The organism is Xanthomonas sp. NCPPB 2866 (assembly GCF_041475745.2).
Lineage (GTDB): Bacteria > Pseudomonadota > Gammaproteobacteria > Xanthomonadales > Xanthomonadaceae > Xanthomonas > Xanthomonas arboricola.
Genome location: NZ_CM192975.1, coordinates 3,605,554 through 4,066,926 on the forward strand (window position 1 = coordinate 3,605,554; position 461,373 = coordinate 4,066,926).

Consider the following 461,373-nt stretch of genomic DNA (forward strand, 5'->3'; position numbering starts at 1 on the left):
CCGCGAGCAGCCCGTTGATCATCCGGCGTCGCGTGCCGACTGCGGCGCTGCCGACGGCTCCGACGGCTCCGACGGCAGCGCCGCAGCGACGCCGTTGGCCGGTGGCCAGGCCAGCGGATGCAGCGAGGCGTGCGGCACCGCCAGCTCGGTCATGCGGGCGAATCCGTTGCCGGCCACCATGCAGCGCAGCGCGCGGATCGCACCGCCGTGGGTGACCACCAAGACACGTCGGTTCGGATGGGCGCCAATGATCGCATCGAGTGCGGCAGACAGGCGCGCGCAGAAATCGGCAAACGGCTCGGCCTGCGGCGGCGGGTAGCGCAGCGGGTCGGCCCAGAAGCGGCCGAGCGCTTGTCCTTCGTCGCGATCGATCTCGGCCACCGGCACGCCCTGCCAGCGGGCGAAGTGATATTCGCGCAGCCGCGCGTTCAGCTGCAGCGGCACCCCACGCGCGTGGGCCAGTTCGGTGGCGAAGGCCGCGCAGCGCTGCAAGCTGGACGACACCACCACGTCCCATTCGCCTGCGGCGGTGGCTACGCGCAATTGCTGCCATCCCAAGGCGGTGAGGGGGTCGTCGAGCTGACCGCGGTCGCTGCGCTGGCCGGTGTCGCCGTGCCGCAGCAGGCTGATCTGCGCACTCATGCGTCGGACACGCCGGCTTCGGCAAACGTGGCCATGCCGTTGTGCAAGGCGCAGGCATGACGCAGCAGCGGAATCGCCACCGCTGCGCCGCTGGCCTCGCCCAGGCGCAGGTCCAGCTGCAGCAACGGCTCGGCATCCAGCGCGCGCAGCAAGGCGGCGTGGCCGCGCTCCTGCGAGCGATGTCCGAACAACAGCCATTCGCGCACACCGCCATTGAGATGGGTGGCGACCAGCGCTGCAGCAGTGCTGATGAAGCCATCCACCAGCACCGGAATCCCGGCCTGCGCAGCGGCGATGTAGGCACCGACCAGGGCGGCGATCTCGAAACCGCCCAGCCGGCGCAGCCGCTCCAACGGCGTCGCAGCATCGGCATGCAGGGCCAGCGCACGGGTGATCACGGTGGCCTTGTGGGCGATGCCCTCGGCATCCAGCCCGGTGCCGGCGCCGGCCATCGCCTGCGGAAACTGCGACAGCAGCGCGCAGCCCAACGCCGCGGCCGAGGTGGTGTTGCCGATGCCCATTTCGCCGCCGACAAACAGCTGCGTGTCGCAACTCTTTGCCTGCGCGACGCTTTCGGCGCCCGCGGCAAGCGCGTCGCGCAGCTGGGTGGAGCTCATCGCCGGCTGCTCGCAGATATTGGCACTGGCCGGGGCGATCCAGGCACGCCGCACCCGCGGCAACTCGCCCGGGTCGTTGACCACGCCCAGATTGACCACTTCCAGGCGCGCACCGAGCTCGCGCGCCAGCACCGCAATGGCGGCGCCACCGCGGGCGAAATTACGCACCATCTCGCCAGTGACCGCCTGCGGAAACGCAGACACGCCCTCGGCGGCGACGCCATGGTCGGCGGCATACACCGCGATCCAGACCCGCTGCACGGTGGGGTGCTCGTTGCGCTGCCAGGCCGCCAGCTGCACTGCCAGCTGTTCCAGCCGGCCCAGCGCGCCGTGCGGCTTGGTCAGTTGCTCCTGCCGCGCCAGCGCAGCCGCGCGCACACGCGCGTCCGGCACCGCACAGGCACCATGGATCCAATCGCTTGTCACACCGCCTCTCCCGTCAGAACCATCGGCAAACCTGCCATCACCAGCACCACACGCTCGCACTGTAGCGCCAATGCCTGGTGCAGCCGGCCTGTCGACAAATCGAGGCGTGAGTTCGCCCAGCGGCACGACGCCCTGGCCCGCTTCGTTGCGCGCTCACCCCACAGTGCGCATGCCCGGCGCAACAGTCGCGCTTACTGCGCGGCCTGATAACGCAACGTCAGCAGATAATTGCGCCCGGGCTGCGCGTACCAGCGTGCGGTTTCGTACTGGCGATCGAACACGTTGTTGGCGGTGAGCGAGACCTTCCAGTCCGCAGTCACGGCATAGCTCACGCGCAGATCCAGCAACCCGTAACCGGCCAGCTGCTCGGTGTTGGCCAGATCGTCGAAGCGCTTGCCGGACCCGAACAGGCTTGCGCCGACGCCGAATGCACCGAAGCTGCGGTCCGCATCGATGCGCCCGCTCTGCCGCGCGCGCCGCGGCAACCAGTTGCCGTTGTTGACCTCGCCATCGGCCTGCGGCTGCAGCCAGGTCAAGGCGCTGCGCACGGTCCAGCCGGCCAGCTCGGTGTCGTAGCCGGCTTCCATGCCGCGGATGCGCGCCTGATCGATATTGTTCGGCTGCCCGAACGGATGCGCCGCATCCACCAACGACGCGTCGTAGGCGATCAGATTGTCGATGCGGGTCTGGAACGCGCTCAGCGTCCAGGTGCCCCAGCCGTAGCTGCCACGCAGGCCGAGCTCGGCGCTCTTGGAGGTTTCCGGCCCCAGCAACGGATTGCCGAAATCGGGGTAATACAACTCGTTGAAGGTGGGTGCCTTGAACGCGGTGCCGTAGCTAGCGGTCAGGCGCAGATGCTCGGCAACATCCCAGCCCCACAGCAGGCTACCGGTGGTCTTGCCGCCGAACTGGCTGTTGTCGTTGCGACGCAGGCTGGCCTGCAAGGACTGCGCACCGAAGCTCTGTTGCCACTGCGCGAATGCGGCGCGGTCGATGCGGCTGTCGGCATCGTAATTGTCGCTGCTGGCGATGGCGTCGCGCTGCCAGTCGAAGCCGACCGTGAGCAGGCCCGCGCCGGCAGCGATATCGGCCTGCAACGCGCCCTGCTTGCGGCGGGTGTCATAGGTGGACAGATACGCACCGTCGTAATACGCATCGCTGAAGTCGGAACTGCTGCCGACGCTGGCAGTGAGCTTGACCGCATCGGTAGGCGCGTAACGCACACGGCCACCGACCGCCTGCTGCACGCCCTTGGACAGGTTGCCGCCGAAGGCCGAGCCGTCGTATTCGTTGCGGCTTTGCGCGCGCAAGGCATGCACGTCGGCGTCCCACTGGCGATTGAAGCGCCAGCCGCCCTGCATGCTCAGCGAATCGTTGCGGTAGCCATCGCGATCCGGGTCGTAGTCGCTGGAGCTGGTGTCCAGATACGCGTTGATGCCATCGGTTTCGTCATGCACCGCGTTGGCCGAATACCAGCCACCGCTTTCGCTCAGATCGCCTGCACTGCGCCCGGCCAGGCCCGCGCTGTAGCGGCGCGCATTGTCGCTGCCGGCCGCCGCGCTGAAGGTGGGCACGAAGCGGCCTTGCGGGCGCCGGGTAAAGATCTGGATCACCCCGCCCAGCGCCTCGGAACCGTACAGGCTGGAGAACGGACCACGCACGATTTCGATGCGCTCGATCTGCTCGATCGGCAGATCCTGCAACGCCGCTCCGCCCGAGGTGGCCGAGCCGATGCGCACGCCATCGATCAGCACCACCACCTGATCGGACTCGGTGCCGCGCAGGAACAGCGAGGTCGGCTTGCCCGGGCCGCCGTTGTTGGCCAGCGACACCCCGGCTTCGCCACGCAGCAGGTCCTGCAGCGAATTCACCTGGCGACGCTCGATCTGCGCGCGGTCGATCACGGTGACCGGCGCCAGCGTCTGGTCCTGGGTCTGCGCAGTACGCGAGGCGGTGACCACGACCTGGTCGAGATCGATGGCGGCCTCGGCATGGGCCAGGGTGGCCACGCACAGCGACAGCCCCACGGCCAGCACCGCACGACGCGGCAAAACGGAAGAAACGGACATCGACTGCTGCTCCTGGAACCGCGCCTACCCGCGCGGGGGCAATGGGGCGGCAGACAGCAACGGGCCAGGCGTCCAACGCGGCAGCGCCAGACGATCAAGGCCACGCCCACCGCGTGCCGGTTCAATCCCTCAGGCCGGTCTCCGGGCTCGCGAGTGGAAGCCTGCGCCTCCGATGCCGCGCCTTCCCATGCGACTGCACAGTGGCGTGTTGCGGCATCTGACCTCGCCCACCGTTGCGGGGGCAGCTCCGGCATTGCAGCTCGCCAAGGCGATCCGCGCACCAGATTCCCGTTTAAACCACCGGCAAACCGGCAGTCACCTCAGGGGCGCGCATGGTAGCAGGATTGGCCAGAGGCGCTTCCGAGGTCTGCGGCAGGGGGCCAGGCGCAACGCGTCTCCACGCACCGGGGGGGCCAATCCCTTCTCCCACCGGGAGAAGGTGGCGCGCAGCGCCGGATGAGGGTACGGAGCGAAGCCTCATGCCATGGCTGAAAGCAGCATGCCGGGGCTGCCGGCATGGCCGCATGTCTGCCACCGAGTTTCACCTCGCACATGCGAGTGGGCTTCGCTCCCGTACCCTCACCCCAATCCCCGCTCCACGCCCCGGCCCGCGCTTGCGGCGCGGGCGCTCCCTGGCACGCGCGCCCATGGCGCGCCAGCTTTGCCTCCTCTCCCCGACGGGAGAGGGGCTTCGGGTAACTTCGTCATGACCGCGTTCAGCACTTTTCGAAGTCGCGGCAACTCGAAGTCGCGGCAACAACGTGCCGAGGCGGCAGCGTGGCCGGGGATTGGCGGAGAGCGGCACACGGATGTGCCGCGACGGCGAGTCAGACAGGATGTCTGCCGAGCCGAAAAGCCGATCCCCGGCCGCGCTGACGCCCTGACCGAAGCCAGAGACAGACGGCGTGCTTGGCGGTGCCTGGAGAACCCGTACCCTCCCCCCAACTCCCGCGCCCCGGCCCGCGCTTGCGGCGCGGGCGCTCCAAGGCACGCGCGCCCATGGCGCGCCAGCTGTGCCTCCTCGCCCCGACGGGAGAGGGGCTAACCGTCCTCCGCAGGAGAGGGGCTAGCTCGTCCCTTCCCGCACTCCTGCTCAGTTCACGGCTATCAAACCTCACGCCCCCTGCAGCGCCTGCTCCAGATCCGCCAACAGATCGTCGATGTGCTCGATGCCGATCGACAGCCGCACCGTGTCTTCGCTGACCCCGGCATGTTCCAGTTCGGCCGGGCCCAGCTGACGGTGCGTGGTCGATGCCGGATGCGTTGCCAGCGACTTCGCATCGCCGATGTTCACCAGCCGCGTGAACAACTGCAGTGCATCCAGAAAACGCGCGCCGGCCGCGCGTCCGCCGGGCAGGCCGAAGGTCAGCACGCCCGAACCATGCCCGCCCAGATACTTCTGCGCCAACGCATGCTCCGGATGATCCGGCAGCGCGGCGTAATTGACCCAGGCGACCCGCGGGTGCTGCTGCAGATACGTCGCAATCGCCAGCGTGTTGGCATTGATGCGCTCCATCCGCAACGGCAGCGTTTCGATGCCTTGCAGGATCAGGAATGCGTTGAACGGCGACAGCGCCGCGCCGGTATTGCGCAGCGGCACCACGCGCGCACGGCCGATGTACGCCGCCTCGCCCAGCGCTTCGGTGTAGACCACGCCGTGATAGCTCACGTCCGGCTCGTTGAGGCGTGGAAACCGCTGCTTGTGCGCCGCCCACGGGAAGCGCCCGCTGTCCACGATCGCCCCGCCGATGCTATTGCCATGGCCGCCCAGATACTTGGTCAGCGAGTGCACCACGATGTCGGCGCCGAAGTCGATCGGCCGCAGCAGCGACGGCGTGGCCACGGTATTGTCCACGATCAGCGGCACGCCATGCGCATGCGCCACCGCGGCCACGGCCTCGATATCGGTGATGTTGCCGCGCGGATTGCCGATCGACTCCACGAACACCGCCTTGGTACGCTCATCGATCAAGCCGGCAAACGCCTGCGGATCGCGATAATCGGCAAAACGCGTGCTGATGCCGAACTGCGGCAAGGTATGCGCGAACAGATTGTAGGTGCCGCCGTACAAGGCACTGGAGGAGACGATGTTGTCGCCGGCCTCGGCGATGGTCTGGATCGCATAAGTCACCGCGGCCTGCCCCGAGGCCAGCGCCAGCGCACCGATGCCGCCCTCCAGCGCAGCCACGCGCTGCTCCAGCACGGCGTTGGTCGGGTTCATGATGCGGCTGTAGATATTGCCCTGCACCTTGAGGTCGAACAGGTCCGCGCCATGCTGGGTATCGTCGAAGGCGTAGGCGACGGTCTGGTAGATCGGCACCGCCACCGCCCGCGTGGTGGGATCGGGCTGATAGCCGCCGTGCACGGCGATGGTTTCGGGCTTCCACTGCGGATCGGTCATGGCGCGGCTCGCTCGGACAGGAGTGCCGACCATAGCCGGCCCTGCACGCGTGTCTGCAAACCAGCGGTGATGACCTTATGCCGCCGCGTTGTGAGCACGGACGATACGCCGCATGCGCCATCCCCCTCATGCAAACGGGCACTGCCTGCGCAGTGCCCGTTGCTTGCTTCAACCGCTGCCAGCGATACGGCGCGCAACCGGCGCCGCGTCTCAGCCCTTGTCAAACACCAGCCGCCCACCCTCGGCACGCACGCGCACGGTGTCGCCGCCGAGGTACTGACCAGACAGAATCTGCTGGGCCAGCGGGTTTTCCACCTGCGACTGGATCGCACGCTTGAGCGGGCGCGCGCCATACACCGGATCGAAACCGACATTGCCGAGCAGTTCCAGCGCGGCATCGTCCAGGTCCAGCTTGAGGCCGCGCTCGGACAGGCGCTTTTCCAGGCCATGCAACTGGATGCGCGCGATCGACTTGATCTGCGCCTTGTCCAGCGGGTGGAACACCACGATGTCGTCGAGCCGGTTGATGAACTCCGGGCGGAAATGCGCCTGCACCACGCCCATCACCGCCGCCTTCATCTGCGTATAGGCCTCGGCGCTGCCGTCGCCGGACAACTCCTGGATCTGGTGCGAGCCCAGGTTGGAGGTCATCACGATGACGGTGTTGCGGAAGTCCACCGTGCGGCCCTGGCCATCGGTCAGGCGGCCGTCGTCGAGCACCTGCAGCAGGATGTTGAAGACATCGGCGTGCGCCTTTTCCACCTCGTCCAGCAGGATCAGCGAATACGGGCGCCGCCGCACCGCCTCGGTCAGATAGCCGCCCTCCTCATAGCCCACATAGCCCGGAGGCGCACCGATCAACCGCGAGACCGAATGCTTCTCCATGAACTCGCTCATGTCGATGCGGATCATCGCCTCGGTGCTGTCGAACAGGAAATCCGCCAGCGCCTTGCACAACTCGGTCTTGCCCACGCCGGTCGGGCCCAGGAACAGGAACGAGCCGCTCGGACGATTGGGATCGGACAGGCCGGCGCGCGAACGCCGCACCGCGTCGGAGACGACCTTGATGGCCTCGTTCTGGCCGACCACGCGCTGGTGCAGCTCGTCTTCCATGCGCAGCAGCTTGTCGCGTTCGCCCTCGAGCATCTTGTTGACCGGGATACCGGTCCAGCGCGACACCACTTCGGCGATTTCCTCGGCGGTCACGCGGTCCTGCACCAGCTTGAAGTCGTGATGTTCGACCTCGTTGGCCAGCGCCATCTGCTTTTCCAGCTGCGGCAGCACGCCGTACTGGATCTCGCTCATCTTGGCGTAGTCCTGGCGCCGTTGCGCGGCTTCCAGCTCCAGCTTGGCGTGCTCGATCTGCTCCTTGACCTTGGTGGTGCCCTGCAGCGCGGCCTTTTCCGACTTCCACAACTCGTTGAGGTCGTAGAACTCGCGCTCGAGCTTGTCGATGTCGTTTTCCAGATCGGCCAGGCGTTGACGCGAGGCGTCGTCCTTTTCCTTCTTCAGCATCTCGCGCTGGATCTTGAGCTGGATCAGGCGACGCTCCAGGCGATCGAGTTCTTCCGGCTTGGAGTCGATCTCCATGCGGATGCGCGATGCCGCCTCATCCATCAGGTCGATCGCCTTGTCCGGCAGCTGGCGGTCGGTGATGTAGCGGTTGGACAAGGTGGCGGCGGCAACGATCGCCGGGTCGGTGATTTCCACGCCGTGATGCACCGCGTAGCGCTCCTTCAGCCCACGCAGGATCGCGATGGTGTCTTCCACCGTTGGTTCGCCCACGAACACCTTCTGGAAGCGCCGCTCCAGCGCCGCGTCCTTTTCGATGTACTTGCGGTACTCGTCCAGCGTGGTGGCGCCGATGCAATGCAGCTCGCCGCGCGCCAGCGCCGGCTTGAGCATGTTGCCGGCATCCATCGCGCCATCGGCCTTGCCGGCGCCGACCATGGTGTGCAGCTCGTCGATGAACAGGATGATCTGGCCTTCGTTCTTGGACAGGTCGCTGAGCACCGCCTTCAGCCGTTCTTCGAACTCGCCGCGGAACTTGGCGCCAGCGATCAGCGCGCCCATGTCCAGCGACAGCACGCGCTTGCCGCGCAGGCCTTCGGGCACTTCGCCATTGATGATGCGTTGCGCCAGGCCCTCGACAATGGCGGTCTTGCCCACGCCGGGTTCGCCGATCAGCACCGGGTTGTTCTTGGTGCGCCGCTGCAACACCTGGATGGTGCGGCGGATTTCTTCGTCGCGGCCGATCACCGGATCAAGCTTGCCGCTCTCCGCACGTGCGGTCAGGTCGATGGTGTATTTTTCCAGCGCCTGGCGTTGTTCCTCGGCGTTTTCCGATTGCACGGTCTCGCCGCCGCGCAGCTTGTCGATGGCGGCTTCGATCTTCTTCTTGTCGCCGCCGGCCGCGCGCAAGGCCACGCCCAGCGGGCTGGCATCATCGGCGGCGGCCAGCACGAACCACTCGCTGGCGATGAAGGCATCGCCATGTTGCTGGGCCAATTTGTCGGTCTGGTTGAGCAGGCGGTTGAGATCGTTGCCGATCGACAGGTTGCCTTCCTGCCCGGAGACCTTGGGCAGCGTGTCCAGCGCCTCGCCCAGCCGCTCGCGCAGCAGCGGCACGTTGACGCCGGCCTGCGACAGCAGCGGGCGTGTGCTGCCGCCACTCTGGTCGAGCAAGGCGGCGAGCACGTGCACCGGCTCGATGATGTTGTGGTCGCGGCCCACGGCCAGCGACTGCGCGTCGGCCAGCGCCTGCTGGAACCGCGAGGTGAGCTTGTCCATCCGCATGGGGATAATCCTCTGAACTGGTGGCCGGCGACGCCGACGATACCGTGCAGATGCGGCTGCCGTGCAGGGTTTCAAGGTTTGGCGGCTGCGCAGGCGCCGATGCGGGGCTGCAGGACCGGCTCACACGCGGCGGCGCCTGGGCTGGGCGGTGTGGGCTCGCCCACTGACCTGGACCACCCCAGGCCGACGGACACGTCGTTACACGATCCGCCGCAGCGGCAGCGACGCAGGCGCCACGGCAGGATTCTCCGCAGCCGCTGACGCCGGAACGTGCGATGCCCCCAGCAGACGCGACAGCACCTGCGCCTGGATTGCCGCCAGGGCCGGCGCGCCGGGGGCACGCGGATGCGGCACCGGCACCGGCAGGTCCAGGCCGACCTGGCCATGCTCGATCAGCACGATGCGATCGGCCAGCGCACTCGCCTCGGCCACATCGTGGGTCACCAGCACCAGAGTGAAGCCGTACTGCCGCCACAACTGCACGATCAGCTGCTGCATCTCGATGCGCGTCAACGCATCCAGTGCGCCCAGCGGTTCGTCCAGCAACAGCAGCCGCGGCCGATGTACCAGTGCGCGCGCCAGGGCCACGCGCTGGCGTTGACCGCCGGACAGCGCCGCCGGCCACTCGCCACCGCGTGCACCCAGCCCCACCGCGTCCAGCGCCGCCTGTGCCTGCACACGCCCGGCACGCCCCAGGCCCAGCGCCACGTTGTCGATCACACGCTTCCAGGGCAGCAACCGCGCGTCCTGGAACATCAGCCGCACCGCATCGCGCTGCGCTGCCAGCGCTGCATGATCGCTGTCGATGGTACCGGTATCGGCTGCTTCCAGCCCGGCGATCACGCGCAGCAAGGTGCTCTTGCCGCAGCCGCTGCGCCCGACCACCGCCACGCAGGCGCCAGGCGCGATCTCAAGGTCGATACCGCGCAACACCTCACTGTCGCCATAACGCTTGCCGATGCCGCGCAGGCTCAGCGGCAGGCCGGTGTCGGCCGCGCTCACCGGCGCAGCTCCGCACGCTGTTGCTGCGCCGGATGCCAGCCCAGCCACCAGGCTTCCAGCCCGCGTGCGGCCAGATCGGCCAGCTTGCCGAGCAGCGCGTACAGCACGATGGCCACCACCACGATGTCGGTCTGCAGAAACTCGCGTGCGTTGGTGGCCAGATAGCCGATGCCGGAACTGGCGGAAATGGTTTCGGCCACGATCAGGGTCAGCCACATCAGGCCCAACGCAAAGCGCAAGCCGACCAGAATCGACGGCAATGCGCCGGGCAACAACACATCGACAAACAGCTGCGGGCCGCGCAAGCCGTAATTGCGCGCCATCTCGATCAAGGCCGGGTCCACGCTGCGGATACCGTGATAGGTATTGAGATAGATCGGGAAGAATGTGCCCAGCGCCACCAGAAACAGCTTGGCGCCCTCGTCGATCCCGAACCACAGGATCACCAACGGAATCAGCGCCAGATGCGGCACGTTGCGCAGCATCTGCAAGGTGCTGTCGAGCAGGCGTTCGGCCACACGCGACACGCCGGTGAGCAGGCCCAGCGCAAACCCGATGCTGCCGCCGATGGCCAGGCCCACGGCCGCGCGCCAGCTGCTGATCGCCAGGTGTTGCCACAACTCGCCGGTTTGCACCAACGTCACTGCGGCACGCAATACCGCATCCGGCGCGGGCAGGATGCGCTGCGGCAACCAGCCGCCGGAGGCTGCGATCTGCCAGGCCACCAGCAAGGCCAGTGGCACTAGCCAGGGCACCAGCACGTTGCCTAATCGCTGCGCGCGGCGACTCATCGCGCAGCCTTGTTGGTTGGGCGATGCAGCGAAACAACGGCGTGCGCCTGGCCGCTCACGGATGCTCGGCACGCGTTCCGGCCTGCGCATGCGCTCCTGCTTGCGGGTGTATTCCTGCTTCCACGCATCACTTGCCCGCCGCCTGCTTGCCTGCCGCTGGCACCGCGGCAACCGCGGGCGCCCGCCATACTGCCGGGGCGACCAGCACGCGCTTGGGCAGCAGGCGCTGCGCGTAGAACAGATCGGCGGTGGCCTGCTGCGCCTTGATGACCTCGGCGCTGAGCGGTTGCACGCTGGCCGGCGGGCGATGCGTCAGCGTGCGCTCGACCACCGCAGGCGACAGCCCGCTGACCTGCGCCAGCACCTTGATGCTGCCGGCGCGGTCGCGCTCCAGCAAGCCATCGGCCTGGTTGAGCTGCAGCATCACCTGCTGCACAAACGGGCCCCACGCGGTGGCGTAACGCCGCGAGGACAGAAAGAACCCGCCGGTCAATCCCAACCCTTCGCCATTGGCGAGCAGGCGTGCGCTGCCATCCAGCGTCAATGCCGAATACCACGGGTCCCAGATCGCCCAGGCATCCACCTGCCCGGCCGCGAATGCCGCACGTGCGTTGGCCGGCGACAGATACAACGGCGTGATGTCGCGCATGCTCAGGCCGGACTTGGCCAACAACCGCAGCAGCAGGTTGTGCGCGCTGGAACCCTTCTGGAAGGCCACCCGCTTGCCCTTGAGGTCGGCCACGCGCCGCAGCGTGCTCTTGGCCGGCACCAGAATGGTCTCAGCCTTGGGCGTGGGCGGCACCCAGCCCACGTACAGCAGATCGGCACCGGCGGCCTGCGCAAACAGCGGCGGAATATCACCCGCACCGCCCAGGTCGATGCTGCCCACGTTCAAGGCTTCCAGCAGCTGCGGGCCGGCCGGAAACTCGACCCAGCTGATTCTGGTGCGCGGGAAGCGCTGCTCCAGCAACCGATGCTGCTTGGCCAGCACCAGGCTGGACACCGCTTTCTGATAGCCGATACGCAACTGCGCCGGCTCGGCCGCCGCTGCGGGTTGCAGCCACGCGATGCCGGACAACAGCAACGCAGCAATCAAAAAGCGGTAGCGCATCGGAGCGTTCCTCATTGCCAATCGGTGGACGGTTTTTCCCAGAGGTTGACGCCACCCTCGACCGCAAAGCGGTCGATCTCGGCCAACTCGTCCGCACTGAACCCGGGCGTCTGCAAGGCCGCGACGTTTTCGATCAACTGCTCCGGGCGGCTGGCGCCCAGCAATGCCGAGCTCACCCGCGGGTCGCGCAGCACCCAGGCCAGGGCCAGCTGCGCCAGGCTCTGCCCACGCCGCTGCGCGATCGCATCCAGCCCACGTGCGCGCTGCAGGTTGGCCTCGGACAGATGTTCCGGCCGCAGCGAGTCACCACCGGGACGATTCACGCGCGCATCGCCGGGGACGCCATTGAGGTACTTGCCGGTCAACAGGCCCTGCGCCAGTGGCGTGAATGCAATCACCCCGGCACCGACCTCGTCGGTCGCATCGAACAGCTCGTGCTCGGCCCAGCGATTGAACAGGTTGTAGGCCGGCTGGTGGATCAGCAGCGGCACCTTCCACTCGCGCAGCAACGCGGCGATCTCGCGCGTGCGCGCCGCCGAATACGACGACACGCCCACATACAGCGCCTTGCCCTGCTGCACTGCGCTGGCTAATGCGCCGGCGGTCTCTTCCAGCGGCGTGTCCGCATCGAAGCGGTGCGAGTAGAAGATGTCCACGTAGTCCACGCCCAGCCGCTGCAGGCTCTGATCCAGGCTGGACAGCAGGTATTTGCGCGAACTGCCGCCCTGCCCGTACGGACCCGGCCACATGTCCCAGCCGGCCTTGGTGGAGAGGATCAATTCATCGCGATACGGCTTGAAGTCTTCACGCAGCAGGCGGCCGAAGTTGATTTCCGCGCTGCCATACGGCGGGCCGTAGTTGTTGGCCAGATCGAAATGGGTGATGCCCAGATCGAAGGCGGTCCGCAGCAATGCGCGCTGCGTGTCGATCGGTGTGCTGTCGCCGAAGTTGTGCCACAGGCCCAGCGACAGCGCAGGCAGGACAAGGCCGCTGCGGCCGACACGGCGGTAGGCGATACGGTCGTAACGATCGGGATGTGCGAGATAGGTCATCAGGGTATCCGGTGAGTCAGCGTGCGCTGAAGCGATTGACGGGGCGTGCCAGCCCCAGATGATCGCGCAGGGTGCGCCCTGCATATTCACGCCGGAACAGTCCACGCCGCTGCAGCTCGGGCACCACGTGCGTGGCCACATCGGCCAGGCCGCCGGGCAGATGCGGCACCAGCACGTTGAAACCGTCCGCGGCCCCGCCTTCGAACCAGGCCTGCAGCTCGTCGGCAATCTGTGTCGGCGTGCCGATCAGGCTGTAGTGCCCGCGTCCGCCTGCGATGCGCCGACCGAGCTGGGCAATGCTCAGCTGCTCCTGTCCGGCCAGCTCGGTGAACAACTGCTGGCGGCTGCGCTGGCCGGTTTCGGTGAGCGGCAATTCCGGCAACGGGCCATCGGGCGGATAGCCGGACAGGTCGAAGTTGCCCAGCATGCGCGACAGCAGCGCGATGCCGACCTCCGGCTCCACCAACTCCTGGAACTGCGCAAACTTGTCCTGCGCCTCGGCCTGGCTCTGCCCGACCACGATGAACACACCCGGCATCACTTTCAACGCATCGCGCGCGCGCCCGAACTGTTCCAGCCGCCCCTTGATGTCGGCATAGAACGCCTGCGCCTTGGCCAGCGACGATTGCGCGGTGAACACCACCTCGGCGGTTTCCGCAGCCAGCGCGCGCCCGGGCTCGGACGAGCCGGCCTGCACCAGCACCGGATGCCCCTGCGGCGCACGCGCGATGTTGAGCGGGCCGCGGACCTGGAAGTGCGCGCCGCGATGATCCAGCACATGCAGCCGCGCCGGATCGTAGTGCACGCCTGCAGCGGTGTCGGCGATGAAGGCATCGTCGTCCCAGCTGTCCCACAGCCCCGCGACCACCTGCTGGAATTCGCGCGCCCGCGCATAGCGCTCCGCATGCACGTAATGCGCGTCGCGGTTGAAGTTCAATGCTTCGTCGGCGGCATCGGAGGTGACCAGATTCCAGCCGGCACGCCCACCGGACAGATGATCCAGCGAGGCGAACTTGCGCGCCACGTGATACGGCTCGTTGTAGCTGGTGGTCATGGTGGCGATCAGGCCGATGCGCTCGCTCACCACCGCCAACGCACTCAGCAGCGTGAGCGGTTCGAACAGGCTGGAACGCGCCATCCGCGACGCCACCGGCCCACCAGCTGCAGCCAGGCTGTCGGCGACAAACACCGCATCGAACTTGGCGGCTTCGGCGATGCGCACCATCTCGCGATAATGGTCGAACACCAGCGGGTCGGCACTGGCCTGCGGGTGCCGCCATGCGGCCACGTGATGGCCGGTGGCCATCAGGAACGCACCGAGCGAGAGCTGTCGTGCAGCGCTCATGGCAGCCCACCGTGCGGTGCGCCTGCATTGCTCGAATCAGCATCGAAGAACATCACGGACATCGTCAAAAATCCTTGTGCAGTTGCAGCCCGACATAGCGCTGGTCGTCGCGCGGCACCAGCCGGAACACGTTGCCGGTGGCATTGGCCAGCAGCGGGGCGTATGAGCGGTCGCCGAGATTGCGGCCGAGCACCGCCACCCGCCAGCCATGCACATCGTCGGCCAGTGCGATGCTGGCATTCCAGATCGCGTACGGGCCCTGGATGGTCTGCGGGGTCTGGCTGAGGTCGTACTGCACGCTGTCCTGCCAGCTCACGTCGCCATTGAATTCCAGCGCCAGGCTGCCGCGCAACGGCACCCGGTAACCGGCGCGCAGATTGCCCTTCCAGTCCGGCGAAAACGGCAACGGCCGGCCGTCGACATTGCAGTTGGCCGCCGCTGCGGTGGGGCAGGCAAACCGTTGGATGCGCGCCTGCGTGTAGGCCAGCGAGGCGGCCAGGCTGAGCCGCTCGGTGGGCCGGTAGTCCAGATCCAGTTCCAGGCCCTGCGTGCGCACCTGCCCGGCGTTGATCAGGCGCGTCACCACCTGCCCGGCCACGGTGTCGAAGAAGTTAGCCTGATAGTTGGCGTAGTCGGTATGGAACAGCGCCACGTTCGCACTGAGGCGATCGTCCAGGGCGCGCGCCTTCAGGCCCAGCTCCCAGGCATTGGAGGTCTCCGGTTTCAGCGCCGGCGTATCGCGCGGCTGCATGTTGAAGAACACGTTGTAGGCGGGGCCCTTGTAGCCGCGCGAATAGGTCAGGTAACCGGTGGTCCGCGCGTCGAAATCGTATTGCAGGCCGGTGCGGCCGGACACGCCGTTTTCTGCGGTGCTGCCGCTGCTTGCGGTGGACGGCTGGATGCCGGTGACTGCGGTTGCCGAGCTGGACAGGCGCTGATGCTGGTAGTCGAGCGTGTCGCGGGTGAAGCGCGCGCCCAGCAGCGCGCGCAGATCCGGGCGCCAATGCCAGGTGGCCTCGCCGAAGGCGGCATAGGTTTTCGCGCGGGTGGCGTAATCGGCCACGCCCACGTTGCTGGCGGTGGGCGTCGTCACCGTGCGGCGGTAGGTTTCGTCATTGCGCGCATGCAGGTAATACAGCCCGGCGACCGCCTCCACCGCACGATCGCGCGGGGTCTGGATGCGCAACTCCTGCGAATACTGCGTGTAGCCCAGGTCGCCACGGTCGTGCGAGGACGGAAACGCCGCGCTGCGTTGCGCGGTGCGATCGCCATCCTGAAACTGGGTGTTGTCCCATTGCCGCCACGCGCTGATCGAGGTCAGCAGCGCATCGCCGAGCTGCTGGTCCAGCTGCAGCGAGGCGCCCTTGTTGATGTCGTCCAGATACGTGCGGTAATCGCTGTTGATCTGGCGGTTGTCGTCCCTGGCGACGACCGGTGCCAGCGCCGCGGCGAAGTCGGCGCGCGTGCTGTCCACCACCACACCGCTGGGCGCGTCGCTGTGCGATTGCAGGTAGTCGGCCAGCAGCGTCGCGTTCAAGCCAGGGTTCGGGCTCAGGTCCAGCCGCAAGCGCGCGCCGGCGCGCCGGTAGCCGTTGACGGTCTGGCCGTCGGCCACGTTGCGCACGTTGCCGCCGTACTCGGCCCACAATGCCGACACGCTGGCCTTGAGCAGCTCCGGCACCAGCGTGCCGCCGACACTGGCACGCACGCGGTCTTCGTCGCCGCCACCGAAGTGCGAGTAATCCACATAGCCGCCGAACAGCTCCGGCGCCGGCCTGCTGACGATATTGAGCACGCCGGCGGAGGCGTTCTTGCCGAACAAGGTGCCCTGTGGCCCGCGCAGGACCTCGATGCGCTCGACATCGAGCAGGTCCAGCGTGGCCTGGCCCGGACGCCCCAGCACCACGCCGTCGATCACCGTCGCCACGCTGGGCTCGACCCCTGGCGAGGTGGAGATGGTGCCCACGCCACGCAGGAACAACGAGGTGTCCTTGTTGGAGGCACCGTTGCGAAAGCTCAGGCTGGGCACCAGCGCCGGCAGGTCGGCCACGCTGTTGCGGTTTTCGCGCTCCAGCGTCTCGCCCTGCACCACCGACACCGCCACCGGCACCTGCTGCAAGGTGGTTTCGCGACGCGTGGCGGTCACGGTGACCGCGCCCAGGGTCTGCGCGGCGTGCTCCGGCGTCGCAGCAGCCTCGCTCACTTCATCGGCCAGCACCGGCGCACATGCCCACACCAGACTCCACGCCAGCACCTGCGGCCTGGCCAACCATCTCGAAGCAGCGAGGATCCTTGCAGGGGTCCGGTGTCGCGCAGGCATGTACGTCCTTTCGTGGCGTCGGCTGTCGTGCAGCAGCGTGGGGAGATTTCTTGCGAATTGGCCAGCGCCATGCATGCACGGCGACCCGGCCGCAGTGCAGACCGACACGGCGCTGCAACGCAGTAGCGCATGCTGTTTGCAGCGGCCGCGAGCGTCAAATAACCAATGTTTAGGTGGTTATTCACTCACGCGCCGCCGCGTGTCGACCGTCCGTGCCCAGCGCTCGCCAAGACCATCGCTGCACGACACCAGGCCAATGGCGATAATGGGCCCATGGATGCACCCAAGCCCTGGCACCTCTATCTGCTGCTGTGTCGCAACGGCAGCTATTACGCCGGCATCACCAACGATCTGGAGCGGCGCTTCCAGGCGCATCAGCGCGGCACCGGCGCGCGCTATACCCGTGCAAACCCGCCGCTGGAGCTGCTTGCCAGCCATCCGTATGCGGACCGCGCCGCCGCCTCGCGCGCAGAGTGGCAGCTCAAGCAGCAACCGCGGGCGCGCAAGCTGGCCTGGTTGCTGGCGCAACCGCACGACGATATCGGGTCACAGCCCGCTGACGCTTCGCTCACGCCCGCCTAGCCGCGCGGTTTCTACGCTGTAGCGCCATCGATCGCGGAGCAGCGCATGCACTATCAGCTCTATTACTGGACCGGCCTGCAAGGCCGCGGCGAATTCGTCCGGCTCGCACTGGAAGACGCCGGCGCCGACTACACCGACGTGGCGCGCGTCGAAGGCGATGAGGTGATGAATGCCTTTCTGGAAGGCCACCAGGCCGGCGCGCAGCCGTTCGCACCACCCTTCCTCAGGGCCGGCGACACGGTGGTTGCGCAGGTGGCGGCGATCCTGCATGTCATCGGACCGCAACTGCAGCTGGTGCCGGATTCGGACGCACAGCGCATCCAGGCATTGCAGTTGCAGCTGACCATCGCCGATCTGGTGGCCGAGGTGCACGACAGCCATCATCCTATTGCCACTGGGCTGTATTACGAAGACCAGAAAGCCGAGGCAGCAAAGCGCGCCAAGGATCTACGCGACAACCGCCTGCCCAAGTTCCTGGGCCACTTCGAGCAGGTGCTGCAACAGGCCGGCGGCACGCATGTGCTTGGCACGCATTCCTATGTGGATCTGTCGTTGTTCCAGCTGATCAGCGGGCTGGAATACATGTTCCCCAAGCGCATGAAGACACTGTCAGCCGATCTTCCCGGCCTGAAGGCCTTGCAGGAGCGCGTGGCCGCCCGCCCACGCATCGCGGCCTATCTCGCCTCCGAACGACGCGTGGCGTTCAATACCAACGGCATCTTCCGCCACTATCCGGAGCTGGATGCGGCGTAAGCGATGGCGGCGTGTGATGCACCGCGTGCCGCCGAAGTTGCGTTGTTTCCCTGCTGGGCTGGCGCACGACGCTGCATCCATGCATGCAAGGCCGCATTCGGGCGGCCTTCTCCTCACGTCATCACACGCTGCGTCAGCGTCCCTGCAGCAACGCCGTCCGGATCCGCTGCAACTGCGCCTTCACTGCAGCCGCTTGCGCTGGCCCCAACCGCAGCAGCGCTTTTTGACCGACCGACAGCGACTCCAACGCGGGATCGACAAAACGATAACGGCCACGCTCGTCGCGCTGCACCTTGATCGGCTGTACCGGGTCGGGCGTGCGCAGCAGATGATCGATCACGTCGATCACGCGGTCGTTGAAGTAGCGGTCCGGCGCGCCCAGGTCGGCATAGGCCTGCTGGAACAGCGGATAGAAACGCGCATAACTGCGCACCAGCGCCTGCGCATCCACCTGGGTGAACGCCGCCACATAAGGCGCATACCGCGCCGCATTGGCCTGATCGATCACCACACTGCCGCTGGCATCGGACACTGCCAACTCGCCCGCCACCGGCTGCAGCACCGAGGCGCGACGGCTGATGCTGGGCTGGGTGAGATTGTCGATCATCACCACCACGCGTTCGATCAGGTGCTTGCGCAGCACGATCGACAAGGCGCCATCGTCCTGCACCAACTCCACCAAGGCCTGCCACGCAGCGGCATCGCTCTGTGCCAGCGCAGGAATCGCGGCGTCGGCGGCATCGGCCGAGGGCTGCTGCACCGGATGGCGCGGCCCGGCCGGTGCCGGCGGCGCGGGGGTCACCGCCGCTGCCACGGCGCTGGCGGTCTGGCTGATCGGCGCAGGCAATGCGCCCGGTGCAGTGGGTGACCCGCTGAATAGCCACCAGGCGGCGCCAGCCACCACCGGCACCGCCAGCAGCCACGGCCAACGCGAAGACTTGGATTGCATCGTGGAACTCCTTACATCGACGACATCCATGGTGTGACAACGAGATATCGCGGTGGTTCCATCGATGTGCGGCGATGACGCCATCAAGCAGGCCATGTGCATCGCAAAAGAGCGATTGGCACGCGAGGATGCCTGTCTCTGGCAGCCCTCGTGGCTCTGCCCGCAACCATGCACACCGACCATCTCGACGGGGCCTTGCCCGCTCACCGTCGCGGGACCTTACGCGGCATGGATGCCGCGTAAGAGCCTACATGGACGTACTTGCGGCGTGTCCTGCGATGGTGGGCGGGCAAGGGTCCTGCAGCCAAGCCGCACATCGTCTGCTCTACAGTCGACGCATTCGCACCGCTCAATACCTTCCAAGGCGACCAAGCGCTTGAGCTTCAGCAGCACCTGGACGTTCCAAAGCCGAGTTGGTCGGGGTGCGCGGTGCCCTCACCGCTTGCGGGACACGCCGTGAATCCGTCCGTGGAGGCTCCTTGGCGGCATCCATGCCGCCAAGGGTCCCGCAACCGGCAAGGACACCGCGCCAGAGAGTTAGTCGGCCGCTTGAAAGCTTGTCGCTTGGCTTGCGGCAGCAGATGAGACGTTTGTAGGTTGCGTGTTGAAAGCCCGTCTGCTGCTCGGGTTGCGATGGAAAAAATGCTGAAAGGTTGATCGAACACACGGTGATCCGAACAACGCACACTATGCTTTGCTTGCAACCAAACCACCGACCATCTCGACAGGTCCTTGCCGGCCCACCGTCGCGGGACCTTACGCGGCATGGATGCCGCGTAAGAGCCTACATGGAAGTACTTGCGGCGTGTCCTGCGATGGTGGGCCGGCAAGGGCCCCGCAGCCAAGCGGCAGATCAGCCGCTCTGCAGCTGATACATCGACGTCGTCCAGTCCTTTGGAGCACAGCACCAAAAGCAATCTCGTGAAAAGCCGCTTGTCGCGCGTGTGTCGGACGTCGAGTATCGAACAACGCGCATCACGCACTGCTCTTACCGTGCACACAGACCATCTCCACTGGTCCTTGCCCGCCCACCGTCGCGGGACCTTACGCGGCATGGATGCCGCGTAAGAGCCTACATGGACGTACTTGCGGCGCGTCCTGCGAGGGTGGGCGGGCAAGGGCCCTGCAGCCAGGCCACAGATCGCATGCTCCAGCTCTGGTTTGGCTTTGGCTCTCGCTCACCCACATCGCCAACGCTCGAACCAGAACGCCAAGCGTTGCCGCATCAAACGACAACGCCGCCCGCCCGATGGCCGCGAGTGGCGATGTCCGCCGCTCTCAGCTTGCGAAATCCAGCCGCGCATTCACCCAGGCCGCCACGATGGCGGCGGCCGCCTGCTCGGCCTGCTTCGCAGGCAGGCGCTTCTCGCGCACCAGCCATGCGGCCGTGTCGGCGCGCACCTTCGGCAGTAACGCGCGCACGGCCTTGCGCTGTGCCGCCGGCCAGTCGCTGTCTTCCCCGGTCCAGGCGGCAATCGCCTTGTCCGGATCCTCGCCGTAGCGCTTGCGCAATGCCGGAGTCAGGTAGAGCAATGGCGATACCGACGCGCGTAACGCGATGATTTTCCACTCGGCGTAACTGGCGTAGCGAATGGTGCCGGCGTCCTTGCTCAGGGCCTCGATCAACCCGTCGAAGCCGGCATCCAGCTGCTTCCAGCTGGCCAATGCAAACAGACCGCCCGGCGGCTCGCAGATCGGCGCGAACCCGTCGCGTGTCGAGCCATACAGCGACCCGAACGCCTCATACGCCGGCTCGCCCACTGCAGCAAAGATGAAGCAATGCACGTAAGGACGATGATCGCTGTTGTCGCGTTCGATCCACATCCGCAGCAATGTCAGCACGCGTTCCTGCGCCTGCATGGCGGGCATGCCATCCACATCGTCGAGCAAGGATGCGGCGAAGTCGTCGACCTTGCGCAGCGCCTTGCGCGCACTTTCAAACCGCGCACTCGCCAGCGTCGCATCCACGCCCGCGGCGGGGACAAACTGATGCAGATACGCCAGCCACGCCGAAGCCAGCGGCGTGTCGTAGCCCTGCAGCTGGCGCGCGGCGTCGGCAGGCGCAGTGGGAATCAAGGCGATGATGCGATCCAGCGCCTGTTGCTGCGCAACGAGCGCCTTGGCCAGCACATCGGCCCTGGCCGTCACTGTGCGTTGCAGGCAGTCGTCCAGTTTGGCGTCCTGCGCGCAGGCATTGCGCTGCCGCAGCCAGGCGCGTTGCTGATCACGCACGCCTGCAACCGCGCTACGCGGCGTGGTGTCCAGCAGCGCCCGATAGGACTCGTCCAGCTGATCGTCCAGATTGTCCAGCGCCGGCACCGCGCACAGCCGTTTTTCGACCGCCGTGCCGGCCTGCTTGCAATCGAACGACGCCGCCCAGGCACCGCCGGCGTCAAGCAATAGTGCGCCACCGATGATCACGCGCAACACGCTGGAGCAGGATGTCATTGCACTGCCTCCTTGCGTGCGGGCAGCAGCGAGAGCAGCAGCAGGGTCACCGCCAGCGCGACATAGGCACCCACGAACTGCCAGCTGATCACGCGCGCCAGGCCGTGCAGCGACCATGGCAGATAGATGCCGCCGCGCGGGTCCACCGAATGGATCAGGCCGAACAGCGTCAGCCCCGCGGCCACCAGCAGGAACACCGCGCCACGGCGCAGCCGGCCATCGATCATCGCCGCCACGGCGGCGATCCACAGCATCGCGGTGATGATGAAGCCATTGCCCAACGCGAAGATCACCGCCAGCTCCGGCAGGCCATGCCCATCGAGTTTGGTGGTGAGTGCGATCAGTTGATCGGGCGCAATCCAGCCCGGTGCCTTGATGGTCAGCAGGTAGGCCACCGATGGCAGAAAGCCCAGCACCATCGCACCGGCATGCTGCCTGGGCGTGGCCTGGAACGCCTGCGTGGTGATGTCGATCGACACGTACACGATGATCGGCGCCAGCACCGCCAGCGGCAGCCATTGCACCAAGCCGGAGATCACACCGAGCATGCCGCCGATCCCGACGAACAGGCCAGTCAGCAGCGTGTAACCGGAGCGCGCGCCCATGTGCTTGTAGGCCGGCTGGCCGATGTAGGGCGTGGTCTGCGCCACCCCGCCGCAGACGCCTGCGACCAGCGTCGCCAGGGCTTCCACCAGCAGGATGTCGCGGGTGCGGTAGTCATCGCCCGCAGCGCGTGCGCTCTCGCTGACATTGATGCCGCCCACCACCATCAACAGGCCGAACGGCAGCAGCAGCGGCAGGTACGCCAGCGTGGCGGGCAGGCCGTCGATGAAGCCCAGGTTCGGCAGCGGCAACACGATCTGCGGCGGCGTCCATTCCGGCACCGCGAAGCCCGGTGCACCCAGGCCGGCCAGTCCCAGCCCGTAATACAACGCAGTGCCGATCACGAATGCCACCAGCACGCCAGGCAACTTGGTCGGCAACCGGCCCTTGGCCAGCAGCACGTACAGCAGCAAACCCAGGGTGACGAAGCCGGCCACCGGCGAACGCAGGGTTTCCAGCAGCGGCAGCAAGCCCATCAACACCAGCGCGATACCGGCGATGGAACCCAGCAAGGCCGCGCGCGGCAGCGCGCGCGTGACCGCCTCGCCGACGAACGACAGCACCAGCTTGAGCAGGCCCATCACCACCAGCGCGGCCATGCCGAGTTTCCAGGTGGCGATGGCAGCCGCCTGCGGGTCCAGCCCCTGTGCCTTGAAGCCGACGAATGCCGGGCCCAGCACCAACAGCGCCATGCCGATGCTGGTCGGCGCATCCAGGCCCAGCGGCATCGCGGTGACGTCGTCGCGCCCGGTGCGTGCAGCCAGCCGCCGCGCCATCAAGGTGTAGAGCAGGTTGCCCACCAGCACGCCGAACGCGGTGCCGGGAAACATGCGCCCGAACACCACCTCGGCCGGGAACTGGAACATCCCGACCAACGCCATCGCGATGAAACCAAGGATGGAGAGATTGTCGACGACCAGGCCGAAGAAGCCATTGAGGTCGCCGGCGACGAACCAGCGCGGCGATGCCGCAGTACGCGAGGAAGGGGCCGACATGGGAGCCAGGAAGCGTGGGGATCGCCCGATGGTAGCCGCTGCTCCGCACGTGCGACAGCGGCGCGGTGGATCAGAGCGTGTCGCCGCGATTGCGCCGGTCTGTTCCATGCCAGGCGGCTGCGTGGCGGAACGGCCCTACTTCATCGCCGCAGCAACCTCGATCCAGCCGACGATGTCGCCACGGCCGGCACTGCGATAGCGCACCTGCACGCGCGTGGCATCGGCGCTGACATCCAGCGCGTCGGCCCGATCGCCCTGCACCAGATAGCGCTTGGTGCCGGTCGCCGTAGGGGTGGCGTAGAGCGGCAGACGCGCCACCTGCACGCGCAGCTGGACCGGCATCGGCGCGTCCAGGGTGGTGCCGATCTCGCTTGAAACCTTCGCCCCGCGCGCGTCGTAACTGGGCCACACCGAGAGCGGCATGCCATCGCCGGTGCCTGGATCCAGCAAGGTCTGGATGTCGGGCGAGGCGATCGGCTGCTGCGTCCTGGCCACATACAACCGCCCATCGGCCGCGTAGCGATACACATCGGCGTACCACATCGGCCCGCTGCGGCAGGAGCTGGTCAGGCTGCGCTGCTGCTTGTCGGGCGTCAGATTGAAGAAGCCCTCGCACTGCACTGCCGGGCGCGTGGGCGCGGTCAGCGCACGAAAGCGCCGTTGCGCCGGATCGAATACAAAGACCAGCACCGCTTCGTTGACCTGGCCGAGCATCGCCGACACCGCAAGATCCGGATGTCCGTCGAAGTTGTAGTCGCCGCTGTCCACACCGGCGCCGCCTTCGCCCTCGTCCAGGTTCGCGTCGAACCATTGCTCCTTGCCGCCCGGGCCCAACACCACATGCAGGCGCGCGCCGACCAGTGTGGCGGTCGCCTGCGTGTTTGCGTCCAGCGACACCTGCACGCTGGGGTCGCGCGCAAAGCACGCAAACGACAGCCCGCCCAGTGCGGCGAACAGCAGCTTGCGTGCAGCGCTCACGCGCAGCCTGTGCGGATGTTCAAGCCGCATGGTCGCCAGACTCAGAACGACACCTCCACCGCCTGCCGCGACCACAGCACCGACTGGTGGCCGGTGGCCTGCTTCCAGGCCAGGCGGATCGCCTCGATGTCGTTGCGCCGCTGCGGGGTGTCCTCGTGCAGGATCACCAGCACCTTGGTGCCCAGCCGGTTCGGCTCCTTGGCGCCGCGGAACAGCCACTGGCCATAGGCGTCGAACACGGTCAGGCCGTCGGGAAAGCGCGGGGTCACTTCCTTGTCCAGAAATGCGCGCCATTGGGTTTCGTCGATGGTGCGGGTCTGCGGGCGATCGGCCGGGCCGGTTTCCTCGCCCACCCCGAAGTACAGCTCGCTGCGCACCCAGCCGCGCGCCGCCGCCGGCCGCGCCGCATCGCCCTGCAGGCTGGCAGTGGTCGGGCCCGGCGCGCCGCCGGGGGTGGTGCAGGCGGACAGCGCCAGCATGGCGGCAAGCAGGCAGGACGGCAGCAACTTCATCGACTTCTCCACAACGGGTACGTTTACGACGGATCGGGGGCGGGCTCATGCAGGGCCGGCATCAGCTGATGCCGGCGTGCGGGCACTGTGCCATCTCGCACGCGCCTGAACAACGCGATAATATCTCTCCATCCGGATGAATGTGGACGATCCGAACCCCCTTTGCGCCCCTGCCCGGCCGGATGCCGTCCGCGCGGCGCGTTCGCAGTTGCTGTCGCAGGAGAGAGAGATGACCCGCCCCACCCTTTCGGCTATCGGCCTGGCCGTGGCCGCCGTGTTGAGCGCCAACGCCCAGGCCCAGCAGGCCGCCCCCGGCGCCACCACGCTGGACACCGTGATCGTCACCGGCACCCGCGCCAGCGACCGCACCGTGCTGGAATCGACCGTGCCGGTGGACGTGCTCACCGCCGAGGACATCCGCAAGGCCGGCGTGGTCAACGGCGAGCTGGGCAGCGCGCTGCAGGCGCTGCTGCCCTCGTTCAACTTCCCGCGCCAGTCCAACTCCGGTGGTGCCGACCATATCCGCGCCGCGCAGCTGCGTGGGCTCTCGCCCGACCAGGTGCTGGTGCTGGTCAACGGCAAGCGCCGCCACACCTCGGCGCTGGTCAATACCGACAGCAAGATCGGCAAGGGCACCACGCCGGTGGATTTCAATTCCATCCCGATCAACGCGATCAAGCGCATCGAAGTGCTGCGCGACGGTGCCGGCGCGCAGTACGGCTCGGACGCGATCGCCGGCGTCATCAACGTGATCCTGGACGACAACCCGGAGCGTGGCGAGCTGGAAGCCAGCTTCGGCGCCTACAACACCGACGTGGAGCCGATCAATCGCCGCGTCACCGATGGCCAGACCAGCTACGCCAGCGCCAAGGTCGGCAGCCTGCTCGGCGATGACGGCGGCTTCTTCAAGGTCGGCCTGGAGCTGAAGAATCGCGAGGCGACCAACCGCGCCGGCTTCGACCAGATCCCGTCGTTCGAGGAGCAGACCCCGGCCAACCTGGCGCTGGCCGGCAAGCGCAATTACGTGCTCGGCGATGGCGCCACCAAGGGCCTGAATGCCTGGCTCAACACCAAGGTGCCCTTCAGTGCCACCGGCGAGTTCTACGCCTTCGGCACTTACAACCAGCGCGACACCGAAGGCGCCAATTACTTCCGTTACCCGGATGGCAGCGCCAACTGGCGTGAGATCTATCCCAACGGCTACCGTCCGATTTCCGAAGGCGAGAACCGCGACCTGCAGGTCGTCGCCGGCGCGCGTGGGCAGCTCGGCAGCTGGGACTACGACGCCAGCGTCAACTACGGCCGCAACGACTTCACCTACCGGCTGCGCAACTCGCTCAACGCCTCGCTCGGCCCAGGCAGCACCACCCGCTTCAAGACCGGCGATTTCGCCTTTGCGCAGACCGTGGGCAACTTGGATCTGACCCGCGTGTTCGATGCGGCCGGCGCCACCCACACCTTCGGCACCGGTGCCGAATTCCGCCGCGAGCAGTACCGCACCCATGCCGGCGACCCGGCCAGCTATGCGGCCGGCCCGTTCACCGATCGTCCCACCGGCTCGCAGGCCGGCGGTGGGCTGACCCCGCAGGACGAGGCCGACCTGTCGCGCAACGTGGCCAGCGCCTATGCCAACGTGTCCAGCCAGTTCGGCGACAAGTTCTCCACCGACCTGGCCGGCCGTTACGAGCATTACCAGGATTTCGGCAGCCAGTGGACCGGCAAGCTGGCCGCGCGCTATGCCTTCGCCCCGGCGTTCGCGCTGCGCGGCGCGGTCTCCAACAACGTGCGTGCACCCTCGCTCAGCCAGATCGGCTACGAAGCCACGTCCACCGGTTATGACGCCGCCGGCCGCCTGACCCAGGGCCGCCTGCTGTCGGTCAACAACCCGATCGCACGCGCGCTCGGTGCCACCGACCTGAAGCCGGAAAAGTCGCTCAATTACAGCCTGGGCTTCACCAGCCAGCTGGGCGATCACTTCGACCTGTCGCTGGACTTCTTCCAGATCGATATCGACGACCGCATCGCGCTGTCCGAAGACATCACCGGCACCACGCTGACCGACTTCGTGCAGCAGAACTTCGCCGTCGCCGGCGTGCAGAGCGCCAGCTATTTCCTCAACGCCGCCGACACCCGCACCCGCGGCGCCGAGCTGGTCGGCAACTGGCGCCAGTACGCCTTCGGCGGCGACCTGCTGCTGACCGGCACCTACAGCTACGCCAAGACCGAGTTGAAGAACGTCATCGGCACCCCGGCGCAGCTGCTCGCGCTGGACCCGGACTACGTGCTGTTCGGTGTCGAGGAGAGCAACACGCTCACCGATGCCGCACCACGCACGCGCGCCGCGCTGGCCGCCAACTGGAACAACGAACACTGGAACCTGCAGACCCGGGTCAATCGCTACGGCAGCGCCACGCGCGTGTTCGACTTCGGCGGCGGTTTCGTGCCACGCCAGACCTATGGCGCGGAATGGCAGCTGGACCTGGAAGCCGAGTACCACCTGGGCACGCAGTGGACGCTGGCAATCGGCGGCCAGAACATTCTCGACAACTATTCGGACCGCTCCATCGACGACATCGCCTACTTCGGCAACCTGCCCTACGACGTGCTCTCGCCGATCGGCAGCAATGGCGCGTATTGGTATGGGCGGGTGCGCTACTCGTTCTGACGCCGGGATGGATGGATTGGGGATTCGGGATTGGCAAGGGCGGCGCATCGCCAATCCCCACTCCCGAATCCCCACTCCCCGCCGTTGCATAACCTGAATATCACATCGCCTTGCGCACACTAGCGCGATGGCAGACGTGCACTCCCCCCTTCCGTCGCCGCCATTGCTGGACGATGCCTGCGCATTGTTTCTGGACGTGGACGGTACCCTCATCGACTTCGCCGACAGCCCCGAGGCTGTGCGGCTCCTGCCCGAGGTCCGCGCGGCCATCGGCCAGCTAAGTGACCGCCTGCATGGCGCCGTGGCACTGGTCAGCGGCCGACCGCTGTCGCAACTGGACGCCTTGTTCGCGCCATTGTTGCTTCCGGCCGCCGGCCTGCACGGACACGAACTGCGTAGCGACACCGCCGCACGTGCGGCGATGCCGCAGGACACCTCCGAGTGGCTGCATGGCCTGCATCAGCGTGCCGCCGCACTCACGCACCGGCACCCCGGCGTGCTGGTCGAAGACAAGGGCGTCAGCGTCGCGCTGCATTGGCGCGCACAGCCGCTGGCCGGCCCCGACGTGCTCGCCTTTGCGCAGCAGGAAATCGCCCAGCTTTCCGGGTACCGCCTGCAACCGGGCGACCACGTGGTCGAATTCGTCCCCGAAGGCAGCAACAAGGGTTTGGCGGTCGAACAGCTGATGCAGCAGGGCGCATTCGCCGGCCGCACGCCGGTGTTCGTCGGCGACGACCTCACCGACGAATTCGGTTTCGAAGCAGCCAATCGCCTCGGCGGCTGGAGCGTGCTAGTCGGCGATCGCGCCGAAACCAGCGCGCGCTTCCGCGTTGATGGCACCGCCGACGTGCATGCGTGGCTGCAACGCAACGCGCGCCAGGCCTGAGCGCGGCGCGCCTTCCCCTCTTCTCTTCAAAAGGATCGTTCGCACTCCATGACCGAGCCAAACCTGGATCTGGGCGTCATCGGCAACTGCAGTTTTGGGGCATTGGTCGATCGGCAGGCACGCGTGGTGTGGAGTTGCCTGCCGGCATTCGACGGCGACCCGGCGTTCTGTTCGCTGCTCTCGCCCAAGCGCGAAGGCGGCGACTTTGCGGTGGAGCTGGAGGACTTCGCCAGCAGCGAGCAACACTACCTGCCCAATACCGCAGTGCTGCGCACCGTGTTGCGCGACCACCACGGCGGCGAAGTGGAAGTCATCGACTTCGCACCGCGCTGGCGCAACAACGGGCGCTTCTACCGGCCTGTCAGCATCATCCGGCAGATCCGCCCGCTCGCAGGCAACCCGCGCATCATCGTGCGCGCCCGCCCGCTGGCCGACTGGGGCGGGCGCAGCCCGGAAACCACCTGGGGCAGCAATCACATCCGCTGGGTGCTGCCCGAATTCACCCTGCGTCTGACCACCGACGTGCCGGTACGCTTCGTGCGCGACGGCCTGCCGTTCGTACTCAGCCACCCGGTCAACCTGGTGCTGGGCGTGGACGAATCGCTGACCCGCTCGCTCACCGGCTACGTGCAGGAAGCGCAGGAACGCACCGAAGAATACTGGCGCGAATGGGTGCGCTACCTGTCGATTCCGCTCGACTGGCAGGAAGCGGTGATCCGCAGCGCAATCACGCTCAAACTGTGCCAGTACGAAGACAGCGGCGCCATCATCGCGGCGATGACCACCTCGATCCCGGAAGCGCCGAACACTCCGCGCAACTGGGATTACCGCTATTGCTGGCTGCGCGACGCCGCATTCGTGGTGCGTGCGCTGAATCGCCTGGGCGCCACCCGCACGATGGAGCAGTTCATCGGCTACATCTTCAACATCGCCACCGCCGACGGCACCATGCAGCCGCTGTATGGCATCGGTTTCGAATCGCAGCTGGAAGAGCACGAATTCGAAACGATGGAGGGCTACCGCGGCATGGGCCCGGTACGCCGCGGCAACCTGGCCTGGATCCAGCAGCAGCACGATGTCTACGGCAGCGTGGTGCTGGCCTCCACCCAGCTGTTCTTCGATCTGCGCCTGAAGGACCAGGGCGATGCGGACACCTTCCGCCGCCTGGAGCCGCTGGGCGAGCGCGCCTTCGCGCTGCACAACGTCCCCGATGCCGGCCTGTGGGAATTCCGCGGCCGCGCCGAAGTGCATACCTACACCGCTGCGATGTGCTGGGCTGCCTGCGATCGCCTCTCCAAGATCGCCGACCGGCTGGTGCTGCCCGAGCGCAGCGTGTACTGGCGCGAGCGCGCCGACACCATCCGCGAACGCGTGCTAGACGAGGCCTGGAGCGAAGAACGCGGCCATTTCACCGATACGCTGGGCGGTCATCGCCTGGACGCATCGCTGTTGCTGCTGGCCGATATCGGCATCGTCGCCAACGACGACAGCCGCTTCGTGCGCACGGTCGAAGCGGTTGGCCGCGTGCTCAAGCATGGCGATGCGCTGTATCGCTACATCGCACCGGATGACTTCGGTGAGCCGGAAACCAGCTTCACCATCTGCACGTTCTGGTACATCGACGCGCTGGCCGCGATCGGTCGCAAGGAGGAGGCGCGTGAATTGTTCGAACGTATCCTCTCGCGCCGCAATCACCTCGGCTTGCTGTCGGAGGACCTATCGTTTGAAGACGGCGAAGCCTGGGGGAATTTCCCCCAGACCTATTCGCATGTGGGCTTGATCATCGCAGCGATGCGCTTGTCGCGGAGCTGGCAGGAGGCGTCATGAGTCGTTTGGTGGTGGTATCCAACCGCGTTGCAGTGCCCGGCGAAAACCGCGCCGGCGGGCTGGCGGTTGGTCTGTTGGCTGCGCTCAAGGAGCGCGGCGGTGTGTGGTTCGGCTGGAGCGGCAAGACCGTCCGCGGCGACAGCGGCGGCATGCACGAGCAGACCGAGGGCGACATCAAGTTCGTCACCATGGACCTCAACAAGCGCGACATCGATTCGTACTACAACGGGTTCGCCAATCGCACGCTGTGGCCGCTGCTGCACTTCCGCCTGGACCTGGTCGATTACGACCGCGCCACCCGCGAAGGCTATATGCGCGTCAACCGGCTGTTCGCCGAAAAGCTGGCGCCGTTGTTGAAGGACAGCGACACGCTGTGGATCCACGATTACCACATGATTCCGCTGGGCGCGATGCTGCGCGAGCTGGGTGTGGGCTGCAAGATGGGCTTCTTCCTGCACGTGCCGATGCCCTCGGCCGACCTGATGCAGGCAATGCCCGATCACGCGCGCTTGTTCAGCACGTTCTATGCGTACGACCTGGTCGGCTTCCAGACCCAGCGCGATGCCGAGCGCTTCAAGGCCTATGTGCGTCTGTTCGGCGGTGGCCGCATTCTTGAAGGCGACATCGTCGAAGGCCCCGGCGGGCGTCGCTTCAGTGCCGCGGCGTTCCCGATCGGGATCGATACCGACCTGATCGCCAACCAGGCCAAGGCCTCGGTCGGCAAGCAGGCGGTGCGCGACCTGCGCGAAAGCCTGCGCGGCCGGCAACTGGCGATCGGCGTGGACCGGCTGGATTATTCCAAGGGCCTGCCGGAACGCTTCCAGGGCTTCGAGCGCTATCTGGAGCGTTATCCGGACCAATCCGGCAGCCTGACCTATCTGCAGATCGCGCCGGTATCGCGCGGCGACGTCAATGAGTATCGCCAGTTGCGCGGGCAGCTGGAACAGATCGCCGGCCACATCAACGGTGGACATGCCGAGCCGGATTGGACGCCGCTGCGCTACGTCAATCAGAACTTCAGCCATGCGACGTTGACCGGTTTTTATCGCGCGGCCTCGGTTGGCCTGGTCACGCCACTGCGCGATGGCATGAACCTGGTCGCCAAGGAATTCGTGGCGGCGCAGGATCCGCAGAATCCGGGCGTCTTGGTGCTGTCGTTGCTGGCCGGTGCAGCGGACGAAATGAAAGAGGCACTGCTGGTCAATCCGCACGATCTGGACGGCGTGGCCGACGCGATCGCCACTGCGGCAAGCATGCCGCTGGCAACCCGCATCGAACGCTGGAGCGCGATGATGGATCATCTGCGCAAGAACAACATCAATCACTGGCGCCAGCGCTACCTGCAGGCGCTTGCAGATATCTGAATCAGGTTTCCGCAAGCTGTCAGCACCATGCTGTTGGCAAACAGAAGCGCTGCGCACCGGCAGCGCCCCCCTTCTCCCCTCGGGAGAAGGTGCCCGAAGGGCGGATGAGAGTACGCGTGTACGTACAAGTGGACGTGCGCGTACAAGGGGAAATGTCCGAAGCGCAAAGTCCAGCTTCTACGAATCCCAACTCCCGAATGCCAAATCCCCGCCTCACCGTTTGAGTCAATAACTCAATAGAACTACTGCAGGATCCTGCATTTGTCGCCACATGCGAATGCACCCAACACCGCCTGACACCCACAGCAATCTTCAGCCGCATCGAATTTGAGTAATTCCAGCGCCTCAACCGCATGGCCTGGAACGTTGGTTCTCATTCCGTCACGGACACACGCGTCATTGCGGTCTAAAATATCTGCATGAGTAGCGCTGAGGACCCTGGGAGGGGCTGCGCGTTCATATCCGGACGTTCTGCTTTAGGACGTTTTTGTTGGATCCAAGGCCGCCCTTTGCCAGCCTGTGATCTTGCTCCCTCCACGACTCGCCACCGCCTGCCGGTGCCTGGTCCTTCCTGACATCTCAAAATGACTGATCAATCCTCAAAACGTGGACTAGGCACCTGGTTGCTGGTGGTCTATGCCGTGGTGATCGCCGTGCTCGGTGCGGTGCTTGCCTACGAGGGCGGCCGCCTGGTCGCCGTCGGTGGCTCCTGGTATTACCTGCTGGCGGGCATCGGCCTGTTCCTGGCCGGCGTGTTGCTGGCACTGGGCAAGCGTGCCGGCCTGTGGCTGTTCGGCGCCACGCTGGCGGCCACCATCGCCTGGGCGCTGTGGGAAGTGGGCCTGGATGGCTGGGGCCTAGTCCCGCGTCTGGCCTGGATGTCGGTGCTGGGGCTGGTGCTGCTGCCGTTCTGGGGCGTGGCCCGTCGCCGCATGCAGCCGCTGTCGGGACTGGGCTATGTGCTGGTGACCGGCGTGCTGCCGATCCTGGGCGCGACGCTGATCCTGTGGCCGCTGCTGGTGCCGCGCAATGTCGAACTGGCCGATGACTCCAAGCTGCCGGCCGAGAACGCGACGCCGTTCAGCCGCGCCAACGTGCCCAGCCCGGACGGCAACGTTGCGGCCAATCACGATGCCAGCAACTGGACCTCGTACGCCGGCTCCAACCTGTCCAACCACTACACCCCCGGTGCGCAGATCACCCCGGAGAACGCCAAGAACCTGAAGGTGGCCTGGGAGTTCCATACCGGCGATCTGAAGCCGGCCGGCTCCAAGCTGGGCTACGCTTTCCAGAACACCCCGCTCAAGGTCGGCGAGCTGCTCTACATCTGCACCCCGACCCAGAAGGTGATCGCGGTGGAAGCGGCCAACGGCAAGGAGCGCTGGCGCTTCGACCCGCAGACCAATCCGAAGGCGATGGCCGGCGTTGCCGCCACCACCTGCCGCGGCGTGTCGTACTACCAGGCGCCGCAAGGCACCGCCGAGTGCCCGACGCGGATCTTCTGGCCGATGGTCGATGGCCGCCTCGGCGCGCTGGACGCGCAGACCGGCAAGCTGTGCACCAGCTTCGGCAACAACGGCTTTGTCGATCTCAACGCCGGCACCGGTAACACCAAGCCGGGCTTCGTCGGCCCGACCTCGCCGCCGGTGGTAATGCGCGGCGTGGTGATCCAGCCCACCGGCCAGGTGCGCGACGGCCAGGAAGGCGATGCGCCGTCGGGCGTGGTGCGCGGCTTCGATGCGCTCACCGGCCAGCTGCGTTGGGCCTGGGACCTGGGCAACCCGGCGATCACCGCCGAGCCGCCGGCCGGGCAGACCTATACCCGTTCCACCCCGAACGTGTGGTCGCTGATGGCCGCCGACGACGAACTGGGCCTGGTGTATCTGCCGACCGGCAATGCCTCGGGCGATTTCTTCGGCAAGGGCCGTACCCCGCAGGATGAGGAATACACCGCCTCGCTGGTTGCCGTGGATGCGGCCACCGGCAAGGAGCGTTGGCACTTCCGCACCGTCAACCACGACCTGTGGGATTACGACATCGGCCCGCAGCCGAACCTGGTCGATTGGCCGGTCGCCAGCGGTGGCACCCGTCCTGCGGTGATCCAGGCCACCAAGTCCGGCCAGGTGTTCGTGCTGGACCGCGCCACCGGTGCGCCGCTCATGCCGGTCAAGCAGATCGCCGTGCCGCAGGGCACCGATCACGGCGACTGGACCGCGGCCACCCAGCCGATCTCGCCGGGCATGCCCAATACCGTGGGCGCACCGAGCCGCGAGTACGAAACCATCGTCGAATCCGACGCCTGGGGCATGACCCCGTTCGACCAGCTGGCCTGCCGCATCCAGTTCAAGCAGCTGCGCTACGAAGGCATGTTCACCCCGCCGACCCTGCAGGGCTCGCTGGCCTTTACCGGCAACCACGGCGGCATCAACTGGGGCGGCGTCTCGGTCGATCTGCAGCGCGGCATCATGGTGATGAACAGCAATCGCCTGCCCTACACCCTGCAGGTCTACACCCGCGAAAAGATGAATGAGCTGGGCGTGGTGTCGGTGTTCGACGGCAAGAGCAAGACGCCCGGCTACATGGCACAGAAGGGCCTGGCCTACGGCGCCCGCAAGGAGCCGTGGATGTCGCCGCTCAACACGCCGTGCGTGGCACCGCCGTGGGGCTACATCTCCGGCGTGGACCTGCGCACCCAGCAGGTGCTCTGGCGGCGTCCGCTGGGCACCGGTTACGACCAGGGCCCGATGGGCATCCCGTCCAAGACCAAGTTCGAGATCGGCACGCCTAACAACAGCGGCTCGCTGGCCACCGCCGGCGGCGTGACCTTCATCGGCGCGACCCTGGACGACTTCATGCGCGGCTTCGACACCCGCACCGGCAAGCAGGTCTGGGAGACCCGCGTGCCGGCCGGCCCGCAGGCCGCCCCGCTGAGCTACACCATCGACGGCAAGCAGTACATCGTGGCCGCCGTGGGTGGGCACGACCGCATGGAAACCAAGTCGGGCGACAGCGTGATCGCCTGGGCGCTGCCGGATGACGCGGGCGCCAAGCCGGCGAAGTAAGCCGGTGTAACGTCAGCTAGTTGGGCATCGATAGACCGGTCATCGTGAGATGGCCGGTTTTTTTTTAGGGGAATTGGGAATCGGGATTCGGGAATGGGAAAAGCGCTTTTCTATCGTCTTTCAGGGCTGGGCTGGATTGATGGCGCGCCCGATACCCCAATCCCCACCCCCGATTCCCCGCGCTTCGATGCGTGTTCGTCGCGTTGCACCGATGGCGCCGCTGGCCAGTCTTGGTGGCGTGCATGCGATAGGACTACACGGCGTCGAGGTCTACGAAGTGTTTACGGAGCCTGCCGATATTTCACGTGAAATTTACAATTGCAAGGCCGGTATCCGGCTGCAAATCACGGTTCGGCAGCACATCGGGCAGCGCTGAAACCGCTTCCAAATCAACTACATCGGTGTTTTCGGGGGTATGGTCGGCAGATTCCGACGAACGGTGATTTCACGCCGTCATGATTCGGGCTCGGCCGCCGATACCCCATAGCAGCCCATGCAGCGCAGGACGCCGCTCCCCACTCCGAATCACTCAGTTGGACTCAGCCTATGTCGCCCTCACCCGATGCCACCGCCGTCTCCCGCCCGCCTTCCGGCCGGAACCTTGCGCGTGCCAGCACGGCCGCATGGCTGCCTGCCGCTGCACAGATCGGGCTGCTGGCCTTGCTGACGCTCTACGCCGCCACGCTGCTGCCCGGCAGCATCTGGGCTGGGCTGGGCCGCTTGCTACCGGCGCTGCTGGTGCTGGGCGCGGCAAGTGCCGGGCTGTGGTGGTGGGCGCGCCGTCGCGGTCTCGCGCAACTGCAACAGGCGATCGGCACGGTGACGGCCATCGGTGACGGGCGCTTCCAGCGTCTGGATCTGCGCAACGCCTCCGGCGAACTCGCGCCGTTGCTGCACGCCCTGCAGGCGACCCAGGACAAGCTGGCCATCCGCATCGATGTGATGGAACAGGGCCTGCGCCACGGCCAGTTCGTGATCAAGGCGCTGGACGATCTGGACACCATGATCCGCATCGCCGACGACGACGGCCAGGTGCTGTTCGCCAACCGCAAACTGCTGGCGATGCTCAAGCTGATCGAGCCGGATGTGCAGAGCTTCCGCCCCAGCTTCCATGCCGAAGGCTTCGTCGGCGGCAGCATCGGCGACATCTATCCCGACAGCCAGGCCGCGATCGACCGCATGCGTGCGCTGACCGCCTCCAAGGCGGTGCGCGCGCCGTTCTTCGGCCGCCAGATCGACTTCGTCTACAGCCCGATCATTGCCGCCGACGGCACCAAGCTGGGCACTATCGCGCAGTGGATGGACGTCACTGCGCAGGTCAACGCCGAGCAAGCGCTGATCCAGATCATCGATGCCGCCGCGGCCGGCGATTTCAGCCGGCGCATGCAGATCGACGGCATGGATGGCGTGCTGCTGTCGCTGGCGCAGGGCATCAACCGCATCTACGACTCGGTGGAAACCCACCTGGCCGCCTTGGCGCGTGTGATCGGTGCACTGGCCGAAGGCGACCTCACCCAACGCGTGGAGGGCGATGCGCACGGCATCTTCGCGCGCCTGCGCGACGACACCAACCAGACCGTGACCCGGCTGACCGAGATCATCGGCGACATCCAGATCGCATCGGACACGATCCGCCGCGCGGCGGTGGAAATCGCCGCCGGTAACGCCGACCTGTCCGAGCGCACCGAGCAACAGGCCGCCAATCTGGAAGAAACCGCCAGCTCCATGGAAGAACTCACCTCCACCGTGAAGCAGAACGCCGACAGCGCGCTGCAGGCCAACCGGCTGGTGGTGGGCACCGGCGAAGTCGCGCAGAACGGCGGCCAGGTGATGGACGATGTGGTGTCCACCATGGGCCAGATCAGCACTGCCTCGCGCAAGATCGGCGAGATCATCGGCGTCATCGACGGCATCGCCTTCCAGACCAATATCCTGGCGCTCAACGCCGCGGTGGAAGCCGCACGCGCCGGCGAACAGGGCCGCGGCTTTGCGGTGGTCGCCTCGGAAGTGCGCGCGCTGGCGCGACGCTCGGCCGATGCGGCCAAGGAGATCAAGACGCTGATCGCCGACTCCACCGACAAGGTCGAACTGGGCTCGGGCCTGGTGCACCGCGCCGGCGCGACCATGCGCGAGATCGTCGGCTCGGTCAAACACGTCACCGACATCATGAGCGAGATCACCGCCGCCAGCGCCGAGCAATCCAGCGGCATCGAACAGGTCAACCGTACCGTCGCGCAACTGGACGAAGTCACCCAACGCAACGCCGCGCTGGTGGAAGAAGCCACCGCCGCCGCGCGCAGCCTGGAAGAACAGGCCGTGGAACTGGCCGATGCGGTGTCGATCTTCCGCCTGCAGCCTGCGCACAGCGGCAACCCGAAAGCAGCGCCCGCAAGCTTCAAAAACGCAGCCGCGTAAGCCGCCGTCACGGAATCACCGTAGGAGCGCACCTGGGCGCGACGAAGCCTTCCCGGTAACGCCGCATCGCGCCCAGGTGCGCTCCTACACAAAGCAGGCGTGCCTGTCCGCCACCACATATCCAGCACACGCGGACGAACAACACTCCGTATCGACAAGCCATCATAGAAATCAACGCGCAGTCGTAGGAGCGCACCCGGGCGCGACGAAGCTTTCCCGGTAACGCCGCATCGCGCCCAGGTGCGCTCCTACACAAAGCAGGCATGCCTGTCCGCCACCAAAGATCCAGCACACGCGGCCGAACAGCACTCCGTATCGACAAGCCATCATAGAAATCAACGCGCAGTCGTAGGAGCGCACCCGGGCGCGACGAAGCTTTATCGGTAACGCCCCATCGCGCCCAGGTGCGCTCCTACACAAAGCAGGCATGCCTGTCCGCCACCAAAGATCCAGCACACGCGGCCGAACAGCACTCCGTATCGACAAGCCATCAGAGAAATCAACGCGCAGTCGTAGGAGCGCACCTGGGCGCGACGAAGCTTTCCCGGTAACGCCCATCGCGCCCAGGTGCGCTCCTACGTCTAGCTGGGGCGCTAGTCGAGAAACCGCTCGCGCTGCTCTGGGCTCGGCAGCATGCAATGGTCGGTGCGACCGAACCAGCGGTAGCGATGACGTGCGATCAGGCGATAGCCGATGTCGCGCGCGCGACGCGGCACCACGCGCAACACCGTGGCCAGCCGCCAGAAGCCGCCCAACCCGGCCAGCACCCGCACGATCGCATCGCTGTCGGTCCACGCACCGCGGTCATCCACCAGCAGAAACGACAACGGGTCGTCCGGATCCAGCCCATGCTGCTGCAACAGCGCACGTCCGGCCTGGCCCTGCATTGCGGCAAAGCGATAATGCCCGCGTCGATCGTGACGCAGCAGGAACCTGACCCAGCCATTGCACAGCAGGCACACGCCATCGAACACGATGGTCGCGGGCACAGCACCTGGCTGACGGCCGGGCGGCTCCACGCGCAACGGCTTCGAGTGAGGGGTCTCCAACTGAGATGTCTCCAGCTGAGACACGTCAACGAGCGGTGGATCAACGCGGTTCAAGCCAGCCCTCGTAGCGAATGAACGGGCCGACCAGCGGCAAGTGCACGTCGACCAGGAACCCGTAACGCCCGGCGTCGGCATGCTCGCGGCAACGCACCTGCTCGAACCAGCGCGCAGGCAACCGGATCCAGCCCAATGCCCACACCCGGGTGGCCTGCCAGTACAGCGATTGCGCGTCGGCGCGCAGCGCGAATTCGAACCGCACCGCGCCCAGATGTTCGCGCAGGCGCGTGCCCTCACGCCACAGGCGCGAATGCATCGGCAGGCCGCCGAACCGCCGATGCCAGCGCTCGCCCGCCGCGTCTGCAAGAAACTCTACTTCGACCTCCACCTCGCCACTGCGCGGCAAGCGGCTCAACAGCGCCAGTAACGGGACCAGCGCATGCGTGCCGCGTTGAATCCTTGCCCGGCCGGCGAAGGTCTGCCGCTGCTGCACCGAATGCAGCGCGCGCACCGGCGCAGGCAGCTGCGCGAACGCGTCCTGCCCCAACACCTGCGCAAACAACGGCACGCTCAGGGCGCGATCCATGCCAGCGTGGCCATGCGTCCGCTGCGGCGGTCGCGACGATGCGAGAAGAAACGTTGCGGCTCGGAAATGGTGCACAGCCCGCCGCCATGGATGGCGCTGGCCGGCACACCGGCATGCTGCAGGCGCTGACGCGCCAACGTATACAAGTCCACCCGCCAATGCCCCGGGCGGGTCGCGACAAACGCGCGTTGCGCCTGCGCATCGTGCGCGACGAAGGCGTTGAACACGTCTTCACCGATTTCATAGGCCTGCGGCCCCGCTGCCGGCCCCAACCATGCCATCACCTGCTGCGGCGGCGTGCGCATCGCCGCCACGCTGCGCTCCAGCATGCCGTCGGCCAGGCCGCGCCACCCTGCATGCGCGGCGGCCACTTCGCTGCCATCGCCAGCGGCGAGCACGACCGGCAGGCAATCGGCGGTGAGGATCGCCAGCACCACGCCGGGCACAGCGGTCACCGCTGCATCGGCGACCGGTTCCTGCGCGCCTGGCGCGACAGTGCCTGCTGCAGGCGGCTGTTCGCCGGGCGCGAGCACGGGCGCGTCGACACGCAGTACCTCCACCCCGTGCACCTGACGCAGCCACTGCGGGGTACCGGGCAGTACCAGCGCCTCGACCAGCAGCGCCCGGTTGCGTTCCACCTGCTCCGGCGCGTCGCCATCGGCACTGTTGCGGTTGCCGAGGTTGAGCGTGTCGAACGGCGCCAGCGAGCCGCCCAGGCCGTGACGCAGCGTGGTCAGCGCATGGATGCGTGGTGGCGCCGGCCAGTCGGCCGGCAGCACGAAGGGTGCGGCGGCGGCCACGTCAGCGGCGTGCCAGCTCGGCGGCGCGTGCGCTGTCTTCGCGCAGGGCCGTCATCAGCCGCTGCAGGTCGGCCGGCACCGGCGCGCTGGCGCGCACCGGCTCGCCGCTGACCGGGTGCAGGAATTCCAGGGTTTCGGCATGCAGCGCCTGGCGCTTGAAGGTGCGCAGCTCGTGCACCAGTTCGTCGGTGGCGCCCTTGGGCAGCTTGAGCGCGCCGCCGTACAGCGGGTCGCCGACGATCGGCGACTTCAGATGCGCCATGTGCACGCGGATCTGGTGAGTGCGCCCGGTTTCCAGCCGGCATTCCAGCGCGGTGTGCGCGCGGAAGCGCTCGCGCAGGCGGTAATGGGTGACCGCATCGCGGCCATCGTCGCGCACCGCCATCTTCAGCCGATCGCGCGGATGGCGGTCGATCGGCGCGTTGGCGGTGCCGCCGGAGACCAGCGCGCCCACCACCACCGCCAGGTACTGGCGATGCACATCGCGTGCGGACAGCTGTTCCACCAGCGCGGTCTGCGCCTGCACGGTACGCGCCACCACCATCACCCCACTGGTGTCCTTGTCCAGCCGGTGCACCACGCCTGCGCGCGGCACCGCCGCCAGCGCCGGGTCGCGGAACAGCAAGGCGTTGACCAGGGTACCGTCCGGATTGCCCGCGCCCGGGTGCACCACCAGCCCGGCCGGCTTGTCGATCACCAGTACCTGGTCGTCTTCGTACAGCACGCTCAGCGGGATGTCCTGCGGCGCGGCGTGGGTCTGGGTTTCCAGCACCACCTGCACCTGCACGCTCTCGCCGCCGCGCAAGGTGTCGCGCGGGCGCGCCATTTCCCCGTTCAGCAGCGCATCGCCGGACTTGATCCACTCCGACAAGCGCGAGCGCGAGAATTCGGGGAACAGCTCGGCCAGCACCGCGTCGAAACGGCGTCCAGCGGAGTTGTCGGGCACGATGGCCTGGCGGATGGACGGGTCGAGGGGGTCGGCAGATGGGTCGGACATGGACACGGGCACTCAGGCAAAAGCGGGAATTTGGCGGTCCGGGCGGCGGGAGTCAGTCGCCGGACAGGCCACTAGGCTATCATCGCGCTCTCGTTTTCCTGATGCGTCCTGCCCAGACCCATGATCCGACGGTCCACGTTTTCCGCGCCTGCGCGCCTGATTGCCCTCATGCTGGTCATGGCGTTCGTCGTCACCGGCTGCCACCGCGGCGCCAAGGACAAGAATCCCGATGAGGGCATGCCGGTCGAGCAGCTCTACGGCAAGGGCCACGGCCTGATGGAGAAAGGCAACTGGGCCGGCGCCGAAGCCAGCTACAAGCGCCTGATCGCCCAGTACCCGTACGGCCCGTACACCGAGCAGGCGATGATCGAAACCGCCTATGCCCAGTACAAGGCCGGCAAGCACGACGACACCGTCTCCAGCGTCGACCGCTTCATCCGGACCTATCCGACCCATCGCAACATCTCGTATCTGTACTACCTGCGCGGGCTGGCCAACAGCAACCGCGATACGGTGTTCCTGCGCCGCGTGTGGTCGCTGGATCCGAGCCGTCGCGACCTGTCCTCGCCGCAGCAGGCCTACAACGACTTCAACACCGTCACCGACCGCTACCCGAACAGCCGCTACGCGCCGGATGCGCGCAAGCGCATGATCGAGCTGCGCGACGTGTTCGCCCAGCATGAACTGGACAACGCGCTGTACTACCTGCGGCGCAACGCCTGGGTCTCGGCGGCCGGTCGTGCCAACTACCTGCTGGAAACCTATCCGCAGAGTGCCTACCAATACGACGCGGTCGCGGTGCTGGCCGAGGCCTACACCCACCTGGGCAACAAGACCCTGGCCGCCGACGCACGCCGCGTGCTGGAGCTCAACAGCCCGCAGCATCCGTGGCTGACCGGCGACTGGCCGAAGTATCCCTGGGCCATCCGCAAGCTCAACCCGTTCGCCGGCGAGAAGTCCGCCGCCACCGGCCAGCGCAACGCACAGATGAGCCGCGACTGAGACATCAGTCGCCGGCGTGATGAGAAGGGGCCGCAAGGCCCCTTTTTATTGCGGTAACGCGCCTGCGGCGGTGACGGCGCGCCGGTTGCCGCAGGCGCTTGCAATGCCTGGCGACAGTGACGCCTGATCGAGCGGGAGATCGGCCGTCCCGCACTCCGCGCCCGCGTCCCACCCTCTCTCGCAACGCGGGGCGCGCCTGCCTGCGACAGCTGCAGGCACCTCGCCAGACCCGGCACCAGGTCACCGAACCGCGCCGGTGCGCTGCCTATACTCGGCCCTGAAGAAGACCCGACTCCCCGCTGGCGCCCGCCCAGGAGGCCGCATGTCCCGCTGCATCGTCCCGTTCCTGCTCGCCCTGTTGCTGGCGGCGATGACCACCACCGCCACCGCGGCGCCGATCGTCTATGGCGTCAACGCCCACGACAATCGCCCCGGCTATTCCATGGCCCAGGCCGAGGCCCGCTTCCAGCTGCTGGCCGCACGCAATCTGCGCAGCTACCGCTTCGATGTGGACCCGCGCGATTACGCAACGCTGGATGCGCTGGTCCCGCTGGCGCGCAAGTACGGCATCACGCTGCGCCCGATGGTCTACCCGATGTCGCGCGAGATCGGCTACCAGCTGGCACGCCGCTATGCGGCCGACATCAAGGTCTGGGAGATCGGCAACGAACAGGACCTGGTGCGCGCCGAGGCCGATGCCCGCATCGCGGCAATGACCACGATGTACCTGGGCATGCGCCAGGCCTCCAACGAACTGGGCGCCGGCCTGCGTTTCACCATCAACATCACCGCCTGCAACAGCGACGACCGCAGCGCCAACGCACGCTGCCCCGGTGATCGCAATGGCTCGCTGTGGTTCCTGGCCAAGGCCAAGGCGGCCGGCTTCAATTTCGACCACATCAGCTTCCACTACTACGCCTTCCACCAGGATGCCGGCTACTGGAGCGCGTTGTACCTGGGCCAGCTACGCACGGCGGCGCAGACCTACAAGACCCCGGTATTTTTCAACGAGCTCAACTGTGCGGAGATCTACACCGGCAACACCACCGGCGGTGCGGAAGGCGACCGCGGCTGCTACGACAGCCTGGCGCAGTTGCTGCGCAACGTGCGCGACAACTATGCCGACGTGGTGTCCGAGGTGAACGTCTACGAATTGCTGGACCAGACCACCATCCAGGGCGCCGAAGGCCATTTCGGCCTGATGTACGACCTGACCCGGCCCAAGCCGACCCTGGACCTGCTCACGCGCTTCGCCCAAGCACCGGCCACCGCAACGGCAGCCGATGCAACGGGCGACCGACCGCAATAGCCGTTCGGGCTACTGGCCGAAATAGCCATTGGTGATCGGGTAACGCCGCTCGCGGCCGAACGCGCGCCGCGACACCTTGGGCCCGGGCGCGGCCTGGTGGCGCTTCCATTCGTTGAGCCGCACCAGCCGCAGCACGTGCTCGACCGTGTCGGCGGCATAGCCGGCCGCGACGATGTCGTCGCGCGACTGTTCCTGGTCGACGTAGCGGTACAGGATCCCGTCCAGCACATCGTACGGCGGCAGCGAATCCTGGTCGGTCTGGTTGTCGCGCAACTCGGCCGAGGGCGGGCGCGAAATCACGGCCGGCGGTATCACCGGCGCCCCGCCCACGGTATTGCGCCACTTGGCCAGGCCGAACACTTCGGTCTTGTACAGGTCCTTGAGCGGGGCATAGCCGCCGCACATGTCGCCGTAGATGGTGGCGTAACCCACCGCGTATTCGCTCTTGTTGCCGGTGGTCAGCAGCAGCCCGCCGAACTTGTTGGACAGCGCCATCAGGATCACCCCGCGGCTGCGCGACTGCAGGTTCTCTTCGGTGATGTCCGGCTGGGTGCCTTCGAACATCGGCCCCAGCGCGGCGAGCAGGCCTTCGAACGCCGGCTCGATCGCGATGGTTTCCAGCTTGACGCCCAGTGCGCGGCATTGCTCGTCGGCCAGATCGTTGGACAGGTTGGCGGTGTAGCGCGACGGTAGCCGCACCGCGGTGACGTTGTCGCCGCCCAGCGCATCGACCGCCATCGCCAGCACCAGCGCCGAATCGATGCCGCCGGACAGGCCCAGCCAGACCTTGCTGAAGCCGTTCTTGCGGCAATAGTCCTGCAGCCCGCGCACCACGGCGCGCCAGGCCAGCGCATCCATGCTCTCGTCGCCATCGTCCACCCACACTACCGGGGTGAAACTGCGCTCGCCGGCGGCATAGTCCACCACCAGCCACTGATCGACGAAGGCGGCGGCGGCCGGATGCACGGTGCCGTCGCCATCGGCCACCACCGATGCGCCGTCGAACACCAGCGCATCCTGGCCGCCGACCACGTTGAGGTAGGCAATCGCCGCCCCGCTCTCACGGGTGCGCTCGGCCAGCAGGGCATCGCGCTGCGCATGCTTGCCGCGCTCGTAGGGCGAGGCATTGGGCACCAGCACCAGCTCGGCGCCGGCCTGCACGGTCCTGGCCAGCGGCTCGGCAAACCACAGGTCCTCGCAGATCACCAAGCCCACCTGCACGCCCTTGACCGTGACCACGCAGTTGTCGCCATCCGGGTCCACGTCGAAGTAGCGGCGCTCGTCGAACACTGCGTAATTGGGCAATTCGCGCTTGCGATACGTCGCCTCGATACGCCCGTCGCGCAACACGCTGGCGGCGTTGTAGACCACGCTGCCGGCACTCTGCGGCCAGCCGACCACCGCCACGATGCCGCGCGTACTGGCGGCGATGCGCGCCAACGCTTCCTGGCAATGGGCGAGAAAACCGGGCCGCAGCAGCAGATCTTCCGGCGGGTAGCCGCTGATCGCCAGCTCGGGAAACAGCACGATGTCCGCATCGAACTCGTCGCGCGCTGCCGCGATGAAGTCGATGATGCGATCGGTATTGCGCGCCACGGCACCGACCGGGAAGTCGAACTGCGCCATGGCGATGCGGAGCGTCTGGGACATTGGAAGGCCTATGCGAATGCAGCGGGGAAGGCGTGGCTGCGCCGCATCCCGCAACAGACCGGGATGCAGACCGGCGTCGCCGCCAAGCCTGCATTATTCCAGAAGCGCAGCGGCGTGCAGGGATCTGCCGCGCCTCGGTGTTACGCGTCCACTGCATGCACGGCGCCTGCGCGGATGGTGTCCGGCTGCGCCGTCATCGCATCAACCCCACTGCATCTCGCCGGTGGCGACCTTGGCGCCGATCTGCAATGCCACCGTCATGCCGGCATCGGGGTAGCGCGCGGTCATGGCCTTGATCAGGTCGGCACTGTTGCTGTGCCTGGCCAGCTCTTGCTCGAAAGCCAGCAGATAATCGCGCGTGTAGGCGATGGCCGAGGCATCGGTGGGCGCGCCCGGCAGCAGATGGCCGGCCACCACCACCGACGGCGAACGCGCCGCCATACTGTCCAGCGTCTTGCGCCAGGCGGCACGGCCTTCGGCGCCGCGCGTATCGGCGGTCCACACATGCGTGCCGGAGAACACCAGCACGCCACCGAAGATCGCCTTCAGCGCAGGCACCCAGACATAGCGTCGATTGGCCAGACCGTCGGCTTCGACGATCTCCAGCGCGTGGCCTTCCAGTGTGAGCGCAGGGCCATCGAAGGGTTCCGGCATCACGATGTCGGCCAGGCGCTGCGGGCCGTTTTCCTTTAGCTGCGGGCCCCAGGTGGCCAGTTTCTTTTCGACATTGCCCTTGATCGCCGCAATGGTGGCCGAGGCGGCGATGACGCGCGCCTCGGGGAAGACAGCCTTGATCGGCGCCAGGCTGAAGTAGTAGTCCGGGTCGCTCTGGCTGATGTAGATGGTGGTCAGCGTCTTGCCGCTGGCGCGGATCGCCTCGGCCAGCGCCTTGCCGTCGGGCAGGGTGAAGCCACCATCGATCAGCACCGCATCGTGCGTGCCGGAAATCAGCACCGGCGCGCGGAAGAACCCATGTTCGCCGGCGGGGAAATGTTGATACGTCAGTGTGGTCGGTGCAGCCATGGCGGTATTCGCTCCAGGGAAGGCGGTTGCGACACTCGCAACGGCCAGGGTTTTGATGACGTCTCGTCGGGTTGGCATTGTTTCGGCCTTTGGGGATGGCGACGGTTGGGGTGAGGGTGCGGCGGAAGACAACCAAGTCACTGGAGACGTGTGTGGGGAAAGGTCAGCTGCAAGAAAGCCAACCCCATGGCGAGAAACCAGTCACCCAGATGCCTAAAAATGCCCAGCATCCAACTGCCGCAGGACGACATCGGGGTTGCCATAACCCGCCCCGACATCCAGCAACCACCGCTTGCCGGACGACTGCGCAACCAGCGTCGGCACGCCGCGTACATCGAATTCCTGCAACAGCTCCAGCGCCTGGTCGATGCGCGCCTGTGTCAGCGCAAGCAGCTGCGCATCCGGCGCGGCGATCTGCTTCGCGGCCTGCTCCAGCCCAAGCGATTGCAGCAGGCCCACCAGCGTGTCCAGCGCGGTCACATCGTCGCCCTCGACATAGCGCGCCCGCTGGATGGCCCCCAGCACCTGCACTTCGCGCGACGGAGCGACACGCGCCACCGCCGTCAGTGCCAACGTCGCCGGACCGCTGTCGAAGCGCTGCTGACGATTGCCGAGCACGCGCTGCCGATACTGGGCGCTGAAATCCTGGCCGGTCAGCTGTGCGATGCGTTGGTCGTTGGACCAGGCGTAGCCGGCGAAGGTGTCGTCCATCGCCCTGGCGCCCGCGCCCAGAAACAGCCCGGCTGGCAGCAGTTGCAGCGCGACATCGGCCCGTGCCTGCAGCGCCGACACCACCGCGCTGGCGCCATAGCACCAGCCGCACAGCGGGTCGTAAATGTAGTGAACGGTAGTGGACATGTCAGCGGCATCCGGTGGCGAGGAAGGCATCCTAGGCCCGCGCCGTTGACTCTTAAATCCATCCGCCATAAACATACCGTATGCCAGAGACACACAATCGAAGCGAGACCGGACCGGGCGGCCTGGGCAATCTGCGCCGCCTGGCCTACTTCGTCGCAGTGGTGGACACCGGCTCCTTCACGGCGGCCGCCGATCGCCTGGGCATCACCAAGGCGGTGGTGAGCCAGCAGGTCGCCCGCCTGGAGCGCGAATGCCGCACCTCGCTATTGGTGCGCACGACCCGCAGGGTGCGCACCACCGAACTCGGGCAGGCGTTCTACCAGCGCTGCGCGGCCATCCTGCGCGATACCGACGACGCCTTCGACGCACTCACCGACACCGCCGCCGAACTGTCCGGGCTGCTCCGGCTCACCGCCCCGCTGGACTACGGCGTGCGCGTGGTGGTGCCGGCGATCGCAGCCTTCACCCGGTGCCATCCGGCCTGCAAGGTCGACGCGATCCTCAGCGACCAGACCCTGGACCTGATGACGGCCAACATCGAACTTGCGATCCGGGTCGGCTGGCTGGCCGAAAGCAGCCTGCAGGCACGCAAGATCGGCGCGTTTCGGCAGTTGCTGGTCGCGCCTTCCACGATGGCCGCGCAGCTGGCCCGAATCGCATCGCCGCAGGACATCGCCACCCTGCCCTTCGTGGCGAACACTGCCTTGCGCGATCACCAACGCTGGCAATTCGCGCACGCCACGCATGCGCCGCAGAGTGTGGACGTGCAGCCGGGCATCTTTCTCGACGCCACCCTCGCCGTGCGCGAGGCGGTGTGCCAGGGCGCAGGCATCTCGGTGCTTCCCGACTATGTGGTCGCTGACGATCTGGCCGCCGGTCGCTTGCTGCACGTGCTGCCGCAGTGGCAGTTGCCGTCCGGCGGCATCCACGCCGTGTTCCCGGCAACGCGCTTTCGACCGGCAAAGGTGCGCGCGTTCGTGGATCTGTTGCTTGAGCTCAATGCGCAACAGCAAGAGCTTTGAATCGAACGCTGCAAGCCGCTCGAATCCGCCGCCAAGCCGCGACAGGCAACGGCGGCCGGCGAAGACGCTGGCACCAGCCAGCCATTGGCCAGCGGAAATGGCCACGTCGGCCATTGCAACAAATGACTCGCCACAGACCGCTGGCTAAAGTGGCTAGCCACAAAAAAGGCCGCCCAAAGGCGGCCTTTCCGACGCTACACGCTTGCGCGCGCGGCGTGCTTACTTCACCAGCGCAGCAATCGCCGCACCCAGATCGCCCGGCGAACGGACGGTCTTGACGCCGGCGGCTTCCATCGCCGCGAACTTGCCTTCGGCAGTGCCCTTGCCGCCCGATGCGATCGCACCGGCGTGGCCCATGCGCTTGCCGGCCGGCGCCGACGCACCGGCGATGAAGCCAACCACCGGCTTCTTCACGAACTGCTTGATGTACTCGGCACCGGCTTCCTCGGCGTCGCCACCGATTTCGCCGACCATGATGATGCCTTCGGTCTGCGGGTCTTCGTTGAACAGCTTGAGGCAGTCGACGAAGTTCAGGCCGTTGATCGGGTCACCACCGATACCGATGCAGGTGCTCTGGCCCAGGCCCACTTCGGTGGTCTGCTTGACCGCTTCATAGGTCAGGGTGCCCGAACGCGACACGATGCCGATCTTGCCCGGCTTGTGGATGTGGCCCGGCATGATGCCGATCTTGCACTCGCCCGGGGTGATCACGCCGGGGCAGTTCGGCCCGATCAGCACGGTGTCCGGATGCGAGCGGGTCAGCACGTTCTTGACGCGCAGCATGTCCAGCACCGGGATGCCTTCGGTGATGCAGACGATGACCTTGATGCCGGCCGCGGCCGCTTCCAGGATCGCATCGGCCGCGTACGGCGGCGGCACGTAGATCACCGACGCATCGGCGCCGGTGCTCTGCACGGCATCGGCCACGGTGTTGAACACCGGCAGGTCGATATGCGTGGTGCCGCCCTTGCCCGGCGTCACGCCGCCGACGACCTGGGTGCCGTACTCGATCATCTGAGTGGCGTGGAAGGTGCCCTGCTGGCCGGTAAAGCCCTGCACGATCACCTTGGTGTTCTTGTTAATCAAAACGGACATGGATAGTTCCTTCGGTGTCGTGGATCAGGCGGCGTTCTTGACAGCTTCGACGACCTTCTTGGCACCGTCGTTGATGTTGTCGGCCGGGATGATGGCCATGCCGCTGTCGCGCAGCAGCTGCTTGCCTTCTTCCACATTGGTGCCTTCCAGGCGCACCACGACCGGGACCTTGACGCCCACTTCCTTGACCGCGGCGATGATGCCCTCGGCAATCATGTCGCAACGGACGATGCCGCCGAAGATGTTGACGAAGATGCCTTCGACCTTGTCCGAAGACAGGATCAGCTTGAACGCCTCGATGACGCGCTGCTTGTTGGCACCGCCGCCCACGTCCAGGAAGTTCGCCGGCTCGCCGCCGTTGAGCTTGATCACGTCCATGGTGGCCATGGCCAGGCCTGCGCCGTTGACCATGCAACCGATGTTGCCGTCCATGGTGACGTAGTTGATGTCCAGCTCCGACGCGGTCACTTCGGTCTCGTCTTCCTGCGTCTTGTCGCGCATGGCGATCAGCTGCTTCTGACGGAACGCGGCGTTGTCGTCGCTGTCGAACTTGCCGTCCAGTGCGTACAGGTTGCCGTCGTCCAGGATCGCCAGCGGGTTGATTTCAACCAGCGCCAGATCCTTTTCGTTGAACAGGCGATACAGGTTCACCATGATGCTGGCGAACTGGCCGGCCTGCTTGGCGGTCAGGCCGAGCTTGAAGCCGAAATCGCGGCCGTGGTAGCCCTGCACGCCTTCGACGAAATCGACGTTGAGCGAGTGAATCAGCTCCGGCGTCTCGGCGGCGACCTGCTCGATCTCCACGCCACCCTCGCTGGAGGCGATATAGGTGATGGTCTTGGTGCCGCGGTCGACCAGGATCGACAGGTACAGCTCCTTGACGATCTCGCCGGCGGTGGTCACCAGCACCAGGTTGATCGGCAGCTCGACGCCGGCGGTCTGGTAGGTGGACATCTTGGTGCCGAGCATCTTGGCCGCTGCGGCCTTCACGTCGTCGGTGGTCTTGCAGAACTTGACGCCGCCAGCCTTACCGCGACCGCCCGCGTGGATCTGCGCCTTCACCATCCAGGGGCCCTTGCCCAGGGAATTGGCGACTTCAACCGCTTCGTCCGGGGTCGCCGCGACCTTGCCGGCCGGAACGGGGATGCCGTACTCGGCAAGCAGCTGTTTTGACTGGTATTCGTGGAAATTCATGCGTCACCGTGGGAAAAGGAAACGACCGCTGCGTGCAACGCAGACCGCCTGGGCGGCACGTCAAGAGACGCGAACGGGCCGCCTATTGTGGCCGACCACGCCGTGCGGCGCAAAAGTCGGCGCGCGCGGCCCGTCGTTTGCAGCGCTTGCACGCAGCCCGGCACTGTGCGCAAGCGCTGCGCGGGCCGCGCACCTGCCTATACTCGCGGCTTGCTCCAGCGGGGAATCGGCTTGCCATCCAGCCCATCGCTTATCGACCGGATCCAGTCCGCGCCGCAGCGCGAGCTGTACTTCTTTTCGCTGTACCGGGTGCTGGTGGCCGGGCTGATCGCCGCGCTGGTGTTCAGCCCCCTGTCCGACGCGATCCCGGAGCCGCGTTACCCGCGCCTGGCGGCCGGCGTGGCGATCGGCTATCTGTCGGTGGCGATCCCGCTGCTGTTCTGGGGCCGCAGCGAGCGCCGGCTGACCACCACCGTGTTCTGTTCGGTGCTGGCCGACATCGCCGCGGCGACCCTGGCCACGCATGCGCTGCCCGGCGCCAGCGCCGGCATCGCGATGATGCTGCTGTTCAATGTCGCCGCTGCCTCGATCCTGCTGCGCCTGCGCTACGGCATGAGCATCGCGGTGCTCGCCAGCGGCGCCATCGTGCTGGAATACCTGTGGACCCTGCTCGAAGGTGGCGGCGCCGCCCGCCCGGTCGCGGAACTGGCGATGTTCGCCACCAGCTACGTCGCGGTGGCCTTCATCTGCGAACAGATCGGCTCGCGTGCGCGCCGCAACCAGGTACTGGCCGAAGAACGCGGCGCGCAGGTCGCCAACCTCTACGAGATCAATGAACTGATCATCCGCCGCATGCGCACCGGCGTGCTGGTGGTCGATACGCACAACCGCATCACCCTGGCCAACGAGGCGGCGCTGGCGCTGCTCGGCGACGGCGACCAGCGCAACGCCCCGGTCGACCTGTCGCTGGCCGCGCTCACGCCCGAACTGTCGCGCCGCCTGCAGCGCTGGCGCAGCGGCTGGCGCGAGGAAGAGGCACCGCTGCAACTGGGCGCCGACCGCCCGGAAGTGCAGCCACGCTTCGTGCGGCTGCTCGCCGACAGCGACCTGGTGCTGGTGTTTCTGGACGATGCCAGCGTGGTGTCGCGGCGCGCCGAATCGCTCACCCTGTCGGCGATGGGGCGCTTTTCGGCCAGCCTGGCGCACGAGATCCGCAACCCGCTGGCCGCGATCAGCTACGCCTCGCAGCTGCTGGAAGAATCCCCGGACATCGGCGATGCCGACCGCCGCCTGCTGCAGATCATCCACCAGCAATGCCAGCGCACCAACGGCATTGTCGAGAGCGTGCTCGCGCTGGCCCGCCGCGAGCGCGCAAGTCCGGACAACCTGGATCTGGCCGCCTTCGTGCGCCGCTTCGTGGTCGAGTACCGGCAGACCCTGTCGATGGAGACCGACATCCTGGAGGCCAGCATCCAGGGCAATGCCGTACATGCCTTGATCGACCCAAAGCACCTGCACCAGATCCTGACCGCGCTGGTGCACAACGCGCTCAAGTACGGCCGGGTCATGGACGAACCGGCGCGGGTGAAACTGCGTGTGGAGCGCATGGAGCGCATGGCGGTGATCGACGTGGTCGACCGCGGCCCCGGCATCCCGGAGACGGTGGCCGCGCAATTGTTCCGCCCGTTCTACACCACCTCCGAGCACGGCACCGGGCTGGGCCTGTATATCGCCCAGGAACTGTGCCGCGCCAACCAGGCGCAACTGGACTACGTGTCGGTGCCGGGCGGCGGCGCCTGTTTCCGGATCCTGTTGCAGGGGCCCAATAGCCTGCTCGGGAAATGAGCGAGAGCGCTGCGTCATGCCAGCAGCAAGCCAATGGCGCTGCGGCCTGCGCTGGCACTGCGATCGTGTCCGTGCAGCCAGCCGCTGCGCATCGTGCTGCGCCCGCGCACCATCGTGTGATCGCGTGAATCGTTACGCCCGGACCCGGCCGGCAATTGTCGACGGTCATCGCCGTGGGCTATCGTGCGCGACATGAACGAACCGAAAAGTGCCTTGGTTGTCGATGACGAGCGTGACATTCGCGAACTGCTTGTTCTCACCCTGGGCCGGATGGGCCTGCGCATCAGCACCGCCGCCAACCTGGCCGAAGCACGCGAGCTGCTGGCCAACAATCCCTACGACCTGTGCCTGACCGACATGCGGTTGCCCGACGGCAACGGCATTGAACTGGTTACCGAAATCGCCAAGCATTACCCGCAGACCCCGGTGGCGATGATCACCGCGTTCGGCAGCATGGACCTGGCGGTGGAAGCCTTGAAGGCCGGCGCCTTCGACTTCGTCAGCAAGCCGGTGGATATCAGCGTGCTGCGCGGCCTGGTCAAGCACGCGCTGGAATTGAACAACCGCGACCGCCCGGCCCCGCCCGCGCCGCCGCCGGAACAGGCCAGCCGCCTGCTCGGCGACTCCGGCGCGATGGAAGGCCTGCGCGCCACCATCGGCAAGGTCGCGCGCAGCCAGGCGCCGGTCTACATCGTCGGCGAATCGGGCGTGGGCAAGGAGCTGGTCGCCCGCACCATCCACGAGCAAGGCGCACGCGCGGCCGGCCCGTTCGTGCCAGTCAACTGTGGCGCCATCCCCGCCGAACTGATGGAAAGCGAATTCTTCGGCCACAAGAAGGGCAGCTTCACCGGCGCACATGCCGACAAGCCCGGCCTGTTCCAGGCCGCGCATGGCGGCACGCTGTTTCTGGACGAAGTGGCCGAATTGCCGCTGCAGATGCAGGTCAAGCTGCTGCGCGCGATCCAGGAAAAATCGGTGCGCCCGGTGGGCGCCTCCAGCGAGTCGCTGGTGGACGTGCGCATTCTCTCGGCCACCCACAAGAACCTGGGCGACCTGGTCTCCGACGGCCGTTTTCGCCACGACCTGTACTACCGCATCAACGTCATCGAACTGCGCGTGCCGCCGCTGCGCGAACGCGGCGGCGACCTGCCGCAACTGGCCGCGGCCATCATCGCGCGCCTGGCACATAGCCACGGCCGGCCGATTCCGCTGCTGACCCAGTCCGCGCTCGACGCGCTGGACCAGTACGGCTTCCCGGGCAATGTGCGCGAGCTGGAAAACATCCTAGAACGCGCCCTGGCCCTGGCCGAAGACGACCAGATCAGCGCCACCGACCTGCGCCTGCCCGCCCACGGCGGCCATCGCCTGGCCGCCACACCCGGCAGCGCCGCCGTCGAACCCCGCGAAGCGGTGGTGGACATCGACCCCGCCTCGGCCGCCCTGCCTTCCTACATCGAGCAACTGGAGCGCGCCGCGATCCAGAAGGCACTGGAAGAAAACCGCTGGAACAAGACCAAGACCGCCGCGCAGCTGGGCATCACGTTTCGGGCGTTGCGTTATAAATTGAAGAAGTTGGGGATGGAGTAAAAGGCCGGGAGTCGGGATTGGAGAATCGGGAATCGTAAAAGCACAGGCGCCGCTTCGATGGTTCCTGCGGGACACACCGCCGTGGATTGGCTAATGCATTACCTCGCGGTGGCCCGCCGCAATCCTTGACGCTGTGGTCCAAATAAAAAAGCCTGGGACGTACAGGCCCCAGGCTTTTCCGATTCCCCAATCCCGATTCCCGATTCCCGGCCCTTAGTCCTTCGTCACTCGGTTGATCTCGGCCAGGCTGGTCACACCGTGCGCGGCCTTGACCAACGCCGACTGGCGCAGGTCACGGATGCCGATACTCTGTGCCGCCTCGGCGATCTGCATAGCGTTACCGCCTTCCAGCACGATCGCGCCGATCTCGTCGGTCATCGGCATCACCTGGTAGATACCGGTACGGCCCTTGTAGCCTTCGGTGCACTCGTCGCAACCGACCGCCTCATACAGCTCGATCCCGGCAGCGATCTGCGCAGGCGTGAAGCCTTCGGCCAGCAACGCATGCTCGGGCAAGGTCGATTTGCGCTTGCAGTTGTTGCACAGGCGCCGCGCCAGACGCTGCGCGATCACCAGGGTCACCGACGAGGTGATGTTGTAAGGGGCAATGCCCATGTTCATCAAACGCGCGATGGTCTGCGGCGCGTCGTTGGTATGCAGCGTGGACAGCACCATGTGACCGGTCTGCGCGGCCTTGATCGCGATCTCGGCGGTCTCCAGGTCGCGGATTTCGCCGACCATGATGATGTCCGGGTCCTGACGCAGAAACGAGCGCAGCGCCGCGGCGAAGGTCATGCCGCGCTTGTTGTTCTGCTGCACCTGATTGACGCCAGGCAGGCGGATTTCTACTGGGTCCTCGGCGGTGGAGATGTTGCGCGTCTCGTCGTTGAGGATGCCGAGTGCCGTATACAGCGACACCGTCTTGCCCGAACCGGTCGGCCCGGTCACCAGCACCATCCCGTAGGGTTTGTGGATCGCCTCCAGGAACAGCTTCTGCTGGTCCGCCTCGTAGCCCAGCTTCTCGATGCCCAGCTTGGCCGCGCTGCCGTCCAGGATACGCAGCACCACCTTCTCGCCGAACAACGTCGGCAAGGTGCTCACGCGGAAGTCGATCTGCTTGGTCTTGGACAGGTTGAGCTTGATGCGCCCGTCCTGCGGCACCCGCTTCTCGGCGATATCCAGCTGCGACATCACCTTCAGGCGCGCCGCGATGCGCTGGTTCAGCTTTACCGGTGCCTTGGCCACATTCTTCAGCAGCCCATCGATCCGCAAGCGCACCCGGTAGTCGTCCTCATAGGGCTCGAAGTGGATGTCGGAGGCTCCCCGCCGGATCGCATCCACCAGCACCTTGTTGACGAACTTCACCACCGGCGTGTCGTCGCCCTTGGCATCGACCCCGGAATCCCCGCCAACGCCCATGTCCTCGTCCCCGGCCGACACGTCCAGGTCGCCCATCCCCTCATCGTCGTCACCGAGCGACGAGCCAAGCGCCGCATTGCTGGCTTGCCATTGCTCCAAGGTGCGACGGATCTGGTCCTCGTCGACCAGGATCGGCTCGACCACCAGATTGGTATGGAACTTTATGTCGTCCAGCGCCCGGGTCTGGGTCGGGTTGCTCACCCCCACGAACAACCGGTTGCCGCGCTTGAACAGCGGCAGCACCTGGTACTTCTGGAGCAACTCCTCACTGACCAGTTTGACTGCGTTCTGGTTGGCGTCGAAGACCGACACGTCCATCAAGGGCATGCCGAATTCGACAGCGTTTGCTGCTGCAAGTTGAGAGGCAGTGACCAGCTTCTTTTCGGCGAACCACTGCGGTAACGGGACCTTGGCCGATGCGGCCTGATCCATTGCGGCCCGTGCGATACCTTCGTCCAATACACCGTCCTGAACCAGACGACGAGCAATTCCGGTGATCCCGACTAGATTAACAGTGGCGGCTACGTTCATTAAAGAGGCTCCAGGGAACAGCAGACTAAAAGTGCTCCACTGGCACTAAGTGCAATGGAATCAGCGCAGTGGATTGCAGCAATCATTTGGCTTAACTACTACGCCAGATGTCCAACTACTATTTCAGCAAGTAAGAATCCTGTCGCACTAAAAACAAACGGGCCCGCAAAATTTGCGGGCCCGTCACAAAAGCAGCGAAAAGAAAACATCAGATCGATTGATTCAATTTCTCTCTGCCTTGTTCAAGGCTGCCTATTAGGTTCCACCGCAGGTCTTGGGCTTCAGCTTCGCAGCGACATTAGTGGAGCAAGTCCAGGCGCCTACGACACCAGCCGTCGTATCAGCAGCACGAGTCCAGGTGATGGTTTGGCCAGCCACTTGGGCGTTGCCCTTCAATGTGCAGGTCACAGTAGAGGCACCAGTCGTTGCGACAGCAACAGCATAGGTACAACGGTCAGTCGGACCCGGCTGAAGACCTACGTCTGCGGGAAGAGCAAGGGCAGTGGTGATCCCGTCAGCAACCTTGGTTTCAATATTAACCTTGGCAGGCGTGATTTCCGCCAGACCCGCAGCGACCTGCGACTTAGCGGTGTAATCCTGGTAAGCCGGCAGTGCGATGGCGGCCAGGATGGCAATGATCGCAATCACGATCATCAGTTCGATCAGCGTAAAACCTTGTTGCTTCTTCATGGATGTCCCCTAGAGTTGTTAAGTGTTCGCCCACGGGCCACTCCCTTTGGGCGCCGCGTAGCGTGTGCCACGTGCAGGGTTGTACAAGCAGGATGCATGCCAAGTATTCGAAATCCATCCAAATTCCCCCTGGAGTGAATGATGCCGCATGTCCTGCGCGCCTTGGGAGCCAAGATATGGAACTGCGACAGGCTCCCCGACCGGCCCCCAGCTGTCACTAGGTGACGCGAAACGTCAGGCACTAGCGCCACCAACGAGGCATTCAGGTTCGCAGGAAGCAGATGCCATGCATCCCGGAACGAGTTACCATCCTGAGGGTATTCGCCTGGGGATGGTGAATGGGGATCTCACATGTCAGCAGTACGTAGTGCCATCAAGAACAAGCCGGCTGTACAGGCAGATCAGATGAGCCCGTTTGTCTGGGAGGGAACAGACAAGCGCGGCATCAAGATGAAAGGCGAGCAGACCGCCAAGAATGCGAACTTGCTACGCGCAGAATTGCGACGCCAGGGCATTACGCCCACTGTTGTCAAGGTGAAGCCCAAGCCTCTGTTTGGCTCTGCCGGTCAGAAGGTGACCTCAAAGGATATTTCCTTCTTTAGCCGGCAGATGGCGACAATGATGAAGTCGGGCGTTCCAATCGTCGCTGCGCTGGAAATAATTGGCACCGGCCATAAAAACCCGCGCATGCGTAGCATGGTCGGACAGATTCGTAGCGATATCGAGGGTGGCTCATCGCTGCACGAGGCAATTGGCAGGCACCCGGTGCAGTTCGATGAACTGTATCGAAACCTGGTCAAGGCTGGCGAAGGCGCGGGCGTCCTTGAGACAGTGCTGGACACCGTGGCCACCTATAAAGAGAACCTGGAAGCATTAAAGGGAAAGATCAAGAAGGCTCTGTTCTATCCTGCAACCGTGGTCGCGGTAGCGCTTTTGGTCAGTTCAATTCTGCTGATCTTCGTCGTGCCGCAGTTTGAAGATGTTTTCAAAGGTTTCGGTGCGGAACTTCCTGCATTCACCCAGATGATTGTCAATGCATCCAGGTTCATGGTGTCTTGGTGGTGGTTGATCTTGTTTGTGGTGGTCGGGGCCGTGGTTGGCTTTATCTACGCATACAAACGCTCCCCATCGATGCAACACGGCATGGACCGCTTGGTGCTCAAGGTGCCGATTATTGGCAAGATAATGCACAACAGCTCGATCGCTCGCTTTTCCCGGACCACAGCCGTGACCTTCAAGGCTGGCGTGCCGCTGGTAGAAGCGTTAAGCATTGTTGCTGGCGCCACGGGCAATTCTGTTTACGAAAAAGCTGTGCTGCGCATGCGGGACGATGTGTCGGTAGGCTACCCGGTTAATGTCGCGATGAAGCAGGTCAATCTGTTCCCGCACATGGTGGTGCAGATGACTGCCATAGGCGAAGAAGCCGGTGCGCTGGATGCCATGCTGTTCAAGGTCGCCGAGTACTTCGAGCAAGAGGTCAACAACGCGGTTGACGCCCTTAGCAGCTTGCTTGAACCACTCATCATGATATTCATTGGTACCGTTGTCGGCGGCATGGTCATCGGCATGTACCTGCCTATTTTCAAGCTAGCCACTGTAGTTGGATAAGACGTAATGGCATTTCTCGACCAGCATCCCGGTCTCGGCTTTCCCGCCGCGGCCGGACTGGGACTGCTGATCGGCAGCTTCCTGAACGTGGTGATCCTGCGCTTGCCCAAGCGCATGGAGTGGCAGTGGCGGCGCGACGCGCGCGAGATCCTGGAGCTGCCGGACATCTATGAACCGCCGCCGCCGGGCATCGTGGTGGAGCCCTCGCACGACCCGGTCACCGGCGACAAGCTCAAGTGGTGGGAGAACATCCCGCTCTTCAGCTGGCTGATGCTGCGCGGCAAGTCGCGCTACAGCGGCAAGCCGATCTCCATCCAGTACCCGCTGGTGGAGCTGTTGACCTCGATCCTGTGCGTGGCCAGCGTCTGGCGGTTCGGCTTCGGCTGGCAGGGCTTCGGCGCAATCGTGCTGAGCTGCTTCCTGGTGGCGATGTCGGGCATCGACCTGCGCCACAAGCTGCTGCCGGACCAGCTGACCTTGCCGCTGATGTGGCTGGGTCTGGTCGGCTCGATGGACAACCTCTACATGCCGGCCAAGCCCGCCCTGCTGGGCGCGGCGGTCGGCTATGTCTCGCTGTGGACGGTGTGGTGGCTGTTCAAGCAGCTCACCGGCAAGGAAGGCATGGGCCACGGCGACTTCAAGCTGTTGGCCGCGCTCGGTGCCTGGTGCGGGCTGAAAGGCATTCTGCCGATCATCCTGATCTCCTCGCTGGTCGGCGCCATCCTCGGCTCGATCTGGCTGGTGGCCAAGGGCCGCGACCGCGCCACCCCGATCCCGTTCGGCCCCTACCTGGCAATCGCCGGCTGGGTGGTGTTCTTCTGGGGCAACGACCTGGTGGACGGTTACCTGCACTTCGCAGGCCTGCGTTAACCGGGGCACGACGATGAGCGACTTCGTCGTCGGCCTCACGGGTGGCATCGCCTCCGGCAAGAGTGCCCTCGCCGCCGAGTTCGAGAAGCTGGGTGTGCCGGTCATTGATGCGGATGTCGTTGCGCGGCAGGTCGTGGCGCCTGGCCCCATTCTCGACGCCATTACCGAGCAGTTCGGCGGCGAGATTCTGTTACCGAATGGAACGCTTGACCGCCAAGCGCTGCGCAAGATCGTCTTCGCCGATCCAGCCCAACGGAAAGCGCTGGAAGCGATCACCCACCCTGCCATTCGCGCAGAACTGCAGCGCGCCGCGCAGGAAGCCGTGGGCCCCTATACGATCGTCGCGATTCCCCTGCTGACCGAAGCGGGCGGACGAGCGACCTATGCCTGGCTGGACCGCATTGTTGTCGTCGATGTGCCGGTGTCGCTCCAACATGCTCGCCTGATGCAACGCGACGGGAGCACATCGGTGCTTGCCGATCAGATGATTGCCGCGCAAGCGTCTCGCGAACAACGATTGGCCATTGCCGATGACGTAGTCAGCAACGAAGGCGACACGGACCGACTGGCGCAACAAGCGCGAAGCCTGGATGCGAGCTACAGGGCAACTTTACAAACGCATCGAATCGGGCGCTGACATCTACGGCTGCGCACCCAAAATACTGCCATGGCCAGTCGACTGCCGTTACCGCCGGCGAGATCGTTAGCACACGAAGCGTGGCATCCATTACTCCCTTACTACGATGCAGAACCCGGCCGGCCGCACAGCCGGCGCTGCCCGAGCGTGCGCTTGCGCGGGATTTGGCTGGAGCAGTTGGGATTTGCGGTTGGGTGCAAGCTGCAGATCACTGCGCGTGCGGGCGAGTTGGTGGTGACGGTGGTGAAGCGCTGAGCTGGGTTTTGGGTGCGGATGTTGTCTGCAAGCACCGGCGCGGGGGGCGTCATGGGTAAGGCTGTCGCGCCCGGGTGCGCTCCTACGGGAGTGTGGGTGGTGGTTAGCGGTGGAAGGCTAGTGTTGCGATGACGCCGCGCTGCTGGCCTGGGCGCACGCTGACGCGCCAGCCGTAGAGGTCGCACAGCCGGCTGACGATCGACAGGCCGATGCCGCCGCCTTGCGAGTGGCCGGCATGGGTGCCGCGGTAGCCGCGCTGGAACAGTTTGGCGGCGTCTTCCTCGCTCAGGCCGGGGCCGGAGTCGATCACTTCCACCGCATCGCCGAGCACGCGCACGCGTACCTGGCCGTCCTGGGTGTACTTGACCGCGTTGCCGATCAGGTTGCCCAGCGCCACCGACAGGGCGGATTCGGGCGCGTCGATGACCAGGTCGCGTTCGCCCTCCAGCAGCAGCTCCAGCTGCTTGCCGCCGAGCTGGGCGCGGTGCGCGTCGATCAGCTGTTCGGCCACCTTGGCGACATTGCTGCTGCCCTGCCCGCGTTCATTGCGCGAGAGCAATAGCAGCGAGCCGATCAGGTCGCTGCACTGCAGTTCGGCGCGCTGGATGCGCTGCAGGCGTTGCAGCATCTTTTCGTCGAGATTGGGCTTGGTGAGCAGCAGTTCGGTGGCGCCGCGGATCACCGCCAGCGGGGTGCGCAGTTCGTGGCTGACGTCGGCATTGAACTCGCGGTCGCGCTGTACAACCTCGGTGAGGCGGGCCGAGTAATCGTCCAGCGCTTCGGCCAGCTGGCCCACTTCGTCGTCCGGGAAGTGCGCGGCCAGCGGCTTGGGCTCACTGGTGCCGCCGCGATAGGCGCGCAGGCGTGCGGCCAGGTCCGACACCGGGCGCATGACCTTGGACGCCGACCACCAGCCAATCAGCAGCGAGAAGCCGCTGAACACCAGCACCGAGAGCATCAAGGTGCGCTTGAGCTGGATCTCGCCCTTGATGGTCTGGGTCATGTCGTAGGCGAGGAAGAACCACTCGCTCGGCGTCTTGCGCACCGCCAGCTTGTACGAATACGCGTTGCCGTTTTCGTCCACGCCGGAGATGGTGTGGATGCCGTCCGGAAACTGATACCACTCCGGCTGTTCCAGCCGCAGCGCTTCGAACTTGTCGCTTTTGACCACCCGCCCACGCATCTGCTGCACCGGCAGGTCGGGGTTGCGCAGCGGGTCGGAATAGAAGCGCTGCGCAAAGGCGTCGATATTGCGGTTCATCACGTCTTCCACCAACTGGTTTTCCACGCGCGAGCGCGCCCAGTTGGTGGCGAAGGCGAACAGCGTGGTCAGGCAGAAGCCCAACAACACGAACGACAGGATGATGCGGCTGCGCAGGCGCCGCCGGTAGCGGCCGCGCCTGCGGGCGGGCCGCGCGCCGTTATTGCTTTCAGGCATCGGGCGAGGCGATGCGATAGCCGATGCCGTGACGGGTCTGGATCATCGGTACATCGAAAGGCTTGTCGACCACCGCACGCAGGCCGTGGATATGCACGCGCAGCGAGTCCGAATCCGGCAGCTCCTCGCCCCAGACGCGGGTTTCCAGCTCCTGACGGGTGACCACGGCCGGCGAGGCCTCCATCAGCGACTGCAGGATCTTCAAGGCAGTGGGGTTGAGCTGCAGCAGCTTGCCGCGGCGACGCACTTCCAGCGTGTCCAGGTTGTATTCCAGATCGCCGGTTTCCAGCACGCGGGTGTGCACGCCCTTGCCACGACGCGACAGCGCGTTGAGCCGCACTTCAACTTCCTGCAGCGCGAACGGCTTGATCAGGTAGTCGTCCGCGCCGGAGTCGAAACCGGCCAACTTGTTGTCCAGCGAATCGCGTGCGGTGAGCATCAGCACCGGTGTCTGCTTGCGCGCTTCGTTGCGCAGCTTGCGACACACCTCGATGCCATCCATGCCGGGCAGGTTGAGGTCGAGCACGATGGCGTCGAACTCGTGCACCACGGCCAAGTGCAGACCGGTCACGCCGTCGGCGGCAAAGTCCACCGTGTGGCCGCGGTCTTCGAGATAGTCGCCCAGATTGGCGGCGATATCGCTGTTGTCTTCGATTACTAGAATTCGCACTGAAACCTCAATAACTATGGTCGGGGTGGACTTAGGAGCCCGGGTCGGTGGCCTTGTGTCTCCGCTGCATGGAGCTCATGTCACGCTCGCCGCTGTCACGCAAGCGTCTGCGTTCGGCAACGGTTTTGCAGATCGAAGTGGTGTGGTGAGAACCCGTCGCCTTTTCACGCGTACAAACCAGGCGACTTTCCTCACCCGCCCTCGTCAAAATTGTATTGATGAGCTCTTGGTCGTTATAGACCGCTGCCTTTCGGTCCGGCGTCAACGCCTGTGCATCACCATTTTCTGCCACTGCAATTTCTATTCTCGTGAGCGCAGAAAGCACCTTAGCGCGGTCTTCCTGACTGATCTCGGAGTACTTGGTGCCGCCATCCAGCTCGTTGCGCACTTGAGCGGCCTGCTGGGCGAATGGCTTCTTGACGTCTACTTTTGCAGAGGCAGCAGCGGCATTGGCTACCAAAAGCACAGAGAGAGATGCGGCATAACAGAAAGCCTTGAGCATGATCGTTCCTTGTTCCATCGTCCGTTTAACATTTCCTCACTTTAGACTCGACGTCGCTGGTGGAGCAAGCGTGCCTAAGTAAAAAGGCCCAAGTGCGACAACGCACTTGGGCCAAAAGTTCATCCCGATCACCGTCACTGCCGAGAGCGGAGCTACGGTCGGGTGAGGCTAGCGAGGAAAGGATTAGATTTTCGTTAAATTTTTGCTAACAACACTTCCGGCCCGATCAACGGATCGACTGCTCCAGGTGCTGGATGATCGCCGCCGCCACGTCAACCTCGCAGACCCCTTCCACGCCCTCCAGTCCGGGAGTCGAGTTGACCTCGAGCACCAACGGCCCACGCCTGGAACGGATCAGGTCCACACCGGCCACGGCCAGGCCCAGCGCGCGCGCCGAGCGTACCGCGACCTCCTGCTCCTGCTCGGTGGCCTGGGCCACCGCAGCGCTGCCGCCCAGATGCAGGTTGGAACGGAAGTCGCCCTCGGCCGCCTGCCGGCGCATGGCGGCAACCACCCGGTCACCGACCACGAAGCAGCGCAGGTCCGCGCCCTCGGCCTCGCCGATGAATTCCTGCACGATGAAGTTGGCGTACAGCCCACGCAGTGCCTCGACCACGCCGCGCGAGGCGCTGGCTTTCTCGGTGAGGATCACCCCGGCGCCCTGCGCGCCCTCGTTCAACTTCACCACATGCGGCGGCGGGCCCAGCATCGACAGCAGATCCTGGGTGTCGTCCGGGTTGTCGCCGAACACGGTCACCGGCATGTCGATGCCTTGCGCGGCCAGCAACTGATGCGCGCGCAACTTGTCGCGCGAACGCAGGATGGCGTCGGACGGGTTGGGCGTGTAGGTGCCCATGAATTCAAGCTGGCGCAACACGGCGGTGGCATAGCGCGTGACCGAGGCGCCGATGCGCGGGATCACCGCATCGAATCCGGTGATCGGCTTTCCCTTGTAGTGCAGGCTGAAACCGTCGGCGGCGATGCGCATGTAGCAGCGCAGCGGATCGAGGATGCGCACGGTATGACCACGCTTGCGCCCGGCCTCGATGAGCCGCCGGGTCGAATACAGCTTGCTGTTGCGGGAAAGAATGGCGATTTTCATCGCGGCAGGTGTACGGCGCGGCCTGGACATGGTCGGAGTCTGATGACGGAGTGACCCAAGTCCGTAGGTCTGCCGGCCGATTGCACGCGCGGGCAGCGTCCCTGCCCTGCACGTTGCGTTCGACGGGTGTGCGACGGCCCCGAGAATGGGAGGTGGAAGTGACGCAGCAAGGCAGCTGTAAGACTGCACGCGCGGCGTGGCTGCGACGGCCCGGATGCTAGCAGGGCGGCTGCGCAGCGCTCAAGCGCGCTGACGTACCGCGGCACAGGTGATGCATGGCGCAGGTTTGCCCGCGACAGTCGCGCAGACAACGCAGCAGACATGCGCGACTCAACGTGTCAGCTCCATCCGCGTCAGCGCGCGCGCTTCCGTCACCTCGGGCGGAATGACCGGCCGCCGCATACCGCATCGACCGCCCTCACGCCGCCCCCCTGTCGTCGTGACGCAGTTTGCACAGCGCAACCCGCAATGCTTGAGTTCCCTCAATGCCGGCATGCCGGCGCACCCGAGACTCTCAATGCGACGTCCAGCAAGCGCGGCTTACGCCAACCCCTCCCGCATCCGTCAAGGACGCCCGTTTCCGCGCGGTGCCGTCTTCGATGGCCAGGGCACCAATTTTGCGTTGTTTTCCGCGCATGCCACGCGCGTGGAGCTGTGCCTGTTCGACGAACAGGGCACCGAAGTGCGGGTGGATCTTCCGGAATACACCAACGAGATCTGGCACGGCTACCTGCCCGACGTCAAACCCGGCCAGCGCTACGGTTACCGCGTGCATGGCCCGTATGAGCCCACCGAAGGCCACCGCTTCAACCACAACAAGCTGTTGATGGATCCGTATGCACGCGAGATGGATGGCGACCTGATCTGGGCAGACGAACTGTACGGCTATACCGTGGGTCACCCGGACGGCGATCTGAGTTTCGACGAGCGCGACAGCGCGCCGTTCATGCCCAAGTGTGTGGTGGTTGAAGACACCTACGACTGGGAAGACGACGCGCGCCTGCTCAAGCCGTGGAACGAGACGGTGATCTACGAAACCCATGTGCGTGGCTATACCATGCGCAACCCGCAGGTACCGGAGGCCGTACGCGGCACCTTCGCCGGCCTGGCGCAGCCGCAGGTGCTGCAATACATCAAGGACCTGGGCATCACCGCGGTGGAGCTGTTGCCGGTACATGCGTATCTGGACGACCAGCATCTGCTGGACAAGGACCTGCGCAATTACTGGGGCTACAACACCATCGGCTTCTTCGCGCTGAAGTCGCGCTACCTGTCCAGCGGACATCGCGATGAGTTCCGCGACATGGTCAAGGCCATGCACAAGCAGGGCCTGGAAGTGATCCTGGACGTGGTCTACAACCACACCGCAGAAGGCAGCGAGCTGGGCCCGACGCTGTCGTTCAAGGGCATCGACAACGCCAGCTACTATCGCCTTGCCGAAGACAAGCGTTACTACATCAACGATACCGGCACCGGCAATACGCTCAATCTGAGCAACTCGCGGGTGATCCAGTTCGTCAACGACTCGCTGCGCTATTGGGCCGGCGAGATGCATGTGGACGGCTTCCGCTTCGACCTGGCCACGATCCTGGGACGCGAGCCGAGTGGCTTCGACCAGCGTGGCGGTTTCCTGGATGCGTGCAACCAGGATCCGTTGCTGTCGGAGGTCAAGTTGATTGCCGAACCCTGGGACTGCGGCCCCGGCGGCTACCAGGTCGGTCACTTCCCGCCGGGCTGGTCGGAATGGAACGACAAGTTCCGCGACAACGCCCGCGAGTTCTGGAAGGGCGAGGATGGCAAGCTCGCCGAGTTCGCCACGCGCTTCACCGGTTCGGCCGATCTGTTCGATCGTCGCGGTCGCCGCCCGTGGGCGTCGGTCAACTTCATCACCGCGCATGATGGATTCACCCTGCGCGACCTGGTGAGCTACAACGAAAAGCACAACATCGCCAATGGCGAGGACAATCGCGACGGTTCGTCCAACGACGGTTCCTGCAACTATGGCGAGGAAGGCGATACCGACAACGCGGACGTGCTGCAGATCCGCGAGCGGCAGATGAAGAACCTGCTCGCCACGCTGCTGCTCTCGCAAGGGACGCCGATGATGCTTGCCGGTGACGAGCGTGCGCAGTCGCAGGGCGGCAACAACAACACCTATTGCCAGGACAACGAGATCACCTGGCTGGACTGGGAAAACGACCCGACCGATGGCCGCCTGACCGACTTCGTCAAGGCACTGACACAGTTGCGCAAGCGCTATCCGATCCTGTCGCGCGGCCGCTTCCTCAACGGCCAGTACAACGAGGAGGCAGGCCTGCGCGATCTCACCTGGCTCAATCCGGGTGGCACCGAAATGGACGACGCGCACTGGACCGATGCCGGCGCACGCTCGGTGGGACTGCTGCTGGAAGGCAAGGCCCAGACCTCCGGTGTCAAGGAGCTGGCCAACGACGCCACCTTGTTGATCGTCATCAATGCCTATCACGAAGGCGTGACCTTCACCCTGCCCTCGGCCGACGAACCGGTGCACTGGAAGCTGGCGCTCTCGACCGACGAAGCACTGGAAGTGGACATGATGCCGGCCGGCGCCAGCGAATTCCTGGCCCCGCCGCGCAGCGTGTCGGTGTTCGAGTGCAAGAACGACCAGTAACACTGATGCGGTAACACGAACTCGCGGCCTGCCGGAAACCCGGTAGGCCGCGAGTTTTTTATTGCTTCGACATCGGCGACGGAGGCTACGGCTTTAACAGGATCTGCGCTATCGATTCATGGATGCCTATGCAGCAGTGCAACTCTGAAGGTGACAGCCGGACTCTGCGTCGAGCGCGGGGAAGCAGAATCGCTGCCGGCGCGCCGCAATCGCAGATAGAGCTGCAATGGCTTTGCTTGCCAAACAGCTTGGAGCAGCGGCTTGGTCTCTAGTGGCGCGCGTGGCGATGCGGCCTGGTGCGGTATTTATCGAGTTACCGCTCGCCTTTATCGATAGCCGATCAACCAACTTAAAAAAGCCGAAACAGCCGCACCCGGCAATCACGCATTTCGAGTACATCTCGAAAAACCCGCCGCTTAATCGCGACGCACTGTGCTTAAACAATTACATCGCCACAGCAAGCTGGACACGCAATTCGCTGGCTCCGGCCTAAAACACGGCGACATCGGCAGGCATCACCACACCCAGATGTGATTGCACGATCCGGCAGCGTCTCGAATGCGGCAAATGACGGCGATAACACCAAAGTGCACGACGGCCGTGAATCGCTAAGCGTTACGCGCCCTAGCCAGACCTTGAAGACGCAAAACTCAGCCCGGATACAGCGGGAATCGCTTGTCCGGATGATTGGCCTTCCATTCCTTGTAGGAGCTGGTGCCTTCCCAGGCCTTGAACGCACGCGGCGTGCGACCACGCCCGGACCAGGTCTCGCCGGAATGCGGAATCCAGTACTTGGCCACCACTTCGCCTGTGGACGACAACGGCCCCTTGGATTTGCCAGTCATTGCCAGCGAGGCAATCTGGGACTTCTGCTTGGCATTGAAGCGGCTGCCGAATTGGGTCAGCACCTCGACCACCTGGTCGAAGGCTTCCAGCGTCTGGGCGTACTTCAGTTGGGCTTCTTCCTGCTCGAGCTTGCGCAGCTCTTCCAGCAATTGGGCTTTGGCGGCGGCAGAGGGTGAAGCGGGCGGAACCTGGCGCATTGGCAAAACTGAGGTTGGACGGGTCAGCGAGTATTGCCGCTGCGCCGGCTAGCGTAAAGCGGCAGGACGCGCCCGAGTCTGGCTGCGCTCAGCGATGGCGCAGCAAGGCATGCTCGCGGGCCATGGTCAGCACCGGCCCGATGCGCCCGGCCCGGATCAGCTCACCGCAGTGCTTGCCGACAAACTCGACCCTGGGCACAGAAAACCACTGCACCACCCGATCCAGCTCGCCGGCGTTGATGGACCAGGCATGGCAGACCGCTTCGCCCAGCTCTTCCACCCCCACCAGCCCCAGCTCGCGAATCTGCTCGGAATCCAGCGCGAACATCTCCAGCACCTTGCCAGCATCGTCCGGCGTGCCGTAACCAAAACGCATCTGCTCGGCGCGGTGAGCAACCGAGGCGGCACGCGCGGATTCGGCGCGGCGTATGCCCTTCAGAAGTGCGCCGATGAGTTGAGGATGCGTGGCGGTCATGGTGCTCGCTCGATGATGGCTGCCACTATGCCCATCGCCGCGAGCCCGCTCAATCAGGAGGTTCCTGACCATGGGCAAGGAAATAGCGAAGCGCGCAACTGGCGTTATTCGCTCCAAGCGCGCTGCAATCAATGCCGGGTCAAACACTAACTGTTAAGTCCGGCGGCACCGTCACAATCGGTTGTAGCCGACGAAAACATCCGATCCGCGATTAAAAACCGACAGCTGAAAACCAATCGTTGCCATCGACTGCGGAGGCCTGGGCTACGCCCTGAAATGGCATGTCGGGGGGTAAGCGCAATCGCGCAGCGACCACCCAGAAGGTAAGCAATTCAGTTAGGACGGATCGGATATAGAGCGATTGCGCTCTGGCACAGCGGACAAGATCGTCAGAGGCACCTGCCGGACATGGAGCGGGCGATGGGAATCGAACCCACGTCAGTAGCTTGGGAAGCTACAGCTCTACCATTGAGCTACGCCCGCACGGCGTTGCGAGAGTTTAGGCGGGTGCGGGGGCCGGGCGCAATGCACAGATGTGACGAGGGCCGGTTGCCCGGCCCTCGTTTGCAACGCATGTGGTGCGTGGATCAGAAGTTGCCGCTGAAATTCACGAACAGCGTCGCGTCGCGGGCGCTGCGCTGGGCGGTGGTGGTGCTCAGGCCGATGTTGCTCTGCAGGCCCCACAGGCCGGTGCGGGCGCCCAGCACGACGGTCGCGTAGTTGCGATCGAAGTTCTGCCCGGGGACGGTGTACATGCCCACTTCCGGCATCGACTGCAGCCAGGCGCGGGCTTCGGTGCCGTCCTTGAACTCGTGGTCGTAGGTCGCCTGCAGGTACGGCTTGACCGCAGCACCGTCCAGGCGCACCTGGAAGCCGATGCGGCCGACCATCGAGTCGATGTCCTGATCGGCATAGCCCAATGCGGTGGAGCTTTCGTTGCTCTCGGTGTAGCCGTCGAGCTTGAGCTTCTGCCAGGTCAGGCCGACCACCGGGCCGTACTTGACGTTGCCTTCGCCCAGCGAATAGCCGGCGTTGACCGCGGCGGTGAGGTTGCTGCCATCCGGCGAGCCGCTGTGTACGCGGGTGGCCGGCCCCAGCTGCACTTCGCGGTCGACGTCGTAGCTCAGCCAGCTGTAGCTGACCTGCGCGTTGACCCAGACCGGGCCGGTGTACCAGCCGAAGAAGCCGCCCAGCGTGGCGTCGTCCTGCTTGAAGCTGCCGTTACGGTTGCCGAAGTCGGCGTCCATGCTGCCGAAGCCGGCAAAGCCGCCGAACACCAGGTCGCCCGCAGTCCAGTCCACACCGAACAGGCCGGCCGGGGCCATGCCGTCGTACAGATCGGCGTGGTCGTAACGCTGCATGTCGCCGCGCACGCTACCCCACCAACGCAGGCCATCGGCGTCCGGCTTGCCGTCCAGATGCCAGGCCACCTGGTCGGCGCGCGCGCGGCCGATCGCCTGCGCCGAATGCGTCAGCACCTGCTGCAGACGCGGGGCTTCCAGCAGCGAGATGGCGTACTCGCCCAGGATCTGGTGGGTGGCGGTGGTCGGATGGATGCCATCGGCGAACACATAGGTGTTCGGCGCGTTGGCAGCGACCAGGCTGGTCGGGTTGCAGGCCGGCAGCGGCACGGCGGGGTTGCAGGCGGTGCTGGTGACGTTGCTGAAGCCGTAGGTGCCCGGATCGGCAACCACTTCCTGCAGGATGTGGAAGGTGTCGACCGGGATCACGCGCAGGCCGGCCGATCGCAGGCCATTGAACAATGCGGTGTTGTAGGCGGTTGCCGCAGCAGTGCCCTGCGCCATCGCGGCGGCACCGCCGGCGCGGAAGCGCGGGGTGATGCCCACGTCCGGAATGGTCGGCACCATCACATAGCGCGCGCCGGCAGCCTGCAAGGCGCCGACTGCACCGACCTGCGCGGTGACCGCGTTGCCGATGATGGCCTGCGCCTGGGCCGGCGCGGCGGCAGCGGCGAGCAGATCGTTGGCGCCGCCCCATACGGTGTAGAGCGCATTCGGGTTGGCCTGGCCGCCGTTGGCGCTCAGGTAGGTGTTGATCTGGCTGGTCACCGAGGGCGCGGCACCGAGCACGCTGCTCGAACCGGCCTGGATGCGGGCGCCGCCGGCGGCGTAGTTGTCGCCGGTCTGGCCATTGCCGTTGGGCGCAGCATTGGTGCCGTAATGGTCGGCGACGTACTCAGCCCAGACCCAGCCCGGGTTGGTGGTGAACTTGCCGGTGACCGCGCGCGAGGCGGCCGGCAGCAACGGGTTGTAGTAGCCGCTATCGGTGAGGCTGTCACCGAAGAACACGGTCTGGTCGAACGCAGACGCGGCCATGGCCGGGGTGGCCGCAATGGCGATGGCCACGGCCATCAGGGAACGGATCGGGCGAAGGGTTGAAGCCATGGGAGTGCCTGCTCAAGGTAGTGTGGAACTGGACCGGACCTGCTGACGTACGCCGGCGAATGGCACATGGTTTCACCCTCGCCGCCCGCGCTCACGCTGCATTGCCGCATAACGCAAAAACGCGCGCCCTGACGGCACGCGATGCCACAATGATGACATGAACATTCAACTCAACGGCACCCCGCGCGACATTCCCGACGACCTGCTGCTGGCCACCCTGCTGGAGCAGGAAGGTCTTGCACAGCGGCGCGTGGCGGTGGAGATCAATGGCGAAATCGTGTCACGCGGGCGGCATGCCACGCACCGGTTGCGTGCCGGCGATGTGGTGGAGATCGTGCACGCGCTGGGCGGCGGTTGATGCGACGCGCAGGCCGGCGCAGCTGCGCGCGATCGGTGATAATTACCCGATGACCAATACCGCCCCCTCTGATGCGCTGATCATCGCCGGCAAGCCCTACCGTTCGCGCCTGCTGACCGGCACCGGCAAGTTCAAGGACCTGGACGAAACCCGCCTGGCCACCGAAGCGGCGGCCGCGCAGATCGTCACCGTGGCGATCCGCCGGGTGAACATCGGCCAGGACCCCAACGCGCCCAGCCTGCTCGATGTGCTGCCGCCGGATCGCTACACGCTGCTGCCCAACACCGCCGGCTGCTACACCGCCGAAGACGCGGTGCGCACCTGCCGGCTGGCGCGCGAGCTGCTGGACGGCCACAACCTGACCAAGCTGGAGGTGCTCGGCGACGAGCGCACGCTGTATCCGGACGTGGTGCAGACGCTCAAGGCTGCCGAGCAGTTGGTCGCCGACGGCTTCGACGTCATGGTCTATACCTCCGACGATCCGATCCTGGCCAAGCGCCTGGAAGAAATCGGCTGCGTGGCGGTGATGCCGCTGGCCGCGCCGATCGGCTCCGGGCTGGGCATCCAGAACAAGTACAACCTGCTGGAAATCATCGAAAACGCCAAGGTGCCGATCATTGTCGATGCCGGCGTAGGCACGGCGTCGGATGCGGCAATCGCGATGGAGCTGGGCTGCGATGGCGTTCTGATGAATACCGCCATTGCCGGTGCGCGCGATCCGATCCTGATGGCGAGCGCGATGCGCAAGGCGATCGAGGCCGGACGCGAAGCCTTCCTGGCCGGGCGGATTCCGCGCAAGCGGTATGCCTCGGCGTCGAGTCCGGTAGATGGCGTGATTGGATGAGTGGGTGGACTGCGTTGACATTGCCGTCGATGCGCACCGCTTGGCCGTGTGGCGTGCCGGATGTGGCCGTTGCTGGATCGCGCGTCGCTGCACGTTCTCCCTCACGCCGTACCCTCTCACCCCAACCCCTCTCCCCAAGGCAGAGGGGCTTTTGTTTTTTGATGTGACTTCCTCATGACTGATCCTTTCACCAGCGACGGCGCCAAGATGCCGCCCAAGCCCTTCACCATCGAAGAGGGCCGCCGGCAGGTGCGCAGCTTCGTGCTGCGCCAGGGCCGCTTCACCCCGGCGCAGCAGCGCGCGTTCGACGAGCTGTGGCCGCGCTTCGGCCTGGACTACAGCGGTGCGCCGCGCGATCTCGATGCGGCCTTCGGCCGTCCCGCACCCAAGGTGCTGGAAATCGGGTTTGGCAATGGCGCGGCATTGCGCTTTGCCGCGCAGCAGGACCCCAGCCGCGATTACATCGGCATCGAGGTGCATGCGCCCGGCGTCGGTCGCCTGCTCAATGCGCTGGACGAGGATGGCAGCACGCATGTGCGCCTGTATCACCACGACGCGGTGGAAGTGCTCGAGCACGAGATCGCCGATGGCGCGCTTGACGAGGTGCGCATCTACTTCCCCGATCCGTGGCACAAGAAGCGCCACAACAAGCGCCGCCTGATCCAGCCGGCGTTCGCGCAGCTGGTGGTGCGCAAGCTACGCGATGGTGGCCGCCTGCATGCGGCCACCGACTGGGCCGATTACGCCGAACAGATGTGGGACGTGCTCGACGCCACCCCGGGCCTGGTCAATCGCGCCGGCCCGCGCGGCCACGTCGAACGCCCCGCCTGGCGCCCGCAGACCCACTTCGAAACCCGCGGCCAGAAGCTCGGCCACGGCGTGTGGGATCTGGTTTATGACCGGGATTCGGGAGCAGGGATTGGGGATTCGTAACAGCGCTACCCCGCATACTCGACGCCGCAGTCGCCTGACCAATCCCCACTCCCGAATCCCGAATCCCTGCCCCGATGGACACCGCGCTGACACTGACCAACGATATGAAGCTCGTCCTCGGGCTGGTCGGTTTCACGATGGCGATGTTTTTGTTCGAGCGCATCCGCGCCGACGTGGTGGCCTTGATCGTGCTGGTGGTGCTGGGCGTCACCGGGCTGGTGGCGCCGGAAGAACTGTTCGGTGGTTTTTCCGGTAACGCGGTGATGAGCATCATCGCCACCACCATTCTTGGTGCGGGGCTGGAGCGCACCGGTGCGTTGAATCGGCTGGCGACCTGGTTGCTGCGGCGCTCGCACGGCAGCGAACAACGCCTGATGATGATGACGCTGGCCATCTCCGGTTTGAATTCGTCCTTCATGCAGAACCCGTCGGTGATGGCCTTGTACCTGCCGGTCGCCTCGCGGCTGGCCACGCGCACCGGGCTGACCCTGCAACGCATGCTGCTGCCGATCGCCGCAGCCATCGTGATGGGCGGCGCGCTGACCATGGTGGGCAATTCACCACTGATCCTGCTCAACGATCTATTGGTCTCCGCCAACAACAACCTGCCCTCGGGCATGGCCAGCATCGAGCCGTTGACGATGTTCGCGCCGCTGCCGATCGGCGTGGCCTTGCTGATCGCCGCACTGCTGTACTTCCGCTTCTACGGCGACCGCAAGCTGATCGAAGAAGAACGCCTGATCAACGAAGGCGTCACACCCTCGCGCACCGAAAGCTATTTCGCCAAGACCTACGGCATCGACGGCGACGTGTTCGAGCTCACCGTCAGCGCCGAAAGCCCGTTGGTCGGCATGACCCTGGGCGAGGCCGAAGCGCTGCACGACGCGCCGTTGTTGCTGGCCCTGAAGACCGGCAACGACACCCGCCTGGCGCCGCCGGCCGACATGCGTATCTGGGTCGGCAGCGTGCTCGGGGCGATGGGGCCGCGCCAGGAAGTGACCGACTTTGCGCAGAACCAGTTCCTGCGCATGTCCTCGCGCCTGCGCAACCTGGGCGATCTGTTCAACCCCAGCCTGGCCGGCATTTCCGAAGCATTGATCCCGCCCAACTCGCGGCTGATCGGCAAGACCGCGGCCGAGTTGCGCCTGCGCAAGCAGAGCGGCATCAGCCTGCTGGCGATCAACCGCGACAAGCAGGTGATCCGCGAGGACGTGCGCAACGTGCCGCTGCGCGGCGGCGACATGCTGGTGTTCCACAGCATCTGGCAGGACCTGGCGCAGGCGGCGGAAAGCCGCGATTTCGTGCCGGTGACCGACTTCCCCAAGGGCGAGCAGCGCCCGCACAAGTTCAAGATTGCCATGGCGATCTTCGCCTTCACTATCCTGATCGCGCTGACCTCGCGCTTGCCGGTGGCGCTGACCTTGATGACCGGTGTGGCCTGCATGCTGGTCAGCGGCGTGCTGCGCATGGACGAGGCCTACGCCTCGATCAACTGGAAGACCATCTTCATGATGGCCGGCCTGATTCCACTCGGCTGGGCGATGGACAGCAGCGGCACCGCGGCCTGGGTGGCCGGCCACACCATCGACCGCCTGCCCGAAGGCATTCCGGTATGGGCGCTGGAAATCAGCCTGGCGCTGCTGACCACCGCGTTTTCGCTGGTGATCAGCCATGTCGGCGCCACCATCGTGATGGTGCCGATTGCGGTCAACCTGGCGCTGGCCGCCAACGGCAACCCCACCGCATTCGCGCTGATCGTGGCGCTGTCGGCGTCCAACAATCTGATGACGGCCTCCAACCCGGTGATCTCGATGGTGGCGGGCCCAGCCAACTATCAGCCGCGCGAGCTGTGGCGCGTGGGCGCACCGCTGTCGCTGATCTACATCGTGGTGATGGTGTCGATGATCAACCTGATGTTCTGGTGGGCAGCGCGCTGAGCCGCACCACTTTCAGCAGTCACCCAAGCACCACCTGCTCACCCTCGATGCGCACCGGCACCGCCAGCAGTGACTGACCGCGGCACGGGCCGCTGATGCATTCGCCGCCGGTGAGCTCGAACGCTGCGCCATGCGCTGCGCACACCAGATGGCCGTCCTTGGTCTTGAGGAACTGGCCCGGCGCCCAGTCCAGCCGGCGGCCGGCGTGCGGGCAGACGTTCAACCAGGCGCGCACCTGGGCGCCGTCGCGATACAGCACCAGGGACTCCGGGCCGCCGTCCCAGACCGCTTCGACTTCCAGAAATCCGGCGTCGGGAATCTGCGCCAGTTCGGCAAGCGTGGTGGACGATGACGAAGACATGCGGTCTGCTGTTCGAGAACGGACTGCGATTGTGGCATGCGCCTGCATCGCCCCGACGCCATGCGGCGGGCTGCGATTCGCCCGCTTGCCGGCCCGTATGGGCGGTGCTCCGGGCTGCCAGAGCGACAATCGCCCAGCACACCCGATGTGATGGATTTAACAAAACGAGCGAACTTTTAACGAAGTTTTCACTCAATGACATGAAACCGCAACGATACTGCCTGCCTGTTTCCTGCCCGGCAGCCCACCGCCATGCCTGCACGCATCTTCCAATTCGGTAACCTCCACCACCTGTTTGCCCCGCGCAAGCCGCGTCACCCGTTGGTGCGCGTGGCCGCCGGCCTGGCTGGTCTGGTCATCCTTGCGGTGCTGATTTTCTTCAGCGTGTTCGTGGGCGCGGCGATGATCCTGGGCGGCATTGCCTGGAAGCTGCTGAGCAAATCGAACCGTCGCACGCCGCAGCACACCCGCGTGGTCGAGGCCGAATACCGCGTGGTGCGCAAGCCTGCGCTGCCGTTGTCGCACTGAAGCACCAGTCCACCGCCTCCAGCGCGGTGAGCATCCAATCCCGAATCAGTCGCGCAGGTATTGACCGGCCTGCGCGAGTTTGCATGCGCCGATGCAAGCCGTGATCGCAGACCTGCCAGCCAGACGTTGCGCCGCACTGCACGCTGCAGCGCGACGGTTCCGTCATGCACGGGCAAACGGCTAGACTCACGTGCCCCGTTCCCCAAGGATGCGTGCATGACCCACGATGTGATTCCCGCCGCCGATGTTCCGCGCATTCCGGTGGTTGGTGGCGGTAACTTTCCGGTGCACCGCATCTACTGTGTCGGCCGCAACTTTGCCGATCACGCGCGCGAGATGGGCGCCACTGCGCCTGCCTCCAAGGCCGAGCGTGGCCAGCCGACCTTTTTCATGAAGCCTGCCGATGCGATCGTGGTCGGCCACGGCGACCACATTCCATACCCGCCGGGCACCAAGGAACTGCACCACGAAGTGGAACTGGTGGTGGCACTGGGCAGCGATGCGCCGGCCGGCGAGTTGCCGGTGGAGCATGCAGAGGCGCTGATCTACGGCTACGGCGTGGGCCTGGACCTGACCCGACGCGACCTGCAGGCAGCGGCCAAGGCCAAGGGCCTGCCGTGGGACATCGCCAAAGGCTTCGACCACTCCGCGCCGATCAGCGAGCTGGTGCATGCCGGCGAAGTGGGCGCGCTGGAGGCCTTGAACCTGTCGCTGGAGGTCAACGGCCAGGTGCGTCAGCAGTCGTTGCTGGATCAGATGATCTGGAACGTGCCGGAGATTTTGCATGAGCTCTCCAAACTCTACGCATTGCGCGCGGGCGACCTGATCTTCATGGGCACGCCGGCCGGTGTCGGTCCGCTGCTGCCCGGCGATCAGTTCAGTGCGCGCCTGGAAAACGTTGCCGAGCGCCACGGCATCATCGCGGGCTGACACGCGGCCCGCTACGATCACCCTGCGGCAGTTGGTCCGCGACCGCATCTGGAGTGCGCTATGGGAATGGTCAGCGAATTCAAGCAATTCGCGATGCGTGGCAATGTCATCGACCTGGCGGTCGGTGTGGTCATCGGTGCAGCGTTCGGCAAGATCGTCACTGCACTGGTGGAAAAGATCATCATGCCGCCGATCGGCTGGGCCATCGGCAATGTGGATTTCTCGCGCCTGGCCTGGGTGCTCAAGCCGGCCGGCGTCGATGCCACCGGCAAGGAAATTCCGGCAGTGGCGATCGGCTACGGCGATTTCATCAACACCGTCGTGCAGTTCGTGATCATCGCCTTTGCGATCTTCATGGTGGTCAAGCTGATCAACCGCCTGACCCACCGCAAGCCGGATGCTCCCAAGGGCCCGAGCGAAGAAGTGCTGTTGCTGCGCGAGATTCGCGATTCGTTGAAGAACGACACACTGAAGACACCGGGCGTGCCGTAAGCGGACACATCCGCTGCGCAACTTCGCGCAGGAGGATGACCTTTCGCACGCAGACGGGGGACCTCGCGCTGATAAGCTCGGGGTCCCCTTGTCGTTGGAGCCGCCCTGCATGCGTCGCCTCGCTGTTGCCATCTCTGCCCTACTCGCCTGCACACCCGCGCTTGCCGCACAGACCACCATCGCCGATGGCGCGCTGCGCACCGCCGCGCAGCTGCGCGAGCAGGCCTTGGCCGACACCACCGGCTTTGCGGTGGTGGAATCGTTGACTACCGAAGTGGGCCCACGCATTGCCGGTGGCGAGGCCGATCCGCGCGCGGTGGCCTGGGCCAAGGCCAAGTTCCAGTCGCTGGGCTTCGACAAGGTGTGGACCGAGCCGGTGAGCTTTCCCAAATGGCAGCGGCGCAGCGAGCAGGCGGCGGTGATCGGTGCACATGCGCAGCCCCTGCACATCACTGCACTGGGCGGCAGCCCGGGCGGCACCGTCGAAGGCGAGGTGGTGCGCTTCGACAACCTGGTCGCACTGCAGGCCGCACCGGCCGGCTCGCTGGCCGGCAAGATCGCATTCGTCGATTACCAGATGACCAAGGCGCGCGACGGCAAGGATTACGGCAATGGCGGCGCGGTGCGCAGCAAGGGTCCGTCGGAAGCGATCCGCAAGGGCGCGATCGGCTTCGTGATGCGCTCGGCCGGCACCGACTCGCACCGCGTGCCGCATACCGGCATCACCCGCTTCGATGAAGGCGTGACGCCGGTACCGGCAGCGGCGTTGTCGGTGCCCGATGCCAACCAGCTCGCGCGCCTGACCGCGCTGGGCAGCACGCGTGTGCGGCTGGCGCTGGATTGCGGCTGGGACGGCACCGCGACCTCCTACAACGTGATCGGCGAAATCACCGGACGCAGCAAGCCGAAGGAAGTGGTGGTGATCGGCGGGCATCTGGATTCGTGGGATCTGGGCACCGGCGCGATCGACGATGGTGCAGGCGTGGCGATCACCATGGCCGCGGGCCACCTGATCGGCCAACTCAAGCAGGCGCCCAAGCGCAGCATCCGCGTGGTGGCCTTCGCCAACGAGGAGCAAGGCCTGTACGGCGGCAAGGCGTATGCGGCCGCGCACGGCAAGGATGCCAAGGACATGGCGCTGCATCAGATCGGCGCGGAGAGCGACTTCGGTGCCGGGCGCATCTATGCGTTCAACACCGGCTCGGCGGCACCGGAGGCGTCGCGCGCAGCGACCAGACAGATTGCCGAGGTACTCGCGCCGTTGGGCATCGCGTATGAGCCGAGCAAGGGCGGCCCCGGCCCGGATGTCGGGCCGATTTCCGCCAAGGGTGGCGCCTGGGCATGGCTGGCGCAGGACGGCACCGACTACTTCGACCTGCACCACACCGCCGACGACACGCTGGACAAGATCGACCCCAAGGCGCTTGCGCAAAACGTCGCGGCCTACACGGTGTTTGCGTACCTGGCGGCCGAAGCCGATGGCGATTTCGGCAGCCGCGCAAAAAGCGTGCAGCCGCCGAGCGAATAACTGCATTTGCAGACGTCGCGGGCGCACCTCGGTTGAGTGCGCGCGGCACAGGGCACGCGCACGCTGCGCGTGATCTGTGCCGATACCGACATCGCAGCGACGATTGCCAGCGGCCAGGCACGTCCTGGTCGCTGCAGGTCTCAAGCACGCCACCCGCCTTTCGCTTCCACTCCAGGACGAGCACACACAATGGCGGCCAAGCGCCAACGCAGTGCGAACAACGCGGCAACCCTGCTGGATGTCGCCAAGCACGCCGGGGTCTCGCCGATGACCGCTTCGCGCGTCATCAACCGCCACCCGCATGTCGGCGAGGAGATGCGCGTGCGTGTGGAAGCCTCGGTCCAGGCATTGGGGTATCGCCCCAACCTGGCCGGCCGTTCGTTGCGCACCAGCGGCCTGTTGCGCATCGGCGTGCTGTACAGCAATCCCAGCGCGGCCTACCTCAACCAATTCATGCTCGGGCTGCTCGAACAGAGCAGCCTCAATGGCAGCCAGGTGCTGGTGGAAAAATGCGGCGCCATCCGCAGCCAGCGTGCCGCCACCGAGCGCTTGCTGGCGGCCGGCGTGGACGGCGTGATCCTGCCGCCCCCGCTATGCGATTCGCGCCAGACCATCGCCGAACTCGATGCACGCGGCATCCCGGTCGTGGCGGTGGCGAGCGGCGCACCGATGGCGCAGATCAGCTCGGTGCGCATCGACGATTACCAGGCTGCGCGCGCCATCGTCGATCACCTGATCGAACTCGGCCATCGCCGCATCGCCTTGATCAAGGGCGACCCCAAGCACACGCCCAGTGCGTTACGTGCCAACGGCTATCTCGACAGCCTGCAGGCTGCCGGCCTGCCCGTAGCCGAAGAATTGATGGCAGACGGTCTGTTCACCTATCACTCCGGCCTGCTCGCCGCGCGCAGCCTGCTTGCGCAGGCGCAACCGCCCACCGCCCTGTTCTGCAGCAACGACGATATGGCGGCAGCCGCCGTTGCGGTCGCACACGGCCTGGGCCTTCGCGTGCCCGAAGATGTATCGGTCGCCGGTTTCGACGACACCCCGGTCGCCACCACCATCTGGCCCGAGCTCACTACCGTGCATCAACCGGTCACCGCGATGGGCCGCGCGGCGGTGTCGCTGCTGGCCGATGCGATCCGCCAGCGACGCAAGGGCGCTCCCGCGCAGGGCGTGCATCAGGTGATGAAGTACACCGTGGTCAAGCGCGGCTCGACGGCGGGGCCACCGGCGCGCTAAGCGCCGCATCGATCGGCACCGTGTAACGCCTGCGGCATCACGCTAAAAAAACGGCCACATCGCTTCCCGACGATGCGGCCGAATGGGAGGGTGCCCGACGTTGCCGTCAGGCGTACTGCAGCGCCGCACTCGGCGGCGACGGGAAGAAAGCGCAATGACCGCTTGGAGAGCGACAACAGCGAAACATGCGCGACCCAGCGCGAGGGTGCGCTGGGTCGCACAACGGTGCAGCCGGATCAGAAGCGCAGACGCAAGCCCGCGTAGTAACGACGCTCGAAGATGTTCTGGTCGTAGTAGTGGTTGGTCCACTGCGCGTAGCGCCGCTCGCTTTCGCCGGTCAGATTGGTCGCCTGGGCGTACAGGGTCAGGTGATCGTTGACGTCGTAGCTGAAGGACGCATCGAGATAGCCCACGTCGTCGTTCCAGATCGCCAGCTCGTCGCCCCAGGCGCCGCTGTTGACCTGGCTGAAGCGCTTGCTGCGCCAGTTGTAGGCCACACGCGCCTGCAGCTTGTCCTTCTGGTACCACAGCACCGCGTTGGCCTGATGCTTGGAGTTGTCGCCGATCGGCAAGGTGTTGCCGTCGATATCGGTGTTGTCGGTATCGGCATCGGAGAAGGTGTAGTTGATGTTGGTACCGAAGCCGCTCAACCAGCCGGGCAGGAAGTCGAAGGCTTGCTGATACCCCACTTCAAAGCCCTTGATCTTGCCGCCACCGCCGTTGACGATGCGCTCCACCGGGCCACCCAGCCGCGCCACGCCATCGGCGTCGGGCAACAGCTCGATATTGGTCACCGTGGTGGGGAACGACTTCACATCGATCAGGAACGCACCCACGCTGACCAACGACGCATCGGAGAAATACCATTCCCACGAGGCGTTGTAGTTGGTCGCGCGATACGGATCGAGATCCGGATTGCCGGAGCGGCCATTGAGGAACAGCACCGCATCCGAGGGCAACGCGGGGTTGCGCGGTGGCGTGCCGTTGACCGCATAGAAGCTCACCAGCCCGCGCCCGAGATCGGGCAGGTCCTGGCGCGCCACGGCCTTGTTGTAGGCAAAGCGCAGCTTCTGCGCGTTGGTGATGTCCAGCGACAGGTTGGCGGTGGGCAGCACGTCGGTGTACTGGCGGTTCAGGCGATTGGTACCGATCGCCGGGCTGACGCCGTTCCATTCGACATTGCCGATGAACACATTGCCGCTGCTCAGGTACTGGTCGATCGCCAGCTTGGTCTGCACGATGCGCGCGCCGATGTTGGCCGTCCACGGGACCGCGCTGCCGGTACCGCCTTCCAGATTGGCCAGAAAATACGCTGCGGTGCTCTTTTCGGTGACCTTGTAGGAGTCGGCGGCCTGCTGGTAGGCCACGTTGCCCGGATACAGGCTGTTGAGATAACCCACCGGGTCCTTCATGACCTGCGGGTTGATCGCCGGCAGGCCCTGGCTGCCCAGGCCGGTGACCTTGAGCGGATCGAAGTCGTTGAAATACGCCCAGTAACTGGGAATCGAATTGAACGGCAGCAGGCGCGCTTCGGAGACGCCGCTGCAGGTGTCCACGATCAGCGGATCCTTGAAGTAATACAGCGAACGGTTCGGGTCGGCGCAGCTGGTCGATACCGGCGACAGATAGCGATAGGTATCCAGCTTGACCTCGCGCTCGCCGTAGCGGATGCCGAACTGGAAGCCGCGCACCACGCCCTCGTCGAACTCGAAGGTGCCATCGGCGCGGAACGCGTCCATCGTCGCTTCGATCTTGTTGCCCTGCGCCCAGGTCGACATCAGCTGCCAGTTGTCCGGGTTGGACACGTCGGTGCCGAGGTTGACCGCCGGATAGGTGCCACGGAAATCCACCGAGGCATCCACTGTCGGCAAGCCGTTGGCGTTCGCCCACTGCGTGATGCCGCCGGCGCGCGTGATCTGGTCGCCACGCGTCACCACCGCATCGGCACGCGCTTCGTCGTAGGTGCGCTGCGCATCGCCATGCACCCACCGGAACGACGCACGGAAGGGGCCACCATCATCGAAGCGCAGCTCCAGATTGGTGTTGAGCGCGTCCGAGTCGGCAACGCCGGCCATCGAGTGGGCCTGGAAGCGGTTGTAGCGGAACTGGCCGTATTCCAGCAAGCCGTTGGAATCGACCACCGACCCGGGCTGCAACTGGTTGGTGGCCCAACCGGTGTGCAGCTGCGCGGCCACCGAGGTGTCCTGGTCTTCGAGCTTGGTGTAGGCCGCATCGGCCAACACCGTCCACGAATCGTTGATGTTGAACTGGAACGAACCGTTGATGCCGGTGCGCTGGCGATCGGTGCTGCGGTTGTCCAGTTCGGTGGCGACCCAGTTGTAGAAGTAATCGCGCGGCAGATTGCTGGGGTTGGTGTTGCTGCCGATGCGCCCGTCGCCGTTGAAATCGAAGCCCACATTCTGCTCGGTGGATTTCTGCGCGCCATTGGAATACACGCTGGGGTGCTTGTTCTCCAGCGTGGCGTCGGAGTACGACACGGCCAGCAACGCGCCCCAGCGCTCGGTGCGGAAGCTGGCCAGCCCCGAGTACAGCTCGTTGAGTTCCTGCACGCGGTCGCCGTAGGAGCCTTCGGCCTGGCCGCTGAAGGTCCAGCCTTCCGGCAGGTCGAACGGGCGCCGCGTCTTCAGCGAGACGGTACCGCTGATGCCGCCATCCAGATCGGCGGCGGTCGGCGACTTGATCACGTCCACGCCACTGAACAGCGTCGGCGGGATATCGACGAAATCCGGCTGTGCGCGGCCGATGTTCGGCTGCCCGTATTGATCGCCGCCACCGGCGCTCAGGTACAACTCGCCGTTCATGGTGGTCTGCACCTGCGGCATGCCGCGGATATTGAGCTGCGAGCCCTCGCCGGCCGAACGCCGGATCTGCACGCCGGGCACGCGTTGCAGCGAATCGGTGATGGTGACGTCGGGCAACTTGCCGATGTCTTCGGCAGAGATCGAGTCGATGATCTGCGCGGCGGTGCGCTTGTTCTCGATGGCCTCGGCCTGCGCGCCGCGCACGCCCTTGACCATGACCTTGTCCAGGTCGGTGACCCCGGCGGCGTTGCCGGCGTCCTGTGCGCCTGCGCTGCCGGCAAGCAGGGTGAGTGCAGCCGCGAGTGCGGCGGCCAGTGGGGTGTGGCGGGTGTTCGAATGCAGCTTGTTCATGGTCCCCTCCCAGGGATGACGACAATCCACGACCGTTTCGAATGGCATTGCAGCAACGGCAATGCGGTATTGGCTGACGCGCAATCGGCGCGTCAGTACGAACGCCGTGCGGGGGCACGGCGCGGCAACGCGCTGGCGCCGCTACGGAAGTCCGTTGGCGACGCCTGTTGATGGTTCGACATTCCAGCCGCGCACCTGCAGCGTGGCGTTGCGCAGGCTCGCCGCGGACGGGCCGCGGATCTCGATCTCGCGCTGCTCGCCCGGCACCAGGCTGAGGTAGTTGTCGCTGTAGTACGCCGGCAGGATGCGTTGACCTTGCGCATCCACCAGGGTCAGCTTGGTGTTGAGCGCAACCTGCTGCGAGGCATTGCGCACGCTGGCGCGCAGCACCGGTTCGGCGCCCTCCTGCAGCTGCGTGCTGAGCTGTACCGGCACTGCCGCCAGCGCATCCAGACCGCGCATGGCCGCCGCATCGCGCGCCACCCAGTAGAAATTGCGCGAACGCACGGCCGCGTCGCGATCGAGCAATTGCAGCCGCACAAAGCCAAGGCCATTGGTGTCCTTGAGCAACGGCGCCAGTTGCAGCACCGGTGCCGATACCGCAACTGCCGCGGCCTCCAGCGCTTGCTCGCGCTGCTGCAGCAACTTTCCGTCGGCGGCATAGACGTCTGCGCGCACGCGCAGGCCGCTCACCGGCTCGGCCGCGTTGTTGACCACCACCACCTCGTGGCCGGGCAGGTTCATCTGCACATGCAGCATCTCTGCCGCATTGCGCACGCCGTAGTAGGCCGCGTGGGTGTCGTAGTCGTGGCTGTAGATCTGCCACATGTTGCTGGGCCAGGCCGGATGGCTCATCCATAGCAGCCGCCCGCTGTTCTTGCCCCACAGCTGCGCGTTGAAGCCTTCGAAGATGGCGCGGTGGGTGTCGTAGTTGAGCAGCTGCGCCTTGCGTTCGAAGTCGGCCAGGCTGGTCGGCGCGCCGAGCTTGTCGGTCAGCGAGCGCATGAAGCTGGCGGTGTCGCCGTTACCGGACTGGTGCCAGTCGTGATACGCCCAGGCATCGCCGATCGGCCACTGGTCCTGCGCCGCAGGTACCGATGCCTGGAACGACTCCAGGGTGGAGAACGAGGGCGTGCCCACTTCCACCGAAAAGCCCTGCGCCAGCTTGTTGAAGTACGCCACCGGCTCGCGGTAGTTGTACGGGCCGCTGCCCTGCAGATTGATCTCGTTGGAACTGCCGGTATACCAGCGCGTGCCATCGAGTTCGGCCACCAGCTGGTCCAGGCCTTCGTTGAGGATCGGCGCCGGCACGCCTTCGTTGCGTCCGAACCACAGCACGATGGAAGGATGATTGCGGAAGCGCTTGATCACCTCGGCGGCGTTGTCCAGGAACAGCGCCGCGTCGGCCGGCTCCATGTTGTAGTTCTGGGTGGACTGCCAGAAGTCGTTGAGCACCAGCATGCCGTATTCGTCGGCCAGCTCGAAGAAGCTAGCTTCGGTGTTCTGCCCCACCCAGTTGCGCACCACATTGAAATGCGCATCGCGCTGCAGACGGAAGTACGGCTCCAGCCGCTCGCGCGAGACCCGCTTGCGCCAGTCGTCCATGCCCCAGTTGCCGCCCTTCACCGCAATGCGCACCCCATTGATGCGCAGTGCCAGATGCGGGGCCAGGCTGTTGTCGTCGAGCTGCTGCACCGCCGGCGAGGACAAGGCGCCGGGATACAGGGATTGCGCATTGCCGCCGGGTACGGGCCGGATCGCTGCATGCCGCACGTCGACGATGCGCTCGCCGCGTTGCCGGGCCTGATTGAGATCGACCAGGACGCGGCGCAACGCGCCATCGTCGTCGAACAACGACAGTTCGTAGGTCACCTGACGAATGCCGAAGCGCAGCTGCTGCGTGTCCGACGGCGTACCGGCCACTTCGACACTGGCCTGCAAGGTGTACAGCGCCGGCTCGCCATAGCCGTTGGGCCACCACAAGCGCGGATTGGCGACGACCAACTGCGGCGTATCCGCAGCAGTGAGCTTGAGCGTGCTGCCACCGGCCGGCACCGTGACGTCGCGCTGGATGCGCACATCGCCGAAGGCCAGCTGCACCGTGCCCTGCACTGCTGCGGCAGTGTCGTTGCGCAATGGCACGTTGATTTCGAGTTCCGCGCGGTGATGATCCGGTGCCAGCTTCGCGGTGATCACTTGCGTATCACCGAGCGCCACTGGACCGGTGGCATGCAGCTGCACGTCCTGCCACAGACCGGCATTGCGATCGCGCACCGCCGGAATCCAGTCCCAGCCTTCGCTGGCGATGAAGGTCGGCCCGTCCAACGCCTGCATGCCGCCATTTTCGCCGACACCGGCCGTCATCGACTGTTCGTGCGCGATGCCGGGATGCGGTGGTGGCGACACCCGTACCGCGACGACGTTCCTGCCCGGCTTGAGCTGCTTGCTGACATCGAAGCGACCGCGTGCGAATGCGCCGCGGGTACGCCCGACCTGGGTGCCATTGACCCAGATCTCGCCGGCGTAGTTGATGCCGTTGAATAGCAGCTCCAATCGCTTGCCTTGCAGTGCTGCAGGCAGATCGAAACTGCTGCGGTACCACCAATCCTGCCGGCTCAGCGATTCGGGAATCGCCATGTTGTTGAGGCCGATATCCGGATCCGGATACACGCCACGATCGACCAGCGTGGTGAGTACCGTGCCCGGCACGGTCGCGGCGCGCCAGCGGCTCTTGCCGGCAGCGTAATCGCTACGCGACAGCGTCGCACCGCTGGCCTGACCGAGCTCTGGTGCCGCAGCGAGTTGCCATGCACCGAGCCGCCATGCGGCGGCATCCAGCGGCTGCAGCGCAGGCGCCTCCGATACCGGCCTGGCGACCGGCGCCGGGAAGGGCGCGGCACTCCGCGGCAGGGTCGCCGCCGCTTGCGGTGCGAGTTGCCCTGCCATCTGCTTGACCTGCACGCGCCAGCCGGGCGATGCGTCTTCAAAGCGCTGCAGCGCAGGATCCGGCGCCTGTCCGGCAAGCCGTGCGATGGCTGCCGCATCCAGTGCGCCGGCCTGTGCGGTGAAGCCTGCGATCTCGCCGCCGAAGTGCTGCGTATACGCCGCCGGTTGCTGACGCGGGCCGAACACCAGCGTGGGCGCGACTGCGGTTTGCTGCACGTTGCCGCTGGCCACCTGGCGGCCATTGGCATACAGGCTCAGGCGCGTGCCCTGCGCAATTGCGGCAACCTGCGTCCAGACGCCGGCGCGCAGCGGCTGCTTGCTGCGCAGCATATGCTCGGCGCCTTGGGCGAAGCCCAGCAGGCCGTTGTCGATGACGAAGAAACGGCCAGCCGCCTGCGGATCACCGAGCCCGGCAATCAAGGCCGGGCCGGTGGTCCCGCTGGAGGGCCGCACCCAGGCGGACACGCTCCAATCCGCATCGGCGGCCAGCAGCGGTGTTCCGGCGGCGAGCTTCTTGCTTAGCCCGAGACCGCCAGCGAGCACGCGCACGTCGTAGGGACCGGGCGGATCGGCATCGGCGGGTGCAGCCTCCACTGCAGTCCAGGCGATGCAAGCACACAACAACCACAGCGCTCCACGGCGGAACGCCTTGCGAACCATCAGCATTAGAGGCCTCTCCCAAGCTCTACTGCCAAGCAACGGTGCACACCACCTGGACGCAACCGCCAAGGCGACGCGTCGTCGCCTTGTCATTGCATCTGTCGTGATGCCGCCCGTGGCTGCCGCCCCTGTTTCAGCGGCCATGGTGCGAGGTAACGTTACCCCAGGTGGATATCGACGACAACCGTTCTGCGTTAGGGTTGGCGCTCCCAGGAGGAGGGGCTCATGCGAAACCTGATCCAGTCCGCATTACCGGCGGCGTGCGCGCTGCTGTGTTCGATCGCGTTGCCTGCAGCTGCGCAGCGTTTGCAGGTGCAGTCGCCCGACGCACGTACGCAGGTGGAATTCTCGTTGCGCGCGGGCGGCGTGCCGACCTATCGCGTGCTGTATCGCAACAAAGTCGTGCTTGACGACGCTCCGCTCGGACTGGATCTGGGCCGCGCCGACACGCTCGGCAAGGCGATGACGTTGCAGGGCAGCACCACCGAAACGCATGACAGCCGCTTCGCCCTGGCCGTGGGCAAGACGCGTCAGGCACGCGATCACTACCGCCAATTGCGCGTGCAGTTGTCGGACCCCAAACAGCGACGCCTGACAGTGGAATTGCGCGCCTACGACGACGGCGTTGCGCTGCGTTATGTGCTGCCCGACGCCGGTGAGGTGCGGATTCGCAATGAGCTCACCAGCTTTGCATTCCCCAGCGATTACGCATGCTGGAGCTTGAACCTGGGCCGCTTCGGCACCAGCCATGAGGGCGAATACGATGCGATCGCCGCATCCAGGCTGCGCCCGCACAATCTGCTCGAGTTGCCGCTGGTGTGCCAGACCGATGCAGGCGGCACCACGCTGGCAATTGCCGAGGCGAACCTGCGCGATTACGCCGGCCTGTATCTCAGCGGCCGCGAGGATGGCAGCCTGGGCGTGTCGGCGAAATTATCGCCACGCCTGGACGACCCCACGCTGGCCGTCAGCTTTGATGCCAAGGGCCGCGATTTCGCCACGCCGTGGCGGGTGATCATGCTGGGCGACAGCCCGGCCAGCCTGATTGAATCCAATCTGATTTCCGCACTCAACCCACCGCCGGCCTTCGATGCGAGCTGGGTGCGCGCGGGCAAATCGGCATGGGATTGGTGGTCCGGCTCACTGGCCAGCGGCGTGGCACAGCCGGGCATGAATACCGCCACGATTCAGCGCTATATCGATCACGCGCAGCAATTGAAACTGCAATACATGCTGATCGACGATGGCTGGTATTTCGGCAGCACCGGCGATGGCCAGTACAACGTCGATGCCGATATCCGCCGGCCGGTGGAGCAGCTCGACCTGCCGGGTCTGGTGGCCTACGCACGGCAGCGCGATGTCGGGCTGTGGCTATGGGCGCATTGGCGCGCGCTGGATGCGCACATGGACGAAGCACTCGCCTGGTATCAGCAACTCGGCATCAAGGGCATCAAGGTCGACTTCATGGACCGCGACGACCAGCAGATGGTGGATTTCTACCACCGCCTGTTAGCCAAGGCCGCCGAGCACAAACTGCTGGTGGATCTGCATGGCGCCTATCACCCGACCGGCCTGACCCGCACCTATCCCAACTACCTCACGCAGGAAGGCGTGCTCGGCGCCGAGTACAACAAGTGGACCACGCGCATCACCGCCACCCACAACCTCACGCTGCCGTTTACGCGCATGTTGCTCGGGCCGATGGATTACACACCGGGCGGCTTCCGCAATGTGCGCCCGGCCGAGTTCAAGATGCAGCACATCGCGCCGCAGGTGATGACCACACGTGCGCAGCAACTGGCGATGTATGTGGTCTACGAAAGCCCGTTCGCGGTGGTCGCCGACAGCCCGGAACAATACGAAAACGTGCCGGCAGCGCAGTTCCTGCGCGATGTGCCGGCGAGCTGGGATGAGACACGTGCACTCGATGGCGCCATCGGCGAACACATCGCGCTGGCGCGGCGCAGCGGCAAGGACTGGTACGTGGGCGCAATGACCAACGAGCAGGCACGCACGCTGACCTTGCCGCTGGCATTCCTGGGCAAGGGCAGCTGGACCGCCACCATCTATGCCGACGGCGCGGCCCCGACGGAGGTGCGTATCGATACGCGCAAACTCACCTCCAACGACAGCCTGCAGCTGCCATTGGCTGCAAACGGCGGCGCCGCCGTGCGACTGCAAAAAAAATAAGCTCGGCGGACAGGCTGCGTCCGCTGAGTTGAGCCAAGTCGAGTTGAGTCAAGCGCGCGTACCGTGGCGGTACGCGCGATCGATTACGGCAGGTCCACGCCTGCGCACACCGCCGGGCGTGCATCCTTGAGCGGGCGCACGCCACTGGCGTCGAACTGCAATGCCGCATGCTTGGGCGCAAATGCCGGCCAGGCCGGCAAGCCCTTGGTGTTGGGATTGCCACGCTGCACGAATGCGGCCCAATAGCGCTGCAGACTCACCGGCGGCTGGCCGATCGGCAGACCCTTGAACAGGAACGGCAGCTCGGCGCTATGCGTGACCCGCCCGCCCGGTGCGGCGGTATCGAACACGTAATGCCACACCGGCACGCCGAGCGCGGCCTGATGCTGGGCCACGCTCACTGCCGGGCAACGGAAGGTCAGATCGGTGGACAGCTGCATCGCTGCGTCGCCCTGCCGTGCGGCACGCTGCGCCGCATGCGTGCGCTGCGCCTGCAGCACGGCATCGGCCTGCGCCGGATAGTCGCGACGCAGCCGCGCCTGTGCACCCTGTTTGCCGCCGTATTCCAGCTCCTGCACCACATAGCCGATCAACAGCGGCACCCGGGCCTGCGCGCCGTCGGCCAGCAACGCGGCCGGCGCACGCGGCAGCACGCGCCCATCGACGACCGCCTGCAGCCAGATGTAGCCATCGTCATCCAGTGCCGGCACGTCGACATCCTGCCCGGCCTTGATCAGCTGCTCCACCGGCAGCGCGCGCAACTGCGCCAGACGCGTGGCGGGGTCGTCGATACCTGCACGCTTGGCGATCTCCACACCCAGCGCGCGATTGTCTTCCAGCGAACGCGCCGGCAATCCGAACCCGGCGGTGCCGCTCTGCTCGATCGCCGCCGAAAACAGGCCACGTGCCAGCGGGCTGAGCATCAGCAAGCCCACATCCTGGCCACCGGCCGACTGCCCGGCGATGGTGACCCGCGCAGGGTCGCCACCGAACTGCGCGATGTTGTCGCGCACCCATTGCAGCGCGGCGATCTGGTCGAGCAAGGCGTAGTTGCCGGCGGCTTGATGGTCGCCATCGCGCAGTTCCGGCAGCGACAGGAAGCCGAGCGCACCGAGCCGGTACTGCAGCGTCACCACCAGCATGTCCTGTGCGACCAGGTTGGTCGGCAGATGACCATCGGCGCCACCGGCCACATTGGCGCCGCCGTGGATCCAGACGAACACCGGCAGCGGCTTGGCCGGCTGCAGCGTTGGCGTCTGCACTTCGACGTAAAGGCAATCTTCCGTACCGCGGCTGGCCATGGCGTCGTTCCAGCCCAGCGCCGGTTGCACGCACGGGGTGGCGGCCCGGGTCGCATCGCGCACGTCCGACCAGGCAGCGGCCGGTTGCGGCGGCTGCCAACGCAGCGCGCCCAGCGGCGGCGCGGCAAACGGAATCGCGCGAAACACCGCACTGCCGTCGTCCTGCCACTGCCCGCGCACCAGGCCGTGATCGGTGCGCACCTGTGGCGGTGCGGCAGGCGTGGAGGCCGCTGCAGCATGCGCGCTGACGCTCAACGCACAAGCGGCGGCAAGCAGACCGGCACACAGGCGCATCACAACTCTCCACTCAACGCGCGGGCACGCCAGGCGGCCTGGAACACGGCGGTGGCCGATGCCACGTTGAGGCTTTCGACTTTGCCGCTGCCGCGGATCGACAACTGCAGGTCGCAATCGCGCGCGAACTGGCGGTCCATGCCCTCGCTCTCCGCGCCCATCACATACACCAGCCGTTGCGGCAGCGCGGCGGCGAACACGTCCTGCCCGCCCTCCACCAGCGTGGCCGCCACTGCGAAACCGGCCTGACGCAGCTGCGCCATCGCCGTTGCGGTGTCGGGCAGTTGCACCAGCGGCACCGCTTCGGCGCCACCTTCGGCCACGCGCGCGGCTGCACCGGACAGACCCAGCGTGGAGCCTGCAGGCAGCAGCAGGCCGGCCACCCCGAAGTGCGCGGACGAGCGCAAAATCGCGCCGAAGTTGTGCGGATTGCCCACGCCATCCAGCCACAGCGCCAGCACCGGCCCCTGCGGCAACGCGGCCAGCCAGTCCTGCAACGGCTGCGGGGCGACGCGCAGCACATCGGCCACCACGCCCTCGTGGTGGGTGCTGGCGGCGAGCTTGCTGAGATCGGCTTCCTCGACCACGCGGTAACCGATGCGCTGGGCCACGCACCAGGCCAGCAGGGCCTTGAACTGCGGGATGCGCGCCTCGCTCAGATACAGCTTGCGCACCGCCTCCGGGCGCGCCTTGAACACGGCCTGCACTGCGTTGATGCCGTACAGCCGCAGTTCGCGCGCATTGCCGCCGGACGACGAAGCCGCGGACTGCGCAGCAGCGGGCGTGTAAGCCGTTGGCGCGTGCTGTGCCGGCGGCCGCGCTGCCGGTGTGCGCGGCGCGGCGCGGCCCCAGGGATTGTGCGAGGCGCCGGAGCTGCCGCCATCGCGCGGCGGTCGTCCGCCCCGTCCATCATGCTGTGTCATCGTCGTATCCAGGGTTCGTGTTGCTTGCCGGCGCTGCGGGGATCGTGTCTCCCCTCCGCCACCAGCGGTGTTCGTCATCCTGCAGGCCGGCGCAGCCGGCGGTGCAGACGCATTGGCGACGATGGTAAGCCACTGGCGCAACGAGCCGTATACGAGGTAGCCGAAGCGATGCTTTCGAGGCCCTGCAGCACAGGGACTCAGGTTGACGTTGCCGCTATGCAGGACACACGGGATCGGTGCCGATGCCGGTTCTGCGCCAACCCACAGCGTGCAAATGCGCCTGGCCCACGCGTTCGCCAGCGCACGTGGCCGGGATCAGTCCAGATCGGCCGGCACCCTCACCCGCGCGAACACGCGCAAATCGTGCGGCCCATCCGGCCGCATGATCGCGCAGCAGCTGCAGCCTTCTTCGACGAAGCCGTTGCGCAGCAGCACCCTGGCCGATGCCGGATGGTCCCGCGCCCGACTGGCGGAAGATGCAGTTGCCTGTAGCCGTTCCTGATGCGATGTGCGCGGTATCGCCACGGCCGATACCGCACACCCGGGCCGCAGGCCGCGGCTCAGCGCTTGGTGGTTTGCGCCTGCTTGAGCGCGGCGCACAGGCGGATGGTCTCGCCGGTCTGCGCCATGCCGCGGTCGGCGCCGCTGAGCGTGGCCAGGCGCGGCTTGAAGAACGCATCCAGGCGGTCGGCTTCTTCCACGCTGCAACCGCCGGACGCACCCAGCGCCGGCAATCCGCCGCCGTCGAACGAGCCGCTGCGCTGCACGATACGGTCGAAGTTGGCGGTGAACCACGGCCACATCGACGCATGCGAGGCCTCGTAACTGTGACCGCGCATCAGCAGGCTCTTCATCTCGCCCACCTTGATCGCATCGGTCAGCGCGAAATCACGCACCTGCTTGAGCAGCGCCGGGTCCTGCAGCGTGCCCAGGGCGGCGATCATGGCGTTGCGCTGCGCCGGGTCGGCATGCGTGCGCAATGCATCGATCAGGCTCTGCACTGCCGGTGCGCCGCGCTCCTGCGCGGTCACTGCCAGTGCGGTGCCGAGCAGATCCGGATTGGCTTTGGAGAAGTCCAGCGCGCCGTTGCCGCCGGCCAGGACCGCATCGCCCTGCGCCAGCAGTGCCTTGCGCACCTCCGCGTTCTGCAGGCGCAGCGCGAACAGCCCGGCCAGCGCCGAGCGCAGGCTGGTGTCGTCGATCGACTCGCCGCTACGCCGCGTGTAACCCAGCTGACGCAGACGCGGCAGATACGCCTGTTCGGCCGCCTTGCGCAGTACGTCGCGCTGGGCCTGGCTGGTGGCCTGGTAGCGCCAGATCCACACGAAGCGGTTCAGCAGCGCGGTGGACACATCGGCCGATTCGGACGGCGCCAACTGCTTGAGCGCTGCCAGCACGGCGTCGCCGTCGGTATCGCCGTGGCGGTAGGCCGCATCGATTGCATCGGCATAGGCCAGCTGTTCGTTGTCGTCGAGTTGGCCGACCTGCTTGCCCAGTTCAGCCAGCTGCTTCTTGGGCAGGCTGAAACGGTAGTAGCCGGCGCCACGCGCGTTCGGGAACACCCAGGTGTTCTTGCCGGCGCCATCCAGCACGATGCTGCCGCTGCCGTCTGCGAGCATCTGGCAGGCGGTGCCGACCTGGTTCTTGCCCTTGCCGTACTTGACGCACACCGGCACGCCCCATTGCTGCGCGGTGGAGCCGGTGGAACCCAGCGGCAGATAGCGTTGCTGCTGCAGCTTGACCACGGTCTTGCCGCCTTCGCGGGCGAGCTGGGTCTGCAGATACGGCACGCCCGGCTGATTGAGGAAGCTGCGGAAGGCGGCCTTGAACTCCTCGCCCTTGCCGGCGGCATCGGCGATCGCATCGACCAGATCGTCGGCGGTGGCGCTGCCGAACTTGTGCTTGGCGATGTAGGCGCGCATGCCCTGGCGGAACACGTCTTCGCCGACGAAAGCCTCGAACATCGCCAGCACCGCCGCACCCTTCTGGTAGGTGATGCCGTCGAAGGCGGTCTCGATATCGCCGTTGCCGGTGATCGGCTGGCGGATCTTGCGCGCGCTGACCAGGCTGTCGTTGTCCATCGCGTACTGCGCGCCGCCGATGCGGTCCAGATTGGCGCGGTATTCCGGGTGCAGCTGCATGGTGATCTTCTGCTGCATCCAGGTCGCGAACGCCTCGTTCAACCACAGGTCGTCCCACCATTCCATGGTGACGGCGTCGCCGGTCCACTGGTGGGCCAGCTCATGCGCATTGGTGTTGAAGGAGCGCTGCACGTTCTCGGCCGGCGAGTCCTTGTCCAGCAACAGCAGCCAGTCGCGGAAGGTGACAAACCCGGGGTTTTCCATCGCACCGGCGCTGAAGTCCGGCGCGGCGACCAGATCGAGCTTGTCGAACGGATAGCCGAAGGCGTAATAGTCCTCCAGCGCGGCGATGATTGCCGGGGTCTGGTCCAGCGCCGGGGTGATGCGCGGGCCCTGGCCCTTGGCGGCGATGCCGCGCAACGGGGTCGGGTTGGGGCGCTGCGGGGTGGCCGGCATGGCCGGCACGTCCACCACATCCCAGGGGCCGGCGGCGTAGGCGACCAGATAGGTCGGCAGCGGCACGGTCGGAGCGAAGGTCACCGTCTTCCAGCCCTTGCCGGCCGGCTTGGTCGAGGTGGCGATGGTGTTGGCCAGCGCCTGGTCGTCGGTGGGCACGGTCAGGCTGAGGTCGAACGGAGTCTTGAACGCGGGTTCGTCGAAACCGGGGAATGCGTAGCGCGCGCTGATCGGCTCCATCTGCGTCATCGCATAGGCCTGGCCCTGGTACTTCACCTGATACAGGCCCTGCAGCTGCTGATTGAGCGGCGCGCTGTAGACGATGTCCACGGTGAGCGTCTGCGGCTGCAGCGTGCGGCCGAAATCCAGGCGCACCACACCGGCCTGCGCATCGGCTTGCACATAGCGTGCGGTCAGTGCCTTGCCCTTGACCGGCTTGACCGTGACCTTGCTGACCTTCAGCTCCTTGCCGTGCAGCCAGAGGTGATCGGAGGGCTGCTTGAGCTGCACGCGGATGCTGGTGCGGCCGCTGAACTCGCTCTGGTCCGGATCGATCTTGAACGACAGGCTGTAGCGCTCGGGCACTGCCCAGGTCGGCAGGCGGCCATTGGGCACCGGCTCGCCGGAGGACTGCGCCAGCGCGGTGCCGCAGCACAGCGCAAGGAGAGAGGGAGCAAGCAGGCAGGCAAGACGACGCATTGGCGATTCCGGTCAGGGCAACTGCGGGAGTCGACCACAGCCGGGCATGACTGTCATGTGACCTTAGTCATTGCACGACCGATGCGGTGAGCGCGCCGCCCCCAGAGGCAACCGGCCGCGCTGCGGCGTCGCATCGATCGCGCTGGCGTGGCGCTGCCGCGCTCGAGAGACATAGCCTGCGCCCCGATGTTTGGGTTTTGTTTGCGATGCGGCCAGATGCAAACACCGCGATCAACGCCGATGCCGCAGCATCCCCGCTCATCGACCACCGGCAGCAGCATGCCGCTGCCGGTATCGCTCAGGCGTGGCCGCCTACCGAGGGCGTCTGCGCCTCCAGGGTTTCCAGCTCGCGCGCCACCGCTTCGGGCGACTTGGTGAATGGCGCAATCAGGCTGTAGAACGCCGGCACCACGTACAGCGACAGCAAGGTGGACAGCGACACGCCGAAGATCACCACCACGCCGATCGTGGCGCGGCTGGCCGAGCCGGGCCCGCCGGCCACCACCAGCGGAATTGCGCCGACCACGGTGGCGATCGAGGTCATCAGGATCGGACGCAGGCGCACCGATGCCGATTCCACGATCGCCTCATGCACGCTGCGGCCTTCGTCGCGCAACTGATTGGCGAACTCAACGATCAGGATGCCGTTCTTGGCCGCCAGCCCCACCAGCATCACGATGCCGATCTGACTGAACAGGTTGAGCGTGCCGCCGGTGACCCACAACCCGACCAGCGCGCCCAGCACCGCCAACGGCACCGTGAGCATGATCACCAGCGGATGGGCGAAGCTTTCGAACTGCGCGGCCAGCACCAGATACACCACCAGCAAGGCCATGCCGAAGGTCAGCAGCACCGCACTGCCGGACTGCTGGTATTCGCGCGACTCGCCCTTCCAGTCCACCTGCGCATACTCGGGCAATTCCTCGCGTGCGGTCTGCTGCGCCCAGGCGATCGCCTCGCCGAGCGGGTAGCCCGGCGCCAGGCCGGCACTGATGGTGATCGCACGCAGGCGGTTGAAGCGATTCAGGGTGCCGGCTTCGGCCACTTCGCTGAGCGTGACCAGGTTGGACAGCGGAATCAGCTCGCCACGCGTGGAGCGCACGCGGATAGCGGTGAGGTCTTCCGGCGCCATGCGGCCTTCGCGGCCGGCCTGCAGCATCACGTCGTATTCCTCGCCGTTGTCCACGAACGTGGTCACGCGACGCGAGCCCATCATCGCCTCCAGCGCGCCACCGATCGCGGTGACCGGCACGCCCAGATCGGCCGCACGCAGGCGGTCGATGTTGACGCGCATCTGCGGGCGGGTTTCCTTGTAGTCCGAGTCCGGGCCGACCAGGCCGGGATTGGCTTCCATGCGCTGCAGGATGCGATCGCGCCACTGCGCGATCTCCGCATAATCCGGCCCGCCCAGCACCAGCTGGAACGGCTGGCCGCGGCTGCGCACCAGGCCGCCGCTCACCTGCGTGCGTGCGCGCACGCCGCTGAGCACGTTGAGCTTCTGCTGCAGTTCGTCGGCCACTTCAGTGGTCGGGCGCGTGCGTTTTTCCCAGTCCTGCAGGAACACGCTGACCCGGCCGGTGTGCATTTCCTCGCTGCTGCCGAAGCCGCCGGGCACGCGCGGGTTGGCCCGCACGATGGGCTTGTCCGGGCCCACGTAGGGGCCAAGGATCGCCTCGACCTGATGCATCTGCCCCACGGTGTAATCGAAGCCGGCGCCTTCGGGCCCGTCGATCATGATCTGGAAATTGCCGCGGTCCTCGGCTGGCGCCAGCTCGGAGGGAATCCGGCCCATCAACCAAGCGCTGGCACCCAGTGCCAACAGCATCAGCAGCGCGAAGATCCAGGTGCGATGCACATGCCGCTCCAGCGAGCGCCCGTACGCCCCGGACACGGCCTGCATGCGGCCATCGAACCAGCGATGGAAGCGGTTGGGCCTGGCCTGCCCGTGCGAGCGCAACAGCTTGGACGACATCATCGGTGTCAGCGTCAGCGCCACGAAGGCCGAGATCGCCACCGCCGCGGCCAGTGCCACCGCCAGCTCGCGGAACAGGCGCCCGGTATTGCCTTCCAGAAAGCCCACCGGCAGGAACACCGCCACCAGCACCGCGGTGGTGGCGATCACCGCAAAGGCGACCTGGCCGGTGCCGCGCTTGGCCGCCACCAAGGGCGGCTCGCCCAGATCGATGCGGCGCTGGATGTTCTCCACCACCACGATGGCATCGTCCACCACCAGGCCGATACACAGCACCAGCGCAAGCAAGGTCAGCAGGTTGATCGAAAAATCGAACGCGTACAGCGCGATGAATGCGGCGATCAGGCACACCGGCACCGTCACTGCAGGAATCAGCGCCGCGCGTGCGCTGCCCAGAAACACCCAGATCACCACCAGCACCAGCACCACCGCTTCGATCAGCGTGTGATACACGCGCTCAACCGCTGCATCGATGAAGGTCGTGGTGTCGAAGGCGACGAAGATGTTGGTGCCCTGCGGCAGCGATTTCTGCACTTCCTCGGCCTGCGCGCGCGCCTCGCGTGCAACGTCCAGCGCGTTGGCGGTGGAGTTGCGCACGATGCCCAGGCCCACATTGGGCACGCCGTTGCTCTGGAAGTAGGCGCGGCGCTCGGCCGAGGTCAGCTCGACCCTGGCCACGTCGCCCAGGCGCACCACATAGCCGCCCTCGCCCTTGCTGAGCGGCAGCTTGGCGAAGTCTTCGGGCTTGAGATAACTGCGCTCCACGCGCAAGGTGAAATCGCGCTGCGCCGATTCGATGCTGCCGGCCGGCAGTTCCACGTTCTCGTTCTGCAGCGCCGCTTCCACGTCGGCCACGGTCAGTTCGCGCGCGGCCAGTTGATCGCGGTCCAGCCAGATCCGCATCGCATAGCGCTGGCGCCCGCCGATACGCACCTGCGCCACGCCGTCCAGGCTGGAGAAGCGGTCCACCACATAGCGCTCGGCGTAGTCGGACAGCTGCAGCGTGTCCATCGTGCTGGAGCTCATGTTGAGCCACAGGATGGGGTCGGCGTCGGCCTCGACCTTGGAAATCTCCGGTGGGCGCGCCTGGTCGGGCATGCGGTCGGAGACGCGGCTGACCGCATCGCGCACGTCGTTGGCGGCGGCTTCCACATCGCGCGACTGCACGAATTCGATACTGATATCGGAAGAGCCGTTGCGGCTGCGCGCCTCGATGGTCTCGATGCCTTCGATGCCGGCCAGCGCGTCTTCCAGCACCTGGGTGATGCGGCTTTCCACCACCGCGGCCGAGGCGCCGGTGTATTCCACGTCCACCGACACGATTGGCGGGTCGATCGCCGGCAACTCGCGCAAGGTCAGCCGGGTGAACGACATCACCCCCAGCACGATCAGCAGCAGGCTCATCACCACCGCCATCACCGGGCGGGTAATGGACAGGTCGGAAAGTTTCATCGTGCTGCCTGCGGGCGCGCCGCTGCCGGTGCTGGCGCGGCCTGATCGACCACCTTCAGGCCCGGACGCAGCTTGCCGGTGCCGTCGACCACGATGCGCTCACCGGCCTTGACCCCGTCGAGAATTTCCACCTTGCCGTCGCGGCGCTCGCCCAGGCGCACGTCGGCGCGCTCCACGCTGCTGTCGGGCTTGACCCGGAACACGTAGGACTCGCGCCCCACCTGCACCACCGCAATCTCCGGGATCACCACCGCCTGCCGCGCCGGCTGGAACAGGCGCACATCCAGCAACATGCCCGGGCGCAGCCGGCGATCGCCGTTGGGGAAGTCCGCCCGCACCGTCACCGAGCGGGTGGTCTCGTCAATGCGCGAATCGATCGCCGCCACCACGCCTTCGAACTGCTCCCCCGGATACGCCGCCGCGGTGCCATTGACGGTATTGCCGAGCTGCACCAGGCCGAACTGCGACTCGGGCACCTGGAAGTCCACGTACATGCGCGCCACATCGTCCAGCGTGGCGATCACCGTGCTGGAGGTGATCAACGAGCCCGGGCTGATCTGGCGGATGCCGAGCACACCGGAGAACGGCGCGCGCACCTCGCGGTCGGTGATCTCCGCGCGCATCTGCTGCACGCGTGCCTGCGCTGCATCGCGCAGCGCGCGTTGCGTATCGACAGTGGATTTGGCCACCAGTTGCTGGCCAACCAGACTCAACTGGCGCCGGTACAGCTGATCGGTTTCCTCGAAGGTGGCCTGCGCGGCCGTCAGTGCCGCCTGCTGCGAATTCCCGCGCAGCCGCAGCAGCAGCTGCCCGGCCTTGACCTCGTCGCCGCTGTCGAAATTGACCTGCTCCACCACATCGCTCACCGCCGCGGTCAGCGCCACCGATTCGCGCGCACGCACGGTGGCGATCGACTGCACGGTCGAGTTCCAGGGCTGGGTGGTCACCGCCTGCACAGAGACCGGGATGGGTTTGGCGGCGGCCGGCGCGGCGGCCTCACGGCCACAACCGGCCAGCGCAACGGCCAACAAGAGCGCTGCGCCGAAACGCGCGCTGGGTCGAACAAGCATCAGAACATCCTGGCGGGGTACGTCGAAAGTTTAACGACCTAGCTGCCATGGAGTTGACAGAAAGGGCGTGCTTTGCACCATGACCAAAGACCCTTGCTGTCGTCGGCGCGATGCGCTGGTCAGCGCAGCCACCGACACGGCGGCGTGGCTGCCGGACGGGCGCGGCCACCGCTCGGCCGCTGCATGTACGCATTCATGCATGACGGCTTCGCGTTGCCCACACCCACCTGACGCCTGCCGCTATGTCCTGTCAGCCCCGCTCAGCGTTCCAACCCGAGAAACTCGAGCACATGACGCGCCAGCGCCTCTACGTTCTCACCATCGGCGTGAAGATGGACCTCCGGCGCCTCCGGCGCCTCGTAGGGCGAATCGATGCCGGTGAAATTGGGAATCTGCCCGGCCCGCGCCTTGCGGTACAGCCCCTTCACATCGCGCGCCTCGGCGACCGCCAGCGGCACGTCCACGAACACCTCGACGAACTCCCCGGCATCGAAGCGCTCGCGCGCCAGCTGCCGCTCGGCGCGGAACGGCGAGATGAAGCTCACCAGCACGATCAGGCCGGCATCGGCCATCAGCCGCGCTACCTCGGCCACGCGGCGAATATTTTCCACGCGGTCTTCGTCGGTGAAGCCCAGGTCGCGGTTGAGCCCGTGGCGCACGTTGTCGCCGTCCAGGATGAAGGTGTGATAGCCCAGCGCATGCAGGCGCTTGTCGACCAGGTTGGCGACAGTAGACTTGCCCGCGCCCGACAGGCCGGTGAACCACAGCACGCGCGGAGTCTGGCCCTTGATGCGCGCGCGCGCGGCGCGGTCCACGTCCAGATGCTGCCAGTGCACGTTGCCGGCACGGCGTAGCGCAAACTCCAGGGTGCCGGCGGCCACGGTGGCATTGCTCTGCCGGTCGATCAGGATGAAGCCGCCCAGCACGCGGTTGCGTGCATACGGCGAGAACGCGATCGGCTCGTCCAGCGCCAGATTGCAGTAGCCCACCTCATTGAGCTCCAGCCGCTTGGCGGCCAGCCGCTCCTGCGTGTTCACATCGACCTTGTGCTTGATCTCGCTGATACTCGCAGTGACCGTGCGCGTGCCGATCTTGAGCCAGTACGGGCGCCCCGGCAGCAAGGCGGCATCGTCCATCCACAGCAGATGCGCGGCGAACTGGTCGGCCACTTCCGGCGGGTCGTCGACGGCGGCAATGATGTCGCCGCGGCTGATATCGATCTCCTCGCGCAAGGTCAGCGTGACCGCCTGGCCGGCGCGTGCACTGTCCACCTCGCCGTTGGCATCCAGCACCGATGCCACCTGCGTGCGGCGCCCGGACGGCACCACCACCACGGCATCGCCCACCCGCACCTGCCCGGCGGCGATGGTGCCGGCGTAGCCACGGAAGTGCTGATGGGGGCGATTGACCCACTGCACCGGCAAGCGGAAGCCGCTGCCGGCTTCCGGCGTCTCCACGTGCACGGTGTCGAGATGCTGCAGCAGATGCGGGCCGCGGTACCACGGCATCCGCGCCGATGGGCTGGACAGATTTTCGCCAGCCAGGGCCGACAACGGAATGCATTGCACATCGGCGATGCCCAGCTGCGCGGCCAGCGCGCGGTAGCCCTCGGCGATGTCGGCGAAGACCTGCGCGTCGTAGTCCACCAGGTCCATCTTGTTGACCGCCAGCACCACGTGGCCGATACCCAGCAACGACACGATGTAACTGTGCCGGCGCGTCTGCGCCAGCAAGCCCTTGCGCGCGTCCACCAGCACCACCGCGACATCGGCAGTGGATGCGCCGGTGGCCATGTTGCGCGTGTACTGCTCATGCCCGGGGCAGTCGGCGACGATGAACTTGCGCTGGTCGGTATCGAAATAACGGTACGCCACATCGATGGTGATGCCCTGCTCGCGTTCGGCGGCCAGCCCGTCCATCAACAATGCATAGTCGATGCCCTCGCCCTGCGTGCCATGCCGCCGGCTATCGCTCTCCAGTGCGGCAAGCTGATCGTCGAACAGGCGCTTGCTGTCGTACAGCAGGCGCCCGATCAAGGTGCTCTTGCCATCGTCCACGCTGCCGCAGGTGATGAAGCGCAGCAGCGGTTTGGCTTCGTGTTGATGCAGGTAGGCGCTGATGGCGCCGGGATTGGGGAGTGGGGATTGGGGATTGGCAAAGGCAGCTGCTTCCTCCGTTCCGTCCACGGCGAACCGCTGTTGCGAATCCCCAATCCCGAATCCCGATTCCCTGCCCATCAAAAATACCCCTCAAGCTTCTTCTGCTCCATCGACGCGCCTGGCGCATGATCGATCATGCGGCCCTGGCGTTCGGAGCTGGTGCTGACCAGCATTTCGGCGATCACCGCTTCCAGCGTGTCTGCAGTCGATTCGATCGCACCGGTGAGCGGATAGCAGCCCAGCGTGCGGAAGCGCACCGAGCGCAGTTGCGGCGTCTCGCCGTCGTGCAATGGCAGGCGGTGGTCGTCGACCATGATCCAGGCGCCGTCGCGCTCCACCACCGGGCGCGGCGCGGCGAAATAAAGCGGCACCACCGGTATCCGTTCGCGGTAGATGTACAGCCAGATATCCAGCTCGGTCCAGTTGGACAGCGGAAACACGCGCACGCTTTCGCCGGGTTTGGTGCGCGCGTTGTACAGATTCCACAACTCCGGGCGCTGGTTCTTGGGGTCCCAGCGATGACGCGCGTTGCGGAACGAGAACACGCGCTCCTTGGCCCGCGATTTCTCCTCGTCGCGGCGCGCCCCGCCGATCGCCGCGTCGAAGCCGCCCTGCTCCAGCGCCTGCTTCAGGCCCTGGGTCTTCATGATGTCGGTATGCATCGCCGCGCCGTGGCTGATCGGGCCGACGTCCTGGGCGATGCCGTCGGGGTTGATGTGCACGCGCAGGTCCACGCCGGTCTCGGCCGCGCGGCGGTCGCGGAAGGCGATCATCTCGCCGAACTTCCAGCGCGTGTCCACATGCAGCAGCGGGATCGGTGGCGGCGACGGCGCGAACGCCTTGAGCAGCAGATGCAGCAGCACCGAGCTGTCCTTGCCCACCGAATACAGCATCACCGGGGCCCGGAACTCGGCGGCGACCTCGCGCAGGATGTGGATGCTTTCGGCCTCGAGCCGATCCAGGTGTGACAGGGGCAGCAGAGTCATCAGGGTGTCGTGGGCGTCGGCGGGCAGACCAGCCGATGGTAGGGCAAGGCGCCGCAGTGTGTGGCGCGGGCCGCCCGCACCCAAATAAGCGGCCGGCATAACGCGATAACGGCTCATCCTTTCTGGCCGCGGCAACGCTTCCCTACCATCACGGGTCTCATCAACCGCCCTGGATCCGAATGACCGCCGCCAGTTCCGCGCTACCGCCCAGCCCCTTGCCCGACGAGCGCAAGGCGCTGCTGGAACGGTTGGTCGACGGCCTGGATGCCGCATCGCTGTGGTGGCTGTCCGGCTACACCGCCGGGCTGGCACAAGGCCAGCCGCCGCGCTCACTGGCGGTGTTGCCGGGCGGCCAGCCGCACGCGCCGGCACAGGAAAGCCAGCGCCTGACCGTGCTGTACGGCAGCCAGACTGGCAATGCACGCCGGGAGGCCGAGCAGCTGGCGACAGAGGCCGAGGCCGCCGGACTGAGCGTGCGTCTGTTGCGTGCCGACCAGTACCCCACCCGCGAACTGGCCAGCGAGCGACTGCTCTACGTGGTCATCAGCACCCAGGGCGAAGGCGACCCGCCGGACGATGCGATCGGGCTGGTGGAGTTCCTGGCCAGCCGCCGCGCGCCCAAGCTGCCCGAGCTCAAGTACGCGGTGCTTGGCCTGGGCGACTCCAGTTACGCCGATTTCTGCGGCATCGCACGCCGCATCGACGATCGCCTGGCCGAACTTGGCGGCAGCCGCGTGCAGCCACGCGGCGAAGCCGATCTGGATATCGACAGTGTCGCTGCGCCCTGGCGCACGCAGGCGCTCAAGCATGCACGCGAGCAGCTCAGGAGCGGCCCGCCATCGGCCACCATCACGCCGTTGCGCAGCAGTGCAGCCGCACCGGCGTGGTCGCATCAGCAGCCCTTCCCTGCGGAATTGCTGGCCAACCAGATCGTCAGCGGGCGCGACTTCAAGGGCCCGCAGTTCCGCGTCTACGCCTTGCCGAGCAAGCGCGTGCGCCATCTGGAATTTTCGCTGGAAGGCAGCGGGCTGAGCTACGAGCCCGGCGATGCGCTGGGCATCCGCCATCGCAATCCGCCGGCGCTGGTGGATGCGGTGCTGGAGACGCTGCGCCTGGATGGTCATGCCGCGGTCACCGTCGGCGAAGAGACTCTGGCCCTGCACGAGTGGCTGGCCACCCGGCGCGAACTGACCAAGCTGTCGCGGCCGCTGCTGGCCGCCCATGCCGAGCGTGCGCGCGCCGACGAGCTGCAAGCGCTGCTCACCCCGACCCAGACCGCCGGCCTGGCGTCATTGCTTGCCGATCACCAGCTGATCGACGTGCTGCGACGCTGGCCGGCGGATTGGGACCATGCCGGCCTGCTGGCCGCGCTGCGTCCGCTCACCCCGCGCCTGTACTCGATCGCCTCCAGCCGCAAGCGCGTGGGCGAGGAAGTGCACCTGGTGGTGGACGAACTCACCTACCAGGCGCACGGGCATGCGCACCTGGGCTCGGCCAGCGGCTTTCTGGCCGCTTTGCGCGAAGGCGATACCGCACCGGTCTACATCGAGCCGAACACGCGCTTCCGGCTGCCGGCCGATACCGATCGCGACATCCTGATGATCGGCCCGGGCACCGGCGTGGCGCCGTTCCGCGGCTTCGTGCAGGAACGCGCCGAAACCGGCGCCAGGGGCCGCAACTGGCTGTTCTTCGGCGCCCAGCATTTCAATACCGATTTCCTGTATCAGGCCGAATGGCAGCAGGCCTTGCAGCGCGGCGAACTGCACGCACTGGAAGTCGCGTTCTCGCGCGACCAGGCCGAAAAGATCTACGTGCAGCACCGCCTGCGCGCACGCGGCGCCGAGGTCTACGCCTGGCTGCAGGGCGGTGCGCATCTGTACGTATGCGGCGCCATCGGCATGGGCAAGGACGTGCACGCCGCCCTGCTTGAGATCGTCACCACCCACGGCGCCGTGGATGCAGAAGCCGCCGCGGCGTATCTCACCCAGCTGCAGGTGGAGGGGCGGTATGCGCGTGATGTCTATTAGTGCCGGGAATCGGGATTGGGGATTGGGGATTCGTAACTGCGGGTTCCCCGGGTCTGGTTGTTGTCGTGCTGCTGCTTGTTTGTTTTTGCCAATCCCCAATCACGAATGCCGAATCCCGTCATGAGCCACTCCGTCGAAGACATCAAATCCGAAAGTCGCCGTCTGCGCGGGTCGCTGGAACAGAGCCTGGCCGATGCGGTGACCGGTGCGTTGCGCGAGGATGATCAGACCCTGATCAAGTACCACGGGAGCTACCAGCAGGACGATCGCGACATCCGCGATGAGCGGCGTCGGCAGAAGCTCGAACCGGCGTACCAGTTCATGATCCGCACCCGTACGCCGGGGGGGGTGATCTCGCCCACGCAGTGGCTGGCGCTGGATGGCATCGCCACGCGGTACGCCAATCATTCGCTGCGCATCACCACGCGCCAGGCGTTCCAGTTCCATGGCGTGATCAAGCGCGAGCTCAAGGCGACCATGCAGGCGATCAACGCCACCTTGATCGATACGCTGGCCGCCTGCGGCGATGTCAATCGCAATGTGCAGGTCGCGGCCAATCCGCTGCTGTCGCAGGCGCATGCCACGCTGTATGCCGATGCCGCGCGGGTGTCCGAGCATCTGTTGCCCAACACCCGTGCGTATTACGAGATCTGGCTGGACGAAGAGCGCGTGTCAGGCTCCGGCAACGAAGAAGAGCCGATCTACGGCGACCGTTATCTGCCGCGCAAGTTCAAGATCGGTTTCGCCGCGCCGCCGCTCAACGATGTGGACGTGTTCGCCAACGACCTGGGCTTCATCGCGATCCTGCACGACGGCGAGTTGCTGGGCTATAACGTCAGCATCGGCGGCGGCATGGGCGCCAGCCATGGCGATGCGGAAACCTGGCCACGGGTGGCCAATGTCGTCGGGTTCGTCACCCGCGATCAGTTGCTGGAGGTGGCCACCGCCGTGGTCACCACCCAGCGCGACTTCGGCAACCGTGCGGTGCGCAAGCGCGCGCGCTTCAAGTACACCATCGACGATCACGGCCTGGACACCATCGTGGCCGAGATCGAACGTCGTGCCGGCTTTGCGTTGCAACCCGCCAGGCAGTTCGCGTTCGAGCACAACGGCGATCGCTACGGCTGGGTCGAGGGCGACGATGGTCTGTCGCATCTGACCCTGGCCCTGCCTGCCGGGCGCATTGCCGATACCGACACCGCTGCGCATCTAAGCGGCCTGCGCGCGATTGCGCAATTGAACGTCGGCCAGTTCCGCATGACACCCAACCAGAACCTGGTCATCGCCGGCGTGCTGGCCAGCGAGCGCGCGCGCGTCGATGCCCTGGTCGCGCAGTACGGCCTGGATGCCGGCAATCGCGCGCCCACCGCGCTGGCACGCGGCGCAATGGCCTGCGTGTCGCTGCCGACCTGCGGGCTGGCGATGGCCGAGGCCGAACGCTACCTGCCCGATTTCAGCGCGGCCCTGCAGCCGGTGCTGGAGCAACACGGGCTGGCCGACACCCCGATCGTGCTGCGCCTGTCCGGCTGCCCGAATGGCTGCTCGCGCCCGTATCTGGCCGAGATCGCGCTGGTCGGCAAGGCGCCCGGCCGCTACAACCTGATGCTGGGCGGCGACCGCCGCGGCCAACGCCTGAACACGCTGTACCGCGAAAACATCACCGAAGCGGACATTCTCGCCGCACTGGAACCGTTGCTGGCGCGCTATGCGGCCGAACGCGATCAGGCCGGCGACGAAGGCTTCGGTGATTTCCTGCATCGCAGCGGCCTGATCGCGCTGCCGCCCTACCCCACACACCGTCACCTCGACCTGGAATTGCTCGCATGACCGCGCTGCCCGCTGCATCGATCACTGCGTCCGCGCTGGACGACCTGGACGCGCTCAACGCGCAGCTGGAAGGCCTGCGCGCCGACGAGCGCGTGGCCTGGGCACTGCAACACGGCCCGCAGGAGGCGGCACTGTCGTCCAGCTTCGGCGCGCAGTCGGCGGTCACGCTGCATCTGCTCACCCAGCAGCGCCCGGACATTCCGGTGATCCTGATCGATACCGGTTACCTTTTCCCGGAAACCTACCGGTTTGCCGACGCGCTGGCCGACCGGCTCAAGCTCAACCTCAAGGTCTACCGCCCGCTGGTCAGCCGTGCCTGGATGGAAGCGCGCCACGGCCGCCTGTGGGAACAGGGCATGGTCGGCATCGACCAGTACAACAACCTGCGCAAGGTCGAGCCGATGCGCCGCGCATTGGACGAGCTCAACGTAGGCACCTGGTTCACCGGCCTGCGCCGCAGCCAGTCCGGCGGCCGCGCACAGACGCCGATCGTGCAGAAGCGCGGCGAGCGCTACAAGGTCAGCCCGATCGCCGACTGGACCGACCGCGACGTGTGGCAATACCTGCAGGCGCACGACCTGCCCTATCACCCGCTGTGGGAACAAGGCTACGTGTCCATCGGCGACTTCCACACCACACGCCGCTGGGAGCCGGGCATGCGCGAGGAGGACACGCGCTTCTTCGGGTTGAAGCGCGAATGCGGCATCCACGAGGACATCTGAGCGCGGCGCGGTGCGCGCCCGTTATGAAGCGGGTCTGCACCACTACGCGTCGAGTTTGCCGGTGGGCACACCGCCGAGCGCATCCCTGACTCGGCGCATCCGCAGCGCTTTGAGGTGACGCGCACGTACTCATGCCGCGGGAACACGTGCCTGACTGCGCTGCATCCAGTAGCGGTCGAACAGCCACATCAGCAACAACGACACCCCGACCAGCGGGAAGATCAGCCCGCAGATCACCAGCAGCGCCAGCAGACCGCGCAGCGTGCGCGGATCGGCAGGCAACGGCGGCACGCCCAGGCCGCCGACCGGACGACGCTTCCACCACATCACCGCCGCGCTCACGCACAGCAGCACGATCGCCGCGCAGGCCAGCAACAGGATCACCTGATTGGCAGTGCCGTATTGCTGGCCCAGATGCACATTGATGCCCCACTCCAGCGCGCGCCCCACTGGCCCGTAATCGCGATAGCGCATGTCCAGCAGCACCGTACCGCTGTACTGATCCAGATGGATCACGCGCTGGCGCTGCAGGTCGGCCGGATAGACCGAGGCGGTATACACCCCGGTGGCGCCACGCGGTGGCGAGACGCTATAGCCCGGCACGATGCCGAGCGCATCGAACTGCGCCATCGCCGCATCCAGCCCGATGGCACCGTGACCGGGCGCAGCGACGTTGCCGGTGCCGCCGTGTGCGGCATGTTCCGACTGCACCGCATGTTCTGACCGGCTTGGCTGTTCCGCGTGTTCCGCGTGTTCCGCGTGTTCCGAATGTTCTGAATGTTCTGAATGTTCTGAATGTTCCGCACCCGACAGCGTCACACCCACCCGCCCGTCATGCAGCCCCTCATCCACCCCCGCGGTTCCCCGCCCAGGCACCACAGACTCCGGCACCTGCGCCTGCCGCAACGACCACGCCGGATCGGTCGTCTCGGACAAACGCTGTTGCGACATCGGCTGCTGCACCCGCACACCGGCCGGATATCCGAAGTCCTGCCCGTTGACCCAGCGATTGACCTGCGCGCCCCACAGCCACGACCACGGCATCCCGGTCAGCGCCAGGAACAGCAACACTGCACCGACGCCGGCACCGGTGACCGCATGCAGATCGCGCCAGAACAGCCGCTGCCCCGGCGTGCCGCGCACGCTGACCACCCCGCCGCGGCGCCCACGCGGCCACCACAGATACACACCAGTCAGAACCAGCACGATCGCCCAGCCCGCCGCCATTTCGATCAGGCCGCGCGCAAACGGCCCGATCAACTCGAGACTGTGCAGCCGGCGAATCGTCCAGGCCAGGGTGCCGTGCTCGGGCAGCACGCCGAGCACGCGTGCGCGATACGGGTCGACATACACCACCTGCCGCACACCGTGCGTGTCGACCAGCCCGATCTCGGCACTGGCATCGGCGCGTGTGGGCGTGGTGTAACGAAACAAGCTGCCGCCGTATCTGCGCTGCGCCGCATCGACCAGGCGTTGCGCAGACACCCGCAGCTCGCCCACCGGCACCACCTTCAAGCCATGGTGCACGCTGCGGTCGATCGCATCCTGGTACAGGAACGCCGCACCGGTCAGCGCCAGCCAGACGATGAAGGGCAGGACCAGCAACCCGGCATAGAAGTGCCAACGCCACACCGCGCGATAAAAGCGCCAGCGGCCATTCCGGCGCGGATCGGTGACGCGGCCATCGCCCATGATTGCGCGCATCAGAAGCTCCAGTCCCAGGACAGCGACAACGCACGTCCATCGCCCGGCGAATAGCCGGAACTACCGGTGTCGTACCACGCATACACGTACGCGCGATCGGTGACATTGCGCAGCTGCAGGCTGAGCGCATTGCGTGCATCCAGGTTCCAGCGCGCGCCCAGATTGAGCAGGGCGTAGCCACCGGTGCGCCCCAGCGTATTGCTGCGCTCCAGATAATAATCGCCTTGCGCATTGCCCCAGGCGCTCAGCTGCACCGCCGTAGTGAGCTGCCATTCCAGCCCGGCGGTGGCCAGCCAATGCGGCACGTTTTCGATCTCCTTGCCGCGCGTGGCCGGCGCACTCGGGTCCGGCGTGGCGATGCTGGCCTTCTGCCGCGAGTACGACATCCAGGCCCGCCAGTGCTCGGCCGGCTGCAGGTTCAGTTGCGCATCCCAGCCGCGCCGCAGCGTGCGCCCCACGTTGGCCACATCGCCGACACCGGCCACGCCATTGACGCCCAGGATCGTGGCGACTTCGCCGGAGGCGCGTTGCTCCCAATACGCCAGGCGGCCGTCCATCAGAGCCGATGGCGCGAACTTGAACCCGGCCTCCCAGCCGTCGTTGATCGACGGGCCGAGATTTGCCGGCTGGCGCCGGTACGCGCCATCGCCGCTGCCGATCTGGAAGCTGCGCCCCCAGTTCGCGTACACGCTGCTCTGCCCGGCCAGCCGGTAGCTGGCACTGAACTTGGGCTGCTTGATGGTGCCGTAGTCGTACGTCGGTGCGTAAATGCCGGCACGCACATCGTGCAGCTGCCCATCGACACGGTCGATGCGATAGCCCGGCACCAGCTGCAGCCGCTCGACCGGGGTCAGCACCGCCTGTACGTAGGCCCCGCGCGTGCGCAGGTCGTAATCCCAATCGCGCAATTGCGCGCCGCGCACCCGTGCCACGGTGCGGTAGCGCTGCGACTGGTTGTACTGCCACTGCGCATCCACGCCGGCTTCCAGATTGGCCGCCAGCGCGCCCCAATCCGGCTGCCAGTTGCCGCGCAACAGCAGGCCGCGATGGGTCTCGTCGGTATCGCGTTCCTGCTGCAGGCCGGCTGCGGAAAAGCGCACCCAGCGCCGATTGCGGTAATCGTTCTGGTAGGCCTTGGCGCTCCACTGCGCAGCGGCGCCCAGCGTGCCGTCCGCGTGCAACGCGGTCTGCCGCAGCTGGCGTTCGCTGCGATCGTCCTGCGCATACGCCGGCGAACTGCGTGGCGCCGCGCGTGCGCTGGCCGCATCCAGATAACCGGCTTCCAGCGCGTGATTGTCGTAGTAACGCGTGGTGAGCCCGGCACGGAAGCCGCCATCGGGGTCGGTATAGAACCACTTGCCGGCCACGCTGCGTTTGCGCGCGTCGGCGTGTTCGCGATAACCATCGGAATCGCGCCAGGCCAGCACATAGTTCTGGCTCCATGCGCCATGTTCGAAGCCCTTGCCCAACTGCACCTCGCGCGCACCGAAACTGCCCGCCGTCACGCTCAGGCGGCCATCGTTGCCGCCGGTACGGGTCAGCACATCCACGCTGCCGGCGATCGCATGCAGACCGTAGCGTGCATCGTTGGTGCCGCGCACGATCTCGATCGCGCTGATGTCCTGCGCAAACACCGCATCCAGATATGGCATGCCGCCGGCATTGTCGTTGCTGGGGATGCCGTCGATCAGCAGCTTCACCGCATTGATGCGCCCCTCGCCATTGAAACCACGGAACGAGAACCGCCCCGCATCGGTGCCCATGCGGAACTGGGTGACCTGCACGCCCGGCGCACGCATCAACAGCTCCCAGCTGTAGTCCACGTGCTGATCGTGCAGCAGCTCGCCACCGATCACATCCACCGAACTCAGCACGCGTGCCGTGCTCGGGCTGCGCTGGGGTTGCGCGCTCACCTGCACCTTGCCCAGGGTCAATGCCGCATCCTGCGCCTGCACAGTGCAGGCAGGCCCCCACACCAGCGCCAACGATGGCGCGTACCACAGCGTTTTCAATAATCGCAACCGCATGACCAACCCTTCGCCGTGCCGGCACGGCAACACCGCCGTGCGCCGCGGCAACACAGCGGGCACAGGCATCACTTCAGGAGAGCGGGTCGTCCACGCAACTGCATGCAGGCGCGCCGGAAGATCAGGCACGCAATCGCTACAACGCAACGGACGCCCGCGATGGGGCCAGACTCACGCGTGTAGCGGCGGCCCACGTGCCCCGAGTGCGGCCCAGCGCAGTATCGATGCTGCGCGCACCTGCCTGTGCACCGGCGCCGGCGCCGGCCGCGCTTGCAGCAGGCACAGCACCAGCAAGGCCAGCCACGGCAGCAGGCGCGCGGCCAGCACGCAGTAATCGCAGGCTTCACCATGCGCGCCTGCGTGTTGGCCGGTGTCCGGCTTGGCGGGCGATGCAGCGGCGGCGTGATGGTGCGCGGCCGTCTGCGCCGGCAGGGCCTGATGGTCCGCACGCAGCGAACCGCCCGTGTCCAGCGCCGGCCCGCTCATGCACATCGGCTCGGGCGACTGCGCCTGGCTCCAACGGCTGACCAGCGGCGCCACCAGCATCAGCAGCACCGCCAGACAGGCAAGCAAGTGCAGGCAAGGGTGGCGGCGGAGCGAAGGCATTGCGCGAGTGTAAGCCGCCGCATGCCGCAGGGGCGATGGTGGCGGCCGGTGCGCGACCGCATGTCGCACCCGTCGGCAACGGCCGCCTTGCCCGCCAGGCTGAGCAGTGGCGGAATCTGCCGATCAGGCACCCTGCAGGCGCGCAGACGCGAGTACAGACGAAGCCCTGAAGGGTCGATGCACCGCCGTTGTCGAGGTCGGTAGTCACAGTTCCAGCAGTGGACGTGACAGCGCGCACATGGCAGGCCCTGGCATGCCCTATGCTTATACGTCATCCATCCACCTGCGCGCGCATGAGCACCGTCCTGTCCGACCCAGCGGCCGAGCCCCTTCCCTGTGCTGCCAAGCCGCCGAGCGAGGCATTGCGCCTTCAGGCGCTGCGCAGTTACGGCATTCTCGACACGCCGCGCGAGGCCGCCTTCGAAGACATCACCAGGCTGGCCTCGATCATCTGCCAGACGCCGATCGCGCTGATCAGCCTGGTGGATGCCGAGCGGCAGTGGTTCAAGAGCGAACGCGGCATGGGCGAGCGCGAGACGCCGCTGTTCAAGTCGATGTGCGCGCATGCGCTGCTCGACAGCGACGTGCTGGTGGTGCCGGACACCCGCGAGGACGTCCGCTTCGCGCGCAATCCGTTGGTGACCGGCGAGGCGCCGTTGCATTTCTATGCCGGCGCCGTGCTCAAGACCAGCGAAGGTCTGCCGCTGGGCACGGTTTGCGTGCTCGACCGCCAGCCGCGCCAGCTCAGTGCCGAACAGGTCGATGCGCTGCGCGCACTCGCACGCCAGACCATGGCACAGCTGGAACTGCGCCGCGCGCTGCAGGTGGCCGAAGAATCCGACCGCTACCGCAGTCGCCTGATGGCCATCGCCGGGCACGACCTGAAGACCCCGCTGCGCACCGCCGCCTACGCCATCGACAAGATGCGCCGGCATGCCAATGTCGATTCGGTGCCGACCCTGGTCACCGCGCGCGATGCGATCAATCTGGTGGCGCGCAACCTCGACGAGCTGGCCACCCTGGCGGCCGCCAGCGAGACCGCCACGCCGGACCTGCAGCCGCTGGCGCTGGAAGATGTGCTGCATTCGGTGCTGGGTGTGTGGCGGCAACCGGCGATCGACAAGTGCCTGGCCTTGCGCCACGTGCCCACCTCGCTACGCGTGCGCAGCCATCCCACGCTGCTGACCACCTTGCTCGGCAATCTGATCGGCAACGCGGTCAAGTACACCGAACGCGGACGCGTGCTGGTCGGCGTCCGGCGTCGTCCCGGCCATGCGGTGGTGGAAATCATCGACAGCGGCATCGGCCTGAACCTGGACCACCCCGAACAGGTGTTCCAGGCCTTCCGCCAGGCCGACCCGCGCAGCGACGGGCTGGGCATCGGCCTGTGGATCGTGCACCGCACCGCCGAGACCCTGGGCTGCGAAGTGGATGTGCGCCCACGCCCGGGCGGCGGCACCTGCTTTTCGGTACGCATCCCGCTGGCCTGACCACCGCTCGGTAGCGCCGGGCCAGACCGAGTCAGCGCAGCAGGTGGGCGCTGCTTGCCGGCATTGCGCAGACCGGCAATGCCATGCAGCCGATGCCACGCAAAAAAAGGCGGACCCGGGCTCCCGACCCGGATCCGCCGCCAAGCACGCCAGGTCTCTCCCCAGGGACCCGGGTGCGCCAGTCGCTCCATTGCGCAGCCTCGCGTAACGGTGGTGCGACAGCGCTAGCAACCGCTTGGCGACACCGACAGACAAACCAGCGATGCGATGTGCCGCATCGCCGGTCCTGCGCCGTCCACCCCTAGACGTCCGAGAGTGTCGCGTGATGGTTGCTATAAGGATTTACGACAGCGCAGGGCGCAACTTGATGCGACCAGACCACCCCGCCGCCACGGCCCTGACAGCTGTAGGGAGAATCACCGACAGCGCGCATTTTGGCGAGCGCGCGCCACTTCCCAAGTGATTGATAGAAGAAAGGTTTTCTAGAAAGCGGACGCTGCAGCGCAGCATTCCGATGTGCGTTCGCAGGCTGTCTCAGAACCCGGAATCAGCCGCATCCTGGCGCGCGAACCAGTCCGCCGAATGCACCTCTTCCGCCGCAACCTCCAGCAGCTGGCGCAGCACCGCCAGCGGAATCTGCATCTGGGTGCCATCGGCCTGCAGTTCCACCCACAACGATTCGTCCCGGGGATCGGCCAGCACCGTCAGTACCGCATGCTCGCGGCCCTCGACGCGTGCCGACAGCTGCAAGGCCATGCCGCCGTCCTGGTCGGGCGACCACAGCCGGCTGAGGGGTGGACGCAGTGGCTCGGTCATCGGTGGCAGTGCCTCACAGTGGCGAACAGGGACCGCGCGCGCAGCCAAGCGGAATCGGTACGCCCGGCGCGCAGGTCGCAGTGTACGGACAGTCGTCATCGATTCCGCACACTGACCGCCAGCATGACGCAGCTGCACGGTTGCTACGTGGACGTACTTGCGGCGTGTCCCATGCCGATACGCGTGCAGACGCCCCTTAGCGACCGAAGCATTCCCCCGGACACAGCAGACCTCGTGAGCAAGCGTGCTCGAGGCGCGCTGCAATCTTCGGCAGGCAGCTCAGCTGGTAATGGTCTGGGTCAGCGATTCCCAGGTCGGCGGCAGCGGCCAGGCCGGGGCCTGGTTGCCGTCCAGCACGCGCCGCAGGTCGCGCTTGTCGATCTGCGGCGCCAGCACGTGCACCAGGTCCAGGGCGTAGTCACGCAGCACGCGGTCGCGCGGCAGCACTGCCCAGGCGATGCACTCGGCGATCGGCGCCGGTGCCGGCCAGGCGCGCAGGTCCTCGTCGCTGGCGCTGACCGCCATCTCCGCCACCAGCCCGACGCCCAGCCCGGCACGCACATAGGTCTTGATCAGGTCTGCATCCAGCGCGGTCAGCGCGATGCTGGGCTCCAGCCCGACCTGGGCGAATGCGCGCTGCAGCGACGAGCCCGGCCGCGTGGAGGATTCGTAGCTGATCAACGGGTGCTGCGACAAGGCCTGCATGTCCGGCGCGGTGCGCGCCTGATCCAGCGCATGGCCGCGCGGCACGATCACCAGCCGGCGCCAGCGATACAGCGGCACCGCGATGCCGGCGCTCGGTTCGCCGCCGGCGGTGCTGACCACTGCGATATCCGCATCGCCCTGGCTGAGCAGATCCAGCGCCGCACTTTCGGCGGCCTGCTGCAGATGCACGCTGACCTGTGGATAGGCATGCTTGATCTGCGCCACCGCCGGCGGCAGCACGAAGCGTGCCTGGGTGTGGGTGGTGGTCAGGGTCAGCTGGCCCTGGCTCTCGCGGCGCTGGTTGGCCGCGTAGGTGCGGATGTTGTTGGCTTCCGACAGCACCGAGCGCGCGCGCTCGATCACTTCCACGCCGGCCGGCGTCACCGCATCCAGGCTGCGCCCCTTGCGCACGAACAGCAGAAAGCCCAGTTCGTCCTCCAGCTGCTTGAGCTGCTTGGACAGGCCGGGCTGGGTCGCATGCACACGCGCGGCGGCGAGCGTGATGTTGAGCTCGGCATCGGCGATGGCGACCAGATAGCGAAGTTGGGTCAGCGTCATGGGCTTATATCCAAAAAAGCGCGAGGCGCCACGAAGGACTCGACTGTAGAGGAGTTCTGCGGGCCAGCTTATAACCGAACGCTATTTTCAGGGTGTATGAAGTCATTTCCGACCGCTATATGCCGGCGTTACGGTCTGGCCCTCCCCTCTCGATGCGCTGGCCGTGCCCTCTGTGTTCCCGCTTCTTGCCGACCTGCGTGGCCGTGCCGTCCTGGTGATCGGCGGCGGCGCCGAGGCCGAGCACGCCACCTCCGCGCTGCTGCAGGCCGGTGCCGTGCCCTTGGTCGGCGCGCCGGAATTGAGCCCGCAACTGCGCGACTGGGCGCAGGCCGGGCGGCTGCGTTGGCTGGTGGGACGGTTCGAGCCGGCATGGCTGGAGCTGCCCGATCAACCGGTCTGGCTCACCATCGCCGCCAGCAACGCGCCGGACCTCAACGATGCCTTGCGCACTGCGGCCAGCGCACGCCGCCTGCTTACCCACGACGCCACGCCCGCCGCGTCGGCAGCGCCACCTGCACAGCCTCCGATGCCGCGCACCGCGGTCGGCCGGCTCTCCCCCGGCAGCGTGACCCTGGTCGGTGCCGGCCCCGGCGACCCCGGCCTGCTCACCCGGCATGCCGTGCGCGCGCTGCGTCAGGCCGATGTGCTGCTCTACGATCGCCTGGTCAGCCCGCAGATCCTGCAACTGGCCCGGCGCAACGCACTGCGCGTGGAAGTCGGCAAGGCCGCCCAGGGCCACAGCACGCGCCAGGAGCAGATCCACGCCCTGATGCGCGAGCACGCGCGCGCCGGTCGCCGCGTGGTGCGGCTCAAGGGCGGCGACCCGTTCGTGTTCGGCCGCGGCGGCGAAGAGCTGGAATTCCTGCGTGCGCACGGCATCGGCTTCCAGGTCATTCCCGGCATCACCGCCGCGATCGCCTGCGCCGCCTATGCCGGCATTCCGCTCACCCACCGCGACCATGCGCAATCGCTGCGGCTGATCACCGCGCACTGCAAGGATTCGCTGGACACGCTGGACTGGCAGGCGCTTGGCCAGGAACGCCAGACCCTGGCGTTCTACATGGGCGTGGCCGGCCTGGACGGCATCCAGCAACGCCTGCTGCAGGCCGGCCGCGCACCCACCACCCCGTTCGCGCTGGTGGAAAACGGCTCGCGCCCGCAGCAACGCGTGATCACCGGCACCCTCGCCAGCCTGGCCGCCACCGCGCAGCAGCACGCCGTGCGCGCCCCGGCGTTGCTGATCCTGGGCGAGGTCGCCGGGCTGGCCGCCAGCCTGCACTGGTTCGGCGCAGCGCCACTGACCGCGCAGCCGCCCCCGCACTCACCCATCGCAACGCCCGACGCGCTCACACTCGCCCACGCAGCCTGATTCCGACGGAGACCCCATGGCCCTGTACGACAACATCCTCGACACCATCGGCCGCACCCCGGTGGTCAAACTCAACCGGCTCGCGCCCGAGCACGTGACCCTGTACGTCAAGGTCGAGTCGTTCAATCCGGGCGGCTCGGTCAAGGACCGCCTGGCGCTGGCGATCATCCTTGATGCCGAACAACGCGGCCTGCTCAAGCCCGGCGACACCATTGTCGAAGCCACCTCCGGCAATACCGGTGTGGCGCTGGCGATGGTGGCCGCCGCGCGCGGCTACAAGTTCGTCGCCACCATGGTGGAAACCTTCTCGATCGAGCGCCGCAAGCTGATGCGCGCCTACGGCGCCAAGGTGATCCTGACCCCGGCGGCCGAGCGCGGCAGCGGCATGGTGCGCAAGGCCAGGGAGCTGGCCGAGCAGCATGGCTGGTTCCTGGCCAGCCAGTTCGCCAACCCGGCCAATCCGGCCTATCACCGCAACACCACCGCGGCCGAAATCCTGCGCGACTTCGCCGGCCACCGGCTGGATCATTTTGTCACCGGCTGGGGCACCGGCGGCACGCTCACCGGCGTGGGTGAAGTGTTGCGCGTGGCCCGCCCGGAAGTGCGCATCACCGCCACCGAACCGGCCGGCGCTGCGCTATTGCAGGGCCAGGACTGGAAGCCGCACAAGATCCAGGGCTGGACACCGGACTTCGTGCCGGAGGTGCTCAACCGCGAGGTCGCCCACGAAGTGCTCAGCGTGGAAGACACCGACGCGATCAGCGTGGCGCGCCGCCTGGCCGCCGAAGAAGGCATCTTCACCGGCATCTCCGGCGGTGCCACCGTCGCCACCGCCTTGCGCGTGGCCGAAAGCGCGGTGCCCGGTGCGGTCGTGCTGGCGATGCTGCCGGATACCGGCGAGCGCTATTTCTCCACGCCGCTGTTTGCCGACATCAACGAAGGCTCCGACGACGACTGGCTGGCCGGTCTGCCCTGACCGATCACACAGCGTTGGTTTGTACGCACAGGCCGCGCCCACAGCGCGGCCTGTGTGTTTGTGGTCGTCCAGTCATTGCGCAGCTGCCCGGTGTGCTCCCGCGTGCCGGCGCGAACATGCCAACGTCGCGGCACTACGCCTGCGTGGATTTTCGTTCGCGTGCGGCGGACTCCGGCGTGCGCATACTCCCCTCCGCGTCAAGGAAACGTTAGGATGGCGACCGACACAGGGAGAACCGTCGTGAGCAACCGGCCGTATGGATACAGCGACACCCGCGTGTGGCGGGCGCCATGGCTGGTCAAGATCACCTCGCCTGCGCACTTCGCGCTTGCCCTGGGCGTGGGCGCCTGGCTGCAGAGCGCACTGCAGCTGCCATTGCCTGCACCGACGCCACTGGCCTGGATCGAGCTGGCCGGCGGCATGATCGCCTGTCTCGGCCTGGCGCTGGCAGTGAGCTGCTTCATCCTGTTCGCGCGTCGGCGCACCACCATCATGCCCAGCGGCCATCCCTCACGGCTGGTACTCGATGGCCCGTATCGCTTCACCCGCAACCCGATGTACCTGGCGCTGGTGCTCAGCTATGTGGGCCTGTGCCTGCAGCTAGGCCTGCTGTGGGCAGTCGTCTTGCTGCCGCTGCCCTGGCTGGCCCTGCAGCGGTATGTGATTCCATTCGAAGAGGCGCGTCTGCGCAACGAATTCGGCCGCCAATACAGCGCCTATTGCGCACGCGTGCGGCGCTGGCTGTAAGTCGCCAATCGTGGCGACATCGCTGCTCGGCGATTGAGCGGATTGATCGCAGCTTGCGGGTTCGCATGCTTCCGCCGCACGACCGCCACAGCCGTTCCCGGCAATCGCAGCAGATGAGATGAATGGGCGCTAGCGTGCCTGTTCCGCAACGCGCGCCCCATCACGCGTTCCTCATGCAAATCACATAATTATCTCGCCATGAAGATCGAAGTCTGGCAAGGCGACATCACCGAACTCGACGTTGACGTCATCGTCAACGCCGCCAACGAATCACTGCTGGGCGGTGGCGGCGTGGATGGCGCCATCCACCGCGCTGCCGGCCCGCGCCTGCTGCAGGCCTGCGAGGCATTGCCGCAGGTGCGTCCTGGCGTGCGTTGCCCCACCGGCGAAATCCGCATCACCGACGGGTTCGATCTCAAGGCGCGCCACGTCTTCCATACCGTCGGCCCGGTGTGGCGCGACGGCAAGCACAACGAGCCGGAGCAACTGGCCAACTGCTACTGGCAGTCGTTGAAGCTGGCCGAGCAGATGATGCTGCATTCGATCGCATTCCCGGCCATCAGCTGCGGCATCTATGGCTATCCGCTGTACCAGGCCGCGCGCATCGCCGTGACCGAAACGCGCGACTGGCAGCGCTCGCACAAGGTGCCCAAGCACATCGTGCTGGTGGCCTACAACGAGGCCACGTTCAAGGCCTACCAGCAGGCGCTGGCTGCGCAGGAAACCGCTGCCGCCTGACGCCTGTGCAAGGCAGAGGTTGGAGATGACGAGCGCTGCAAGGCGCTCGTTGCATTTGGAAAGTCATGCGGGCGCGGGGCAACCCACACAAACAAAAACGCCGGCATCGCTGCCGGCGTTTTCGCTAAGTGTGCTCCGGCCATGAAGCGGCCGGCATGCCGATCAACCCTTCCACTTGCCCAGCGCGGCCAGGCCGTTTTCCTTGGCGCGCTCATAGATGACCTGCTGCGCCTTGGCGAAGTTGCCGGTCATGTCCTTGGCCCACAGCTTCAGTGCAGCCTGCTGCATCGCGCGGCCGTACGAGAAGCTCAGCGGCCACGGCAGGTTGCCGAGCTGGTGCATCTCGTTGAGGTGCGCGGTGGACTGCTCGTCGGTCTGGCCGCCGGACAGGAACACGATGCCCGGCAGGATCGCCGGCACGGTCGACTTCAGGCACATCACGGTGGACTCGGCCACTTCCTCGACGCTGGCCTGCTCTTCGCAGCCCTTGCCGGAGATGACCATCGAGGCCTTCAGGATGGTGCCTTCGAGCACGACATTCTGCTCATACAGTGCGCCGAACAGCGAACGCAGCGTGGCTTCGGTGACCTCGTAGCAGGTCTCGATGTCGTGGTTGCCGTCCATGATCACTTCCGGCTCGACCATCGGCACCAGGCCCTGCTCCTGGCACAGCGCGGCATAACGCGCCAGCGCATGCGAGTTGGCCTCGATGCAGGTGCCGGACGGGATGTCCTCACCGATGTTGATGACCGCACGCCACTTGGCGAAGCGTGCGCCCAGCGTGTAGTACTCCTCCAGACGCGCGCGCAGCCCGTCCAGGCCTTCGGTGACCAGCTCGCCCGGCATGCCGGCCAGCGGCTGCGCACCCTTGTCGACCTTGATGCCCGGGATGATGCCGTGGGCGGTCATGTATTCGGCGAACGGCACGCCGTCCTTGGTCTTCTGACGGATGGTCTCGTCGAACAGGATCGCGCCGGAGATGTAGTCGCTCAGCTTGGGCGTGGTCAGCAGCAGTTCGCGGTAGGCGCGACGGTTTTCTTCGATGTTCTCGATGCCGACGCTGGCAAAACGCTTGGCGATCGTGCTGGTCGATTCGTCGATGGCGATGATGCCCTTGCCCGGGGCGACCATGGCCTGGGCGGTTTCGGCAAGCTGTTCGATGCTCATGTAGTTCCTGTGGCAGCTGCGGGGGAGAACGAAAGTATAGCGACGAAAGTTGCAGACATTCCTTCACGGAATGCCTGCAACCGATTACACGTGTCCGGCATGGCGGATGTGTGGCGCGGCTCGCAGCGTGATGCGCGTTGCGGGCTGCGCGCTCCGCGGGCGCACCGCACCGCAGACCCTGTCCCGCACAGCACAACGGCGACCCGCAGGCCGCCGCTGTGTCTGTACGCAACGATGTGGATGCAGCGCGCGTCAACCTACGACACACGCGCTGCGCAGCCTGGCGTTACAGCTCGCCCAGGCCGCTGGCGCGGCCGTCTTCGCCCACTTCCAGCAGACGCAGCGTGTTGGTGGCGCCGTGGGTTTCCATATGCTCGCCGCTGGTGAACACCACGCGGTCGCCAGGTCCCATGCGCTCGTTCTCCACCAGCAAGCGGATCGCCGCACGTGCGGCTTCACGCGGGGTCAGGCCGCGGCTGTCGAAGCTGATCGGGAACACGCCACGCATCATCGCCATGTGGCGGCGCGCGCCATCGTGACGGGTGAAGGCGTAGATCGGCATGTTGGAACGGAAGCGCGACAGATACCGCGGCGTGCCGCCGGACTCGGTCAACGCGACCACGCCAGCCAGACCGATGTGCTCGGACAGGAACATGGTCGCCATCGCGATCGCCTGGTCGGCGCGCTGCAGATTGCGTTGCGCCGCTTCGAAGTCGGTGTCGAACTCGAACTGGCGCTCGGCGCCCAGACAGATGCGCGCCATCGCTTCCACCGCACGCACCGGGTAGGCGCCGGCTGCGGTTTCGGCCGAGAGCATCACCGCGTCGGTACCGTCGATGACCGCATTGGCCACGTCCAGCACTTCGGCGCGGGTCGGGATCGGGCTTTCCACCATCGACTGCAGCATCTGCGTGGCGGTGATCACCACTTTGTTCTGCGCCAGCGACTCGCGGATGATCTTCTTCTGCAGGCCCGGCAATTCGGCATCGCCGATTTCCACGCCCAGATCGCCACGCGCCACCATCACCACGTCGGAGGCTTCAACGATCTCGACCAGGTTCTCGATCGCTTCGGTGCGCTCGATCTTGGACACCAGCGCGGCATCGCAGCCGTGCTGACGCGCGATACGGCGCGCGTCATTCATGTCTTCGGCGTTGCGGCAGAACGACACCGCGATGAAGTCCACGCCGATCTTGGCGACGATGCCGATCAGCTCCTTGTCGCGCTCGGTCAGCGCGCCCAGCGACAGGCCGCCGCCCTGCTTGTTCAGGCCCTTGCGATCGGACAGCACGCCGTCGTTGAGCACGGTGGTGACGATGCGCTGCCCCTGCACTTCGGCCACCTGCAGCTGCACCAGGCCATCGTCCAGCAGCAGCACGTCGCCGGCGGCCACGTCCTGCGGCAGGCCGAGGTAGCTGACGCCGACCTGGTGCTGGTCGCCGGCAGGTGCATTGGGGTCGGCCACCAGGTCGAAACGCTCGCCGGTGGTCAGCTTGACCTTGCCTTCGGCAAAGCGTTCGACGCGGATCTTCGGGCCCGGCAGGTCGGCCAGGATGCCGACTTCGGCACCGACGCGCACGGCAGCTGCGCGCACTTCGGCCGCGCGCTTGGCCTGGCCGGACGGGTCGCCATGGCTGAAGTTGAGGCGCACCACGTTGACGCCCGCCTTGAACAAGGCTTCCAGCACACCGGGCGGATCCGTCGCCGGTCCGAGCGTGGCGAGGATCTTGGTGCGGCGTTGACGTTCTTTCATGATGGCCTCCCTGTAAAAGCCGCGAAACTTAACACACGCGTCACCTACCGAGGATGGCATTGCGGCATAGCCACCCTCGTATTCCGGCATGTCCTAAAGACAGTGCGGGACAGTACGTACGCTTTCCGCAGCGCGCTGACGCACCGCGGGATGTTGCTGTGGGCTGCCACCCTAACGCGGCAGCGGTGAAGGCCCTACGGGTTGCAGCGGCGGTCGGATGACGGCGAGCGGTCGTCGCAGCGCGGATGCTGCAAGACCCTCACCGCATCTGCGTGCTGCCACCCAACGACGAGCGCCGGCTGCGCTCGCCTGGCGATGCGCGCAGCTGCTCTGTTTGTCACTCCTACGACTGGATCAAGGCGCGCAACCCGGCAGGCGTGTGCGCGATCGCGCCGGCACCGGCGGCACGCAGCTCGGCTTCGTCGCCGAATCCCCACAACACGCCGATGCTGTGGATGCCGTGGTGGTTGGCGCCATCGATGTCCATCCGACGGTCGCCGATCATCACGCAACCGGTCTTGGCGATGTCCAGCCGCCGCAGCGCTTCGGCGATCAGGTCCGGCTTGAAGCGGCGTTCGCCGTCTTCGCTGGCCCCGATCACGTTCTCGAAGCAGGCCCCGAACGGGAGATGCTCGACGATGCGGCGCGCGTAGCGCTCGTTCTTGGAGGTCACCACCGCCAGGCGATGGCCGGCGCGGTGCAGGTCGACGACGACCTCACCGATACCGTCGAACACGCTCAGTTCGGTCCAGCCGACCGCGTCGTAACGCCCGCGATACGCCGCCAGTGCGCGCTGCACCAGCTCCGGATCGTCGGGAAAGCAGTCGGTGAAGCTGTCGCGCAGCGGCGGGCCGATCCACGCGCGCAGGGTCTGCGGCGACGGACGCGGCTGGCCCACCGCGTCAAAGGCATGCACGATGCTGGCGACGATGCCCGGCTCCGAATCGACCAGGGTGCCGTCCAGATCGAAGAACAGCGTGGCTGCACTCACTTGCCGCGCGCCTCGAGCGCGGCCACCGCCGGCAAGGTCTTGCCTTCCAGGAATTCCAGGAAGGCGCCGCCGCCGGTGGAGATGTAGGTGACGTCCTTGGCAATGTCGTACTTGTCCACGGCCGCCAGGGTGTCGCCACCACCGGCGATCGAGAACGCCTTGGAGCTGGCAATCGCACGCGCCAGCGTCTCGGTGCCGTGACTGAAGGGCTCGAACTCGAATACGCCGACCGGCCCATTCCATACCACGGTGCCGGCGCTGGCGATCAGCTCGGCGTAGCGCGCGGCGGTCTGGGGGCCAATGTCCAGGATCAGGTCGTCGGCCTCCACGGCGTCGAGCGCCTTCACCGTCGCTTCGGCATCGGGCAGGAACTGCTTGGCAACGACCACATCGGTGGGCAACGGAATCTCCGCACCGCGCAGCTTCGCATCGGCGACGATCTGGTTGGCGGTGGGAATCAGATCCGGCTCGCTCAGCGACTTGCCGACGCCATGCCCGGCTGCGGCGATGAAGGTGTTGGCGATGCCGCCACCGACGATCAGCTGGTCGACCTTGTTGACCAGGTTGGACAACAGCTCCAGCTTGGTGGACACCTTGCTGCCGGCCACGATCGCCAGCAGCGGCTTGGCCGGATTATCCAGCGCCTTGGCCAGCGCGTCGAGTTCGGCCATCAACAGCGGACCACCGGCAGCCACTGGCGCAAAGCGAATCACCCCATGCGTGGAGGCCTGCGCGCGATGCGCGGTGCCGAAGGCGTCCATGACGAACACATCGCACAGCGCCGCGTACTTGCGTGCCAGCGCCTCGTCGTCCTTGCCCTCGCCGACATTCATGCGGCAGTTCTCCAGCAGCACCACCTGGCCCGGCGCGACGTCCACGCCGTCGACCCAGTCGCGCACCAGCGGCACGTCCACGCCCAGCAGCGCAGTCAGGCGCGCGGCCACCGGCGCCAGCGAATCTTCTTCGGTCCAGCTGCCTTCCTTGGGCCGGCCCAGGTGCGAGGTGACCATCACCGCAGCGCCTTTTTCCAGCGCCAGCTTGATGGTGGGCACCGAGGCGGTGATGCGCTGCTCGGAAGTGATCTGGCCGTTGTCGATCGGCACGTTGAGATCCTGGCGGATCAGCACGCGCTTGCCGGAGAGATCGAGGTCGGTCATGCGGACGATGGACATGGGGTCAGCTCGCTAGGTCTGGGGATTGGGGAATCGAGAATCGGGATTGGGGAATCGAAAAAGCAGCCGGTAGACGTGGCGCCGATGCCTGGGCGCTGCGCGGATGGATGGCTTGGGGCAGCCGTTGCACGCTGGCGTTGCGCCCGCGTGCAGGTCGCGGAGATTGCAGCTTGCCTGCCGCGCATGTCGCTGCCCATACGGCTGGCGATGCGGGGGATGCTCGGTCGAAGACGACGGGCAATGCGGCTGCCTTGGCGACGGGGGATGCCCATTGTCGGACCTTCGCGCCGCAGCGGCAAACCGCGGTGCGATGCGCGGGTCGTCAGGGGCTGCGATCGGTCGCCGAGTTGCGCAGCAGACTCACTGCAAAACCACCGACCAGCAAGGCGCCGCCGACCAGCAGCGCCCATAGCAACCAGCGCTTCCAGTCGCGCGGTGTGGCGGCCGGCTGCAGCGCGGCATCACCGGCCAGCGGCTGTGCCTGCGCGGCGATGTTGGCCTGCGCCGGTTGCCATTGCGCTCCGCGTTCGCGGCGCAGTGCCTGCAGCATCGAGGCCAGCGGCGCATCGCCACGTTGCTGCCGCGCGCTGCCGGCGACCACCGCATACGGCGGCTGCCCCTGGGCGAGGAACATCATCCGCTCCGGCTGGTAGCCCACACGCAGCGTCGGCAGCGCGGTGCTGCGTCCTTGTGCGGCGAGCAACCGCCACTGGCGATCACGCACCGGGGCCGACAGCTGTTGCGGTGGCGACGCGGCGGCGGTGCCAGTACCCAGGCGATACGCCAACCACGGCCCGGCACGTTGCAGCCATGGCGCGTCATCGGTATCGCGGCTTGCCACGGTCCATTCGACCGCCTCGGCCTGACCGCCGCTGACATCGACCTGGGTGATCGGAAAGCGCCCAGGCAAGGCATACACCACTGCCTTGTCCTGCGCAGTGCCCGGCAATTCCAGCCACTGCGATTGCGGCGGCGCCGAGACGCCGTCCAGTTCCGCATCGACCGCGCGCAAGGCCGGCAACTCGCCGGACACCGGCACGATGCGCAGATAGCGCGCGCCCGCGTCCAACGCGATGCGGCGCTGCTGCAGACGCTGCGCCTGGTTGTCCAGCGCCATCACGGTGGCATCTGCAGCGAGCAGGTGCCAGTCGCGCAGATCGTCGCTGCCTTCCACGCGCAGCCGGGCCTGCACCGGCGTATTGCCGTCCCAGTCCAGCCACAGCGCGCGCGGACGATCGCGCAACGCGCTGGCATCGATCAGCCAGCTGCCACCGGCGCCTGCAACGGCAGCGGTGCCGGTGGCGAAACGGCCTTCCAGCCGACGCACCGCGCCACTGGCATCGCGTTCGGCGATCAGCTGCAGATCGCCGTTGGCAGGCGCCGCACCGGCCGGCAGCGCGAACAAGGGCAGGCGTTGCCGACGCGGCGCGGCAGCCGGCGCGGCATCCACCGGCAAGAGCGCGGCCGGCATCTCCTCGCCACGCGCATCGATCACGGTGACATCGCGCAGCGCCGGGTCATGGGCGCTGCGATAGATCGCCGCATTCAAACGCAGCTGATACATGCCGGCATCCGCGCCGGTTACCTGCAGCGGCCACTGTTGACGATAGTCCTGGCGCACATCGGCTGCCTGCGCCAGCAGCGGCACCAGCAGCAGCCATCCCCATTGCCTCGATTTCATGCCTGATCCTTGTCCACGCCATCGTCTCCGCCAGCCTGCTCTTCGGCCACCGGCTGGCGCGGCGGCGCCGGTGACAGATAGCCCACCACGGTGCACAACAGGCCATAGGCCATGAACGAGCCGATGCCGAGCAGATTGCCCAGATGCTGGCGGTCGACCAGCACCAGCTTGGCCAGCACCAGGCCCATCAACAGCGCACCACCCAGCCACAGTCCACGCTGACCGCGCCGCGAGCCGATCACCCAGCCCAGCACGCCCAGCACGCTCCACACGATGGTCAGGCTGGTCTGCGACAGGGTCGCGCCGATCAACCCGGCATCCCACGCCACGCCACCCCAGTGATGCACGCTGTGCAAGGTGCTGCCGGTGATCAAGGCCCAGCCCGACACGCCCAGCGCAGTCACCCGCCACCGTTGCACGGCCAACGGCGCCTGCGCAGACCAGGCCCAACGCGCCAGCAAGGCCAGCACCGCCAGTTGTGCCAGCTCGGCCGGATTGAGCACGGGCAGCCATGGCAATGGCGCCGCGCTCACCGGGTCCAGCAGCACGATCAACCAACCGATGCCCAGCACCGCGAACACACAGCCCAGCAAGGCATTGCGTGCCCGATCGAAACCGGCACCCTGCGGCCACGCCAGCCATGGCCAGCGCAACAGCCCCACTGCCGCCACGATCAGCCAGGGCGCGGCCAGCAAGGCGCAACGCCAGCCATTTGCCAGCACGAACGTATCGGCCAGCCAGGACACGCCCAACGACACCACCAGCGGCCACAGCAGCCACCAGATGAACTGTGCGGCCACCGCGCCGGCGCCGTGCTGCTTGCGCAGGCACCACAGCGCGCGCGTGCCGGCCACGGCGAACGCCAGCCAGGCCAGCGCCCCCCAATGTGCGAACGGTTGCGTATGCGCATGGCTCTGCCACAGCGCCAACGGCGCGGCCAGCGCCAGCCCGGACATCGCCGTCCACACCAGCGCCGTTGCCGGGCGACGCCGATGCACCTCGGCTGCCAGCCACACGCTGAGCGCGACAAAGCCCAGCAGCAGATCCGGCTCGCTGCGCAGATCGCCGGCAAAGCGCAAGATCTCGTGCACACCGCACAGCGCCCACCAGCCCAGCCCCCACAGATACGCCACCAGCGCACGGCGCGGCTGCCCTGCATCGCGTAGGAACCAGGCACTGGCCCAGCCGGCCAATGCAAGCAGCAAGGTACTCATGCAGGTGGCGTTGGCAACGGCCACCGTGTCGTGGCGCCACGCATCCACACCGAAGGCGACCCCGACCGCCGCCAGCAACTGCAACGCCACCCCGCTGAACTGCGGGATGCGACGCTGCTGCCGCAGTCCCAGCCACAGCAAGCCGGCGCCTTCGAGCGCGAAGACGCTGGCAGTAGCGCGCGCCGACAAGGCCAGCGGCACCGCCAGGGTCGCAAAACCGACCGCCAGCATCGCGTGCGCCTGACCCAGCAGGCGCGTGGAGGCACGTCGCAGCAACCAGCTGGCCAGGCCGGCGTACAGCGCCGCCACCGCCAGCGCACACAGCGCCAACGGCAGGCGCTCGCCATCCAGCAGGCGCGCCTGCAATGCGAAGGCCACCAGCGGGGTGCCGAACAACAGGCTGCCGTCGATGAGCTTGCCCGCGCTGCCATCGCCACGCCGCGCGTGCAGTACCGGAATCGCCACATACATGGCGAAGAACAACAGCAGGAACGGCTCGGTCGTGGCGAATTTCGCCGGGGCGTATTGCAGCGCACCCCACAGCGTGCCGATGCCGAAGGTGAAGGCGAATCCGAGCAGGTTCAGCACCCGCCACGGACGCGTCCAGGCGATTGCCACGATGCCGGCGTTGAGCACCGCGTAGTACGAAAACAGCGCGACATGATTGCCGCTGCCGGTGGACAGCCAGATCGGCGCAAGAAAGCCGGCCAGCACACCCAGCACCGCCAGCGTGCGCGAATCCTGCACCACCGCCAGCACGCAGATGCCGGCAATCAGCACCACGCTGATGCCCATTGCAAGACCCGCGCCGAGCAGCCCGTACAGCTTGAACGCGGCGAATACCGTCAGCAGCAAGCCGCCGATGGCGCCGCCCTGCAACGCCAGCGCAAAGCCCGGCCGCTGCAGCCGTTGCTTCCAGCCGAAGACCAGGCCAACCAGCGCCAGCACACTGATGCCGGCCAGCCGCAGCTCGATCGGCATGCGCATCCAGCCCTGGTCGCTGGCGTACTTCAACAGCGACGCCACACCGGCCAGCAACACCAGCATGCCGACCTTGACCGGCACATTGCCCTCGGTGAACCAGCGCTTCGCTGCGCTGGCCACGCGCGCCAGCGGGCCCGGCCCGGAGGGCACGTGCGCTGGCTGCTCGGACTCGGCAGGCGCAGCGATCAGGGGCGGCGCTTGCACTGCGCTGCGCGCCGCCGACGATGCGGGAGCTTCTGCCGGCAATGCTGGCGGCACTGGCAGTGGTGCGACCGGCGTCGGCGCCGGCGCGGCTTGCAGATCTGCTGCGAGAGGCAGCTCAGGCTCGCCATATGCAGGCATGCCGACGTCGGACGCCTCTTGCGGCTCCCATGCCCCGGCAGGCGATGGCGTTGGCGCTGACCTGTGCACCGCCGCCGCGTCCACGCCTCCTGCGCCGCTGGCCTGCCATTGCGCAAGCCGCTGTTCCAGCGCATCCACGCGCCGCCGCAGCCCGGCGATCCACACCAGGGCGATCACCAGCCCTACCGGCACCGCAAGCAGCAACAGCACCACCGTCACAATCATCGTTTCCAACGCACAACCCCTGAGTCGGCATCCGGCCGAATGCGCGAACCATACAGGCTCAGGCCGCGTCTGGGCAGCCAATCACTGGCTGAAGCGCCGCGACGCGATGCCGTTGGTGCCACCTAGCCACACTGGCTACAGGAACGGACATGCACTCCAAAAAAAACGCCCGGAAGAACCGGGCGTCTGACACTTATTCGCGATAGCCGCTGTCGTTCTTGTTATGGATGATCCAGATCAGGTTGCCGCCGGTGTCCATCGACTTGCCAGCGAACACCAGGCGCCCCTGGCCCTTGTAGGCCATCTCGTAACGGTAACGGTCGCCGCCGAAGAAGAACGGGATAAACGCCTTGCCGGTCACGTAGGAGCCCTGATCATTCGGCTGACCAATCAGGTCGGTGACCTGCTTCATCGGCATACCGATCTTCAGCTGGGTGAACTTGCTGTCAGCCGCCGGCTTGCCGGTGATCTCGCCTTCGTAATCGTTGATGCCCTTGACCGTCTCGCCATAGCCAGCCTCGACATCGGCAGACTTGATCACCTCACCATCGGCATTCATCCAGGCCGGCGTACCAGTCTGCTTCTTTGCCATTGCCTGCGGCGCCAGCCCTGCCAGCACCATCGTCAGCACCATGGTTCCCATCCACATACGATTGATCTGCACGTTGTCTCTCCTTGAATTCATTGGGTGCCCCTGTACGTCCTCTGTGGTCCCAGCGCAGGAACAATCACTGGCCAGTAGGTTATTAGCGCACGCGCCTGGGTCGATGTCCACGCTGCGCCGTCTTGCAGATCCAGTAATTCGCTACTTGCCGAGCTTTACCTCTAGTGCTACAAACGCGCCAGCGCACGGGTGAGCACCCGATTCGCAAGGACCAACGGCATCACTGCCCTGCACGGACGTATCACAATGCACACCCTCTTCCGCTCTTACTCACTCTCCGCACTTTGCGCACTCGTCCTGCTGACGACCGCACCGCAGGCCTCTGCCGACATATTCGGCACCGCTGAAGATGTCGCCCGAAGCTGGATTGGCCACGACGCCAGCGAACTGATGATGCAATGGCCGGTAGGGAAAGGGCTCTATACGTCCGAAAACACCGAGACGCAGGAGACTGCCTACACTTACAACTTCGGCATAGAGGCGCACTACCGCACCAATTACTGGACCACGCAGGGAGGGATTATCGGCACGGTCGGCGGAGGCAATGGCGTGGCCGCCACCCCGATTTTTCAGGAAAACCAGCATAGCGAGGAAGTCTTCGTTCCCGCCGAACATCATTGCGAAATCACCTTCGTCGCCGATTCGGACGGCATCATCACCCGATACGATTTCGCTGGCAGCAAGTGCAACGACCATGTGCGTAGCTGGGGGCGCCCAAAACAAAAGAAGTAGCGCCATCCCTGATCGACATCAATCTATCAAACAAGGAACGCTCCGAATGAAACCACGGAATTGGATTAGTCGTACTGCATGGCTGGCGCTCGCACTGGCGCATTTCATGCTTGCTGTACCTGTCATGGCCGAATCGGCAAGGCACGGGACCATTGCAGCGATGGAACCCATCGAGAACAAAGGCGAAAACGTTCCAGAACGTACCAAGCGCCTGAAGAATGCAGCCTCGAACTTCGGCGGCATGGCGGGCAGCTTTCTCGGCCTGAAATCCAACAGTCCACTTGGTGCGGAGGCTGGAGCGGCGGCAGGCACTTATGCCGGCAAGCAGGTTGGCGACAAAGTTGTCAGCAATGGTGCAGCCTCGCACTACATGTTGAAGATCCGTTTCGACAACAAGTCGCAGGTAATCGTGACAAAGCCGAGTGCCGAAGTTTCCGGCTTGGCAGTTGGTAGCCGAGTCGCCGTCACAGGCAAGGGCGAAGACATGCGCATCACTGCAGAATGAGTGTTTACTGAGGATCAGGACTTCAAATAAAAAAGCGCCATAAGGCGCTTTTTTATTCAATGAAAGCAGCGCTTACTTCGCGACAACCCGCACCATTTCCAGGCACTTGTTGGAATAGCCCCACTCGTTGTCGTACCAGGACACCAGCTTGACGAAGGTCGAGTCCAGCGCGATGCCGGCGTCGGCGTCGAACACCGAGGTGCAGGTTTCGCCGCGGAAGTCGGTGGCCACGACCTTGTCTTCGGTGTAACCCAGCACGCCCTTCAAGGCGCCTTCGCTCTGCGCCTTCACTTCGGCGCAGATCTCGGCGTAGGTGGCTGGCTTTTCAAGTTCGACGGTGAGGTCGACCACCGACACGTCCGAGGTCGGCACGCGGAAGCTCATGCCGGTCAGCTTCTTGTTGAGCTCGGGGATCACCACGCCCACGGCCTTGGCGGCACCGGTGGAGGACGGGATGATGTTCTCCAGGATGCCGCGCCCACCGCGCCAATCCTTGTTCGACGGGCCGTCCACGGTCTTCTGCGTCGCAGTGGCCGCGTGCACGGTGGTCATCAGGCCGCGCTTGATGCCCCACTTGTCGTTGATCACCTTGGCCAACGGCGCCAGGCAGTTGGTAGTGCACGAGGCGTTGGAGACGATCGCTTCGCCCTTGTAGGTGTTGTCGTTGACGCCGAACACGAACATCGGCGTGTCGTCCTTGGACGGTGCCGACAGGATCACCTTCTTGGCGCCCGCGTCGAGGTGCTTCTGCGCGGTTTCCTTGGTCAGGAACAGGCCGGTGGACTCGATCACCACGTCGGCGCCGACTGCATCCCACTTGAGGTTGGCCGGGTCGCGTTCCTGGGTCAGGCGGATCTTGTTGCCGTTGACGATCAGCGTGTTGCCGTCGACCGACACATCGGCCTTGAAGCGGCCATGCACCGAGTCGTATTGCAGCATGTAGGCGAGGTAATCGGGCTCGAGCAGGTCATTGATGGCCACGATCTCGATGTCATTGGCGAAGTTCTGCACCGCAGAGCGCAGCACGTTGCGGCCGATGCGACCGAATCCGTTGATGCCAACCTTGATTGCCATGTTCACTAGCTCCTGCGGCCGCGATGGCGCGGCGGATGGAAAGGGACCACCATTCTAGCAGCGTCGCACTCGTGCAGCCGTGCTGCGGCCAGCGCTGCAGTATGTGGCGCTAGGACGTTGTGCCGTGGTGCATGCGTGGTGGGGATTGGGGAATCGGGAATCGGGAATCGGGAATCGAAAGGTGGGCACGCTGTGTGGGTGCCGTCAATCGACAAGGTGATGAGTATCGGTGCTGCCGGAGCGATGCGGTGGGGCTGACGCCTGCCTGACTTGAGGGCCCGCGACGATCTGAGTTGCGGCACTGACGCGGCAATCGGAACTACGCCTGATTTTTCGATATATCCATTCTAATTCAATTACTTAAGCTTTATATCGATACGCTGAAAGGCGTATCGATGCATATGCCGAACAGCAGCATTTCGGCGCTCCGTGGATTTCGATACTGGCCCTGCCTGCTGAGGCACCCATCCATCACAACGGAGATTCCCCATGCGTCGCACCCTTCTCTCTCTGGTTCTGGCCCTGGCCGCCACCCCGGCGCTGGCTGGTGGCGTGATGCACTACACCGACAAGGCCGCGCTGCCCGCCGATGGCGAAGCGCGCGAAGTCGCTGCGCTGTTCGATACCTGGAACGCGGCGCTGGCCACCGGCAACCCGCACAAGGTGGCCGACCTGTACGCGCCGGACGGCGTGTTGCTGCCGACCGTCTCCAACGAAGTGCGCGCCTCGCGTGCGCAGATCGAAAAGTACTTCGAGATGTTCCTGACCAAGAAGCCGCAAGGCGTCGTCAACTACCGCACCGTGCGCGTGCTCGATGACGACAGCGCGGTGGATGCCGGTGTCTACACCTTCACGCTGACCGACAAGGACGGCAAGAAGAGCAAGGTGCAGGCGCGCTACACCTTCGTGTACGAAAAGCGCGACGACAAGTGGCTGATCATCAACCACCACAGCTCGGCGATGCCGGAAGTGGATGCGCCCACGCTCGCCAAGGTCAAGTAAGTGCGCCAGCGCTGCAGCCACCTGATCGCTGCCTGCTCCACCGCGCACGCAGGCGTCGGCGTTCCTCCCCCACCGCCGCCTGCGCCAGGCACGTCGCGTTGCAGACCGGACGCGACGCGCCGGTGCGATCACCGGCATGGCGCAGATCGCTGCTGTCGCTGCCGGTCCCTGCTCGCATCCGCGCATGACCCGCAGCGTCCTTGCGCGGACGGATTGATCAGGATCAAGGCATCCAGCGCGCAAACCATCAAGACTTCTTCCATCCCCTGCACACAACGAGAATTTCCATGCGCATGCGCTCTACCCTTCTGCTCGCCGGCCTGGCCGCCAGCTTCGCCAGCGTCCCCGCACTGGCTCAATCCAAAGGCGACTGGACCGTTGCCGTCGGTGCCCACCAGGTCGCTCCCAAGTCCGATAACGGCCGCCTGGTCGGCGGCACGCTGGAGGCGGACGTCGGCAAGGACATCAAGCCGACCTTCACCGCCGAATACTTCATCGCCGACAACCTGGGCATCGAAGTACTGGCTGCGCTGCCGTTCGAGCACGACATCGCGCTCCGTGGCCTGGGGCGTGTCGGCAGCACCAAGCATCTGCCGCCGGTGATCTCGCTGCAGTACCACTTCAACAGCCAGGGCAGGCTCTCGCCGTTCGTTGGCGCGGGCATCAACTACACCCGTTTCTTCAGCACCGACACGCGCGGCGCGTTGGCCGGCAGCGAGCTGGATCTAGACGATTCCTGGGGCCTGGCACTGCACGCGGGCGTGGACTACAAGCTCAGCGACCGCGGCGCGCTGCGGGTAAACCTGCGCTGGATCGACATCGACACCGAAGCGCGCCTCGACGGCAACCGCATCGGCACGGTCAACATCGACCCGCTGGTCTACGGCGTGGCCTACGTGCACCGCTTCTGAGCCAGGCAGCGTGCGCGATGCATCTCTGGCACACTTGGCGTCCAGGGACGTGAATCCACCGCCGGAGTTGCGGACAGGTTGGTCACGTCGACCGCCTGTCCGACCTATCCGGGGATTCCATGAGCATGCTGATCCGTACCGCCCTCGCCATCGCACTGGCCGCCTCGGCCGCACCCGCCCTTGCACAATCGGCCGGCCACTGGACCACGGGCTACGGCGCCGGCTATGTCTCGCCCAAGTCCGACAGCGGCAGCTTCGGTGGCACGCGTGCCGAGATCAAGGGCGCCCCGGCGCTGTCGTTCACCTACGAATACTTCCTGCGCAACAACCTCGGCATCGAGGTGCATGCCGCAGTATCGGGCAAGCACGATCTGGAGCTTGAGGGCGTCGGCAAGGTGGGCAGCTACTGGTCGGTGCCGCCGAGCGTGCTGTTGCAGTACCACATCAATGGCTACGGCACGGTGTCGCCGTTCGTGGGTGTCGGCATCAACTACACCACGTTTGTCGGTGAAGACGTCGATGACGCCTTCGGCAATGGCGACCTGAGCTTCGACGACTCGGTGGGCGCCACCGCGCATGTCGGTGTGGACTTCATCTTCAACGATCGCAGCGGCCTGCGGGTGGACGCGCGCTGGACGAATTCGCGCAGCAATGTCGACTTCAATGGCAGCCGGCTGGGCAAGGCGCGGATCGACCCGCTGACCTATGGCGTGTCGTACCTGGTGTACTTCTGAGCATGCCGCTAACGCCACGCTGAGCCGTGGCTGTGCTTCGCCCGGGGACGGCCATCAAACCGTCCCGGACCGATGCGTACAATTGCCGGATGAAGACCTTCTCTCCTCGCATCCTCCTTCTTGCCGCAACCGTGGTCGCGGCCCTTCAGCCCATCAGCGCGTTCGCCTGGGGGCCGCAAGGCCACCGCCTGGTGGCGCGCATTGCCGAGACCGAACTGAGCCCGCAGGCGCAAGCGCAGGTGGCGCAATTGCTCAAGGGCGAAACCAACCCGACATTGGCCGGTGTCGCCAGCTGGGCCGATGAGCTGCGCGAGCACGACCCGGAGCTGGGCAAGCGCTCCGGGCCCTGGCACTACGTCAATCTTGGCGAGCATGACTGCACGTATGCGCCGCCGCGCGACTGCCCGGACGGCAACTGCGTGATCGCCGCGCTCGACCGGCAGACCGCGCTGCTTGCCGACCGTAGCCAGCCGCTGGACGTACGCCGGCAGGCCCTGAAGTTCGTGGTGCATTTTGTCGGCGACATCCATCAGCCGATGCATGCCGGCTACGCGCACGACAAGGGCGGCAATGAATTCCAGCTGCAGGTCGCCGGCAAGGGCAGCAACCTGCATGCGCTGTGGGACAGCGGCATGCTCAACGACCGCCATCTTGATGACGATGCGTATCTGCAACGCCTGCTGGCGTTGCCGGCGACCGCTGCGACATCGCCGGTGCTGCCACCGCCGGCTGCGGCATGGGCGCAGGCCTCCTGCAAGATCGCGGTCACGCCCGGCGTCTATCCGAGCAAGCACGTATTGCCGCACGACTACATCGCGACCTATCGTCCGCTTGCCGAGACCCAATTGCGCGAGGCCGGCGACCGACTGGCCGCCGTGCTCAATGCGGCGCTGGCCGCGCCCTGAGATGGAGACGCCGATGCAGCCCGAGGTGCTTGCGTTCTTTCACGCCGACAGCAACACCTTCACCTATGTGGTCGCCGACGCGGCGACCGGGGCGGCAGCGGTGATCGATCCGGCGCTGGACTATGCGGCCGACACCGGCCAGGTCGGCACGCGCGCCGCGCAAGCCATCGTCGATGCCGTCGCCCACCACGGCTGGCATGTGCAGTGGTTGCTGGAAACCCATGCGCATGCCGATCACCTGTCTGCCGCGCAGTGGCTGAAGCAGCACTGGCCACAGGCACGCATCGGCATCGGTGACGGCATCCGCGATGTGCAGCAGACGCTTGCGCCACGTTGTGCGTTACCGGACGACTTCCGTGCCGACGGCTCGCAGTTCGATCACCTGTTCGCCGATGACGAGCGCTTCGAGCTTGGCACGCTGCAGGTACGTGTCATCGCGGTGCCCGGGCATACCAGCGACAGCATCGCGTACCTGATCGGCGATGCGCTGTTCCCCGGCGATTCGTTGTTCATGCCGGACGCCGGCACCGCACGCTGCGATTTCCCCGGCGGCGATGCACGGCAACTGTTCACCTCGATCCAGCGCATGTACGCGCTGCCGGCGGACACGCGCGTGTTCGTCTGCCACGACTACGGCCCAGGCGGCCGTGAGGTGGCGTACCAGACCAGCATCGGCGAGCAGCGGCGCAGCAATATCCACGTGCGCGACGGCGTGGAGATCGAGGCATTCGTGGCGCAGCGCCAGGCCCGCGATGCCACGCTGCCCGAGCCCAGACTGATCCGGCCGGCATTGCAGACCAATCTGCAGGCCGGCCGCTGCGACGGCGTGCTTGGCTGACGCGCCAGTGTCGCCACCACGCGGCGCATGACGCGCAGCCGCTATGATCGCTGCCTGACCTTGCTGGAGCTTCCCATGCGCACGATCGGTTTTTGGCAGCGCGTGTTCTGCGTGCTGATGCTTGCCCTGCCCGTCCTGGCCACTGCGCAAACGGCGCCGGTGACGGTGTTTGCTGCAGCAAGCCTGAAGGAATCCATGGACGAGGCCGCGGCCGCTTACGAAAAGGCGACCGGCACGCCGGTGCGCGTTTCCTACGCCGCCAGCTCTGCACTGGCGCGCCAGATCGAGCAAGGCGCACCGGCGGACGTGTTCTTTTCGGCCGACCTGGAATGGATGGACTATCTGCAGCAACGCGGCCTGGTCGTGCCGGCGCAGCGTCACAACCTGCTCGGCAATACCCTGGTGTTGATCGCCCCGGCCACCAGCAAGCTGCGCGTGGATCCGCGCCAGCCCGGCGCGATTGCCAAGGCGCTCGGTGACAGCGGTCGGTTGGCGGTTGGCCAGACCAACAGCGTGCCGGCCGGCAAGTATGCCGCCGCAGCGCTGCGCAAACTCGGTCAGTGGGATGGAGTAAGCAATCGCCTGGCCGAGTCGGAAAGCGTGCGCGCCGCATTGATGCTGGTCTCGCGCGGCGAAGCGCCGCTGGGCATCGTATACGGCTCGGATGCGCGCGCCGAACCCAAGGTCCGCGTGGTTGCGACCTTCCCCGCCGATAGCCACGATGCCATCGTGTATCCGGTGGCTGCGTTGAAGAACAGCAGCAATGCCGGCACGGCCGCGTTCGTGCAATGGCTGGGCAGCCAGCCGGCCAGGGCGATCTTCGTTCGCCGTGGTTTTTCGTTGCAGGATTGAGGCGCGCCGTTGTCGATGTTCACCCCGCAGGAGCTGACCGCGATCGGCCTGAGTCTCAAGGTCGCCATCGTTGCGGCCATCGCCAGCCTGCCGCCGGGTATCGCCTGCGGCTGGCTGCTGGCGCGGCGGCGCTTTCCGGGCAAGGCGCTGCTGGACGCCCTGCTGCATCTGCCGCTGGTGATGCCGCCGGTGGTGACCGGCTACGCGCTGCTGGTGGTGCTGGGCACGCAGGGGCCGGTCGGCAGCTGGTTGCTGGAACATCTCGGTATCCAGTTCGCGTTCCGCTGGACTGGCGCAGCGCTGGCATGCGCGGTGATGGGATTTCCGCTGATGGTGCGCGCGATCCGCCTGTCCATCGAAGCGACCGACCGCCGCCTGGAAGCAGCCGCCGCCACGCTCGGTGCGGGCCCGTGGCGGGTGTTCTTCAGCATTACCTTGCCGCTGGCCTGGCCGGGCCTGGTCGCCGGCATGGTGCTGGCATTCGCCAAGGCCCTGGGCGAATTCGGCGCGACCATCACCTTCGTGTCCAATATTCCTGGCGAAACCCAGACCTTGTCGTCGGCCATCTACGGGCTGATGCAGGTGCCGGGCATGGAATCGGGCGTGTGGCGGCTGGCCGGCGTTGCGTTGGCGATCTCGCTGGCGGCGCTGCTGCTGTCCGAGTGGCTGGTGCGCAGGCCGCATCCGCGCGAGGACGGCTGATGCTCGATATCGACCTGCAGCTGCAGCGCGGCAACTTCCAGCGGCATCTCCACATCCAGGACCAGGCGCGGGTGGTGGCCCTGGTCGGTCCTTCCGGTGCGGGCAAGACCACGGTGCTCAATGCCATCGCCGGGCTGGTGCAGCCGCAGGCCGGGCATATCCGCATCGACGGGCGCTGCCTGTACGACGCCCGGCAAGGCATCAACCTGCCCACGCACAAGCGCAGGATCGGCTATGTGTTCCAGGATGCGCGGCTGTTCCCGCATCTGGATGTGCGCCGCAATCTGCGTTACGGCCGGCATGCGCGCGGCACGGCGCCATTCGGTTTCGACGACGTGGTGGCGCTGTTGGGGATTGGGCCGTTACTGCAACGCCGGCCGCGCAATCTGTCCGGAGGCGAAGCGCAGCGGGTGGCGATCGGCCGCGCCTTGTTGTCGCAACCGGCGATCCTATTGTTCGACGAGCCCTTGTCGGCACTGGATCAGGCGCGCCGCGAAGAACTGATTCCCTACCTGCAACGCGTGCGCGACGAGATCCGCCTGCCGATGCTGTATGTCAGCCACAATCCCGACGAGGTGCAGCGCATCGCCGATAGCGTGCATGTGCTGGAATGAGCGCATCGGCACCGGTGATCACCGCATTCAATCAGCTGGTGTGTCCATGAAACAGTATCGAAAGCACGCATTCCCGGTGGAGCAGGCGCGCCGCTTCCTGGAACCCGGGCCGGTGGTGCTGGTCAGCTCGGCCCACAAGGGCCAGCGCGACATCATGACCATGGGCTGGCATATGGTGCTGGAGTTTTCGCCCTCGCTGATCGCGTGCTGCATCGCCCCGGCAACCACAGTTTCGAACTGGTCCGGCGCAGCAGGCAATGCGTGATCAACCTGCCGACGGCCGAGCTGCTCGACACCGTGATCGGCATCGGCAACAGCAGCGGTGCACAGATCGACAAGTTCGACCACTTCGGGCTGACCGCCGTGCCCGGCCAACGGGTCGCAGCGCCGGCCATCGCCGAGTGCTACGCCAGTTTCGAATGCCGCCTGCACGACGGCCGGCAGATCAATCGCCACGCGCTCTTTGTCTGGGAAGTGGTGAGCGCGCAGGTGGCCAAGCGGCCCGCGCTACCGAGAACGGTACATTACCGCGGCGATGGCCGCTTCATGCTGTCCGGCGACGAAGTCTCGCGGCGGCACCTGTTCGCACCCGACATGCTCTGATCGCAGCGATGCGCGCGCTCAACGCGCCACCTTGCCGGTGCGCACGCTGACCTTGCCCTGCCGCACTTCGAAGGTGAACGCGAACGACAGCGTCACCGGTACCGGCTGCTGGCTGATGGCGCCGCTGCAATCGTCCAGCGCGGCCGGCTGCGCCACGCCTGCGGAAAACGTACACAGCGCGGCCGGAACGAACTGCCATTGCTGCACCGTGGTACGCACCGACTGCACCAGATCGGCATTGTCCGGCAGCAGACCGGCCGCACATTCGTCGCGATCGGACATGGGGTCGACGCGCTGTACCGCGCCGTCGGCGGTCAGGATCACATGCGCGCACACGGTGGTCGGCGGCAAGCTCTGCCGCGGCGAATCGGCCGGCAGCACCGGCGCATCGCTGCGCAGCGCGCGCGGCATGCGGAAGCGCTGCGCCGGCGCCAACGTGTAAGACTGGATGGAGCCGCCACCGTTGCCACCCGGTTGCGTGCTCAGCATGCGCTGGTCCACCGAATCTTCGCGCTGGCTGCGCTGCTGTTCCTGCACCCCTTGCGTTGCGCATGCGCCAAGCGACAGCGCCAGGATTGCGGCGCAGGTCGGCGCAAGGACGGCCGACAACACGTGGCGAGCAGCAGTTGTCGGGTGGGCGTGGCCAGCGCGCAGGAACCGGCGAGTATGCGCGGCACATGCCAATCCCGGACACCCGGCGCGCCCGCCAGACAGTTGTGCAGTCGTTTTGCTGGTTGCGCTGGATTGCATCACGGCCTCTCCCGCCTTGCACAGCCTGCTGAAGCACAACCGGCAAGGCGGTTGGACGCTGGCGCCTCCGAGCGCGCGGCGGCGGCATCGGTAGACGTTTGCTCCGGCCCATCCAGTTCGAACTTCACCGGCACGCGCACCGTGGAAGCAATCGGCTTGCCATGTACATAGGCAGGTTTCAGCCGCCACCGGCGCGCTGCCTCCAGCACCGCTTGATCGAACACGCCGGCCGGCCTGCTCTGCACGACGTCGATGCGCTGCGGCACGCCGCCAGGGTCGATGTCGATCTGCAGTTCGACAAAGCCCTCGATACCGCCGTCAAACGCGGCTGCCGGATATCTCGGCGGCTGCATCGTGGCGAAATCCACCGCGTTGCCGGCCGCCAGCGCCGGTTGTGCCGCTAACGCAATGCGTGCCGGCTGCAGGGCCCAGGCGGCGGTGCTGACCCCCGCCGCCAGCAGCAGGACCATTGCCACGCGCCAGCGCGCACGTCCGGCAGCGATGGGGGAAGCGCGCAGCGCCGCGATCCGTTGTGTCAACGGATGCGATGCGGCCCAATGACAGGCGAGCGGCGTAAAGTCGCCTCCAAGCTGAGTCTTGAGCAGGGCGGTGGCGTAACTGCGGCGCTTGCCCGGATGTTGCGCCAGCACGGCCGCATCGCAGGCCAGCTCCTGGTCCAGCCGGAACGCACGCCAGCCCAGATGCATCAGCGGGTTGAACCAGCCGACGCAGAGCATCAGCGCCGCCAGCAGATTGGCGTGCAGGTCGCCGCGGCGCAGATGCATGCGCTCGTGCGCCAGAATCAGGGCGCGCTCATCGGCGTTGTAGCGTTCACTGAAATCCGCAGGCAGCACGATGCGCGGACGCCAGAGTCCCAACGATGCAGGAAGACCGGCATCGCACGCGGCCGACCAGAGCCGGTCGTCGAGCCGGTGCAACGGCCCCAGGCTGCGCATGAAACGCCGTTGCCGCGTCCACAATCCGATCGCCATCACCACCGCGCCGCCCAGCCACGCTGCTGCCAGCCATGTTGCCCACGCACGACCTTCGTCATGCACGCTGGAGAGCGCCGGTATGGCGGTCAGCGCCGGCAATCCCGGCACCGCGATGCCGAGAGACGGGCCGGGCAACAAGGCCGCCACCAGCGCCAGCGGCACGCAGGACCAGATCGCATACGCCGCGCCGACACCCGACCGCTTGCGCAGCGGGCGACGCAGGAGCAGGCAGACCAGCAGCGCTGTGGTGGTGTACAGCGTTGCGCGCGACAACAGGACCCAGGCCTCAGGGTTCATCGTCCAGCTCCTTGAGCAGTTGTTTCAGTTCCGCGATATCGGATGCGCTGAGTTTTCCGCGCTCGCTGAAGTGCGCCACCAGTGGCGCCACCCGTCCGCCGAACAGGCGCTGCAGCAATCCCTCGCTCTGTTGCTGCACCCACTGCTCGCGCGCCAGCACCGGCGAATAGAGATAGCGTCGCCCTTGCTTCTCGGCACGGATGGCGCGCTTGCCGAGCAGGCGGTTGAGCAAGGTCTTGACGGTGGGCTCGGCCCAGTCGCTGTGGCCTGCCAGCGCGGCGACCACCTCGTCGGCGCTGCGTGGCGCCGCATCCCAGAGCACCTGCATCACCACCGCTTCGGCGTCACTGATCGACATGCGATTACATCCGTAATTTTTATCGATTACACGCGTAATTAGAACCGATGTCAAACAGTGTGCGCGGGTGCGTCGGCAGCCTCGCCCCACGGATCGCCCTTCAGCCCGTCGCGTTGCCGGCAAAGTGCACGCTGACGCGCAAGCCGCCCAGCGTAGGTGCGTCATCCAGCTGTACGCGCGCCGCATGGGCCACGGCAATGTCGTGCACGATCGACAGGCCCAGCCCGCTGCCTTCCACACCGGTGCCCAGCTCCCGATGGAAGCGGTGGAAGACGCGCACGCGCGCGCCCTCGGGGATGCCAGGGCCGGAATCTTCCACGACCAGGGTCGGTAGCGGTGCGCATTGCGTGCTGACCCGGATGCGGCCACCCACCGGTGTGTAGCGCACGGCGTTTTCCAGCAGGTTGCGCAGCAGCAGCGAGAGTGCGGTTTCCTCGGCAACCACCAGGACCGGTTGCAGGGCCAGTTCCACAGTCTGCTGTCGCTGCATTGCAACTGCCAGCACGTCTTCGGACTCGCTTCGCACCAGGGTGTCCAGGCTCACGCTGCGCCGCGGCAGCGCGGCCACCGCTTCCATCCTGCTCAAGGCCAGCAGCTGCGCGACCATGCGTTCGATGCGGAGCACGTTGGCGTCGAGTTGCTGTTGCGATTCATCGCGTTCCTGCGCGTCGGCCGCCAGGCGCAGATTGGCCGCATGCACTTTCAGCGCGGCAATCGGCGTACGCAGTTCATGCGCGGCATCGGCGATGAAGCGACGTTCGCGCTCCAGCCCGGCCTGCACACGGTCCATCAACCCGTTGACTGCGCGCACCAGCCCGTGCACCTCGCGCGGCATATGCTGCGGTTGCAGTGGCTGCAGGCGCCTGGGATCACGCTCGCCGATCTCGTCGGAGACGCGCACCAGCGAGCGTGTGGCCCAGTTCACCACCGCCCAGATCAACAGCCCCATCAACGGCAGGGCCATCACCAGCGGCACCAAGGTTCCCAGCGCGATGTCTTCGGCAAGCTCCTGACGAATGTCGGCGCGTTCGGCCGACTGAAACCAGCGCCCACCCGGCGAGCGCAGCGTAAAGGTGCGCCATTGGCCATCGGCCAGTTGCACGTCCGCATAGCCGGCACGCAACGGCGCCATCGGTTGCGCCGGCGCGCTGTCCGAGCGCAGGACCAGCGCACCGGCCGCGTTGCGCACCTGAAATGCCAGTTTGGTTTCGTAGGCATGGCCGTCCTTGAACGCCAGCGCCTCGCCCACGCCTTGCGCCTGCCCGTGCCATCCACGGATCACGATCGGCTCGCCTTGCGGCAGATCGCCCAGAGGTTGGTCCACCAGCGACAGCAGCACGCGCGCCGATTGCACCAGACGCGCATCGAACATCTCGCCAGCTTCCTGCAGGCCGGCACGATAGCTGAAACCGGCTGCGGCCAGCATCAGCAACGACAGCACGCCCAGCAAGGCCAGCAACAGCGCGCGGCGGATCGAGTTCATTGCGGCGCTTGCGGCGGCAGCGCCGCGGCAGCCTGTGCGGCCTGCTCGTCCAGTGCATAGCCAATGCCGCGAACGGTGCGGATCACCGCCGGCGACAACTTGCGACGTAACTGATGCACATGCACGTCCACCGCATTGCTGGCGACGTCTTCGTCCCATCCATAGAGATGTTGCTGGATGCGTTCGCGACCGATCGGCCGGCCACGTTGCTCCATCAGCAGCCACAACAGTGCGAACTCGCGGCGGGTCAGGTCCAGATCGCGGCCATGCCAGCGCACCGACATGCCGGCCGGATCCAGCTGCAGCGCACCAGCCTGCAGTACCGGCTGCGCACGCCCGGCCGAGCGGCGCAACAATGCCCGTGTGCGCGCCAGCAGCTCATTGGTGTCGAACGGTTTGCCCAGATAGTCGTCGGCGCCGACATCCAGGCCGAGCGCGCGGTCGGCTGCACGCTCGCGTGCACTGAGCACCAGAATCGGGGTATCCAGCGCACGTGCGCGCGCCTTGCGGATGACCTCGATGCCATCCATGCGCGGCAAACCAAGATCCATGATGACCAGATCCACGGTGGCTTCCTGCAAGGCCATCAACGCACTGACACCGTCATGCACCCAATCCACTGCATAGGCGGCACGCCGCAATGCAGTGCGGATGCCCTCGCCCAGTGAAAGATCGTCTTCGACCAGCAGGATGCGCATATAGGCCAGTCTGGAAGTCGGCTCACGGCTTGGCAAGCTGCGCCCGCACATCTGCCAGCTTGGTGGCCACTTCCTTGCGGCGACCGGCGTCGGCCAGTTGACGTCCCGGGCGCGGCGGCGCAGCGGCAGCCTTCTCGAACGCCGCTGCCGCGCCCGCCCAATCCTTCTGGTCGCGCAGGAAATCGCCGACGAAGTAGTTGCTGTCCAGTCCGTCAGGGTCGATCGCCAGCCCCTGATACAGCAATGCGCGCGCCTTGGCGTCGTCGCCGAAGCCGATCGGCCAACCGGGCACCTGGTAATACAACGCGCCCAGGCTGGTGTACGCCGCGCCGTCGAGCGCGCGCGGCGCGCGCTTGATCGCTTCTTCGAAATCGCTGCGTGCGCGTTTGACCTCCGCCAGGGCGCCCAGGCCGCCTTTTTCCGCGGCCAGACTGGAGCGCACGATGCCGTCCCAGATCAAGGCATCGGCATCGTCGGGCAGGGCGTGGCGCACCTGATCGGCCTGCTGTGCGAGTGCTTCCAGCGCGGCGAGCCGCTGCGGTTTCGGCATCTGGTAGCTGATCGCCGCCCAGCGGTCCTGCACTTGCGCTACCTGCGGCTGCATGCCGGCTGCGCATGCGGCGCCGGCGACCAGGCACAGCCCGAGCATGGTGAAAAGACGCGAATTACGGTAATTGCGGTTCATGGGAAAGCTCCTGCGAGGCGATGCCGCCGCCGTGCCGCGCGTGGCGGCGGATGGTGGATAGCTGCTTGCGTAACGCGCGGTCGACCAGTTCCGGCAGTAGCCCGTTGAGCCGGGCAAAGGCCTTTTCCGGCCATCCCAACTGACGTCGCCTATCGCCGCGCACGATCGACTGCAGCAGCGCTGCTGCCACGTCTGCGGCACGATCCACCGCCGTGCCCAACTCCGCATTTAGCGCGTCCACCGCGGCAGGATTGAACGCAGTGGCCGTGGCACGCGGCGACAGATACTGGAAACGCACCCGCGTATCGGCATGCTCGCGCGCCAGGGCTTCGAACAGACCACGCAAACCGAACTTGCTGGCGCTATACCCGGCAAATCCGGCGAATCCCAGGCTGCCGAAGGTGGAGCCGAGCGCCACCATCGCTGCCTCCGGCTGCCGCGCAAACGCCGGCAACAGCGCCTGCACCAGCAGCATCGGCACGGTCAGATTCAGATGCACCATGGCGCTCAGGCTGGCCGGATCCTGATCCTGCAACAGCCCGAACTGGCTCTGCGCATGCGCAAGCACCAGCACCGACGGTGCCGGACGCATCGCATGCACCTGCGCCAGCAGCAACGCACGGCCCGCCTCGCTGGCCAGATCCGCCGCCACCGGCACCACGCGGCCGGGTGGATGCGCGGCAACCAGCCCTTGCAAGCGCCCGTCCGTACGTCCCACGGCCATGACCGTTGCGCCCGCCTCGACCAGGCCGGCGCACAGCGCGCTGCCGATGCCGCCGCTGGCGCCGGTCAGGATGACGCACTTGCCGCGCAGATCCATCACGCCGCCTCCGCCAGACGCGAGCCGTCGCTGCGCAGGGTGCGAAACAGGTCGCCGTACAACACGTAGAAACGCTTGGCCGCATGCACCACCGCGTGCTGGTCTAGCGGGTCGTCGAGCCGGTTCATCAGCGTCTCGAAAAAGCCGGCATGCTCCACGTCCAGATCGCCATGCGACAACAGATAACTGAAGGCATTGGGCGGCAGCGCCAGCGTTTGCGCGATGCTGTTGGCCGCGCGCGTGGCCAGTGCCACGCTGGTGCCCTCCAGTACCAGCACCATGCCGAAGAAGCCGACCGGGTTGCCGCGCTGGATGGTGTCGTAGGCGTAGCTGATCATCAGCTCGGTCGCCAGCGACGGGCCGGCGAGCACCGCCGCTTCGCGCACCTGCCCGCACGCCACCAGATCGTCCAGGATCCACTCCTGGTGGCCCATTTCTTCTTCGATGTATTCGCCGATGGCTTCGCGCAGCCATTCCAGCCGCGCCGGCAGACGCGCGCCGCAAGCCATCAGCAGCGGCACCGTGTGCCGCACGTGGTGATAGGCCTGGCCGAGGAACGCCACGTAATCGTCGCGGGCGATGTTGCCGGCCAGTGCCGCCTGGATGATCGGTACCTGGGTCATGCGCTCGCGTTCGGCCTGGGTCTGCGCCAGCAGGGATGTGTAAAACGTCATGGAGAAATGCCTTGAGAGAGGACAGTGGCCGGCAATCGATAACTGCGATCGATGGCGGAGTGATAGCGCGCGAGGATGGCGTCGCGGCGGGGGCGCCCGTTGGCCGTGAGCAGGCCCTCGTGTGCGCTGAACGGTGCATCGGCACGGACAAAGCGCGCCACGCGTGCGTAATCGGGCAAACCGGCATTGACCTCGGCCAGCGCCTTGGCGATTGCCGCATCGTCGCTGCCAGGCCGACGCGGCCACAGCACCGCCACGTTGTCGGCCTGCGCCTCGCCCCACACCACCGCCTGCGCGAGCAATGGATGCTGCAGCAATTCGCTTTCCACCCATTCGGGCGAGACGTTGCGGCCGAAGGCGGTGATGAAGACATGCTTGCGGCGCCCGGTGATGTGGACGAACCCCTCGCCATCCACATGGCCCAGATCGCCAGTGCGCACCGGCCCTGGCGGCATGGCCTGCTCGCCCAGATATCCGAGTGCGCGTACGCCGTCGACCTGGATCTCGCCATCGACGATCGCGACCTGCGCATGCGCCAGCGGCTGGCCGACGGTGCCGGCACGCACGGCACCCGGCCGGTTGAGACAGACCACCGAGCCGCATTCGGTCAGGCCGTAGCCTTCGAATACCGGCAGCCCTGCCGCAGTTGCGCGCGCCAGCAGACTGGGGCCGACATGCCCGCCGCCAACGGCGATGTAACGCAGCGATGCCGGCAAGGCCACGCCCTGCTCGGCAGCGCTGACCAGGGCGAGCAACAGCTGCGGCACCAAGATGACGCTCTCGGGCTGATAGTGCTGCAGGCAGCGCAACAGCGTGGGCACATCCAGCCCGCTGGCGCCGGTGTAACCGATCTGCGCCAACGACGGCAGCGCCACCTGCGCACCGGACAACAAGGTCGCATAGAGCCCGGCCACGTTTTCCAGCAAGGTGGACAACGGCATCAGGCACAGATGCCGACGCGGCGCGATGGCAGCCGAGGCCTCTATCAGCGAGGTGGCCACCGTGAGCAAACCGTCCGCCGACAGACACACCCCCTTGGGGCGGCCGGTCGTGCCGGAGGTGTAGGTGATGCAAGCAGTGGCGTCCGGCAATGCGGGCCGCGCTGCGACCGCTTCGATCCGCCAGAAACGCAGCGCCTCGTGGTGCAGCGCCGGCAGCGGGCCGCTGCTGCCGGCCGGCGCAGCGGCGGCGGCGTCGGTCACCACGCATTGCGCGCCGCTGGAGGTCAACGCGTGCAGTACCTGGGGGCCGGAAAAGAAAGTCGGCAACGGCACGTGCACGGCATCGATCAGACGTAGCGCCAGATCCAGGATCAACCAGTCCGGGCCGTTGTCCAGCCGGCTGGCGACCCTTGTCAGCCCTGCGGTCTGCAACTGCGTTGCCAGTCGCGCGACAGCATCGGCCAGCGTCTGCGCGTCCAAGCTTCCCGCGGCGGTCAGCACCCGCGGCGCATGCGCGTGCGGCTCACCGAGCAATTGGGCGAAACGTGTGCTCATGCGCCCACTCCCATCTGGTACGCCATTGGCTCGACGCCCTGACGCGCGGCCTGCGGATACAGCGCCTGCCGCTCCAGCAAAAATGCATGACCGGCGGCGACATCGCCGCACACCACCTGCGGTTGCGTGGCGTAGTAGCTGCCCCAGTCGGTGTCGTCATCGCGCAGGCGTGACTGCAAGGCAGGCGCCAGCACCACCGGCTGCAGCTGTAGCCGGTCGAAGGTATTGCGCAGGCCGCGGGTCGCGGTGAACAACACCCAGCGCACGCCTGCGTTGTGCAGCGCATGGGTCATCTGCGGGATCAGCGCGCGTGCGCTGCCGGAGCTGGTCGCCGCGAAGTTGCCCACCTCGGCCAGGCCCGAGCGTGCGACCGGTGCGGCCATGCGCCCGGCCAGCGCCGACTCGGCGGGCTCGTCCAGGTACTGCTCCACGAACAACCCGCCAGCGCTGCCAAGCCGCATCCCGACTGCCGCCATCAGCGTGCCGTGGGCATCGCGGTAGACCAGCAACTGCGGCAGGAAGCTGCGCAGCTGCGCACCGTAGCGGCGCAGGTAGACCGCAGCGATGAAGCGTTCCGCCTCCTGGCGCTGCGGGTGACCAGCCTCGACCAGGCTGGCACTGGCAAATCCAGGACGGGCATACAAACGGGAAGGCGTGGAGGTGATCATGCTGCGCATGCTGGGCCGGCTCGATTAAGTGACCATGAGCCGTGTGTTACCGAGTTGTAAGTTCTGCCGTAGCAATTCGTTGCGTGGCGTCAGGCATCGCCTGACAGCTGTCGGTGCCTGCACCACAGCGCTTTCGGCTACGCTTTCGCGCATGAGTACACATGTCACTGAATTGAGCGCTGCGGTTGCGCACATCCTGCAACGCCTCGATGGCCCGCTGCGCGTCGGCGCGCCGTTGGGCATCGGCAAGCCGCACCGGTTGTTGAACGCGTTGTATGCGCAGCTCAAGCACACGCCGACCCGGCCACTGGCGCTGTACACGGCGCTGTCGCTCAATCCGCCCAAGCCCGGCGCGGGACTGGAGGCACGCTTTGCGGCGCCGTTCATCGCGCGCCATTTTGGCGAGGATTTCCCGCGTCTTGCCTATGTCGATGACATGCTGCGCGATGCGCTGCCGGCGCATGTGCAGGTGGAAGAGTTCTACATGCAGTCCGGCGGGCTGCTGCACTCCACCCAGGCGCAGGCCGACTACACGAGCCTCAACTACACCCACGCTGCTGCGGCGGTGGCGCAGCGCGCGCCGAACCTGATCGTGCAGAAGGTGGCGCGCGAACCGGGCGGCACGCGGCTGTCGTTGTCGTGCAACAACGACATCACCCAGGACACGCTGGATGCGGTGCAGGCGCTCGGCCTGCCGCGCCCCATGCTGGTTGCGGAAGTGGACACGCAACTGCCGTGGATCGGCGGAACCGCGGCAGTGGAGGAGGCGTTCTTCGATCTGGTGATCGACCTGCCCGGTCCGTCGCCGCGCCTGTTCGGGTTGCCCAGGCAGCCGGTAACCAGCGTCGACTACGCCATCGGTCTGTATGCCAGCGCGCTGGTCCGCGATGGCGGCACCTTGCAGATCGGCATCGGCACCCTGGCCGATGCACTGAGCCATGCGCTGGTACTGCGACATACCGACAACGCCACCTATCGGCGCGTGCTGCAGGCGCTGGACCCGCAACTGGAACAGCATCCTGCGGTGCGCGCCAGCGGTGGCCTGGCGCCGTTCGAGATCGGCCTGTACGGCTGCAGTGAAATGCTCAACGAAGGGTTCAAACAGTTGGTGGACAGCGGCGTGATCCGCCGCAAGGTGCACGACGATCTGGCGCTGATGCAGCGCATCGCCGACGGCAGCGCCGATGCGGCCGATCACGCGCGCCTGGCCCGCGAAGGCGAGTTTCTGCATGGGGCGTTCTATCTCGGCTCGCCGGATTTCTACCAGTGGCTACGCGAGCTGGATGCGGACACGCGCGATGCCATCGGCATGCGTCGCATCAGCGAGATCAACCAGCTGTATGGCGGCAACGAAGCGCTGGAGCGGCTGCAACGCCGCGATGCGCGCTTCTTCAACTCCTGCATGATGGCCACCGCGCTCGGCGCGGCGGTGTCCGACGGGCTGGAAGATGGCCGTGTGGTTTCCGGCGTGGGCGGCCAGTACAACTTCGTGGCGATGGCGCATGCCTTGCCGCAGGCGCGCAGCGCGTTGATGCTGCGGGCCACGCGCGATGCCGGTGCACATGCGGCGAGCAATGTGCGCTGGAACTACGGGCACACCACCATCCCGCGCCATCTGCGCGATCTGTACATCACCGAGTACGGCATCGCCGACCTGCGCCACCAGACCGATCAGGATTGCGTGCTGGCGATGGCCGGCATCTGCGATGCACGCTTCCAGGACGCGTTGCTGGCAACCGCCAAGGCATCGCGCAAGCTACGTGGCGACCCTGCACTGCCTGCGCGTGCGCAACGCAACACGCCGCAGGCACTGGAACAGGCGCTGGCGCCGTTCCGCCGCGATGGCAGCCTGCCCGACTACCCGCTCGGCAGCGACTTCACCGGAGTCGAGCAACACCTGCTGCGCGCCCTGAGCTGGCTCAAACGCGCCACCGCCGGCAATAGCGCAAAGCTGATGACCGTCTGGCGCGCACTGCTGTCACGCAAGAGCGACGATGCATACGAAGCCGCTGGTCTGCAACGGATGGCACTGGATGCGCCACGCAGCATCGCCGAACGGGTGCAGGCACGGCTGCTGGCGTATGCCTTGCAAAAGACCAGAGTGCACTGAGGCGCCGGTGTCGCGAAAAGCGATGCCATGGCGCGTTTTTCGCACTGTGACGCACGACGGCAACACGGCGGAAAGCCTTGCGTCAAATTTGGCCCGGATGATGGCGACCACCTTCTTTCCGGCCCGGCTGCATGCGCTGCTTATTTGTTGTTTCGGCTGTGAATCCAGGCGATGACCGCACAGCGAAGCCATCACGCGCAAGGCGAAGCAATACACGTAGCGCTACGTTCCTTGGCCTGCTGATGCTGGCCGGCGTGACCGCGCATGCCGCGCCTCGCCTCACCGATCTGCAATACATCGGCAGCCACAACAGCTACCACGCCGGCTTCGCCCCCAGCGAAGCGACACTGCTGCAACGACTGAGTCCGGAGCTGTTCGCGGCACTGGATTACCGCCATCCGCCGCTGAGGCAACAACTGGACGATGGCGTCAGACAACTCGAACTGGATGTCTTTGCCGATGCCAACGGTGGTCGCTACGCACACCCGGCCAGCGTCGCGCAGATCGCCAAGGCCGGCTTGCCGCCCGCACCGCCCAGCGCACCGGCCGGAGTGATGGACAGACCCGGCTTCAAGGTCATGCACGTGCAGGACGTGGACCAGCGCAGCACCTGCCAGCCCTTGATCGCGTGCCTGCAGGAAGTGCGTGCGTGGTCGAAGCAGCACCCCGGACATGTGCCGATCTTTATCCTGCTGGAAACCAAGCAGGCGCCGGTGCAACTGGCGTTTCCGACCGTGCAGCCGGAGCCGTTCGATCCGGCGGCGATGGATGCATTGGATGCCGAACTGCGCGCGGTGTTTCGACCCGGCGAGTATCTCAGCCCCGATCAGGTCCGTGGCAACGCAGCCACGCTCAACGCCGCAGTGCTTGCGCATGGCTGGCCGTCGTTGAGCGAGGCACGCGGCAAGGTGGTGTTCCTGCTCGACCAACGCACGGCCGGTGCCAGCTACCTGCGCGGGCATCCGTCGCTGCGCGGACGCGTGTGCTTCACCAATGCCGTGCCTGGCCAAGACGATGCCGCGTTCACCGAACTCAACGATGGCCCCTCCGAGACGATCACCCAATTGGTGAAAGCCGGCTACCTGGTGCGCACGCGTACCGACGCCGACCTGAAAGAAGCACTGCAACACGACACCACCCGCCGCGACCGCATGCTGGCCAGCGGCGCGCAGTTGCTGAGCACCGACTTCCCCGCACATGAGCCGGCCGGCAACGGTTACGTGGTGCGCTTCGAAGGCGATGCGGTCGCACGCTGCAATCCGCAGCTGGCGCAGGCGCACTGCAAGGGCGTCGACCTCAGGCACTGAGTCCGGGTCACTGCCGTCGTCGCAATCTCCGCACCACACACAGACCTGTCGCAACGGAAGGCGTCGGCGATGCACACCCGCACCCGCAGTAAGGGGCCGGGCACTCCATCTTCTCCAACCACGCGAGCCATTGCATGCAGTCCCCACGCACCACCCATCGCCTGACCTGCGCCATCGCGCTGGCACTGTCCGCGCCGGCGTTTGCCGAGACGCCGGAGCTCGGCACCACCACGCTGGATTCGGTCAACGTGCAGGCCAAGCACGCCGCCGCACCGGGATCGCTCAACGAACAGCGCCTGTCCAGCAGCGTCAACAGCGTGATGAGCAAGCAGCAGATCGATGCGATCCCCTCGGGCGGCATCGCCGATGTCGTGTCGCACATGCCGGGCCTATCCGCGTACAGCGATATGCACCTGGGCCAGGCCACCACCGGCGAAAACGCCTATGTCAGCATTCGCGGCATGGACGCCAGCTACAACGCCTACACGCTCAACGGCTTCGGCATGCCGGAAACCGATTCATCGACGCGCGCAATCTCGTTGAACATGCTGGCGCCGTTCGGCATCCAGTCGGTGCAGGTGTCCAAATCCCCAACGCCCGACATGCCCGGCGATGCGATCGGCGGCGCGATCGACATGCGCACGCCCAATGCCTTCGACTTCGAGCAGGATGTCTACGCCAAGAGCACCGCGCAGGGCCAGTTCAATGCGCTGGCCTCGGAGCTGGGCGGCAAGGACAGCGGCGGCACCTTCCAGCAGGAGCTGGCCTGGAAGTTTGGCGATGGCCATGCCTTCGGCCTCTATGCATCGGCGTATTACGGCAGGAACAACAACATGGCGCAGGCGCCGGCGCCCAACAGCAAATACGTGCCGGCCGATCCCGCCCTCGCCACTGCAACCGACCTGCGCGATGTCGGGCCGTTGATCAGCACCCGCTACAAGTACAGCCTCTACACCAGCCAGATCGAACGCTACGGCGGCAACCTCTCGCTGGATTGGCAAGGCGACAACAGCGCGCTGTACGCGCGTGCGATCTACGGCAGCTACGGCGTCACCGGGCAGCAGGACCAGTCCAGCGCGCGCCTGGAAACCTATCGCAACCAGCCCACTGCCGTGCGTGGCGGCTACTTCAACACGCACGATATCGACGAAAAACTGGCGACGCTGCAATTGGGAGGCCAGACCACGCTGGGCCGCTTGCGCTTCGACTACGGCAGCTCGGTCGGTCGCGGCACCCGCAGCCGCCCGGACTACGTATCGGCAAGCCTGTATGGCTTTACGCCCGGCAGCTTCGCCTTCGACCTCAGCAACCCCCGCTATCCCAGCATCGCGCCAAGCACGCCTGGCTTGCAGGACTTTTTCTACAACCTGGATTCGTCGTTGCTGTGGAAGGTGCAGGGGCACGACGCCGGCAGTCACGACAACCGCGTCAACGCACACACCGATATCACCTACCAGGTCGATGGCGATGTGCTGGACAGCGTCAAGCTCGGCCTGTCTGCCGACCACTCCGACCGTGGCGCCTACGATCACCCGTTCTTCCACAAGGACGGCAACTTCGTCACCAACGGGCCGTATTTTGGGGGACCCAATTACGCGTTCCCCACTGCAGGTGGGCCGCCACTGAGCGCGATCCCGGGCCGCGTCACCTATCACGCCTTCGACGGCCGCTACGCCGGCCCGTTCAAACTGCTGGATCGCAACTGGATGCTTGCGCAGTCGCTGCCCTACAAGTACGTCGACGATCCCAATGGCGCAGGCGTCTATACCGCCAACGACTACAACGCCAACACCACCTCCAGCACCGAGGCGATCTATTCCGGTTATGCAATGGCCGCGCTGCATGTCGGCTCGTTGAGCGTGCTGCCCGGTGTGCGCTACGAGTTGACGCGCTATGCGGCCGAATCCTGGCAATCCAGCGGCGATGGCAGCACCGGCAGCTTCGTCGGCACCGGCAGCACCTATGGGCAAGTGCTGCCGGGCATCAGCATCAACTATCGGCCGGATGATCTCACCGTGTATCGGGCTTCGTTGCGGCGCAGTTTCAGCCGCCCGGCGTTCGGCCTGATCTCCGGCGAGACGGTGTACACCATCGACGATACCCAGAAGGTGGTCGGCATCTCCAGGCCCAATCCCGATCTGCAGCCGAGCAAGGCCGACAACGCAGATCTCTCCGCCGAGTTCTACGATCACAGCGGCGGCGTGCTCAGCGCATCGACCTATTACAAGCGCATCACCGGCTTCATCTACACCTCGCAATCGGCGACCAGCAACGACAACACCCTGGGCGGGCTGGTACCGACCGGCACCACCTTCGAAAACGGCGTGCCAGTGACCATGCCGCAGAACGGCGGCACCGCCAAGCTCTATGGACTGGAGCTGGCAGCGAGCAAGCGCCTGCAGGAGTTGCCGGGCCTGTGGAGCAACGTCGGCGTCACCGCCAACCTCACCCTGCAGCACAGCGAAGCAGACAGCAAACGCAGCGATCAACCGGAAAAGACCTGGCTGCCACGCGCACCCGAGCGCATCTACAACCTGGATCTGTTCTACGACGACACGCACCTGCGTGCCGACCTGAGCTACAACTACACGGGCCTGCAATTGCTGGGGCTGACCAGCGACCGGCTCAACTATTACCTGCAACCGGTCAAGTCACTGGACTTCACTGCGACCTATCATCTGCCGCACCACGTCGATGTCGGTGTGTCGGCCAAGAATCTGCTCAATGCCGCCACGTTCTACGAAACCCAGGGCAAATCCAGGCGCTACATGGCCTACGACCCTGGCGCCGACGGCGCCTATGTACAGACCGGACGGGTGTACATGCTGACCTTGGGCTACACCTACTGACCGCAGACCTGCAGACAGCTGCGGCGCGATGTCTGCAGCTGCAGGGAGCGGGTCTGCACCAATCCGTATCGATCGCCTGACTGACATGCAGGCGATCGATTGCGGCGTGGTGCATCATTCTCTCTGCCGCTCGGGTAGAAGCGGCAGGCAGCGGCATCTATGGCAGCTGTGCGGAGGCGAGATGGCAGGTATCCACTTCTGACCCGCATCGCGACTGCGTCCCCAGTCAGTCCCGGTGCAGCCATTTCACGCAGACCACGCAGGCGGCTCGGGCAAGGTGCGCGCATGCCTCTTCCGGACATGCTCATGCCACCACGCATCTACGCTCGCGCCTGCTTGCTCGCCCTTGCTCTGGGCACCTCCCTGTCCGCACTGGCGCAAGCGCCGCAGCCCGCCGCCGCACCTGCGCCGGCACCTGCAGCAGCTCCCGCTGCGACCGTCGTGCCGACTGGCCCGCGTTCGGACCTGCATGCGCAGGTGCTGCTGGATCGCGCGCATTTCTCGCCGGGGGAGATCGACGGCGAGCGTGGTTCCAACCAGAAGCGTGCGGTGTCCGGATTTCAGGCAGCGCACCAGATCAAGGTCACCGGTGAGCTGGATGACGCCACCTGGCAGGCCTTGCAGGCCGACACCACGCCGGCGCTGGTGCAGTACACGCTCACCGATGCCGATGTGGCCGGGCCGTTCCTGCCGATTCCGAAAGGGCCGGCCGAACAGGCCAAGCTGACGTCGCTGGGCTACACCTCGGTGGACGAGGCGCTGGGCGAGCGTTTCCATGCCGCTCCGGAACTGCTGCGCCAGCTCAACCCCGGCGTGGATTTGAGCAAGGCCGGTGGCGTGATCCAGGTGCCGAACATCGACGGCGTCCCGCCACTGGCCAAGCCGGCCAAGCTGGTGGTCGACAAGTCCGAGTCGACGCTGCGCCTGTTCGATGCCGACGGCAAGGTGTATGCGCAGTTCCCGGTGTCCTCCGGCAGCAAGCACGACCCGCTGCCGATCGGCCGCTGGAAGGTGCTGGGCGTGGCGCGCGACCCGGTGTTCAAGTACAACCCCAAGCTGTTCTGGGACGCGAAGAAGGGTGATCAGAAGGCCACCCTGCCCTCCGGCCCGAACAACCCGGTCGGACGCGTATGGATCGATCTGTCCAAGCCGCATTACGGCCTGCACGGCACGCCGGAACCCGGCCATGTCGGCAAGACCGAATCGCATGGCTGCGTGCGCCTGACCAACTGGGACGTGGTCAATCTGGCCAGCGTGGTTGGCCCGTCCATGCCGGTGGTGATGCAGGAGTAAGCATGAAACTGCTGATGACGCTGGTGGTCGGTGTGTTACTCGGTGCAGCCGGCTATTGGTGGCTGGAACGCGAGGCGCCACAGGCGGCACTGGCACCGGCGTTCGCAGCTGCACCCGCGGTGACAGCGCAGCCTGACGCGCCAGAGTCGGCAATGGCAGCGCCTTCTGCCGCTCCAGCGGTTGCCGCTCCAGCCATTGCCGCATCGTCGCCATCCACCGAGATGATGCCCACTACAAACGCGCCAGCCGCGCCTGCGTCTGCAGCCGCTCCTGAAGCTGCGAGTTCAGGCAGCGGCCTGCTGATTCCGGTGCAGGGCATCGGCAGCGGCCAGCTGCAGGACACCTTTACCGACGCACGCAGCGAAGGCCGCGTGCACGATGCCATCGACATTCTTGCTCCGACCGGCACACCGGTCATTGCAGTTGCAGACGGCACGGTCGAGAAACTGTTCAACAGCGAGCGTGGTGGCCTGACCGTGTACCAGTTCGATCCAAACGGCACGTACTGCTACTACTACGCACACCTGGAACGGTATGCCGATGGTCTGGCAGAAAAGCAGGCAATCAAGCGCGGCCAGGTCATCGGCTACGTCGGCAGTACCGGCAATGCCGATCCTGCCGCACCGCACCTGCACTTCGAGATCCACCGCCTGGGGCCGGAAAAACAATGGTGGAAGGGAGAGGTCTTGAATCCCTACCCCGTATTGCATGGCGATCAAACCCTGCAGTGATTCACCGAGCGGTGATGCAGACACAGGCCTGCGCGTGATGCGCAGGCCTGTGCATTCAGATCAACATGCCGCCCGATACCTCGATGCGTTGCGCATTGACCCAACCGGTTCCCGGCGCGAGTAACGCAGCGACCACCGGCCCGATATCGTCCGGCAGCCCTGGGCGCCCCAGCGCCGTGACCGACGACACCATCGCATTGACCTGTGCGTTATCGCGCACGCTGCCGCCGTTGAAGTCCGTCTCGATCGCACCCGGCGCCAGCGTATTGGCACGAATGCCACGCGCGCCCAGTTCCTTGGCCAGATAGCGGGTGAACACCTCCACCCCGCCTTTCATCATCGCGTAAGCCGAGGCACCGGGCAGTGCGAAACGTGCCAGGCCGCTGGATACGTTGAGGATGCGTCCGCCGTCGGCGATCAACGGCAGCAACGCCTGGGTCAGGAAATACGGCCCTTTGAGATGGATGTTGACCAGGGCGTCGAACTGCGCCGGCGTGGTGTCGGCGATGGCCGCGTGCAGCCCGGTACCCGCGTTGTTGACCAGCGCATCGAACTGCGTGCGGTCCCAACCGGCCAGCACCTGCTTCAGCTGCTCGGCGAATGCTGCGAAGGACTCGGCGTCGGCAACATCCAGCGGCAGTGCGTGCGCACGGCGACCGAGCATGTGGATTTCGGCCACCACCGCAGCGGCCTCATCCGCCTGGCTGCGGTACGTCAGCACGATATCGCTGCCATCCGCAGCGAGCGCAAGCGCGGCGTTGCGGCCCAGGCCGCGGCTGCCGCCGGTGATCAGGGTGATCGGTGTGGTGGTCGACATGATGGACTCCGTTGCGTGTCGGGATGCGATTTGGAGCAATCACAGAGCTGGTCGGTGACCGCTGGCGGGGGTGACATTGCCTGGCCGTGCCAAGACTATTGCGCTTGCCGCGCCACATAAATCGGTCCAACCTGATTGCACCGTTCAAGAACGTCGACCAATCGATGGATACCCTGGAGTCGCTACGCGCCTTCCTGCGCGTCGCCGAGCTCGGCAGTTTCACCCGCGCCGCCGAAACGCTGGGCCTGCCCAAAGCCAGCGTTTCTACCGCCGTGCAGCGGCTCGAAGCCTCGCTTGGGACGCAGCTTTTGCATCGCACGACGCGCCGCGTGCAACTCACCGGCGATGGCACCGCGTTCTACCAGCGCAGCCGCGATCTGCTCGACGACATGGACGAATTGCAGAGCATGTTTCAGCGCGAGCGCAGCCAGCTGCGCGGGCGCCTGCGGGTGGACATGTCCTCCGGCATCGCACGCAATTTCGTGATTCCCGCATTGCCCACGTTCCTGGCGCAACACCCGCAGCTGGAGGTGGAGATCAGCGGCACCGACCGCCGCGTCGATGTGGTGCGCGAAGGCTTCGATTGCGTGTTGCGCGTCGGCACGCTCGAAGACACCAACCTGGTCGCACGACCGCTCGGCGTGTTTCGCATCATCAACTGCGCCAGTGCCGACTACCTCGCACGACGGGGCACGCCGCAGCGCCTGGACGATCTGGCTTACCACGACCTGGTGCACTACGTGCCGACGCTGGGCCAGCGATCGTCCGGCTTCGAGTACCGCGATGGACCGGCCTACCAGCTACTGCCGATGCGCGGCCCGGTGACGGTCAACAACGGCGATGCCTATCTTGCCGCGGCATTGGCGGGCCTGGGCATCATCCAGGCGCCGGCCAGCCCGTTGCGCCCACACCTGGACAGCGGCGCCTTGATCGAGCTGCTGTCCGCCATCGCGCCGGAACCGATGCCGGTCACCTTGCTCTACGCGCAGCGTCGCCATCTGCCGCAACGCGTAGGTGCGTTCATGGACTGGGTTGCAGAGGTGATGGCACCGTATCTGGACCCGCTGTAGCCCTGACCGTCGATGCGATTACCGGTGCGTCTTCGCGTGTACGTTTGCGTAGGCAGGAAGTGTTTCTGTAGCGCGCCGACATTATTGGAAAGCATCAGTTGCTTTCGCGCCACTTCGATACCACCGAAGCAAACCGATACCAGCAGGCAGTGCGGCATGCGCCGCAGATCCACGATCACTCCGCTGGCGCCAGACACAAAAACAGGCACCTTCTGCAAGGTGCCTGCATCGTTGCAACACCAGGCCAGGCGCTGACATCGCGCCCGGCCCGGTCTGCGATCAGAACGTGTAGTTGAAGGTCAGCATGCCGTTGCGCGAGGCGCCCCATGCGCCATAGCCACCGTTGAACTGAGAGTAGTAGCGCTTGTCGAGCAGGTTGTCGACATTGAGCTGCACCGAGAACTGCGGCGACAACCGGTAGCGCGCAAACGCGCTGACCAGTGCATAAGCACTCTGCTGAAAGGCGCCGTAGACCGGGTCCACATAGTACGAGCGGTTCTGCCAGTTGACGCCACCACCCACGGTCAGATCGCTCCACGCACCTTGCGGGGTGTAGCTGTTGAACAGCTTGAGGGTGGTGCGCGGCAAATGCGTATTGATCGAGGTGCCGCTGTCATCGCGCGCGGTGTAGTGCGAGGCGCCGAAGGTGGTGTTCCAGCTCTCGGTCACCCGCCCGGACACCTCGAAATCGAAGCCTTCGCTGACCACGCCGTTGGCGGCTTCATACGCCGACTCGCTGCTACCGGGGACGAAGCCGCCGGTGGCCACGCCCAGGTTGTCCTGCTCGATGCGGAACACCGCAAGCGAGGCGTTGAGCCTGTCGTCGAACCACGCTGCCTTGACGCCGGCTTCGTAGCCCTTGCCGGTCAACGGATCCAGGTAGCCGCCAGTGGCATCGCGCAGGGTCTGCGGGTTGAAGATTTCGGTGTAGCTGACGTACGTCGACCACACGTCGTTGATGTCGTAGACCAGACCGGCGTACGGGGTGACTTCGGTCTGGCTGTCGGAGAACGGCGCCAGTCCCTGCGTGGCATCGAAGTTGCCGCCATCGATCTGCCAGTCGGTGTAGCGCGCGCCCACCAGCAACTTCAGCGAATCGGCCAGCGAGAAGCGCGCAGCCACGTAGGCCGCCTTCTGCTTGATGGTGCCGGTGCTCTGCACCGTGCGCGGGCTCCAGTTGGGTTCCGGGTAGGCACCGCTCCAGCCGAGGTAGCTGTCCAGCGGCGCCGGGAAATCGAAGGTGCCGTTATTGACGTACTCGCGGCGGTTGTAGCTGGCGCCGGCAACCAGCTGATGCTCGCGACCGAACAGCTGGAACGGGCCTTCCGCATAGACGTCGGCACCATCGGCCTTGCGCTCGGTCAGGTAGTTGCCCGAATACGGCACCACGCCGCCACCGGTGGCACGGTCGAAGCCGAAGATCGTATAGAACGGATAGAACAGGTGATTGGCCGCTTCGGTCTTCTCATGGCTCAGATTGGCCTTGAGGGTCCAGCCGTTGTCGAAGCTCTGCTGCAGGCTGGCGAAGGTGCGCTGCAGACGCGTGTCCCAGAACGTCCAGTCGGCCGCCGGGTTGAACGAGCGATCGTAGTTGGTGCGGGTGCCATCGCTGTAGAACAGCGGGAAGCCGCCCCAGGTGACATCGTTCGATTCCTTCTTCTGGTACTCGTAGCCCACGCTCAGCAAGGTGCTGTCGGTGAGGTCGGCATCGATGATCGCCGAGCCGATCTTCTTGCGCAGGCCGTAGCGGTCCATGTCGGACTCGCCGTCCTGGTACACGCCGATCACGCGCGCACGCACGGTACCTTCGGGGCTGAGCGGCACGGTGACATCGGCCACGCTGCGGGTCTTGTTGAAATCGCCACCGCCCACCGACACGGTGCCGGTGAAGTCGCGGCTGAGCGCATGCTTGCGCACCAGGTTGATCGAGGCCGACGGATTGCCCGAGCCGGTCAGCAGGCCGGTGGCGCCACGCACCACTTCGACGCGGTCGTACAGCGCCACGTCCAGCGCCGAATCGCCGTAGCTCCAGGCCTGCTCCATGTACGCCGGGATGCCGTCGAACTGGTAGTTGTCGATGTAGAAACCGCGCGCGTAGAACTCCAGCCGCTCGCTGTCGCTCTGCGCCACCGAGATGCCGGAGACGTTGTTGAGCACATCGGTGATGCTCTGCAGGTTCTGGTCGTCCATGCGGTCGCGCGTGACTACGCTGACCGACTGCGGGATCTCCCGCAGCGACAGGTTCATGCGCGTACCGGCCGTGGTCTTCTCCACCGTATAGCCCTTGGCCTGCTCGCCCTGCACGATGAGCCGGTCCAGGGTGGTGACCTCGGCATCGCCGGCCGGCGTTTCAGCCAGTGCCTGGCCTGCCGACAACGTGCACAGCGCGGCGAACACCGCATGCGACAGCGCGCGCGGACGCCGCGCAATGGGAAGAAGACGCATTACGGTAGGACGATTCATCACAGCTCCAGCACAGACAGTCGAGGGCACCGGTCGCGGCAAGGCTGCCCGACGGCGAGACAAGGGGGAGGACGTGCCACGCGACCGTGGCAACGCGCCATTTTAATGGGAATGATTTACATTTTAAACAGGTAATTCAGGCCGCCCTGCATCGCAATGGCGGGGAGCGAACGCCACAGCGGCCTCCGGCCGCGACCCGGCGGGCAAACGCCTGCTCACCGGCCACCCGGGCGACGCGCGCTGAGGAAGCCGCCTGCATGCCACCAGGCACGTCGGCTTGCCCGACCTTCCGGACAAGTCCGGCCAGGTGATCCTCACGCAACACGCCAGGCACCTTCCCACCCCCGCGAGAACCGCGATTCCCCCGACCGAGGCGATACGTACATGCAAGGTCGCCACGTGCAGCGCAAACAAAAACGCCGGCTTTCGCCGGCGTTTCATTGGAAGCGACTCGACGCTTTTACAGCGCCTTTGCCGCCTGCACCACATGCTCGGCGGTGATCTTGAAGTACGCGTACAGCTGATCGGCCGGTGCCGAGGCGCCGAAGGTGTCGATACCGACCACATCGCCATCCAGGCCCACGTACTTGCGCCAGAAGCCAGTCACGCCCGCTTCCACCGCCACGCGCTTGCGCACCGCATTGGGTAGCACCGACTCGCGATAGGCCGCATCCTGGCGATCGAACACATCGGTCGACGGCATCGACACCACGCGCGTCTTCAGCCCGGCCGCGTCCAGGGTCTGCTTGGCTTCCACCGCCAGCCCGACTTCCGAACCGGTGGCGATCAGGATCACGTCGGGCGTGCCGCCTTCGGCATCGGCCAGCACATAACCGCCGCGCTCGATCAGCTTGAGCTGCGCGTCACTGCGCGGCTGGTGCTGCAGGTTCTGACGACTGAACACCAGGCAGCTCGGGCCGTCCTTGCGGGTGATGGCGGCCTTCCAGCTCACCGCCGACTCCACCGCATCGCCCGGGCGCCACACATCGTTGTTGGGGATGTAGCGCAGCGAGGCCAGGTGTTCCACCGGCTGATGGGTCGGGCCGTCCTCGCCCAGGCCGATCGAGTCGTGCGTGTACACGTGGATGGCATGGGCCGGATTCAACGCGCTCATGCGCACGCCGTTGCGCGCGTAATCGCTGAACACCAGGAAGGTGGCGTCGAACGGAATGAAGCCGCCATGCAGCGCCAGGCCGTTGGCGATGGCAGTCATGCCGAACTCGCGCACGCCGTAATAGACGTAGTTGGCATCCGGATCATCGGTGGCCACCGACTTGCTGGCCTTCCACAAGGTCAGGTTGGAATGCGCCAAGTCGGCCGAACCGCCGATCAGTTCCGGCAACAACGGCGCGAACGCTTCGATCGCCAGCTGCGAGGCCTTGCGCGAGGCGATGGTCTGGCCGTCCTGCTGCGCCTTGGCGATGTATGCATCTGCCTGGGCGATGAAGTCGGCCGGCAGCTCGGCGTGCGAGCGGCGGGTCAGCTCGGCAGCTTCGGCCGCGTACTGCTTGCCGTACTTGTCGAACAACTGCTCCCACTCGGCCTGACGCAGGGTGCCGGTGCCACCTGCGCGCCAGCCGGCGTAGATCTCTTCGGGAATCTCGAAGGGGCCGTACGGCCACTCCAGCGCCTTGCGGGCGCCCTCGAGTTCTTCCTTGCCCAGCGGTGCGCCGTGCGAGGATTCCTTGCCGGCCTTGCTCGGTGCGCCGAAGCCGATCTTGGTGCGGCAGCAGATCAGCGTGGGCTTGTCGGTGTTCTCCAGCGCGGCCTCGATGGCGGCCTTGATCTTCTCGGCGTCATGTCCGTCCACATCACGGATCACATGCCAGCCATAGGCCTCGAAGCGCTCCGGGGTGTTGTCGCTGAACCAGCCGGCGGTGTTGCCGTCGATGGAAATCTGGTTGTTGTCCCAGAACGCGACCAGCTTGCCCAGGCCCCAGGTGCCGGCCAGCGAGGCGGCTTCATGGGAAATGCCTTCCATCATGCAGCCATCGCCCATGAACACCCAGGTACGGTGATCGACGATTTCCAGCTCCGGGCGGTTGTAGCGCTGCGCCAGCAACTTCTCGGCCAGCGCGAACCCGACCGCATTGGCAAAACCCTGCCCGAGCGGGCCGGTGGTGGTCTCCACGCCGGGGGTTTCGCTGCGCTCGGGGTGACCGGCGGTCTTGCTGTGCAGCTGCCGGAACTGCTTGAGCTGCTCGATCGGCAGATCGTAGCCAGACAGGTGCAGCAGCGCGTACTGCAGCATCGAGCCGTGGCCGTTGGACAGCACGAAACGGTCGCGGTTGAACCACTGCGGGTTGTTCGGGTTGTGCCGGAAGAAATCGTTCCACAGCACTTCGGCGATATCGGCCATGCCCATCGGCATGCCGGGATGGCCGGATTTGGCGGCTTCGACCGCATCGGCGGCGAGAAAACGGATGGCGTTGGCCAGCTGGCGGCGGGTGGGCTGGGTCATGGGCGTCTATGGAAGCGGAGGGGAACACCGCTGGAAGCGGAGACGCTTATTCTCCCACAGAGCGCGTTAGGGGGCTGGGATTGGGGATTGGGGATTGGGGATTGGGGAGTCGGGAATCGGGAATCGGGAATCGGGAATCGGGAATCGGGAATCGGGAATCGGGTGCAGTGCTGCAGGTTGACGCCGCTCTCGCCAAGGCTACCGCTGCGGTACAGCGGACCTCACATCACCCGTACCGATCGCTACAGCCCGCTTTTACCCATTCCCGATTCCCGACTCCCTACTCCTCGCCCTTGGCAACCAAGGTCGTCAGCGCCAGATCGCCGGTCACGTTCAGCGCCGTCCGGCACATGTCCAGGAAATGATTGACGCCCAGGATCATGCCGATGCCGACCGGGTTGACCCCGACCATCGCGCAGATCAGCGCCACTACCGGCAGCGAGCCGGACGGCACGCCGGCGGTGCCGATGCCACCCAGGATGCAGACCAGCATCACCATGAACTGCTGGCCGATGCTCAGGTCCACGTTGAAGAACTGCGCCAGGAAGATCACCGTCACCCCTTCGAACAAGGCGGTGCCGTTCTGGTTGGCGGTGGCGCCCACGGTCAGCACGAAACGCGACACCCGCGGCGGCAGGCCCATCTCGTCGGCCACGCGCAGGGCGGTCGGCAGGGTCGCGTTACTGGAGGCGGTGGAGAACGCCATCATCGTGGCCTCCTGGGTCTGCCTGAAGAAGCCGATCGGCGAGCGCCCGGCGAACTTCACCGCCAGCCCGTAACTGACCACCATGTGCAGGCCCAGCGCCAGCACCACCACGCCCACGTAAGCGCCCAGACGGATCAGCAGATCAAAGCCGAACAGCGCGGCCAGGTTGAACATGAAACAGGCCACCGCATACGGCGCCAGGCGGATCACCAAGCCGATCAGGGTCATCGAGATTTCGAAGATGCCCTCGATGCCGCGCTTGAGCGTGGCCACCTTTTCGTCGGCGGTCAGCACCATGCCCACGCCGAACATCACCGCAAAGAACATCAGCGACAGGATCGCACCGTTGCTGGACGCTGCCGCGATGACGTTGCTGGGCACGATCGACAACAGCATGTCCATGCCCTGCGGCTGGGTGCCGGAGCTGGAGATGATCTCGCGGGTGCGCTCGGCGTTCTGCTGGATCAACTGGTTGGCCAGCTGCGGGTCCACGCCGGCACCAGGCTTGAGCACATTCACCAGCACCAGCCCCAGCAACACCGCCACGCCGGACAGCACGACGGTGTAGCCCAGGGTGCGCCAGCCCACGCGCCCGAGCGCACGGATGTCGCCCATTTCGGAAATGCCCATCACCAATGCCGAAAACAGCAGCGGCACGATCAGCATGAAGATCAGATTGAGGAAGATCTGCGAGAACGGCGTGGTGACGTACTTGGTGACCACGCGCACCCAGTCGGCATCGCTGCCAGCCAGGTAGTAGACGGCCAGACCCAGCAGCAGACCGACGGCGAAGCCAATGCCCATCTTCCAATGCAGGGGCAGGCCCGGGCGGCGTGCGGCGGGGGATGCAGTCATCTGGTCGGGCCTTGATCTGGACACAAGCCCCGGAGCTTAACAAACGCCATCGACGCGGCCACCTACCCGGCCTGCCGCGGTGCGCCTGCCCGAGGGTAGGTGCACCTCCACGTCAGCCGATACGGGCGCTGGAGCGTTCAACACATCTGGCGCGCTCGCCGTGGGCAGGCAGAACGGATGCGTGAGCCGCCTGTACCGGGGCGCGATGCCCAACCGCTTTGGAAACACGCCATGGGACCCGTTCTTGAGTTCTTGCTTGCAACCATGCACACCGACCATCCCGACTGGCCCTTGCCCGGCCACCGTCGCGGGACCTTACGCGGCATGGATGCTGCGTAAGAGCCTACAAGGACGTACTTGCGGCGTGTCCCGCGATGGTGGCCGGGCAAGGGCCCTGTAGCGAAGCCACAGACCTAACGCCTTGCTTTAACCAGCACAGGCGAAGAACCAGGTGCAACCGGAATCAAAGCTTCAAAGCGAGATAGGACATGGTGACCACCTAGGACCTGTCAGCGGTTGCCGATGCAGCGAAACCGATCAAGGCGCCGGCGGATACAGCGGCGCCAAGACCTCCGGCTCCGCAGCCGTGGCATGCCGCCAACGCGGGCCCTTGGCAAAGGCCTCGCGCAATGCCGAACGTGCACTGGTCACGTCGCCATCGCCGCCCCAGCGGGCGCGCTGCATCTGTGCCACCGCCGCCCGCTGCGCCGGGTCGCTCAACGCTGCCAGCACGCTGTCGATATCGGCAACGCCGGCCATGCCGCACAACACTGCGGCCACGTCGTCCATGCCGCCGGTATCGAGCGCGCGTCGCAGCTCGGCCACACCGTGCGTCACACGCCGGCCGGGCGCAGCTGCATCGCTGGCATTGATCACCGGCGCGCCGTGCGAACCGCCGCGACGCCGTAACAAGGCCCACACCAGGGTGGCAATCCACAGCAGCGCAAAGCCGATGGCCGCAGCGATCCAGCCCCAAGGCCGTTGCGTGGCCGCAGCCTGCTGCAGACTCAGCGTGCCAGCCGCAGCGGTTGGCGCAGCGTTATCCGGTAATGAATTGGCTACAGGCGTTGGCGCGGGCGCGGGCGCCGCAAACGCGCCGCTGCCTGCCGCCACGTCCAGTGTGAGGTCCGGCAACGCCGCGGTCTTGGCTGCCGCCGCACCCACATCCCACCACGCCACCTGCAAGCCGGGCACCACCAGCGGGCCGGCGCGGTTGGGCACGATCGAATAGCGGCGGGTCAGCCGCAGCTGCGGCGAGCCATCCACGAAGCGTTCTTCGTATTGCGGCGGCTCGGCGAACACCTGCGCGTCGGGCACGCTCGGGGTCGGCAATTCCGGGAACTGCGCCTGGGTGGCGCCGCGTGCGCTGGCCTCCACCACGAGCTGGGCCGCTTCACCGGCGGTGGCGCGCTGCGGCGTGGTCGTATAACGCAACTGCAGGCTGCGCAGCGGCAACCACGGCTGCGGCGCGTTGGCCGGTTGTGCGCGTACCTGCAGCGGGATGCTGGCGCTGCGTGCACTCAGCTCGCCATTGCCACGACCGAAATAGTCGTCGAAGAAGCCGCCGACCGACCGACCATTGAAGCGCGCCGACGGCAACACCAGCCGGCCGCTGCGCTCGGGCACCAGCAGATAGCGCCGCTCGACCACGTTGTATTGGCGGTTATTGAGTACCTTGACCGAACTGACGTCGTCGCCGATGCGCTGCAGCGATGCACCATCGGGCGCTTCCAGATCCAGCTCGCCGGACGCCAGCTGCGTGGCGAAATACAGCCGCACCACCACGCCCACACTTTGCTGCACATAGGGCTGAGGATCGTCCACCTGCGTCTGAACAAAGGCATCCTCGTTGCCTTGCGCCGCCGCTGCTGCGCCGGACGCGCTGCTGCCGGCATCGCTTGCCGACGCGCCCACCTGCAGCCGCAACGGTTCGGTGCGCTCGTTACCCACGCGGATCGCCGGCACGATCAGCTCGCCGCTCTTGCGCGGCGTCAGTACCACACCGAACAGCGCGCGCACCGTCACCGACCCATTGGTCACCTGCATCTGCTGGTTGGCGCTCTTGGCCCCCAGCGCGAAATCGTTGCGCAACGGCGTGTAATCCGGATCGACACCGCGTTGATCGGTTTCGATATTCAGCATCACCACGTCGCCGGCATTGGCGCTGTCGCGATCCAGCCACGCGCGCGTGACGGCACCCACCGGTGCACAGGTGAGCAGCATCGCGCTGGTCAACATGCCGATCGCCGCGCGGCGCAAATGGTGTGTGCCGATCATCGTCCGTCCCGTTGCCTGCGTTCGTGTTCCAGCCTGAATTTGGTGCGCAGCAGACTGCCCGGGTCGTCCGGCACCCGCCGCAACCAGGCATCCACCGCCTGGCGTTGCTCGCGTTGTTCCGGCGTTTCGTTCGCCGTTGCCGCGGCGGCCTGCTTGCCGTTTGCGTCGGCGCCCTTGTCGCCAGCCTGCGCCATCGCCTGCTGCATCTTTTGCCGCTGCGCGGCATCGGCCTGCTGCTGCGCCTTGGCATCGGCCGATTGCGGCGCTGCGTCCTGCTTGCTCTGCTCGCCCTGGCCGTTTTTGGACTGCTGGTCCTGCGAGGCTGCGTCCTGCGGCGTCTGTGCAGACGGCTGATCCTTGCCGTCCTGTCTACCCTGCGAGTCCTGTTTGCCTTGCCCGTCCTGGCCGGGCTTTGGAGCGTTCTGCTTGTTCTGCCCGGACTGATTCTGGCCGGAGCCGTTCTGACCGGATTGCTTCTGGTCGTCGGACTGGCCCTTGCCGTCCTTGCCCTTGCCGTCCTTGTTGTTCTGCTGCTGGCGCTTACGCGCCGCCTCCACCGCCGCACGATTGGCGATGGCGTCGGGCTGATCCGGATGTTGCTTGAGCGCCCGGTCGTAAGCCGCAATCGCTTGGTCGTACTGGCCCTGCCTGGCCAGCGCATTGCCGAGGTTGTACAAACCCTCATCGGTGGGCACATTTTCGAAGGCTTTTTGTGCCGCGGCGAAATCGCCCTTGCGATACGCCTGCACGCCGGCATCCAGGCGTTGCTGCTGCACCTGATCGGCGCGTTGCCACAAGGTGCCGTCGGCAGCATGCGCGGGTTGGGCCAGCGGCAACACGCACACCAGGGCCAGAATCGCCACAACCGTACGCCGCCGGAACGCCAGCAGTGCCAACAGCATCACCGGCAGCAGCAGCCAGTAGCCCTCGTCCAGCCAGGTCTTGCCGCCGGTGGACTCGGCAGCTTCATCGGCCAGCGGCTGTTGCGCCGGGTCGAGCACGCCCAGCGCACGCAGGTCCGCATCGTCGGCGGTGATGCGCGCATAGCGACCACCGCCCTGCCCGGCAAGATCGCGCAGGCTGCCTTCATCCAGTTTTGTCTGCGCAATCTCACCGGTCGTGGTGCGATAGGCCGCGCCGCGCGTGCTCCCCACGCCGAGCGCGGACACGCTGAATCCACGCGAGCGCGCCAGCCGTGCGGAACTTCCGGCCGCACGATCGGCGCTGTCGCTGACCAGCAGGATGTCGCCTTGCTTGAAGCCCGCCTGCAGCAGCAACTGCGTGGCCGCGTCGATCGCCGCATCGGCGCGCTTGCCGTCCACCGGCATCACCGATGGCGACAGCGCATCCAGGAACAACGCCACGTTGGCGGTGTCCTCGGTCAACGGCGCAACGGTGAAACTCTCGCCCGCATAGACCAGCAATGCGACTTCGCCACCGGCCCGCTTGCGCAACAACGTGGCCAACTTGGCCCGCGCCTGCAGCAGACGCGATGGTGGCAGGTCGTTGGCGGTGATGCTGGAGGACAGGTCCAGCGCCACCACCAGCGGCATGCTGGAGTGATACACCGGCCGCTCGGTCTGCCGCCAGCTCGGCCCGGTCATCGCCAGCACCGCCAGCGCATAGGCCAGCGCAGCCAGCACGAATCCCAGCCATCCCCGCCGACTGCCGGACACCAGCAGGGTCGGCAACAGATGCGCATCCACGCTTTGCTGCCACACGTCCGCAGCGCGTCGACGCAACTGCCACAGCACTGCCGCCGGCACGATTGCCAACAGCGCCCACAGCAGACCCGGGCGCAGCAGATGCAGCGACTGCAGCCAGCCTGCCAGTTCGGTCAGCGCGTTCATCGCCATCTCCGCGGCAACACATAGGCCAGCAGCGCAATCACGATGGCAGCGCCCAACGGCCAGTAATAGCGTTCCACGCGCGGCTGCACCGAGGGGCCGAGCGCCTTGACCGGCTCCAGCCGATCCAGCTCGGCATAGATGCCGGCCAGTTCTTCGGTATCGCGGGCACGGAAAAAGCGCCCACCGGTTTGCGCGGCGATCTTGCGCAAGCCGTCTTCGTCGATATCGTCGTTGCCCGTGGCCGGAATCGGCACGCCGAACAACGAATAGCCGCCATTGCCACCGAAGGCGATCGTATGCACGCGCACGCCTTCGGCCTTGGCAAGCTCGGCGGCCTTGAGCGGATTGAGCACGCCGGCGGTGTTGACGCCATCGGTGAGCAACACCACCACGCGCTGGCCCTGCTTCTGCTCGCGCAGCCGTTTGACCGACAACGCGATCGCATCGCCGATCGCCGTCTCGCGCCCGGCCAGTCCCACCACGCTGTCGGCCAGTTGGTCGCGCACGGAGGTCAGGTCGGCGGTCAACGGCGTCAACGCGTAGGCGCGCTGACCGAACACCAGCAAGCCGACCCGATCGCCGTCGCGACGATCCAGAAAGTCCGACAACACCGCCTTGGCAGCGGTCAGGCGATCCACCACATTGCCGCCAAGCACCATGTCCGGCTCGCTCATGCTGCCGGACAGATCCACCGCCAGCATCATCTGCCGTGCCTCGCGCGGCGGCTGGATCACATCGCCCAATTGTTGCGGGCGCGCAAGCGCTGCGCACAGGAAAAACCAGCCCAGCCAGGCAAGCCAGCGCGGCACCCGCAATACCGGTGCGCTGTTTGCCTGCGCAACCGCATGCAGTTGATCGGCGTAAGGCACACGCAGCGCCGCCGTATCGGCACGGCGCTGCGGCCAGAACCACATCAGCAACGGCAACGGCATCAACCACCATGCCCACGGCCATGCGCAGTGCGCCAGCGCATCCTGCCATTGCGAACATTGCAGCCAGTTCATCGCCGGCCTCGCATCAGACTCAGAAACCGCTGCCGCGCCAGCGCCTGCACCGCATCCAGATCGGTCACCGCCGGCGCACGTTGAAAGCCGCCGTCCAGCAGCGCGCGCCCCGGTCCCTGCGAAAAGGCCTGCGTCTTGCTCTTGCGCCCGTCCAGAAACTGCAGCCATGCCTCGCCCTGCAGCCGGTCGGCCTGCGCATCGACGCTGCGCGCTGCGCGTCGCAGCAACACCGACAACGCGGCCAGGCGCTGTGCGGGGGTCGTTGCGCGCTGCAGCTCGGCATCGAAGGCCGCCAGCCAGCGCCGCTGCTGCTGACGACGGCGACGCCACCACCACCATGCGCTGCCAAGCACCAGGACCACTGCGGCGATCACCAGCCACCAGCCCGGCGCCAGCGGCCACCACGGCGGCGATGGCGGCAGATGGACATCGCGTAGCGGCAGCGATTGCGGCGACATCGTCATCGACTCCGCACGGCGCTGCTGCCGCCCAACCAGGCATCGCTGGCATCGTCGGTGGACAGGCGATGCAAGCGCACACCGCGTGCCTGCAGGACCGCGGTCAATTGTTCCAACGGCGCCACGAATTCGGCCTGCCAACGCGCACGTCCGGCCTGCGTGGACAGATCGATCGCGATGCGCTCGCCGCGCACATCGAAGCTGAGTGCGCGGGCCGGTGGCGCCAGCTCCAGCGGGTCGACCAGCACGATCACCACCACCTCGTGATGCAAGGCCAGGCCCGACCAGCGCGTGGCAGAAATCCTGCTGGCGCTGCGCGCATCGGCCAGCACGGTCAGCCGCGCACCCGGGCGCAGCAACCGCGCGGCATGGTCCAGTGCCACCTCCAGGCCCGCATCGCCGGACGGCTGCTGGGTGTACCAGCGCGCCAACGCATCCAGCACCGGCAACACGCCGCGTTGACCCGAGCGCGGTGCAATCGGCGCTTCGCTGGCAGTGCCACGCAGCGCGGCGATCCGGTCGCCCTGCCGCTGCGCCAGCCACGCCGCGACGGCGCCGGCACGGGCGGCCTGTACCGATTTGTAGCGCACCCGCGTGCCGAAGAAGAGCGCCGGTGCGGTATCGGCCACAATCAGGCTCAAGCGTTCGCGCTCGGCCTGGAACAATTTGGTGTGCGCGCGCCCGGTACGCGCGGTGACGCGCCAGTCGATATGCCGCGCATCGTCGCCGGCCACGTACTCGCGCGACTCGGCGTATTCCATCCCGCGCCCACGCGTTGCCGCCGGCACCGGCCCCACCAGCCCGTGGCGGCCACGCCCTGGCTGCCCGCGATGGGTCGTGGTGCCACGCAGCGCGATCAGCTCCGTCAGCGTCGGCCGCAGTCCATCGCCGGCGATCGACGCCGGAGCGGTGACAGGGGAAGAAGACGGCATCGAAGACATCGGATTCTGGTCAGAGGACGGCATACCTCGGCGACACGCTACCCGATCAGGGCAGCGGAATCTTTTCCAGCAAGGCGGCGACCAGGCGCTCGCCATCCCAGCCTTCGGCAGTGGCTTCGTAGCTGGGCAGCACGCGATGGCGCAGCACGTCCGGCGCGATTGCGCGGATATCGTCCGGGGTCACGTAGTCGCGCCCGGCCAGCCATGCACGCGCCCGTGCGCAGCGCTCCAGTGCGATCGACCCACGCGGGCTCGCGCCCCAGGCAATCCGCCGCGCCAGTGCCGGGTCGTAGCGCTGCGCATCGCGCGACGCGAGCACGATCTCGATCAGGTAACGCTCCAGCTGCGGCGCCAGATGCACGTCCAGCACCACCCGACGCGCGGCAAAGACATCTTCCAGCGGGATCTTGTCGGGTACCGTCTCGTGCTTTTCCAGGGTGTCGCGCGCGGCCTCACGTGCCAGACGCAGGATCTCCGCCTCGGCATCGGCCTGTGGATAGCCGATACGCACGTGCATCAGGAAGCGATCCAGCTGCGCCTCGGGCAACGGGAAGGTGCCTTCCTGCTCGATCGGGTTCTGCGTGGCCATCACCAGGAACAGCTGCGGCAGCGCATAGGTATGCCGCCCGACGGTGACCTGACGCTCACCCATCGCCTCCAGCAGTGCCGACTGCACCTTGGCCGGTGCACGATTGATCTCGTCGGCCAGCAGGATCGGATGGAAGATCGGCCCGGGCATGAACTCGAACCGGCTGTCCTGCGGCCGCCAGATCTCGGTGCCGGTCAGATCGGACGGCAGCAAGTCAGGGGTGAACTGCACCCGCGCGAAATCCGCCTCCAGCCGCGAGGCCAGCGCGCGGATCGCGGTGGTCTTGGCCAGCCCGGGCGCGCCCTCGACCAGCAGGTGCCCGTCGGCCAGCAGGGCGATCAGCAATCGTTCGACCAGCGCAGACTGGCCCACGATGCGCTGCGCCAGCGACTCGCGCAGCAGGGTGAATTGACGATGCAACCGGTCCTGGGCGGGCGCGGCAGCGGCTTCTGGGGGCAACAGCGGCGGTGCGTTCATAGGACCAGTGTGACCGATTCGAGCGCAATTGGTTCACTGAGCGGCTTTGGGTTGTTCAGTGAGTGAACCCGAGTATGACGCGCGTCACCCGCATCGCGGCCTGGCGGGGAGGCAAGCTGATTGAACCAAAAAGTCAGGACAGCAGTTCTCGGGATTGTTCAATCTTGAGATCGAAGTACCGCTACAGCCGGAGCACGGTAATCACACGCAATGGACAACTACCCACATCCAACACCGCAAAAAAAAGGCCGCTCTCGCGGCCTTTTTTTGTATTTATGCTATCTCAAGGAGTAGCGCTCGCTACACGCAGTACCTTTGGAGTTACGAAAACCAACAACTCGGCCTTCTCCTTGCTTCGCCCACGCTTCTTAAACAAATTTCCAAGGAACGGAATGTCGCCCAAGAACGGAACCTTTGCAATGCTCTCACGATCAGTAAACTCGTAAACTCCACCAATGACTACAGTCTCGCCATCCCCAACCAGAACGGCGGTATTAACTTCGCGCCTATTGATTTCAGGGACCGTACCGTAGCCCTGAAGCACGATAAACCTGGCAACCTCATCTTTTTTCACATTCATGTTCAAAAAGACACGATTATCATTGGTGATTGTAGGTGTGACCTTGAGCTCCAACAACACTTCCTTGAACTGAACATTTGCCTGTGCCTGGCCGCCGTTGCCTGAGCCACTAATTGTCACATAACCGATTTCACGGCCCTGTTTAATCACGCCTTCACGCTGATTCGCTGTCACGATCCGAGGATTGGAAACAACCTCACCACGCCCCTCCTCCTGCATCGCCGACAATTCCATGTCGAGAGCAAAATTCCGCCCTAGCAAGGTATAAGCAATTGAACCTGCAGTGCTAGTAGTGAATGTTCCAGCAGGCAGATTAAAGTTCAGTCCCGCAGGTACGTTGTGCAATCCATCGTTTATAATAGATACATTATTCGTTGTACTACCGCTGATAACGCCAGTGTTGTCGCCATACTGACGACGCCCAGCAATACCAAAGCGCGCCCCCAAGTCACGTGCAAACGTATCGGTCGCGATCACGATGCGGCTTTCGATCAATACCTGATCCACTGGCCGATCGATATGCGAAATCAGCTCGCGCATCTGCGCGACCTTCTTCGGAATATCACTGATCATCAACGTGTTGGTACGCTCATCAGCGACCAGACGACCACGCGGCGACAAAAATCCGTTGTCCTGCTGCCCAGCACCGCCGCCGCCCTGACCACCGCCACCGCCACCAATCCCCTTGGCCTCCGTCAGCGCTTTGAAGATCACGGCCGCATTGTGGTAATTGATCTGCACGTAATCGGTGATCAGATCCTCGCGGTTCTCGATCGCGATGCGGGCGTCTTCCTTGTCCTGCTCGAACTTGGCCAGCTCCGGCTGCGGGGCGACCCACACCACGCCGCCGTCGCGGCGCTTGTCCAGCCCCTTGGCGCGCAGCACGATGTCCAGCGCCTGGTCCCACGGCACGTTCATCAGGCGCAGCGTGACATTGCCCTGCACGGTATCGGAGGCGACGATATTGAGGTTGGATTCCTCGGCGATCAGCTGCAGCACGGTGCGTACCGGCACGTCCTGAAAGTTGAACGTCACCGGGCGGCCGCTGTAACCGCGCGCAGCGATCTGTGCGGCGGCCTGGGTGACGGCTGCGGCGCTGACGCCACCGACAGCGGGCTGGCCCTTGCGCGGAGTGATTTCGACCACGTATTCGTTGCCGGTCTGGTAGGCCAGCGAATCGAACGCGCCCTTGGTCGACAGCACCAGCTGCGACCCCGAGCCCGACGGCTTGACCTCGACGCGCTGCACCGGCGTTGCAAAGTCGGTGACGTTGAGCGGGCGCTGCAGTTCGGCGGGCAGGCGTGCGTTGCTGATGTCGACCAGCACGTTGTCGCCCTGCGTGCGCAGATCGGGGCTGGCGCCCTGGCCGTCGAACTGCAGGATCAGACGGCCAGCGCCATCCTCACCACGTTTGAAATCGATCTTGGACACTGCCAGGCTCGCCGGAGCGGTCTTGGCCGGGTCCTGCACAGGCTGCTTCAGTGCCGCCGCCGAGAACGCGCTACCGCTCGCCAGCGCCAGCGCGAACCCCATCGCGCAGGCCTGGAATACCGCGTGGCGTCGAACCGGACGCAGCCGCCGGGCATTGGAAAACGTCATCGTGCTATCCCCTATCACTTTATTGATCATCCAATGCGAGCGCGGCCGGCCGTTCAAGCCATCCGCCCGCACCGTCCGGCACAAGTTCAATCAGCTCGATGCGGTCTTCGTAGACCCCGGTGACCCGGCCATCGCTCTGTCCCAGATACACGCCCGGCCGCACCCGGTAGGTCACCTTGTCGGGTGCCATGACCAGCGCAACCAGGCCCGAGCCACCGCCAATGGTCCCCACCATGTCGAGGGCGTCGAGCGGATAGGCTTCCAGCGGCTCCTTGCGCCGGTTCGGATCCGGACGCGTGCCGTTGCCGCCTTCGGCGCTGACCCAGGCATCGCTGAACGGGTCGCGCATCGACTGCGCCGCATATTCGAACGTCTCGAACTGCTGCATCACCGGCAATGGCTCCAACGGCGGCGCCGGCCGTGCGCGCACTTCGGCGACCCAGGCTTCCAGGTTCGGCGCATCACCCGGTGTGCTGGTCACACCGCGCGTACACGCCGGCAATACAGCAATTAGCGCCACGCAGGACAGGATCTTGAGCAGTTTCATGGTCATTGGCCGCCCTTCTTCGCAGCGTCGGCCGCGGCCTTCTCCTGCTCGGCCATTTCCTCATCGTCAAGATAACGATAGGTCTTGACCGTGCCGGACAGTTCCAGCGCCCCGCGCGGGGTGATGCCGGCCTTGGGGTCCCTCGGCTTGAGGTTGATGTCGTGCATGGTCAGGATCACCACGCGCGGCAACGACGCCACACCGCTGACGAAGGCACCGAACTGGTGATAACTGCCCACCATGCGCAAGGCGATCGGCTTTTCGGCGTAGAACTCCTTCGGTGATTCCGGGCCCGGCTGGAACAACTCGTTGGACAGGCCGCTGGACAGCGCGGTCTGCGAGATGTCGATGATCAGATCCGGCATTTCGGTCTTGCTGGGCAGCTGCCGCAGCATCTGCTGCAGTACCTGCTCCATCTGCGCGAGCTGCTGCTTGAGCGGCTCCAGATTCACCGCGCGGCCCTGCTGGGTCTCGAACTCGGTGCGCAGCTGCGTTTCTGTGCCTTCCAGGCCTTCGAGTTCATCGCGCTTGCCGCTGATCAACAGGAACCAGGCCAGCACCATGATGAACAGGCCGACCACCACGCAGAACACGATGCGTGCCTGCTGCGGCCAGCCGCCGATGTTGTTGAAATCCAGATCGCTGAGCTTGAATGCTTTCTTACTCATGACGCCGCCCCCTCCTGCGGCCGATTGGCGGACGCCGGCGCTGGCTGCACGGGTGCAGGAGCAGCGGCCGGCGACGTGGCAGGCGCAGGTGCTGCAGGTGCCGCCGCTGGCGCACCCGCAGGGGCCGTACCGGCTGGCGTTGCACCCGGCGCTTGCGCATCGACCGGTGCGGTGCCGTTCTTGTCGGCCTCGTTCGGATTGGCCAGCTTGACCTTGAGCGTGAATACGTACGGCAGCGTCTTGGTGTCCATCGACGGTCCCGCGGGCTGCCCAGCCTTGTCCTGGCTCTTGGCCTCGATGATCGACAGGTCCGGATTGGTCATCCAGCCCGAGCCTTCCAGGTTGCGCATGTAGGTACTGACGCGCGCGTTGGACTGCGAACGCCCTTCCAGGGTCAGGATGTCGCCGTCCTGCTTGATGTTGGTCAAGGCCACGCCATCGGGGATGGTGCGCACCAGCGAATCGAACAGATGCACCATCTGCGAGCGATTGGCCTGCAGTTCCTCGATCACCTTCTTGCGGGCGAGCAGGCGGTCCTTCTTCTTGTCGAGCTCCTTGATCTCTTCGTTCTGCGCCTTGACCTTGTCGATCTCGGCGGTCAGGAACGCATTGCGCTCGGTCTGGCCGCTGATCTGCGCGTCGTAGTAGAACCAGATCAGGACCGACAGCAGCACGCCGCCCAACGCGGCGAAGCCCAGCATCGAATAGAACTCACGCTCGCGCGCCTTCCGGCGCTCGGCACGCCAGGGCAAAAGATTGATTCTTGCCATCAGTCAAAGCTCCTCAGGGCCAGGCCGGTGGCGATCATCAATGCAGGCGCATCCAGCGCCAGCGCATGCGCCTGGACCTTCGGGCCCAGCGTCATCTGCGCAAGCGGGTTGGCGACCACGGTGGTCACGCCGAGCTGCTCTTCCACCATTTCCGGCAAGCGCGACAGCGCAGCGCAGCCGCCGGCCAGCACGATGCAGTCGACGCGATTGAATTCGCTGCCCGCGTAGAAGAACTGCAGCAAGCGGCTGATCTGCTGCACCGTCGCCTCCTTGAACGGCTCCAACACTTCGACCTCGTAGCTCTCCGGCAAGCCGCCCTGACGCTTGGCCAGGCCGGCCTCCTCGTAAGTCAACCCGTAACGGCGCATCACCTCGTCGGTGAGCTGCTTGCCGCCGAAGACCTGCTCGCGGCTATACAGGCTGCGACCGGAGCGCAACACGCTCAGCGTGGTCATGGTCGCGCCGATGTCCACCAGCGCAACCACCGCATCGGCGGCCACCGGCAACTCGCTGGCGACCAGGGCGAAGGCGTTCTCGACCGCGAAGGCCTCCACGTCCATGACCTTGGCGGTCAGGCCACCGAGTTCCAGCGCGGACTGGCGCAGTTCCACATTCTCCGAGCGCGAGGCCGCCAGCAGCACCTGGACCATGTCCGGGCTGTTGGGCATCGGGCCGAGCACCTCGAAGTCGAGATTGACTTCCTCGATCGGGTACGGAATGTAATTGGTGGCTTCCAGTTCGACCTGGGCTTCCAGATCGCTGTCGTCCAGATCGGCCGGCATCGGGATCAGCTTGGTGATCACCGCCGACCCGGCCACCGCGGCTGCGGCGTTCTTGGCCTTGCTGCCGGAACGGTTGATGGCGCGACGAATCGCCTCTCCGACCGCCTCGACCTCGACGATGTTCTTTTCCACGACCGCATTCGGCGGCAACGGTTCCACCGCGTAATGCTCCACGCGGAAACGGTTCCCGCTGCGCGACAGCTGCAAGAGCTTGACCGCAGTGGAACTGATATCGACACCAATCAGTGGCGATTGACTCTTGGGTAGAAGCCCCACGGAAACTCCCCTGCCGATGGGCACTTGGACGCTTGTCTGCGCCCTCGTATTAATAATTAAATTTTAACAGGTGACAAGCCCTTCACGCGCATGGCAATGGCCCCGCGACGTGACCCCAGTGCTGTTTCCTGCGATCCCCAGAGTTCGGCCCCAGCCAAACCCGGCGTCATCTATACTCTGTGACCAAGAAATCTGCAATCGGAATCTCTCTTACATGCCCCGTATTCGCCGTTGGCTGGGCTGGATCCTGGCCGCGTTCGTGGTGCTCGCCCTGCTTGGCGCTATTGCTGCCGGCGGCCTGTATTACGCCATTTCCTCCAAGTTGCCGGACGTGCAGTCGCTCAAGCAGGTCGAGCTGCAGGAGCCGATGTACGTCTATTCCAGCGACGGCCGCCTGATGGCCGTCTATGGCGAGACCCGGCGCTACCCCATCCAGATGAAGGACGTGCCGCTGCGCCTGAAGCAGGCCTTCCTGGCGACGGAGGATGCGCGCTTCTACGAACACGGCGGCGTGGACTACAAGGGCATCGCCCGTGCGGTGTGGCTGCTGGCCAGCACCGACGCCAAGCGCGTGCCGGGTGGTTCGACCATCACCCAGCAGGTTGCACGGCAGTTCTTCCTCAGCTCCGAATACAGCTACACCCGCAAGCTCGCCGAGATCCTGCTGGCGCGCAAGATCGAGAGTGAGCTGAGCAAGGACGAGATCTTCGAGCTGTATCTCAACAAGAGCTTCTTCGGCAATCGCGCCTACGGCGTCGGTGCTGCCGCCGAGTACTACTACGGCAAGAAGATGAGCGAGTTGAGCCTGGACGAGATGGCCTCGCTGGCCGGCATCCCCAAGTTCCCGTCCAGCGGCAACCCGATCAGCAATCCGGAACGCGCGCAGGAGCGCCGCGATTACTACGTGCTGCAACGCATGGCCGACCTGGGCTTTGTCAGCCAGGCCGAAGCCGACGCCGCCAAGGCGGTGCCGATGCACGCCAAGCCGCACGAGCCGCCGGTCGAGGTCTACGCCCCGTACGTGGCCGAGCTGGTGCGCCAGGAAATGATCGCCAAGTACGGCGGCGATGTGCTCAACAAGGGTTACCACGTCACCACCACCATCGATGCCACGCTGCAGACCGGCGCCGATGCGGCGGTTGCCGAAGGCCTGCGCCTGTACGACCACCGGCATGGCTGGCATGGGGTGGAGCAGCATTTCGATGTCGCCGCCGATGCGGATGCCACGGCACTGGCCAAGCACCTGTCCGGCGTGTTCACCCAGGGCGGCCTGCGCGCGGTGATCGTGGCACGCACCAATGCCGACGGCGGCGTGACCGTCGTGCAGAGCGACAAGACCGAGCTCACCTTGCCGGCCAGCGCCAGTCGCTGGACCAACAAGACGCCGGCCAAGCTGCTGACGCGCGGCGACCTGACCCGCATCCGCGCCGGCGAGAAGGACGGCGAGTGGATCATCGACCAGTTGCCGCGCGGCCAGGCCGCGCTGGTGTCGCTGGATGCCAACAGCGGCGCCCTGCGCGCGCTGGTCGGCGGTTTCAGCTTCGCCGGCAACAAGTTCAACCGCGCCACCCAGGCACGCCGCCAGCCGGGCTCCAGCTTCAAGCCGTTCGTGTATGCGGCCGCGTTCGAGAAGGGCTTCAACCCGGCCTCGATCGTGCTCGATGCGCCGGTGGTGTTCCGCGACCGCCGCGGCAAGACCTGGTCGCCGCAGAACGACGGCGGCGGCTTCCGCGGCCCGATGCGCTTGCGCGAGGCGCTGGTGCAATCCCGCAACCTGGTCTCGGTCCGCTTGCTGGACGCGATCAGCGTCGATTTTGCGCGCAAGTACATCAGCCAGTTCGGCTTCCAGGAAGCCGAGCTGCCGCCCAACCTGTCGATGTCGCTGGGCACGGCTTCGCTGACGCCGTTGTCGGTCGCGCGTGGCTATGCAGTGTTCGCCAACGGCGGCTCGCGGGTGGAGACCTGGATCGTGGACGAGGTCAAGGACCGCGACGGCAATGTGGTCTTCAAGGAAGTGCCGGCGGTGGCCTGCCGTACCTGCGCCCTGCAGGGCGGCAATGTCGCGCCGGTGAGCCAGGTGGTGGACGGCTTCAACTTCGGCGCCCCCGCGCTGCCCAAGTCGATCGAACCGACCACGGCGACGCCGGCCACGCCGGCGGAGACCGCCCCGGCAGCCACTGCCGAAACCAAGATCGCGCCGCGCGCCATCGACGAGCGTACCGCCTATCAGCTGGTCTCGATGATGCGCGACGTGGTCCAGCGCGGCACCGGCACCGCGGCCAAGGTGCTGGGGCGCGAGGACGTCGGCGGCAAGACCGGCTCGACCAACGATCACCGCGACGCCTGGTTCTCCGGCTTCGGCGGCCCCTATGCCACCACGGTGTGGGTGGGTCGCGACGACTTCCGTTCGCTCGGCTATCGCGAGTACGGCGGCAAGGCGGCACTGCCGATCTGGATCGACTACATGCGCGTGGCGCTGAAGGACAAGCCGATCGCCGCCAACGATCCGCCCGACGGCATGACCCAGGCCACCATCAATGGTGCGGTGGAATGGGTGAAGAACGAGGACCTGGATCGCCTGCAGGACTACGACTACGGCCTGCAGGAACAGCAGGACGAGAAGGCGTTCGATATCTTTTGAGGGCCGGGATTGGGGAATCGGGATTCGGGATTGGGGAATCGGAACGGCTTCGTCCGCTCGATTCCCCGATCGGGTCCGCGGAATCGACTGCCTTCAGTTCAGTAGAAGGCAACGGGTAATCACCGTTGCGTGATTGCCCTTGCAGGGAACACGGGGCATTCGCCACCTCTTCATGCCGCTGTTGTAGAGTCGAACCAGGTTCATTAGGGGAGCCCGGTCATGCATCACGCGCGCGAACACGCCGATACGCGAACCCGAGAACGTCGCCATCGCCTGGCGCACGAAGCGGCCCGGCTGATGGCCGAGGGTGGCATCCGTGATTTTCATCAGGCCAAGCTCAAGGCGGCCAGCCGGCTGGGCATCCACGACGACGCATCGCTGCCGCGCAACCGCGAGATCGAAGATGCGTTGCGCGAGCACCAGCGCCTGTTCGCCGGGCCTGCGCACGGGCTGCGGCTGCGCCAACGCCGCGAAGCCGCATTGCGCGCGCTGGAGTTTCTTAGCCCGTTCCAGCCGCGCCTGGCCGGCCCGGTGCTCGATGGCACAGCCGACGCCAATGCGCCGGTGCAGTTGCAGTTGCACAGCGACGATGCCGACGCCGTGCAGCGCTTTCTGGAAGAACACCGTATTCCGGCCGAATCGCGTACGCGCCGGCTGCGCCTGGACCGCGAGCGCACGGCCGAGTTCCCGGTCTGGCTGTTCAGTGCCGAGGAACTGAGCTTCGACCTGACCGTGCTGCCGTACGATGCCTTGCGCCAGGCACCGCTGTCGCAGCTGGACGAAAAACCGATGCAGCGCGCCTCGGCCGCCCAGTTGCGTCAGTTGTTGGCAGAAGAGGATGGTGGCCACGCCCTGCCGCGCACGCGCTGAGCGCAGCGCGCCATGACGCGTGACCACTGACCACAACGCCAACCCGCAAAAGCAAACGCCCCGCAATGCGGGGCGTTCGTTCAAGCAGACAACCGCAGGCGCTTAGCGCTGGCCGGCGTCGGTGTAGTCGCGCTTGTCGTAGCCGGTGTAGATCTGGCGCGGACGGCCGATTTTCATTTCCGGGTCGACCTGCTGCTCCAGCCAATGCGACACCCAGCCGGCGGTGCGTGCAATGGCAAACATCACGGTGAACATTTCCACCGGGATGTTCAGCGCCTTGTAGATCAGGCCCGAGTAGAAGTCGACGTTCGGGTACAGCTTGCGCTGCACGAAGTAGTCGTCCTTCAGCGCGGCTTCTTCCAGCTTCAGCGCCACTTCCAGCAGCGGATCGTTGACGCCCAGTTCGCCCAGCACCTTGTGGGTCATCTCGCGGATGATCTTGGCGCGCGGGTCGAAGTTCTTGTAGACGCGGTGACCGAAGCCCATCAGACGGAACGAGGAGTTCTTGTCCTTGGCCTTGGCCACGGCGGACTCGACGTTGTCGGCGGTGCCGATCTCTTCCAGCATCTTCAGCACGGCTTCGTTGGCGCCACCGTGTGCCGGGCCCCACAGCGCGGTGATGCCCGCTGCGACCGAGGCATACGGGTTGGCACCGGTCGAACCGACCAGACGCACGGTCGAGGTCGAGGCGTTCTGCTCGTGATCGGCATGCAGGATGAACAGCAGATCCAGCGCCTTGGCCACCACCGGATTGATCTCCAGCGGCTCGCTCGGCACTTCGAACATCATGTGCAGGAAGCGGTCGACGTAGTTGAGGTTGTTGCGCGGGTAGCGGATCGGCCAGCCGATCGAATAGCGGTACGCGGCAGCAGCCAGGGTCGGAACCTTGGCGATCAGACGGATGGCGGCCTGGCGGCGCTGCTCCGGATCGTTGAGGTCCAGGGTGTCGTGGTAGAACGCCGACAGCGAGGCGACCGAACCGGCCAGCATGGCCATCGGGTGGGCGTCATGGCGGAAGCCACCGAGGAAGTTCTTCAGCGACTCGTGCATCATCGTGTGATGCGTGACTTCGTGGTCGAACTTCTTGAATTCGTCCGCGGTCGGCAGCTCGCCGTTCATCAGCAGGTACGAGACTTCGAGGAAGCTGGACTTCTCGGCCAACTGTTCGATCGGGTAGCCGCGATACAGCAGCACGCCGTTGTCGCCATCGATGTAGGTGATGGCCGACTTGCAGCTGGCGGTGGCGGTAAAGCCCGAGTCGTAGGTGAACAGACCGGTTTCTTTGGTCAGCTTTGAAATATCGACGCAATCATTGCCAAGCGTGGGCTTGAGAACCGGCAGAACGACCGACTTGTCGCCGGCGTTGAGCGTGACCTGATCAAGATCGGACACTGTGTACGCTCCTTCAGTGGAAGGCGCCTGTCACCAAATGGGCAGGCACGTGATGGAAGTCCAGGGCATCGCCCCGGATCACGTCATTATCGCACAGCAACATTTTGGCCGTCGCTTGGACAGAAGTCGTAGACGCCCCGTCGAAGGCGTGAAAACGAAGTTGCCGCCGCCCAAAAAACAACGGCCGCGCAATGCGCGGCCGCTGCCGGTACAGCCCGTCCTGCAAGCTCAGCGCGCGTAGCGCTTCTGGAACTTGTCGATCCGGCCGCCGGTGTCGATCACCTTGTGCTTGCCGGTATAGAACGGGTGCGAGGCCGAGGAGATATCCACCTTGATCAGCGGGTATTCCTGGCCGTCTTCCCACTTCACGGTCTCTTTCGAGCTCATGGTGGAACGGGTCAGAATCTTGAAATCGGACGTCACGTCGTGGAAGACGACGTCGTTGTAGCTGGGATGAACGTTATCTTTCATGGACTTGGCGCCGGGCTGCCTGGATAAGCCGGGCATTATAGCGGCCTCCAGACGCCCGGCGCAAGATCGCCTTAACCCGCCGCCAGAGCCGCGGCAACCAGGCCGAAGAATTGCGGGCGATCGTAGTCCAGCAGCAGGTTGGCATTGTCGGGGGTGCCATCCCGGCGCTCCCAGTCCACCAGGGTCATGCCGCGGGTGTGCGTACCGGTCAGCTCGATATGCACCGGCCGCTGCTCCAACCGCTGCGCGCCCTCCGGATGCAGCGCGAACGCCATCGCCAGCGCGTCGGCGGCGTACCAGTGCTCGCCACGGCTGTCTTCGGACCACAGCCGGGTCTTGCGCGAAATCTCTTCGTAGAACCGCGCCTGCGCGGAGTCGGCCGCCAGCCATTGCTCGACATCGCGATGCAGCAGCCCGTGCGCGATGGTGGCTTCCCAGTCGGCCACGTCGAACTGCGGAAAACCGCGGAATACGATATGTGCCGCTTCCGGGTCGAAGCCGATATTGAATTCGGCCGCGGCGGTGATGTTGCCGTGCCCGGTCAGCGCCCCGCCCATCACCACCAGCCGCGCCACGCGCTGCGGCAGGGTCGGATCCAGCGTCAGGGCCAGGGCCAGATTGGTCAGCGGACCGAGCGCGACCAGCAGCAGCTCGCCGGCGTATTCGTGCGACAGGCGCAGGATGGCCAGCGCGGCGTGCTCGGTCTCGGCAGTGCGCTTGGCCGGCGCCAGGCCGACATCGCCGAAGCCGTCGATGCCATGCACATGCGCCGCGTCCACCGAGGGATGTAGCAGCGGCTGCGGGCAGCCCGCATAGACCGGCACATCGTCGCGCCCGGCAATCTCGCACACCTTCAAGGCGTTGCGCACGGTGTGCTCCAGGCCCACGTTGCCGGCGGCGATGGTCAGCCCAACGACCTCATGCCGGGTGTCGTTGAAGGCCATCAGCAAGGCCAGCGCGTCGTCCACGCCCGGGTCGGTGTCGATCAGCAGCGGTATCTTTTTGGTCATGGGATTGGAGATTGGTCATTCGGGATTCGTTGCCGCATCTTCGCAAGGATCGGCCGGTCACGCGAACCTACAGGCCGCAGCAGCCAGCTCTGACCAATCCCCAATCCCCAATCCCCGCCACTCAAGCAGCGGCATAACGCACCGCGCTGCCGATCCAGCGCGCGACCACGCGGTCGGCAATGTCCGGCGCTTCGGCCAGCAGCCGTTCGGCGAGCACCTGCACGCGCGGCAGCAGCCCGGCATCGCGGGTGAGATCGGCGATGCGGAAACTGGCCAGGCCGGTCTGCCGCGTGCCCAGCAATTCGCCAGGACCGCGAAGCTCCAGATCCTTTTCTGCGATCACGAAGCCGTCGTTGGTCTGCCGCATGGTTTCCAGGCGTTGCCGCGCCATCATCGACAACGGGGCCTGGTACAGCAGCACGCAGCTGGACGCGGCCGCGCCGCGACCGACCCGGCCGCGCAACTGATGCAACTGCGCCAGACCCAGGCGCTCGGCATTCTCGATGATCATCAGCGAGGCGTTGGGCACGTCCACGCCGACCTCGATCACCGTGGTGGCGACCAGCAGATCGGTACGGCCCTGCTTGAAATCCAGCATCGCCTTCTGTTTTTCCGCCGCCTTCATGCGCCCGTGCACCAGCGCCACGCGCACGCCGGGCAATTGCGCGGACAGCGCTTCGAAGGTGGCCTCCGCCGCCTGGGCCTCGATCCTCGGCGGGCCACCGGGGGGCGCGCCCTTGCCGGGCTCTTCGCTTTCTTCGATCAAGGTGCAGACCCAGTACGCCTGACGCCCTTCGGCGCAGGCGGCGCGGATGCGCTCGACCAGGTCCGGCCGGCGCTCGGCACTGAGCACGATGGTCTGCACCGGCGTGCGCCCGGGCGGCAGCTCGTCGATGGCCGAGACATCCAGATCCGCATAGGTGGACATCGCCAGGGTGCGCGGGATCGGCGTGGCGGTCATCACCAACTGATGCGGCACGCTGCCGGCGGCCGCACCCTTGTCGCGCAAGGCCAGGCGCTGATGCACGCCGAAGCGGTGCTGCTCGTCGATGATGGCCAGCGCCAGATCGTGGAAGACCACCGCGTCCTGCATCAGGGCGTGGGTGCCGACCACCACCTGCGCCTGGCCGGAGGCCACCTCGGCCATTGCCGCAGCGCGTGCCTTGCCGGTGACCTTGCCGGCCAGCCAGACGATGCGCACGCCCAGCGGTTCCAACCAGCCACGCAGATTGGTCAGGTGCTGCTCGGCCAGCAGCTCGGTCGGCGCTGCCAGTGCGACCTGCTTGCCCTGCTCTACCGCCAGCATCGCCGCCAATGCGGCGACCACGGTCTTGCCGCTGCCGACATCGCCCTGCACCAGCCTAAGCATCGGCGACGGTTTTGCCAGATCGCGGGCAATCTGCGCGAACACGCGCTGCTGCGCACCGGTAAGCTGGAACGGCAACGCCGCGCGCAGTTGCCGCACCAGGGTGCCGTTGCCAGGCAGCAGCGGTGCGCGGAAGCGCTGCAAGGCGATGCGCTGGCGACGCAGGCTGAGCTGATGCGCCAGCAGTTCTTCGATCGCTAAACGCTGCTGGGCCGGATGCCCGCCTGCGAGCAGCTGCTGCGGGTCGGTGTTCACCGGCGGGCGATGCATGGTCAGCAGCGCGCTGCGCAGCGACGGTAGTTGTTCGTCCTGCAGCCAATGCGGCGGCAGCAGTTCCAGCGCGGCCTCGGCCGGCAAGCGCTCCAGCGCCTGGCCGATGAGTTTGCGCAACGTGGCCGGGCCCACGCCTTCCAGCACCGGATAGACCGGATCCAAGCTGTCGCCCAGCCCGGCATCCTCGTCCGGTGCCAGCACGCGGTAACTGGGGTGCACGATTTCCCAGCCGTTCTGTCCCGGCTTGGGCGTGCCGAACACCCGCAGTCGCGTGCCCGGTGCGAACTGCGCGACCTGCGCCGCGCGGAAATGGAAGAAGCGCAGCACCACGCTGCCGTGCGACTCGTCCGAGACCGCCACCCGCAACACCGGCCGGTAACGGAAGCCACGCTCCACCGCATCCACACGCCCTTCGATCTGCGCCGGCACGCCGCTCTGCAACTGCGCGATCGTGGTCAGCCGGGTGCGGTCTTCGTAGCGCAACGGCAGATGCAGCCACAGATCCTGTAGCGTCAAGATGCCGCGCGCAGCGAACTTCTCGGCCACCTTGGGGCCGACGCCGGGCAGGCTGGCAAGCGAGGCCTGGCCTGCGACGGCCAGGCGCGGGGTGACGGTCGCTGCGCGCGGCACGGCAGGGCGCTCGAGTCAGACGAGCTGGATCAGTCGAGCACCATCACCGCGTCGACCTCGAAGCCGGCACCCTTGGGCAGGCCGGAGACCTCGATGGTCGAACGCGCCGGGAACGGCGCCTGGAAATACTCCTGCATCACTGCGTTGACGGCGGCGAACTGGCCGAGATCGGTGAGGTACAGGCCCAGCCGCACGATCTTGTCGAGCGAGCCACCGGCGGCTTCGGCCACCGCCTTGAGGTTGTCGAACGCGCGGCGTGCCTGCACGCCGACATCGCCCGGCACGATCTCGCCGGTGGCCGGATCCAGCGGGATCTGCCCGGAGAAATACACCGTGTTGCCGGCACGCACGGCCTGGGAATAGGGGCCAATGGCGGCAGGCGCCTGGTCGGTATGGATGATCTGGGACATGGAAGCTCCACTGCAAAGATGTGTGCTGCAGTTTAGGCGTTTGTGCGGATTTGCTCGACTGTTGCGCACGATCTTGTTGCCACGCATCTTGCGAAGATCGCCAAGCACCGTGCTGGCGTACCGGACAGATCGCGCTACACGGGCGGCGTGGAGCCTGACCAAGCACGCGCGCGGCGCCCACTACCTGTCGCCGCGGCAGGCCTGAGACCCGGCGTCGGCGCATCAATGCACGCTATTGCGCAGGCGGCCTCAGCGCCGCCTCTCGACAGGACCTGGCCGCTACTGCCGCCCCACGCTCTGCACCACATGCAGACGCCGCAGCCGGCGCATCACTTCGGCCAGATGGCGGCGGTCGCGGACCTGGATGTTGAAGCGCAGCACCGCCGCGTTGAAATCGCGGTCCAGGTAATCCACGCGTTCGATATTGGACTGGCTCTGCGCAATCGCCGCAGCCAGCTGGGCCAGCACGCCGGTGCGGTTTTCCACCTCGACGATCAAAGCGGTGTCGTAGTCGCCACTGACGCTGGAATCCCAGTCGATCGGCACCCAGCGTTCGGGCGATTTGCGCAGCTCGGCCAGGTTGGGGCAGTCCAGACGGTGCACCACGATGCCCTTGCCGGCGGTGTGGTAACCCATGATTTCGTCGCCGGGAATCGGCTGGCAACAGTTGGCGAAGCTGATCACGCCGCGCTCGCTGCCGTCGATCAGGATCTTTTCGTGCGAATGCTTGGAGTGGCCGCCACCGCGCAATTCGGCGTAGGCCATCAGCGCCTGCGCGGCCTGGGTCGGCATCCAGTTGCCCAGCGCCACGTCGGCCAGCAAGGCTTCCAGGCGTGGATAGCGGTGCTCGGTGAGGAAGGCGTCCAGGCGGCCCTTGGGCAGCCGCTCCAGCGAGCTGTCCATCGCTTCCAGCGCGCGATCGAGCATGCGGTGGCCGAGCTGCACGGCGTCTTCGTGTTCGAGCTGCTTGAGCTGGTGGCGGATCGCGGTACGCGCCTTGCTGCTGACCACAAACTCCAGCCACTGCGGCTTGGGCGTGGCCGAGCGCGCGGTGATGATTTCCACCGCCTGCCCGCTGACCAGCTTGGTGCGTAGCGGCACCAGCTTCTTGTCCACCCGCGAGGCGACCGCGCGGTTGCCCACGTCGGTGTGCACCGCGTAGGCAAAATCCAGCGCGGTGGAGTTGCGCGGCAGCGCCAGGATCTTGCCCTTGGGCGTGAACAGATAGACCTCGTCCGGGAACAGGTCGACCTTGACGTTGTCCAGGAACTCCAGCGACGAGCCCGCCGCGCGCTGCGAATCGATCAGCTCCACGATCCAGTCGTGCGCGCGGCTCTGCGCGCTATTGGGCGAGGCCGAGCCGACCTTGTAGGTCCAGTGCGCAGCCACGCCGCGTTCGGCGATCAGGTCCATCTCCTCGGTGCGGATCTGCACTTCGATCGGCGAGCCATACGGGCCAAACAACACGGTGTGCAGCGACTGATAGCCGTTGGCCTTGGGGATGGCGATGAAATCGCGGAAGCGCCCGTCCAGCGGCTTGAAGGTGGCATGCACCGCGCCCAGCGCGTGGTAGCAATCGGCCACCGAACGCACCACCAGGCGGAAGCCGAACACATCCATCACCTGGTCGAAGGACTTGTTCTCTTCGTGCATCTTGGAATAGATGCTCCAGGGCGTCTTGATGCGGCTGACCAGGCGATGCTCCAGCCCTTCCTTGGCCAGCCGCTGCGACAGCTGCACTTCCACCTGCGCCATCGATTCGCGCCGCACCACCGGCTGGCTGCGGATATGTTTTTCGATGATGGCATGACGCCACGGATACAGCGCGCGAAAGCCCAGGTTCTGCAGCTCGGACTTGATCAGGCTCATGCCCAGGCGCTGAGCGATCGGCGCGTAGATCTCCAGCGTTTCGCGCGCGATGCGGCTGCGCGCCTCGCTGCTTTGCGCGCCCAGCGTGCGCATGTTGTGCAGGCGGTCGGCCAGCTTGATCATGATCACGCGCAGGTCGCGCGACATCGCCAGCAGCATCTTGCGGAAGCTCTCCGCCGCCGCTTCCTGGCGGTCGCGGAACTTGAGCTTGTCCAGCTTGGTGACGCCATCGACCAGCTCGGCCACCGCCTCGCCGAATTCCGACGCCAGCTCTTCGCGGGTCAGCGGGGTGTCTTCGATGGTGTCGTGCAGGATCGCGGCGATCAGCGATTCCATGTCCAGGCCGAGCTCGGCGAGTACGCCCGCCACCGCGACCGGATGGGTGATGTACGGCTCGCCCGACTTGCGGGTCTGGCCGGCATGCGCGCTGGCCCCCACTTCCCAGGCACGGCGCAGGATCGGCAGCTGCTCCTTGGGAAGGTAGCTGGCTGCGCGTTCGAAGTGCAGGACGTAGTCGGGGATGGCCTGGTCGGAAGACGGAGACGTCACGACGGTCGCCTGGGCAGTGGGGCCTGGGTTCATGCCGGAAGACTATGCCAGCAGCGCAGTCACGGCAAACGTTTGCACACCGCGGGCGACAACGCGGGCCTGAAACGAAAACAGCCCGCGCGTGGCGGGCTGTTCAGATCGATCGCAGCGATGCGAACGATCAATCGTCGTTCTTGGACATGTCTTCGTCGGCAACCACTTCGGCAGCGGCCCATTCCAGCGCCTCGCGTTCAGCACGCTCGCGCTCGGCCTTCTCGACTTCGTCGATCAGCGCATTGTCGATCCGGCGTGCGGCGATCTCGCGCAGTGCCATCACGGTGGGCTTGTCGCTGGCGTCGGCATTTTCGATCAACGGCTGCACGCCGTTGGCGAGCTGACGGGCGCGCTTGGACGCCATCATGACCAGCTCGAAACGGTTGTTCACGACTTCCAGGCAATCTTCTACGGTAATGCGGGCCATGCGGGCTCCCGGCGACCAGCAACGGCCGCGCATCGAATGAGGGAAAGGGGGCGGAGTGTACGCCCGGGCCGCCGTCACGGCAACCTGGGCCTATTCAGTTTCCTTTGGAATCAGGGATTTGAGCCGCTCAGTCCAGCAAGGCCCGGATCAACGCCGCATGCCGCTGCTGTTGCGCCTGCCGGCGCAGCCGGCTGGCGGTGAAGATCGCGCACATCTCCGAGACTGCGGTGTCGAAGGTCTCGTTGATGATGACGTAGTCGAACTCCTCAAAATGCAGCATCTCTTCGCGGGCAGCGGCCAGGCGTTGCGCCATCACGTCCTCGCTATCCTGGCCGCGCTTGCGCATGCGCTCGTCCAGCGCCTGGCGCGACGGCGGCAGGATGAACACGCTGACCGCGTCGGGCACCTTCTGGCGCACCTGGCGCGCGCCCTGCCAGTCGATCTCCAGCAGCACGTCGTGACCGGCAGCCAGCTGCGGCTCCACCGACTGCCGCGCGGTGCCCTTCCAGTCGCCATGCACCAGCGCGTATTCGAAGAAGTCGCCAGCTTCGATCATGCCCTGGAACTCGTCGGCGGAGACGAAATGGTAGTGCTCGGCATGCCGTTCGCCCGGCCGCGGCGCGCGCGAGGTGAACGAGATCGACAAGGCGATCTTGGGATCACGCGCCAGGGTGGCGTTGACGATGCTGCTCTTGCCGGCGCCGGAAGGGGCCGCAACGATATAGAGGGTGCCGCGCATAGGGTCAGGGATTCGGGCTTGGGGAGTCGGGATTCGCGAACGGGCTGCGGACCGGTACCACCGGGGTCGATATGCTACCGGTATTGGCCGCGCCCCGCTGAAACCCGGGATGGCCGTCGACCAATCCCGAATCCCCAATCACCACTCCCGGCTACTCGATGTTCTGCACCTGCTCGCGGATCTGGTCGATCAGCACCTTCAGATCCACCGCGGCGTTGGAGGTGCGGCTGTCCACCGACTTGGAGCCGAGCGTATTGGCTTCGCGGTTGAATTCCTGCAGCAGGAAGTCCAGGCGGCGGCCGACCGGCTCGCGCTGCCTGAGCACGCGGCGGATCTCGGCGATGTGGCTGGACAGGCGGTCGAGCTCTTCGTCCACGTCCAGTTTCTGCAGCCACAGCACCAGTTCCTGTTCGGCGCGACCGGGATCGACCGGATGCGGCAGATCGGCCAGACGGGCGGCCAGCTTGGCACGCTGCCCTTCGCGGATGACGGGAATCAGCGTGCGCACCTCGGCGGCGATACGTTCGATCGCATCGACCCGCTCGCTGATCGCATCGGCCAGCTTGCCGCCTTCGCGCTCGCGCGCGGCGACGAAACTGTCCACCACCTCGTCCAGCAATGCCAGGGCCTGCGCCTGCAACGCAGGTGCGTCCACGTCCTGCACCTGCAGCACGCCGGGCAGCTGCAGCAGATCGGTGAAGCCCACCTGCAGCTTGGGGAACATGCCGTCAAGGCGCGTGGCCAGTGCGCCCAGTTCCTGCAGCAGCGATTCGTTCACGGCCAGGGTCTGCGCGTTGTCCGGCGCGCGCAGGCGCAGCGCCAGATCCAGCTTGCCGCGGCTGTTTTTCGCCGCCACGCGCTCGCGCAGCAGCGGCTCCAGCGCACGCAGTTCTTCGGGCAGGCGCACGCCCACTTCCAGAAACCGATGGTTGACCGAGCGCAGCTCGCAGCCGAGCGTGCCCCAGGGCGTGATGCGTTCGCCACCCGCAAACGCGGTCATGCTTCGAATCATCGTCAGTCCCGTGCCTTCAAAGCGCGAATGGTACCCTAGCGGCCCGCGCTGGCTGACCGCCCCGCCACGCGCCGACCCAGACCCACCTCCCGACTTCCGGACTCATCGCATGACCTTTTCCCGTCCCAGCGGCCGCACGGCCGACCAGCTGCGCCCGGTGCGCATCGAACGCGCCTTCACCCGTCACGCCGAAGGCTCGGTGCTGGTCAGCTTCGGCGACACCCGCGTGCTGTGCACCGCCAGCGTGGAAAACCGCGTCCCCGGATTCCTGCGCGGCAAGGGCGAAGGCTGGGTGACCGCCGAATACGGCATGCTGCCGCGCTCCACCCACACCCGTTCCGATCGCGAAGCCGCACGCGGCAAGCAGGGCGGACGCACGCTGGAAATCCAGCGCCTGATCGGCCGCGCACTGCGCGCCTGTGTGGATCGCAATGCCCTGGGCGAGCGCACCATCACCCTGGACTGCGACGTGCTGCAGGCCGATGGCGGCACCCGCACCGCCGCGATCACCGGCGCCTACGTGGCGCTGGCCGATGCGGTGAACCTGCTACTCAAGCGCGGCGACATCAAGAAGCACCCGTTGATCGGCGCCGTGGCTGCGGTGTCGGTGGGCATCTATCGCGGCGAGCCGGTGCTGGATCTGGACTACCCCGAAGACAGCGACTGCGACACCGACATGAATGTGGTGATGAATGACGGCGGCGGCTTCATCGAGCTGCAGGGCACTGCCGAAGGCCACGCCTTCCGCCGCGACGAACTCAATGCACTGCTCGCACTCGCCGAACAAGGCATGAGCGAACTGTTCGCGCTGCAACGCGCTGCACTGGCCGGATGAGCCGGCGCATCGCCCTGACCACCCTGCTGGTCGCCGATTACGACGCGGCGATCGCCTGGTACACCGGCGCGCTGGGCTTCCAGGTGCTGGAGGATCGCGCACTTGGCGACGGCAAGCGTTGGGTGGTGATCGGCCCGGGCAGCGCGCGGGACGCCGGCTTGCTGCTCGCGCAGCCGGCCGACGCCGCCCAGCGCGCGCGCATCGGCGACCAGACCGGGGGGCGGGTGGATCATTTTCTCTACACCGACGACTTCTGGCGCGACCATGCGGCGATGCAGGCGTTCGGGGTGGAATTCCTGGAAACCCCGCGCGAGGAACCGTACGGCACGGTCGTGGTGTTCCGCGATCTGTACGGCACCAAGTGGGACCTGCTGGAGCCCAAGCAATGAAACAACTGGTCCTGGCCAGCGGCAACGCCGGCAAGCTGGAAGAACTGCGCGCGATGCTCGTCGACCTGCCGCTGCGCATCGTGGCGCAAGGCGAGCTCGGCGTGGACGATGTGCCGGAAACCGGCCTGACCTTCGTCGAGAACGCCTTGATCAAGGCACGCCATGCCAGCGCGGTCACCGGCCTGCCGGCACTGGCCGACGACTCCGGCCTGATCGTCGACGCGCTCGGCGGCGCACCCGGCCTGTACAGCGCCCGCTATGCCGGCAGCCCGACCGATGCGCAGGCCAACAACGCCAAGCTGCTCGACGCCATGCGCGCCGTGCCGGCCGAGCGCCGCAGCGCGCGGTTTTACGCGGTGATCGTGCTGCTGCGTCACCCGGAAGATCCGCAACCGCTGATCGCCGAAGGCAGCTGGGAAGGGGTGATCACCACCGAACCACGCGGCACCGGCGGCTTCGGCTACAACCCGGTGTTCCTGGATCCGGTGCATGGCCTGACCGCTGCGGAGATGGATACCGCGTTGAAGAACCGGCTGAGTCACCGTGCGGTGGCGCTGGCCACGCTGCAGCACAAGCTGCACGCCCTGTCGCTGTGAACCATGGCCTGACGCAGTGCCCGACCTGATTCCACCGCCGCTGTCGCTTTACGTGCACCTGCCCTGGTGCGTGCGCAAATGCCCGTACTGCGATTTCAACTCGCATGCGGCCAAGGGCGTGCTGCCGTTCGAGGACTACGTGGATGCGTTGATCCGCGACCTGGATGCGGACCTGCCGCTGGTGTGGGGGCGCGTGGTGCATTCGGTGTTCTTCGGCGGCGGCACGCCGAGCCTGTTCCCGCCCGAAGCCATCGACAGATTCCTGCAAGCCGCCGCCGCGCGGCTGCGCTTTGCACCGAATCTGGAGATCACCCTGGAAACCAATCCAGGCACCGCCGAGCATGGCCGCTTCGACGGCTATCGCGCCGCCGGCGTGAACCGGCTGAGCTTCGGTGTGCAGACCTTCGACGATGTGGCGCTGCAGCGGCTGGGTCGCATCCACGACAGTGCCGAGGCCGAGCGTGCGATCAAGCTGGCGCAGGATGCCGGCTACGACAATTTCAATATCGACCTGATGTACGCGCTGCCCGAGCAGACCCTGGCACAGGCCGAGCGCGATCTCGAACGCGCCTTCGCGCTGCAGCCCACCCACATGTCGCATTACCAGCTCACGCTGGAGCCGAACACGGTGTTCTTCGCGCGGCCGCCCAAGGGCATTCCCGACGACGATGCGGCCTGGGACATGCAGGAGCATTGCCAGCGCCTGCTGGCCGAGGCCGGCTACGCGCAGTACGAAGTGAGCGCCTACGCCAGGCCCGGGCGGCAATGCGCGCACAATCTCAATTACTGGCGCTTCGGCGATTACCTCGGCATCGGCGCCGGGGCGCACGGCAAGATCAGCTCCGGCGCCGAACAGCATGTGCTGCGACGCTGGAAGCACAAGCACCCGCAGAGTTACCTGGCCAGCGCCGGCAGTGCGGCATCGATCGGCGGCGACGAGATCGTGCCGCGCGAGCGGCTGCCGTTCGAATACATGCTCAACCTGCTGCGCCTGCACGAGGGCTTCGCCCTGCGCGACTTCGAAGTCTCCACCGGCCTGGCCGCGTCGGTCATCGAGTTGCCTGTGGCGCGCGCGATTGCACAAGACTGGATGACCGCGCAGGACGGACGCGTGGTGCCGACCGAGCTGGGCCGCCGCTTCACCAATGACGTGGTCGAGCTGTTTCTGGGCTGATCGCGGCGATCACGGCGCGGCACCGCAGCCCGCACGCCGCGCCATGATCGATAGCGCACACGACAGCATTGGCGCGCGGATCCAGCGAGCCGCGCCACGCGCGCCGTCCGCGTCCGGGTGGCGACCGAATCTGGCCAGGCACGTCCTGCGCCCGCGCGGTCGCTGCCCGGCGGAAAAACATGCTACATAGCTCACGCCTCGCACCGAGCCCGCCTCCCCCGGATGTCCACTCCCGCTTCCTCCCTGCAGCACACGCTCAGCGGCCCGATCGCCGATGCGCCGGTTTCCGCGCGCGGGCGGCGCCTGCTCGCCGCGCTGCACGCGCATTGCGTACAGGCGCTCAGTGGGCCGCTGCGGCTGACCATCGTCGAGCTGGAACGCGAGCTGCTGCATCAGGCCGAGCATGCCCGCAACAGCCAGATACAGGCCGAAACCTATGCGCAGACGCGCGGCCTGCGCGACCACATCGATCGGTTTCCGCAGGCGTTCCTGCAGCAGCTGGCGCAGGACCTGGCCACGCTGCGCGATCGCCCGTCGCTGATGCCAATAGCCGATGCCTCAGCGCATCCGCAGATGCTCACCCTGGTGGAGGACACCGATATCGATCGCGATATCGTGCTCAGCGAGATTGCGCGCCGTGAGACCTCCCGCCGCGCCGATGCGCTGCAATTGCTGGCGCAGCGGGTGGCGGTGATCGGCGCGGTGGCCGAGTTCGAACTGGAAGCAGTGCCGCTGGGCCCGTACGCCCTGTGCCGCGTGCTGCGCCAGTGCGGCGAAACGCTGGGACTGAGCCTGGACGGGCAGCTGACGCTGTACCGCGTGTTCGAGCGTCAGGTCATCGAGCGTTTGAACGATCTGTACGAGCGCGCCAACGGCACGCTCGCGCAGGAGGGCATCCTGCCGGGGCTGATCTATCACCCGTACCTGGTCAAGCCCACCCAGGTGCAGACGCGGCGCGCACCGCCTGCAGCGGCCAACGCCCCGAAGGACGCTGCGGCTGCCAGCGCGCGCGCGCTGCCGCCGCGCAACGGGCGGCCTGCAACCGGCTGGAGCGGGCAATCGGCACCGACACCGTGGCAGAGCGCCCTGCTGGATCCGCCCGCCATGCCGATGACACTGGCAGCGGCGACCTACGGTGAGCAGGCAGCACCTGCGCTGAGCGATGCAGTGCAGGCGCTCGGCGGCCTGATGTCGTCGGCGCGTCAGGCGCAGGCGGCCGGCACCGCAGGCGCAGCGGCGAATCAAAGTTCTGCAAATCACGACGCAGCGCCTGCGACCAGCGCGCAGGCAACACCCGAAAAAGCATCTCCCCGGCTCGCCTCCTCGGCCGTGCCCAAGGCCGCCATCAGCGACGCACTGGCCAGCCTGCAGGGCACGCTGGCGGCACAGGCAGCAGCGGCGGCGCAGCCCAGCGGCATCGATGCGGTGCAGCGCCAGCTGCTGGCCTTGCTGCGGGCGCAACACGGCCCCGACGCCGCGCTGTCGCCGCAGGACACCGACACCTTCGATCTGCTCGGCCTGCTCTACGCGCAGATGCAACGCGAAGTGCGCGAGCAGACCCCCGCGCAGGCCCTGCTCGCCAAGTTGCAGGTGCCGGTGGTGCGCGCGGCCTTGGCCGATACGCATTTCTTCGTGCGCGACCAGCACCCGGTGCGCGAATTGCTCAACACCGTGGCCGAGTCCGGCGCGGTCTGGCTGGGCGACGACGATGTCGACCCGCAGTTGCTGCACAAGCTGGGCAGCGCGGTGGACCGGATCGTCAACGACTACCAGGGCGACGAGGCCGTGTTCGCCGCGGCCAACGACGATATCCAGGCGCATCTGCGCGCCTTGGCGCGCAAGGCCGACCTCGCCGAGCGCCGCCATGTGGATGCGGCGCGCGGCAAGGAGCGGCTGGAGTCGGCCAAGCAGCAGGCCGAGGCGCGCATCGAGCAGTTGTGCGAGCAGAGCGTTCCGCCGCGCTTCGTGCAGGCGCTGCTGCGTCAGGCATGGTCGGACGTGCTGACGCTGACACTGCTGCGCCAGGGCGAGCAATCGCCCGAATGGGACGAGCGCCAGGCACTGACCGCGCGCATCGCCGAAGTCACCTGCCGCAGCAAGGGGCAACCTGCCGACATCGCGCTCGGCACCGAGATCGAAACCGCGCTGCTGCAGGTCGGCTATCACCACGATGAAGCGGCGGCGATCGCGCGGCGCCTGTCCACGCCCGGCGGCGAGGACGAGACGACCTCGCGCACCGAGCTCGCCGCCAGGCTCAAGGCGCGCACGCGGCTGGGCGACCAGGGCGACAGCACACCGCGCAAGGACATCGCCGGCCCGCGTTCGCCGACCGAAGAGGCCTGCTACACGCAGCTGCGCAGCCTGCCGTTCGGCAGCTGGTTCGAGTTCGTGATCAACCAGCAGGGCGACCTACGTCGGCAACGGCTGTCCTGGTACAGCCCGATGACCGGCAACGCGCTGTTCGTCAATCAACGTGGGCAAAAGGTCGCCGAGCACTCGCTGGATGGCCTGTCGCGGCTGATGGCCGGTGGCCAGGCGCGCCTGCTGGTCGAAGAGAAATCGCGGCTGATCGACCGCGCCTGGCATGCCACCGTGCGCACGCTGCGCAGCCTGGCCGGTCAGGCGCCCATTGCAGAGGTCAACCCATGATCCAGGACACCCGCCGCGCACCGCGCCGCCAGCCGTCCGACCTGATACCGGTGACCGACATGCTCAGCGAGGCGCAGATCGGCCGGGTCGGCAATGTCTCGGAAACCGGCATGCTGCTGCTGGCCTCGGTTCCGCTGCACGACGACGCCCTGTACCAGCTGCGCTTCAGCCTGCCCGAGCGCATCGGCCGCGCCACCGAGATCGATGTCGGCGTGCATCTGTTGTGGAGCGAAGCCGCGCACGCACCCGGGCAGGCCTGGGCCGGCTTCCGCTTCCTGACCATGTCCGAGCCGCATCGCCAACGCCTGCGCGCCTGGATCGCCGAAGAACACATGCTGGGCTGAAGGACAGCATCACCACGATTACGGCAAAATCGCGACCTGTCTTTGCATTGCCGATCGAGTCCCGCATGCCCCAGCCGTCCTTGAGCCACCTGTATTCCGATCACCTGCGCACGCTGACCGCGCGCGCCGACGAGGCGCTGCAGCGCGGCGGCTTCGACCACCTGGTGGTGCCCAGCGGCAGCCTGCATTACCAGGTGTTCGACGACCGCGACTATCCCTACGCGGTCAATCCGCAGTTCAAGGCCTGGGTGCCGCTGACGCGGGTGCCCAACAGCTGGCTGGTCTACACCCCGGGCAAGCGCCCGACGCTGATCTTCTGCCAGCCGTTGGACTATTGGCATGTGGTGCCCGAGGCGCCCAGCGGCTGGTGGGTGGAGCACTGCGACATCCACATCATCCGTACCCCGGACCAGGCCCTGGCGCTGCTGCCCAGGCAGATCGACCGTTGCGCCATCCTGGGCGAGGCGCAGAGCGCGCTCGGTGCGTATGTGCCCAACAATCCGCAGCCGGTGCTCGATTACCTGGAGTATCAGCGCGCGTTCAAGACGCCGTACGAACTGGCCTTGCTGCGCATCGCCCAGCAGCTGGCAGTGCGCGGCCATCGCGCCGCCGAAGCGGCCTTCCGCGCCGGCCAGAGCGAGTTCGGCATCCATATGGCCTACTGCGCCGCCGTCGGTCAGGACGCCAACGAACTGCCCTACGGCAACATCATCGCGCTCAACGAGCACGGCGCGGTGCTGCACTACACCGAACTCGGCCAGCAGCCGCCGCAGCCGCTGCGCAGCTTCCTGATCGATGCCGGTGCTTCGGCCTACGGCTATGCCAGCGACATCACCCGCACCTATGCCGCCGACCCCGGCAGCGAATTCCAGGCCCTGATCGATGCGGTGGATGCCGCGCAGATCCGCATGGGCCAGGGCGTGCGCAGCGGCGTGGATTACAAACAGTTGCACGTGGATGCGCACCTGGCCCTGATGGGCATCCTCAAGGACTTCGGCATCCTCACCGTGTCGCCGGAAGCCGCGCTCGCCACCGGCGTCAGCGCCGCATTCTTCCCGCACGGGCTGGGCCATCTGATCGGCCTGCAGGTGCACGACGTGGCAGGCTTTGCCGCCAGCGACCGCGGCGGCCGCATCGAACGCCCCGCCGGCCACCCGTATCTGCGCCTGACCCGCGTGCTGGAAGCGGGAATGGTGGTCACCATCGAACCGGGCGTGTACTTCATCGACATGCTGCTGGACGAAGTGAAGAAGAACGGCCACGCCGCCAGCGTCGACTGGGCGCGCGTTGCGCAGTTCAAACCCTACGGCGGCATCCGTATCGAAGACGAGGTGGTGTGCACCGATGGCGCGCCCGAAAACCTGACCCGCCCGGTGTTTGCCGCCCCTTGAATCCTTCCGCACCGCACGGAGCATTGCCATGAACGATCCACGCCAGTCCTCGCACCCCGACCATCCGATGTATCAACAGATCCAGCGCGGCGTGCATGCAATCGATGCGGCACATGGACGCACACCCGACCAGACCAGCGACCGGCTCAGCGCCGCCCTGTTGCCGCTGGCCAAGGAAGGCGGCCTGTCGCGCGTGGATCATGTGCTGATGAGCGAGGCCAACAATCGCGGCGTACACGGTGGCGAAAACGTGTTCGTGGTGCAGGGCGACCCGGCCAACCCGGCGCATCTGCGCGCGCACATGAAGACCGAGCAGGCATTGAGCACGCCGGAAGCGCAGTCGTTCGCACGCGCGCAGCAACTGGTGACGCCAGGCGAACAGGTCCAGCAGCCCGAACGCACCCAGACACCACAACTCGGCCAGTAGAACGGCCCGCAGCACAACGGCCGGGCGCCTCATGTTTGCAAGGCGCGCGGCGCGGCCCGAGCGCCGGCGCCGGCCTCAGCCGGATACGCCGCGCAATCTCAACCAAACCGGCAATGCGCGTGTGGCTCGCAAGGCAATGCACCGATCCAGACCAGGACGGCTCATCGCGGCATGACCGCGCTATGCGCGCAACGCGTCGCGGTCCGCCATCTCCGCTTCGATCTCGTCGGCGCTGCGCGCCAGCGCATCGGTCAGCACCCGATGGCCGTCGGCGGTGACCAGCACATTGTCTTCGGTGCGGATGCCGATGCCGCGCCACCTGGCCTCCGCCGTGGTGTCGTCGGCGGAGATGTAGAGCCCCGGCTCGATGGTGAACACCATGCCGGGCTCGAGCAGACGCGAGTCGCCAGCCAACCGGTAGTCGCCCACATCGTGCACATCCAGCCCCAGCCAGTGGCCGGTCTTGTGCCGATAGAAGCGCTTGTAATGGCCGTCGGCGATATTGCGCTCCAGCTTGCCCTTGAGCAGGCCCAGCTGCAGCAGCCCCTCGGTCAGGGTCTGCACCGCGGCCAGATGCCCGGCTTCGTAGGGCACGCCGGGGCGCGCCTGCGCCAGCGCGGCAGCCTGCGCAGCGCCGACCAGATCGTGCAGCGCACGCTGCGCCGGGGTGAAACGGCCGTTGACCGGAAAGGTGCGGGTGATATCGGCCGCGTAGCCGCGGTACTCGGCGCCGGCATCGATCAGCACCAGTTCGCCATCGCGGCTGCGCGCATTGTTGGCGCGGTAGTGCAGCACGCAGGCATTGCTGCCGGTGCCGACGATGCTGCCGTACGCCGGCCACGCATCGGCGGCGCGGAACGCGCACTCCACCTCGGCCTGCAGTTCGTACTCGTGCACCCCCGGCCGCGCCAGCCGCATGGCGGCACGATGCGCGCGCACGCTGATGTCGGCGGCGTGCTGCATCAACGCGATCTCGTCGCGCGACTTGAACAGCCGCTGCTCGTGCAGCAGATGTCCCAGCTCGAGGAATTCGTGCGGCGGCTGCGCGCCATGACGCACCTGCTCGCGCACGCGCTTGAGCCAGCCGATCAGCTTGAGGTCGAAGTCGACATCGCGCCCGAAGTGGTAATAGACGCGGCTGCGCCCTTCCAGCAGGCCCGGCAGGATCTCGTCGACATCGTCGATGGGGTACGCATCGTCCATGCCGTAGCGCTCCACCGCGCCTTCCTGGCCTTCGCGCGGGCCATCCCAGGCCTCGCGCTCGGCATCGCGCTCGCGGCAGAACAGGATCGCCTCGCCATGCTTGCGGCCCGGCACCAGCACCAGCACCGCTTCCGGCTCGGGGAAACCGCTCAGATACCAGAAATCCGAATCCTGCCGATACGGGTAGTGGGTGTCGTGGCTGCGCACCCGCTCGGGCGCGGCCGGCAGGATCAGGATGGCCTGATCGCCGGCCATCTGCATCAGCTGCTTGCGCCGACGCGCGTACTCGGCCGCGCCGATCCCGGTGAGTTTTTTCATGGCGGTCGTGCGGTCAGTTCAGACGTTGGCGGAAGCGCGGCCCCATCACGCAGTCGCCATGCAGCAACAGCACCGCCACGCGCACGAACTCCTCGATCTCCGCCAGGGCGGTGTCGTCTTCGTCGGCTGCATCGAAATCGTCGCTGGATGCCTGCGCCAGCCGCGCCAGGTCCTGCAGCGCCTCCTCGCCCTCTTCGGTCAGTGCCGGGCGCTGCTGCGCCGCCAGGCCGAAGCCACCCAGAAAGGCGCGACACCAGTCGAACAAGGCATCGGTGCGCGCCGCCAGCGGTGCGCCGTCGTCGATCAGCAGCAGTTCGAAGGCGAAATCGCGGTCTTCCAGCTGCGCCACCGTGGCCTGCCGCATCTGGTCCAGCGCCCCGCCCTGCTTGGGCGCCACCTGCGCGGTGTCGGCCAGGATGCGCGCCAGCCAGTCGCCGCTGTCGGCACCCCCACCGGAGAGCCACCCGCACAGCCCGCCGTGCAACTCCGCTGCGGAGGAAGCCAACTCCAGCTGGCGACTTTCGTTTTGCACAGCGGTTACATCGGGCAGATCCATCGGGTCATCCAGGCTGGGAACAGGAGGTGCCGGCACATGGGCCGGCGATTTGACTTCCCAGTGTATCAAGGCACCCCCGCGTCGGCCGCCAGCGGCGTGTTCCCTACGGGGTCCACGCGCGTGACGCCGGCCGCGCCGGGCGCAGTGCAAGCCCTTGTCGGGATTGGCCTGACGGCGGGTAAGCGGGCTGCGATCGGGCGCTTGACCGCCGCGCGCACGCGCCCCTATCGTGAGCGCATGGACAACGCCGCTGCCCTCGCCCAGATCCGCGCACTTGCCGCCCGTGTGGAGGCCCTGGTCGAGCGCAGCCAGCGGTTGACCGACGAGAACCGCAGCCTGCGTCACCAGCAGGAACAGTTGATCGGCGAGCGCGCGCAATTGCTGACCAAGAACGAACAGGCGCGCTCGCGCGTGGAAGCGATGATCGTGCGCTTGAAATCCCTGGAGCAGCACACGTGAGCAACAACGAGCCGGTCAGCGTGCGTATTCTGGATCGTGAATACACCGTTGGTGTCACCGCCGACGAACGCGAGAGCCTCACCGCTGCGGCGCGCCTGCTGGATCTGCGCATGCGCGAGATTCGCGGCAGCAATCGCATGGCAGCGGTGGACCGCGTTGCGGTGCTGGCCGCACTCAATCTGGCGCACGAATTGCAGCAGCTGCGCGATCAGCAAGCGCTGTACGACCGTGAACTGGCCAATACGCTGGACAGCTTGAATCGCCGCCTGGACAGCGTGTCCGACACACCGCGTTGAGGTGCAGTTCGCACTGTCGTCGCAAATATGAACTTTCAATTGCGCCGGCCGACGAATGGGCTAGCCATCGCGCAGCAGAGGTCTATACTTCACCTGCGTTCTCTGCTGTAAACGACAGCGTGCAAAACATTCGCCTTGTCCCTTAATTACGACCACGGGGGCGCGACGAAGCCGGGAGTGCAAGTCCGCCTTGTAGCGGGAAGCCCGATGGCCTCACAACGTCCCCACTTGAACCCCGGGTTCAAGGTCGTTTCGCCCGCATCGTTCACGGCGGAGAATGCAAATCTGAAACGGCGCCTTCGGGCGCCGTTTCTTTTTGCGTGTCTGAAACACAGGGCATGCGCGCAATTCGGCTGCGCCGCTGTGCAATGGCTGCGCCAAGACAGGCATGCGTGCGTGGTGCGTGGTGCGTGGTGCGTGGTGCGTGGTGCGTGCGGCGCAATGTTGCAAGTACTGCACGCACATGCGCTCATCGACAGACGGGAGACTTGCGGGCACCAGCGATCGGTGGGACACGCGCAGCTAGGCAGGCGCGTCCACGCCATCGACAATATCCCTCCGCCTATCGCTGCGAGACGCCATGACCGACGACCGAGACGCCTTGCGCCAGCAGTTGCGCGCGCTGCGCCGCAGCCTGCCCGCAGCGCAGCGCCTGGCAGCCGCGGATGCGCTGGCCGAGCGCCTGCTGGCGCTGCCGTTCGCGCCGCAGACCGGCGCGGTGGCCGGGTACTGGGCGATGGATGGCGAAATCGCGCTGCATCGCTGGCAACTGAGCCTGCCGGCCGGCGTGCGCTATTGCCTGCCGGTGCTGGACGGGCGCGTCCTGCGCTTTGCGCCGTGGCGGCCGGGCCAGGGGCTGGTCAGCAACCGCTACGGCATCCCCGAGCCGGACGTGGCGCGCACCGCGCTGCTCGCACCCGAGGAGATGGCGCTGGTGGTGACGCCGTTGACCGGCTTCGACGCGCAGTGCCGGCGGCTGGGCATGGGAGGCGGCTGGTATGATCGCAGCTTCGCGTTCCGGCATCGCCAGACGCCGCCGCCCTGGCTGGTCGGCGTCGGCTTCGCCGCGCAGCAGCTGCCCGCCCTGCCCATCGAATCCTGGGACGTGGCGGTGGATGCGATCTGCACCGAACACGCCACCTTCCTGAAAGACGACGCCGTTTCCGAATGACTGCCCGCAAGCGCTACTGGTTGATGAAGTCCGAGCCGGACACGTTTTCCATCGATGATCTGGAACGCGTCGGCACCGAACCTTGGAACGGCGTGCGCAACTACCAGGCACGCAACTTCATGCGCGACGGCATGCATGTCGGCGACGGGGTGTTGTTCTACCACTCCAACTGCAAGGTGCCGGGCATTGTCGGCATCGCCAAGGTCGCCAGCGCAGCATATCCGGACGACACCCAGTTCGATCCCAAATCCGATTACCACGACCCCAAGGCCACCCGCGAAGATCCGCGCTGGATGCTGGTGGATGTGGCCTTCGAGCGCAAACTCACGCGCACGATCGCACTGGACGAAATCAAGCAGCAGGCCGACGCCCTGGGCGAAGGCTTCCCGCTGATCGCCCGCGGCAACCGCCTGTCGATCCTGCCGGTGACCGCCGCGCAGTGGAAATTGTTGCTGGCGATGGAGTAGCCGGGAGTAGAGATTCGGGATTTGCGATTTGCAAATCCCGCTCAGCCCAGCCGCTCTTGCGATTCCCCAATCCCGATTCCCCAATCCCGAGCCCCCAAATGTCCGAAGCAAAACGCCTGGCCGCCGAAAAAGCGATCGATTACGTGGAAGACGGCATGATCGTCGGGGTCGGTACCGGTTCAACGGTGGCCTACTTCATCGATGCCTTGGGCCGCATCAGCCACCGCATCAAGGGGGCGGTGTCCAGCTCCGAGCAGAGCAGCGCGCAGCTCAGGCGGCATGGCATCGAGGTGCTGGATCTCAACCACACCGGCAATCTGTCGCTGTATGTGGATGGCGCCGACGAGTGCGACCCGAACCGTTGCCTGATCAAGGGCGGCGGCGCAGCGTTGACGCGCGAGAAGATCATTGCCGAGGCCAGCGAGCGCTTCATCTGCATCGTCGACCCGAGCAAGCAGGTGCCGGTGCTGGGCAAGTTCCCGCTGCCGGTGGAAGTGATTCCGATGGCGCGCAGCCTGGTGGCCCGCCAGATCCTGGCGCTCACCGGCGGTCAGCCGGTATGGCGCGATGGCGTGGTCACCGACAACGGCAACGTGGTGCTGGACGTGCACAACCTGCAGATCACCGACCCGGTGGCGCTGGAGCGCAGCCTGAACCAGATTCCCGGCGTGGTCTGCGTGGGCCTGTTCGCGCGTCGCCCGGCCGATGTGGTGATCGTCGGTGGCGAGCCGCCGCGGGTGATCTGAGCGATCGCGTGCAAGCACGCGCATACGCAGTTGCGGCCCGCGTTGCGAAGCGACAGCGGGCCGGACTCCTGTCACCTGCGATGACGGTACGCCGCACCACAGCGGCTTGACGCACGCGGCCGCTTGGCAGATGGTGCGGCATCCCCGCCCACTGGTATGCAGCATGCGCCGTCTTTGCTTCCTCGCCCTTGCGTTGTTGATCCTGCTCAGCGGCTGCGCCAGCAGCGGCGGCAGCTGGGTGGAACTGGCCGGCACGCGCTACCAGGTGGAGCTGGCGCAGAACGATGCCGACCGCGCCAAAGGCCTGATGTTTCGCGATGCCATGGCGGACGATCACGGCATGCTGTTCGTCCACGACCGCCAGGAACCGCTGGCGTACTGGATGAAGAACACCAAGATCGCGCTGGATATCCTGTATTTCGACAATGAACGCCGGCTGGTCTCGCAACAGCGCGACGTGCCGCCGTGTTCGGGCGGCGACGCCTGCCCGCCCTACCCCAGCAAGCGCCCGGCCCGTTACGTGCTGGAACTCAATGCCGGCCAGGCCGCCAGGCTCAACCTGCAGGACGGCGCCAGCCTGACCCTGAGCCCGGATATCCCAAAGCTCAAGTGAATCTCACGCGACAGGCCCTTCCTGTCAGGAAGTACCGGACTTGAACCACGCGCCGCTTGCCGACACTCTTGGCAGCATGGTCGACATGCTCCCACTTCCCCATTGGACCGCGCTCGCCAGCCTGGACGACGACGCAGTGCCGTTGATGTCCACCGCGCTGCTGATTGCGCGCGACGAGTATCCGCAGCTGGACGCCGAGCTGTACGACACGCTGGTGCAAAGCCATGTCGAGCATCTGCGCCGCGAGGTGGAGGCGATCGACCTGTGGCCGCTGAAGATGGCCGCGGTCAATCGCTACCTGTTCGACGAGCTGGGCTATTCGGGCAATCACGACGAGTACTACGACCCGCGCAACAGCTACCTCAACCAGGTCTTCGAACGCCGCCTGGGCAACCCGATCTCGCTGGCGATGGTGCAGATCGAAGTCGCGCGCCGGCTGGGCATTCCGCTGGCGGGCGTGTCGTTTCCCGGGCATTTCCTGGTGCGTTTGCCGGTGGACGACGGCGTGCTGGTCATGGATCCGTTCAACGGCGGCCGCCCGCTGGGCGTGGACGAGCTGCGCGAGCGCGCGCGTCCGCACCTGGGTGGCGAGATCCCCGACGACCGCGCCCTGGCGCAGATCCTCGACCCCGCACCGCATCGCGCGATCCTGATCCGCATCCTGCGCAATCTGCACGGCGTCTACGCCGATGCCGAGCACTGGGACCGCGCCGCGCGCAGTGCCGACCGCATCCTGAAGCTGGTGCCGGACCAGCCCGAGGCGCTACGCGATCGCGGCATGGCCTATCTGCACCTGGGCCACCGCAACGGCGCACGCCACGATCTGTCGCGTTATCTGCAGCTCAATCCCAGTGCGCAGGACGCGGCCAATCTGCACGAGCATCTGGTCGAGCTGAACAGTCAGCGCGCGCGCGCGCACTGAAAACACCGCCTGCAAGGCCCTCGCCAGCACCATGCGAACGTGTGCCGGCGATGTTGTGGCGCGAAAAACGCAGCGACCCAGCCAGGACCTCAGTCGATCTCGACCATCTCGAAGTCGTCCTTGGTCACGCCGCAATCCGGGCAAGTCCAGGTGTCGGGAACGTCCTGCCAGGCGGTGCCCGGGGCGATGCCCTCTTCGGGGATGCCGTCGGCCTCGTGGTAGAGAAACCCGCAGACGACGCACATCCAGGTGCGGTAGGTGGTCGTGGATGTCTCGCTCATCGGATAATCGCGGTCACGCAACGGTGGGGCTGCATTGTCCCATCCCACCCACCGCTTCCGGAAGCGCTGCCATGTCCGACCTGCACAACGCCCGCGGCGTCTACCTCATCACGCCCGACGAACCCGACACCGCACGCCTGATCGCGCGCACCTTGCCGCTGCTGCCCGCTGTCACCTGGCTGCAGTACCGCAACAAGCAGGCCACTGCGGCGCTGCGCCTGGAACAGGCCAGCGCGCTGCGCGAGGTGTGCGCTGCGCACGATGTGCCGTTGATCATCAACGACGATGCGCAGCTGGCACGACAGGTGGGCGCGCAGGGCGTGCACCTGGGCGAAGACGATGGCGAGGCGGCCGCGGCGCGTGCGCTGTTGGGCGAACAGGCCATCATCGGGGTGTCGTGCTACGACGAGATTGCGCGCGCGCGCGCAGCGGTCGCGGCCGGCGCCAGCTATGTGGCCTTCGGCGCGTTCTTCCCGACCACCACCAAGGTGACGACACGCCGCGCCACGCCGGCGTTGCTGCAGCAAGCCGCAGCGCTGGGAGTGCCGCGCGTGGCGATCGGTGGCATCGCGGCTGCGCAGGTGCCCGGCTTGGTGGCTGCAGGTGCCGAGTTGATTGCAGTGGTCAGCGGCGTGTACGCCGCGCCGGACCCGCTCGCGGCAGTGCAGGCATATCGGGCCGGGTTTGCACGCTAGCGTGGCTGGCAGACGACAGACGTTACCCGCGACACGCGCACGCGAAGACGCAAGAGACCGAGACTCGAGTCGAAGCGTCGTTTATTGGATGCAGTCAAAAGCTCGGTGGGTCGAGGGCGCGGTGCCTTCACCGCTCGCGGAACACGCCGTGAATCCGTCCATGGAGGCTGCTTGGCGGCATCCACGCCGCCAAGGGCTCCGCAATCGGCAAGGACACCGCACCAGGAAATTTGCCGGTGACCAGGTGAAAAACCTGCTTGTTGCCAGACCTGCGTGAGGTACTCAGAAAGTCGTAGGGTGCATGCCTAAAGCCTGCCTGTTGCTCGAACTGCAACGGGGTTTCGGACGCGACGTCATCCGAACAACGTGCGTCATGCTCTGTTCTTAACCAGGCGCACCAACCCTCCCGACTGGTCCTTGCCCGCCCACCGTCGCGGGACCTTACGCGGCATGGATGCCGCGTAAGAGCCTACACGGACGTACTTGCGGCGTGTCCCGCGAGGGTGGGCGGGCAAGAGCCCCGCAGCCAAACTGCAGATCAACCGCTTTACGACTGATCTATGCGCGCGACCAATCCTCCATCAGCGCATACGAATGGCGACGTGACGTACAGACAACAAGGCAGCGACGCGTGCCATCACGCGTCGCTGCCGGGACCGACCTTATCGCCTGGCGCGATTAGAAGTCGTAGCTCAATGTCACCCGGCCCGAGCGCGGTGCCTGGTAGGCCACCACCTGATCCCAGAGCGGGTTGGTGGTGTTGTCGGGCAGCTGCGAGAACGGGTAGATGTTGGTTGCGGTCTGCTCGTTGGTGATGTTGAACACGTCAAAGCGCAGTGCCAGCTTGCCGGCGGCGAATGCCGGCTTGTAGGTCACGCCCATGTCGAGCTGCGCGATCCAGCCCAGCCTCCCCTGCGAGCCGGGAGGCGATGCCACGCCGGTACCGGTCTCCGGGTTGTAGCAGTAGTGGTAAGGACCGCCGGTGATCGCGCTGCCACCGTAGCCGGCCGGGTCGGTGCCGGTGTAGTTGTCGCCGTAGTAGTTGCCCAGGCAATTGTGCGGCGCGCCCGAGATCAGGCTGAAGTTGGCCGACGCACCCCATTGCGGAGTGAACTGGTAGAAACCGAACAGCTTGAGCTGATGACGGTGATCGTTGGATTGATCGCCGTTGAAGTGTTCCATCAGCGCCGCGTGGTCCCAGCTCTGCGTGGTGGAAACCGAGGCCTGGCCCTGGTAGCTGCCCAAAGCGCCGCCGGTGCGCCACAGGTCAGAACGCACCTGACCTTCGGTGGTGCCATAGCTATGCGACCAGACATAGTTGACCTTGGCGTACCACTTGCCGTCGAACGGGCGCTCCAGATTGAATTCGACCGCCGAGTAATTGCGCTTGAACTTCGGGAAGCCCGCCGCCTCGCGGCTCACCGACACTTCATGGAACTGGCCATCGGTACCGATCACGCCCCAGGTGTTGGTCTGGCCCGGATTGATCAGCGATGCACCGGCAACCTGCGAGAAGTCGATGGTGACACCCTGGGCGGCCGCAGCGGCGATCAACGCCGTATTGGAAACGTCGTAGTTCTGATCGTCGATCCCCGCATTGAGGCGGCGATGCGTGCCGCGCACGCCCAGCACCCAGCCGGTGTCCAGCTGCTTGGTGAAACCGAGGATGACCTCGTCCTGGTTCTCGCCTTCGATGTCCTTGACCACCGCGGTGCGCACGTCGGCGATGCGGCCGAAACGCGAGTTGGCCGACACCGCCGACCCCAGCTGCTGCGCCAGGATCGGCGTGCCATCGGCATTGATGCCGCTGTAGGTGAAGTAGGTATCGGTAGTGGTGGCCGGGGTGAACAGGCTCACTGCCGACAACGGCAGGCCGAGGTAATAACGGCCCACGTTGCCGAACACCTTCAGGCTGGAATCGCCGTTGACGTCCCAGCTGAAGCCCAGCCGCGGCGCCCAGGCGTTATCCACTTCGATGTAGGGGTCGCCGAACGGGGTGTAGTTGGTGAACTCGTCCTTGCGCAGGCCGATGCTCAGCAGCAGGTTGTCGGTGACCTGCCATTTGTCTTCGATGTAGTAGGCGCGTTGCTTGGCCTCGTAGGAATACAGGCTGGTATTGATGTTGCGCACCACGTAATAGCCGCTGGACCCGTTGACCGGATCGACCAGGCCCGGGCTAGGTGCGCCGATGCCACCGGCTTCGTTGGCCGACTGGCTGACCAGCCCGCCCGTCCGCAGGCCATTCGGATCGTTGGTCTGGCCATAGGTCCATGCAAAGCCCGGGCCGGACAGCACCGAGCCCACATCGATACCCTCGGACTTCTGGTTATCGATCCCGAAGTTGAGCGTGTGGTGGCCGATGCGCCATTCCAGATTCAGGCGTTGATTGTCTTTCTTGTATTCGCGATCCGGTGAACTGACCGAGGTGACCAGCTGATTGCCGATGCGCGGTGTGCCGCCGGTGTAGGCCGGATTCTGCAGCGCGGCACTGTTGATGACCGGCCCGCCGGCCGCGTTGTAGTTGAAGGGCGTCAGCTCATCGGGCGTTTTCATCTTGCCGTACAGCGCGGTCACGGTGAGGTTGTCGCTGAGGTAGCCGGTGTACTTGCCGGTGAACAGGGTCGGGCCGGTCTTCCAGGTGGACTCGTCGGTGAAATAGCTGCCACGCTGGCGATTGACGTAGTCGTAGCGGTAGATCGACCCATTGGTCTCTGCCTCGTCGCTGGCGCCGGTCACCTCGATCAGGTGGTTGTCGGTGATGTTCCAGTCCACCTTGGCGTACCAGCGCTTCTGCTTGTAGTCGTAATCGGTGAGACCGCCGGTGCGGCCGTTGTCGGTGTCGCGATTGGTGCCGACGCGTACGCCGTCCGAATCCACCTGTTCGGCGGCCAGGAAGAAGAACAGCTTGTCCTGGATGATCGGCCCGCCGACGTAGGCGCTGTAGGTGGTCTGATTCGCTTCGGCCTCGCTCGCCGGCTGATACAGGCCATTGGCCGAGCGCGCGTAGCGGTAGGCGGCGTTGTTGATCGTGCTGCCCTGGCTGTCCGGGCGCCAATAGATGTCGCGCTGATTGGCCTTGAGACCGTTCGGCTCCCAGATCACCGCCGCGCCGAACTTCCACTCATTGGTGCCGCGCTTGCCGATCTGGTTGATCACGCCGCCATTGGCGCGGCCGTACTGCGCGCCGTAGCCGCCGGTGAAGATTTCCTGCTGGTCGATGGCGCCGTACGGCAGGGTCAGGCCGCCCAGGTTGTTGCTGATGGTGGTGGTGTTGAAGCCGTTGAGGTAATAGGCGTTTTCGCTGGCGGCCGAGCCGCCGAAGCTGGGCAGCGAGCCACCGAGCGGGCCATTGTCGAAACCGCCGCTGTTGACCACCACGCCCGGTGCGAGCAGCGCGATTGCCTCGGCGGTGCGGCCCAGCGGCAGCTGCTGCAGCTGCTCGGCGGTGACCACGGTGCGGGTGTCCACGCTGCTGACGTCGATGGTGGTCAGGCCTGCGGCGGTGACGGTCACGCTGTCCAGGGTCTGCATGCCGCTCCCCGACGCGGCAGCGAACGAGACGTCGGTGTTGGCGCCGACGGTGATCGCGACGTTCTCGCGCGTCTCCACCACCGCGCCGTCGCGCTTGACGGTGACCTTGTAGGTGCCCAGCGGCAGGTTGCCGGCGGTGTAACGGCCGCGCGCATCCACCGGTACTTCGCGGCTGAACCCGCTGTTGTTTTCCACCAGCACGCTGGTGCCGCTGCTCTGCCCCACGCTGCCGACGATGCTGCCGCTGGTGGACTGCGCGTGGACGCTCCCCATGGCCACGACCAGCGCCAACGCCAAGGCACGCTTCTGGATACTACGGTTCATGCTGTCTCCCCCAAGTCTGGAACTGTCGGCAACGCGACAAAAATGAACGGCGCCAAGGGCACCGGAATCACACTCTCTGAACATCCGCCGCAGGAGGCCAATGACCGCAGGTCATCTGCTCATGCCAAACCGTCGATACCGTCCCGTTCGATCATAGGCAGCCGGGTTGCCCTACCCGCCCGCTCCGACGGGTAGGCAGGCACCTGGTGGGTAGGCGGACAGGGGCCGCAAGCCTGACAATGGCGAATGCGCTGCCCGCAGTCGGGCTGCGCCGCCCCCACTCGGTACCACTCAAGGATCTGCGCGCATGAACCACACCCGCTCCCACGCCCTGTTCGCCCAGGCGCAGACGCTGCTGCCCGGCGGCGTCAACTCACCGGTGCGTGCATTCAAGTCGGTCGGCGGCGAGCCGTTCTTCGTGGCGCGCGCCGATGGCCCGTATCTGTATGACGTGGACGACAACCGCTACATCGACTACGTGGGCTCGTGGGGGCCGATGATTGCCGGCCACAATCACCCGGCAGTACGCGAAGCGGTGGAGCGCGCGATCCGCGACGGCCTGTCCTTCGGTGCGCCGTGTGCGGCCGAAGTCACCATGGCCGAGACGATCCACCGGCTGGTGCCGTCCTGCGAGATGGTGCGCATGGTCAATTCCGGCACCGAAGCCACGCTGTCGGCGGTGCGCCTGGCGCGCGGCGCCACCGGGCGCAACCGCATCGTCAAGTTCGAAGGCTGCTATCACGGCCATGGCGACTCGTTCCTGGTCAAGGCCGGCAGCGGCATGCTGACCCTGGGCGTGCCGACCTCGCCGGGCGTGCCGTCCGGCCTCAGCGAGTTGACCGCCACCCTCAGCTTCAACGACTTCGAAGGCGCCACCGCCCTGTTCGACGAGATCGGCGCCGACGTGGCGGCGGTGATCATCGAACCGGTGGTCGGCAATGCCAACTGCATTCCGCCGCAGGCCGGCTACCTGCAGCATCTGCGCACGCTGTGCACCCGGCATGGCGCACTGCTGATCTTCGACGAGGTGATGACCGGTTTCCGCGTCGCGCTCGGTGGCGCCCAGGCGCATTACGGGGTCACGCCGGACCTGAGCACCTTCGGCAAGATCATCGGCGGCGGCATGCCGGTGGGTGCGTACGGCGGCCGGCGCGACTTGATGGAGCAGATCGCTCCGGCCGGCCCGATCTACCAGGCCGGCACCTTGTCGGGTAACCCGGTGGCGATGGCGGCGGGCCTGGCGATGCTGGAGCTGGTGCAGGAGCCGGGCTTCCACGCCCGCCTGAGCGAGGCCACCAGCGTATTGTGCGAAGGACTGGAAGATGCCGCGCGCGCGGCCGGCATTGCCGTCACCACCAATCAGGTCGGCGGCATGTTCGGATTGTTCTTCACCGACGAGATCGTGGAGAGCTACGCGCAGGCCACTGCCTGCGACATCACCACCTTCAACCGTTTCTTCCACGCGATGCTGCAGCGGGGCGTGTATCTGGCGCCGTCGGCGTACGAGGCCGGCTTCATGTCCAGCGCGCACGACGCGGCAGTGATCGAGGCCACACTGGCCGCCGCGCGCGAGGCGTTTGCGGAAGTGGCGCACTGAGGCGTCTTCGGACGTCGTCTTGTCTGCGAGCTGGCACGGACACGCTGACCTTGTGTGGCGTTGAAAGCCAGGCGTGATCGCGTGCCTCGCGATGCTCACCGATGGCGCTGGCCGCAAGGCTCGCGCCATCGGCGATGCTGATGTGTATCTCGACTCCGCGCCGACGCTGAACAGGCGCGGCGCCGGCGTCGTGTCCGGGCCCATGGCGTCCGGATGGACTCGGCTGTTGCCTGGCGCTTGCGCGCGCCCTGCGCCATCGCTTGCGCCATTCAGGCGGCGGCGCAACGACAAGCTTTGCTTTTGTCTTGTGGCTGTCATACCTTTCTGAAAGGTGTCCACGGATGGGCATGGGTGGGGACCCTCGAAGCAGCCGATCTGACGTTGTCGCCGGTCACGGTGACGCCATCTGCATCGCCGCTGTTTCATCACGATCTGCAGCGTGTCGAGCCGGCGCGCTGCCGACGCTTGCCAGGGCCGCCCTCGCCTCATGCTCAAGCCTGTTGCGTTGCTCACACCGCGCCCCTCACCGTCGCGCGATTCCGCCCTTCCCGATTGGCTGCTTGCCAGCAAGCTGGAGCCGCCGCTGCCGCGTACCGGTGCGGTGGTGCGCGGTGCCTTGCTGGCGGCGCTGGATCAGGCCCAGGCCCGGCCACTCACCCTGCTGCTGGCACCGCCTGGGTTCGGCAAGACCACGCTGCTGGCGCAGTGGCATGCGCAGCTGCGCGCACGCGAGCACGCGGCCGTGGCCTGGCTGTCGCTGGACGAAGAGGACGCCGATGCCGCGCGCTTCCTTGGCCATCTGGCGTTGGCGATCCAGCACGCAGGTGCCGATCCGGCGCTGTGCGCCGCAGTGCTGCACAACCGCGACCAGGATCCGCGCGAGGCGGTGACGGTGCTGATCCGCGCGCTGCGCGCGGCGCCACGGCGCATCAGCGTGATTCTTGACGATTATGACCGGCTCGGCAGCGGCATCGTCGACGAGCTGGTACTGCGGCTGGTCGAACACGGCGGCGGACGCCTGCACCTGCTGCTGGCCACCCGGCGCGTGCCGGCACTGCCGCTGGCGCGGCTGGACCTGCAGGCACAGCTCAGCCGTCTCGGCAGTGCGCAACTGGCGCTGGACGAGCACGAGGCGCAGGCATTGCTGGGGCCCCAGGTCCCGGCGCCGGTAGTGGACGAATTGCTGCGCTACACCGAAGGTTGGCCGGTGGCGCTGCATCTGGCGCGCCTGTGGCTGGAGGGCGGCGTGCAACGTCAACAGGAGGTGGCCGCGCGTTTCTCCGGCCGCAGCGCACAAATTGCCGCGTACCTGGCCGAACAGGTGGTCAACGACCTGGATGCCGACACGCGCGATCTGCTGTTGCGGACCAGCCCACTGGAGCGCGTCAACGCAGCGCTGGCCGATGCGGTGCGCCAGCGCGACGACAGCGGCCGGCTGCTGGCGCGGCTGGAACATTTCCACGGCCTGCTGGTGCCCATGGATGGCGAGCGCGAATGGTTCCGCTATCACCCCTTGTTTGCCGACTTCCTGCAGCAACTGCTCGACCGCGAACATCCCGGCCAGGCCACGCACCTGCATCAACGGGCCGCACGCTGGTTTGGCGAGCATCAGCATCTGGCCGAAGCGGTGCGGCACGCATCGCGTGCCGAGTGTGGCGACCTGGCCGCCAGCTACATCGCGCGCGCCGGCACCTGGCAACTGGTGCTGACCCACGGCACGCACGAGGTGCGCGCACTGCTCCGGCATTTCGAACACCGCACCATCCGCGACACCCCGGCGCTGAATCTCACCCAGGCGCATCTGCACGCAAGGCTCGGCGAGTTCAGCCATGCGCGCCTGCTGCTGGAACGCTTCCGCGACTTTCCAGCGGCGCTGCGTGAGCCCTTGCAGCGCGACTACACGGTGGTGGTGGCGCTGTTGCGCGATCGCCTCGACGAAATCTGCGGCAATCCGCATGGCCTGACCCAGATCGCCGCGCAGGCATCCGCGCTGGACGAGGACGATCATCTGGGCCGCGGCATGCTGCTGTGCATCTGCGCCACCACCGCCATTGCGCAGGGCGCCTTTGCATTGGCCGAACGCTACGCCCTGAACGCACGCGACGCGATGCAGCGCGGCGGCAGCGAACCGGGCGCAAGCCAGGCGTTGCTGGCATTGGGCCAGAGCTTTTTCTACCGCGGGCAACTCGGCGACGCCGAAGCCTGTTACCGGCAGGCCCTGAACTGGTGCGCCCGCACCCCCCAATTGGATCGCGTGCTAGAGGCCGCCGGCCAGTGTCTGCTCGCGCAACTGCATTACGAACGCGGCCACCACGACGATGCGGCCGACCTGCTGCATCCGGCGCTGGAATTGCTGGAACAGCACGACGGCGGCATGGACGTGCTGGCCTCCGCCTACGGCACCGCGCTGGGACTGGAGCGTGTGCGCGACCACAGCGGGCGCAGTGCACTGGCGCTGCTCGAACACGTCGAACAGATCGCGCACGGGCGCAAGCTGACACGCCTGTCCGAGCTGGCGGCAGCATGGCGCTTGATGCTGTTGCTGGAACATCCGGGCAATGCCGCCATCGATGTGGTGATCGCCCGTACCGGCGGCGAATCCGGCTTGGCGCATACGCTGCGCTCGCCCCACCGCTGGCGCGATCGTGCGGCGATGGGCTTTGCGCTGGCACGCTGGCACCGGCTGGCCGGACGCAGCAGTGCCGCGCTGACCATCCTGGGCCAGATCGAACAGGCCTGCCTGGCCAATGACAATCTGTGCCACCTCGCGCGCACCCGCGCACGCATCGCCCTGGTGCTGCAGCAGCGTGGCGAACTGGCCGCGGCGCTGCCGCATCTGTACAGCGCGCTCGATCATGTGGCGCTGACGCAAAGCTGGCAGGCGATCGTCGAACTCGGACTGCCGGCCAAGGCAATGCTGCGCTCGCTGCGTCAACACGACCCGCAGACCGTCGGCGGCACCACCCGCGCACTCACCATCCAGGCCCTGCTCGAGCGCCTCAGCGGCGACGAGGACCCGGCCGGCGACATCTTCAGCGAGCGCGAGCTGGAAGTGCTCGCGCAGCTGGCACGTGGGTATTCCAACAAGCAGATTGCACGCTGTCTGCACCTGTCGGAAAACACGGTCAAGTTCCACTTGAAGAACCTCTATCGCAAGCTCGATGCACGCAGCCGCGAAAGCGCGTTGGCGCAGGCCTTGCAACGCGGGTTGTTGCGCGCAGCGTCTCCGCCCGGTAGTCCGGAGACGTCGCCAGGCTGACCGCCAGCGCCGGCGCTGGCTTCCGCCGATAAAAATACATCATGTATGATGTATTTTTATCGGGAGCTCACAGCATGGCTGCTCGTATCCTTGTCACGGGCGCCAGCGTTGCCGGCACCACCACGGCCTGGTGGCTTGCCAGGTATGGCCGCGATGTTGAAGTCGTGGAGCGCGCGCCGGCGTTCCGCGACGGCGGACAGAACGTGGACGTGCGCGGCACCGCGCGAGACGTGCTGCGCCGGATGGGCCTGGAGGCGTTGCTGCTCGAACGCAGCACCCGGGAGCGCGGCACCGATTGGGTCACCGAAGACAATCACGTGGTCGGCCGCTTCGAAGCGGCGCACTCCGACACCGACGGCGGCCCGACCGCGGAGATGGAAATCCGTCGCGGCGATATCGCCCGGATCATCTACGAGACCGCAGCAGCGCAAGGAGTGCGCTTCCACTTCGGTGACAGCATCGAACACATTGAGCAGCGCGACGGTGGCGTCCAGGTCACCTTTGCCGGCGGCCACCAGGAAACCTATGCACTTGTAGTGATCGCCGAGGGCGTCGGCTCGCACACCAGGGAGCTGGTTTTCCCTGCAGAAAATCGGCCGCGCTGGATGGACCTGACGATTGCCTACTTCAGCATTCCGCAGATCGCCAGTGACGGTGCCTATGCGCGGCAATACAACACGCTGGGTGGTCGGGGAGCGGTGGTGAAACCTGCACGCGACGGCAAGTTGGGAGTCTATCTTGGCATCCAGAAGCGACCCGGTCACGAGAACAGCTGGAGCGTGGCGCAGCAGCGCACCTTGATTCGTGCCCAGTTCTCTGCGCTGGGCTGGGAGTTTCCGCGCATCCTGGATGCGATGACGGACGTCGACGACTTCTACTTCGATGTGCTGCGCCAGGTACGCATGGACCGCTGGTCCAACGGTCGGGTGGTCCTGACCGGCGATGCGGCATGGTGCCCGACCGCACTGTCCGGCATCGGCACCACGCTTGCGATCGTGGGTGCCTACGTCCTTGCCGGGGAGCTTGCCAGGTCGGACACGCCGGCAACCGCCTTCGCTCACTACGAACGCATCATGCGCCCCTTCGTCAAACAGGGGCAGAACATTCCCAAGCTGGTTCCGCGCCTGCTGTGGCCGCATACCCGCTTCGGCCTGGCAGTGCTGCGCAATGCCATCCGCCTGGCCAGCCGGCCCGCACTCAGGTCGTTCATCAACAACCATTTTGCACGGGACGCCAATGCCATCGCCTTGCCAAGCTACGAGTAGATCAACCGATTGACCGGGAAAGCCCGTTAAAAACGCAGACTACATCGCGTTCGGCGAAAGACGCTGATGCGCCAACGCCGAAACCAGAAGCAGCGTCCACGACGCTGGTTGGCGCCGCCGCCCACTCCGGTCGCGATCGCCCTGGAGCACGCGACGCAACCGCGTGCCAGCTCCCTCACACTTCACTCCTGCCGCGGCCACGCACACCTGCGGCACGTGACAGTTCAACCGAAACTCAGCGTGCCCTTCATCATCGCCCAATGGCCGGGGAACGAGCAGAAGAAGGTGTAATCGCCGCCCTTGCTCAACTTGCTGGTGGAAAAGCTCACCGTGGTGCTGTCGCCGCCGCCGATCACCTTGGTGTGCGCGATCACGCGCGCGTCGGCCTTGGGCAGATAGCTGTCGGCAATGGTGGAGCGTATGCCGGCATTGGCCACTGCCTGGAAGTCGGCGGACTTGGTCAGCACCCAGTTGTGCCCCATCACCGTGGCGGCCATCTTGCCGGAGTGCTTGAGCGTGAGGTCCACCTGCGTGCAGTCGGGCGCCAGCTTGATCGCGCTCTGGTCGAACTTCATCTGATCGTTGCCGGTGATGGTGACGGCGCAGGTACGCGCCCATGCCGAAGGCGCCAGCAGCACCAGACCAAGCACGGCAAATGTCGAAAACACTTTCAAGGGAACACTCCTGCGTTAAGGGATGCGCGACGCCCAGCGCGCCTGGCCACACCAGCGCGTTCGCATGCGCCGGTGGTGCCAGAGTAACGCCTCATGCGTAACGGAAAAAAGCATCCATCGGATCATGCACAGCGGCCGTAGCGTCCGGCAGCGGCAACGGGCCGCGCTTGCCGGCGATCACCTGCACGAAGGCCTGCTTGAAGCGTGCCATCTCCGCGTCGGTGCCGACGGTGATGCGCGACCAGGTCGGCCACACCGGCCAGCTACGCCCGATGAACACGCCATGGGTGGCCATGTCGTCCTTGAAGCCGGCGGCCGGGCGCTTCACATCGACCATGAAGCAGTTGCTCTCCGAGGCGGTGCAGGCGTAGCCCTGACTGGCGAGAAACTCCATCACGTCCTTGCGTGTGGCCGCGGTGCGTGCGCGGCGCTGCGGCACCAGTGCGGGATCGCGCAGGCTGGCCAGGCCTGCGGCGGCGGCGGTCACCGGCAGGCTGTTGACGCTGTAGAACATCAGCTTGGCCAGCAGGTCCGGGCGCGCGGCCGCATAGCCGAGGCGAATGCCGGCCATGCCGTAGAGCTTGGAGAAGGTACGCAACACCACCACGTCCTCGCCCGCGGCGACCATGTCGACCACGCTGCTGGTGCTCTGCGCAAAGTGGATATAGGCCTCGTCCACCACCAGCACGCTGCCCTTGGGCTTGTGCGCCAATGCGTAGTCCAGATCCTTGCGTGCGGTGACCGACCCGGTGGGATTGTTGGGATTGCAGATGTAGATCACGCCAGGGCTGGCGTCGGCGGCGCACATCGCCTGCACATCGTGCGAGAAGTCCTTGCGCAACGGCACCTTGATCAGGTTTGCGCCATTGCGGGTGGCGGCGCGCCAGCCGGATTCGTAGGTGGGATCGGCGGTGACCAACGCGGCGCTGGGCGAGGTGAACGCCAGCATCGTGTAGTCCAGCGGCTCGGTGGAGCCGGCGTAGGCCATCAGGTGATCGACAGGCAGCTTGAGCTCGGCGGCCAGGGTATCCATCAGCTCCCTCTGCACATCGCGCAGGTAGCGTCCGCCTTGCGGTGCGATCTGCGCGATGGCCTTGACCGCGGCCGCCGACGGGCCATCGGGAAATTCGTTGGAGCCGATCATCACCGGCGACAGCGCACTGGCCGGTGTCGGCGCGATGGCGGCGGAACGTTCGGCGGCGCTGGCCAGCAGCGGCAGCGCACTCGCACCGGCAGCGCCGGCAAACAGCGCGGAATCGCGCAGAAACATGCGGCGCGAAAGAGCAGTTTTCATGACAACCTCCAGCAGGACGGCACGACGGTTTCAGGGACGAACGGCGACCACTTCGATTTCCACCCGATACAGCGGATTGCCGAGCGCGGCGATCTGGAAGGCCGAGCGTGCCGGCAGGTTGGGCTGCTCCTTGGTGCCGAAGAACTGGCGGTAGCCCTCCATGAACCCGTTGAAATCCATCTTGCCGCCCATGGCCGGATCGCCGACCAGAAACACCTGCATCTTCACCACATCGCCCATCCCCAGGCCGAGCGCTGCGAGTTGCTGCTTGATCTGGTTCAACACGCTCACCGTCTGCGCCTTGGTGTCGCCATAGGCGGCAGCCGAATCCTTGGGCGCACTGGCATCCACCACCGCCGGCACCTTGCCGCTGACATAGACAGTGGCCTTGCCGGCAGGAATTTCCACGGCGGCAGCGATGGGGAAATCGCTGTTGGGAATCTTGTGGCGGATCACCTCGGCGGCGTGCGCAGCGGTGAGACCCGCAGACCACACCAGGGCGGCAGTGAGGACGGCTGTCACTGGACGGGACATGGCAACTCCTTGCATGAGAGAGAAGGGGGAATCAGTGGCGCAACGATTTGACGTCGTCGACGGTGACGCGCTCGGCGTAATCGTTGCCGAAGTGCGTGCGCACATAACTTGCCACTTCGGCCACCTGGCGGTCGTTGAGCATCTCGCCGAAGCCGGGCATGCCGGCGTGGCCGTCGAGCACCATCATGGTGACGTAGGGTCCGGCGGCCAGCTTGGGATTGCCGGCAAGCGCCGGGTATTCGCCGGCACCTTGCGCGCCGCGCCCGGCCGGCATGTGGCAGCCCTGGCAGATCGCCTGGTAGACATCCTGGCCGGATGCCTTGGCAAAGCCCTGCTGCGGGAACAGCTGGGTGGCATCGGAACTCTGCGCCTGCGCATCGTATGCGCCCGGCGGCACCAGCAAGGCAGCCATCGCAACGACGAAGCTGGCCGCGGCCAATCGTGGTAACAGACTCATGCGCGACCTCCTCCGGCCAGCACTTTGCGATGCAGACGGCCGACGACATCGTGCGCGGACAAGATCGCGCCCTCCTGCCAGGCCGGAATATAGGAGACGTGTTCACCGGCCAGCGCCAGGCGCCCGTCGATCTGGCACAGCGGCGTGTAGTGCTCGGCACGCGCCTGCTCGCTCCACATGCCGAAACAGCCATGCGTGAACGGCACACGGTGCCAGCCGACCGAAATGCCGTTCTCGAACTCGCGTGGATACTGCGGATGCAGCTGCGTGCCGTATTCGACCGCCTTGCGCACGCGCTGCTCCGGGGGCATCGAGGTGAACTGGTAGGCGTCCAGTCCCCACACGTAGGCACCGAGCAGCACGCCCTTGCCGGGGCTGTGATAGTTGGTGCTGGGATAGCTGATCAAGGTGATCGGCAGATCGGTATAGCTGATGCCGCCATAGATGGCCTCGTCCTCTTCCCAGAAGCGGCGCTTGAACTGCAGGCCCACCTTCACCGATGCCGCGTACGGCACCTGACCGATCGCGGTGGTCATCGCGTCGCCGGCGGTGACCGGAATACGACTGAGCACCGACAGCGGAATCGTGCAGATGCACCAATCGGCGCTGGCGATGCGTTCTTCGCCGCCGTGCGCAGCATCCTGCCAGGACACACGCACGCCGTTGCCGTCCTGATCGATCCTGGTGACCTTGGCGTTGTAGGTGATGGCATCGCCAAGCTGCTTCGCGAACGCCTTGCCGATCTGGTCCATGCCGCCCACCGGCTGGAACATGGTGGTCTGCATCTCGTAGTTGTTGCCGGCCGCCAACGTGGTCCACAGACGCGAGCGCAACACGTCCTGCACGCTGAAGGGATCGGAGAACTCCGGCTTGCCCGACAGGCCGCCGCCGGGATACCGCGCAAAGCCGCGCCGCTCGCTGCTGTCCTTGCCTTTGACGTAGCCGAACTTGTGGTCGAGCGCGCCCCAGGTGCGCAAGGACTCCAACAGCACCTCCTGGTCTTCACGGCTCACGCTCTGGTCCAGCGCCTGCTGCTGCGTGCACTTGGCCAGCAGCTCGGACACGTGGCCCTTGTAATCGGCATCGATGGCGCGGAAGCGCTGCGGTTTGCCGCCAAAGCCTTGCTGGCTGTGCAACAGCGCGTTGTAGTTGACCTGGTTGAACGCCTCCAGGGCCACACCGAATTGCTTGCAGTAACTCAGCACCGCCTTGTGGTGATGCGGAATGCGCCACGGCCCCGGATTGAGGTACAGCCCGTCGTCGAACTGGCAATGCTGGGTCGCCCCGCCGAGTTCGGTATAACGGTCGCCGCCGCGCAGCGTCCAGTTACGCCCACCGGGGCGGTCGTTGTATTCCAGCAACTGCACGCGGTACCCCGCCTTGCGCAGTTCGAAGGCCGCAGCCATGCCGGCCAGCCCCGCCCCCAGAATCAGCACCGAGGCGCCTTTCGGGTCGCCGTCCAGTTGCAGCGGCCCTTTGAAATTTGATTCGGCGGCCATGCCCAGGCTGCTCATCGCCTGGTACATCAATGCGCCGCCAGCGGTCATGCCGATGCGCGCCAGCAGTTGCCGCCGCGTCATCGCCCCAGAATGATTGCCTTGCATCAACGCGTAGTCCTTGCATGTCATGGAACGAGTGCGACTGACACCACCGATGACGCGGCCGGCAACGCAGCCGGCCGCGTCACCGCCTCAGAACGTGTAGGACAGACTGGCGAACAGCTGGCGCGGTGCGATCAACTGGTACGAGCCGGAACTCTCGTTCGGGAACACCGCACCGATCGCATCGTCCTTGTCGAACAGGTTGTAGACCGACAACTGCAGCCGCCCACCGGCCAGGAACCCGGCATCCTCGCCCTGGTAGCCGAGGCTGCCGTTGACGATGAAGGTGGCATCCACCTGGTCGGTATTGAGCGTGTCGCCGTAGCGCTTGCCGGTGTATTTGGTGTCGAGGTTGGCGAAGAAATGCTCGCCTTCCCAACCGCCGTTGAGGCTGAACATCACCTTGGGCGAGTCCGGCACTTCGTTGCCTTCCACCTGCACCAGGTTGCCGCTGACCGGGCCGAAATAGTTGTCCTGGAACTCGGATTTGTTCCAGGTCAGCGACGCTCCCAGCCGCCAGCCCGGTGCCGGCTTCCACATGCCGGACACTTCCGCACCATAGGTCTGCACGTCGCCGACGTTGGCGTAGATCGTGGGTGCGACCACCAATGGGTCCGGGTCGGTCAGCGCGATGATGCGGTTCTCGTAATCGATCTTGTAGGCAGCGACGTAGCCGCTCCACTGGCTGGATTCGGCGCGGATGCCGATATCGATATTGGTCGATTCCTCCGGCGCGATATCCGGATTGAATGCGCCCGAGGTCAACGCCAGCCGCGGCGCCGAGCTGAAGTTCTCCGCGTAGTTGGCGAATACCTGTACGCCTTCGGCGAGCTGGAAGCTGGCGCCGACCTGCGGCTGGAACCAGTCGCTGTTCTTGATGGTGACATCGCGGCGCACGCCGACATTGAAGTCATCGAGATTGGCGATGCCGTTGTAGTCGCGTTTGACATCCAGCCCCTTGGCGCCGAACTCCATGGTGAGCCGGTCATCGAGCAGGCGCAGCGTGTCCTTGATGTAGAGCTGCTTCACCTCGGTGGAGAAGTGGTTGTCGTAGTAGATGACGATCGGCAGCGAGCCCTTGAGCAGTGCACCGGTGGCCGGGTCCAGGTTGTACAGCGGGCGCACCTGGTCGAAGTCGTAGTTCTCGTACCACGCACCGACTTCGAGCTTGTTGTGCTCGGTCTCCCACGACACCGCGGTGGTCACGCCGTAGCGATCGCCACCCATGATTTCCTCGCGCCGCGTCATCGCACCGACACGGGTGACATTGCCGTTGGCATCGACGATCTGCGGGTCGTTGATGGCGATGTCGGTGCGCCCCGGCGTACCGGCGATGGCATCGTTGTACAGGCCGGTGGCCGTGCTCGGCGGCGTGCCACCGACGCCGTAACCATGTTTGTTCTCGTAGTAGCCGGTGAAGGTGAAACCGATCGCGTCGTTGAACAGGAAATCGCCGTGCAGGCTGAGCAGCGAGTCGCGGCGGCCGTTCTGCCATTCGCTGTAATGCTCGGCATCCACTTCCGGATTGCCGGTGATGCGTTCGTGCAGATCCCACGCCACCGAGCCGTCGGAGTTGTACGACTGCACGTCGTAGTCCTTGCGGTTGTTGTAGATCCAGCCCAGGGTCAGGTGGCCCACGTCCCAGGCCTGGCGGATCTTGGCTTCAAAGTGATCGCTCTTCTGCGTGGCCGGTTCCATGTCCCACACCCCGCCCTGCGTGCGCGAGGCAGACAGATAGGCGCTGGGGCCGCCTTCCCACCAGTCCGGCGTATCCAGCCGCACGAAGCTGCGTACCAGATCGTCCGAGCCGATGGTCTGGGTGAGATTGCCGCTCCAGCTGTCGCCGCCTTTCGGGGGCAGGCTGGTGTAGCGGATCGCACCGCCAAGTGCGTGATACGAAGGCTGGGTGACATCGCCGGAGCCGGCCGACACGGTGACGTCGAGCAGGTTCTCGCTGGACACGTAGCGGGTGATCGGGCCGCCTTCGCGGGTGTCGAAGGTTTCGATCGGAATGCCGTCCAGGGTCACGCCGATCTGGTTGGCGGAAAAGCCGCGGATGGTCATCGAGTCGCCGAACTCGTACAGCCCGAACGGATCGGTGGTCTGCACATTCACGCCGGGCAGGCTCGCCAGCAACTGCTGCGGTGCCACGCCGGGCACCTGGGCCTGGATCTCGGCAACGGAGATGGAAGCCGTTGTGCGCGTGGAGCCGGTACCGACCACGCTGACCGCGTCCAGCGTGCGCGCTTCCTGTGCCAGGACGGGCAGGCTGTGTGCACCAGCCAGCACCAAGGTCATCGAAGCCAGCGTGCGACCACGCGTGGCAGTGGTGAGAATGGCGGCGACCGACGCCGCCAGTTGATCGGTGTTCAAGCGCTTGCGCATGCAATCGACCCCCTGGATGGTGTGACGTGCTGAGTGACCGGGCCCGCTCCCCAAGACCGGCTGACACCGCGGATGCGGCATGCATCGACCATACCCAGCACAGTTCCACCGCAAGCGCCGCGCGGAGGGTAGGGGCGGCGCGGGTGGGTAGGTTGCTGCCGAATTCAACGATCTGAATGGGTACCATCCCTACCCACCTGCGTGGATCCGGACATATCAGGTCTTGCACGCTTGCCATCCCGTGGCGAATCGACAACGCTGCCCCGCCACATTCCGAGTGCACCCATGCCGCCTGCAGCACCGTCCCTGTTACTGCTCGATTTCGACGGCGTGCTGGCCAGCTATTCGCGGCCGCGCCGTGTGGCGGCACTTGCCAATGCTGCGGCGTGCACGCCGCAGCGTGTGCAACAGGTGTTGTTTGAGCAGGGCCTGGAGCGCGCCTACGACGCCGGAGTGATCGACACGCCGGCCTATCTGGCCCAGCTCAGCGATGGCCTTGGCTGCACGATCGATCGCGCCACCTGGATCGCCGCACGCGTGGCGGCATGCCGCGCCGACCCGGCGGTGCTGACGCAGGTGCTGGCGGTGGCGGCAACCACCGCGGTGGCGGTGCTCACCAACAACGGGCCATTGATGGCGGAAGCGATTGAGCGGATCGTGCCGCCGCTGTTTCCGCTATTGCAGGGCCGCGTGCTGTGCAGCGGCGCGCTCGGCGGCCGCAAACCGGAGCTGCAGGTGTATCAACGCGCGCTTGCACAGCTCGATGCGACTGCCTCACGCACGTTGTTTGTCGATGACCTGTTCGTCAACGTCCGCGGCGCGCGTGCCGCCGGCCTGCATGCGGACACGGTGCGCGATGCGCGGGCGTTGCGGCGGGTGTTGAAACGGTATGGGCTGGAGTGAGGAGCCGGGATTGGGGAGTCGGGAATCGGGAATCGGGAATCGGGAATCGTTGAGCATCGCGAAACACTGATCACCCTCAAGGGTGACGCAAGACGCTGATCGCAGCGTTGAACGCGTCGAAGAAACGCAACGACCCGCGCCGCTTACCCCACCGCGCTTACCGTCGCGGCACCCGCCACGACGGTGCAGAACGCGCAGGACTCCATCACTTCTGCGCCACGTACTCGGCAATGGCCAGGTGCAGGCGTTCCAACCCATCGGCCAGCTCGGCATCGGTCAGATTCAGTGCCGGCACGAAGCGCAACACATCCGGCCCGGCCTGCAGCAACAGCAGGCCATGCTTGGCGGCAAAATCCAGGATCGCACCGGCCTGCCCGGCATGCGCCGGCGCCAGCACCGCGCCCAGCATCAGGCCACGCCCGCGGATCTGGGCGAACAGGCCGAAATCGGTGTTGAGCGCCTCCAGGCCGGCGCGCAGCGCCGCCGACTGACGCGCTACGTTCTCGGCGATCTGCGGCGAGGCCAGCTTGCGCAGCGCCACGCGCGCCACCGCTGCAGCCAGCGGGTTGCCGCCGAAGGTGGTGCCGTGCGCGCCGAACTGCATGGTTTCGGCCACCTTGGGGCCGGCCAGCATCGCGCCGATCGGGAAACCGCCACCCAACGCCTTGGCCAGCGTCACGATGTCCGGCGTCACCTGCTCCTGCCAATGCGCGAACAGCGTGCCGGTCCGGCCCATGCCGCACTGGATCTCGTCCAGCACCAGCAGTGCATCGTGCTGGTCGCACAGCGCACGCACGCGGCTCAGGAAGCCCGGCGCGGCCGGCATCACCCCGCCCTCGCCCTGGATCGGCTCGACCATCACCGCGGCCACATCGCCCGCGGCCATGGCCGCTTCCAGCGCGGCGACATCGTTGAAGTCCACATAGCGAAACCCGCCGGGCAGCGGCTCGTAGCCTTCCTGGTACTTGGGCTGCGCGGTCGCAGTGACCGCCGCCAGGGTGCGCCCATGGAAGCTGCCGCGGAAGGTCACGATCACGCGCTTGTCGGCCGGGCGGCCCTGACTGCTGGCCCACTTGCGCACCAGTTTGATCGCCGCTTCGTTGGCCTCGGTACCCGAATTGCACAGGAACACCTTGTGCGCGAAGCGCGAGGCGGTGACCAGCTCTTCGGCCAGCTTCAGCGGCGGCGCACTGAAGAACACATTGCTGGTGTGCCACAGCTTGCCGGCCTGCTCGGTCAGCGCGGCCATCAGGTCCGGATCGTTGTGGCCCAGCCCGCTGACCGCAATACCGGCGGACAGATCCACATACGCGCGGCCCTGGTCGTCCCACACGCGACTGCCCTGGCCACGCTCCAGCACCACCTGGCGCGGGCGATACACCGGCAGGTAGTAATGCGCGAGGGACAGGGGCGAATCGGCAGCGGTGCTCATGATGGTGGGTCACAGAAGCGGAGGGAGAACGCGCATTCTCGCGCATTCGCCGGCCTGCGGCACAATGCGCGGATGCGCCCCTTCTCCGATCCCCAGCTCACTCCCGCCGCCGACCACGGCTGGCGCCGGCAATGGTTCGACATCATCTACCGGCACGACACCCGCCCATCGCGCAATTTCGACCTGATGCTGGTGGTGGCGATCCTCACCAGCGTGGTGGTGATCATGATCGACAGCGTGCCGCGCATCCATTCGCATTCGGCGCACTGGCTGGTGCCGCTGGAATGGGCGTTCACGGTCCTGTTCACCATCGAATACGCGTTACGCCTGGCGGTGGTGCGGCGCCCGCTGCATTACGCACTGAGCGTGTGGGGCGTGATCGACCTGCTCTCGATTCTGCCCAGCTATCTGTCGTTCTTCGTGCCCGGTGCGCAGACGCTGCTGGTGGTGCGTGTGCTGCGCATCCTGCGCCTGTTCCGCATCCTCAAGCTCACCCGCTACATCGAAGAAAGCGGGCAACTGGTGGACGCGCTGTGGCGCAGCCGGCGCAAGGTGCTGGTGTTCCTGTTCAGCGTGCTCACCATCACCGTGATCGCCGGCGCCACGATGTATGTGATCGAAGGACCGCAACACGGGTTCACCAGCATCCCGACCAGCATGTACTGGGCCATCGTGACCATGGCCACGGTAGGTTTTGGCGACCTGGTGCCGCAGACCACGCTGGGCCGCTTCATCACCTCGGCGCTGATCCTGATCGGCTACAGCATCATCGCCGTGCCCACCGGCATCTACACCGCCGAACTGGCCAGCACGCTGCGCGAAGGTGGCCACACCGGCAAGCGCGATACGCGCAATTGCCCACGTTGCGGGCTGGAAGGCCACGCGCCCGACGCACGCTATTGCCGCCAGTGTGCCGAGCCGCTACCGGAGATCTCCAACGGCTGACGCGGTGCTGCCGACGCGACGCAACGCCTGCGCCCGCCGAGAAGGTGCCGCAGGCGGCTTTGCGGTTCCAATCGGCACACCACTAGGCTGGCGGGCGTGGTGTTCTTATCGATTTCGGGACCGTTAGCGGAAAGGACGCCGCTATAGAGCATTCAGCGACGGATTCACGGCGTGTCCCGCGAGCGGTGAGGGTAAAGCGCCTTCGACTCACCGAGCTTTTAATCTAAGCATCTGATCGCGCCTAAACACGGTCACGCTTCCAGGCCTAGATTTCTTTATGCGTTGTGTTTCGATGGACTTGGATACTGCTGATGGATCAGTCGTAGAGCGGATGATCTGTTACTTGGCTGCAAGGCCCTTGCCCGTCCACCATCGCAGGACACGCCGCAAGTACGTCCCTGTAGGCTCTTACGCGGCATCCATGCCGCGTAAGGTCCCGCGACGGTGGGCGGGCAAGGACCTGTCGAGATGTTCGGTGTGCACAGTGAAGAGCGGCAAAAGCAGTGCGTGATGCGCGTTGTTCGCTACTGATGCGCTGACGTAACGTCCGATGCATGCCACGCGGCAAGCCGCTTTCAAGCGGCCACCGACCAAACTCTCCGGTGGCGGCGCCCTTGCCGGTTGCGGGACCCTTGGCGGCATGGATGCCGCCAAGGAGCCTCCATGGACGGATTCACGGCGTGTCCTGCAAGCGGTGAGGGCACCGCGCTCTCGACTGAGCAGGCTTTTGACTTAAGCATCTGATCACGACGAAACGACGCCAACGTTTCAAGTCCCGATTGCTTTGGGTGTCGTGCTCCGAAGGCGTGGTCAGCACGGACAGGTCAGTTGCATAGCGGCGGATCTGCGACTTTACTGCGGGGCCCTTGCCCGCCCACCATCGCAGGACACGCCGCAAGTACGTCCTTGTAGGCTCTTACGCGGCATCCATGCCGCGTAACGTCCCGCGACGATGGGCGGGCAAGGACCTGTCGAGATGATCGGTGTGCACGGTAAAAGCAGTGCGCGATCCGCTTACACAACGCGACAGGAATGCCCGCACAGCATCAATGCGACATGCGGTTGCTCATGTCGATCAGATCGTTGTAGCTGGCCAGCACGGCCTGGCGGGTGCCGCCCGGCGGCATCGAACCACTTTCCAGCAGCATCTGCTCGCTCTTGTTCAGTGGTGTCTTGGTGCGGATACGTTCGACCAGTCGTCCCGACTCGCGCGCCAGCTTGTCGGCAGAGCGTTCCATGTGGCCCCACATCGCATCGCCCTGGCCGATCTTGGCTTTCTGCGCCTCTTCCAGAATGCCTTGATAACGCGCGAGCTGGGACTGCGCTGCGGCAAGATCCGGCGTGTCGCTGTCGAGCACCTGCACCAGTTGCTTGCCTTCACCGATGATCTTCAGGTGATACCAGGAGGCGCTGCGACCTTCTTCCTTTTCGATCGCATCGATCTGCGCCTGGCGACGCATATCTTCGTTACGTTCGAGTGCGGCATTCATGGCTTCGCCGGCTTCGAAGAATGCGTGATAGGCCTGCATCAACGGCGCGTGCAGCGCCTTCATGCCCTTGCCGTCGTCGCGCAGATAATCCTCGCGGTCGTAGTAGCGCACCGCTTCGCCGATACGCTCGTTGAGTGCGGTGAACCGTTCCTGATAGGTCTTGGCCACCGGATCGAGCTCGGGGTTGGCGGGTGTTTGCGCCAAGGCCGCAGTCATCGGCGCGCCACATTCGTCCACGTGATGCGACAGCACCGTGCCGGGTGCATGGATGCCGCTTTCCTTGCCGGTCGGGCCAGCCTCGGGGTCCTGCATCCACTCGATGTATTGCTGGTAGCTCTCGTGGATCGGCTGCTCAACGCCGTTGAAGCACGTGATGTAGGCATTGATCTTGTCGGCGCCTTCCACTGCGGCGGCGGGTGCGTCTTTCTGGCAGCCGGCAAGCAGCGCGGCGAAAGCCATCGCCGCGGTGAGCGGCGCATAACGAAGTCGAGGGGTCATCTTGGGTTCCAGTGATGGGTTGAACGAGGTGGCTGCCGCAGCGTGCGGCCGAATGACATCTGACGCGGCGCGCGCGCGGCGGCTGCAGCGCGGCAATTACTGACGATTGCTTTCGAACACCAGCGCGTTGTACGTGTTGAGCAACTTGCGTGGCGAACCCTCCGGCGCCAGCGAGGGGTTATCCAGCCAGCCCTGTTCCATCTTGCTGTAGGGCGTTCGTTCGACCACGCGTTTCACCCGCGCCTTGGCTTGTCTGCGGAAGGTTTCCGCAGCGGTCTCGAAGCTGTTCCAGTCCAGCCTGCCCGGCTCCTGATCGGCCACCTTGGCATGCGCCTCGTCGGAGAGACGGTTGAAGCCGTCCAGCAGCGTACTGACCCGTGGCACGTCGAACTGCTCCTGTTCCAGCGCATCGGCGATCTCCTTGGCGTCGAGCATCATCGCCAGCCGATAGTATTCGCGCGTGCGGCCCTCGCCCTGCTCCAGCATCTTGAGTTTTTCGCGTTGCGCCGCGTCGTTTTGCGTGTCCAGCTCGGCGCTGAAGGCGGTACTGGCATCGGCATAGGTGGCCAGCACCTTCATCAGCTCCGGGTGCAGCTGCTTGCCCTTGGCGAACTGGTCGTCTTCGTAGTCCTGACGCGTGTAGTAGTCGGCTACCGCGTGACTGATCGGCTGCAGCGCCTTCAACGCCGCGCGGTAGTCGCGCGCTGCCTTGTCCAATGCAGGCAGCGACGGGTTCGCCACAACGGCCGCGCTGACCGGCGCATCGCACTGCTTCATGTCGTAGGCGTCGATATCGTACGGACCGGTCATGCCGGATTCGTGACCGGTCGGGCCGGCGAACGGGTCCTGCATCCAGCCGGTGTATTGCCTGGCGCCGGCGTGCACCTTCGCATCGATGCGGTTGAAGCAGTCGATGTAGGCGCCAAGCTTTGCGGTCACGCCCTGCAGGGAGTCCGGTTGTTTTTCACTCGTCTTGGCATCGGTTGCAGGCGGCGGCGACTTGCCGCCGCAAGCGGCCACCAGGACGGACACGGACGCCGCCAAAACGACTACACGGAACATCGAAGACACGCGCTGTACATCCTTGTTGGAAACGGTTTCAGCCGCGCACGATAGCAAACACGACTGTGAACTCCCTGTGCTCACGCCCGGGCGCCTACTGCCTGGCTTGCACGCGGGGGCGCGGCCGCTGGTCCGCCGCATCGATTTTTTCGGATCGCGCTGGCCGCATGCGCCGCTGACGGCGTACCCGTATCAGGCCGGCTGCGCGCGCGTGCCGTTCGCTGCGCTCAGTCGAGAAACAGGTCCGGCAATAACGCGCGCGACGGGTCGACCGCGTAACCGCTCAGATCGGTGATGCCGGCCTCGGCCAGCACCTGGTCGTCGATCAGGAACTGGCCATGAAATCCGGCCGCCTCGCGCGTCAGCACCGCATGTGCCGCGTCGGCCATGATCTCCGGCCGTCGACACGCGGCTGCGTCCACGCCATCGATCATGTTGATCGCATCGGTGGCGATCACCGTGCGCGGCCATAGCGCATTGATCGCCACGCCTTGCGGGCCGAACTCGGCTGCCAGCCCCAGCGTCACCAGGCTCATGCCCATCTTGGCCAGCGTGTAGCCGGTATGCGCGCCCCACCACGCCGGGTTCAAGGACGGTGGCGGCGCCAGCGTGAGGATATGCGGATTGGGCGCCTGCAACAGATGCGGCAGGCACGCCTGCGCGCACAGAAAACTGCCGCGCGCGTTGACCTGCTGCATCAGGTCGAAGCGCTTCATCGGCGTCTCCAGCGCACCACGCAACCAGATCGCACTGGCGTTGTTGACCAGGATATCGATGCCGCCAAACGCATCGACCGTGGCGGCTACCGCGGCACGCACCTGCGCTTCGTCGCGGATATCGCACTTGAGCGCCAGCGCCTGCCCACCGGCCGCAGTCACCGCCGCGGCCGCGCTGTGGATGGTGCCGGGCAACTTGGGATTGGCCACTGCCGATTTGGCCGCGATCGCCACATTGGCCCCATCCCGCGCCGCCCGCAACGCAATCGCCAGGCCGATCCCGCGCGAGGCACCGGTGATGAAGAGGGTTTTGCCGTTTAGGGTCATGGGATTGGGGATTGGGGATTGGGGATTGGGGATTGGGGATTCGCAAAAGCTTACAACCCGAGCAAGAACGGTGCGGGATTCGGGATTCGGGATTCGGGATTCGCAAAAGCGTATCGCCTCCCCCACTTGCATCGACCAACCCGCAGGCCCAAGCCATACGTTCTTACGAATCCCCAATCCCCAATAACCAATCCCCGCCCCTCAGGGCCTCGGCCCCCGCCCCTCGTTGTCTTCCCAATGCAGCACGCGGCGGGTCACGAAGCGGTAGACCGGCTTGCCGGTGGCGAACCACAGCTTGCGGACCCAGGAGGTGCGCTTGAGCACGCGGCGTTCCACCGGGGTGATCGCGGCCGGGCAGTACATGCGCTTGTGCTTGAGCAGGTGCCGCAGGTCTTCGCGTGCAAGCAGACGCATCCAGGGCGCGCGCGGATTGCCGCGTACCGCCAGCTGGAAATCGATCACCGCCGGGCTGCCGTCGTCCTGCACCAGCCAGTTGGCTTCCTTGGCCAGATCGTTGTGCGCCACCCCGCGGCGGTGCAACTGCTGCAACAACCTGCGCGCACGGCGGAAGTAGGCCAGATCGCCGCGCGGCGGGCGCTGGTACATCGCGTCGCCGGCCAGATAGCTGCGGTCCAGATGGCGTCCGTCCCAGTGCAACAGACGCGGTGTCCGCGCCAGGCCATCGAGCTGGCGCAGCGCCAGGGCTTCGCGCCGCGCCAGCCACCAGGCCACCCCGCGCAGCAGCCATGGTGCCGCGCTCAGGTCGCGCCGCACGAACAGGCGATCGGCGTTGCGGATCAGCAGGATGCGCCCGAAGGTATCGGACTTCAGCGGCAGGTTGCCGGCGGGTTCGTCACTCATCCCCCATTGTAGGCGGGGCGCCCGCATCGCCACAGCGTGCGTTGCCTGCATGCCACTGCGGCGTGCGGCGTTGCCAGCCCGCAACCTGAGGTGAAGCGGACCGGGCGATGTGACGAGGGCGCAAGTCACCTCATCGCCATGCCCACCTATAATCGCCGGATGAATTCATGGATCGACGCCACGCTGGAGTGGATCGGACACCACCCCACCCTGGCTGGCGTGGTGATCTTTGCCATCGCATTTTCCGATGCGGTGATCGTGCTTGGCGCCATCGTGCCGGCGCTGCCGTTGCTGTTCGCCATCGGTGTGTTGATCGGGCTGGGTCAGATCAACGGGCCGTATGCGGTGGTCTGTGCCGCCCTGGGCGCCTTCATCGGCGATGCGCTCAGTTTCTGGGTCGGCCATCGTTGGGGCCACCAGTTGCACACCTACTGGCCGTTTCGCCGCTACCCGCAACTGCTGGAGCGCGGCGAGCTGCTGTTCCGGCGCAATGCCTTCAAGAGCATCCTGATCGCGCGTTACGTGGGCGCGGTGCGGCCGTTCGTGCCGGCCATCGCCGGCATGTCGCACATGCCGTTCAAGCGCTATCTGATCGCCAGCGGCCTGGCCTGCATCTCGTGGGCGCTGCTGTTCCTGGTGCCCGGCTGGGTGCTGGGCACTGCCTACGACGCGGTGGCTGCAGTCGCCGGCCGCCTGTTTGTGGTGGTCGCCTTGCTGGCCGCAGTGATCGGCCTGGCCTGGGCGATGGTGTTGTACTCGTACCGCTGGTCGGCCGGCCACCTGGACGCCTTGCTGGCGCGCCTGCTGGAGTGGTCGCATCGGCATCCGGTGCTGGGCAACTGGTCGGTGAGCGTGTTCGACCCGCGCCGTCGCGAGTCGGTACCGCTGGCGATGATGGCGTTGATGCTGTTGCTGCTGGGCTGGGGCTGGTTCGTGTTGCTGATGGTGGTGCTGGCGCACGGTGAGCCGTTGCGTGTGGACCTGGCCGTGCACGATCTGATGCTGGCGCTGCGCAACCCGCTGGCCGACTACCCGATGGTGGCGCTGGCCTCGCTGGGCGACTGGCAGGTGCTGCTGCCGGCGATCGCGGCGGCAATGGGCTATCTGGCCTGGCGGCGCCGCTGGATGGCGGTGGCGCATTGGGTGATTGCACTGGCCTTCGGCCTGGCGTTGACACAACTGCTGGGCGCCACCGTGCAGGTGGTGCGCCCGCCGGCGGCCAGCAGCGGTTTCGGGTTTCCGTCGGTGGCGGTCACCATGGCCACGATCGGCTTTGGCTTCTTCGCGCTGCTGATCGCGCGCGAGCTGCCGGGCCGGCGCCGGGTATGGCCGTATCTGGTCAGTGGCGCGATCGTGTCGCTGATCGGCTTCGCCCGCCTGTATCTGGGCGCGCACTGGCTCAGCGACGTGGTCGGCGGCATGCTGTTCGGCATCTTCTGGCTGCTGGTGCTGGGCATCGCCTATCGCCGTCGTGCCACCCGTGCGTTCTGGGTCAAGCCGGTCTCGTGGATCTTCTACGGCGTGTTCCTGACCTGCGCGATCGTGTTCGCACCGCGCAACCTGGGTACCAAACTGGCCAGGTTCGAACCGCCGCCACCGTTGCTGATGGAGTTGCCCGCCAGCGACTGGTGGGATGGCCAGTGGCGCCTGCTGCCGGCACGCCGAAACGAATTCGACGACGACCAGCGCTGGCCGCTGGACGTGCAACTGGCCGGCCCGCTGGCACCGCTGCAGCGCCAGCTGGAAGCACGCGGGTGGCGCATGCAGCCACAAGCCGGCTGGGAGCAGGCGCTGCATCTGCTGGATGTCGGCGGCCGCCCGGACGAGGTGCCGATCCTGCCGGCCACGCTGGACACGCAGGTCGAAGCGCTGCTGATGGTGCGTCACGCCGCGCCCGGCCATGTGCATGTGTTGCGCCTGTGGCCGGCGGCCGCACGCCTGCAGCCCGGCGCGCAACCCTTGTGGGTGGGCAGCACGCAGACGCTGCGCTACAGCCGCCACTTCAGCCTGATCGGCCTGTGGTATCCGCTGCGTGGGGTCGACCCGGCGCTAAGCGCATTACGTGAAGCACTCGGCCCATTGCCGCATCGCGTCGAACAGCGTCGGCGCTCGCAGGTACCAGTGATATTGATCGACAGCACGTCGGCAAATGCGCTGCAGCGAGAGGACAAAGACAGCGCTGCACCACAAACGGAAACCACCGCGTCCGATCCGGCTGCATCGGATCCGTCACGACAGCGTCCTTGATCAATCTGGCAGCAGCAGCGGTCGGCGAACGCGCACTTCTGTAGACAGGAGCTGCCAGGAGAACTTCTTGAACGCTGTACCGATGGCGGCAACGCGTTCGCGTCGCGTGGATGCGGCCGAATGTTCAGCTCAACAGCTTGGTTGGTCGAGTGCGCGTCGCCTCACCGCTCGCGGGACCTTACGCGGCATGGATGCCGCGTCCGCGCAAGAACTTACATGGACGGATTTGCAGCGTGTCCCGTGACGGTAGGCGGGCAAGGCCCCCTGCAGCCAGTCTGCAGATCAGCCGCCCTACAACCGACGCATCCGCAGCGTTCGATCAGCTCTCGAGCTGACCGAGAGCCTGCGCCTCAACACCGTCTGGATAGGCACAAACCGCATTGATGCAGGCGCGATGCACTCACCACAGCACGCCATCCACCGGCTGCATCGGCTCGGGCGCCTGTTCGCCGATGGCCTGCAGCGCGTCGATTTCCACCGTCCGGCACATGCTGTCCAGCGGCAGGTCGTGGATGGCATTGGCGAACGGGTCGACCAGTTCGTCGCCGATCTTGAGTACCGCCAGGAACATCAGGCCTGCCACCGTCGACCCCACCGGCGTCGCATATTGCAGCGTCTCCACCAGGCCGATCGGCAGCAGCACGCAGAACAGCCGCGTGAACAGGTTCGGGTAGAAGCGGTATTGGTACGGCAACGGCGTATTCTTCAGCCGTTCCATGCCGCCCTGCGCGTTGGCGATATCCACCAGGATGCGCTCGACACTGGCTTGTTGAATGCTGTCGATCCAGCCATCGCGACGCGCCTGCTCGACGCTGCGCCCGGTGGTGTCGAGCAGGCCATTGGCGACATTGGTGCGCGTGATCACCGCGGCCACTTCGTCGGCATGCAGACGCGGCTCCAGCGCCATCGCCACCGGCAGCCGCCGCAATTGGCAGCGCAACGCATTGACGTAGGCGATCTGGCGCAGCGCGATGGTGCGGCCCAGTGCTGCCGCTTCCGGCGCGGACAGGATGCTGACGCTCAGGCGGACCAGATTGCGCGATGCATTGATCATCTGGCCCCACAGCACACGCCCTTCCCACCAGCGTTGATAGGTCGAGTTGGCGCGAAAGCCCAGGAACAACGCCAGCGCCGAACCGAAGATGGTCAACGGCAATGCGGGCGCGCGGAACGGCAGCACGTAGTAGATGATCGTGATCAACACGTCCCACACGAACAATACCGCCAGGGTCCGCCAGACCTGACTGAACACATCCGCCACACGCGGTTTGACATCGATGATCAAGGCACACTCCGTGGATCGAAAACGGGTGACGCCCATGCGCGCATCCACTGCATGGATGCCATCGTGAGCGCACTCAAGCGTGGCGAGTGTGCCGTTGCAGGGGTGCAAGCGCGGTGACGGGTTACCCGCGCGCTTGGCTCACAGCGTCACGGCATCCAGGCCAGCAACTGGTCCAGGCGCCGATGCGGATCGTCCAGCTGCAACAGCGACAGACGCTGCTGCTCGGTCAGCGGCAGCAGTTCGGCCAGGCGCCAGCCGACCCATGCCGCCTGGTCCAGCAGTTCCGGCCCGGCAGAGGCGAATTGGCCGCCGACCTGTTCGAGCATGCGCTCGAGCACGGTCGCCAACAGGCCATGCTCGGGCCGCAGTTCGTCATCGCTGTCGGGCTCGCACCAACTCACCTCGCCAACCACCAACCCGTTGTCGCGGATGCGCGAGCGCTGCACACGGAAGCGACGCGTGCCACGCAGGCGCAGCACCAGCACGCCGTCGGCACCGACATCGAAATCCTCGATACGCACTTCGGTACCGAACGCAGCCGGTGTTGCCGGAACGCCGACTTCGCTGCCATCCAGGATCAGGCACACACCGAAGCTGCTGCCGGCGCGGCCGCTCTCGCGCACCAGGTCCAGATAGCGGCGCTCGAACACGCGCAAACCCATTGCCGCACCCGGCAACAGCACGTTGTGCAGCGGAAACAGCGGCAAGGCGCTGGTGTCGGAAGCGGTCGTGAGGCCGGTCATGGGGACAATTGCGCCAGGAAGCGACGCGGCGCGCCATCGAAACCGCCATTGGACATGAACACCACATGGTCGCCCGGCTGCGCGATCGCGCCCAGTGTCTGCAGCAACGCCTCCACGTCATGCGCCACGTGCGCGTCACCGCGCACCTGCGCGATGATCGGTGCGGCATCCCAGGCCAGTTCGGGGCGATGCAGAAACACCACCGCATCGGCATCGCGCAACGACGGCGCCAATGCCTGCGCATGTGCGCCCAGCCGCATCGAATTGCTGCGCGGCTCCATTGCCACCAGCACGCGCGCCGCGCCGACCTTCGCACGCAGGCCTTGCAAGGTCGTCGCAATCGCGGTGGGGTGATGGGCGAAGTCGTCGTATACGGTGATCTCGCGTGCCTGCCCCAACCGCTCCAAGCGCCGTTTGACACTTTGAAAGCGCGCCAGCGCCGGCATCACCGTTGCCGGATCCACGCCTACCGCATGCACGGCGGCCAGTGCCGCCAATCCATTGAGCACGTTATGCCGCCCGACCAGCGGCCACTGCACCTGGCCGATCTCCACCCCACGCTGCAGCACCGCGAATGCACTGCCGTCGGCGGCGATCAAGCGTGCGCTCCACTCGAGAGAGGCATCGAAACCGAAGCGCTCCACCGGCGTCCAGCAGCCCATCGCCAGCACCTCGGCCAGGCGCGCATCCTCGCCGTTGACGATCAGCCGCCCGCGCGCCGGCACCGTGCGCACCAGATGATGGAACTGGCGCTGGATCGCGGCCACGTCCGGAAAGATGTCGGCGTGGTCGTACTCGAGGTTGTTGAGGATCGCCACCAGCGGCCGGTAATGCACGAACTTGCTGCGCTTGTCGAAGAACGCGGTGTCGTATTCGTCGGCTTCCACCACGAATTCGCGTCCCTGGCCCAGCCGCGCCGAGACCCCGAAGTCTTCGGCCACACCACCGATCAGAAAGCCCGGCGCGCGCCCGGCAGCTTCCAGCAGATAGCTCAGGATGGTGGTGGTGGTGGTCTTGCCGTGGGTGCCGGCGACGGCCAGGGTGTCGCGGCCCGGCAACACCTGCTCGGCCAGCCATTGCGCACCGGAGCTGTAGCGACGGCCGGCATCGAGCACTGCTTCGACCGCCGGGTTGCCGCGCGACAAGGCATTGCCGATGACGACGTCGCTGGCATCGGCCGAAATATTGGACGGCGCGTAGCCTTGTGCCAGCGCGATGCCGAGGGTTTCCAACTGGGTGGACATCGGCGGATAGATGGCCTGGTCGCTGCCCTCTACCTGCCAGCCCAGCTCGCGCGCAAGGGCGGCGACACCGCCCATGAAGGTCCCGGCGATGCCGAGGATGTGGAGTTTGGTCATGGGGCGCATTGTCGCCGATCGCCGGAGTTGCCGGCCATTCCGCCTCGTTGCCGAGCGCAGTGTCAGGAAAGACCTACCGTACTGTCGGGAATTTCCCGATATGCGAACTGCGTCACATCCATCACTATGCTGAACGCCAGTCGCAGCACCCCTTTGGTCCTACTCCCCAAGAGGCCAAATCCCCAGGGAGCTCATGCTGTGGAGCTCTGAGCAAGCTCATTGCTGGCGTTATTCTGCCCCGGGCGTCTTGTACGTCCGGGGTTTTTCTTTTGCGCAATCAATGCGTTACGCAAGCCGCGACGGCTTCCAGCGCGGCGGATGGACCGGGCGCACTGCCCGGCCCGAACCGTCTCAGCGACCGAGCGCGGTGCCGATACGTTCCAGCACTTCATCCAGCGAGCCCACGCCGTCCACGCGTGCCAGCTTGCCGCGCTGTTCGTAGAAACCGATCACCGGTGCCGTGGAGTCGGTATAGACCTGCAGGCGCTTGCGCACCGACTCGGGATTGTCGTCCTCGCGGCCCTCGGCCTTGGCGCGGCCGGCGATGCGCTCGACCAGCAATTCGCTGGCCACATCCAGCTGCACCACCGCATCCAGCGGCTGACCGATCTTGCCGAGCAGGTCGTCCAGCGCATTGGCCTGCGCCACGTTGCGCGGATAGCCGTCGAGGATGAAACCCTTGGCGACATCGGCCTGACCGAGCCGCGCCTCCAGCATGCCGAGCAGGATCTCGTCGGAGACCAGATCACCGCGTGCCATCACTTCCTTGGCCTTCAGGCCCAGCGGCGAGCCGGCGGCCACTTCGGCGCGCAGCAGATCGCCGGTGGAAATATGCGGGATCTCAAACTTGTCTTTGAGACGTGTCGCCTGGGTGCCCTTGCCCGAACCGGGCGGTCCCAACAGAACCAATCGCATCAGTGGACTCCACTTTCGAATAAAAACGCGTTGCGGTTGGCGGCGTTAGACTCAGGTCTTCGCCAGCGCTGACCGTATGGTCGTGCAGCTTACCGCATCCGGGGAATGTCCCGGCACTGTCCCCTGCGCCATGCCCCATCGAGGAGCCCGCCCCCCTATGTCTACTGGCAACTTGTTGTATGCCCAGTCCGGCGGCGTCACTGCCGTCATCAACGCCACCGCCGCCGGCGTGATCACCGAGGCGCGCGCTCGCAAGATCAAGGTGCTGGCCGCGCGCAACGGCATCCTGGGCGCATTGCGCGAGGAGCTGATCGACACGTCAAAGGAATCCGCCGCCACGATCGCCGCACTGGCGCAGACCCCGGGTGGCGCGTTCGGCTCGTGCCGCTACAAGCTCAAATCGCTGGAAGAAGACAGCGCCAAGTACGAGCGCCTGCTCGATGTGCTGCGTGCGCATGACGTGCGCTGGTTCCTCTACAACGGCGGCAACGACTCGGCCGATACCGCCTGGAAGGTCTCGCAGCTGGCCAAGGCCTATGGCTACCCGCTGCACTGCATCGGCGTGCCCAAGACCATCGACAACGATCTGGCGGTGACCGATACCTGCCCCGGCTTCGGCTCGGCGGCCAAATACACCGCGGTATCGGTGCGGGAGGCGGCACTGGATGTCGCCGCCATGGCCGACACCTCGACCAAGGTCTTCATCTACGAGGCGATGGGACGCCACGCCGGCTGGTTGGCCGCTGCCGCAGGCCTGGCCGGCCAGGGCCCGGACGACGCACCGCAGATCATCCTGCTGCCCGAGCGGGCCTACGACCAGGCCGCGTTTCTGGCCAAGGTCAAGCAGGTGGTGGAAAAGGTCGGTTGGTGTGTGGTGGTCGCAAGCGAAGGCATTCAGGACGCACACGGCAGCTTCGTCGCCGACGCGGGCGGCGCGGCCGATTCGTTCGGCCATGCGCAACTGGGCGGCGTGGCTTCGTTCCTGGCCGCGCAGGTCAAGCAGGAACTCGGCTACAAGGTGCACTGGACCCTGCCCGATTACCTGCAGCGCTCCGCACGCCATCTGGCCTCCAAGACCGACTGGGAGCAGGCACAGGCCGTCGGCAAGGCCGCGGTGCAATACGCGCTCAAGGGCATGAACGCGGTGATCCCGGTGATCGAACGCGTCAGCGACGCACCGTACCGCTGGAAGATCGTGCCGGCCCCGCTGCACAAGGTGGCCAACCACGAAAAGAAGATGCCGCCCAGCTTCCTGCGCAAGGACGGCTTCGGCATCACCGAACGCGCCCGCCGCTACTTCGCCCCGTTGATCAAGGGCGAAGCGCCGCTGGCCTACGGCAGCGATGGATTGCCGAAATATGTGACGTTGAAGAATGTGGCGGTGGCGAAAAAACTGCCGACGTGGGCGGGATGAACGTCGACGTGGGCGACCGGAAGCGCTAATGGGCGCTGCACGCCCATACACCCGCTCGCACCTCTGCCACAGTGCTCATGCACCGCAACACGGCATGCGGTCATCGATACAGTGCCTCGCTTGGTCGTCCAGGTTTTTGACGACACTGATCGACGGATGCGCCGCTGCGACAACGCATGTGACCTTGTGAAGCGTCATGCAGACAACCCCGGCCTGGCCGGGGTTTGTCGTTGAATGGAGTGACTGAAGCGAACGCCTGAGTTATTGACAGGCCTTGCCTTCCACCGTCATCTGCGCAGCAAACATCGGCACCTGCGGGATCTTTCCGGCGGCAGCCTGTTGCTTGGCATCTTCCAGATAGATGCGCGACTGGCCTTGGCCATCGAGCTGCGGCTTGGCATCCACCGGCTTGCGCCAGATGCGCACTACCGCCTGCTGCGCGGGGCAGGCTGCGCTGGGGACGCGGATCACGTCGTTGTAGATCCAGCCCGATGCGACGCTGGGCGTGGCCTTGGCGAAATCCACGAAGCGGGCGCGTGGCTGGCAGGTGGGACTGCTGCGCACCACCGACAAGGTATACGGCTGCGCAGCATTGCCGGTGAACACGCCTTCCAGGCGCGCACAGGCTTCTGGAATCTGGCGCAGGGTGTGCACGGCACCGACCGCTTGCGCGGTGCCGGCCGGGCGCTGTTTCAGCTCCGGCGTCGGGTCGGCAGCGAGCGCATGGGCGCTGAGCAGCACTGCAGCGATGGTCACGGCATATGTTGACGCGGCATGGTTGGACATCGTCACTCCTGGATCGGCTCGATCACGTTGGCCGCAGGCTGTCATGCCGCGACTGAACGACGCGCCAAAGCCGCAGTGGTGGCAGCGGCGCAGGCCGCGGCGCATACTCGCCCGCAATCCGGCCACCCGAACATCGCGACGCGCATTGCGGCCTCCATGGCCGTCGAGTCCGTATTCGCCACCCCACTCGCTGCGTGCATCGCCCTTGGTTCGTCCCGACCGGACGACATCCATTCTCTGGGAGGGGTCATGCTGGAACACTACGGGTTACCACTTGCGCTGGGATGTGCGGTCCTGGCAATCGTCTATGGCGGTGTATCGGCACGCTGGGTGATCGCGCAGCCGAGCGGCAACGCACGCATGCAGGAGATCGCCGCCGCGATCCAGGAAGGTGCACGCGCGTATCTCAACCGGCAATACCTCACCATTTCGATTGCCGGCGGCGTGCTGTTCGTCCTGGTCGGGCTGTTTCTGAGTTGGTACACCGCCATCGGGTTTGCGATCGGTGCGGTGCTATCCGGGTTGGCCGGCTACATCGGCATGAATGTTTCGGTACGCGCCAACGTGCGCACGGCCGAGGCCGCACGCCATGGCATCGGCCGTGCGATGGATGTGGCGTTCCGTGGTGGCGCCATCACCGGCATGCTGGTGGTGGGGCTGGGATTGCTCGGGGTGGCCGGTTATTACGCACTGCTGCAAGCGATGGGCCTGCCGCTGGAGCGCAACCTGCACGCGCTGGTGGGGCTGGCATTCGGTTCGTCGCTGATTTCGATCTTCGCGCGCCTGGGTGGCGGCATTTTCACCAAGGGTGCGGATGTGGGCGCAGACCTGGTCGGCAAGGTGGAAGCGGGCATCCCCGAGGACGACCCGCGCAACCCGGCGGTGATCGCCGACAACGTGGGCGACAATGTTGGCGACTGCGCCGGCATGGCGGCGGATCTGTTCGAAACCTATGCGGTCACCGTGATCGCCACGATGCTGCTCGGCAGCCTGACGCTGAGCGAAACCGGGCCGCACGCAGTGCTGTACCCGCTGGTGCTGGGCGGCGTCTCCATCATCGCGTCGATCGTGGGCGCCTCGTTCGTCAAGGTCAAAGCGGGCGGTTCGATCATGGGCGCGCTCTACAAAGGCGTGGTTGTTTCCGGCGTCTTGGCCGCACTCGCCTACTGGCCGATCACCCAGTCGCTGATGCGCGACAACACGCATGGCGCCACGGCCTTGTACGCCTGCGCATTGATCGGCCTGGTGCTTACCGGCCTGATCGTCTGGATCACCGAGTACTACACCGGCACCCAGTACAAGCCGGTGCAGCACGTGGCCGCCGCAAGCACCACCGGCCACGGCACCAACATCATTGCCGGCCTGGGCGTCTCGATGAAATCCACCGCGCTGCCGGTCATCGCGGTGTGCGCGGCAATCTGGGGCGCGTTTCATTTTGGCGGTTTGTACGGCATTGCAACCGCAGCGACGGCAATGCTGTCGATGGCCGGCATGATCGTGGCGCTGGATGCGTACGGGCCCATCACCGACAACGCCGGCGGCATCGCCGAGATGGCCGAGCTGCCGCCGGAGGTGCGCAACATCACCGACCCACTGGATGCGGTGGGCAACACCACCAAGGCGGTCACCAAGGGCTATGCGATCGGCTCGGCCGCACTGGCCGCGCTGGTGCTGTTTGCCGACTACACGCACAACCTGCAGGCGGCCAATCCTGGCGAGGTCTTCGCCTTCGACCTGTCCGACCACAGCGTGATCATCGGCTTGTTGATCGGCGGCTTGATCCCGTATCTGTTCGGCGCAATGGCGATGGAAGCGGTGGGGCGCGCGGCAGGCGCCGTGGTCGAAGAAGTGCGTCGCCAGTTCCGCGAGATTCCCGGGATCATGGCCGGCACCGCCAAGCCCCAGTACGACCGCGCAGTCGACATGCTGACCCGCTCGGCGATCCGCGAAATGATCCTGCCTTCGCTGCTGCCGGTGGTGGTGCCGGTGGTGGTCGGGCTGCTGCTCGGCCCGCGTGCCCTGGGCGGCCTGTTGATCGGCACGATCGTGACCGGCCTGTTCGTGGCGATTTCGATGACCACCGGCGGCGGGGCCTGGGACAACGCCAAGAAGTACATCGAAGACGGCCATTTCGGCGGCAAGGGCAGCGAGGCGCACAAGGCCGCCATCACCGGCGACACGGTGGGCGACCCGTACAAGGACACCGCCGGACCGGCGATCAATCCGCTGATCAAGATCATCAACATCGTGGCCCTGCTGCTGGTGCCGCTGCTTTGAGACCGACCTTTCGCAAGCCGCGGGTCGATCGAAGCTGATGGAGGCCGGCCCCGGAACGTGCCGACTCACGTTCCGGGGCCCAGGCGCCGTACCCCGGGCCGTGCGCCGGTGTGCGCCGCGTGCCGGCCTGCTACTGACACGCGACAGGCCTGCGGTAATGATCCCGCGTGCGGCATCGGCTCGCACGTGCCGACGCCGGGCAGGTCCGGCGCCCGCATGCAATCGCTGCACCGGGCAACACACCGCGCCACGGCTTGCGGTGCAAGCGTTCCTCAGAGGCAACCGATCAAGCCGTCATAGATCGGTGGCGCCCCACCGGGCAGTGGCTCGAACAGCGGATTGTTCACCGCCAGGGTGCGGTACATCTCGTCCAGACGCGTCCCTGCCTTCAGCGGCGCCGTGCAGCGCCAGACCCGACTGTCCGAGCGCAGGTACCCGCTGCCGGGGTCGACGCTGACCTCGCTGGCCCCGAAGGTCCAGATGCAGCTGCGCACCACCCCGCTGACCCGGTGCACCGAGCAACGCAAGCGCAGCGGCTGGTAGTCGCTGAACTCGCCGCCGCAAAAGGTGTCGCCACAGATGTTGTCGAAATCCTGTTCCAGCCGCTGCTCCAGATCGACAAAGGCTTCCCAGCCTTCGCCATTGGCGGGCCAGTCCACCGCATCGACGAATGTCGGCGCCGGCGTCGCCGCAGAGGCGAGCTGGCAGGCACCGGAGAGCAGCAGCACAACGAGCAAACGCACAGGCTTGAACATGGCAGTTCCCGAGCAGTGGATGAGTCTGCAGCGTGCGCCGCGCCGCGGGTCGCGACGATCGGGGAGCTTCCCGGGATGAATGCGGGCTATGCCGCACACGGCGGTCAGAACATTGCCCATTCAGTGTCGCTGCACCGCAACAGCCGAACGCGTAGAATCGCGCTCCACACACTAGATGACGCCTCGGGAGTTACGCGCATGGGTCTTGAACTGGTCACCTCCGGCAAGAATCTGCCGGAAGAAATCAACGTCGTCATCGAAATTCCGAAGGATTCGGAGCCGGTCAAGTACGAGGTGGACAAGGCCAGCGGCGCGATCTTCGTCGACCGCATCCTGTCCACCCCGATGCGTTACCCCTGCAATTACGGCTATGTGCCCAACACCCTGTGCGGCGACGGCGACCCGGCCGACGTGCTGGTGGTGCTGCCGCTGCCGCTGGTGCCTGGCTCGGTGGTGCGTTGCCGTCCGGTGGGCGTACTGCGCATGAGCGATGAGGCCGGCAGCGACGAAAAGATCCTGGCAGTGCCGATCGAGAAGATCTTCTCCGGCTACGCGCATATCGAGGACATCAACCAGGTGTCCAGCCACTGGATGGAGCGCATCGGCCATTTCTTCGAGCATTACAAGGACTTGGAGAAGGGCAAGTGGGTCAAGCTGGATGGCTGGGGCGGCGCGGCCGAGGCCAAGCGCATCCTGGTGGAGTCGGTGGAACGCTATAATTCCGACGCACCCTGATCCAACGACCGTGACGCAGCCCCGCAACCGCGGGGCGATCGGGATCACGCTTCCGGCGTGATCCCGGTGACCGCCGGCGGCAGATTGGGTACATTGCCGACAGCGTTTGGCCGGTGTCTGTCACCGGTGACTCTTGGGGAAGTGTCTTGCGTATTCTGTTTGTTGGGGACGAAGCCAGTCTTCCGTCCGAATTGAGCGACTATGTCGCCGATCTGGGTGATCAGTGGCAGGTGCAGCAGGTGGCCGACGGCAATTCGGCGATCGAGGCGGCCGCGTTATCGCCGTTCGACGCGGTCATCGTCGCCCCCGTCCTGCCCGATCTCACGTCCGCCACGTTGCTGGGGCAGATCCGTACGCTGCGCCCGGACACCATCCGCATCGCCCTGATCGATGCCCAGGATGGTCAGCGCACCCCGCCGGCTCGCATCATTGGCGTGGCGCACCGCTTCCTGCCGGTGCCGCTGGCCCCGGAAGTCCTGCTCGAAGCCATCACCAGCCTGGAAGAACTGCGCGATCTGCTCGGCAATCCGCGCTTGCGCGCCGCCATTGGCCGGATCGAAAAACTGCCGTCGCCGCCGCATCTGTATCTGAGCCTGATGCATGCACTGGAAGAAGACGATGGCGCCGACGCGGCCGATATCGCCAAGCTGATCGCCGGCGATCCGGCGATTGCCGCCAAGGTGCTGCAGCTGTGCAATTCCGCATTCTTCTCCGGCGGCCGCAGCATCACCGATCTGCGCACGGCAGTGACCCGCCTGGGCGTGGCCACGCTGCGCGACCTGGTCCTGGCCAGCGAAGTGTTCTCGGTGCAGACGCTGACCCCGGCCGAGCGCAATGCGATGCAGCGCCGCGCCCTGCTCTCCTCGCGACTGGCCGCCAAGGTGTTGCCGCCGACCAGCGCAGAACTGGGCTCCACCGCCGCGCTGCTGGCCGATATCGGCTTGTTGCTGCCCGGCGTGCGCGACGAGCGCGAACCGCCGCTGGAAGGCGGCGACGACCGCCTGGGCCATACCGAAGCCGGTGCTTACCTGCTCGGCCTGTGGGGCCTGCCGATGCCGATCATCGAAGCGGTGGCCTTCCATCGCCACCCGCAGCGCTCCAGCCTGCGCAGTTTCTGGGTGACCGGCGCGGTGCATGTGGCGACCGCATTGGCCAGCGGCGAAACCGTGGACGAAGAGTACTTGTCCAAGGTCGGCGTGCTCGCCCGCCTGCCAACCTGGCGCGAACAGGCCGATACCTTGCTGGGGCTTGCCGAGGCTTGAGCTGCCTGTGAATGAAAAAAAAACGCGGCGAAAGCCGCGTTTTTTTTTGCCGCACCACTGCAGCAAGGCCGCACTGAAACGCAGCCGCTGAAGTGCAGCCGGCACCTCCTTTCCGATCGGCCGCTCGCCACATCAGTGCAGATGTCATCAGTGATGGTAGTGGCGTCGGCTGACCGTCGGCACGGTCGCTTTGATCATGAGGGCCGCAGATGCCTGCATCGCATCCACCTCACCATAAAAAAAAGGACGGGCCTTGCGGCCCGTCCCTCATGCTACAGCGCGTCGATGGATCAGAAACGCTGGGTGTACTTCATGTACACGAAGCGACCGATTTCGAAGCCGCCGTAATAGGCAAAGCTGCTGTTCGGTGCCGAGTACTGCAGCGGACCGCGGTGATCGAACACGTTGTTCGCGCCGAGTGCGATCGTTGCGTCCCACGGTGCCTTCCAGTTGACCTGCAGGTCGTGGAAGGTGTTGGAACCAGTGTGGCGCAGCGGATCGGATTCGCCGTTGGCGAAATGGTCGGGAGCGTCGCAATAGCCCTCGGCCAGCGTGATGCAGCTTTCCTTCATGCCCGAGTAGTAACGCAGGGTGTAGTTGACGCCGAAATCACCCAGCGCCCAGTTCACGCCAACGTTGGAACGCACGCGGAAGATGCCCGGCTCGCCGACGCGGCCGATCATGATGGCGTTGCCCGCGCTGTCCTGGCCGGCTTCGTCATACTTGCTGACGTAGCTGGTCTGCCAATCCAGGGTGAAAGAGCCGATTGCAGTTTCCGGCAAACGGTACTTCACGCCCAGGTCGTAGCCTTCGGTTTCCATCTGGCCGAGGTTGGCCACGCCGTAGGTCATCGAGGAGATATGGCCGTCGGCTGCACGCGTCACGCCTGCGCAGCGCTCCGAATTGCCCAGCACGTAGCAGTCGCGCAGGATACGGTCGACGCTATCGGCGATGATCATGTCGTTGATCTCGTAGCGGTACCAATCCAGCGAGATATCCAGGCCCTGCACCCAACGCGGGCTCCACACCAGACCAGCGGTCTTGCTGGTGGAGGTTTCCGGCTTCAGGTTCGGGTTGGCACCGCTGACGAATTCGTCAGGCGTCTGGCACGGGTAGGTCGTGCAAGGCACGAAGCCCTGACCCAGCTGGGTGTAGCCCAACGGTACGCCGGCATTGGTGCAGGCCGCATTGCCATTGACGCTGTTCGGAGCACCGACGCCGCAGGGATCGATGTAATCCTCGAAGCTGCTGCTCAGGCCGCCGTACAGATCGCTGATGGTCGGCGCGCGGAAGCCTTCCGCATAGGTCGCACGCACCAGCAGGTCTTCCAGCGGACGCCAGGTCAGGCCGAACTTGGAGTTCAGCGTGTCGCCGAAGTTGCTGTAGTCCGAGTAACGCGTCGCAGCGTTGAAGGTCAGTTCCTTGGCGAATGCGACGTCGCTCAGCAGCGGCACATTCAATTCGAGGTAGACCTCGTCCAGCGAGTACTCGCCCTGCGTGGTCTTGGCACCCAGGCCCGTGCTCTCGCCCGACTGCGCGAATGCGTCAGGAGAGAAGCGGCCTTCTTCCTTGCGGTGTTCATAGCCGACCGCAATGCCCAGGTCGCCAGCCGGCAGTTCAACGATCGAACCGGACAGGTTGGCAGTGAAGCTGGTGGTCTTGGTCAGGCCGGTGTCGGTGAAGGTGGGGAACAGGAATTCCTGCAACGCCGGATCGGCGAGCGAACCCTGACCTGCAACGTTGTACGGCAGCAACGGGTTCCACGGACGGCACGCCGACAGCGGAGTCGGGTTGGCGGCGGTACCGCACTGTGCAACGCCCTGGCCGTTGATGAAGGACGGGCCCAGTGCCTGACGCGATGCGATCAGGCTCATGTCGCCACGGCTGCGCTTGGTGTTCTCGTTGCGATTCCACAACGCGCCAACGTCCCAGTCCCAGGTCTTGCCACCGAGATCGAAGTAGCCGCTCAAGGTCGGCGCAAAGCGCAGGGTCTTGAGCTGGTTTTCGGTGGCGCGCGGCACTTCCCACAGGCGGCGACGGAAATCGACGTCCTGGCCAACCGGATTGAACGCGCTGCCGGCTTCCAGCGGCGTGCCGAACGAACCGGACTGGTACGGATAACCCGCGATCTGTCCGTCGGTCGTGCGCTCGTTGTAAGCGATGTCGGCGTTGAAGGTGATGGCATCGGCAACGTCGTAGTTGACGTTGGCAAACACCGACTTCCGCTCGATACCGGTCTGCACCATCATCTGCTGGTTCGAGTTGGCGTACTCGGCCGGGGTGATGGGGTGATAGTCGGCCGGGTTGTTCGGGTTACCACCGGCATTGAGGGTCTGCCACACCGCGGTGTCCGGATCTGCGCAGTCGACCTGCAGCGGATTGCACCACGAGCCGTTCTGGCTGATCGGGCTCCAGCTGTTCGGGGTGGAGTTGGGACCACGCGAGCCATCGCGGCTGAACCAGCGGTTCTTGGCGAACACCGGATCCTGCTTGGAGTACTCGGCCGACAGCGTCACGCCGCCGCGCTCGCCCTGCGAACCGACAGTGAAGGAGTACTGCGTGGTATCGCCGTCGCCCTGACCGAACTGGCCGAACTGCACGCTGGCTTCAGCGCCGTCGAAACGCTTGCGGGTGATGACGTTGACCACACCGGCAATGGCATCGGAACCGTAGATGGACGAAGCGCCATCCTTCAGCACTTCGATACGCTCGATTGCCGACATCGGAATCTGGCTGAGATCCTGCAGACCGGAGGTCGATGCACCCAGACGCTTACCGTTCACCAGCACCAACGTACGCTGCGCGCCGAGGTTACGCAGATCGACGTAGTAACCGCCGACGTCTTCGCCCGACGACAGCGCATCAGCGCGCGAGATCGCCGGCGAACCAGCGGAGGTCAGGTTCTGCAGCACGTCGGCGACGGAGGTCAGACCCTGCTTTTCCAGTGCCTGACGGTCAAGCGTCAAAATCGGCTGCTGGGTCTCGACATCGGCGCTGCGGATGCGCGAGCCGGTGATCTCGATACGGTCCAGCGTGGTGGTCGATTCTTGCGCGACGGCAAATGCCGGCGTCAACGCGATCGCAATACCGGCGGGCAACAGGCCCAGCCGCACTGCGGAGGTGCGAAGGTTCATCAATCTCTCCAGGGTTCGTTAGTGGCGCGTTAAGCGCCCCTGTGCAAATTACGATTGCGTGAACATCGTCGCTTTGCGCGTCACGTTCCGTGGCTTTGCCGAATCTGGCGGATTTGTCGTTTGGTCGCGGTAATGCGATGCGGAGACACCGAAACGCGCACGAAACGCACGCGCAAAGCTGCAGCAATTGTCGAACCCGCTTGCCGCCGCAACCTCACCGATCATCATCGAGGTATCGCGCAGCAGATCGGAGGCGCGTTCCAGGCGCAGGCGCGCCGACAGGGCCTGCGGGCTTTCCTCGTACAGGCTCTGGAACGTCTTGGACACATACCAACTGGAGAAGTTGGTCAGCTGCGCCAGCTCGGCGATGCGCACCACGCGGTCGCTATTGCCTTCCAGATACAGCCGCGCACGTTGCATGCGACCGAAGACCTGACGGCGACGGCTGCGCGAACGCCCCGGGCAGCGCTGCTCCTGCGCGATGAAGTCGCGCTGCATCGCAGCCAGATGCAGCAACAGCGGGCGTGCCGATGCACCGCCGCTCTGCGCAGCCGCGTTACGCCACAGACGCAATGCAATGCGCAGATCGCCACGCGACAGCTGGCTGCGTCCCGGATACAACGTGGCGTCGGTCAACTCGGCCAGCGACTGTAGGCTGTCGCCATCGAGGCTGACGCCGACACAGAGCGCGCTGCGGTCGGCCTGTACGGTGGGATGCGATTCCTTGTCGAAGGCGATCCAGTCGCCGGCGCGCAGACGGAAGCGCCCTTCCTTGGACTCCACCCAGGCGCGGCCGCGCAACTGCACCCACAGCGTGAACGTGGCCGCGGCGGTCCGGATGCTGCCCAGGCGGGAGACCGCCAGACAGGTCGTCGACGTCGGCTCGCTGGCACCGTCCAAGGAAAGTGCGAGCCCGCGATCTGCGGTGATGACCTGTTGCATGGTGGCAGCCCCCTGTACAAAAGAGGGCGTAGTGTTTTGCCGAATCTGGCGTCAGTCAGGAAGTTCCGACGAAGGTCTGCCGAAATTGCCACGAAGTCTTTCCGAAAAACTTACGAAGCGATTTTCCTCAACACGATCAACAGGTTGGATATCACACCCAACGGCGTGGCCAAGCGCTCCGGCAACGCCATGAAGGCAATCGAGCTGCCGTCTTCTTCTGCCAATGCCACATACAACGCGCCGCTGCGCTGATCCACGCTGAAACCATTGATGGTGGTGTACTTGGCCGCATCCATGCAGCGCCCGACACCGCCGCGCAGGTCGCTGTCATAGGTGGCACAGGCGTCGGTGGACGACAGGTAATGCAATTGCCCGCGCGCGCCGGGAGCCCAGCTGCGATAGCGCCAGCGCGATGGCTGCTGCGGATCGACCGGTCGCAAGGTGTCGGCGGCCAGCGACGGGGCGACCTGCCATAGCCCGCCGCCGGTCAGACGCGTCAGCAATACCTGGCCGCTGGCGCGGTCCAGCCGCAGCTGCGAGACGTCCTGCAGCGACGCCAGCGCGCGCCATGGAGCACTGCGTCTGTCGTAGAGCGTGGCAAAGGTGCGCCCGTCATCGGCGGCAGCCACCACCAACAACTGATCGGGATCGGGAACATGGATCGCCTGCAACGGTCGCGGCTGCGGCACCGGGAGCCGCAGCGCCTTGCCGGTACTCGGGGTCACTTCGAACAGTGCCGCATGCCCGTGCGCATCGCTGCCGCTGACCAGCACGCGTTGCGAGTCGGCCGACCAGTCGGCGGCCTGGCGCGCATCCGGCCGCAGGCCTTCGATCAGGCGCACCGAGCCGGGCTTGCCGACATCGCCCCACCACAGGCCGTACGCACCGGAGCGGTTGGAGGCAAAGATTAACTGGCGCCCGTCCGGCGCAATCATCGGCTGATCGTCGCGCCCGCTGGAAGGAAACAGCCGGCGGCGAATGTAGCCGCCATTCATGGGGTCGTGAATGACCTGATAGACGCCAAATTGCGGTTTGCGCTGCACGAAGACCAGATGACCATGCGCCACATCCGGTGCCTGCGCATCGTCCACACCGAGGTCATGCAGGCTGCGGTCGACCAGATCGAGCCGGTAGAGCCGCGCTTCGCTGTCCACACGACGCCCGAAGATCAGCCCGCTGCCATCGGGCAACCAGCTCCAGCCACGAATATCGGCGTTGTCGTGGGTCAGCCGCTCGGCGGTTCCGCCGCTTGCCGGAATGCGCCACAGATCGCCAAGCTGCGGATTGCGCAGAAACACGATCCAGTGCCCGTCGGGCGAATAGCGCGGCGTGTAGTCGAAGTCGCTCGACTGCGCGCTGTAGCGCAGCGGCTGCCATTGGCCGGTTTCCAGATCCAGCCGCCGCATGCGCGGCGACCCGTGCGTGCCGGTCATGCTGCCGAACAGCAGGGCACGGCCGTCCGGCGACCAACTGAAACTCAGCATGTCCGCGCCATCGCAGCGCGCCACCTCGCGTGCGGCAGCCGGGCCGTTGGCAGCAGCAATCATGATGCGGCAACTGCCATCGGGCGCCTGCCGCGAGAAGGCGATCTCGCGCCCATCCGGCGACCAGGCCGGCAGCCGATCGGAAATACCGGCCGCCGGCGTGTCCAGCACGCGCGGGTAGGCGTTGTTGGTGGTCTTGACCAGGATCGAGGTGCCTGCGCGATCGCTGGTCAGCGAGGCATAGGCCACCATCGCCCCGTCCGGCGACAGGCTGGGCATGAGATCGAATCCGCCGCCCGCGGTGATGATCTGGTACGGGCGCTTGGGGCTGCCGAGCACTGCCGAGGCCGCTGCCGCGTCGCGATCCGGCGCGCGCATCCACAGCGTCCGCGCCGCCAGTCCCAGCACCACCAATAAGGCCACGCTGGCCACTGCCAAGGCCATCCATCGGCGCTGCCGCACTGCAGCCGACGCAGGCGGAACCGATGCTGGAGGCTGCCGGGTGACCGGGCTGCGCTCCACTGCAGCAGTCGCGGTGACGCCGGCGGTGCGGTTGCGCTCGCCGGGCTCCTTGTCCGATGCAGTCACCGCCGTCGCGGGCGCGGCAACATCGGCCGGACCGTCCGACGGCTGCTCCCACGCAACCGGGGCCAGCAGCCGATAGCCGGTCTTGGCAATGGTCTCGATATGCTCGAAGCGCTGGCTGCCGTTGCTGGCCAATGCCTTGCGCAGTTGCGTGACCGCCTGGGTCACCACGTCGTTGGTCGGCAAGGTGTCGGGCCAGACCTCGGCCAGCAGTTGCTCGCGCGTCACCACCTGGCCCGGCTGCCGCGCCAGCGTCAGCAATACCGCCAGGGATTTCGGCGCCAGACGCGCGGCGCGCTTGGCGCCGGGCGCATGCACCTCGCGCGAGGCGACGTCGACCACGCATTGGCCGACACGTAACCGGCCCGATGGCAAGGCATTAGCGGGAGTAACACTCATCGGCAAGAAACACGCATCGGCATGCAAGGACTACAAAGAACGCAACACGCACTTCGCGCGAAACGCCAAATTCAGCAAAGGACCACAACCAACTGTGTCATGCATCCATTTGGTGCAAATTTTACTCTATGCCTCATTGCTTCCCTACGACAGGTGGCGACGTCAGGCTCTCTCTCTCTCGCCGACGAATTCAAATAATTACGATGTCCCCTTCGCGCCTCTGGCGCGATTTTTTTATCTGCGATTCAGGAAAATGCCGCGAAATGCTTGCGGGCTGTAACCGCTTGCAACGCAGTCACCGCGCGGCACTTGCGTACCGCGCTGCGATCTGACTAAGCCGAAGCTGAATTTTTCCTAAGCAGCCAGTCGGTCTGCTGCAACGCGACGATGCTGCCGCATGTCACGTGGCGCGATACACCTGCGCGCCTTGCGCCAGAAACTGCGCCGACTTCTCTTCCATTCCCGCCGACAAGGCATGCGCCTCGCCCATACCGTGCTCGGCCGCGTAATCGCGCACGTCCTGGGTGATCTTCATCGAGCAAAAATGCGGCCCGCACATCGAGCAGAAGTGCGCCAGCTTGTGCGCCTCCTTGGGCAGGGTTTCGTCGTGGAACTCCCTGGCCTTTTCCGGATCCAGCCCGAGATGGAACTGGTCGTCCCACCGGAATTCGAAACGCGCCTTGCTCAAGGCGTTGTCACGCACCTGCGCACCGGGATGCCCCTTGGCCAGATCCGCAGCATGTGCGGCGATCTTGTAGGCCATGATGCCGTCGCGTACGTCCTGCCGATTGGGCAGGCCCAGATGTTCCTTGGGCGTGACATAGCAAAGCATCGCGGTGCCGAACCAGCCGATCATCGCCGCACCGATGGCGCTGGTGATGTGGTCGTAGCCGGGCGCGATATCGGTGGTCAGCGGCCCCAGGGTATAGAACGGCGCCTCGCCGCATTCGCGCAGCTGCTTGTCCATGTTTTCCTTGATCAGCTGCATCGGCACGTGCCCCGGACCTTCGATCATGGTCTGCACATCGTGCTTCCAGGCGATCCTGGTCAGCTCGCCCAGCGTTTCCAGCTCGCCGAACTGGGCTGCATCGTTGGCATCGGCAATGCAGCCCGGGCGCAGGCCATCGCCCAGCGAAAACGCCACGTCATAGGCTTTCATGATCTGGCAGATGTCTTCGAAGTGCGTGTAGAGAAAGTTTTCCTTGTGATGGGCCAGGCACCACTTGGCCAGGATCGACCCGCCGCGCGAGACGATGCCGGTCACCCGCTTTGCCGTCAGCGGCACATAGCGCAGCAGCACGCCGGCGTGGATGGTGAAGTAATCCACGCCCTGCTCGGCCTGCTCGATCAAGGTGTCGCGAAAGATCTCCCAGGTAAGCTCTTCCGCACGCCCGTCGACCTTTTCCAGCGCCTGATAGATCGGCACCGTGCCGATCGGCACCGGCGAATTGCGGATGATCCATTCGCGCGTTTCGTGGATGTGCTTGCCGGTGGACAGGTCCATCACCGTGTCGCCGCCCCAGCGGATCGACCACACCAGCTTTTCGACCTCTTCCGCAATGCCGGACGACACCGCGCTGTTGCCGATGTTGGCGTTGATCTTGGTCAGGAAGTTGCGACCGATGATCATCGGCTCGCTTTCCGGGTGATTGATGTTGTTGGGCAGGATCGCGCGGCCGCGTGCAATTTCGTCACGCACGAATTCCGGTGTGATGCGTTGCTGGATCGCGGCACCGAAGGCTTCGCCCGGATGCTGCTTGCGCAGCATCGCGTCGGCCACCGCTTCCAGGCGCTGGTTTTCGCGGATGGCCACGAACTCCATTTCCGGAGTGATGATGCCGCGCCGCGCGTAATGCATCTGGGTAACATTGGCACCCTCGCGCGCCACGCGTGGCAGGCGCCGCGCAGGAAAGCGCACCGCATCCAGGCGCGCATCGTGCTCGCGGCCGCGGCCGAAGCTGGAACTCAGGCCATCCAGCGCCACGGTATCGCCACGCTCGGCGATCCAGCGCGCGCGCAGCGGCGCCAGACCGGCGGCAAGATCGATCGCGGCATGCGGGTCGGTATACGGCCCGGAGGTGTCGTAGACGCTGAGCGGCGCATTGTCCTCGCCACCGAACAGGGTCGGTGTGCGGGTCAATGCAATCTCGCGCATCGGCACCTGCAGGTCGGCGCGCGAACCCTGCACGAAGATCTTGCGGGAGCCTGGAATCGGCTGGGTCACAGCCTCGGACAGCGACTGGGCTTGTTGCTGCAAAACGGTCGGCGCGGCATTCATGACGTTCGTCCTGTGTGCTGGAAGACCAGCACCCACGGCGCTGGCCCTGCGAAGGATTCGCAGGCGGACGAAGCGGCGGCGCTCAATGGCGATGCGCCCGTACAGGCACGGACCATCGCATCTAACGAAGCTTCCCTACGCCGGTATCAGCCGGATCAGGTTCGAAGGGACTATCTCAACCGCAGCGTACTGCGGTACCCCCACTTCGGCGGCGATTAAACCACATCGCACCCTGCGCGGCTGAAAAAATATCGCGGGGCGTCGGCAACGCGCTTCGCACCGAGTGCGCCAGCGGCGCATGCCGTTCTGGGCAGCGAACGCTGCCCACCTGGCAGAGCGTGCAGCAGTAGCCTCGCCTTCCACAGCGACATATGTCTCCGCCTGCCACCGCAGGTCGGCGGTGCACATGCACGGCCTCGCCACGGCATTGCATGGCGCACCCGCGCACTGTGCGCGGCGCAGCGCGACAAGGCGCCGATTGGCGAAAAACGGTGGCGACACCCGCTCGTTAAATTCCCGCTAAGCCTGCGTGTCGTGTCGATGAAGACGTACACGCAGGTGCCATCCAACGGGGATCGCGCTGTCGTTCCTCCTCTACCGGGAATCGCCGTACACATGACTATGTCCACGCTCCACCCGACCCTGCGTCGGGGCTCGCTCGCGATCGCCATCGGCCTGTGCATCACCACCAGTGCCGTTGCCCAGGAACAGACCGACAAGAGTCCGACCAATCTGGACAAGATCGAAGTCACCGGCTCGCGCATCCGCTCTGTCGACGTGGAAAATTCGCAACCGGTGCTGGTGCTCACGCGCCAGGACATCGAAAAGCAGGGCCTGACCTCGGTGGCCGACGTGCTCAAGCGCATCCCCTCCAATGGCGCAACGATGAACTCCACCGTCAACAACGGCGGCGACGGCTCGGCCACCGTGAGCCTGCGCAACCTGGGTGCCTCGCGCACCTTGGTCCTGGTCAACGGACGGCGCTGGGTGTCGGGCCTGTCCGGCTCGGTGGATCTCAACACCATTCCGTCGGCCATCGTGGAGCGGGTGGAAGTGCTCAAGGACGGCGCCTCGTCGATCTATGGCTCCGATGCCATCGCCGGTGTGGTCAACATCATCACCCGCAGCGATTTCGATGGTGCCGAAGTCAATGCCTACGTCGGCCAGTACGGCCAGGGCGACGGTCAGCGCACCTCGTTCGATGCCACCGTGGGCGCCACCAGCGAGCGCGGCAATCTGGTGATCGGGCTGTCCAGCGTCAAGGAAGATGCGGTGATGGCAGGCGACCGCGAGATCTCGGCCGAGCCGGTGTATGGCGCAGGGTCGTCGGCCTACAGCAGCTACTCGGCAAGTGGCCGTCTGCGGGCAGGTGGCAACAGCGGTGCCTGGACCGTGTTGCCCGGCAGCGCAACCGCCAGCGGCGACAGCAATTATCCGCGCTACGGTCTGGACCAGTACACCGCCTTCAATACCTCCGACTACGGCTACAACTACGCCAAGGACAATTACCTGGTCACGCCGCAGAAGCGCGATGCCTTGTACGTGCAGGGCAACTACGCACTTACCGACAACGTGCGCTTCAAGTTCGATGGGCTCTATAACCGCCGCCAATCGTCACAGCAGCTGGCCGGCTTTCCGCTGGCCTCGGTCAACACAGGCATCCTGATGAGCGGCGACAGCTACTACAACCCGTACAACAGCGCCTACGGCGGCGACGGACGCGATGTGGGCTGGTCGCATCGGTTGACCGAATTCGCGCGCACCTACCAGCAGGACGTCAAGACCTCGCACGTGTATACCGGGCTGGAGGGCGACTTCCAGTTTGCGGACAGGCAGTTCAGTTGGGACGTGGGCTTTGCGCACAATCAGACCGACCAGACCGAAACCCAGTACGGCGACGTCAACCTGCTCAACCTGAGCAACGCGCTCGGCGCATCCGCCATCGTCAATGGCACCCTGTCGTGCCTGGACAGCGGCGGCGCAGTCATTGCCGGCTGCGTGCCATTCAACCCACTGTCGCCGGCCGGTGGCGTGACTCAGGAGATGCTGGACTACATCCTGTTCACCGCGCACAACACCTATCAGTACAAGAACAGCAGTTTCACCGCCAACCTCACCGGCGATCTGTTCGAGCTTCCCGCCGGCTGGATGAGCTTTGCCGCCGGCGTCGAGCATCGCGAGGAAAGCGGCTTCTCCTCGCCGGATGCGTTGATTTCGGCCGGTTACACCTCGGGCAATTCGTTTACGCCCACCTCCGGCTCGTACACGCTCAACGACTACTACACCGAAGTGGCGATTCCGCTGCTGAAGGATGTGGCCGGTGCGCAATTGCTGGAACTGAGCGCAGCCGTGCGTTACTCGGACTACAACACCTTCGGCAGCACCACCAACAGCAAATTCGGTTTCAAGTGGAAACCGGTCGCAGACCTGTTGATCCGTGGCAACTACGCTACCGGCTTCCGCGCGCCATCGATCGAAAACCTGTACCTGGGCGCATCGGACAGCTTCGATACCTATTCCGATCCCTGCTCGACCAACAGCACCTCCTACACCGGCGCGATTGCCGCCGCGTGCGCGGCCGGCGGCGTACCGGCCAATTACGTGGCCGAGTACAACAGCGCCAGCGGCAACTCCGGCCAGACCATCTATCCGTTCACCTACACCAGCAACGCCAACCTGCAGCCGGAAAAGTCCAAGAACGCCACGCTCGGTTTCGTCTACAGCCCCGCCTCGGTGCAAGGCCTGGATGTGTCGCTGGACTGGTGGAAGATCAGGATCACCGACGCCATCACCGAATTCAGCGCCAACCAGATCCTGTCGCAGTGTTATCAGTTCAATGTCTCGGCGTTCTGCGACCTGGTCACCCGCGATGCCACCGGCGCCATCACCGGCCTGGTGATCCAGCCGGTGAACGTCGGCGAGCAACGCATGCAGGGCTACGATTTCACCGCGCGCTACAAGCTGCCGCAGACCGCGATCGGCCAGTTCATGCTGACGCTGGATTCGACCTACGTGGCCGTCAACGAGCAGAAGCAGGACGACAATGCGGCCTGGGAAAGCTACAACGGCATCTACCACACCGATAACCCGAACTGGCGCACGCGCGGCACGCTCACCCTGGACTGGAGCTACGGCAACCTGGCCGCCAACTGGGCCGTGCGTTACTACTCGGGCATGAAGGACTACGACTCGGAGCTGGACGACACCGGCAACTATCGCCACGTCGCGGCGACTGCGTTCAACGACATGCAGGTGTCTTACCAATTGCCGTGGAATGCGACTGTGCGCGTGGGTTTGAACAACGTCTTCGACCGCGACCCGCCGGTGGCGCTCAGCGCCTCTGCCAACTCGTTCGATTCGGCCTATGCCATCCCGGGACGCTACAGCTACCTGCAGTACACCCAGCGCTTCTGATCGCGCGCCCTTGGGCCGCCGGGCCCGCTGGCTGGATACGCCGGTTGTCACAACGGCCTCCCTCGGGAGGTCGTTGTGCATGTGCCAGGGCTGACACGCAGGCGGCCGCCTGGCACGCAGCACGCCAGCGGCGCCATGCAGGGACATTTCCACGGCACATCCCCCCGCTAGCCTGCAGTCACTACAACAAGAAACCCGCTCTCTCTCCCTGCCGCCGATCTTCGGCGGCTTTTTTTTTGGACCTACTTGCCACAGCCGTCGCCGGTTCGTTATCGTTCTGTGAAACAGGGGATGGACAACGCAGATGCAGGGGATGCACCGGTTTGGCTGGGCGGCAGTGCTGCTGACGGGAATATTTTCAGGGACCGCGCAGGCCGCCTCTGCGCCGCCTGTCGAGGCATTCGTCGAATCCGGTCCGATCACCTCGCCGGCGATGTCACCCGATGGAAAGCATCTGGCGGTCAGCGCGGATCTGGGCGATGGCAACTACGCGCTGGTGGTCTACCGCATCGCCGGCATGCAATCCACCACGATGCTGCGCTTGCCGCGCTATGAATTGCCGGTGCGCATTGCCTGGGTCAGCGACCGGCGGCTGGTGATCGGCAAGGGGCGCAAACTCGGCTCGCTGGAAGAACCCGTGCCGATGGGCGAGATCATCGCCACCGATCTGGATGGCAGCAATCAGCGCTATGTGTACGGCTACCTGCAAAGCACGCGCAATGCGGGCCTGGAGCGCGGATTCGGCTATATCGAGGGCCTGCCGAGTCGCCGCAACGGGCACTTCTACATGCGGCGTCTGTCGTTGGACTCGCGCCATTCGATGCTCTACGACGTCGACGCCAACACCACCACCCATCGGCTGATGGCCGACATCGACGTCCCCGATCTGCGGTTCGTGCTCGACCACGATGGCGTGGCGCACTACGCGTACGGCACCGACGACAACGATAACCCGTTGCTGTTCCGCCGCTCGGGCAATGGCTGGTCGCCAATGACCCAGGTCCAGGCCAGCTGGCGACCGATCGCATTCGCGCGGCAGCCGGGCCGCCTCTATGGCTGGTACAGCGACGCGGGTGGCCCTGCAGTCCTGGTGGCCACCGATCCCGATGGCCAGCAGCGCAGCGTGCTTGCGTCGGACCCGTTCTACAGCGTGGATGACCTGCAGTGGGGTTCGGCGCCGCAAACGCCGTTTGCTGCACGGCTGGGGCCAGGGCGGCCGACACTGCGCTATTTCGAGCAGGACACCGCCGAAGCGCAACTGCACCGGAGCCTGAGCCAGACCCTGGCCGGCCAGTACGTGGACTTCATCAATTTCACCGAGGACGGCAATGGCCTGCTGCTGAGGGCCTACAGCGACCGCGATGCCGGAGCCTGGTACATCTTCGACCGGCCGAGCAATACGCTCAAACTCGTCATCAAGGCACGCAATGCATTGCAGGCGGCGCAAATGAGCGAGCGGCGCATGGTGACCTTTCAAGCCAGCGACGGCTTGACCCTGGACGGCGTGCTCACCGTTCCCGGCAACGCCGCAAATGGGGTGCGCCTGCCGATGATCCTGCTGCCGCACGGCGGCCCGCATGCCGATGGCGATGGCTGGGCCTTCGATACCGACGCCCAGTTCCTGGCCAGCCGCGGGTATCTGGTGCTGCAGGTCAACTATCGCGGCGGCCTGGGTCGTGGCAACCGGTTCGAGCGCGCCGGATATCGCCAGTGGGGCGAACGCATCCAGGACGATCTGATCGACGGCGTACGCTGGGCGGTGGGCCAGGGACTGGCCGATCAGACGCGCATCTGCAGCTACGGCGCCAGTTTCGGCGCGTATGCCGCCATGATGGTGCAGGTCAAGGCGCCGGAGTTGTTCCGCTGCGCGGTCGGCGTGGCCGGCATCTACGATCTGCAGATGATGTACAGCAAGGGCGACATCAATCGCAGCGAGTACGGCCTGAATTATCTGGAGCGCGCCATCGGCCGTGATGCCGCCGAACTGGCCGCACACTCCCCGGTGATGTTGGCCGAGCGCATCAAGGTGCCGGTGCTGCTCGTGCACGGCGAAGAGGACGAACGCGCCCCGTTTGCGCAGGCCAAGAGCCTGCGCGCGGCATTGACGCGCAGCGGCAACGCGCCGCAGTGGATGGCCGTTGCCAAGGAAGGCCACGGTTTCTACAAGGAAGCCAATCAGGTCACCTTCTACCGCACGCTCGAACGCTTTCTTGCCGAGCAGTTGGGTGACACCACCACAGCGACGACGTCCAGTGCCGTATCCGCCGCGCCGCAGTGACCACGCAAGCTAGTCCAGCGTATAGCCCACCCGCAAACCACCCCAGTGCTTGCGGCCGACGTAGATCGGGGCCGACAGGTCGAACATGATCTGGCCGGTGTCGCGGCGGTAGACCTGCAGGCGATACGGGTCGGTGTGCGCGCCCACGCTGCGGCCGACGCGGTCGGTGAACTTGCGCTTGGTGCGGTTGCCGACCAGATCGCGCTTGGGATCGCCGGTCAGCGGCTGGGTGAAGCGCAGATTATGCGTGGGCACATAGCCGTCGGGATTGGCGCAGATGGCAAACACGATCCACGGATGCGCATCCAGCAGCGGCTCCTGCAAGGCCGGCAACACCTCGTCGCAAAGCGCATCGAAGTCGGTGCTGAACTTGGCCGGCTCCACGCCGGCAATCGGCGTGTAGGTGCGGGCGAACAGCGCCGCTTCGTCGATCTGGCCGCGTGCGATGGCCTGCGCCAGGGCAGTGCCGATACGAGCGGCGGTCGCCACGGCGAGTTCCTTGACGCGCGCGTGCCGGGGCACTGTCAGCGGGTCGGCCGGCAGACGGAACAGGCCCACGCAATCGCGCAGCGTTTCGGTACCGCGCTCCAGCGCCTCGCTGCGTTCGGCCACGTGCGCGGCATGCTGCAGGTTGCTGCGACCCAGCGCCACCACGCCATCGACGGCACGTTCGATGCCGCGAATCTCGCCGTCCTGCGCCTGGATCCGCCCGGCCACCGTGGTCATCGCGCTGCTGGCCTGGCCGAGCACGCGGGTGATGCCGTCGAGTACCGCTTCGGTGCCGCGCGCGGAGGCCGCACCCTCGCCCACCGCGGCGCTGGTTTCGGCCAGGATCGCGCGCACGTCGCGCGCTGCCGCTGCCGCCCGTTCGGCCAGGCGGCGGATCTCGGTGGCGACCACCGCGAACCCGCGCCCCGCATCGCCGGCATGCGCGGCTTCGATGCCGGCGTTGATCGACAGGATATTGGTCTGGAACGCCACCGAGTCGATGACTTCGATGACCTCGCCGGCACGCGCGGCGCGACGTTCCACTTCGTGCATGGCCTGGCCCAGCGCATGTGCGGCGGCGACGCCCTGACGTGCGCTGTCGTCGGCACTGGCGGCCAGCGCAATCACCTGCGTCAGATCGGCGTTGACGTCCTGCAGGCTCGAAGAGAGCCGCTGCACCGCCGTGCGGGCGCCATCCAGTGCATCGGCCTGCGCCTGCGACTGACGCACCATGCCGTCGTTTTCGGCCACCAGCGGCGGCACTTCGGCGGCGATCTGCACCGACAACGCCACGGCCTGGCGGATCGCTTCGGCCAGATTGCCGAAGCCGGCCTGCAGCCGGCGCCCCATGTCGGTCTCCGCCAGGCCGGGCGGCAGCAGCAGTTCCAGCTCGCAACCGGCCAACGCGTTGGCGGTGCGCTCCAGCACGGTGCGGTCTTCGTGTTCGGCCTGCAGGCGCGCCACCAGCGGCTGCAGCAGCGGCGAGATCGGCACCGGTCGGCTGTCGTCGGCCAGACGGGTGGCTTCGCGCAGCAGGATCGCGGTTTCCACATGCGGCAACGACAGCATCCAGCCACCGTGCTCGCGGTCGCGCACATAGCGCACGCGCCGGGCCGGGTCGTCGCCCGGGGCCGCCCAGACGCCGTCTTCGCCGACCAGATCGGCTGCGCACAATCCCCACAACACCGACGCCGGCGCGAACTGCAGCTCGCCGGCGGTCTTGCCCAGGACGTCCAGGCCTGCGCGGTTGCAGGCCACCACGCAGGCCTCGGCCGATAGCCGCAACAGCGCGACCGGTGCATCGGGGAGCAGCGCCGCATGCGTTTGCGACGGCGGATCGGGCTGTTGCATCGAGCTCATGGGCTTTCCTAATCCATCACCATCATTAGCGGCGCACTGCGGTTGCAATTGAGCGGCGCCACGCACCGCAAGCGCCCGCTCAGTAGCCGGCGGCCTGCCCGTCCTTGCGGCTTTCCGAAGCGCCGTAATACACCCCGCTGGCCGGGTCGCGCGCGATCGCCTGGTACCCGCCATACGGGCCATCGGCAAAGATCACCCGGTGGCCTTTGCGCATCAGCGCGCGAATGGTGTCATAGGAGAAGCCGGTTTCCAGGTTGACCTCGCCGCCGTCGCTCATCGCGGTGGCCTGGCCGGTCGGCTCGGTGGAGCCTTCATGCTGGATGCGCGGCGCGTCACCGGCCTCCTGCAGATTCATATGGAAGTCCACCAGGTTCATCACGATCTGCACGTGCCCCTGCGGCTGCATCGCCCCGCCCATCACCCCGAAGCTCAGCCACGGCTTGCCGTCCTTGGTGACGAAGGCGGGAATGATGGTCTGGAACGGCCGCTTGCCCGGCGCGTAGCCGTTGGGGTGATCCTTTTTCAGCACGAACATCTCGCCGCGGTCCTGCAGGATGAAGCCCAGCCCGGGCGGGGCCATGCCGCTGCCCATGCCGCGGTAATTGGACTGGATCAGCGACACCATCATGCCGTCGGCATCGGCCACGGTCATGTAGATGGTGTCGCCTTCTTCCAGCTGCCTGGGCGTGCCCGGCTGCACTTCCTTGAGCGCCTTGTCAATGGAGATCAGCGCGCGACGCTGCGCGGCGTAGTCCTTGGAAATCAGCCTGGCCAGCGGCGCCGGCTGGAACGCCGGGTCGGCATAGAAGCGCGCGCGGTCGGCGAAGGCCAGCTTCTTGGCTTCGGTGAACAGGTGCACATGCTCGGCCGAGCCATACGGGATCTTGGAGAAATCGTAGCCTTCCAGGATATTGAGCATCTGCAGCGCGGCGATGCCCTGGCTGTTGGGCGGCAACTCCCAGACGTCATAACCACGGTAGTTGGTGGACACCGGCTCCACCCACTCGCCGGTGTGGCTGGCCAGATCCTCGTAACTCAGGTAGCCGCCATTGGCCTTGAAATAGGCGCCGATGGTGCGGGCGATGTCGCCCTTGTAGAACGCATCGCGGCCACCGTCGGCGATCTGCTGCAAGGTGTTGGCCAGGTTCGGGTTCTTCCACAGCTCGCCCTTGCGCGGAGCATGGCCGTCGATGGTGAACTGCTCCTTGAAGCCGGGGTACTGCGACAGCCGCGGCACCGAGCGGTCCCAGTAGTAGGCGATGGTCTCGGCCACCGGATGGCCCTCACGGGCGTAGCGGATCGCCGGGGCCAGGTTCTGCGCCATCGGCTTGCGCCCGAAGCGCTCGTGCAGCGCGAACCAGCCATCCACCGCGCCCGGCACCGAGACCGGCAACGGGCCGGTCGGCGGTATGTCCTTCAGCCCACGGCGCTGGAACTCGGCCAGGGTCAGCGACCTGGGCGAGCGGCCCGAGCCGTTGTAGCCGTAGAGCTTGCTGGTCTTGGGGTCCCAGACGATCGCAAACAGATCCCCGCCGACGCCGTTGCCGGTGGGCTCCATCAGGCCCAGCGCGGCATTGGCGGCAATCGCCGCGTCCACCGCCGAGCCGCCGTCCTTCATCACATCCAGCGCGATCTGGGTGGCCAACGGCTGCGAGGTTGCCGCCATCGCATGCGGGGCGATGACTTCCGAGCGGGTGGCGAACGGCTGCCCGGTGATCCGGTCGGCAGCAGTGAGGGGCGGCGCGAGCAGCGCCAAGGCAGACATCAACAACACAGGTACGCGACGCATGACAGAAGATCCCCGGACACCACAGATAAGTGGCCAACCATACCAGCGGGTCGGGCCGCCTCGCTCGACAAGCGCTGCCTGTCAGCACAAATACCGCGCATTTAGTGACTCGCATCGCCCGTCACCACCCTGCAACGATGCGGTTTCAACAGCAACCATGCTGCTGCCACGCGGTTTCGCGCGGCACACCGCCGATTGATGCGGCCGTTTCATGCGCAAGGGTTGACACCCCACCTGCAGCGATGGTTATCTCAGCCACATGTCGCACCGCCACACCACCTCGAACGCCCCAGTGTCCGCGCCCATCGGCGCGTCGGCAGCGTCGCTTCTCGTGCTCGTACTTATTACCTCGCCAACCGGTGCGGGACGGGACTTCGTGTAGGCAACAGACACACAAGGCTTCGATCAGACCCCGCACCGGCAACGGCGCGGGGTTTCGCGTTTCAGGGACCACCAAAAGTTTCGAATGACATGAACGACATCACCGACATCGCCACCAGCTGCCCTACCCGCGCCGACCACTGCGCTGGTGCAGTGCCTGCATGGCCGGTGCCGTCGTCCATCCCCGCTTTGCTCGGCCGGCCAGCCCCTGACGCTGCCTGCTGATCCTTTTCCCACTGCCAACCCCGCAAGGACTACTCCATGAGCAACGACACCCAACCGAAAATCGCGATCATCGGCTACGGCAGCCAGGGCCGCGCGCATGCGCTGAACCTGCGCGATTCCGGCTTCGACGTCACCGTCGGCCTGCGTGCCGGTGGCCCGACCGAATCCAAGGCCCAGGCCGACGGCTTCACCGTGGTGGCGCCGGCCGAGGCGGTCAAGAGTGCCGACCTGGTCGCGATCCTGACCCCGGACATGGTGCAGAAGAAGCTCTACGAAGAGGTCATCGCCCCGAACATGAAGCAAGGCGCCTGCCTGCTGTTCGCGCATGGCTTGAACGTGCATTTCGACATGATCACCCCGCGCGCCGATCTGGACGTGGTGCTGGTCGCGCCGAAGGGTCCGGGCGCACTGGTGCGTCGCGAATATGAGATCGGCCGCGGCGTGCCGTGCATCTATGCGGTCTACCAGGACACCAGCGGCAAGGCCGAGCAGTTCGCGCTGACCTATGCCGGCGGCCTGGGCGGCGCGCGCGCCAACATCATCAAGACCACTTTCAAAGAAGAGACCGAAACCGATCTGTTCGGCGAGCAGGCCGTGCTGTGCGGTGGCGCCTCGTCGCTGGTGCAGGCCGGGTTCGAAGTACTGGTGGAAGCCGGCTACCAACCGGAGATCGCGTACTACGAAGTGCTGCACGAACTGAAGTTGATCGTGGACCTGTTTTACGAAGGCGGCATCACCCGCATGCTGGAATTCGTATCCGAAACCGCGCAATACGGCGATTATGTCAGCGGCCCGCGCGTGATCGACGCCAGCACCAAGGCGCGCATGAAGGACGTGCTGACCGATATCCAGAACGGCACCTTCACCAAGAACTGGGTGGCCGAATACGAAGCCGGCCTGCCGAACTACACCAAGTTCAAGCAGGCCGATCTGGAGCACCCGATCGAGGAAGTGGGCAAGAAGCTGCGCGCCAAGATGGTGTGGCTCAACGGTCAGCAGCAGGCCGCCGCCGCCCCTGCGAATCAACAAGCGGCGTAATGCCGCCGCACCCCCACCGCTAACACCGAAGGTCCGCAACGCATGAACACCTCCGCACACAGCACGCCCCGCAACGGCGCGCGCTGGCTGACGCAGGCCCTGGAAGCCGAAGGCGTGGAAACGCTGTTCGGTTATCCGGGCGGCACCATCATGCCGTTCTACGACGCCCTGGTGGATTCCAGGCTCAAGCACATCCTGGTCCGTCACGAACAGGGCGCCGCCCTCGCCGCCAACGGCTACGCCCGTGCCAGCGGCCGGGTCGGCGTGTGCGTGGCCACCTCCGGCCCGGGCGCGTCCAATCTGGTCACCGGCATCGCCGATGCGATGCTCGATTCGGTCCCGATGGTGTGCCTGACCGGCCAGGTCGCCACGCCCCTGCTGGGCACCGATGCGTTCCAGGAACTGGACGTGTTCGGCATGACCATGCCGATCGTCAAGCACAGCTTTCTGGTGCGGCGTGTGGAGGATCTCCCGGAGATGGTGCGCGAAGCGTTCCGCATTGCGCGCGAGGGACGCCCCGGGCCGGTGCTGATCGACCTGCCCAAGGACGTGCAGATCGCCGATGCCTCGCATCTGCCCGATCATGTGCCGGCGGCAGTGTTGCCGCCTCCGGCCCCGGAAGATGCGAAATTGGCCGAAGCGCTGGCGGCCATCGCCAGCGCCGAACGCCCGGTGGTGTACGGCGGTGGCGGCATCGCCCTGGCCGGTGCGGTGGAGGCGTTTCGGCGCTTTGTCGAAGCCACCGGCATTCCCACCGCGCTGACCTTGCGCGGCCTGGGCGCGCTGCCGCATGCGCATCCGGATTATCTGGGCATGCTGGGCATGCACGGCACCCGCGCGGCCAATATGGCGATCCAGGAATGCGATCTGTTGGTGGTGGTCGGCGCACGCTTCGACGACCGTGCCACCGGCAAGTTGAGCGAGTTCGCACCATTCGCACGCGTCATCCATCTGGATGCCGATGCGTATGAAATCTCCAAGCTGCGTACGGCCGACATCGCCGTGCCCGGCGATGTGGCGGTCAGTCTGAAGGCATTGAGCGCAGCACGTGGCAATTGCCAGGCATGGCGTACGCGCTGCTTTGCCAACCGCGAAAAATTCGGCGCGCGTTACGACGCGCCCGGCACCGATATCTACGCGCCGGCGCTGCTCAAGCGCCTGAGCGAAGTGGCCCCGGCCGACACCATCATCGCGTGCGACGTGGGTCAGCATCAGATGTGGGTGGCCCAGCATTGCCGCTTCAACGATCCGCGCAATCACCTCACCAGCGGTGCGCTCGGCACGATGGGCTTCGGCCTGCCGGCGGCGATGGGCGCGCAGTTCGCCTGCCCCGACCGCACCGTGGTGCTGGTCTCCGGCGACGGCAGTTTCATGATGAACGTGCAGGAGCTGGTGACGATCGCGCGCTGCAAGCTGCCGGTGAAGATCGTGCTGCTGGACAACAGCTCGCTGGGCATGGTGCGGCAATGGCAGGAACTGTTCTTTGCCGAGCGTTACAGCGAAATCGATCTGTCCGACAACCCGGATTTTGCCGCCCTGGCGCAGGTCTTCGGCATCCCGGCCAAGCGCATCATCGCGCGCGGCGATGTCGATGCCGCACTGGCCGAACTGCTGGCGCAACCCGGCCCCGGCCTGCTGCATGTGGCCATCGACGCGCGTGCCAACGTATGGCCGCTGGTGCCGCCCAACAACGCCAACAGCACCATGCTGGACAGCAACCCCGCACACGCGGCCAAGGAGACATCGCATGCGTTACCGGCTTGACCTGGTGCTGAAGCCGGCCGAAGGCGCATTGGTGCGCGTGCTCGGCATGACCGAGCGACGCGGCTTCCGCCCCTGCGCCATCCAGGGCGCCAGCGCCCCGGACGATGCCGGCCGCTGGCATCTGCAACTGGACGTGGACAGCACCCGCCCGCCGGAGACGCTGCGCCTGCAGCTGGAGAAGGTGTACGACTGCGAGTCGGTGACGATCACCGCGCTGGACTCGGTCGAGGTCGCGGCGTGAACGCCCGGACCTCGCGCGAGCATGAAACCGCTGTCCGGAGGTGTCTTCTCCCGGATCGGCCGCGCGCGTGCCGCAATGCCTGATTCCGGCCGCCCCTCCCTGCAGGAGCCAGACGTAGGCGACGTGGCGGTCAGCGTGGCCGACGTCCTGGCCGCGCAGGCCCGCCTGCGCAAGTATCTGTCACCCACGCCACTGCATTACGCCGAGCGCTTCGGTGTGTGGTTGAAGCTGGAAAATCTGCAGCGCACCGGCTCCTACAAGGTGCGCGGTGCATTGAATGCCTTGCTGGCGGGGCTGGAACGCGGCGACGAGCGCCCAGTGATCTGCGCCTCGGCCGGCAATCATGCGCAAGGCGTAGCGTGGTCGGCGTACCGGCTGGGCGTGCAGGCCATCACGGTGATGCCCTACGGCGCGCCGCAGACCAAGATCGCCGGCGTCGCGCACTGGGGCGCCACCGTCCGCCAGCATGGCAACAGCTACGACGAGGCGTTTGCGTTCGCGCGCGAGCTGGCCGACCAGAACGGCTACCGTTTTCTGTCCGCCTTCGACGACCCGGATGTGATCGCAGGGCAAGGCACGGTCGGCATCGAACTGGCCGCGCATGCGCCGGACGTGGTGATCGTGCCGATCGGCGGCGGCGGGCTGGCCTCCGGGGTGGCGCTGGCGCTGAAATCGCAAGGCGTGCGCATCGTCGGCGCGCAGGTGGAAGGTGTCGACTCGATGGCGCGCGCCGTACGTGGCGATCTGCGTGAAATCGCTCCGGTCCCCACCCTGGCCGACGGCGTGAAGGTCAAGATTCCCGGCTTTCTGACCCGCCGCCTGTGCGCGAGCCTGCTCGACGATGTGGTGATCGTGCGCGAGGCCGAATTACGCGAAACGCTGGTGCGCCTGGCCCTGGAAGAACACGTCATCGCCGAGGGCGCTGGCGCGCTGGCCTTGGCCGCCGGTCGCCGCGTTTCAGGGAAACGCAAGTGTGCGGTGGTCTCTGGCGGTAATATCGACGCAACTGTTCTGGCCACACTCTTGTCCGAGGTGCGGCCGCGGCCGCCACGCAAGCCGCGTCGTCGCAACACCGAGCGACTTCGCAACGAACGCAGCGCCAAGTCACTTCCCGAAACACCCGTTCTTTCCCGCCCATCCGCAGTCGCTCCAACGCCTGTCACCGCCATCGCCGTAGAGGAGTCTTCCTGGTGAACACGACCGTATCCAACCAGACCCCGCGTATCCGAATTTTCGACACCACCCTGCGCGACGGCGAGCAATCCCCCGGCTGCAGCATGACGCCCCAGCAAAAGCTGGTGATGGCGCGCGCGCTGGACGAACTCGGCGTGGACATCATCGAAACCGGTTTCCCGGCCAGTTCGCATTCGGACCGCGAGGCGGTCGCGATGATCGGCCGCGAGCTGCGTCGCCCCACGCTGGCGGTGCTGTCGCGCTGCCTGCAGGCCGACATCGAGACCTCCGCGCGTGCACTGGAGGCGGCCGCCAATCCGCGCCTGCATGTCTTCCTGTCCACCAGCCCGCTGCACCGCGAGCACAAGCTGCGCATGAGCCGCGAGCAGGTGCTGGAGTCGGTGCACAAGCATGTGACGCTGGCGCGCGGCTATATCGACGACATCGAGTTCTCCGCCGAAGACGCCACCCGCACCGAAGAAGATTTCCTGGCCGAGGTGGCGCGCGTAGCGATCGCTGCCGGTGCCACCACGATCAATCTGCCGGACACGGTAGGCTTTACCACGCCGGAAGAAATCCGCGGCATGTTCTCGCGCCTGATCGCCAGCGTGGAAGGTGCCGACACCGTGATCTTCAGCGCGCACTGCCACAACGATCTGGGCCTGGCAGTGGCCAACTCGCTGGCGGCGATCGAAGGCGGCGCACGGCAGGTCGAGTGCACCATCAACGGCATCGGCGAGCGCGCCGGCAACTGCGCGCTGGAAGAAATCACCATGGCACTGAAGGTGCGCGGTGCGTTCTACAACATCGATACCGACATCAACACCCCACGCATCGTCTCCACCTCGCAGTTGCTGCAGCGCCTGGTCGGCATGCCGGTGCAGCGCAACAAGGCAGTGGTCGGCGGCAATGCGTTCGCGCACGAATCGGGCATCCACCAGCACGGCATGCTGCGCCATCGCGGCACCTACGAAATCATGCGTCCGGAAGACGTGGGCTGGGAGTCCTCGCAGATGGTGCTGGGCCGCCACAGCGGCCGCGCGGCGGTGGAGCAGCGCCTGCGTGCCTTGGGGTACCTGCTGGAGGAAGAAGAGGTCAAGCTGGTCTTCGAGCAGTTCAAGGCATTGTGCGAAAAGCAGCGTGTGGTCACCGACGCGGACCTGCAGGCCTTGATGCAGGACGCCACCGTGCAGGAAGGCTATCGCCTGGCGTCGATGACCATCAGCGATGTCGGCAGCCGCGCCAATGCGCTGGTGGAGCTGTCCGACCCGGAAGGCAATCGCGTGGCCGAAACCGCGCAGGGCAATGGTCCGGTGGATGCGCTCTTCGGCGCACTGGCCTCGGCCACCGGTGTGAAGCTGGAGCTGGACAGCTATCAGGTGCACAGCGTGGGCATCGGCGCAGATGCACGCGGCGAAGCCAGCCTGAGCGTGCGCCACGACGGCGTGGAGTACGAAGGCACCGGCACCAGCAAGGACATCATCGAAGCCAGCGCCCTGGCGTGGCTGGATGTAGCCAACCGCCTGCTGCGTCAGCGCGAGCGCGGAGTGGTTGCCGGCAAGACGGCTGCGGTGGCGTAACACCGCTCATTCGCTGGACGATGCAAACCTGACGGCCGGCAGTGTGATCTGCTGGCCGTTCTGGTTTTGGTGTTCCAGCTTTCTTGCAAGGGCGTCGATTTGCTGCGGGCGCCTGTGCGCCTACCGTCACTGGATACGGCGCCGCGCCACCGATCTTGGGGGCGGCATCTGCGGGTTCTGTACGAATGCATCGGGTTGCTGCAGGCGCTTGCACGCGTACCGACACAGAACAGCCTCGCACACGAGGTCTGCCGACTTTGCGCGAATGCTTCGGTTTGCTGCGGGCGCTTGCACGCGTGCCGGTGTGGGACACGCCGCAAGTACGTCCGTGTAGGCTCTGGCGCGGCATCCATGCCGCTCAAGGTCCCACGCCGGCACCCGCGCAAGCACCACCAATTGCTATCGGTTACGGAAAGAAATGCAGAGGGCATGCTGGGAGCGTGGTGCCGCGTCCGGGGGCGGGACCGTGTGGCGGCATGGATGCCGCCACCGAGCCTCCAGGGACGGATTGACGGCGCGTCCCGACATCGGATGCGGCGCCGCGCTACCGACCGACCTGCATGCCGACCACTCCTGCGTACACCATCCGCAGGTTCATGCAGATGCTTCGGTTGAATGATGTGGTCACGGATGAGGCAGCCGCCAAACGAAAGTGGCTATCGTCAGAAGAACGATAGCCACCAGGACAGCCACGACGCATCAAGGAAGCGATCGCTGTTACAACGCGGCCACCACTGCATCGCCCATTGCCACCGTGCCAACCTTGGTCGTGCCTTCCGACCAGATGTCGGCAGTGCGTAGGCCTTGGTCGAGCACCTTACCGACTGCTTGCTCGATCGCATCAGCGGCAGCAGATTGCGCAAACGTATAGCGCAACATCATTGCCACCGACAGGATGGTGGCCAGCGGATTGGCGATGCCCTTGCCTGCGATGTCCGGCGCCGAGCCATGGCACGGCTCGTACATGCCCTTGCTGTTGGCATCCAGCGAGGCCGAGGGCAGCATGCCGATCGAGCCGGTGAGCATCGACGCCTGGTCGGACAGGATGTCGCCGAACATGTTGTCGGTCACGATCACGTCGAACTGCTTGGGCGCACGCACCAACTGCATCGCCGCATTGTCCACGTACATGTGCGACAGCGCGATGTCCGGATAGTCCTTGGCCACTTCTTCGACGACGGCACGCCACAGCTGGCTTGATGCCAACACATTGGCCTTGTCCACCGAACACAGCTTCTTGCCACGCAGACGTGCCATCTCGAAACCGGCCTTGGCGATGCGGCGGATCTCGCTTTCGCTGTATGGCAGCGTGTCGTAGGCCTGACGCTCGCCGTTTTCCAGCGTGCGCGTGCCCCGCGGCTGACCGAAATAAATACCGCCGGTGAGCTCGCGCAGGATCAGCAGATCCAGCCCGGACACCACCTCCGGCTTGAGCGTGGAGGCCTCGGCCAGCTGCGGATACAGCAGTGCCGGACGCAGATTGGCGAACAACCCAAGCTGCGAGCGGATCTTGAGCAGGCCCCGCTCCGGGCGCAACGATGGGTCGATGGTGTCCCATTGCGGCCCACCGACCGCGCCCAGCAGCACTGCGTCGGCGGCGCGTGCGCGCTCCAGCGTTTCGTCGGCCAGCGGGCTGCCGTACTTGTCGTAGGCTGCGCCGCCCAGTTCGTCGTACACCAGGCTGAAACCCAAACCATGTTGCGCATCGATGCGCGTCAGCACCTTGACCGCTTCGGCCATGATCTCCGGGCCAATGCCGTCGCCAGGAAGAATCAGAATCTGCTTGCTCATGCAATCCTCGTCAGTTGGCGCCGCAGCGCCTTGGAAATCAACATCGCGCCACACACACCTGGCATGACCGGCTCATCGGTGACCGCCGGCGACCTTACTGCAGCGCGCCGAACAGCCACGGTTGACGCGCGCGATGGCCTTGCTCGAAGCGACCGATCGCATCGGCGTCCTGCAGGGTCAGGCCGATGTCGTCCAGGCCGTTGAGCAGGCAGTGCTTGCGGAATGCATCGATGTCGAAGCCGTATTCCACGCCATCGGGGCGGCGCACGCGCTGTGCGGCCAGATCCACAGTGAGTTGATAGCCCTCGGTGGCCAGGCATTGCTCGAACAGGGCGTCCACTTCCGCTTCGGCCAGCACGATCGGCAGCAGGCCGTTCTTGAAGCTGTTGTTGAAGAAGATGTCGGCAAAGCTGGGCGCGATCACGGCGCGGAAGCCGTATTCGTCCAGCGCCCACGGCGCGTGCTCGCGCGAGGAACCGCAGCCGAAGTTCTCGCGTGCCAGCAACACGCTGGCGCCCTGATAGCGCGGGAAATTGAGCACGAACTCCGGATTGATCGGGCGCTGGCTGTTGTCGCGACCGGGCTCGCCGATGTCCAGATAGCGCCACTCGTCGAACAGGTTCGGCCCGAAGCCGGTGCGCTTGATCGACTTGAGGAATTGCTTGGGAATGATCTGGTCGGTATCGACATTGGCGCGATCCAGCGGCGCCACCAGTCCGGTGTGTTGGGTGAAAGGGGTCATTGAGAGAGGCCGGGATTGGGGATTAGGGATTGGGGATTCGAAAAGGCTGGGGATGGTGGAGCGCTTTTTACGAATCCCGAATCCCTATTCCCGAATCCCCAAGGTCACGCACATCAACAAAATACCCGCTGACCGCCGCCGCTGCGGCCATTGCCGGGCTGACCAGATGGGTGCGGCCGCCGGCGCCCTGGCGGCCTTCGAAATTGCGGTTGGAGGTGGAGGCGCAGTGTTCGCCGCTGCCCAGCTTGTCCGGGTTCATCGCCAGACACATCGAGCAACCCGGCTCGCGCCATTCGAAGCCGGCGTCCAGAAACACCTTGTCCAGGCCTTCGGCCTCGGCCTGCGCTTTGACCAGACCCGAGCCCGGCACTACCAGCGCCTGCTTGATGGTGGAGGCGACCTTGCGGCCCTTCGCAACCGCAGCGGCCGCACGCAGGTCTTCGATGCGGGAGTTGGTGCACGAGCCGATGAACACGCGGTCCAGGCGGATCTCGGTGATCGGCTGGTTTGCGCGCAAGCCCATGTACTTCAGCGCGCGCTCGATCGAATCACGCCGGGTCGGATCCTGTTCGGTTGCCGGGTCGGGCACCTGCTGATCCACCGCCAGCACCATTTCCGGCGAGGTGCCCCAGCTGACCTGCGGCTTGATGTCTTCGGCGCGCAGCTCCACCACCGTGTCGAAGTGCGCGTCGGCATCGGAGACCAGCGTGCGCCACAACGCGACCGCCGCCTCCCAGTCGGCGCCCTTGGGCGCGAACGGGCGACCTTGCACGTAGGCAATGGTCTTTTCGTCCACCGCCACCATGCCCACGCGCGCACCGGCTTCGATGGACATGTTGCAGATGGTCATGCGGCCTTCCATCGACAGCGCGCGGATCGCGCTGCCGGCAAATTCCAGTGCATGGCCGTTGCCGCCGGCGGTGCCGATCCTGCCAATCACCGCCAGTACGATGTCCTTGGCGGTCACGCCGAACGGCAGCGTGCCTTCCACGCGCACCTGCATGTTCTTCATCTTCTTGGCGATCAGGCATTGCGTGGCCAGCACATGCTCGACCTCGGAGGTGCCGATGCCGTGCGCCAGCGCGCCGAACGCGCCATGCGTGGAGGTGTGCGAATCGCCGCAGACCACGGTCATGCCCGGCAGGGTGGCGCCCTGCTCCGGGCCGACCACATGCACGATGCCCTGGCGCGCATCGTTCATCTTGAACTCGAGGATGCCGAAGTCGTCGCAGTTCTCGTCCAGCGTCTGCACCTGCAGCCGCGAGACTTCGTCGGAGATCGACTCCAGCCCGCCCTGGCGCTCGGCACGCGTGGTCGGCACGTTGTGGTCGGGCGTGGCGATGTTGGCGTCGATGCGCCAGGGCTTGCGCCCGGCCAGGCGCAGGCCTTCGAACGCCTGCGGCGAGGTCACTTCATGCAGGATGTGGCGGTCGATGTAGATCAGCGACGAACCATCGTCGCGGCGCGTGACCTCGTGCAGGTCCCACAGCTTGTCGTACAGCGTCTTGGCAGTCATTGCGGCGATCCGGTTGGCGGATGGTGGGAGCACCCACCTGGCTGCGTTCGATGCTAGGAGCTTGCCTTGGATAACGCAAATTCATATTGTTTATTCAACAAATGAAATTTGGGAATAGCAATGGACCTGGCAAGCCTCAGCGCCTTCGTGGCGATCGCCGAGAGCGGCAGCTTTTCGGCAGCCGGCGAGGCCTTGCACCTCACCCAGCCGGCGGTGAGCAAGCGGATCGCCTTGCTGGAAGCACAACTATCGGCGCGGCTGTTCGACCGCCTTGGCCGCCAGGTGGTGCTGACCGAGGCCGGCCAGGCCTTGCTGCCGCGTGCGCAACGCATCCTGGCCGAGCTGCAGGACACCCGCCGCGTGCTGGAGCATCTTGGCGCGGCGGTCGGCGGGCGCCTAAGCCTGGCCACCAGCCATCATGTCGGCCTGCACCGCCTGCCCGCCCTGCTGCGCGGCTTCGCTGCGCAACACCCGCAGGCCGCGCTGGACATCCAGTTTCTGGATTCGGAGCTGGCCTATGCCGCGGTGCTGCGCGGCGAGGTGGAGCTGGCGGTCACCACGCTGGCACCGGATACGCGTGCGCCGCTGCGCGCGCAACCGATCTGGCATGACCGCCTGCAGTTCGTGGTGGCGCCGGATCACCCGCTGGCCGCGTTGCGCGCGGTGTCGCTGGAAGATGTGGTGGCGCATCCAGCGGTGCTGCCGGACCCGGGCACGTTCACCCATCGCATCGTCGCCGGTCTGTTCGCCGAGCGCGCACTGGTGCCGAGCCTGCGCATGACCACCAACTATCTGGAGACGATCAAGATGCTGGTGTCGGTGGGCCTTGCGTGGAGCGTGTTGCCGGAGCGCATGATCGATCATCAGATCGTGGCGCTGCCGCTGCCCGACGTGGCGCTGTCGCGCGAGCTGGGCTGCGTGACCCATGGCGGGCGCACCCTGTCGCGTGCCGCGCAGGCATTTGTCGCGTTGTTGCATGCGCAGGCGGACCAGCTGCAGACGTGAGCGCGGCAGCTCCACGCAGCCGGCAACACAGCAGCCTTATTGATCCACCAACCGATCGCGCCCCAGCCGCTTGGCGTGGTACAGACGGCGGTCTGCCAGCGCCAGCAATTCGCGCCGGCTCGGTGCCTCATCGCTCATCGCCATGCCCATGCTGGCGGTGCAGCGCACCGTCGTGCCCTGCGTCTGGACAGCGATCGCGGCGAGCCGCTGGCGCATGCGTTCGAACAGCGCGCGCGCCTGTGCCGCGTCCACACCCACTGCCGCGAGCAGAAACTCTTCGCCACCGTGGCGCGCGGCAAAGCACTGCGCCCGGTCCTGTTCGCTGAGTGCTTCGCCGATCGCGGACAGCACCGCGTCACCGACCTCGTGGCCGTATTCGTCGTTGATGTGCTTGAAATGGTCGATATCCATCAGCACCAACGCCAACGGGGCGCCACCGGCGTGCGCATCGTCGAACCATTGCTGCAGGACCCTCTCGGCCTCGCGGCGATTCGGCAGGTCGGTCAGCACGTCATGGCTGGCGCGGTATTCGAGCTGGCGCATCAGCGCTTCGCGCTCCTGGCTGGCCTGCTGCAGCGCGAGGTTCTTGTCGCTCAGCTCGCGTGTGCGTGCGTCGATCACCGTATTGAGCTGGCGCTGCCGGCGGCGATAACTGGCGGTACGCCACAGATAAAACCCGTAGATCAGGCTGCCCAGCCCGAGGATGCCCAGGGCGATCACTTCACCACGCCGCCACCACGGCGGCGCCAGGGCGATCACCAGGCTGGACTCGCCCAACAGCGCGGTCTGCCGCCAGTCCACCGGCAGCGACATCGCCTGGACACGGAAGCGGAAACGGCCCGGCGGCAGATTGGTGTAGACCGCCTCGCTGGCGCTGTCGGCGTCCACCCAGTCCGGGTCGAAGCCTTCCAGCCGGTAGCGGTAGCGCACCTTGTCCGGGCCACGGAAATTCAACCCGGCATAGCCGATGGCGATGCGCCGGGTCTCCGCACCGAAGCGATGCAGGCCAGTGAGCGGCTGCACCATGCCGTCGACCAGCAGGCGCTCGAACACGATCGGCACGCGATGGCCTTGCAAGGTACCCACGCGCGCCGGATCGATCACGCCCAGGCCCGCAGCGGTGGGGAACAGCAACTGCCCGGACTGCGTCATCCAGCCGGCCGGCGCGCTGCTGCCGTTGCCCTGATTACCGGGCATGCCGTCGCTACGATCCACCACCTCCACGCTCAACTGCTCGCGCGTCCCGGCATCGAGCTGGTCGAAGTCACTGCGCGCGATGCGGAACACGCCATGGTTGCTCGACAACCAGAAATAACCGCGGCCGTCATCGATCACCCGGAACACCTTGTCGCGCGGCAGCCCGACCCGGTGGTCGTAGACGCGAAAGGTCTCACCACTCAGGCGCAGCAGGCCACGATCGCTGGCGATCCACAGGTCGCCCTTGGCATCGCGCAGAAAGTCGAAGGCGTTCTGCCCGGGAAAATCCTGCTCGCCCAGCCATGCGCGCGTGCTGCCGTTTGCCGACAGCGCGGTCATGCCGCGATCGGTGCCGATCCACACGGTGCCCAGCGTGTCGCGATACAGCACCTGCACCGAGCCATCGGGTACGCCGTCGGCGGCGGTGTAGCGGCGTGCCTTGCCATCGCGCCAGCGCACCAGCCCGGCCGTGGTGCCGATCCATAGCGTCTGGCCATCCGGCAACACCGCGCGCACCGACAGCGACGGCAGGCCGTCGGCCGCACCGATGCGCGCCAGCACGCGACCTTGCGCATCCAGCCGCACCACACCCTGGCTGTAGGTGCCGGCCCAGACGCCGCCATCGCCGGCGTCGGCCAGGGCCAGCACCGACTGCTCCAGCACGCGTCCGCCCTGGTTCGGCACCACCGACACGCGACTGATCTGACGATTGCGCCAGCGGTCCAGGCCCACCGCGCTGCCCACCCACACGGTGCCGTCGCCGGTCTGCAACACCGTGCGCACATAGTCCGAAGCCAGCCCATCCTCGTGGGTGATGCCGTGCGCGGCGCCCTCGGCAATGCGGAACAGGCCGTGCGTGCTGCCGACCCAGATCAGGCCCTCGGCGTCTTCCAGCAGCGCCGGGCTGGCCACTCCTGAAATGGCGATCTGTTCGTCGGGCGCATTCGCGCCGCTGTGGACCACCAGCGTGCCCGACGGCAGGCTCATCCACAGATGTCCGCGCCGGTCCAGCAGCAATGCATCCACGCGCTGGCCCTGGCGGAACCGCTGCAGGCCGCCGCCGCGGCTCCACCACCACACGCCGTCGTCGCCTGCAACGAGCAGGCCGCCCTGACGATCGCTGGCCAGCCGCCGCACCGGTGCGGCGCGCATCCCATGTGCCTTGCCCCAGGCCTCGGCTGCGCTGCCGTCGCGGGGCAGACGATAGAGCCCGACTTCGGTACCCACCCATAAATCGCCACTGCCCTCGGCCGCCAGCGCGGTGATGCGCGCGCGCGGCAGGCCGGCCTGGCGACCGACGTCCACCACCCGCCCATCCGGCTCGATGCGGTACAGCGTCTGCGGCGTGCCGACCCACAGCGCGCCGTCGGCGCGTCGCAGCAGCGCACTGACCGCCAGGTGCCGCGCCGAAGCGTCGCCCAGTTGCTGCCAGTGGCCGTCCTGGTAGTGATAGACGCCATCGAACGCGGTGCCGAACAGCATCCCGCCGGTGCTGTCGCGTATCACCACGAACACGCCCCCCAGCTCGACGCCCGGTGTGTTCTGGCGGTCATACACGGTGAAGTCGCGGCCGTTGAAGCGCGCCACGCCTTCCCAGGTGCCCAGCCAGATCAGGCCGTCGGCGCCCTGCGCCACCGCATGCACCAGATTGTGCGGCAGGCCGTCGTCCATGCTCCAGCGCGTGACGGTGTGATACGCGGTATGGGTCGGCGGCTGGGCGCCGGCCGGCCACACGCCGAGCAGGATGCAGGCCAGCAACGCCCATCGCCACAGCAGCCCGGTCCGCCGCACGCATGTGCTGCGGACGCAGCCTGTATGCGCATGCGCCCCGACCCTGTCCACGCTCTCCCATCCCCTCGTCGTGCCGGCAAAAGAGGCTGCCGACATGCGCCGACAGACCGTTAGTCAATCTATCACCGGGGGTTTTTCGGCGCCCTAGGTGGATTCCCCACAAGGATGGGACGCACCATGACACCGGGAGGCATTCAGTTGAAACAATTATTGGCCATCACCAAGCGGGGGCGCAGCTAACGCGGTGGCGCGATCTTTCCTGAGTGCTTCAAGGCGCAGCGCGGGCGGCGAGTATAAATATAGAACCCGATGGTCTAGTATTGGCGGCATGTCCAGCTCGCCCCCCCTCAAGTCCAAGGCCAAGAGCAACGGCCCTGGACGGCCCAAGGATCTTGGGAAACGCGCCGCCATTCTGGGCGCTGCCCGCACCATGTTCATGGAGCAGGGGTATGCCGGTGTCAGCATGGATGGCATCGCCGCGCAGGCGGGCGTGTCCAAGCTCACCGTCTACAGTCATTTTGGCGACAAGGAGAGCCTGTTTTCCGAGGCGATCCGTGCGCAATGCCAGCACATGATGCCGGACGACCTGTTCGACCACGCCCCCGAGGGCGCGCTGCGCGATCAGCTGATCGAAATCGCCGACGCCTTTTTCGCCATGGTCAGCACCGACTCGGCCATCGCCACCCACCGCATGATGATGGCGCCGGGTACCGGCGATGTGCATGTGCGCGAGATGTTCTGGGACGCCGGCCCCAAGCGAACCCAGCAGGCGCTGGCCGACTTCCTGTCCGCGCGCGTGGCCGATGGCCAGCTGAAGATCGACGACGTGGCGCGTGCGGCCTCGCAGTTCTTCTGCCTGCTCAAGGGCGAGCTGTATGCGCTGATGATGTGCGGCCTGCATGGCCAGCCCACCCGCGCGCAGGTGGACGAGCACCTGCAGGCCAGCGTGGATTTCTTCCTGAGGGCGTATGCGCCGCGCTGACCGCCCCCGGCCTTTGGTGGCGATGACTTCCGGCACTGCGCCGTTTGGCGGCGCGCAGCGATGCTAGATGCGCCAGTTGCCCCGTGCACCGGTAAAATGCCTGCCCCACCGCGTTGGATAACCGCACCATGACGATCGATTTCTCCCAGGCCCGCGAAAAGATGGTCGAACAGCAGATCCGGCCGTGGGACGTGCTGGACCTGCGCGTGCTCGAGGTGCTGGCGCGCCTGCCGCGCGAAGCCTTCGTGCCCGAGGCCTACAAGACCCTGGCCTATGTCGATGTGGAAATCCCGTTGTCGGCCGGCCACAAAATGATGAAGCCGGTAGTGGAAGGCCGCATGTTGCAGGCGCTGGATCTGCAGCCGGGCGAAGACGTGCTGGAAATCGGCACCGGCAGCGGGTTTTCCACTGCCTGCCTGGCCGCGCTGGCCCGCGAAGTGCTGAGCCTGGAGATCGACCCGGCACTGGCCGCCGCTGCACGCGCCAATCTGGATAGCAGCGGCCTGGGCAGCAACGTGCGGATCGAGACCGCCGACGTGTTTGGCTGGCAGAGCGAGCGTCGCTTCGATGCCATCTGCGTGACCGGCGCGGTCGAGTCGCTGCCGACGCAGTGGCTGCAGTGGCTGCGCCCGAACGGCCGGCTGTTCGTGGTGCGCGGTCACGATCCAGTGATGGAAGCGGTCCTGGTCCGTGGCGACGTCAACGCGCCGCGCATCGAATCGTTGTTCGAAACCGACCTCGCCTATCTCCAGGGCGCCGCACCGACGCCCCGATTCCAATTCTGATTCCCAAGGAAGCTTCCCCGATGATCCGCCGATCCCTCGTCCTGGCGCTGGCCGCCGCCCTGTCTCCGATGGCTGCGAACGCCACCGATCTGCTGCAGGTCTACGAAATGGCCCGCAACGGCGATCCGCAGCTGGCAGTGGCTGAGTCCACCCGCCTGGTCAACCGGGAAGGTCAGGTGCAGGCGCGTGCGGCGTTGTTGCCGCAGCTGGATGGTAGCGCTGGCTTCACCCAGTCGCATCGCGAACTGGAAGGCCAGCCGGGGCGCTCCACCACCAAACAACGCCAGTACGCGATTCAGGGTAGCCAGACCATCTTCAACTGGGCGCAGTTCTCCAATCTGCGTGCACAACGCGAAGTGGCCAAGGCGGCAGACTTCAACCTGGAATCAGCCAACAACGACCTGATCACCCGCACCTCGGCGGCATATTTCCAGGTACTGGTCGGTATTGAATCGCTGGCGGCAGCGGAGACCAACGAAGCGGCGGCCAAAAAGCAGTTCGACTACGCCGACAAGCGTCTGGAAGTGGGCCTGGCACCGATCACCGACGTGCACGAAGCGCGTGCTCAGTATGACCAGGCGCGCGCCGACACCATCAATGCCCGCAATACGCTCAAGGATTACTACCAGGCACTGACCGAGCTTACCGGCCAGCCCGTCGTCGGCTTGCGCGCGTTGCCGGAAGAATTCCGCCCGGAAGTACCTGCTGCCTACAGCAATGTGGATCAGTTGGTCTCCACTGCCATCGCCGATAACCCGGCGTTGAAGGCGCAGCAGCTGCAGGTCAGTGCCGCCGAGGCGCAGGTTAGTGCCGCGCGCGCTGGTCACCTCCCGACACTGAACCTGTCCGGCAGCATGGGACGAACCAATAGCTGGGGCGGTGCCACCGATATCGATACAGCTGCCGGCAACTTCACGACCAATAATCGCAACATTGATACCGATTCGATCGGCATCACGCTGTCGATTCCTATCTTTGCTGGCGGTGCCACCCAGTCGGCCGTGCGTCAGGCGCTGTCGCAGCGCGATATCCAGCAGGACACCTACGAGCAGCAGAAGCGCGCGCTGGATCGCAATACGCGCAATGCCTACCAGACCGTGGTCGCCGGCATCAGCGAAGTGGAAGCACGCCGTTTGGCCGTGGTCTCCGCGCAGGCCGCATACGACGCCTCGCAGGTGGGTCTGGAAGTCGGTACGCGCACCGTGCTGGACGTGGTGCAGAACCAGCGCACCTTGTTCCAGGCGCAGTTGAACTATGCGCAGTCGCGCTACAACTTCCTGCAGAACCGTCTGCTGCTGGGCCAGGCGATCGGCAAGCTCGACATCACCGACCTGCAGGACGTGAACCGCCTGCTGTCGCAGGATGCCGAGTCCAAGCTGCAGGGCAGTGGTTCGCTGCAGTAATGCGGGCGGATAGGTAACTAAAAAGGCGGGCGCAGGCCCGCCTTTTTTATGTCCGATGCACACGCGTACCTGGCTGCGTGCGATCCCTGCGATGACTGCGGCATTAGCAGCTGATCTGCGACTTGGCTGCAGGGCCCTTGCCCGCCCACCATCGCGGGACACGCTGCAAGTACGTCCTTGTAAGCTCTTACGCGGCCTCCATGCCGCGTCAGGTCCCGCGACAGTGAACGGGCAAGGACCAGTCGAGATGGTCGGCCGTGCAGGTTTGCAAGCAATTTCAACAAAGCAACCGGCGAACTCCCTGCTTCGGTGTCCTCGCCGGTTGCGGGACCGTGTGGCGGCATGGATGCCGCCACCGAGCCTCCACGGACCGATTCACGGCGTGTCCCGCGAACGGCGAGGACACCGCACGCTCGACCAATGCGGCTTGAGACTCTCCAGATGACGCCCAAAGCGGCTGATCACACGACTGCGCGATCGCCACGCCCTGTTGGCACTCCAAGGCCGTTGGATGACGCGCATTAGCGTGACTGCGGCAGGATCACTGCAACGCTGCAGTGCAGGCGCAGTGACATCCTCAGGACGCCGCGCCCTCGCTCACCACTGGTGGCAGGTCCGGTGCGATCTGCACCAGCGTCCGCGCCACCGCGCCCTTGCCATTGGCGACCAAGGCCAGCCCCGCCGCGGCCATCGCCTCGCGTTGGGCTGGGTCGCCGAGCAGGCGCGCAAGATCGTGGTAGACGCAGTCGGCATCGTCGCAGATGGCCACCGCATCGGCCTCGCGCATGCGCCGCGAAATCTCCGAGAAATTGTGCAGATGTGGGCCGGTGACTGCCGGCGTGCCGACTGCTGCCGGTTCGAGCAGATTGTGCCCGCCGATCGGCTGCAGGCTGCCGCCGACGAAGGCGACCTGTGCGCAGGCGTAGAAGCTCATCAGCTCGCCCAGGGTATCGATGACAAACACCTTGTCGCGCGCCTGCGGCCATTGCTGGCTCTTGCGCGTGGACACGGCCCAGCCACGCTCGCGCGCCACGGCCTCGACCTTGGGAAAGCGCTCCGGGTGGCGCGGCGCCCATAACATCAGCAGGTCAGGAAACTGCAGCAGCAGGCGCGCATGGATGTCGGCCACGGCCGCTTCCTCGCCTTCGTGTGTGCTGGCGGCAATCCACACCGGCCGCGTTGCCGGCACCTGCGTATGGAACTGCGCGACCAGCGCCTGCAACTGCGCAGGCGCGGCGATATCGAATTTGAGATTGCCCAGTGCGATCACCTGGTCGGGCCGCGCACCCAGCGTGATGAAGCGTTCGGCATCGTCGTGCGACTGCGCCGCCACGCAGGTGACGCTGCGCAGCGCGCGGCTGATCAACGGCGCCAGCAGGCGATAGCCGCGTAGCGAGCGTGCCGACAGCCGCGCATTGAGGATGTACACCGGAATCCTGCGGTCGCGGCAGCCGAACAACATGTTCGGCCACAGTTCGGTTTCCAGGATCAACGCCAGGCGCGGCCGGAAATGCTCCAGGAACCGGCCAACGCTGCCAGGTACGTCATAGGGCAGATACACGTGGTCCACCGCATCGCCCCAGACCGCGCGCACGCGCTCGGAGCCGGTGGGGGTGATGGTGGTGATGACCCAGCGGATATCCGGACGCTGCGCGCGCAAGGCATTGACCAGCGGCGCGGCGGCATTGACCTCGCCCACCGACACCGCGTGCACCCATACGCGCGGGCGACCGCAGGCATGCGTGTAAGAGGCATAGCGCTCGTTCCAGCGGTTGAAGTATTCGCGCACGCGAAAACCGCGCCACACCAGGTGGTACACCGTCACCGGCAGCAACAGGTACAACAGCGCCGAGTACAGTCCGCGCAACAGCCATTCGATCGGGTCTTTCCGCATCGCTGCAGGATACGGGAGCGTTGCGGCGTGCGCATGTGCACGCTGCCGCGCGCGCATGATCCCTTAGAATTGACGCATGTCCGAACCCGCCAACGTCGCTGTCCGCCCTTCCCTGCGCAACCCCAGGCACTGGCCGATGTATCTGGCCCTTGCCGTCATGGTGATCGCCGGGCGCCTGCCGTGGACACTGCAGCGCGCGCTCGGCCGTGGCGTGGGCTGGATCGCGATGCGCCTGGCCGGCACGCGCCGGCGCGCTGCCGAGGTCAACCTTGCGCTGTGTTTTCCCGAACAGGACGATGCCTGGCGGGCGCGGCTGTTGCGCGACAGTTTCGATGCGCTGGGCGTGGGCCTGTTCGAATTCGCGCGTGCCTGGTGGGGCAGCATCGATGCCATCCGTCCGGGCGTGCAGGTCGAAGGGCTGGAACATCTGCAGCGTCTGCAGGAACAAAAGCGCGGCGTGTTGCTGGTGTCCGGCCACTTCATGACGCTGGAGATGTGCGGGCGGCTGCTATGCGATTACGTGCCGCTGGCCGGCATGTACCGCAGGCATCGCAACCCGGTGTTCGAGTGGGCGGTCAAGCGCGGGCGGCTGCGCTATGCCACGCACATGTTCGCCAACGAGGATCTGCGCGCCACCATCAAGCACCTCAAGCGCGGCGGTTTCCTGTGGTACGCGCCCGATCAGGACATGCGCGGCAAGGACACCGTGTTCGTGCCGTTCTTCGGGCATCCGGCCTCCACCATCACCGCCACCCACCAGTTGGCGCGGCTGACCGGCTGCGCGGTGGTGCCGTACTTCCATCGGCGCGAAGGTGGCCGCTACATCCTCAAGATCGCACCGCCGCTGGCAGACATCCCCTCCGACGATGTGATCGCCGATACCGCGCAGGTCAGTGCGGCGATCGAGGACATGGTGCGCGAGGCGCCGGACCAGTACCTGTGGATCCATCGGCGCTTCAAGCGCCAGCCGGGCGGGCGCAGCGAATTTTATCGCTGATGTCGGCGGGTCTCACGCCTGCGCTGCGTGCAGCCGCAGCAGCGCACGGATGTGCGGCGGGTCAGCGCGGCGGGGGCTGATCTGCGTCGTCGTTGAGCAAGGCACCGGCATACAAGCCGGCCAGCATCAGGCTCAGCCCGCCCCAGAAGCTGGAATAGAACGCCAGATGCGTATTGAGCGGGAACACGGTTGCCACCAGCGCGATCATTGCCGGGCGTGCCTGCGCGCGCGCAGCCAGGCTGGAGTAGCGCCACGCGCGCCAGGCCTGGGCCGCACCGGCCAGCCACAGCAGCAAGCCGATCACCCCGGTTTCGGCCAGGATTTCCAGCACGATCTGATGCGCATGGAAGGCCGGCCCGTCGCCCCATGCCGGCGCCTGCGCGGGGGCCGGATTGCAGGCCGGATACGCCTGCCGAAATCCGCGTGCGCCCACGCCATTGAGCGGATGCGCGCGGATCATGCACAGCGCCGCGCCCCAGATCTGCGCACGCCCGGACAGGGCCTGGTCGACGCCCTGCTCGCCATCGCTAAAGGCCAGGGCGGTGCGCTGGATCCGCTCGCGCGCCTGCGGCGCCACCGCCACCACGCCGGCCGCCAGCAGCGCGCCGATCAGCGCCACTCCCAGCAGGCGACGGCCACCCAGCAACTGCCAGCCGGACAGCAGCACGATCACGCCATAGGTGATCCACGACGCCCGCGAACCGGCCAGCACCAACACCACCCCGACCGCCGCCGCAGCGCCTGCCCAGGCCCAGGCATGGCGCCGCCCCAGTGCCAGTAACAGGAAGGGCGACAGGCTGGCCAGGGTCTGGCCGAACTTGAGGTTGCACGGCCCCAGCACGCCGCTGAGGCGGTCGACCAGGGCCAGCTCCTGCGGCGTGCACAGGCCGTGCCCGCTGATCAGCTGCTTGATCTGATCCAGGCCGAAGAACAACGGGCTGTTGCCGAACGCGGCCTGCAGCAGCGCATCCAGCGTCCACACCGCGCCGATCACTGCCAGGCCGGTGAAGGTGCGCCGACGCCGCTGCGCATTGGCCACCGCGATCGCGCACAACCACATGAAAGGCAGATAGCGCAGATCGGTGGCCGACTTGCGCAGCGCGCGGCCCACGTCCACCGCATCGAACGCCGACAGCATCTGCGGCAACCAGTACGCGAAGAACAACACACTGGTCAGCGCCCAGGCCGCACCGCTGAGCAGCCGGGTGCCGCCGCGGAAGCGCGCATGCAGCAGGCGATACGCCGCAAACAGCGCGCCCAGCGACAACACCGTCTCGGCCAGCCCAGGCGTGGGCCACAGGGCCACGAACAGGATTACCCACAGCGGCGCCCAGCGACCGGCATCGGGCGTCAGCACGGACGCGGGAGGGATGGCCTCAGCGGCGGAGTTCGTCATAGACCTTCAGGGTGGCCGCTTGCATGGCCTGCAACGTGTAGGGAAGCACGGCGGGCGCTGTCGGCGCCTGCTGCAACAAATGAAGCGCCTGGGTGCGCAAGGCAGCGGCATCGAAGGCCGGCACCGCGCCGCCGGGTTGCAACTCGGCCAGCAGCTCGCCGACGCCGCCATGCGCCCACCCCAGCACTGGCCGGCCTACCGACAAGGCCTCCACCACGGTGCGGCCGAAGGCCTCGGGTTTGCGCGACAGCTGCAGCACCAGATCGCTGGCGGCGTAGGCCTCGGCGATGCGTGTGGTGGGTTCGGTGAAGGCGATCGCTTCGGCCACGCCCAGCCTGGTGGCCTCGGCTTCCAGCTCGCGCAGATAGGTTTCGCGGCCCGGCTCGCGCGCGCCTGGCAGCCACAACCAGGCCGGCACGCCCGCAGCGCGCACGTCGGCGAGCAGTTGCAGACCGTCGGTGTGCCCCTTCAGCCGGGTACCGCGCCCGGGCAGCAGCAGCAGTGGCGCATCGGCCGGCAGGCCGGGCAGCATGCTCTGTGCCCAGGTGCGCGCGCGGCGATCCGGATGCGGGCGACGCGGAAACTGCGCGATATCGACACCGCGCGGTATCGTGCGCAAGCGCGCGCTGTCGGTCTGCGGATAGTGCGTGCAGACGTACTCGCGCACCGTCTGCGACACGCAGATCACCCGCTCGCCGTAGGTCATCACCGCGCTGTAGCGGCTGGGCGAGTTGAGCCCGTGCACGGTGGTGACAAAGCGCGGCCGCGTGGCCTGCGGCATGCCGCGCAACGCGTACCAGCCCAGCCAGGCCGGCAGGCGCGAACGCGCATGCACGATGTCGGCGCCCAGTTCGGCGAACAGCCGGCGCAGGCCGACCACATGGCGCAAGGTCAGCAGCGACTTGCGCCCGATATCCAGGGTGAGATGTTCGCCACCGGCCTCTAGCAGCGGCTGGACCAGGCGACCGCCGGCCGACACCACCACCGCGCGGTGGCCGGCGCGCACCAGCGCAGCGGCGATTTCCAGGGTGGAGCGCTCGACGCCGCCGGACTGCAGCGCCGGCAGCAGTTGCACCACGGTCAGGCGGTGCATCCGGCCAGGATCAGTCGGCGAGCACGAACAGTGCGCCGCAGTACGGGCACTTGGCTTCGCAGTTGGGCTCGTCTTCGATCGGCAGGTATACGCGCGGATGCGAGTTCCACAACGCCATCTGCGGTGTCGGGCAGCTCAGCGGCAGATCGCTGCGATGCACGGTGTAGCGCGATTCGGCATTGGCGGGCGCGGTGGCGGTCTGGCTCATGGCGGCACGATCGTAGAGGCAAAGGCAGAGCGCGGATTCTAGCAGCCTGCGTGGTGATCGGCCCATTGAGCGGGCGATGCCGGTTCGGGTGGCGATGGTCTCGGCGCCAGCGCGGGCGCCGGCAACCTCGAGAGATGCTAAAGATCCGCCAGAGCCTGGCCCCCTACAGGCACGGCAGCGCCACCCCACCCGGACATCGCGCTTATCATCGCCTGACCATGGCGCACCGCCCCGTGCCTGCGCCCCGTGTCCGGATCGCCCGCAGCACTCGGCCGGACCTGCCCTGCGGCATCGCACCCTAAGGAGACATCGCCACGTGACCTCGTCTGTTGTGCTGTTGCACCCGCGTGAGCTGTGGCTCCGGCTGGTTGTCGCCCTGGGCTGCGCTGCGCCGCTGTCGGTGAGCGCGGCGATTGAGTTTTCGAGTTCGTTCGAGCCCGGGCAGCCGTTGCCGGTGAGCGCGGCGGCAGGCGATGTGCAGATTGCCATCGGTACCGGCCCGGCCGCGCCGTATGCGGCCAAGCCCAACGCCGGCTACAGCGGTGCGCATGCATTGCGGTATCAAAGTCATGCTGCAGGTGGGCGGCGCACCCTGTTTACCGCCGATGTCCCGATCGGTGCCGATACGACGCTGTCGTGGCTGGTATTGCCGGAGAGTGTGGGCGGCGAGCATGCGGCATCGACCTACGTGTCACTGGATCTGCTGCTGGACGACGGCACGCGCGTGTCTGCCAGCGCTGCGCGGGATCAGCATGGCGTCGCGCCAGCTGCGCAGGCGCAAGGCGAGTCGAAGACGCTGTATCCGCAGCAATGGGCACGCAAGGCGGTGCGGCTGGGCGACGTGCCCGGCCTGCGTGGCCGCCGTGTGCGTGCGATCGAGCTGGACGTTGCGCCGCCCGCAGGCGCGACCAGTGCCGGTTGGATCGACGACATCGCGCTTGCCGAGGTGCCGCTGACGCCGGCAACGCGTCCGTCGGATTGGGTGCTGACCACGCGCGGCACGCAATCCAATGGCACGTTCTCGCGTGGCAATAATTTCCCTGCAACGGCCGTGCCGCATGGCTTCAACTTCTGGACGCCGGTGACCGATGCGGGCACGCTGACCTGGCTGTATCGCTGGAACGAACACAACGATGCAGACAATCGCCCACGCCTGCAGGCCTTGTCGCTCAGCCATCAGCCCAGCCCGTGGATGGGCGACCGCCAGACCTTTCAGGTGATGCCGTCGTTGGCCGCCGGCGTGCCGCCAGCCGATCGCAAACAACGTGCACTGGCGTTTTCGCACGCCAATGAAACTGCGCGTCCCTATCGCTACGCGCTGCAGTTGGACAACGGGATCCAGGCCGAGATCGCACCGGCCGACCATGCCGCGCTGTTCCGCTTTCGCTTCCCGGTGCAGGGTGATGCCAATCTGGTGTTCGACAATGTGGACGCGCGCGGCGCGCTGCGCCTGGATGCGGCAACACAGACGCTCTCCGGCTACACCGATGTGCGTAGCGGGCTATCGACCGGGGCCACGCGCATGTATGTCTATGCCAGCTTCGACACGCCGTGGAAAACCAGCGGCCTGAGCGATACCGGCCGGCCCACCGGCTGGATCAAGTTCGATGCCGGCAGCACCCGGCAGGTGCAGATGCGCATTGCCACCTCGCTGATCTCGCTGGATCAGGCCAGGCACAACCTGGCCCTGGAAATCGCGCCGCAGGCGACATTCGAGCAGGTTGCCGCGCGTGCGCAGGACGCCTGGGATGCGTTGCTGGGACGCCTGGAGGTGCCCGATGCCAGCGCCGACCAGAAGACCACGCTGTACTCCAACCTGTACCGCCTGCACCTGTATCCCAACTCCGGCCATGAGAACGTCGGCAGCGCCAGCGCACCGGACTGGCGTTACGCGAGCCAGAGCAGTTGGTCGGACGACAACATCGATGCCAGCGCGGTGCGCAGCTTTGCGCCGATCCGCAATGGCCGGGTCTATGTCAACAACGGCTTGTGGGACACCTTTCGCACCGCGTGGCCGGCGTACGCCTTGTTCGCGCCCGACGATGCCGGTGCGCTGGTGCAAGGCTTTCTGGAGCAGTCGCGCGCGGGCGGCTGGGTGGCGCGCTGGTCGTCGCCCGGCTATGCCGATCTGATGGTCGGCACCAGTTCCGACGTGGCCTTTGCCGATGCCTGGCTCAAGGGCGTGCAGGGCTTCGATCCGCTCGAGGCGTATGTTGCCGCACGCAAGAACGCCACCGTGGTGGCGCCCGACAGGCATGTCGGCCGCAAGGGCATGGCGCGTTCGACCTTTCGCGGTTATGCCGATACCGACACCCACGAAGGCATGTCGTGGTCGATGGAAGGCGCACTCAACGACTTCGGTATCGCCAACATGGCCGATGCGCTGGCCACGCAGGCGAAAACAGCCACGGCGCGCGAGCGTTACGCGACCGAGGCTTTGTATTTCCGTCACCGCGCGGCAGGCTATTCGGCACTGTTCGATCCGGCGATCGGGTTCTTCCAGGGCCGCACCCCGGACGGCACCTGGCGCGTGGACGCGGCACAGTACGATCCGCGCGTCTGGGGCCACGATTACACCGAATCCAGCGGCTGGACGTTTGCGTTCACCGCACCGCACGATGGGCAAGGCCTGGCCGCGTTGTATGGAGGACGCGCCGGTCTGGCAGCGAAGCTGGATACGTTCTTCGCCACCCCCGAGACCGCCGAGGCCAGGTTCGCCGGCTCTTACGGCTCCACCATCCACGAAATGACCGAAGCGCGCGACGTGCGCATGGGCATGTACGCGCACAGCAACCAGACCGCGCACCATATCCCGTGGATGTACCTGTACGCCGGGCAGCCGTGGAAGACGCAACGCCTGACCCGCGAGATCCTGGCGCGCCTGTACCTGGGCAGCGAGATCGGCCAGGGCTACCCCGGCGATGAGGACAATGGCGAAATGTCGGCGTGGTATCTGTTCGCAGCGATGGGCTTGTATCCGTTGCGCATGGGTACGCCGGCCTATGTGATCGGCTCGCCGCTGTTCACGCACGCCAGCCTGCGTTTGCCGAACGGCGGGACGCTGACGGTCAATGCGCTGCAGAATTCGCCGCAAAACGTGTACGTGCAATCGCTCAAGGTCAACGGCAAGCCCTGGCGCAAGACCTGGTTGCCGCATGCAGACATCGCCAGGGGTGCGACGCTGGACTTCGTCATGGGGCCGACGCCCTCGCGCTGGGGCACCGGGCCGGACGATGCGCCGCCATCGCTGACGCCTGCGGGTGAACGTCCTGCCCCCTTGCGCGATGTGCTCGGAGACACGGCGCGCATCACCCTGGCCGATGGTGGCGATGTCCCGGCACTGCATGACGACGATGCCGGGACGGTCGCTGCAGTTGCATCGGCATCGGCACTGACGTTCAGCGGCATGGCGCGCGGCACGCCGACGCTCTACACGCTGACCAGCGGCAACGCGGCGATTGCGGCAAGCGGATGGACGCTGGAAGCGCGGACGGCCGATGGTGCGTGGAAGGTGGTCGATCAGCGCCGCGAGGAAACGTTTGACTGGCCATTGCAGACGCGGCCGTTTCGCATTGCCTCCCCGGGTGCATATGCCGAGTATCGGCTGCGATTCAGCGCACCTGCGAAACTGCAGCTGGCGGAGATCGAGTTGCTGGGGGCTGAGCCTGCGGCGCGTTGAGGCGCCGGTCTCGCATCGCTGATCGCGCTGCTTTCTGCAGGCAGGCGACTGCAGGATGCAGGCACCCGCTCACGCGATCGACGGAGTTACACGGGGGCTGCCGGAGCGGGGTTTTACTGCAACGTCAGCAGCGCTGGTGATCGTCCCCTCACCCCAACCCCCGCTCCGCGCGCCGGCCCGCGCTTGCGGCGCGGGCGCTTCAAGGCACGCGTGCCAGTGGCGCGCAAGCAGTGCCTTGTCGCCCCGATGGGAGAGGGGCGTTGGCGCGGCACGCGGGGTGCCGCTAGCGGATCGGTCTTTGATGTTTCCCGGTGGGGGAATCTCAATCGCTATTTTTTTCGCTGGCGGTCTTCTCGGCATCGCGCTGCCGGCGGATCTGCGCATCCACCGCCGCAATCGCGGTCATGTTCATCACCCGGCGCGAGGTGGCGCTGGTGGTGAGGATGTGCACCGGCTTGGAGATGCCCATCAGGATCGGGCCGATCGCCACGCCGTCGGTGAACACGCGTACCAGGTTGTAGGCGATGTTGGCCGCTTCCAGGTTCGGCAGCACGAACAGGTTGGCGCGGCCCTTGAGCGTGCTGTTGGGCATGATCTGCTTGCGCAGCGCCTCGTCCCAGGCGGTGTCGCCCTGCATTTCGCCGTCGATGTTGAGCTCGGGCTTTCGCTTGAGCAGGGCTTCGCGCACCTGGCGCATCTTCAGCGCATCGCGCGAGTCGTGGCTGCCGAAGTTGGAGTGCGACAGCAGCGCGATATTGGGCTCGATGCCGAACAGCTTGAGGCGGTAGGCAGCCTGCAGCGTCGCTTCGACCACCTGCTCGACGGTGGGGTCTTCCTGCACATGCGTGTCCAGGAAGAAGAACACGCCCAGCTGGTTGATCACGCCGGTCATCGCCGAGGTGGAGCTCACCCGCGGCTCCAGCGGAATCACGCTGCGTGCGTAGCCCAGCTTCTTGTGGAAGCGGCCGACCACGCCGGACAGCATCGCATCGGCTTCGCCACGCGCCACCATCACCGCCGCGATCAGGGTCGGACGCGAGCGCATCAGTTCCTTGGCGGCGGTGACGGTCACGCCGCGACGCTCGGTGAGCGCGTGGTAGTACTGCCAGTATTCGTTGAAGCGGGGATCGTCGAGGATGTTGGTGATCTCGAAATCCACTCCGGCGGTCAGGCGCAGGCCCATGCGCTCGATGCGCGCCTCGATGACGTCCGGGCGGCCGATCAGGATCGGGAACGCCAGGCCTTCGTCGACGACGTTCTGCACCGCGCGCAGCACCACTTCCTCTTCGCCCTCGGCATACACCACGCGCTGCTTGTCGGCGCGCGCGCGGTCATAGACCGGCTTCATCATCAGGCTGGTGCGGTAGACGAACTGGCCGAGCTTGTCGCGGTAGGCCTCCATGTCGGTGATCGGGCGCGTGGCCACGCCCGAATCCATCGCCGCCTGCGCAACGGCGGACGACAGCTCCACCAGCAGGCGCGGGTCCAGCGGACGCGGAATCAGGTATTCCGGGCCGAAGCTCGGGGTCTCGCCGCCGTAGGCCGCGCCCAGGTCGGAGGCCTCGCGCCGCGCCATCGCCGCAATCGCCTTGACGCAGGCGATCTTCATTTCCTCGTTGATGCCGGTGGCGCCCACGTCCAGCGCGCCGCGGAACAGATACGGGAAGCACAGCACGTTGTTGATCTGGTTCGGGTAGTCCGAACGGCCGGTGCCGATGATGCAATCCGGACGCACCGCCTTGGCCGCTTCCGGGGTGATTTCCGGGTTGGGATTGGCCAGCGCGAAGATCACCGGCTGGCGCGCCATGCTGGCGACCATCTCCGGCTTGAGGATGCCGGCCGCCGACAGGCCCAGGAAGATGTCCGCACCCTCGACGATCTCGGCCAGGGTGCGCTTGTCGGTGTCGCGCGCGTAGCGCTGCTTGTCCGGGTCCAGGTCGGTGCGGCCGGTGTGGATCACGCCGTCGCGGTCCAGCGCCAGGATGTTCTCCGGCTTCAGGCCCAGCGAGACCAGCATGTTGACGCAGGAGATGCCGGCCGCGCCCATGCCGGTGGTGGCCAGCTTGACCTCTTCGATCTTCTTGCCGGTGACCACCAGCGCGTTGAGCACGGCGGCGCCGACGATGATCGCGGTGCCGTGCTGGTCGTCATGGAACACCGGGATGTTCATGCGCTCGCGCAGCTTGCGCTCGACGATGAAGCACTCCGGCGCCTTGATGTCTTCCAGATTGATGCCGCCGAAGGTCGGCTCCAGGCTGGCGATGATGTCGACCAGCTTGTCCGGGTCGTTCTCGTTGATCTCGATGTCGAACACGTCGATGCCGGCGAACTTCTGGAACAGCACGCCCTTGCCTTCCATCACCGGCTTGGAGGCCAGCGGACCGATATTGCCCAGGCCCAGCACCGCGGTGCCGTTGGTGATCACCGCCACCAGATTACCGCGCGCGGTGAGCTCGCTGGCCTGGGTGGGTTCCTCGACGATCGCCTCGCAGGCGAAGGCCACGCCCGGCGAATACGCCAGCGACAGATCGCGCTGGGTCAGCATCGGCTTGGTCGCGGTGACCTTGATCTTGCCGGCCGGCTGCTGGCGGTGGTAGTCGAGGGCGGCCTGTTTGAAGTCGTCGTTGGACATCGGCTGTGTGGGTCTCGAAGGCGCAGGAGGGCTGAATTCTACCCTTCTGCCTGAACAAGGGCCTGTCGCGCAGCTGTCGGCGTGGCAGGAAGATCGCAGGCTGCAGCGCGTCGTGCGCGGCGGCCAGGGTGGGCTGGAAGCGGAAACGGCCCTGCACCCCGCCGGCAGCGCCGACGGAATACAGGGCCGTAGGAAGCATCAGCGTGCGCTGATCGGGGCGACGACGTCGGTCGAGGCCACCGGTGCCTGCAGCGGCGGCGAGCCGCCATCCAGCACCAGCTTGAGCTGGTCGCGGTCCAGCGCATTTTCCCAACGCGACACCACCACGGTGGCAACCGCGTTGCCGATGAAGTTGGTCAGCGAGCGGCACTCGCTCATGAAGCGGTCCACGCCCAGGATCAGCGCCATGCCGGCCACCGGCACGTCCGGCACCACCGACAGCGTGGCGGCCAGGGTGATGAAGCCGGCGCCGGTCACGCCGGCCGCGCCCTTGGAGCTGAGCATTGCCACCGCCAGCAGGGTGATCTGCTGGCCCAGGCTCAGGTCCACATTGGTGGCCTGGGCGATGAACAACGCGGCCAGGGTCATGTAGATGTTGGTGCCATCGAGATTGAACGAGTAGCCGGTCGGCACCACCAGGCCCACCACCGACTTCTCGCAGCCGGCCTTTTCCATCTTCTCCATCAGCGACGGCAGTGCCGACTCCGACGAGGAGGTCCCCAGCACCAGCAGCAGTTCGGCCTTGAGGTAGCGGATCAGCTTGAGCACCGAAAAGCCGCACAACCGGCACACGATGCCCAGGATCACCAGCACGAAGAACAGCGAGGTCAGGTAAAACGACCCCACCAGCCAGGCCAGATTGACCAGCGATTCCACCCCGTACTTGCCGATGGTGAAGGCGATCGCACCGAACGCACCGATCGGCGCGGCCTTCATCAGCATGTGCACCAGGCGGAACACCGGCGCGGTCAGCGCTTCCAGGAAGCTCAGCACCGGGCGGCCACGCTCGCCGACCAGGGCCAGCGCGATCCCGAACAGCACCGCCACGAACAGCACCTGCAGGATGTTGCCATCGACGAACGCGCTGACCAGCGTGGCCGGGATGATGTCCATCAGGAAGCCGACCAGGCTCAGCTCGTGCGACTTCTGCACGTAGGTGTTGACCGCGCTCTGGTCCAGCTCGGCCGGGTTGATGTTCATGCCGGCGCCGGGCTGCACCACGTGCGCCACGATCATGCCCACGATCAACGCCAGCGTGGAGAAGAACAGGAAGTAGGTCATCGACTTGGCGAAGACCCGGCCCACCGTCTTGAGGTGGGTCATGCCGGCGATGCCGGTGACGATGGTCAGGAAGATCACCGGGGCGATGATCATCTTCACCAGCTTGATGAAGGCATCGCCCAGCGGCTTCAGGCTTTCGGCGAAGGCCGGCTCGAAGTGGCCCAGCAGGGCACCCAGGACGATCGCCACCACCACCTGGAAATACAGCTGACGGTAAAACGGGACGGGCGCCGGCAAGGGGCCGGCAGGCTTGCTGATGTGCATGACGCCACTCCGAGGGAACATAGAGGGTGCCTGAGCAGGTACCCGGTGCGGGCATTCTGGCCGTACGTCACAGCCCGAGCCGATAGCCCATTGGTACTACGCACTGTCCCCGGGCTGAACGTCGCCTTACACTTCAGCCGCGCCACCACCGGCCGTTAATTCCGTTTAACGCAGACACCGATTCCTGTGTTGTTGGCCGTCCGGAACCTGCGCGCTTGCTGAAGCTGTTCAGTGCGACCGCCATGGCAGGACGCCCGGCCCCTTCTCCTTGCCGAAGACCACACCTATGCGCCTCAATCCGCTCGTTCTCGCGTTGGCCATCGCCGCCGCGCCCGCTGCCGCCAATGCGGCCACCTCGCTGGAAAACTGGCCCACCAAATACACCTTCGGGGATGGCACCGAGCTCGGCCTGACCGGCAACTATGCCTACGACGACAACAACTTCTCAGGAGACGACCGCCTGGAAGACCGCACCGACTTCCGCCGCAAGGAATTCGGCGCCACCCTCAAGAAGAAGGGCGTCTACGACGCCATGGTGTATTTCGACTTCGAGTCCAAGCTGTGGCTGGACGTGTTCTTCCGCGTCGAGACCAAGGCGCTGTTCGGCCAGGACTACGGTCGCGTGCGGATGGGCTACATGAAGGTGCCAGTGGGTCTGGAAGCGGTGCAGAGCTCGCGTGCGGGCAGCTTCATGGAACTGGGCCTGCCGATCCAGGCGGTGTTCCAGGGCCGTCGTACCGGCGTGGAATGGACGCTGGAGCGCCAGCAGTACCTGCTGCAGGCCGGCGCCTACGGCGGCAAGGACCTGCAGGGCGACAACCCGGGCACCACCCAGGCCGTGCATGCCGCCTGGACCCCGTTCAAGGCCGAAGGCAACGTGCTGCACCTGGGCCTGGCCGGTTCGGTGGAAAACCCGCGCGGCTTCAGCGACGGCCGCGGCGTGTCGTTCAGCCCGCGCGTGCGCCTGCGTGCCCGCCCGGAAGCCGGCCTGACCGACGTGCGTCTGATCGACACCGGCACCATTCTCGATGTGGACCACGTGATCCGCGCCGGCGTGGAAGCGGTGTGGATCCACGGCCCGTTCTCGCTGCAGAGCGAAGCGCTGCGCGCCGAGGTGGCGCGTAACGACAACCTGCCGCATTACATCGCGCAGGGCCAATACCTCTATGGCACCTGGACGCTGACCGGCGAGTCGCGCAGCTATGCCGGCGGCGTACCGGGCAACATCAAGCCGGCGCACGACTACGGCGCGGTCGAGCTGACCGCCCGCTACAGCCGCCTGGATCTGGAAGACAACCGCGTCAGCGGCGGCCGCCAGCACGACACCACCATCGGCGCCAACTGGTACCTCACCAGCCACTTCAAGATGCAGGCCAACTACAGCTGGGTGGATGCCACGCGCAACGGCGTGCATGAAACCCCGCATGTGATGGAGCTGCGCGCGCAGGTGCAGTTCTAGCCTTATCGCGCAACGCTGACCCAGGCCTGGTCGGCCGCGGGCTGGCTTCGGTTGACCGCTTCAACGCGGCAACCTGGCCGCTCACGCAGCATGCAGCCCACTGCGGCCGCCTCCTTCCGGGGATGCGGCCGCAGTCATTTTTGGGGGGCGCCGTGGCGGCGATGGCTGCACGATGCATCGGCGCACCGCCATACTTGTCAGCATGTACGCTTCGCAACGCCGCCGTCTGCTGCTCACCCTGACCATCGTGTTGGGCGGCATGCTGGTGGCCATGCTGGCGGCCGGGCATTTTGTCGAACAGAACGCCCTGCACGAGGAAAGCGCCACCGTGCGGCGCCAGCTGCGCCTGTACGCGCAGGCCCTGCAGCAACGCATCGATCGCTATCGCACGCTGCCACAGATCCTGGCGCTGGACCCGGAACTGCGCGCGGCCGTTTCCGGCCCGCTGTCGCCCGCGCAGGTGGAGCGGCTCAATCGCAAACTGGAGCGCGCCAACAATGTCACCCAATCCTCCACGCTGACGCTCATCAACCGCGACGGCATTGCGCTGGCTGCCAGCAACTGGCGCGCAGCGCGCAGCAACGTGGGCGTGGACTACGCCTTCCGCCCGTATTACCAGCAGGCATTGGCCAACGGCAGCGGCAGTTTCTACGGCATCGGCATGACCACCAGCGAACCGGGCTACTTCCTGTCGCAGGCCATCGTCGATGCCGGCGGCCAGGTGCAGGGCGTGGTGGTGATCAAGATCGCGCTGGCCGCGCTGGAACGCGAGTGGTTGCAGACCCCGGACATCGTGCTGGCCTCCGACGCGCATGCGGTGGTGTTCCTGGCCAGCCGCCCACAGTGGCGCTACCGCATGCTGGCCCCGCTGAGCCTGCGCGACCGCAGCGAATTGCGCAGCACCCGCCAGTACGCCGACCAGGGCCTGCTGCCGCTGCGGCGCCGGCTGATCGAGCAGACCGGCAACGGTGGCGTGCTGGCCGAGGTCAGCGACCCACCGCTCGCCGGCCCGGTGCTGTGGCAGACCCTGGAGGTGCCCGAAAGCGGCTGGCGCCTGCATCTGCTGCACGACACCCGTGCCAGCGCAGCGGCCGGCCGCGCCGCGGCGATTGCCGCGGCCGGTGCGTGGTTGGCACTGGCCTTGCTGTGGTTGTTCGTGCAGCAGCGGCGGCGCCTGTCCGCATTGCGTCAGCGCAGCCGGCACGAGCTGGAAACGCTGCTGCAACAACATGCCGAAGAACTGCGTACCGCGCAGGATGGCGTGGTCACCGCCGCGCAACAGGCCAACGCCGGTCTGAGCCGCAGCCTGGAACACCTGCCGCAGGGCGTGGTGGTGATCGACGAGGCGCTCAATCTGGTGGCGTGGAATTCGCGCTATGTGGAGCTGTTCCGCTTCCCGCCCGAACTGCTGAAGATCGGCCGGCCGATCGAAGACCTGTTCCGCTTCAACGCACGCCGCGGCCTGCTCGGACCGGGGCCGATCGAAGCGGCGATCGAACGCCGCCTCAATCATCTGCGCAGCGGCAAACCGCATATGCGCGAGAGCGAAAAGGAAGACGGCACCGTGCTGGAAATCCGCGGCAATCCGCTGCCCGATGGCGGATTCGTCACCAGCTATGCCGACATCACCAGTTACAAGAACGCCGCGCGCGAGCTGCGCTCGCTGGCCGATGCACTGGAACACCGCGTGGCCGAACGGACCCGGGACCTGGCCGCGGCCAAGCGCGAGGCCGAGAGCGCCAATCGCTACAAGACCCGCTTTGTCGCCTCGGCCGTGCACGACCTGCTGCAACCCCTCAACGCCGCGCGCATGTTCGTCTCGGTCCTGCGCGGACAGGTGGGCGAGGCCGGCAGCGCGCGCGTGGTCGACAACATCGAAGGCGCGCTCGCCGCGCAGGACGCCATCCTCAACAGCCTGCTGGATATCTCGCGGCTGGAGGCCGGCAGCCTGAAGACCCAGGTGCGCGATTTCGCCATCGCCCCGCTGCTGGAAACGCTGGCCCGCGAGTTCGGCATCCTGGCCGAAGACCGCGGCCTGGTGCTGGACTGGGTGCCCACGTCCGCGGTGGTGTTGAGCGATGAAAACCTGCTGCGGCGCATCCTGCAGAACTTCCTGTCCAACGCCATCCGTTACACCCCGCGCGGGCGGGTGCTGATCGGTTGCCGTCGTCGCGGCGGCTGGCTGCGCATCGAGGTGCACGACCAGGGGCCCGGCATTCCCGAGGCCTTGCAGGAAGAGATCTTCGAAGAATTCCGGCGCCTGGATGACGGCGTGGCCAACGATCGCGGCGCCGGTCTGGGCCTGGCCATCGTCGAGCGCATCGGCCGGCTGCTAGGCCACCGCATCGGCCTGCGTTCCACGCTGGGCAGCGGCAGCGTGTTTTCGGTAACCGTGCCGCTGGGCGAACGCGCTGCGATCGTCAGGCAATTGCCGCCGCCAACCACCACCACCGCAGAAAACGCCAACGACCCGATCCTGCACGGCTGCCGCGTGTGGTGCGTGGACGACGACCCGCGCGTGTGCGAGGCCAGCCGTGCCCTGCTGGAACGCTGGGAATGCCGCGTGGACTTTGCCGGCGGACCCGACGAGGCATTGGCCACCGCCAGCCCCGACGAGGTGCCGGAGCTGTTGTTGCTGGATGTGCGCATGGGCGAGCACTACGGCCCCATGCTGCTGCCGCAGTTGGTGCAACGCTGGCAACGCGAACCGCGCGTGATCCTGGTCACCGCCGAAGCCGACCCGGCGCTGCGCGAACACGCGCTCGACCTGGGCTGGGGATTCCTGACCAAGCCGGTGCGCCCGCCCGCGCTGCGCGCACTGGTCACCCAGATGTTGTTGCGGCGCGGATAGGTTGCCCGGCTGCCGGCACGGCATGCGGCCTAGCAGTTGATGCAGAGCGACAGATCTGCGCATCGGCAGCTCGAGACAGCGTTCGTTTCTACTCCCTGGATCGATAAACGCCCACGTCTCGCGGACTCCCTGCATGCACCTGCTGCATGCCACGTTCGTCGCATCGCCGCCAGGTCGAGTCGAGCATTGCTCCGGGGCGGGTTGATGTTCAACGCGCATCAGTCGATGAGAAAGCAGCAATTATCAATGCCGGCCCGCTCCACCAGAATCGATCGCCTCACCTATCAGACGCACGTGCATACCTATCGTGGAGGGCGATCTATGCAGACTTCGAACCTTGAGGCAACGCGACAGTCGAAACTGGGGATGGTGCTGAGGGTGACCTCGGGCAACTTCCTCGAGCAGTTCGACTTCTTCCTGTTTGGTTTCTACGCAACCCAGATCGCCGCGGTGTTCTTCCCGGCGAGCAACGAATTCGCCTCGCTGATGATGACCTTCGCAGTGTTTGGCGCAGGCTTTCTGATGCGCCCGCTGGGCGCGGTGATCCTGGGCGCCTACATCGACGATGTCGGGCGCCGCAAGGGCCTGATCGTCACCCTGGCGATCATGGCCAGCGGCACCGTGCTGATCGTGCTGGTGCCGGGCTATGCCAGCATCGGTTTGTGGGCACCGGCACTGGTGCTGCTCGGACGGCTGCTGCAGGGCTTCTCGGCGGGTGCCGAAATGGGCGGTGTGTCGGTGTATCTGGCCGAGATGGCCACGCCGGGGCGGCGCGGCTTCTATGCCAGTTGGCAGTCGGCCAGCCAGCAGGTGGCCATCGTCGCTGCGGCCGCCATCGGCTATGCGCTCAACCAGCTGATGCCGCCGCAGGATCTGGCGCAGTGGGGCTGGCGGATTCCCTTCGCCATCGGTTGCGTCATCATCCCCTTCATCTTTTTGCTGCGGCGGCGCCTGGAAGAGACTGCGGAATTCGCGCAGCGCACCCAGCGGGTGACGATGAAGCAGGTGATGCGCGGGCTGGCGAACAATGCCGGCACCGTGATTGCCGGCGGCTTGATGGTGGCGCTGACGACGACCGCGTTCTATCTGATCACCGTGTACGCACCGACCTTCGGCAAGAGCGTGCTCAAGCTCAGCACCGGCGACGCCTTGATCGTGACGCTGCTGGTGGGCATCTCCAACTTCCTCTGGCTGCCGATCGGCGGCGCGCTCAGCGACCGCTTCGGCCGCAAGCCGCTGCTGGTGACCATGGCGGTGGTGTGCGCACTGAGCGCCTATCCGGTGCTCGCGTTCCTTGCATCCGCACCGAGCTTTGCGCACATGTTGCAGGCGCTGCTGTGGCTGTCCTTCCTCTACGGCATCTACAACGGTGCCATGATTCCCGCGCTTACCGAACTGATGCCGGCGCATGTGCGGGTGGCGGGCTTCTCGCTCGCCTACAGCCTGGCCACGGCAGTCTTTGGCGGGTTTACGCCGGTGATGTCGACCTGGCTGATCCATGTCAGCGGCGACAAGGCGGCCCCTGGGTACTGGTTGGTGTTCGCGTCGGTGTGCGCACTGTTGGCGACGCTGTTCCTGTATCGCCGGCATGGCAACGCAGCGGCAGCGACCGGCCTCGATACGGCTGCGGGAGCGGCGAAATGATGCGGGCTCTCTGGAAAAAATTGCTCGCTGCGGTTGTCACCACGGCCCTGCTGTCGCCGGCCGCAGCCGCGCAGGATCTGACCGTGATGACCTCCGGCGGTTTCACCGCCGCCTTCGAACGTCTGGCGCCGCAGTACAGCAGGCAGACCAGGGTGAAGGTTGCGACACTGCATGGCCCTTCGATGGGGCAGACGCCGCAAGCCATTCCCAACCGGCTTGCGCGTGGCGAGCATGCCGATGTGGTGATCATGGTGGGCAGCGCGCTGCAGAAACTGATCGATGCGGGACTGGTGGATCCGGCATCGCGGGTGGAGCTGGCCGATTCCCGGATCGGCATGGTGGTGCGCAGTGGCGCACCCAAGCCGAAGATCGATACCGTCGAGCAGTTCAAACACGCGTTGCTGCAGGCCGATTCCGTTGCCTATTCCGACAGCGCCAGTGGCGTCTATATCGAGACCACGCTGTTCAAGCAGCTGCAGATCCAGGGCCCGATGATGGCCAAGAGCCGCAAGATCGAACGCATCCCGGTGGGCTCGGTGGTGGCCGACGGCAGTTATCAGTTGGGCTTTCAGCAGGTGGCCGAACTGCTCCCGGTGGCAGGCGTGGATGTTGTCGGCAAGATCCCCGAACCGCTGCAGTCGATCACGCGCTATGCGGCAGGCGTGCCGGTCAGCGCGGATCATCCCGCAGCGGCCAGGCGCCTGCTTGCCTACCTGCAGTCGGGTGACGCGCAGGCGGTTGCGCGCGCGACCGGCCTGGATCCGGTCTCACCGTGAGCGCGCGGGCATCCGTCGCACCAGTTCCGCCAGTTCGAGCGCGGTCGGTGTCAGCGTCCGCCCACGGCGTTTGAGGATCCCCACGTTGCGCAGCACCTCCGGTTCGACCAGCGGCACCGCCGCCAGCACCGGATGCGGGCCGGAGGGCATGGCGATCGAAGGAACGGCGGCAATGCCGACGCCGGCCTCCACCAAGCCCAGCAATGTAGTGACGTGGCGGGTTTCGCAGATGCTCGGCTGCTCCGGCGTAAATGCAGACAGCGCCCGGTCCAGCACCAGCCGGTTGCCCGAGGTCTTGTCGAGCGTGATGTAGTCATGGCCATATGCTTCCTGCCAGCTGACCTGCTCGCGCCCGGACAGGGGATGGTCCCGGCGGCAGGCGATCACATAGCGCTCCTGCAGCAACGGCTCGAACTCGACCTCCGGTGCCAGGTTGCCGCTGAAGCTGACGCCGAAATCCGCCTCGCCGGAGGCCACTGCCGCACTGACGTGACTGGCGCTGCCATCGAACAGCCTGATGCGGATCTTCGGAAACAGCTGATGCAGCCCGTGAATCGCCTGGGGCATGAAGTAGTACGCCGCAGACGGCACGCACGCCACGGTCACCGTGCCCATCCGGCTGGATCCGGCATCGCCGATGCTCATCAGCGCCATGTCCAGGTCGTCGAGCATGCGCTCGACCTGCGGCATGAACGCCTGCCCGACTGTGGTGAGCGCGACCTTGCGCGTGGTGCGCTCGAACAGCTTGACGTTCAACGCCGACTCGAGCTTGTCGATCCGGCGGCTGAGCGCCGGCTGGGTGATGCGGATGCGTTCGGCAGCGCGGCGGAAGCTGCCGTTTTCGGCAACGGCGCGGAATGCCTGTAGATCGTTGAGGTCGAATTTGATGGTCACGATGCCGCGGCTGCGATGTTCGATGGCGGTCGCCATAGCATAGACAGTTGCCTGCTGCGCTGCGTGCGCAGACGCGTGCAGATGCGGCGCGCGCGGCTTGCAACATTCGTGCATGAGGTCATCGCCGCAGGAATGCACAGGCCTGTTTCCGACGCAGGTGATACCTGCACGCGCGGCGCATGGCTCGGGCATCGCCGCGATGCTGCCAACGCGCGCATTCGCAGCGCACGAAGCTGCGGCATGCCCAGCGTGGCGGCGCTCGCGCCTGCTAGAATGGCGATAATGATTCCCATTTAATCTTCACCTTTCGCGTTGCCGTGCACGTGCTGCGTCTGTGCCGGCCGCGCCTTGGAGTTCCTTGCCCGATGAAGTCTCCCGCCTCCGGATCGGCCGGCATGCCGTTCGTTGCCGCCTTCTGCCTGCTCGCCTCTGCCACCGCGTCCGCGCAATCGGACGTCACCGACACGCTGGACACCGTGGTGGTCGCCGCCTCGCGCTCCAACATGACCGTGGCCGAATCGCCGCAGACGGTGTTGATCATCGACAAGGCGCAGATCCAGCAGCAGCTGACGATCTCCAGCAATTCCTCCGACGTGCTCGCCAACCTGATCCCCTCGTACACGCCCAGCCGCGGCAAGATGAATGGCAGCGGCGAAACCCTGCGCGGGCGCACGCCGTTGATCCTGATCGACGGCGTGCCGCAGTCCAATCCGATCCGCCCCACCGGGCGCGAAGCGCACACCATCGACTATGCGATGGTCGAGCGCATCGAAGTCATCCAGGGCGCCAATGCCATCAACGGCCTGGGCGCCACCGGCGGCACCATCAACATCATCACCCGGCGCCCACAGGACGGCTCGTTGAATCAGCACATCGACGTGCAGGCCACCGCACCTACCTCCGAAACGCGTGCGGAAACCAGCAGCGTCGAGACCCGCTACCGGGTGGACGGCCGCTCGGACAGGCTCGATTACCTGTTCTCGGCCAGCTACAGCGACCAGGGCCTGTATGTGGATGGACAAGGCCGGCCGATCGGCGCCGACAACACCCAGGGCGACCTGATGACGTCCAAGAGCTACGACGTGCTGGCAAAGCTCGGCTACGCGCTCACCGACACCCAGCGCCTGAGCGTCAGCGTCAACCGCTACCGCATCAAGAACGACAACGACTACATCGGCGTCGCCGGCAACCGCGCGCAAGGCCTGCCCACCAGCTCGGTGCGCGGCACGCCGCAGGGCACCGCGCCCTGGAACGATGTGCTGACCTCCAGCCTGTCGTACACCCATGACGATCTGGCCGGCATGCAGCTGAGCGCGATGGTGTTCAACCAGGAATTCGAAGGGCTGTTCGGTGCCGACAACTCGTCCACGTTTCAGGACCCGCGCATCGCCCCGGTCGGCACCTTGTACGACCAATCGCGTTCGGTCGCCTCCAAGTGGGGCAGCAAGATCACCCTGACCAGGGACGACCTGCTCGACAGCCGGCTCAAGCTCACCGGCGGCGTCGACCTGCTGGCCGACACCGGCAAGCAGGATCTGTACGGCACCGGGCGCACCTATGTGCCCGAGTCGGACTACCGCAATCTGTCGCTGTTCGTGCAGGGCGAATACAAGCTGCTGCCCGAGCTGACCCTGCACGCCGGCGTGCGCCGCGAAGAAGCCGAGTTGCAGATCGACAGCTACCAGACGCTGTGGCGCTACAACCGGGTCGCTGTCGAAGGTGGCACGCTCGACTTCAACCAGACCCTCTACAACGCCGGCCTGGTCTACACGCCGCTCGAGGGTGTGAGCTTTTTCACCAGCTATTCCGAAGGCTTCGGCATGCCGGACGTGGGCCGCGTGCTGCGCGCGATCAACACGCCGGGCACGCGCGTGGCCAGCCTGAGCACGCTGGAGCCGATCCTGACCAAGAGCGTGGAAGCCGGCACCCGCCTCACACGCGGCGCCGTCGATGCGGACCTGAGCTACTTCCAGTCCAACTCGGACCTGGGCACACGCGTGGTGCCGATCAACGGCGCCTTCATGATGAGCCGCGAGAAGACCCGCGTGCAGGGCGTGGACGCCAGCCTGGGCTATCGCCTGGATGCAGCGCATCGCCTGCGCCTGTCCTACGCCTACACCCGTGGCCGCTATGACAGCGACAACGATGGGCAGCTGGACGCACGCCTGGATGGGCTCAACGTGGCACCCAATCGGGTGATTGCCTCGTGGTCGGCGCAGTGGACGCCGAAGCTCTCCTCGTTCGTGCAGGCCCAGCATGCCTTCAGCCAATCCTTCGACGAGGCCGACAAGCGCTTCAGTGGCTACACGCTGGTGGATGCGACCTTCAACTACGCGTTGCCGCGTGGCGCAGTGCGCATGGGTGTGTCCAACCTGTTCGACAAGCAGTACATCACCTACTACTCGCAATCGGCCCTGGTCGAACCGCTACGCTACTTCGCCGGGCGCGGCCGCACCATCACGCTGGGCTATTCGCTGGATTTCTGATGGCGTGGCGTGATTGCCAGCAGCGCGCGCGATACGCCTGCGCACGCGTGCTGCTGCGCATGGATGCCGATTCGTTGCGTCATTTAGATGCAATCAACAGCCTAGGCGGTCGAGGGCGCGGTGCCCTCGCCGCACCAGAGAGCTTGTCGGTTGCTTTGCTAAAACCATACACGCCGACCAGCTCGACTGGTCCTTGCCCGTCCACCATCGCGGGACCTTACGCGGCATGGATGCCGCGTAAGAGCCTACACGGACGTACTTGCGGCGTGTCCTGCGAGGGTGGGCGGGCAAGGGCCCTGCAGCCAGCCCGCAGATCATCCTGACAACATGCATCGCGCATTGCTTGCAACATGCACACCGACTATCCCGACAGGTCCTTGCCCGCCCACCGTCGCGGGACCTTACGCGGCATGGATGCCGCGTAAGAGCCTACATGGACGTACTTGCGGCGTGTCCCGCGAGGGTGGGCGGACAAGGGCCCTGCAACGAAGTCGCAGACATCAGCGTCTTGGTCGCTCAATCGCCTCCCAGTAGCGCGCATTCCTGCGTGACGATGCCGAGTTGACGATCCGGACGATCCGGACGATCCGGACGATCCGGACGATCGGGCAAGGATGCCGGATCACCAGGCTCACGCCGACGCGGCGGCCCGCGGCACAGTGCATCGCAACACGCACAACGCCACTACCGGGAGACACACCGCATGAGTCAGACACTGTCGCTGGACCACTATCGCCTGCTCGGCCGCTCCGGCCTGCGCGTCTCGCCGCTGTCGCTGGGCACCATGACCTTCGGCGAAGACTGGGGCTGGGGCGCGGACGCGGACGAAGCCAGGCGCATCTTCGATGCGTATGCCGACCGCGGCGGCAATTTCATCGACACCGCGGTCAACTACACCAACGGCGGCTCCGAGCGCATCCTCGGCGCGCTGCTCAAGCACCGCCGCGAGCGCTTCGTACTGGCCACCAAGTTCACCATGGCGCGCGATCCGGACAACATCAACGCCGGCGGCAACCATCGCCTCAACCTGATCCGCTCGGTGGAGACCAGCCTGCGCCAGCTCGACACCGACCGCATCGACCTGCTGTACCTGCACGCCTGGGATTTCACCACCTCGCCGGAGGAAGTGATGCGCGGGCTGGAGCATCTGGTGCAGTCGGGCAAGGTGCTCTACCTCGGCATCTGCAACACCCCGGCCTGGCGGGTGGCGCAGTTGCAGACACTGGCCGACCTGCGTGGCTGGTCGCCGCTGGTGGCGCTGCAGATCGAATACAGCCTGGTCGAGCGCAGCGTCGAACACGAGTTGCTGCCGATGGCACGCGAGCTGGGCCTGGGCGTGTTGCCATGGTCGCCGCTGGGCGGTGGCATCCTGACCGGCAAGTACAGCCGCGCCGATCTCTCCGACGACAACGCGGCCGAGGTCTCGACCAGCCGCAAGGGCGTGATCGCCTCGACCGGGCATCTCAATGCACGCTCGCTGGAGATCGCCGATGCGGTCGGTGCGGTCGCCCAGGAACTGGGCGCCTCGCGCTCGCAGGTGGCACTGGCCTGGACCTTGCGCAATCCGGCCGTGGTCTCGCCGGTGATGGGCGCGCGCACGCTGCAGCAGGCCGAGGACAACTTCGGTGCGCTGGAAATCGTCTTGAGCGATGAACACCTGGCTCGGCTGGATCGGATCAGCGCGCTGGCGCCGATCTTCCCGGAACGCTTTATCGGCCGACCGATGGCGCAGCAGCTCATCTACGGCACCTACAAGGTGCAGTTACGCAGTTGATGGATGCATCGCCGACGGACGATCCGTCGGCAGCGATGCACTGCCTCACGTGCAATGATCTTTCACCGACAACGGCACGACCGATCAATCCGTCGCGTCATCACGCGTTTGCATAGCCGTTCTGCACGGCGCTGCGTCCCAGCACGTCATCGTCATCGCAAAACACGATGCAGCACACGATCACCAGGAGCGATCAGCCCTCGCCTTCCGGCTCCAGCGCCTTGACCAGCACTGCCGCCTGCGTGCGGCTGTAGCAGTCCAGTTTCTTCAGGATGGCGGTGACGTGCACCTTGACGGTGTTCTCGGCCAGCCCGAGTTCGTGTGCGATCTGCTTGTTGAGCAGGCCATCGGCCAGGCTCAGCAGTACGCGGAACTGTTGCGGGGTGAGCTGGGCGAGCTTGGAGGCCAGTTGCGCGTCGGCCTCCGAGCGCTCGGCAGTCATCGGCGGGAACCAGGTGCCGCCCTCCAGCACACTGGCCACCGCAGTGCCGATCGATTCGGCCGGAGTGGATTTGGGAATGAAGCCGGCCGCGCCGAACTGCTGCGCGCGCCGGATCACGCGTGGGTGATCGTTGGAGGAGATCACCACCACCGGGATGTCCGGATGCTCGCCACGCACGTGCAACAGCGCCGAGAAGCCGCGTGCGCCCGGCATCGCCAGGTCCAGCAGCACCAGCTCGGCCTGTGGGTGCGAGCGCAGCATCGCGCTCAGCGTGGCGGCGCTGGAGGCCTCCACCACATCGGCCTGCGGCAGGGTCTGCTGCAGCACATGGATCACGGCGGCACGGAACAACGGGTGGTCGTCGGCGACGAGGATGGTGAGATCGGCCATGCGCCAAGTCTGGCACATGGCTGTGTCGGTTTCCCGCGTCCGGGCATCCATCCCCGCCTCGCTGCGCGGGCATCCGGCCTGCCGGGCAGCCAGCATGGGCGTGGAAACCCCCGCGTCCACGCCCTGCACGCCAAGGCCGGCAGCGCGCGCCGCGCCGGCATGCAGCCGTTCGCGCAGCTCGTCAGCGCTCGCCTAGCGCGGCGGCTGCGTGCTGGCCCGCCAGGCATCCAGGAACTGCCGCCGTTTGAGCTTGTCCAGATACACCAGCAGACCGGGGCCGAGCGGGATCGGCCGGAACGGCGGCTGCGCCGAGCCGCCACGGCCGCCGGCGGCCGGCAGGATCGGCATCAGCCGCGCCTCGCGCGAGAGCACCTGCTGGCCGCGTGGCGAGAGCAGGTAATCCAGGAACCTGCGCGCCTCCGGCGCATGCGGTGCAGTCCTGGGGATCACCGCAGTGCGCAAGGCCACCAGCGTGTAGTCCTGCGGCTGCACGATGCCCAGCGGCGCGCCGGCGTCGATGCGCGTCTGCGCATAGGAGCCGAGCACGTTGTAGGCCAGCAGCAGCTCGCCACGGCTGACGCGGTCGAGCAAGGTGCCGGTGCGTTCTTCCAGCCTGACCTGGTTGGCCCCCAACGCGGCCAGCAACGCGCCGGCAATGCTGCCGACCTGCCCGTCCTGGGTGGCGAACAGATAGCCCACGCCGCTGCGCTCGACATCGTAGGTGCCGACCCGGCCGCGCAGCGGCGCGTCGGGCGCGCGCAGCAAGGCCAGCAACTGCCGGCGCGTGCGCGGCACCCGCGCGGCGGCCAGCTTGCGCGTGTTGTAGACGATCGCCACCGGCTCGTAGCTGATGCCGAACACTTCGTGCCGCCACTGCGCCCAGGCCGGCAACGCTTCGGTTTGCGCGGAGCGATGCGCGAGCGCGTGGCCGTCGTTCACCAGCTTGGTCTGCAGGTCCATGCTGGCGCTGATCAGCATGTCGGCGGCAGGCGTGGCCTTGCCCGGATGCAGATAGCGCTCGTAGATGTCCCAGGCAATCACGTCCTCGTAGATCACCTCGGTACCCGGATGCAGGCGCTGGTAGTCCTGGATGACCGCACCGAACACTTCCAGATCGGTGGAGCCTTGCACGCGTAATTGCGCCTGCTTCGGGCCATGCGCGGGAAACACCCGCACATCGCCGGGCGCGGCACGCGCAACAACCGGCGCCAGCAAGACCACCATCAGCAACAGCATGCGCATCACCGCGCTCCTCCAGGAAAATGCAACGAGGCGATCAACCCGCCGCCGACGCGGTTGCTCAGATCGATGCGCCCGCCATGCGCTTCGACCACGCGCTTGACGATGGCCAGCCCCAGCCCCGCGCCACCGGCCGGCGCATCCGGCCCGCGGACGAAACGCTCGAACACGCGCTCGGCTTCGGCGGCGGGAATGCCGGGGCCGTGATCGGCGATGGTCAGCACGTGATGGCTGCCGTCGCTGGTGAGCGCCACCTGCAACGGCGCCCCGGCACCGTATTTGCAGGCGTTGTCGATCAGGTTCTTCAGCGCCTCGCGCAGCAGCAATGCATCGCCGCGCAGCAGTGCCGGTTGCGGGTCGATCGCCAGGTGCACGCGCGGTGCGCCGTCGCTGCGCGGCAAGGCCTCGTGCAAGGCCTGGTGCAGCACTTCGGCCAGGTCCACGGTGGCAAAGCGCTGCAAGTTGGCGCGGTGGATCACGCTGGCGTCGCTGAGCAATTGATTGAGCAGCCGGCTCATATGGCTGGCATTGCGCTCGATCGCCACCAGGCTGCGTTGCATCTCGCGCGGGTCGTCGTCGTCCATCGCCAGCTGCGCCTGCGCGCGCAATGCGGCCAGCGGCGTGCGCATCTGGTGCGCGGCTTCGGCCATGAAGGCGCGCAGGGTTTCGTTGCTGGACGACAGCCGCGCCATGAAGCGATTGAGCGCGGTCACCATCAACTGCATTTCCTGCGGCGCCGGCACGCTGAGCGGTTTCAGGTCGGAGGGCTCGCGCCGCGACAGGTCGCGCTCGATACGCTGCAACGGGCGCAGGGCGCGATACACGCCCAGCCACACCAGGCCCAGGGCGAGCAGCGACAGCACCCCGATCGCCACCAGCGCGTTGAGCACCACATCGCGTGCCACCGCATCGCGGGCGCGCCGGGTCTGACCGACCTGCACGCGCACCTCGCCCTGCCCGGAGGCCGATGCCACCCGATGCATCACCACCGCAAAGCGCACCGGCTCGCCGCTGTAGTCGGCATCGAACAGCACCGGGCGCTCGTCGCCGGGCGCACGCGCCGGCAACGGCAAGCTCTCTTCGCCGGTGATGGTGCGGCCTTGCGCATCGAACACGCGGTAGAACACGCGGTCTTCCGGTGCCATGCCGAGCAGGTCCAGCGAGGCATACGGCAGGTCCACCTGCCAGTCGCCGCCGACCAGCGCCACGCTGTCGACGATGGACAGGGCCGAGGACACCAGCAGGTGGTCGTAGGAGCGGTTGGCGGCCCGCTCGCCGTAGTCGCGCGCGGCAAAGAACAGCACCACCGCGCCCAGCACCGACAGGCTGCCCAGATACAGCAGCAAGGTGCGCCGGATCGACGGTGCCACCATGCGCGGCTCAGCCATCGACGCCCGGCTCCACCGGCGCATGCGGATCGGCTTCTTCGAGCTTGTAGCCGGCGCCGCGCACGGTGACGATGCGCAACGGCGCGCCCGCCAGCTTGCGACGCAGGCGGCCGACATACAGCTCGATCGCATTCGGCCCGGCATCGTCGTCGAAACCGAACAAGCCGTTGCCGATCTCGTCCTTGCCAACCACATGGCCCAGGCGCCCGATCAGGATCTCGAACAGGCGGTATTCGCGATTGGGCAACTCGATCGGCACCCCGTCCAGCACCAGCGTGTGCGCGGCGTTGTCGAACACGAACCCGCCGATCTGCACCACCTCACTGGCCTGCCCGCGGTTGCGCCGCAGCAGCACCCGGCAACGCGCCTCGAACTCGCGGAAATCGAACGGCTTGCCCAGGTAGTCGTCGGCCCCGACATCCAGTGCCTGCACGCGGTCTTCGATGCCATCGCGCGCGGTCAGCATCAGCACCGGCGTGGTATCGCCACGCTCGCGCATCCCGGCCAGCACGCGCAACCCATCCAGCTTGGGCAGGCCGATATCCAGCACCACCAGATCGAAGCTCTGATAGCGCAGCACACTCGCCGCCGCCAGGCCATCGGACTGCCAATCCACCGCATGCCCGCTACGGCGCATCCGCCGCACGATGGCATCGGCGAGATCGGCGTTGTCTTCGACTAGCAGCAGGCGCATGGGCGGGGATTGGGGAGTCGAGATTGGGAATTCGCAAAGGCGGTTGGCCGCGGCCGGAAGGTAACAGGCCACGCAAACAAAAGCTTCTTTGACTCTTGCCAATCCCCAATCCCGACTCCCCAATCCCCGCCCCAAACGACAGGTCCATGACAGCTTCACCGGACTAGGCTGCTGCCAACGCGCCGCAGCGTGCTTGTGCGGTGCATCGCTGAACGTGATTCACACATGTACCTGGGAGGGTCTGTGAGCAACGACACCTTGCGTCTGCGCGTCTTCACCACCTGCGCCGCGCTGTGCCTGGCACCGGCCGTGCATGCGGCCGAGGGCGACGGCCCGGTCACCGCCGAGGTGGGTGGGCGCGTGCACTGGGACTTCACCGTGTTCGACAACGACGAACGCGGCACGCCCGAGCGCAACGACACCCAGTTCCGCCGCGTGTGGCTGGATGTGGCCGGCAAGTTCTATGGTTTCACCTACAAGGCCGAGGCGGAATTTGCCGGCCTGCAATACGAGTCCGGCAGCCGCGGCATCCTGGCGCGCGATGTGTACATCGCCAAGAAGTTTTCCGCCGGTACGCTGACCGTGGGCCAGTTCAAGCAGTACTTCTCGCTGGACGATCGCACCGGCTCCAACTACGGCCCGTTCCTGGAACGCGGCTATGCCTCCACCACGCTGGCGCCGATCTATCGCAAGGCGATCTCCTGGCAGGCCAATCGCCCCGATGCGACCTGGTCCACCGCGGCCTACAGCCTGGAAAGCATCGACAATTCCTCGACCAAGGGCGGCGCGCTCGGCACGCGGCTGACCTTCGCACCGGAGATGGGCGAGGCACGGCTGCGCCACCTGGGCGTGTCGCTGGCCCACGAGCGCTATTCGCATCCGGGCAGCGGCGGCGCGGCGTCCCTGTTGATCCGTCCACGTCCCGAAAACGATCTGGCCAACAACAGCCGTATCACCCTGGCGCGCTTTGCCGATGGCCGCGATACCGATTTCGACAAATGGTCGCTGGAATACGCCGAAGTGCTGGGCCCATGGTCGTGGCAGAGCGAATTCAGCGGCGGCCTGCTCGACGACGGCTCCCAGCATGCCAAGGTGTTGGCCAGCTACGGCCTGGTCAGCTGGTTCGTCACCGGCGAGTCGCGCGGCTACGACCGCAAGACCGGACGTTTCAGCCGGATCAAGACGCCCAATCGTCCCTCCGGCGCGTTCGAGCTGGCCTTGCGTTACGACTACATGCGCGGCGATCAGCATCTGGATGGCCAACCCGACTTCATCAATGCCAGCACGCAGTCGTGGACGCTGGGCGGCAACTGGTATTTCAAGCCGAACCTGCGCGTGATGCTCAATGTGATCGACAGCCGTAACCGCGACCGCATGGCCGATGCGGTGGTCGATCACACGCTGGCGGTGACCGGCCGCTTCCAGTACGACTTCTGACCGTTTGCCTGGTCTTCGCATGATGCGTTACCGCTGCTGCAATGCACCCGCCGCCGCGCGCTCCACTCTCCCCCTGCTGTACGCCTCAAAGGATTTGCCCGCATGCTGACCGCGCTCGGTTTCGGAATGGTGATCACCTTCATGTACCTGATCATGAGCAAGCGGCTGTCGCCGCTGGTGGCTCTGATCACGGTACCGATCGTGTTCGCGCTGCTGGGCGGCTTCGGCACCGGCATCAACGAGATGATGCTCGACGGCATCAAGAAGATCGCGCCCACCGGCGTGATGCTGATGTTCGCCATCCTCTACTTCGGGGTGATGATCGATGCCGGCCTGTTCGATCCGCTGGTCGGCCGCATCCTGCGCCTGGTCAAGGGCGATCCGCTGAAGATCGTCATGGGCACGGCGATCCTGGCAATGCTGATCTCGCTCGACGGCGATGGCTCCACCACCTACATGATCACCGTGTCGGCGATGCTGCCGCTGTACCAGCGCCTGGGCATGAACGCGCTCAACCTCACCTGCGTGACCATCCTGGCCAGCGGCGTGATGAACCTGACCCCGTGGGGCGGCCCCACCGCGCGCGCCGCCACCGCTCTGCATGTGGATCCGGCCGATGTATTCGTGCCGCTGGTGCCGGCGATGGCGATGGCAATCGCCGGCATCCTCACGCTGGCCTGGTTTCTGGGCATGCGCGAACGGCGCCGCCTGGGCGTGGTGCGCCTGCCGGCCGACGGCAACTGGCTTGATACCAGCATCCCCGAAGAAAGCGATGCACTGCCGCGCGTGGAAGACACCGAGGACATGAAGCGGCCCAAGCTGCTGTGGGTGAACCTGCTCCTGACCCTGGCGCTGATGGCCGCGCTGGTGGTCGGCGTGCTGCCGATGCCGGTGCTGTTCATGATCGGCTTTGCGTTGGCACTGATGATCAACTACCCCAACCTGGCCGAGCAGCGCCGCCGCCTGGTCAATCACGCCGGCAATGTGCTGTCGGTGGTGTCGCTGATCTTCGCCGCCGGCATCTTCACCGGCATCCTGTCCAACACCGGCATGGTCGAAGCGATGTCGCGCAGCTTCCTGGCGGTGATCCCGGACAGCTGGGGCCCGTATCTGGCGGTGATCACCGCGATCGTCAGCATGCCGTTTACGTTCTTCATGTCCAACGACGCGTTCTACTTCGGCGTGCTGCCGATCCTGTCCGAGGCCGCCGGCCACTACGGCATCACCCCGGTGGAAATGGCGCGCGCCTCGCTGGCCGGGCAACCGGTGCATCTGCTCAGCCCGCTGGTGCCATCGACCTATCTGCTGGTCGGCCTGGCCAAGGTCGACTTCGCCGACCATCAACGCTTCACGCTGAAGTGGGCGGTGCTGATCTCCCTGTTGATGTTGGCGGGCGGGTTGTTGTTTGGCCTGTTTCCGTTGGCGCGCTAGCCGCGCGCCGGGATTCGGCATTCGGGATTGGGGATTCGCCAAAGCCAGAGCGAACCAATGCCCGCTGTTACGAATCCCCTCATCCCCAATCCCGAATCCCAACTCCGAAGGAGTTCAAGCAATGACACTTCGCATCGCATACGTCACCAGTGGCATGGGCAGTGTGGGTACCGCGATCTGCCAGAAGCTGGCGCGCAGCGGACATACCGTAGTCGCCGGTTGCGGGCCCAATTCGCCGCGCAAGACCTCCTGGCTGCGCGAACAGCGCGAGCAGGGCTTCGAGTTCGTTGCCTCCGAAGGCAATGCCGCCGATTGGGATTCCACCGTGGCCGCGTTTGCCCAGGTCAAGGCCGAGGTCGGCGAGATCGATGTGCTGGTCAACAACGCCGGCGGTAGCCGCGACACCCTGTTCCGGCAGATGAGCCGCGACGACTGGAACGCGGTGATCGCCAGCAACCTGCATTCCCTGTTCAACATCACCAAGCAGGTGGTCGACGGCATGACCGCACGCGGCTGGGGACGCATCGTCAACATCGGCTCGGTCAGTGCGCACAAGGGCCAGATCGGGCAGATCAATTTCGCCACCGCAAAGGCGGCGATGCATGGCTTCAGCCGCGCCCTGGCGCAGGAAGTGGCCTCGCGCGGGGTCACCGTCAACACCATCTCGCCGGGCTATATCGCCAGCGCATCCATCAGCAGTTTCCCACCCGACGTGCTCGACCGCCTGGCCACCTCGGTGCCGATCCGCCGGCTCGGCAAACCGGCCGAAGTCGCCGGGCTGTGCGCCTGGCTCGCCTCCGATGAGGCCGCCTACGTGACCGGCGCCGACTATGCAGTCAACGGCGGTCTGTACATGGGTTGAGAGCCGCTGGCAGACCGTAGCGAGCAATCGTCAGCTCGATACAGACGGCGCGTCCGAGCAGGACTGTGCGGAGGAGACATGCGGTTCCAGCGCCGAGCGCGCCGGCCGGGCGCTGAGCGCAGTCCTTGCTGGTGGCGGTGAAGCATCACCGCTCTGACGCATCACTGCTCTGATGCTTGACTGCTCTGAAGCCTCATTTCCCCTGAAGCCTCGCTGCTCTGAAGCCTCACTCCCCTGAAGCCTCACCGCTCCACCCCCGCGCTAGTCGTGGCCGCTGTCATGCACGCCACGCGCGCCTGCCGCTTGCATGCAGGTGCGTGATTGCGTTTGACCAGCGCGCACAAGCGGGCGCCACTGCGTCGATCAACCCGCCTCCAGCGCGAACTGATTACACTCGGCGTTTTCCGCACTGCGCTGACATGGCCAAACCTTCAGAACGCGCCACGCCGGGTGCCCGCCCGCAGATGGCCGACATCGCCCGCATGGCGGGCGTGTCCGAATCCACCGTGTCGCGTGCCCTGGCCGGCAGCCCGGTGGTGGCCGAGCGGACGCGTGCGTACATCAAGCAGATTGCCGCCGATGCCGGCTACCAGGTCGATCCGATCGCGCGCAGCCTGCGCGCCAAACGCTCCAACACGGTGAGCGTGGCGGTGCCGATGATGCATGCGCTGGACCAGCCGCTATCGGACCCCTTCATGATGACGATGCTGGCGCTGCTGGCCGAGGAACTGACCGGGCGCGGCTACAGCATGCTGCTGTCCAAGCTCGACCGGCATCAGGACGGATGGGTGGAACAACTCGCACGCGGCAGCCGCTCCGATGGCGTGATCGTGCTGGGGCAAAGTTCCGAACATGCCGCGCTGGACGAAGCCGCGCGCGATGGCCTGCCGATGGCGGTCTGGGGCAGCCGCATCGACGGGCAGTCGTACATCAGCGTGGGCAGCGACAATTTCCAGGGCGGCGCGCTGGCCACCGAACATCTGATCGCCAGCGGCCGTCGCCGCATCGCCTTTCTCGGCGACGACCAGTTACCCGAGGTTGCACCGCGCTTTGCAGGCTATCGCCATGCACTGCAGCGGCACGGGCTGGAGTTCGATACGCGCCTGCATGCGCGCAGCCACTTCCTCAGCGAAGATGCCTACCGCCTCACCCGCTCGATGCTCAAGAAGACCGATCCGCCGGACGGGCTGTTCGCCGCCTCCGATGTGATTGCGGTCGGTGCGATCCGCGCCCTGGTCGAAGCCGGGCATCGCGTGCCGCAGGACATCTCGCTGGTGGGCTTCGACGATATTCCGCTGGCCGCCTACAGCCAACCGCCGTTGACCACGGTGCGGCAGGACCTGGGCCTGGCCGCGCGCCTGCTGGTGGACCGGCTGCTGGCGTTGATCGGCGGCGAAGCGGTGGAGTCGGTGGAAATGCCGGTGAAGTTGGTGGTGCGTGAGTCGGCGTGAGGCCGGGATTGGGGAATCGGGAATCGTAAGAGCGGGCGTGCTGGTGCGCGGTGCATAGCTACGCGTTGCTGCCCGCGTGATCGCGGTCGGTCGCTTCAGTACGCAGCGACACAGACGTAACGCGTCGCGGCTACACCACTGCTGCCTTGGGCTTGCGGACGCGTACGCATAGCATCGCCACTGCGGCGGCCAGCATCAGTGCGCCGGCCAAGCGGATCACGTTGCGCGGATCGCCGTGCAACAGCCACTCGTAGTACAGCGGCAAGGTGACGATCTGGATCAGCATCGGCAGCACGATGAACAGGTTGAACAGGCCCATGTACACACCGGTACGTTCGGGCGGAATGCTGTCGGCCAGCATCAGGTACGGGTTGCCCATCATGCTGGCCCAGGCGAGCCCGATCCCGATCATCGGCAGCAGCATCAGCCAGCGGTCCTGGATACCCGGCAACACCCACATGCCCACGCCGGCCGCGACCAGGCAGGCCGCATGCGTGTACTTGGGGCCGATGCGGCGCACCACCGGCACCATCGCAAACGCAGCCAGAAACGCGACGAAATTGTAGAACCCGCCGATCTGCCCATTGATCAGGCCGGCCTGGCGGAAGCCATGCGAGTCGGCTTCGGTGGTGCCGAACAAGCTGGTCGATAGCGACAGCACGATGTACTGCCAGTAGCAGAAGATCGCGTACCACTGGAACAGCATCACCGGCGCGAGCTGGCGCATGGTCGGCGGCATCGCGCGCAGGGCGCCGTAGATTTCGCGCACTGTGGCGCCCAGGCCGGCACCGGTCTGGCGCATCCGCGCGATCTCTGCCGGCGCAAGCACCGGCTCGCGCACGCTGCGCGCGGTGAGCAGGATCGAGGCCGCGGAAAACCCCGCACCGATCACGAAGGCGGCGATGGTGACATAGGGAATGTGGTGCGCATTGGCGGCGTCCTGGTTCATGCCCATCCACACCAGCAACGGCGGGGTGAGATAGGCCAGCGTCTGCGCAAGCCCGGTAAACGCGCTTTGGGTGAGATAGCCCAGCGGCCGCTGCGGTGGCGCCAGCACATCGCTGACCAGCGCACGGTATGGCTCCATCGCCACGTTGTTGGCCGCATCCAGGATCCACAGCAGGCACACCGCCATCCACAGTGCAGTGCTGAACGGCATCGCCAGCAGGCAAAGGCTGCACACCAGCGCGCCCAGCACCATGTACGGCATGCGCCGGCCCCAGCGGGTCACCGAGCGGTCGCTCCACGCGCCGACGAACGGCTGCAATACCAGCCCGGTGATCGGCCCGGCCAGCCACAGGTACGGCAGGCTCGCGTGATCGGCGCCCAGATAGTTGTAGATCGGGCTCATGTTGCTCTGCTGCAGGCCAAAGCTGTATTGCACGCCGAAGAAGCCGGCGTTGAGCGCCAGGATGCGCGCGAAGGAGAACGGAGTGGCGGTCGACGACATGCAGAACCCTGGGCATCGGTGCGGCTCCCAGTGGCCGCAGCGCACTGTACCCTGCCGTCTTTGCAATCGATTGTAACGCTGCGCCGCAACACGTTTCCGCTTGTCGAAACATGAGCGAGCGAGCCGAGAAATAATGCTGCAGCGCAAGATTGCAATCGATTGTATTGAGGCGTATTACTGCGCTCGCACTGCAGGCCACACGGCCACTCCCTGGGAGGGGACGATGCAGGCGTCGGCACACCACCATCCGTGAGAGAGAGAACCGCGATGTCCACCTTGCACACCCTGCGCCTGCATGCCCTGGCCTGCGCGGTCGTCTCCTGCCTGTGCGCGCCTGCCGCGCTGGCGCAGGATGCGGCCACGGCCGCACCCGTCACCCCGCCGGCCGCCGACAGCGCCGCGGTCAATCTGGATTCGGTGTTCGTCACCGGTACTTCCACCGCCACCACCAAGTTGAAGTCCAGCGTGTCGGTCAGCACCGTGGGCGCCGAGGCGATCGAACAGTCGGCGCCGCGCAGCACCGCCGAGATCTTCCGCAACATCCCCGGCATCCGCTCCGAATCCAGCGGTGGCGAAGGCAATGCCAACATCGCCGTGCGCGGCCTGCCGGTCGCCTCCGGCGGCGCCAAGTTCCTGCAGCTGCAGGAGGACGGCCTGCCGGTGATGGAATTCGGCGATATCGCCTTCGGCAACTCGGACATCTTCCTGCGCTCGGATTTCACCCTGGACCGCATCGAAGCCATCCGCGGCGGCTCGGCATCGACGTTCACCAGCAACGCGCCCGGCGGCATCATCAACTTCATCAGCAAGACCGGCGACACCGCAGGCGGCAGCGTCGGCGTGAGCCGCGGCCTGGATTACGACAACACCCGCGTGGACTTCGACTACGGCGCGCCGTTCGCGGAAAACTGGCAGTTCAACATCGGCGGCTTCTTCCGCCAGGGCGATGGCGTGCGCGATGCCGGTTACACCACCGACAAGGGCGGCCAGCTCAAGGCCAACCTGACCCGGCTGTTCGAGAACGGCTACGTGCGTGTCTACGGCAAATACCTCAACGATCGCGCCGCCGGTTACCTGCCGGTGCCGACCTCCGTGCGTGGCCGCGACGGCTCGCCGGACCTGGGCGGCTTTGCCGGCTTCGATCCGGGCAACGACACCTTGTACAGCCGCAATTTCCGCAGCGATGTCGGCCTGGACGGCAACAACCAGCCGCGCCGCACCGACCTGGGCGACGGCATGCACCCGATCTCGCGCACCATCGGCGCCGAGGCCTGGTTCGACCTGGGCAGCGGCTGGAACCTGAGCGAGAAGTTCCGCATCGCCGACAACAGCGGCCGCTTCGTCAGCCCGTTCCCGGCCGAGGTCACCGATGCCGCCACGCTGGCTGCGTCCATCGGCGGCGCCGGCGCGCAACTGGTGCAGGCCAGCGGCCCGGACGCCGGCCAGGCCTACACCGGCAACGCGATCCGCACGCATCTGTTCAACGTGGCGATCAACGACCTGGGCAACGTCACCAACGACCTCAGCGTCTCGCGCGAGTTCGGCGGCGACGGCCGCACGCTCAACCTGCGCATGGGCTATTACAGCTCGCGCCAGACCATCGACATGGACTGGACCTGGAATTCCTACGTGCAGAGCCTGGGCCGCGATTCGCGCCTGCTCAACGTGGTCGATGCCGGCGGCGTGTCGCGCTCGCAAAATGGCTTGTATGCGTACGGCACCCCGTTCTGGGGCGATTGCTGCATCACCCGCAGCTACGACGTGCGCTACGACGTCAACGCGCCGTACGTCGCACTGACCTTTGACAGCGGCAAGTTCAGCATCGACGGCAGCCTGCGTTACGACATGGGCGATGCACGCGGCAGCTATGCCGGCACCGCAATCGCGCAGAACCTGGACGTCAACGGCGATGGCGTGATCCAGCCGGTGGAACAGCGCGTGGCCACGGTCGACACAGCCAACGCACGGCCGGTGGATTACGACTGGAATTACCTGTCGTACTCGCTGGGCAGCAACTACCTGATCAACGACGACCTGGGCGCGTTCGCGCGCATCAGCCGCGGCGCACGCGCCAATGCCGACCGCCTGCTGTTCGGCGTGGTCCGCGACGACGGCTCGGTCTCTTCCGATGAAGGCGTCAACGTGGTCCGCCAGGCCGAAGCCGGCCTGAAGTGGCGCCGCGACGGCCTGAGCCTGTTCGCCACCGCGTTCTCGGCGCGCACCGAGGAACAGAACTTCGAAGTCACCAGCCAGCGTTTCTTCAACCGCAGCTACGAGGCGCACGGCGTGGAGCTGGAAGCCAGCTACCGCTACGAAGGCTTCACCGTCAACGGCGGCCTGACCTGGACCGATGCGGAGATTTCCAAGGACCAGATCACTCCGGAAAACACCGGCAACGTGCCGCGTCGCCAGGCCGATGTGGTGTGGCAGTTGACGCCCAGCTATCGCGGCGACGGCTACCAGTTCGGCATCAACCTGATCGGCACCACCGATGCCTATACCCAGGATTCCAATCAGCTGAAGATGCCGGGCTATACGCAGGTGAACCTGTTCGGCGACTACCGCGTGACCGACGCACTCACCGTCGCGCTCAACGTCAACAACCTGTTCAACACCTTCGGCCTGACCGAGGCCGAGGAAGCCAGCATCCCGGCCAATGGCATCATCCGCGCGCGCTCGATTGCCGGCCGCACCACCAGCATCAGCCTGCGTTACGACTTCTAAGGACCCCTCGCCGGGTTCGTCCCGGCGCTTGCCAATGAGCACCTCCCCCACCGATTTCACTGCATTGCGCGCGGCGTTTGCCGCGCCCCTGGATGCGCAGCGTGCCAGCGTGCTGATGTCGCGCTTCGACCGGCATGCGTCGCGCCTGCTCGACGCGCTACAAGCGCTGTATGGGCAACGCCCGGACTATGCGTCGTGGCTGACGCAGTGGTTGAGCGCGCTTGGCAGCAGCGCGCAACAGCGGCCACAGCCACTGCAACAGCTCGACACAACGCGTCAGCCCGGCTGGTTCGGCGAGCAGCACATGCTGGGCTACAGCGCCTACGTGGACCGCTTCGCCGGCACGCTGCAGGGCGTGGCCGAACGCGTGCCGTATCTGCAGGAACTGGGTGTGCGCTATCTGCACCTGCTGCCGTTCCTGCGCGCACGCGCCGGCGATAACGATGGTGGCTTTGCGGTCAGCGATTATGGCCAGGTGGAGCCGAGCCTGGGCAGCAACGACGATCTCGTCGCACTGACCACACGCCTGCGCGAGGCAGGCATCAGCCTGTGCGCGGATTTCGTGCTCAACCATACCGCCGACGATCACGCCTGGGCGCAGGCGGCGCGGGCCGGCGATGCGCGCTATCTCGACTACTACCATCACTTCGCCGATCGCACGCAGCCCGACCAGTACGAAGCCACGCTGGGGCAGGTCTTCCCGCATACCGCACCCGGCAACTTCACCTGGGTGGACGCCACCGGCCAGTGGATGTGGACCACGTTCTATCCCTATCAGTGGGATCTGAACTGGAGCAACCCGGCGGTGTTCGGCGAGATGGCGCTGGCGATGCTGCAGCTGGCCAATCTGGGTGTGGAAGCCTTCCGTCTGGATTCCACCGCGTATCTGTGGAAGCGCACCGGCACCGACTGCATGAATCAACCCGAGGCGCATACCTTGCTGGTGGCACTGCGCGCGGTCACCGACATCGTTGCGCCGTCGGTGGTGATGAAGGCCGAAGCCATCGTGCCGATGACGCAATTGCCGCCTTACTTCGGCAGCGGTGCAGACCAGGGCCACGAATGCCACCTGGCCTATCACAGCACGCTGATGGCGGCCGGCTGGTCGGCGCTGGCGCTGCAACGCGGCGACATCCTGCACAACGTCATCGCGCATAGCCCGCCCTTGCCAGCCAACTGCGCCTGGCTGAGCTATGTGCGCTGCCACGACGATATCGGCTGGAACGTGCTGCGACACGAAGCCGCCGGCAACGCCGCGCAGCCGCCATTCGCACTGCGCGATGTCGCGCGCTTCTATGCCAACGAGGTGCCGGGCAGTTACGCGCGCGGCGAGAGCTTCCAGAGCAGTGGCGACGGCGTGCACGGCACCAACGGCATGGCCGCGGCGCTGGCCGGGATCCAGGCCGCACAGGCATCGGGCGATACGGCGGCGTTGCGCATGGCGGTGGATCGGCTGGTGTTGCTCTATGCCATCGCGCTGGCGATGCCGGGCGTGCCGTTGATCTACATGGGCGACGAACTCGCGCTGCCCAACGACGGCAGCTACCGCGACGATCCGCAGCGTCGGCACGAAGGCCGCTGGTTGCATCGCCCGGCGATAGATTGGCAGCTCGCAGCACAGCGCGAAGATGCAGCCAGCCTGAGCGGCACAGTGTATCGCCGGCTACGTGGATTGATCCGGCAACGTGCCGCGCTGCCCGCACTGGCCGCCGATCAGGCGCTGGGCAGCCTTGCACTGGGCAATCCGCGCCTGTTTGCATTGACGCGTGGCGATCGCTTCCTGGCCGTGCACAACTTCAGCGAACAACTGTTGACGGTGGAGCTTGCCGCGCTCGGAGACGGCCGATGGAAGGTGGTGGCAGATGGCGGCGAGACGGCTGCTGAGTCGCTGAGCAATGACATGCAACTGGTGCTGCCGGCGTATGCAGTGCGTTGGCTGGAGCGTATTGCTTGAACGCGATGGTGCAGGTCTGTCGCGCGCTTGCAGTGCGGAAGATCTGTGGCCTAGCAGCAGGGCCCTTGTCCGCCCACCATCGCGGGACACGCCGCAAGTACGTCCGTGTAGGCTCTTACGCGGCATCCATGCCGCGTAAGGTCCCGCGACGGTGGGCAGGCAAGGGCTAGTCACCATGGCCGGCTCGTTTGGTTACGAGCACCGGCTTGCGTCCGGTTGTCGGTCGCTGCCGCGCTCTGAAAGAACACGACGAATAACGCTAGAAACTACTGCGCTCACCGTCAGGCAGGTGCGGCAACCGCTCGGCACAGGTATGTACCAAGCGTACACCCCGGTCCCTCCGCGACGTCCGCACCTTAGCTGACGACTACTTGCTCCGTTTTGTTGGCCGCTCCAAATCAAACGTCGCGATATCTTCCGGTGGCCGTCCAGGTATCACCAGACGACAACTGCAGAATCAGCGCTTCGACAACTCAAGCAGCGCCTCGGCAGCCTTCTCCGACGAAGCCGGGTTTTGGCCGGTGACCAGCAAGCCATCGGTGACCACATGCACGCCCCAGTCGGCGCCCTTCTCGTAGCGGCCACCAAGTTCGGTCAGCACGTCTTCGATCAGGAACGGCACGATCTTGGTCAGGCCCACGCCCTCTTCTTCGCTGTTGGTGAAGCCGGTGACGCGGCGGCCGTTGACCAACGGCTTGCCATCGCTGCCCTTGACCCGGCGCAGCGCGCCCGGTGCGTGGCACACCAGGCCGTGCGGCTTGTTGGCCGCGGCGAATGCCTCGATCAGCGCGATCGAATCCGCGTCTTCGGCCAGGTCCCACAACGGGCCATGGCCACCCGGATAGAACACCGCATCGAAGTCATCGGCCTTGACGTCCGCCAGGCGCTGCGTGCTGGCCAATGCTTTCTGCGCGTCGGTGTCCTGCTTGAAGCGCTTGGTGGCCTCGGTCTGTGCATCGGGCTCGTCGCTCTTGGGGTCCAGCGGCGGCTGGCCACCCTTGGGCGAGACCAGGGTGATGTCTGCGCCCGCGTCCTTGAACACGTAATACGGCGCGGCAAATTCCTCCAGCCAGAAGCCGGTCTTCTTGCCGGTATCGCCGAGTTGGTCGTGGGAAGTGAGCACCATCAGGATTTTCATCGTATCGCCTCGTGTCATGGCCCATCTCGGGCAAGGCGAACAGTGTCCGGTGCAGTCCGTTGCAGCATCGTGTAGAACACGTCGGCACAATGCTTACCGTTCAGCGCCTTGCAGTGGAGGCAATGCACTGCAAGGCACGTGTCAGGCGCTGCGCGGTGTTGCCCGACTCGCGCCTGCGACAGCTTCGCCGCGCCACCGCGTTGACGCGGCGACTGCGTACAAGTTGCTCGGCAGGCGTCAGACGTTCATCGCCGGTGGCTGCAGCTGATCCATGCGGATGCGATTGGCGAACAACGAAAACGCCAGCATGCCGGCCAGGCCGCTGACCCGGCTCACCCACGGCGGCAACCAGCGCGGGGCGACCAGCACGCCGCTGTCGAACAAGGGCGCAAGGCGCGCCACATCGCCCAGGGCCATCTTGCCGGCGAACAGGTAACGGCATAGCTGCAGCTGATCGCGTTGCAGCGCATGCCGGAAGAAGGTGTGCACCGCCACCAGCCCGCGCAGGTACACCGTGTCCTTGGTGAAGGCACCGCCGCCGGAGGTCGGCACGCCGCGGAATACGCGCTGCGCCGAGGAAAAGCTTTCCGCCGCGCTCTGCCCGCCTGCGGTGAAATAGCGGAACACCTCGATGAAGTCCGCACCCGAGCGCGCCATCGCGATCGCCTCGATACGCAGGCTGATGCGCTTCATGCGTTCGATATCGATGCTGCCGGTGATCTGCTCGGCAAACGTCGCCAGGCCTTCCTGCGTCGCGGTGGTCCGCGGCGAGGAAATGCCCAGGCTGGGCAGGTGCACCTGCGCGCGCCCGTTGAGCGCGGTCAGCGAATGCACCAGCGCCTCGTGGTGGAACAGCTGCGCACGATCGTAATCGCTGAAGGTGGCGCCGCTGCGCAGGCGGATGCGATGCGCGCCTGCGGCCGCCTTGGCCAGCAGATCAGGATCCAGCGTGACGGTGATGACGCGCCCTTCGAAGAAGGCGTCCAGATCGTTTTGCAGCTGCATGCGCAGGGCGGTTGCCGAGACCGGCACATGTTCTTCCGGCGCCAGCAGTTCGCGGTCCAACTCCTGCGCGATCTGGATGAAGTGCCGCGCTGCCTCGCGCGTGCTCGGGCCGTTGCCCGGCATCGGATCGTCGGGCACGCCGAACAGCTGCGCCGAGTAATCGCTGACTGCGGGAGTGCCCAGCGATTCCAGCAGGCCGGCGGCCAGGCCCCAGCTATGGGTCGAGTCGATCAGGTAGGCGCCCAGCGGGTGATGCGGATCGGCCTGCTTGGCAATGGCCGCCAGCTCGCGCCGGGTATCGCCGAAATCCAGTCGCGGATACTCCACCTGCGGCAGCTCCGGCTGCCCACGCGCCACGCTCTGCAGGAACGGCTCCTGCAGCGAGCGCGGCCAGCTGGCCAGCGCGAGCAGGCGCACGCCGCGCACGGCCTTGACTAGGCGCGCATCCAGCGCCGCATGGTGGACGATGTCCGGCGGACCCTTGCGCAACGGCATCAGCGGCGTCCGTTGCGGTCGACGCTGGCAGGCCGCCGGCCCGATCCCTTGCCCCGGTTGTTCTGCGCCAGGCGTGTGGCGAGCTTTTCGGCCGCTGCGGCCACTTCCACGCGCAGCTTCATGTAATTGGCCACCCGCTCCGGATCCAGCGTATCGGCCTCGATCGCCGCACGCACCGCACAGCCGGGCTCGGCGATATGCGCACAATCGTTGAAGCGGCACTGCGCCGCCAACGCTTCCACATCGGAGAAGCCGCCCTCGGCCAGATCTTCTTCGCCGGTGGGCTTGAGTTCGCGCATGCCGGGCGTATCGATCAGGCAGGCACCGGACGGCAACGGAATCAAGGCGCGATGGGTGGTGGTATGCCGGCCGCGCGAATCGTTCTCGCGCACCGCATTGGTCTTCATCTTCTGCGACCCGAGCAGGGTATTGGTCAGCGTCGACTTGCCGGCACCGGACGAGCCCACCAGCACCGCGGTACGGCCATCGCCCAGCCACGGCCGCAGCGCCGCCACGCTGTCCGGATCCTTGGCGTTGACCGCGCGCAGCGGGATGTTCTGCGCTTCCAGTTCCTCCAGCACCGCCAATGCGTCCTCGGCGTATTCGGTCTGGTCGGCCTTGGTCAGCACCACCACCGGCTCGGCACCGCCGCCGCCAACCAGCAGCAGATAGCGTTCGATGCGGCGCGGATTGAAGTCCGCATCCAGCCCGCACACGATGAACACCGTATCGATGTTGGCCGCGATCACCTGCTGGTGGTAATGCTCGCCAGCCGCACCGCGCTTGATCGAGGTGCGCCGTGGCAGCAAGGCCACGATGCGCTTGCCCTCCATCAGCACCCAATCGCCCACCGACGCCCGCTCATGGCTGGGAAACCGCGGCCGCTGCCACTCCGGCAGCGACTCGGCCTTCAGACCGGCCTCCGGCGTATCGGCCACCACATAGCCGGTGCGGTGCTGCTCCACCACCCGCGCCGGCAACGCCTGCGGATGCGCAGCAAAGAGCGCCTGCCAGGCAGGATCCTCGGCAGGGCCAGGCCAGGGCCAGCCAATGGATTGGAGGGTGGGGTAATCGGGGGACACAATGCTCATGGGGCGATTCTAGCTGGCTGGCCGCAGCGGCTTGTGCAATCGGGCCTTGCGCCCGGGCTGAAGCGCCCCTTGACATCGTTGCCGATGCAAGCATGTCCGCCTGTCATATTTCCGCTACCATGCCAAGCCTCACGCCTACAACCGGCCCGTCGCATGTCCACTGCCCCGCAAAAGCCGCTCGCCATCCGCGAGCGTCTGTCCGAAGTCCGCTACGAAATCCGGGGCGAGCTGGCGCGACGAGCGCGGGAACTGGAGGCGCAGGGCCGCAAGCTGATCAAGCTCAATATCGGTAATCCGGGCGCGTTCGGGTTCCGTGCGCCGGAGCATCTGCAGCGCGCCATCGCCGACGACATGGGCCGCACCGATCCGTACACCCATCAGCAAGGCCTGCCGGAAGCGCGCGAGGCGATCGCCACCGCGTATGCGCGGCGCCAGCATCCGGATGCGCATCCGGACCGCATTTTCGTCGGCAACGGCGTCAGCGAGCTGATCGACCTGTCGCTGCGTGCGCTGCTCAATCCCGGTGACGAAGTGCTGGTGCCCTCGCCCGACTATCCGCTGTGGTCGGCCGCCACCATCCTCAACGATGGCCGGCCGGTGTATTACCGCTGCGCCCCGGAAAACGGCTTCCAGCCGGACCCGGTGGAAATCGAGACGCTGGTGTCCTCGCGCACCCGCGCCATCGTGCTGATCAACCCGAACAATCCCAGCGGCGCCAGCTATTCGCGCGAACTGCTGGAGCGCATCGTGGCCATCGCCAGCAAGCACAACCTGCTGCTGATGGTCGATGAGATCTACGACCAGGTGCTCTACGACGACGCCGCCTTCGTGCCGGTGGCGCCGCTGGCTGGTGCGCATCCGTGCATCACCTTCGGCGGCCTGAGCAAGGTGCACCGCGCCTGCGGCTGGCGGGTGGGCTGGGCGCTGCTGTCGGGCGAGCAGTCGCGCATCAACGACCTGCGCAATGCGATGGACCTGCTCGGCGCGCTGCGCCTGTGCGCCAACGTGCCGGGCCAGTACGCCATCGACGCGGCAGTCAACGGGCCGGACACCATCTCGGCGCTGTGCGCGCCGGGTGGCCGTCTGTACGAAACCCGCCGTGCGGTGATCGAGGCCTGCGCGGCCAGCGAGCACCTGTCGCTGGTGGCGCCGGCCGGTGCGCTGTACGCGTTCCCGGCGGTGGTCGGCCCGGCCGCGCGCAACTTCGACGACCATGAATTCGCGCTCGACCTGATGAACGAGGAAGGCGTGCTGGTGGTGCCGGGTTCCAGCTTCAACGTGCCCTACCGCCACCACTTCCGCGTGACCCTGATGCCGGAAGCGCCGGTGATGCGCGATGTGTTCGCACGCATCGACCGTGCGCTGGCGCGCCGCGCCGAGGCGGTCACCAAGGTCGTGCCGCTCAAGTCGCGCAGCGTGGCGTGATGGCGGCGGCCGGCACGCCGCTGCGCTATCTGGCGCTCGGCGATTCCTACACCATCGGCGAAGGCGTCGCCCCCGAGCAGCGCTGGCCGGTGCAACTGGTCGACGGTTTGCGTGCCTACGGCTGGAACGTGGCGCCGCCGCAGATCATTGCCACCACCGGCTGGACCACCGACGAGCTGCAGGCCGGTCTCGATGCCGCTGCGCCGCAGGGGCCGTTCGAGCTGGTGAGCCTGCTGATCGGCGTCAACAATCAATACCGCGGACGCTCGCTGGACGAATACCGCAGCCAGTTCGATGCGTTGTTGCAGCGTGCGATCGGGTTCGCCGGCGGCCTTGCGGCACGCGTGTTCGTGCTGTCGATTCCCGATTGGGGGCTGACTCCGTTTGCGCATGCGCAGGGCGGCGATGCGCCACTGATCGGCGCACAGATCGATGCCTTCAACAGCGTAGCCGCCGAACGCTGCGCCGCGCGCTCGGTGCGCTTTGTCGACATCACCGCCACAAGCCGCGATGGCGGCAACGCTGCCGACATGCTGGTCGACGATGGCCTGCATCCCTCCGGCGCCATGTATGCGCGCTGGACCGCACTGGCACTGCCAGCGGCGCGCGATGCGATAGCGGCTGCCAACGCGATCGGGATGGACCACGCCACGCGTGGGCAGCCCTAATCGCGTTAGCAGGCCCCAAGCCAACCGCGCACCAAGCCTCATTGCCAAGGAACGACATTGCACAGCACCGCCACCCAACCCATGAGCCGCGCGCAGGCGCTGGCGATCGCGCGCGCGTTTTTGCCGCCGCATCCGCTGGGCAATCGCTACGACTATTACTACACCCAGGCCAAGCTGCGCACCGACCCGCTGTATCCAGGCGTGCTGGCCGAGTTGCGCAGCACCACCGCGCCCGTGCTGGATCTGGGCTGCGGGCTGGGCCTGCTCGCGCACGCATTGCGTGCCGATGGCCAGGCATTGGGGTATCACGGGGTGGATGTGGACGCGTCCAAAATCCGCCGCGCGCAACACATCGCGCAGCGCTCGGCATTGGGCAATACGCAGTTTGCCGTGGTCGATCTGAGCGTGGCCTGGCCGCAACACCGCGGCAGCGTGACCATTCTTGACGTGCTGCAGTATCTGCAGGCTGACATGCAGGCCAGCCTGCTGCGCAGCGTGGCGCAGATGCTGACGCCGGGCGCGAAGCTGGTGATCCGCAGCGCATTGGGCGATGCCAGCAGCCGTGGCCGCACCAGCCGCGTGACCGACGTGCTGGCGCATCTGAGCGGCTGGATGCAGCGCATGCCGCGCAGCTATCCCACCCGCGACAGCCTGCAGGCGCAGCTGGATGCCGCCGGTCTGCGCGCAACGTTTGCGCCGTTGTATGGCAACACGCCATTCAACAACTGGTTGATCGTGGCCGAGCCGCGCTGAGGCAGTGCACAACGTGCCTGGCTCGCTTTACAACGACTGACAGAACGTAACGCGCGGTCGCCGGACGGATGTGGACGGCACGCAGAAACCCGGGTGGACGCATAGCAAATGCCGCACCGGGCACTGGCCGCGCAGCCGTTTTGACAGCCGCTGTTGACGTCATGCGGATGATCCCGGGCCACGTTTTCAAGGGGTGGTGCGCCACGCCCCAGAGAATCCGCTGGTTGCCTTGTCGAAAGCCATACACACCGACCATCTCGACGGGTCCTTGCCTGCCCACCGTCGCGGGACCTTACGCGGCATGGATGCCGCGTAAGAGCCTACAGGGACGTACTTGCGGCGTGTCCCGCGACGGTGGGCGGGCAAGGGCCCTGCAGCCAAACAGCCAAACAGCAGATATACCGCTCTACCGCTGATCTATCGCATCTTACAAGCCCCACTACACAACGCAGCAGGCAATCAAGACTTAGAGCGATGGCGTCGTTTAGGCGCGATCAGCAGCTTGAATCAAAAGCTCGGTGGGTCGAGGGCGCGATGCCCTCACCACTTCCGGGACACGCCGTGAATCCATCCATGGAGGCTCCTTGGCGGCATCCATGCCGCCAAGGGTCCCGGAACCGGTAAGGACATCACGCCTCCAAAGTTGGTCGTGCGCTGATGCAACCGCAAAACCGAGATGACCTATGGGGGGTGACTTAACGCAGCAGCTTGGTTGCTTGCATGCATGGGTGCATGGCTATTTAGCGATAGGGGCAAACCCAACCAACTTGCTGCCCGCCTTCGACGGAACATGTTGTTCGGAAATCAGACCACGTCGGCCAGATCGCACAAGGTCCATGCAACCACCGCTGCATCTGACCCGCCGGCCGCCGTTCCTGCTCTTGCCATGTATACCGACGCTCTCGACTGGTCCTTGTCTGCCCACCGTCGCGGGACCTTACGCGGCATGGATGCCGCGTAAGAGCCTACACGGACGTACTTGCGGCGTGTCCTGCGAGGGTGGGCGGGCAAGGGCCGTGCAGCCAAGCCGCAAAGCAGCCGCTCTACAACTGATCCATCCGCGATGACCAATCACTTCGGGACAACCAAGTGATCGAGTCGCCGCGCCGTTTGGATGCAGGCGAAGGCCTGGTTTGCCAAGTGCGCGGCGCCCTTGCCGCTAGCGAGACACGCCGTGAATCCGTGCGTGGAGGCTCAGTGGCGGCATCCTTGCCGCCAAAGCCTGTCGTCTGGAGCAAGCTCAGAACTTCCAGGACAGCGTTAGCTCCACATCGCGCGGGTCGCCGTAGATCAACTGGCTTTGATAGACGATGTTGGCGTAGTACTTGCGGTCGAACAGGTTGCGCACGTTGAGCTGCGCCGACCATGCCTGGTTGATGTCGTAGCGTGCCATCGCGTTGGCCAACACCACGCTGCCCTGGGTCAGCCGTTGCGTTGTACCCTGTGGCCCGGACATCAATTCGTAGATGGCCGACTGCCAGCTCAGGCCACCGCCCACGCGCCATGGGCCGGTCTGCCAGCTGGTGAACAGGGTAGCCTCGCGCCGCGGGCTGGTCGGATTGACGTCGACACCGCTGGCATCGTTGGCATCGAACTGGGCAAAGCCGAACGCGATCCGCCACTGCTCGGAGAGCTGCCCATCGAGCTGGAATTCCACCCCTTGGCTGACCGTGCCCTTCGCGGCCAGGAAAGCCTGATTGGTGGTGCCGGGCACGAATTGTCCGGGGTCGTTGACCGCCAGGTTGTCCTGCTCGATACGGAACAACGCCAGCGCCGCGTTGAGCTGGCCACCGAGGTATTCGCCCTTGGCGCCGACCTCGTAGCTGTTGCCTTCCAGCGGGGCGAGATAGCGCCCGCTGCGGTCGCGATTGTTCTGCGGCTTGAAGATGCCGGTGTAGCTGGCGTAGAGCGAATGGTGGTCGTCCACGTCCAGGATCAGGCCGGCGTACGGCGTGGTGCGGCCGCGACGCTCGTAGGTATTGGCCGGCACCAGTTGATCGGTGTTCTTCCAGTCGGTGACGCGTGCGCCAACGATGGCCGTGAGCGCGTCGGTCAGGCTGACACGGCCGGCGGCATAGGCGGCCACCTGGCGCACGTCGCGTTCTTCGCCCTTCACCAGCGGCGTCCATTGCGGCTGCGCCATGCTGCCGGTCCAGGCGTAGACGCTTTCGGCCGTCAGCACCTGCGGCGGCTGCGGCCCGTTGGACCAGCTGCGCACGTTGCGGTTCATCCAGGTGGCACCGGCGACCAGTTCGTGGTTGCGGCCCCACCAGGTCAGCGGCACGCTGAGGTAGGCATCCAGGCTGTTTTGCGCCGTGAGTGCGGGATAGCGCCCGCCAAAAGTGTTGGCAAGGCCCAGGCCGGTCTGGCGGTCCGGGTAATCGAAGTAGCCGAACAGCACCGACTTCCAATCGGCTTCGAACCGCTGATGCGAATATTCCACGTGCAGCTGCGCACCGTTGTCGAAGCGATGGGTCAGGCCGGCAAACGCATTGGTGGTGTCGGCCACGCCGCGCGCCCAGCGCGGTGTAAACGAATCCGAGCGTGCAAAATCGGTGCGGCTGCCGTCGCTGAAGTACGCCGGCACCCCGCCCCAGGTGGTGCCGCGGCCGTCGTTGCGCTGCTTGTTGACGCCGATGTAGCCGCGGGTGGCATCGCTGAAATCCGCATCGACGATGCCGTAGAACAGCGACGATTGCTTGCTGTAGTAATCGCGGAACGACTGCTTGTCCTCGTAGCTGGCAACCACCCGCCCACGCACGTTGCCGGCGGCGTTCAACGGCGATTGCAGGTCGACGGTGCCGCGATAGCGGTCCCAACGCCCTGCCGACAGATCGACCCGACCGGTGAACACATCGCTGTCGGCATGCTTGCGCACCAGGTCGATCGACGCGGCCGGGCTGCCCGCGCCGGTGGTCAGGCCGTTGGCGCCGCGGATGATTTCCACCCGGTCGTAGATCGCCATGTTCTGCTGCACATCGCCGGTGTAGTCGGTGGGAATGCCGTCGATGCGGTAGTAGTCCACTTCGAAGCCGCGGGCGTTGATGTAGGTGCGCTCGGTGTCCCAGGTCGGCGAATTGAAGCCGGCTACGGTGTCGGTGACGTCCTGCAGCGATTGCAGGTTGCGGTCGACGATCTGCTGGCGTGTCACCACCACCACCGACTGCGGCGTCTCGCGCAGTGACAGCTCCAGCTTGGTCGAACTGCGCGCGACATCGGCGGTGTAGGAGTCGCTACCTTCGGTCGCGGCCCCGCGGTGTGCCTCGATCTGCAGGCGGTCCAGATCGACCGGGTCGCGCGTGCTCGATTGCGCGGCAGCCGCCAATGGCCATGCGCAAGCCAGCGCCAGCAGGGAGTACGCCAGCGGGAGCTGCGGCGAACGGAGATCCGCACGCGCAAGCGCGCGCGCAGGGACGATGCGATGGGACATGGGGTCAGCCTCAAGAGCGAGTATGGCCGTCGATGACGGCTATTGAGGCTGGCGTCGGCAGCGCCACCGGAAGGCGCGCACCGTTTGCTGGCTGGGGGCGCATGTTCGATCCGCGTTAAATCGCTGTCAATACATGCGCGAATCGATACCGGGACTCAGGAGCGCCAGCTCCAGGCAATCCGGCGAACAAAAAAGACGCGTCGCACCAGAGCGTTCCCGCCGACAGGGACGAAGGATCCGGCAACGCACGCTCTGCTTCCACGCCATCGGCTAGGCGGTGCGCAAGGACCTCAGAGCGGACGCCGCCCGGCCAGGCCGCGTGCGTGCATCGCTTCCAGCACGCCGCGCAGGATGGTGAGGTTGTGGCCGTGCGCGGCGCCTTCGTGCAGCAGCACGATGGCGCCGGGGCGCAGGTCGCGCACGATGCGGGCCACGGTGGCCTGCGGCTCGCAACGCACCCCGTCGAAACCGCGCGCGCTCCAGGCCACGCGGGTCAGCCCGTGCGCACGCAGCGGCGAGGCGACGAAGGGATTGGTCATGCCCACCACCGAGCGGTACAGCCGCGGCGCCTGCCCGGTGATGGTGGCCAGCACGCGCTGTGCCTGGCCGATTTCCTGCGCCATGCGGTGCGGGCCCAGCGCCCAGAACCAGGCCTGCGGATGGGTATGGCTGTGATTGCCGATGCCATGCCCGCGGCGCACCATCTCGCGCACCAGTTCAGGCCGTTGCTCGGCGCGCGCCCCGACCACGAAGAACGTGGCCTTGGCATCGTAGGCGTCCAGCAGATCCAGCATCGCCGGGGTGTCGTCGGAGGGGCCGTCGTCGATGGTCAGCCATACCTGCGGGGCGCGGCCCGGCAGGCGCGCCAGCACCGGCGCGTACAGGCGCGCGCGCGGCAGGAACACCGGCACCACGAACAAGGCGTGCGACACCAGCAACGCCGGCACGCCCCAGGCCCAGCCCAGATGCCACCACAGCAGCGCCACCGCCGCCTGCGACAGGGCCAGCAGGCCCACCCAGCGGTACGGGTGCGAGGGGATGCGATACAGCGTTTGAAGCGTGGTCATGCCGCATGATGCCATGCGGCGTAGAATGCCCGGACTCCACGATCTGACCGAAGTGCTGCCATGTCCCTCGATCCCGCCCTGCGTTCCCGCATCGATACGCTGCTGCAATCCAGCCGTGTGGTGCTCTTCATGAAAGGCCAGCCCGGCATGCCGCAGTGCGGTTTTTCGGCCAAGGCGGTCGGCGTGCTGGACGGTCTGGGCATCGACTATGCCCACGTCAACGTGCTGGCCGACCAGGAGATCCGCGAAGGCATCAAGGCCTACGGCGACTGGCCGACCATTCCGCAGCTGTATGTGGACGGCGAGCTGATCGGCGGCAGCGACATCATCCTGCAGATGGCCGACAGCGGCGAGTTGAGCAGCATGCTCGGCCTGCAGGCGCCAGACCGGACTCCGCCCAAGATCACCATCACCCCGGCCGCGGTCGAGATGCTCAAGGGCGCGCTGGCCGATGCGCCGGATGCCTCGCTGACGCTGGCCATCGATGCCAACTTCCAGCCGAACTTCCAGCTGGCGCCGACCAACCCGAACGCCATCGCGGCCGAATCCAACGGCCTGCGCGTGCAGTTCGATCTGGCCAGCGCCCGCCGCGCCGACGGCATCACCATCGACTGGGTGGACGACATCCGCGGCCGTGGCCTGGCCATCGACAACCCCAATGCGCCCAAGCCGGTGCAGGAGCTGTCGGTGCGCGATGCCGACGACCGCATCAAGGCCGGTACGCTGACCCTGGTGGACGTGCGCCCGGCCGACGAGCGTGCCCTGGCCAGCGTTGCAGCGCCGTTCCGCACGCTGGACGCGCACGAGCGCGCCGCCATCGAGCAGTTGCCCAAGGACACCCCGCTGGCGTTCCTGTGCCACCGCGGCGGGCGCAGCCTGCAGGCGGCCGAGCACTTCCGCGGCCTGGGTTTCAGCAACGTCTACAACGTCACCGGCGGCATCGACGCCTGGTCGGACGAGGTGGACAACGGCGTGGCCAAGTACTGAGCAAGCCAGACGGCACAGCCGGTGGCGGGAATCCGCATCCGGCGATGGCCCGCTGCAATCGCCGGCCAGGTTTTTAGCCGTGTTTGCTACAGTGCACACCCCGAACGGGCGCTCCACCGAGCGTCCGTTTTTTCATGGATCGATATGCACAAGGACGTCGCTGCAATGCACACCCGCCTGCTCTCTCTTGCACTGGCCGCGCTGGTGCCGCTGGCCGCACGGGCCACCGAACCCGCACGCGCGGTCGTGCTGGTACAGACCTACGACAGCCAGCCGGGCGAAGACCCGCTGGAATACATTCCGGTGTGGCTGGGCAGCGGCGTGGCGAAGGAGTCCAGCATGCCCAGGTCGCTGCTGAGCCAGCCGCTGCAGGTCTTCAATGCGGGCGTGTCCAGCGGCACCGTGCGGCTTGCGTCGCTGAGCGTCGACGACAACAGCATCTGCGGCGGCACGGCAAGACTGCGCTTGAAGGGCACCAGCACGCTGTCCGATTCGCCGCTGTTATCGACGGTGGATCTCAATCCCGGCAAGCGCTTTGCCAGCCGTAACGCCACCGCTGCCGAACAGGCCGAGCTGTTGCGCCAGGCCGGCGCTGTTGCGCAGCTGCGCAACAGCGTCACGCCGGCGGCGCTGGCCCAGGCGTTGACGGCATTCCCTGCAGATCGTGCGCAGGATCTGGCGGCGCTGCAGATCGTGACCGACACCCGGCAGCCGCAGCGACGCGTGGCCGTGCTGACCTCCCATCACCCGACCAGGACCGGCAACCCGGACAACCCGACCGGTCTCCTGGCCGTGCTTGCGATCTTCGAGCATGACGGCAGCCGCTGGCAGTTCCGCAAGGGCAGCGCGGCCAGCGGCTGCGACGACTGCGAAGACCTGCCACTGCGTACGCACCTGCTGCAGTTCGGCGATATCGACGGCAACGGCACGCTCGACTTCGTGCTGTCGGAAAGCGGCTACGAGAGCTACGGCTTCTACCTGCTGCTCGGCGAAGGCACGCACTGGCGTTCGGAAGGCTTGATGGGCGGCTGTTGAGCGATTGCCGCGCGATGGCCGATGCCCGCAGCGGTATCGGCGCCACGTTGCGGCACGCACCGGATCCGGAAGAGCGCAACTCGCCGCCGCGCAAGTCATTCGCATCGCCGTTGCGAGGCTATTGGTGTGATTGAACCGCCGCACGATGTCGATCAACGCGCGACAGCGCGCGTATGTGCGCCATCAACCTATCGCGTCGATCGCCCGCTCGATCCGCGTGCCCATACGCAATGTACAGCGCGGGAAAGCCACAGCGGCGTGCGGTCGCGGCAGGCCACAATCGTCGCCTTCCTCAGCCGGCAAATCCGCCGTCATCGAGAAACTGCTGCTCTTCGGCGGTGGTTTCGCGCCCCAGTACCGCATTGCGATGCGGGAAGCGTCCGAAGCGCTGGATGATCTGCTGATGCTCCACGGCCCAGCGCGTGGTTTCTGCATCGTCCAGCGCGCTGATCAGCTGCACCGAGCGCGCCTGCTCCTGCAGATCTTCGGCATGCTCGAACGGCAGATAGAAAAACAGCCGCAACTGCGCGGACACCTGTTGATCGAAGCCGCTGGCGATTGCCTGCCTGGCGCAGGACAGCGCCAGGCCATCGGTGGCGTAGGCATGCGCGCTGCCGCGGAACGCGTTGCGCGGAAACTGGTCGAGCAGGATCAGCAAGGCCAGCGCATCTTCGGCACGCTCCATCCAGGGCGCATATTCGCCACGCGCCGCTGCAAAGTGCTGCTCGCTGAAATGCTGGCGGAAGTTGGCATCAAACGCATCGTTGTGCGTGAACCAGCGGGCCGAGCCGGCCAGTTCCCAGAAAGCCAGCACCACATCGGCCTGTTTGTTGCGCTCTGACTTGACGATCATCGACGTATTCCCTGACGAATACGGCATAGCATGCACTGGCGCATGTGATGAGCCCGCCGCCGCCGACCGTGCAGCACTTGGCAAGCACGCCGCCGGCCGCTAGGTTTGCGGCTGACGTTTTCGTTGCACCGGGGAAATCCATGCGTTCCATCCTGTTCGCCGCGCTCGGCGCGGCCGTGCTGTGCGGTCCTGTGTCTGCGGCATCGCGTTTCGTGCAAGACCCCTATCCCAGCACCTACCGCGCGCTCGCGTCCGCTCCGGTGTTGATCCAGCACGCCACCGTGCTCACCGGCACCGGCCAGCGGCTGGACGACGCCGACGTGCTGCTGCGCGACGGCAAGGTGGCCGCGGTCGGGCGCGGGCTGGAGGCGCCGGCCGATGTGCGCCGCGTCGACGGCACCGGCAAGTGGGTGACCCCCGGCATCATCGACGTGCACTCGCATCTGGGCGTGTATCCCAGCCCCGGCGTCAGCGCGCACAGCGATGGCAACGAGATGACCGCCCCGGTGACGCCGAACGTGTGGGCCGAGCATTCGATCTGGCCGCAGGATCCCGGTTTCGGCACCGCCCTGGCTGGCGGCGTCACCTCGCTGCAGGTACTGCCCGGCTCGGCCAATCTGATCGGCGGGCGCGGCGTCACCCTCAAGAATGTCGCCTCCACCACTTACCAGGGCATGAAGTTTCCCGGCGCCCCCTGGGGCCTGAAGATGGCCTGCGGCGAGAACCCCAAGCGCGTGTATGGCCAGAAGGGTGGCCCCGGCACGCGTATGGGCAACGTGGCCGGCTACCGTGCCGCCTTCATCGATGCGGCCGAGTACCTGCAGAAGAATGCGCCGAAGAAAAAGACCGCGAAAAAGCGCCATTGGTGGAGCAGCGGCGGCGACAACGACAGCAGCGGCGACGCCGGCGGCAAGCGCGATCTCAAGCTCGACACGCTGGCCGGCGCGATCAACGGCGACATCCGCGTGCATATCCATTGCTACCGCGCCGACGAGATGGCGACCATGCTCGACCTGTCCAAGGAGTTCGGCTTTCACATCGCCGCCTTCCATCACGGCGTGGAGGCCTACAAGCTGGCCGACCGGCTGGCGCAGGAGAACGTTTGCGGTGCGCTGTGGGCCGACTGGTGGGGCTTCAAGATGGAAGCCTTCGATGGCATCCAGGAAAACATCGCGCTGGTCGACAGGCCGGCCAACAGCTGCGCCATCGTGCATTCGGATTCGGAAGAAGGCATCCAGCGCCTGAATCAGGAAGCGGCCAAGGTGCTCGCCAACGCGCGCCGCAGCGGGATGGAGATTCCACCCGAGCGTGCGATCCGCTGGCTCACCAGCAATGCCGCCAAGGCGCTCGGCATCGAGCAGCAGACCGGCGCACTGGAGCCGGGCAAGATGGGCGATATGGTGGTGTGGAACGGCAATCCCTTCAGCTCCTACGCGCTGGCCGAACAGGTCTATATCGACGGCGCGCAGGTCTACGACCGCCACGATCGCCGCCTGCAGCCGGTGTCGGACTTCATGCTCGGCCAGGAGGTGGCGCGATGAGCCGCACCACTGGAATGCGCCCGCGTCTGCGCGCGATCTCCGCGGTGGTCCTGGCAGTGCTTGCATTGCCCGCATTCGGCCAGCAGGTGCTGATCCGTGGCGCAACCGTGCATACCGCCACCGCGCAAGGCACGCTGCGCAATACCGATGTGCTGGTGCAGGGCGGCATGATCCGCGCGATCGGCAGCAACCTGGCCGTGCCGGCCGATGGCCGCGTGGTCGAGGCCAGGGGCCGCCCGCTGACGCCGGCCCTGTTCGGCGGCATCACCGAGATCGGCATCGAAGAAGTCTCCGGCGAAGACAGCACCGTGGACAGCGGCGTCAAGCTCAGCGACCAGCCGATGCGTCCGGAATTCGACGTCACCCTGGCCTACAACCCCGATTCGGTGCTGGTGCCGGTGGCGCGCGTGGAAGGCATCGGCTTCACCGCGCTGGGCGCGACCACCAGCGGTGCCTTCATCGCCGGGCAAGGCGGCGTGGTGCGGCTGGACGGCAGCCCGGACCCACTCGGCCCGCATGCCCTGTTCATCCGCATCGGTGCGGCTGCCTCCGATCTCACCGGCAGCTCGCGTGCCGCGCAATGGATGCTGCTCGACCAGCTGGTGGCCGAAGCGCGCGGACGCGTACCGGCCGACTCGCCGCATGCGCTGCTGACCCCGGTCGGCCGCAGCGTGCTGGCCAGGTACCTGGCCGGGCAAGGCCGCATCGTGGTGCAGGTGGAGCGTGCCGCAGACATCCGCCAGTTGCTGCGTTGGGCGCAGCGCGAAAAGGTGCGCATCGCCATTGCCGGTGGTGCCGAGGCCTGGAAGCTCGCGCCGCAACTGGCGCAGGCCCGGGTGCCGGTGCTGGTGGATGCGCTGGCGGACCTGCCGTCCACCTTCGACCAGATCGGTGCCACGCTGGAAAACGCCGCACGTCTGCGCGCGGCCGGCGTGGAGGTCAGCTTTGCCCAGAGTGGCGATGCCTCGCATAACGCGCGCAAACAGCGCCAGCTGGCCGGCAATGCGGTGGCCAACGGCTTGCCGTGGGAAGCCGGCCTGGCCGGCCTGACCCGGGTGCCGGCGGAGATCTTCGGCGTGGCCGATCGCATCGGCAGCATTGCGGTCGGCAAGCAGGCCGACCTGGTGCTGTGGGAAGGCGACCCGCTGGATGTCGCGCACTACGCCGAGCAGGTGTGGCTGGGCGGTCGCGACATGCCGATGCGCTCACGCCAGACCGAGCTGCGCGAGCGTTACATGCAACCGGCCGGCGCGTTGCCGCGGGCCTATCTGAAATGATCGGGAGCGGCGTGCGCATGGGAGCGCGGTGACCCGCATGGCGTTGGGCGTGCGCTGCGTCTACCTGCTGATCGCATTCGCCGTGTTTGTCATCGAAGTGGCGATCGGCGCAGGCACACTGGGCGGGCCGTGGGTCCGCGGCAGCCTGGGCGATGTGCTGGCGGTGATCCTGGTGTATTGCGGGTTGCGCGGTGTGCTTGCGCTGCCGCCACGCTGGGCGTGCGTGTTGGCGGTGGCGATCGGGTGCCTGATCGAAGGGCTGCAGGCGCTGCATCTGGCCGACCGGCTCGGACTGCGCCCTGGCAGCGCGGCCTACATCGCGCTTGGCAATACCGCCACCGTGCACGATCTGCTGATGTATCTGGTCGGCGGCGGGGCGGCGTACATCGGCGATATGGCATCGTGCCGCGTCGCCGCGTCTTCCCAGCGATAAACAACTGCATTGATACAATCCCTCGGGCCTACCGCATGTTCTGCGTCTCCTCATCGACACTGATCGACAGCGTTGGCATCCCGTCCCGGCAACGGCAGCAACGGCGTGCCTGCGCCGCCGCTGCGTCGCAGTGACCTCGCTGTTCCAGGGAGGCGGCTTGCGCTCGATCGATCGCGTCGTATTGCGCCAGGCGCCGGCCAATCTGCTCCGCGGGCTGGAAGCGGTCGGCGGGCGGCTGATCCTGACCGCCGATGCGCTGCACTTCCAGCCGCATCCCTACAACATACAGACCCGGTCGTTGACCGTGCACCTGCGCCAGATCGCAGCAATGCAACCACGCTGGACGCGCCTGTTCGGGCTGCTGCCGGTGGCGCCGACATCGCTGGCGGTGCAGCTGCATGACGGCGGCGAGCACCGTTTCGTGATCGGCAAACGCGAACAGTGGATGGCTGCCATCGCCTCGGCGCGCGACGCCCTGGGCTGACGCCACCCCGACAAGCGCGGTCGCGCTGATGCGCCAGGTCGCAATGCCCGACTGGCGCACCGCAATGCGCTGGCGTCTTCCCGCAAGCCTGCGCATCGCAGCGGGAGCGTGAACTGCGCTGCGTTTCAGCACTGCATTTTGTAAGCGGTGCACGCTCTGCAGGTCCGGCCATCGCCGTCGTTGTCCAGCCCGCCTAGCATCGCGCGTCGGCACCATAGCGACGCCTCTACTTCGGCATGGAGATCGATATGCCCCGCACCATCCTGCGCATCCTGGCGTGCGCATTGTTCCTGTACGGCGGCGTCAGCGCGCCGGCCATCGCCGCATTTGGCGTCACCCGCAGCGGCGACCGTGTCGTTGTCGATACCGGCGCCGAGCTGGTGTTTGCGGTCAACGCCGGCAACGGCGACATCGTCTCGATGCGTTATCGCGACAACGAGCTGCAGACCACCGAGTCCAAGGGCTCGCAGATCGCCTCCGGCCTGGGCAGCGCCAGTGTGGAGGCGCGCGTGGTGGGCACCACGATCGTGGTTTCGGTCAAGGCCGGCAACCTGATCCAGTACTACATCGCACGCAAGGGCCGCAACGCGATTTACATGGCCACCTATGCACCGACGTTGCTGCCGATCGGCGAGCTGCGCTTTGTCACCCGCTTGAACGTTGCCAAGCTGCCCGATGCGCAGCAGGAGCCGGACTCCAATGTCGGTAGCCCGGTGGAAGGCGAGGACGTGTTCTTGCTGCCGGACGGACGCACCAGTTCCAAGTTCTATTCGGCGCGGCGCATGATGGACGATCAGGTGCACGGCGTCAGCGGTTCGGGCGTGGCGGTGTTCATGCTGATGGGTAACCGCGAGCGCAGTTCCGGCGGGCCGTTCTTCAAGGACATCGCCACCCAGAAAACCCGCGTGACCCATGAGCTCTACAACTACATGTACTCCGATCACACCCAGACCGAGGCATTCCGCGGTGGCCTGCATGGGGTGTACGGGTTGCTGTTCACCGATGGCGGGACGCCCTCCAGCGCACAACTGGACACCGCTTTTGTCGATGCAACGCTGGGGTTGACCGGTTATCTCGCCAGCGACGGGCGCGGCGCGCTGAGCGGCCGGGTGAGCGGCGTGCTGTCCGGCCAGCCTGCCGTGATCGGCCTGCGCAACGACCAGGCCCAATACTGGGCCACCGCCAACGGCAGCGGCGATTACCAGATTGCGGGCGTGCGCCCAGGACGCTACCGCATGACGCTCTACCAGAACGAACTGGAAGTCGCGCAACGCGATGTGGAGATCCACGCCAACGCGACCACGCAAGCGGCGCTGCAAGCGGTTGTGCTGCCGGGGACCATCAAATGGCAGATCGGTACGGCCGATGGCACGCCGGCCGGTTTCCGCCATGCGGATCTGCTGCCACGCGCGCATCCATCCGACAAGCGCATGCGCTGGACCCCGGTGACCTACACGGTTGGATCGAGCAGTGCGGGCAGCTTTCCGGCAGTGCAATGGCGCGGCATCAACACCCCGACCCGTATCGACTTCACCCTGGGCTCGAGTGAAGTGCGTGGCTATCGCCTGCGCATCTTCGTGCCGCTGACGCAGGTCGGCGCGCGCCCGCAGATCAGCGTCAATGCGCGTTGGAATGGCCCGGTGCCGGCCGCACCCACGCAACCCAAGACACGCGGCATCACCCGCGGCACATGGCGCGGCAACAACACGCTGTATGAGGTGGACATCCCGGCATCTGCGCTGCAATCGGGCAGCAACCGGATCGAGATCGGCATTGCCTCGGGATCGGCGGACAATGGCTTTCTCAGCCCGGCCGTGGTGTTCGACAGTATCCAGCTGGTGGCGCTGTAAGCAATCCGCCTATCCAGCGAGCGGTGGTCGGACAAGCAAGGGCTGCACGTAACAACGCCTCGCACCCATTGCAGAGACCGTGGCACTGCCCGCATTCGCCTGACACCTGTGCAAAGCTGGCGGTGGCAGCGCCATCCATACCGATATGGCAATCACCGCGCGCAATTGCGTGCGGTGATTGCGGCGGTGCATGAGATTCCGGAAGCGGGCCCTCACACTGCACGGTCGATGCACGTCGCCATGCATATGACCTGCGCGCTGACTCGGCCTGCCCGGCTGCCGTCAGTCGATCTGCTGCGCGAGCCGTCGGCAGCCAGGACGCGAGGCATGCAATGCGTGCGTCGCGCACATGCCACCTCGTTGGCTCTCAAGCGGCCTGCAATCGTCGACGATTGTCAGGCCAGCGCCGCAGGTACGATCACCGGCGTGCGGTGTGCTGCACGCCGGTCTTTACGCTAATGACGCACCCTCGGCCATGTCGCCGATGGGCATCGTGCTTACTGCGCATCCAGCGTCGCGCTCACCTTGGCCCAACCATTGCCGCGCACCACTTCGAAACCCGCCTCGGCTGCATGCAGATACATGCTGTTGTTGTAGCGCCCATCCTTGGACCGGTTGGTCTGCAGCCAGTTGAGGAAGGGCTTGGCGTCCACGTTGAGGCTGCCGCTGGTCTTGAGCGTGGCCTGCCCGGCGGTGCCGGTCGGGATGAACGTATAGACGTAATAGCCGGCGCCGGAGTTGAAGCCCTCCCACAGGTCGAAGGTACGCCCGCCCGCGGTGATCACCTTGCTGGCAGTCAGTGTGCCGATCGGCCAGGAGTTGTGGTCGCCCCAGATCATCACTTCCAGCTGCGGGTTGCCCTTGGCGGTATCCCAGCGGAAGAAGATGTCGTAGGCAAAGTCGCCTGCGAGATTGGTCCCGCCGGCGCTGTAGGTGAACTTGAGCGGGATCTTGCTCAGCGAGGAAATCTGCCGCGGAAACAGCGTGTCGCTGGTCGGGTTCCAGTCGTAATGCCAGCCGCGCACGATCGCCGGGTAGCCGTAGAGATTGTAGTCGGCGAAGTTGAAGGTGACGGTCAGCTCGGGCGTGCTGCCGGTGCCGAACGTGCCCTGGATGATGTTGTTGGGATCGTTGAAATTATTGACCCACGCATAGTGGTTACCAAAGATCTTGTAGGGACCGGCCAGCGCCGCCGGCGTCAGCGCGACCAGACCCACGGCCAGTACAGCCTTCCACCAGCGCGATGCGCGCCGCCGTGTAGTCGGCGCCTGTGCGCCAGTCTGAGTAAGGGTGCTGGATTGGCTGTTTTGCATGTTGACTCTCTCCGAGTAAGTTCAGCGCGGCGATGCCGGTGCGGCAGCGTCGAGAGCCGCTTTGCAGCGGTCGCGTCGGACCCTAGCAGCGGCGTTGTGACGGGAGCTATAGCAATTGCAGCAGGCCTCGCTCGCCATCTGCGATAGCGGGCGCCACCTTGCAGCCGAAGCGTGCGCCGATCCTCAGTTCGCAAGGTAAATTGCAGTGCGACAGGATGTACCGGTCATCTGCATGACGGCGCGGTGCGCGCCAATGCTGCGGAGCCACATCGGGGCGATCTGCGTTTTGACAGCGCCTGCAGCTGCTTGCGGCGGTCCATCCGCCTCCGTCGAGCTTGCCTGATGAGCGCGCGCCAGGCTCCCGTCCGCGGCTTGCGCGCTTCGGCACCCGGCCTTCGACCGCGGCCCTACTCGCCTCTGCTGTTTTGCGATAGCGTTCGCAGTTACAGATAACGCAACAGCCGGAGGGGGCGACGATGCGCATCGGAATCGTGGTGGACAGTGCCTGCGATTTGCCGCAGGACTTCATTCAACAAAACAACGTCATCGTATTGCCGATCAGCGTACGTATCGGCGAAGCGGTGCTGGCCGATCACCGCGATGGAGAAGCGACGCTGAGCTTTCTGCAGGCGCATGTGGCCGAGCGTGGGCATGAAGCGGAAACCACGCCGTTTTCGGTCAACCAGATTCGCGACCTGTTCCTGCAACGGCTGGTCATCGACTACGACCACGTGTTCTGCCTGACCATCTCCAAGCTGCGCAGCCAGATCTTCGATAACGCGATGCAGGCCAGCTTCGCGATCCTCAACGATTACAAGCCGATCCGGCAGGCCGCCGGCCACACCTCGCCGTTCGCGCTGCGCGTGATCGATACGCTCAACCTGTTTGCCGGCCAGGGCATCACCGCAGTGGAAGCGGTACGCCTGCGCGCGCAGGGTCAGGGCGTGGCGGCAATCCGCAGCCGGCTCGAACAGCTGGCCGAACACACCTACGGCTACATGATTCCGCGCGATCTCTACTACCTGCGTGCGCGTGCACGCACCAAGGGCGATCGCAGCGTGGGCCTGATCAGCGCCGCGCTCGGCAGTGCGCTGGACATCAAGCCAGTGCTGCGCGCCTACCGCGGCGTCACCGAACCGGTGGCCAAGTTGAAAGGCTTCGAGCCGTCGACCGAAAAGCTGTTCGGCTTCACCGTGCGCAAGATCCGCGAGGGCTTGATGACACCGACCGTCTGCGTGGGCTACGGCGGCGAACTGGCCGAGCTGCACGCCCTGCCCGGCTACGCCGCCCTGCAAAGCGCCTGTCAGACCCACAACGTGGAATTGCTCGAAAGCGTGATGAGCCTGACCGGCATGGTCAACGTCGGCAAGGGCGCACTGGCCGTGGCATTTGCAGCCGAACCGCATACCTTTTCGGCCTGAAAACAAGGCCGAGGGCGCGGCGCCCTCGCCGGCTTCAGGACACGCCGATCTACAGCGGACCTATCCGCGCACCCCGGATCTCCAAAGACAACCACGCACACCGACCATCTCGACATGTCATGCCCTGCTTGCCCGTGCACAGCGACCCTCTTGACTGGTCCTTGCCCGCCCACCGTCGCGGGACCTTACGCGGCATGGATGCCGCGTAAGAGCCTACACGGACGTACTTGCGGCGTGTCCCGCGAGGGTGGGCGGGCAAGGGACCTCCCGCCAGGCCGCAGAGCAGCCGCTCTACAACTGATCTATCCGTATTGTTCGAACTCTCGAAACACAACGCCTAACCCAATCGAGACTTAGAACGTCGGCATTGTCCGGACGCGATCAGACGCTTAATTCAAAAACTCGATGAGTCGAGCGCGCAGCACCCTCATCACTTGCGGGACACGCCGTGAATCCATCCCTGGAAGCTCCGTGGCGGCATCCATGCCGCCAAGGGTCCCGCAAGCGGCGAGGACACCGCTCTGAGAGTTAATCGATACTTTCCAAAGCTTGCTCGTTGCTCGGCTTGCATTGAACGATGACCAGACGCGGCGCCATCCGAGTAAGCCCAGCGCAGCGTTACCGCAGCGGCACGTTCAATACCGATGGCGTTGCCGCCGGCGAGGTAAACGTCACCGTGCCGCCGCCATCGCTGGCATCGGTGTAGCGCACGTCCTGCGTGTCGATCACCAGCACCAGGCGCTGCCCTGCCGGAATCTCCGCAGCAGCTGCTTGCAGCGGCCAATCCAGCGTCACTGCGCGGCCTGGCGTGACCCCGCGTAGCGAGTACGGCGCATGCGTGATCAGTTGCGCCACGCCTAACGCATCCATGCGATACAGATAGGCGAACAGGCTCACTTTCGATTGGCTGGGTACCACGGTCACGCGCAGCGATGGACTGCCGGCCAGCCGCCGTAGCGTGTTCGATGGCGCACCCACCCACACTGCCGCGCCGATGCGATTGACCAACGGAATCGAGGTGGTGACCGGCACACCGATGCCTTGCAACAGGCCACTGACCAGGACCACGCCCGAGTCGGCCAACGTCGGCACATCGGTGGCAATGCGCGATTGCCATCCGCTGGCGGTGCCGCCGATCAAACCGCCGGTGGGGCTGAGCAATCCGGACGGTGCGGATAACCCCAGGCGCGTGTTGCCCTGTTGCACCGACGCCCAGTCCGCGTACTCCAGCCATTGCCCCGCGCGCGGCGACAACCGCACCGGCGCTTCGCTGTCCACGCCGTTACGCAGCTGCTTGAGATGACGATCGAACCAGCGCGTGGTCGCCGTGTAGACCTCGTTGGGCAGGCCGAGCGCGCCCGGCAGCTCTGCGGTGGCGTGATCGCCCTGGCTGAGCAGCAACTGCTTGGGCCCGCGCAACTGATTGAAGAATGCGATGGTCTGGTTCGGCGGAAACAGGCCGTCGTTGAAGGCATTGCCCAGCAGCACCGCCGTGCCACGCGCATTGAGCGCGGCCACATCGCTTGCCGGGCTGCGCGACGCGGCCTGCGGCAGGAAGCCCTGCACGGCGCCGTCGTAATCGCCAACGGCAACCCGTGTGCTGATCTGCGCCAGATCCGGGCCGGGACGTCCGGTCAACGCGCCGGCACCGACCAATAGCCCAACGCCTTGCTGGCTGACGGTGCGGTTGGAATACAGCGACGCTTCCAGATCGGCCCAGCCGCTGAGCGCAGCCACGGCCTTGATGCGCGGATCGCGCTCGGCCGCCAGCAGGCTGATGCCCGCGCCATACGAGATGCCCGACGCACCGATCGCATTCGCATTGGCCGGCGTATGCGCCAGCGCCCAGTCGATCACCGCGCTGACGTCTTCCACCGTGTCGGCGCCGGCGATATCGATCTGCCCGGCCGAATCCCAGAACCCGCGCGAGGTGTAGCTGACGACCACGTAGCCATCGCTGGCCAATTGGGTCGCGCGGCCGAGGTACTCCAGATTCGGCAACGACCAACTGGCCGGCATCACGATCAGCGGAAACGGCCCGCTGCCCTGCCCTTGCGGCACCAAGACCAGTGCGCCCATCGGCGCGCCGTCCCAGCCGGGAATCCGTTCGTAGGTCTTGCTGAAAGCGCCCGCCACCGCCGACGCCGATGCCACCAGCAACGCCAATGCGGCGATGCCTCCGATCCAACGCTTGTTCATGCGGATCTCTCCCACGCAAGGCCGGGCCGGGATGGCCCAGCGGCAACTGCCATGCATCCGTGGTTCGGGGGAGAACGTCGCGAACGTACCAGACGGTACGGTATGGCTCAAGGGCTGGGATTCGGGATTCGGGATTCGGGATTCGGGATTCGGGATTCGGGATTCGGGATTCGGGATTCGGGATTCGGGATTCGGGATTCGGGATTCGGGAGGCGGGAGGCGGGAGGCGGGAGGCGGGAGCGTAGGCGCCGCAATGGCTGGCACATGCTGAAGTGCAAGCCGGCGGACGCCATCGCATGCCGATCCCGACCCGCAGACGTTGGCTGCAATGCAGCACGCCCGCGCCACGCCTCCCGCGCGCTCAGCTCAGCCCACGAAGTGCTGATATCCGCGTTGCGGCGGCTGCCACGGGTTGCCGTCGGCGTCGTGGACCACCACGCCCGGCGTGGCGACGATCTGGCCGATGCGCGTCACCGCGACTCCGGCGAAGTCCATCGCCTGCACCACCGCGTCGCGGTGTTGCACGGCGGCGGTGAAGCACAGCTCGTAGTCGTCGCCGCCGCCGAGTTGCCAACCGATGCATTGCAGCGCACTGATCCCGGTACTGCGCGGCATCGCCGGCAGTGCCGCCAGCGCCAGCTGCGCGCCCACACCGCTGCGTTCGCACAGATGGCCCAGATCGGCGAGCAAGCCGTCGGAGATGTCCACACACGCATGCGCAAGCCCACGCAAGCGCAGCCCGGCCTGCACGCGCGGCTGCGGGCGCAGCAGCCGGCCGCGCCACAGTTCGTGCAACGGATCAGCCGCCGCGCAGGTCACGTCCAGCTGGCCGGCCTGCCACAGCGACAAGGCCGCCGCCGCCTCGCCCGGCGCGCCGGTGACCCAGACGTCGTCGCCCACACGCGCGCCATCGCGACGCAGCGCCGCGCCCGGCGGCAGGCTGCCGATCGCGGTCACCGCACACGCCAACGGCCCCCGCGTGGTGTCGCCACCGACCAGCGCAATGTCATGCGCATCGGCCAGTGCAAAGAATCCATCGGCGAATGCGTCGACCCAGGCAGCATCGTCGTGCGGCAACGACAGCGACAGGGTGCACCAGCGCGGCTGCGCGCCCATCGCGGCCAGGTCGGACAGATTGACCGCCAGCGTCTTCCAGCCCAGATCCTCGGCACGCGTCTCGTGCGGGAAATGCACGCCCGCATTGAGCGTATCGACGGTGATCGCCAGTTGCTCGCCCGGCGGCGGCTGCAGCAGTGCCGCATCGTCGCCAATCCCCAACGGCACATCCGCACGCGCCGCAATGCGCGCGCGCAAGCGGGCAATTAGATCGAATTCGGGCATTTGAAGGGCCGGGATTGGGGATTTGGCAGTGGGGATTGGTCACGGCGCACATTGGCAGGGACCAGCTCCGCGGCCAATCCCCAATCCCAACTGCCCAATCCCGCGGCGCCTCAGGCGCCGCTAGCGCCGCTAGCGCCCGACTCCACCTTGCGCCACTCCACCGAGGCGCGATCCAGCACGCCGTTGACGTAGGTGTGGCCGTGCTCGGAGCCGAAGCGCTTGGCGGTTTCGATCGCTTCGTTGATCACCACGCGGTACGGCACGTCCTGGCGATACAGCAGCTCATAGGCAGCCAGGCGCAGCACTGCACGCTCGATCGCGTCGACCTCTTCCACGCCGCGATCCAGATACGGGGTCAGCGCGGTATCCAGCTCGGCGCGGTTGCTCAGCACGCCTTCGACCAGGTTTTCGAAATAGGCCAGATCGGCCACTTCGTGCGCCTGCTCATGCGCAAACTGCGAGATCACCTGCTTGGCGAACCCGCCGGAAATCTGCCAGGCATACACCGCCTGCAAGGCACGCCGACGCGCGCGCGAACGCAGCACCGGGTCGATGCCGTCGCGACGGACGTGGCGGGCGTGTCCACCGGACTTGCTCATGGCAACAACTCCATCAAATTGACCAGTTCCAATGCCGCAAGCGCGCATTCTTCGCCCTTGTTGCCATGGCTGCCACCGGCACGCGCCTCGGCATCTTCCACGCGCTCGACCGCGAGCACGCCGTTGAGCACCGGCACGCCGGTCTGCAACTGCACGCTCATCAGGCCTTCGGCGCACAGGTCGGCGACGTGTTCGTAGTGGCGGGTGTCGCCGCGGATCACGCAGCCCAGCGCGATGATCGCCGCATGCTGTCCGGATTGCCCCAGGCGGTTGGCGGCGATCGGAATTTCCCAGGCGCCCGGCACGCGGATCACGTCGATGGCGTCTTCGCCGATGCCGTTGCCGGCCAGGCTCTGGCGCGCACCGGTGACCAGCGCGTCGGTGATGCGGGCATTCCAGCGGCTGGCGATGATCGCAAAGCGCGCGGTGGTGGGGCGGAGATCGCCTTCGTAGTGGGTCATGCGGGTCGGCAACTCGAGGGGGCGGCAAGTTTAACAGCTGCCGGGGCCTGGCCCGGCCGGTACGTGGCGGCCGGGGTGCCGAAGCAGCCCCGGCCATGTCTCCAGGAAACGATTCGAGAGCGCGCAGCACGGGCTGGTGCGGCTCGCAGCTGGCAGGGTCGATACGCAACAACCGCGCGAACCACTCGGACAGCGCGGTTCCTGTTGCGCGCCCTGCAACCACCGGACAGCGGCGGCTCCATGCCGCCCGCGCTACATCACGGCAGCGCGGCCGCCGGCACCGAGCGCACACCTTCGCCCGCGTGGCATTCCAGGTACTCCACCACCTCCAGGCCGAACCCGGCCAGGCCCACCTGACGCCGCGGCGTGCCCAGCACGCGCAACTTGCCCAGGCCCAGTTCGGCCAGGATCTGCGCTCCGGCCCCGTTGCGCCGCCACTGGCTGACGTCCTTGGCGTTGGTGGCCGCTTCCGGTTGCTGGCGCAACCGCGCCAGCAAGGATTCGCTGTCGCGCGGCGCCGACAGCACCACCATCACGCCCTGCCCTTCGGCGGCGATCGCACGCAAGGCATCGGTGGCGGCCACGCCAAAGTCGTCGCGCTGCCAGTGCAGCAGATCGGCCAGCGGGTTTTCCACCTGCACGCGCACCAGCGTCGGCGTGGCCGGATCGGCAGTGCCGCGCACCAGCGCAAAGTGCAGGTCGTGGGCGATGCGGTCGCGGTAGGTCACCAGCGTGAACGGGCCGAACTCGGTGCTGATCTCGCGCTCGTCCACGCGCTCGACGGTGTGCTCGTTGGCCAGGCGGTAGGCGATCAGATCGGCGATCGAGCCCATCTTCAGCCCGTGCTCGCGCGCGAACACTTCCAGCTGCGGGCGGCGCGCCATGCTGCCGTCCGGGTTGAGCACTTCCACCAGCACGCCGGCCGGTTCCAGCCCGGCCAGCATCGGCAGGTCGCTAGCCGCTTCGGTATGGCCGGCGCGGGTCAGCACGCCGCCGGGCTGGGAGATCAGCGGGAAGATATGCCCCGGCTGGCTCAGATCCTGCGGCTTGGCATCCGGCCGCACCGCGGTGCGCACGGTGTGTGCGCGGTCGTAGGCGGAGATGCCGGTGGTCACGCCTTCGGCCGCCTCGATGCTGACGGTGAAGTTAGTCTGGAACTGCGCGGTGTTGTTGCGCACCATCGGCGCCAGGCCGAGCTGCGCGCAGCGCTCGCGGGTCAGCGACAGACACACCAGCCCGCGCGCGTGGGTCACCATGAAGTTGATGTCCGACGGCTTGACCAGCTCGGCCGCCATGATCAGATCGCCTTCGTTCTCGCGGTCCTCGTCATCGACGATCACCACCATGCGGCCGGCGCGCAGTTCCTCGATCAATTCCGGAACGGGTGCGAAATTCATGCCGCACCCCGCGTGCCCAGCAGGCGTTCAACATAGCGCGCCACCAGGTCGATTTCCAGATTCACCGCCGCGCCAACCGCGGTCTGCGCAAACGCGGTGTTGGCCACCGTGTGCGGAATCAACGCGACCTCGAAGCCATCCGCGTCCACTTCGTTGACGGTGAGGCTGACCCCGTCCACGCAGATCGAGCCCTTCTTGGCGACATAGCGCAACACCGCCGGCGGGGCGGCAAACCGCCAGCGCTGCGCCCGTGCATCGCCGTGCACCGACTGCACCTGGCCCAGGCCGTCGACATGCCCGCTGACCAGATGCCCGCCGAGGCGGTCGGTCGGGCGCATCGCGCGCTCCAGATTGAGCAACGCGCCTTCCGGTAAGGCGCCCAACGTGGTCAGCGACAGGGTTTCAGTGGAGGCGTCGGCCTGGAAGCTGCCCGCGTCGAAAGCGATCACGGTCAGGCACACGCCGTTGACGGCAATGCTCTCGCCGAGCTGCACCGCCTCGAACGGCAGGTTGCCGGTGGCGAAGGTGAAACGCACATCGCCGCCTTGCGGCTGGCGCGCCGCCAGATGGCCGACGCCTTCGATGATTCCGGTAAACATCAGCGCACCTCCGTCATTGATGACGACAGCGCGGACGGGGTGCGGTGGAAGATCGCGATGCAGCGCGACGGGTGACGCATGGACATAGTCGTTTCTCGCAGGAGTTGAGCGAAAAACGCCACAAGGCAAACAGGCGCGCGCACAGCCGCAAGGCTGCGCGTTGGCCGTCTTCTTTCATCCGGACTATACCGTCGGCCCCGGCATCGCACCGGATCTGCTGACCTTGCGCAGCAGGGGTTTCGCGTGGATCCGCTCAACCCTGAAGTGCAAGCGCTCGCGGGCTCGCATGCTTGCGCATGCCTACCGCCGGTGGGGAATCGCACCCCGCCCTGAAGACGTTCGTGAGTACCGGCGAACCGGTGCGCAAAGTCTAACAGGGCACATCGGCGCGATGGCTGAGCGTGGGCCAAGGCTGGCAGGACACTGCGTCATGTGGGGAAATCCCCCATAGCCAGGATTGTGAAGGATCTGTTAATTTACGCGCCGCGACGGGAGACGTCGCTTTTTTCCCTCCCGCAAAGGGACGGAGACACGGACATCAATTCGGAGAGAGACATCCAATGCGTAACACCCTGATTCTGGCTGCCCTGCTGGCCGCCGCACCGTTTGCCGCATCGGCCGAAGGCCTGAGTTATTCCTACGTCGAAGGCGGCTGGAACCGGACCGAAATCAACGTCAACGACGCGTCCGACGACATCGATGGCGGCTACATCCGCGGCTCCTGGCAGATTGCCCAGCCGGTCTACCTGCTGGCCAGCTACGAGCGTGCCACCAAGGACTACAACCTCGGCAGCGGCTTCGTGATCGACGGCACCCTGCAGCAGGCCACGGCGGGTATCGGTTACCGCCAGGAAATGACCGAGCGCGTCGAGTTCACCGCCGACATCAGCGTGCTGCGCACCAAGGTCGAATCCGATCTGCGCCTGCGCGGCCGTTCGATCGACAAGACATCCGATTCGACCAACCTGGGCTTCGCCAACCTGGGCCTGCGCGGCAAGCCCTCGCCGCGGACCGAAGCCTGGATCAAGGCCGGCTATATCGACGGTAGCGACGTGGACGAAGGCGAGTTCGTCGGCACCCTGGGTGGTCAGGTCAACTTCACCCGCACCTGGGGCCTGGTCGCCGAAGCGCAGTTCGTCGACAACGCCAACCAGTACAAGGTCGGCGTGCGCGCGAGCTTCTGATCGGCGCGACTCAGATACACCAAGGCCCCGCATGCGGGGCCTTTTTCATGCGCACAACAACACAGCTGCGCGGTATCGCGCGCGCCATGCAGCGCTCACCCGGCAACAACCGGCGTATAGCGCAGACGCAGATCCTGACCGAGCTGGCGCACATCCAGCAGCTGCAACGCAGCGCGCTGCGCCATCGTCTCGATGCCCAGCCCGGCCAGCAGCGGCCTGGCGGTATCGCCCAGCAGTACCGGCGCCATGTAGACCAGCAGTTCGTCGACCAGGCCGGCCTGCAGCAGCGCACCACCCAGCGTTGCGCCGGCTTCCACATGCACCTCGTTGATGCCGCGCTCGCCAAGCAGTGCCACCACCGCCGCCAGATCGAAGCGGCCGGCTTGCAACGGCATCGCAAGGAACTGCGCATCGTCCAGCGAAGGTGCAGTCACATCCTCGCCATGCAGATACAGCGTGGGCGCATCGCCCTGACGCAGGTTCCTGCACGCCAACGTCCGTAGCCCGGCATCGAGCACCACGCGCAGCGGCAGCACGACCGGCGTGTCATCGCCCAGCCGCACCGTCATGGAGGGGTCGTCGGCCAGCACCGTGCCCGCACCAGTGAGGATCGCGCCCGCACGCGCGCGCCAGCGCTGCACGTCTGCGCGCGCGTCACTTCCGGTGATCCACTTGGATTCACCGCTGGCCAGCGCCGTACGCCCATCCAGGCTGGCGCCGAGCTTGACCCGCAACCACGGCCGCCCACGCTCCACCCGCGACAGAAATCCCTGGTTGAGCGCGCGCGCCTGCGCCTGCAGGACGCCGCTGAGCACCTCGATCCCGGCCTCGCGCAGCAATGCAAACCCGCCGCCGTTGACCTGCGGAAACGGGTCGGCCATCGCCGCAACCACACGCGCAACGCCGGCATCGATCAAGGCCAGCGCACAGGGTGGCGTGCGTCCGTAATGTGCACACGGCTCCAGCGTGACGTAAGCGGTGGCGCCACGCGCCAGCGCGCCGGCCGCGCGCAGCGCGAACACTTCCGCATGCGGGCCGCCGGCACGTTGATGAAAGCCCTCGCCCACGCATACGCCATCGCGCACGATCACGCAGCCAACCATCGGATTGGGGCGCGTGGTGTAGGCGCCACGCTCGGCCAGGCGCAATGCCTGCGCCATCCAGCGATGGTCGTCGGCCGTTGCGCTCATTGCGTTGCCGCTTGCGGTTCGATACACATCACCACGATCTGCATCGGCCCCAGCAGTAGTTCTGCATGCGTCTGCCAGCCCAGCCGCTGATAAAACGGCACCAGCACTGGTTGGCAATACAGGTACAACGCCGGCACGCCCATGCGCGCGGCGGCCTGCACGCAGTGCGTCACCAGCGCCTCGCCGATGCCCTGCCCGCGCGCCTGCGGCTGCACGTACAGCGACGCCAGCCATGGCGACCATTGCCGAATGCGCGAATCGTCGTTTTCCAGCAGGCTGACCGACCCGAGCCACTGCGCCTGATCGAGCGCCACCCACGTGGTCGGGATCACCCCGTCGCGGGTGTGGCTGCGCAACTCGCTCAAGGCCTGATCGAAATTCCAGTCCGGCAACAGACTGCCGAAGGCCTGCAGATGCGCCTGCGCGATGGCGGGCAGCAGCTGCGGCGTGTCGGCCACGCACGCGATGCGCATCGCGCTCACCGCTTGCCGGGCTTGCCGGCGCGCTCCAGGGCCGCTTCCAGCAACGGCAACTGCTCGATGCCGACCGGGAGCTCGCGCTCGAGCTTTTCGATTTCCTCGCGGAAATCGGCCACGTCCTGAAAGCTGCGGTACACCGAGGCGAAGCGCACATAGCCCACATGATCCAGCTTGCGCAGCTCGACCATGACGTATTCGCCCACACGCAGCGAGCCCACCTCGCGCTCGCCGGACATGCGCAACTGATGCACCACCGCGCGCACCGCCGCTTCGATCTGCTCTTCGGACACCGGGCGCTTTTGCAGCGCGCGGTCGAAACTGGTGCGCAGCTTGCGCGCGTCGAACGCCTCGCGCCCGCCATCGCTCTTGACCACGGTCGGCAGCTTGAGTTCGATCGTCTCCAGGGTGCTGAAACGCTCGCCACACGCCTCGCACTCGCGACGCCGACGAATCGTCGTCCCGTCTTCGGACACCCGCGAATCGATCACGCGGGTGTCGTTGTGCTGGCAGAAGGGGCAGTGCATCAGGTCGCCGAGATTGGGAAGTGGGGATTGGGGATTGGCAACAGCAGGAGTAAGGACGCGCTTGTCGCGCATCCCCAATCCCGAATCACCAATCCCGGCACCTCAGCCATACACCGGATACTTCTTGCACTGCGCGGTCACCGCGTCGCGGACCTTGGCAAGCACCGCTTCGTCGCTGGGGGCGTCGAGCACGTCGGCGATCCAGTTGGCCAGGTCGATGCTGTCCTGCTCCAGGTAACCGCGGGTGGTGATTGCCGGGGTGCCCAGGCGCAGGCCGGAGGTGACGAACGGCGAGCGCGGGTCGTTGGGCACCGAGTTCTTGTTGACAGTGATGTGCGCCTTGCCGAGCGCGGCCTCTGCGTCCTTGCCGGAGACGTCGCGGCCGATCATGTCCACCAGCATCAGGTGATTTTCGGTGCCGCCGGACACGATCTTGTAGCCGCGCGCGATCAGCGTGTTGGCCATCGCCTGCGCGTTCTTGACCACCTGCTGCTGGTAGGTCTTGAATTCCGGCTCCAGCGCCTCCTTGAACGCCACCGCCTTGGCCGCGATCACGTGCATCAGCGGGCCGCCCTGAATGCCGGGGAACACGATCGACTGCAGCTTCTTCTGCAGCTCTTCGCTCGCGCCCTTGGCCACGATGATGCCGCCGCGCGGGCCGCGCAGGGTCTTGTGCGTGGTCGAGGTGACCACGTGCGCATGCTCCAGCGGGCTCGGATACACGCCTGCGGCGACCAGGCCGGCCACATGCGCCATGTCCACGAACAGATACGCACCGACGCTGTCGGCGATGGCGCGGAAACGCGCCCAGTCGATCTTCTGCGAATACGCCGAGAACCCGGCCACGACCATCTTCGGCTTGTGCTCGGTGGCCAGTCGCTGGACTTCGTCATAGTCGATCAGGCCCTGCTCGTTGACGCCGTACTGCACGGCGTTGAACAGCTTGCCGGAGACGTTGACCTTGGCGCCGTGGGTGAGGTGGCCGCCATGGGCCAGGCTCATGCCCAGGATGGTGTCGCCGGGCTGCAGCAGCGCCAGATACACCGCCTGGTTGGCCTGCGAGCCGCTATGCGGCTGCACGTTCGCATAATCGGCGCCGAACACCTGCTTGATGCGCTCGATCGCCAACTGCTCGGCAATGTCGACGAACTCGCAACCACCGTAGTAGCGCTTGCCCGGGTAGCCTTCGGCGTACTTGTTGGTCAGCTGGCTGCCCTGGGCCTCCATCACCAGCGGGCTGCAGTAGTTTTCGCTGGCGATCAGCTCGACGTGATCCTCCTGGCGGCCGGCTTCAGCAGCGATGGCCTGGGCCAGTTCGGGGTCGTAGGTTTCCAGTCGGACGTCGCGCGAGAACATGCAGAGCTCCGGGGCAGCTGTTGCCAGTAGGGGCGCAGATTGTAAGCCCCCGCATGGACAGGTGACCAATTGAGACGCTGGCGAGGCCAGGCGCGCCATGGCAGGTTCCCCCTGAACGACAAAGGCGCACCGGAGTGCGCCTTTGCGGGTTCCCTGCCTACCCAGGCCTGACCCGGACGGTAGACAGGCTTAGTTATTGAGCACCAGGTCGGCGATCACCCCGGTGGCGATGGCCACCAACAGCAGATTGCCGGTGTTGTCGCGCTGCCAACGGTAGCCATACGGCGGGCGGCGCAGGTTGTAGCGGTCGTAGTCGTTGATCACGTAGACCGGGCCGTGGTAACGCTGACCGCGGGCCCAGTACGGGCGCGGCGGCGGGCCGGCGCGGTAGTAGCTGGGGCGATCGTAGACATAGACCCGGTTGCGGTCGTAGCGACGGTCCTGATAACGGGCATCGCGATACCCCTCGCGGTAGCCGTTGCTGTAGTAACGGCGGTCATCGCGGCGGTCGGCCCGGCGCTCGTCATGCCAGTCGCGGCGGTCGTTGCGCCAATTGCCGCGGTGATCGCGGTCGTGGCGATCGTCGCGATCATGACCACGACGGTCGTGGCCGCGGCCCCAGTCGTCGGCAAACGCTGCCGGGGCCACGGAGCCCAGCGCCAGGATGGAGGAAAGCACAACAGTCACGATGCGTTTGCGGTTCATGGGATTGCTCCTGTCTGCGATGTCGCAATTTCATTAAGGCGCTGGCCGCCTTAACGCATTCTTGCTGGAATCGATTACGAAAACGCCCATTCAGGTGGAAGGTAAGCTGCCGTTTAGCTGCCGACGCGCCGCCGCGAGCCAGGCCGGTTGCCCGTATAATCGGCGCAATCCCTTTTCCGCTGCCTCCGGCCCCGGCCGGTGGGCTGCCTGCGTCCACGGAGCACCCATGTCGCAATACATCTACACCATGAACCGCGTCAGCAAGGTGGTCCCGCCCAAGCGGCAGATCATCAAGGACATCTCGCTGAGCTTTTTCCCGGGCGCCAAGATCGGCCTGCTGGGCCTGAACGGCGCCGGCAAGTCCACGGTGCTGAAGATCATGGCCGGCGTGGACACCGATTTCGAGGGCGAAGCCCGTCCCCAGGCCGGCATCAAGGTCGGCTACCTGGCGCAGGAACCGCAGCTCAACCCCGAGCACACCGTGCGCGAAGCGGTCGAGGAAGGCGTGGGCGACGTGCTGCAGGCCCAGGCCGCGCTGGATGCGGTGTACCTGGCCTATGCCGAGGAAGGCGCCGATTTCGACGCCCTGGCCAAGGAACAGGAACGCCTGGAAGCGATCCTGGCCGCCGGCGATGCGCACACCCTGGAAAACCAGCTGGACGTGGCCGCCGATGCGCTGCGCCTGCCGCCGTGGGACGCGGTGGTCGGCAAGCTGTCCGGTGGCGAAAAGCGCCGCGTGGCGTTGTGCCGGCTGCTGCTGCAGAAGCCGGACATGCTGCTGCTCGACGAACCGACCAACCACCTGGACGCCGAATCGGTGGAATGGCTGGAGCAGTTCCTGGCGCGCTACACCGGCACCGTGGTGGCGGTGACGCATGATCGCTACTTCCTCGACAACGCCGCCGAGTGGATCCTGGAACTGGACCGCGGCCGCGGCATTCCGTGGAAGGGCAACTACACCGACTGGCTGACCCAGAAGGACGAGCGCCTCAAGCAGGAAGACAACCAGGAAAAGTCGCGCCAGAAGGCGATCCAGAAGGAACTGGAATGGTCGCGCCAGAACGCCAAGGGCGGCCGCACCAAGGGCAAGGCGCGTCTGGCCCGCCTGGAAGAACTGCAGTCGGTGGACTACCAGAAGCGCAACGAGACCAACGAGATCTTCATCCCGCCGGGCGAGCGCCTGGGCAATGCGGTGATGGAGTTCAAGAACGTCTCCAAGAAGTTCGGCGACCGCCTGCTGATCGACAATCTGTCGATGATCGTGCCGCCCGGCGCCATCGTCGGCATCATCGGCCCCAACGGTGCCGGTAAGTCGACCCTGTTCAAGATGATCACCGGCGCGGAGAAGCCCGATTCCGGCGAGATCGTGGTCGGCCCGACCGTGCAGCTGTCCTACGTGGACCAGAGCCGCGACAAGCTGGAAGGCAACCACAACGTGTTCCAGGAGATTGCCGGCGGCCTGGACATCCTCAACATCAACGGCGTGGAGATCCAGTCGCGCGCCTACATCGGCCGCTTCAACTTCAAGGGCCAGGACCAGCAGAAGATGGTCGGCTCGCTGTCCGGTGGTGAGCGCGGTCGTCTGCACATGGCCAAGACCCTGCTGCAGGGCGGCAACGTGCTGCTGCTCGACGAACCGTCCAACGACCTGGACATCGAGACCCTGCGCGCGCTGGAAGATGCGTTGCTGGAGTTCCCGGGCAACACCTTCGTGATCTCGCATGACCGCTGGTTCCTGGACCGCATCGCCACGCACATCCTGGCGTTCGAAGGCGACTCGCACGTGGAGTTCTTCCAGGGCAACTACCGCGAGTACGAAGAAGACAAGCGCCGCCGCATGGGCGATGACGCAGGTCCCAAGCGTCTGCGCTTCAAGGCGCTCAAGTAAGCACGACAAGGGCGCCGCAAGGCGCCCTTGTTACATCCGGGTGCAGCTGCGACCGATGGCCTACAGGTCGTAGGACAGCACGTCTTCGAAGCCGAAGGTGGCGAAGTTCTCGATCCGCGAGGGATACAGGCGGCCGACCAGATGGTCGTACTCGTGCTGCACCACGCGTGCGTGGAAGCCTTCGGCCTCGCGCTCGATCGGGCTGCCGTCCGGCGCAAAGCCGCGGTAGCGAATGTGGCGATAGCGCGGGATAACAGCGCGCAGGCCGGGAATCGACAGACACCCTTCCCAGCCGTTTTCCATTTCTTCCGACAGCGGTTCGATCTGCGCATTCGCCAACGCGGTGCGCGGCACCGCCGGTGCATCGGGATAGCGTTCGCTGGCTTCGAAGCCGAACACCATCAGCTGCAGATCCACCGCGATCTGCGGTGCGGCCAGGCCGACGCCACGCGCATCGTCCATGGTCTCGAACATATCGGCCACCAGCGCGCGCAGCTCGGCACTGCCCAGGTTGGTCACCGGCGGCGCCACGCGCAGCAGGCGCTTGTCGCCCATGCGGATAATCTCGCGAATCATCTGACTGCTCCCGGGAAACGTTGCGGCGATTTTAAGACCTGTGCGGTAGGTGGGGGTGAGGTTGGGGAGTCGGGATTGGGGAGTCGGGAATCAGGATTAGGGATTGGTCGCTGGGGCGTCAGTGGCGCTGCTTGGCGTTTCGCATCTGAGCTGAGGTGGCTGCGCTTGATGTGGAGCGACTGCGTTTCGGGTATCTGTCTATCAGCCCGTTACGCATTGCCCGGCATCGTCCAGCACGCGTTCGCCGTCTTCCTTGACGAAGCCGCTCGTCGCGTGCGGCAGCAGGTCGAGCACGCGTTCGGAGGGGTGGCACAAGCGCGTCCCCAATGCGGTTTGCACGAAGGGGCGGTTGATCAGGATCGGTGCGTGAGCATTGCGCTCAGCAACGCTGCGTCGTCCAGCGCGGGATCGTCGAGTCCCAGTTCCAGATACGGGGTGCCTTTCTGACGCATGGCCGCGCGAACCGGGATGCCGGCGGCGGCGATCAGGGACTGCAGCGTTTCGCGGGTGGGCGGGTGCTGCAGGTAGTCGACGATCTGCGGTTCGATGCCGGTGTGGCGGATCAGGGCGAGCGTATTGCGGGAGGTCCCGCAATCGGGGTTGTGATAGATGACGGCGTGCATGGGAACCTGGTGCGCGGAGTCACCAAGACTGTAACGCGCTGCGGTCGAATGGCGCGCGGCGTGCAGAGCCAGCGCAGCGTACGCGCAGCCCGCGCCGATGCCGATGCCGATGCCGATGCCGATGAGGATCAACGCACGGCTTGCGCACGTTGCTGCGGCCGCGCTACTTGCGCAGACCAGGCCACTGGCCGCGGTGGAATAAAAGCTCCTCTCCCCCCGGGAGAGGGGTTGGGGCGAGGGTACGGGGCGAAGCTCAGGCGTACTCGCACCTTGCCCTCAACCTCCACCTGGCTTCGCACGCACCCTCATCCGCCCCTTCGGGGCACCTTCTCTCGGGAGAGAACGGAATAAGTCGTCCAGATCTTGGCTGGCGTGAATTGTCCGTCGAGACCATGGGCCGGGGAGGCTTCCGGCCCGGTTGGTTCGTGTCAAAAATCTGGCCGATCTGGGGCCAGCTGCCGCTGCAATCCCCAGAAATTTCCCCGACGCAACTGCGGCGATGACCGTTTCAGGCTCTCACTTCGCATTCAGCGGCCTATATGTCAAAAGATTGACACACATCACGGATTCATGATTCAGTCATGAACAGACTGAAACGGAAGGATTCCCCCGATGCCGGTGTCTGCACGGCGTCCCTTTTCCCTGTTGGACTCAAGGAAACCCCAACGATGATGAGCTTTCGTAAGCCCGGATGGATGCTGTCCGGTGTGTTGTGTGTCGTCTGCCTGCCGGCCTTGGCCGTGGCGCAAGAGGCTGCAACCAGCAGTTCCAAGGTGGGTATTGATCCCGTCACCGGCAAGCTGCGCCCGCTGACCGACGCCGAGAGCGCGGCGCTGGATCAGCAGGCTGCGTCGGCTGCCCGCAGCAGCGCTGCCCGCACCGCGGTTCCGCAGACCGAATCTGCCGCACGCGCGACCGAGCGACGCATGCCCAACGGCACCGTGGCGCGCAAGTTGCCGGCCACGCAGATGAGCTCGCTGATGGCGACCCGTCAGGCCGATGGCCGCATCGTCATCGAGCACAGCGAAGACGCCGACACCCAACCCGCCCACGCCGAGCACGGAGCGCTGCCGCATGAATAAGCCCTTGTTGCTGTTGTCCCTGGCCGTGGCTGCGGCCATCGCGCCGCTGCATGCAAGCGCCGCCAATGTCACGCTGATCAATGGCGATGCCGGCACCAGCGTCGGCTTGAACGATCCCACCAGCGCAGCGCCGTTGGGCGGCAACCCCGGGCGCTCGGTCGGCGAGCAGCGTCGCATCGCCTACCAGTACGCGATGGACCTGTGGGGCGCGGTGCTGCAGAGCAACGTCGAGATCAAGGTGTATGCCTCGTTCGCGCGGCTGACCTGTACCGCCACCGGCGGCACGCTGGGCCAGGCCGGCCCGAACTGGATCGTCAACGACTTCCCCGGTTCCAAGCCCAATACGCTGTATCCATCCGCGCTGGGCGATGCGATCGCCGGGCAGGATCTGGTCCCCGATCCCAGCGATCCGGCTGACGTGTTCTCGCAATTCAACGGCGATCTGGGCAAGCCCGACTGCCTGGCCGGCTCGGGCTGGTACCTGGGCCTGGACGGCAAGACGCCCGAAGGCCAGATCAACTTCCTCAACGTGGTGATGCACGAGATCGGCCACGGCCTGGGTGCGGCGGGCTTCCTCAACAAGACCACCGGCGTGCTCGGCTCGGGCAGCGGCCTGACCGACGTCTACACCGCGCAGGCCTACGACAACGTGCAGAACAAGCGCTTCGACGATCCGGCCATGACCAACGCGCTGCGTGCCGAAGCGATGCGCACGCCGGGGCGTACGGTGTGGGCCGGCACGCGCGTCAACCGCGAGGCGGCACTGATCCTGGATCCGCGCACCCTGTTGCAGGTGAGCGCACCGGCCAGCGCGGCGGGCAAGTTCGAGGTGGGCTTTGCCAGCTTCGGGCCGCTGGCCACGGCGGCCAATTTCCCGGCGCGCGCAGTGGTGACGGTCAATGACGGAGTGGCCGCGGCATCGGCCAGCGATGGTTGCGAAACGCCGTTCGTCAATGCGGCCGAGGTGGCCGGCAAGGTGGCGCTGATCGACCGCGGCACCTGCGCGTTCGCGATCAAGGTCAAGAACGCACAGCTCAACGGTGCGGTGGGCGTGATCGTGGCCAATAACGCGGCCGGCGTGCAGACGATGGGCAATGCCGCCCCGCCGATCACCGACATCACCATCCCGGCGATCATGGTGTCGCAGACCGATGGCGCGCGTCTGAAGGGCAGCGCCGGAGTGGTGGCGGCGTTGTACGAAGACCCCGAGCTGTTGCAGGGCACCGATACCGCGGGCCGCACGCGGCTGTATTCGCCCAGCGTGGTGGCCGGCGGGTCGACGTTCTCGCACTTCGATACCGACCTGCAGCCGAACGCGTTGATGGAACCGTTCGATACGCCGGAAGTGCAGGCGCATCTGAACATCGACCTGACCCCGGCGCTGTTTGCCGATATCGGTTGGACGCTCAATCGCGGGCTGGCCAAGCTGGGCAACTGCAATACGCTGGTGCCGACGCTGGAGACCGGCGGGCTGATTCCCGGCGCCAACATCTCGGCCGAAAACAGCCTGTGCAAGTCGCAGAATGCCGGCAACCGTCTGGGGTACCTGACCTGCATGGACGAGCACGCACGCGAGTTGCAGAACCAGGGTGCGATCAGCCGCATTCAACAGGCAGCGGTGTTTGTCTGTGCCACCAAGGTGCGCCCGTAACAACAGGCGCAGTCTGCGTTAATCGATGCAATGCGAACGGCGCCGGGAGGCGCCGTTCGTTTATCCGTGCTCACACTGTTCAAGCTGCGCCACGCGCGGCGATGTCCACACCCCACCGAGGGCGCGCGCGCGTCAGCATGCGTGTACAGCGCGCAGCAAAACGCCGGCCAGAGACACCCGCCACAGCGCAGACCAACCGTCACGGCCCGATGGCCGCGCAGTCGGTCTGCCTTGTCCTCAACGATCGGCAGCGTATGGCGAGGTCAGCACCTGTGGTGCGCGACCCAGTGCCGCACCCAGCCGATCCATCACGAACCGCAGATAGAGATTGCTGCTGAACTGGTTGTAGTCGCGCGCATTGTTGAAGGTCATGCGCCCGCCCAGGAACAGCTGCGGCGCCACCTGCCATTCGGCCGCGCCACTGAGGTTGTAGGACACGCCGGTGCGGCTTTCGCCCGCATACACCGGGTCGGTGTAGCGGTTGACCAGCCCGAGCAAGGCCGCCAGCGAGGCGGCATCGTAGGCGGCCTGCTGCAGGGTGGGATCGGTCGGAAAATACGGCGAGGCGTCGGTGCTGAAGTGCTGCACGCCGATGCTGGCATCGACCTTCCAGTTCACCGTCTGACCGGCGCTGCGGCCGCTCCAGTGCACCGGAAAACCCAGGTCCACATAGTCCTGCGGGCTGAAGTAACCGCCATGGCCGTAGGTGAAGCCGCTGAGGTTCCTGTCGTACTGCATGGCGGTCAGATTGATGCCGGCCGTCAGCGACTGGTGCCGGGTTTCCAGTGCATGCACGTAGAAGCCCAGGTCGAGCTGGCGCTGGTCGTTGTCGGCGACGTTGTTGCCGAGCAGACGGTGCGCGGCAAGATTGGCATAACCACCCAGCAGCCCATTGTCGGCAGTGGCCGACAACGACACGCCATTGCTGGTCACCCCGCCCCATTCGCGGCCGCTGCGTGCATCCTGCGCGCCGGCGAACGACAGCACGCTGTCGGTGACCGCACGCCGCGAGGCTTCGGCCGACCAGCTCACCGCATCGCCAAGCTCGCCGCGATAGCCGACGCCGCCGATGAGGTTCTGCTCCTGGAAGCCGATCGGGGTGCTGCCGATGTCGGCACTGAACCCGCCATTGCGATAGCGCACACCGACGCCCACCCCGGTGTCATCCTGGCTGAGCCGGCGCGTGCCGTTGCCGGTGGCGGCCATGGTGTTGAGCGTGGCGGCCAGCCCGGTCGGGGTCTGTTGTGCGGCGGCGGTGCTGCCGGCCAGCGCGCGCAACGCGGCCGCATCGCCGGCAGCCAGCTGTTCGCTAAGCGCAGCGTTGCCGAGGATGTCGCGCGCCAGTTGGGCGATCGGCGTGTTGGAGGCGTTGATGCCGAGCAGGTAGGCCGGCAACGGTTCGTTGGCCAGCGCCGCCACGGCGGCGGCATTGCTGTTGTTGTTCTCGACCAGCAGGTCGTTGAACAGGCCGGTGTTCAAGGCGTAGCGACGCAGGCGTTCGCGCGTGGCGGCGGTGTCGCCTTCGGTGGCGAGCAACTGGTACATCGACGAGCTGACCAGCGTATCGATCGGGCCGCGATCGGCCGCCAGCGCATCGTTGATGGCGGTCTGCGGGCCGCTGCCGAAGCGGCTGGCGGTGACGTAATCGGTGGTCAGCGTGCCGGCATCGACGATGGTCGGGGTCAGGGTGACGCCAAGCTTGCCGTCGCCGACGGCGAACTCGGCCTGGACCGGCATTTCGATATCGTCCAGGCGGCCCAGACCATCTTCGCCATCGCGCGAGCGGTACAACGCGCCGCCGGCGAGGTTGTCGCTGTTTTCCGACTGCACCGCACGCAACTCGTCGAGCACGCCGTTGCCGCTGCCGAGCGGCGGCAACGCCTGTGCGGCGGGCTTGGTCAGACGTGGACCGGCGTCTGCGGCGATCGGCGCAACCGCGCGCGCGGCAAGCAGCCCGTCGCCGCGCGACGAACCGCGCATGCGGCCGCTGGAGACCGGCAGCATGGCGGGCGCAGCGCCGGCGCTGACCGGCGGCGGCAACGTATCGCCACCATTGTCGGCAGACGCACCAATCGGTGCGGCAGCGGCGAACCGTGCAGAGCCCGGCGACGCTGCCACCGGTGCCACCGCCACGTCGCCATAGGCGCTACCGGCATCCATGCGCTCGGACAACACCGCCGGCGAGCGCGGCATGCCGCCGGTCATACCGGAAAACGGATTGAGCGGGCGACTGGAGGACGCGACCGCGGACGGACCGCGCGCAGACGGCAGGCCATTGTCCAGTTGCCCGGCCTGACGCTGCTGCGCGGCCAGCGAGGCACGGAAATACTGCTCGGCCTTGCGGTTCTTGCCGGCGCTGCGATACACGCGGCCGGCCGCGGCCAGCACCTCCGGCGACTCCGGTGCCTGCGCCAGCGCGCGTTGCAGGTAATGCTCGGCATTGCGCAGGTCCGACTGCGCGGCCGCGCTGTTGGCGGCGGCAGTGAGCGTGTCCAGGTCGTCGGGATGACGCTGCAGGATCTGCTGGTAGATCGCCAGCGCCTGACGCTGGTCGCCGGAGGCGGCATACAGGCGTGCGAGCGCGGCCTGCGCATCGCGGCTGTCCGGCTGCTGGGCCAGGATCGGCGACAGCGCGTCGTAGGCGCCTTCCAGATTGCCGAGTTCGCGCAGCGCATCCACCTGGCGCAGCGTGTAGGCGCTGCGCAGGCGTTGATAACGACGCAGCTGTTCCGGGGTCAGGGTGGTGGCCTGCAACTGGCGCAGCACCGCCGACAGTTCGGCGTCCTGATGCGCGCGCAGCAGCACGCCGGCATATTGCAGGCGATCTTCACTGCGCACCGTGCCACCGGTGACCAGCCGCTGGGCCAGGGTCAGCGCGCGCGGGGCGTTGCCGGCATCGGCATGCGCGCCGGCCAGTGCGGCCAGCAACTGCGGGTCGTCGAGCTGATTGCCCAGCGCAGTTTCGGTGCGCGCCAGCAACTGCTGCGCGTCGCCCGGCCGGCCCTGCTCCACCAGTATCCGTGCCTGACGCGCCTGCAGTTCGATCCAGGCGGTGGTGCGCAGCTGGGTCATCTCCGGCGTGCGCGAGGCGACCGGAATGCGCTCCAGGCTGTCGTAGGCGCCCTGCCAGTCGCCGCTTTCCTGCGCCAGCAAGGCGTTGGCCTGCAGCGCTTCGGGTTGGTCGCCATGCACGGCGAGCAGGCCATCCATCACGCTGCGGGCCTGATCGGGGCGGCCGGCCTGTTGGTACAGGCGGGCCAGATCCAGACGGATCCAGGCATCGCCCGGGCGCTCGACCATCGCCGCTTCCAGCTCGGTCTGCGCGCTGACCGCATCGCCGGCTTCCAGCGCCTGGCGGGCGCGCGCGCGCTGCACGTTGGAACGCAGCAAGGCTTGCCCGCCGGCTTTGGCACGTTCTGCAGCAGGCAGGCGATTGAACACGTCGCTGGCTTCCTGCATGCGGCCCTGGCGGCTGTACAAACCGACCAGGCCCTGCAGCGCGCCGGCATTGTCGGCATCGTGCGACAGCGCCTTGCGGTAGCTGGCCTCTGCGGCGGCCGGGTCGCTGGCGGCCTGCAGGCCGCCCAGCGCCACCTGCGCGGCCGGCTCGTTGGGCAGCAGCTGCACCGCCTGCTCCACCAGCTGGCGCGCCCGTGCCAGATCGCCACGTGTGCGTGCGGCCTCGGCCTGCTGCAGCTGCAGCCAGTAGCGCGCGCTATCGAGCGCACCTTTCCATTTGCCGTTATTCGCCGCGGCCGGGCGCAGCAGCTCCTGCGCTTCGGCAAAGCGCTGCTGACGCAGGCGCACCGAGCCCAGGCCGCCGAGCGCCTCCGGATCACGCGCACGTGCGCGCAACACCTGCGTGAAGCGTTGTTCGGCAGCGCCCAGATTATTGGCGCCCAGCGCACGGAAGCCTTCGCCCAGCAGCACGCCATTGGGGTCGGCCGGCGCGGCGGCGGCGGCGCTGCGTTGTTCGCGCAGCTGGCCGAGTTTGGCGGTGACTTCCGCATCGGCCGGGGTACCGGCCAGGAATGCCTGGTACAGCGGCGCATCGGCCACGCCGGCGTTGAGCCACAGCAGCGCCTGGCGCCAGCTGGTGCGCGCCGGCCCGCCGACATCGGCGCGTTGCGCCAGCGTGCGCAGCTGCGCGATGCCGTCGCGGCGGGTGGGTTCGCGGTAACTCAGCACCTGCGCCAGCGCCAGTTGCACGGACGGGTTGCCCGGTTCGCTGGATTGCAGGCGTTGCAGGCCGTCGCGCGCACGCTCCCAGCCGGTGGGAGTACCGGCCAGCGACTGGTAGTACTCCAGCGCCAACGCCGGCGGCGGCGGCTTGCCGGCGAACAGCGCTTCGTAATTGCGCGCGGCTTCGACATAGCGCCCGGCCGCGGCGGCGCGACGTGCGTTGCGCAGGTTCGGATCTTCGCCGGCAGCGCTGCTGCCACGGGCGCCGATCGCCACGCGCAGGCGCTGTGCCTGCGGCGATTGCGGGTGTGCGGCGTCGAGTTGCTGCAGGCGCTTGCGTGCTTCGGATTGACGGCCCTGCGCCAGATCGATCTGCGCCAGGCCGAGCAAGGCGTCGGGCTGATCCGGATCGACGCCGAGCAGCTTGCGCCAGGTGTCGGCGGCCAGATCGTCGCGGCCCTGGTCGTGCCAGTAATTGCCCTGCCCGACCAGTTGCTGGGTGGCGCTGGTCTGCGCCTGCACCTGCACCGGCGAGGCGAGCAGGCACAGGTCGATCATGCCGACGAGGTACAGCGGCGTCAGTTTTTTGCGGAGCATGCAGGCGTTCTCCAGGCGGGCAGCAGGCGCCCGTCTGCGGCAAAGCGGTAGCGGTTCTCAAGCCAGCCCTGTCCGAACAGGGCCAGCGTGCGTTCGAAGTACGGCAGCGCAGCGGCTGCCGCTTGCGCGGCGGCGGGAATGCGCTGCGCCTGCGCCTTGAGCAGCGCGGGCTGGCCCATCGCACTCAGGTAGGGCAGCAGCGCGGCAGAAAACCCGACCGGCAATGCGCCGCTGCCCACGCCGCGCGCGGTGTCGATCTTTTCCGCAAACGGGGTCTGTGCGGCGAGCAGGTCGGCCGGGCCGGACAGGTCGCGCAGCAAGCCGCTGCGCAGCGGCTCGCCGGCATCGAGCATGCCGGCCCACAGATACACGCGGATCGCGTCGTAGCTGCCGACGTTGCCGCGCTTCGGATCGGGACTGAAGCGCTCGCCATCCCACACCGTCCAGTCCGGCGCAAAACCCACCGGCGCGCTCTCGCGCAACACGCGCGCGGCATTGCTGGCGATCGCCGCCCACGGCCCCTTGGGGTCGGCGTTGGCGCAGCGCCGCAGCACCTGGATCGGCAGGTAGCTGGGATTGAGCGTCCAGCGCTGCTTCTCGGCAAAGCCGGTGCGGCCGGGCAGCAACATCGCGCCCAGGCCCGGCAACGTGGCCACCTCCTGCTGGCGCATCAGTTGCAGGATCTGCTGGCCGGCCTTGCCGTAACCGGGCCGGCTCCACAGCCGCCCGGCTTCCAGCAGCGCGTAGGCAATCCACAGCTCGCCATCGCTGGCGGTATTGGCATCGAGCACGCGCCAGTTGCCGCTGCCATCGCGCCCCCACAACCACGCCGGCAGGTTCAGGTCCGGGCGGCCGCCGCACAGATTGTGGCGGGTCCAGCCCAGCACCTTCTCGAACAACACCTGGTCGTTGTTGACCAGGGCGAAGAACAGCGCATACGACTGACCTTCGGAGGTCGAGCGCTGGTCCGGATTGAGGAAATCCACCACCCGCCCGTCGGGCTGGATGTGCTTGTCGACGAAGGCATTCCACAGCGGCCACGGCCCGCATTGGCCAGCCGCCGCCGCTGCGCGCGTGGGCAGCAGCGCAGCCAGGCCGGCCAGCGCACCGGCGCGTAGCAGGCTGCGGCGTGTCATCGCTGCGGCGCTGTCGTGCGCGCTCATGCGCTGCCGCCGTCGGCGAGCCGCTCGGCGGCATGCCGGCGCAGCAGCACGCGCGCGGCCAGCGCCAGCAACAGCGCCAGCAGCACCACGGTCAACGCCAGCCACACCGGGTGGTGCGAGAAGTACCAGCGCAACCAGGTCGGGAGCGGCAGATGGCCGACGTAGTAGGTCTGGTTGCCGACCAGGCTGATGACCTTTTTCTGCTGCAGCAACACCACGCTGCCCTGGAAGTCCTTGAGCAGGGTCGGGTCGAACCAGGCATCGAACAGCCGGCTCATGTTGGCCGGGTCTTCGCTCTGGAACGCGACCACGCTGCGGCCGGACTTCAACGGCGATTCGAAGCCCATCAACAGCACGTCGTCCGGCTGCGGTTGCAGGGCGATTTCCGCGGTGGTCGGCAGGTCGGTGCGGCGCGCGTCGAAGGACAGGAAGCCAGGCAGCTTTTCCAGCACCCAATCGGTCAGCGCAAAGCGGGTCGCCTGCCCGTCCTGGCCCACCGGCAGCTGTGCGCGCCACTGCTTGAACAGCGGCTGCGACTGCACGCTGCCGAGCAACAACAGGTCGCGGTCGGCGTGTTGCTGCACGGCGCCGGCGCCGATGATCTGCGCATGCAGCGCCGGATACCCGGTAGAGGCGCCGAAGCGTCCAAGCAGGGTCAGCACATTGCCCAGGTCCTGGTCGCCCGGATTGTCCGGCAGCACGATGGTGGATTCGGACAGATCGGCCAGGCGGGTGAAGGGGTAACCGGCATTGGCGAACGCGGCCAGGTTCGGCATCGCCATGTAGTGGTGGAAGCCGCTCAGGTCGATGCTGGAATCGGCATCGATGGCGCCGGACACATCCGGGAAGGTGTTCTTGCACTGCTCGCCCTGCGGGCGATCGAAGAAGAAGTGGAAGCGCAACTGGCTGTTGGCCGAGAACGCACCCACCGGCAATGTCAGATCCTGGTGCACCGGCATGCTGCCGCGCGCGCCCAGGCTGTTCCACCAGCGCCTCGGGGTGGACTCGGCGAACGGGCGGCCGGTCAGCGGCAGCGTGGTCACGAACGACTCGTTGATGCTGACGTTGAGCGCGGACTTGTTATCCACGTCCGGCACCGTGTAGCGGTATTTCAGCGCGACCGGAATGCCGTCGCGCTCCCACACGAACAGGTCCGGCGGCAACTGCAGGCCGATCCGGATCAGGTCCGGATGATAGCCGCTGACATTGAGCTGGCCGGGCGGGGTCACCAGATCGCCGAAGCGCACCGGATGCTCGCTGGACACCCACTTGGGCGCGTCGTACGGCCGACGCGGCGCCGGCGCGCTGACCTCGCCGATGCGGGCGACCGCCCCGGTCAACGGCGCGCGCAAGGCCAGCGCGGTGGCCGCGCGGTGCAGGTCTTCGCTGTTGCGGCCGAGCACCAGCAGCAGCTTGCCGTTGGGATCGGTCGGGTTGACCACCACTGCCACGGTCGGGCCACGGATATCGGCCACGCCACTGTCGGCGGTGGCGAACTGCTCAGGCAGCGTGCTGGGCGTGGCGAACACCACTGCGTTGCCGGTGGCCGGCAGCGCTTCGGTCGAGGCCGGGAACACCGCGCCGCGGTAGCCGGCCAGGGTACCGAACCACGAGGCCACCACGCCGGCCGCCTGCAGCGTGGCGTTGTCCGGGCGCTGCGGAAAGTAGAACGGCAATTCCAGCCGGCGCGTGTCGCGCACATCGAAGAACGGCACCGGCAACAACGCCAGGTTATTGGCCAGCGCCAGCGGCGTGGTGGTCAGCGACAGGCTGGTGGCCGCGTCCACATTCGCCCACAGGCTGCTGTGGTCGGGGTCTTCGCACTCGCGCGTGTAATGGCCGATCAACTGCAGGTTGAGCTGGTTGTAATCGGTGACCAGACGCGGGTCGATCGGCAGATCGGCCGAGAGCAGCTTGCCGGCATTGGCCTTGTCGGCGGGCAAGGTGCCCACGGTGACGCCATTGATGGTGACCTTCAGATGCGACAGGTCCGGCAATAGCGCGGGCGAATAGCTGTATTTGAGGTTGAGCGTGGCGGCGGTGACGATCTCGTCGCTGCGCACGCTGAAGGGCACGCCGGCACTGCCCTGCACGCCGCGCAGGGTGATCTCGTAGTCGATGCCGAGCTCGCGCAGGCTGGAGGTGCGGGTGCTGCCGGCCGGCATCGGTGCCGGTGCGGGCGGCGCGCTCGCGGCGGTGCCGTCCGGCCCGGTCGGCGTGGTCGTCGCCGTTGCCGGCACGGCCTGCTGCGCCTGCGCCAGGCCGGTCAGCAGGGTGAGCACACAGGTCAACACGGCCGGGGACATTCGCATCGGTGGCTTCTTGGCAGGGAAAAGGGAAACGGCAGGCGTCACGTTCACGACTCCAGATCCAGCGCGCGCGCCGGGCGGAAGCCCTGACGCGCACTGAGTGCGATATGCCCACCCAGGCGTCCGAAGCCGCGCGCGCTGGCGGCCAGCACCTGGCCCAGCGAGCGCCAGAACGCATCGCGGTCGTGCTGGCCCCATTGCGACAGCCAGATGTCGGCGCGCGCAAAGGTCGAGGCCACCAGCCAACGCTCCTGTTCCATCGACATCGCGGTGAACTGCACGCTGACCTGGCCGTCGCGGTCCTGCCGCACCACCGCCGGCAAGGTCTGCTCCACGCCGCGATGACTGAGGCCGATTTGCACCGGCAACCCCGGCTCGATCGGCTGCGGCTGGGCGAGCCTGATCGCCATGCCGCCGGTGGAAAAATTCAGCGAGCGACTGGGCAGCACGCTGCCATCGGGCAGATACAGATTGACCGGGACATCCAGCGGCACGCGATGGGCGCTACGCACCTGGCGGGTTTCGCTGGCGGTGGCGATGGTGGCGCCCAGCAGCACCATGTTGTAGAGCGTCCAGGCCAGGTTGAACCAGATCGTCTGCTGCTCGCCGCTGCCGCCGACATAGATCAGGCGCAGCACGCCGGCAGCCACACCGGCCAGATTGAGCAACAGCAGGAACAGGTATGGCTTGGCGATTTGCGCATCGAAATAACTGCGCGCCACCAGCCCGCCCTTGGGCGTGACATTGAACTTGCCCAGCTTGGGGTTGAGCAGCGCGACCAGGGTGGGACGGAAGATGTACCAGGCCAGCGTGGTCTCGTAGACCTCGTTCCACAGCAGATGGCGGAAGCGGCTCTGCACCCGCAGGTTGGTCAGATTGGCCTGCAGGATGTGCGGCAACGCATAGGCCAGGATCATCAACGCCGAGGCCTGGATCACGTGCGCGCCGAAGAACAGATAGGCCAGCGGCGCAGTGAGGTAGATGATGCGCGGCAAGCCGTAGAAGAAGTGCAGCATCGCATTGAGGTAGCACAGCCGCTGCGAGAGCCTGAGCCCGCGCCCCAGCAGCGGATTGTCGATACGCGCGATCTGCGCCATGCCGCGCGCCCAGCGGATGCGTTGCGCCACATGGCCGGACAGGCTTTCGGTGGCCAGGCCTGCAGCCTGCGGCACCGCCAGATAGGCGGTGCGATAACCGCGACGCTGCAGCTTGAGCGCGGTGTGGGCGTCCTCGGTGACGGTTTCCACCGCCACCCCGCCGACCTCTTCCAGCGCGCTGCGCTTGATCACCGCGCAGGAGCCGCAGAAGAAGGTCGCATTCCACTGGTCGTTGCCATCCTGCAGCAGGCCGTAAAACAGCTCGCCTTCGTTGGGCACCTTGCCATGCGTGCCCAGGTTGCGTTCGAACGGGTCGGGCGAGAAGAAATAGTGCGGCATCTGCACCAGGGCCAGCCTGGTGTCGCGCAGGAACCAGCCCATCGCCACCTGCAGGAAACTGCGGGTGGGAATGTGGTCGCAGTCGAAGATCGCCACGTACTCGCCGCTGCACTTCTTCAGCGCGGCATTGATGTTGCCGGCCTTGGCGTGCGCGTTGTTGGTGCGGGTGACGTAGTTGATGCCGACCTCGGCACAGAAGTCGCGGAACGCGTCGCGGCGGCCGTCATCGAGCAGATGGATGGTGATCTTGCCGGCCGGCCAATCGATCACGCTGGCCGCCAGCACGGTGGTGCGCACCACCGACAACGGCTCGTTGTAGGTGGGAATGAACACGTCCACGCTCGGCCACAAGGCCTGGTCGGCCGGCAACGGCACCGGCTTGCGATCGAGCGGCCACAACACCTGGAAATAGCCCAGCACCAGGATCACGAACGCATACAGCTCCGCGCCCAGCAGGCCCAGACCCAGGATGAAATCCACCGCGCTGCCCACGCCCATGGTCTGGGTCGTGCGCCACCAGATGTAGCGGCACGACACCGCCAGCGACATGCCCATCATCGTCAGGATCACCACACGCCCGCCGCGCTTGCGCACCGCCAGCGCAACGGCGAACAGCACCCCGGAAAACACCAGTTGCTGGGTGACATCCATCGGCACGGCGACCACGAACACCAGCAACAAGCCGCCCAGCAACCACAGCGCCCAGGTCGCCAGCGTGGGCAGCGGTGATCCGGAACGGAGGCTGGCAGCAGTCATCAGATAATCCTTCAAGCGTGGCGGCGTGCGGCAAAGCAAGGCGAAACAGGCGAGCGCAGTTACGCTTGCCGGAAGTCACACGGTGGTGCTGATCAACGCGAGCGCAGTCGCTGCAGCGGGCTTTGCGTCGCGCTGGGCGCATCGGCCTGCAACAGCCGCTGGAACAAGCACTCCAGCGGCGTCTGCGCCTGGCGCTCGCCCGGCTGCGCTGCAGGCTCGTCGAGCTGGCGCAATTTGCGCAGCGGCGCGAGCGCATCGAGCGGCGGGCCTGCCGTCTCTTCGGCAGGCACGGACCGGTGCGCCGCCGGCACTGCCTGCATGGCAATCGAAACGCTCGGCACCGATGCGGCAGGCGCCAACAGCGGCGCTGGCGTCTGCACGGCGTCCGCCGCAGCGGGGGCCTGTTCGACCGCTGCCGGGACCGGCGTTTGCGTCACTTCCGGCCTGCGCGGCGGCAGCTGGGTGTGGGCGAAATCCTGATAGCCCGCGCTCGCCGGCGTCCCCAACCGCGCGAACAGGCCGGACACATCGTCATGCCCGGAGGTTGCCTTGTTGTTCTTCGGTGCCATCACACTCCCCTTGCCCGACTTCAGCCGTTCATGCCGTCCGCAGCAACACGAAGTTGCGCAGATCGACGCTGTCGCCTGGCGCGGTCTGCACCGCCAGGCCTGCCAGCATCCCCAGTTGCTGGAACCATCCTTCGTACACGCCCTGCAGGAACCCATCGCTCCATGCCACGCCATCCAGCGCTGTGCTCAATGGCGCGCCGGCGTGCTGGATCCGTACGTGGTCGGCGTGTTCGTGCATCGCGCACTGGCCCCAATCGCAGCGCTCCCACACTGCGTTGGCGGCTTGCTGCATCTCGCCCAGGGTCGTGCAGTGCGCCAGCCGGTGTTCGCGCGCGAAGCGCCGGCCGATGCGCGCCATCAACGGCGCCAGATCATCCTCGAGCAACTCGGCGCCGAACTCGGCGGCCATCGCACGCACAAAGCCCAGCCACTGCCGGGAGCAGCTGCGCGCGCGGTACAGCGACAATGGGTCGGATGCAGTCATTGAGACGTCGCGCGGGAAGGAGGCCGTACATCAACATCGCGTGCATCAGAAGTGAAGCAAGCGTGATGCCAATGTTAACGAACCCATGCGGCCAATTGAGCGCTGCATCGCATTTTTTTCGGTCATTCCCTGACAGCTCTGTCAGGCCTCGGCACAAGCTGCCGCTACACGTCAGTCACTGCCGCGGGTGGTCACCCGCTTCCGGCATCGGCGGCAGGCCGAACACATCGCGCAGATAACGCAGGTAACCGGCGTCTTCGCACATGCTCTTGCCCGGCGAGTCGCTGAGCTTTGCCACCGGCTGGCCATTGCAGCGGACCATCTTGATCACGATCTGCAGCGGCGTCGGCCCCAGGTCGTTGGTGAGGCTGGTGCCGACCCCGAACGCCAGCCGGCAGCGCGTGTGGAAGTGCGCGTACAGCTGCATCACCTTGTCGATATTGAGGCCATCGCTGAACACCAGCACCTTGGTCGCGGGGTCGATGCGGTGTGCCTGCAGATGGGCGATGACGCGCTCGCCCCATTCGAACGGGTCGCCCGAATCATGCCGCATGCCGTCGAACAACTTGCAGAAGTACAGATCGAAGTCGCGCAGGAACGCGTCCAACCCCACCACATCGGACAGGGCGATGCCCAGATCGCCGCGGTACTCGCGCGCCCACGATTCCAGCGCGGCCACCTGCGAGTCGCGCAACCGCGGCCCCAGCGCCTGGAACGCCTGCAGGTACTCGTGCGCCATCGTGCCCAGCGGGGTCAGGCCGTAATGCTTGGCGAAATACACATTGCTGGTGCCGACGAACTGCTCGCCCAGGCCATCGCGCAGCAACGGCAGCAACTCGCCGTGCCAGTGCCGCGAATAGCGCCGCCGGGTGCCGTAATCGGCGATCTTGCAGCCGGCCGGCATGCTGCGCAGGCTGCTCACCTTCTCGCGCAGGCGGCGACGGCCTTCTTCGTAATCCGGCTCGGAGGTGTTGCGGAACCACACCTCGTTGATGATCGCCAGCAACGGCACTTCGAACAGGATGGTGTGCAGCCACGGGCCGCGGATGGTCAGCTCGATCTCGCCCGGATGGGTGGTCGATGCCGACAGCTGCAGATACTTACGGTCCAGATGGAACAGCGCCAGGAAGTCGGCAAAATCCGGCTTAATGAAGCGCAGGCCACGCAGATAGGCCACCTCGTCTTCGCGCAGCCGCAGCCGGCACAGCGCATCGATCTCACGCGAGATCTCGTCGATGAACTGGGCCAGATCCACGCCGGGCGTGCGGCACTTGAAGCGGTAGTCGACCTGTGCGGCCGGATGCTGATGCAGCACCGCCTGCATCATGGTGAATTTGTACAGATCGGTGTCGAGCAGCGAATGGATGATCATGCCGCCGGATTATGCCCGCAGCGGCGATCGCGCTGCGTGCAAGCCGCCGATGCGTCCGAGAGGCGATGCGCTGCACGGCGGCAGTGCGCTTCGCCCCGGCAAGTCACCTCGGCAATTGCGCTTGGCATCCTCTTGTTGCCAGGCGCCATCGCTCAGCGCGCCAGCACCTGCTGCGCTGGTTTGCCCTGCACGGTGAAGTCGCTGTCGCCCGGGCCACCGGCCTTGGGGTCGGTATACCAGCACCACAGCGCGATACCTTCCACGCCGTGCGCCTGCAGCACCTTGCGCCACTGCTGCAACACCTGCAGCTGCAGGCGGGTGTCCACTGCAGCGGCGCGTTGCTCCGGGCTCTCCCAGGGCGCGGCCAGGCTACCGCGTGCAGAACGCAGTCCCAGCTCCGCCACCCACACCGGCTTGCCCACGCGCTGGCCAAGTTGCTGCAGGCGCTGCGCGGCGGCATCCATCTCGGCCGTGCGCGCGGCAGCCGCTTCGGACAGCCGCGGATACAGGCTGGTCCCCACCGCATCGAACAAGGACCAGTAACGGAAGCTTTCGGCGTGCTCCATGCCGTCGGCCACATACAGCAGCTTGCCGTGGTAGACCTTGCGCACTTCCGCCACCAGACCAGGCCACTGCGGCGCGTCCTGCAGCTTGCGCAGTTCGGTGCCGATCACCAACGCTTCCGCATGCTCGTCTTCGGCCAGCTTGGCCAAGGGCAGCAATGCGTTCTGATACGCGGCAAACCAGGCTGCCTGGTCGGTGGGCGCGGTGTCGCCGGCCCAATGCCCGGGAATCCACACATGCACCTTGAGCGTGGCCTGCAGGCCGGCGTGGTGGCTCTGCCGCAACGCGGCGCGCATGGCCTCCACGCTGCTGTCGCTGCCCAGCACCGGGTCGTTCGCCTGCGGGTTGGCCTGCCACACAAACGCAACCAGCAAGGCCTTGCTGGCGCCGGTCTTGGCCAGCGCATCCAGCGACTGTCCCGCCGCCTCGCTCTCCCACGGCGCATTGGCCGAGACCTTGACGTTGGCGCCCATCCACGTCGATGCATCGGCGTTGCAGCCATTGACCAGCATGCACGCCCCGACCAGAAACGCGGTACTCAGAACGCGTTTGAACATGCGGCGGATGCCTTGGTGGTGGACGCGGTCGTGGTGTGCGCGCAGTCCATTGCACCGATGACCGCAGTGTTCTTGTCCTGCTGCACGATTGCAGCAGTGGTGGGCGCGCTGACGCCGGACGCGGGCTGCGTGGGCGCGGCCACGTCCGCGGCAGTCGCCACGGTGGGCTGCACCTGCACGGCATCCGCTGCCGGCGTCGCCGCGCCGGTCGGCAACGACACCGGCGCGCTCACGACCACCGCCTCGCCCTGCAGCAAGGACTGCGCATCGGCAGGCGCCGCACGCATCCAGCTGCCCCAGCCCTGCGGCTGTACCCAGGCCGCACCGATCAGGCCCAGCAACAGCAGGCCGGCGGCCTGACTGCGCTGGTCGGCATGCAGCGCGCGCAGCAGCAACGCTGCCGGCACCCACAGCAGCAGCAAGGCATCAAACCCGGCCCAGCCGAAGGCGAACGACAATGCCGCCGCACAGATCACGGTGCCGGCACTGGCCAGCACGCCGCGCGTGAGCGCACTGCTGCGGCTACGGGCCAGCAACGCCAGCACCGGGAAGCAGACCACCGCCGCCACGCCCCAACGCACGGCCGGCGACCAGCCTTGCGCATGCTCGGCCAGCGGCAACGGCAGCGGATGCGCGCCCTGCCCGATGCTGGACAGCGTCGGCCACGGTGCGTTGAACACGGTCAGATTGACGTAGGCCCACATGCCGACCAGAAACGCGAAAGGCAGGTAGCACACCAGGTAGAACGAACCCGGCGCCTTGCGCAGCATCTGCGGCGGCATCACCAGCAGCAGCCACGGTGCCACCATCGTCGACAGCGCCAGTGTCTGCAGATCCAGGCACAGCAGGATGCACAACCAGCCGGCAATGCGCAGATAGGTGAAGGCCTCTACCGGCGTCTGCAGGCGGCGCAAGGTGCGGCACAGGCCGTAGAACGCCAGCAGACCCACCGCCTGGCTTCCGCCTGCGGCGATCGGCAGCAGGAACAGCGGATTGCAGCCCACCAGCAGGGTCAAACCACTGGCCCAGCCGCGCCCGAACACGCCGGCCAGATCGCGCCACAGCAGCGACAGGAACAACGCGTTGGCGGCAACCGCCAGGAACGGCCAGACCTGGAACGGCAGGTTCCAGCTGTCCAGCCCCAGATTGATCGCCCACGACAACAGACCGGTTGCCGGCAAGCCGGCTGCTGGTGCGATTGCCGGTGTGGCGGAGCCGACCGACTGCAGCAGCAGCGGCTGGCTCAGCAGCGACAGGGCCACCACGGCAACCAGAAACGCCGGCAGCCCGCTGTGACGGCGCGGGACCGCCGACTCACTCTTCGAGTGCGGCGCGGCGCTCGTTTTCCGAATGCTTGCTGATGCCATGAGTGGTCTTCTCCCAATAGAACGGATTGTGGATCAGCTGCCAGAGACCCTTGTACGCGGCGATCGACTGCAGCACCCAGTAAAAGGGCACGGTCAGCGCGTAGGGCGCCAGCTTGAAGTAGTCGCGCTTGAACGCAGCCACCAGCGTGATGTAGATGAAGAACGCATTGGCCAACAGCAGATTGACCAACGACACGGTCGCCAGCCACGGCGGGAAGAAGCGCTCGAACGCGGTTGTCCCGGTGACTGCCCAGACCACATACAGCGCCCACAGCACCGGCACGCCCAACGCGGTGAAGAAGCCGCCGCCAATGAAGAACTGGAAACCCCAGAAGCCCTTGAACCCGGTGCTGCGATACAGGTGCACCGGGTCGCGCATGTGCACCAGCCAGGTCTGCATGTAGCCCTTGAGCCAGCGCGAGCGCTGCCGGATCCAGTTGGGAATGCTGACGTTGGCTTCTTCGAACGTGGTGGAGTTGACCACGTTGACGCGGTAGCCGTTCTGGATCAGCCGCACGCCCAAGTCGGCGTCTTCGGTGACGTTATACGGGTCCCAGGCGCGCACCTGGCGCAACACATCCAGACGGAAGTGGTTGGAGGTACCGCCCAACGGAATCGGGATGCGCAGGTATTCCAGCGCCGGCAGGTAGAAGTCGAACCAGAGCGTGTACTCCAGCGTGAACATCCGCGTCAGCCAGTTCTCGTCGGCGTTGTAGTAGTTCAGCCGCGCCTGGATGCACGCCACATCCTTGTCGGCCTTGCGGAACGCAGCCACCACGCGCTTGAGCTGATCCGGCTCGGGCTTGTCTTCGGCGTCGTAGATGGTGAGCAGCTCGCCGCGCGCAAAATGCAGGGCGTAGTTGCAGGCCTTGGGCTTGGTCTTGGGCTGCGACGGCGGCACCCGGATGATTTCGAAGAACGCCTCCAGGCCGAGTTTCTTGGCGGCCTCGATGGTGTCGAAATCGTCCGCCTCCAGCACCAGCTTCACGTCGAGCTTGCTGATCGGGTAATCCAGCTTGCGCAGCGCGTTGGCCAGGATCGGCAGGACTTCCGGCTCCTTGTACATTGGCACCAGCACGGTATAGACCGGCAGGTCGTCGTCGCGCAGCGCGGCCACCTCGTCCTCAGTGACCTTGATGTCGATGCGGTGGCGCGAGCCGAACCACACCAGCAACAGCTTCAGTCCGAAGGTCGCCAGAAAGCCCAGCGCCACCAGCACGTTGACGGTGATCAGGGCCGGCACCGGGAACAGCACCATCGCGATCACCATCACCGCGGCGATCGCCCACAGCGTGAACTTCTGTCCGCGCGTCACCACCTGGCGCGCCGAGTACGTCGGCGCATGCGATGCGAGCAGGTTCAGCGCGTTGTCGGTGAGCTGCTCGTCGGCATAGCGCTGCAGGCTCCAGATGATGTCGAACTTGGCGGTGCCGACAAAACGCACGTCCTCGCCGTAGTGCGCGCGCGCCCAGGCAAACACTGCCGGGTCGGGATCGGCCACGGCCAGCACCAGCACACCGTCTTCGCGACGCCACGGCAGCAGCAGGCGCTGCGCGTAACTTTCCAGATCGCCCGGGGTGAGCAGCTCCGGATCCGGCGGCTGCTGCACCAGATCGATGAACTCGAGGCCGAAGTGCGCGGCAACGATGGCGTAGAACCGCTGCGCCGGCACGCCGCGCTGGGCCAGGATCACATCGCCCAGGCGCGAGTTCCAGCGTTGCTGCAACGCCAGCGCCGAGCGCAGCTGTTCGTCGGTGATGACGCCTGCCGTGACCAGCGCGCGACCCAACAGACCGCGTTCGCGGCCGATGTCCGGTGCTCGTCCCAGCGCGTCCATTTCGCAGGTGACCGTCATTGTCGTGGCGTCCTTAGAACCGCCACCAGGCGGCCACGAATGGCCCACCTGCGGCGCCGGTGTTGCGGCCCATCACTGGCTGCTGATATCCCACCTGCCACTGGCTGCCGCCCGGCGCGGTGTACAGCGTGGACAGCTGCAGCTTGGTGAGGTCGTAGTTGGTGCCGGTGGCGACGAAGCCGGAATCGCCAGGTGTCGAGCCAACGACAAACGCGTCGTTACGCCCGTTACCCAGGCCCTGGATCACGTTGACTTCGCCAAGCAGCAGCCAGCTCGGGGTCAGGCTCAGGCCAGTGGACGCGTCCACCCGCACTTCGTCGGAAGCGGCACTGCCGCGCAGACGTACCGCGCCACCCAGATCGAAGTAGCCGTTGCGCCCGCCCAGCGTGTAACCACGGCCGCGGCTGTAACGCAGCTCCAGGCCGTAGTCGCCCAGGCCGAGCGCGGGGTCGCGCCCAGGATTGTTCGGGTGATAGGTCTTGCTACGGCCATAGGCCGGGATGCTGACCAGGGCCTGCACCGAGCTACGCCAGACATCGTCGGCCGCGCCTGGCAGTGCGTAGCGCAGGCCGATCTCCTGATCGGCAAAGCCGGTGGTGCTGCGGCGTGCCCGTCCGGGCGCACCGTTCACCGGTTCGTCGTTGTTGAAACCGACTTCGGTGAAATAGAAATTGCCGATAAAGCTCAGCTTGTCGCTCAGACCATGCTCGACGTAGACATTGAGCTGGTCCTGGCGGCTACGTCCGTTGTTGCCAAAATCGCCACGGTGGTGGGCATCGTCGAACCAGCCGGTGCCATCGCTATGCAGCGCCTTGACGATCACCAGGGTGTCGCCCTGCGGCTGGGTCCAGGCGCCTGCCACGGCCGTGTCCGGCAAGGCCGCCATCAGGCAGCTCAGCGCGAGCGCCGACAGCGCAGCTACCGGCGCGCGGCGCGCGATGGAATCAAGAGAAGAGGGCGAGACAACCGGACTGGACTGCAGCGCGGCGGCGCACGGCTGACGTCCCCGCAATTGCGGGTCGTTCTGTAAAGACATTGCACGATTCCTGATGGGGGACCCGGAAGGGACAGGAAGCTAGTGATTGATCACACTTCGAGGCGAAACGTATCACACATAAGTCCCGCCACCCATCACTGATTTATCACAAATTTAACGCGAGCGAACTCATCTCTTTCGCAACAATTTCGGTACCTGGGCGACGGCATGGGTCCAGATCGCCAGCCATACGCCCAGCCGGGTGAGCCACCCGCGCCGGCCCGCCTCGAACTTGCGGAAATAGCGCCACAGGCCGCGGTGCTTATGCCATTCGACAAAGAACGGCCGCGAACGACTGGACACGCCACGCACATGCACGACCCGCAGATCGTTGGCCACCGCCACCAGCGCACCGGCCTGGCGTGCCCGCCGGCACAGGTCCAGGTCTTCGGCATGCAGGCGGTAGGCGCCGTCCCAGCCGTCCAGCCGGTCGAACAGGCTGCGTTGCATCAGCATCAAGGCACCGGAGATGGCGTCCACCACCTGCAGGGGCGCAGCGGGATCGGCCGGCACCGCCAGCTGGGCGGCAGCGCGCGGTGCGCGCAGCATGGCGGCAAAATCCGGATCGCGGCGACGCACCGCGGCATCCGGCTGCCCGTCCTCGTCCACCTGCTCCACGCCCAACAGCACCGCCGCATGGCCGGCCGCGCGTGCGCACAGCTGCGCCAAGGTGTCGCGCTCGACCATCAGGTCCGGGTTGATGAACACCAACCAGGGCGCCTGCGAGTCGCGCGCGCCCTGGTTGCAGGCGCTCGCAAAACCCGGGTTGTCCGGATTGGCGATGAAGTGCAGCCGCGCATCGGCCAAGGCATGCCGCTGCACGACCTCCAGGGTGTCGTCGCTGGAGGCGTTGTCGACCACCCGGATCTCGCTGATGCCCTCGGCCGCGCGCAGCCGCGACAGGCACGCATCGATGGTGCTGCTGCTCTGATAGGTGACGACGACGGCGGCAATCTGGACGGGAGTCATCCGGCCATTATCCGGTGCCGGGGTGGCGCAACGCCATCGTGCGTCTGCCAGCGCCGACATGGCGGCTGGCAGCGGCAACAGGCATACTGCGCGCCCGGAACCGCCCAGCGGTTTTGCGCAGGCGCCGCCCACGGCGCGCCCCACATTTTTAGTGTCGAGATGACGGCCAGCGACCTTTCGGTGTTGCGCTGCCTTTTCATTCCCTGCAGTGCAACCGCCTGATGGCGGGCGCGCCGCAACGACGGCCTGGCAGCGCCGTCCGTGTTGTCGCCGGCGCGCGCGCCGGGTCCGCCGCTTCGGCACCGATCGACTGGTCTATACCACTAGCCCGCACCACATTGCCGGAGCCGGGCGCATGAGCACCTCGCATCAGGTGCATGGCATGAGCCTGGAGCTGGCGCTGCCGGACTGGCCGGTGTTGACCGCCGACGAAATCCGTCGCGTGCTGCAGCACTTTTCCGCTCCCGTCGGTAGCGAACTGATTCGCTGGCATAGCGCCCGCCCGTTTTCCGCCGCCGCCTGCGTGGACACCGCCAGCGGCACGCTCATCGTCAAGCGACATCACCGCAGCGTGCGCAATGTCGCCGCGTTGCGCGAAGAGCACGTCTTCATGGCGCATCTGCGCTGGGCCGGCGCACCGGTGGTCGAGGTGCTGCACGATGCCGCGGGACGCACCGCCCTGGCCGATGCGGACTGGGTCTACGAAGTGCAGCGCGCCGGGCTCGGCCAGGACCTGTATCGGGATGCCTTGTCGTGGACCCCCTTTAGCAGCATCCCGCATGCGGCGGCGGCAGGTGCCGCGCTGGCACGCCTGCATCTGGCAGCGCAGGGATTCGATGCGCCACCACGCCGCAGCAGCATACTGGTGGCCAACCTGGCCCTGTTCGCGCAGGCCGACCCGCTCCGGGCAGTGGAGCAGGCCTTGCTGTCGCGCCCCGGCCTGGCCGCCGATTTTCAGGACCGGCCTTGGCGCCGCGACCTGACCGACCACCTGCTGCCCTGGCACGCCCGGGCCTGGTCGGTGCTGTCGGCGCCTGGCGCGCTGCCGCCGCTGTGGACGCATGGCGACTGGCATGCCTCCAACCTGCTGTGGCGCACACACGACGATGGCGACGTCGAGGTCAGTGCGGTGTTCGACTTCGGCCTGTGCGACCGCAGTTTTGCGATGTTCGACCTGGCCACGGCGATCGAACGCAATTTGATCCCATGGTTGAACCTGGATGCGGGGCAGCGCGCGCAGCCGCAGCTGGAGCAGCTCGACGCCTTGCTGGACGGTTACGCCCGGCACTGCGCACTGGGCGCCGCGCAGCTGCGGCAGCTGGCCGCCTTGCTGCCGATCGTGCATGCCGACTTCGCCCTGAGCGAGATCGAATACTTCGCCGGCATCACCCGCTCGGCCGACAACGCCGACATCGCCTATCACCGTTACCTGCTCGGCCATGCGGACTGGTTTGCCAGCGCCGATGGCCAGCGTCTGCTCGATCACCTGCACGCGCGCGCGCGTCGGTTGCCATGAGCGTTTTTCCTTCTCCTTTTCGAGCCCTGCGCATGCACCTGCCCGCCCTCCTGCCCCACCGCCGCCCGCTCGCGCTTGCACTTGCGCTGTGCATCGCCACGCCTGCCCTCGCGCAGCAACAACCCGGTGCCGAGGCGGTCGAACTGGATGCGGTCAACGTGCGTGGCGAACGCGCCGACGCCAGCACCGCCTTGACCGGCTTCGGTGCCACGCGGCTGCTGGATGCGCCGGCCTCGATCGCGGTGATCGAGCGCCAGCAATTGCTCGACCGTCAGGCACGCGTGCTCAGCGAGGTATTGCGCGCCGATGCCTCCGCCGGCGACGCCTACGCCCCGATCGGCTACTACGAGAATTTCGTCGTGCGTGGCTACTCGCTCAACGCCGCCAACAGTTACCGCATCAACGGCCTGAGCGCGGTGGGCGAGCAATCCATTGCACTGGAAAACAAGCAGCAGGTGCAGATCCTCAAGGGCCTGGCCGGGCTGCAATCAGGTGTCAACGAACCGGCCGGACTGATCGACTACCGCACCAAGCGGCCCGAGCACGTGCGCAGCGTGACCCTGGGCACCGACGAACAAGGCTCGCGCTATGTGGCCGCCGACCTGGGCGACTGGTTCGGCGCCGAGCGCAGCCTGGGCCTGCGCGTCAACGCCGCGCGCGAAGACATCAACAGCTATGTCGACCACGCAGACGGTTATCGCAATTTCCTGTCGCTGGCCGGCGACTGGAAGATCAGCCCGCAATCGCTGCTGCAGCTGGATGTGGAGTATCAGCATCGGCAGCAACGCTCGGTGCCCGGCTACCAGTTGCTCGGTGGCACGCAGGTACCGCGCGACATCGATGTGCATCGCCTGCTCGGCTACCAGCCGTGGTCGCGGCCGGTGGAGATGGATTCGCTCAATGCGCAGCTGCGCTACGCCTACCAGTTCAACGACAACTGGCGCGCCACCGCTGAAGCGTCACGTAGCCGCTCGGTGATCAATGATTTCTCCGCGTTCGCCTGGGGCTGTTATGGCGCGGCCAGTTGCGCCGACAGCGCCACCCCGAATTTCTTCAGCGCGCAAGGCGAGTACGACGTCTACGACTACCGCAGCCCCGACGACACCCGCGTGCACGATCAACTGCGCGCCACGCTCGAAGGCCGTGTGCTCACCGGCGCGCTGGATCACCGCCTGAGCATCGGCGGCGACTGGCTACGCCGCACCATCGACCGCTTCGGTTCGGTCAACGAATTCGTCGGCAGCGGCAGCATCGACCGCGACCCGGAGGTGTTTGCACAGACCGACGTCGCGCTGGACCCGAAGCAACGCCGCCTGGACAGCCGTCAACGCGCGTTGGTATTGGCCGACCGGATCGGTCTTGGGTCGCAATGGGAGCTGTCGCTGGGCGCGCGTTACGTGCGCCTGGACGAGCGCAGCTTCGACCGCGATGGCGTACTGGAGCGACGCACGCGCAAGGACACGCTGCTGCCGCAGGCCGCGCTGCTGTTCAAACCGCAGCAGCAGGTATCGCTGTACGCCAGCTACGCCAAGAGCCTGGCCGCCGGCGGCACCGCCCCGTGGTTTGCCGACAACGCCGATGAGATCCTGCCGCCGACCAATGCGTACCAGCTGGAGACCGGCGCAAAATTCGATTTCGACGGCCTGCGCCTGGGCGCGGCGCTGTTCGACATCCGCCAGGCCTACCAGTTCACCCAGCCGCAGGCCGATGGTGGCCTGCGCTATGTGCAACAGGGCCGCCTGCACAACCGTGGCCTGGAGTTGTCGGCCGATGGCGCGGCCACCGAGCAATTGCGCGTGTTCGCCAGCGTTGCCGCCATCCGCGCCCGTGCCGAAGACACCGACATTGCCGAGTACGAAGGCCATCAGGCCATCAACGTGCCCAAGCTGCGCGCCAGCCTGCAGGCCGATTACAGCGTGCCCGGCATCGATGGCCTGGCGCTGCTGGCAGGCGTGCAATACAGCGGGCGCAAGTTCGCCGACCGGCTCGGCAACGCCAGCGTGCCGGCCTACACCGTGGCCAACCTGGGCGCGCGTTACGCCACCGCGCTGGGCGGGCTGGCCACCACCTGGCGCCTGAACGTGGACAACGTGTTCGACAAGCGGTACTGGCGCGATAGCGGCGAATACCAGGGTGACGCCTATCTGTTCCCGGGCGCGCCGCGCACGGCACGTCTGACCGTGCAGGTGGACTTCTAAACGCAGCCGATGCGGCCATGCGATCCGCTGACGTGTGAGCTGCACAAGTTACGCGACAGCGGTGCCGCGCGGGCCGAGTGCGCTGCCGGTATCGGCTGCAGGCGGTGAACGCGCTCGGCCTGCTCGCACGCTCACGTTGAACTGTTCTGCGTCCCAGCCACCGATCCATCGTTCATCAGACATCCTTCCCAGACCTTCCATGTCATTGCTCGAATCTGCCGCCGTCGTGATCAACCTGCTGGGCGTCTGGCTGACCGCGCGGCGCATTCGCTGGTGCTGGCCGGTCGGCATCGTGGCGGTGGTGCTGTATGCCTGGCTGTTCTATGAGTGGAAGCTGTACTCGGACATGCTGCTGCAAGGCGTCTACGTGCTGACCCAGCTGTACGGCTGGTGGCAATGGCAGCGCGGGATGGCGGCACAGACACGCATTCGCCCGTTGCCGATGCCGCAGGCGGAGCTGTGGATCTCGCTGTGCATCGGTGCCGTGTTCGCCGCCGCGCTCGGTGCCTACATGCATCACCGCACCGATGCCGCACTGCCTTGGCTGGACGCGGCGCTGGCCAGCTTCAGCCTGGTCGCCAGCGTCTGGGCCGCACGCAAGCGCATCGCCAACTGGATACTGTGGGTCGTGCTCGATTGCGTCTACGTGGGCGTGTTCGTCAGCAAGGGGCTGTACCCCACCGCACTGCTGTATGCAGGCTTCGTGCTGCTGGCCATGTATGGATGGCGCAGCTGGAAAACCCAACAGCAGCAGAACCCGGCAGGCCTTGCCTGAGCCACCTGCAGTTTGCGGGCGCGTTCTTCTTTACCATCGCTGCATGCACCTCTCTTATCCGCCTGCCTTGCATCTGCGCCGCAGCCACCATCGGCAGGTCGCCGCATGAGCGCGTCGCGCCAACACGCCATCACCGAAATCGTCTCCGCGCAGATCGCCGCGGGCGAATGGGGCCCGGATCAGCGCCTGCCGGTGGAGCGCGAGCTTGCCGAACGCTTCGGTTGCACCCGCATCACCTTGCGTGAGGCCTTGCAGCAACTGGAAGCGCAGGGCCGCATCTACCGCGAGAACCGGCGGGGCTGGTTCGTCAGCGCACCGCGCGTGCGCTACGACCCCACCAGCATCGCCGGTTTCATGCAGTACGTGGCGGCGCAAGGGCGCAAACCGCGCACCGAGCTATTGAGTGCCACCCGGCAGGCAGCGGGGGCTGTCTACGCGGCCGCGCTACGGCTGGAGACGCCGTACGACGAAGTCTTCGTGCTGCAACGCCGGCGCTGGATCGACCGCCGCGCGGTGCTGCTGGAAACCAACGTGGTGCTGGCCGCCTGGGCGCCGGGCCTGCTGGAGCACGACCTGGCCGGCTCGCTATCGAGCGTGTTCAACCAGAAACTCGGGCTGTTCCTGAGCCGCGCGCAATTGTCGATGCATCCGGCCGGGCTGGACGCCGCGCAAGCCCTGTTGCTGCAGTCCACCACCGGCACACCGTGCTTCCGGCTGCAGCGGATCAGCTTCGCCGAAGACGGCCGCGCGGTGGAACTGGATATCGAATCCTGGCGTCACGATGCACTGGATGTGGTGGTGCGGACCGAGGCACCGATGCGGTCGGCGCTTTAGCGCCGGGAATCGGGAATCGGGAATCGGGAATCGATGGTGAGCATCACGCGCTGCTTTCTTCGTTGCATCTGTAGTGCATCGTTGCGATGCTCTCTGCGGTTGACCACATGTCGCAGAACCGACTGAGGTGGCTATGGGTACATGCTCAAAAAGATGATGCAGGCCGCAGCATCTGTGCCCGCCTAACAACTGCATTGTTGTTCGCGTCAGTGGCTCTTGGTCATTCCATCGCCGCTCCCGCCCAACGCAGCGGGCAGGCTCGGCCGCGATACCACTATGCGTCGAACAGCCTGCGCTGTGGGTCAGGTGGCGGCAGGTCGGCGAGCAGTTGCGCGAGTTGATCGCGTTGCGCACGTAGCGGGTCGTGCATCAGGAAGTTGGCCAGGCGTGCGTGCCAGGCCGGCCAGCGTGTGGCCAGTGCATCCATGTCGCCATCGGCAGGGCGGCCTTCGTGTGGCGAGGCGACAAAGGCGGTGTCGCACAGCACGTTGCGCCATCCCAGGCCAGCCATGCGCAGGCTCAGGTCCACCAGTGCCGCATACCAGGAGCCATAGCTGCTGGCGTCCAGGCCGCCGGCCTTGCGCCGCGCGCTGCCGCGCAGTAGCACCGCGTGGCCGATTGCCGACGGCAGTTCCGGATGCAGTGGCGGCATCGCCGCGCACGCAGCGGCAAGCCGCTCCGGTGCGGCAGGCATCGGATTGAGTTCGCCCAGGCGTGGCCAGCTGCAGGCTTCGCCCACATTGCTCCACGGGGTGGCGGTGGCAATCGCCGCATCGCGCGCAAAGCAGGCGTCGAGCTGATTCAACCAACCCGGCAGCGGGCAGGCATCCACACCCAACACCACCACATCGGCATCGCCGCAGCCGCTGAGCATTTCGTCCAGATGGGCCACTTCGCCGAGCATACGCTGACGACGGGTGTGATGGGCCTGCAGCCGCGTGCGCGCCAACCAGTGCGCGATCACCGCGCGGCCACGCGGGCCGGCCTGCGCATCGTCGGCCAGCCACACCCGCGTGCCGGCGGGCGTGGCGGCATCCAGTGCGCCCAGACAGGCATCCAAGGCCTCGTCGTCGGTGCCGACCGGCACCAGCACGACGGGCAATGCCGCACTCATTGCGGCTTCTGGCTGGGTTTCAGCGGCTCCATGGCCTTGAACTTCTGGCCGTATTCGTCGGTGAGATTGCGCGCTTCCTGCGGGTTGCGCACGATCGATGGAGTGATCAGCACGATGACTTCGCGGCGGGTGTTGTTCTTGCCCTTAGTTCCAAACAGCGCACCTACTACGGGCAACTTGCTGAGGAACGGAACGCCGTCGCTGGTGTCGGTCGTGCTGTCGTCGATCAGACCAGCCAACATGATGGTGTCACCGCTCTGCACTGCGGCCTCAGTTTTGACCCGACGTGTATTGATGTCGACATTACAAGCTGCAGCATTGACGGTTGCCGTTGCTGACGTACACGCAGCTGGACGGTCGCCTGGACTGCTGACTTCTTGAACTATATCCAAAAACACCATTCCATCCTTGGTTACGCGTGGACGCACTTTCAGAATCACGCCCGTGTCGATGTATTGGACTGAAGAGAAGCTGCTGTCGCTACCAAGACCGGTATTGATGGAAGTCGAGTTAATTGCGATACGCGAGCCGACATTAAGTGTAGCCTCGGCATTGTTTCGAACAAATACCGACGGCGTTTGCAACAGGCGGACGTTGGTTACACGGTCCAGCGCAGTGATGATGGCCGCAGCATTCTTGCCGAGAAAACTCCAAGCAACCCCTCCACTGCCGACTTTCCCGGCGATGTCTCCCCAGATGTTACGTCCCGCTGCATTTGCAAGACCAGCTCCCAGACCGATGCCCGTTCCATTGGTCAGACCGCCATCGGTCGCGGTTGCCGGCGCATTTACTGCATTTTCAAAATACCAGTTAACGCCGTAACTCAGCGCACCGGTCAAATTCACCTCGGCCACCTGCGCTTCGATATGCACCTGCATCGGCATCACATCGAGCTTTTCGATGACGTCGCGGATCGAATTCCACGACTGCGGCGTGGAGCGCACCAGCAAGGTGTTGGTTTCAGCAACCGCCGACACGCCGACCTTGTCGCCTGCCACTTCCAGCGTCACCGCGCCATTGCCGTTGCTGCGCGGCGACAGTTGCAGGCTGCCGTTACCCAGTCCACCGCTGCTGCTGCCACTGCCACTGCTGCCGCCGAAGCTGCTGCCGGAGGAGCTGCCATCGCTGCTCTCGCCGATGCTGCCGCCGGTGGTGCCCGAGCTGCCGCCCATGCTGCTGTCGCGGTTACCCAGGGCGCCGCCGAGCACGCTGGTTTCCGAGCCCGGGGCCAGCGAGGCGTTGGAGTCGCTGTTGTTGCCGCGCCCACCGAACACTTCCGACAGGCGGTCGGCCAGATCCTTGGCCTTGATGTACTTCAACTCGTACGAAAACAGCCGCACGCCGCCGCCGGCACTATCGATGCGGTCCAGCCACTGCTGGATCTGGTCCAGGTAGCGCGGCTGCGGGGTGATCACCAGCACCGCGTTGGCGTTTTCCAGCGGCATGAAGCGGAACATGCCGGCACTGGGCGTCTTGCTCTGTTCGCCGAACACCTTCTCCAGATCGGCCGAGACCTTTTCGGCCTTGCCGGACTGGATCGGGAACACGCCCACCGACATGCCCGACAGCCAGTCCACGTCGAAGATCTGCACGGTGCGCAGGTAGTTTTCCAGCTCGGCGCGGGTGCCGCCCAGGGTGATCACGTTGCGCGAGGGATCGGTGCCGACGATGGCGTTCGGGCGCGCATAGGGCTCGAGCACCTTCTTCATTTCGCTGGCGGAGATGAACTTCAACGGCACCACGCGCACTTCGAAACCGCGCGCGGCAGACGGCGATGCGGTGCTGGGCGCGACGGTGCCGGCCAGCGCCTGGTCGGCCGGCACGATGTTGTAGCGGCCGCCGCTGAACACCATGCGTGCGTTGTTCCAGCCCAGCACCATTTCCAGCAGGTTCAAGGCCTGCGCCGGCGAGACCGGATTGGGCGTGGCCAGGGTCACGGTGCCCTGCACGCCGGGGGCGATGACGTAGTTCTGCCCGAGCATGTCGCCCAGGATCGCCTTGACCACCGCCTGCACCGACTCGCCTTCGAAGTTGAAGGTGGCGCTGCCGCTGCTGGCCATGCCCAGCGTCGGTGCCGGCGCGCTCGCCGCGCTCTGGTTGATCATGGTGCCGCTGCCACGCCGGATCACCGGGGTGGGCTTGGCGCTGGCATTGCCCTCGGCGCGTTGCTCGGCACCGGTCTGGGTGGCGCCGGCGGCGCCGACTTGCGGGTCCAGGCGCGCGTCGCGGCGCACGTCCGGCGGCGGAGTGGTGGCGCAACCGGCCAGCAGGCCGATCAGCAGGGACACGGGAAACAGGCGCTGCGTCATGCGTTCACTCATTGGGTCTGACCGGGGGTAGAGCCGCTCTGGCGCTGCTGTTGCAGCTGGCGGCGTCGGGCTTCGATACGTTCGCGGATGGCGCGCATCTGATCATCGGAGGGGCGTGGGGCTTCCTGGGCGCCATCGCTGCGCTGCGGCGGCACCGTCGGCGGTGTCTGCCCACCGGGCTGCTGTGGCGGCGTGGCGGGCTGGGTCTGCGGCGGCTGCGTCGGTGCGACCGCGGCGGCATCGGGCGACGGTAATGGCGGGACGGCGCCGGCAGCGCCACGCGCGCCCGCATTGGCGGTGGGCGGTTGCCCGCCCAGGCCGTTGAACACGTGCAGCTCCAGTGTCTGGGTGCCGCCGGGGCCTTCGATGGTTGCGCTGCGCGGCTGCAGGGCGAGCAGGCGCCAGCCCTTGACCGCTTCGCCGCCCAGCTGCACCCGCACCGAATCCTGCGGGTCCAGCGTCAGCGTGGCCATCTTGAAGTTGTCCGTCAGCAGCACGCCGGTCAGGCGCACCGTCGAGGCAGCGCTGCTGCCGTCGTTGCCGGACAGGAAGAACGGATGCGGCAGGCGGTCTTCGGCGAAGGCCGGATGCGCGGCGATCTCCGAATATTTTTCGAACGCGCCCAGCCGTTCCGGCGCCGGTGCCGGCAGGGTGGGCAGGCGCTGAACCAGGGCCGGGTCGTCCGGCAGCAGCTCCACGCGCTTGCCCAGCCCGGCCACGGCCAGCACGCACACCAGCAGCGCCCAGCCGACCACGGTGGCCAGCAGCCAGGTGCGCAGACCGATCATGTCAAGGCGCATTGCTGGCCTCCGCGGCGTCGGGGGCGGCGGGCGCGGCGTCGGTGTTCAACGGTGCGGCACTGGCGCCGGGGCGCAGGTAGCCGGCCAGTTCGAAGGCAATGTCCAGACCGTTGCCGCTTTCGTTGGGCGAGAGTTGGTAGCGCTGCGCCATCACGTTGAGGTTGTCCACGAACAGGCGCGGGGTGCCGTTTTCCAGGCTGTACAGCACCGAGGCCAGCTCCGGGGTGCCGCAGCGCAGGCGTACCTGCACCGCGACGCGGGTGAAGCGGTCCTTGCTTTCCGGCTGCAGCGGCGAGCGGTTGCTGATCGCGCAGCTGCGGTTGCCGGGGCTGGCTTCCACCACGGCGCGTTCCAGCCGCTGCACCAGGCCGGCCGATGCCAGTTCGGCCGAGGTTTCCGGCAGGAAGCCCGGGCGGCTTTCCAGGGTCTGGCGCGCCTGGCGTAGCCGTTTGCTGACTTCCGGCGCCTGCTGCAGTTGCACGCGCACGCGCAGCTCGCGCTCGCGCAGCGCTTGCAGGTCGTCCTGCACCGCGATCATCGGCTGGGTGAACCAGGGGTGCACCAGCACCAGATAGGCCACGCCGATCACCAGCAACAGCAGGCCCAAAGCGATCCAGCGATCGCGCTTAACGCTGCGTGGCATCGGCCGCCTCCTTGGCATCGGGACCGGCCAGTTCGGCGGTGATGGTGAAGCGGTCGACGTTGCGACCGGCATCGCTCTGCAGCACGCCGGTCAGCGAGGGCGTGCGCCACAGTGGCGAGCCTTCCAGGCGCCGCACCAGCGAGGAGGCTTCGTTGCTCAAGCCGATCAACTGCAATTGCCCACCTTCGACCGAGAATTTTTCCAGGTAGGTGCCGCCCGGCAGACGCCGGCTCAGCTCGTCCCAGATTTCCACCGAGGTGGGGCGGGTAGCACGTTGCTGCTGAAAGAAGTTGGCCCCTTCGACCAGATCCAGCAATTGCTGGCGTTCGGCGGCGACCTGGCGCGCACGTGCGGCGTTGGCCTGCACCTTGGCACGCAAGTCGTCGGCGGCCTGGCGGCGGTTGTCCAGCAGCAGCCAGCCGGCCACGGCCAGCAGCACCAGTGCGGCGGCGGCCAGCAACAGATTCCAGCGCTGCATCGGGTCGCTGCGCCGCAGCCGTCGTGCCGGCGGCAGCAGGTTCACGCCCAGTGGCAGGCCCTGCGCATCGGCGACATCGATGCCGGACAAGGCGCTGGCCCATGCGTCGGGTACGCCGTCCGGGCCATCGATCAGGCGCCGCGGCACCACCACCAGTTCGGCATCGAGCTGGCCGTCTTCGCGCACGTCCAGCACGCGCGCATCGAAGTACACCTGGTCGGCAGTGAACGGGGTTTGCCGATCGATCTCGAAGCGCGCCACATCCTGCAGGCGCGCCGCTGCCGCAGCAGGCAGGCGCAACGGACGACGCAAGGCATGCGCGGCCGGCAGCAGCCAATGCCGCGGCAGGCCTTCCAGCGCGGTCGGCAGCAAGGCATGCACTTCCTGCGGCTGCACAGGCCACGGCAGGCTGGCGATGGTCTCGCTGCTGTGATCACGCTGACGCAGCAACTGCAACGCCTGCCCATCGGGCTGCAACAACAGCCGCGACGGCGACAGGCCCAACTGCCATTGCCAGCGCTGCGGCAGCCAGGCCAGCAGCGATTGTTGCCACCAACGCCAGAAGCCTCCGGCTCCCGGCATGGCGCGTACGCCGATACGACCCAAGGTGTCCCGCCATGCGGTCATTGCACTGCTGCTCCCTCTTCCCAACGCAACACGGTATATGCAGACCCAGGTAATGCGGACGCACTGGTGGAGACCACCGCCCGCAACACAGCCTCGCGTCCCTGACTCAGTCGCGCCCGGCTCTCGATACTATAAGTGTCCGACCCACCGACCGTCGCCTCGCTGCCCGGCAAACCCGGCGGCGCGTCACGCTGGGCCAGCAGTTGCCGCGCATCCAGGCCCATCGCGGTCAGCACCGGGCCCGGCGCAAAGCGCGCTTCGGGGCGCGAGCGTCCGCTGTACAGGGTGAGGTTGGGCAACAGCTTGCGATACAGCTCGCCATCCATGCCCAGCACCAGGCGCAACTCGCCCAGCGTTTCGAACGGGCCATCCTTGGCGCCGTACGGCAATCCGGCATCGGCATAATCGCGATCTTCCGCGCCGCCGCCGGGCTGGCTCAGCGAATCGCCATCGCGCCAGTCGACGATCGCGCCGGCAATGCGCGTATCGCGGCCCTGTTCGCCACCGACCGCGCGTACCAGGCCGGCCAGCAGCGCGGGCTCGGCCATGTTCAAGTCCACCTTGCCGCTTTCGTCGGTAATGCGGATCTCCACCGTGGCATCGTCCATCTGCCAACGATAGCGCCGGCCGTCTGCAAGCCAGCGTGCCTGGGTGTCGGTGCTCTGCAGGCGGGACAGTGCGTATTCCAGCCCGGAGCGCGCATATTCCTGCGCCTGCGCGCCATTGCGCAGCATGCTGCCCTGCAGCGCTTCCACCCGCGCGGTCAGCGCGAATGCGCCGATCATCGCGGTGAGCAGCGCAATCAGCCACAGCACCAACACCAGCGCGGCACCGCGCATCGCGCTCATTGCCCCGCTCCCGGGTTGCTGGATTGCGGCAAGGCCACCACCAGCGGCGGCCAGGCGGCACCGCCGCTACGGATCTCGATGCGCACCAGCAACGGCAGACGGTCGTGCCATTCCCACTGCGGCAACCATGCGCTCAGGCGGCCGCTCTGCGGATCCATCCCGCGATACCGAAAGCTCACCTGCTGCACGTCTTCGGCAAGTGTTTCCGGCGGCAGCGTGGTGCCCTCTTCGATCGACTTGCCCGATTGCAGCATGGTCAGCGCGATCCGCAGCGTGCGCTGTTCGCCATCGCCGGCCACCGACAGATCGTGCAGGTACGGCCCGCCGCGGCCCAGGTAATCCGGCACATCGGCGGCAAAACGCAGACGCTGCGGCTCGCCGATGAACAGCATCGGCTGCTGGCTCTGCGGGTCGATGCCCATCGCGATCGGCAGTGCCGCCGCCAGCCGCCGGCGCAGGAATTCTTCCACCGCACGCACGCGTTCGCTGCGCTGGGCGATCGCCTCGCCGCGCTGGCTGACCGCACTGGCCGAGCGCAAGGTGGCAAACGCCAATGCCAGCCCGCCGACCAGCAACATCGTCGCCAGCAACACTTCGATCAAGGTGAAACCGGCACTGCGCGAGCGACTCATGGCGCGCTGCCCGGTTGCGCCGCAGCCACCAGCCGCAAGGTGCGCCACTGCAGGACCTGATTGGACTGCTCGCCCCAGCGCACCACCAGGGTCAGCTGCAGCAGCGTGTGTGCGCCGGGGGAGACCGGCGCCTGCGGATTGCGTCGCGGCTCGTCGTACGGGCGCACATCCATCGACCAACGGAAATGCCCGTCTTCGAAGGTGCCTTGCTGCTGCTCGGGCACCAGCGGTTTATCCATGCCCTGCGCCGCGAGCAACGATTGCGCATGCAGGGTGGCGCGCGTGCTCTCGTCGGCCGCGCGCACCTGACGTGCGGCACCGGACAGCGATCCCAGCAACAGGCTCAACGCCAGCGCCAGCAACGCAAAGGCGACGATCACCTCGATCAGCGTGTAACCGCGCTGGCGCTTCATGGCGACGGCGTCCGCAACTGGCCGGAACGCACTTCGCCGGTGATCCAGCCCACGTCCACGCGCCAGGTCGCATCCTTGACGCGCAGATCGATGCGCCCGCCGGTGGAGGCGCCATCGGGGAAGAACTGGATGGCGCCCTGATCCTGCCGCGACTGCACCTGCCGCGCGCCGGTGAAACGCACCTCCAGCGACGACGGCAGATCGCCGTGATGGCCGCCGGGTGCTTCCCAGCGGCGCTGCTGCGGATCGATCAGAAACCGCTGCGGCGTGCCGGTGGCAATCGCCTGGGTGCGCGTATAGCGCAGCTGCGAGGCGATCGCCTTGCCGGCGGTGCGCAGGCGCATGCCGTCGATCCCGCCGTTGAGCGCAGCGGCGGCCAGCACGCCGGCCATCGCGATCAGGGCGATGACCAGCAACATCTCCAGCAACGAACTGCCACGCGTGCGGGGACGACCAGGGCCGACCACTCCATGCAGATGACGCAACGGCTGACACGCAACGCGCATGGCAAACGGCTTATTGGTACTTGATGTCCGCGTCGTAACTGCTGCCACCGGGGCGGCCGTCCTTGCCCAGGCTGATCAGATCGAACGGCTGGCCATCGCCGGGCGCGCGGTATTCGATGGTGTGGCCCCACGGGTCATTGAGTTCGGCCGGCTTGGCATACGGGCCCAGCCAGCCGCTGCTGCCACCGGGCTGGGTCACCAGGTCGTCGAGCTTGCTCGGCAACTTGCCGGTGTCGAGCTGGAAATTCTCGATCTTGCCGGCCAGGGTCTGGATCTGCGACTTGGCCAGGTTGGCCTTGCCGCGATCGGCACCACCGAGTACACGGCTGCCGACCAGGGTCAGCACCGCGCCGATCAGGACGATGACGATGATGATTTCCAGCAGGCTCATGCCGGCCTGGCCTGCACGCGACGGACTACGGGTGATGGAGCGCTTGATCATGAACGATTTCCTTGCACGTCGATGAAAGATGCTGCCGCCAGAAGATGACACGGCGGGCATTGCAATGGTTCCCGCATGGGTGTCGCGCGGTCACCGGAAAGTTGTTGTGAATCCGCCGCCACGTTATCCGATGGCATTGGTCAGGTCATACAGCGGCACCAGCACCGAAATGATGACAAGCCCCACTACCGAGGCCAGCACCAGCGTGATCAACGGCACCAGCGCGGCCAGCGCGCGGTCGATGGCTTGCGCGGTTTCCAGCTCGAAGGTGTCGGCGGTCTTGAGCAGCATCGTGTCCAGGGCGCCCGACTCTTCGCCGACCTGGATCATCTGCAGGGCCAGCCGCGGGAAGCGCTTGCCGCGTGCCAGCGACATCGCCAGGCCATGGCCGTTCTTGACGTCGTCGGCTGCGGCGTCGACATCTTCGACCAGCGCAAGATTGGACATCACATTGCGCGCAATGCCGATTGCCGCCAGCAGCGGCACGCCGTTGCGCAGCAAGGTGCCCAGCGTGCGCGTCAGCCGTGCGGTTTCCAGGCGCGCGATCAGGCTGCCGACCACTTTCTGCCGCAGCAACCACTCGTCCAGCGCGGCACGGAACGCGGCATTGCGGCGCTTGCGATCCAGCCACAGCCCGAGCACGCCCGGCACCACGATCAGCACCACCCACCAGTCGCGCACCAGCAGGCCCACGCTCAATACCGCCTGGGTGAACCACGGCAAGGCCACGTCCAGGCTTTCGTACATCTGCGCGAACTGCGGCACCACATAGCCGAGCAGGAACAGCAGCGCGCAGCCGACCACCGCCAGCAGGATCGCAGGATAGATCAATGCGTTGATCACCTTGCCGCGCAGCGCACGGCTGCGCTCCAGGTAATCGGCCAGGCGCTGCAGCGTGTCCTGCATGCTGCCGCCGGCTTCGCCGGCGCGCACCATGTTGATGTAGAGCTTGGAAAACAGCCCGTGCTGGCGTTCCAGCGCCGAGGACAGCGGCGCGCCGCCACGCACGGTGTCGCGCACATCGCCGATCACGCGCCGGCTTTTGTCGTCTTCGGGCAGATCCATCAGGATCGACAAGGCGCGATCCAGCGGCTGACCGGCACCGATCAGCGTGGACAACTGCTGGGTGAACTGCACCAGCGCGGCGTTGTCGAACGGCTTCTTGCGCAACAGCATGCGCAGCGACGGCGAGTCGTTTTCGCCGGTGGCCAGGCGCGTTTCCACCGGCAGGTGGCCCTGCTCCTGCAGGCGCAGCGCAACGTCTGCGTCGCTGGCCGCTTCCATCTGGCCATCGAGCATTTCGCCATGGGCGTCGAGCGCTTTGTAGCGGTACAGGGGCATCAGGCTGGAAGGCTGGGAGTGGGGAATCGGGATTCGGGAATCGGGAAATGCAGGAGCCTGCGCTGCGTTGGCGCCACCGGGCGCGCGCGCGCGCGTGCGCGACGCGTTGCCGGGACCTTGCCCTGCTTATCTTCCGATCCTGAGCATCCGATGCTCGTTGTGGCTCCGTTGACTCTCACGCATCCTCCGTCACGCGCAGCACTTCTTCGATGGTGGTCTCGCCGCGCAAGGCCTTGGACAGGCCGTCCTCGTACATGGTGCGCATGCCGGCCTTGCGCGCCAGTTGTTCGATTTCGCCCATGCCGGCGCGGCGCATCACCGCGCGCCGCAATTCGTCGTTCATCACCAGGAACTCGACGATGGTGGTGCGGCCCAGGTAACCGGTCGGCGCTGCAGCCGAGGCACGCGGACGATACAGGTAGATCTCGCCGTCCGGTTGCAGCCGGCGCAGATTGAAGCGTTCGATTTCTTCCGGCGATGCCAGGTAGCGCTCGGCGTTGGCCAGGTCGAGTTTGCGCACCAGGCGCTGCGCCAGGATGCCGTTGATGGTGGAGGTGAGCAGATAGTCTTCCACGCCCATGTCGAGCAGACGGGTGATGCCGCCGGCCGCGTTGTTGGTATGCAGCGTGGACAGCACCAGATGGCCGGTGAGCGCGGACTGGATCGCGATGCGCGCGGTTTCCAGATCGCGCATTTCGCCGATCATGATGATGTCCGGATCCTGACGCACGATGCTGCGCAGCGCGTTGGCAAAATCCAGCCCGATCTGCGGTTTGGCCTGGATCTGGTTGATGCCTTCGATCTGGTATTCCACCGGGTCCTCGACGGTGATGATCTTCACGTCCGAGGTGTTGAGCTGGCTCAACGCGGTGTACAGCGTGGTGGTCTTGCCCGAACCGGTCGGGCCGGTCACCAGCATGATGCCGTGCGGTTGCTCCAGCACCTTGCGGAACTGCGGCAGAAACTCTTCGGTGAAGCCGAGCTTGTAGAAGTCGAATACCACCGTTTCGCGATCGAGCAGGCGCATCACCACGCTCTCGCCGTGCGCGGTGGGTACGGTGCTGACACGCAGATCCAGCTCCTTGCCCTGCACGCGCAACATGATGCGGCCGTCCTGCGGCAGCCGGCGTTCGGCGATGTTGAGCTTGGCCATGATCTTGATGCGGCTGATCACCGCGGCGGTGAGCTTGGCCGGCGGGCTTTCGCCTTCCACCAGCACGCCGTCCACGCGGTAACGCACCTTGAGCCGGCTTTCGAACGGTTCGATATGGATGTCCGATGCGCGCAGTTCCACCGCGTGCTGGATCACCAGATTCACCAGCCGGATCACCGGCGCTTCGGACGCCAGGTCGCGCAGCGCTTCGATATCGTCGCTGCTGTTGGCATCGCCATCGGCGGTTTCCACGATGGTGCCCATCGCGCTGCGGCCCTGGCCGTACCAGCGTTCGATCAGGTCATCGATTTCCGAGCGCAGGCCGACCTGCAGCAACAACGGGCAACCGGTCGCAAGCCGCACCGCGTCGATCGCGTAATCGTCATAGGGATCGGCGATCCACAACTCCAGCCGGCCATCGCGTTCGCCGACCGGGCATAGATGAAATTGTTTGAGGAAGCGCAGCGACAGCCCCTGCACGTCCGGCAGCATTTCCGGTGGGGTATCGCCGAGCTGGCGTGCATCCACCAGCGGCAGACCCAGTACATCGGCGCAGGTCTCCGCATGATCGCGTTCGGATACCAGGCCCAGACGGCCCAGCAAGGCCAGCAGGCCCATACCGGATTCGGTCTGCAACTGGCGCGCGCGCAGCAGATCGGTGTCTTTCAGACGACGGCGTTCAAGCAGCGCTTCGACGATGCGTGTCTCCGCACTGCGATGCTCAATTGGATCGACGGCAACCGCGTTCACACTCGTCTCCACTGGTCCGGCGCCGACTGTAGCAGTTTGCCGCGACGATCAACCGTACGCATCTGAATCGCCCTGAAAAACGATGCCCCCGGTGATTGGCCGGGGGCATCGGTCACACTATGAGACGGCTTACTGTCGTGCGACGAGCGTCAGCTTCGCGTAGTCGGCAGCGCCCACCAACTTGATGTAGTAGGTGCCGGCCTTGGGGGCAGTGAAACGCACGGTTTCGCTGTTGCCCGGGCGGGTCGACTTGGCGTCGTAACTGGTGGCGCTAGGCTCGGCTTCATGGCTGACGTATACCGACACATCGCCGGTGCCGCCATAGGTCATGAAGCTGAGCACGGCACCGGCCTTGGCTTCGAAGCTGTACAGCGTGGAACTGGCGTAAGCACCGCTCAGGCCGGTCAACGGGGCCTTGTTGGTCAGGGCGATGGCGGTCGGCGCGCAGCTCTCGGTGGCCGGATCGCAGGGCTCCACCAGCACCGCTTCCAATGCGGCCTTGGCATCGACGATGCCGCTGCCGATCGGGGTGCTGGCCGGCGGGGTCACCGGGAAGCGACGGCTGGTCTGCTTGAGCAGGGCTTCCACCGCGGCCGGGGTCAGCGGGCCATCGCCCAGACCGATCGCCGCGCTCTGCACCAGGGCGACGACACCGGCCACGTGCGGCGATGCCATCGAGGTGCCACCCAAGCCCATATAGGTATAGGTTCCCGAGGTCGGCGTGGTCGCACCGGTGTAGCCGGCCTGCCAGATGTAACCGCCCGGATTGCCGTCCACGCTGCCACCGCCGCCCGGGCCGGACAGGTCGACCTTGCTGCCGTAGTTGGAGTAGTAGGTGATGCCGCCGGTGATGCGTGTGGCACCCACGGTGATGGTGTTGTTGCAGCTGGCCGGCGAATGGTTGGCCGCATCTTCGCCGCTGTTGCCGGCCGCTACCACCACGGTGGTGCCGCGCGCGACCGCGCCGTTGATCGCCAGCTGGGTGGCCGAATCGCAGGGCTCGCCGCCGCCCAGGCTCATGTTGATCACCTCGGCCGGGTTGGTGTTGGCCGGCACGCCAGCGACCGTGCCGCCGGACGCCCAGACGATCGCATCGGCGATGTCGGAGGTGTAGCCGCCGCAACGGCCGAGCACGCGCACCGGCAGGATGGTCGCCTTCGGCGCCACGCCAGCCATGCCCACACCGTTATTGGTCGCCTCGGCCACGGTGCCCGAGACGTGGGTGCCGTGCCAGGAGCTCTCCTGTGCCACCGAGCCGTCATAGCAGACGTTGTCGGCCTCTTCCCAGTCGCCGTAATCCAGCGCGCCCGGCACGCGGGCATCGGTGGGACGACGCGAGACTTCGGCATCGGTGATGAAGTCGTAACCCTGCAGCAGGTTGCCGGCAAAGTCGGGATGGCCCGGCAGGATGCCGGTATCCAGCACTGCCACCACCACGCCCGCGCCCTGCGACAGATCCCAGGCGGCCGGCGCATTGATGCCGCCGTTGGGGTTGCTCAGATGCCACTGGTACTGCGCGTACAGCGGGTCATTGGGGACCAGTTGCGGGGTCACGTCAGTGGCGGCGACGCTCTTCTTGATGTCGACCGGGCGCAGCATGCGATCGATCTGCACGTCGGCCACGGACGGGTCGTTCTTGAGCTCGACCACCACCTTGTCCACCTGGGCGGTGGTCAGCGTGCTGGACAGCTTGATCAGGTCCGAGCCGATGCCGAGCTTGCGCACATACGTCGCCTTGGCGGCGGCTGCGCTGCTGCGTGCGCCGGTGCTCGCACCGACACGGCCGACCGCGGCCTGCACCGCGCTCAGCTTGCTGGCGCGATCGGTCGCCGCAGCAGTGTTGTCCTTGTAGCGCACGATCAGGCGGCTACTGAACGCAGCGCCGGCCGATGCTGCCTGGGTCGGTTCCTTGACCAGCAGTTTCGGGGCAGCAGCGAGCGTGCCCGATGCACCGAGCGCCATCATCAGGATGGCGCCGGTCAGCGGGGAGAGACGGAAATTCTTGTCGATCACGGTGAAGTCCTCTTCGTGTTTTTCGTCGATCAGCTGGGAGCGGCTTCCGAACTGCGGCGCAACTGCGGTGCAGCGCGCTGCGTTCGATCAGCCACTCCTGGTAAGGCCATCACTCCATCGAATCCGTTGGCCGGCCCAGCCACGGTCCTTGCCCGCCCCCTCAGGCCTTGCTCTGGCGCGGCGGCGCACATCGGCGCCGCCGCGTGTCATGCGGCAGCGTGTTACCAGCCGAAGCCGGCACCCACACCGATCGAACTGTCGTCACCGCTGAGTGCGCCGCCCACCGTCAGGGTGGCGCGCGGGCTGATCGCACGCTGGTAGCCCACCGACAACGCCGATTCGCCGTTCTGGAAACCGACGCCGGCACCGACGCGGTTCTGTGTGGCGATACCACCGACGCTGGCGGCCATGTTCAACATCGCCGAGCTCATCGCGCCCTGACGATCCAGGCGACGGTTCTGCCGGCGCAGACGGTCTTCGATATCGCCCTGGTAGGTCTCGAAGCTGTCGGCCATCGCGTTGTAGCGGCTGTCGGTATAGCTGTTGGCCGCGGCAACGCCGTTATCCAGCTGGCCCTTGTTGACCGCATCGGTGGCACGCGTACCGGCGGCCACGTTGGCCACCTGACGCTCGCCGCCGACGCTGCCCACCGACACCGTGTTGGCACGATCGGCAACCGACCCCTGACCCAGCGCGACCGCACCTTGCGCACTCGCACGCGCGCCCTGTCCGATCGCCGTGCCGGAGGCCGCACTGACCTGCGCGCCTTCGCCCATCGCCACCGCATTGGTCGCCACCGCGGCAATCTGCGTATTGGCGCCGACCGCGGTGCTGCCATCGGCATTGACGCGTGCGTTGCTGCCGATCGCGGTGTCGTTGGGGCCATGCGCATACGCGCTGCCGCCGATCGCCGTGCCGGTCACGTGGTTGGCCACTGCGGCCGTGCCCACGGCGGTAGACGTTGCAGCCGGGGTGATGCTGCCGACCACTGCGGCGGTCGGCGTGCCCTGCACGCCTGCGCCGGTATCGGCAACGGCGTTGCCCGACGTGCTCACTGCGCTCGCAGCCACTGCAGGCACCCCTGAAGTGCGCAGCGACAGCGTGCGTGCCGCTGTGCTGGCCGTTGCGGTACCACCGCGTGCATCCAGCTCGGTGACCTTGCTGTCCAACGCGGTCAATGCCGCACCGACATTGTTGTAGCTGGCACCCTGGATCACGTAGGTCGGCGCAACGAACACGCCCTGCGCACCGATCGCTGCACCACCGCCGAGGAAGCTGGCGGCATTGCTGAGCGACTGGAACAGCTGGCCGCCGTTGATCGCATCGGTACTGGCACTGGCAATCGCACCATTGCCGACATTGACGATGCGGCGCGTGGCCGGGCCACCGCGGCCATCGCCGCTACCGACCGAGACCACGTTGGCATCGTAGGTACGCGAGCCTGAGCCCAACGCCACCGAGTCGGCACCACTGGCACCGGCATTGGCACCCAGCGCCACCGCGTTGGCACCGCTCTGGCGCACGAAGGAGTTGTAGCCCAACGCCACACCGTTTTCGCCGATGGAATTGGTCTGCCGGCCCATCGCGGTGCTGTTCACGCCGCTGGCGCTGCTGTCCACACCCATGGCGCTGGCGCCGGTGGCCGAGGCGCGGCTGCCGGAGGCGATCGCCACGCTGCGTGCGCCGCTGGCGGTTGCGCCGGCGCCCGCTGCGGTGGCGCGATCACCGGTTGCGCTGGCCACCCCTTCACCGGTGGTTTGCACCATGCCGGTGGTGGTCTGCACATCGGCCGCCAGGGCATCCAGCTGGCCCTTGTTGACCGCATCGGTCGCCGCCTGGCCGTCGCTGACATTGACGATGCGACGCGTGGCCGGACCGCCGCGGCCATTGCCGCTGCCGATCGACACCGTGTCGGCTTCGTAGGTGCGCGACCCCGAACCCAGCGCCACCGAATCGGCACCGGTCGCACCGGCGTTGGCACCGAGGGCCACACCATTGACCGCGCTCTGGCGCACGAACGAGTTGTAGCCCACCGACACCGCGTTCTCGCCGATCACGTTGACCTGACGGCCGACACCGGTGCTGTTGATGCCGGTTGCCGACGCATCCACACCGACCACGCTGGCGCCGACCGCATCGGCGCGGCTGCCGCCACCCAGGGCCAGCGTATTGTCGGCAAGGGCCGCCGCGCTCTGGCCGAGCGCGGTGGCATTGACGCCGTCGGCATACGAATTCCAGCCGATGGCGGTGGTGTAGTCGGCCGTGGCCCACGCGCCCGCACCGAATGCGGCAGCGCCGGTGCCGGAGGCACGCGCCGGGATGAAGCCGAAGAACGTGCTGCCGCCAACGGCCACGCTTTCTTCGCCGGTGGCCTCGCTGAATTCGCCCACGGCCACTGCACTTGCGCCGGAGGCCAGTGCAGCGGCACCCACGGCGGTGCTGTAGTCGCTGGACGCCACCGCACCATAGCCCAGCGCCGACGACAGCCTGCCGCTGGATTCGCTGTATCCACCGAAGGCGGCGCTGCCGACATTGGAGGCAGTGCTGCGGAAACCGGCCGCGGTGGCCTGGTTGTCCGATGCCACCGCTTCGCTGCCGAGCGCGGTCGCATAGGTCGAAATCGCCTGCGCGCCGGCACCGTTTGCGCTGGCGCCGACATCGCTGGCCAGGGCATTGCTGCCGACGGCGCTGCTGTTTTCGCCGGTGGCCTGGGCGTTGTTGCCCACCGCCGCTGCGCCGGTTCCGCTGGCCAGCGCACTCACGCCAACCGCCGTTGCGTTATCGACCACCGCCTGCGCACCGGCACCCAACGCCGTGGCGCCGGTACCGGTGGCATTGGCGCCCTCGCCTGCGGCCAGGGCGTTGTCGCCCTCGACGTAGGCGCCGGCATCGCTGTCATCGCTGCCGCTGGCCTGGAAGTACTTGCTGGTGGATTGTGCGGTTTCGGCAACGGCGTTGAGCTGATCCAGATTCACCGCGTCGGTGCCCTGCGTACCGGCGGCCACGTTGGTGATCTGACGCTCGTTGCCGGCGCTGCCCACCGAGACCGCAAAATCGCGATCGGCCACCGAATCGGCACCCAGCGCCACGCTGCCTTCGCCGGTGGATTCGGCAAAATTGCCGAGCGCGGTGCTGTTGAGGCCCGGTGCCCATGCCGCGCCGCCGAGCGCGGTGGAGTAGTCCCCGGAGGCTTCGGTCGGCAACAGGCCGAGCAGGGCGCCACCGACCGACACGCTGTTGTAGCCGCTGGCCACGCTGCCCTGGCCGGCCGCAACGCTGTAGTCGCCGGTTGCGGTGGCATCGCCACCCACTGCCACGGTATTGGAGCCGCTGGCGGTGCTGAAATTGCCCAGCGCGGTGCTGTTGAAACCGGTCGCACTGGAATAGCCGCCTAAGGCGGTGGAGTAGTTGGAGGTGGCCTCGGCACCGAAGCCGAACGCCGCCGCGCTGGTGCCATCGGCCACGCTTTCTGCGCCGACCGCAGTGGCCGACTCGCCACTGGCGCTGGCGAAATAGCCCACTGCGGTGGTTTCGCTGCCATCGGCCACGCTCAGCGTGCCGGCGGCCAGGGAACCATCGCCATAGGCACCTGCCGCCGCACCCAGCGCGGTGCTCTGCGCGCCGGCGGCTTCGCTCTCGCCACCCACGGCCACGGCGTAATCCCCGCTGGCCTGACTGAAGGCGCCGTTGGCGATGCTGCCGTAGCCACTGGCAGCGGCGTTGTAGCCGGCTGCATTGGCGTACTGCGCGGTGGCGCTGGCACCGCTGCCGATGGCGACGGCGCCGATCGCAGTGGCCTGGCTGCTGGAACCGAACGCGCTGCTGTAATCGCCGTCCGCAGTGGCGTTGGAGCCGGATGCGGTGGCGTCCTCGCCCTGCGCATCGGCCGTGCCGGTGCCGGTGCCGGCAAACAGACGCGCAGTGGTTTCGGCGGTTTCGCCGACTGCGTTGAGCTGGTCCAGGTTCACCGCATCGGTACCCTCGGTACCGGCGGCGACATTGGTGATCTGGCGCTCGCCACCGACGCTGCCAACCGCCACCGTATTGTCGCGATCGGCAACCGCGCCGGCACCCAGCGCCACGCTGTTGTCGGCGTAGGCCACGCTGTCGGTACCCAGTGCCGTGCTGCCCTGGCCCCACGCCACGCTGGCCACACCCACCGCAGTGGATGCAGCACCGTTGGCAAGGCTTTCATAACCGAGTGCGGTTGCGCCGCGCCCGCTGGCGATACTGCTGGCACCCAGCGCCGTGCTGTTATCGGCGAGCGCCGACGCATCGGAACCTGCCGCAACGCTGTCGGCGCCTTCGGCAATTGCGGTGCCGTCACCAGTGGCGACGAACGTGCGCGCGGTGTTGGCGGCGCCCTCGGACACTGCCGTGAGCTGATCCAGATTGACCGCATCGGTGCCTTCGGTACCGGCAGCGACATTGGTGATCTGACGCTCGCCGCCAACCGTGCCCACCGACACCGTGCTGGCGCGATCGGCCACTGCGCCGACGCCGAGCGCAACGCTGTTGTCGACCGCAATCCGCGCGCCGTCGCCGATCGCAATGCTGTCTGCGCCTTCGACGACTGCCTCGGTGCCCAGCGCAATGCTGCGATCGCCATACCCGACTGACTGCGAACCGATGGCGATTGCACGCGCACCGCCGGCATAGGCGTTGTCGCCGATAGCGACCGAAACGCTGCCGCTGGCGGCCGAGGTGATGCCCACCGCGATGCTGCCCGCGCCGTAGGCGGTGCTTTCCGCACCCACGGCGGTGCTGGTGTCGCCCCAGGCCACGCTGGCAAAGCCGAGTGCGGTGGATTCGAGGCCATTGGCGATGCTTTCGAAACCGATCGCGGTACCGCCACGACCATTGGCCACGCTGGTGCCGCCGACTGCAGTGCCATAGAAGCCCGATGCCGTGCTGTCGGCACCCACGGCGGTGGCATAGCGGTCGCTGGCGATACTGTTGAAGCCGAGCGCGGTGGCATTGTTGACATTGGCCACCGCACCACTGCCGACCGCAGTGGTGTTGACCGCTGACGCCAGGCTGCTCGAACCCAGCGCAGTGCTGTAATCCTCGTAAGCCGATGCATTGGAACCGGCCGCAACGCTGTCCACGCCTTCGGCAATCGCGGTGCCATCGCCGGTGGCCACGAACGTGCGTGCGGTAGTGGCGGCGACGTCGGACACGGCGGTGAGCTGATCGAGATTGACCGCATCGCTGCCTTCGGTACCGGCGGCGACGTTGGTGATCTGACGCTCGTCGCCAGCCGCACCCACCGACACGGTGTTGGCGCGCGTGGCCACTGAATTGGCGCCCAAGGCCACCGAGTTGGCGCCGCGTGCAGTGCTGTAGTAACCCAGCGCGGTGCTCAGCTCGCCGCTGGCCCAGGATTCCGGGCCAACTGCCGTGGCACCTTCGCCAGGTGCATAGGCGAAGTAACCCACCGCGGTGGCTTCGGTGCCGGAGGCTTCGCTGAGCGTGCCCACTGCCGTGGTGTAGCTGCCCGATGCGATCGCACCGGCGCCGAGCGCGGTGGAGGCTTCGCCGCTGGCCTGGGTCTGTACGAAGAAGCCCAGACCCGGGATGTAATCGACCGGACCACCGACAGCGGTGCTGCTGGTGCCGCTGGCGCTGGTCTGCGTGCCCACCGCAGTGGCGTAATCGCCCGCCGCATTGGCTACCGCACCGAACGCGGAAGACTGCGTCCCGGCCGCATACGCACCGACGCCGAACGACGAGGCGGCGAAGCCATCGGCATTGGCGCTGGCGCCGACTGCGGTTCCGCCGACGCCGGCACTGGTGGCGCCGGTGGTGACCGGCACGCCGCCGTTGGTGACCAACGGCTCGCCGTCTTCGTCCACGGCAGCGCCGCCCACGGCCACGCTGCCAGGGCCGTTGGCCTGCGCGTTATGGCCGAATGCCGCGCTGTTCTGCCCGGATGCGAGCGCATTGGCGCCGACCGCAGTGGCATTGTCGGCCACCGCATTGGCACCGGTTCCCAGCGCAGTGGTCGCCGTGCCTACCGCATTGGCGGCATCGCCGGCAGCCAGCGCGCTATCGCCTTCGACATAGGCGCCGACGCTGTCTTCGCCCGGGGTCGCCTTGAAGAACGTGGCCGTGTCTTCGGCCACATCGGCCACGTCGCGCAACTGCGCCACGTTCACCGCGTCGGTGGCGTTGACGCCGGCGCCGACATTGGTGATGCGGCGCGTGGCCGGGCCGCCGCGGCCATTGCCGCTGCCGACCGACACCACATCGTCTTCGTGGGTGCGCGAGCCTGCGCCCAGCGCCACTGAGTTGGCACCGGTCACCCCGGCGTTTGCACCCAGCGCGACGCCGTTTTCGCCGCTCTGGCGTACGAAGCTGTTGTAACCGATGGCCACCGCGTTCTCGCCGATCGCATTGGTCTGGCGGCCGATCGCGCTGCTGTTCACGCCGCTGGCGCTGCTGTCGGCACCGCTGGCGAGCGCGCCGGTGGCGCTGGCGCGGCTGCCGGCGCCGACGGCAGTGGCGTTGGCGGCAGGTGCCGATGCGCCGCGGCCGACCTCGACCGATTGCGCCATCGCAGAAAGGGGGAGTGCGATGCCGGCGCTACCCAGCGCCAGGGCGATCGCAGCAACCAGGCAACGGCTCTGGCGGCGGTCGATGAATGCGGCGGTGCTCACTGCGCCCGGGCTGTCGCCGCTGGCCAATTCCGATGCCACGGCCCACACGCCTAACGATTTGTTCCAGACCTTGCGATAAATCCGATTCATCGACGCACTGCTCCTGAATGTTGGGACTGGTTTTTTGACGAACACCCACCATCGCGAGGCATTCCAGCCGCTGCGGTTCCCCGTGGTGATTGGCGCCATGGGCCAAATGGCGGTGCGCGGGAAGCTGCACCCTGGGTAGTCAAAAAGTGAACGCTACCCAACCATAGAACTGAGCGAAGTGTTAACAGCGGTCAAATCAGGCGTCAAGTTTTTGACAGAAAGCGAAGCTGAGCGTGCGTTCCATCACACTTCTGCTTGCTTTTATTCGTTTTTTGATAATTCTTTGGAAAACAGCGATCTAGGTCATGTCTTGAGAGACATTTCCAAGCTGAATGCGCATGTCCGCAGCAGACAAAAAAGCCCGCTGGCAGGACGCCAGCAGGCTTGGTTGCGCAAAACGGCGCGCCGAACAGGTCAGGAATCGGACCAGCGCTCCCCGCGCCGACCACTCAGCCCATCATGGTGCAGGACGAGAGCGGTTTTGCCCGCACCGTTGCGTCAGGAAACCGACGTCAGCGCCCCCTCGCGCCGCCATGTGTCGGATCACTGACGCGCCAACAGACTCACTCCATCGAAGCCGCTGCCGTCGAGACGGATGAAATAGGTCCCGGCACGCGGTGCGGTGAAGCGCACCGTCTGGCTGGTTCCGCTGCGGCTGGACATGCCGTCGTTGTCGGTCGCGCTCGGCGCGCGGCCCAAGGCGACATACAGCGCCGCCTGCCCGCTGCCGCCGAAGCTGATGAAGCTCAGCACCGCACCCGCGTTCGCCTCGAAGGCGAATACACCGGCATCGCCGGCCACATTGGACAAGCCGCGCTCGGGCACGCTGTTGCGCAGCGTCTGCGCATCCAGCTGGCAGCCCAGATCGCCGCTGTCGCAGCGGCGCAGTGCGCGATCGATCGCCGCGCCGGCATCCACGATGCCGCTGCCGGCCGGCGTGCTCAACGGCAACTGCACCGGAAACGCGCGTGCACTGCGCTTGAGCAGGCGTTCCAGCGCCGCAGGTGTCAGCGGCGGCCTGCCATCGGCGATCAGCGCGCTCTGCACCAGTGCGGCCGTCCCCGCCACGTGCGGGGAGGCCATCGAGGTTCCGGCAAAGCCAGGCCCGATGTAGTCGAATTGGCCGGACGTGGGCGTGGTCTTGCCGGTGTAGCCGGTCTGCCAGATCCAGCTGCCGATCGGGCCGTCGTACAAGGTGTCGGTTGCCAGATCGCGCGCGCCGCCGCCAGGCGCGGCCAGATCGATCAAGCTGCCGAAATTGCTGTAGTACGCCAGGCCGCCGGTCAGGCGGGTGGCCGCCACCGACACCACATTGGCGCAGTTGGCCGGCACCGCACTGGACACATCCGAGCCATCGTTGCCGGCCGCCACCACCACGGTGGTGCCGCGCGACACCGCACCGTCGATCGCCGCCTGCGTGACCGAATCGCAGGGGCCAAAGCCGCCCAGGCTCATGTTGATGATTTCCGCCGGGTCGCGATTGTCCGGCACACCCTCCACATGCCCGCCGGACGCCCACACGATGGCATCGCTGATATCCGAGAACGAACCGCCGCAGTGACCGAGCACGCGGACCGGCAGCACCTTGGCCTTGTAGGCCACACCGGCACCGCCAATGCCGTTGCCGGTGGTCTCGGCGATCGTGCCGGCCACGTGGGTGCCATGCCAGGAGCTGTCATGCGCCGCGGAAAAAATGCCGCACTCGCCGTCTTCGGCCTCCCAGTCGCCACGGTCCAGCGCACCCGCCACGCGCGCATCGGTCGGACGTCGCGACCGGCCGGCATCGGTGATGAAGTCGTAGCCCTGCAGCAGATTGCCGGCCAGATCCGGGTGCGCCGGCAGGATGCCGGTGTCGATCACCGCCACCACCACGCCCTCGCCCTGCGCGGTCTTCCACGCCGCCGGCGCATCGATGCCGCCGACCGGATCGGTGAGATGCCATTGATTGCTCGCCAGCAGTGGATCGTTGGGCAAGCTGCCGCCGCTGCTCTGCAACGGATAGGCGCGTGCATCGATCTGTGCATGTTCCACCGCCGGATCGGCTTGCAGCTCGCGCACCAGGCGGTCGGCGTCGCTGCGACTGAGTTGCGTGGGCAACCGGATCAACTCTCCGCCCACCGCGAGGGTGCGCACATGCGTCGGCGCCGCCTGCGCGCCGCTGCGGGCGGCCGGTGCCAGGCGCACTGCCGCGCGTGATGCCGCTGCAGTGATGGTGGCCGTGGACGCTGCGCCGACGTTGCGCGCGCTCACTGTGCCGCTGCGATAGGTGACGATGATGGCGTCGACCGGTGCATCGCGCATGGCCTGCAGCTGTTGCGCAGTGCGCATGCTGGCGTCCGGTGTGGCCGCGTTGGCGATGCCGCCGGCGAGCGACAGCACTGCGCTGCAGGCAATGGCGAGGGTTCGGGAACGATGGGTCTGAATCACGCTGACGTCCTCTTCAAGATGAAATGCAAATGAGTGAGCACGCAGCCGCCGCGAGCGCAGCCGCTGCGATGGCAAGACCTGCGCTACCAGCCGAAGCCGGCACCCAGGCCGATCGACCGGTCGTCACCGCTGAGTGCGCCGCCCACCGTCAGGGTGGCGCGCGGGCTGATCGCACGCTGGTAGCCCACCGACAACGCCGATTCGCCGTTCTGGAAACCGACGCCGGCACCGACGCGGTTCTGTGTGGCGATACCACCGACGCTGGCGGCCATGTTCAACATCGCCGAGCTCATCGCGCCCTGACGATCCAGGCGACGGTTCTGCCGGCGCAGACGGTCTTCGATATCGCCCTGGTAGGTCTCGAAGCTATCGGCCATCGCGTTGTAGCGGCTGTCGGTATAGCTGTTGGCCGCGGCAACGCCGTTGTCCAACTGGCCCTTGTTGACCGCATCGGTGGCACGCGTGCCGGCGGCCACATTGGCCACCTGACGCTCGCCGCCGACGCTGCCCACCGACACCGTGTTGGCACGATCGGCAACCGAGCCCTGACCTAGCGCGACCGCACCCTGCGCACTGGCACGTGCGCCCTGGCCGATCGCCGTGCCGGAGGCCGCACTGACCTGCGCGCCTTCGCCCATCGCCACCGCATTGGTCGCCACCGCGGCAATCTGCGTGTTGGCGCCGACCGCGGTGCTGCCATCGGCATTGACGCGTGCATTGCTGCCGATCGCGGTGTCGTTGGGGCCATGCGCATACGCGCTGCCGCCGATTGCGGTACTGGTCACGTGGTTGGCCACTGCGGCCGTGCCGACGGCGGTGGACGTTGCGGCCGGGGTGATGCTGCCGACCACTGCGGCGGTCGGCGTGCCTAAGACCGCGTTGCTTGCGGCAAGCCCGCTCGCCGTTGCAGTGACGGAAGACACCGCGCTGTCGGCCATGCCGTCAGCCGCCAGCGATGTCGACAGCAGGCCATCGTCTATCGCATCTGCGGTAGTGGCGACAGTCGAGGCTTCCGGAGCCGGGGCTAGCGCCGTCGCCGAACGCGCCGCAACCGAACGCACCGCAGTGCCAGGCGTCGCCGTACCACCACGCGCATCCAGCTCGCTGACCTTGCTGTCCAGCGCAGTCAGTGCCTCGCCCACATTGCGGTAACTGCTGCCCTGGATCACGTAGGTCGGTGCAACGAACACGCCCTGCGCACCGATCGCCGCACCACCGCCGAGGAAGCTGGCGGCATTGCTCAACGACTGGAACAGCTGGCCGCCGTTGATCGCCTCCAGGCTGGCATCGGCAATCGCGCCGGCGCCAACGTTGACGATGCGGCGCGTGGCCGGGCCGCCGCGGCCATTGCCGTTGCCCACCGACACCACGTTGGCCTCGTAGCTGCGCGAACCTGCGCCCAGCGCCACCGAATCGGCACCGCTGGCGCCGGCATTGGCACCGAGTGCGACAGCGTCACGGCCACCCTCGCGGGTAAACGCGTTGTAGCCCACTGCCAGACTGTTGTTGCCCAGCGCATTGGATTGCACGCCCAATGCCACCGCCGCGCTGCCCGTTTCACCGACGAACACGCCCACGTTGGCATTGCGCCCGATCGCAATCGCATCGGGCGCATCCGCCTTGGCGTTGGTTCCCAGCGCGATATTGTCGCCATAGAGGATCGACGTATTGGCGCCGCTCCCGATCGCGATGCTCCTGCTGGAGGTGGCACGCGCGTCATAGCCGATGCCGATGCCCTCCGCGCCCTCGGCCGATGCCAATGCCCCCAGCGACACCGTGCGCGGAGCGAACGACGCGGCGCTATGGCCGATCGCCACCGCGTCGGTATTGTTGTCGTTGGAGAACACGTTGGCGTTGTAGCCGAGCGCAACGGCGTAATCGCCGTCGCTGCGCGCACCTGCGCCGATGGCAACGCCACCGACCCGGAACGCACCCGCCGGCCTGAGCGTGGAGCTGATCAGCGACATGCCGCCGAGCGTCACGCTGCGCTCGCCGGCGGCAACCGCCAGACTGCCCACGGCAACACTGCTCTCGCCAAGACTGGAGGCATTGAAGCCCACCGCCGTGGTCATGCTCGCGTCGGCCCGCGCACCAAAACCGAAGGCCGACGCCGCCGTACTGCGCGCGGTCGAGAACGCGCCCACCGCGGTGGCGACATCATCCTGCGCACGTGCGCTGAATCCCGCCGCCATCGATTGCTCGCCGCTGGCCGCTGCCCCCGTGCCGACCGCGGTGGCGAAGCTGCGCGTGGCAATCGCCCCGCTGCCCAGCGCCGCTGCACCGCGCGCCTGGGCCAAGGTGGCCTGTTCCTGCGCGCCGACGATGGAACCCGCCGCATCGAACACCGGCACGGACGCGACGCCACCCACTGCAACGGCCGAGGCATCGGCCGCGCTGGCGTTGCGGCCGACGGCCACGGCATCGCGCCCGAGTGCCAGACTGCCCGAGCCCAGCGCGTTGGCACCATCGCCGATCGCGTTGCTGGCGCTCCCCAACGCCAGCGCATTGAGTCCGTCGACATGGGCAGCGACTTCGTCCGTATCGGTCTTGCCAATGGCCAGCGTGCTGTCGAGACGGTCGGCCACCGCACGCACGCTGTCGAGTTGGGCGACATTGACTGCGTCATTGGCCTCGGTGCCTGCCGCCACGCTGGTGATCTGCCGCGTCAGCCCCGCCTGCACATCGCCAACCGATACCGTATTGCTGCGGTTCGCGTAGGAATGCGCGCCCAGTGCGACGGCGCTGGAGGCAGAGCGGTTCCAGGCATCGTCGACAAAATCGCCCACACGCGCGCCATAGCCGATCGCCACCGCATCGATGCCATTGGTTTCGGAATCTGCACCGATCGCGGTGTTGTTGCCGTTGAACCACGAGGTGCCGGCACGTGCGCCCAACGCGATGCTGTTTTCAGTGTAGGCGGTGCTGTCGTGACCGATCGAGATACCACCATCGCCCATCGCCAAGGCGAAACCACCCAGCGACACCGTGCGTGGCGCGAACGAACCGGCACTATGGCCGATCGCCACTGCATCGGTATTGCCTGGCGCATTGGGAAAGATGTTGGAATCGTAGCCAATGGCAATCGCATAATCGGACTGGCTCTGCGCACCTGCGCCGAGCGCGATGCCGCCTGTTCCGGTGGCAGCGGTGATCGAGCCGAAGTTGCTGATGCCACCGACCACCACGCTCTGCACGCCACTGGCCAATGCGGTATCGCCCACCGCGATACTGCTGCTGCCTTGGCTGCGCGCCCGGTAACCGAAGGCCGTGGACGTGTCTCCGCTGGCACGCGAACTGTAGCCGCCGGCGGTGGAAAGAAAACCACTGGCCGTGGACAAACCGCCGATCGCGGTGGCGCCATCGTTGAAGGTCTGTGCGCGATAACCCACCGCCGCGCTCTGCACGCCAGTGGCGCTGGCGCCGCTGCCAACGGCGCTGGAAAACGGATCCCCAGCCACTGCACCGCCGCCGACGGCGGTGGCCCCCACACCGGACGCCTGCGTGGCCTGTTCGCGTTGCCCGATGACAAATCCGGATGCGTCGTAGTCGTAGACCGTTGCCACGCTGCCGACGGCGGTTGCCGATTCCCCTGCGGCCGACACGTTATGTCCGATCGCGGTGGCGTCGCGCTCCAATGCCAGGCTTCCGCCGCCGAACGCGCTGGTTCCATCGCCCAGCGCATTGCTCGCATTGCCCAGGGCCAGCGCATCCTGCCCATCCGCAAACGCCGGTGCATCGGCATCTGCCGCAGGCGTTGCCGCTGCTTGCGCGCTCGCTGTTGCAGGCGCGGCGCTGTCGCTTGTCGCCACATCGGTGTCGCAACGCTGTTGGCCTTGGACGACCGTGCAATGGGCAAGCGCGTCGGCTTGCGTGGTCGTGGCATGGGCAACTCCAGCCATGCCGGCAAGCGCCAGCAGCATTGCCGCCGCCAGCCTGCCGCGCGCATGCCCCGCAGATCGATATAACGCTTGATTTCCCGTATCGCGGGCAAGCCTTACCGTTCGGCAATGAGCACGCTGCTCACCACCGGCATCTAATTGAATTCGCTTCATTAACGACTTACTCCCCATTGGTCTGGCATGTAAAAACCGACCACCGTGCGATTGCATCGCACGGTCCCCCTGAGGTTTATCGAAAACGCACTCGCCCTGCTTCTGCAGCGGGAACTACCCGCGCAAAAGCATCCACGATCAATCCATAAAGTGCTACAGAAACGCCATGAATCGAAGATTCATAACGTGGTCTTAATCTATTGAAAAACCAAAAGTTCAATTGAGATTGACGTCACACAAGCAGCATCACCAGATACCTCTACTAAATACCTAGTAGTTTTTATAGTTACTTAAAGTAAACCATGTTTCGACCTTTACTAAATGCAGTTCATCGCAACAGCGCCAATGCGACCGCAGGCGTTCGCCCTCATCGGCAACGCATGCAACGTGATGGCGACAAGCCTTGTGCTGGCCGCAGGCCAGGCTGGAAAACCGCGTTTTTCTCGAGTGTCCTGCCGCTGCGCGCGCTGCGTGCAAGGACGTGGCTGCCATTGGCAGCTGTTGCAGGCGAGCCCGACTCCTTGGGAGCCTGCAGTCGACCCAAACGCGGCCATGCATTTTCTTGCTCATAAAGCACCACGCATCGCCACGCCGCTCGCGGCAACGGTCGAAGGACTCGATACCACCGCAGGCCGTCGCGCAGCTCCGACACCGGAAACGACAACGGCCGTGTGCATCGCTGCACACGGCCGTCCAATGACACGGTGGGTACGGCGCTTCAGCTCACGCCGCACACCTCCGCACCCTCAACCGCACCAGACCCGCGCGTTGCGGAACATCCGCAGCCACGGCGAGTCCTCGCCCCAGTCGGCCGGGTGCCAGCTCAGGTTTGCCGTACGCGGGGTGCGCTCCGGATGCGGCATCAGGATGGTGGCGCGGCCGTCGCTGCTGGTCAGGCCGGTGATGCCGTCCGGCGAGCCGTTCGGATTGAGCGGGTACTGCGATGCCACCGCGCCATCGCCATCGATGAAGCGCAGGGCCACACGGGCAGCCGCCTGATCCACCACGGTGTCGAACTCGGCGCGGCCTTCGCCATGCGCCACCGCCACCGGGATCCGCGAACCGGCCATGCCGCGCAGGAAGATCGACGGCGACTCCACCACTTCCAGCAAGGCGGTGCGCGCTTCGAACTGCTCGCTGCGATTGCGCAAAAAGCGCGGCCAATGCTCGGCACCGGGAATGATGTCCTTGAGCTGGCTGAGCATCTGGCAGCCGTTGCACACACCCAGCGCGAAGGTATCGCTGCGCGCAAAGAACGCGGCGAACGCGTCGCGCAAGGCCGAGCGCTCCAGGATCGAGGTGGCCCAGCCACGCCCGGCACCCAGCACGTCGCCGTAGCTGAAGCCGCCACAGGCGGCAAACCCGGAGAACTGCGCCAGATCCACGCGGCCTTCGATCAGGTCGCTCATGTGCACGTCGAACGCACGGAAACCGGCGCGTTCGAAGTTGTAGGCCATCTCGATCTGCCCGTTGACGCCCTGCTCGCGCAGGATCGCCACCTTGGGCCGCGCACCGGTCGCCACAAACGGCGCGGCCACGTCTTCGGACGGGTCGAACACCAGCTTCGGACGCAATCCCGGCGCCTGGAAGTCGCGTGCCTGCGCGCGCTCCTCGTCGGCGGTTTCCGGGTTGTCGCGCAATTTCTGCATGGCGTGCGTCACCGACCACCAGGCGTCGAACAAGGCTTCCCAACGCCACTCGGCCAGCACCCGGCCCTGCCCGCTCACGCGGATGCGCGGCGCGCCGGTGGGGCGTGCGATGCGCTGCGCGCACTCGGTCAGCGCGTGCCGCTCGACCAGATCGGCGAACGCGGCGCGGTCCTCGCTGGCGATCTGCACCACCGCGCCCAGTTCTTCGTTGAACAGGCTGCGGAATGCATCGTCGCCCCAGGCATCGAGGGTGATGTCCAGGCCCTGCCGCGAGGCGAACGCCATCTCGCACAGCGCCGCAAACGCACCGCCATCGCTGCGGTCGTGGTACGCCAGCAACAGGCCGCTCTCGCGCGCCGCGCGGATCAGTTCAAAGAAGCTGCGCAGCCGCTGCGCATCGTCCAGATCCGGCACCTCGCCGCCGAACGCCGGCAATGCCGCAGCGTCGGCATACACCTGCGCCAGCACCGAACCGCCCAGGCGCTGCTTGCCGCCGCCCAACCCGATCAACCACAGCTCGCTCTCTTCGTCGCTGCGCAACAACGGCGTCAACTGCGTGCGCACATCGCCGACCGGCGCGAATGCACTGATGATCAGCGAGACCGGTGAAACGCTCTTGTGGGCGATGGGATTGGAGAGTGGGGATTGGGGATTCGCAACGGCGGAGGGCTGCGGCGTTTCGCCATTCCCGATTCCCGATTCTCCATTCCCGACAACCCACTGCGCCTGCATCGACAGCGAGTCCTTGCCCACCGGCACGCTCAGTTCGAGCGCCGGGCACAGCTCCATGCCGATCGCGCGCACGGCGTCGTACAGCAGCGCGTCTTCGCCGGCGTGACCGGCGGCGGCCATCCAGTTGGCCGACAGCTTGATGCTGTCCAGCGTCTGCACCGGCGCGGCGCACAGGTTAGTGATCGCCTCGCCCACCGCCATGCGCGCCGACGCGGCGGCGTTCAACAACGCCAGCGGGGTGCGCTCGCCGATCGACATCGCCTCGCCGGCGAAGGTGTCGAAGCCGGCCAGGGTGATCGCGCAATCGGCCAGCGGCAGCTGCCACGGCCCGATCATCTGCTCGCGCGCGGTCAGGCCGCCCACGCTGCGGTCGCCGATGGTCACCAGAAAGCTCTTGGACGCCACCGTGGGATGCGCCAGCACGCGCTGGCCGGCCTGCTGCAGGTCCAGCGCGGCGGTCTGCAGCACCGGCCACTGCGGCGCCGGCGGATGCACCGCATCGCGATGCATCTTCGGTGCCTTGCCGAAGAGCACGTCCATCGGCAGGTCGATCGGGAGCGGGGATTGGGGATTGGGGATTGGGGATTGGTTGGAAGCAACGGCGGACCCGGCAACTGATGAATCGCTTTTGCGAATCTCGAATCCCGACTCCCCAATCCCGTCCCCAAACACGCCATAGCCAACCACCAGCCGCTCCTCGGCCGTGGCCACGCCGACGGCGGCAAACGGGCAGCGTTCGCGCGCGCAGATGGCGGCAAATTCGTCCAGGCGTGCCTGCGGTACGCCCAGTACGTAGCGCTCCTGCGATTCGTTGCACCACAGTTCCAGCGGCGACAGCGAGGGGTCGTCGGTGAGCACGCGGCCCAGGTCGATGATGCCGCCCACGCCGGAGTCGTGCAGCAACTCGGGGATGGCGTTGGACAGGCCGCCCGCGCCCACGTCGTGGAACCAGCGGATCGGGTTGTCGGTGCCCAGCGCCACGCAGCGGTCGATGACCTCCTGGCAGCGGCGCTCCATCTCCGGGTTTTCGCGCTGCACGCTGGCGAAATCCAGCGCCTCGGCACTGTCGCCGGCCGCCACCGAGCTGGCCGCACCGCCGCCCAGGCCGATCAGCATCGCCGGGCCACCCAGCACGATCACCGCATCGCCGGGCTGCAGGCGCAGCTTCTCGACCTGATTGCGATCGATCGCGCCCAGGCCGCCGGCCAGCATGATCGGCTTGTCGTAGGCGCGGGTCAGGCCCTCACCTTCGGCAAGCTCGAAACTGCGGAAATAGCCGAGCAGGTTCGGCCGGCCGAATTCGTTGTTGAACGCGGCGCCGCCGAGCGGGCCGTCGAGCATGATGTCCAGCGCCGGAGCCATGCGCGGGTTCAGCGCGCGCGGCGCCTCCCACGGCTGCGGCAGGGTCGGGATGCGCAGGTGCGACACCGTGAACCCGGTCAGCCCGGCCTTGGGCTTGCCGCCGCGGCCGGTGGCGCCTTCGTCGCGGATCTCGCCACCGGCACCGGTGGCAGCGCCGGGAAACGGCGCGATCGCGGTGGGGTGGTTATGCGTTTCGACCTTGATCGCAAACGCCGACGGCAGCACCGCCTCGGCACGGTACTCGCCACTGGCCGGATCCGGCCGATAGCGCGCGGCCGGCACGCCTTCCACCACCGCCGCGTTGTCGCTGTAGGCCGACAAGGTGTGCTGCGGGGTCTGCTGGTGGGTGTGCTTGATCATGCGGAACAGCGAGCGTTCCTGCGGCTTGCCGTCGATGGTCCAGCTGGCATTGAAGATCTTGTGCCGGCAGTGCTCGGAATTGGCCTGGGCGAACATCATCAGCTCGACATCGGCCGGGTCGCGGCCCAGCTCGGCGAAGCGTTCGCGCAGGTAGTCGATCTCGTCCTGCGCCAGCGCCAGGCCGAGGTCGCGGTTGGCCTGTTCCAGCGCCGCCAGCGGCACGCGCTGCAACTGTCCGCGATCGGGCACGTTGAACAGCGCCTCGGCGGCCGCGGCCGAGCCGAGCAGCGACTGCGTCATCGGGTCGTGCAGCAGCTTGGCCACGGCGGCCTGCATCGCTTCGTCGGCCGGCCAGCCGGCCAGATCGATGCGGGTGCCGCGCTCCACGCGCTGGATCGGCTGCCCGGCCCCGCGCACCAGTTCGGTGGCCTTGCTCGACCACGGCGACAAGGTGCCCAGACGCGGCACCACATAGCACGAGGAGGCATCCTCGGCCCGCGGCGCGGGGGCGGCTTCGGCCTGCAGGATCCGCTGCAAGGTGGCCTGGTCGGGCGCTTGCCCGGCCTCGGCGCGGATGAAGTACACGTGCCAGGCGCCGGTGATGCGCAGCGCGGGAACGAGGGTTTGCAGGCGGGTTTCGAGCCGAGCGCGGCGGAACGGCGAAAGGGCGGAAGCGCCCTCGAGGACCATCATGTCCGGGGAACCGTGTCAGAAACGGGGCTGCAGATTGTAACGGAGCTGATGCGTCGGCGCCGGACCCGGCGTGGGTGGGCCGCCGATCCATGCAGTGATCATTCGCACAGCCCGGGCCGGATTCGGCGCGTGCCGGCCGATGCGGCAACGGCGAAGGCGGATGGCGATGCCGGCAGGGAGTCACGCGCACGCCCGCGCTTAGGCCGGGTCGCAGCGCGGTAGCAACGTCCACAGCGCTAGCCACCACCGGTCCACCGCCGCTCTCACCGCATCAACCGTGCAGCCAGCCCGCCCCTGAAACGCAGGAGGCCGGAATGCATGCATTCCGGCCTCCTGATCGATCACACCGACCGCCGCAGCGGCCAGCATCCCGGCTCAGCTGCGGGATACCTCAGCGGCTGCCGCCGGCAGTGCTGACCGCGCGCTTTTCCAGCGCCTCACGCAGCTGCGCCGGCGGCAGGTAGCCACCGAGCTGGGTGCCGTCCGGCGCAAAGATCGCCGGGGTGCCATTGACGCCCAGACGCTGGCCCAGCGTGTATTCCATCGACACCGGGTTCTTGCAGTCCTTGGCATTCACCGGCTGCCCGGACTTGGCCGCGGTCAGGGCCTGCTTGCGGTCGGCCGCGCACCACACCGCGATCATTTCCTTGTGGTCCTGGCTGCCCAGGCCCATGCGCGGAAACGCCAGATATTCCACCGCGATGCCCTGCTTGTTGAGTTCGCCGATCTCGCTGTGCAGCTTGCGGCAGTAGCCGCATTCCACGTCGGTGAACACCGTCACGGTGTACTTGGGGTTTGCCGGTGCGAACACGATGCGGTCGGCCTTGGGCACGGTCTCCAGCTGCTTGCGGCGGTAGGCCAGCAGGCCCGGGCTGGCAGCGAACTGCTTGTTCTGGATGTCGAACGGCTGCGCCTGGATCAGGTAACGGCCGTCGTCGCTGACGTACAGCACCTGCCCGCCGACCACCACTTCGCGGAAACCGGGAAACGGCGCGGCGCCGATGTAGTCCGGCTTGAAATCCGGATCCAGCGCCTTGAGCGCGACGCTCACACGCTGGTCCACATTGCCCGCAGCGGCAGGGGCGGCGGCGGCTGGCTTGGCGCCGGCGTTGCTTGCCGCAGGCTGCGAGGATTGCGCGCAGGCGGTAAGGCTGATTGCGCCCAGCAGCGCGGCGATGGCAAGACGATACATTCACGCATCCAGTGGAATGGGGTGCCTGGATTCTCGCACAGCGCAGATGAAGCCAGGCAGCGAGCGGAATGCTTTGTTTACCGGCCGAGCCGCTGAATGGGCCACGGCGGGCCGCCGCGGCGCCTGCAGCCGCAGTCAGCCGCGCGGATGATGGGCGGCGTGCAGCTTCTGCAGGTGCTGACGCGCCACCAGGGTGTAGATCTGCGTGGTGGACAGCGAGCTGTGACCCAGCAGCATCTGCAGCGCGCGCAGGTCCGCACCGTGGTTGAGCAGATGGGTGGCAAAGCTGTGCCGCAGCCCGTGCGGGCTCACCGTGGCGGGGTCGATCCCGGCCACCGCCGCATAGCGTTTGACCAGCGCCCAGAACTGCTGGCGGCTGGGTGGCTGCCGCGCTGCATCGATGAACAACGGCACCTGCCCGTCCACTGCCGCCACCGCCTTGTGGCTGGCCAGCAGCGGGCGCGCCTGGCTCAGATACCGCTCCAGCCAGTGCTGGGATTCCTCGCCCAGCGGCACCAGCCGCTCCTTGCTGCCCTTGCCGGTGACCCGTAGCACGCCCTGGCGCAGGTTGACTCCCACCGCCGGCAGGTTGACCAGTTCGCTGACGCGCAGGCCGGCCGCATACATCAGCTCGAGCATTGCGCGGTCGCGCAGGCCCAGCGGCGTGTCGATCGCGGGCGCGGCCAACAGCGCCTCGATCTGCGTTTCGGTCAGCGCCTTGGGCAAGCTACGGGGCAACTTTGGTGGGTCGATCAGCGCCGTCGGGTCGTCGCTGCGTACCCCATCGCGCAGGCACAGCGCGTAGAACGCCCGCAGCGTCGACAATAGCCGCGCTGTGCTGCGTGGGGAGTAATTGGCCTGAGCGCGCCAGCGCAGATAGTCGAACAACGCCGCCCGATCGACACCCAGCAGGCCGCCGCCGGCACCGTCGCGCCAGCGCGCCAGGCCTTCCAGGTCGCGTCGGTAACTGTCCAGGGTCTGCCGTGCCACGCCCTGCTCGGCCCATAACCGGTCCAGGAAGCGTTCGATGGCGGCGGCATCGGCGGCCTGCACCGGTGGCAGGTGTTGCGCCAGTTGGCGACGTTCGGCGGGACTGCTGGCTGACATCGCAACAGCATAGAGCGTGACATGCGATTTGCGGCGCGCCGTGTTGGCCAGGCGCGGGATTGGCGGTGCGGCTTGCCTCGACAAGCCACCCACCACATCGCTCCCGCCTCGACGCACAGGCCCGGCCCGGCGCGGGATTGCCGCAGCGCGACGTTGCCCGATCGGCTGCGCCGGCTATGCTCGCGGCATGACCTCGCCCCCTTCACCGCGCAGCGCGCGACCGCCCGCCCTGGTGGTCTGGCGCCTGCTGGCCCTGTGCTACGACGCCTGGCCGGTCCTGGCACTATGGATGCTGATCTCCGCCGCGTTCACGCTGGGCTTCACGCTTGCCGGGCACCCGGCCCGCGAAAACATCGCCCCCTTCAGCGGCTGGCAATGGCTGTTGTGGCTGTGCTGCTGGATCGCCGCCGGGGTGTACGCCACCGTCAGCTGGCGACGGGGTGGCCAGACCCTGGGCATGCGCCCGTGGCGGCTGTCGCTGGTCGGGCCGCAAGCCACCTGGCGCGCGCTCTGGGTCCGCTATGCCGTCGGCACGCTGTCGCTGGCCTTGGCTGGCGCAGGATTCTGGTGGGCCTGGCTGGACCGCGACCGCCTGGCCTGGCACGACCGCGCCAGTGGTACCCGGCTGCAGCGCACGCCCAAACGCTGAAACGACCAGGCCGGCCTTTTGCCGATCTTTACGGCAGGCGCCGCAGGAGTGCGGCGGTCATGCGACGTACTGACCGCCTACACGCATAGAGCGGCAACCGCTGCTCAGAGCAGGCAGAACACGGCTCCACCGACGCTGAACCGACGCATCGGCGTCAGCTACTGCGCCGTCGGAACAGCCATGCCGACACGCCCAGCATCACCATCGGCGGCAGCGCGTAGGCGATGCGGTAATCCAGCTTGAGCGCGCCGGCCATGCGGCCGAAGAACAGCTGCAGCAGCCAGAACCCCAGCGCGAACAGGATGCCCAGGAACAGCCGCTTGCCCAGGCCGCCGCTACGCAGCGAACCGAACGAGAACGGAATCGCCGCCAGGCACAGCGCCAGGACGTTGAGCGGATAGAACCAGCGGCTCCAGTACTGGTCTTCGTAGTCGCGCGCGTCCAGGCCGTTGCGGCGGCGGTACTCGATGCTCTGTTCCAGATCACGCGCGGACAGGTTGCGCGGCTTGGCCAGCCCGGCCGCCAGCGCCGCCGGGCTGAGCTGGGATTGCCACGGCAGCTCGGGGAAGGTTTCGCGCTGCACCGAGCGTTCCTGGAAGGTGTCGCGGCGCACCTGGCGCAGCGTCCAGGTCCCATTGCGGTTCTCGGCCAGTGCCGCATAGGTCAGCTGCTGCATGCGGCCGCTGGCATCGAGGTGGTACAGCCGCACATCGTGCAGGTCCAGCGCGGTGCCGCCGCCGTCGAGCAGCTTCTCTTCGCCGCTGAGCGCATTGAGGAAGGTGTCGCCCTCGCGCGCCCACAGGCCGGAATAGCGCGAGCCGGCCATGTTGCTGTTGTAGCGGGCGCTGGTCTTGAGGGTATCGGCCTGGTTCTGTGCCCACGGCCCCACCGTCTCGCCACTGATCACCATGGTGGCGGTCAGCAGCGCCATGGCCGCCACCACCGAGGCCGACATACGCTTGCGCGACACGCCGAGCGCGCGCAGCGCGGTGAGCTCGGACGTTGCCGCCAGCTGCCCCAGGCCCATCAAGGCGCCGATCACCGCCGCGGTGGGAAACAAGGTGTAGGCCCGGCGCGGCACGGTATAGGCCACATAGGCCACCGCATGGCCAAAGCTGTAGCTGCCCTGGCCGATGCTTTTGGCCTCGCTGGCAAAGGCGTTGACCAGGTCCAGGCCCAGCAGCACCGCCCACGTCAGCAGCACGGTGAACAACACCGCGCGCCCGATGTACCAGTCATGCACCCGCGGCATCAGCCTCATGCGCGCACCCTCGGCCGACGCACGCGGCCATCGCGCGCATACGCCCAGATCGCCACCGCCAGCAGCGGCAGGGTCAGCCACCACAGACCGAGCGCGGCCGGCGTCTTGCCATTGGCGATCCACTGGGTGCCGACGATCATCAGATTGGTGCCCACCATGTACGCCAGGAAGGCCAGCATGATCCGGCCATACCGCTGCTGCCGTGGCGCGCTGCGCGACAGCGGCAGGGTCAGCAGCGCGAAGGCCAGCGCCAGCAGCGGCGGCGCCAGGCGCTCATGCAGCTGCGCGCGCGCGGCCGGGCGCTGGTCCGACAGCAGCTGCGTGGTCCACATCACTTCCGGATCGTTGGCATCGTGCACCTGGGTCCGGTCGGGCAAGGCCACATCGTTGCTGGCGAACTTCATCAGGCGGTAGTCCAGGGTGTTGCCGGCGGCCGGGCCTTCGATGCGGTAACCGTCCTCCAGGCGCAGATAACGGTCGGCCTTGCCTTCGAAGAACATCGCGCCGCGGTCGGCGGTGACCACATCGATGCGGTCGTCCTTCTGGCGCTGCATGAAGACCTTGCCCAGGCCCTTGCCGTCGGCCGAGATCGTGGTCAGGTACACCACGCCGCCACCGGACAGCGGGGTGAACTTGCCCGACTCCAGGCCGGCCATCACGATGCTGCGGTTGGCGTCTTCCAGCATGGTCTCGGCGGTGCGGCTGGCCCAGGGGCCCAGCCACAGCGAGCACAGCCCGATCACCACCACCACCGGCACCACCAGCATCAGCATCGGCCGCAACATGCGCCGCGGGCCCACACCGATGGCGGTGATGACGGCCATTTCTGAATCGCGGTACAGCCGCGCCAGTGCCAATAACAGCCCCAGCATCAGCGCCAACGGCAGGATGATCGGCAGATACGCAACGAATTGCAGGCCCACCTGAGACAGCAGCAAGCGAGCAGGGATGCGGCCATCGGCGATATTGCCGAGGATATCCACCAGCACACCGCCGACGCTGACGACCAGCAGCACGATCAAGGTGGCCAGGAAGCTCTGGGTGAAATCGCTAAGCAGGTATCGATCGAGCTTCGGCATGGGGTGGGCTTGTTTTAAACTCTCGGATTCGTTCGCGGCGGCGCCAGCCTAGTCCGGTTGGCGTAAACAGCCCGCGATTGTACGGATTTGCCTACGGAATCTGATCAATGGCCCTGCAATTCACCCTGAACCAAGACGCGCCGGCAAGCGCCGCCGTCGACTGCATCGTGGTTGGCGTGTTCGCCGACAAGACCCTGTCGCCCGCTGCCCAGGCACTCGATAGCGCCAGCCAGGGCCGTCTGACGGCCCTGGTGGCACGCGGCGATGTGGCTGCCAAGACCGGCAGCACCAGCCTGCTGCACGACCTGCCCGGCGTCGCCGCCCCGCGCGTGCTGGTGGTCGGCCTGGGCGAGGCCGGCAAGTTCGGCGTGGCGCCGTACCTCAAGGCGGTGGGCGACGCGACCCGCGCGCTGAAGACCGGCCCGGTCGGCACCGCCCTGCTCACCCTGACCGAATTGCCGGTCAAGGCGCGCGACAGCGCCTGGAACATCCGCCAGGCCATCATCGTCAGCGACCACGCCGCTTACCGTTACACCGCCACGCTGGGCAAGAAGAAGGTCGACGAGACCGGCCTGACCACGCTGGCGATCGCCGGCGACGACGCCCGCGCACTGGCCGTGGGCGTGGCCACCGCCGAGGGCGTGGAGTTCGCCCGCGAGCTGGGCAACCTGCCGCCGAACTACTGCACCCCGGCCTATCTGGCCGAGACCGCCGCCGCGTTCGCCGGCAAGTTCCCCGGCGCCGAGGCCGAGATCCTGGACGAGACGCAGATGGAGTCGCTCGGCATGGGCTCGCTGCTGTCGGTGGCGCGTGGCTCGGCCAACCGCCCGCGGCTGATCGTGCTGAAGTGGAACGGCGGCGGCGACGCGCGTCCCTATGTGCTGGTCGGCAAGGGCATCACCTTCGACACCGGCGGCGTCAACCTCAAGACGCAGGGCGGCATCGAGGAAATGAAGTACGACATGTGCGGCGGCGCCAACGTCATCGGCACCTTCGTGGCCACCGTCAAGGCCGAGCTGCCGATCAACCTGGTGGTGGTGGTGCCGGCGGTGGAGAACGCCATCGACGGCAATGCCTACCGCCCCTCCGACGTGATCACCAGCATGTCCGGCAAGACCATCGAGGTCGGCAACACCGACGCCGAAGGCCGCCTGATCCTGTGCGATGCGCTGACCTACGCCGAGCGCTTCAACCCCGAAGCATTGGTGGACGTGGCCACGCTGACCGGCGCCTGCATGGTGGCGCTGGGCCACCAGACCGCCGGCCTGATGAGCAAGCACGACGACCTGGCCAACGAACTGCTGGCCGCCGGCGAGCACGTGTTCGACCGCGCCTGGCGCCTGCCGCTGTGGGACGAGTACCAGGGCCTGCTGGATTCCACCTTCGCCGACGTCTACAACATCGGCGGCCGCTGGGGCGGCGCGATCACCGCCGGCTGCTTCCTGTCGCGCTTTACCGAGAACCAGCGCTGGGCGCATCTGGACATCGCCGGCGTCGCCAGCGACGAAGGCAAGCGCGGCATGGCCACCGGCCGCCCGGTGGGGCTGCTGACCCAGTGGTTGCTGGACCGCGCGGCCTGATGTCGCCACGCGCTGCACTGGCGCTGATTGCCGGCTTCTCCGTTGTGAACGGAGCAGCCAGCGCGGTGCCGGGCTGGACCAACCCCGGCATCGATCTGCTGTGGATCGTCATGCAGATTGTGCTGTTGTTTGTCTGGCTGGCGGCCGACAGCCGCCGGCTCGGCTACCGCCGGCCGGCCTGGATGAATATCGGCATCGTGGCGTTCGCCGTGCTGTTCCTGCCGGTGTATCTGTACCGTTCGCGCCCGCCGGGGCGCCGCCCGCGTGCATTCGGCGGCCTGCTGTTGGCCGTGCTCGGCTTTGCTGCGCTGTTCGTGGCCGCCGGCATGGCCACCGAATTCTTGCTCTCCTCCCGCTTTGTGACCGCCTGATGCCCCGTGCCGACTTCTACCTGATCGCCAAACCGCGCTTCCTCAACGAACCGCTGCGGCTGGTCTGCGAGCTGGCGCGCAAGGCCAACGACGCCAACCTGTCCACGCTGATCCTGGCGCGCGACGCCGCGCAGGCCGAGGCACTGGACGACCTGCTGTGGGCGTTCGACGACGAAGCCTACGTGCCGCACCAGATCGCCGGCACCGATGAGGAAGACGAACTGGCGCCGGTGCTGATCGCCGCGCCGGAGTTCGATGCCCCTTCGCGTCCGCTGGTGATCAACCTGCGCGACGACCCCTACCTGGGTGCCTGCGACCGCGTACTGGAAGTCGTCCCGGCCGACCCCGCCGCCCGCGAACCGCTGCGCGAGCGCTGGAAGCAGTACAAGGCCCTGGGCCTGGAACTAACTAAGTACGACATGTAAGTGGGCGGGGATTGGGGAGTCGGGATTGGGGATTGGTAAAAGCAACTCTTTTGCGCATCCCAGGGCTGCATCCAATGACGAATCCTCAATAGCCGATCTTCGCTCCACCGCACCACCGCTGACGTTGATGAGTGGATTGCCAGCGCTTCTCGCCGGCCCCATGACGCAACCAATCCCGAATCCCGAACAACGAATCGCCGCCTATCTATGACCACCCTCGCCTCCAGCTACGAACCCTCTTCCTTCGAATCGCGCCTGTACGCGCAGTGGGAGGCGGCCGGTTATTTCGTGCCGTCCGGCAAGGGTGAGCCGTATACCGTGCTGCTGCCGCCGCCGAATGTGACCGGGACGCTGCACATGGGCCATGCATTCCAGCAGACACTGATGGACGCGTTGGTGCGCTATCACCGCATGCGCGGCTTCGATACGCTGTGGCAGGTGGGCACCGACCACGCCGGCATCGCCACCGAGATGGTGGTGTCGCGCAACCTGGCCCTGGAAGGCAACGGCGAAACACGCGACTCGCTGGGGCGCGAGGGCTTCATCGCCAAGGTGTGGGAATGGAAGGCCGAGTCCGGCGACACCATCGAGCGCCAGATGCGCCGGCTGGGCACCTCCAGCGACTGGTCGCGCAGCACCTTCACCATGGACCCGCAGCCGTCGGCCGCGGTCAACGAAGCCTTCGTGCGCTGGTACGAGCAGGGCCTGATCTATCGCGGCCAGCGCCTGGTCAACTGGGACCCGGTGCTGAAGACCGCGATCTCCGACCTGGAAGTGGAAAACGTCGAAGAAGACGGCTTCCTGTGGTCGATCCGCTACCCGCTGGCCGACGGCTTGACCTACGAGCACGTCGAACACGATACCGACGGCGTCGAGACGCTGCGCGAAACCCGCGATTACCTGGTGGTCGCCACCACGCGCCCGGAAACCATGCTGGGCGATACCGCAGTGATGGTGCATCCGGAAGACCCGCGCTACGCCACGCTGCACAGCGCCCGCATCGTGCTGCCGCTGACCGGCCGGCAGGTGCCAGTGATCACCGACGATTATGTCGACCGCGCCTTCGGCACCGGCGTGGTCAAGGTCACGCCTGCGCATGACTTCAACGATTACCAGGTGGGCGTGCGACATGACCTGCCGCTGATCAATCTGTTCACCGTCACCGCCACCATCAACGAGAATGCGCCGGAGCGTTATCGCGGCCTGGATCGTTATGACGCACGCAAGCTGGTGCTGTCGGAACTGGAAGACCTGGGCGTATTGGTCGAAACCAAGCCGCACAAGCTGCAGGTGCCGCGCGGCGACCGCACCGGCCAGGTGATCGAGCCCTATCTGACCGACCAGTGGTTCGTGAAGATGGACGCGCTGGCCAGGCGCGGCCTGGAGCTGGTCGAAAGCGGCCAGGTCAAATTCGTGCCGCCGAACTGGATCAACACCTATCGCCACTGGATGGAGAACATCCAGGACTGGTGCATCAGCCGTCAGCTGTGGTGGGGCCATCGCATCCCGGCGTGGTTCGACGAGGCAGGCAAGTGCTATGTCGGCCACGACGAAGCCGAGGTGCGCGCGAAACACGGCCTGGGTGCCGACGTCGCGCTGCACCAGGACAGTGACGTGCTGGAAACCTGGTTCTCCTCGCAACTGTGGCCGTTCTCCACGCTGGGCTGGCCGGATGCGAACGCGATGGCCGAGCGCGGCTTCGAGCGCTACCTGCCGTCGTCGGTGCTGGTCACCGGCTTCGACATCATCTTCTTCTGGGTGGCGCGCATGATCATGGCCACCGACAGCTTCACCGGCCAGGTGCCGTTCCGCGATGTCTACATCACCGGCCTGATTCGCGATGCGCAGGGCCAGAAGATGTCCAAGTCCAAGGGCAACGTGCTCGATCCGCTGGACATCATCGACGGCATCAGCATCGAAGACCTGGTGGCCAAGCGCACCAACGGGCTGATGCAGCCGCGCATGGCCGAGAAGATCGAAAAGGCCACGCGCAAGGAATTCCCGGACGGCATCATCGCCCACGGTGCAGACGCGCTGCGCTTCACCATCGCCGCACTCGCCACGCATGGCCGCGACATCAAGTTCGATCTCGGCCGCGCCGAAGGCTACAAGAATTTCTGCAACAAGCTGTGGAATGCCACGCGCTTTGTGTTGATGAATACCGAGGGCGCGCGCTTTGCCGGCGTGCCGCAGCCGCGCACCGAAGCCGAGCAATGGATTCTGGCGCGCCTGGACAAGGTCACCGCAGAAACCCACGCGCACTACGCCAATTACCGCTTCGATCTGCTCGCGCAATCGCTGTACGAGTTCGCCTGGAATGCGTTCTGCGACTGGTTCGTCGAACTGGCCAAGCCCGCGCTCAATGGCCAGGACAGCGAAGCTGCCGCCAGCACGCGGCACACCCTGCTCCATGTGCTCGAAGCGTTGTTGCGCCTGCTGCACCCGCTCACCCCATTCGTCACCGAAGAACTGTGGCAGCAGGTCGCACCGCGCCTGGGCATCACCGCCGCCACGATCTCGCTGCAGGCATTCCCGCAGGCCGGCGATATCGATACCGCCAGCTACGCCGGCGCAGAGGCCGATGTCGAATGGCTGAAGTCGATGGTGTCGGCACTGCGTCGTGTGCGCAGCGAGTTGAACGTACCGCCGTCCAAGCAGGTACGCCTGCTGCTGCAGGCCGGCACTGCCGACGATCGCGCCCGTATTGGCCGCTTTGCCTCGCAGCTGTCGTTTCTGCTCAAGCTCGAAGCGATCGACTGGCTTGATGCCGGCCAGGACACCCCGCCGTCGGCCACGGCCATCGTCGGTGAGCTGACCCTGCTGGTGCCGCTGGAAGGCCTGGTCGACATGGATGCCGAACGCACGCGCCTGGACAAGGAAATCAAGCGCGTGGAAGCCGAGATCGGCAAGTGCAATGGCAAGCTGGGCAACGCCACCTTCGTGCAGAACGCACCGGCCGTGGTGGTCGAACAGGAGCGTGCGCGCCTGAACGACTGGACCACGCAGCTGACCGGCCTGCGCGAGCAACGCGCCAAGATCTAACGCCGCCAAAACGCACAACGCCCGCAGTGTTGCGGGCGTTGCGGAAACAGATGCAACGCTGCATGCGTTGCATGTGGCAGACGCCGCCTTACAGTTTGCCTGCGCCGGCTTTTGCCTTGACGTCCGCAGCGACCTTGTCGGCCGACAGCAGGCTATAGGTGTACGGCGGGGTCCAACCGATGTTGCTATTCCACGAGCAGGTCAGTGCCTTGCCGTTGAGCAGCGAGCCCTGGTCGCGGTACACGCTGCCGCCGTAATCGGCCGCAATCTTGTCGCAGCTGCTCACCCCACTGATGTCGAACACGTTGCGCTCGGAGAAGATCTTGGACTCCTTGCCCACGCCGTGCGCGTGCGAGAACGGGTAGACCTTATTGCTGGTGCTGCCGACGTGGTAGTTGTTGTACAGGTGCACCTGGCCGAAGCGCACCCGCGGCGCGCGTGCGGAAATGTTCTCGAACAAGGTGTTGTGGATGGTCACCTTGAGCTTGCCGCTGTCGGTGCTGGAGGCGCTGTCGCTGGAGCCGATCAGGTCGTTCTTCTCGTGCGACTTGAACGCCGAGTAGGAAATGGTGACGAAGTTGGCGCCCTTCTTGACGTCCATCGCACCGTCGTGATGCTGCTTGGGGCGTCCGTTGGCGGTGCCGTTCTGATCGTCGGTGCGGCGACCATCGGTGAAGGTGACGTGGTCCACCCACACATTGGTCGCACCCTCGACCGTGAGGCCGTCGTACTCGGAATTCCAGTTGCCGGCACTGCCGTCATCCGGGTCCCAGACCGGCTCCGGATCCCATGGATTTTCGATGGTGATGTTGCGGATGATGACGTCGTTGGCCTTGACGTAGAAATAGCCTTCGCGAATTTCCGCGTTGCTGGTGATGCCGATCAGCGTGGTCTTGGTCGGGATGTCCAGCCGCGCGCGGCTCTTCATATCCGAGGTCGTGGTGTACGGTTTGCCCTCACTGACATCGATGATGCCGCTGATCTTGATGATGCGCCCGTTGCTGCCCACGCTGGCTTTCAGCGCGCTCTTCAGCTCGGCGGCAGTCTTGACCGTGTAGATGTTGGCAGCGGCCGCCTTGGAGCCGCCCTTGGTTCCCCCGTTCTGGGTTGCCCAACCAGTGGTTGCAACTTCCAGTGCAGGATCGGCGCAGGCAACGCCAACGACCAGCAACGACCCGACAAACAGCGACGCGGCGGCCGCCGTTGAAAATTTCGGCTTCATCTTGATGTCTCCCTCGAATGGGTTCGATGCGCCGCGCGGCGGCACACCCCTCGTCTAGCAGGCGCGGAACATACTTTTCATCTCTGTAATGTTCAGTTCCGCGACGCCGATACTAGGAGCATCGCAATGGCTTGTATCTAGCCGATGCATCGATGTGCACGCGCAGTCACGCAAACGGTTGCGGGACACGCAAGAGAAGACAAAACGCTGTAATCAAGACACGTGGAGACAGTCGCGAGGACACTGCAGTGCAGCATGATCTGCAGCGCAGTACAGACGGGCCCGGGTCCAGCACGGTGTGCCACCACGCTCACAGACCTGCATGTTTTTTTGACGCGCACAGCGGCCGCAATGCGCTCTAGCGCCTTCTAGCGGCATCTCGCATGCGAGGACGCAACTGTTCACGTCACCGAAAAGAGAAAATACAAGATGGCGAAAGAATCACCATGATGTGTGCGAGCACGTCATGCCAGATGGCGGCGCGCGAGCAGCCGACGCACGCGGTGCGTCAGGAACGATGTGCGCCTTGCTGCGATCGATTGCAGTGACGCGCAAGGGCGTTGCTCACGGCATCGGCGATTGCCTGTTTACCCGATCGTCTGCTGTAACGACGAAGCCGCAGCTGCCGTGAGACAGCGCAGTACCGGCGCAATCGTCCGCCCGCGACGCAAGCGCCGGGCGGAATATCTGCGGGTCGTCAGGCCCCTGACCAAGGCAAACGCGCGGCGCCTGTCAGGTGAGTGGCTGACAGTGCCAGCCGGACGTACGCGAACGCTCCCATCAGCAACCGCCGATGCCGCTCAGGAAAACCCCTCGAAGGACAACTCGATCGCCATCACCAACGCATCTTCGCGGCCGGTGTTGGAGGGGTAGTAGCGTGGGCGCCGCCCGATTTCATTGAAGCCTTCGGAGTGATACAGCGCAATCGCCGACGGGTTGGACGGGCGCACTTCCAGAAACGCCCGCCGCGCGCCGCGATCGCAGGCGCCCTTGATCAGCGCGCGCAACAGCACCCGGCCATGCCCCTGGGATTGCGCCTCCGGTGCGATGCAGACATTGAGCACGTGCGCTTCGTCGGCGGCGATGCTGATCACCCCGTAGCCAATGACCTGCCCGCCCTGCTCCATCACCCAGCCCGGATAGCCCGCCTGCAGGCAGTCGCGAAAGATGCTGCGCGTCCACGGGAACGGATAGGCGCGGTGTTCGATCTCCATCACCACATCCAGATCGCTCTCGCGCATGGCGCGTAGCGAGGTGGGCAGCGGCACGTTCAAGGCGCTCATGCCGGATCCCGACGCCGCCGCAGCGCACGCAGTTGCGGCCACAGCGCGCGCTTGGCCGCCGGGTTGCCGCGCAACTCGGCCAGCGGCCAGGATGCCATCAAGGCCTGGGTATTCGGATCGCCTGGATTGCAGCCGGAGGCGCGCAGCAATGCCATCTGCAGGCGATCGGGCATGCCGACCCGGCTGCGCCGCTGCGGCGCTGCCGATGGCGCAGTCGTGACCGCAGACGGCGCGTCGGCCGGCGCAGCGGGTGCGCTGCGCCGGACCACAGGCGGTGCCGCGGGTGGCGGCATCGACGGCGCGCGCTCCACGCGTGACGGTGCAGCCGCCGCCGGCGCATGCTCGCTCGTCTCGTCAGGCGCCGCCGCGTCCACGGCGTCGCGGTCCAGATACACGGTGTGCCCCAACGCCTGCAGATACGACACCTGCAGATCGGACCACATCGGCTCGGAGGCCAATTGACTCATGGCAACTCGGGCGTGCGCCGCCAGCGCCGCCACAGCCACATCACCGGGCCGGACAGCGCATACAGCACGCCGATCACCAGCAGCGAACGGGCCAGATCGATCACCAGCAACGCGATCACCACCGTGGCGATCGCCAGCGCCAGGAACGGCACACGGTCGGCGCGCGGACCACGCGCGCCGCCCTTGAAACTCCAGAACCGGATCCGGCTGACCATCAGCAAGGCCGCCACCACGGTGACCGCCAGCGCCAGGTAACGCAGCTGCTCGCCGTCGAAGCCCAGGCTATCGTCGGCAAAGGCCCAGACGAAGGACATCATCAGGCCGGCGGCCGCCGGGCTGGCCAGGCCGATGAACCAGCGCTTGTCGACCACGCCGACCTGCGTGTTGAAGCGCGCCAGCCGCAGCGCCGCGCAGGCCGCATACAGAAAGGCGGCCGACCAGCCGACCCGACCCATCACGTTGCTGTCGTACTTCAATGCCGACAGCGACCAGTGGTACATCACCAACGCCGGGGCCATGCCGAAGCTGACCAGGTCGGCCAGCGAGTCGTACTGCACGCCGAATTCGCTGCTGGTATTGGTCAGGCGCGCGACCCGGCCGTCCAGCCCGTCCATCACCGCGGCCACGAACACCGCCATGGCGGCCTGGACGAATTGCCCATTGGCGGCGGCGATGATGGCGTAGAAACCGGAAAACAGCCCGGCGGTGGTGAACAGGTTCGGCAGCAGGTAAATCGTGCGCGAGCGCGGGGGCGGTCTCATCTCATCCATCCGGCAAGTGTAGGGCCTGAGGTCCGTCCGGCGGTAGCGCGCCTGTGCGCCTGCGGCGTCACTTGCCAGCGCGGGCCGCGGATGCTGCAATCGCCGCGGGAATCATCCAGGGGAAGCCACATGCACCTGTCGTCCGGGCTTTGCGCCCTGCTGATGCTGGCCAGCGCCGCCGCCGGCGCGACCGATCTGTATAAATGGAAGGACGCCAAGGGCGTCACCCACTACACCGAAACCCCGCCACCGGCCGGCCAGCGCTACGAAGCGCGCCGGATCGATGCGCGCAGCGGCACCGCTGCCATCGCCGCGCCGGAAACCACCACGCCCGAATCGGCCGACTGCCTGACCGCACGCCGCAACCTGGAACTGCTCAGCGGCAAGGGCGAGGTCACCATGGGCGCCGGCGCCGACGGCAAGCCCGGCACCCCGCTGGACCCGGACGCACGCGCGGCGCAGCGCAATCTCGCCGAGGCGGCCGCCAAGGCCTATTGCAAGCCGGCAGCGAGCGGCAATCCGGCCACCTGAGCCGGCCCGGGACCGGCCACATACCGGTCCCGGCATCCGGCCGATCGGCCGGTGCCCCTGACCGGCAGGGCGCGAGACTGGCAAACTATGGGCTTTCCGCTCAAGCGAAGCCCGATGCGTCTTTCCCAGTTCCACCTGCACACCACCAAGGAAACCCCGGCCGACGCCGAGCTGGTCAGCCACCGTCTGATGCTGCGCGCGGGCATGATCCGCAAGCTGGCCTCCGGGCTGTACACCTGGTCGCCACTGGGTCTGCGCGTGCTGCGCAAGGTCGAGGCCATCGTGCGCGAGGAGATGAATCGCGCCGGGGCGGTGGAAGTGCTGTTCCCCACCATCCAGCCGCGCGAGCTGTGGGACGCCACCGGCCGCTGGGAGAAGTTCGGCGGGCAGTTGCTCAAGATCAAGGATCGCAAGGAGCAGGAGTTCTGCTACAGCCCGACCGCCGAAGAGGCCGCGGCCGAATTCGCGCGCCAGGAGATCAACAGCTACAAGCAGCTGCCGCTGAACTTCTACCAGATCCAGACCAAGTTCCGCGATGAGATCCGCCCGCGCTTCGGGGTGATGCGCGCGCGCGAATTCCTGATGAAGGATGCCTATTCCTTCCATCTCACCGATGCCGACATGGCGCGCGAATACGACAACATGCGCGCGGCCTATACCCGCATCTTTACCCGGCTGGGGCTGGAATTCCGCGCCGTGCAGGCCGACTCCGGCGCCATCGGCGGCGACGCCTCGCAGGAATTCCACGTCATCGCCGCCTCCGGCGAGGACTCGCTGGCGTTCTCCACCGGCTCCGATTACGCCGCCAACGTGGAAACCGCCAGCGCCGCCCTGCCCGCCCCGCGCGCTGCGGCTGGCGAGGCAATGCGCCAGGTCGCAACGCCCACCCAGAAGACCTGCGAAGACGTCGCCCAGTTGCTGGGCATCGCGCTGCAGCGCACGGTCAAGTCGGTGGCGGTGATGACCGAAGCCGGCTTCGTGCTGGTGCTGGTGCGCGGCGATCATGCCGTCAACGAGATCAAGCTTGGCAAGGTCGCCGGCCTGGCTGGTTACCGCCTGGCCAACGAAACCGAAATCCGCGACCACCTCGGCTGCGAGCCGGGCTTTCTGGGTCCGATCAATACCGCCCGCCCGGTGCGCGTGGTGGCCGATCGCGACGTCGCGGCGCTGGCCGATTTCGTGGTCGGCGCCAATGTGCCCGGCGCGCACCTGGTGGGCGTCAACTGGGGCCGCGACCTGCCCGAACCGGAAACCGTTGCCGATGTGCGCAACGTCATCGACGGCGAACGCGCGGCCGACGGCGGCGAGCTGCGGCTGGCCCGCGGCATCGAGGTGGGGCATGTGTTCCAGCTCGGCAGCCAGTATGCGCAGGCATTGCAGGCCACCGTGATCGACGAGAACGGCAAGCCCGCAGTGATGAAGATGGGCTGCTACGGCATCGGCATATCGCGCATCGTGGCCGCGGCGATCGAGCAGAATCACGACGATGCCGGCATCGTCTGGCCCGCGCCGATGGCACCGTGGCAGGTGGTGGTCTGCATCATCAACCCCAAGCAGGATGCGCAGGTGGTTGCCGCCGCTCAGGCATTGCTGGACGAATTGCTTGACGCAGGCATTGAAGCGGCGCTGGACGATCGCGGCCTGCGCCCGGGTGCGATGTTTGCCGATATGGAACTGCTGGGCATTCCGCATCGGGTGGTGGTCTCCGAACGCGGATTGGTCGCCGGTACCTTTGAATATCGTGCCCGTACTGCGGAAGCAGCAGAAAACCTGGATAAGGCCGGATTATTCTCCCGCCTGGGTCGTTGATCAAATCACCCGAAACTACTTCGATTAGATGAACACAATGCGCCGGAGTATTTCGGCGCATTTGTCACCCGGGTTTTCTGACATTATGATGGCCAGCGCTGCCACGGACCGGCATTCTTTTCTCTCTCATCTTCCGGAGTAGTGATGTCGATCGATCTTAGCGGCCTGTCGGCCAAGCAATTGGGTGCCCTGATCAAAAACGCGAAAAAGCAGCAGACCGTGGTTGCCAAGCGCGCCCCGATTGCCAAGGTCCGCACGCAGCTGACCCGCGCGGCAAAAGCCCAGGGTTATTCCATCGAAGAATTGTTTGGCGCCAGCGCCGGTGCGGGCCGTTCGGCTGCCGCTGCCAAGCCGGGTCCGCGCGCCGGCCGCAAGCTGGGCAAGGTTGCGCCGAAGTATCGCAACCCCGCCAATCCCCAGGAAGCCTGGACCGGCCGCGGCAAGCAGCCGCGCTGGCTGGCCGAACTGACCGCCGCCGGCAAGAAGGTCGAAGACTTTCTGATCAGCAAGGTCAGCGCCAAGAAGACCCCGGCCAAGAAGGCCGCGCCGCGCAAAGCTGCCACCAAGCGCGTGACCAAGAAGCCCAAGGCGGCTTGATTGTTACCAATAAAAAACGCCGGCAGTGCCGGCGTTTTTTATTGCGCGTTTTCTGCCGGTCATAAATTCTTGCGGGCCGGAATCAACAGATTGCCGAACAGCAATCCGGCCATCAAGGCCATCACGATATTGGTCACCGCCAATAGCGCGGCCTGCCCCACACTGACATCCTGTTGCTGTATCAGGGTCAGAAAGCCGCGCAGGCTGACACTGCCCGGAACCAGCATGATGATGCCGGGCAAACGGATCAATGCCCCGGGTTTTTGTATCACCCGCCCGAACAGATTACCGGCGGCGGTCAATGCCATGGCCGATGCAAAGACACCGGCCGGACCGCCCCAGGCGTGCCCGGCATAACGCGCGATGACATACCCGGACATGGCCGCCGCCATGATCCATAAATAATCGCGTCGATTGGCCTTGAACAACACCGCAAACGCATAAGCGGCCACCAGCAGCGAGGCCCATTCCACCCAGCCGGCCTGCGGGCGCAATGCGGCCACCTGCGGATGCAGGCCGAGCACCTGGGTCAGCGTCACCGCGATCACTGCACCGACGGTGAGCTTGAGCACCGTGGTCACCGCACCGGCCAGCCGCGCCGTGCCCGAGACCCAGTGCTGGCTGGCCAGTTCGTTGAAGGCATTGGTCAACGACATGCCGGGCAGCAGCACCACCAGCGAGGCGATGATCACCGTGTTGAGGTTCAGTGGCCCGACCAGCGACGCCACCACTGCGGCCACCACCCCGGCCAGCAGGCCGGCCAGCGCCTCGCCGGCTTCCTTGGTCGCCGGCCGCCTGTCGGTGTATTGGGTCAGCAGGCCGATCGACATGCCGATCGCGCCGGCGGTGGCGATATCCAGCCAGGGCAGTTTCCACAGCCCTGCCACGCCGGCGGCGGCCAGCCCGAATGCCAGCACCTGCATGGTCTTGCCGCGCCGATCGACCTCGCGGTCCAGCCGCCGCAGCGCGGTGTGGCCCTGCGCGATGCTCATGCGCCCGTTGGCCACGCCGTCGGCCACGTAATCGGCCACGCTGAGCTTGTAAAGGTCGTTCTCGCCCGGAGCCAGCCGGATCACCCGGGTGATGTCGCTGGAGCCGATGGCCTTGGTCGGGTCGCTGAAGCTCAAAATGATCCCGGTGGGATTGGACCAGGGCTCGCAGTCCAGGCCCAGCTTGTGCGACAGCCCGACCACGGCGGCCTCCAGGCGCTGCGCCGTGGTGCCGTAGGAATGCAGGCGTCCGGCGATTTCCGAAACAAAGGCGACGCGCTGGGCATAGGTGGCGCTGGCGGACGGTTGGACGACGGTGGCAGCGGACATGCGTGGCGGGTCGGATCGGAGAAACGCCGTCTGGCGAGGCCGTCAGTGTATGCCGCAGCGCACCTGGCCGGCGCGCCGATTGTCTGTGCCGGGACCGCAGCGGCGAAGCGTCCCCATCATTCGCTCACGCCGGGCGCGGTATGCTGGCGCCACGGACAGGCCACCCATGATCAAAGCGCAACCTCCACGCATCGAACAAGACTCGCAGGATCACGCACAGGTCCGCCTTGCTGGCAGTTGGGTCCTGGCGACCGCGTTGCCCCAGGCCGAGCTGCTGCAGGCTGTGCCCGAAGGGATCCGGCGCATCGACGCGCGCGGCATCGGGCAACTGGACTCGGCCGGGGTGCTGCAGCTGCTGCGCTTCGCCAGCCGCATGGGCCTGAAGGAAGACGCGATCGACTTCCGCGATGAGCACCAGGCGCTGGTGTGCACCATCGAGGAACTCAACGACGAACGCCCCAAGCCCAAACGCGACTACGGCTTCGTCGCCGCGCTGGACCGTCTGGGCCGCACCACCCACGGCGTCGGCCAGGGCATTCTGGAGCTGAACAGCTTTCTGGGCGAGAACCTGGTCAAGATCGCGCGGCTGATCCACGAGCCGCGGCGCTTCCGCCTGACCTCCACCGTGCACCACATGGAGCAGGTCGGCCTGGATGCGGTGCCGCTGGTGGTGCTGCTGTCGTATCTGGTCGGCGCGGTGATCGCATTCCTGGGCTCGACCATCCTGCGCGACTTCGGCGCGGAGATTTACGTGGTGGAGCTGGTGTCGATCGCCTTCCTGCGCGAATTCGCGGTGCTGCTGACCGCCATCGTGCTGGCCGGGCGCACCGCCAGTGCGTTTACCGCGCAGATCGGTGCGATGAAATCGCGCGAGGAAGTGGACGCGATCCGCACCCTGGGCCTGGACCCGATCGACCTGCTGGTGATTCCGCGCCTGCTTGCGCTGATCTTCACCCTGCCGCTGCTGACCTTCATCGCGATGATCGCCGGCCTGGCCGGTGGCGTCACCGTGGGCGCATTCGATCTGGATATCCCGCCGCAGATGTACCTGGCGCGCATGCACGACACCATCCAGCTGCGGCATTTCCTGGTCGGCCTATCCAAGGCGCCGCTGTTTGCGCTGGTGATCGGCCTGATCGGCTGCCTGGAAGGCCTGAAGGTCAGCGGCACCGCGCAGTCGGTTGGCGAACGCACCACCTCCTCGGTGGTGCAGACGATTTCCTTGGTCATCATCCTCGACGCGGTCGCCGCGCTGTGGTTCATGAAGATGGGGTGGTGATGAGGCTGGGATTCGACATTCGGGATTCGGAATTCGTGCAAGGCAGGAGCGCAGCTGGCGCCCTGACACTCGGGAGAACTGTGCTGTGACCAATCCCGAATCCCAAATCCCCAATCCCGGCACAGAGACCGACGCCGACGACGACCAGCTGGCGATTTCGGTGCGCGGGCTGACCAATCGCTTCGGCAGCCAGGTCGTGCATGAGGACCTGGACTTGGACGTACGTCGCGGCGAGATCCTGGGCGTGGTCGGCGGCTCGGGCACCGGCAAGTCGGTGCTGATGCGCAGCATCCTGGGCCTGCGCGAGCCCGACGCCGGCAGCATCCAGGTGTTGGGTGCGGACGCACGCTCGGGCCGTTTCGCCGACCGCCAGCACATCACCCGCAATACCGGGGTGCTGTTTCAGGACGGCGCGCTGTTCTCGTCGATGACCGTCGGCGAAAACGTGCAGGTCCCGCTGAAGGAACATCACGGCGAGTTTCCCGAGCGCTGGTATTTCGAGCTGGCGCTGCTGAAGATCAAGCTGGCCGGCCTGCCGGCCGATGCGCTGGACAAGCTGCCCTCGCAATTGTCCGGCGGCATGCGCAAGCGCGCCGGCCTGGCGCGGGCGCTGGCGCTGGATCCGCCGCTGCTGTTTCTGGACGAGCCCACCGCCGGGCTGGACCCGATCGGCGCGGCCGCCTTCGACCGGTTGATCCGCACCCTGCAACAGGCGCTGGGCCTGACCGTGTTCCTGATCACGCATGACCTGGATACGCTGTACGCCATCTGCGACCGCATCGCGGTGCTGGCCGATCGCAAGGTGATCGCCAACGCGCCGCTGGCCGAAGTCGAGCAGATCGACCACCCCTGGATCCAGGAATATTTCCACGGTCCGCGCGCCCGCGCCGCGCGCGCGGCCAAGACCGACTCCACCGAGACCGCCTGAGCATGGAAACCAAAGCCAATTACGTCCTGATCGGCGCCTTCACCATCGTGGCGGGCCTGGCCCTGCTGCTGTTCGGGCTATGGGCCGCGAAATACTCCTCCGACCGTACCTGGCAGCAATACCGGGTGGTGTTCCGCGAGGCGGTAACCGGCCTGTCGGTCGGCAGCCCGGTGCAATACAACGGCATCGCGGTCGGCTCGATAACCGAGCTGACGCTGGCGCCGAACGACCCGCGCCAGGTGGTCGCGCACGTGCGGGTGAACTCCACCACGCCGATCAAGAGCGATACGCGCGCCAAGCTGGCCATCACCAGCCTGACCGGCCCGTCGATCATCCAGCTCTCCGGCGGCACGCCCGAGGCCCCGTCGCTGACCACCATCGACAAGAGCGATGCGCCGATCATCCAGACCACGCCGTCGGCGCTGCAGAACATCACAGACACCGCCAACCGCATCGTCGAGCGCATGGACCAGATGCTCTCAGACAAGAACGTGGCCAGCATCACCGCCACCTTGCAGAATCTGGAAAAGATCAGTGGTGGCATCGCCGACCGCGACGAAGGCATGCAGGCGCTGATCGTCAGCGCGCGCGATGCCGCACGCAATCTGGACACCACCCTGACCACCACCAACGGCACCATCAAGCGGCTGGACCAGAATCTGGTGCAGCAGCTGCCGGGCATCCTGGAAAAGCTCGACGCCACCCTGGTCAAGCTGGATTCGGCAGCCGGCAACGCCGACAACATCCTTGGCGAGAACCGCGCGGCCATCAATAGTTTTGCCAACGACGGACTGGGCCAGCTCGGGCCCACGCTGACCGAATTGCGCGGCCTGATCCGCGACCTGCGCCGGGTCAGCGACAAACTGGACAACAACCCTGCGCGCTACCTGCTCGGCCGCGACGCACCCAAGGAGTTCGAACCGAAATGACTGCCATGCGCCTGTTGCGTCCCATGTTGTGCGTCTCGTTGCTGGCGCTGGGCGGCTGCTCGGTGTTGACCGGCGGCGACAAGAAGCCGGCCACCATCTACGCACCTAACGTGCGGATTGCGCCGAACCCGTCCTGGCCGCAGGTGAGCTGGCAGCTGTCGGTGTCCAAGCCCAGCGCCGCGCGGGTGATCGACAGCCCGCGCATCAACGTGCGCCCGACCCCGGGCGAGTTGCAGGTCTATCACGGCGCAGGCTGGGCGCAGCCGGCCACCGACATGCTGGAAGACAGCGTGGTCCGCGCGTTCGAGGACTCCGGCAAGATCGCCGCCGTCGCCCGTATCGGCACCGGCATCCGCTCCGACTACAAGCTGGCGATCGACCTGCGCCGCTTCGAGTCCGACTACGCCGGCCAGTCGCTGCCCTCGGCCACCATCGAACTCAATGCCAAACTGCTGCACGCCGCCGATCAGCGCGTGGTGGCTTCGCGCACCTTCCTGGTCGCACGCCCGTCCAGCGGCACCGACACGGCTGCGGTGGCAGCGGCATTCGAACAGGCGATGACGCAGGTCACCACCGAACTGGTCGGCTGGACCTTGGTCACCGGCCAGCAGGACAGCCAGAGCCTGCCGCGTCCGCTGTAAGCGCAGGCGACAGATCTTAGAGCGGTTAACAAAGCACTTCACGCCGGTCTACCGCGGGGCGGCTAATCTGCGGCCTGGCTGCAGGGCCCTTGCCCGCCCACCATCGCGGGACACGCCGCAAGTACGTCCATGTAGGCTCTTCTGCGGCATCCATGCCGCAGAAGGTCCCGCGACGGTGGGCGGGCAAGGACCAGTCAAGATGGTCGGTGTGCATGGCTTTCAACAAAGCAGCCAACAAACTGTCTGGTGCGGTGTCCTCACCGATTGCGGGACCGTGTGGCGGCATGGATGCCGCCACCGAGCCCCCAGGGACGGGTTCACGGCGTGTCCCGCGAGCGGTGAGGGCACCGCGCCCTCGACCCACTCAGCGTTTGACTCGCACTGCTGACTACATCCCCCCAGATGTGGACAAAAAAACCACTGCACTCACTGCCAGCCAAGCGCTCGCTACGCTTCGTTAGCCGCTCTTATGGCGGGGACACGCGCGGCGCAATCTGGCGAAAGGTCAGATTGATGCGCTCGCCGATGGGCTTTGCGGTGCGCGGCAATGCATGCTTGTAGTGGCGCTGGGTCTCGCCTGCCATCAGCAGCAGATCGCCGTGCCCCAATTCCAGCGTCTGCTTCAACGCAGCATCGTCGCGATGCTTGAATGCAAAGCGCCGCGTCGCGCCCAGGCTTACCGAGGCGATCAACGGTCGCGCCCCCAACTCCGGCTCGTCGTCGCTATGCCAGCCCATCGCATCGTTGCCGCTGCGGTAACGGTTGGCCAGCACGCTGTTGAACAGCGCCCCGGTCTCAGCCTGCAGACGTGCGCGTAAAGGCTGCAACACCTCCAGCCACGGCTGCGGCGCGAACTGCGTGCCCGAGTAGCGATAGCTGGCGCCCGCATCGCCCATCCAGCTGCTCAGACGCGGCGAATCCACCGTCCGCCCGAACATGCGGATGCGATGCACCTCCCACTGCACCTGCGTCAGCAGCGCCTGCAGCAGCGCATCGGCCTGCGCGCGCGGCAACCAGCCGCGACACCAGGCGATCTCCGCTTGCGGCAATGCCACCCGAATCTTCATGCATCAAACGCTAGCACGCGCCCGCTGAGTGGAGGCTGCGCGGCGCGGATGAATCGATCCGATTTGCCGCCGTCACATCGAATCCCGGAAAATGCGCGGCAGCCATCGAGCCAACGGGAGCGGAGCAATGTCGGAAGCAGGAGTCGGCGCAAATGCGCCAGAGACGGTCGAGCGCGACGTGATGGAGTACGACGTCGTCACCGTCGGCGCCGGTCCGGCCGGGCTGGCCTTTGCGATCCGGCTCAAGCAGCTCGATCCGGCCATCAGCGTCTGCGTGATCGAAAAATCCAGCACCATCGGTGCGCATATCCTGTCCGGCGCGGTGATCGAGCCGGGCCCGCTGGATGCCTTGCTGCCGGGCTGGCGCGACAACCCGCCGCCGATCTGCGTGGCTGCCACCGACGACGAATTCTGGTTTCTCGGCAAGGACAGCGCGCGCAAGTTCCCGGTGGTGCCGCCAGGCATGCGCAACCACGGCAATTTCATCGTCAGCCTGGGCGCAATGTGCGCCTGGCTGGCGCCGCAGGCCGAAGCGCTGGGTGTGGAGATCTACCCCGGCTTTGCCGCCGCCGAAACCCTGCACGACGACAACGGCCAGGTCATCGGCGTGCGTATCGGCGACATGGGCGTGGCCAAGGACGGTTCGCACAAGCCCGGTTACACCGCCGGCATCGATATCCGTGCCAAGGTCACCGTGCTGGCCGAAGGCGCGCGCGGGCATCTGACCAAGCGCCTGCTCAAACGCTTCGACCTCACCGCCGACGCCGACCCGCAGGGCTATTCGATCGGCATCAAGGAGCTGTGGCAGGTACCGGAGGGGCGCGTCAGTCCCGGCAAGATCGTGCACACACTGGGCTGGCCGGCCGACAACCGCACCTACGGCGGCAGCTTCCTGTATCACCTGGACAACAACCAGATCGCGCTCGGTTACGTGAGCGGACTGGACTACAGCGACCCGAAGTACCAGCCGTGGGAAGCCTTCCAGCAATGGAAGAACCACGCACTGATCAAGCCATTGCTGGAAGGCGGCAGCATCCTCTCGGCCGGCGCGCGAGCCATCGTCACCGGCGGCTGGCAATCGCTGCCGAAGGTGGAAATGCCCGGTGCCCTGCTGATCGGCGATACCGCCGGCCTGCTCAACGTGCCCAAGATCAAGGGCACCCATCAGGCGATCCGCAGCGGCATGCTGGCCGCCGAACATCTGGTGCAATCGCAGCTGGCGCCGCAAGGCTTCGACGCGAAACTGCGCGCGTCCGATGCGATGGCCGAGCTCAAGCAGGTGCGCAATATCAAGCCCGGTTTCAAGAAGGGTTTGTGGTTCGGCCTGCTCAATGCCGCCTGGGAAACCGCGCTCAAGGGCGCCTCGCCATGGACGCTGAAGAACAAACCCGACTGGTCGGCATTGCACAAGATCGGCGACTACGAGCAAGCCAACCGCGACTACGGCACGCGCGAGCTCGCCCCGCGCGACCGCCTTCAGGCGGTCTACTTCGCTGCCACCGAGCACGACGAAGACCAGCCCGTGCATCTGAAGGTGCTCGACACCGACGTCTGCGCCACCCGCTGCGTACAGGAGTACGACAACCCCTGCACCCGCTTCTGCCCGGCCAACGTCTACGAAATGGTCGCAGACACCGGCAGCCCCTCCGGCAAGCGCCTGCAGATCAACGCCGCCAACTGCGTGCACTGCAAGACCTGCGACATCAAGGACCCGTACGAGATCATCACCTGGGTCACCCCGGAGGGTGGTTCGGGCCCGAACTACCATAATCTGTGAGTAGCCAGTGGCGTACCGCGTGACCGGCAGTCTTTCCAAACTCATGGCTGCGGCGCGTCGCTCGGTAGAACTCCATGGCGGCGGTTTCTCCGGCGCAACCGCAGTCGCAATACGGGCACTCAAGCTGATACGCGCCTTGGGAATTCGTGGCTTGGTGGGGCGGTTACAGCTAGCCGGGCGCGCACGCCCGGCGGTTCATCGCCTGCCTGACCAACACCCATTCCCCGCGCCTGCTCCCCTGTCGCAGCTGCAGCTCAAGATTGGCGTGATGCTGCACGTCTTCTATCCCGACCTGATCGACGAATTCGCGCAGTCGCTCCAGCACATGCCGGTGGGTTATGACCTGCTGGTATCGGTGATGGATGACACAGCCGCAGCTCAGGCGCGCGAGCGCTTTTCAAAGCTGCCGCAGGTCGAGAAGCTCGAGATACGCGTCGTGCCCAATCGCGGCCGTGACATCGCACCGCTCTTGGTGACGTTTCGCGAGCAGATCCTGGCATTGGATGTTGTCGGCCATCTGCATACGAAAAAGTCGCTATATACCGGCAGTGAGCAAGGCGAGTGGCGTCGCTACCTGGTGTCATCCCTGATGGGGGGCCCGGAGCGTATCGCCTGGCAACTGGGGATGTTTCAGGCCGAGCCCCGGCTTGGCATGCTTTATCCCGAAAGTTACGAGCGGGTGCTGCTGTGGGCGCATACCTGGCTCAGCAATTTCAGCGTCTGTCGCACACTTGCCCAGCGACTTGGATTCGACATCAGCCCCTCGGAGTACATCGATTTTCCTGCCGGATCGATGTTCTGGGCGAAGGTGGATGCACTGCGGTCGTTGTACGCACTGAATCTGGAACTCAAGGACTTCCCCGAAGAGCACGGGCAGATCGACGGCACCCTGCACCACGCAGTGGAACGCTTGTTCGTCGCTGTGGTGCGCCATCAGCGGTATCGCATCGGCATTCTGCCGCAAGACGGGACGCTGTCACTCAGCGACGAGGGTGGACGCAACTGGCAGGCGTCGCTCGAGACGCCGATCGCCACACGATTGACACTGTCGTCCCTGCAGGCTCGACTGGTGTCGCTGGATATATTCGACACCTTGGTGGTGAGGCCATTCCTGTTTCCGGCCGGTGCCCGCGCTTTTCTTGCCCACCTGATAGCACGCCAATTCGGGATCGGAAATTTTCTAGAACTACGCGAACTTGCCGAGTCAAAAGCGCGCCATCAACGTGGCGCCGATGTCGATCTATCGAGCATCTACGCCACACTGGCTGGCCTGCCCGATGCGAAGGGACTTCCGACCAGCGCCCTCCAGGCACTGGAAGTGGCCCTGGAAGCCCGGCTGCTGCGACCACGCCAGGGCGTGATCGCAGCAGCGACGCAACTAAAGCAACGTGGCATCCGCCTGGTTGCGCTTTCGGACATGTATCTGGATAGCGCATTGCTGCAGCAGGTCCTGCCACCAGAAGTCAGCGCACTGCCGGCTGCCTGGTATGTGTCCTGCGAGACGGGCTGGCGCAAGGATGCCGACAATGTCTGGAGGGAGCTGCCGGCCCTCGAGAAAATCGATGCCTCCCAGTGGCTGCATGTCGGCGACAACGAACATGCAGATGTCCAGCGTCCACAGATGCACAAGCTGTTGACACCGGTGCATGTGCTTCGGCCATCCGCACTGCTGGAGGTGATTCCTGCATTGCGCCCGCTGAGAGCCGCTTCGGGGGCGGCAACCCGGTGGCAGGACCAGTTGTGGCTTGGCCTGCTGGCCAATCGGTTCGCCGATCTTGCCGACCGGCACCCGGACACGTTGATGCCCTTGCCGGTTCTTTCACCGGCCTGTCTTGGCTATGTGGTGATCGGTCCGCTGATCTTCGATTATCTCGCCTGGCTGATCCGCACGGCGACGCAACGCAATATCGAAACGATCTTGTTCCTGAGCCGGGAAGGCCACCTGCTGGAGCAGGGGTTCCAGCTGGTGAGGCAGACATCCCCTGCACTGCAGCAGCTGCATGGCAAGTATCTGCTGGCGTCGCGGCGGGGAACCGGAACCCCTTCACTGCATGCGCCGGATGATCTTGCACTGCTGCTGGATAGCACCTACACCGGAACACTGGGCAACCTGGTACAGGCGCGCCTGGGAGAGGCTGCAGCACATATTCTGGAACGTCGCCTGGGCCGCCCGGTCATGCAACGCGATGTCTACCTGCCGGAGATGCATGCCGAGCTGCTGGAACTGATTGCCCCGGCGATCAACGAACTGCTGGCGCTTGCCGAAACTGAAAGGACGGCTTACCTGCATTACTGGAGAGCGATTGCAGGCGACGGCACCGCCATGGTGGCCGATATAGGTTATTCCGGCACCATCCAGGCCAACCTCACAAGATTGACCGGACAGCCGCTGGGTGGCGCTTATTTTGCATTGAACGGACGCGCCACAAAGATTACTGCGCAGAGCTGGGCAGCCGCTCGCTATTTCGATGGGCGTACCGAGAGCGACCCGGAGCAGTCAGCGATCCTGCGCCACGACCTGCTTTTGGAAACACTGCTCACCGCTCCTTCGCCGCAATTTTCCTGCTTCACAGCCAGCAACGACGTTCCGACTGCGGTCTACGCCCATCCGGAACTGTCGACAGCGCAATGGGCGACGATCGCGCAGGTGCACGAAGGTGCGTTGGCGTTCATTGCAGACGTCTGCCAGGTTGCACAGGACCAAAGCTACCTGCTGGACTTCGACCGAACCTCGGTCCAGATCCCGCTGCAATGCATCGGTTCCGGACGCTGGCAGGCGCCGTGGCTGGCGGATCTGCAACTGGACGACCGTTTCACCGGACGCGGCGTGGTGCGGGCCGGATGACCTGACGGCCGTCCGGCCTTGCCTCACGATTAAAGCGTCAGAATTGTCACACCGGTCTTCTGGCGCAAGTCCTCCAGCGCCACTCCTTCGGCCGCCTCCACCAGCACCAGCCCGCGATCGGTGACGTCGAATACCGCCAGGTCGGTGATGATGCGATCGACCACGCCGACGCCGGTCAATGGCAGGTCGCATTCGCGCAGGATCTTGTGGCTGCCGTCCTTGGCGACATGTTCCATCAGCACGACGACGCGCTTGACGCCGGCCACCAGGTCCATCGCGCCGCCCATGCCCTTGACCATCTTGCCGGGCACCATCCAGTTGGCCAGGTCGCCGCGCTCGGTCACCTGCATCGCACCGAGAATCGCCAGATCGATGTGCCCGCCGCGGATCATCGCAAACGAGTCGTGGCTACCGAAATAACTGGCCCCGGCACGCGCGGTCACTGTCTGCTTGCCGGCGTTGATCAGGTCCGCATCCACCTCGTCCTCGCTGGGAAACGGACCGATGCCGAGCAGGCCGTTCTCCGATTGCAGCCACACGTCCACGCCATCGGGAATGTGGTTGGCCACCAGCGTCGGCAGGCCGATGCCCAGGTTGACGTAGGCACCATCGGTCAACTCGCGCGCCGCACGTGCGGCCATCTGGTCTCTGGTCCAGGCCATCAGTGCTGTCCTTCGCGCACGGTGCGCTGTTCGATGCGTTTTTCCGGGGTGGCGTTGAGTACCAGCCGGTCGACATAGATGCCGGGCAGATGCACCTGGTCCGGATCGATCGCACCCACCTCCACGATCTCCTCGACCTCGGCGACGCAGACGCGACCGACCATGGCGCAGGCCGGGTTGAAGTTGCGCGCGGTCTTGCGGAACACCAGATTGCCGGCCGTATCCGCACGCCAGGCCTTGACCAGCGCGACGTCGGCCTGCAGCGCGGTTTCCATCACGTACTGCTTGCCGTCGAATTGCCGGGTTTCCTTGCCCTGGGCGACGATGGTGCCGTAACCGGTTGCGGTATAGAACGCGGGAATCCCCGCACCGCCCGCGCGCAGGCGCTCGGCCAGCGTGCCTTGCGGGTTGAACTCCAGCTCCAGTTCGCCGGCCAGGTATTGCCGCTCGAATTCCTTGTTCTCGCCCACGTAGGACGAAATCATCTTGCGGATCTGCCGGGTGGCCAATAATTGACCCAGCCCGAATCCATCGACGCCTGCGTTGTTGGAGATCACGGTCAATCCGCCGACCCCGCTCGCGCGCACTGCCGCGATCAGCGCTTCCGGGATTCCACACAGCCCAAAGCCGCCGACCGCCAGGGTCTGGCCATCGGCCAGCACCCCATCCAGCGCCGCCCCGGCATCGGCATAGCGTTTGCCGCTTGCCGCACCACGTCCACCATTGCTCATCACCGCCCTCGCCTCGCTGATGTGAAGCGGCCATTCTAGCCGCTGACTGTTCCCTGTCCCCGATCGCAATTCCGCCACACCCAAGACACGGCACAGCCGCTAAACTCGGAATTCCCCCATCCCAGGAATTGCCCATGACGCTACCCGCCTTCAAGGCCTACGACATCCGCGGCCGCGTGCCGGATGAACTCAACGAGGACTTGGCGCGCCGCATCGGCGTGGCATTGGCGGCGCAGCTGGAGCAAGGGCCCGTGGTCCTGGGCCACGACGTGCGCCTGGCCAGCCCTGGCCTGCAGGAAGCGCTCTCGGCCGGCCTGCGCGCCAGCGGCCGCGAAGTGATCGACATCGGCCTGTGCGGCACCGAGGAGGTCTATTTCCAGACCGATTACCTCAAGGCGGCCGGCGGCGTGATGGTCACCGCCAGCCATAACCCGATGGACTACAACGGCATGAAGCTGGTCCGCGAGCAGGCGCGACCGATCAGCTCCGACACCGGCCTGTTCGCGATCCGCGACACCGTCGCTGCCGATACCGCCGCACCCGGCGAGCCAACCGCAAGCGAGCAGAGCCGCACCGACAAGACCGCCTACCTGGAGCATCTGCTCAGCTACGTGGACCGCAGCACGCTCAAGCCGCTCAAGCTGGTGGTCAACGCCGGCAACGGTGGCGCCGGCCTGATCGTCGACCTGCTTGCACCGCAGCTGCCGTTCGAGTTCATCCGCGTCTTCCACGAACCCGATGGCAACTTTCCCAACGGCATCCCCAACCCGCTGCTGCCGGAAAACCGCGACGCCACCGCCAGGGCGGTCAAGGAACACGGCGCCGACTTCGGTATCGCCTGGGACGGCGACTTCGATCGCTGCTTCTTCTTCGACCACACCGGCCGCTTCATCGAAGGCTATTACCTGGTCGGCCTGTTGGCCCAGGCGATCCTGGCCAAGCAGCCGGGTGGCAAGGTCGTGCACGACCCGCGCCTGACCTGGAACACCGTCGAGATGGTCGAGGACGCCGGCGGCATCCCGGTGCTGTGCAAGAGCGGCCATGCCTTCATCAAGGAAAAGATGCGCAGCGAAAACGCCGTGTATGGCGGTGAGATGAGCGCGCACCACTATTTCCGCGAGTTCGCCTACGCCGACTCCGGCATGATCCCGTGGTTGTTGATCGCCGAGCTGGTGTCGCAGTCCGGTCGTTCGCTGGCGGATCTGGTCGAGGCGCGCATGCAGAAATTCCCCTGCAGCGGCGAGATCAACTTCAAGGTGGACGACGCCAAGGCGGCGGTTGCTCGCGTGATGGATCACTACGGCGATCAGTCACCGGAGCTGGACTATACCGACGGCATCAGTGCCGACTTCGGCCAATGGCGCTTCAACCTGCGCAGCTCCAACACCGAGCCGCTGCTGCGTCTGAACGTGGAAACACGCGGCGATGCCGCCCTGCTGGAAACGCGTACGCAGGAAATTTCCAACCTGCTGCGCGGCTGATTTAACATCTTCCCCCACTTTGACGCATTGGAGTTTCCCCCGCTCATGAGCGACGTCCTTCCGATCATCCTGTCCGGCGGTTCCGGCACGCGCCTGTGGCCGTTGTCGCGCGAATCGTATCCCAAGCAGTTCCTGCCGCTGGTCGGCGAGCACAGCATGCTGCAGGCCACCTGGCTGCGTTCCGCTCCGGTGGCGGCGCATGCCCCCATCGTGGTGGCCAACGAGGAACACCGCTTCATGGCCGCCGAGCAGTTGCAGCAGTTGGGTGTCAAGCCGTCTGCCATCCTGCTCGAGCCCAAGGGCCGTAACACCGCCCCGGCGATTGCTGTAGCCGCCCTGGAAGCCACCCGCAATGGCGACGATCCGCTGTTGCTGGTGCTGCCGTCCGACCACGTGATTCGTGACGAAGCCGCCTTCCAGGCTGCCGTGACCGTCGCGGCAGCTGCCGCAGCGCAGGGCAAGCTGGTCACCTTCGGCATCAAGCCCACCGCGCCCGAAACCGGCTACGGCTACATCAAGGCCGGTGCCGGCACCGGCGCCACCGCAGTCGAGCGCTTCGTCGAAAAGCCCGACCTGGCCACCGCGCAAGGCTATCTGGCCAGCGGCGAGTATTACTGGAACAGCGGCATGTTCCTGTTCCGCGCCTCGCGCTATCTGGAAGAACTGCGCAAGTTCCAGCCCGCCATCGCCGATGCGTGCCAGAAGGCGTGGGAAGGCGGCAAGCGCGACGCCGACTTCACCCGTCTGGACAAGGACGCGTTCGCCTCCAGCCCATCGGATTCGATCGACTATGCGGTGATGGAAAAGACCGCCGATGCAGTGGTGGTGCCGCTGGATGCCGGCTGGAACGATGTCGGGTCGTGGTCGTCACTGCTGGACGTGTCCGAACAGGACGGCCAGGGTAATGCGCACCACGGCGATGTCATCCAGCTGGACTGCAAGAACACCTATGCGTACGGCTCGCGCCTGATCGCCATGGTCGGCCTGGAAGACGTCGTCGTCGTCGAGACGCCGGACGCCGTGCTGGTCGGTCATCGCGATCGCATCCAGGAGGTCAAGGACGTGGTCGGCCAGATCAAGACGGCTGGCCGTTCAGAGGCCACCTGGCATCGCAAGGTCTATCGGCCGTGGGGCGCCTACGATTCGATCGACATGGGCCAGCGCCACCAGGTCAAGCGCATCACCGTCAAACCCGGTGCGGTGCTGAGCCTGCAGATGCATCACCATCGCGCCGAACACTGGATCGTGGTGAGCGGAACCGCCGAAGTCACCCGTGGCGACGAGGTGCTGCTGCTGACCGAAAACCAGAGTACCTACATCCCACTGGGCGTGACCCATCGCCTGCGCAATCCGGGTAAGTTGCCATTGGAGCTGATCGAAGTGCAGTCCGGCAGCTACCTGGGCGAAGACGACATCGTGCGTTTCGAAGACACCTACGGGCGCGCCTGATCGGTCGCTTGCAGGTCCTTCCGACGTATCAGCAAACAGCCGGGGATTCCCGGCTGTTTGTTTTTGCGGCTCATATTGATCAGCGGACCTATCGCCACCGACCAGAGTTGCGGATTTACTCTCTGGCAGCGGCGATTTCGGCAATCACGCGCTGCAGGCCGAGCTGCCAGTCCGGCAACACGATGTCGAACTCGCGCTGCAGTTTGTCGATCGACAGCCGCGAGTACGCCGGCCGCGTTGCGGGCGTCGGATAGTTGGCGGTGGTGATCGGCACCACGCGCGGTGCGCGCGACAACAGGCCTGCGCTGACGGCTTGCTGGAAGATCGCCTCGGCAAAACCATGCCAGCTGGTCTGCCCTGCCGCCGTGAGGTGCCAGGTACCCGACGTGTCGGGGGTGCGTTGGCGCAGCAACTGCGCAGTGACATCGGCAATCAGGGCGGCGGGTGTCGGTGTTCCGACCTGATCGTCCACCACCCGCAGCTCATCGCGCTCGGCACCCACACGCAACATGGTGCGCAGGAAATTTGCGCCGTGCGAGGCGTACACCCATGCCGTGCGCAGAATCAGATGCTGCGTGCCCGAAGCACGGATGGCCTCCTCGCCAGCAAGCTTGGTCTCACCGTAGACGCCCAGTGGCGAGGTCGGCGCGTCTTCCGGATACGGTGCGTGACCTCTACCGTCGAAGACGTAGTCGGTCGAGTAGTGCACCAGCGGAACGTTGCGGGATGCACACCATGCGGCAATGACGCCGGGCGAGATGGCATTTGCGCGCATGGCGCTATCTCGCTCATGTTCGGCGCGATCCACCGCCGTGTAGGCGGCCGCATTGACCACGCGCGACGGGCCGACCCGGTCCAACAAAGCGGCCAGCATTTCCGGCGCGTCGAAATCCGCCGTCTCGCACGCACTTCCATCGGCCAACCGGCCGCTACGCGTCGTTGGCCATACTGCGTCATCGGCTGCCAGTGCGCGCAGCAGTTCCGTCCCGACCTGCCCATTGGCACCAAACAACACCGTGGTCACGGCATGTACACCGGCAGTCGATCGACTGGCACCTCATCCAGGAACGGCGCTTTGGCATCCTTGGCGGACAACACTGGATCGCTGATCGGCCAATCGATCCCGATCGCCGCATCGTTCCAACGCACGCCTGCATCTGCTTCCTTGACGTAAACGTCGGTGCACAGATAGCTGAATAATGCTTTCTCTGAAAGCACGGCAAACCCATGTGCAAAGCCTTCAGGTATCCAGACCTGGCGTCGGTTTTCTGCGCTCAGTAAAACGGCGGTCCAACGCCCGAAGTGGGGAGACCCGGCGCGGATATCCACCGCGACGTCATACACCTCGCCTTCGAGCACGCTCACCAGCTTGCCCTGTGGCCGGGGCCACTGGTAATGCAGACCGCGCAGCACGCCCCTGGCGGACGTGGAGACGTTGCTTTGTACAAAGCTTGTGGGCAGGCCATGCTGTCCGAAGCGCTCTGCATTCCATGTTTCGAAGAAATAACCGCGCGCATCGCCGAAGACCGCAGGCTCGATGACGACGCAGCCGGGCAATGTCGTTTCGAACACGTTCAATGGACGACCCCACGCTTGGCTAATGCAGTCAAATACTTGCCGTAGTCGTTCTTCAACAACGGCGCCGCCAGGCGCTCCAGCTGCTCCGCATCGATCCAGCCCTGACCAAACGCGATTTCTTCCGGGCAGCACACCTGCAGGCCCTGACGCATCTGGATGGTCTCGATGAAATTGGCCGCTTCGTGCAATGACTGATGCGTGCCGGTATCCAGCCATGCGTATCCGCGCCCCAGCGGCTCCAGGTGCAGGTCGCCAGCATCGAGATAGCAGCGATTGAGATCGGTGATTTCCAGCTCGCCACGCGGTGAAGGCTTCAACGCAGCCGCGTAGTCGCTGGCCTTGCCGTCATAGAAATACAAGCCGGTGACGGCATAGTTGGAACGGGGCTTTTCCGGCTTTTCGGCAATGTCGATGACCTTGCCTTGCTGATCGAATTCGGCAACACCGTAGCGCTCCGGGTCGTTGACCCAGTACCCGAAGACGGTTGCACCCTGCTCACGCGCATCGGCGCGGCGCAAGGTATCGGTCAGGCCATGCCCATGGAAGATATTGTCGCCCAACACCAGGCAACTCGGCTTGCCGTCGACAAACTCGCGGCCGATCAGATAGGCCTGCGCCAAACCATCGGGGCTGGGCTGCACGGCATACTGGATATTGACGCCCCACTGGGAACCATCGCCCAGCAGCGTCTGGAACAGCGCCTGCTCGTGCGGCGTGTTGATGATCAGGATGTCGCGGATACCCGCAAGCATCAGCACGCTCAGCGGGTAGTAGATCATCGGCTTGTCGTACACCGGCAACAGCTGCTTGCTGACGCCCTTGGTGATCGGATACAGGCGCGTGCCGGAGCCGCCCGCCAGAATGATGCCTTTACGTTGTGTCATCAGGGATGTCCTGTTGAGGCCCGCACACGCTTACATGCGCGGGCTCTTGCCTAAGGGCTCGCGTTAGGCCGCGGCGCCGATCCGTTCCAGCCGATAGCTGCCATCCAGCACGCCCTGCACCCAGGCCTGGTTGGTCAGGTACCACTCCACCGTCTGCGCGATGCCTTGCTCGAAGGTATAGGCCGGCTCCCAGCCCAGATCGTTCTTCAACTTGGAGGCATCGATCGCGTAGCGACGGTCGTGTCCGGGGCGGTCGGTGACATGGGTGATCTGGCTCGCACGCGGTTTGCCGTCCTCACGCGGGCGATGCTGATCCAGCAGCGCACAGATCGCCTGCACGACCTCGATGTTCTGGCGCTCGGAGTTGCCGCCCACGTTGTAGGTCTCACCGACCTGGCCGTTGGCCAGCACGGTGCGGATCGCCTCGCAGTGGTCGCTGACGAACAGCCAGTCGCGTACCTGCTTGCCATCGCCGTACACCGGCAACGCCTCGCCGGCCAGCGCCTTGGCGATCACCAGCGGAATGAGCTTTTCCGGGAAATGGTACGGGCCGTAGTTGTTCGAGCAATTGGTGGTCAGCACCGGCAGCCCGTAAGTGTGGTGAAACGCGCGTACCAGATGATCCGAGGCGGCCTTGGACGCCGAGTATGGGGAATTGGGCGCATACGGCGTGGTCTCGGTGAACTTGCCGGTCTCGCCCAGCGTGCCATAGACCTCGTCTGTTGACACATGCAGGAACCGGAAGGCCTCGCGACGCGCATCCGGCAGCGCCTTCCAGTAGTCGCGCACGGCCTCGAGCAAGGCCAGGGTACCGACGACGTTGGTCTGGACGAACGCGCCAGGGCCTTCGATCGAGCGATCCACATGGCTTTCGGCGGCGAAGTTCAACACTGCGTCCGGCTGATGTTCCTGCAGCAGACGGGTCACGAGTGCGCCGTCGCCGATATCGCCCTTGACGAAGACATGGTCGGCATTGCCTTCCAGCGACGCCAGCGTGTTCAGGTTCCCCGCATAGGTGAGCGCATCGAGATTAATCACGCGGATCCCGCGTGCAACTGCTTCAAGAACAAAGTTTCCGCCGATAAAGCCGGCACCGCCGGTTACTAGCCAAGTCGCCACTATCTACCCCTCCTGGTCGCGCGCGCTGCGCTGCGTTCTCAAACCACACAGGATATACGGCCGGAGCAATACCGGGGCCTAAGCATTGCCCAAACGATACGCGCAAGTGTTGCGCCGCAGCATCCATACGCCATCGCATGGTGCATGCCGCCCGGTTAGAATGGCCCTACTCCCGAGCCTGCCGCCGCGGCCGGGCCTTCCCGCAACAGCTGAAGGATCTCGTACACGATGAAAATCCTCGTCGCCTACAAGCGCGTGGTGGACTACAACGTCCGCATTCAGGTCAAGCCCGATGGTTCCGGTGTGGTCACCGACGGCGTCAAGCTCTCGCCCAACCCGTTCGACGAAATCGCGCTGGAAGAGGCGTTGCGCCTGCGCGACGCCGGCATCGCCACCGAGGTGGTGGTCGCCACCCTGGCCCCGGCCGATGCGGCCGCGCACCTGCGCAACGGGCTTGCGATGGGCGCCAACCGCGCCATCCACGTGGTCACCGACGCGGCAATCCAGCCGTTGACCGCCGCGCGCACCCTGCTCAAGCTGGTCGAGAAGGAACAGCCGGACCTGGTCATCCTGGGCAAGCAAGCGATCGACGACGACGCCAACCAGACCGGCCAGATGCTGGCCACCTTGTGGGGTCGCCCGCAGGCGACCTTCGCCGGCAAGCTGGTGGTCGCCGATGGCAAGGCCACGGTGACCCGCGAAGTCGATGCCGGCCTGGAGACGCTGGAAGTGGACCTGCCGGCGGTGGTGACGACCGATCTGCGCTTGAACGAGCCGCGCTTCATCAAGTTGCCGGACATCATGAAAGCCAAGAGCAAGCCGCTGGAAACGCTGGCCTTCGCCGATCTCGGCGTCGATGCGCATGACAGTCTCAGCACCACCCACTACGCCGCGCCGTCCAAGCGCAGCCGCGGCGTGATGGTCAAGGACGCCGCCGAGCTGGTGGCCGCACTCAAGCAGAAGGGGTTGCTGTAATGGCCAAGGTTCTCATCGTTGCCGAACATCTCAACGGCCAGCTCAATGCGGCCACTGCCAAGACCCTCAGCGCCGCGCTGGCGGTGTCGGCCGAGTCCATCGACATCGTCGTGCTGGCGGCCGATCCGGCCGCGGTTGCGGCGCAGGCCGCGCAGCTGGCGGGTGTTGCTCGCGTACTGACGGTGGCAAACGCCGCCAACGAACATGCCATCGCGCAGGTGCTGGGGCCGCAGATCGCCCAGCTCGCCGGCCAGGGCTACACCCATGTATTCGGCCCCTCGACCACGTTCGGCAAGGACCTGATGCCGGTGGTTGCCGCGCTGCTGGGTGTCAACCAGGTCTCCGACCTGATGGCGGTCGAAGATGCCTACACCTTCAAGCGCCCGATCTACGCAGGCAATGCGATCATCACGGTGAAAGCGCCGGCCGACCAGATCGTGGTCGCCACCGTGCGCAGCGCCTCCTGGCCGGAAGCGGCAGCCGGCGGCAGTGCGACGGTCGAAGCGGTCACCGTCGATGCCGCGCTGCCCACCCATACCCGCTTCGTCGGCCTGGCCGCAGGCAGCTCCGACCGCCCGGACCTGCAGAGCGCCAAGCGGGTGGTCTCCGGCGGCCGCGGCGTCGGCTCGGCCGAGAACTTCCAGCACATCTACAGCCTGGCCGACAAACTCGGCGCCGCCGTGGGCGCCTCGCGCGCCGCCGTGGACGCCGGCTACGTACCGAACGAGCTGCAGGTCGGCCAGACCGGCAAGATCATCGCCCCCGAGCTGTACGTGGCGATCGGCATCAGCGGGGCGATCCAGCATCTGACCGGCATCAAGGACGCCGGCACGATCGTGGCGATCAACAAGGATCCTGAATCGCCGATCTTCGAGATTGCCGATATCGGGTTGGTGGGGGATTTGTTTGCGCTGTTGCCGGAGCTGGAACAAGCGTTGGGCTAAACGCTACTCTCAAGATTACGATGGCCGCCACTGCTGACGGTATACTGCCCCGTCAGCGTGGCGGCGCCACTACTCGCCACTTTCATGCCTGATGGGGACACGCCGGGGCCGAAGCAAGTGTTGCCCGGGACGATCGTATGGCGTCGGCGGCCTTGTAGTTGTCCAGCGCCGCATGAGGGCAACGTCGATAAATGGGAATTGGTAATTAAGTGATCATCGGTAATGGCCTGCTGGCCAGATCCTTCACAGCAAATAGGCTCGCTGAGCTCAACGCCACGGTATTTGCCTCCGGGGTGTCCAATTCGTCCGAGACCGATCCTGCGGCATTCGAAAGGGAAGCACGTCTGCTGGTCAAGGCCTTGGACGAGGCGCGGGGCCGGTTCGTGTACTTCAGCACGTGCAGCGTGACAGACCCCGATCGCGCAGAAACCCATTACGTCCGCCACAAGCTGAGAATGGAACGACTGATTGCGGAACGGGACGAGTATCTGATTCTGCGCCTGCCTCAAGTCGTTGGACGCACCGACAACCCTCACACTCTGTCCAACTATCTCGCCAGTGGCATCCGCAACGCGGAGCCCTTGCGCATCTGGGTCAAGGCAGTGCGCTGCCTGATCGACGTAGAAGATGTCGCCCGAGTGACACTTCATCTCGTGGAGCGCCGCCTCGAAACCAATGCTGTGCTGGATCTGGCTCCGCCAGAAAACGTCACCCTGCTCGAGCTGGTCTCGATGCTGGAGGCCACGCTGGGCAAAAAGGCAACCATCGATTTTGTGGACCGAGGCGGTGGTGCCATGCCTGATCCGGCGCCATTTGTTCGTTATGCAACCGCCATCGGCATTGATTCCTCTCCCGGATACATCACCAGGCTGATTCGCAAATACTACGGAACGAGCGATGCAACCTGATATTTCCGTCGTCATCCCGGTCTATGGCAGCGCCACCATCCTGCCCACGCTTGCCGAGAAACTCGAGGAGTCGCTGACTGCGCTCACCGACCGATTCGAAGTTGTACTGGTGTACGACTGCAGCCCGGATAATTCCTGGCAGGTCATAACAGGGCTGTGCGCCTCCCGGCCCTGGTTGAAGGGAGTCCGGCTGCGCAAGAACGCGGGGCAGCACAACGCATTAATGGCGGGATTCGGTGTGGCACGCGGCCGTTACATCGTCACCATGGACGACGACCTACAGCACTCCCCGTCCGACATCGGGCGCGTCGTGGCAGAGCTGCGCAGTGGAGCAGATGTTTGCTACGTGCAGTTCAAGAGCCGGCGACACGCTCTCTGGAAACGCCTCGGTAGCCAGTTCAATGACCGCATGGCTTCATGGCTGCTCGCCAAACCCCGCGGGCTGTATCTTTCGCCATTTCGCGGCTTGATCAGCGAAGTTCGTGACGAAATATTGCGCTACGGCGGCCCCTTCGTCTATGTCGATGGCCTTATCGTCCAGAGCACCAGCAATATCACCACCATAGAGGCTGAGCACCACGCCCGAAGCGACGGCAAGTCTGGATACAGCCTGCGCAAATCAATCTCGCTGTGGATGCAGATGGCCACAAGCTTCTCGATCACGCCGTTACGGGTAGCCTCGCTGACAGGCATCGTCTCTTCCGGGCTCGGCTTCCTGTGCGCCATCGTGTTGATCGTGCAGAAGCTGCTTTGGCCACACACCGTCATCGGCTGGACGTCATTGATCGTCGCGGTATTGATCATGGGCGGCATCCAGCTACTCGCGCTGGGCGTGGTGGGCGAGTACGTGGGGCGCGTGCTGCTCAACGTCAGCAATCGTCCCCAATACATCAAGGGCCAACAGCTCAACGTAGGCCAAGAGCAAGAGAACGTGCAGTGATATCGCAGCGTCATCGCGCCCTGGCGGCACGCTTTCTGCGCTTTTGCATCGTTGGCGGCGCCAGTACCGTCGCCTTCAGTGCGCTCACTTGGTTGGCTGTATCAAAGCTCGGCATGCAGCCGACCATGGCGACGGCGCTGTGCTACCTGGTGTTGGTGCCAATCAATTTCGTCGCGCATCGCAACTTTACGTTCGTGTCCTCGGGTCATCTGAGTTCGGAAGGCTTGCGCTTCATTTTGCTGCACAGCTTCAACCTCGCCTTGTCCATCATCGGGATGGGCGTGGCTGTGAACAGTCTGCACTTGCATTACGCGTGGGGCATTGCGTTCTCGGCCGTCGTCGTGCCTGTCGTGGTGTTTCTCGTGATGAATTTCTGGGTCTTCAACCGGGACCGACGTCGCGATCACGTCTAAATCCAACCTACGCCGCAACTGCAACCAAACAAGCCATCGAATGTCCAATCCCGTTATCCGCAACGACGCTTCCCAGCGCACCATGTTGTTCATCGCTTGCTCCACAGCGATCGTCATGCTGCTTTGGCTTCCCTTCGGCTTCAACATGATGGGACATATCGAGGAATGGGATCTTCTGAACCTGTTCACTCGCCACGGCGTGTTCTACGTGGTTGGTGAGGGCGGGCCGCTTCCCAGCCACCGCATGCGGCCTCTCATGTTGTTGCCGAATGCGATCGCGTACCAACTATCGCCAAACTCCTTTTTCGCCATGCATCTGTTGCAGATGCTGGCCTTGTTGTTGAAGGGTGTTTGCGGCGGAATCCTGGGGTGGTGGCTGCTGCGCTCGCGGCTCCATGCCGTGTTGTTGGCGCTGCTGGTGGTCATTTATCCCGCAGATACAATGCAGCTGTCGTTCCGCTCCTTCCATATCAACTGGTCTGTCTTGCTGGCGTTTGCCGGCGTGACAGGGATAGTGCATGCATATGAAAGCCAACTGATGGGCAAGAGCAGGGCGATCCTGGTATCGCTTGTGTCTACCGCAATGTTGGTTGTTGCCACGCTGATCTATGAAGTGGCATTGGCATACGCCATCTTGCCTCTGCTGTTGCTCTGGTGCCGATTGGGATTGGTGGAGACGGTCAGACTTCCCCTCCGTCGCTGGTATGTTTCGCTGGTCTGGTGCATAGGCATATTGGCTTGTTTGGCCTACATCTACTACGTTGCCAAGACTGGCTCGACCTACCAAGGGCATCTGTTAGAGAGCCAGGCGGGCGGCATTGCCCTGCTTAAAGAGCGCGCCCTCGTGATGTTTTACACAGGCATCGGCCGAAGCGTAGTGGGCGGTTGGATCGACGCCGGAAGGATTCTCTTCGTCGAGTACCGCAGCTTCTGGTATCTGTCGGCCATTGCTTTGATGGCGTTGGCTCTGCTCCTCTACATACGCGAACCCTTTTCCGCACCAACCCCGGAAAAGCAAATCGGCGTGCGTTGGTCGCTACGGGTGCTCTTTACCGGCGTGGCATTTGCCGCCGTCGGCTATCTTCCCTTTCTTGCATCACCGGCGCATACCAGCATCAGTCAACGCACCTTCCTCTTCGCGACTCCAGGCGGAGCATTGGCCACGGTGGCTCTGGTCATGCTGTTTTCTGGAGCCCGTCGAACCCTGGCAATGTTGTTCGGCACCGTATTGATCGTACTGGGCATGGCGGCACAAATGTTCCAGTTCCATCACTACTCACAGATTTCTGATACAGAACGCAAAGTCCTCCAGGACGTAGCTGTAAGCCTGCCGGATATCGCCAACGACCGCGATCTTCTCATTCTTGATGGCTCCCACCTTATCAACAGCGTGTGGATGCTCCGGGAAAACATGATGAACGCGCTAACCTATTTGTACGGCAAGCCGATCGACGTGGTACAGATCTGCAATCAACCTGAGAACGACTGGCAACACACAGATGAAAGAGGCCGCACCGGCCGATGCGCAGAATACCCTGACCATTGGGAGTTCAGTTCAGGCCCATCCATTGATGGGCCAGACTATACGTCGCCGCCGCAAAGCGTTCTGTATCGCGCAGACAAGAGCAGGACGCAGATTGTGCGCATTCCCGAAGAGGGCGTTGTACCGCTGAGTAGTGCGCGTAAAGACGAGCTTTCGTTGCGCAACGACGCCCTTTCGCGGCGCTATCGCGCCATGCTTGCTCCCTCCCCCTGGCTTCTGGCTTTCGATCAATTTCGCCACAGGGACCAAGAGACCAGCTTCAGGTGGGATTTCGGCCGCTGGTGGAATTTGGACGTGCCTGCGCCGGGACGCGGATGGCAGGATGCCCAGTGGCAACATGAAGGACCTATAGAACATGGTTCATTCTCGTGGACCGTCGTTGAGAATCCATGGCTTCAATTCCAGCTGAAACCAACTGGCCGGGTTTATCGAGTTCGGGGAAAGGTCATGTCCATCGCCCCCGGCATACACCCTGAGAAGCTCGCGATTTCAGTGAACGGCCATGTGGTCCCGGTTCGCTGGCTCACTTCTAATGAGTTTTATGGAGAATTGCCCTCGTCCTTCCTGAAGGATGGCAATAACAGGGCTACCTTCCTGCTTCCAGTCGATAATCACTCTTCTGGATTCGGCATGGCGTTCGACTGGATCAAATTCGCTCCGATCGAGTCGACTGACTAACCTAACGAAATATGCATCGCTTCAGCACAACTGGCATACGGAATTCAAAATGATTGCCATCAATCGCGACATTAAGGCTGCACTACTAGCTTCCGTCTTATGCCTGTTACTTCCTGGCTGTACGGCAAGAGAGACCGAGTCCCCCCTGGATGCTGCTTCAACCAGGCCCGCGGTTATTTCCGCAGGTGATAGGATAGGTCCTGCTGACCTGAGGCCATTTCTGACAAATGGCTGGTCAACAGATGAACCCTTCGGAGTATGGTCCGTCGGCGAGGATGCAGGCCTTTTAATGCGGATGGAAACGTCGGCAAACGCAGGCGCTCGACTGGTCATGCAGGCTGGTGGCCTTTGGGCTCCACGACGCCAATCCATGGATGTTGGTATTCGTGTGAATGGTGGCAACTGGCAGCACCAAGCCCTCACAGCATCGGCTCCAGAGCCGCAACTAATCAGTATTGCCCTGCCAAAATTGGCGGCTGGCGATGAAGTCAGGGTCGAACTGCACTTCGATCGTCCAGCCTCACCAGTCGAGCTTGGAATATCTCCGGACGCGCGCGCTCTGGGCATTTCACTCAGGTCTATGCAGCTGTTGGGCCCCACGCCCTAGCAGTCACTGGCCGTGGACGGGCAAGCCAGCAAATGCAATCAGGCCTGGCGTTACCTGACCCGTATCCGGTGCGCGCCTCTGCACCTGGTGACAGCGCACGCCGCGGAATCATGTATCTCAGATCGACCATTGATCGCACGTCTACCAAGCAACCTACGTCACGTCATATCCAACGTGACGTAGGCTGTCTGGCCACATCAGTCACCGCACCTCAGGCTTCTGTGCGTCGCATACGCGTAGATAGATCACGGAAGCCAGCCAGCTGCCAGCATTTCGCGAGGCCGAGCTTCACTCAGCCTTCTTCGAGCATCCATTCCAGGGTTTTCCGCAACGGCGGAGACGTCCAGCTCCCGGTAAGTTCCTGTAACAATCGGTTATCGCCACATAGCATCTTGACTTCATTGCTACGCACAAACTTCGGGTTCACAGAGACCTCTAACGAATGGCCAGTGATCTGTGTGCACAGGTCGATCACTTCCCGAAGGGAATAAGCCGTTCCGGAGCACACATTGACTGTACGACCGATGGCATCGGCTGATTGCAAAAGCTTGCCATAGGCCGATGCCACTGCCCTGACGTCACCGAAGTCACGCGACACATCCAGATTTCCCAACTCGATCCGTGGCTCTCGCCTGACAAAGTGCGAGACAATCTTGGGAATGAGGAAGTTCTCCGACTGCCCCTTACCCGTGTAGTTGAATGGTCTGACTACGGTGACAGGCAACCGACCCTGCCAAAGCCGAACCACGTACTCCATGCTCAGCTTGCTGATGGCGTAATCGTTTGTTGGTGCCGGAGCAACCGACTCATCCAAACGCCCTTCCGAGGAGTTGCCATAAACATTGGCACTGCTGGCGATGAGGAGCCGCTCGAGAGAAATTTCAGCCTCTTCCACTGCCTGCAGCAGATGACGCGTGCCGATCAAATTTACGTTGTAGAAATCATCTGCACTCCCGTGACCTACAAACGCAAGCGCAGCCAGGTGAATGATGATATCCGGACGGGTAGTCTTCAGCACCTCACGCAGGGCATCCTGATCGAGCAGGTTGACTTGGTAATGACGGTCGACAGAGGCCAGGCCGCTAGCCCAGTCCGGTGCGGAGTGATCGGAGCCGCCAAGCCCCAGCACTTCGCAGCCTAGATTTTTTAGTTCATCAGCCACATAGCGGCCGGTGAAACCGGACGCGCCAGTGACTAGAACCCGCTTGCCGTTCAGATCAGAACGAGAAGCCATGCGCGTTCCTCTTGAGATCGGCCTCGACCATCATCTGGCAGAGCTGCTCCAGCGTGGTTTCAGGCTTCCAGCCGAGGACGCGCGTTGCCTTCTCGGGATCACCGATCAGCAGATCCACTTCTGCAGGACGGTGGAATTTCGCATTGATGCGCATCACCACCTTGCCGGTAGCGACATCCACTGCAGTTTCATCTGCATCTTTGCCGCGGAATTCGACGTCAATTCCGGCCCCCTTGAAGGCCATGCTGACAAAATCACGGACGGTTTCAGTGCGATTTGTCGCCAGAACAAAGGTATCCGGCTCATCGGCCTGAAGCATGCGCCACATCCCTTCCACGTACTCGCGCGCAAAACCCCAATCGCGCTTGGCATCCAGATTGCCAAGCTCCAGGCATTCCAAGCGTCCAAGTTTGATCTTGGCCACCGAGTCGGTGATCTTTCGTGTCACAAATTCGCGGCCGCGCAGCGGGCTTTCATGATTGAACAGAATCCCGCTGGAGCCGAAGATGCCATAGCTCTCACGGTAATTGACCGTCATCCAATGCGCGTACAGCTTGGCAACGCCATAAGGGCTGCGAGGATAGAACGGCGTGCTTTCGATCTGCGGGACCGCCTGCACCTTGCCAAACATTTCCGATGTCGAGGCCTGGTAAAACCGGATGTCCTTGTTCACCTGCCGAATGGCTTCCAGCAGGTGGACCGGGCCGATGCCGGTGATGTGCGCGGTCGTCGTCGGCTGGTCGAACGATACGCCCACGAAACTTTGAGCCGCCAGATTGTAAACCTC

At 66.1% G+C, this 461,373-nt stretch carries 349 protein-coding genes, 1 tRNA gene, 3 other RNA genes, 5 pseudogenes and 3 riboswitches (2 of these 361 cut by a window edge); of the genes and pseudogenes, 152 read left to right on the top strand and 206 right to left on the bottom strand.

Annotated elements, in window-relative coordinates; translation table 11 throughout:
• The 13 genes and pseudogenes from ACCQ04_RS15370 to ACCQ04_RS15430 form a co-directional block, all read right to left on the bottom strand.
• A pseudogene (locus ACCQ04_RS15370) lies at positions 1 to 22 on the bottom strand (adenosylcobinamide-GDP ribazoletransferase) (it extends 713 nt beyond the left edge of the window).
• On the bottom strand, positions 19 to 642 hold the full coding sequence (locus ACCQ04_RS15375) for a histidine phosphatase family protein (protein ID WP_226427327.1): 624 nt from the start codon (positions 640 to 642) through the stop codon (positions 19 to 21). Before ACCQ04_RS15375 ends, ACCQ04_RS15370 begins: the two are co-directional and overlap by 4 nt.
• On the bottom strand, positions 639 to 1,685 hold the full coding sequence (gene cobT / locus ACCQ04_RS15380; RefSeq protein WP_024940845.1) for a nicotinate-nucleotide--dimethylbenzimidazole phosphoribosyltransferase: 1,047 nt from the start codon (positions 1,683 to 1,685) through the stop codon (positions 639 to 641). Before cobT ends, ACCQ04_RS15375 begins: the two co-directional genes overlap by 4 nt.
• Positions 1,682 to 1,832 (bottom strand): annotated as a pseudogene (locus ACCQ04_RS15385) (bifunctional adenosylcobinamide kinase/adenosylcobinamide-phosphate guanylyltransferase); the annotation flags it as partial. The pseudogene ACCQ04_RS15385 and the gene cobT, both read right to left, overlap by 4 nt.
• Positions 1,833 to 1,876: 44 nt before the next feature.
• Positions 1,877 to 3,754, bottom strand: a complete 1,878-nt coding sequence (btuB, locus tag ACCQ04_RS15390) for a TonB-dependent vitamin B12 receptor (protein ID WP_226427328.1) — start codon at positions 3,752 to 3,754, stop codon at positions 1,877 to 1,879.
• A gap of 115 nt (positions 3,755 to 3,869) precedes the next feature.
• Positions 3,870 to 4,092: riboswitch (cobalamin riboswitch) on the bottom strand.
• A 776-nt stretch (positions 4,093 to 4,868) separates the two neighbouring features.
• Entirely contained in the window at positions 4,869 to 6,155 is a 1,287-nt protein-coding gene (locus tag ACCQ04_RS15395) for an O-acetylhomoserine aminocarboxypropyltransferase/cysteine synthase family protein (RefSeq protein ID WP_226427329.1), read from the bottom strand.
• Positions 6,156 to 6,365: 210 nt separating this feature from the next.
• Positions 6,366 to 8,951 (bottom strand): ATP-dependent chaperone ClpB, encoded by a 2,586-nt coding sequence (gene clpB / locus ACCQ04_RS15400; protein WP_226427330.1) that lies wholly within the window; start codon positions 8,949 to 8,951, stop codon positions 6,366 to 6,368.
• Positions 8,952 to 9,149: 198 nt separating this feature from the next.
• Positions 9,150 to 9,953: an ATP-binding cassette domain-containing protein gene (locus tag ACCQ04_RS15405; protein ID WP_226427331.1), complete on the bottom strand. Its 804-nt coding sequence runs from the start codon at positions 9,951 to 9,953 to the stop codon at positions 9,150 to 9,152.
• The gene (gene ssuC, locus ACCQ04_RS15410) at positions 9,950 to 10,744 is read right to left on the bottom strand and encodes an aliphatic sulfonate ABC transporter permease SsuC (protein WP_226427332.1); all 795 of its coding nucleotides are present in this window, start codon (positions 10,742 to 10,744) and stop codon (positions 9,950 to 9,952) included. Before ssuC ends, ACCQ04_RS15405 begins: the two co-directional genes overlap by 4 nt.
• Before the next feature lie 127 nt (positions 10,745 to 10,871).
• A complete protein-coding gene (locus ACCQ04_RS15415; protein WP_226427333.1) occupies positions 10,872 to 11,855 on the bottom strand; it encodes an aliphatic sulfonate ABC transporter substrate-binding protein in 984 nt (327 codons plus the stop codon).
• A gap of 11 nt (positions 11,856 to 11,866) precedes the next feature.
• Positions 11,867 to 12,907 (bottom strand): L-glyceraldehyde 3-phosphate reductase, encoded by a 1,041-nt coding sequence (gene mgrA, locus ACCQ04_RS15420; RefSeq protein WP_065032706.1) that lies wholly within the window; start codon positions 12,905 to 12,907, stop codon positions 11,867 to 11,869.
• 16 nt (positions 12,908 to 12,923) lie between these two features.
• Positions 12,924 to 14,252, bottom strand: coding sequence for an LLM class flavin-dependent oxidoreductase (locus ACCQ04_RS15425; RefSeq protein ID WP_126966277.1), 1,329 nt, complete (start codon positions 14,250 to 14,252; stop codon positions 12,924 to 12,926).
• 64 nt (positions 14,253 to 14,316) lie between these two features.
• Positions 14,317 to 16,572, bottom strand: a complete 2,256-nt coding sequence (locus ACCQ04_RS15430; protein ID WP_226427334.1) for a TonB-dependent receptor — start codon at positions 16,570 to 16,572, stop codon at positions 14,317 to 14,319.
• Between the two features lie 273 nt (positions 16,573 to 16,845).
• Here ACCQ04_RS15430 and ACCQ04_RS15435 point away from each other — a divergent pair, with 273 nt between their 5' ends.
• Together ACCQ04_RS15435 and ACCQ04_RS15440 are read left to right on the top strand one after the other, a co-directional pair.
• Positions 16,846 to 17,154: a GIY-YIG nuclease family protein gene (locus ACCQ04_RS15435; protein ID WP_047129181.1), complete on the top strand. Its 309-nt coding sequence runs from the start codon at positions 16,846 to 16,848 to the stop codon at positions 17,152 to 17,154.
• Positions 17,155 to 17,199: 45 nt separating this feature from the next.
• On the top strand, positions 17,200 to 17,907 hold the full coding sequence (locus ACCQ04_RS15440) for a glutathione S-transferase (protein ID WP_184456727.1): 708 nt from the start codon (positions 17,200 to 17,202) through the stop codon (positions 17,905 to 17,907).
• 133 nt (positions 17,908 to 18,040) lie between these two features.
• Here the strand turns inward: ACCQ04_RS15440 and ACCQ04_RS15445 are convergent, their stop codons facing one another.
• From ACCQ04_RS15445 to ACCQ04_RS15465, 5 genes are all read right to left on the bottom strand, one after another.
• A complete protein-coding gene (locus tag ACCQ04_RS15445) occupies positions 18,041 to 18,856 on the bottom strand; it encodes a DUF3014 domain-containing protein (RefSeq protein WP_065032709.1) in 816 nt (271 codons plus the stop codon).
• Positions 18,857 to 20,134: 1,278 nt separating this feature from the next.
• On the bottom strand, positions 20,135 to 21,304 hold the full coding sequence (locus ACCQ04_RS15450) for a lysozyme inhibitor LprI family protein (RefSeq protein WP_226427335.1): 1,170 nt from the start codon (positions 21,302 to 21,304) through the stop codon (positions 20,135 to 20,137).
• On the bottom strand, positions 21,301 to 22,902 hold the full coding sequence (locus tag ACCQ04_RS15455) for a SulP family inorganic anion transporter (protein WP_102255988.1): 1,602 nt from the start codon (positions 22,900 to 22,902) through the stop codon (positions 21,301 to 21,303). The genes ACCQ04_RS15450 and ACCQ04_RS15455 overlap by 4 nt, the downstream gene beginning before the upstream one ends.
• A gap of 135 nt (positions 22,903 to 23,037) precedes the next feature.
• Entirely contained in the window at positions 23,038 to 23,910 is an 873-nt protein-coding gene (locus ACCQ04_RS15460; RefSeq protein ID WP_226427336.1) for an FG-GAP repeat protein, read from the bottom strand.
• 11 nt (positions 23,911 to 23,921) lie between these two features.
• Positions 23,922 to 24,392: a DUF3574 domain-containing protein gene (locus tag ACCQ04_RS15465; protein WP_226427337.1), complete on the bottom strand. Its 471-nt coding sequence runs from the start codon at positions 24,390 to 24,392 to the stop codon at positions 23,922 to 23,924.
• A 229-nt stretch (positions 24,393 to 24,621) separates the two neighbouring features.
• Here ACCQ04_RS15465 and ACCQ04_RS15470 point away from each other — a divergent pair, with 229 nt between their 5' ends.
• The 7 genes from ACCQ04_RS15470 to ACCQ04_RS15500 all read left to right on the top strand — a co-directional run bounded on the left by ACCQ04_RS15470 (position 24,622) and on the right by ACCQ04_RS15500 (position 36,611).
• Positions 24,622 to 27,057, top strand: a complete 2,436-nt coding sequence (locus tag ACCQ04_RS15470; protein ID WP_039525848.1) for a TonB-dependent receptor plug domain-containing protein — start codon at positions 24,622 to 24,624, stop codon at positions 27,055 to 27,057.
• A 127-nt stretch (positions 27,058 to 27,184) separates the two neighbouring features.
• Positions 27,185 to 27,943: a trehalose-phosphatase gene (gene otsB / locus ACCQ04_RS15475; protein WP_226427338.1), complete on the top strand. Its 759-nt coding sequence runs from the start codon at positions 27,185 to 27,187 to the stop codon at positions 27,941 to 27,943.
• A gap of 48 nt (positions 27,944 to 27,991) precedes the next feature.
• Positions 27,992 to 29,770, top strand: coding sequence for a glycoside hydrolase family 15 protein (locus ACCQ04_RS15480; protein WP_372358555.1), 1,779 nt, complete (start codon positions 27,992 to 27,994; stop codon positions 29,768 to 29,770).
• Positions 29,767 to 31,134 carry an alpha,alpha-trehalose-phosphate synthase (UDP-forming) gene (otsA, locus tag ACCQ04_RS15485; protein ID WP_047127075.1) on the top strand — a complete coding sequence of 456 codons (1,368 nt, stop codon included), beginning with the start codon at positions 29,767 to 29,769 and terminating at the stop codon, positions 31,132 to 31,134. The genes ACCQ04_RS15480 and otsA overlap by 4 nt, the downstream gene beginning before the upstream one ends.
• Positions 31,135 to 31,757: 623 nt before the next feature.
• On the top strand, positions 31,758 to 34,196 hold the full coding sequence (locus tag ACCQ04_RS15490; protein ID WP_226427566.1) for a glucose/quinate/shikimate family membrane-bound PQQ-dependent dehydrogenase: 2,439 nt from the start codon (positions 31,758 to 31,760) through the stop codon (positions 34,194 to 34,196).
• Positions 34,197 to 34,245: 49 nt separating this feature from the next.
• The gene (locus ACCQ04_RS15495; protein WP_226427339.1) at positions 34,246 to 34,572 is read left to right on the top strand and encodes a hypothetical protein; all 327 of its coding nucleotides are present in this window, start codon (positions 34,246 to 34,248) and stop codon (positions 34,570 to 34,572) included.
• A 170-nt stretch (positions 34,573 to 34,742) separates the two neighbouring features.
• Positions 34,743 to 36,611, top strand: coding sequence for a methyl-accepting chemotaxis protein (locus ACCQ04_RS15500; RefSeq protein WP_226427340.1), 1,869 nt, complete (start codon positions 34,743 to 34,745; stop codon positions 36,609 to 36,611).
• Between the two features lie 593 nt (positions 36,612 to 37,204).
• Here ACCQ04_RS15500 and ACCQ04_RS15505 read toward each other — a convergent pair.
• The 4 genes from ACCQ04_RS15505 to rluD form a co-directional block, all read right to left on the bottom strand.
• A complete protein-coding gene (locus ACCQ04_RS15505; protein WP_226427567.1) occupies positions 37,205 to 37,636 on the bottom strand; it encodes a thiol-disulfide oxidoreductase DCC family protein in 432 nt (143 codons plus the stop codon).
• A 64-nt stretch (positions 37,637 to 37,700) separates the two neighbouring features.
• Complete coding sequence (locus ACCQ04_RS15510) at positions 37,701 to 38,225, bottom strand: DUF4166 domain-containing protein (RefSeq protein ID WP_179465334.1); 525 nt, start codon at positions 38,223 to 38,225, stop codon at positions 37,701 to 37,703.
• Between the two features lie 2 nt (positions 38,226 to 38,227).
• Positions 38,228 to 39,043 carry a peptidoglycan editing factor PgeF gene (gene pgeF, locus ACCQ04_RS15515; protein ID WP_226427341.1) on the bottom strand — a complete coding sequence of 272 codons (816 nt, stop codon included), beginning with the start codon at positions 39,041 to 39,043 and terminating at the stop codon, positions 38,228 to 38,230.
• Between the two features lies 1 nt (position 39,044).
• On the bottom strand, positions 39,045 to 40,040 hold the full coding sequence (rluD, locus tag ACCQ04_RS15520; RefSeq protein WP_372358556.1) for a 23S rRNA pseudouridine(1911/1915/1917) synthase RluD: 996 nt from the start codon (positions 40,038 to 40,040) through the stop codon (positions 39,045 to 39,047).
• A 120-nt stretch (positions 40,041 to 40,160) separates the two neighbouring features.
• On the opposite strand from rluD, the gene ACCQ04_RS15525 reads away from it, so the two are divergent.
• Together ACCQ04_RS15525 and ACCQ04_RS15530 are read left to right on the top strand one after the other, a co-directional pair.
• The gene (locus ACCQ04_RS15525; RefSeq protein WP_024939405.1) at positions 40,161 to 41,042 is read left to right on the top strand and encodes an outer membrane protein assembly factor BamD; all 882 of its coding nucleotides are present in this window, start codon (positions 40,161 to 40,163) and stop codon (positions 41,040 to 41,042) included.
• Between the two features lie 322 nt (positions 41,043 to 41,364).
• On the top strand, positions 41,365 to 42,351 hold the full coding sequence (locus ACCQ04_RS15530) for a glycoside hydrolase family protein (protein WP_053051298.1): 987 nt from the start codon (positions 41,365 to 41,367) through the stop codon (positions 42,349 to 42,351).
• Positions 42,352 to 42,360: 9 nt separating this feature from the next.
• On the opposite strand, the gene ACCQ04_RS15535 is transcribed toward ACCQ04_RS15530, so the two are convergent.
• The 3 genes from ACCQ04_RS15535 to ACCQ04_RS15545 form a co-directional block, all read right to left on the bottom strand.
• The gene (locus ACCQ04_RS15535; protein ID WP_226427342.1) at positions 42,361 to 44,001 is read right to left on the bottom strand and encodes an NAD+ synthase; all 1,641 of its coding nucleotides are present in this window, start codon (positions 43,999 to 44,001) and stop codon (positions 42,361 to 42,363) included.
• Between the two features lie 201 nt (positions 44,002 to 44,202).
• On the bottom strand, positions 44,203 to 45,024 hold the full coding sequence (locus ACCQ04_RS15540) for an MBL fold metallo-hydrolase (protein ID WP_226427343.1): 822 nt from the start codon (positions 45,022 to 45,024) through the stop codon (positions 44,203 to 44,205).
• A 213-nt stretch (positions 45,025 to 45,237) separates the two neighbouring features.
• Positions 45,238 to 45,882 (bottom strand): DsbA family protein, encoded by a 645-nt coding sequence (locus tag ACCQ04_RS15545; RefSeq protein ID WP_226427344.1) that lies wholly within the window; start codon positions 45,880 to 45,882, stop codon positions 45,238 to 45,240.
• Between the two features lie 80 nt (positions 45,883 to 45,962).
• On the opposite strand from ACCQ04_RS15545, the gene ACCQ04_RS15550 reads away from it, so the two are divergent.
• A complete protein-coding gene (locus ACCQ04_RS15550) occupies positions 45,963 to 46,904 on the top strand; it encodes a LysR family transcriptional regulator (RefSeq protein WP_226427345.1) in 942 nt (313 codons plus the stop codon).
• A 219-nt stretch (positions 46,905 to 47,123) separates the two neighbouring features.
• Here the strand turns inward: ACCQ04_RS15550 and sucD are convergent, their stop codons facing one another.
• Together sucD and sucC are read right to left on the bottom strand one after the other, a co-directional pair.
• Positions 47,124 to 47,999, bottom strand: coding sequence for a succinate--CoA ligase subunit alpha (sucD, locus tag ACCQ04_RS15555; RefSeq protein WP_011038208.1), 876 nt, complete (start codon positions 47,997 to 47,999; stop codon positions 47,124 to 47,126).
• A 24-nt stretch (positions 48,000 to 48,023) separates the two neighbouring features.
• Positions 48,024 to 49,193, bottom strand: a complete 1,170-nt coding sequence (sucC, locus tag ACCQ04_RS15560; RefSeq protein WP_039519379.1) for an ADP-forming succinate--CoA ligase subunit beta — start codon at positions 49,191 to 49,193, stop codon at positions 48,024 to 48,026.
• A 231-nt stretch (positions 49,194 to 49,424) separates the two neighbouring features.
• Between sucC and ACCQ04_RS15565 the strand changes: the two genes are divergently transcribed.
• Entirely contained in the window at positions 49,425 to 51,038 is a 1,614-nt protein-coding gene (locus ACCQ04_RS15565) for a sensor histidine kinase (protein WP_016901263.1), read from the top strand.
• Between the two features lie 192 nt (positions 51,039 to 51,230).
• Positions 51,231 to 52,625, top strand: a complete 1,395-nt coding sequence (locus tag ACCQ04_RS15570; protein WP_051634076.1) for a sigma-54-dependent transcriptional regulator — start codon at positions 51,231 to 51,233, stop codon at positions 52,623 to 52,625.
• Between the two features lie 213 nt (positions 52,626 to 52,838).
• Here ACCQ04_RS15570 and pilB read toward each other — a convergent pair whose 3' ends face one another.
• A complete protein-coding gene (gene pilB, locus ACCQ04_RS15575) occupies positions 52,839 to 54,575 on the bottom strand; it encodes a type IV-A pilus assembly ATPase PilB (RefSeq protein ID WP_226427346.1) in 1,737 nt (578 codons plus the stop codon).
• Between the two features lie 255 nt (positions 54,576 to 54,830).
• Entirely contained in the window at positions 54,831 to 55,265 is a 435-nt protein-coding gene (locus ACCQ04_RS15580; protein WP_104646205.1) for a pilin, read from the bottom strand.
• Between the two features lie 351 nt (positions 55,266 to 55,616).
• On the opposite strand from ACCQ04_RS15580, the gene ACCQ04_RS15585 reads away from it, so the two are divergent.
• Genes ACCQ04_RS15585 through ACCQ04_RS15600 form a run of 4 tightly spaced genes read left to right on the top strand, consistent with a single transcriptional unit; the run spans position 55,617 to position 58,635 of the window.
• The gene (locus ACCQ04_RS15585) at positions 55,617 to 56,873 is read left to right on the top strand and encodes a type II secretion system F family protein (RefSeq protein ID WP_226427347.1); all 1,257 of its coding nucleotides are present in this window, start codon (positions 55,617 to 55,619) and stop codon (positions 56,871 to 56,873) included.
• 6 nt (positions 56,874 to 56,879) lie between these two features.
• Positions 56,880 to 57,743, top strand: a complete 864-nt coding sequence (locus tag ACCQ04_RS15590; protein ID WP_016849610.1) for a prepilin peptidase — start codon at positions 56,880 to 56,882, stop codon at positions 57,741 to 57,743.
• Positions 57,744 to 57,756: 13 nt separating this feature from the next.
• Entirely contained in the window at positions 57,757 to 58,380 is a 624-nt protein-coding gene (coaE, locus tag ACCQ04_RS15595) for a dephospho-CoA kinase (RefSeq protein WP_054592195.1), read from the top strand.
• A 9-nt stretch (positions 58,381 to 58,389) separates the two neighbouring features.
• Positions 58,390 to 58,635 (top strand): SymE family type I addiction module toxin, encoded by a 246-nt coding sequence (locus tag ACCQ04_RS15600; RefSeq protein ID WP_372358788.1) that lies wholly within the window; start codon positions 58,390 to 58,392, stop codon positions 58,633 to 58,635.
• Between the two features lie 103 nt (positions 58,636 to 58,738).
• On the opposite strand, the gene ACCQ04_RS15605 is transcribed toward ACCQ04_RS15600, so the two are convergent.
• From ACCQ04_RS15605 to rimK, 4 genes are all read right to left on the bottom strand, one after another.
• Positions 58,739 to 60,073: a sensor histidine kinase gene (locus ACCQ04_RS15605; protein WP_016904089.1), complete on the bottom strand. Its 1,335-nt coding sequence runs from the start codon at positions 60,071 to 60,073 to the stop codon at positions 58,739 to 58,741.
• Positions 60,066 to 60,743 carry a response regulator transcription factor gene (locus tag ACCQ04_RS15610; protein WP_006448355.1) on the bottom strand — a complete coding sequence of 226 codons (678 nt, stop codon included), beginning with the start codon at positions 60,741 to 60,743 and terminating at the stop codon, positions 60,066 to 60,068. Before ACCQ04_RS15610 ends, ACCQ04_RS15605 begins: the two co-directional genes overlap by 8 nt.
• A gap of 31 nt (positions 60,744 to 60,774) precedes the next feature.
• On the bottom strand, positions 60,775 to 61,245 hold the full coding sequence (locus tag ACCQ04_RS15615; protein ID WP_221198812.1) for a hypothetical protein: 471 nt from the start codon (positions 61,243 to 61,245) through the stop codon (positions 60,775 to 60,777).
• 226 nt (positions 61,246 to 61,471) lie between these two features.
• Positions 61,472 to 62,347 (bottom strand): 30S ribosomal protein S6--L-glutamate ligase, encoded by an 876-nt coding sequence (gene rimK / locus ACCQ04_RS15620; RefSeq protein ID WP_016904091.1) that lies wholly within the window; start codon positions 62,345 to 62,347, stop codon positions 61,472 to 61,474.
• Positions 62,348 to 62,864: 517 nt separating this feature from the next.
• On the opposite strand from rimK, the gene glgX reads away from it, so the two are divergent.
• Together glgX and ACCQ04_RS15630 are read left to right on the top strand one after the other, a co-directional pair.
• Positions 62,865 to 64,997 carry a glycogen debranching protein GlgX gene (glgX, locus tag ACCQ04_RS15625; RefSeq protein ID WP_065032736.1) on the top strand — a complete coding sequence of 711 codons (2,133 nt, stop codon included), beginning with the start codon at positions 62,865 to 62,867 and terminating at the stop codon, positions 64,995 to 64,997.
• A 226-nt stretch (positions 64,998 to 65,223) separates the two neighbouring features.
• Complete coding sequence (locus tag ACCQ04_RS15630) at positions 65,224 to 65,490, top strand: hypothetical protein (protein ID WP_226427348.1); 267 nt, start codon at positions 65,224 to 65,226, stop codon at positions 65,488 to 65,490.
• 157 nt (positions 65,491 to 65,647) lie between these two features.
• Here the strand turns inward: ACCQ04_RS15630 and ACCQ04_RS15635 are convergent, their stop codons facing one another.
• The 4 genes from ACCQ04_RS15635 to ACCQ04_RS15650 all read right to left on the bottom strand — a co-directional run bounded on the left by ACCQ04_RS15635 (position 65,648) and on the right by ACCQ04_RS15650 (position 68,920).
• Positions 65,648 to 66,040, bottom strand: a complete 393-nt coding sequence (locus tag ACCQ04_RS15635) for an H-NS histone family protein (protein ID WP_023904915.1) — start codon at positions 66,038 to 66,040, stop codon at positions 65,648 to 65,650.
• An 88-nt stretch (positions 66,041 to 66,128) separates the two neighbouring features.
• Complete coding sequence (locus ACCQ04_RS15640) at positions 66,129 to 66,515, bottom strand: hypothetical protein (RefSeq protein WP_024939393.1); 387 nt, start codon at positions 66,513 to 66,515, stop codon at positions 66,129 to 66,131.
• A 409-nt stretch (positions 66,516 to 66,924) separates the two neighbouring features.
• Positions 66,925 to 66,998: transfer RNA gene (locus ACCQ04_RS15645), tRNA-Gly, on the bottom strand.
• 104 nt (positions 66,999 to 67,102) lie between these two features.
• Positions 67,103 to 68,920 carry an autotransporter outer membrane beta-barrel domain-containing protein gene (locus tag ACCQ04_RS15650; protein WP_506191509.1) on the bottom strand — a complete coding sequence of 606 codons (1,818 nt, stop codon included), beginning with the start codon at positions 68,918 to 68,920 and terminating at the stop codon, positions 67,103 to 67,105.
• Between the two features lie 157 nt (positions 68,921 to 69,077).
• On the opposite strand from ACCQ04_RS15650, the gene thiS reads away from it, so the two are divergent.
• The 4 genes from thiS to ACCQ04_RS15670 all read left to right on the top strand — a co-directional run bounded on the left by thiS (position 69,078) and on the right by ACCQ04_RS15670 (position 72,992).
• Entirely contained in the window at positions 69,078 to 69,278 is a 201-nt protein-coding gene (gene thiS, locus ACCQ04_RS15655; RefSeq protein WP_016903326.1) for a sulfur carrier protein ThiS, read from the top strand.
• A 49-nt stretch (positions 69,279 to 69,327) separates the two neighbouring features.
• Positions 69,328 to 70,122, top strand: coding sequence for a thiazole synthase (locus ACCQ04_RS15660; protein WP_016903327.1), 795 nt, complete (start codon positions 69,328 to 69,330; stop codon positions 70,120 to 70,122).
• Positions 70,123 to 70,296: 174 nt separating this feature from the next.
• Positions 70,297 to 71,055, top strand: a complete 759-nt coding sequence (trmB, locus tag ACCQ04_RS15665; protein WP_053045691.1) for a tRNA (guanosine(46)-N7)-methyltransferase TrmB — start codon at positions 70,297 to 70,299, stop codon at positions 71,053 to 71,055.
• A 74-nt stretch (positions 71,056 to 71,129) separates the two neighbouring features.
• Complete coding sequence (locus tag ACCQ04_RS15670; protein WP_024940321.1) at positions 71,130 to 72,992, top strand: SLC13 family permease; 1,863 nt, start codon at positions 71,130 to 71,132, stop codon at positions 72,990 to 72,992.
• 19 nt (positions 72,993 to 73,011) lie between these two features.
• Here ACCQ04_RS15670 and ACCQ04_RS15675 read toward each other — a convergent pair whose 3' ends face one another.
• On the bottom strand, positions 73,012 to 73,353 hold the full coding sequence (locus ACCQ04_RS15675; protein WP_053045693.1) for a Rieske (2Fe-2S) protein: 342 nt from the start codon (positions 73,351 to 73,353) through the stop codon (positions 73,012 to 73,014).
• 252 nt (positions 73,354 to 73,605) lie between these two features.
• Here ACCQ04_RS15675 and ACCQ04_RS15680 point away from each other — a divergent pair, with 252 nt between their 5' ends.
• The 5 genes from ACCQ04_RS15680 to ACCQ04_RS15700 all read left to right on the top strand — a co-directional run bounded on the left by ACCQ04_RS15680 (position 73,606) and on the right by ACCQ04_RS15700 (position 78,073).
• Entirely contained in the window at positions 73,606 to 73,881 is a 276-nt protein-coding gene (locus ACCQ04_RS15680; protein WP_024940319.1) for a hypothetical protein, read from the top strand.
• A 216-nt stretch (positions 73,882 to 74,097) separates the two neighbouring features.
• Complete coding sequence (locus ACCQ04_RS15685; RefSeq protein ID WP_226427368.1) at positions 74,098 to 74,811, top strand: fumarylacetoacetate hydrolase family protein; 714 nt, start codon at positions 74,098 to 74,100, stop codon at positions 74,809 to 74,811.
• Positions 74,812 to 74,871: 60 nt separating this feature from the next.
• Complete coding sequence (gene mscL / locus ACCQ04_RS15690) at positions 74,872 to 75,303, top strand: large-conductance mechanosensitive channel protein MscL (RefSeq protein WP_024940317.1); 432 nt, start codon at positions 74,872 to 74,874, stop codon at positions 75,301 to 75,303.
• Between the two features lie 109 nt (positions 75,304 to 75,412).
• On the top strand, positions 75,413 to 76,831 hold the full coding sequence (locus ACCQ04_RS15695) for a M28 family peptidase (protein WP_226427369.1): 1,419 nt from the start codon (positions 75,413 to 75,415) through the stop codon (positions 76,829 to 76,831).
• 189 nt (positions 76,832 to 77,020) lie between these two features.
• Positions 77,021 to 78,073: a LacI family DNA-binding transcriptional regulator gene (locus ACCQ04_RS15700; protein ID WP_184433700.1), complete on the top strand. Its 1,053-nt coding sequence runs from the start codon at positions 77,021 to 77,023 to the stop codon at positions 78,071 to 78,073.
• Between the two features lie 236 nt (positions 78,074 to 78,309).
• Here the strand turns inward: ACCQ04_RS15700 and ACCQ04_RS15705 are convergent, their stop codons facing one another.
• Both ACCQ04_RS15705 and ACCQ04_RS15710 read right to left on the bottom strand, forming a co-directional pair.
• Positions 78,310 to 81,246, bottom strand: a complete 2,937-nt coding sequence (locus tag ACCQ04_RS15705) for a TonB-dependent receptor (protein ID WP_226427370.1) — start codon at positions 81,244 to 81,246, stop codon at positions 78,310 to 78,312.
• A 141-nt stretch (positions 81,247 to 81,387) separates the two neighbouring features.
• Complete coding sequence (locus tag ACCQ04_RS15710) at positions 81,388 to 84,858, bottom strand: glycosyl hydrolase 2 galactose-binding domain-containing protein (protein WP_226427371.1); 3,471 nt, start codon at positions 84,856 to 84,858, stop codon at positions 81,388 to 81,390.
• Positions 84,859 to 85,077: 219 nt separating this feature from the next.
• Here ACCQ04_RS15710 and ACCQ04_RS15715 point away from each other — a divergent pair, with 219 nt between their 5' ends.
• A complete protein-coding gene (locus ACCQ04_RS15715; RefSeq protein WP_372358557.1) occupies positions 85,078 to 87,042 on the top strand; it encodes a glycoside hydrolase family 97 protein in 1,965 nt (654 codons plus the stop codon).
• 83 nt (positions 87,043 to 87,125) lie between these two features.
• Here the strand turns inward: ACCQ04_RS15715 and ACCQ04_RS15720 are convergent, their stop codons facing one another.
• From ACCQ04_RS15720 to cysD, 8 genes and pseudogenes are all read right to left on the bottom strand, one after another.
• A complete protein-coding gene (locus ACCQ04_RS15720) occupies positions 87,126 to 88,640 on the bottom strand; it encodes a carboxylesterase/lipase family protein (protein ID WP_226427373.1) in 1,515 nt (504 codons plus the stop codon).
• Positions 88,637 to 89,560, bottom strand: coding sequence for a TrmH family RNA methyltransferase (locus ACCQ04_RS15725; RefSeq protein WP_226427374.1), 924 nt, complete (start codon positions 89,558 to 89,560; stop codon positions 88,637 to 88,639). Before ACCQ04_RS15725 ends, ACCQ04_RS15720 begins: the two co-directional genes overlap by 4 nt.
• A gap of 315 nt (positions 89,561 to 89,875) precedes the next feature.
• A pseudogene (locus tag ACCQ04_RS15730) lies at positions 89,876 to 90,055 on the bottom strand (GNAT family N-acetyltransferase); the annotation flags it as partial.
• A gap of 65 nt (positions 90,056 to 90,120) precedes the next feature.
• Complete coding sequence (locus ACCQ04_RS15735; protein WP_154832537.1) at positions 90,121 to 92,796, bottom strand: M1 family metallopeptidase; 2,676 nt, start codon at positions 92,794 to 92,796, stop codon at positions 90,121 to 90,123.
• 298 nt (positions 92,797 to 93,094) lie between these two features.
• Positions 93,095 to 96,220: an efflux RND transporter permease subunit gene (locus ACCQ04_RS15740; RefSeq protein WP_024940307.1), complete on the bottom strand. Its 3,126-nt coding sequence runs from the start codon at positions 96,218 to 96,220 to the stop codon at positions 93,095 to 93,097.
• The gene (locus ACCQ04_RS15745) at positions 96,217 to 97,290 is read right to left on the bottom strand and encodes an efflux RND transporter periplasmic adaptor subunit (RefSeq protein ID WP_226427375.1); all 1,074 of its coding nucleotides are present in this window, start codon (positions 97,288 to 97,290) and stop codon (positions 96,217 to 96,219) included. The genes ACCQ04_RS15740 and ACCQ04_RS15745 overlap by 4 nt, the downstream gene beginning before the upstream one ends.
• Before the next feature lie 260 nt (positions 97,291 to 97,550).
• Positions 97,551 to 99,527 (bottom strand): sulfate adenylyltransferase subunit CysN, encoded by a 1,977-nt coding sequence (cysN, locus tag ACCQ04_RS15750; RefSeq protein WP_104576721.1) that lies wholly within the window; start codon positions 99,525 to 99,527, stop codon positions 97,551 to 97,553.
• Positions 99,527 to 100,435, bottom strand: coding sequence for a sulfate adenylyltransferase subunit CysD (gene cysD / locus ACCQ04_RS15755; protein ID WP_226427376.1), 909 nt, complete (start codon positions 100,433 to 100,435; stop codon positions 99,527 to 99,529). The genes cysN and cysD overlap by 1 nt, the downstream gene beginning before the upstream one ends.
• Before the next feature lie 179 nt (positions 100,436 to 100,614).
• Between cysD and ACCQ04_RS15760 the strand changes: the two genes are divergently transcribed.
• The 3 genes from ACCQ04_RS15760 to ACCQ04_RS15770 all read left to right on the top strand — a co-directional run bounded on the left by ACCQ04_RS15760 (position 100,615) and on the right by ACCQ04_RS15770 (position 105,011).
• Positions 100,615 to 102,462: an assimilatory sulfite reductase (NADPH) flavoprotein subunit gene (locus ACCQ04_RS15760; protein WP_226427377.1), complete on the top strand. Its 1,848-nt coding sequence runs from the start codon at positions 100,615 to 100,617 to the stop codon at positions 102,460 to 102,462.
• Between the two features lie 120 nt (positions 102,463 to 102,582).
• The gene (cysI, locus tag ACCQ04_RS15765; protein WP_228912346.1) at positions 102,583 to 104,289 is read left to right on the top strand and encodes an assimilatory sulfite reductase (NADPH) hemoprotein subunit; all 1,707 of its coding nucleotides are present in this window, start codon (positions 102,583 to 102,585) and stop codon (positions 104,287 to 104,289) included.
• Positions 104,286 to 105,011: a phosphoadenylyl-sulfate reductase gene (locus tag ACCQ04_RS15770; protein ID WP_024940721.1), complete on the top strand. Its 726-nt coding sequence runs from the start codon at positions 104,286 to 104,288 to the stop codon at positions 105,009 to 105,011. The genes cysI and ACCQ04_RS15770 overlap by 4 nt, the downstream gene beginning before the upstream one ends.
• Positions 105,012 to 105,140: 129 nt before the next feature.
• On the opposite strand, the gene ACCQ04_RS15775 is transcribed toward ACCQ04_RS15770, so the two are convergent.
• From ACCQ04_RS15775 to ACCQ04_RS15785, 3 genes are all read right to left on the bottom strand, one after another.
• A complete protein-coding gene (locus tag ACCQ04_RS15775; protein ID WP_226427378.1) occupies positions 105,141 to 106,715 on the bottom strand; it encodes a PepSY-associated TM helix domain-containing protein in 1,575 nt (524 codons plus the stop codon).
• Entirely contained in the window at positions 106,715 to 108,718 is a 2,004-nt protein-coding gene (locus ACCQ04_RS15780; RefSeq protein WP_226427569.1) for a TonB-dependent receptor, read from the bottom strand. The genes ACCQ04_RS15775 and ACCQ04_RS15780 overlap by 1 nt, the downstream gene beginning before the upstream one ends.
• Before the next feature lie 195 nt (positions 108,719 to 108,913).
• Positions 108,914 to 109,348, bottom strand: coding sequence for a DUF2946 family protein (locus tag ACCQ04_RS15785; RefSeq protein WP_226427379.1), 435 nt, complete (start codon positions 109,346 to 109,348; stop codon positions 108,914 to 108,916).
• Positions 109,349 to 109,641: 293 nt separating this feature from the next.
• Between ACCQ04_RS15785 and ACCQ04_RS15790 the strand changes: the two genes are divergently transcribed.
• Entirely contained in the window at positions 109,642 to 110,838 is a 1,197-nt protein-coding gene (locus tag ACCQ04_RS15790) for a GAF domain-containing sensor histidine kinase (protein ID WP_024938175.1), read from the top strand.
• A 534-nt stretch (positions 110,839 to 111,372) separates the two neighbouring features.
• Here the strand turns inward: ACCQ04_RS15790 and ACCQ04_RS15795 are convergent.
• On the bottom strand, positions 111,373 to 111,654 hold the full coding sequence (locus ACCQ04_RS15795; RefSeq protein WP_226427380.1) for a hypothetical protein: 282 nt from the start codon (positions 111,652 to 111,654) through the stop codon (positions 111,373 to 111,375).
• Positions 111,655 to 111,933: 279 nt separating this feature from the next.
• Positions 111,934 to 112,917, bottom strand: coding sequence for a LysR family transcriptional regulator (locus ACCQ04_RS15800; protein ID WP_024938173.1), 984 nt, complete (start codon positions 112,915 to 112,917; stop codon positions 111,934 to 111,936).
• 163 nt (positions 112,918 to 113,080) lie between these two features.
• Between ACCQ04_RS15800 and cobA the strand changes: the two genes are divergently transcribed.
• The 4 genes from cobA (at position 113,081) to ACCQ04_RS15820 (ending at position 116,747) form a co-directional block, all read left to right on the top strand.
• Positions 113,081 to 114,286 (top strand): uroporphyrinogen-III C-methyltransferase, encoded by a 1,206-nt coding sequence (cobA, locus tag ACCQ04_RS15805; protein WP_226427381.1) that lies wholly within the window; start codon positions 113,081 to 113,083, stop codon positions 114,284 to 114,286.
• A gap of 16 nt (positions 114,287 to 114,302) precedes the next feature.
• Positions 114,303 to 115,262, top strand: coding sequence for a cysteine synthase A (gene cysK, locus ACCQ04_RS15810; RefSeq protein WP_016902280.1), 960 nt, complete (start codon positions 114,303 to 114,305; stop codon positions 115,260 to 115,262).
• Between the two features lie 240 nt (positions 115,263 to 115,502).
• On the top strand, positions 115,503 to 116,009 hold the full coding sequence (locus ACCQ04_RS15815) for a methyltransferase family protein (RefSeq protein WP_184608657.1): 507 nt from the start codon (positions 115,503 to 115,505) through the stop codon (positions 116,007 to 116,009).
• Positions 116,010 to 116,207: 198 nt separating this feature from the next.
• Positions 116,208 to 116,747, top strand: coding sequence for an O-acetyl-ADP-ribose deacetylase (locus tag ACCQ04_RS15820; RefSeq protein ID WP_024938170.1), 540 nt, complete (start codon positions 116,208 to 116,210; stop codon positions 116,745 to 116,747).
• Positions 116,748 to 116,909: 162 nt separating this feature from the next.
• Here the strand turns inward: ACCQ04_RS15820 and ACCQ04_RS15825 are convergent, their stop codons facing one another.
• From ACCQ04_RS15825 to ACCQ04_RS15855, 7 genes are all read right to left on the bottom strand, one after another.
• Complete coding sequence (locus ACCQ04_RS15825; RefSeq protein ID WP_016902277.1) at positions 116,910 to 117,914, bottom strand: class I fructose-bisphosphate aldolase; 1,005 nt, start codon at positions 117,912 to 117,914, stop codon at positions 116,910 to 116,912.
• 286 nt (positions 117,915 to 118,200) lie between these two features.
• Entirely contained in the window at positions 118,201 to 119,667 is a 1,467-nt protein-coding gene (gene pyk / locus ACCQ04_RS15830) for a pyruvate kinase (protein WP_024938169.1), read from the bottom strand.
• A gap of 343 nt (positions 119,668 to 120,010) precedes the next feature.
• A complete protein-coding gene (locus ACCQ04_RS15835; RefSeq protein WP_054592162.1) occupies positions 120,011 to 120,658 on the bottom strand; it encodes an HAD family hydrolase in 648 nt (215 codons plus the stop codon).
• Positions 120,655 to 121,830: a phosphoglycerate kinase gene (locus tag ACCQ04_RS15840; protein WP_024938168.1), complete on the bottom strand. Its 1,176-nt coding sequence runs from the start codon at positions 121,828 to 121,830 to the stop codon at positions 120,655 to 120,657. Before ACCQ04_RS15840 ends, ACCQ04_RS15835 begins: the two co-directional genes overlap by 4 nt.
• Before the next feature lie 322 nt (positions 121,831 to 122,152).
• A complete protein-coding gene (locus tag ACCQ04_RS15845; protein WP_226427382.1) occupies positions 122,153 to 123,511 on the bottom strand; it encodes a DUF3999 domain-containing protein in 1,359 nt (452 codons plus the stop codon).
• Positions 123,508 to 126,276, bottom strand: coding sequence for a DUF2339 domain-containing protein (locus ACCQ04_RS15850; protein ID WP_372358789.1), 2,769 nt, complete (start codon positions 126,274 to 126,276; stop codon positions 123,508 to 123,510). Before ACCQ04_RS15850 ends, ACCQ04_RS15845 begins: the two co-directional genes overlap by 4 nt.
• Positions 126,277 to 126,469: 193 nt before the next feature.
• Entirely contained in the window at positions 126,470 to 126,898 is a 429-nt protein-coding gene (locus tag ACCQ04_RS15855; RefSeq protein ID WP_226427570.1) for a hypothetical protein, read from the bottom strand.
• A 288-nt stretch (positions 126,899 to 127,186) separates the two neighbouring features.
• Between ACCQ04_RS15855 and ACCQ04_RS15860 the strand changes: the two genes are divergently transcribed.
• Complete coding sequence (locus tag ACCQ04_RS15860) at positions 127,187 to 127,672, top strand: hypothetical protein (RefSeq protein ID WP_046344060.1); 486 nt, start codon at positions 127,187 to 127,189, stop codon at positions 127,670 to 127,672.
• Between the two features lie 106 nt (positions 127,673 to 127,778).
• Positions 127,779 to 128,177, top strand: coding sequence for a hypothetical protein (locus tag ACCQ04_RS15865; RefSeq protein WP_046344062.1), 399 nt, complete (start codon positions 127,779 to 127,781; stop codon positions 128,175 to 128,177).
• A 72-nt stretch (positions 128,178 to 128,249) separates the two neighbouring features.
• Here the strand turns inward: ACCQ04_RS15865 and gap are convergent, their stop codons facing one another.
• Complete coding sequence (gene gap, locus ACCQ04_RS15870; RefSeq protein WP_024938165.1) at positions 128,250 to 129,251, bottom strand: type I glyceraldehyde-3-phosphate dehydrogenase; 1,002 nt, start codon at positions 129,249 to 129,251, stop codon at positions 128,250 to 128,252.
• 489 nt (positions 129,252 to 129,740) lie between these two features.
• On the opposite strand from gap, the gene ACCQ04_RS15875 reads away from it, so the two are divergent.
• The 9 genes and pseudogenes from ACCQ04_RS15875 to ACCQ04_RS15915 all read left to right on the top strand — a co-directional run bounded on the left by ACCQ04_RS15875 (position 129,741) and on the right by ACCQ04_RS15915 (position 136,412).
• Positions 129,741 to 130,253, top strand: a complete 513-nt coding sequence (locus ACCQ04_RS15875) for an SgcJ/EcaC family oxidoreductase (protein ID WP_102251397.1) — start codon at positions 129,741 to 129,743, stop codon at positions 130,251 to 130,253.
• Between the two features lie 287 nt (positions 130,254 to 130,540).
• Positions 130,541 to 131,164, top strand: a complete 624-nt coding sequence (locus tag ACCQ04_RS15880; RefSeq protein WP_167763772.1) for an OmpW/AlkL family protein — start codon at positions 130,541 to 130,543, stop codon at positions 131,162 to 131,164.
• A 119-nt stretch (positions 131,165 to 131,283) separates the two neighbouring features.
• On the top strand, positions 131,284 to 131,898 hold the full coding sequence (locus ACCQ04_RS15885; protein WP_024938162.1) for an OmpW/AlkL family protein: 615 nt from the start codon (positions 131,284 to 131,286) through the stop codon (positions 131,896 to 131,898).
• Between the two features lie 89 nt (positions 131,899 to 131,987).
• Positions 131,988 to 132,803, top strand: coding sequence for a S1/P1 nuclease (locus ACCQ04_RS15890; protein ID WP_345778027.1), 816 nt, complete (start codon positions 131,988 to 131,990; stop codon positions 132,801 to 132,803).
• 13 nt (positions 132,804 to 132,816) lie between these two features.
• Positions 132,817 to 133,641 (top strand): MBL fold metallo-hydrolase, encoded by an 825-nt coding sequence (locus ACCQ04_RS15895; protein ID WP_226427384.1) that lies wholly within the window; start codon positions 132,817 to 132,819, stop codon positions 133,639 to 133,641.
• A 75-nt stretch (positions 133,642 to 133,716) separates the two neighbouring features.
• On the top strand, positions 133,717 to 134,493 hold the full coding sequence (gene modA / locus ACCQ04_RS15900; protein ID WP_226427385.1) for a molybdate ABC transporter substrate-binding protein: 777 nt from the start codon (positions 133,717 to 133,719) through the stop codon (positions 134,491 to 134,493).
• A gap of 15 nt (positions 134,494 to 134,508) precedes the next feature.
• The gene (modB, locus tag ACCQ04_RS15905; RefSeq protein WP_172454204.1) at positions 134,509 to 135,195 is read left to right on the top strand and encodes a molybdate ABC transporter permease subunit; all 687 of its coding nucleotides are present in this window, start codon (positions 134,509 to 134,511) and stop codon (positions 135,193 to 135,195) included.
• Positions 135,195 to 135,809 carry a molybdenum ABC transporter ATP-binding protein gene (gene modC / locus ACCQ04_RS15910; protein WP_016902262.1) on the top strand — a complete coding sequence of 205 codons (615 nt, stop codon included), beginning with the start codon at positions 135,195 to 135,197 and terminating at the stop codon, positions 135,807 to 135,809. The genes modB and modC overlap by 1 nt, the downstream gene beginning before the upstream one ends.
• Positions 135,810 to 135,855: 46 nt before the next feature.
• A pseudogene (locus ACCQ04_RS15915) lies at positions 135,856 to 136,412 on the top strand (flavin reductase family protein).
• Between the two features lie 18 nt (positions 136,413 to 136,430).
• Here ACCQ04_RS15915 and ACCQ04_RS15920 read toward each other — a convergent pair.
• From ACCQ04_RS15920 to ACCQ04_RS15970, 11 genes are all read right to left on the bottom strand, one after another.
• Positions 136,431 to 137,024, bottom strand: a complete 594-nt coding sequence (locus ACCQ04_RS15920; protein ID WP_372358558.1) for a hypothetical protein — start codon at positions 137,022 to 137,024, stop codon at positions 136,431 to 136,433.
• A non-coding RNA gene (locus ACCQ04_RS15925) (sX9 sRNA) lies at positions 137,013 to 137,091 on the bottom strand. The genes ACCQ04_RS15920 and ACCQ04_RS15925 overlap by 12 nt, the downstream gene beginning before the upstream one ends.
• A gap of 70 nt (positions 137,092 to 137,161) precedes the next feature.
• Complete coding sequence (locus tag ACCQ04_RS15930) at positions 137,162 to 138,454, bottom strand: TonB family protein (protein WP_226427386.1); 1,293 nt, start codon at positions 138,452 to 138,454, stop codon at positions 137,162 to 137,164.
• Positions 138,444 to 138,812: a BlaI/MecI/CopY family transcriptional regulator gene (locus tag ACCQ04_RS15935; RefSeq protein WP_226427387.1), complete on the bottom strand. Its 369-nt coding sequence runs from the start codon at positions 138,810 to 138,812 to the stop codon at positions 138,444 to 138,446. The genes ACCQ04_RS15930 and ACCQ04_RS15935 overlap by 11 nt, the downstream gene beginning before the upstream one ends.
• 100 nt (positions 138,813 to 138,912) lie before the next feature.
• A complete protein-coding gene (locus tag ACCQ04_RS15940) occupies positions 138,913 to 140,274 on the bottom strand; it encodes an ATP-binding protein (RefSeq protein ID WP_226427571.1) in 1,362 nt (453 codons plus the stop codon).
• A 17-nt stretch (positions 140,275 to 140,291) separates the two neighbouring features.
• Entirely contained in the window at positions 140,292 to 140,993 is a 702-nt protein-coding gene (locus ACCQ04_RS15945; protein WP_046344078.1) for a response regulator transcription factor, read from the bottom strand.
• A 22-nt stretch (positions 140,994 to 141,015) separates the two neighbouring features.
• Complete coding sequence (locus tag ACCQ04_RS15950) at positions 141,016 to 141,678, bottom strand: tetratricopeptide repeat protein (RefSeq protein ID WP_065032765.1); 663 nt, start codon at positions 141,676 to 141,678, stop codon at positions 141,016 to 141,018.
• Positions 141,659 to 142,498 carry an SDR family oxidoreductase gene (locus ACCQ04_RS15955; protein ID WP_226427388.1) on the bottom strand — a complete coding sequence of 280 codons (840 nt, stop codon included), beginning with the start codon at positions 142,496 to 142,498 and terminating at the stop codon, positions 141,659 to 141,661. Before ACCQ04_RS15955 ends, ACCQ04_RS15950 begins: the two co-directional genes overlap by 20 nt.
• Complete coding sequence (locus ACCQ04_RS15960; RefSeq protein ID WP_024938151.1) at positions 142,498 to 143,172, bottom strand: iron-containing redox enzyme family protein; 675 nt, start codon at positions 143,170 to 143,172, stop codon at positions 142,498 to 142,500. Before ACCQ04_RS15960 ends, ACCQ04_RS15955 begins: the two co-directional genes overlap by 1 nt.
• Entirely contained in the window at positions 143,169 to 144,668 is a 1,500-nt protein-coding gene (locus ACCQ04_RS15965) for an AMP-binding protein (RefSeq protein ID WP_226427389.1), read from the bottom strand. Before ACCQ04_RS15965 ends, ACCQ04_RS15960 begins: the two co-directional genes overlap by 4 nt.
• On the bottom strand, positions 144,665 to 145,312 hold the full coding sequence (locus ACCQ04_RS15970) for a thermostable hemolysin (RefSeq protein ID WP_065032766.1): 648 nt from the start codon (positions 145,310 to 145,312) through the stop codon (positions 144,665 to 144,667). The genes ACCQ04_RS15965 and ACCQ04_RS15970 overlap by 4 nt, the downstream gene beginning before the upstream one ends.
• 175 nt (positions 145,313 to 145,487) lie before the next feature.
• Between ACCQ04_RS15970 and ACCQ04_RS15975 the strand changes: the two genes are divergently transcribed.
• The 5 genes from ACCQ04_RS15975 (at position 145,488) to ACCQ04_RS15995 (ending at position 153,626) form a co-directional block, all read left to right on the top strand.
• Positions 145,488 to 147,446: an acetyl-CoA hydrolase/transferase C-terminal domain-containing protein gene (locus ACCQ04_RS15975; RefSeq protein WP_226427390.1), complete on the top strand. Its 1,959-nt coding sequence runs from the start codon at positions 145,488 to 145,490 to the stop codon at positions 147,444 to 147,446.
• Positions 147,447 to 147,577: 131 nt separating this feature from the next.
• Positions 147,578 to 148,753 (top strand): phosphatidylinositol-specific phospholipase C1-like protein, encoded by a 1,176-nt coding sequence (locus tag ACCQ04_RS15980; RefSeq protein WP_372358559.1) that lies wholly within the window; start codon positions 147,578 to 147,580, stop codon positions 148,751 to 148,753.
• Between the two features lie 134 nt (positions 148,754 to 148,887).
• Positions 148,888 to 151,602: a TonB-dependent receptor gene (locus ACCQ04_RS15985; RefSeq protein WP_226427392.1), complete on the top strand. Its 2,715-nt coding sequence runs from the start codon at positions 148,888 to 148,890 to the stop codon at positions 151,600 to 151,602.
• Between the two features lie 363 nt (positions 151,603 to 151,965).
• Positions 151,966 to 152,895, top strand: a complete 930-nt coding sequence (locus tag ACCQ04_RS15990) for a L,D-transpeptidase family protein (protein ID WP_226427572.1) — start codon at positions 151,966 to 151,968, stop codon at positions 152,893 to 152,895.
• A gap of 2 nt (positions 152,896 to 152,897) precedes the next feature.
• The gene (locus ACCQ04_RS15995) at positions 152,898 to 153,626 is read left to right on the top strand and encodes a M23 family metallopeptidase (RefSeq protein WP_226427393.1); all 729 of its coding nucleotides are present in this window, start codon (positions 152,898 to 152,900) and stop codon (positions 153,624 to 153,626) included.
• Positions 153,627 to 153,681: 55 nt separating this feature from the next.
• Here ACCQ04_RS15995 and ACCQ04_RS16000 read toward each other — a convergent pair whose 3' ends face one another.
• Entirely contained in the window at positions 153,682 to 154,443 is a 762-nt protein-coding gene (locus tag ACCQ04_RS16000) for an SDR family NAD(P)-dependent oxidoreductase (RefSeq protein WP_226427394.1), read from the bottom strand.
• Between the two features lie 98 nt (positions 154,444 to 154,541).
• Here ACCQ04_RS16000 and ACCQ04_RS16005 point away from each other — a divergent pair, with 98 nt between their 5' ends.
• Positions 154,542 to 155,513 (top strand): LysR family transcriptional regulator, encoded by a 972-nt coding sequence (locus ACCQ04_RS16005; protein ID WP_226427573.1) that lies wholly within the window; start codon positions 154,542 to 154,544, stop codon positions 155,511 to 155,513.
• 279 nt (positions 155,514 to 155,792) lie between these two features.
• Here the strand turns inward: ACCQ04_RS16005 and fhuE are convergent, their stop codons facing one another.
• From fhuE to ACCQ04_RS16075, 14 genes are all read right to left on the bottom strand, one after another.
• A complete protein-coding gene (gene fhuE, locus ACCQ04_RS16010) occupies positions 155,793 to 157,976 on the bottom strand; it encodes a ferric-rhodotorulic acid/ferric-coprogen receptor FhuE (protein ID WP_226427395.1) in 2,184 nt (727 codons plus the stop codon).
• A 460-nt stretch (positions 157,977 to 158,436) separates the two neighbouring features.
• Positions 158,437 to 160,437: a transketolase gene (gene tkt, locus ACCQ04_RS16015; RefSeq protein ID WP_226427396.1), complete on the bottom strand. Its 2,001-nt coding sequence runs from the start codon at positions 160,435 to 160,437 to the stop codon at positions 158,437 to 158,439.
• Between the two features lie 280 nt (positions 160,438 to 160,717).
• Positions 160,718 to 161,998 carry a dicarboxylate/amino acid:cation symporter gene (locus ACCQ04_RS16020; protein ID WP_102253528.1) on the bottom strand — a complete coding sequence of 427 codons (1,281 nt, stop codon included), beginning with the start codon at positions 161,996 to 161,998 and terminating at the stop codon, positions 160,718 to 160,720.
• A gap of 537 nt (positions 161,999 to 162,535) precedes the next feature.
• Complete coding sequence (locus tag ACCQ04_RS16025) at positions 162,536 to 164,275, bottom strand: BatD family protein (RefSeq protein ID WP_226427397.1); 1,740 nt, start codon at positions 164,273 to 164,275, stop codon at positions 162,536 to 162,538.
• Entirely contained in the window at positions 164,272 to 166,125 is a 1,854-nt protein-coding gene (locus tag ACCQ04_RS16030; protein ID WP_372358560.1) for a VWA domain-containing protein, read from the bottom strand. The genes ACCQ04_RS16025 and ACCQ04_RS16030 overlap by 4 nt, the downstream gene beginning before the upstream one ends.
• Entirely contained in the window at positions 166,122 to 167,129 is a 1,008-nt protein-coding gene (locus ACCQ04_RS16035; protein WP_226427399.1) for a vWA domain-containing protein, read from the bottom strand. Before ACCQ04_RS16035 ends, ACCQ04_RS16030 begins: the two co-directional genes overlap by 4 nt.
• Entirely contained in the window at positions 167,126 to 167,587 is a 462-nt protein-coding gene (locus ACCQ04_RS16040; RefSeq protein WP_047129725.1) for a DUF4381 domain-containing protein, read from the bottom strand. The genes ACCQ04_RS16035 and ACCQ04_RS16040 overlap by 4 nt, the downstream gene beginning before the upstream one ends.
• Positions 167,588 to 167,589: 2 nt before the next feature.
• Positions 167,590 to 168,552, bottom strand: coding sequence for a DUF58 domain-containing protein (locus tag ACCQ04_RS16045; RefSeq protein WP_167709587.1), 963 nt, complete (start codon positions 168,550 to 168,552; stop codon positions 167,590 to 167,592).
• 22 nt (positions 168,553 to 168,574) lie between these two features.
• On the bottom strand, positions 168,575 to 169,594 hold the full coding sequence (locus tag ACCQ04_RS16050; protein WP_065032777.1) for an AAA family ATPase: 1,020 nt from the start codon (positions 169,592 to 169,594) through the stop codon (positions 168,575 to 168,577).
• A 283-nt stretch (positions 169,595 to 169,877) separates the two neighbouring features.
• Positions 169,878 to 171,773 (bottom strand): type IV pilus secretin PilQ, encoded by a 1,896-nt coding sequence (locus tag ACCQ04_RS16055; RefSeq protein WP_039519233.1) that lies wholly within the window; start codon positions 171,771 to 171,773, stop codon positions 169,878 to 169,880.
• A gap of 19 nt (positions 171,774 to 171,792) precedes the next feature.
• Entirely contained in the window at positions 171,793 to 172,326 is a 534-nt protein-coding gene (locus ACCQ04_RS16060; protein ID WP_024938133.1) for a pilus assembly protein PilP, read from the bottom strand.
• The gene (locus ACCQ04_RS16065) at positions 172,323 to 172,988 is read right to left on the bottom strand and encodes a type IV pilus inner membrane component PilO (protein WP_024938132.1); all 666 of its coding nucleotides are present in this window, start codon (positions 172,986 to 172,988) and stop codon (positions 172,323 to 172,325) included. The genes ACCQ04_RS16060 and ACCQ04_RS16065 overlap by 4 nt, the downstream gene beginning before the upstream one ends.
• Complete coding sequence (locus ACCQ04_RS16070) at positions 172,985 to 173,758, bottom strand: PilN domain-containing protein (protein ID WP_024938131.1); 774 nt, start codon at positions 173,756 to 173,758, stop codon at positions 172,985 to 172,987. The genes ACCQ04_RS16065 and ACCQ04_RS16070 overlap by 4 nt, the downstream gene beginning before the upstream one ends.
• Positions 173,758 to 174,816: a pilus assembly protein PilM gene (locus ACCQ04_RS16075; RefSeq protein ID WP_039423791.1), complete on the bottom strand. Its 1,059-nt coding sequence runs from the start codon at positions 174,814 to 174,816 to the stop codon at positions 173,758 to 173,760. Before ACCQ04_RS16075 ends, ACCQ04_RS16070 begins: the two co-directional genes overlap by 1 nt.
• A 214-nt stretch (positions 174,817 to 175,030) precedes the next feature.
• Here ACCQ04_RS16075 and ACCQ04_RS16080 point away from each other — a divergent pair, with 214 nt between their 5' ends.
• Both ACCQ04_RS16080 and ACCQ04_RS16085 read left to right on the top strand, forming a co-directional pair.
• Positions 175,031 to 177,457, top strand: coding sequence for a penicillin-binding protein 1A (locus ACCQ04_RS16080; RefSeq protein ID WP_227023994.1), 2,427 nt, complete (start codon positions 175,031 to 175,033; stop codon positions 177,455 to 177,457).
• 219 nt (positions 177,458 to 177,676) lie between these two features.
• Positions 177,677 to 178,327, top strand: coding sequence for a hypothetical protein (locus tag ACCQ04_RS16085; protein WP_039519223.1), 651 nt, complete (start codon positions 177,677 to 177,679; stop codon positions 178,325 to 178,327).
• A 102-nt stretch (positions 178,328 to 178,429) separates the two neighbouring features.
• Here ACCQ04_RS16085 and ACCQ04_RS16090 read toward each other — a convergent pair whose 3' ends face one another.
• The 9 genes from ACCQ04_RS16090 to ACCQ04_RS16130 all read right to left on the bottom strand — a co-directional run bounded on the left by ACCQ04_RS16090 (position 178,430) and on the right by ACCQ04_RS16130 (position 188,508).
• Positions 178,430 to 179,719 (bottom strand): citrate synthase, encoded by a 1,290-nt coding sequence (locus ACCQ04_RS16090; protein WP_024938127.1) that lies wholly within the window; start codon positions 179,717 to 179,719, stop codon positions 178,430 to 178,432.
• A 228-nt stretch (positions 179,720 to 179,947) separates the two neighbouring features.
• Positions 179,948 to 180,190 (bottom strand): type B 50S ribosomal protein L31, encoded by a 243-nt coding sequence (locus ACCQ04_RS16095; RefSeq protein WP_024938126.1) that lies wholly within the window; start codon positions 180,188 to 180,190, stop codon positions 179,948 to 179,950.
• A gap of 71 nt (positions 180,191 to 180,261) precedes the next feature.
• Positions 180,262 to 181,200, bottom strand: coding sequence for a nucleoside hydrolase (locus ACCQ04_RS16100; protein ID WP_126966769.1), 939 nt, complete (start codon positions 181,198 to 181,200; stop codon positions 180,262 to 180,264).
• A gap of 121 nt (positions 181,201 to 181,321) precedes the next feature.
• Entirely contained in the window at positions 181,322 to 183,469 is a 2,148-nt protein-coding gene (recG, locus tag ACCQ04_RS16105; RefSeq protein WP_226427400.1) for an ATP-dependent DNA helicase RecG, read from the bottom strand.
• Between the two features lie 29 nt (positions 183,470 to 183,498).
• A complete protein-coding gene (locus tag ACCQ04_RS16110) occupies positions 183,499 to 183,879 on the bottom strand; it encodes a RidA family protein (RefSeq protein WP_024938123.1) in 381 nt (126 codons plus the stop codon).
• Positions 183,880 to 184,158: 279 nt separating this feature from the next.
• Positions 184,159 to 186,330: a RelA/SpoT family protein gene (locus tag ACCQ04_RS16115; protein WP_024938122.1), complete on the bottom strand. Its 2,172-nt coding sequence runs from the start codon at positions 186,328 to 186,330 to the stop codon at positions 184,159 to 184,161.
• 127 nt (positions 186,331 to 186,457) lie between these two features.
• The gene (gene rpoZ / locus ACCQ04_RS16120) at positions 186,458 to 186,757 is read right to left on the bottom strand and encodes a DNA-directed RNA polymerase subunit omega (protein WP_002812428.1); all 300 of its coding nucleotides are present in this window, start codon (positions 186,755 to 186,757) and stop codon (positions 186,458 to 186,460) included.
• Positions 186,758 to 186,884: 127 nt separating this feature from the next.
• Entirely contained in the window at positions 186,885 to 187,496 is a 612-nt protein-coding gene (gene gmk / locus ACCQ04_RS16125; RefSeq protein ID WP_016903572.1) for a guanylate kinase, read from the bottom strand.
• A gap of 151 nt (positions 187,497 to 187,647) precedes the next feature.
• Positions 187,648 to 188,508, bottom strand: a complete 861-nt coding sequence (locus tag ACCQ04_RS16130; RefSeq protein WP_024938120.1) for a YicC/YloC family endoribonuclease — start codon at positions 188,506 to 188,508, stop codon at positions 187,648 to 187,650.
• Between the two features lie 109 nt (positions 188,509 to 188,617).
• Here ACCQ04_RS16130 and rph point away from each other — a divergent pair, with 109 nt between their 5' ends.
• The 8 genes from rph to ACCQ04_RS16170 all read left to right on the top strand — a co-directional run bounded on the left by rph (position 188,618) and on the right by ACCQ04_RS16170 (position 196,313).
• Complete coding sequence (gene rph / locus ACCQ04_RS16135) at positions 188,618 to 189,343, top strand: ribonuclease PH (protein ID WP_024938119.1); 726 nt, start codon at positions 188,618 to 188,620, stop codon at positions 189,341 to 189,343.
• Entirely contained in the window at positions 189,340 to 189,732 is a 393-nt protein-coding gene (locus tag ACCQ04_RS16140) for a VOC family protein (RefSeq protein WP_104542292.1), read from the top strand. The genes rph and ACCQ04_RS16140 overlap by 4 nt, the downstream gene beginning before the upstream one ends.
• Positions 189,729 to 190,328: an RdgB/HAM1 family non-canonical purine NTP pyrophosphatase gene (rdgB, locus tag ACCQ04_RS16145; RefSeq protein ID WP_226427401.1), complete on the top strand. Its 600-nt coding sequence runs from the start codon at positions 189,729 to 189,731 to the stop codon at positions 190,326 to 190,328. The genes ACCQ04_RS16140 and rdgB overlap by 4 nt, the downstream gene beginning before the upstream one ends.
• Positions 190,329 to 190,344: 16 nt before the next feature.
• The gene (gene hemW, locus ACCQ04_RS16150) at positions 190,345 to 191,502 is read left to right on the top strand and encodes a radical SAM family heme chaperone HemW (protein ID WP_226427402.1); all 1,158 of its coding nucleotides are present in this window, start codon (positions 190,345 to 190,347) and stop codon (positions 191,500 to 191,502) included.
• A gap of 222 nt (positions 191,503 to 191,724) precedes the next feature.
• Positions 191,725 to 194,151, top strand: a complete 2,427-nt coding sequence (locus ACCQ04_RS16155; protein WP_226427403.1) for a DUF1631 domain-containing protein — start codon at positions 191,725 to 191,727, stop codon at positions 194,149 to 194,151.
• Entirely contained in the window at positions 194,148 to 194,495 is a 348-nt protein-coding gene (locus ACCQ04_RS16160; RefSeq protein WP_046344154.1) for a PilZ domain-containing protein, read from the top strand. The genes ACCQ04_RS16155 and ACCQ04_RS16160 overlap by 4 nt, the downstream gene beginning before the upstream one ends.
• Positions 194,496 to 194,560: 65 nt before the next feature.
• Positions 194,561 to 195,886 (top strand): Xaa-Pro dipeptidase, encoded by a 1,326-nt coding sequence (pepQ, locus tag ACCQ04_RS16165; protein WP_226427404.1) that lies wholly within the window; start codon positions 194,561 to 194,563, stop codon positions 195,884 to 195,886.
• 28 nt (positions 195,887 to 195,914) lie between these two features.
• A complete protein-coding gene (locus ACCQ04_RS16170; protein ID WP_054592124.1) occupies positions 195,915 to 196,313 on the top strand; it encodes an XVIPCD domain-containing protein in 399 nt (132 codons plus the stop codon).
• A 180-nt stretch (positions 196,314 to 196,493) separates the two neighbouring features.
• Here the strand turns inward: ACCQ04_RS16170 and ACCQ04_RS16175 are convergent, their stop codons facing one another.
• Both ACCQ04_RS16175 and ACCQ04_RS16180 read right to left on the bottom strand, forming a co-directional pair.
• Positions 196,494 to 197,834, bottom strand: coding sequence for an aminopeptidase P N-terminal domain-containing protein (locus tag ACCQ04_RS16175; RefSeq protein ID WP_372358561.1), 1,341 nt, complete (start codon positions 197,832 to 197,834; stop codon positions 196,494 to 196,496).
• Between the two features lie 13 nt (positions 197,835 to 197,847).
• Complete coding sequence (locus ACCQ04_RS16180; protein WP_016903562.1) at positions 197,848 to 198,390, bottom strand: YecA/YgfB family protein; 543 nt, start codon at positions 198,388 to 198,390, stop codon at positions 197,848 to 197,850.
• Between the two features lie 237 nt (positions 198,391 to 198,627).
• Here ACCQ04_RS16180 and ACCQ04_RS16185 point away from each other — a divergent pair, with 237 nt between their 5' ends.
• The 8 genes from ACCQ04_RS16185 to ACCQ04_RS16220 all read left to right on the top strand — a co-directional run bounded on the left by ACCQ04_RS16185 (position 198,628) and on the right by ACCQ04_RS16220 (position 203,064).
• A complete protein-coding gene (locus ACCQ04_RS16185; RefSeq protein WP_024938110.1) occupies positions 198,628 to 198,849 on the top strand; it encodes a TIGR02449 family protein in 222 nt (73 codons plus the stop codon).
• Positions 198,846 to 199,145, top strand: coding sequence for a cell division protein ZapA (locus tag ACCQ04_RS16190; RefSeq protein ID WP_016903560.1), 300 nt, complete (start codon positions 198,846 to 198,848; stop codon positions 199,143 to 199,145). Before ACCQ04_RS16185 ends, ACCQ04_RS16190 begins: the two co-directional genes overlap by 4 nt.
• A gap of 96 nt (positions 199,146 to 199,241) precedes the next feature.
• A non-coding RNA gene (gene ssrS / locus ACCQ04_RS16195) (6S RNA) lies at positions 199,242 to 199,426 on the top strand.
• A gap of 299 nt (positions 199,427 to 199,725) precedes the next feature.
• On the top strand, positions 199,726 to 200,316 hold the full coding sequence (locus tag ACCQ04_RS16200; RefSeq protein WP_104542300.1) for a 5-formyltetrahydrofolate cyclo-ligase: 591 nt from the start codon (positions 199,726 to 199,728) through the stop codon (positions 200,314 to 200,316).
• The gene (locus tag ACCQ04_RS16205; protein WP_016903558.1) at positions 200,313 to 200,783 is read left to right on the top strand and encodes an EVE domain-containing protein; all 471 of its coding nucleotides are present in this window, start codon (positions 200,313 to 200,315) and stop codon (positions 200,781 to 200,783) included. The genes ACCQ04_RS16200 and ACCQ04_RS16205 overlap by 4 nt, the downstream gene beginning before the upstream one ends.
• 98 nt (positions 200,784 to 200,881) lie before the next feature.
• Positions 200,882 to 201,529, top strand: coding sequence for a ribose-5-phosphate isomerase RpiA (gene rpiA, locus ACCQ04_RS16210; protein ID WP_016903557.1), 648 nt, complete (start codon positions 200,882 to 200,884; stop codon positions 201,527 to 201,529).
• A gap of 163 nt (positions 201,530 to 201,692) precedes the next feature.
• The gene (locus tag ACCQ04_RS16215) at positions 201,693 to 202,142 is read left to right on the top strand and encodes a DUF192 domain-containing protein (RefSeq protein ID WP_054592121.1); all 450 of its coding nucleotides are present in this window, start codon (positions 201,693 to 201,695) and stop codon (positions 202,140 to 202,142) included.
• Positions 202,143 to 202,182: 40 nt separating this feature from the next.
• Positions 202,183 to 203,064, top strand: a complete 882-nt coding sequence (locus ACCQ04_RS16220) for a SirB1 family protein (protein ID WP_046344164.1) — start codon at positions 202,183 to 202,185, stop codon at positions 203,062 to 203,064.
• A gap of 89 nt (positions 203,065 to 203,153) precedes the next feature.
• Here the strand turns inward: ACCQ04_RS16220 and ACCQ04_RS16225 are convergent, their stop codons facing one another.
• Positions 203,154 to 203,393: a rubredoxin gene (locus ACCQ04_RS16225; RefSeq protein WP_024938106.1), complete on the bottom strand. Its 240-nt coding sequence runs from the start codon at positions 203,391 to 203,393 to the stop codon at positions 203,154 to 203,156.
• 23 nt (positions 203,394 to 203,416) lie between these two features.
• Between ACCQ04_RS16225 and thiE the strand changes: the two genes are divergently transcribed.
• Entirely contained in the window at positions 203,417 to 204,040 is a 624-nt protein-coding gene (gene thiE / locus ACCQ04_RS16230) for a thiamine phosphate synthase (RefSeq protein WP_372358562.1), read from the top strand.
• A gap of 678 nt (positions 204,041 to 204,718) precedes the next feature.
• Here the strand turns inward: thiE and ACCQ04_RS16235 are convergent.
• A complete protein-coding gene (locus tag ACCQ04_RS16235; protein ID WP_024938104.1) occupies positions 204,719 to 207,895 on the bottom strand; it encodes a TonB-dependent receptor in 3,177 nt (1,058 codons plus the stop codon).
• A gap of 307 nt (positions 207,896 to 208,202) precedes the next feature.
• On the opposite strand from ACCQ04_RS16235, the gene hemL reads away from it, so the two are divergent.
• From hemL to ACCQ04_RS16250, 3 genes are all read left to right on the top strand, one after another.
• Entirely contained in the window at positions 208,203 to 209,492 is a 1,290-nt protein-coding gene (gene hemL, locus ACCQ04_RS16240) for a glutamate-1-semialdehyde 2,1-aminomutase (protein WP_024938103.1), read from the top strand.
• Between the two features lie 487 nt (positions 209,493 to 209,979).
• Entirely contained in the window at positions 209,980 to 212,751 is a 2,772-nt protein-coding gene (locus ACCQ04_RS16245) for a winged helix-turn-helix domain-containing protein (RefSeq protein WP_226427407.1), read from the top strand.
• A 74-nt stretch (positions 212,752 to 212,825) separates the two neighbouring features.
• Positions 212,826 to 214,016, top strand: coding sequence for an FAD-dependent monooxygenase (locus ACCQ04_RS16250; RefSeq protein ID WP_226427408.1), 1,191 nt, complete (start codon positions 212,826 to 212,828; stop codon positions 214,014 to 214,016).
• 224 nt (positions 214,017 to 214,240) lie between these two features.
• On the opposite strand, the gene azu is transcribed toward ACCQ04_RS16250, so the two are convergent.
• The 6 genes from azu to ACCQ04_RS16280 all read right to left on the bottom strand — a co-directional run bounded on the left by azu (position 214,241) and on the right by ACCQ04_RS16280 (position 220,949).
• Positions 214,241 to 214,690 carry an azurin gene (azu, locus tag ACCQ04_RS16255; RefSeq protein WP_226427409.1) on the bottom strand — a complete coding sequence of 150 codons (450 nt, stop codon included), beginning with the start codon at positions 214,688 to 214,690 and terminating at the stop codon, positions 214,241 to 214,243.
• Positions 214,691 to 214,781: 91 nt separating this feature from the next.
• A complete protein-coding gene (locus ACCQ04_RS16260; RefSeq protein WP_226427410.1) occupies positions 214,782 to 215,984 on the bottom strand; it encodes a pyridoxal phosphate-dependent aminotransferase in 1,203 nt (400 codons plus the stop codon).
• Positions 215,985 to 216,014: 30 nt separating this feature from the next.
• Entirely contained in the window at positions 216,015 to 216,518 is a 504-nt protein-coding gene (locus ACCQ04_RS16265) for a RidA family protein (protein WP_184613095.1), read from the bottom strand.
• A 31-nt stretch (positions 216,519 to 216,549) separates the two neighbouring features.
• Positions 216,550 to 216,975 carry a c-type cytochrome gene (locus ACCQ04_RS16270; RefSeq protein WP_046344172.1) on the bottom strand — a complete coding sequence of 142 codons (426 nt, stop codon included), beginning with the start codon at positions 216,973 to 216,975 and terminating at the stop codon, positions 216,550 to 216,552.
• Positions 216,972 to 218,579, bottom strand: a complete 1,608-nt coding sequence (locus ACCQ04_RS16275) for a flavin monoamine oxidase family protein (RefSeq protein ID WP_046346055.1) — start codon at positions 218,577 to 218,579, stop codon at positions 216,972 to 216,974. Before ACCQ04_RS16275 ends, ACCQ04_RS16270 begins: the two co-directional genes overlap by 4 nt.
• 87 nt (positions 218,580 to 218,666) lie before the next feature.
• Positions 218,667 to 220,949 carry a TonB-dependent receptor gene (locus ACCQ04_RS16280; protein ID WP_209220124.1) on the bottom strand — a complete coding sequence of 761 codons (2,283 nt, stop codon included), beginning with the start codon at positions 220,947 to 220,949 and terminating at the stop codon, positions 218,667 to 218,669.
• Between the two features lie 297 nt (positions 220,950 to 221,246).
• Between ACCQ04_RS16280 and ACCQ04_RS16285 the strand changes: the two genes are divergently transcribed.
• Together ACCQ04_RS16285 and ACCQ04_RS16290 are read left to right on the top strand one after the other, a co-directional pair.
• Positions 221,247 to 221,864, top strand: coding sequence for an HAD-IA family hydrolase (locus ACCQ04_RS16285; RefSeq protein ID WP_226427411.1), 618 nt, complete (start codon positions 221,247 to 221,249; stop codon positions 221,862 to 221,864).
• A complete protein-coding gene (locus ACCQ04_RS16290; RefSeq protein WP_372358790.1) occupies positions 221,851 to 221,934 on the top strand; it encodes a hypothetical protein in 84 nt (27 codons plus the stop codon). Before ACCQ04_RS16285 ends, ACCQ04_RS16290 begins: the two co-directional genes overlap by 14 nt.
• 135 nt (positions 221,935 to 222,069) lie before the next feature.
• Here the strand turns inward: ACCQ04_RS16290 and ACCQ04_RS16295 are convergent, their stop codons facing one another.
• Positions 222,070 to 223,296 carry an acetylornithine transaminase gene (locus ACCQ04_RS16295; RefSeq protein WP_167709623.1) on the bottom strand — a complete coding sequence of 409 codons (1,227 nt, stop codon included), beginning with the start codon at positions 223,294 to 223,296 and terminating at the stop codon, positions 222,070 to 222,072.
• A gap of 72 nt (positions 223,297 to 223,368) precedes the next feature.
• Here ACCQ04_RS16295 and ACCQ04_RS16300 point away from each other — a divergent pair, with 72 nt between their 5' ends.
• On the top strand, positions 223,369 to 224,241 hold the full coding sequence (locus ACCQ04_RS16300) for an ion transporter (RefSeq protein WP_226427412.1): 873 nt from the start codon (positions 223,369 to 223,371) through the stop codon (positions 224,239 to 224,241).
• Positions 224,242 to 225,287: 1,046 nt separating this feature from the next.
• On the opposite strand, the gene ACCQ04_RS16305 is transcribed toward ACCQ04_RS16300, so the two are convergent.
• From ACCQ04_RS16305 to ACCQ04_RS16320, 4 genes are all read right to left on the bottom strand, one after another.
• On the bottom strand, positions 225,288 to 226,229 hold the full coding sequence (locus ACCQ04_RS16305) for a YiiG family protein (RefSeq protein ID WP_226427413.1): 942 nt from the start codon (positions 226,227 to 226,229) through the stop codon (positions 225,288 to 225,290).
• Positions 226,230 to 226,325: 96 nt separating this feature from the next.
• Complete coding sequence (locus ACCQ04_RS16310; RefSeq protein ID WP_372358564.1) at positions 226,326 to 227,300, bottom strand: YiiG family protein; 975 nt, start codon at positions 227,298 to 227,300, stop codon at positions 226,326 to 226,328.
• 218 nt (positions 227,301 to 227,518) lie between these two features.
• A complete protein-coding gene (locus ACCQ04_RS16315; RefSeq protein WP_102255919.1) occupies positions 227,519 to 228,334 on the bottom strand; it encodes an SDR family oxidoreductase in 816 nt (271 codons plus the stop codon).
• A 201-nt stretch (positions 228,335 to 228,535) separates the two neighbouring features.
• Positions 228,536 to 229,195 carry a serine/threonine-protein kinase gene (locus tag ACCQ04_RS16320; RefSeq protein WP_104555305.1) on the bottom strand — a complete coding sequence of 220 codons (660 nt, stop codon included), beginning with the start codon at positions 229,193 to 229,195 and terminating at the stop codon, positions 228,536 to 228,538.
• 159 nt (positions 229,196 to 229,354) lie between these two features.
• Here ACCQ04_RS16320 and ACCQ04_RS16325 point away from each other — a divergent pair, with 159 nt between their 5' ends.
• Positions 229,355 to 231,442, top strand: a complete 2,088-nt coding sequence (locus ACCQ04_RS16325; protein WP_226427414.1) for a bifunctional DedA family/phosphatase PAP2 family protein — start codon at positions 229,355 to 229,357, stop codon at positions 231,440 to 231,442.
• Positions 231,443 to 231,842: 400 nt separating this feature from the next.
• Here the strand turns inward: ACCQ04_RS16325 and ACCQ04_RS16330 are convergent, their stop codons facing one another.
• From ACCQ04_RS16330 to ACCQ04_RS16345, 4 genes are all read right to left on the bottom strand, one after another.
• Positions 231,843 to 232,727, bottom strand: coding sequence for a bestrophin family protein (locus tag ACCQ04_RS16330; protein WP_024938088.1), 885 nt, complete (start codon positions 232,725 to 232,727; stop codon positions 231,843 to 231,845).
• A gap of 146 nt (positions 232,728 to 232,873) precedes the next feature.
• Complete coding sequence (locus ACCQ04_RS16335) at positions 232,874 to 233,470, bottom strand: LON peptidase substrate-binding domain-containing protein (protein ID WP_102580716.1); 597 nt, start codon at positions 233,468 to 233,470, stop codon at positions 232,874 to 232,876.
• On the bottom strand, positions 233,467 to 234,837 hold the full coding sequence (mpl, locus tag ACCQ04_RS16340; RefSeq protein WP_226427415.1) for a UDP-N-acetylmuramate:L-alanyl-gamma-D-glutamyl-meso-diaminopimelate ligase: 1,371 nt from the start codon (positions 234,835 to 234,837) through the stop codon (positions 233,467 to 233,469). Before mpl ends, ACCQ04_RS16335 begins: the two co-directional genes overlap by 4 nt.
• 342 nt (positions 234,838 to 235,179) lie before the next feature.
• Positions 235,180 to 235,743: an adenylate kinase gene (locus ACCQ04_RS16345; RefSeq protein ID WP_024940086.1), complete on the bottom strand. Its 564-nt coding sequence runs from the start codon at positions 235,741 to 235,743 to the stop codon at positions 235,180 to 235,182.
• 157 nt (positions 235,744 to 235,900) lie between these two features.
• On the opposite strand from ACCQ04_RS16345, the gene ACCQ04_RS16350 reads away from it, so the two are divergent.
• Positions 235,901 to 237,157, top strand: coding sequence for a 6-phosphofructokinase (locus ACCQ04_RS16350; RefSeq protein ID WP_046344185.1), 1,257 nt, complete (start codon positions 235,901 to 235,903; stop codon positions 237,155 to 237,157).
• A 261-nt stretch (positions 237,158 to 237,418) separates the two neighbouring features.
• Here the strand turns inward: ACCQ04_RS16350 and ACCQ04_RS16355 are convergent, their stop codons facing one another.
• A complete protein-coding gene (locus ACCQ04_RS16355; protein WP_046344187.1) occupies positions 237,419 to 237,943 on the bottom strand; it encodes a hypothetical protein in 525 nt (174 codons plus the stop codon).
• Positions 237,944 to 238,192: 249 nt separating this feature from the next.
• Between ACCQ04_RS16355 and ACCQ04_RS16360 the strand changes: the two genes are divergently transcribed.
• Complete coding sequence (locus ACCQ04_RS16360) at positions 238,193 to 240,220, top strand: sodium-translocating pyrophosphatase (RefSeq protein WP_054593074.1); 2,028 nt, start codon at positions 238,193 to 238,195, stop codon at positions 240,218 to 240,220.
• A gap of 272 nt (positions 240,221 to 240,492) precedes the next feature.
• Here ACCQ04_RS16360 and ACCQ04_RS16365 read toward each other — a convergent pair whose 3' ends face one another.
• Positions 240,493 to 240,975, bottom strand: coding sequence for a hypothetical protein (locus ACCQ04_RS16365; protein WP_024940090.1), 483 nt, complete (start codon positions 240,973 to 240,975; stop codon positions 240,493 to 240,495).
• A 198-nt stretch (positions 240,976 to 241,173) separates the two neighbouring features.
• Between ACCQ04_RS16365 and ppa the strand changes: the two genes are divergently transcribed.
• Positions 241,174 to 241,710 (top strand): inorganic diphosphatase, encoded by a 537-nt coding sequence (gene ppa, locus ACCQ04_RS16370; RefSeq protein ID WP_005990841.1) that lies wholly within the window; start codon positions 241,174 to 241,176, stop codon positions 241,708 to 241,710.
• 113 nt (positions 241,711 to 241,823) lie between these two features.
• Positions 241,824 to 242,972, top strand: coding sequence for an HDOD domain-containing protein (locus ACCQ04_RS16375; protein WP_024940091.1), 1,149 nt, complete (start codon positions 241,824 to 241,826; stop codon positions 242,970 to 242,972).
• 290 nt (positions 242,973 to 243,262) lie between these two features.
• Here the strand turns inward: ACCQ04_RS16375 and ACCQ04_RS16380 are convergent, their stop codons facing one another.
• From ACCQ04_RS16380 to thiC, 4 genes are all read right to left on the bottom strand, one after another.
• Positions 243,263 to 246,106 (bottom strand): TonB-dependent receptor plug domain-containing protein, encoded by a 2,844-nt coding sequence (locus tag ACCQ04_RS16380; protein WP_024940092.1) that lies wholly within the window; start codon positions 246,104 to 246,106, stop codon positions 243,263 to 243,265.
• Between the two features lie 48 nt (positions 246,107 to 246,154).
• Positions 246,155 to 247,048 carry a helix-turn-helix domain-containing protein gene (locus tag ACCQ04_RS16385; protein WP_024940093.1) on the bottom strand — a complete coding sequence of 298 codons (894 nt, stop codon included), beginning with the start codon at positions 247,046 to 247,048 and terminating at the stop codon, positions 246,155 to 246,157.
• A 110-nt stretch (positions 247,049 to 247,158) separates the two neighbouring features.
• Positions 247,159 to 249,492: a winged helix-turn-helix domain-containing protein gene (locus ACCQ04_RS16390; RefSeq protein WP_226427575.1), complete on the bottom strand. Its 2,334-nt coding sequence runs from the start codon at positions 249,490 to 249,492 to the stop codon at positions 247,159 to 247,161.
• Positions 249,493 to 249,916: 424 nt separating this feature from the next.
• On the bottom strand, positions 249,917 to 251,794 hold the full coding sequence (gene thiC / locus ACCQ04_RS16395) for a phosphomethylpyrimidine synthase ThiC (protein WP_065048222.1): 1,878 nt from the start codon (positions 251,792 to 251,794) through the stop codon (positions 249,917 to 249,919).
• Positions 251,795 to 251,908: 114 nt separating this feature from the next.
• Positions 251,909 to 252,006, bottom strand: a riboswitch (TPP riboswitch).
• 430 nt (positions 252,007 to 252,436) lie between these two features.
• Here thiC and ACCQ04_RS16400 point away from each other — a divergent pair.
• Together ACCQ04_RS16400 and ACCQ04_RS16405 are read left to right on the top strand one after the other, a co-directional pair.
• Positions 252,437 to 255,208 (top strand): TonB-dependent receptor, encoded by a 2,772-nt coding sequence (locus ACCQ04_RS16400; protein WP_226427576.1) that lies wholly within the window; start codon positions 252,437 to 252,439, stop codon positions 255,206 to 255,208.
• Positions 255,209 to 255,512: 304 nt separating this feature from the next.
• Positions 255,513 to 257,486, top strand: coding sequence for a prolyl oligopeptidase family serine peptidase (locus ACCQ04_RS16405; protein ID WP_065032821.1), 1,974 nt, complete (start codon positions 255,513 to 255,515; stop codon positions 257,484 to 257,486).
• 9 nt (positions 257,487 to 257,495) lie between these two features.
• Here ACCQ04_RS16405 and ACCQ04_RS16410 read toward each other — a convergent pair whose 3' ends face one another.
• Together ACCQ04_RS16410 and ggt are read right to left on the bottom strand one after the other, a co-directional pair.
• Positions 257,496 to 259,334, bottom strand: a complete 1,839-nt coding sequence (locus tag ACCQ04_RS16410; protein WP_226427417.1) for a methyl-accepting chemotaxis protein — start codon at positions 259,332 to 259,334, stop codon at positions 257,496 to 257,498.
• A 79-nt stretch (positions 259,335 to 259,413) separates the two neighbouring features.
• Complete coding sequence (gene ggt / locus ACCQ04_RS16415) at positions 259,414 to 261,123, bottom strand: gamma-glutamyltransferase (protein WP_226427418.1); 1,710 nt, start codon at positions 261,121 to 261,123, stop codon at positions 259,414 to 259,416.
• A 642-nt stretch (positions 261,124 to 261,765) separates the two neighbouring features.
• Between ggt and ilvC the strand changes: the two genes are divergently transcribed.
• From ilvC to ACCQ04_RS16440, 5 genes are all read left to right on the top strand, one after another.
• Positions 261,766 to 262,767 carry a ketol-acid reductoisomerase gene (ilvC, locus tag ACCQ04_RS16420; protein ID WP_024940100.1) on the top strand — a complete coding sequence of 334 codons (1,002 nt, stop codon included), beginning with the start codon at positions 261,766 to 261,768 and terminating at the stop codon, positions 262,765 to 262,767.
• A gap of 42 nt (positions 262,768 to 262,809) precedes the next feature.
• Positions 262,810 to 264,531 (top strand): acetolactate synthase 2 catalytic subunit, encoded by a 1,722-nt coding sequence (gene ilvG, locus ACCQ04_RS16425; RefSeq protein ID WP_016902671.1) that lies wholly within the window; start codon positions 262,810 to 262,812, stop codon positions 264,529 to 264,531.
• Positions 264,515 to 264,772 carry an ACT domain-containing protein gene (locus ACCQ04_RS16430; RefSeq protein ID WP_024940102.1) on the top strand — a complete coding sequence of 86 codons (258 nt, stop codon included), beginning with the start codon at positions 264,515 to 264,517 and terminating at the stop codon, positions 264,770 to 264,772. The genes ilvG and ACCQ04_RS16430 overlap by 17 nt, the downstream gene beginning before the upstream one ends.
• A gap of 123 nt (positions 264,773 to 264,895) precedes the next feature.
• Positions 264,896 to 265,966 (top strand): threonine dehydratase, encoded by a 1,071-nt coding sequence (locus tag ACCQ04_RS16435; protein ID WP_024940103.1) that lies wholly within the window; start codon positions 264,896 to 264,898, stop codon positions 265,964 to 265,966.
• Positions 265,963 to 267,525: a 2-isopropylmalate synthase gene (locus ACCQ04_RS16440; RefSeq protein ID WP_024940104.1), complete on the top strand. Its 1,563-nt coding sequence runs from the start codon at positions 265,963 to 265,965 to the stop codon at positions 267,523 to 267,525. Before ACCQ04_RS16435 ends, ACCQ04_RS16440 begins: the two co-directional genes overlap by 4 nt.
• A gap of 717 nt (positions 267,526 to 268,242) precedes the next feature.
• On the opposite strand, the gene leuB is transcribed toward ACCQ04_RS16440, so the two are convergent.
• From leuB to leuC, 3 genes are all read right to left on the bottom strand, one after another.
• Complete coding sequence (gene leuB / locus ACCQ04_RS16445) at positions 268,243 to 269,316, bottom strand: 3-isopropylmalate dehydrogenase (RefSeq protein WP_047127201.1); 1,074 nt, start codon at positions 269,314 to 269,316, stop codon at positions 268,243 to 268,245.
• 94 nt (positions 269,317 to 269,410) lie between these two features.
• The gene (leuD, locus tag ACCQ04_RS16450) at positions 269,411 to 270,058 is read right to left on the bottom strand and encodes a 3-isopropylmalate dehydratase small subunit (protein WP_024938988.1); all 648 of its coding nucleotides are present in this window, start codon (positions 270,056 to 270,058) and stop codon (positions 269,411 to 269,413) included.
• A gap of 67 nt (positions 270,059 to 270,125) precedes the next feature.
• Positions 270,126 to 271,574 carry a 3-isopropylmalate dehydratase large subunit gene (gene leuC, locus ACCQ04_RS16455; RefSeq protein WP_226427419.1) on the bottom strand — a complete coding sequence of 483 codons (1,449 nt, stop codon included), beginning with the start codon at positions 271,572 to 271,574 and terminating at the stop codon, positions 270,126 to 270,128.
• A gap of 120 nt (positions 271,575 to 271,694) precedes the next feature.
• On the opposite strand from leuC, the gene ACCQ04_RS16460 reads away from it, so the two are divergent.
• Entirely contained in the window at positions 271,695 to 272,579 is an 885-nt protein-coding gene (locus ACCQ04_RS16460; protein WP_039525576.1) for a LysR family transcriptional regulator, read from the top strand.
• 36 nt (positions 272,580 to 272,615) lie between these two features.
• Here the strand turns inward: ACCQ04_RS16460 and ACCQ04_RS16465 are convergent, their stop codons facing one another.
• Entirely contained in the window at positions 272,616 to 275,663 is a 3,048-nt protein-coding gene (locus ACCQ04_RS16465) for a diguanylate cyclase (protein WP_255618565.1), read from the bottom strand.
• A gap of 232 nt (positions 275,664 to 275,895) precedes the next feature.
• Between ACCQ04_RS16465 and ACCQ04_RS16470 the strand changes: the two genes are divergently transcribed.
• The 3 genes from ACCQ04_RS16470 (at position 275,896) to ACCQ04_RS16480 (ending at position 278,737) form a co-directional block, all read left to right on the top strand.
• Complete coding sequence (locus tag ACCQ04_RS16470; protein WP_065032828.1) at positions 275,896 to 276,549, top strand: TetR/AcrR family transcriptional regulator; 654 nt, start codon at positions 275,896 to 275,898, stop codon at positions 276,547 to 276,549.
• 128 nt (positions 276,550 to 276,677) lie between these two features.
• Complete coding sequence (locus ACCQ04_RS16475; protein WP_024938983.1) at positions 276,678 to 277,334, top strand: protein-L-isoaspartate O-methyltransferase family protein; 657 nt, start codon at positions 276,678 to 276,680, stop codon at positions 277,332 to 277,334.
• A gap of 20 nt (positions 277,335 to 277,354) precedes the next feature.
• Positions 277,355 to 278,737: a TolC family outer membrane protein gene (locus ACCQ04_RS16480; protein ID WP_065032829.1), complete on the top strand. Its 1,383-nt coding sequence runs from the start codon at positions 277,355 to 277,357 to the stop codon at positions 278,735 to 278,737.
• A 577-nt stretch (positions 278,738 to 279,314) separates the two neighbouring features.
• On the opposite strand, the gene waaA is transcribed toward ACCQ04_RS16480, so the two are convergent.
• Positions 279,315 to 280,631, bottom strand: coding sequence for a lipid IV(A) 3-deoxy-D-manno-octulosonic acid transferase (waaA, locus tag ACCQ04_RS16485; RefSeq protein ID WP_226427422.1), 1,317 nt, complete (start codon positions 280,629 to 280,631; stop codon positions 279,315 to 279,317).
• Between the two features lie 76 nt (positions 280,632 to 280,707).
• Between waaA and ACCQ04_RS16490 the strand changes: the two genes are divergently transcribed.
• On the top strand, positions 280,708 to 281,628 hold the full coding sequence (locus ACCQ04_RS16490; protein ID WP_372358565.1) for an LpxL/LpxP family Kdo(2)-lipid IV(A) lauroyl/palmitoleoyl acyltransferase: 921 nt from the start codon (positions 280,708 to 280,710) through the stop codon (positions 281,626 to 281,628).
• A gap of 61 nt (positions 281,629 to 281,689) precedes the next feature.
• On the opposite strand, the gene ACCQ04_RS16495 is transcribed toward ACCQ04_RS16490, so the two are convergent.
• The 3 genes from ACCQ04_RS16495 to ACCQ04_RS16505 are packed head-to-tail and all read right to left on the bottom strand — an operon-like array spanning position 281,690 to position 284,325.
• Positions 281,690 to 283,024: an O-antigen ligase family protein gene (locus ACCQ04_RS16495; protein ID WP_102251310.1), complete on the bottom strand. Its 1,335-nt coding sequence runs from the start codon at positions 283,022 to 283,024 to the stop codon at positions 281,690 to 281,692.
• On the bottom strand, positions 283,005 to 284,117 hold the full coding sequence (locus ACCQ04_RS16500; protein ID WP_372358566.1) for a glycosyltransferase: 1,113 nt from the start codon (positions 284,115 to 284,117) through the stop codon (positions 283,005 to 283,007). The genes ACCQ04_RS16495 and ACCQ04_RS16500 overlap by 20 nt, the downstream gene beginning before the upstream one ends.
• Before the next feature lie 10 nt (positions 284,118 to 284,127).
• Positions 284,128 to 284,325, bottom strand: coding sequence for a zinc-finger domain-containing protein (locus ACCQ04_RS16505; RefSeq protein WP_016902555.1), 198 nt, complete (start codon positions 284,323 to 284,325; stop codon positions 284,128 to 284,130).
• A 316-nt stretch (positions 284,326 to 284,641) separates the two neighbouring features.
• Here ACCQ04_RS16505 and ACCQ04_RS16510 point away from each other — a divergent pair, with 316 nt between their 5' ends.
• Positions 284,642 to 288,004, top strand: coding sequence for a GH92 family glycosyl hydrolase (locus tag ACCQ04_RS16510; protein WP_372358567.1), 3,363 nt, complete (start codon positions 284,642 to 284,644; stop codon positions 288,002 to 288,004).
• A gap of 322 nt (positions 288,005 to 288,326) precedes the next feature.
• Here ACCQ04_RS16510 and ACCQ04_RS16515 read toward each other — a convergent pair whose 3' ends face one another.
• Together ACCQ04_RS16515 and ACCQ04_RS16520 are read right to left on the bottom strand one after the other, a co-directional pair.
• On the bottom strand, positions 288,327 to 290,636 hold the full coding sequence (locus tag ACCQ04_RS16515; RefSeq protein WP_024938976.1) for an NADP-dependent malic enzyme: 2,310 nt from the start codon (positions 290,634 to 290,636) through the stop codon (positions 288,327 to 288,329).
• A gap of 198 nt (positions 290,637 to 290,834) precedes the next feature.
• Positions 290,835 to 292,181 (bottom strand): dicarboxylate/amino acid:cation symporter, encoded by a 1,347-nt coding sequence (locus tag ACCQ04_RS16520; RefSeq protein ID WP_016902552.1) that lies wholly within the window; start codon positions 292,179 to 292,181, stop codon positions 290,835 to 290,837.
• Between the two features lie 286 nt (positions 292,182 to 292,467).
• On the opposite strand from ACCQ04_RS16520, the gene ACCQ04_RS16525 reads away from it, so the two are divergent.
• The 4 genes from ACCQ04_RS16525 to ACCQ04_RS16540 all read left to right on the top strand — a co-directional run bounded on the left by ACCQ04_RS16525 (position 292,468) and on the right by ACCQ04_RS16540 (position 298,911).
• Complete coding sequence (locus ACCQ04_RS16525) at positions 292,468 to 293,640, top strand: OprO/OprP family phosphate-selective porin (RefSeq protein WP_016902551.1); 1,173 nt, start codon at positions 292,468 to 292,470, stop codon at positions 293,638 to 293,640.
• Between the two features lie 202 nt (positions 293,641 to 293,842).
• Positions 293,843 to 296,491 (top strand): hybrid sensor histidine kinase/response regulator, encoded by a 2,649-nt coding sequence (locus ACCQ04_RS16530; RefSeq protein ID WP_372358568.1) that lies wholly within the window; start codon positions 293,843 to 293,845, stop codon positions 296,489 to 296,491.
• A gap of 294 nt (positions 296,492 to 296,785) precedes the next feature.
• A complete protein-coding gene (locus ACCQ04_RS16535; protein WP_102255967.1) occupies positions 296,786 to 298,135 on the top strand; it encodes an MFS transporter in 1,350 nt (449 codons plus the stop codon).
• Positions 298,132 to 298,911, top strand: coding sequence for a substrate-binding domain-containing protein (locus ACCQ04_RS16540; protein WP_179465237.1), 780 nt, complete (start codon positions 298,132 to 298,134; stop codon positions 298,909 to 298,911). Before ACCQ04_RS16535 ends, ACCQ04_RS16540 begins: the two co-directional genes overlap by 4 nt.
• Here ACCQ04_RS16540 and ACCQ04_RS16545 read toward each other — a convergent pair.
• The gene (locus ACCQ04_RS16545; RefSeq protein WP_026064333.1) at positions 298,903 to 299,805 is read right to left on the bottom strand and encodes a LysR family transcriptional regulator; all 903 of its coding nucleotides are present in this window, start codon (positions 299,803 to 299,805) and stop codon (positions 298,903 to 298,905) included. The two genes, ACCQ04_RS16540 and ACCQ04_RS16545, sit on opposite strands and share 9 nt — an antisense overlap.
• Positions 299,806 to 300,170: 365 nt before the next feature.
• Between ACCQ04_RS16545 and ACCQ04_RS16550 the strand changes: the two genes are divergently transcribed.
• Together ACCQ04_RS16550 and ACCQ04_RS16555 are read left to right on the top strand one after the other, a co-directional pair.
• Positions 300,171 to 302,291: a TonB-dependent receptor gene (locus ACCQ04_RS16550; protein WP_226427424.1), complete on the top strand. Its 2,121-nt coding sequence runs from the start codon at positions 300,171 to 300,173 to the stop codon at positions 302,289 to 302,291.
• Between the two features lie 703 nt (positions 302,292 to 302,994).
• Positions 302,995 to 304,065 carry an aldo/keto reductase gene (locus tag ACCQ04_RS16555; protein WP_226427425.1) on the top strand — a complete coding sequence of 357 codons (1,071 nt, stop codon included), beginning with the start codon at positions 302,995 to 302,997 and terminating at the stop codon, positions 304,063 to 304,065.
• A 193-nt stretch (positions 304,066 to 304,258) separates the two neighbouring features.
• Here the strand turns inward: ACCQ04_RS16555 and ACCQ04_RS16560 are convergent, their stop codons facing one another.
• The 4 genes from ACCQ04_RS16560 to ACCQ04_RS16575 all read right to left on the bottom strand — a co-directional run bounded on the left by ACCQ04_RS16560 (position 304,259) and on the right by ACCQ04_RS16575 (position 308,218).
• The gene (locus tag ACCQ04_RS16560) at positions 304,259 to 304,897 is read right to left on the bottom strand and encodes a response regulator (RefSeq protein WP_024938967.1); all 639 of its coding nucleotides are present in this window, start codon (positions 304,895 to 304,897) and stop codon (positions 304,259 to 304,261) included.
• A 192-nt stretch (positions 304,898 to 305,089) separates the two neighbouring features.
• Positions 305,090 to 306,139 (bottom strand): ABC transporter substrate-binding protein, encoded by a 1,050-nt coding sequence (locus ACCQ04_RS16565; RefSeq protein WP_226427426.1) that lies wholly within the window; start codon positions 306,137 to 306,139, stop codon positions 305,090 to 305,092.
• Positions 306,139 to 307,524 carry a sensor histidine kinase gene (locus ACCQ04_RS16570; protein ID WP_053051680.1) on the bottom strand — a complete coding sequence of 462 codons (1,386 nt, stop codon included), beginning with the start codon at positions 307,522 to 307,524 and terminating at the stop codon, positions 306,139 to 306,141. The genes ACCQ04_RS16565 and ACCQ04_RS16570 overlap by 1 nt, the downstream gene beginning before the upstream one ends.
• A complete protein-coding gene (locus tag ACCQ04_RS16575) occupies positions 307,517 to 308,218 on the bottom strand; it encodes a response regulator (protein WP_016904741.1) in 702 nt (233 codons plus the stop codon). Before ACCQ04_RS16575 ends, ACCQ04_RS16570 begins: the two co-directional genes overlap by 8 nt.
• A 243-nt stretch (positions 308,219 to 308,461) precedes the next feature.
• Here ACCQ04_RS16575 and ACCQ04_RS16580 point away from each other — a divergent pair, with 243 nt between their 5' ends.
• The 4 genes from ACCQ04_RS16580 to ACCQ04_RS16595 all read left to right on the top strand — a co-directional run bounded on the left by ACCQ04_RS16580 (position 308,462) and on the right by ACCQ04_RS16595 (position 313,399).
• Positions 308,462 to 309,655, top strand: coding sequence for an OprO/OprP family phosphate-selective porin (locus tag ACCQ04_RS16580; protein WP_184632522.1), 1,194 nt, complete (start codon positions 308,462 to 308,464; stop codon positions 309,653 to 309,655).
• Positions 309,656 to 309,757: 102 nt separating this feature from the next.
• Complete coding sequence (locus ACCQ04_RS16585) at positions 309,758 to 311,086, top strand: CitMHS family transporter (protein ID WP_024938963.1); 1,329 nt, start codon at positions 309,758 to 309,760, stop codon at positions 311,084 to 311,086.
• A 121-nt stretch (positions 311,087 to 311,207) separates the two neighbouring features.
• Complete coding sequence (gene phbB / locus ACCQ04_RS16590) at positions 311,208 to 311,948, top strand: acetoacetyl-CoA reductase (RefSeq protein WP_226427427.1); 741 nt, start codon at positions 311,208 to 311,210, stop codon at positions 311,946 to 311,948.
• Positions 311,949 to 312,367: 419 nt separating this feature from the next.
• The gene (locus tag ACCQ04_RS16595) at positions 312,368 to 313,399 is read left to right on the top strand and encodes a LacI family DNA-binding transcriptional regulator (protein ID WP_184632524.1); all 1,032 of its coding nucleotides are present in this window, start codon (positions 312,368 to 312,370) and stop codon (positions 313,397 to 313,399) included.
• A gap of 130 nt (positions 313,400 to 313,529) precedes the next feature.
• Here the strand turns inward: ACCQ04_RS16595 and ACCQ04_RS16600 are convergent, their stop codons facing one another.
• On the bottom strand, positions 313,530 to 314,849 hold the full coding sequence (locus ACCQ04_RS16600) for an MFS transporter (RefSeq protein WP_226427428.1): 1,320 nt from the start codon (positions 314,847 to 314,849) through the stop codon (positions 313,530 to 313,532).
• 267 nt (positions 314,850 to 315,116) lie between these two features.
• Between ACCQ04_RS16600 and ACCQ04_RS16605 the strand changes: the two genes are divergently transcribed.
• The 3 genes from ACCQ04_RS16605 (at position 315,117) to ACCQ04_RS16615 (ending at position 319,917) form a co-directional block, all read left to right on the top strand.
• Positions 315,117 to 317,573, top strand: coding sequence for a TonB-dependent receptor domain-containing protein (locus ACCQ04_RS16605; protein ID WP_226427429.1), 2,457 nt, complete (start codon positions 315,117 to 315,119; stop codon positions 317,571 to 317,573).
• A gap of 34 nt (positions 317,574 to 317,607) precedes the next feature.
• Positions 317,608 to 319,527 carry an alpha-amylase family protein gene (locus ACCQ04_RS16610; protein ID WP_226427430.1) on the top strand — a complete coding sequence of 640 codons (1,920 nt, stop codon included), beginning with the start codon at positions 317,608 to 317,610 and terminating at the stop codon, positions 319,525 to 319,527.
• A gap of 313 nt (positions 319,528 to 319,840) precedes the next feature.
• Positions 319,841 to 319,917: non-coding RNA, sX9 sRNA (locus ACCQ04_RS16615), on the top strand.
• 67 nt (positions 319,918 to 319,984) lie between these two features.
• On the opposite strand, the gene ACCQ04_RS16620 is transcribed toward ACCQ04_RS16615, so the two are convergent.
• From ACCQ04_RS16620 to rsgA, 3 genes are all read right to left on the bottom strand, one after another.
• The gene (locus ACCQ04_RS16620; protein ID WP_226427431.1) at positions 319,985 to 320,665 is read right to left on the bottom strand and encodes a type 1 glutamine amidotransferase domain-containing protein; all 681 of its coding nucleotides are present in this window, start codon (positions 320,663 to 320,665) and stop codon (positions 319,985 to 319,987) included.
• Positions 320,666 to 320,902: 237 nt separating this feature from the next.
• Complete coding sequence (locus ACCQ04_RS16625; protein WP_226427432.1) at positions 320,903 to 322,165, bottom strand: flavohemoglobin expression-modulating QEGLA motif protein; 1,263 nt, start codon at positions 322,163 to 322,165, stop codon at positions 320,903 to 320,905.
• Positions 322,165 to 323,256 (bottom strand): ribosome small subunit-dependent GTPase A, encoded by a 1,092-nt coding sequence (rsgA, locus tag ACCQ04_RS16630; protein WP_024938955.1) that lies wholly within the window; start codon positions 323,254 to 323,256, stop codon positions 322,165 to 322,167. The genes ACCQ04_RS16625 and rsgA overlap by 1 nt, the downstream gene beginning before the upstream one ends.
• Positions 323,257 to 323,409: 153 nt before the next feature.
• Between rsgA and ACCQ04_RS16635 the strand changes: the two genes are divergently transcribed.
• The 3 genes from ACCQ04_RS16635 (at position 323,410) to ACCQ04_RS16645 (ending at position 326,102) form a co-directional block, all read left to right on the top strand.
• Complete coding sequence (locus ACCQ04_RS16635; RefSeq protein ID WP_024938954.1) at positions 323,410 to 324,681, top strand: pyridoxal phosphate-dependent aminotransferase; 1,272 nt, start codon at positions 323,410 to 323,412, stop codon at positions 324,679 to 324,681.
• On the top strand, positions 324,681 to 325,349 hold the full coding sequence (locus ACCQ04_RS16640) for an SGNH/GDSL hydrolase family protein (RefSeq protein ID WP_154833385.1): 669 nt from the start codon (positions 324,681 to 324,683) through the stop codon (positions 325,347 to 325,349). Before ACCQ04_RS16635 ends, ACCQ04_RS16640 begins: the two co-directional genes overlap by 1 nt.
• Positions 325,350 to 325,430: 81 nt before the next feature.
• Positions 325,431 to 326,102, top strand: a complete 672-nt coding sequence (locus ACCQ04_RS16645; RefSeq protein ID WP_154833387.1) for a methyltransferase — start codon at positions 325,431 to 325,433, stop codon at positions 326,100 to 326,102.
• 1,240 nt (positions 326,103 to 327,342) lie between these two features.
• Here ACCQ04_RS16645 and ACCQ04_RS16650 read toward each other — a convergent pair.
• Both ACCQ04_RS16650 and ACCQ04_RS16655 read right to left on the bottom strand, forming a co-directional pair.
• Complete coding sequence (locus ACCQ04_RS16650) at positions 327,343 to 329,532, bottom strand: TonB-dependent siderophore receptor (RefSeq protein WP_226427433.1); 2,190 nt, start codon at positions 329,530 to 329,532, stop codon at positions 327,343 to 327,345.
• Positions 329,533 to 329,822: 290 nt separating this feature from the next.
• The gene (locus tag ACCQ04_RS16655; RefSeq protein WP_226427434.1) at positions 329,823 to 330,614 is read right to left on the bottom strand and encodes a polysaccharide deacetylase family protein; all 792 of its coding nucleotides are present in this window, start codon (positions 330,612 to 330,614) and stop codon (positions 329,823 to 329,825) included.
• A gap of 45 nt (positions 330,615 to 330,659) precedes the next feature.
• On the opposite strand from ACCQ04_RS16655, the gene grxD reads away from it, so the two are divergent.
• Positions 330,660 to 331,586 carry a Grx4 family monothiol glutaredoxin gene (gene grxD / locus ACCQ04_RS16660; protein WP_024938949.1) on the top strand — a complete coding sequence of 309 codons (927 nt, stop codon included), beginning with the start codon at positions 330,660 to 330,662 and terminating at the stop codon, positions 331,584 to 331,586.
• Between the two features lie 165 nt (positions 331,587 to 331,751).
• Positions 331,752 to 332,621, top strand: coding sequence for a hypothetical protein (locus ACCQ04_RS16665; RefSeq protein ID WP_226427435.1), 870 nt, complete (start codon positions 331,752 to 331,754; stop codon positions 332,619 to 332,621).
• Positions 332,622 to 332,913: 292 nt separating this feature from the next.
• On the opposite strand, the gene ACCQ04_RS16670 is transcribed toward ACCQ04_RS16665, so the two are convergent.
• Entirely contained in the window at positions 332,914 to 333,474 is a 561-nt protein-coding gene (locus ACCQ04_RS16670) for a DUF924 family protein (protein WP_226427436.1), read from the bottom strand.
• A 140-nt stretch (positions 333,475 to 333,614) separates the two neighbouring features.
• Between ACCQ04_RS16670 and ACCQ04_RS16675 the strand changes: the two genes are divergently transcribed.
• The 5 genes from ACCQ04_RS16675 to ACCQ04_RS16695 all read left to right on the top strand — a co-directional run bounded on the left by ACCQ04_RS16675 (position 333,615) and on the right by ACCQ04_RS16695 (position 339,059).
• Positions 333,615 to 335,015 (top strand): amidohydrolase, encoded by a 1,401-nt coding sequence (locus tag ACCQ04_RS16675; protein WP_184433529.1) that lies wholly within the window; start codon positions 333,615 to 333,617, stop codon positions 335,013 to 335,015.
• A complete protein-coding gene (locus tag ACCQ04_RS16680) occupies positions 335,012 to 336,292 on the top strand; it encodes an amidohydrolase family protein (protein ID WP_166770300.1) in 1,281 nt (426 codons plus the stop codon). Before ACCQ04_RS16675 ends, ACCQ04_RS16680 begins: the two co-directional genes overlap by 4 nt.
• Before the next feature lie 37 nt (positions 336,293 to 336,329).
• A complete protein-coding gene (locus tag ACCQ04_RS16685; protein WP_226427437.1) occupies positions 336,330 to 336,725 on the top strand; it encodes a ribosomal maturation YjgA family protein in 396 nt (131 codons plus the stop codon).
• Positions 336,726 to 336,882: 157 nt separating this feature from the next.
• Positions 336,883 to 337,209 carry a hypothetical protein gene (locus ACCQ04_RS16690; protein ID WP_047129733.1) on the top strand — a complete coding sequence of 109 codons (327 nt, stop codon included), beginning with the start codon at positions 336,883 to 336,885 and terminating at the stop codon, positions 337,207 to 337,209.
• A 248-nt stretch (positions 337,210 to 337,457) separates the two neighbouring features.
• Positions 337,458 to 339,059, top strand: coding sequence for a rhamnogalacturonan lyase B N-terminal domain-containing protein (locus ACCQ04_RS16695; protein ID WP_372358569.1), 1,602 nt, complete (start codon positions 337,458 to 337,460; stop codon positions 339,057 to 339,059).
• Positions 339,060 to 339,556: 497 nt separating this feature from the next.
• Here ACCQ04_RS16695 and ACCQ04_RS16700 read toward each other — a convergent pair whose 3' ends face one another.
• Positions 339,557 to 340,372, bottom strand: a complete 816-nt coding sequence (locus ACCQ04_RS16700; RefSeq protein WP_054592929.1) for a GH12 family glycosyl hydrolase domain-containing protein — start codon at positions 340,370 to 340,372, stop codon at positions 339,557 to 339,559.
• Positions 340,373 to 340,848: 476 nt separating this feature from the next.
• Here ACCQ04_RS16700 and ACCQ04_RS16705 point away from each other — a divergent pair, with 476 nt between their 5' ends.
• Entirely contained in the window at positions 340,849 to 341,793 is a 945-nt protein-coding gene (locus tag ACCQ04_RS16705) for a DegV family protein (RefSeq protein WP_226427439.1), read from the top strand.
• A 618-nt stretch (positions 341,794 to 342,411) separates the two neighbouring features.
• Here the strand turns inward: ACCQ04_RS16705 and ACCQ04_RS16710 are convergent.
• The 6 genes from ACCQ04_RS16710 to ACCQ04_RS16735 all read right to left on the bottom strand — a co-directional run bounded on the left by ACCQ04_RS16710 (position 342,412) and on the right by ACCQ04_RS16735 (position 348,389).
• Positions 342,412 to 343,992: a CocE/NonD family hydrolase gene (locus ACCQ04_RS16710; RefSeq protein ID WP_184379234.1), complete on the bottom strand. Its 1,581-nt coding sequence runs from the start codon at positions 343,990 to 343,992 to the stop codon at positions 342,412 to 342,414.
• Positions 343,993 to 344,358: 366 nt separating this feature from the next.
• Positions 344,359 to 345,333: a thiamine-phosphate kinase gene (gene thiL / locus ACCQ04_RS16715; protein WP_104608279.1), complete on the bottom strand. Its 975-nt coding sequence runs from the start codon at positions 345,331 to 345,333 to the stop codon at positions 344,359 to 344,361.
• Positions 345,334 to 345,443: 110 nt separating this feature from the next.
• The gene (gene nusB / locus ACCQ04_RS16720; protein ID WP_024940797.1) at positions 345,444 to 345,932 is read right to left on the bottom strand and encodes a transcription antitermination factor NusB; all 489 of its coding nucleotides are present in this window, start codon (positions 345,930 to 345,932) and stop codon (positions 345,444 to 345,446) included.
• The gene (ribH, locus tag ACCQ04_RS16725; protein WP_005997267.1) at positions 345,929 to 346,393 is read right to left on the bottom strand and encodes a 6,7-dimethyl-8-ribityllumazine synthase; all 465 of its coding nucleotides are present in this window, start codon (positions 346,391 to 346,393) and stop codon (positions 345,929 to 345,931) included. The genes nusB and ribH overlap by 4 nt, the downstream gene beginning before the upstream one ends.
• Before the next feature lie 257 nt (positions 346,394 to 346,650).
• Entirely contained in the window at positions 346,651 to 347,790 is a 1,140-nt protein-coding gene (gene ribB / locus ACCQ04_RS16730) for a 3,4-dihydroxy-2-butanone-4-phosphate synthase (protein ID WP_039525502.1), read from the bottom strand.
• Entirely contained in the window at positions 347,787 to 348,389 is a 603-nt protein-coding gene (locus ACCQ04_RS16735) for a riboflavin synthase (RefSeq protein WP_024940586.1), read from the bottom strand. Before ACCQ04_RS16735 ends, ribB begins: the two co-directional genes overlap by 4 nt.
• Before the next feature lie 162 nt (positions 348,390 to 348,551).
• Positions 348,552 to 348,730: riboswitch (FMN riboswitch) on the bottom strand.
• Between the two features lie 219 nt (positions 348,731 to 348,949).
• On the opposite strand from ACCQ04_RS16735, the gene ACCQ04_RS16740 reads away from it, so the two are divergent.
• On the top strand, positions 348,950 to 349,573 hold the full coding sequence (locus ACCQ04_RS16740; RefSeq protein WP_226427440.1) for a hypothetical protein: 624 nt from the start codon (positions 348,950 to 348,952) through the stop codon (positions 349,571 to 349,573).
• Between the two features lie 95 nt (positions 349,574 to 349,668).
• On the opposite strand, the gene ribD is transcribed toward ACCQ04_RS16740, so the two are convergent.
• From ribD to ACCQ04_RS16765, 5 genes are all read right to left on the bottom strand, one after another.
• Entirely contained in the window at positions 349,669 to 350,763 is a 1,095-nt protein-coding gene (gene ribD / locus ACCQ04_RS16745) for a bifunctional diaminohydroxyphosphoribosylaminopyrimidine deaminase/5-amino-6-(5-phosphoribosylamino)uracil reductase RibD (protein WP_226427441.1), read from the bottom strand.
• Entirely contained in the window at positions 350,760 to 351,245 is a 486-nt protein-coding gene (locus ACCQ04_RS16750; protein WP_046344295.1) for a GNAT family N-acetyltransferase, read from the bottom strand. The genes ribD and ACCQ04_RS16750 overlap by 4 nt, the downstream gene beginning before the upstream one ends.
• On the bottom strand, positions 351,242 to 351,766 hold the full coding sequence (gene nrdR / locus ACCQ04_RS16755) for a transcriptional regulator NrdR (protein ID WP_006453216.1): 525 nt from the start codon (positions 351,764 to 351,766) through the stop codon (positions 351,242 to 351,244). The genes ACCQ04_RS16750 and nrdR overlap by 4 nt, the downstream gene beginning before the upstream one ends.
• 102 nt (positions 351,767 to 351,868) lie before the next feature.
• Positions 351,869 to 353,122, bottom strand: a complete 1,254-nt coding sequence (gene glyA / locus ACCQ04_RS16760; RefSeq protein WP_046344297.1) for a serine hydroxymethyltransferase — start codon at positions 353,120 to 353,122, stop codon at positions 351,869 to 351,871.
• 189 nt (positions 353,123 to 353,311) lie between these two features.
• Positions 353,312 to 353,827, bottom strand: a complete 516-nt coding sequence (locus tag ACCQ04_RS16765; protein ID WP_046344299.1) for an RcnB family protein — start codon at positions 353,825 to 353,827, stop codon at positions 353,312 to 353,314.
• Positions 353,828 to 354,053: 226 nt separating this feature from the next.
• Between ACCQ04_RS16765 and ettA the strand changes: the two genes are divergently transcribed.
• Positions 354,054 to 355,715 carry an energy-dependent translational throttle protein EttA gene (gene ettA / locus ACCQ04_RS16770; RefSeq protein ID WP_024940592.1) on the top strand — a complete coding sequence of 554 codons (1,662 nt, stop codon included), beginning with the start codon at positions 354,054 to 354,056 and terminating at the stop codon, positions 355,713 to 355,715.
• 60 nt (positions 355,716 to 355,775) lie between these two features.
• Here the strand turns inward: ettA and def are convergent, their stop codons facing one another.
• Together def and arsC are read right to left on the bottom strand one after the other, a co-directional pair.
• Positions 355,776 to 356,291 carry a peptide deformylase gene (gene def, locus ACCQ04_RS16775; RefSeq protein ID WP_046344300.1) on the bottom strand — a complete coding sequence of 172 codons (516 nt, stop codon included), beginning with the start codon at positions 356,289 to 356,291 and terminating at the stop codon, positions 355,776 to 355,778.
• 201 nt (positions 356,292 to 356,492) lie between these two features.
• Positions 356,493 to 356,914, bottom strand: a pseudogene (gene arsC / locus ACCQ04_RS16780) (arsenate reductase (glutaredoxin)).
• Positions 356,915 to 357,582: 668 nt separating this feature from the next.
• On the opposite strand from arsC, the gene ACCQ04_RS16785 reads away from it, so the two are divergent.
• Together ACCQ04_RS16785 and ACCQ04_RS16790 are read left to right on the top strand one after the other, a co-directional pair.
• Positions 357,583 to 357,996: a post-PEP-CTERM-1 domain-containing protein gene (locus tag ACCQ04_RS16785; protein WP_372358570.1), complete on the top strand. Its 414-nt coding sequence runs from the start codon at positions 357,583 to 357,585 to the stop codon at positions 357,994 to 357,996.
• A complete protein-coding gene (locus tag ACCQ04_RS16790) occupies positions 357,989 to 359,647 on the top strand; it encodes a PA domain-containing protein (RefSeq protein WP_126966657.1) in 1,659 nt (552 codons plus the stop codon). Before ACCQ04_RS16785 ends, ACCQ04_RS16790 begins: the two co-directional genes overlap by 8 nt.
• Before the next feature lie 237 nt (positions 359,648 to 359,884).
• Here ACCQ04_RS16790 and ACCQ04_RS16795 read toward each other — a convergent pair whose 3' ends face one another.
• From ACCQ04_RS16795 to ACCQ04_RS16850, 12 genes are all read right to left on the bottom strand, one after another.
• Positions 359,885 to 364,426 (bottom strand): cellulose biosynthesis protein BcsC, encoded by a 4,542-nt coding sequence (locus ACCQ04_RS16795; protein WP_226427442.1) that lies wholly within the window; start codon positions 364,424 to 364,426, stop codon positions 359,885 to 359,887.
• Positions 364,408 to 365,589, bottom strand: a complete 1,182-nt coding sequence (gene bcsZ / locus ACCQ04_RS16800; protein ID WP_226427443.1) for a cellulose synthase complex periplasmic endoglucanase BcsZ — start codon at positions 365,587 to 365,589, stop codon at positions 364,408 to 364,410. Before bcsZ ends, ACCQ04_RS16795 begins: the two co-directional genes overlap by 19 nt.
• Complete coding sequence (bcsB, locus tag ACCQ04_RS16805) at positions 365,586 to 367,901, bottom strand: cellulose biosynthesis cyclic di-GMP-binding regulatory protein BcsB (protein WP_226427444.1); 2,316 nt, start codon at positions 367,899 to 367,901, stop codon at positions 365,586 to 365,588. The genes bcsZ and bcsB overlap by 4 nt, the downstream gene beginning before the upstream one ends.
• Positions 367,902 to 367,945: 44 nt before the next feature.
• Positions 367,946 to 370,090 (bottom strand): UDP-forming cellulose synthase catalytic subunit, encoded by a 2,145-nt coding sequence (gene bcsA / locus ACCQ04_RS16810; protein WP_226427445.1) that lies wholly within the window; start codon positions 370,088 to 370,090, stop codon positions 367,946 to 367,948.
• 92 nt (positions 370,091 to 370,182) lie between these two features.
• On the bottom strand, positions 370,183 to 370,659 hold the full coding sequence (locus ACCQ04_RS16815; protein WP_184611341.1) for a hypothetical protein: 477 nt from the start codon (positions 370,657 to 370,659) through the stop codon (positions 370,183 to 370,185).
• Between the two features lie 28 nt (positions 370,660 to 370,687).
• Positions 370,688 to 371,143: a cellulose biosynthesis protein BcsD gene (bcsD, locus tag ACCQ04_RS16820; protein WP_226427446.1), complete on the bottom strand. Its 456-nt coding sequence runs from the start codon at positions 371,141 to 371,143 to the stop codon at positions 370,688 to 370,690.
• A 175-nt stretch (positions 371,144 to 371,318) separates the two neighbouring features.
• On the bottom strand, positions 371,319 to 372,515 hold the full coding sequence (gene pncB, locus ACCQ04_RS16825; protein WP_226427447.1) for a nicotinate phosphoribosyltransferase: 1,197 nt from the start codon (positions 372,513 to 372,515) through the stop codon (positions 371,319 to 371,321).
• A gap of 152 nt (positions 372,516 to 372,667) precedes the next feature.
• Entirely contained in the window at positions 372,668 to 373,636 is a 969-nt protein-coding gene (locus ACCQ04_RS16830; RefSeq protein WP_126966652.1) for a glycoside hydrolase family 113, read from the bottom strand.
• The gene (locus ACCQ04_RS16835; RefSeq protein WP_226427448.1) at positions 373,618 to 374,901 is read right to left on the bottom strand and encodes a hypothetical protein; all 1,284 of its coding nucleotides are present in this window, start codon (positions 374,899 to 374,901) and stop codon (positions 373,618 to 373,620) included. The genes ACCQ04_RS16830 and ACCQ04_RS16835 overlap by 19 nt, the downstream gene beginning before the upstream one ends.
• 49 nt (positions 374,902 to 374,950) lie before the next feature.
• Positions 374,951 to 376,858, bottom strand: coding sequence for a glycosyltransferase family 2 protein (locus ACCQ04_RS16840; protein ID WP_024939104.1), 1,908 nt, complete (start codon positions 376,856 to 376,858; stop codon positions 374,951 to 374,953).
• A gap of 13 nt (positions 376,859 to 376,871) precedes the next feature.
• Positions 376,872 to 377,894, bottom strand: coding sequence for a hypothetical protein (locus ACCQ04_RS16845; RefSeq protein WP_226427449.1), 1,023 nt, complete (start codon positions 377,892 to 377,894; stop codon positions 376,872 to 376,874).
• A 129-nt stretch (positions 377,895 to 378,023) separates the two neighbouring features.
• Positions 378,024 to 378,863 carry a glycosyltransferase family 2 protein gene (locus ACCQ04_RS16850; RefSeq protein ID WP_126966650.1) on the bottom strand — a complete coding sequence of 280 codons (840 nt, stop codon included), beginning with the start codon at positions 378,861 to 378,863 and terminating at the stop codon, positions 378,024 to 378,026.
• A gap of 355 nt (positions 378,864 to 379,218) precedes the next feature.
• On the opposite strand from ACCQ04_RS16850, the gene ACCQ04_RS16855 reads away from it, so the two are divergent.
• From ACCQ04_RS16855 to ACCQ04_RS16870, 4 genes are all read left to right on the top strand, one after another.
• The gene (locus ACCQ04_RS16855) at positions 379,219 to 380,379 is read left to right on the top strand and encodes a phosphotransferase enzyme family protein (RefSeq protein ID WP_226427450.1); all 1,161 of its coding nucleotides are present in this window, start codon (positions 379,219 to 379,221) and stop codon (positions 380,377 to 380,379) included.
• Positions 380,380 to 380,411: 32 nt separating this feature from the next.
• The gene (locus tag ACCQ04_RS16860; RefSeq protein ID WP_226427451.1) at positions 380,412 to 382,577 is read left to right on the top strand and encodes a TonB-dependent receptor; all 2,166 of its coding nucleotides are present in this window, start codon (positions 380,412 to 380,414) and stop codon (positions 382,575 to 382,577) included.
• 199 nt (positions 382,578 to 382,776) lie between these two features.
• Complete coding sequence (gene pnuC, locus ACCQ04_RS16865) at positions 382,777 to 383,352, top strand: nicotinamide riboside transporter PnuC (protein WP_046344324.1); 576 nt, start codon at positions 382,777 to 382,779, stop codon at positions 383,350 to 383,352.
• Positions 383,353 to 383,457: 105 nt separating this feature from the next.
• On the top strand, positions 383,458 to 384,186 hold the full coding sequence (locus tag ACCQ04_RS16870; protein WP_104541638.1) for a UTRA domain-containing protein: 729 nt from the start codon (positions 383,458 to 383,460) through the stop codon (positions 384,184 to 384,186).
• Positions 384,187 to 384,460: 274 nt separating this feature from the next.
• On the opposite strand, the gene ACCQ04_RS16875 is transcribed toward ACCQ04_RS16870, so the two are convergent.
• The 19 genes from ACCQ04_RS16875 to xerD all read right to left on the bottom strand — a co-directional run bounded on the left by ACCQ04_RS16875 (position 384,461) and on the right by xerD (position 418,578).
• The gene (locus tag ACCQ04_RS16875) at positions 384,461 to 385,300 is read right to left on the bottom strand and encodes a glycosyltransferase family 2 protein (RefSeq protein ID WP_039518946.1); all 840 of its coding nucleotides are present in this window, start codon (positions 385,298 to 385,300) and stop codon (positions 384,461 to 384,463) included.
• Positions 385,297 to 387,621, bottom strand: a complete 2,325-nt coding sequence (gspD, locus tag ACCQ04_RS16880; RefSeq protein WP_226427452.1) for a type II secretion system secretin GspD — start codon at positions 387,619 to 387,621, stop codon at positions 385,297 to 385,299. The genes ACCQ04_RS16875 and gspD overlap by 4 nt, the downstream gene beginning before the upstream one ends.
• On the bottom strand, positions 387,618 to 388,409 hold the full coding sequence (xpsN, locus tag ACCQ04_RS16885) for a type II secretion system protein XpsN (RefSeq protein ID WP_024939113.1): 792 nt from the start codon (positions 388,407 to 388,409) through the stop codon (positions 387,618 to 387,620). The genes gspD and xpsN overlap by 4 nt, the downstream gene beginning before the upstream one ends.
• Positions 388,399 to 389,052, bottom strand: coding sequence for a type II secretion system protein GspM (gene gspM / locus ACCQ04_RS16890; RefSeq protein WP_016901906.1), 654 nt, complete (start codon positions 389,050 to 389,052; stop codon positions 388,399 to 388,401). Before gspM ends, xpsN begins: the two co-directional genes overlap by 11 nt.
• Positions 389,036 to 390,157: a PilN domain-containing protein gene (locus tag ACCQ04_RS16895; protein WP_039518936.1), complete on the bottom strand. Its 1,122-nt coding sequence runs from the start codon at positions 390,155 to 390,157 to the stop codon at positions 389,036 to 389,038. Before ACCQ04_RS16895 ends, gspM begins: the two co-directional genes overlap by 17 nt.
• Positions 390,154 to 391,005 carry a type II secretion system minor pseudopilin gene (locus ACCQ04_RS16900; RefSeq protein ID WP_016901924.1) on the bottom strand — a complete coding sequence of 284 codons (852 nt, stop codon included), beginning with the start codon at positions 391,003 to 391,005 and terminating at the stop codon, positions 390,154 to 390,156. The genes ACCQ04_RS16895 and ACCQ04_RS16900 overlap by 4 nt, the downstream gene beginning before the upstream one ends.
• Positions 391,002 to 391,637, bottom strand: a complete 636-nt coding sequence (locus ACCQ04_RS16905) for a type II secretion system protein J (protein ID WP_016901925.1) — start codon at positions 391,635 to 391,637, stop codon at positions 391,002 to 391,004. Before ACCQ04_RS16905 ends, ACCQ04_RS16900 begins: the two co-directional genes overlap by 4 nt.
• Entirely contained in the window at positions 391,634 to 392,050 is a 417-nt protein-coding gene (xpsI, locus tag ACCQ04_RS16910) for a type II secretion system protein XpsI (protein ID WP_226427453.1), read from the bottom strand. The genes ACCQ04_RS16905 and xpsI overlap by 4 nt, the downstream gene beginning before the upstream one ends.
• Entirely contained in the window at positions 392,047 to 392,556 is a 510-nt protein-coding gene (xpsH, locus tag ACCQ04_RS16915) for a type II secretion system protein XpsH (RefSeq protein ID WP_065048756.1), read from the bottom strand. The genes xpsI and xpsH overlap by 4 nt, the downstream gene beginning before the upstream one ends.
• Positions 392,557 to 392,566: 10 nt before the next feature.
• A complete protein-coding gene (gspG, locus tag ACCQ04_RS16920) occupies positions 392,567 to 392,998 on the bottom strand; it encodes a type II secretion system major pseudopilin GspG (protein WP_024939118.1) in 432 nt (143 codons plus the stop codon).
• A gap of 123 nt (positions 392,999 to 393,121) precedes the next feature.
• A complete protein-coding gene (gene xpsF / locus ACCQ04_RS16925) occupies positions 393,122 to 394,339 on the bottom strand; it encodes a type II secretion system protein XpsF (RefSeq protein WP_047129329.1) in 1,218 nt (405 codons plus the stop codon).
• 175 nt (positions 394,340 to 394,514) lie between these two features.
• Positions 394,515 to 396,242 carry a type II secretion system ATPase GspE gene (gene gspE, locus ACCQ04_RS16930; protein ID WP_167709711.1) on the bottom strand — a complete coding sequence of 576 codons (1,728 nt, stop codon included), beginning with the start codon at positions 396,240 to 396,242 and terminating at the stop codon, positions 394,515 to 394,517.
• A 129-nt stretch (positions 396,243 to 396,371) separates the two neighbouring features.
• Complete coding sequence (locus ACCQ04_RS16935; protein ID WP_016901936.1) at positions 396,372 to 398,255, bottom strand: diffusible signal factor-regulated S8 family serine peptidase; 1,884 nt, start codon at positions 398,253 to 398,255, stop codon at positions 396,372 to 396,374.
• Positions 398,256 to 398,476: 221 nt separating this feature from the next.
• The gene (locus tag ACCQ04_RS16940; RefSeq protein ID WP_226427454.1) at positions 398,477 to 405,004 is read right to left on the bottom strand and encodes an ESPR-type extended signal peptide-containing protein; all 6,528 of its coding nucleotides are present in this window, start codon (positions 405,002 to 405,004) and stop codon (positions 398,477 to 398,479) included.
• 543 nt (positions 405,005 to 405,547) lie between these two features.
• Positions 405,548 to 407,431, bottom strand: coding sequence for a S8 family peptidase (locus tag ACCQ04_RS16945; protein ID WP_226427455.1), 1,884 nt, complete (start codon positions 407,429 to 407,431; stop codon positions 405,548 to 405,550).
• Between the two features lie 83 nt (positions 407,432 to 407,514).
• Entirely contained in the window at positions 407,515 to 411,351 is a 3,837-nt protein-coding gene (locus ACCQ04_RS16950; RefSeq protein ID WP_506191510.1) for a YadA-like family protein, read from the bottom strand.
• 878 nt (positions 411,352 to 412,229) lie between these two features.
• The gene (purL, locus tag ACCQ04_RS16955) at positions 412,230 to 416,279 is read right to left on the bottom strand and encodes a phosphoribosylformylglycinamidine synthase (protein ID WP_372358571.1); all 4,050 of its coding nucleotides are present in this window, start codon (positions 416,277 to 416,279) and stop codon (positions 412,230 to 412,232) included.
• Between the two features lie 391 nt (positions 416,280 to 416,670).
• Positions 416,671 to 417,471: a DsbC family protein gene (locus tag ACCQ04_RS16960; protein WP_024939124.1), complete on the bottom strand. Its 801-nt coding sequence runs from the start codon at positions 417,469 to 417,471 to the stop codon at positions 416,671 to 416,673.
• A gap of 135 nt (positions 417,472 to 417,606) precedes the next feature.
• Positions 417,607 to 418,578 carry a site-specific tyrosine recombinase XerD gene (gene xerD, locus ACCQ04_RS16965; RefSeq protein ID WP_115511589.1) on the bottom strand — a complete coding sequence of 324 codons (972 nt, stop codon included), beginning with the start codon at positions 418,576 to 418,578 and terminating at the stop codon, positions 417,607 to 417,609.
• Between the two features lie 187 nt (positions 418,579 to 418,765).
• Here xerD and ACCQ04_RS16970 point away from each other — a divergent pair, with 187 nt between their 5' ends.
• Positions 418,766 to 419,227 (top strand): RDD family protein, encoded by a 462-nt coding sequence (locus ACCQ04_RS16970; RefSeq protein ID WP_054592486.1) that lies wholly within the window; start codon positions 418,766 to 418,768, stop codon positions 419,225 to 419,227.
• A gap of 154 nt (positions 419,228 to 419,381) precedes the next feature.
• On the opposite strand, the gene lptG is transcribed toward ACCQ04_RS16970, so the two are convergent.
• Together lptG and lptF are read right to left on the bottom strand one after the other, a co-directional pair.
• Complete coding sequence (lptG, locus tag ACCQ04_RS16975; protein ID WP_024939127.1) at positions 419,382 to 420,488, bottom strand: LPS export ABC transporter permease LptG; 1,107 nt, start codon at positions 420,486 to 420,488, stop codon at positions 419,382 to 419,384.
• The gene (lptF, locus tag ACCQ04_RS16980) at positions 420,485 to 421,567 is read right to left on the bottom strand and encodes an LPS export ABC transporter permease LptF (protein ID WP_024939128.1); all 1,083 of its coding nucleotides are present in this window, start codon (positions 421,565 to 421,567) and stop codon (positions 420,485 to 420,487) included. Before lptF ends, lptG begins: the two co-directional genes overlap by 4 nt.
• Before the next feature lie 107 nt (positions 421,568 to 421,674).
• Here lptF and ACCQ04_RS16985 point away from each other — a divergent pair, with 107 nt between their 5' ends.
• The 4 genes from ACCQ04_RS16985 to ACCQ04_RS17000 all read left to right on the top strand — a co-directional run bounded on the left by ACCQ04_RS16985 (position 421,675) and on the right by ACCQ04_RS17000 (position 426,985).
• Positions 421,675 to 423,147 carry a leucyl aminopeptidase gene (locus ACCQ04_RS16985; RefSeq protein WP_102251257.1) on the top strand — a complete coding sequence of 491 codons (1,473 nt, stop codon included), beginning with the start codon at positions 421,675 to 421,677 and terminating at the stop codon, positions 423,145 to 423,147.
• On the top strand, positions 423,147 to 423,518 hold the full coding sequence (locus ACCQ04_RS16990) for a hypothetical protein (protein ID WP_226427458.1): 372 nt from the start codon (positions 423,147 to 423,149) through the stop codon (positions 423,516 to 423,518). Before ACCQ04_RS16985 ends, ACCQ04_RS16990 begins: the two co-directional genes overlap by 1 nt.
• Positions 423,518 to 423,943 (top strand): DNA polymerase III subunit chi, encoded by a 426-nt coding sequence (locus ACCQ04_RS16995; protein ID WP_104646351.1) that lies wholly within the window; start codon positions 423,518 to 423,520, stop codon positions 423,941 to 423,943. The genes ACCQ04_RS16990 and ACCQ04_RS16995 overlap by 1 nt, the downstream gene beginning before the upstream one ends.
• Before the next feature lie 207 nt (positions 423,944 to 424,150).
• Complete coding sequence (locus tag ACCQ04_RS17000; protein ID WP_226427459.1) at positions 424,151 to 426,985, top strand: valine--tRNA ligase; 2,835 nt, start codon at positions 424,151 to 424,153, stop codon at positions 426,983 to 426,985.
• A gap of 88 nt (positions 426,986 to 427,073) precedes the next feature.
• On the opposite strand, the gene ACCQ04_RS17005 is transcribed toward ACCQ04_RS17000, so the two are convergent.
• From ACCQ04_RS17005 to pssA, 4 genes are all read right to left on the bottom strand, one after another.
• Positions 427,074 to 428,207, bottom strand: coding sequence for a pectate lyase family protein (locus tag ACCQ04_RS17005; RefSeq protein WP_024939132.1), 1,134 nt, complete (start codon positions 428,205 to 428,207; stop codon positions 427,074 to 427,076).
• Between the two features lie 800 nt (positions 428,208 to 429,007).
• Entirely contained in the window at positions 429,008 to 429,490 is a 483-nt protein-coding gene (rimI, locus tag ACCQ04_RS17010; protein WP_024939133.1) for a ribosomal protein S18-alanine N-acetyltransferase, read from the bottom strand.
• On the bottom strand, positions 429,487 to 429,957 hold the full coding sequence (locus tag ACCQ04_RS17015; protein WP_046344356.1) for an alanine acetyltransferase: 471 nt from the start codon (positions 429,955 to 429,957) through the stop codon (positions 429,487 to 429,489). Before ACCQ04_RS17015 ends, rimI begins: the two co-directional genes overlap by 4 nt.
• The gene (gene pssA / locus ACCQ04_RS17020) at positions 429,954 to 430,727 is read right to left on the bottom strand and encodes a CDP-diacylglycerol--serine O-phosphatidyltransferase (RefSeq protein WP_016902892.1); all 774 of its coding nucleotides are present in this window, start codon (positions 430,725 to 430,727) and stop codon (positions 429,954 to 429,956) included. The genes ACCQ04_RS17015 and pssA overlap by 4 nt, the downstream gene beginning before the upstream one ends.
• Positions 430,728 to 430,847: 120 nt before the next feature.
• Here pssA and ACCQ04_RS17025 point away from each other — a divergent pair, with 120 nt between their 5' ends.
• The 3 genes from ACCQ04_RS17025 (at position 430,848) to ACCQ04_RS17035 (ending at position 433,655) form a co-directional block, all read left to right on the top strand.
• A complete protein-coding gene (locus tag ACCQ04_RS17025; protein ID WP_024939135.1) occupies positions 430,848 to 431,249 on the top strand; it encodes a DUF4124 domain-containing protein in 402 nt (133 codons plus the stop codon).
• A gap of 114 nt (positions 431,250 to 431,363) precedes the next feature.
• Positions 431,364 to 433,058 carry a proline--tRNA ligase gene (locus ACCQ04_RS17030; protein WP_226427460.1) on the top strand — a complete coding sequence of 565 codons (1,695 nt, stop codon included), beginning with the start codon at positions 431,364 to 431,366 and terminating at the stop codon, positions 433,056 to 433,058.
• Positions 433,059 to 433,202: 144 nt separating this feature from the next.
• Positions 433,203 to 433,655: an H-NS histone family protein gene (locus ACCQ04_RS17035; protein ID WP_024939137.1), complete on the top strand. Its 453-nt coding sequence runs from the start codon at positions 433,203 to 433,205 to the stop codon at positions 433,653 to 433,655.
• Between the two features lie 59 nt (positions 433,656 to 433,714).
• Here the strand turns inward: ACCQ04_RS17035 and ACCQ04_RS17040 are convergent, their stop codons facing one another.
• Complete coding sequence (locus tag ACCQ04_RS17040) at positions 433,715 to 434,974, bottom strand: threonine/serine exporter family protein (RefSeq protein ID WP_024938335.1); 1,260 nt, start codon at positions 434,972 to 434,974, stop codon at positions 433,715 to 433,717.
• A gap of 49 nt (positions 434,975 to 435,023) precedes the next feature.
• Here ACCQ04_RS17040 and ACCQ04_RS17045 point away from each other — a divergent pair, with 49 nt between their 5' ends.
• From ACCQ04_RS17045 to ACCQ04_RS17060, 4 genes are all read left to right on the top strand, one after another.
• Complete coding sequence (locus ACCQ04_RS17045) at positions 435,024 to 436,253, top strand: MlaE family ABC transporter permease (protein ID WP_372358572.1); 1,230 nt, start codon at positions 435,024 to 435,026, stop codon at positions 436,251 to 436,253.
• An 85-nt stretch (positions 436,254 to 436,338) separates the two neighbouring features.
• Entirely contained in the window at positions 436,339 to 437,181 is an 843-nt protein-coding gene (locus tag ACCQ04_RS17050; protein ID WP_054592900.1) for an ABC transporter ATP-binding protein, read from the top strand.
• Between the two features lie 2 nt (positions 437,182 to 437,183).
• Positions 437,184 to 438,110: an MlaD family protein gene (locus ACCQ04_RS17055; RefSeq protein ID WP_011035876.1), complete on the top strand. Its 927-nt coding sequence runs from the start codon at positions 437,184 to 437,186 to the stop codon at positions 438,108 to 438,110.
• The gene (locus ACCQ04_RS17060; RefSeq protein ID WP_054592898.1) at positions 438,107 to 438,751 is read left to right on the top strand and encodes an ABC-type transport auxiliary lipoprotein family protein; all 645 of its coding nucleotides are present in this window, start codon (positions 438,107 to 438,109) and stop codon (positions 438,749 to 438,751) included. Before ACCQ04_RS17055 ends, ACCQ04_RS17060 begins: the two co-directional genes overlap by 4 nt.
• Before the next feature lie 467 nt (positions 438,752 to 439,218).
• Here the strand turns inward: ACCQ04_RS17060 and ACCQ04_RS17065 are convergent, their stop codons facing one another.
• On the bottom strand, positions 439,219 to 439,818 hold the full coding sequence (locus tag ACCQ04_RS17065) for an alpha-ketoglutarate-dependent dioxygenase AlkB family protein (RefSeq protein ID WP_104552856.1): 600 nt from the start codon (positions 439,816 to 439,818) through the stop codon (positions 439,219 to 439,221).
• A 127-nt stretch (positions 439,819 to 439,945) separates the two neighbouring features.
• On the opposite strand from ACCQ04_RS17065, the gene ACCQ04_RS17070 reads away from it, so the two are divergent.
• Together ACCQ04_RS17070 and ACCQ04_RS17075 are read left to right on the top strand one after the other, a co-directional pair.
• Positions 439,946 to 441,595 (top strand): electron transfer flavoprotein-ubiquinone oxidoreductase, encoded by a 1,650-nt coding sequence (locus ACCQ04_RS17070; protein ID WP_226427461.1) that lies wholly within the window; start codon positions 439,946 to 439,948, stop codon positions 441,593 to 441,595.
• 109 nt (positions 441,596 to 441,704) lie between these two features.
• A complete protein-coding gene (locus ACCQ04_RS17075; RefSeq protein ID WP_226427579.1) occupies positions 441,705 to 444,440 on the top strand; it encodes a rhamnan synthesis F family protein in 2,736 nt (911 codons plus the stop codon).
• A gap of 29 nt (positions 444,441 to 444,469) precedes the next feature.
• On the opposite strand, the gene ACCQ04_RS17080 is transcribed toward ACCQ04_RS17075, so the two are convergent.
• Positions 444,470 to 445,102 carry a CoA transferase subunit B gene (locus ACCQ04_RS17080; RefSeq protein WP_184379295.1) on the bottom strand — a complete coding sequence of 211 codons (633 nt, stop codon included), beginning with the start codon at positions 445,100 to 445,102 and terminating at the stop codon, positions 444,470 to 444,472.
• Complete coding sequence (locus ACCQ04_RS17085) at positions 445,102 to 445,833, bottom strand: CoA transferase subunit A (protein WP_226427462.1); 732 nt, start codon at positions 445,831 to 445,833, stop codon at positions 445,102 to 445,104. Before ACCQ04_RS17085 ends, ACCQ04_RS17080 begins: the two co-directional genes overlap by 1 nt.
• 134 nt (positions 445,834 to 445,967) lie before the next feature.
• Between ACCQ04_RS17085 and ACCQ04_RS17090 the strand changes: the two genes are divergently transcribed.
• Positions 445,968 to 447,314 (top strand): phosphohexomutase domain-containing protein, encoded by a 1,347-nt coding sequence (locus ACCQ04_RS17090; protein WP_024938344.1) that lies wholly within the window; start codon positions 445,968 to 445,970, stop codon positions 447,312 to 447,314.
• 45 nt (positions 447,315 to 447,359) lie between these two features.
• Positions 447,360 to 448,763 (top strand): mannose-1-phosphate guanylyltransferase/mannose-6-phosphate isomerase, encoded by a 1,404-nt coding sequence (locus tag ACCQ04_RS17095; RefSeq protein ID WP_024938345.1) that lies wholly within the window; start codon positions 447,360 to 447,362, stop codon positions 448,761 to 448,763.
• Positions 448,764 to 448,878: 115 nt separating this feature from the next.
• On the opposite strand, the gene rfbD is transcribed toward ACCQ04_RS17095, so the two are convergent.
• The 4 genes from rfbD to rfbB all read right to left on the bottom strand — a co-directional run bounded on the left by rfbD (position 448,879) and on the right by rfbB (position 452,344).
• On the bottom strand, positions 448,879 to 449,787 hold the full coding sequence (gene rfbD, locus ACCQ04_RS17100; protein ID WP_226427463.1) for a dTDP-4-dehydrorhamnose reductase: 909 nt from the start codon (positions 449,785 to 449,787) through the stop codon (positions 448,879 to 448,881).
• Entirely contained in the window at positions 449,784 to 450,341 is a 558-nt protein-coding gene (gene rfbC / locus ACCQ04_RS17105) for a dTDP-4-dehydrorhamnose 3,5-epimerase (protein ID WP_226427464.1), read from the bottom strand. The genes rfbD and rfbC overlap by 4 nt, the downstream gene beginning before the upstream one ends.
• Entirely contained in the window at positions 450,338 to 451,225 is an 888-nt protein-coding gene (rfbA, locus tag ACCQ04_RS17110; protein ID WP_226427465.1) for a glucose-1-phosphate thymidylyltransferase RfbA, read from the bottom strand. Before rfbA ends, rfbC begins: the two co-directional genes overlap by 4 nt.
• Before the next feature lie 63 nt (positions 451,226 to 451,288).
• Positions 451,289 to 452,344, bottom strand: coding sequence for a dTDP-glucose 4,6-dehydratase (rfbB, locus tag ACCQ04_RS17115; RefSeq protein ID WP_226427466.1), 1,056 nt, complete (start codon positions 452,342 to 452,344; stop codon positions 451,289 to 451,291).
• Between the two features lie 228 nt (positions 452,345 to 452,572).
• Between rfbB and ACCQ04_RS17120 the strand changes: the two genes are divergently transcribed.
• The 6 genes from ACCQ04_RS17120 to ACCQ04_RS17145 all read left to right on the top strand — a co-directional run bounded on the left by ACCQ04_RS17120 (position 452,573) and on the right by ACCQ04_RS17145 (position 458,745).
• Positions 452,573 to 453,319 (top strand): electron transfer flavoprotein subunit beta/FixA family protein, encoded by a 747-nt coding sequence (locus ACCQ04_RS17120; RefSeq protein WP_039525367.1) that lies wholly within the window; start codon positions 452,573 to 452,575, stop codon positions 453,317 to 453,319.
• Complete coding sequence (locus tag ACCQ04_RS17125; RefSeq protein ID WP_226427467.1) at positions 453,319 to 454,263, top strand: electron transfer flavoprotein subunit alpha/FixB family protein; 945 nt, start codon at positions 453,319 to 453,321, stop codon at positions 454,261 to 454,263. The genes ACCQ04_RS17120 and ACCQ04_RS17125 overlap by 1 nt, the downstream gene beginning before the upstream one ends.
• Positions 454,264 to 454,472: 209 nt before the next feature.
• Positions 454,473 to 455,171 (top strand): NAD-dependent epimerase/dehydratase family protein, encoded by a 699-nt coding sequence (locus ACCQ04_RS17130; RefSeq protein WP_226427468.1) that lies wholly within the window; start codon positions 454,473 to 454,475, stop codon positions 455,169 to 455,171.
• On the top strand, positions 455,161 to 456,111 hold the full coding sequence (locus ACCQ04_RS17135; protein WP_226427469.1) for a glycosyltransferase family 2 protein: 951 nt from the start codon (positions 455,161 to 455,163) through the stop codon (positions 456,109 to 456,111). The genes ACCQ04_RS17130 and ACCQ04_RS17135 overlap by 11 nt, the downstream gene beginning before the upstream one ends.
• Positions 456,108 to 456,524: a GtrA family protein gene (locus ACCQ04_RS17140; protein ID WP_164739457.1), complete on the top strand. Its 417-nt coding sequence runs from the start codon at positions 456,108 to 456,110 to the stop codon at positions 456,522 to 456,524. The genes ACCQ04_RS17135 and ACCQ04_RS17140 overlap by 4 nt, the downstream gene beginning before the upstream one ends.
• A 40-nt stretch (positions 456,525 to 456,564) precedes the next feature.
• Positions 456,565 to 458,745 carry a hypothetical protein gene (locus ACCQ04_RS17145; protein ID WP_226427470.1) on the top strand — a complete coding sequence of 727 codons (2,181 nt, stop codon included), beginning with the start codon at positions 456,565 to 456,567 and terminating at the stop codon, positions 458,743 to 458,745.
• Positions 458,746 to 459,644: 899 nt separating this feature from the next.
• Here the strand turns inward: ACCQ04_RS17145 and ACCQ04_RS17150 are convergent.
• Positions 459,645 to 460,586, bottom strand: coding sequence for an NAD-dependent epimerase/dehydratase family protein (locus tag ACCQ04_RS17150; protein WP_184458176.1), 942 nt, complete (start codon positions 460,584 to 460,586; stop codon positions 459,645 to 459,647).
• Positions 460,570 to 461,373: the 3' portion of a GDP-mannose 4,6-dehydratase gene (gene gmd / locus ACCQ04_RS17155; protein WP_012439287.1), read on the bottom strand. 231 nt of this gene lie beyond the right edge of the window; 804 of the gene's 1,035 nt are visible here — the last part of the coding sequence; its start codon lies off the right edge, out of view; its stop codon occupies positions 460,570 to 460,572. Before gmd ends, ACCQ04_RS17150 begins: the two co-directional genes overlap by 17 nt.

Bases quoted from the DNA above. Each gene is read 5' to 3' on its own strand.
- ACCQ04_RS16305 (WP_226427413.1), bottom strand. From the start codon at position 226,229: ATGACCCCTCGACTTCGTTATGCGCCGCTCACCGCGGCGATGGCTTTC.
- ACCQ04_RS16460 (WP_039525576.1), top strand. From the start codon at position 271,695: ATGGACCTGGCAAGCCTCAGCGCCTTCGTGGCGATCGCCGAGAGCGGC.
- ACCQ04_RS15740 (WP_024940307.1), bottom strand. From the start codon at position 96,220: ATGAAACTTTCCGACCTGTCCATTACCCGCCCGGTGATGGCGGTGGTG.
- ACCQ04_RS15460 (WP_226427336.1), bottom strand. From the start codon at position 23,910: ATGCGGCTTGAACATCCGCACAGGCTGCGCGTGAGCGCTGCACGCAAG.
- ACCQ04_RS15495 (WP_226427339.1), top strand. From the start codon at position 34,246: ATGGCCGGTTTTTTTTTAGGGGAATTGGGAATCGGGATTCGGGAATGG.
- ACCQ04_RS15935 (WP_226427387.1), bottom strand. From the start codon at position 138,812: ATGTCGATCAGTGACGCCGAAGCGGTGGTGATGCAGGTGCTCTGGGAT.
- ACCQ04_RS15800 (WP_024938173.1), bottom strand. From the start codon at position 112,917: ATGACGCTGACCCAACTTCGCTATCTGGTCGCCATCGCCGATGCCGAG.
- ACCQ04_RS16470 (WP_065032828.1), top strand. From the start codon at position 275,896: ATGTCCAGCTCGCCCCCCCTCAAGTCCAAGGCCAAGAGCAACGGCCCT.
- ACCQ04_RS16235 (WP_024938104.1), bottom strand. From the start codon at position 207,895: ATGAACCGTAGTATCCAGAAGCGTGCCTTGGCGTTGGCGCTGGTCGTG.
- thiL (WP_104608279.1), bottom strand. From the start codon at position 345,333: ATGCCCGAATTCGATCTAATTGCCCGCTTGCGCGCGCGCATTGCGGCG.
- ACCQ04_RS16205 (WP_016903558.1), top strand. From the start codon at position 200,313: ATGACTGCCCGCAAGCGCTACTGGTTGATGAAGTCCGAGCCGGACACG.
- nrdR (WP_006453216.1), bottom strand. From the start codon at position 351,766: ATGCACTGCCCCTTCTGCCAGCACAACGACACCCGCGTGATCGATTCG.
- ACCQ04_RS16645 (WP_154833387.1), top strand. From the start codon at position 325,431: ATGAGCCGCGCGCAGGCGCTGGCGATCGCGCGCGCGTTTTTGCCGCCG.
- ACCQ04_RS16550 (WP_226427424.1), top strand. From the start codon at position 300,171: ATGAAGTCTCCCGCCTCCGGATCGGCCGGCATGCCGTTCGTTGCCGCC.
- ACCQ04_RS16430 (WP_024940102.1), top strand. From the start codon at position 264,515: ATGCGTTACCGGCTTGACCTGGTGCTGAAGCCGGCCGAAGGCGCATTG.
- ACCQ04_RS17080 (WP_184379295.1), bottom strand. From the start codon at position 445,102: ATGGCCTGGACCAGAGACCAGATGGCCGCACGTGCGGCGCGCGAGTTG.
- ACCQ04_RS16845 (WP_226427449.1), bottom strand. From the start codon at position 377,894: ATGTCTTTACAGAACGACCCGCAATTGCGGGGACGTCAGCCGTGCGCC.
- ACCQ04_RS15585 (WP_226427347.1), top strand. From the start codon at position 55,617: ATGTCAGCAGTACGTAGTGCCATCAAGAACAAGCCGGCTGTACAGGCA.
- ACCQ04_RS16905 (WP_016901925.1), bottom strand. From the start codon at position 391,637: ATGAGTCGCTCGCGCAGTGCCGGTTTCACCTTGATCGAAGTGTTGCTG.
- ACCQ04_RS15965 (WP_226427389.1), bottom strand. From the start codon at position 144,668: ATGAGCACACGTTTCGCCCAATTGCTCGGTGAGCCGCACGCGCATGCG.
- ACCQ04_RS16655 (WP_226427434.1), bottom strand. From the start codon at position 330,614: ATGGCATCATGCGGCATGACCACGCTTCAAACGCTGTATCGCATCCCC.
- ACCQ04_RS16405 (WP_065032821.1), top strand. From the start codon at position 255,513: ATGCAGGGGATGCACCGGTTTGGCTGGGCGGCAGTGCTGCTGACGGGA.
- ACCQ04_RS15770 (WP_024940721.1), top strand. From the start codon at position 104,286: ATGACCGCGCTGCCCGCTGCATCGATCACTGCGTCCGCGCTGGACGAC.
- ACCQ04_RS15695 (WP_226427369.1), top strand. From the start codon at position 75,413: ATGCGTCGCCTCGCTGTTGCCATCTCTGCCCTACTCGCCTGCACACCC.
- tkt (WP_226427396.1), bottom strand. From the start codon at position 160,437: ATGACCCAGCCCACCCGCCGCCAGCTGGCCAACGCCATCCGTTTTCTC.
- phbB (WP_226427427.1), top strand. From the start codon at position 311,208: ATGACACTTCGCATCGCATACGTCACCAGTGGCATGGGCAGTGTGGGT.
- gmk (WP_016903572.1), bottom strand. From the start codon at position 187,496: ATGCGCGGCACCCTCTATATCGTTGCGGCCCCTTCCGGCGCCGGCAAG.
- ACCQ04_RS16605 (WP_226427429.1), top strand. From the start codon at position 315,117: ATGTCCACCTTGCACACCCTGCGCCTGCATGCCCTGGCCTGCGCGGTC.
- ACCQ04_RS15650 (WP_506191509.1), bottom strand. From the start codon at position 68,920: ATGGCTTCAACCCTTCGCCCGATCCGTTCCCTGATGGCCGTGGCCATC.
- ACCQ04_RS16815 (WP_184611341.1), bottom strand. From the start codon at position 370,659: ATGGCACCGAAGAACAACAAGGCAACCTCCGGGCATGACGATGTGTCC.
- ACCQ04_RS16710 (WP_184379234.1), bottom strand. From the start codon at position 343,992: ATGAACAAGCGTTGGATCGGAGGCATCGCCGCATTGGCGTTGCTGGTG.
- ACCQ04_RS15395 (WP_226427329.1), bottom strand. From the start codon at position 6,155: ATGACCGATCCGCAGTGGAAGCCCGAAACCATCGCCGTGCACGGCGGC.
- ACCQ04_RS16595 (WP_184632524.1), top strand. From the start codon at position 312,368: ATGGCCAAACCTTCAGAACGCGCCACGCCGGGTGCCCGCCCGCAGATG.
- ACCQ04_RS15850 (WP_372358789.1), bottom strand. From the start codon at position 126,276: ATGATTGTGACGGTGGTGCTGTTGCTGCTTGCGGTGCCGGTAGGGCTG.
- glyA (WP_046344297.1), bottom strand. From the start codon at position 353,122: ATGTTCTCGCGCGACGTCCGACTGGAAACCTACGACCCCGAACTGGCC.
- ettA (WP_024940592.1), top strand. From the start codon at position 354,054: ATGTCGCAATACATCTACACCATGAACCGCGTCAGCAAGGTGGTCCCG.
- ACCQ04_RS15930 (WP_226427386.1), bottom strand. From the start codon at position 138,454: ATGAACCCTGAGGCCTGGGTCCTGTTGTCGCGCGCAACGCTGTACACC.
- xpsF (WP_047129329.1), bottom strand. From the start codon at position 394,339: ATGCCCCTGTACCGCTACAAAGCGCTCGACGCCCATGGCGAAATGCTC.
- ACCQ04_RS15715 (WP_372358557.1), top strand. From the start codon at position 85,078: ATGCGAAACCTGATCCAGTCCGCATTACCGGCGGCGTGCGCGCTGCTG.
- ACCQ04_RS15880 (WP_167763772.1), top strand. From the start codon at position 130,541: ATGCGCATGCGCTCTACCCTTCTGCTCGCCGGCCTGGCCGCCAGCTTC.
- ACCQ04_RS16850 (WP_126966650.1), bottom strand. From the start codon at position 378,863: ATGACTCCCGTCCAGATTGCCGCCGTCGTCGTCACCTATCAGAGCAGC.
- ACCQ04_RS16270 (WP_046344172.1), bottom strand. From the start codon at position 216,975: ATGAGTCTGTTACCACGATTGGCCGCGGCCAGCTTCGTCGTTGCGATG.
- mscL (WP_024940317.1), top strand. From the start codon at position 74,872: ATGGGAATGGTCAGCGAATTCAAGCAATTCGCGATGCGTGGCAATGTC.
- ACCQ04_RS16765 (WP_046344299.1), bottom strand. From the start codon at position 353,827: ATGAACCGCAAACGCATCGTGACTGTTGTGCTTTCCTCCATCCTGGCG.
- ACCQ04_RS17030 (WP_226427460.1), top strand. From the start codon at position 431,364: ATGCGTCTTTCCCAGTTCCACCTGCACACCACCAAGGAAACCCCGGCC.
- ACCQ04_RS15425 (WP_126966277.1), bottom strand. From the start codon at position 14,252: ATGAGCGCTGCACGACAGCTCTCGCTCGGTGCGTTCCTGATGGCCACC.
- ACCQ04_RS16315 (WP_102255919.1), bottom strand. From the start codon at position 228,334: ATGACCCTAAACGGCAAAACCCTCTTCATCACCGGTGCCTCGCGCGGG.
- ACCQ04_RS16680 (WP_166770300.1), top strand. From the start codon at position 335,012: ATGAGCCGCACCACTGGAATGCGCCCGCGTCTGCGCGCGATCTCCGCG.
- rdgB (WP_226427401.1), top strand. From the start codon at position 189,729: ATGAAACAACTGGTCCTGGCCAGCGGCAACGCCGGCAAGCTGGAAGAA.
- ACCQ04_RS16110 (WP_024938123.1), bottom strand. From the start codon at position 183,879: ATGTCCCAGATCATCCATACCGACCAGGCGCCTGCCGCCATTGGCCCC.
- ACCQ04_RS16160 (WP_046344154.1), top strand. From the start codon at position 194,148: ATGATCCAGGACACCCGCCGCGCACCGCGCCGCCAGCCGTCCGACCTG.
- ACCQ04_RS15710 (WP_226427371.1), bottom strand. From the start codon at position 84,858: ATGCTGATGGTTCGCAAGGCGTTCCGCCGTGGAGCGCTGTGGTTGTTG.
- ACCQ04_RS16735 (WP_024940586.1), bottom strand. From the start codon at position 348,389: ATGTTTACCGGAATCATCGAAGGCGTCGGCCATCTGGCGGCGCGCCAG.
- cysD (WP_226427376.1), bottom strand. From the start codon at position 100,435: ATGACTCTGCTGCCCCTGTCACACCTGGATCGGCTCGAGGCCGAAAGC.
- ACCQ04_RS15685 (WP_226427368.1), top strand. From the start codon at position 74,098: ATGACCCACGATGTGATTCCCGCCGCCGATGTTCCGCGCATTCCGGTG.
- ACCQ04_RS16410 (WP_226427417.1), bottom strand. From the start codon at position 259,334: ATGAGCTCGATGCAACAGCCCGATCCGCCGTCGCAAACGCATGCGGCG.
- thiC (WP_065048222.1), bottom strand. From the start codon at position 251,794: ATGAATGCCGCGCCGACCGTTTTGCAGCAACAAGCCCAGTCGCTGTCC.
- ACCQ04_RS15455 (WP_102255988.1), bottom strand. From the start codon at position 22,902: ATGTCGGCCCCTTCCTCGCGTACTGCGGCATCGCCGCGCTGGTTCGTC.
- bcsZ (WP_226427443.1), bottom strand. From the start codon at position 365,589: ATGAGCGCGCACGACAGCGCCGCAGCGATGACACGCCGCAGCCTGCTA.
- ACCQ04_RS15860 (WP_046344060.1), top strand. From the start codon at position 127,187: ATGCACACCCTCTTCCGCTCTTACTCACTCTCCGCACTTTGCGCACTC.
- ACCQ04_RS16360 (WP_054593074.1), top strand. From the start codon at position 238,193: ATGCTGGAACACTACGGGTTACCACTTGCGCTGGGATGTGCGGTCCTG.
- ACCQ04_RS15580 (WP_104646205.1), bottom strand. From the start codon at position 55,265: ATGAAGAAGCAACAAGGTTTTACGCTGATCGAACTGATGATCGTGATT.
- ACCQ04_RS16555 (WP_226427425.1), top strand. From the start codon at position 302,995: ATGAGTCAGACACTGTCGCTGGACCACTATCGCCTGCTCGGCCGCTCC.
- ACCQ04_RS16355 (WP_046344187.1), bottom strand. From the start codon at position 237,943: ATGTCCAACCATGCCGCGTCAACATATGCCGTGACCATCGCTGCAGTG.
- ACCQ04_RS16490 (WP_372358565.1), top strand. From the start codon at position 280,708: ATGTCCGAACCCGCCAACGTCGCTGTCCGCCCTTCCCTGCGCAACCCC.
- xpsI (WP_226427453.1), bottom strand. From the start codon at position 392,050: ATGAAGCGCCAGCGCGGTTACACGCTGATCGAGGTGATCGTCGCCTTT.
- ACCQ04_RS15960 (WP_024938151.1), bottom strand. From the start codon at position 143,172: ATGACGTTTTACACATCCCTGCTGGCGCAGACCCAGGCCGAACGCGAG.
- ACCQ04_RS16860 (WP_226427451.1), top strand. From the start codon at position 380,412: ATGCACCTGCCCGCCCTCCTGCCCCACCGCCGCCCGCTCGCGCTTGCA.
- ACCQ04_RS16325 (WP_226427414.1), top strand. From the start codon at position 229,355: ATGAATTCATGGATCGACGCCACGCTGGAGTGGATCGGACACCACCCC.
- xpsH (WP_065048756.1), bottom strand. From the start codon at position 392,556: ATGCGCGTTGCGTGTCAGCCGTTGCGTCATCTGCATGGAGTGGTCGGC.
- ACCQ04_RS16985 (WP_102251257.1), top strand. From the start codon at position 421,675: ATGGCCCTGCAATTCACCCTGAACCAAGACGCGCCGGCAAGCGCCGCC.
- ACCQ04_RS15980 (WP_372358559.1), top strand. From the start codon at position 147,578: ATGCGCTGCTTATTTGTTGTTTCGGCTGTGAATCCAGGCGATGACCGC.
- ACCQ04_RS16570 (WP_053051680.1), bottom strand. From the start codon at position 307,524: ATGGCTGAGCCGCGCATGGTGGCACCGTCGATCCGGCGCACCTTGCTG.
- otsA (WP_047127075.1), top strand. From the start codon at position 29,767: ATGAGTCGTTTGGTGGTGGTATCCAACCGCGTTGCAGTGCCCGGCGAA.
- ACCQ04_RS16100 (WP_126966769.1), bottom strand. From the start codon at position 181,200: ATGACCAAAAAGATACCGCTGCTGATCGACACCGACCCGGGCGTGGAC.
- leuC (WP_226427419.1), bottom strand. From the start codon at position 271,574: ATGACTGCCAAGACGCTGTACGACAAGCTGTGGGACCTGCACGAGGTC.
- ACCQ04_RS16170 (WP_054592124.1), top strand. From the start codon at position 195,915: ATGAACGATCCACGCCAGTCCTCGCACCCCGACCATCCGATGTATCAA.
- ACCQ04_RS15955 (WP_226427388.1), bottom strand. From the start codon at position 142,498: ATGGATCTGCGCGGCAAGTGCGTCATCCTGACCGGCGCCAGCGGCGGC.
- ppa (WP_005990841.1), top strand. From the start codon at position 241,174: ATGGGTCTTGAACTGGTCACCTCCGGCAAGAATCTGCCGGAAGAAATC.
- ACCQ04_RS15995 (WP_226427393.1), top strand. From the start codon at position 152,898: ATGAAACTGCTGATGACGCTGGTGGTCGGTGTGTTACTCGGTGCAGCC.
- xerD (WP_115511589.1), bottom strand. From the start codon at position 418,578: ATGTCAGCCAGCAGTCCCGCCGAACGTCGCCAACTGGCGCAACACCTG.
- ACCQ04_RS16610 (WP_226427430.1), top strand. From the start codon at position 317,608: ATGAGCACCTCCCCCACCGATTTCACTGCATTGCGCGCGGCGTTTGCC.
- ACCQ04_RS15480 (WP_372358555.1), top strand. From the start codon at position 27,992: ATGACCGAGCCAAACCTGGATCTGGGCGTCATCGGCAACTGCAGTTTT.
- ACCQ04_RS16640 (WP_154833385.1), top strand. From the start codon at position 324,681: ATGGCGGCGGCCGGCACGCCGCTGCGCTATCTGGCGCTCGGCGATTCC.
- ilvC (WP_024940100.1), top strand. From the start codon at position 261,766: ATGAGCAACGACACCCAACCGAAAATCGCGATCATCGGCTACGGCAGC.
- ACCQ04_RS15745 (WP_226427375.1), bottom strand. From the start codon at position 97,290: ATGCTTGTTCGACCCAGCGCGCGTTTCGGCGCAGCGCTCTTGTTGGCC.
- ggt (WP_226427418.1), bottom strand. From the start codon at position 261,123: ATGCGTCGCGTACCTGTGTTGTTGATGTCTGCCTTGGCGCTGCTCGCG.
- ACCQ04_RS16465 (WP_255618565.1), bottom strand. From the start codon at position 275,663: ATGTCGGCAGCCTCTTTTGCCGGCACGACGAGGGGATGGGAGAGCGTG.
- ACCQ04_RS16840 (WP_024939104.1), bottom strand. From the start codon at position 376,858: ATGACGGTCACCTGCGAAATGGACGCGCTGGGACGAGCACCGGACATC.
- mpl (WP_226427415.1), bottom strand. From the start codon at position 234,837: ATGCGCCCCATGACCAAACTCCACATCCTCGGCATCGCCGGGACCTTC.
- ACCQ04_RS17090 (WP_024938344.1), top strand. From the start codon at position 445,968: ATGACGCTACCCGCCTTCAAGGCCTACGACATCCGCGGCCGCGTGCCG.
- ACCQ04_RS16035 (WP_226427399.1), bottom strand. From the start codon at position 167,129: ATGAACTGGCTGCAATGTTCGCAATGGCAGGATGCGCTGGCGCACTGC.
- ACCQ04_RS15530 (WP_053051298.1), top strand. From the start codon at position 41,365: ATGTCCCGCTGCATCGTCCCGTTCCTGCTCGCCCTGTTGCTGGCGGCG.
- rpiA (WP_016903557.1), top strand. From the start codon at position 200,882: ATGTCCGAAGCAAAACGCCTGGCCGCCGAAAAAGCGATCGATTACGTG.
- ACCQ04_RS15890 (WP_345778027.1), top strand. From the start codon at position 131,988: ATGAAGACCTTCTCTCCTCGCATCCTCCTTCTTGCCGCAACCGTGGTC.
- lptG (WP_024939127.1), bottom strand. From the start codon at position 420,488: ATGAGGCTGATGCCGCGGGTGCATGACTGGTACATCGGGCGCGCGGTG.
- ACCQ04_RS15540 (WP_226427343.1), bottom strand. From the start codon at position 45,024: ATGGCTGCACCGACCACACTGACGTATCAACATTTCCCCGCCGGCGAA.
- ACCQ04_RS16625 (WP_226427432.1), bottom strand. From the start codon at position 322,165: ATGCCGTTGCGCAAGGGTCCGCCGGACATCGTCCACCATGCGGCGCTG.
- ACCQ04_RS16585 (WP_024938963.1), top strand. From the start codon at position 309,758: ATGCTGACCGCGCTCGGTTTCGGAATGGTGATCACCTTCATGTACCTG.
- ACCQ04_RS16500 (WP_372358566.1), bottom strand. From the start codon at position 284,117: ATGCACCGCCTGACCGTGGTGCAACTGCTGCCGGCGCTGCAGTCCGGC.
- ACCQ04_RS16365 (WP_024940090.1), bottom strand. From the start codon at position 240,975: ATGTTCAAGCCTGTGCGTTTGCTCGTTGTGCTGCTGCTCTCCGGTGCC.
- bcsD (WP_226427446.1), bottom strand. From the start codon at position 371,143: ATGACTGCATCCGACCCATTGTCGCTGTACCGCGCGCGCAGCTGCTCC.
- ssuC (WP_226427332.1), bottom strand. From the start codon at position 10,744: ATGAGTCGCCGCGCGCAGCGATTAGGCAACGTGCTGGTGCCCTGGCTA.
- ACCQ04_RS15865 (WP_046344062.1), top strand. From the start codon at position 127,779: ATGCTTGCTGTACCTGTCATGGCCGAATCGGCAAGGCACGGGACCATT.
- rph (WP_024938119.1), top strand. From the start codon at position 188,618: ATGACCTTTTCCCGTCCCAGCGGCCGCACGGCCGACCAGCTGCGCCCG.
- ACCQ04_RS15705 (WP_226427370.1), bottom strand. From the start codon at position 81,246: ATGAACAAGCTGCATTCGAACACCCGCCACACCCCACTGGCCGCCGCA.
- ACCQ04_RS16900 (WP_016901924.1), bottom strand. From the start codon at position 391,005: ATGAGCGCGATGCGCGGTGCCGCGCTGGTGTTGGTGCTGTGGCTGATT.
- mgrA (WP_065032706.1), bottom strand. From the start codon at position 12,907: ATGACCTATCTCGCACATCCCGATCGTTACGACCGTATCGCCTACCGC.
- ACCQ04_RS16185 (WP_024938110.1), top strand. From the start codon at position 198,628: ATGGACAACGCCGCTGCCCTCGCCCAGATCCGCGCACTTGCCGCCCGT.
- ACCQ04_RS17060 (WP_054592898.1), top strand. From the start codon at position 438,107: ATGACTGCCATGCGCCTGTTGCGTCCCATGTTGTGCGTCTCGTTGCTG.
- rsgA (WP_024938955.1), bottom strand. From the start codon at position 323,256: ATGAGCATTGTGTCCCCCGATTACCCCACCCTCCAATCCATTGGCTGG.
- ACCQ04_RS15525 (WP_024939405.1), top strand. From the start codon at position 40,161: ATGATCCGACGGTCCACGTTTTCCGCGCCTGCGCGCCTGATTGCCCTC.
- ACCQ04_RS15415 (WP_226427333.1), bottom strand. From the start codon at position 11,855: ATGCGCTACCGCTTTTTGATTGCTGCGTTGCTGTTGTCCGGCATCGCG.
- ACCQ04_RS16085 (WP_039519223.1), top strand. From the start codon at position 177,677: ATGCATCACGCGCGCGAACACGCCGATACGCGAACCCGAGAACGTCGC.
- ACCQ04_RS15825 (WP_016902277.1), bottom strand. From the start codon at position 117,914: ATGAGCATCGAACAGCTTGCCGAAACCGCCCAGGCCATGGTCGCCCCG.
- ACCQ04_RS15680 (WP_024940319.1), top strand. From the start codon at position 73,606: ATGCCTGCACGCATCTTCCAATTCGGTAACCTCCACCACCTGTTTGCC.
- ACCQ04_RS15590 (WP_016849610.1), top strand. From the start codon at position 56,880: ATGGCATTTCTCGACCAGCATCCCGGTCTCGGCTTTCCCGCCGCGGCC.
- rluD (WP_372358556.1), bottom strand. From the start codon at position 40,040: ATGTCCGACCCATCTGCCGACCCCCTCGACCCGTCCATCCGCCAGGCC.
- ACCQ04_RS16045 (WP_167709587.1), bottom strand. From the start codon at position 168,552: ATGCCGTCCTCTGACCAGAATCCGATGTCTTCGATGCCGTCTTCTTCC.
- ACCQ04_RS16245 (WP_226427407.1), top strand. From the start codon at position 209,980: ATGCTCAAGCCTGTTGCGTTGCTCACACCGCGCCCCTCACCGTCGCGC.
- ACCQ04_RS16215 (WP_054592121.1), top strand. From the start codon at position 201,693: ATGCGCCGTCTTTGCTTCCTCGCCCTTGCGTTGTTGATCCTGCTCAGC.
- ACCQ04_RS16060 (WP_024938133.1), bottom strand. From the start codon at position 172,326: ATGACCATGAAACTGCTCAAGATCCTGTCCTGCGTGGCGCTAATTGCT.
- modA (WP_226427385.1), top strand. From the start codon at position 133,717: ATGCGCACGATCGGTTTTTGGCAGCGCGTGTTCTGCGTGCTGATGCTT.
- bcsB (WP_226427444.1), bottom strand. From the start codon at position 367,901: ATGCGAATGTCCCCGGCCGTGTTGACCTGTGTGCTCACCCTGCTGACC.
- ACCQ04_RS16940 (WP_226427454.1), bottom strand. From the start codon at position 405,004: ATGAATCGGATTTATCGCAAGGTCTGGAACAAATCGTTAGGCGTGTGG.
- gspD (WP_226427452.1), bottom strand. From the start codon at position 387,621: ATGAGTGAACGCATGACGCAGCGCCTGTTTCCCGTGTCCCTGCTGATC.
- ACCQ04_RS16050 (WP_065032777.1), bottom strand. From the start codon at position 169,594: ATGAACGCACCGCCGCTGTTGCCCCCAGAAGCCGCTGCCGCGCCCGCC.
- ACCQ04_RS16300 (WP_226427412.1), top strand. From the start codon at position 223,369: ATGCGCCCCTTCTCCGATCCCCAGCTCACTCCCGCCGCCGACCACGGC.
- ACCQ04_RS16025 (WP_226427397.1), bottom strand. From the start codon at position 164,275: ATGATCGGCACACACCATTTGCGCCGCGCGGCGATCGGCATGTTGACC.
- ACCQ04_RS17065 (WP_104552856.1), bottom strand. From the start codon at position 439,818: ATGAAGATTCGGGTGGCATTGCCGCAAGCGGAGATCGCCTGGTGTCGC.
- ACCQ04_RS16970 (WP_054592486.1), top strand. From the start codon at position 418,766: ATGACCTCGCCCCCTTCACCGCGCAGCGCGCGACCGCCCGCCCTGGTG.
- ACCQ04_RS16530 (WP_372358568.1), top strand. From the start codon at position 293,843: ATGTACGCTTCGCAACGCCGCCGTCTGCTGCTCACCCTGACCATCGTG.
- ACCQ04_RS16950 (WP_506191510.1), bottom strand. From the start codon at position 411,351: ATGCTGCTGGCGCTTGCCGGCATGGCTGGAGTTGCCCATGCCACGACC.
- hemL (WP_024938103.1), top strand. From the start codon at position 208,203: ATGAACCACACCCGCTCCCACGCCCTGTTCGCCCAGGCGCAGACGCTG.
- ACCQ04_RS15735 (WP_154832537.1), bottom strand. From the start codon at position 92,796: ATGCGTCGTCTTGCCTGCCTGCTTGCTCCCTCTCTCCTTGCGCTGTGC.
- rfbA (WP_226427465.1), bottom strand. From the start codon at position 451,225: ATGACACAACGTAAAGGCATCATTCTGGCGGGCGGCTCCGGCACGCGC.
- ACCQ04_RS17015 (WP_046344356.1), bottom strand. From the start codon at position 429,957: ATGAGTCAATTGGCCTCCGAGCCGATGTGGTCCGATCTGCAGGTGTCG.
- ACCQ04_RS16995 (WP_104646351.1), top strand. From the start codon at position 423,518: ATGCCCCGTGCCGACTTCTACCTGATCGCCAAACCGCGCTTCCTCAAC.
- ACCQ04_RS15570 (WP_051634076.1), top strand. From the start codon at position 51,231: ATGAACGAACCGAAAAGTGCCTTGGTTGTCGATGACGAGCGTGACATT.
- gap (WP_024938165.1), bottom strand. From the start codon at position 129,251: ATGGCAATCAAGGTTGGCATCAACGGATTCGGTCGCATCGGCCGCAAC.
- ACCQ04_RS16675 (WP_184433529.1), top strand. From the start codon at position 333,615: ATGCGTTCCATCCTGTTCGCCGCGCTCGGCGCGGCCGTGCTGTGCGGT.
- btuB (WP_226427328.1), bottom strand. From the start codon at position 3,754: ATGTCCGTTTCTTCCGTTTTGCCGCGTCGTGCGGTGCTGGCCGTGGGG.
- ACCQ04_RS15440 (WP_184456727.1), top strand. From the start codon at position 17,200: ATGCACTATCAGCTCTATTACTGGACCGGCCTGCAAGGCCGCGGCGAA.
- ACCQ04_RS17135 (WP_226427469.1), top strand. From the start codon at position 455,161: ATGCAACCTGATATTTCCGTCGTCATCCCGGTCTATGGCAGCGCCACC.
- xpsN (WP_024939113.1), bottom strand. From the start codon at position 388,409: ATGCGCCTTGACATGATCGGTCTGCGCACCTGGCTGCTGGCCACCGTG.
- sucD (WP_011038208.1), bottom strand. From the start codon at position 47,999: ATGTCCGTTTTGATTAACAAGAACACCAAGGTGATCGTGCAGGGCTTT.
- ACCQ04_RS15795 (WP_226427380.1), bottom strand. From the start codon at position 111,654: ATGACCGAGCCACTGCGTCCACCCCTCAGCCGGCTGTGGTCGCCCGAC.
- purL (WP_372358571.1), bottom strand. From the start codon at position 416,279: ATGATGGTCCTCGAGGGCGCTTCCGCCCTTTCGCCGTTCCGCCGCGCT.
- ACCQ04_RS16520 (WP_016902552.1), bottom strand. From the start codon at position 292,181: ATGCACATCAGCAAGCCTGCCGGCCCCTTGCCGGCGCCCGTCCCGTTT.
- ACCQ04_RS16065 (WP_024938132.1), bottom strand. From the start codon at position 172,988: ATGAGTAAGAAAGCATTCAAGCTCAGCGATCTGGATTTCAACAACATC.
- ACCQ04_RS16525 (WP_016902551.1), top strand. From the start codon at position 292,468: ATGCGCCTCAATCCGCTCGTTCTCGCGTTGGCCATCGCCGCCGCGCCC.
- pnuC (WP_046344324.1), top strand. From the start codon at position 382,777: ATGTCATTGCTCGAATCTGCCGCCGTCGTGATCAACCTGCTGGGCGTC.
- ilvG (WP_016902671.1), top strand. From the start codon at position 262,810: ATGAACACCTCCGCACACAGCACGCCCCGCAACGGCGCGCGCTGGCTG.
- ACCQ04_RS17025 (WP_024939135.1), top strand. From the start codon at position 430,848: ATGCACCTGTCGTCCGGGCTTTGCGCCCTGCTGATGCTGGCCAGCGCC.
- ACCQ04_RS16565 (WP_226427426.1), bottom strand. From the start codon at position 306,139: ATGCGCATGCTGTTGCTGATGGTGGTCTTGCTGGCGCCGGTTGTTGCG.
- otsB (WP_226427338.1), top strand. From the start codon at position 27,185: ATGGCAGACGTGCACTCCCCCCTTCCGTCGCCGCCATTGCTGGACGAT.
- ACCQ04_RS16785 (WP_372358570.1), top strand. From the start codon at position 357,583: ATGATGAGCTTTCGTAAGCCCGGATGGATGCTGTCCGGTGTGTTGTGT.
- rimK (WP_016904091.1), bottom strand. From the start codon at position 62,347: ATGAAAATCGCCATTCTTTCCCGCAACAGCAAGCTGTATTCGACCCGG.
- ACCQ04_RS16960 (WP_024939124.1), bottom strand. From the start codon at position 417,471: ATGTATCGTCTTGCCATCGCCGCGCTGCTGGGCGCAATCAGCCTTACC.
- ACCQ04_RS15820 (WP_024938170.1), top strand. From the start codon at position 116,208: ATGAAGATCGAAGTCTGGCAAGGCGACATCACCGAACTCGACGTTGAC.
- ACCQ04_RS16275 (WP_046346055.1), bottom strand. From the start codon at position 218,579: ATGCAAGGCAATCATTCTGGGGCGATGACGCGGCGGCAACTGCTGGCG.
- ACCQ04_RS17095 (WP_024938345.1), top strand. From the start codon at position 447,360: ATGAGCGACGTCCTTCCGATCATCCTGTCCGGCGGTTCCGGCACGCGC.
- ACCQ04_RS16080 (WP_227023994.1), top strand. From the start codon at position 175,031: ATGCCCCGTATTCGCCGTTGGCTGGGCTGGATCCTGGCCGCGTTCGTG.
- ACCQ04_RS15550 (WP_226427345.1), top strand. From the start codon at position 45,963: ATGCCAGAGACACACAATCGAAGCGAGACCGGACCGGGCGGCCTGGGC.
- modC (WP_016902262.1), top strand. From the start codon at position 135,195: ATGCTCGATATCGACCTGCAGCTGCAGCGCGGCAACTTCCAGCGGCAT.
- cysK (WP_016902280.1), top strand. From the start codon at position 114,303: ATGGCCCTGTACGACAACATCCTCGACACCATCGGCCGCACCCCGGTG.
- ACCQ04_RS15895 (WP_226427384.1), top strand. From the start codon at position 132,817: ATGCAGCCCGAGGTGCTTGCGTTCTTTCACGCCGACAGCAACACCTTC.
- ACCQ04_RS16385 (WP_024940093.1), bottom strand. From the start codon at position 247,048: ATGCAACAGGTCATCACCGCAGATCGCGGGCTCGCACTTTCCTTGGAC.
- ACCQ04_RS16140 (WP_104542292.1), top strand. From the start codon at position 189,340: ATGAGCCGGCGCATCGCCCTGACCACCCTGCTGGTCGCCGATTACGAC.
- ACCQ04_RS15375 (WP_226427327.1), bottom strand. From the start codon at position 642: ATGAGTGCGCAGATCAGCCTGCTGCGGCACGGCGACACCGGCCAGCGC.
- ACCQ04_RS17085 (WP_226427462.1), bottom strand. From the start codon at position 445,833: ATGAGCAATGGTGGACGTGGTGCGGCAAGCGGCAAACGCTATGCCGAT.
- bcsA (WP_226427445.1), bottom strand. From the start codon at position 370,090: ATGACTGCTGCCAGCCTCCGTTCCGGATCACCGCTGCCCACGCTGGCG.
- ACCQ04_RS17120 (WP_039525367.1), top strand. From the start codon at position 452,573: ATGAAAATCCTCGTCGCCTACAAGCGCGTGGTGGACTACAACGTCCGC.
- glgX (WP_065032736.1), top strand. From the start codon at position 62,865: ATGCGACGTCCAGCAAGCGCGGCTTACGCCAACCCCTCCCGCATCCGT.
- ACCQ04_RS16155 (WP_226427403.1), top strand. From the start codon at position 191,725: ATGTCCACTCCCGCTTCCTCCCTGCAGCACACGCTCAGCGGCCCGATC.
- ACCQ04_RS16665 (WP_226427435.1), top strand. From the start codon at position 331,752: ATGCACACCCGCCTGCTCTCTCTTGCACTGGCCGCGCTGGTGCCGCTG.
- ACCQ04_RS15845 (WP_226427382.1), bottom strand. From the start codon at position 123,511: ATGAAATCGAGGCAATGGGGATGGCTGCTGCTGGTGCCGCTGCTGGCG.
- ACCQ04_RS15545 (WP_226427344.1), bottom strand. From the start codon at position 45,882: ATGTCCACTACCGTTCACTACATTTACGACCCGCTGTGCGGCTGGTGC.
- pncB (WP_226427447.1), bottom strand. From the start codon at position 372,515: ATGATCATCCATTCGCTGCTCGACACCGATCTGTACAAATTCACCATG.
- ACCQ04_RS15660 (WP_016903327.1), top strand. From the start codon at position 69,328: ATGACCAATACCGCCCCCTCTGATGCGCTGATCATCGCCGGCAAGCCC.
- ACCQ04_RS16795 (WP_226427442.1), bottom strand. From the start codon at position 364,426: ATGCTCCGCAAAAAACTGACGCCGCTGTACCTCGTCGGCATGATCGAC.
- ACCQ04_RS15675 (WP_053045693.1), bottom strand. From the start codon at position 73,353: ATGTCTTCGTCATCGTCCACCACGCTTGCCGAACTGGCGCAGATTCCC.
- ACCQ04_RS16475 (WP_024938983.1), top strand. From the start codon at position 276,678: ATGACGATCGATTTCTCCCAGGCCCGCGAAAAGATGGTCGAACAGCAG.
- ACCQ04_RS15430 (WP_226427334.1), bottom strand. From the start codon at position 16,572: ATGCCTGCGCGACACCGGACCCCTGCAAGGATCCTCGCTGCTTCGAGA.
- ACCQ04_RS15840 (WP_024938168.1), bottom strand. From the start codon at position 121,830: ATGTCCATCGTCCGCATGACCGACCTCGATCTCTCCGGCAAGCGCGTG.
- ACCQ04_RS16095 (WP_024938126.1), bottom strand. From the start codon at position 180,190: ATGAAAGATAACGTTCATCCCAGCTACAACGACGTCGTCTTCCACGAC.
- ACCQ04_RS16200 (WP_104542300.1), top strand. From the start codon at position 199,726: ATGACCGACGACCGAGACGCCTTGCGCCAGCAGTTGCGCGCGCTGCGC.
- ACCQ04_RS15635 (WP_023904915.1), bottom strand. From the start codon at position 66,040: ATGCGCCAGGTTCCGCCCGCTTCACCCTCTGCCGCCGCCAAAGCCCAA.
- ACCQ04_RS16070 (WP_024938131.1), bottom strand. From the start codon at position 173,758: ATGGCAAGAATCAATCTTTTGCCCTGGCGTGCCGAGCGCCGGAAGGCG.
- ACCQ04_RS17145 (WP_226427470.1), top strand. From the start codon at position 456,565: ATGTCCAATCCCGTTATCCGCAACGACGCTTCCCAGCGCACCATGTTG.
- ACCQ04_RS16180 (WP_016903562.1), bottom strand. From the start codon at position 198,390: ATGGATCTGCCCGATGTAACCGCTGTGCAAAACGAAAGTCGCCAGCTG.
- ACCQ04_RS16130 (WP_024938120.1), bottom strand. From the start codon at position 188,508: ATGATTCGAAGCATGACCGCGTTTGCGGGTGGCGAACGCATCACGCCC.
- ACCQ04_RS17125 (WP_226427467.1), top strand. From the start codon at position 453,319: ATGGCCAAGGTTCTCATCGTTGCCGAACATCTCAACGGCCAGCTCAAT.
- cysN (WP_104576721.1), bottom strand. From the start codon at position 99,527: ATGGGCAGGGAATCGGGATTCGGGATTGGGGATTCGCAACAGCGGTTC.
- ACCQ04_RS16740 (WP_226427440.1), top strand. From the start codon at position 348,950: ATGCGTAACACCCTGATTCTGGCTGCCCTGCTGGCCGCCGCACCGTTT.
- ACCQ04_RS15445 (WP_065032709.1), bottom strand. From the start codon at position 18,856: ATGCAATCCAAGTCTTCGCGTTGGCCGTGGCTGCTGGCGGTGCCGGTG.
- ACCQ04_RS15985 (WP_226427392.1), top strand. From the start codon at position 148,888: ATGCAGTCCCCACGCACCACCCATCGCCTGACCTGCGCCATCGCGCTG.
- ACCQ04_RS16250 (WP_226427408.1), top strand. From the start codon at position 212,826: ATGGCTGCTCGTATCCTTGTCACGGGCGCCAGCGTTGCCGGCACCACC.
- ACCQ04_RS15700 (WP_184433700.1), top strand. From the start codon at position 77,021: ATGGCGGCCAAGCGCCAACGCAGTGCGAACAACGCGGCAACCCTGCTG.
- ACCQ04_RS15535 (WP_226427342.1), bottom strand. From the start codon at position 44,001: ATGTCCCAGACGCTCCGCATCGCCATGGCGCAGTTCGACTTCCCGGTC.
- ribB (WP_039525502.1), bottom strand. From the start codon at position 347,790: ATGAATTTCGCACCCGTTCCGGAATTGATCGAGGAACTGCGCGCCGGC.
- sucC (WP_039519379.1), bottom strand. From the start codon at position 49,193: ATGAATTTCCACGAATACCAGTCAAAACAGCTGCTTGCCGAGTACGGC.
- ACCQ04_RS15640 (WP_024939393.1), bottom strand. From the start codon at position 66,515: ATGACCGCCACGCATCCTCAACTCATCGGCGCACTTCTGAAGGGCATA.
- ACCQ04_RS15500 (WP_226427340.1), top strand. From the start codon at position 34,743: ATGTCGCCCTCACCCGATGCCACCGCCGTCTCCCGCCCGCCTTCCGGC.
- ACCQ04_RS16870 (WP_104541638.1), top strand. From the start codon at position 383,458: ATGAGCGCGTCGCGCCAACACGCCATCACCGAAATCGTCTCCGCGCAG.
- gspG (WP_024939118.1), bottom strand. From the start codon at position 392,998: ATGATCAAGCGCTCCATCACCCGTAGTCCGTCGCGTGCAGGCCAGGCC.
- ACCQ04_RS16295 (WP_167709623.1), bottom strand. From the start codon at position 223,296: ATGAGCACCGCTGCCGATTCGCCCCTGTCCCTCGCGCATTACTACCTG.
- ACCQ04_RS15790 (WP_024938175.1), top strand. From the start codon at position 109,642: ATGAGCACCGTCCTGTCCGACCCAGCGGCCGAGCCCCTTCCCTGTGCT.
- ACCQ04_RS16020 (WP_102253528.1), bottom strand. From the start codon at position 161,998: ATGACTGCATCCCCCGCCGCACGCCGCCCGGGCCTGCCCCTGCATTGG.
- ACCQ04_RS16285 (WP_226427411.1), top strand. From the start codon at position 221,247: ATGCCGCCTGCAGCACCGTCCCTGTTACTGCTCGATTTCGACGGCGTG.
- pepQ (WP_226427404.1), top strand. From the start codon at position 194,561: ATGCCCCAGCCGTCCTTGAGCCACCTGTATTCCGATCACCTGCGCACG.
- ACCQ04_RS16575 (WP_016904741.1), bottom strand. From the start codon at position 308,218: ATGCGCCTGCTGCTAGTCGAAGACAACGCCGATCTCGCCGATGCCATC.
- ACCQ04_RS15465 (WP_226427337.1), bottom strand. From the start codon at position 24,392: ATGAAGTTGCTGCCGTCCTGCCTGCTTGCCGCCATGCTGGCGCTGTCC.
- thiE (WP_372358562.1), top strand. From the start codon at position 203,417: ATGTCCGACCTGCACAACGCCCGCGGCGTCTACCTCATCACGCCCGAC.
- coaE (WP_054592195.1), top strand. From the start codon at position 57,757: ATGAGCGACTTCGTCGTCGGCCTCACGGGTGGCATCGCCTCCGGCAAG.
- ACCQ04_RS15450 (WP_226427335.1), bottom strand. From the start codon at position 21,304: ATGACATCCTGCTCCAGCGTGTTGCGCGTGATCATCGGTGGCGCACTA.
- pssA (WP_016902892.1), bottom strand. From the start codon at position 430,727: ATGGATGAGATGAGACCGCCCCCGCGCTCGCGCACGATTTACCTGCTG.
- ACCQ04_RS15775 (WP_226427378.1), bottom strand. From the start codon at position 106,715: ATGCGCGCAATCATGGGCGATGGCCGCGTCACCGATCCGCGCCGGAAT.
- rimI (WP_024939133.1), bottom strand. From the start codon at position 429,490: ATGAGCGCCTTGAACGTGCCGCTGCCCACCTCGCTACGCGCCATGCGC.
- ACCQ04_RS16505 (WP_016902555.1), bottom strand. From the start codon at position 284,325: ATGAGCCAGACCGCCACCGCGCCCGCCAATGCCGAATCGCGCTACACC.
- ribD (WP_226427441.1), bottom strand. From the start codon at position 350,763: ATGAGCGCAACGGCCGACGACCATCGCTGGATGGCGCAGGCATTGCGC.
- ACCQ04_RS15630 (WP_226427348.1), top strand. From the start codon at position 65,224: ATGGCTTTGCTTGCCAAACAGCTTGGAGCAGCGGCTTGGTCTCTAGTG.
- ACCQ04_RS17035 (WP_024939137.1), top strand. From the start codon at position 433,203: ATGTCGATCGATCTTAGCGGCCTGTCGGCCAAGCAATTGGGTGCCCTG.
- ACCQ04_RS15855 (WP_226427570.1), bottom strand. From the start codon at position 126,898: ATGGTGCTGGCAGGGCTGGCGCCGCAGGCAATGGCAAAGAAGCAGACT.
- ACCQ04_RS16635 (WP_024938954.1), top strand. From the start codon at position 323,410: ATGTCCACTGCCCCGCAAAAGCCGCTCGCCATCCGCGAGCGTCTGTCC.
- ACCQ04_RS16560 (WP_024938967.1), bottom strand. From the start codon at position 304,897: ATGGCCGATCTCACCATCCTCGTCGCCGACGACCACCCGTTGTTCCGT.
- ACCQ04_RS15760 (WP_226427377.1), top strand. From the start codon at position 100,615: ATGACCGCCGCCAGTTCCGCGCTACCGCCCAGCCCCTTGCCCGACGAG.
- ACCQ04_RS16540 (WP_179465237.1), top strand. From the start codon at position 298,132: ATGATGCGGGCTCTCTGGAAAAAATTGCTCGCTGCGGTTGTCACCACG.
- ACCQ04_RS15975 (WP_226427390.1), top strand. From the start codon at position 145,488: ATGAGTACACATGTCACTGAATTGAGCGCTGCGGTTGCGCACATCCTG.
- ACCQ04_RS16345 (WP_024940086.1), bottom strand. From the start codon at position 235,743: ATGCGATTGGTTCTGTTGGGACCGCCCGGTTCGGGCAAGGGCACCCAG.
- grxD (WP_024938949.1), top strand. From the start codon at position 330,660: ATGTCCCTCGATCCCGCCCTGCGTTCCCGCATCGATACGCTGCTGCAA.
- ACCQ04_RS16115 (WP_024938122.1), bottom strand. From the start codon at position 186,330: ATGAACCCAGGCCCCACTGCCCAGGCGACCGTCGTGACGTCTCCGTCT.
- ACCQ04_RS16830 (WP_126966652.1), bottom strand. From the start codon at position 373,636: ATGTTCAAACGCGTTCTGAGTACCGCGTTTCTGGTCGGGGCGTGCATG.
- ACCQ04_RS16855 (WP_226427450.1), top strand. From the start codon at position 379,219: ATGAGCACCTCGCATCAGGTGCATGGCATGAGCCTGGAGCTGGCGCTG.
- clpB (WP_226427330.1), bottom strand. From the start codon at position 8,951: ATGCGGATGGACAAGCTCACCTCGCGGTTCCAGCAGGCGCTGGCCGAC.
- trmB (WP_053045691.1), top strand. From the start codon at position 70,297: ATGACTGATCCTTTCACCAGCGACGGCGCCAAGATGCCGCCCAAGCCC.
- pilB (WP_226427346.1), bottom strand. From the start codon at position 54,575: ATGAACGTAGCCGCCACTGTTAATCTAGTCGGGATCACCGGAATTGCT.
- ACCQ04_RS16320 (WP_104555305.1), bottom strand. From the start codon at position 229,195: ATGAGTGACGAACCCGCCGGCAACCTGCCGCTGAAGTCCGATACCTTC.
- ACCQ04_RS16600 (WP_226427428.1), bottom strand. From the start codon at position 314,849: ATGTCGTCGACCGCCACTCCGTTCTCCTTCGCGCGCATCCTGGCGCTC.
- ACCQ04_RS15785 (WP_226427379.1), bottom strand. From the start codon at position 109,348: ATGCCTTCGCTCCGCCGCCACCCTTGCCTGCACTTGCTTGCCTGTCTG.
- ACCQ04_RS16650 (WP_226427433.1), bottom strand. From the start codon at position 329,532: ATGTCCCATCGCATCGTCCCTGCGCGCGCGCTTGCGCGTGCGGATCTC.
- ACCQ04_RS16495 (WP_102251310.1), bottom strand. From the start codon at position 283,024: ATGACGAACTCCGCCGCTGAGGCCATCCCTCCCGCGTCCGTGCTGACG.
- ACCQ04_RS15725 (WP_226427374.1), bottom strand. From the start codon at position 89,560: ATGACACAGCATGATGGACGGGGCGGACGACCGCCGCGCGATGGCGGC.
- ACCQ04_RS15950 (WP_065032765.1), bottom strand. From the start codon at position 141,678: ATGAACCGCAATTACCGTAATTCGCGTCTTTTCACCATGCTCGGGCTG.
- ACCQ04_RS16620 (WP_226427431.1), bottom strand. From the start codon at position 320,665: ATGAAAATCCTGATGGTGCTCACTTCCCACGACCAACTCGGCGATACC.
- ACCQ04_RS16990 (WP_226427458.1), top strand. From the start codon at position 423,147: ATGTCGCCACGCGCTGCACTGGCGCTGATTGCCGGCTTCTCCGTTGTG.
- ACCQ04_RS16260 (WP_226427410.1), bottom strand. From the start codon at position 215,984: ATGAAAACTGCTCTTTCGCGCCGCATGTTTCTGCGCGATTCCGCGCTG.
- ACCQ04_RS16700 (WP_054592929.1), bottom strand. From the start codon at position 340,372: ATGCAAAACAGCCAATCCAGCACCCTTACTCAGACTGGCGCACAGGCG.
- ACCQ04_RS16265 (WP_184613095.1), bottom strand. From the start codon at position 216,518: ATGTCCCGTCCAGTGACAGCCGTCCTCACTGCCGCCCTGGTGTGGTCT.
- rpoZ (WP_002812428.1), bottom strand. From the start codon at position 186,757: ATGGCCCGCATTACCGTAGAAGATTGCCTGGAAGTCGTGAACAACCGT.
- leuD (WP_024938988.1), bottom strand. From the start codon at position 270,058: ATGACCCCTTTCACCCAACACACCGGACTGGTGGCGCCGCTGGATCGC.
- ACCQ04_RS16790 (WP_126966657.1), top strand. From the start codon at position 357,989: ATGAATAAGCCCTTGTTGCTGTTGTCCCTGGCCGTGGCTGCGGCCATC.
- ACCQ04_RS17005 (WP_024939132.1), bottom strand. From the start codon at position 428,207: ATGAAGCCGAAATTTTCAACGGCGGCCGCCGCGTCGCTGTTTGTCGGG.
- ACCQ04_RS16380 (WP_024940092.1), bottom strand. From the start codon at position 246,106: ATGAACCTTCGCACCTCCGCAGTGCGGCTGGGCCTGTTGCCCGCCGGT.
- ACCQ04_RS15885 (WP_024938162.1), top strand. From the start codon at position 131,284: ATGAGCATGCTGATCCGTACCGCCCTCGCCATCGCACTGGCCGCCTCG.
- ACCQ04_RS16685 (WP_226427437.1), top strand. From the start codon at position 336,330: ATGGCGTTGGGCGTGCGCTGCGTCTACCTGCTGATCGCATTCGCCGTG.
- ACCQ04_RS16515 (WP_024938976.1), bottom strand. From the start codon at position 290,636: ATGTCCAACGACGACTTCAAACAGGCCGCCCTCGACTACCACCGCCAG.
- ACCQ04_RS16335 (WP_102580716.1), bottom strand. From the start codon at position 233,470: ATGACCGGCCTCACGACCGCTTCCGACACCAGCGCCTTGCCGCTGTTT.
- ACCQ04_RS16875 (WP_039518946.1), bottom strand. From the start codon at position 385,300: ATGAGTGCGGCATTGCCCGTCGTGCTGGTGCCGGTCGGCACCGACGAC.
- lptF (WP_024939128.1), bottom strand. From the start codon at position 421,567: ATGCCGAAGCTCGATCGATACCTGCTTAGCGATTTCACCCAGAGCTTC.
- ACCQ04_RS16055 (WP_039519233.1), bottom strand. From the start codon at position 171,773: ATGACGTTTTCCAATGCCCGGCGGCTGCGTCCGGTTCGACGCCACGCG.
- ACCQ04_RS17055 (WP_011035876.1), top strand. From the start codon at position 437,184: ATGGAAACCAAAGCCAATTACGTCCTGATCGGCGCCTTCACCATCGTG.
- ACCQ04_RS15605 (WP_016904089.1), bottom strand. From the start codon at position 60,073: ATGCCTGAAAGCAATAACGGCGCGCGGCCCGCCCGCAGGCGCGGCCGC.
- ribH (WP_005997267.1), bottom strand. From the start codon at position 346,393: ATGACCCACTACGAAGGCGATCTCCGCCCCACCACCGCGCGCTTTGCG.
- ACCQ04_RS17040 (WP_024938335.1), bottom strand. From the start codon at position 434,974: ATGTCCGCTGCCACCGTCGTCCAACCGTCCGCCAGCGCCACCTATGCC.
- ACCQ04_RS16000 (WP_226427394.1), bottom strand. From the start codon at position 154,443: ATGTCGACCACCACACCGATCACCCTGATCACCGGCGGCAGCCGCGGC.
- fhuE (WP_226427395.1), bottom strand. From the start codon at position 157,976: ATGAATCGTCCTACCGTAATGCGTCTTCTTCCCATTGCGCGGCGTCCG.
- waaA (WP_226427422.1), bottom strand. From the start codon at position 280,631: ATGCGGAAAGACCCGATCGAATGGCTGTTGCGCGGACTGTACTCGGCG.
- ACCQ04_RS15945 (WP_046344078.1), bottom strand. From the start codon at position 140,993: ATGCGCATCCTGCTGGTCGAAGACGATCTTTCACTGGGCGAGGGCATC.
- ACCQ04_RS15615 (WP_221198812.1), bottom strand. From the start codon at position 61,245: ATGCTCAAGGCTTTCTGTTATGCCGCATCTCTCTCTGTGCTTTTGGTA.
- thiS (WP_016903326.1), top strand. From the start codon at position 69,078: ATGAACATTCAACTCAACGGCACCCCGCGCGACATTCCCGACGACCTG.
- ACCQ04_RS17150 (WP_184458176.1), bottom strand. From the start codon at position 460,586: ATGGCTTCTCGTTCTGATCTGAACGGCAAGCGGGTTCTAGTCACTGGC.
- ACCQ04_RS17045 (WP_372358572.1), top strand. From the start codon at position 435,024: ATGCCGCAGCGCACCTGGCCGGCGCGCCGATTGTCTGTGCCGGGACCG.
- ACCQ04_RS16290 (WP_372358790.1), top strand. From the start codon at position 221,851: ATGGGCTGGAGTGAGGAGCCGGGATTGGGGAGTCGGGAATCGGGAATC.
- ACCQ04_RS15875 (WP_102251397.1), top strand. From the start codon at position 129,741: ATGCGTCGCACCCTTCTCTCTCTGGTTCTGGCCCTGGCCGCCACCCCG.
- ACCQ04_RS16480 (WP_065032829.1), top strand. From the start codon at position 277,355: ATGATCCGCCGATCCCTCGTCCTGGCGCTGGCCGCCGCCCTGTCTCCG.
- ACCQ04_RS16350 (WP_046344185.1), top strand. From the start codon at position 235,901: ATGTCTACTGGCAACTTGTTGTATGCCCAGTCCGGCGGCGTCACTGCC.
- ACCQ04_RS16670 (WP_226427436.1), bottom strand. From the start codon at position 333,474: ATGATCGTCAAGTCAGAGCGCAACAAACAGGCCGATGTGGTGCTGGCT.
- modB (WP_172454204.1), top strand. From the start codon at position 134,509: ATGTTCACCCCGCAGGAGCTGACCGCGATCGGCCTGAGTCTCAAGGTC.
- ACCQ04_RS15670 (WP_024940321.1), top strand. From the start codon at position 71,130: ATGGACACCGCGCTGACACTGACCAACGATATGAAGCTCGTCCTCGGG.
- gspM (WP_016901906.1), bottom strand. From the start codon at position 389,052: ATGCCACGCAGCGTTAAGCGCGATCGCTGGATCGCTTTGGGCCTGCTG.
- def (WP_046344300.1), bottom strand. From the start codon at position 356,291: ATGATTCGCGAGATTATCCGCATGGGCGACAAGCGCCTGCTGCGCGTG.
- ACCQ04_RS15470 (WP_039525848.1), top strand. From the start codon at position 24,622: ATGACCCGCCCCACCCTTTCGGCTATCGGCCTGGCCGTGGCCGCCGTG.
- ACCQ04_RS16695 (WP_372358569.1), top strand. From the start codon at position 337,458: ATGCCCCGCACCATCCTGCGCATCCTGGCGTGCGCATTGTTCCTGTAC.
- ACCQ04_RS17000 (WP_226427459.1), top strand. From the start codon at position 424,151: ATGACCACCCTCGCCTCCAGCTACGAACCCTCTTCCTTCGAATCGCGC.
- ACCQ04_RS17070 (WP_226427461.1), top strand. From the start codon at position 439,946: ATGTCGGAAGCAGGAGTCGGCGCAAATGCGCCAGAGACGGTCGAGCGC.
- ACCQ04_RS16895 (WP_039518936.1), bottom strand. From the start codon at position 390,157: ATGACCGCATGGCGGGACACCTTGGGTCGTATCGGCGTACGCGCCATG.
- ACCQ04_RS16175 (WP_372358561.1), bottom strand. From the start codon at position 197,834: ATGAAAAAACTCACCGGGATCGGCGCGGCCGAGTACGCGCGTCGGCGC.
- cysI (WP_228912346.1), top strand. From the start codon at position 102,583: ATGAGCCACTCCGTCGAAGACATCAAATCCGAAAGTCGCCGTCTGCGC.
- leuB (WP_047127201.1), bottom strand. From the start codon at position 269,316: ATGAGCAAGCAGATTCTGATTCTTCCTGGCGACGGCATTGGCCCGGAG.
- ACCQ04_RS16705 (WP_226427439.1), top strand. From the start codon at position 340,849: ATGCGCATCGGAATCGTGGTGGACAGTGCCTGCGATTTGCCGCAGGAC.
- ACCQ04_RS15435 (WP_047129181.1), top strand. From the start codon at position 16,846: ATGGATGCACCCAAGCCCTGGCACCTCTATCTGCTGCTGTGTCGCAAC.
- nusB (WP_024940797.1), bottom strand. From the start codon at position 345,932: ATGAGCAAGTCCGGTGGACACGCCCGCCACGTCCGTCGCGACGGCATC.
- ACCQ04_RS16030 (WP_372358560.1), bottom strand. From the start codon at position 166,125: ATGAACGCGCTGACCGAACTGGCAGGCTGGCTGCAGTCGCTGCATCTG.
- pyk (WP_024938169.1), bottom strand. From the start codon at position 119,667: ATGAAAGAACGTCAACGCCGCACCAAGATCCTCGCCACGCTCGGACCG.
- ACCQ04_RS16040 (WP_047129725.1), bottom strand. From the start codon at position 167,587: ATGTCGCCGCAATCGCTGCCGCTACGCGATGTCCATCTGCCGCCATCG.